At 69.1% G+C, this 452534-nt stretch carries 420 protein-coding genes, 6 tRNA genes, 6 rRNA genes, 2 pseudogenes and 1 riboswitch (2 of these 435 running past the window's edge); of the genes and pseudogenes, 142 read left to right on the top strand and 292 right to left on the bottom strand.

The features are described 5' to 3' along the window. From obgE to rplU, 3 genes are all read right to left on the bottom strand, one after another. On the bottom strand, nt 1–1320 hold the 5' portion of the coding sequence (gene obgE / locus MRBLWO14_RS16470) for a GTPase ObgE (RefSeq protein WP_341934153.1). 180 nt of this gene lie to the left of the window's left edge; 1320 of the gene's 1500 nt are visible here — the first part of the coding sequence; the start codon lies at nt 1318–1320; its stop codon lies off the left edge, out of view. A gap of 75 nt (nt 1321–1395) precedes the next feature. Continuing rightward, nucleotides 1396–1653: a 50S ribosomal protein L27 gene (gene rpmA, locus MRBLWO14_RS16465; RefSeq protein ID WP_017202370.1), complete on the bottom strand. Its 258-nt coding sequence runs from the start codon at nt 1651–1653 to the stop codon at nt 1396–1398. Nucleotides 1654–1671: 18 nt separating this feature from the next. Continuing rightward, nucleotides 1672–1980 carry a 50S ribosomal protein L21 gene (gene rplU, locus MRBLWO14_RS16460; protein WP_179297631.1) on the bottom strand — a complete coding sequence of 103 codons (309 nt, stop codon included), beginning with the start codon at nt 1978–1980 and terminating at the stop codon, nt 1672–1674. Nucleotides 1981–2192: 212 nt separating this feature from the next. Here rplU and MRBLWO14_RS16455 point away from each other — a divergent pair, with 212 nt between their 5' ends. Further along, entirely contained in the window at nt 2193–2462 is a 270-nt protein-coding gene (locus MRBLWO14_RS16455; RefSeq protein WP_341934152.1) for a DUF4031 domain-containing protein, read from the top strand. On the opposite strand, the gene MRBLWO14_RS16450 is transcribed toward MRBLWO14_RS16455, so the two are convergent. Next, nucleotides 2424–4892: an Rne/Rng family ribonuclease gene (locus MRBLWO14_RS16450; RefSeq protein ID WP_341934151.1), complete on the bottom strand. Its 2469-nt coding sequence runs from the start codon at nt 4890–4892 to the stop codon at nt 2424–2426. The two genes, MRBLWO14_RS16455 and MRBLWO14_RS16450, sit on opposite strands and share 39 nt — an antisense overlap. 290 nt (nt 4893–5182) lie before the next feature. Between MRBLWO14_RS16450 and MRBLWO14_RS16445 the strand changes: the two genes are divergently transcribed. Then, nucleotides 5183–5800, top strand: a complete 618-nt coding sequence (locus MRBLWO14_RS16445) for a vitamin K epoxide reductase family protein (protein WP_341934150.1) — start codon at nt 5183–5185, stop codon at nt 5798–5800. 63 nt (nt 5801–5863) lie between these two features. Here the strand turns inward: MRBLWO14_RS16445 and ndk are convergent, their stop codons facing one another. The 4 genes from ndk to ileS are packed head-to-tail and all read right to left on the bottom strand — an operon-like array spanning nt 5864 to nt 11424. Beyond that, nucleotides 5864–6280 (bottom strand): nucleoside-diphosphate kinase, encoded by a 417-nt coding sequence (gene ndk, locus MRBLWO14_RS16440; RefSeq protein ID WP_067120383.1) that lies wholly within the window; start codon nt 6278–6280, stop codon nt 5864–5866. Nucleotide 6281: 1 nt separating this feature from the next. After that, entirely contained in the window at nt 6282–6704 is a 423-nt protein-coding gene (locus MRBLWO14_RS16435; RefSeq protein WP_341934149.1) for a DUF4233 domain-containing protein, read from the bottom strand. Continuing rightward, nucleotides 6701–8053 carry a folylpolyglutamate synthase/dihydrofolate synthase family protein gene (locus tag MRBLWO14_RS16430; RefSeq protein ID WP_341934148.1) on the bottom strand — a complete coding sequence of 451 codons (1353 nt, stop codon included), beginning with the start codon at nt 8051–8053 and terminating at the stop codon, nt 6701–6703. Before MRBLWO14_RS16430 ends, MRBLWO14_RS16435 begins: the two co-directional genes overlap by 4 nt. Next, entirely contained in the window at nt 8050–11424 is a 3375-nt protein-coding gene (gene ileS, locus MRBLWO14_RS16425; protein ID WP_341934147.1) for an isoleucine--tRNA ligase, read from the bottom strand. The genes MRBLWO14_RS16430 and ileS overlap by 4 nt, the downstream gene beginning before the upstream one ends. A gap of 373 nt (nt 11425–11797) precedes the next feature. On the opposite strand from ileS, the gene MRBLWO14_RS16420 reads away from it, so the two are divergent. Next, nucleotides 11798–12448, top strand: coding sequence for a pentapeptide repeat-containing protein (locus MRBLWO14_RS16420; protein ID WP_341934146.1), 651 nt, complete (start codon nt 11798–11800; stop codon nt 12446–12448). Here the strand turns inward: MRBLWO14_RS16420 and MRBLWO14_RS16415 are convergent. The 4 genes from MRBLWO14_RS16415 to MRBLWO14_RS16400 are packed head-to-tail and all read right to left on the bottom strand — an operon-like array spanning nt 12438 to nt 17368. Next, complete coding sequence (locus MRBLWO14_RS16415; RefSeq protein ID WP_341934145.1) at nt 12438–13946, bottom strand: ABC transporter ATP-binding protein; 1509 nt, start codon at nt 13944–13946, stop codon at nt 12438–12440. The genes MRBLWO14_RS16420 and MRBLWO14_RS16415 overlap by 11 nt on opposite strands. Continuing rightward, nucleotides 13943–14755 (bottom strand): ABC transporter permease, encoded by an 813-nt coding sequence (locus MRBLWO14_RS16410; protein WP_341934144.1) that lies wholly within the window; start codon nt 14753–14755, stop codon nt 13943–13945. Before MRBLWO14_RS16410 ends, MRBLWO14_RS16415 begins: the two co-directional genes overlap by 4 nt. Continuing rightward, entirely contained in the window at nt 14752–15720 is a 969-nt protein-coding gene (locus tag MRBLWO14_RS16405; RefSeq protein WP_341934143.1) for an ABC transporter permease, read from the bottom strand. The genes MRBLWO14_RS16410 and MRBLWO14_RS16405 overlap by 4 nt, the downstream gene beginning before the upstream one ends. Before the next feature lie 37 nt (nt 15721–15757). Beyond that, nucleotides 15758–17368 (bottom strand): ABC transporter substrate-binding protein, encoded by a 1611-nt coding sequence (locus MRBLWO14_RS16400; protein WP_341934142.1) that lies wholly within the window; start codon nt 17366–17368, stop codon nt 15758–15760. A gap of 169 nt (nt 17369–17537) precedes the next feature. Here MRBLWO14_RS16400 and valS point away from each other — a divergent pair, with 169 nt between their 5' ends. Continuing rightward, on the top strand, nt 17538–20144 hold the full coding sequence (valS, locus tag MRBLWO14_RS16395) for a valine--tRNA ligase (protein WP_341934141.1): 2607 nt from the start codon (nt 17538–17540) through the stop codon (nt 20142–20144). Then, nucleotides 20141–20359 carry a hypothetical protein gene (locus MRBLWO14_RS16390; protein WP_341934140.1) on the top strand — a complete coding sequence of 73 codons (219 nt, stop codon included), beginning with the start codon at nt 20141–20143 and terminating at the stop codon, nt 20357–20359. The genes valS and MRBLWO14_RS16390 overlap by 4 nt, the downstream gene beginning before the upstream one ends. Before the next feature lie 137 nt (nt 20360–20496). Here MRBLWO14_RS16390 and MRBLWO14_RS16385 read toward each other — a convergent pair whose 3' ends face one another. From MRBLWO14_RS16385 to tdh, 4 genes are all read right to left on the bottom strand, one after another. Then, nucleotides 20497–20715 carry a hypothetical protein gene (locus MRBLWO14_RS16385; RefSeq protein ID WP_341934139.1) on the bottom strand — a complete coding sequence of 73 codons (219 nt, stop codon included), beginning with the start codon at nt 20713–20715 and terminating at the stop codon, nt 20497–20499. Continuing rightward, nucleotides 20712–21308: a helix-turn-helix domain-containing protein gene (locus tag MRBLWO14_RS16380; protein WP_341934138.1), complete on the bottom strand. Its 597-nt coding sequence runs from the start codon at nt 21306–21308 to the stop codon at nt 20712–20714. The genes MRBLWO14_RS16385 and MRBLWO14_RS16380 overlap by 4 nt, the downstream gene beginning before the upstream one ends. A gap of 66 nt (nt 21309–21374) precedes the next feature. After that, entirely contained in the window at nt 21375–22553 is a 1179-nt protein-coding gene (locus MRBLWO14_RS16375; protein WP_341934137.1) for a glycine C-acetyltransferase, read from the bottom strand. Further along, nucleotides 22553–23596 carry an L-threonine 3-dehydrogenase gene (gene tdh / locus MRBLWO14_RS16370; protein WP_341934136.1) on the bottom strand — a complete coding sequence of 348 codons (1044 nt, stop codon included), beginning with the start codon at nt 23594–23596 and terminating at the stop codon, nt 22553–22555. Before tdh ends, MRBLWO14_RS16375 begins: the two co-directional genes overlap by 1 nt. Nucleotides 23597–23677: 81 nt before the next feature. On the opposite strand from tdh, the gene MRBLWO14_RS16365 reads away from it, so the two are divergent. Then, entirely contained in the window at nt 23678–24580 is a 903-nt protein-coding gene (locus tag MRBLWO14_RS16365; protein WP_341934135.1) for a LysR family transcriptional regulator, read from the top strand. Continuing rightward, complete coding sequence (locus MRBLWO14_RS16360; RefSeq protein WP_341934134.1) at nt 24577–26625, top strand: M3 family metallopeptidase; 2049 nt, start codon at nt 24577–24579, stop codon at nt 26623–26625. Before MRBLWO14_RS16365 ends, MRBLWO14_RS16360 begins: the two co-directional genes overlap by 4 nt. Before the next feature lie 10 nt (nt 26626–26635). On the opposite strand, the gene MRBLWO14_RS16355 is transcribed toward MRBLWO14_RS16360, so the two are convergent. From MRBLWO14_RS16355 to MRBLWO14_RS16295, 13 genes are all read right to left on the bottom strand, one after another. Then, nucleotides 26636–26812 (bottom strand): hypothetical protein, encoded by a 177-nt coding sequence (locus tag MRBLWO14_RS16355; protein WP_341936250.1) that lies wholly within the window; start codon nt 26810–26812, stop codon nt 26636–26638. Further along, nucleotides 26737–27096 carry a Type 1 glutamine amidotransferase-like domain-containing protein gene (locus MRBLWO14_RS16350; RefSeq protein ID WP_341936222.1) on the bottom strand — a complete coding sequence of 120 codons (360 nt, stop codon included), beginning with the start codon at nt 27094–27096 and terminating at the stop codon, nt 26737–26739. The genes MRBLWO14_RS16355 and MRBLWO14_RS16350 overlap by 76 nt, the downstream gene beginning before the upstream one ends. A gap of 59 nt (nt 27097–27155) precedes the next feature. Then, a complete protein-coding gene (locus tag MRBLWO14_RS16345; RefSeq protein WP_341934133.1) occupies nt 27156–27704 on the bottom strand; it encodes an NUDIX hydrolase in 549 nt (182 codons plus the stop codon). A gap of 2 nt (nt 27705–27706) precedes the next feature. Beyond that, on the bottom strand, nt 27707–28975 hold the full coding sequence (clpX, locus tag MRBLWO14_RS16340; RefSeq protein WP_341934132.1) for an ATP-dependent Clp protease ATP-binding subunit ClpX: 1269 nt from the start codon (nt 28973–28975) through the stop codon (nt 27707–27709). Nucleotides 28976–29194: 219 nt separating this feature from the next. After that, entirely contained in the window at nt 29195–30046 is an 852-nt protein-coding gene (locus MRBLWO14_RS16335; RefSeq protein WP_341934131.1) for an aldehyde dehydrogenase family protein, read from the bottom strand. Continuing rightward, nucleotides 30043–31485: an aldehyde dehydrogenase family protein gene (locus MRBLWO14_RS16330; RefSeq protein WP_341934130.1), complete on the bottom strand. Its 1443-nt coding sequence runs from the start codon at nt 31483–31485 to the stop codon at nt 30043–30045. The genes MRBLWO14_RS16335 and MRBLWO14_RS16330 overlap by 4 nt, the downstream gene beginning before the upstream one ends. Before the next feature lie 9 nt (nt 31486–31494). Beyond that, nucleotides 31495–32496, bottom strand: coding sequence for a deoxyribose-phosphate aldolase (deoC, locus tag MRBLWO14_RS16325; protein ID WP_341934129.1), 1002 nt, complete (start codon nt 32494–32496; stop codon nt 31495–31497). Further along, nucleotides 32493–33428: a sugar-binding transcriptional regulator gene (locus MRBLWO14_RS16320; protein WP_341934128.1), complete on the bottom strand. Its 936-nt coding sequence runs from the start codon at nt 33426–33428 to the stop codon at nt 32493–32495. Before MRBLWO14_RS16320 ends, deoC begins: the two co-directional genes overlap by 4 nt. Before the next feature lie 153 nt (nt 33429–33581). Beyond that, nucleotides 33582–34223: an ATP-dependent Clp protease proteolytic subunit gene (locus MRBLWO14_RS16315; RefSeq protein WP_096715614.1), complete on the bottom strand. Its 642-nt coding sequence runs from the start codon at nt 34221–34223 to the stop codon at nt 33582–33584. Nucleotides 34224–34242: 19 nt separating this feature from the next. Next, on the bottom strand, nt 34243–34833 hold the full coding sequence (locus tag MRBLWO14_RS16310) for an ATP-dependent Clp protease proteolytic subunit (RefSeq protein WP_096715615.1): 591 nt from the start codon (nt 34831–34833) through the stop codon (nt 34243–34245). 81 nt (nt 34834–34914) lie between these two features. Continuing rightward, nucleotides 34915–35409, bottom strand: coding sequence for a tetratricopeptide repeat protein (locus MRBLWO14_RS16305; protein ID WP_341934127.1), 495 nt, complete (start codon nt 35407–35409; stop codon nt 34915–34917). 83 nt (nt 35410–35492) lie between these two features. Next, nucleotides 35493–36962 (bottom strand): trigger factor, encoded by a 1470-nt coding sequence (tig, locus tag MRBLWO14_RS16300; RefSeq protein ID WP_341934126.1) that lies wholly within the window; start codon nt 36960–36962, stop codon nt 35493–35495. A 63-nt stretch (nt 36963–37025) separates the two neighbouring features. Next, nucleotides 37026–37099: transfer RNA gene (locus MRBLWO14_RS16295), tRNA-Pro, on the bottom strand. 121 nt (nt 37100–37220) lie between these two features. Here MRBLWO14_RS16295 and MRBLWO14_RS16290 point away from each other — a divergent pair. Beyond that, nucleotides 37221–37291 (top strand) — tRNA-Gly (locus tag MRBLWO14_RS16290). Between the two features lie 113 nt (nt 37292–37404). After that, the gene (locus tag MRBLWO14_RS16285; RefSeq protein WP_341934125.1) at nt 37405–38607 is read left to right on the top strand and encodes a hypothetical protein; all 1203 of its coding nucleotides are present in this window, start codon (nt 37405–37407) and stop codon (nt 38605–38607) included. 74 nt (nt 38608–38681) lie between these two features. Here the strand turns inward: MRBLWO14_RS16285 and MRBLWO14_RS16280 are convergent, their stop codons facing one another. The 16 genes from MRBLWO14_RS16280 to MRBLWO14_RS16205 all read right to left on the bottom strand — a co-directional run bounded on the left by MRBLWO14_RS16280 (nt 38682) and on the right by MRBLWO14_RS16205 (nt 54656). Further along, nucleotides 38682–39035, bottom strand: a complete 354-nt coding sequence (locus tag MRBLWO14_RS16280; RefSeq protein WP_341934124.1) for an RNA polymerase-binding protein RbpA — start codon at nt 39033–39035, stop codon at nt 38682–38684. Further along, the gene (secG, locus tag MRBLWO14_RS16275; protein WP_050723792.1) at nt 39035–39283 is read right to left on the bottom strand and encodes a preprotein translocase subunit SecG; all 249 of its coding nucleotides are present in this window, start codon (nt 39281–39283) and stop codon (nt 39035–39037) included. The genes MRBLWO14_RS16280 and secG overlap by 1 nt, the downstream gene beginning before the upstream one ends. An 85-nt stretch (nt 39284–39368) precedes the next feature. Beyond that, nucleotides 39369–40160 carry a triose-phosphate isomerase gene (tpiA, locus tag MRBLWO14_RS16270; protein WP_341934123.1) on the bottom strand — a complete coding sequence of 264 codons (792 nt, stop codon included), beginning with the start codon at nt 40158–40160 and terminating at the stop codon, nt 39369–39371. Continuing rightward, a complete protein-coding gene (locus tag MRBLWO14_RS16265; RefSeq protein ID WP_341934122.1) occupies nt 40151–41365 on the bottom strand; it encodes a phosphoglycerate kinase in 1215 nt (404 codons plus the stop codon). Before MRBLWO14_RS16265 ends, tpiA begins: the two co-directional genes overlap by 10 nt. A gap of 10 nt (nt 41366–41375) precedes the next feature. Then, nucleotides 41376–42386 carry a type I glyceraldehyde-3-phosphate dehydrogenase gene (gap, locus tag MRBLWO14_RS16260; protein ID WP_341934121.1) on the bottom strand — a complete coding sequence of 337 codons (1011 nt, stop codon included), beginning with the start codon at nt 42384–42386 and terminating at the stop codon, nt 41376–41378. 115 nt (nt 42387–42501) lie between these two features. Further along, nucleotides 42502–43128: a superoxide dismutase gene (locus tag MRBLWO14_RS16255; RefSeq protein WP_251588751.1), complete on the bottom strand. Its 627-nt coding sequence runs from the start codon at nt 43126–43128 to the stop codon at nt 42502–42504. Nucleotides 43129–43312: 184 nt separating this feature from the next. Continuing rightward, nucleotides 43313–44290, bottom strand: a complete 978-nt coding sequence (gene whiA, locus MRBLWO14_RS16250; RefSeq protein ID WP_096715625.1) for a DNA-binding protein WhiA — start codon at nt 44288–44290, stop codon at nt 43313–43315. A 68-nt stretch (nt 44291–44358) separates the two neighbouring features. Next, entirely contained in the window at nt 44359–45231 is an 873-nt protein-coding gene (rapZ, locus tag MRBLWO14_RS16245; protein ID WP_341934120.1) for an RNase adapter RapZ, read from the bottom strand. A gap of 44 nt (nt 45232–45275) precedes the next feature. After that, nucleotides 45276–47180, bottom strand: a complete 1905-nt coding sequence (uvrC, locus tag MRBLWO14_RS16240; protein WP_341934119.1) for an excinuclease ABC subunit UvrC — start codon at nt 47178–47180, stop codon at nt 45276–45278. Beyond that, the gene (uvrA, locus tag MRBLWO14_RS16235) at nt 47180–50068 is read right to left on the bottom strand and encodes an excinuclease ABC subunit UvrA (RefSeq protein ID WP_341934118.1); all 2889 of its coding nucleotides are present in this window, start codon (nt 50066–50068) and stop codon (nt 47180–47182) included. Before uvrA ends, uvrC begins: the two co-directional genes overlap by 1 nt. A 9-nt stretch (nt 50069–50077) precedes the next feature. Next, nucleotides 50078–50659 carry a hypothetical protein gene (locus MRBLWO14_RS16230; RefSeq protein ID WP_341934117.1) on the bottom strand — a complete coding sequence of 194 codons (582 nt, stop codon included), beginning with the start codon at nt 50657–50659 and terminating at the stop codon, nt 50078–50080. Further along, a complete protein-coding gene (locus MRBLWO14_RS16225) occupies nt 50656–51969 on the bottom strand; it encodes a DUF58 domain-containing protein (RefSeq protein WP_341934116.1) in 1314 nt (437 codons plus the stop codon). Before MRBLWO14_RS16225 ends, MRBLWO14_RS16230 begins: the two co-directional genes overlap by 4 nt. Next, nucleotides 51966–52931, bottom strand: a complete 966-nt coding sequence (locus tag MRBLWO14_RS16220) for a MoxR family ATPase (RefSeq protein WP_341934115.1) — start codon at nt 52929–52931, stop codon at nt 51966–51968. The genes MRBLWO14_RS16225 and MRBLWO14_RS16220 overlap by 4 nt, the downstream gene beginning before the upstream one ends. Further along, the gene (locus MRBLWO14_RS16215; RefSeq protein WP_341934114.1) at nt 52928–53404 is read right to left on the bottom strand and encodes a hypothetical protein; all 477 of its coding nucleotides are present in this window, start codon (nt 53402–53404) and stop codon (nt 52928–52930) included. Before MRBLWO14_RS16215 ends, MRBLWO14_RS16220 begins: the two co-directional genes overlap by 4 nt. Then, entirely contained in the window at nt 53401–54153 is a 753-nt protein-coding gene (locus MRBLWO14_RS16210) for a DUF4129 domain-containing protein (protein WP_341934113.1), read from the bottom strand. The genes MRBLWO14_RS16215 and MRBLWO14_RS16210 overlap by 4 nt, the downstream gene beginning before the upstream one ends. 62 nt (nt 54154–54215) lie before the next feature. After that, nucleotides 54216–54656, bottom strand: a complete 441-nt coding sequence (locus MRBLWO14_RS16205) for a MarR family transcriptional regulator (RefSeq protein ID WP_341934112.1) — start codon at nt 54654–54656, stop codon at nt 54216–54218. 38 nt (nt 54657–54694) lie between these two features. On the opposite strand from MRBLWO14_RS16205, the gene MRBLWO14_RS16200 reads away from it, so the two are divergent. Next, complete coding sequence (locus MRBLWO14_RS16200) at nt 54695–54940, top strand: hypothetical protein (protein ID WP_341934111.1); 246 nt, start codon at nt 54695–54697, stop codon at nt 54938–54940. Nucleotides 54941–55022: 82 nt separating this feature from the next. Here MRBLWO14_RS16200 and MRBLWO14_RS16195 read toward each other — a convergent pair whose 3' ends face one another. From MRBLWO14_RS16195 to rpsA, 11 genes are all read right to left on the bottom strand, one after another. Further along, complete coding sequence (locus MRBLWO14_RS16195) at nt 55023–55355, bottom strand: TfoX/Sxy family protein (protein WP_341934110.1); 333 nt, start codon at nt 55353–55355, stop codon at nt 55023–55025. A gap of 17 nt (nt 55356–55372) precedes the next feature. Then, on the bottom strand, nt 55373–57445 hold the full coding sequence (gene uvrB, locus MRBLWO14_RS16190; RefSeq protein WP_341934109.1) for an excinuclease ABC subunit UvrB: 2073 nt from the start codon (nt 57443–57445) through the stop codon (nt 55373–55375). A 60-nt stretch (nt 57446–57505) separates the two neighbouring features. Then, complete coding sequence (locus tag MRBLWO14_RS16185) at nt 57506–58735, bottom strand: MFS transporter (protein WP_341934108.1); 1230 nt, start codon at nt 58733–58735, stop codon at nt 57506–57508. Continuing rightward, a complete protein-coding gene (gene coaE, locus MRBLWO14_RS16180) occupies nt 58732–59331 on the bottom strand; it encodes a dephospho-CoA kinase (RefSeq protein ID WP_341934107.1) in 600 nt (199 codons plus the stop codon). Before coaE ends, MRBLWO14_RS16185 begins: the two co-directional genes overlap by 4 nt. Nucleotides 59332–59361: 30 nt before the next feature. Next, on the bottom strand, nt 59362–59943 hold the full coding sequence (locus MRBLWO14_RS16175) for a CoA-binding protein (protein WP_341934106.1): 582 nt from the start codon (nt 59941–59943) through the stop codon (nt 59362–59364). Continuing rightward, nucleotides 59940–61244, bottom strand: a complete 1305-nt coding sequence (locus MRBLWO14_RS16170; RefSeq protein ID WP_341934105.1) for an O-acetylhomoserine aminocarboxypropyltransferase/cysteine synthase family protein — start codon at nt 61242–61244, stop codon at nt 59940–59942. Before MRBLWO14_RS16170 ends, MRBLWO14_RS16175 begins: the two co-directional genes overlap by 4 nt. Further along, a complete protein-coding gene (acs, locus tag MRBLWO14_RS16165; protein WP_341934104.1) occupies nt 61241–63247 on the bottom strand; it encodes an acetate--CoA ligase in 2007 nt (668 codons plus the stop codon). Before acs ends, MRBLWO14_RS16170 begins: the two co-directional genes overlap by 4 nt. Continuing rightward, nucleotides 63244–64104 carry an ABC transporter permease gene (locus tag MRBLWO14_RS16160; protein ID WP_341934103.1) on the bottom strand — a complete coding sequence of 287 codons (861 nt, stop codon included), beginning with the start codon at nt 64102–64104 and terminating at the stop codon, nt 63244–63246. Before MRBLWO14_RS16160 ends, acs begins: the two co-directional genes overlap by 4 nt. After that, complete coding sequence (locus MRBLWO14_RS16155) at nt 64101–65144, bottom strand: aliphatic sulfonate ABC transporter substrate-binding protein (RefSeq protein ID WP_341934102.1); 1044 nt, start codon at nt 65142–65144, stop codon at nt 64101–64103. The genes MRBLWO14_RS16160 and MRBLWO14_RS16155 overlap by 4 nt, the downstream gene beginning before the upstream one ends. Further along, nucleotides 65141–65995 carry an ABC transporter ATP-binding protein gene (locus MRBLWO14_RS16150; protein ID WP_341934101.1) on the bottom strand — a complete coding sequence of 285 codons (855 nt, stop codon included), beginning with the start codon at nt 65993–65995 and terminating at the stop codon, nt 65141–65143. The genes MRBLWO14_RS16155 and MRBLWO14_RS16150 overlap by 4 nt, the downstream gene beginning before the upstream one ends. 152 nt (nt 65996–66147) lie before the next feature. Continuing rightward, nucleotides 66148–67602, bottom strand: a complete 1455-nt coding sequence (gene rpsA, locus MRBLWO14_RS16145; RefSeq protein WP_096715640.1) for a 30S ribosomal protein S1 — start codon at nt 67600–67602, stop codon at nt 66148–66150. A 210-nt stretch (nt 67603–67812) separates the two neighbouring features. Here rpsA and MRBLWO14_RS16140 point away from each other — a divergent pair, with 210 nt between their 5' ends. Then, nucleotides 67813–68751, top strand: a complete 939-nt coding sequence (locus MRBLWO14_RS16140; RefSeq protein ID WP_341934100.1) for a 5'-3' exonuclease — start codon at nt 67813–67815, stop codon at nt 68749–68751. Between the two features lie 4 nt (nt 68752–68755). On the opposite strand, the gene MRBLWO14_RS16135 is transcribed toward MRBLWO14_RS16140, so the two are convergent. Beyond that, nucleotides 68756–69742 carry a PHP domain-containing protein gene (locus tag MRBLWO14_RS16135; RefSeq protein WP_341934099.1) on the bottom strand — a complete coding sequence of 329 codons (987 nt, stop codon included), beginning with the start codon at nt 69740–69742 and terminating at the stop codon, nt 68756–68758. Nucleotides 69743–69750: 8 nt separating this feature from the next. Continuing rightward, nucleotides 69751–70815: an anthranilate phosphoribosyltransferase gene (gene trpD, locus MRBLWO14_RS16130; RefSeq protein WP_341934098.1), complete on the bottom strand. Its 1065-nt coding sequence runs from the start codon at nt 70813–70815 to the stop codon at nt 69751–69753. Between the two features lie 288 nt (nt 70816–71103). Here trpD and MRBLWO14_RS16125 point away from each other — a divergent pair, with 288 nt between their 5' ends. The 7 genes from MRBLWO14_RS16125 to MRBLWO14_RS16095 all read left to right on the top strand — a co-directional run bounded on the left by MRBLWO14_RS16125 (nt 71104) and on the right by MRBLWO14_RS16095 (nt 76912). After that, entirely contained in the window at nt 71104–71661 is a 558-nt protein-coding gene (locus MRBLWO14_RS16125; RefSeq protein WP_251588899.1) for a heme-copper oxidase subunit III, read from the top strand. A gap of 20 nt (nt 71662–71681) precedes the next feature. After that, nucleotides 71682–72485: a cytochrome c gene (locus MRBLWO14_RS16120; protein WP_341934097.1), complete on the top strand. Its 804-nt coding sequence runs from the start codon at nt 71682–71684 to the stop codon at nt 72483–72485. Between the two features lie 36 nt (nt 72486–72521). Then, nucleotides 72522–73598: a Rieske (2Fe-2S) protein gene (locus MRBLWO14_RS16115; protein WP_341934096.1), complete on the top strand. Its 1077-nt coding sequence runs from the start codon at nt 72522–72524 to the stop codon at nt 73596–73598. Continuing rightward, on the top strand, nt 73595–75412 hold the full coding sequence (locus MRBLWO14_RS16110; protein WP_341934095.1) for a cytochrome bc complex cytochrome b subunit: 1818 nt from the start codon (nt 73595–73597) through the stop codon (nt 75410–75412). Before MRBLWO14_RS16115 ends, MRBLWO14_RS16110 begins: the two co-directional genes overlap by 4 nt. A 74-nt stretch (nt 75413–75486) precedes the next feature. Beyond that, nucleotides 75487–75900 (top strand): Rid family hydrolase, encoded by a 414-nt coding sequence (locus MRBLWO14_RS16105; RefSeq protein ID WP_341934094.1) that lies wholly within the window; start codon nt 75487–75489, stop codon nt 75898–75900. Further along, nucleotides 75897–76400, top strand: a complete 504-nt coding sequence (locus MRBLWO14_RS16100) for a GNAT family N-acetyltransferase (protein ID WP_341934093.1) — start codon at nt 75897–75899, stop codon at nt 76398–76400. Before MRBLWO14_RS16105 ends, MRBLWO14_RS16100 begins: the two co-directional genes overlap by 4 nt. Nucleotides 76401–76492: 92 nt before the next feature. Further along, nucleotides 76493–76912 (top strand): rhodanese-like domain-containing protein, encoded by a 420-nt coding sequence (locus tag MRBLWO14_RS16095; protein ID WP_341934092.1) that lies wholly within the window; start codon nt 76493–76495, stop codon nt 76910–76912. Nucleotides 76913–76986: 74 nt separating this feature from the next. Here MRBLWO14_RS16095 and MRBLWO14_RS16090 read toward each other — a convergent pair whose 3' ends face one another. From MRBLWO14_RS16090 to MRBLWO14_RS16070, 5 genes are all read right to left on the bottom strand, one after another. Next, the gene (locus MRBLWO14_RS16090) at nt 76987–77421 is read right to left on the bottom strand and encodes a cytochrome c oxidase subunit 4 (protein ID WP_341934091.1); all 435 of its coding nucleotides are present in this window, start codon (nt 77419–77421) and stop codon (nt 76987–76989) included. A gap of 3 nt (nt 77422–77424) precedes the next feature. Continuing rightward, the gene (gene ctaD / locus MRBLWO14_RS16085; RefSeq protein WP_186307518.1) at nt 77425–79158 is read right to left on the bottom strand and encodes a cytochrome c oxidase subunit I; all 1734 of its coding nucleotides are present in this window, start codon (nt 79156–79158) and stop codon (nt 77425–77427) included. A 3-nt stretch (nt 79159–79161) separates the two neighbouring features. Continuing rightward, complete coding sequence (coxB, locus tag MRBLWO14_RS16080; RefSeq protein WP_341934090.1) at nt 79162–80064, bottom strand: cytochrome c oxidase subunit II; 903 nt, start codon at nt 80062–80064, stop codon at nt 79162–79164. Between the two features lie 97 nt (nt 80065–80161). Next, complete coding sequence (erpA, locus tag MRBLWO14_RS16075; RefSeq protein WP_096715651.1) at nt 80162–80527, bottom strand: iron-sulfur cluster insertion protein ErpA; 366 nt, start codon at nt 80525–80527, stop codon at nt 80162–80164. Nucleotides 80528–80637: 110 nt separating this feature from the next. Then, the gene (locus MRBLWO14_RS16070) at nt 80638–82059 is read right to left on the bottom strand and encodes a dipeptidase (RefSeq protein WP_341934089.1); all 1422 of its coding nucleotides are present in this window, start codon (nt 82057–82059) and stop codon (nt 80638–80640) included. Nucleotides 82060–82106: 47 nt separating this feature from the next. On the opposite strand from MRBLWO14_RS16070, the gene MRBLWO14_RS16065 reads away from it, so the two are divergent. Continuing rightward, complete coding sequence (locus MRBLWO14_RS16065) at nt 82107–82694, top strand: DUF3043 domain-containing protein (RefSeq protein ID WP_341934088.1); 588 nt, start codon at nt 82107–82109, stop codon at nt 82692–82694. Nucleotides 82695–82778: 84 nt separating this feature from the next. On the opposite strand, the gene MRBLWO14_RS16060 is transcribed toward MRBLWO14_RS16065, so the two are convergent. From MRBLWO14_RS16060 to MRBLWO14_RS16000, 13 genes are all read right to left on the bottom strand, one after another. After that, a complete protein-coding gene (locus tag MRBLWO14_RS16060) occupies nt 82779–83810 on the bottom strand; it encodes a quinone-dependent dihydroorotate dehydrogenase (RefSeq protein ID WP_341934087.1) in 1032 nt (343 codons plus the stop codon). 10 nt (nt 83811–83820) lie between these two features. After that, entirely contained in the window at nt 83821–84291 is a 471-nt protein-coding gene (nrdR, locus tag MRBLWO14_RS16055; protein WP_341934086.1) for a transcriptional regulator NrdR, read from the bottom strand. A 10-nt stretch (nt 84292–84301) separates the two neighbouring features. Then, complete coding sequence (gene hisD, locus MRBLWO14_RS16050) at nt 84302–85606, bottom strand: histidinol dehydrogenase (protein WP_341934085.1); 1305 nt, start codon at nt 85604–85606, stop codon at nt 84302–84304. Nucleotides 85607–85608: 2 nt separating this feature from the next. Then, nucleotides 85609–86886, bottom strand: coding sequence for a hypothetical protein (locus tag MRBLWO14_RS16045; protein ID WP_341934084.1), 1278 nt, complete (start codon nt 86884–86886; stop codon nt 85609–85611). A 110-nt stretch (nt 86887–86996) separates the two neighbouring features. Further along, nucleotides 86997–90515: a DNA polymerase III subunit alpha gene (gene dnaE / locus MRBLWO14_RS16040; RefSeq protein ID WP_341934083.1), complete on the bottom strand. Its 3519-nt coding sequence runs from the start codon at nt 90513–90515 to the stop codon at nt 86997–86999. An 88-nt stretch (nt 90516–90603) separates the two neighbouring features. Then, nucleotides 90604–91704 (bottom strand): hypothetical protein, encoded by a 1101-nt coding sequence (locus MRBLWO14_RS16035; RefSeq protein WP_341934082.1) that lies wholly within the window; start codon nt 91702–91704, stop codon nt 90604–90606. After that, a complete protein-coding gene (locus MRBLWO14_RS16030) occupies nt 91679–92284 on the bottom strand; it encodes a sigma-70 family RNA polymerase sigma factor (RefSeq protein ID WP_341934081.1) in 606 nt (201 codons plus the stop codon). The genes MRBLWO14_RS16035 and MRBLWO14_RS16030 overlap by 26 nt, the downstream gene beginning before the upstream one ends. Before the next feature lie 131 nt (nt 92285–92415). After that, nucleotides 92416–93546 carry a hypothetical protein gene (locus tag MRBLWO14_RS16025; protein ID WP_341934080.1) on the bottom strand — a complete coding sequence of 377 codons (1131 nt, stop codon included), beginning with the start codon at nt 93544–93546 and terminating at the stop codon, nt 92416–92418. Continuing rightward, nucleotides 93543–94151: a sigma-70 family RNA polymerase sigma factor gene (locus tag MRBLWO14_RS16020; RefSeq protein WP_341934079.1), complete on the bottom strand. Its 609-nt coding sequence runs from the start codon at nt 94149–94151 to the stop codon at nt 93543–93545. Before MRBLWO14_RS16020 ends, MRBLWO14_RS16025 begins: the two co-directional genes overlap by 4 nt. A gap of 31 nt (nt 94152–94182) precedes the next feature. Beyond that, nucleotides 94183–94770, bottom strand: a complete 588-nt coding sequence (locus MRBLWO14_RS16015) for a GNAT family N-acetyltransferase (RefSeq protein WP_341934078.1) — start codon at nt 94768–94770, stop codon at nt 94183–94185. 35 nt (nt 94771–94805) lie between these two features. Next, nucleotides 94806–95504: a hypothetical protein gene (locus MRBLWO14_RS16010; RefSeq protein WP_341934077.1), complete on the bottom strand. Its 699-nt coding sequence runs from the start codon at nt 95502–95504 to the stop codon at nt 94806–94808. Beyond that, the gene (locus MRBLWO14_RS16005) at nt 95501–95947 is read right to left on the bottom strand and encodes a DUF6114 domain-containing protein (RefSeq protein ID WP_341934076.1); all 447 of its coding nucleotides are present in this window, start codon (nt 95945–95947) and stop codon (nt 95501–95503) included. Before MRBLWO14_RS16005 ends, MRBLWO14_RS16010 begins: the two co-directional genes overlap by 4 nt. Beyond that, entirely contained in the window at nt 95938–96555 is a 618-nt protein-coding gene (locus MRBLWO14_RS16000; RefSeq protein WP_341934075.1) for a DUF6230 family protein, read from the bottom strand. The genes MRBLWO14_RS16005 and MRBLWO14_RS16000 overlap by 10 nt, the downstream gene beginning before the upstream one ends. Nucleotides 96556–96654: 99 nt before the next feature. Between MRBLWO14_RS16000 and MRBLWO14_RS15995 the strand changes: the two genes are divergently transcribed. After that, nucleotides 96655–97254: a TetR/AcrR family transcriptional regulator gene (locus MRBLWO14_RS15995; RefSeq protein WP_341934074.1), complete on the top strand. Its 600-nt coding sequence runs from the start codon at nt 96655–96657 to the stop codon at nt 97252–97254. On the opposite strand, the gene MRBLWO14_RS15990 is transcribed toward MRBLWO14_RS15995, so the two are convergent. The 19 genes and pseudogenes from MRBLWO14_RS15990 to MRBLWO14_RS15900 all read right to left on the bottom strand — a co-directional run bounded on the left by MRBLWO14_RS15990 (nt 97251) and on the right by MRBLWO14_RS15900 (nt 115666). After that, a complete protein-coding gene (locus tag MRBLWO14_RS15990) occupies nt 97251–98171 on the bottom strand; it encodes an RluA family pseudouridine synthase (protein WP_341934073.1) in 921 nt (306 codons plus the stop codon). The genes MRBLWO14_RS15995 and MRBLWO14_RS15990 overlap by 4 nt on opposite strands. A 2-nt stretch (nt 98172–98173) precedes the next feature. Then, nucleotides 98174–98809 (bottom strand): signal peptidase II, encoded by a 636-nt coding sequence (gene lspA / locus MRBLWO14_RS15985; RefSeq protein ID WP_341936221.1) that lies wholly within the window; start codon nt 98807–98809, stop codon nt 98174–98176. Between the two features lie 51 nt (nt 98810–98860). Then, nucleotides 98861–99454: a DivIVA domain-containing protein gene (locus tag MRBLWO14_RS15980; RefSeq protein WP_341934072.1), complete on the bottom strand. Its 594-nt coding sequence runs from the start codon at nt 99452–99454 to the stop codon at nt 98861–98863. A gap of 153 nt (nt 99455–99607) precedes the next feature. Then, nucleotides 99608–99904, bottom strand: a complete 297-nt coding sequence (locus MRBLWO14_RS15975; protein WP_341934071.1) for a YggT family protein — start codon at nt 99902–99904, stop codon at nt 99608–99610. Between the two features lie 3 nt (nt 99905–99907). Continuing rightward, the gene (gene sepF, locus MRBLWO14_RS15970) at nt 99908–100381 is read right to left on the bottom strand and encodes a cell division protein SepF (RefSeq protein WP_341934070.1); all 474 of its coding nucleotides are present in this window, start codon (nt 100379–100381) and stop codon (nt 99908–99910) included. Between the two features lie 43 nt (nt 100382–100424). Beyond that, entirely contained in the window at nt 100425–101105 is a 681-nt protein-coding gene (locus MRBLWO14_RS15965) for a YggS family pyridoxal phosphate-dependent enzyme (RefSeq protein WP_341934069.1), read from the bottom strand. Further along, entirely contained in the window at nt 101102–102259 is a 1158-nt protein-coding gene (ftsZ, locus tag MRBLWO14_RS15960; protein ID WP_341934068.1) for a cell division protein FtsZ, read from the bottom strand. The genes MRBLWO14_RS15965 and ftsZ overlap by 4 nt, the downstream gene beginning before the upstream one ends. A gap of 179 nt (nt 102260–102438) precedes the next feature. Beyond that, nucleotides 102439–103236, bottom strand: a complete 798-nt coding sequence (locus tag MRBLWO14_RS15955; RefSeq protein ID WP_341936220.1) for an FtsQ-type POTRA domain-containing protein — start codon at nt 103234–103236, stop codon at nt 102439–102441. Between the two features lie 39 nt (nt 103237–103275). After that, nucleotides 103276–104751 (bottom strand): annotated as a pseudogene (murC, locus tag MRBLWO14_RS15950) (UDP-N-acetylmuramate--L-alanine ligase); the annotation flags it as partial. 53 nt (nt 104752–104804) lie between these two features. Further along, nucleotides 104805–105881 carry a UDP-N-acetylglucosamine--N-acetylmuramyl-(pentapeptide) pyrophosphoryl-undecaprenol N-acetylglucosamine transferase gene (locus tag MRBLWO14_RS15945; protein WP_341934067.1) on the bottom strand — a complete coding sequence of 359 codons (1077 nt, stop codon included), beginning with the start codon at nt 105879–105881 and terminating at the stop codon, nt 104805–104807. Next, nucleotides 105878–107002 carry a putative lipid II flippase FtsW gene (gene ftsW, locus MRBLWO14_RS15940; protein WP_341934066.1) on the bottom strand — a complete coding sequence of 375 codons (1125 nt, stop codon included), beginning with the start codon at nt 107000–107002 and terminating at the stop codon, nt 105878–105880. The genes MRBLWO14_RS15945 and ftsW overlap by 4 nt, the downstream gene beginning before the upstream one ends. A gap of 76 nt (nt 107003–107078) precedes the next feature. Further along, nucleotides 107079–108617: a UDP-N-acetylmuramoyl-L-alanine--D-glutamate ligase gene (gene murD / locus MRBLWO14_RS15935; RefSeq protein WP_341934065.1), complete on the bottom strand. Its 1539-nt coding sequence runs from the start codon at nt 108615–108617 to the stop codon at nt 107079–107081. Then, nucleotides 108607–109719: a phospho-N-acetylmuramoyl-pentapeptide-transferase gene (mraY, locus tag MRBLWO14_RS15930; RefSeq protein ID WP_096715675.1), complete on the bottom strand. Its 1113-nt coding sequence runs from the start codon at nt 109717–109719 to the stop codon at nt 108607–108609. The genes murD and mraY overlap by 11 nt, the downstream gene beginning before the upstream one ends. Further along, nucleotides 109716–111128 (bottom strand): UDP-N-acetylmuramoyl-tripeptide--D-alanyl-D-alanine ligase, encoded by a 1413-nt coding sequence (murF, locus tag MRBLWO14_RS15925; RefSeq protein WP_341934064.1) that lies wholly within the window; start codon nt 111126–111128, stop codon nt 109716–109718. The genes mraY and murF overlap by 4 nt, the downstream gene beginning before the upstream one ends. Before the next feature lie 27 nt (nt 111129–111155). Beyond that, a complete protein-coding gene (locus MRBLWO14_RS15920; RefSeq protein WP_341934063.1) occupies nt 111156–112943 on the bottom strand; it encodes a penicillin-binding protein 2 in 1788 nt (595 codons plus the stop codon). A gap of 31 nt (nt 112944–112974) precedes the next feature. Further along, nucleotides 112975–113547, bottom strand: a complete 573-nt coding sequence (locus tag MRBLWO14_RS15915; protein ID WP_341934062.1) for a hypothetical protein — start codon at nt 113545–113547, stop codon at nt 112975–112977. Continuing rightward, nucleotides 113544–114479, bottom strand: coding sequence for a 16S rRNA (cytosine(1402)-N(4))-methyltransferase RsmH (rsmH, locus tag MRBLWO14_RS15910; protein ID WP_341934061.1), 936 nt, complete (start codon nt 114477–114479; stop codon nt 113544–113546). The genes MRBLWO14_RS15915 and rsmH overlap by 4 nt, the downstream gene beginning before the upstream one ends. A gap of 115 nt (nt 114480–114594) precedes the next feature. Further along, the gene (gene mraZ, locus MRBLWO14_RS15905) at nt 114595–115026 is read right to left on the bottom strand and encodes a division/cell wall cluster transcriptional repressor MraZ (RefSeq protein ID WP_067120554.1); all 432 of its coding nucleotides are present in this window, start codon (nt 115024–115026) and stop codon (nt 114595–114597) included. 265 nt (nt 115027–115291) lie between these two features. Then, on the bottom strand, nt 115292–115666 hold the full coding sequence (locus MRBLWO14_RS15900; protein ID WP_341934060.1) for a DUF3040 domain-containing protein: 375 nt from the start codon (nt 115664–115666) through the stop codon (nt 115292–115294). A 97-nt stretch (nt 115667–115763) separates the two neighbouring features. On the opposite strand from MRBLWO14_RS15900, the gene MRBLWO14_RS15895 reads away from it, so the two are divergent. After that, on the top strand, nt 115764–116852 hold the full coding sequence (locus MRBLWO14_RS15895; RefSeq protein WP_341934059.1) for a polyprenyl synthetase family protein: 1089 nt from the start codon (nt 115764–115766) through the stop codon (nt 116850–116852). Between the two features lie 33 nt (nt 116853–116885). Here MRBLWO14_RS15895 and MRBLWO14_RS15890 read toward each other — a convergent pair whose 3' ends face one another. After that, on the bottom strand, nt 116886–117254 hold the full coding sequence (locus tag MRBLWO14_RS15890; RefSeq protein WP_341934058.1) for an Rv2175c family DNA-binding protein: 369 nt from the start codon (nt 117252–117254) through the stop codon (nt 116886–116888). 133 nt (nt 117255–117387) lie between these two features. On the opposite strand from MRBLWO14_RS15890, the gene MRBLWO14_RS15885 reads away from it, so the two are divergent. Both MRBLWO14_RS15885 and pknB read left to right on the top strand, forming a co-directional pair. Continuing rightward, nucleotides 117388–118572 (top strand): LysM peptidoglycan-binding domain-containing protein, encoded by a 1185-nt coding sequence (locus tag MRBLWO14_RS15885; protein ID WP_341934057.1) that lies wholly within the window; start codon nt 117388–117390, stop codon nt 118570–118572. A gap of 79 nt (nt 118573–118651) precedes the next feature. Continuing rightward, a complete protein-coding gene (pknB, locus tag MRBLWO14_RS15880) occupies nt 118652–120598 on the top strand; it encodes a Stk1 family PASTA domain-containing Ser/Thr kinase (protein ID WP_341934056.1) in 1947 nt (648 codons plus the stop codon). Between the two features lie 79 nt (nt 120599–120677). On the opposite strand, the gene MRBLWO14_RS15875 is transcribed toward pknB, so the two are convergent. Together MRBLWO14_RS15875 and MRBLWO14_RS15870 are read right to left on the bottom strand one after the other, a co-directional pair. Beyond that, entirely contained in the window at nt 120678–122018 is a 1341-nt protein-coding gene (locus MRBLWO14_RS15875) for a 3-deoxy-7-phosphoheptulonate synthase class II (RefSeq protein ID WP_251588837.1), read from the bottom strand. Between the two features lie 38 nt (nt 122019–122056). Next, entirely contained in the window at nt 122057–122755 is a 699-nt protein-coding gene (locus tag MRBLWO14_RS15870) for a lysophospholipid acyltransferase family protein (protein WP_341934055.1), read from the bottom strand. Nucleotides 122756–122906: 151 nt separating this feature from the next. Between MRBLWO14_RS15870 and MRBLWO14_RS15865 the strand changes: the two genes are divergently transcribed. After that, entirely contained in the window at nt 122907–124739 is a 1833-nt protein-coding gene (locus MRBLWO14_RS15865; RefSeq protein WP_341934054.1) for a long-chain fatty acid--CoA ligase, read from the top strand. Nucleotides 124740–124830: 91 nt separating this feature from the next. Here MRBLWO14_RS15865 and def read toward each other — a convergent pair whose 3' ends face one another. The 3 genes from def to MRBLWO14_RS15850 all read right to left on the bottom strand — a co-directional run bounded on the left by def (nt 124831) and on the right by MRBLWO14_RS15850 (nt 130737). Further along, nucleotides 124831–125322: a peptide deformylase gene (def, locus tag MRBLWO14_RS15860; protein WP_341934053.1), complete on the bottom strand. Its 492-nt coding sequence runs from the start codon at nt 125320–125322 to the stop codon at nt 124831–124833. Further along, nucleotides 125322–127262 (bottom strand): AAA family ATPase, encoded by a 1941-nt coding sequence (locus tag MRBLWO14_RS15855; RefSeq protein ID WP_341934052.1) that lies wholly within the window; start codon nt 127260–127262, stop codon nt 125322–125324. Before MRBLWO14_RS15855 ends, def begins: the two co-directional genes overlap by 1 nt. A 67-nt stretch (nt 127263–127329) precedes the next feature. Continuing rightward, entirely contained in the window at nt 127330–130737 is a 3408-nt protein-coding gene (locus MRBLWO14_RS15850) for a pyruvate carboxylase (protein ID WP_341934051.1), read from the bottom strand. Nucleotides 130738–130830: 93 nt separating this feature from the next. Between MRBLWO14_RS15850 and MRBLWO14_RS15845 the strand changes: the two genes are divergently transcribed. Then, a complete protein-coding gene (locus tag MRBLWO14_RS15845) occupies nt 130831–131643 on the top strand; it encodes a ParA family protein (protein ID WP_341934050.1) in 813 nt (270 codons plus the stop codon). Between the two features lie 102 nt (nt 131644–131745). On the opposite strand, the gene MRBLWO14_RS15840 is transcribed toward MRBLWO14_RS15845, so the two are convergent. From MRBLWO14_RS15840 to MRBLWO14_RS15830, 3 genes are all read right to left on the bottom strand, one after another. Further along, nucleotides 131746–132291, bottom strand: a complete 546-nt coding sequence (locus tag MRBLWO14_RS15840) for a MerR family transcriptional regulator (protein ID WP_096715689.1) — start codon at nt 132289–132291, stop codon at nt 131746–131748. A 99-nt stretch (nt 132292–132390) separates the two neighbouring features. After that, nucleotides 132391–133074 carry a MerR family transcriptional regulator gene (locus MRBLWO14_RS15835; RefSeq protein ID WP_341934049.1) on the bottom strand — a complete coding sequence of 228 codons (684 nt, stop codon included), beginning with the start codon at nt 133072–133074 and terminating at the stop codon, nt 132391–132393. Next, on the bottom strand, nt 133074–133559 hold the full coding sequence (locus MRBLWO14_RS15830; RefSeq protein WP_341934048.1) for an FHA domain-containing protein: 486 nt from the start codon (nt 133557–133559) through the stop codon (nt 133074–133076). Before MRBLWO14_RS15830 ends, MRBLWO14_RS15835 begins: the two co-directional genes overlap by 1 nt. Nucleotides 133560–133659: 100 nt before the next feature. Between MRBLWO14_RS15830 and MRBLWO14_RS15825 the strand changes: the two genes are divergently transcribed. Then, on the top strand, nt 133660–134343 hold the full coding sequence (locus MRBLWO14_RS15825; protein WP_341934047.1) for a copper resistance CopC family protein: 684 nt from the start codon (nt 133660–133662) through the stop codon (nt 134341–134343). A 9-nt stretch (nt 134344–134352) separates the two neighbouring features. Then, nucleotides 134353–135750: a dihydrolipoyl dehydrogenase gene (gene lpdA, locus MRBLWO14_RS15820; RefSeq protein ID WP_341934046.1), complete on the top strand. Its 1398-nt coding sequence runs from the start codon at nt 134353–134355 to the stop codon at nt 135748–135750. Nucleotides 135751–135807: 57 nt separating this feature from the next. Here lpdA and MRBLWO14_RS15815 read toward each other — a convergent pair whose 3' ends face one another. The 6 genes from MRBLWO14_RS15815 to MRBLWO14_RS15790 form a co-directional block, all read right to left on the bottom strand. Further along, complete coding sequence (locus tag MRBLWO14_RS15815) at nt 135808–136518, bottom strand: methyltransferase domain-containing protein (RefSeq protein WP_341934045.1); 711 nt, start codon at nt 136516–136518, stop codon at nt 135808–135810. Further along, nucleotides 136515–137672, bottom strand: coding sequence for a type III polyketide synthase (locus MRBLWO14_RS15810; protein WP_341934044.1), 1158 nt, complete (start codon nt 137670–137672; stop codon nt 136515–136517). Before MRBLWO14_RS15810 ends, MRBLWO14_RS15815 begins: the two co-directional genes overlap by 4 nt. 51 nt (nt 137673–137723) lie before the next feature. After that, on the bottom strand, nt 137724–138356 hold the full coding sequence (locus MRBLWO14_RS15805) for a CYTH domain-containing protein (RefSeq protein ID WP_341934043.1): 633 nt from the start codon (nt 138354–138356) through the stop codon (nt 137724–137726). Further along, nucleotides 138349–138564: a response regulator gene (locus MRBLWO14_RS15800; RefSeq protein ID WP_341934042.1), complete on the bottom strand. Its 216-nt coding sequence runs from the start codon at nt 138562–138564 to the stop codon at nt 138349–138351. The genes MRBLWO14_RS15805 and MRBLWO14_RS15800 overlap by 8 nt, the downstream gene beginning before the upstream one ends. A gap of 35 nt (nt 138565–138599) precedes the next feature. Then, the gene (locus MRBLWO14_RS15795; RefSeq protein ID WP_341934041.1) at nt 138600–139070 is read right to left on the bottom strand and encodes an A24 family peptidase; all 471 of its coding nucleotides are present in this window, start codon (nt 139068–139070) and stop codon (nt 138600–138602) included. Nucleotides 139071–139131: 61 nt separating this feature from the next. After that, nucleotides 139132–139422: a DUF1905 domain-containing protein gene (locus MRBLWO14_RS15790; RefSeq protein ID WP_341934040.1), complete on the bottom strand. Its 291-nt coding sequence runs from the start codon at nt 139420–139422 to the stop codon at nt 139132–139134. Between the two features lie 115 nt (nt 139423–139537). Here MRBLWO14_RS15790 and MRBLWO14_RS15785 point away from each other — a divergent pair, with 115 nt between their 5' ends. From MRBLWO14_RS15785 to MRBLWO14_RS15775, 3 genes are read left to right on the top strand one after another with little or no spacing between them, the layout of a single operon-like run. Continuing rightward, nucleotides 139538–140329 (top strand): hypothetical protein, encoded by a 792-nt coding sequence (locus tag MRBLWO14_RS15785; RefSeq protein WP_341934039.1) that lies wholly within the window; start codon nt 139538–139540, stop codon nt 140327–140329. Continuing rightward, nucleotides 140326–141864 (top strand): DNA polymerase Y family protein, encoded by a 1539-nt coding sequence (locus MRBLWO14_RS15780; protein WP_341934038.1) that lies wholly within the window; start codon nt 140326–140328, stop codon nt 141862–141864. The genes MRBLWO14_RS15785 and MRBLWO14_RS15780 overlap by 4 nt, the downstream gene beginning before the upstream one ends. Further along, nucleotides 141864–145328 carry an error-prone DNA polymerase gene (locus tag MRBLWO14_RS15775; protein ID WP_341934037.1) on the top strand — a complete coding sequence of 1155 codons (3465 nt, stop codon included), beginning with the start codon at nt 141864–141866 and terminating at the stop codon, nt 145326–145328. Before MRBLWO14_RS15780 ends, MRBLWO14_RS15775 begins: the two co-directional genes overlap by 1 nt. Before the next feature lie 96 nt (nt 145329–145424). On the opposite strand, the gene MRBLWO14_RS15770 is transcribed toward MRBLWO14_RS15775, so the two are convergent. Continuing rightward, nucleotides 145425–145811, bottom strand: coding sequence for a hypothetical protein (locus MRBLWO14_RS15770; RefSeq protein ID WP_341934036.1), 387 nt, complete (start codon nt 145809–145811; stop codon nt 145425–145427). Nucleotides 145812–146205: 394 nt separating this feature from the next. Between MRBLWO14_RS15770 and MRBLWO14_RS15765 the strand changes: the two genes are divergently transcribed. Then, complete coding sequence (locus MRBLWO14_RS15765; protein ID WP_341934035.1) at nt 146206–147066, top strand: DUF72 domain-containing protein; 861 nt, start codon at nt 146206–146208, stop codon at nt 147064–147066. 54 nt (nt 147067–147120) lie between these two features. Continuing rightward, a complete protein-coding gene (locus MRBLWO14_RS15760) occupies nt 147121–148074 on the top strand; it encodes a hypothetical protein (RefSeq protein WP_341934034.1) in 954 nt (317 codons plus the stop codon). A 178-nt stretch (nt 148075–148252) separates the two neighbouring features. Here the strand turns inward: MRBLWO14_RS15760 and MRBLWO14_RS15755 are convergent, their stop codons facing one another. From MRBLWO14_RS15755 to MRBLWO14_RS15745, 3 genes are all read right to left on the bottom strand, one after another. After that, nucleotides 148253–148936: a uracil-DNA glycosylase gene (locus tag MRBLWO14_RS15755; protein ID WP_341934033.1), complete on the bottom strand. Its 684-nt coding sequence runs from the start codon at nt 148934–148936 to the stop codon at nt 148253–148255. A gap of 16 nt (nt 148937–148952) precedes the next feature. Then, nucleotides 148953–149459, bottom strand: a complete 507-nt coding sequence (locus MRBLWO14_RS15750; protein WP_341934032.1) for a hypothetical protein — start codon at nt 149457–149459, stop codon at nt 148953–148955. A gap of 555 nt (nt 149460–150014) precedes the next feature. Beyond that, complete coding sequence (locus MRBLWO14_RS15745; RefSeq protein ID WP_341934031.1) at nt 150015–150770, bottom strand: type II toxin-antitoxin system death-on-curing family toxin; 756 nt, start codon at nt 150768–150770, stop codon at nt 150015–150017. A gap of 673 nt (nt 150771–151443) precedes the next feature. Between MRBLWO14_RS15745 and MRBLWO14_RS15740 the strand changes: the two genes are divergently transcribed. From MRBLWO14_RS15740 to MRBLWO14_RS15730, 3 genes are all read left to right on the top strand, one after another. Then, on the top strand, nt 151444–152208 hold the full coding sequence (locus MRBLWO14_RS15740; protein WP_341934030.1) for a hypothetical protein: 765 nt from the start codon (nt 151444–151446) through the stop codon (nt 152206–152208). A gap of 559 nt (nt 152209–152767) precedes the next feature. Then, nucleotides 152768–153769, top strand: coding sequence for a metallophosphoesterase (locus MRBLWO14_RS15735; RefSeq protein WP_341936219.1), 1002 nt, complete (start codon nt 152768–152770; stop codon nt 153767–153769). After that, entirely contained in the window at nt 153762–154091 is a 330-nt protein-coding gene (locus MRBLWO14_RS15730; protein ID WP_341934029.1) for a hypothetical protein, read from the top strand. The genes MRBLWO14_RS15735 and MRBLWO14_RS15730 overlap by 8 nt, the downstream gene beginning before the upstream one ends. Before the next feature lie 200 nt (nt 154092–154291). Here MRBLWO14_RS15730 and MRBLWO14_RS15725 read toward each other — a convergent pair whose 3' ends face one another. Beyond that, entirely contained in the window at nt 154292–155566 is a 1275-nt protein-coding gene (locus MRBLWO14_RS15725; protein ID WP_341934028.1) for a hypothetical protein, read from the bottom strand. Nucleotides 155567–155992: 426 nt separating this feature from the next. Here MRBLWO14_RS15725 and MRBLWO14_RS15720 point away from each other — a divergent pair, with 426 nt between their 5' ends. Beyond that, nucleotides 155993–156826: a hypothetical protein gene (locus tag MRBLWO14_RS15720; RefSeq protein WP_341934027.1), complete on the top strand. Its 834-nt coding sequence runs from the start codon at nt 155993–155995 to the stop codon at nt 156824–156826. A gap of 111 nt (nt 156827–156937) precedes the next feature. On the opposite strand, the gene MRBLWO14_RS15715 is transcribed toward MRBLWO14_RS15720, so the two are convergent. Continuing rightward, entirely contained in the window at nt 156938–158320 is a 1383-nt protein-coding gene (locus MRBLWO14_RS15715; protein WP_341934026.1) for a hypothetical protein, read from the bottom strand. 102 nt (nt 158321–158422) lie between these two features. Here MRBLWO14_RS15715 and MRBLWO14_RS15710 point away from each other — a divergent pair, with 102 nt between their 5' ends. The 3 genes and pseudogenes from MRBLWO14_RS15710 to MRBLWO14_RS15700 all read left to right on the top strand — a co-directional run bounded on the left by MRBLWO14_RS15710 (nt 158423) and on the right by MRBLWO14_RS15700 (nt 161698). Continuing rightward, nucleotides 158423–159136, top strand: coding sequence for a hypothetical protein (locus tag MRBLWO14_RS15710; protein WP_341934025.1), 714 nt, complete (start codon nt 158423–158425; stop codon nt 159134–159136). 94 nt (nt 159137–159230) lie between these two features. Beyond that, a pseudogene (locus MRBLWO14_RS15705) lies at nt 159231–159752 on the top strand (tyrosine-type recombinase/integrase); the annotation flags it as partial. Next, a complete protein-coding gene (locus MRBLWO14_RS15700) occupies nt 159752–161698 on the top strand; it encodes a hypothetical protein (RefSeq protein WP_341934024.1) in 1947 nt (648 codons plus the stop codon). The pseudogene MRBLWO14_RS15705 and the gene MRBLWO14_RS15700, both read left to right, overlap by 1 nt. 243 nt (nt 161699–161941) lie before the next feature. On the opposite strand, the gene MRBLWO14_RS15695 is transcribed toward MRBLWO14_RS15700, so the two are convergent. Next, nucleotides 161942–162018: transfer RNA gene (locus MRBLWO14_RS15695), tRNA-Pro, on the bottom strand. Between the two features lie 117 nt (nt 162019–162135). Here MRBLWO14_RS15695 and MRBLWO14_RS15690 point away from each other — a divergent pair. The 4 genes from MRBLWO14_RS15690 (at nt 162136) to MRBLWO14_RS15675 (ending at nt 165185) form a co-directional block, all read left to right on the top strand. After that, nucleotides 162136–162720, top strand: a complete 585-nt coding sequence (locus tag MRBLWO14_RS15690) for a GNAT family N-acetyltransferase (protein ID WP_341934023.1) — start codon at nt 162136–162138, stop codon at nt 162718–162720. A 37-nt stretch (nt 162721–162757) separates the two neighbouring features. Next, complete coding sequence (locus tag MRBLWO14_RS15685; RefSeq protein ID WP_341934022.1) at nt 162758–163213, top strand: hypothetical protein; 456 nt, start codon at nt 162758–162760, stop codon at nt 163211–163213. 96 nt (nt 163214–163309) lie between these two features. Further along, nucleotides 163310–163693: an RNA-binding S4 domain-containing protein gene (locus tag MRBLWO14_RS15680; protein WP_341934021.1), complete on the top strand. Its 384-nt coding sequence runs from the start codon at nt 163310–163312 to the stop codon at nt 163691–163693. A gap of 37 nt (nt 163694–163730) precedes the next feature. Continuing rightward, nucleotides 163731–165185 carry a DUF222 domain-containing protein gene (locus MRBLWO14_RS15675; protein ID WP_341934020.1) on the top strand — a complete coding sequence of 485 codons (1455 nt, stop codon included), beginning with the start codon at nt 163731–163733 and terminating at the stop codon, nt 165183–165185. A 147-nt stretch (nt 165186–165332) separates the two neighbouring features. Here MRBLWO14_RS15675 and MRBLWO14_RS15670 read toward each other — a convergent pair whose 3' ends face one another. From MRBLWO14_RS15670 to MRBLWO14_RS15570, 21 genes are all read right to left on the bottom strand, one after another. Continuing rightward, the gene (locus MRBLWO14_RS15670) at nt 165333–166265 is read right to left on the bottom strand and encodes an NUDIX hydrolase (protein ID WP_341934019.1); all 933 of its coding nucleotides are present in this window, start codon (nt 166263–166265) and stop codon (nt 165333–165335) included. Nucleotides 166266–166371: 106 nt separating this feature from the next. Continuing rightward, nucleotides 166372–167844, bottom strand: a complete 1473-nt coding sequence (gene der, locus MRBLWO14_RS15665) for a ribosome biogenesis GTPase Der (protein ID WP_341936218.1) — start codon at nt 167842–167844, stop codon at nt 166372–166374. 40 nt (nt 167845–167884) lie between these two features. Then, entirely contained in the window at nt 167885–168559 is a 675-nt protein-coding gene (cmk, locus tag MRBLWO14_RS15660) for a (d)CMP kinase (protein WP_341934018.1), read from the bottom strand. Continuing rightward, nucleotides 168552–169658 (bottom strand): prephenate dehydrogenase, encoded by a 1107-nt coding sequence (locus MRBLWO14_RS15655; RefSeq protein ID WP_341936217.1) that lies wholly within the window; start codon nt 169656–169658, stop codon nt 168552–168554. Before MRBLWO14_RS15655 ends, cmk begins: the two co-directional genes overlap by 8 nt. A gap of 41 nt (nt 169659–169699) precedes the next feature. Next, nucleotides 169700–170497 (bottom strand): pseudouridine synthase, encoded by a 798-nt coding sequence (locus tag MRBLWO14_RS15650; protein WP_341934017.1) that lies wholly within the window; start codon nt 170495–170497, stop codon nt 169700–169702. Nucleotides 170498–170564: 67 nt separating this feature from the next. Then, complete coding sequence (scpB, locus tag MRBLWO14_RS15645; RefSeq protein ID WP_341934016.1) at nt 170565–171182, bottom strand: SMC-Scp complex subunit ScpB; 618 nt, start codon at nt 171180–171182, stop codon at nt 170565–170567. After that, on the bottom strand, nt 171172–171933 hold the full coding sequence (locus MRBLWO14_RS15640) for a ScpA family protein (RefSeq protein WP_341936216.1): 762 nt from the start codon (nt 171931–171933) through the stop codon (nt 171172–171174). The genes scpB and MRBLWO14_RS15640 overlap by 11 nt, the downstream gene beginning before the upstream one ends. A gap of 100 nt (nt 171934–172033) precedes the next feature. Beyond that, on the bottom strand, nt 172034–172924 hold the full coding sequence (locus tag MRBLWO14_RS15635) for a ParA family protein (RefSeq protein ID WP_096715719.1): 891 nt from the start codon (nt 172922–172924) through the stop codon (nt 172034–172036). A 104-nt stretch (nt 172925–173028) separates the two neighbouring features. Continuing rightward, a complete protein-coding gene (locus tag MRBLWO14_RS15630) occupies nt 173029–174336 on the bottom strand; it encodes an ABC transporter permease (protein ID WP_341934015.1) in 1308 nt (435 codons plus the stop codon). A 5-nt stretch (nt 174337–174341) separates the two neighbouring features. Beyond that, complete coding sequence (locus MRBLWO14_RS15625) at nt 174342–175061, bottom strand: ABC transporter ATP-binding protein (RefSeq protein WP_341934014.1); 720 nt, start codon at nt 175059–175061, stop codon at nt 174342–174344. Continuing rightward, on the bottom strand, nt 175058–176632 hold the full coding sequence (locus tag MRBLWO14_RS15620) for a hypothetical protein (protein WP_341934013.1): 1575 nt from the start codon (nt 176630–176632) through the stop codon (nt 175058–175060). The genes MRBLWO14_RS15625 and MRBLWO14_RS15620 overlap by 4 nt, the downstream gene beginning before the upstream one ends. Nucleotide 176633: 1 nt before the next feature. Next, nucleotides 176634–177653, bottom strand: coding sequence for a hypothetical protein (locus MRBLWO14_RS15615; RefSeq protein WP_341934012.1), 1020 nt, complete (start codon nt 177651–177653; stop codon nt 176634–176636). A gap of 158 nt (nt 177654–177811) precedes the next feature. Next, nucleotides 177812–178714, bottom strand: a complete 903-nt coding sequence (gene xerD / locus MRBLWO14_RS15610; protein WP_341934011.1) for a site-specific tyrosine recombinase XerD — start codon at nt 178712–178714, stop codon at nt 177812–177814. Between the two features lie 2 nt (nt 178715–178716). Beyond that, entirely contained in the window at nt 178717–179307 is a 591-nt protein-coding gene (locus tag MRBLWO14_RS15605; protein WP_341934010.1) for an NUDIX hydrolase, read from the bottom strand. Beyond that, nucleotides 179300–180994, bottom strand: coding sequence for a CTP synthase (locus MRBLWO14_RS15600; RefSeq protein ID WP_341934009.1), 1695 nt, complete (start codon nt 180992–180994; stop codon nt 179300–179302). Before MRBLWO14_RS15600 ends, MRBLWO14_RS15605 begins: the two co-directional genes overlap by 8 nt. 26 nt (nt 180995–181020) lie before the next feature. Further along, complete coding sequence (recN, locus tag MRBLWO14_RS15595) at nt 181021–182703, bottom strand: DNA repair protein RecN (protein ID WP_341934008.1); 1683 nt, start codon at nt 182701–182703, stop codon at nt 181021–181023. Then, nucleotides 182700–183614, bottom strand: a complete 915-nt coding sequence (locus MRBLWO14_RS15590; protein ID WP_341934007.1) for an NAD kinase — start codon at nt 183612–183614, stop codon at nt 182700–182702. Before MRBLWO14_RS15590 ends, recN begins: the two co-directional genes overlap by 4 nt. Continuing rightward, entirely contained in the window at nt 183611–184408 is a 798-nt protein-coding gene (locus MRBLWO14_RS15585) for a TlyA family RNA methyltransferase (RefSeq protein ID WP_341934006.1), read from the bottom strand. Before MRBLWO14_RS15585 ends, MRBLWO14_RS15590 begins: the two co-directional genes overlap by 4 nt. Beyond that, nucleotides 184405–184581 carry a hypothetical protein gene (locus MRBLWO14_RS15580; RefSeq protein ID WP_179297633.1) on the bottom strand — a complete coding sequence of 59 codons (177 nt, stop codon included), beginning with the start codon at nt 184579–184581 and terminating at the stop codon, nt 184405–184407. The genes MRBLWO14_RS15585 and MRBLWO14_RS15580 overlap by 4 nt, the downstream gene beginning before the upstream one ends. Before the next feature lie 62 nt (nt 184582–184643). Further along, entirely contained in the window at nt 184644–185681 is a 1038-nt protein-coding gene (locus MRBLWO14_RS15575) for an HAD-IIA family hydrolase (protein WP_341934005.1), read from the bottom strand. 6 nt (nt 185682–185687) lie between these two features. Next, a complete protein-coding gene (locus MRBLWO14_RS15570; protein ID WP_341934004.1) occupies nt 185688–186578 on the bottom strand; it encodes a hypothetical protein in 891 nt (296 codons plus the stop codon). A gap of 12 nt (nt 186579–186590) precedes the next feature. Here MRBLWO14_RS15570 and MRBLWO14_RS15565 point away from each other — a divergent pair, with 12 nt between their 5' ends. Further along, complete coding sequence (locus MRBLWO14_RS15565) at nt 186591–187388, top strand: hypothetical protein (RefSeq protein ID WP_341934003.1); 798 nt, start codon at nt 186591–186593, stop codon at nt 187386–187388. A 46-nt stretch (nt 187389–187434) separates the two neighbouring features. Here the strand turns inward: MRBLWO14_RS15565 and rrf (MRBLWO14_RS15560) are convergent. From rrf (MRBLWO14_RS15560) to MRBLWO14_RS15550, 3 genes are all read right to left on the bottom strand, one after another. Continuing rightward, a 5S ribosomal RNA gene (rrf, locus tag MRBLWO14_RS15560) occupies nt 187435–187551 on the bottom strand. Between the two features lie 105 nt (nt 187552–187656). Beyond that, nucleotides 187657–190761, bottom strand: a 23S ribosomal RNA gene (locus tag MRBLWO14_RS15555). Between the two features lie 416 nt (nt 190762–191177). Further along, nucleotides 191178–192702, bottom strand: a 16S ribosomal RNA gene (locus MRBLWO14_RS15550). The 16S, 23S and 5S rRNA genes sit together here, the layout of an rRNA operon. Nucleotides 192703–193291: 589 nt before the next feature. Between MRBLWO14_RS15550 and MRBLWO14_RS15545 the strand changes: the two genes are divergently transcribed. After that, entirely contained in the window at nt 193292–194641 is a 1350-nt protein-coding gene (locus MRBLWO14_RS15545) for a CoA transferase (RefSeq protein ID WP_341934002.1), read from the top strand. Here MRBLWO14_RS15545 and MRBLWO14_RS15540 read toward each other — a convergent pair. From MRBLWO14_RS15540 to MRBLWO14_RS15525, 4 genes are all read right to left on the bottom strand, one after another. Then, nucleotides 194626–195432 (bottom strand): DUF4184 family protein, encoded by an 807-nt coding sequence (locus MRBLWO14_RS15540; protein WP_341934001.1) that lies wholly within the window; start codon nt 195430–195432, stop codon nt 194626–194628. The two genes, MRBLWO14_RS15545 and MRBLWO14_RS15540, sit on opposite strands and share 16 nt — an antisense overlap. An 84-nt stretch (nt 195433–195516) precedes the next feature. Beyond that, nucleotides 195517–196818, bottom strand: coding sequence for a tyrosine--tRNA ligase (tyrS, locus tag MRBLWO14_RS15535; protein ID WP_341934000.1), 1302 nt, complete (start codon nt 196816–196818; stop codon nt 195517–195519). Nucleotides 196819–196895: 77 nt separating this feature from the next. Next, nucleotides 196896–197735 carry a hypothetical protein gene (locus MRBLWO14_RS15530; RefSeq protein WP_341933999.1) on the bottom strand — a complete coding sequence of 280 codons (840 nt, stop codon included), beginning with the start codon at nt 197733–197735 and terminating at the stop codon, nt 196896–196898. Next, a complete protein-coding gene (locus tag MRBLWO14_RS15525) occupies nt 197732–198376 on the bottom strand; it encodes a SatD family protein (RefSeq protein WP_341933998.1) in 645 nt (214 codons plus the stop codon). The genes MRBLWO14_RS15530 and MRBLWO14_RS15525 overlap by 4 nt, the downstream gene beginning before the upstream one ends. Nucleotides 198377–198435: 59 nt before the next feature. Here MRBLWO14_RS15525 and MRBLWO14_RS15520 point away from each other — a divergent pair, with 59 nt between their 5' ends. Beyond that, complete coding sequence (locus MRBLWO14_RS15520) at nt 198436–199023, top strand: DUF1349 domain-containing protein (protein WP_341933997.1); 588 nt, start codon at nt 198436–198438, stop codon at nt 199021–199023. Between the two features lie 55 nt (nt 199024–199078). On the opposite strand, the gene argH is transcribed toward MRBLWO14_RS15520, so the two are convergent. From argH to infC, 23 genes are all read right to left on the bottom strand, one after another. Then, the gene (argH, locus tag MRBLWO14_RS15515) at nt 199079–200509 is read right to left on the bottom strand and encodes an argininosuccinate lyase (protein WP_341933996.1); all 1431 of its coding nucleotides are present in this window, start codon (nt 200507–200509) and stop codon (nt 199079–199081) included. Further along, complete coding sequence (gene argF / locus MRBLWO14_RS15510; protein WP_341933995.1) at nt 200509–201438, bottom strand: ornithine carbamoyltransferase; 930 nt, start codon at nt 201436–201438, stop codon at nt 200509–200511. Before argF ends, argH begins: the two co-directional genes overlap by 1 nt. Further along, nucleotides 201435–202646 carry an acetylornithine transaminase gene (locus MRBLWO14_RS15505; RefSeq protein WP_341933994.1) on the bottom strand — a complete coding sequence of 404 codons (1212 nt, stop codon included), beginning with the start codon at nt 202644–202646 and terminating at the stop codon, nt 201435–201437. The genes argF and MRBLWO14_RS15505 overlap by 4 nt, the downstream gene beginning before the upstream one ends. After that, nucleotides 202643–203560, bottom strand: coding sequence for an acetylglutamate kinase (gene argB / locus MRBLWO14_RS15500; RefSeq protein WP_341933993.1), 918 nt, complete (start codon nt 203558–203560; stop codon nt 202643–202645). The genes MRBLWO14_RS15505 and argB overlap by 4 nt, the downstream gene beginning before the upstream one ends. Next, a complete protein-coding gene (gene argJ, locus MRBLWO14_RS15495; RefSeq protein ID WP_341933992.1) occupies nt 203557–204714 on the bottom strand; it encodes a bifunctional glutamate N-acetyltransferase/amino-acid acetyltransferase ArgJ in 1158 nt (385 codons plus the stop codon). The genes argB and argJ overlap by 4 nt, the downstream gene beginning before the upstream one ends. Beyond that, nucleotides 204711–205775, bottom strand: coding sequence for an N-acetyl-gamma-glutamyl-phosphate reductase (gene argC, locus MRBLWO14_RS15490; RefSeq protein WP_341933991.1), 1065 nt, complete (start codon nt 205773–205775; stop codon nt 204711–204713). The genes argJ and argC overlap by 4 nt, the downstream gene beginning before the upstream one ends. 238 nt (nt 205776–206013) lie before the next feature. Beyond that, the gene (locus MRBLWO14_RS15485) at nt 206014–208173 is read right to left on the bottom strand and encodes a bifunctional hydroxymethylpyrimidine kinase/phosphomethylpyrimidine kinase (RefSeq protein ID WP_341933990.1); all 2160 of its coding nucleotides are present in this window, start codon (nt 208171–208173) and stop codon (nt 206014–206016) included. Further along, entirely contained in the window at nt 208170–209018 is an 849-nt protein-coding gene (gene thiM / locus MRBLWO14_RS15480) for a hydroxyethylthiazole kinase (RefSeq protein ID WP_341933989.1), read from the bottom strand. Before thiM ends, MRBLWO14_RS15485 begins: the two co-directional genes overlap by 4 nt. After that, nucleotides 209009–209102: riboswitch (TPP riboswitch) on the bottom strand. It overlaps the preceding gene by 10 nt. Nucleotides 209103–209125: 23 nt before the next feature. Beyond that, nucleotides 209126–210091, bottom strand: coding sequence for an NAD-dependent epimerase/dehydratase family protein (locus MRBLWO14_RS15475; RefSeq protein ID WP_341933988.1), 966 nt, complete (start codon nt 210089–210091; stop codon nt 209126–209128). 62 nt (nt 210092–210153) lie between these two features. After that, entirely contained in the window at nt 210154–210873 is a 720-nt protein-coding gene (locus MRBLWO14_RS15470; RefSeq protein WP_341933987.1) for a DUF402 domain-containing protein, read from the bottom strand. An 86-nt stretch (nt 210874–210959) separates the two neighbouring features. Then, nucleotides 210960–213482, bottom strand: coding sequence for a phenylalanine--tRNA ligase subunit beta (gene pheT / locus MRBLWO14_RS15465; protein WP_341933986.1), 2523 nt, complete (start codon nt 213480–213482; stop codon nt 210960–210962). Then, entirely contained in the window at nt 213482–214522 is a 1041-nt protein-coding gene (gene pheS, locus MRBLWO14_RS15460; RefSeq protein ID WP_341933985.1) for a phenylalanine--tRNA ligase subunit alpha, read from the bottom strand. The genes pheT and pheS overlap by 1 nt, the downstream gene beginning before the upstream one ends. 58 nt (nt 214523–214580) lie before the next feature. Then, complete coding sequence (locus tag MRBLWO14_RS15455; protein ID WP_341933984.1) at nt 214581–215498, bottom strand: amino acid ABC transporter permease; 918 nt, start codon at nt 215496–215498, stop codon at nt 214581–214583. Continuing rightward, on the bottom strand, nt 215495–216142 hold the full coding sequence (locus tag MRBLWO14_RS15450; protein WP_341933983.1) for an amino acid ABC transporter permease: 648 nt from the start codon (nt 216140–216142) through the stop codon (nt 215495–215497). Before MRBLWO14_RS15450 ends, MRBLWO14_RS15455 begins: the two co-directional genes overlap by 4 nt. Nucleotides 216143–216220: 78 nt before the next feature. After that, nucleotides 216221–217138 carry a glutamate ABC transporter substrate-binding protein gene (locus tag MRBLWO14_RS15445; RefSeq protein WP_341933982.1) on the bottom strand — a complete coding sequence of 306 codons (918 nt, stop codon included), beginning with the start codon at nt 217136–217138 and terminating at the stop codon, nt 216221–216223. A gap of 64 nt (nt 217139–217202) precedes the next feature. Continuing rightward, complete coding sequence (locus tag MRBLWO14_RS15440; RefSeq protein ID WP_341936215.1) at nt 217203–217949, bottom strand: amino acid ABC transporter ATP-binding protein; 747 nt, start codon at nt 217947–217949, stop codon at nt 217203–217205. A gap of 356 nt (nt 217950–218305) precedes the next feature. After that, nucleotides 218306–219274 (bottom strand): TAXI family TRAP transporter solute-binding subunit, encoded by a 969-nt coding sequence (locus tag MRBLWO14_RS15435; RefSeq protein ID WP_341933981.1) that lies wholly within the window; start codon nt 219272–219274, stop codon nt 218306–218308. Further along, nucleotides 219271–220647: a HAMP domain-containing sensor histidine kinase gene (locus MRBLWO14_RS15430; RefSeq protein WP_341933980.1), complete on the bottom strand. Its 1377-nt coding sequence runs from the start codon at nt 220645–220647 to the stop codon at nt 219271–219273. Before MRBLWO14_RS15430 ends, MRBLWO14_RS15435 begins: the two co-directional genes overlap by 4 nt. A gap of 3 nt (nt 220648–220650) precedes the next feature. Continuing rightward, a complete protein-coding gene (locus MRBLWO14_RS15425; RefSeq protein ID WP_341933979.1) occupies nt 220651–221319 on the bottom strand; it encodes a response regulator transcription factor in 669 nt (222 codons plus the stop codon). A gap of 91 nt (nt 221320–221410) precedes the next feature. Beyond that, nucleotides 221411–222223 (bottom strand): RNA methyltransferase, encoded by an 813-nt coding sequence (locus MRBLWO14_RS15420; RefSeq protein WP_341933978.1) that lies wholly within the window; start codon nt 222221–222223, stop codon nt 221411–221413. A gap of 103 nt (nt 222224–222326) precedes the next feature. Further along, complete coding sequence (gene rplT, locus MRBLWO14_RS15415) at nt 222327–222713, bottom strand: 50S ribosomal protein L20 (RefSeq protein ID WP_045252681.1); 387 nt, start codon at nt 222711–222713, stop codon at nt 222327–222329. 32 nt (nt 222714–222745) lie between these two features. Next, nucleotides 222746–222940 carry a 50S ribosomal protein L35 gene (rpmI, locus tag MRBLWO14_RS15410; RefSeq protein WP_067357502.1) on the bottom strand — a complete coding sequence of 65 codons (195 nt, stop codon included), beginning with the start codon at nt 222938–222940 and terminating at the stop codon, nt 222746–222748. Between the two features lie 74 nt (nt 222941–223014). Further along, a complete protein-coding gene (infC, locus tag MRBLWO14_RS15405; protein WP_341936214.1) occupies nt 223015–223653 on the bottom strand; it encodes a translation initiation factor IF-3 in 639 nt (212 codons plus the stop codon). A 232-nt stretch (nt 223654–223885) separates the two neighbouring features. Between infC and MRBLWO14_RS15400 the strand changes: the two genes are divergently transcribed. Beyond that, nucleotides 223886–224284, top strand: a complete 399-nt coding sequence (locus MRBLWO14_RS15400) for a DUF1844 domain-containing protein (RefSeq protein WP_341933977.1) — start codon at nt 223886–223888, stop codon at nt 224282–224284. 107 nt (nt 224285–224391) lie between these two features. On the opposite strand, the gene MRBLWO14_RS15395 is transcribed toward MRBLWO14_RS15400, so the two are convergent. The 3 genes from MRBLWO14_RS15395 to priA are packed head-to-tail and all read right to left on the bottom strand — an operon-like array spanning nt 224392 to nt 226337. Next, nucleotides 224392–224784 (bottom strand): hypothetical protein, encoded by a 393-nt coding sequence (locus tag MRBLWO14_RS15395; protein ID WP_341933976.1) that lies wholly within the window; start codon nt 224782–224784, stop codon nt 224392–224394. A gap of 31 nt (nt 224785–224815) precedes the next feature. Next, on the bottom strand, nt 224816–225607 hold the full coding sequence (locus MRBLWO14_RS15390) for an SseB family protein (RefSeq protein WP_341933975.1): 792 nt from the start codon (nt 225605–225607) through the stop codon (nt 224816–224818). Next, a complete protein-coding gene (gene priA, locus MRBLWO14_RS15385; RefSeq protein ID WP_341933974.1) occupies nt 225591–226337 on the bottom strand; it encodes a bifunctional 1-(5-phosphoribosyl)-5-((5-phosphoribosylamino)methylideneamino)imidazole-4-carboxamide isomerase/phosphoribosylanthranilate isomerase PriA in 747 nt (248 codons plus the stop codon). The genes MRBLWO14_RS15390 and priA overlap by 17 nt, the downstream gene beginning before the upstream one ends. 241 nt (nt 226338–226578) lie before the next feature. Here priA and MRBLWO14_RS15380 point away from each other — a divergent pair, with 241 nt between their 5' ends. After that, nucleotides 226579–228165, top strand: coding sequence for an AAA family ATPase (locus tag MRBLWO14_RS15380; RefSeq protein ID WP_341933973.1), 1587 nt, complete (start codon nt 226579–226581; stop codon nt 228163–228165). On the opposite strand, the gene hisH is transcribed toward MRBLWO14_RS15380, so the two are convergent. From hisH to MRBLWO14_RS15360, 4 genes are read right to left on the bottom strand one after another with little or no spacing between them, the layout of a single operon-like run. Next, entirely contained in the window at nt 228166–228807 is a 642-nt protein-coding gene (gene hisH, locus MRBLWO14_RS15375; RefSeq protein WP_341933972.1) for an imidazole glycerol phosphate synthase subunit HisH, read from the bottom strand. Further along, a complete protein-coding gene (gene hisB / locus MRBLWO14_RS15370) occupies nt 228804–229421 on the bottom strand; it encodes an imidazoleglycerol-phosphate dehydratase HisB (RefSeq protein ID WP_341933971.1) in 618 nt (205 codons plus the stop codon). Before hisB ends, hisH begins: the two co-directional genes overlap by 4 nt. Next, a complete protein-coding gene (locus MRBLWO14_RS15365; RefSeq protein WP_341933970.1) occupies nt 229418–230512 on the bottom strand; it encodes a histidinol-phosphate transaminase in 1095 nt (364 codons plus the stop codon). Before MRBLWO14_RS15365 ends, hisB begins: the two co-directional genes overlap by 4 nt. A gap of 37 nt (nt 230513–230549) precedes the next feature. Then, nucleotides 230550–230912: a LysM peptidoglycan-binding domain-containing protein gene (locus MRBLWO14_RS15360; RefSeq protein WP_341933969.1), complete on the bottom strand. Its 363-nt coding sequence runs from the start codon at nt 230910–230912 to the stop codon at nt 230550–230552. 291 nt (nt 230913–231203) lie between these two features. Between MRBLWO14_RS15360 and lexA the strand changes: the two genes are divergently transcribed. Next, nucleotides 231204–231890 (top strand): transcriptional repressor LexA, encoded by a 687-nt coding sequence (gene lexA, locus MRBLWO14_RS15355; RefSeq protein WP_096713658.1) that lies wholly within the window; start codon nt 231204–231206, stop codon nt 231888–231890. Between the two features lie 52 nt (nt 231891–231942). Next, on the top strand, nt 231943–233808 hold the full coding sequence (locus MRBLWO14_RS15350; protein WP_341933968.1) for a prolyl oligopeptidase family serine peptidase: 1866 nt from the start codon (nt 231943–231945) through the stop codon (nt 233806–233808). On the opposite strand, the gene smpB is transcribed toward MRBLWO14_RS15350, so the two are convergent. The 3 genes from smpB to ftsE form a co-directional block, all read right to left on the bottom strand. Next, nucleotides 233809–234285, bottom strand: a complete 477-nt coding sequence (smpB, locus tag MRBLWO14_RS15345; protein WP_050722832.1) for an SsrA-binding protein SmpB — start codon at nt 234283–234285, stop codon at nt 233809–233811. Between the two features lie 75 nt (nt 234286–234360). Beyond that, on the bottom strand, nt 234361–235275 hold the full coding sequence (gene ftsX, locus MRBLWO14_RS15340) for a permease-like cell division protein FtsX (protein ID WP_341933967.1): 915 nt from the start codon (nt 235273–235275) through the stop codon (nt 234361–234363). After that, the gene (gene ftsE, locus MRBLWO14_RS15335; RefSeq protein WP_341933966.1) at nt 235272–236339 is read right to left on the bottom strand and encodes a cell division ATP-binding protein FtsE; all 1068 of its coding nucleotides are present in this window, start codon (nt 236337–236339) and stop codon (nt 235272–235274) included. Before ftsE ends, ftsX begins: the two co-directional genes overlap by 4 nt. 156 nt (nt 236340–236495) lie before the next feature. Here ftsE and MRBLWO14_RS15330 point away from each other — a divergent pair, with 156 nt between their 5' ends. After that, entirely contained in the window at nt 236496–238064 is a 1569-nt protein-coding gene (locus tag MRBLWO14_RS15330; protein ID WP_341933965.1) for a DUF4352 domain-containing protein, read from the top strand. 74 nt (nt 238065–238138) lie between these two features. Here the strand turns inward: MRBLWO14_RS15330 and prfB are convergent, their stop codons facing one another. Further along, nucleotides 238139–239248, bottom strand: a complete 1110-nt coding sequence (gene prfB / locus MRBLWO14_RS15325) for a peptide chain release factor 2 (RefSeq protein WP_341933964.1) — start codon at nt 239246–239248, stop codon at nt 238139–238141. Nucleotides 239249–239356: 108 nt separating this feature from the next. Between prfB and MRBLWO14_RS15320 the strand changes: the two genes are divergently transcribed. Further along, the gene (locus MRBLWO14_RS15320; RefSeq protein WP_341936213.1) at nt 239357–240586 is read left to right on the top strand and encodes an MFS transporter; all 1230 of its coding nucleotides are present in this window, start codon (nt 239357–239359) and stop codon (nt 240584–240586) included. Continuing rightward, a complete protein-coding gene (locus MRBLWO14_RS15315; RefSeq protein ID WP_341933963.1) occupies nt 240583–241134 on the top strand; it encodes an NUDIX domain-containing protein in 552 nt (183 codons plus the stop codon). Before MRBLWO14_RS15320 ends, MRBLWO14_RS15315 begins: the two co-directional genes overlap by 4 nt. A 236-nt stretch (nt 241135–241370) precedes the next feature. Here the strand turns inward: MRBLWO14_RS15315 and MRBLWO14_RS15310 are convergent, their stop codons facing one another. The 7 genes from MRBLWO14_RS15310 to MRBLWO14_RS15280 are packed head-to-tail and all read right to left on the bottom strand — an operon-like array spanning nt 241371 to nt 245811. Next, a complete protein-coding gene (locus MRBLWO14_RS15310) occupies nt 241371–241781 on the bottom strand; it encodes a pilus assembly protein TadG-related protein (protein WP_341933962.1) in 411 nt (136 codons plus the stop codon). Continuing rightward, nucleotides 241778–242212 carry a TadE family protein gene (locus MRBLWO14_RS15305; RefSeq protein WP_341933961.1) on the bottom strand — a complete coding sequence of 145 codons (435 nt, stop codon included), beginning with the start codon at nt 242210–242212 and terminating at the stop codon, nt 241778–241780. Before MRBLWO14_RS15305 ends, MRBLWO14_RS15310 begins: the two co-directional genes overlap by 4 nt. Then, nucleotides 242202–242597, bottom strand: a complete 396-nt coding sequence (locus tag MRBLWO14_RS15300) for a TadE/TadG family type IV pilus assembly protein (RefSeq protein WP_341933960.1) — start codon at nt 242595–242597, stop codon at nt 242202–242204. Before MRBLWO14_RS15300 ends, MRBLWO14_RS15305 begins: the two co-directional genes overlap by 11 nt. A 13-nt stretch (nt 242598–242610) precedes the next feature. Next, nucleotides 242611–242808 (bottom strand): hypothetical protein, encoded by a 198-nt coding sequence (locus MRBLWO14_RS15295; protein WP_341933959.1) that lies wholly within the window; start codon nt 242806–242808, stop codon nt 242611–242613. Nucleotides 242809–242828: 20 nt separating this feature from the next. Continuing rightward, nucleotides 242829–243767, bottom strand: a complete 939-nt coding sequence (locus MRBLWO14_RS15290; protein WP_341933958.1) for a type II secretion system F family protein — start codon at nt 243765–243767, stop codon at nt 242829–242831. Continuing rightward, nucleotides 243764–244627 carry a type II secretion system F family protein gene (locus tag MRBLWO14_RS15285; RefSeq protein WP_341933957.1) on the bottom strand — a complete coding sequence of 288 codons (864 nt, stop codon included), beginning with the start codon at nt 244625–244627 and terminating at the stop codon, nt 243764–243766. Before MRBLWO14_RS15285 ends, MRBLWO14_RS15290 begins: the two co-directional genes overlap by 4 nt. Beyond that, complete coding sequence (locus MRBLWO14_RS15280; protein ID WP_341933956.1) at nt 244624–245811, bottom strand: ATPase, T2SS/T4P/T4SS family; 1188 nt, start codon at nt 245809–245811, stop codon at nt 244624–244626. Before MRBLWO14_RS15280 ends, MRBLWO14_RS15285 begins: the two co-directional genes overlap by 4 nt. Before the next feature lie 119 nt (nt 245812–245930). Between MRBLWO14_RS15280 and MRBLWO14_RS15275 the strand changes: the two genes are divergently transcribed. Together MRBLWO14_RS15275 and MRBLWO14_RS15270 are read left to right on the top strand one after the other, a co-directional pair. Further along, nucleotides 245931–246012 (top strand) — tRNA-Leu (locus MRBLWO14_RS15275). 66 nt (nt 246013–246078) lie between these two features. Then, nucleotides 246079–246849 carry a VTT domain-containing protein gene (locus tag MRBLWO14_RS15270; protein ID WP_341933955.1) on the top strand — a complete coding sequence of 257 codons (771 nt, stop codon included), beginning with the start codon at nt 246079–246081 and terminating at the stop codon, nt 246847–246849. Between the two features lie 19 nt (nt 246850–246868). Here MRBLWO14_RS15270 and MRBLWO14_RS15265 read toward each other — a convergent pair whose 3' ends face one another. Then, nucleotides 246869–247738 carry a Ku protein gene (locus MRBLWO14_RS15265; protein WP_341933954.1) on the bottom strand — a complete coding sequence of 290 codons (870 nt, stop codon included), beginning with the start codon at nt 247736–247738 and terminating at the stop codon, nt 246869–246871. A gap of 59 nt (nt 247739–247797) precedes the next feature. Between MRBLWO14_RS15265 and ligD the strand changes: the two genes are divergently transcribed. Next, entirely contained in the window at nt 247798–249753 is a 1956-nt protein-coding gene (gene ligD / locus MRBLWO14_RS15260) for a non-homologous end-joining DNA ligase (protein WP_341933953.1), read from the top strand. 6 nt (nt 249754–249759) lie between these two features. Here ligD and MRBLWO14_RS15255 read toward each other — a convergent pair whose 3' ends face one another. From MRBLWO14_RS15255 to murI, 5 genes are all read right to left on the bottom strand, one after another. Further along, nucleotides 249760–250680, bottom strand: coding sequence for a cation diffusion facilitator family transporter (locus MRBLWO14_RS15255; protein ID WP_341933952.1), 921 nt, complete (start codon nt 250678–250680; stop codon nt 249760–249762). Between the two features lie 92 nt (nt 250681–250772). Next, nucleotides 250773–251348, bottom strand: coding sequence for a dihydrofolate reductase family protein (locus tag MRBLWO14_RS15250; RefSeq protein WP_341933951.1), 576 nt, complete (start codon nt 251346–251348; stop codon nt 250773–250775). 60 nt (nt 251349–251408) lie between these two features. After that, nucleotides 251409–252002, bottom strand: a complete 594-nt coding sequence (gene rdgB / locus MRBLWO14_RS15245; RefSeq protein WP_341933950.1) for an RdgB/HAM1 family non-canonical purine NTP pyrophosphatase — start codon at nt 252000–252002, stop codon at nt 251409–251411. Next, nucleotides 252002–252736 carry a ribonuclease PH gene (gene rph / locus MRBLWO14_RS15240; RefSeq protein ID WP_341933949.1) on the bottom strand — a complete coding sequence of 245 codons (735 nt, stop codon included), beginning with the start codon at nt 252734–252736 and terminating at the stop codon, nt 252002–252004. The genes rdgB and rph overlap by 1 nt, the downstream gene beginning before the upstream one ends. A 58-nt stretch (nt 252737–252794) precedes the next feature. Beyond that, nucleotides 252795–253622 (bottom strand): glutamate racemase, encoded by an 828-nt coding sequence (gene murI, locus MRBLWO14_RS15235; RefSeq protein WP_341933948.1) that lies wholly within the window; start codon nt 253620–253622, stop codon nt 252795–252797. A 71-nt stretch (nt 253623–253693) separates the two neighbouring features. Here murI and MRBLWO14_RS15230 point away from each other — a divergent pair, with 71 nt between their 5' ends. Continuing rightward, the gene (locus MRBLWO14_RS15230; RefSeq protein WP_341933947.1) at nt 253694–255019 is read left to right on the top strand and encodes a nicotinate phosphoribosyltransferase; all 1326 of its coding nucleotides are present in this window, start codon (nt 253694–253696) and stop codon (nt 255017–255019) included. Between the two features lie 10 nt (nt 255020–255029). On the opposite strand, the gene MRBLWO14_RS15225 is transcribed toward MRBLWO14_RS15230, so the two are convergent. The 3 genes from MRBLWO14_RS15225 to MRBLWO14_RS15215 are packed head-to-tail and all read right to left on the bottom strand — an operon-like array spanning nt 255030 to nt 258695. Beyond that, nucleotides 255030–255296: a DUF3039 domain-containing protein gene (locus MRBLWO14_RS15225; RefSeq protein ID WP_028503536.1), complete on the bottom strand. Its 267-nt coding sequence runs from the start codon at nt 255294–255296 to the stop codon at nt 255030–255032. A 40-nt stretch (nt 255297–255336) separates the two neighbouring features. Continuing rightward, nucleotides 255337–256902 carry a hypothetical protein gene (locus MRBLWO14_RS15220; RefSeq protein ID WP_341933946.1) on the bottom strand — a complete coding sequence of 522 codons (1566 nt, stop codon included), beginning with the start codon at nt 256900–256902 and terminating at the stop codon, nt 255337–255339. Further along, complete coding sequence (locus MRBLWO14_RS15215) at nt 256878–258695, bottom strand: ATP-binding cassette domain-containing protein (RefSeq protein ID WP_341933945.1); 1818 nt, start codon at nt 258693–258695, stop codon at nt 256878–256880. Before MRBLWO14_RS15215 ends, MRBLWO14_RS15220 begins: the two co-directional genes overlap by 25 nt. Nucleotides 258696–258942: 247 nt before the next feature. Between MRBLWO14_RS15215 and MRBLWO14_RS15210 the strand changes: the two genes are divergently transcribed. After that, nucleotides 258943–259635, top strand: a complete 693-nt coding sequence (locus tag MRBLWO14_RS15210) for a phosphocholine cytidylyltransferase family protein (RefSeq protein WP_341933944.1) — start codon at nt 258943–258945, stop codon at nt 259633–259635. Between the two features lie 86 nt (nt 259636–259721). Next, nucleotides 259722–260726 carry a hypothetical protein gene (locus MRBLWO14_RS15205; protein ID WP_341933943.1) on the top strand — a complete coding sequence of 335 codons (1005 nt, stop codon included), beginning with the start codon at nt 259722–259724 and terminating at the stop codon, nt 260724–260726. 44 nt (nt 260727–260770) lie between these two features. Here MRBLWO14_RS15205 and MRBLWO14_RS15200 read toward each other — a convergent pair whose 3' ends face one another. Continuing rightward, nucleotides 260771–261130 (bottom strand): hypothetical protein, encoded by a 360-nt coding sequence (locus MRBLWO14_RS15200; RefSeq protein WP_341933942.1) that lies wholly within the window; start codon nt 261128–261130, stop codon nt 260771–260773. A 159-nt stretch (nt 261131–261289) separates the two neighbouring features. Here MRBLWO14_RS15200 and MRBLWO14_RS15195 point away from each other — a divergent pair, with 159 nt between their 5' ends. Both MRBLWO14_RS15195 and MRBLWO14_RS15190 read left to right on the top strand, forming a co-directional pair. After that, nucleotides 261290–262888 carry an acyl-CoA carboxylase subunit beta gene (locus tag MRBLWO14_RS15195; RefSeq protein WP_341933941.1) on the top strand — a complete coding sequence of 533 codons (1599 nt, stop codon included), beginning with the start codon at nt 261290–261292 and terminating at the stop codon, nt 262886–262888. Beyond that, entirely contained in the window at nt 262885–263127 is a 243-nt protein-coding gene (locus MRBLWO14_RS15190; RefSeq protein WP_341933940.1) for an acyl-CoA carboxylase subunit epsilon, read from the top strand. Before MRBLWO14_RS15195 ends, MRBLWO14_RS15190 begins: the two co-directional genes overlap by 4 nt. A gap of 181 nt (nt 263128–263308) precedes the next feature. Here the strand turns inward: MRBLWO14_RS15190 and MRBLWO14_RS15185 are convergent, their stop codons facing one another. From MRBLWO14_RS15185 to MRBLWO14_RS15165, 5 genes are all read right to left on the bottom strand, one after another. Next, nucleotides 263309–264541 carry an ROK family transcriptional regulator gene (locus MRBLWO14_RS15185; protein WP_341933939.1) on the bottom strand — a complete coding sequence of 411 codons (1233 nt, stop codon included), beginning with the start codon at nt 264539–264541 and terminating at the stop codon, nt 263309–263311. Between the two features lie 314 nt (nt 264542–264855). Next, entirely contained in the window at nt 264856–265851 is a 996-nt protein-coding gene (locus tag MRBLWO14_RS15180) for a hypothetical protein (protein ID WP_341933938.1), read from the bottom strand. Further along, nucleotides 265848–267080 (bottom strand): ATP-binding protein, encoded by a 1233-nt coding sequence (locus tag MRBLWO14_RS15175; RefSeq protein WP_341933937.1) that lies wholly within the window; start codon nt 267078–267080, stop codon nt 265848–265850. Before MRBLWO14_RS15175 ends, MRBLWO14_RS15180 begins: the two co-directional genes overlap by 4 nt. Further along, the gene (locus MRBLWO14_RS15170) at nt 267070–267732 is read right to left on the bottom strand and encodes a response regulator transcription factor (RefSeq protein ID WP_341933936.1); all 663 of its coding nucleotides are present in this window, start codon (nt 267730–267732) and stop codon (nt 267070–267072) included. Before MRBLWO14_RS15170 ends, MRBLWO14_RS15175 begins: the two co-directional genes overlap by 11 nt. 42 nt (nt 267733–267774) lie before the next feature. After that, nucleotides 267775–269004, bottom strand: coding sequence for a TRAM domain-containing protein (locus MRBLWO14_RS15165; RefSeq protein ID WP_341933935.1), 1230 nt, complete (start codon nt 269002–269004; stop codon nt 267775–267777). Between the two features lie 23 nt (nt 269005–269027). Between MRBLWO14_RS15165 and MRBLWO14_RS15160 the strand changes: the two genes are divergently transcribed. Together MRBLWO14_RS15160 and MRBLWO14_RS15155 are read left to right on the top strand one after the other, a co-directional pair. Continuing rightward, nucleotides 269028–269666: a Maf family protein gene (locus MRBLWO14_RS15160; RefSeq protein ID WP_341936212.1), complete on the top strand. Its 639-nt coding sequence runs from the start codon at nt 269028–269030 to the stop codon at nt 269664–269666. A 78-nt stretch (nt 269667–269744) separates the two neighbouring features. Beyond that, nucleotides 269745–271511 (top strand): biotin carboxylase N-terminal domain-containing protein, encoded by a 1767-nt coding sequence (locus tag MRBLWO14_RS15155; RefSeq protein WP_341933934.1) that lies wholly within the window; start codon nt 269745–269747, stop codon nt 271509–271511. Between the two features lie 66 nt (nt 271512–271577). On the opposite strand, the gene MRBLWO14_RS15150 is transcribed toward MRBLWO14_RS15155, so the two are convergent. Continuing rightward, nucleotides 271578–273032 (bottom strand): NAD(P)H-quinone dehydrogenase, encoded by a 1455-nt coding sequence (locus MRBLWO14_RS15150; RefSeq protein WP_341933933.1) that lies wholly within the window; start codon nt 273030–273032, stop codon nt 271578–271580. Between the two features lie 48 nt (nt 273033–273080). Here MRBLWO14_RS15150 and MRBLWO14_RS15145 point away from each other — a divergent pair, with 48 nt between their 5' ends. The 3 genes from MRBLWO14_RS15145 to MRBLWO14_RS15135 are packed head-to-tail and all read left to right on the top strand — an operon-like array spanning nt 273081 to nt 275851. Next, nucleotides 273081–273914 carry a purine-nucleoside phosphorylase gene (locus MRBLWO14_RS15145; protein ID WP_341933932.1) on the top strand — a complete coding sequence of 278 codons (834 nt, stop codon included), beginning with the start codon at nt 273081–273083 and terminating at the stop codon, nt 273912–273914. Then, nucleotides 273911–275581, top strand: coding sequence for a phospho-sugar mutase (locus tag MRBLWO14_RS15140; RefSeq protein WP_341933931.1), 1671 nt, complete (start codon nt 273911–273913; stop codon nt 275579–275581). The genes MRBLWO14_RS15145 and MRBLWO14_RS15140 overlap by 4 nt, the downstream gene beginning before the upstream one ends. Nucleotides 275582–275587: 6 nt before the next feature. After that, nucleotides 275588–275851 (top strand): HPr family phosphocarrier protein, encoded by a 264-nt coding sequence (locus MRBLWO14_RS15135; RefSeq protein WP_341933930.1) that lies wholly within the window; start codon nt 275588–275590, stop codon nt 275849–275851. A 26-nt stretch (nt 275852–275877) separates the two neighbouring features. Here the strand turns inward: MRBLWO14_RS15135 and MRBLWO14_RS15130 are convergent, their stop codons facing one another. Continuing rightward, nucleotides 275878–277800, bottom strand: coding sequence for a PRD domain-containing protein (locus tag MRBLWO14_RS15130; RefSeq protein WP_341933929.1), 1923 nt, complete (start codon nt 277798–277800; stop codon nt 275878–275880). 165 nt (nt 277801–277965) lie between these two features. Between MRBLWO14_RS15130 and MRBLWO14_RS15125 the strand changes: the two genes are divergently transcribed. From MRBLWO14_RS15125 to MRBLWO14_RS15095, 7 genes are all read left to right on the top strand, one after another. Beyond that, complete coding sequence (locus MRBLWO14_RS15125) at nt 277966–278280, top strand: hypothetical protein (protein WP_096713711.1); 315 nt, start codon at nt 277966–277968, stop codon at nt 278278–278280. Further along, the gene (locus tag MRBLWO14_RS15120) at nt 278277–278555 is read left to right on the top strand and encodes an HPr family phosphocarrier protein (protein ID WP_341933928.1); all 279 of its coding nucleotides are present in this window, start codon (nt 278277–278279) and stop codon (nt 278553–278555) included. The genes MRBLWO14_RS15125 and MRBLWO14_RS15120 overlap by 4 nt, the downstream gene beginning before the upstream one ends. Then, nucleotides 278552–280234 (top strand): phosphoenolpyruvate--protein phosphotransferase, encoded by a 1683-nt coding sequence (ptsP, locus tag MRBLWO14_RS15115; protein WP_341933927.1) that lies wholly within the window; start codon nt 278552–278554, stop codon nt 280232–280234. Before MRBLWO14_RS15120 ends, ptsP begins: the two co-directional genes overlap by 4 nt. Then, a complete protein-coding gene (locus MRBLWO14_RS15110; protein WP_341933926.1) occupies nt 280231–281868 on the top strand; it encodes a PTS mannitol transporter subunit IICB in 1638 nt (545 codons plus the stop codon). Before ptsP ends, MRBLWO14_RS15110 begins: the two co-directional genes overlap by 4 nt. Before the next feature lie 73 nt (nt 281869–281941). Further along, nucleotides 281942–282373: a PTS sugar transporter subunit IIA gene (locus tag MRBLWO14_RS15105; RefSeq protein WP_096713714.1), complete on the top strand. Its 432-nt coding sequence runs from the start codon at nt 281942–281944 to the stop codon at nt 282371–282373. A gap of 14 nt (nt 282374–282387) precedes the next feature. Continuing rightward, the gene (locus MRBLWO14_RS15100) at nt 282388–283545 is read left to right on the top strand and encodes a mannitol-1-phosphate 5-dehydrogenase (RefSeq protein ID WP_341936211.1); all 1158 of its coding nucleotides are present in this window, start codon (nt 282388–282390) and stop codon (nt 283543–283545) included. Between the two features lie 121 nt (nt 283546–283666). Beyond that, nucleotides 283667–284413 carry an alpha/beta hydrolase gene (locus MRBLWO14_RS15095; protein ID WP_341933925.1) on the top strand — a complete coding sequence of 249 codons (747 nt, stop codon included), beginning with the start codon at nt 283667–283669 and terminating at the stop codon, nt 284411–284413. 21 nt (nt 284414–284434) lie between these two features. Here MRBLWO14_RS15095 and MRBLWO14_RS15090 read toward each other — a convergent pair whose 3' ends face one another. The 9 genes from MRBLWO14_RS15090 to MRBLWO14_RS15050 form a co-directional block, all read right to left on the bottom strand. After that, nucleotides 284435–285541: a polysaccharide deacetylase family protein gene (locus MRBLWO14_RS15090; RefSeq protein ID WP_341933924.1), complete on the bottom strand. Its 1107-nt coding sequence runs from the start codon at nt 285539–285541 to the stop codon at nt 284435–284437. Nucleotides 285542–285559: 18 nt separating this feature from the next. Further along, nucleotides 285560–286675 (bottom strand): adenosine deaminase, encoded by a 1116-nt coding sequence (locus MRBLWO14_RS15085; protein ID WP_341933923.1) that lies wholly within the window; start codon nt 286673–286675, stop codon nt 285560–285562. 69 nt (nt 286676–286744) lie between these two features. After that, entirely contained in the window at nt 286745–288037 is a 1293-nt protein-coding gene (locus MRBLWO14_RS15080; RefSeq protein WP_341933922.1) for a thymidine phosphorylase, read from the bottom strand. After that, a complete protein-coding gene (locus MRBLWO14_RS15075; protein WP_096713717.1) occupies nt 288034–288432 on the bottom strand; it encodes a cytidine deaminase in 399 nt (132 codons plus the stop codon). The genes MRBLWO14_RS15080 and MRBLWO14_RS15075 overlap by 4 nt, the downstream gene beginning before the upstream one ends. Before the next feature lie 22 nt (nt 288433–288454). Beyond that, a complete protein-coding gene (locus MRBLWO14_RS15070; RefSeq protein WP_341933921.1) occupies nt 288455–289741 on the bottom strand; it encodes an ABC transporter permease in 1287 nt (428 codons plus the stop codon). Further along, entirely contained in the window at nt 289738–291048 is a 1311-nt protein-coding gene (locus MRBLWO14_RS15065; protein WP_341933920.1) for an ABC transporter permease, read from the bottom strand. Before MRBLWO14_RS15065 ends, MRBLWO14_RS15070 begins: the two co-directional genes overlap by 4 nt. Further along, nucleotides 291045–292559, bottom strand: coding sequence for an ABC transporter ATP-binding protein (locus MRBLWO14_RS15060; protein ID WP_341933919.1), 1515 nt, complete (start codon nt 292557–292559; stop codon nt 291045–291047). The genes MRBLWO14_RS15065 and MRBLWO14_RS15060 overlap by 4 nt, the downstream gene beginning before the upstream one ends. A 138-nt stretch (nt 292560–292697) precedes the next feature. Next, nucleotides 292698–293810, bottom strand: coding sequence for a BMP family ABC transporter substrate-binding protein (locus MRBLWO14_RS15055; RefSeq protein WP_341933918.1), 1113 nt, complete (start codon nt 293808–293810; stop codon nt 292698–292700). Between the two features lie 155 nt (nt 293811–293965). Next, nucleotides 293966–295081, bottom strand: a complete 1116-nt coding sequence (locus MRBLWO14_RS15050; protein ID WP_341933917.1) for a mannose-1-phosphate guanylyltransferase — start codon at nt 295079–295081, stop codon at nt 293966–293968. 63 nt (nt 295082–295144) lie between these two features. On the opposite strand from MRBLWO14_RS15050, the gene MRBLWO14_RS15045 reads away from it, so the two are divergent. The 9 genes from MRBLWO14_RS15045 to MRBLWO14_RS15005 all read left to right on the top strand — a co-directional run bounded on the left by MRBLWO14_RS15045 (nt 295145) and on the right by MRBLWO14_RS15005 (nt 304005). Then, a complete protein-coding gene (locus MRBLWO14_RS15045; RefSeq protein WP_341933916.1) occupies nt 295145–296401 on the top strand; it encodes a CAP domain-containing protein in 1257 nt (418 codons plus the stop codon). Nucleotides 296402–296547: 146 nt separating this feature from the next. Further along, complete coding sequence (gene sdhC, locus MRBLWO14_RS15040) at nt 296548–296982, top strand: succinate dehydrogenase, cytochrome b556 subunit (RefSeq protein ID WP_096713723.1); 435 nt, start codon at nt 296548–296550, stop codon at nt 296980–296982. After that, nucleotides 296982–297425: a succinate dehydrogenase hydrophobic membrane anchor subunit gene (locus tag MRBLWO14_RS15035; protein WP_341933915.1), complete on the top strand. Its 444-nt coding sequence runs from the start codon at nt 296982–296984 to the stop codon at nt 297423–297425. Before sdhC ends, MRBLWO14_RS15035 begins: the two co-directional genes overlap by 1 nt. 20 nt (nt 297426–297445) lie before the next feature. Beyond that, on the top strand, nt 297446–299272 hold the full coding sequence (sdhA, locus tag MRBLWO14_RS15030; protein ID WP_341933914.1) for a succinate dehydrogenase flavoprotein subunit: 1827 nt from the start codon (nt 297446–297448) through the stop codon (nt 299270–299272). Between the two features lie 2 nt (nt 299273–299274). Then, nucleotides 299275–300042: a succinate dehydrogenase iron-sulfur subunit gene (locus MRBLWO14_RS15025; RefSeq protein ID WP_341933913.1), complete on the top strand. Its 768-nt coding sequence runs from the start codon at nt 299275–299277 to the stop codon at nt 300040–300042. Between the two features lie 84 nt (nt 300043–300126). Continuing rightward, complete coding sequence (locus tag MRBLWO14_RS15020; protein WP_341933912.1) at nt 300127–301341, top strand: YihY/virulence factor BrkB family protein; 1215 nt, start codon at nt 300127–300129, stop codon at nt 301339–301341. 10 nt (nt 301342–301351) lie between these two features. Then, the gene (locus MRBLWO14_RS15015; RefSeq protein ID WP_341933911.1) at nt 301352–302191 is read left to right on the top strand and encodes an exodeoxyribonuclease III; all 840 of its coding nucleotides are present in this window, start codon (nt 301352–301354) and stop codon (nt 302189–302191) included. 37 nt (nt 302192–302228) lie between these two features. Then, the gene (gene trpS / locus MRBLWO14_RS15010; RefSeq protein ID WP_341933910.1) at nt 302229–303233 is read left to right on the top strand and encodes a tryptophan--tRNA ligase; all 1005 of its coding nucleotides are present in this window, start codon (nt 302229–302231) and stop codon (nt 303231–303233) included. A 25-nt stretch (nt 303234–303258) separates the two neighbouring features. Next, nucleotides 303259–304005 (top strand): hypothetical protein, encoded by a 747-nt coding sequence (locus tag MRBLWO14_RS15005; protein ID WP_341933909.1) that lies wholly within the window; start codon nt 303259–303261, stop codon nt 304003–304005. 128 nt (nt 304006–304133) lie between these two features. Here the strand turns inward: MRBLWO14_RS15005 and pth are convergent, their stop codons facing one another. Further along, nucleotides 304134–304715, bottom strand: a complete 582-nt coding sequence (gene pth, locus MRBLWO14_RS15000; RefSeq protein ID WP_341933908.1) for an aminoacyl-tRNA hydrolase — start codon at nt 304713–304715, stop codon at nt 304134–304136. Nucleotides 304716–304822: 107 nt separating this feature from the next. Next, nucleotides 304823–305446 (bottom strand): 50S ribosomal protein L25/general stress protein Ctc, encoded by a 624-nt coding sequence (locus MRBLWO14_RS14995; protein ID WP_341933907.1) that lies wholly within the window; start codon nt 305444–305446, stop codon nt 304823–304825. A 220-nt stretch (nt 305447–305666) separates the two neighbouring features. Between MRBLWO14_RS14995 and MRBLWO14_RS14990 the strand changes: the two genes are divergently transcribed. The 4 genes from MRBLWO14_RS14990 to MRBLWO14_RS14975 all read left to right on the top strand — a co-directional run bounded on the left by MRBLWO14_RS14990 (nt 305667) and on the right by MRBLWO14_RS14975 (nt 309680). Beyond that, nucleotides 305667–305792, top strand: a complete 126-nt coding sequence (locus tag MRBLWO14_RS14990) for a hypothetical protein (protein WP_256999418.1) — start codon at nt 305667–305669, stop codon at nt 305790–305792. A 79-nt stretch (nt 305793–305871) separates the two neighbouring features. After that, complete coding sequence (gene gndA / locus MRBLWO14_RS14985) at nt 305872–307326, top strand: NADP-dependent phosphogluconate dehydrogenase (protein WP_341933906.1); 1455 nt, start codon at nt 305872–305874, stop codon at nt 307324–307326. Nucleotides 307327–307437: 111 nt separating this feature from the next. Next, nucleotides 307438–308166 (top strand): response regulator transcription factor, encoded by a 729-nt coding sequence (locus MRBLWO14_RS14980; protein WP_096713734.1) that lies wholly within the window; start codon nt 307438–307440, stop codon nt 308164–308166. Then, nucleotides 308163–309680, top strand: a complete 1518-nt coding sequence (locus MRBLWO14_RS14975) for an ATP-binding protein (RefSeq protein ID WP_341933905.1) — start codon at nt 308163–308165, stop codon at nt 309678–309680. Before MRBLWO14_RS14980 ends, MRBLWO14_RS14975 begins: the two co-directional genes overlap by 4 nt. Here the strand turns inward: MRBLWO14_RS14975 and MRBLWO14_RS14970 are convergent. From MRBLWO14_RS14970 to MRBLWO14_RS14945, 6 genes are all read right to left on the bottom strand, one after another. Next, on the bottom strand, nt 309674–311248 hold the full coding sequence (locus tag MRBLWO14_RS14970) for a flavodoxin reductase (protein WP_341933904.1): 1575 nt from the start codon (nt 311246–311248) through the stop codon (nt 309674–309676). The two genes, MRBLWO14_RS14975 and MRBLWO14_RS14970, sit on opposite strands and share 7 nt — an antisense overlap. Nucleotides 311249–311293: 45 nt before the next feature. Continuing rightward, on the bottom strand, nt 311294–312151 hold the full coding sequence (locus tag MRBLWO14_RS14965) for an FAD:protein FMN transferase (protein WP_341933903.1): 858 nt from the start codon (nt 312149–312151) through the stop codon (nt 311294–311296). Nucleotides 312152–312166: 15 nt separating this feature from the next. Continuing rightward, nucleotides 312167–312628 carry an FMN-binding protein gene (locus MRBLWO14_RS14960; protein WP_341933902.1) on the bottom strand — a complete coding sequence of 154 codons (462 nt, stop codon included), beginning with the start codon at nt 312626–312628 and terminating at the stop codon, nt 312167–312169. A gap of 95 nt (nt 312629–312723) precedes the next feature. Continuing rightward, on the bottom strand, nt 312724–313758 hold the full coding sequence (locus MRBLWO14_RS14955) for a ribose-phosphate diphosphokinase (RefSeq protein WP_341933901.1): 1035 nt from the start codon (nt 313756–313758) through the stop codon (nt 312724–312726). 8 nt (nt 313759–313766) lie between these two features. Beyond that, nucleotides 313767–315194, bottom strand: coding sequence for a bifunctional UDP-N-acetylglucosamine diphosphorylase/glucosamine-1-phosphate N-acetyltransferase GlmU (gene glmU, locus MRBLWO14_RS14950; protein WP_341933900.1), 1428 nt, complete (start codon nt 315192–315194; stop codon nt 313767–313769). Nucleotide 315195: 1 nt separating this feature from the next. Beyond that, nucleotides 315196–315267 (bottom strand) — tRNA-Gln (locus MRBLWO14_RS14945). A 90-nt stretch (nt 315268–315357) separates the two neighbouring features. Here MRBLWO14_RS14945 and MRBLWO14_RS14940 point away from each other — a divergent pair. Next, nucleotides 315358–315852 carry a MarR family transcriptional regulator gene (locus MRBLWO14_RS14940; RefSeq protein WP_096713740.1) on the top strand — a complete coding sequence of 165 codons (495 nt, stop codon included), beginning with the start codon at nt 315358–315360 and terminating at the stop codon, nt 315850–315852. A gap of 54 nt (nt 315853–315906) precedes the next feature. Here the strand turns inward: MRBLWO14_RS14940 and MRBLWO14_RS14935 are convergent, their stop codons facing one another. Beyond that, nucleotides 315907–316848, bottom strand: coding sequence for an NADP-dependent oxidoreductase (locus MRBLWO14_RS14935; RefSeq protein WP_341933899.1), 942 nt, complete (start codon nt 316846–316848; stop codon nt 315907–315909). Nucleotides 316849–316955: 107 nt separating this feature from the next. Between MRBLWO14_RS14935 and MRBLWO14_RS14930 the strand changes: the two genes are divergently transcribed. Together MRBLWO14_RS14930 and MRBLWO14_RS14925 are read left to right on the top strand one after the other, a co-directional pair. Then, nucleotides 316956–317891 carry a helix-turn-helix domain-containing protein gene (locus MRBLWO14_RS14930; RefSeq protein WP_341933898.1) on the top strand — a complete coding sequence of 312 codons (936 nt, stop codon included), beginning with the start codon at nt 316956–316958 and terminating at the stop codon, nt 317889–317891. 16 nt (nt 317892–317907) lie between these two features. After that, nucleotides 317908–318867, top strand: a complete 960-nt coding sequence (locus MRBLWO14_RS14925) for a pseudouridine synthase (RefSeq protein WP_341936210.1) — start codon at nt 317908–317910, stop codon at nt 318865–318867. Here MRBLWO14_RS14925 and MRBLWO14_RS14920 read toward each other — a convergent pair. The 6 genes from MRBLWO14_RS14920 to MRBLWO14_RS14895 all read right to left on the bottom strand — a co-directional run bounded on the left by MRBLWO14_RS14920 (nt 318854) and on the right by MRBLWO14_RS14895 (nt 326352). Beyond that, the gene (locus MRBLWO14_RS14920; protein ID WP_341933897.1) at nt 318854–319513 is read right to left on the bottom strand and encodes an ABC transporter permease subunit; all 660 of its coding nucleotides are present in this window, start codon (nt 319511–319513) and stop codon (nt 318854–318856) included. The genes MRBLWO14_RS14925 and MRBLWO14_RS14920 overlap by 14 nt on opposite strands. Further along, nucleotides 319513–320556 (bottom strand): methionine ABC transporter ATP-binding protein, encoded by a 1044-nt coding sequence (locus MRBLWO14_RS14915; RefSeq protein ID WP_341933896.1) that lies wholly within the window; start codon nt 320554–320556, stop codon nt 319513–319515. Before MRBLWO14_RS14915 ends, MRBLWO14_RS14920 begins: the two co-directional genes overlap by 1 nt. Before the next feature lie 106 nt (nt 320557–320662). Then, nucleotides 320663–321571: a MetQ/NlpA family ABC transporter substrate-binding protein gene (locus MRBLWO14_RS14910; protein WP_341933895.1), complete on the bottom strand. Its 909-nt coding sequence runs from the start codon at nt 321569–321571 to the stop codon at nt 320663–320665. Nucleotides 321572–321703: 132 nt separating this feature from the next. After that, the gene (locus MRBLWO14_RS14905) at nt 321704–323515 is read right to left on the bottom strand and encodes a Na+/H+ antiporter (RefSeq protein ID WP_341933894.1); all 1812 of its coding nucleotides are present in this window, start codon (nt 323513–323515) and stop codon (nt 321704–321706) included. A 59-nt stretch (nt 323516–323574) separates the two neighbouring features. Then, nucleotides 323575–325383: an ABC-F family ATP-binding cassette domain-containing protein gene (locus tag MRBLWO14_RS14900; RefSeq protein ID WP_341933893.1), complete on the bottom strand. Its 1809-nt coding sequence runs from the start codon at nt 325381–325383 to the stop codon at nt 323575–323577. Between the two features lie 48 nt (nt 325384–325431). Then, nucleotides 325432–326352, bottom strand: a complete 921-nt coding sequence (locus MRBLWO14_RS14895) for a phosphotransferase (protein ID WP_341933892.1) — start codon at nt 326350–326352, stop codon at nt 325432–325434. A 134-nt stretch (nt 326353–326486) separates the two neighbouring features. Between MRBLWO14_RS14895 and MRBLWO14_RS14890 the strand changes: the two genes are divergently transcribed. After that, on the top strand, nt 326487–327902 hold the full coding sequence (locus MRBLWO14_RS14890; protein ID WP_341933891.1) for a DUF222 domain-containing protein: 1416 nt from the start codon (nt 326487–326489) through the stop codon (nt 327900–327902). A gap of 141 nt (nt 327903–328043) precedes the next feature. On the opposite strand, the gene MRBLWO14_RS14885 is transcribed toward MRBLWO14_RS14890, so the two are convergent. From MRBLWO14_RS14885 to MRBLWO14_RS14810, 16 genes are all read right to left on the bottom strand, one after another. Next, a complete protein-coding gene (locus MRBLWO14_RS14885; protein WP_341933890.1) occupies nt 328044–329159 on the bottom strand; it encodes a sugar-binding protein in 1116 nt (371 codons plus the stop codon). A 58-nt stretch (nt 329160–329217) separates the two neighbouring features. Next, entirely contained in the window at nt 329218–330591 is a 1374-nt protein-coding gene (gene mmsB / locus MRBLWO14_RS14880; RefSeq protein WP_341933889.1) for a multiple monosaccharide ABC transporter permease, read from the bottom strand. Beyond that, complete coding sequence (mmsA, locus tag MRBLWO14_RS14875; protein WP_341936209.1) at nt 330588–332108, bottom strand: multiple monosaccharide ABC transporter ATP-binding protein; 1521 nt, start codon at nt 332106–332108, stop codon at nt 330588–330590. Before mmsA ends, mmsB begins: the two co-directional genes overlap by 4 nt. Before the next feature lie 152 nt (nt 332109–332260). Then, the gene (locus tag MRBLWO14_RS14870; RefSeq protein ID WP_341936208.1) at nt 332261–333247 is read right to left on the bottom strand and encodes a LacI family DNA-binding transcriptional regulator; all 987 of its coding nucleotides are present in this window, start codon (nt 333245–333247) and stop codon (nt 332261–332263) included. A 145-nt stretch (nt 333248–333392) separates the two neighbouring features. Continuing rightward, nucleotides 333393–334325, bottom strand: a complete 933-nt coding sequence (locus tag MRBLWO14_RS14865) for a 4-(cytidine 5'-diphospho)-2-C-methyl-D-erythritol kinase (protein WP_341933888.1) — start codon at nt 334323–334325, stop codon at nt 333393–333395. A 10-nt stretch (nt 334326–334335) separates the two neighbouring features. Further along, nucleotides 334336–335403: an aldo/keto reductase gene (locus tag MRBLWO14_RS14860; protein ID WP_341933887.1), complete on the bottom strand. Its 1068-nt coding sequence runs from the start codon at nt 335401–335403 to the stop codon at nt 334336–334338. A gap of 9 nt (nt 335404–335412) precedes the next feature. Continuing rightward, nucleotides 335413–336282 carry a 16S rRNA (adenine(1518)-N(6)/adenine(1519)-N(6))-dimethyltransferase RsmA gene (gene rsmA / locus MRBLWO14_RS14855; protein WP_341933886.1) on the bottom strand — a complete coding sequence of 290 codons (870 nt, stop codon included), beginning with the start codon at nt 336280–336282 and terminating at the stop codon, nt 335413–335415. 31 nt (nt 336283–336313) lie between these two features. Continuing rightward, entirely contained in the window at nt 336314–337195 is an 882-nt protein-coding gene (locus tag MRBLWO14_RS14850; protein WP_341933885.1) for a TatD family hydrolase, read from the bottom strand. Between the two features lie 12 nt (nt 337196–337207). After that, entirely contained in the window at nt 337208–338797 is a 1590-nt protein-coding gene (gene metG / locus MRBLWO14_RS14845) for a methionine--tRNA ligase (protein ID WP_341933884.1), read from the bottom strand. Between the two features lie 51 nt (nt 338798–338848). Then, nucleotides 338849–340390, bottom strand: coding sequence for a molybdopterin-dependent oxidoreductase (locus tag MRBLWO14_RS14840; protein ID WP_341933883.1), 1542 nt, complete (start codon nt 340388–340390; stop codon nt 338849–338851). A gap of 61 nt (nt 340391–340451) precedes the next feature. Next, nucleotides 340452–341621 carry a family 1 glycosylhydrolase gene (locus MRBLWO14_RS14835; RefSeq protein ID WP_341933882.1) on the bottom strand — a complete coding sequence of 390 codons (1170 nt, stop codon included), beginning with the start codon at nt 341619–341621 and terminating at the stop codon, nt 340452–340454. Between the two features lie 33 nt (nt 341622–341654). Further along, the gene (locus MRBLWO14_RS14830; protein WP_341933881.1) at nt 341655–343382 is read right to left on the bottom strand and encodes an ABC transporter ATP-binding protein; all 1728 of its coding nucleotides are present in this window, start codon (nt 343380–343382) and stop codon (nt 341655–341657) included. Further along, a complete protein-coding gene (locus MRBLWO14_RS14825) occupies nt 343379–344293 on the bottom strand; it encodes an ABC transporter permease (RefSeq protein ID WP_341933880.1) in 915 nt (304 codons plus the stop codon). Before MRBLWO14_RS14825 ends, MRBLWO14_RS14830 begins: the two co-directional genes overlap by 4 nt. Then, nucleotides 344290–345270, bottom strand: a complete 981-nt coding sequence (locus MRBLWO14_RS14820; protein WP_341933879.1) for an ABC transporter permease — start codon at nt 345268–345270, stop codon at nt 344290–344292. The genes MRBLWO14_RS14825 and MRBLWO14_RS14820 overlap by 4 nt, the downstream gene beginning before the upstream one ends. Further along, nucleotides 345267–346931 carry an ABC transporter substrate-binding protein gene (locus MRBLWO14_RS14815; RefSeq protein WP_341933878.1) on the bottom strand — a complete coding sequence of 555 codons (1665 nt, stop codon included), beginning with the start codon at nt 346929–346931 and terminating at the stop codon, nt 345267–345269. Before MRBLWO14_RS14815 ends, MRBLWO14_RS14820 begins: the two co-directional genes overlap by 4 nt. Nucleotides 346932–347083: 152 nt before the next feature. Then, on the bottom strand, nt 347084–347530 hold the full coding sequence (locus MRBLWO14_RS14810; RefSeq protein WP_341933877.1) for a MarR family transcriptional regulator: 447 nt from the start codon (nt 347528–347530) through the stop codon (nt 347084–347086). Nucleotides 347531–347598: 68 nt separating this feature from the next. Here MRBLWO14_RS14810 and MRBLWO14_RS14805 point away from each other — a divergent pair, with 68 nt between their 5' ends. Next, on the top strand, nt 347599–347967 hold the full coding sequence (locus MRBLWO14_RS14805) for a VOC family protein (RefSeq protein WP_341933876.1): 369 nt from the start codon (nt 347599–347601) through the stop codon (nt 347965–347967). 24 nt (nt 347968–347991) lie between these two features. Here the strand turns inward: MRBLWO14_RS14805 and MRBLWO14_RS14800 are convergent, their stop codons facing one another. The 3 genes from MRBLWO14_RS14800 to rsmI form a co-directional block, all read right to left on the bottom strand. Beyond that, on the bottom strand, nt 347992–349089 hold the full coding sequence (locus MRBLWO14_RS14800) for a LacI family DNA-binding transcriptional regulator (protein WP_341933875.1): 1098 nt from the start codon (nt 349087–349089) through the stop codon (nt 347992–347994). Between the two features lie 66 nt (nt 349090–349155). Next, nucleotides 349156–349851, bottom strand: coding sequence for a class I SAM-dependent methyltransferase (locus MRBLWO14_RS14795; protein ID WP_341933874.1), 696 nt, complete (start codon nt 349849–349851; stop codon nt 349156–349158). Continuing rightward, entirely contained in the window at nt 349848–350669 is an 822-nt protein-coding gene (gene rsmI / locus MRBLWO14_RS14790) for a 16S rRNA (cytidine(1402)-2'-O)-methyltransferase (protein WP_341933873.1), read from the bottom strand. The genes MRBLWO14_RS14795 and rsmI overlap by 4 nt, the downstream gene beginning before the upstream one ends. 48 nt (nt 350670–350717) lie before the next feature. Between rsmI and MRBLWO14_RS14785 the strand changes: the two genes are divergently transcribed. Next, nucleotides 350718–352274: a phospholipid carrier-dependent glycosyltransferase gene (locus MRBLWO14_RS14785; protein WP_341933872.1), complete on the top strand. Its 1557-nt coding sequence runs from the start codon at nt 350718–350720 to the stop codon at nt 352272–352274. Nucleotides 352275–352276: 2 nt separating this feature from the next. Here MRBLWO14_RS14785 and MRBLWO14_RS14780 read toward each other — a convergent pair whose 3' ends face one another. From MRBLWO14_RS14780 to MRBLWO14_RS14770, 3 genes are all read right to left on the bottom strand, one after another. Further along, entirely contained in the window at nt 352277–354094 is a 1818-nt protein-coding gene (locus MRBLWO14_RS14780) for a DUF255 domain-containing protein (protein WP_341933871.1), read from the bottom strand. Nucleotides 354095–354173: 79 nt separating this feature from the next. Continuing rightward, nucleotides 354174–354746 carry an FMN reductase gene (gene msuE / locus MRBLWO14_RS14775; protein WP_341933870.1) on the bottom strand — a complete coding sequence of 191 codons (573 nt, stop codon included), beginning with the start codon at nt 354744–354746 and terminating at the stop codon, nt 354174–354176. Nucleotides 354747–354813: 67 nt separating this feature from the next. Further along, nucleotides 354814–356025, bottom strand: a complete 1212-nt coding sequence (locus tag MRBLWO14_RS14770) for a heparan-alpha-glucosaminide N-acetyltransferase domain-containing protein (RefSeq protein WP_341933869.1) — start codon at nt 356023–356025, stop codon at nt 354814–354816. Nucleotides 356026–356095: 70 nt separating this feature from the next. On the opposite strand from MRBLWO14_RS14770, the gene hrpA reads away from it, so the two are divergent. Beyond that, nucleotides 356096–360046, top strand: coding sequence for an ATP-dependent RNA helicase HrpA (hrpA, locus tag MRBLWO14_RS14765; RefSeq protein ID WP_341936207.1), 3951 nt, complete (start codon nt 356096–356098; stop codon nt 360044–360046). Nucleotides 360047–360215: 169 nt separating this feature from the next. Here hrpA and MRBLWO14_RS14760 read toward each other — a convergent pair whose 3' ends face one another. Further along, a complete protein-coding gene (locus MRBLWO14_RS14760) occupies nt 360216–360515 on the bottom strand; it encodes a GIY-YIG nuclease family protein (RefSeq protein ID WP_341933868.1) in 300 nt (99 codons plus the stop codon). A gap of 177 nt (nt 360516–360692) precedes the next feature. Between MRBLWO14_RS14760 and MRBLWO14_RS14755 the strand changes: the two genes are divergently transcribed. Beyond that, nucleotides 360693–361637 carry an NADP-dependent oxidoreductase gene (locus MRBLWO14_RS14755; RefSeq protein WP_341933867.1) on the top strand — a complete coding sequence of 315 codons (945 nt, stop codon included), beginning with the start codon at nt 360693–360695 and terminating at the stop codon, nt 361635–361637. On the opposite strand, the gene MRBLWO14_RS14750 is transcribed toward MRBLWO14_RS14755, so the two are convergent. The 8 genes from MRBLWO14_RS14750 to MRBLWO14_RS14715 form a co-directional block, all read right to left on the bottom strand. Continuing rightward, entirely contained in the window at nt 361634–362290 is a 657-nt protein-coding gene (locus MRBLWO14_RS14750) for an alkylhydroperoxidase domain protein (protein ID WP_341933866.1), read from the bottom strand. The two genes, MRBLWO14_RS14755 and MRBLWO14_RS14750, sit on opposite strands and share 4 nt — an antisense overlap. Next, a complete protein-coding gene (locus MRBLWO14_RS14745; protein WP_341933865.1) occupies nt 362287–362880 on the bottom strand; it encodes a CMD domain protein in 594 nt (197 codons plus the stop codon). Before MRBLWO14_RS14745 ends, MRBLWO14_RS14750 begins: the two co-directional genes overlap by 4 nt. Further along, entirely contained in the window at nt 362877–363932 is a 1056-nt protein-coding gene (locus MRBLWO14_RS14740) for a putative FMN-dependent luciferase-like monooxygenase (RefSeq protein ID WP_341933864.1), read from the bottom strand. Before MRBLWO14_RS14740 ends, MRBLWO14_RS14745 begins: the two co-directional genes overlap by 4 nt. Beyond that, complete coding sequence (locus MRBLWO14_RS14735; protein ID WP_341933863.1) at nt 363929–365593, bottom strand: ABC transporter ATP-binding protein; 1665 nt, start codon at nt 365591–365593, stop codon at nt 363929–363931. Before MRBLWO14_RS14735 ends, MRBLWO14_RS14740 begins: the two co-directional genes overlap by 4 nt. Beyond that, nucleotides 365590–366480 (bottom strand): ABC transporter permease, encoded by an 891-nt coding sequence (locus MRBLWO14_RS14730; RefSeq protein WP_341933862.1) that lies wholly within the window; start codon nt 366478–366480, stop codon nt 365590–365592. Before MRBLWO14_RS14730 ends, MRBLWO14_RS14735 begins: the two co-directional genes overlap by 4 nt. Beyond that, on the bottom strand, nt 366477–367424 hold the full coding sequence (locus MRBLWO14_RS14725; RefSeq protein ID WP_341933861.1) for an ABC transporter permease: 948 nt from the start codon (nt 367422–367424) through the stop codon (nt 366477–366479). Before MRBLWO14_RS14725 ends, MRBLWO14_RS14730 begins: the two co-directional genes overlap by 4 nt. Before the next feature lie 10 nt (nt 367425–367434). Further along, nucleotides 367435–369069 carry a TIGR04028 family ABC transporter substrate-binding protein gene (locus MRBLWO14_RS14720; RefSeq protein WP_341933860.1) on the bottom strand — a complete coding sequence of 545 codons (1635 nt, stop codon included), beginning with the start codon at nt 369067–369069 and terminating at the stop codon, nt 367435–367437. A gap of 131 nt (nt 369070–369200) precedes the next feature. Continuing rightward, nucleotides 369201–370613 (bottom strand): NtaA/DmoA family FMN-dependent monooxygenase, encoded by a 1413-nt coding sequence (locus tag MRBLWO14_RS14715; RefSeq protein ID WP_341933859.1) that lies wholly within the window; start codon nt 370611–370613, stop codon nt 369201–369203. Between the two features lie 114 nt (nt 370614–370727). Between MRBLWO14_RS14715 and MRBLWO14_RS14710 the strand changes: the two genes are divergently transcribed. Genes MRBLWO14_RS14710 through MRBLWO14_RS14695 form a run of 4 tightly spaced genes read left to right on the top strand, consistent with a single transcriptional unit; the run spans nt 370728 to nt 374312 of the window. Next, entirely contained in the window at nt 370728–371723 is a 996-nt protein-coding gene (locus tag MRBLWO14_RS14710; RefSeq protein ID WP_341933858.1) for a Gfo/Idh/MocA family oxidoreductase, read from the top strand. Then, nucleotides 371716–372660, top strand: coding sequence for an NYN domain-containing protein (locus tag MRBLWO14_RS14705; protein WP_341933857.1), 945 nt, complete (start codon nt 371716–371718; stop codon nt 372658–372660). Before MRBLWO14_RS14710 ends, MRBLWO14_RS14705 begins: the two co-directional genes overlap by 8 nt. A gap of 39 nt (nt 372661–372699) precedes the next feature. Beyond that, nucleotides 372700–373326: a DUF4166 domain-containing protein gene (locus tag MRBLWO14_RS14700; protein ID WP_341933856.1), complete on the top strand. Its 627-nt coding sequence runs from the start codon at nt 372700–372702 to the stop codon at nt 373324–373326. Then, nucleotides 373323–374312, top strand: a complete 990-nt coding sequence (locus tag MRBLWO14_RS14695) for a DUF1731 domain-containing protein (RefSeq protein ID WP_341933855.1) — start codon at nt 373323–373325, stop codon at nt 374310–374312. The genes MRBLWO14_RS14700 and MRBLWO14_RS14695 overlap by 4 nt, the downstream gene beginning before the upstream one ends. Here MRBLWO14_RS14695 and MRBLWO14_RS14690 read toward each other — a convergent pair. Next, entirely contained in the window at nt 374309–374707 is a 399-nt protein-coding gene (locus MRBLWO14_RS14690) for a PLDc N-terminal domain-containing protein (protein WP_341933854.1), read from the bottom strand. The two genes, MRBLWO14_RS14695 and MRBLWO14_RS14690, sit on opposite strands and share 4 nt — an antisense overlap. Nucleotides 374708–374842: 135 nt before the next feature. On the opposite strand from MRBLWO14_RS14690, the gene MRBLWO14_RS14685 reads away from it, so the two are divergent. Then, a complete protein-coding gene (locus tag MRBLWO14_RS14685; RefSeq protein ID WP_341933853.1) occupies nt 374843–375844 on the top strand; it encodes an IS481 family transposase in 1002 nt (333 codons plus the stop codon). On the opposite strand, the gene MRBLWO14_RS14680 is transcribed toward MRBLWO14_RS14685, so the two are convergent. Both MRBLWO14_RS14680 and MRBLWO14_RS14675 read right to left on the bottom strand, forming a co-directional pair. Continuing rightward, a complete protein-coding gene (locus MRBLWO14_RS14680; RefSeq protein ID WP_341933852.1) occupies nt 375841–376770 on the bottom strand; it encodes an aldo/keto reductase in 930 nt (309 codons plus the stop codon). The genes MRBLWO14_RS14685 and MRBLWO14_RS14680 overlap by 4 nt on opposite strands. 53 nt (nt 376771–376823) lie before the next feature. Continuing rightward, complete coding sequence (locus tag MRBLWO14_RS14675) at nt 376824–377048, bottom strand: helix-turn-helix transcriptional regulator (RefSeq protein ID WP_341933851.1); 225 nt, start codon at nt 377046–377048, stop codon at nt 376824–376826. 94 nt (nt 377049–377142) lie between these two features. On the opposite strand from MRBLWO14_RS14675, the gene MRBLWO14_RS14670 reads away from it, so the two are divergent. From MRBLWO14_RS14670 to MRBLWO14_RS14660, 3 genes are read left to right on the top strand one after another with little or no spacing between them, the layout of a single operon-like run. Further along, nucleotides 377143–377517: a helix-turn-helix domain-containing protein gene (locus MRBLWO14_RS14670; RefSeq protein ID WP_341933850.1), complete on the top strand. Its 375-nt coding sequence runs from the start codon at nt 377143–377145 to the stop codon at nt 377515–377517. 22 nt (nt 377518–377539) lie between these two features. Then, the gene (locus MRBLWO14_RS14665) at nt 377540–377980 is read left to right on the top strand and encodes an ImmA/IrrE family metallo-endopeptidase (RefSeq protein WP_341933849.1); all 441 of its coding nucleotides are present in this window, start codon (nt 377540–377542) and stop codon (nt 377978–377980) included. A 34-nt stretch (nt 377981–378014) separates the two neighbouring features. Then, the gene (locus MRBLWO14_RS14660) at nt 378015–378617 is read left to right on the top strand and encodes a GNAT family protein (protein WP_341933848.1); all 603 of its coding nucleotides are present in this window, start codon (nt 378015–378017) and stop codon (nt 378615–378617) included. Here MRBLWO14_RS14660 and MRBLWO14_RS14655 read toward each other — a convergent pair whose 3' ends face one another. After that, on the bottom strand, nt 378618–378848 hold the full coding sequence (locus MRBLWO14_RS14655) for a hypothetical protein (RefSeq protein ID WP_341933847.1): 231 nt from the start codon (nt 378846–378848) through the stop codon (nt 378618–378620). Nucleotides 378849–378969: 121 nt separating this feature from the next. Between MRBLWO14_RS14655 and MRBLWO14_RS14650 the strand changes: the two genes are divergently transcribed. Further along, the gene (locus MRBLWO14_RS14650) at nt 378970–379581 is read left to right on the top strand and encodes an NAD(P)H-dependent oxidoreductase (RefSeq protein ID WP_341933846.1); all 612 of its coding nucleotides are present in this window, start codon (nt 378970–378972) and stop codon (nt 379579–379581) included. A gap of 3 nt (nt 379582–379584) precedes the next feature. Here the strand turns inward: MRBLWO14_RS14650 and MRBLWO14_RS14645 are convergent, their stop codons facing one another. Next, nucleotides 379585–379911 (bottom strand): hypothetical protein, encoded by a 327-nt coding sequence (locus MRBLWO14_RS14645; protein WP_341933845.1) that lies wholly within the window; start codon nt 379909–379911, stop codon nt 379585–379587. 228 nt (nt 379912–380139) lie between these two features. Here MRBLWO14_RS14645 and MRBLWO14_RS14640 point away from each other — a divergent pair, with 228 nt between their 5' ends. Both MRBLWO14_RS14640 and pgi read left to right on the top strand, forming a co-directional pair. Continuing rightward, the gene (locus tag MRBLWO14_RS14640) at nt 380140–380481 is read left to right on the top strand and encodes an ATP-dependent DNA ligase (RefSeq protein ID WP_341933844.1); all 342 of its coding nucleotides are present in this window, start codon (nt 380140–380142) and stop codon (nt 380479–380481) included. Between the two features lie 18 nt (nt 380482–380499). Continuing rightward, complete coding sequence (pgi, locus tag MRBLWO14_RS14635) at nt 380500–382179, top strand: glucose-6-phosphate isomerase (protein ID WP_341933843.1); 1680 nt, start codon at nt 380500–380502, stop codon at nt 382177–382179. Between the two features lie 12 nt (nt 382180–382191). Here pgi and MRBLWO14_RS14630 read toward each other — a convergent pair whose 3' ends face one another. Further along, nucleotides 382192–382566, bottom strand: coding sequence for a DUF3253 domain-containing protein (locus tag MRBLWO14_RS14630; RefSeq protein WP_341933842.1), 375 nt, complete (start codon nt 382564–382566; stop codon nt 382192–382194). A gap of 55 nt (nt 382567–382621) precedes the next feature. Between MRBLWO14_RS14630 and MRBLWO14_RS14625 the strand changes: the two genes are divergently transcribed. The 7 genes from MRBLWO14_RS14625 (at nt 382622) to MRBLWO14_RS14595 (ending at nt 390661) form a co-directional block, all read left to right on the top strand. Further along, nucleotides 382622–383869, top strand: a complete 1248-nt coding sequence (locus MRBLWO14_RS14625) for an NAD(P)/FAD-dependent oxidoreductase (RefSeq protein WP_341933841.1) — start codon at nt 382622–382624, stop codon at nt 383867–383869. A gap of 114 nt (nt 383870–383983) precedes the next feature. Next, a complete protein-coding gene (locus MRBLWO14_RS14620) occupies nt 383984–385468 on the top strand; it encodes an APC family permease (protein WP_341933840.1) in 1485 nt (494 codons plus the stop codon). A 28-nt stretch (nt 385469–385496) separates the two neighbouring features. After that, nucleotides 385497–386267, top strand: coding sequence for a gamma-glutamyl-gamma-aminobutyrate hydrolase family protein (locus MRBLWO14_RS14615; RefSeq protein WP_341933839.1), 771 nt, complete (start codon nt 385497–385499; stop codon nt 386265–386267). A 78-nt stretch (nt 386268–386345) separates the two neighbouring features. Further along, nucleotides 386346–387110, top strand: a complete 765-nt coding sequence (locus MRBLWO14_RS14610) for a glucose 1-dehydrogenase (protein WP_341933838.1) — start codon at nt 386346–386348, stop codon at nt 387108–387110. After that, nucleotides 387095–388480 (top strand): glutamine synthetase family protein, encoded by a 1386-nt coding sequence (locus tag MRBLWO14_RS14605; protein WP_341933837.1) that lies wholly within the window; start codon nt 387095–387097, stop codon nt 388478–388480. The genes MRBLWO14_RS14610 and MRBLWO14_RS14605 overlap by 16 nt, the downstream gene beginning before the upstream one ends. A gap of 1 nt (nt 388481) precedes the next feature. Next, the gene (locus tag MRBLWO14_RS14600) at nt 388482–389924 is read left to right on the top strand and encodes an aldehyde dehydrogenase family protein (protein WP_341933836.1); all 1443 of its coding nucleotides are present in this window, start codon (nt 388482–388484) and stop codon (nt 389922–389924) included. Between the two features lie 14 nt (nt 389925–389938). After that, nucleotides 389939–390661, top strand: coding sequence for an FCD domain-containing protein (locus MRBLWO14_RS14595; RefSeq protein WP_341933835.1), 723 nt, complete (start codon nt 389939–389941; stop codon nt 390659–390661). A gap of 42 nt (nt 390662–390703) precedes the next feature. On the opposite strand, the gene MRBLWO14_RS14590 is transcribed toward MRBLWO14_RS14595, so the two are convergent. Continuing rightward, nucleotides 390704–391366 carry a helix-turn-helix domain-containing protein gene (locus MRBLWO14_RS14590; protein WP_341933834.1) on the bottom strand — a complete coding sequence of 221 codons (663 nt, stop codon included), beginning with the start codon at nt 391364–391366 and terminating at the stop codon, nt 390704–390706. A 139-nt stretch (nt 391367–391505) separates the two neighbouring features. Here MRBLWO14_RS14590 and MRBLWO14_RS14585 point away from each other — a divergent pair, with 139 nt between their 5' ends. Together MRBLWO14_RS14585 and MRBLWO14_RS14580 are read left to right on the top strand one after the other, a co-directional pair. After that, nucleotides 391506–391769 carry a DUF6458 family protein gene (locus MRBLWO14_RS14585; protein ID WP_341933833.1) on the top strand — a complete coding sequence of 88 codons (264 nt, stop codon included), beginning with the start codon at nt 391506–391508 and terminating at the stop codon, nt 391767–391769. Nucleotides 391770–391774: 5 nt separating this feature from the next. Next, entirely contained in the window at nt 391775–392941 is a 1167-nt protein-coding gene (locus MRBLWO14_RS14580; protein ID WP_341933832.1) for a serine/threonine-protein kinase, read from the top strand. Nucleotides 392942–393002: 61 nt separating this feature from the next. Here MRBLWO14_RS14580 and nrdF read toward each other — a convergent pair whose 3' ends face one another. The 4 genes from nrdF to nrdH are packed head-to-tail and all read right to left on the bottom strand — an operon-like array spanning nt 393003 to nt 396859. After that, entirely contained in the window at nt 393003–393983 is a 981-nt protein-coding gene (nrdF, locus tag MRBLWO14_RS14575) for a class 1b ribonucleoside-diphosphate reductase subunit beta (RefSeq protein ID WP_251587263.1), read from the bottom strand. 33 nt (nt 393984–394016) lie between these two features. Continuing rightward, nucleotides 394017–396161 carry a class 1b ribonucleoside-diphosphate reductase subunit alpha gene (nrdE, locus tag MRBLWO14_RS14570; protein ID WP_341933831.1) on the bottom strand — a complete coding sequence of 715 codons (2145 nt, stop codon included), beginning with the start codon at nt 396159–396161 and terminating at the stop codon, nt 394017–394019. Next, a complete protein-coding gene (gene nrdI, locus MRBLWO14_RS14565) occupies nt 396158–396619 on the bottom strand; it encodes a class Ib ribonucleoside-diphosphate reductase assembly flavoprotein NrdI (protein ID WP_251587260.1) in 462 nt (153 codons plus the stop codon). Before nrdI ends, nrdE begins: the two co-directional genes overlap by 4 nt. A 6-nt stretch (nt 396620–396625) precedes the next feature. Next, on the bottom strand, nt 396626–396859 hold the full coding sequence (nrdH, locus tag MRBLWO14_RS14560) for a glutaredoxin-like protein NrdH (RefSeq protein WP_067118559.1): 234 nt from the start codon (nt 396857–396859) through the stop codon (nt 396626–396628). Nucleotides 396860–397249: 390 nt separating this feature from the next. Between nrdH and MRBLWO14_RS14555 the strand changes: the two genes are divergently transcribed. The 6 genes from MRBLWO14_RS14555 to MRBLWO14_RS14530 all read left to right on the top strand — a co-directional run bounded on the left by MRBLWO14_RS14555 (nt 397250) and on the right by MRBLWO14_RS14530 (nt 403301). Next, a complete protein-coding gene (locus MRBLWO14_RS14555) occupies nt 397250–398458 on the top strand; it encodes an MFS transporter (protein WP_341933830.1) in 1209 nt (402 codons plus the stop codon). After that, nucleotides 398455–399384 (top strand): sugar kinase, encoded by a 930-nt coding sequence (locus tag MRBLWO14_RS14550; protein WP_341933829.1) that lies wholly within the window; start codon nt 398455–398457, stop codon nt 399382–399384. Before MRBLWO14_RS14555 ends, MRBLWO14_RS14550 begins: the two co-directional genes overlap by 4 nt. A 56-nt stretch (nt 399385–399440) precedes the next feature. Next, on the top strand, nt 399441–400199 hold the full coding sequence (locus MRBLWO14_RS14545; protein ID WP_341933828.1) for an alpha/beta hydrolase: 759 nt from the start codon (nt 399441–399443) through the stop codon (nt 400197–400199). After that, nucleotides 400196–401356, top strand: a complete 1161-nt coding sequence (locus MRBLWO14_RS14540; RefSeq protein ID WP_341933827.1) for an acyl-CoA dehydrogenase family protein — start codon at nt 400196–400198, stop codon at nt 401354–401356. Before MRBLWO14_RS14545 ends, MRBLWO14_RS14540 begins: the two co-directional genes overlap by 4 nt. Before the next feature lie 86 nt (nt 401357–401442). Further along, nucleotides 401443–401910 (top strand): Lrp/AsnC family transcriptional regulator, encoded by a 468-nt coding sequence (locus MRBLWO14_RS14535; RefSeq protein WP_096713803.1) that lies wholly within the window; start codon nt 401443–401445, stop codon nt 401908–401910. Further along, nucleotides 401907–403301: an aspartate aminotransferase family protein gene (locus tag MRBLWO14_RS14530; protein WP_341933826.1), complete on the top strand. Its 1395-nt coding sequence runs from the start codon at nt 401907–401909 to the stop codon at nt 403299–403301. The genes MRBLWO14_RS14535 and MRBLWO14_RS14530 overlap by 4 nt, the downstream gene beginning before the upstream one ends. A 10-nt stretch (nt 403302–403311) precedes the next feature. Here the strand turns inward: MRBLWO14_RS14530 and MRBLWO14_RS14525 are convergent, their stop codons facing one another. Next, nucleotides 403312–404784, bottom strand: coding sequence for a PucR family transcriptional regulator ligand-binding domain-containing protein (locus MRBLWO14_RS14525; protein WP_341933825.1), 1473 nt, complete (start codon nt 404782–404784; stop codon nt 403312–403314). A 165-nt stretch (nt 404785–404949) separates the two neighbouring features. On the opposite strand from MRBLWO14_RS14525, the gene MRBLWO14_RS14520 reads away from it, so the two are divergent. Both MRBLWO14_RS14520 and MRBLWO14_RS14515 read left to right on the top strand, forming a co-directional pair. Further along, nucleotides 404950–406434, top strand: coding sequence for a CoA-acylating methylmalonate-semialdehyde dehydrogenase (locus MRBLWO14_RS14520; protein WP_341933824.1), 1485 nt, complete (start codon nt 404950–404952; stop codon nt 406432–406434). A gap of 21 nt (nt 406435–406455) precedes the next feature. Further along, the gene (locus tag MRBLWO14_RS14515; RefSeq protein WP_341933823.1) at nt 406456–407844 is read left to right on the top strand and encodes an aspartate aminotransferase family protein; all 1389 of its coding nucleotides are present in this window, start codon (nt 406456–406458) and stop codon (nt 407842–407844) included. Here the strand turns inward: MRBLWO14_RS14515 and MRBLWO14_RS14510 are convergent. The 5 genes from MRBLWO14_RS14510 to MRBLWO14_RS14490 are packed head-to-tail and all read right to left on the bottom strand — an operon-like array spanning nt 407841 to nt 412869. Next, complete coding sequence (locus MRBLWO14_RS14510) at nt 407841–408569, bottom strand: FCD domain-containing protein (protein ID WP_341933822.1); 729 nt, start codon at nt 408567–408569, stop codon at nt 407841–407843. The genes MRBLWO14_RS14515 and MRBLWO14_RS14510 overlap by 4 nt on opposite strands. Nucleotides 408570–408602: 33 nt before the next feature. Then, nucleotides 408603–409382, bottom strand: a complete 780-nt coding sequence (locus tag MRBLWO14_RS14505; protein ID WP_341933821.1) for a 3-oxoacyl-ACP reductase — start codon at nt 409380–409382, stop codon at nt 408603–408605. Nucleotides 409383–409425: 43 nt separating this feature from the next. Beyond that, the gene (locus tag MRBLWO14_RS14500) at nt 409426–410784 is read right to left on the bottom strand and encodes an aldehyde dehydrogenase family protein (protein ID WP_341933820.1); all 1359 of its coding nucleotides are present in this window, start codon (nt 410782–410784) and stop codon (nt 409426–409428) included. Continuing rightward, nucleotides 410781–411533, bottom strand: a complete 753-nt coding sequence (locus MRBLWO14_RS14495; protein WP_341933819.1) for a gamma-glutamyl-gamma-aminobutyrate hydrolase family protein — start codon at nt 411531–411533, stop codon at nt 410781–410783. Before MRBLWO14_RS14495 ends, MRBLWO14_RS14500 begins: the two co-directional genes overlap by 4 nt. After that, nucleotides 411514–412869 (bottom strand): glutamine synthetase family protein, encoded by a 1356-nt coding sequence (locus MRBLWO14_RS14490; protein WP_341933818.1) that lies wholly within the window; start codon nt 412867–412869, stop codon nt 411514–411516. Before MRBLWO14_RS14490 ends, MRBLWO14_RS14495 begins: the two co-directional genes overlap by 20 nt. Before the next feature lie 158 nt (nt 412870–413027). On the opposite strand from MRBLWO14_RS14490, the gene MRBLWO14_RS14485 reads away from it, so the two are divergent. Then, entirely contained in the window at nt 413028–414575 is a 1548-nt protein-coding gene (locus MRBLWO14_RS14485; protein WP_341933817.1) for an amino acid permease, read from the top strand. Between the two features lie 22 nt (nt 414576–414597). Here the strand turns inward: MRBLWO14_RS14485 and MRBLWO14_RS14480 are convergent, their stop codons facing one another. Next, nucleotides 414598–414870, bottom strand: a complete 273-nt coding sequence (locus MRBLWO14_RS14480) for a metal-sensitive transcriptional regulator (protein ID WP_096713861.1) — start codon at nt 414868–414870, stop codon at nt 414598–414600. Between the two features lie 109 nt (nt 414871–414979). Here MRBLWO14_RS14480 and MRBLWO14_RS14475 point away from each other — a divergent pair, with 109 nt between their 5' ends. Further along, nucleotides 414980–416257 carry a DUF445 family protein gene (locus MRBLWO14_RS14475; RefSeq protein ID WP_341933816.1) on the top strand — a complete coding sequence of 426 codons (1278 nt, stop codon included), beginning with the start codon at nt 414980–414982 and terminating at the stop codon, nt 416255–416257. 10 nt (nt 416258–416267) lie between these two features. Continuing rightward, nucleotides 416268–417182 carry an arginase family protein gene (locus tag MRBLWO14_RS14470; RefSeq protein ID WP_341933815.1) on the top strand — a complete coding sequence of 305 codons (915 nt, stop codon included), beginning with the start codon at nt 416268–416270 and terminating at the stop codon, nt 417180–417182. A 26-nt stretch (nt 417183–417208) separates the two neighbouring features. Here MRBLWO14_RS14470 and MRBLWO14_RS14465 read toward each other — a convergent pair whose 3' ends face one another. Beyond that, nucleotides 417209–418213 (bottom strand): LacI family DNA-binding transcriptional regulator, encoded by a 1005-nt coding sequence (locus tag MRBLWO14_RS14465; RefSeq protein ID WP_341933814.1) that lies wholly within the window; start codon nt 418211–418213, stop codon nt 417209–417211. A 131-nt stretch (nt 418214–418344) separates the two neighbouring features. On the opposite strand from MRBLWO14_RS14465, the gene MRBLWO14_RS14460 reads away from it, so the two are divergent. The 4 genes from MRBLWO14_RS14460 to MRBLWO14_RS14445 are packed head-to-tail and all read left to right on the top strand — an operon-like array spanning nt 418345 to nt 423396. Continuing rightward, a complete protein-coding gene (locus MRBLWO14_RS14460; protein ID WP_341933813.1) occupies nt 418345–419595 on the top strand; it encodes an extracellular solute-binding protein in 1251 nt (416 codons plus the stop codon). Between the two features lie 2 nt (nt 419596–419597). Next, nucleotides 419598–420695: a sugar ABC transporter permease gene (locus MRBLWO14_RS14455; protein WP_341933812.1), complete on the top strand. Its 1098-nt coding sequence runs from the start codon at nt 419598–419600 to the stop codon at nt 420693–420695. Then, entirely contained in the window at nt 420692–421531 is an 840-nt protein-coding gene (locus tag MRBLWO14_RS14450) for a carbohydrate ABC transporter permease (RefSeq protein WP_341933811.1), read from the top strand. Before MRBLWO14_RS14455 ends, MRBLWO14_RS14450 begins: the two co-directional genes overlap by 4 nt. After that, nucleotides 421528–423396, top strand: coding sequence for a glycogen debranching N-terminal domain-containing protein (locus tag MRBLWO14_RS14445; RefSeq protein WP_341933810.1), 1869 nt, complete (start codon nt 421528–421530; stop codon nt 423394–423396). The genes MRBLWO14_RS14450 and MRBLWO14_RS14445 overlap by 4 nt, the downstream gene beginning before the upstream one ends. Before the next feature lie 31 nt (nt 423397–423427). On the opposite strand, the gene hutI is transcribed toward MRBLWO14_RS14445, so the two are convergent. From hutI to hutH, 3 genes are read right to left on the bottom strand one after another with little or no spacing between them, the layout of a single operon-like run. Then, on the bottom strand, nt 423428–424597 hold the full coding sequence (gene hutI, locus MRBLWO14_RS14440; protein WP_341933809.1) for an imidazolonepropionase: 1170 nt from the start codon (nt 424595–424597) through the stop codon (nt 423428–423430). After that, nucleotides 424594–426276: a urocanate hydratase gene (gene hutU / locus MRBLWO14_RS14435; protein WP_341933808.1), complete on the bottom strand. Its 1683-nt coding sequence runs from the start codon at nt 426274–426276 to the stop codon at nt 424594–424596. Before hutU ends, hutI begins: the two co-directional genes overlap by 4 nt. Beyond that, nucleotides 426269–427810 (bottom strand): histidine ammonia-lyase, encoded by a 1542-nt coding sequence (gene hutH / locus MRBLWO14_RS14430; protein ID WP_341933807.1) that lies wholly within the window; start codon nt 427808–427810, stop codon nt 426269–426271. The genes hutU and hutH overlap by 8 nt, the downstream gene beginning before the upstream one ends. A 58-nt stretch (nt 427811–427868) precedes the next feature. Between hutH and MRBLWO14_RS14425 the strand changes: the two genes are divergently transcribed. The 5 genes from MRBLWO14_RS14425 to MRBLWO14_RS14405 all read left to right on the top strand — a co-directional run bounded on the left by MRBLWO14_RS14425 (nt 427869) and on the right by MRBLWO14_RS14405 (nt 432185). Beyond that, nucleotides 427869–428654, top strand: a complete 786-nt coding sequence (locus MRBLWO14_RS14425) for an IclR family transcriptional regulator (RefSeq protein ID WP_341933806.1) — start codon at nt 427869–427871, stop codon at nt 428652–428654. An 80-nt stretch (nt 428655–428734) separates the two neighbouring features. Continuing rightward, the gene (locus MRBLWO14_RS14420) at nt 428735–429931 is read left to right on the top strand and encodes an OmpA family protein (protein WP_341933805.1); all 1197 of its coding nucleotides are present in this window, start codon (nt 428735–428737) and stop codon (nt 429929–429931) included. Between the two features lie 44 nt (nt 429932–429975). Further along, complete coding sequence (locus MRBLWO14_RS14415) at nt 429976–430500, top strand: DUF3060 domain-containing protein (RefSeq protein ID WP_341933804.1); 525 nt, start codon at nt 429976–429978, stop codon at nt 430498–430500. 3 nt (nt 430501–430503) lie between these two features. Beyond that, a complete protein-coding gene (locus MRBLWO14_RS14410) occupies nt 430504–431223 on the top strand; it encodes a response regulator transcription factor (protein ID WP_341933803.1) in 720 nt (239 codons plus the stop codon). After that, the gene (locus tag MRBLWO14_RS14405; RefSeq protein ID WP_341933802.1) at nt 431220–432185 is read left to right on the top strand and encodes a HAMP domain-containing sensor histidine kinase; all 966 of its coding nucleotides are present in this window, start codon (nt 431220–431222) and stop codon (nt 432183–432185) included. Before MRBLWO14_RS14410 ends, MRBLWO14_RS14405 begins: the two co-directional genes overlap by 4 nt. A 108-nt stretch (nt 432186–432293) precedes the next feature. On the opposite strand, the gene rrf (MRBLWO14_RS14400) is transcribed toward MRBLWO14_RS14405, so the two are convergent. From rrf (MRBLWO14_RS14400) to galU, 7 genes are all read right to left on the bottom strand, one after another. Then, nucleotides 432294–432410, bottom strand: a 5S ribosomal RNA gene (gene rrf / locus MRBLWO14_RS14400). Nucleotides 432411–432515: 105 nt separating this feature from the next. Beyond that, nucleotides 432516–435620: ribosomal RNA gene (locus tag MRBLWO14_RS14395) — 23S ribosomal RNA — on the bottom strand. A gap of 416 nt (nt 435621–436036) precedes the next feature. Then, nucleotides 436037–437561 (bottom strand): 16S ribosomal RNA (locus tag MRBLWO14_RS14390). Between the two features lie 647 nt (nt 437562–438208). Continuing rightward, nucleotides 438209–438281 (bottom strand) — tRNA-Ala (locus tag MRBLWO14_RS14385). A gap of 51 nt (nt 438282–438332) precedes the next feature. After that, nucleotides 438333–439202 (bottom strand): hypothetical protein, encoded by an 870-nt coding sequence (locus tag MRBLWO14_RS14380; protein ID WP_341933801.1) that lies wholly within the window; start codon nt 439200–439202, stop codon nt 438333–438335. An 81-nt stretch (nt 439203–439283) separates the two neighbouring features. Continuing rightward, on the bottom strand, nt 439284–439895 hold the full coding sequence (locus MRBLWO14_RS14375) for a GNAT family protein (protein WP_341936206.1): 612 nt from the start codon (nt 439893–439895) through the stop codon (nt 439284–439286). Between the two features lie 46 nt (nt 439896–439941). Continuing rightward, nucleotides 439942–440829 carry a UTP--glucose-1-phosphate uridylyltransferase GalU gene (gene galU / locus MRBLWO14_RS14370; protein WP_341933800.1) on the bottom strand — a complete coding sequence of 296 codons (888 nt, stop codon included), beginning with the start codon at nt 440827–440829 and terminating at the stop codon, nt 439942–439944. A gap of 41 nt (nt 440830–440870) precedes the next feature. Between galU and MRBLWO14_RS14365 the strand changes: the two genes are divergently transcribed. The 3 genes from MRBLWO14_RS14365 to mscL are packed head-to-tail and all read left to right on the top strand — an operon-like array spanning nt 440871 to nt 442205. Then, entirely contained in the window at nt 440871–441467 is a 597-nt protein-coding gene (locus MRBLWO14_RS14365) for a 5-formyltetrahydrofolate cyclo-ligase (RefSeq protein WP_341933799.1), read from the top strand. A gap of 15 nt (nt 441468–441482) precedes the next feature. Further along, on the top strand, nt 441483–441755 hold the full coding sequence (locus MRBLWO14_RS14360; protein ID WP_096713818.1) for an FmdB family zinc ribbon protein: 273 nt from the start codon (nt 441483–441485) through the stop codon (nt 441753–441755). Between the two features lie 24 nt (nt 441756–441779). Then, the gene (gene mscL / locus MRBLWO14_RS14355) at nt 441780–442205 is read left to right on the top strand and encodes a large conductance mechanosensitive channel protein MscL (protein WP_341933798.1); all 426 of its coding nucleotides are present in this window, start codon (nt 441780–441782) and stop codon (nt 442203–442205) included. A gap of 25 nt (nt 442206–442230) precedes the next feature. Here mscL and MRBLWO14_RS14350 read toward each other — a convergent pair whose 3' ends face one another. Beyond that, nucleotides 442231–442443, bottom strand: a complete 213-nt coding sequence (locus MRBLWO14_RS14350; RefSeq protein ID WP_341933797.1) for a hypothetical protein — start codon at nt 442441–442443, stop codon at nt 442231–442233. Then, nucleotides 442436–446104 carry an AAA family ATPase gene (locus MRBLWO14_RS14345; RefSeq protein WP_341936205.1) on the bottom strand — a complete coding sequence of 1223 codons (3669 nt, stop codon included), beginning with the start codon at nt 446102–446104 and terminating at the stop codon, nt 442436–442438. The genes MRBLWO14_RS14350 and MRBLWO14_RS14345 overlap by 8 nt, the downstream gene beginning before the upstream one ends. Nucleotides 446105–446352: 248 nt before the next feature. Here MRBLWO14_RS14345 and MRBLWO14_RS14340 point away from each other — a divergent pair, with 248 nt between their 5' ends. Beyond that, nucleotides 446353–446868 (top strand): methylated-DNA--[protein]-cysteine S-methyltransferase, encoded by a 516-nt coding sequence (locus MRBLWO14_RS14340; RefSeq protein WP_341933796.1) that lies wholly within the window; start codon nt 446353–446355, stop codon nt 446866–446868. Between the two features lie 102 nt (nt 446869–446970). On the opposite strand, the gene MRBLWO14_RS14335 is transcribed toward MRBLWO14_RS14340, so the two are convergent. Then, nucleotides 446971–448608 (bottom strand): cation acetate symporter, encoded by a 1638-nt coding sequence (locus MRBLWO14_RS14335; RefSeq protein ID WP_341933795.1) that lies wholly within the window; start codon nt 448606–448608, stop codon nt 446971–446973. Then, a complete protein-coding gene (locus MRBLWO14_RS14330; protein ID WP_341933794.1) occupies nt 448605–448952 on the bottom strand; it encodes a DUF485 domain-containing protein in 348 nt (115 codons plus the stop codon). The genes MRBLWO14_RS14335 and MRBLWO14_RS14330 overlap by 4 nt, the downstream gene beginning before the upstream one ends. Nucleotides 448953–449062: 110 nt before the next feature. On the opposite strand from MRBLWO14_RS14330, the gene MRBLWO14_RS14325 reads away from it, so the two are divergent. Continuing rightward, nucleotides 449063–449920, top strand: a complete 858-nt coding sequence (locus tag MRBLWO14_RS14325) for a LuxR C-terminal-related transcriptional regulator (protein WP_341933793.1) — start codon at nt 449063–449065, stop codon at nt 449918–449920. A gap of 96 nt (nt 449921–450016) precedes the next feature. After that, nucleotides 450017–450361, top strand: coding sequence for an Lsr2 family protein (locus MRBLWO14_RS14320; protein ID WP_341933792.1), 345 nt, complete (start codon nt 450017–450019; stop codon nt 450359–450361). A 3-nt stretch (nt 450362–450364) separates the two neighbouring features. On the opposite strand, the gene MRBLWO14_RS14315 is transcribed toward MRBLWO14_RS14320, so the two are convergent. Continuing rightward, entirely contained in the window at nt 450365–451006 is a 642-nt protein-coding gene (locus tag MRBLWO14_RS14315) for a MarR family transcriptional regulator (RefSeq protein ID WP_341933791.1), read from the bottom strand. A gap of 77 nt (nt 451007–451083) precedes the next feature. Here MRBLWO14_RS14315 and idi point away from each other — a divergent pair, with 77 nt between their 5' ends. Beyond that, nucleotides 451084–451605, top strand: coding sequence for an isopentenyl-diphosphate Delta-isomerase (gene idi, locus MRBLWO14_RS14310; protein ID WP_341933790.1), 522 nt, complete (start codon nt 451084–451086; stop codon nt 451603–451605). Next, nucleotides 451602–452534, top strand: partial view of a polyprenyl synthetase family protein gene (locus MRBLWO14_RS14305; protein WP_341933789.1) — the 5' portion only. Its footprint extends 159 nt past the window's final position; the window shows 933 of its 1092 coding nt (coding positions 1–933); the start codon lies at nt 451602–451604; its stop codon lies off the right edge, out of view. Before idi ends, MRBLWO14_RS14305 begins: the two co-directional genes overlap by 4 nt.

The following is a 452534-nucleotide window of genomic DNA, read 5'->3' as shown; positions in this document are numbered from 1 at the left end:
GGTCGGCTCCCAGTCGAACACGATGCTGTCGCCCTCGCCGATGACCACGGTCGAGCCCTGCACGGCGCCCAGCCGGAAGAGCTCGTCCTCGACGCCCAGCTTCTCGAGGCGGTCGGCGAGGTACCCGACGGCCTCCTCGTTCTGGAAGTCGGTCTGCTGCACCCAGCGCACGGGCTTCTCGCCGATGATGCGGTACACGTTGCCGTAGGTGCCGCCCTCGACCCGGATCGTGAAGTCCTTCTGCGATCCCTTGGGCTTGATCACGACGCGCTCGCGGACCGGCGCGGCCGCGGCCTGCTCTGCACGGTGCTGCTCGACGATCTCACCGAGCGCGAAGGTCAGGGGACGGAGCCCTTCGTGCGAGACGGTGGAGATGTCGAACACGCGGAAACCGCGGGCCTCCAGGTCGGGGCGTACGAGGTCGGCGAGATCACGCGCCTCGGGCACGTCGACCTTGTTCAGCGCGACGAGCTGCGGGCGCTCGAGCAGCGGCGTCTGCCCCTCGGGCACCTCGTAGGCCGCGAGCTCGGCGAGGATGACGTCGAGGTCGGAGATCGGGTCGCGTCCCGGCTCGAGCGTGGCGCAGTCGAGGACGTGCAGGAGTGCGGAGCACCGCTCGACGTGGCGGAGGAACTCCAGCCCCAGACCGCGCCCCTCGCTCGCACCCTCGATGAGACCGGGGACATCGGCGACGGTGTAGCGGAAGTCGCCCTGCTGCACGACACCGAGGTTGGGGTGCAGCGTGGTGAAGGGGTAGTCGGCGATCTTCGGGCGGGCGGCGGAGATCGCGCCGATCAGGCTCGACTTGCCGGCCGACGGGTATCCCACCAGCGCGACGTCGGCGACCGTCTTGAGCTCGAGGATGACATCGCCCTCGTGCCCGGGTGTGCCGAGGAGAGCGAAGCCCGGGGCCTTGCGCTTCGGGGTCGCGAGAGCCGCGTTGCCGAGACCGCCCTGACCGCCCTGCGCGACGACGAAGCGCTCCCCCGGCTCGATCATGTCGATCAGCACGTCGCCCGCGGAATTCTTCACGACGGTGCCGACGGGCACGGGGAGGACGAGATCCTCGCCCATGAAGCCCGCGCGGTGGTCGCCCATGCCGGGGCCGCCGTTGCCGGAGCTGCGGTGGGGAGAGTGGTGGTACGAGAGCAGCGTGCCCGTCTGCGGGTCGGCGACGAGCACGATGTCGCCGCCGTCGCCGCCGTTGCCGCCGTCGGGTCCGCCGAGCGGCTTGAACTTCTCGCGGTGGACGGAGACACAGCCGTTGCCGCCCTTGCCCGCGCGCAGATGCAGCGTCACGGTGTCGACGAAGGTGACCATGTCTCTCTCCCTGCAAAAGAGAATCGGGGCGGGCCGAAGCCCGCCCCGATTCGGATGTCTACTGTCGTGCTGTGATCACTCAGCAGCGGCGACGATGTTGACGACCTTGCGGCCGCCCTTCGCGCCGAACTCGACCGCGCCGGCGGCCAGAGCGAACAGCGTGTCGTCGCCACCACGGCCGACGTTCACGCCGGGGTGGAAGTGGGTGCCGCGCTGACGGACGATGATCTCGCCGGCGAGGACCTGCTGACCGCCGAAGCGCTTGACGCCCAGTCGCTGTGCGTTGGAGTCACGACCGTTGCGGGTGGAGCTTGCGCCCTTTTTGTGTGCCATGTCCTGGTCTCCTCGGTCTTACTTGATGCCGGTGATCTTGACGCGCGTGAGCTCCTGGCGGTGGCCCTGACGCTTCTTGTAGCCGGTCTTGTTCTTGTACTTCTGGATGACGATCTTCGGACCGCGGAGGTTGCCGAGCACCTCAGCCGTGACCTTGACCTTCGCGAGCTGGTCAGCGTCGGTGGTCACCGTGGCGCCGTCGACGAGCAGCACGGCGGCCAGCTCGATCTTCTCGCCCTGAGCAGCCTGAACACGGTCGAGCTGAACGATCGTGCCGACCTCGACCTTCTCCTGCCGCCCACCGGCGCGCACTACTGCGTAAACCACTTCATACCTGTTTCGTTGGGGAGCTCGGGGCTCCGAGAATCTCACGGGAAGACTGTTGCTTGCATGCGTCGCGGGGCGACGGGTGCGACTGCAAGACTCTCCGCTCCGACCGTCGAGGACGACGCGGCATGCGCACCAAGGGACTACTTTACCGGATGCCGGACACGGAGGCAAAACGTCGCGGGGTGCGTGTCCGGCTCTAGGCTGGCGGGATGACCATCCTCGTCGACGACCCCGTCTGGCCCGCCCACGGACGACTGTGGGCGCACCTGGTCAGCGACGAGAGCCTCGACGAGCTGCACGCCTTCGCGCGCGCCCAGGAACTCCCCAGCCGGGCCTTCGACCTCGACCACTACGACGTGCCGGAGGACGCGCTGCCGCGACTCATCGCCGCCGGCGCTCAGCACGTCGGCGGCAAGGAGCTCGTCACACGGCTGATCGCGTCAGGACTCCGCGTCCGAGGACGCGACCGGACCCGCTGAGTCGGAGTTCACCGACACGGGGGTGCCGGTGAGAGCAGCGGTCGTCACACGTCGGCGTCCACGACCCTGACCAGGTGCCTTCGGCTCCGGAAGGGCGTCGAGCACCGAGTCGAGCAACTGCTCGGCGGGCGACTTCGGCCCCTTGCGCTCCGAGCCGCGCTTCTTGCGGGGCTTCTTGGGGCGCTCCTGCGGCGCGGCAGCGGCATCCGTGCCGACCTCGGCCGGAGCATCCGCGACGACGTCGACGGCAGGGGTGCGGGTCGATGCGGCGATCTGCGCCAGCGCCGACTTGGCACCCTCCGGGATGCTGTGGGTCGTCCCGGTCGCGGGCGCGGGGCTCTGGCCCTGGCCGTTGCCGCCGCGCTGACGACGGTTGTTCGACGACGCGCTGCCGTTGCCGTTCCCGTTGCCGTTCCCGTTCGAGCGGTGCTTGACGACCGGGTCGTGGTGCACGATCACACCTCGGCCGGCGCACACCTCGCACGCCTCACTGAACGTCTCGAGCAGGCCGAGACCGAGCTTCTTGCGGGTCATCTGCACGAGTCCGAGCGAGGTGACCTCGGCGACCTGGTGCTTCGTCCGGTCGCGGCTGAGGCACTCGATGAGGCGGCGCAGCACGAGGTCGCGGTTCGACTCGAGGACCATGTCGATGAAGTCGACGACGATGATGCCGCCGATGTCGCGCAGACGCAGCTGGCGGACGATCTCCTCGGCGGCCTCGAGGTTGTTCTTCGTGACGGTCTCCTCGAGGTTCCCGCCGGAGCCGACGAACTTGCCGGTGTTGACGTCGACCACGGTCATGGCCTCGGTCCGGTCGATCACGAGCGAGCCGCCGGACGGCAGCCACACCTTGCGGTCGAGCGCCTTCTCGATCTGCTCGGTGATGCGGAACGCGTCGAACGGGTCGACCTCGTCCTCGTAGGTCTCGACACGCTCGAGGAGGTCAGGCGCGACGCTCTCGAGGTAGGCGCGGATCGTGCGCTGTGCGTCCTCGCCCTGGATGAGCATCTTCGTGAAGTCCTCGTTGAAGACGTCGCGGACGATCTTGACCAGGAGGTCGGGCTCGGCGTGCAGCAGCGCGGGGGCCTGCTGGCTCTCGACCTGCTTGCGGATGTGCTCCCACTGCGTGGTGAGGCGCTGCACGTCGCGGGTCAGCTGCTCCTCGGTGGCCCCCTCGGCCGCCGTGCGCACGATGACGCCGGACGACTCGGGCAGCACCTCCTTGAGGATGCGCTTGAGACGCGCGCGCTCGTTGTCGGGGAGCTTGCGGCTGATGCCGTTCATCGATCCGCCCGGCACGTACACGAGGTAGCGACCGGGGAGCGAGATCTGACTCGTCAGGCGAGCGCCCTTGTGCCCGACGGGGTCCTTCGTGACCTGCACGAGAACGCGGTCGCCGGCCTTGAGGGCGAGCTCGATGCGACGAGGCTGGTTGCCCGTCTCGACGCCGTCCCAGTCGACCTCGCCGGAGTAGAGCACGGCGTTGCGACCGCGACCGATGTCGACGAACGCCGCCTCCATGCTCGGCAGCACGTTCTGCACGCGACCGAGGTAGACGTTGCCGATCAGCGACGCGTCCTGATTGCGGGCGACGTAGTGCTCGACGAGCACGCCATCTTCGAGGACGCCGATCTGGGTGCGACCGTTCTTGGCCCGCACGACCATCTTCCGGTCGACCGACTCGCGGCGCGCGAGGAACTCGGCCTCGGTGACCACCGGACGACGACGGCCCGCATCGCGGCCGTCACGGCGGCGCTGCTTCTTGGCCTCGAGACGCGTCGATCCCTTGATCGCCTTCGGCTCGGTGATGTACTCGACGACGCGCTGGCGCGGCTGGCGGGGCTCGTCGCGCTGGTCGCCCTCGTCCGAGCCACCGCGGCGGCGGCGGCCGCGTCGACCCGACGACGACTCGTCGCCGTCGCGGTCCAGGTCTCGCTCGAAGCCGCGGTCACGACCGGGACGGGCGGGCAGCGGCACGATCTCGGGAGCATAGAAGTGCAGACGCGTCGAGACCTGCGACACGAAGACCTCGGGGAGCAGTCCCAGCGAGACCGCCGTGACCGGGGCGGGGTTCGCCGGCTCCTCGGGCTCGGACGCCTCCGGCTCGGCGGCGTCCGGAGCCTGCTCGACAACGGGAGCCTCGTCGGCAGCAGGAGCCTCGGCGGCGGCCGGAGCCTCTTCCGCAGCGGGGCTCTCCTCCGCGGCAGGAGCCTCTTCGGCAGCCGGGGATCCCTCGGCATCCGGGGCATCCTGCGCAGCAGCTTCGTCAGCAGCGGCGGGCGCGGCGTCCATCTCGACCACCGTGTCCTCGGCGGGCGTCTCCTCCGCGGGCGACTCCTCGGGAGTCTCCGCGATCACTGCGGCTGATGCGTCAGCATCCGCAGGGAAGTCGAGGGTAGGGGCGTCATGTTCATTGTTCTCGTCGGCCATCTCTGGCGTACTCCTCGCGCGGTGCACCGGGTGCTCCGCGAATTCTCATGCGGCACCGGGGTGTCGCGAACTCATTCGGTGTGCGACCGGCTCTGGGCTCTGGTCGCGAGGGGCATACGGCCCCGAAGTCTGCGTCGATGCGTGCTACGACGGGGTCGAGCGGTGCATCACAGGCCATTATCGCACCAAGTGGCCGCGAACGCGGCATCGACGGCCCCTCCCGCGCCGGAGTTCGATATTCTCCGGTCGCCTCACGCCCGATCCATAGCGATCGCTGTGATAATCCACATATGAGCGAGCAGCGCACCCGCCCCGTCGTCTACGCCGTCTGGCTGATCATCGCGAGCGTCATCGGCTGGTTCGCCGCCTTCCAGCTCACCATCGACAAGTTCATCCAGCTCGAGAATCCCGACGCCGAGCTCAGCTGCAACGTCAGCGTGATGATCCAGTGCGGCAAGAACCTCGGATCCTGGCAGGGAGAGATCTTCGGATTTCCCAACCCCCTGATCGGCCTGAGCCTCTGGATCGCTCCCCTGGTCGTCGGTGTCGCGATCCTCGCCGGTGCCCGATTCCCCCGGTGGTTCTGGGCCGCGTTCGGCGTCGGCGTCACATTCGCGTTCGGCCTCGTCTGCTGGCTGATCTGGCAGAGCCTCTACGCCCCCAACCTCGGCGTGCTGTGCCCCTGGTGCATGCTGACCTGGTCGGTCACGATCCCGACGTTCTTCGCGACCATGGTGCATCTCACCCGGAACGGCACCTTCACGAGCAATGAGAAGGTCAAGGCGCGCGCCAACAGCCTCATGGCCTGGGTGCCTCTCGCGACCGTCCTCGCGTTCGCTGTCATCATCCTTCTCGCGCAGCTGCGCGGTCTCGACCTCCTCGGCGAGGTCATCGGCATGATCCTCTGATCCACCGCCGACACGACGAAGCCCGCCGCACCCGAGGTGCGGCGGGCTTCGTCGTGCACTGACTCAGTCGAACCAGATGCCGAGCTCCCGGGCCGCGGACTCCGGGCTGTCGGAGCCGTGCACGAGGTTCTGCTGCACTTTGAGACCCCAGTCGCGCCCGAAGTCGCCGCGGATCGTCCCGGGGGCGGCGGTGGTCGGGTCGGTCGTGCCGGCGAGCGAGCGGAAGCCCTCGATCACGCGGTTGCCGGCGAGGCGGATCGCGACCGACGGGCCGGACAGCATGAACTCGAGCAGCGGCTCATAGAACGGCTTGCCCTCGTGCTCGGCATAGTGGGCGGCGAGGAGGTCGCGGTCGGGCTCGACGAGACGGATGTCGACGAGCGCGTAGCCCTTCGCTTCGATGCGCGCCAGGATCGCGCCGGTGAGGCCGCGGGCGACACCGTCGGGCTTGACGAGGACGAGGGTTTCTTCGGTGGCCATGTCATTCACTCTCTGTCTGAGTCTCGGTGGCGGATCCGTCGGGGCGTCGTGCGTCCAGGCGGGCCCCCATGATCGTCGCATACGCCCACATGCCGCCGAAAATCAGCACGACGAGCAGGATCGCCGGCACGAGGATCGCCGACAGGGCGATCACGACCTGGATGACCCACCCTGCGGTGATCGCCCACGGCTTCGTGATGAGGCCGGCGAGGGCGATGCAGGCGAGGCCGACGATGCCGCCACCGACGATCCCCCACCACTGCGGGATGCCGGGGGGCAGCGTCTTGAGGCCGAAGATCGTGAGCCCCGCGAGGAACACCACGATCGACTCGAAGCCGAGCACGATCGGAGCGAGCTTCTGCACGAGAGTGCGAGGCGGTCGCGGCGCACGCTGCCTGCGCGCCGGGGCGGAGTCCGCGCTCACGCGCGCCACCCCGACTTCCAGTCCTCCTCCTCGGCGAGGGCGATCGCCTCGCCGGCGAGCACGACGGATCCGGCGATCACGACGGCACGCCGGTCGGACGACGCGGCCCACTCGCGAGCGGCGTCTGCGGCATCCGCCAGCGTCCGGTGCACGGTCGCGCGGTTGCCGGTCGCCTCGACGAGGTCGGCGATGCTGTCGGCGTCGCTCGCCCGGTCGGACTCCGGCGCGGTGGCGAAGACGTGCGCGGCGACCGGGGCGAGACGCGCCACGATGCCCGCGGCGTCCTTGTCGGCCAGGATGCCGAGCACGACACCCCACTCGTCGAAGTCGAAGCTGTCGTCCATCGCCTGAGCGAGGGCGGCCGCACCGTGCGGGTTGTGAGCTGCGTCGACGATCACCGTAGGGGCGATGCCCAGCAGCTGGAGGCGTCCGGGCGAGGTGGCGCCCTGGAGTCCCTCCGAGACGATGTCGTCGGCGATCCGCTGCTGCGCTCCCCCGATCAGCGACTCGACGGCGGCCAGCGCGAGAGCCGCGTTGTGCCCCTGGTGCGCGCCGTACTGGGGCAGATACTCCTCGACGTAGTTCCCGGCGAGGCCGCGGATCGTGATGAGCTGACCGCCCACGGCCAGCTTCTGCTCCACGAGGCCGAAGTCATCGCCCTCGAAGGCGATCGTGGCGTTGCGCTCCCCCGCCACCCGGCGCAGCACCTCGGTCGCCGCCTCGGACTGCTGCGCCGAGACCACGGCTGCGCCCTCCTTGATGATGCCCGCCTTGACCTGCGCGATCTCGGGGATCGTGGCGCCGAGCCGGTCGGCGTGGTCGATGTCGATGGGCGCGAAGACCGCCACGTCGCCGTCGGCCGTGTTCGTCGAGTCCCACTCCCCTCCCATGCCGACCTCGAGCACCAGCACGTCGACAGGCGCGTCGGCCACCGCGACGAAGGCGAGCACCGTGAGCAGCTCGAAGAAGGTGAGCGGCTCCTCGCCCGCGGCGTCGAGCTCGGCGTCGACGATGCCGACGAACGGCTCGATCTCGTCCCAGGCATCAGCCACCGCCTCGTCGGCGATGGGCTCGCCGTCGATCATGATCCGCTCGGTGAACCGCTCCAGGTGCGGGCTCGTGAAGAGCCCCGTGCGCAACCCGTGGGCACGCAGCAGGCTCTCGATCATGCGGGCCGTCGACGTCTTGCCGTTGGTCCCGGTGATGTGCACCACGCGGTACGTGCGCTGCGGGTCGTCGAGCAGCTCGAGCACGCGAGCCGTGCGCTCCTTGCGCGGCTGCACCCAGCGTTCGCCGGCCCGGCTCAGCAGGGTCTCGTAGACGGCATCCGCCCTGTCGCGAGCACTCATGCGTCTGCTCCCTCGCGCACCGCGGACGTGGCGTCGATCGTGACGATGATCGGACCCTTCGCAGCGCCGAGAGCTCGCGCCCCCGACCGGAAGACGCCGTCGCCCGGACTCTCGACCCCGTCGACCACAGCGTCGAGGCCGTCGGTCGCCTGCGCCGCGAACGCGATCGCGAGCGTCTCGCGCGAGATGAGGTCGGCGTGCGCGGTGAGAGCCGCCGCGTCCTCGGGCGTCGCGTTGAGGGCGAGCACGATACGGTCGCTGACGTCGAGACCCGCGTTCTTCCTGGCCTCCTGCACGACACGGATCGCATCGCGGGCGAGACCCTCGGCCTCGAGCTCGGGGGTGGTCTGCGTGTCGAGCAGCACGAAGCCGCCGCCCGGTACGAGTGCGAGAGCCTCGCCCTCCGGGCGACCAGAGGTCTCCAGCACGAGCTCGTACTCCGACGGCTCCAGCGCGATGCCGCCCGCGGTCACGACGCCATCGGCCTCCGACCAGTCGCCGGCCTTCGCGGCCTTGATCACCGTCTGCACGTTCTTGCCCAGACGCGGACCGGCCGCGCGTGCGTTGACGCTGAGTCGGTGGCTGATGCCGTAGTCCGCAGCCGTCGTCTCGGACTGCGGCACGAGCTCGACCGACTTGACGTTGAGTTCCTCGCGCAGGATGTCCTCGAACTGACCGAGCGTGTCGGCCAGGGGCGACACGACCGTGAGGCGCGCGAGCGGCAGACGGACGCGCAGCTTCTCCTTCTTGCGCAGCGCGTTGCCGACGCTCGACAGCTCGCGCACGGCATCCATCGCATCGCGGATGTCGTCCGCGGCGGGGAAGGCGTCGGCATCCGGCCAGTCCTGCAGGTGCACGCTGCGACCGCCGGTGAGCCCCTGCCAGACGCGTTCGCTCACGAGAGGCACGAGCGGTGCGGCCACACGGCACAGCGTCTCGAGAACCGTGTAGAGCGTGTCGAACGCCGCGGTCGCCGTCCCCTCCCAGAACCGGTCGCGCGAACGACGGATGTACCAGTTGGTGAGCACCTCGGCGAAGTCGCGCAGGCGGGCGGACGCCGTGGTGGAGTCGAGACCCTCGAGGTCGGCCCGTACATCGCGCACGAGGTCACCCAGGCGGGCGAGGATGTACCGGTCGAGCACGTCGGTGGAGTCGGTGCGCCACGACGCCTCGTACCCGCCGTCCTTCGCCGCGTTGGCGTAGGTGGCGAAGAAGTACCACGAGTTCCACAGCGGCAAGAGGAACTCGCGCACTCCGGCGCGGATGCCCTCCTCCGTCACGGCGAGGTTGCCGCCGCGCAGGACCGAGCTCGACATGAGGAACCAGCGCATCGCGTCCGAGCCGTCGCGGTCGAGCACCTCCGACACGTCCGGGTAGTTGCGCAACGACTTCGACATCTTGTACCCGTCGCTGCCGAGAACGATGCCGTGGCAGCTGACGCCCGTGAACGCCGGACGGTCGAACAGCGCGGTCGACAGCACGTGCATGACGTAGAACCAGCCGCGGGTCTGACCGATGTACTCGACGATGAAATCGGCCGGTGCGTGCGAGTCGAACCACTCCTGGTTCTCGAACGGATAGTGCACCTGGGCGTACGGCATCGAGCCCGAGTCGAACCACACGTCGAAGACGTCCTCGATGCGGCGCATCGTGCTCTTGCCGGTGGGGTCGTCGGGGTTCGGCCGGGTGAGATCGTCGATGTACGGCCTGTGCAGGTCGACCTCGCCCTCCGGGTTGCGCGGCAGCGTGCCGAAGTCGCGCTCCAGCTCTTCGAGGGAGCCGTAGGTGTCGACGCGCGGGTACTCGGGGTCGTCGCTCTTCCACACCGGGATGGGCGAACCCCAGTATCGGTTGCGGCTGATCGACCAGTCGCGCGCCCCCTCTAGCCACTTGCCGAACTGGCCGTGCTTCACGTTCTCCGGCACCCAGGTGATCGGCTCGTTGTTCGCGAGCAGATCGTCCTTGATGTCGGTCACGCGGATGAACCAGCTCGACACGGCCTTGTAGATCAGGGGGTTCCGGCAGCGCCAGCAGTGCGGGTAGGAGTGCACGTAGCTCTGCTCGCGCAGCAGCCGGCCCTCGCCGCGCAGGAGGCGGATGAGCGGCGTGTTCGCGTCCATCCACAGCTGCCCCGCGACATCGGTGACGTTCGGCAGGAACCGGCCGCCGTCGTCGAGCGACAGGATCGTCGGGATGCCGGCGGCACCGGCGACCCGCTGGTCGTCCTCACCGTAGGCAGGGGCCTGGTGCACGATGCCGGTGCCGTCGCTGACCGTGACGTAGTCGTCGACGAGGATGCGCCACGCGCTCTCGGTGCCGTAGGTCTCGGCATCCGCGTAGTAGTCGAAGAGGCGGTCGTAGGTCACGTCCTGCAGCTCGGCTCCCCGCACCGTCTGGTCGACCGCGGCGAGCGCGTCGTCCGCGCTCTCGTAGCCGAGGTCCTTCGCGTAGCCGGCGAGCAGCTCGCGAGCGAGCAGGTAGCGGTGGGCCGAAGCCTCGACCGCGGCATCCTCGGTCCCTGCGGCGGCGTGCACGTCGGCGGCACCACCGGGACCCGCAGGGAGCACGACGTACTCGATGTCGGGTCCCACGGCGAGCGCGAGGTTGGTCGGGAGCGTCCAGGGCGTGGTCGTCCAGGCGAGGGCGCGCACGGCGGTCAGGCCCAGAGCCTCGGCCTTGGCGCCCGTGAGCGGGAACGTGACCGTCACCGACGGGTCCTGACGGTTCTGGTAGACGTCGTCGTCCATGCGCAGCTCGTGCGCCGACAGGGGCGTCTCGTCGCGCCAGCAGTACGGCAGCACGCGGTACCCCTCGTAGGCGAGACCCTTGTCGTAGAGGGTCTTGAACGCCCAGAGCACGCTCTCCATGTAGCCGAGGTCGAGCGTCTTGTAGCCGCGCTCGAAGTCGACCCAGCGCGCCTGGCGCGTGACGTAGTCCTGCCACTCGTGCGTGTACTTCAGCACCGAGGAGCGCGCCTTCTCGTTGAAGACGTCGATGCCCATGGCCTCGATCTCGCTCTTCTCGGTGATGCCGAGCTGCTTCATCGCCTCGAGCTCGGCGGGCAGTCCGTGGGTGTCCCAGCCGAAGACGCGGTCGACTTTCTTGCCCAGCATGGTCTGGAACCGCGGGAACAGGTCCTTGGCGTAGCCCGTCAGCAGGTGCCCGTAGTGCGGGAGGCCGTTGGCGAACGGCGGCCCGTCGTAGAACACCCACTCGTCCGCGCCTTCGCGCTGCTCGATCGAGGCGCGGAACGTGTCGTCCTGCTTCCAGAACTCGAGCACGTCCTGCTCGATCTCGGGGAAGCGCGGGCTCGGGGCGACGGAGGCAGCCTGGTCGGCGGCGGGGCCGAAGGAGGAACGCGGGTAGGTCATGTCGTCTCGCAGGAGTCGTGGCGGATGCTGCTGCGAGGACGACCCTCCGGATTCACTCCCCGGATGGACCGCGGTACCACCTCGCGTGCCGCGCCTCACGGCGGGACCACTCTCACTGCGGCTGTGACGGGCCTGCCCCGCTCGGTTCTACTTGCTCCGGCCTGCGCTGAGCCTGTCGGAGTGTTCTTCCGAGAGCTCCCCGGTGATGGCCGGATCGATGCTCGTGACTCCATTGTACGCGGGGCCCGGCGCCTCCTGCATCCGCGTTCCCGTCGCACTTTCGCACTCCCGTCGCAGGAATGAGGCCCGGCCCTGCGACGCGGGTGCACATCTGCGACACGACAAGGTCGGCACCCCGGCCTACGCTCGACGCATGGCTCGCGCATCCGACGCCCTCGTGGCCCCTCGCGTCTCCCCTCCCGACCTCCCGCCGCGGCTCGACGCGGCTGATCCCGCGCGGGGCGCCGACCTCCTTGGGGTCGCCCTCGATCTCGTCGGCGACGTCGACCTCGCGCATTCTTCGCTCGAGCAGTGCACGATCAGCGCGGACGCCGACAGCGTCGACCTCACGGGAGCGACCCTCATCGACGTGGCTGTGGCCGGTGCCCGCATCGCCTCACTGCGGATGCGGGATGCGAACGTGCGCCGCGTCCGGATCGACGGCGGTCGTGTCGGCACCCTCGACCTCAGCGGAGCGCGCATCGACGAACTCGAACTGCGCGGCGTGCGGATCGACTACCTGAACCTCGGCGGGGCGAAGGGCACCGACGTCGAGATCGCCGAGTGCGACATCCGCACCCTCGACATGCCCCAGGCCGAGCTCACGCGCGTCCGGTTCTCCGAGACGCGCAGCGACGAGGTCGACCCTCGAGGCCTTCGTGCCACGCACGTCGACCTGCGCGGGCTCGACGCGGGCGCCTTCCTCGACGCCCACAGCCTGCGTGGTACGACGCTGTCGTCGTTCCAGGTGCAGCAGCTCGCGCCGGTCCTCGCGGCGAGCATCGGCATCCGCGTCATCGACTGACCGGACCGCCCGCCGCGAGCAGCTCCTTCGTGAACGGATGCTGCGGCGCAGCGAACACCGCCCTCACCGCGCCCTGCTCGACGATCGCCCCGTGTTGCATGACGATCACGTCGTCCGCGACGGCGCCGACCACATCGAGGTCGTGCGACACGAGGATCATGGTGAGGTCGCGCTCGCGCTGCAGTCGGAGCAGCAGGCGCAGGACGCGCTCGCGCACGGACGGGTCGAGCGCGGAGACGGGTTCGTCGAGGACGAGCACCTGCGGGTCGGCGGCGAGCGCTCGGGCGATGGCAGCGCGCTGACGCTGCCCGCCGGAGAGGGCGTGGGGTCGGCGACGCGCGAGGCTCGCGTCGAGATCGACCTCGCGCAGCAGCTCATCCACGCGGCGGGCACGCGCGGAGCGGGGAACCCCGCCGGCGGCGAGCGCCTCCCGCAGCGAACGGCCGATGGTCCACCGGGGGTCGAACGCGCCGAGGGGGTTCTGGTGCACGAGCTGCACCCGTCGGGGCGCCGACCACTGCAGGGTCCCCGCGTCGGGGCGCTCGACGCCGACGATCATGCGGGCGAGGGTCGTCTTGCCCGATCCCGACTCGCCGACCACGCCGAGCGTGCGCCCCTCCGCCACCGCGAACGAGGCATCGTCGACCGCGGTCACGCCGCCGAAGGACTTCGTGACCCCGTTCGCGACGAGGACGGAGCGCTCGGGGCCCGCGGCGCTCTCCCGCGGTTCGTGGATCGTCGCGGCGATCAGCTGCCGCGTGTACTCGTGCTGCGGGTTCTCCAGCACCTCCGTCACCGGGCCGGTCTCCACGACCCGTCCCCCGCGCATGACCAGCACCCGGTCGGCCACCCGGCGCACGGCGGCGAAGTCGTGGCTGATGAACACGACGGCCGTCCCGGCGTCCGCGATGTCGCGCAGGAGACCGAGGATCCTCGCCTGCACGGTGGCGTCGAGCGCCGTGGTGGGTTCGTCGGCGATGAGCACCGCGGGGTCGGCGGCGAGCGCGGAGGCGATCAGCGCGCGCTGCCTGAGCCCGCCGGACAGCTCGTGAGGGTGCTGACGTGCGCGGCGCTCGACGTCCGGCATCCACACCCGCTGCAGGAGGTCGCGCACGCGGTCCTGTGCCCCGGTCCGACCGCTCACCAGACGGTGCAGGTGCAGCGGCTCCGCGACGGCATCGCCGATCCGCTGCAGCGGATCGAGTGACACCAGGGCGTCCTGCGACACGAGGGCGATGCGTCGGCCGCGCAGATCCCGCCAGCGACGTTCACTCAGTGCCCGGGCGTCGGTGCCGTCGATCGTCAGCGCGTCCATGCGCACTCGGGCGTCCGCGGGGGCGAGACCGAGCAGGGCGCGCGCGGTGAGCGATTTGCCCGCTCCGGATTCGCCGACGACGGCGACGCACTCCCCCGGCTCGACGCGCAGCGAGACCTCGTCGACGACGGGCTGCGCTCCGAGATCGATGCGGAGCCCCGTCACCTCCAGCGCGGCGGTCACGTCGTCCGCCCTTCGGCCCGCGCGCGGAGGGTGCGCCCGACGATCGTCGCGGCGACCACCGTCACGGTGATGGCGATCCCCGGGAACACCGCGATCCACCACGCCTGCCCGAGCACGTTGCGACCACCGGCGAGCATCAGGCCCCATTCGGGCGTCGGTTCGGACGGGCCGAGCCCGAGGAAGCTCAGCCCCGCCGCGGCGAGGATGCTGGATCCGATGCCGATGGTCGCGAGCACGCTCAGCGAGCCCAGCACGCCGGGCGCGACATGACGCACGAACGCCGTGACCGGGGCGACCCCCAGGATGCGAGCGGCCTCGACGTGCTCCATCCCGCGCAGGACGCGGGTCTGGACGCGGGCGAGACGGACGTACACCGGCACGGCGGCGAGGGTCACCGCGACGGCGATGTTGACCGCACCGGGGCCGAGCACGGCGATGACGACGAGCGCGACGAGGAACTCCGGGAACGCCATGAGCACGTCGTTCACGCGCATCAGACCGGTGTCCACGGCGCGCGGCGCGACCCCGGCCAGGGCGCCGACGATGAGTCCGGCGACGAGGGCGATCGCGGTCGCCAGCAGTCCGATGCCGATGGAGCGGCCCGCCCCGTGGACCACGCGCGAGAACACGTCGCGGCCGCTCTGGTCCGTGCCGAAGAGGTGATCGGCGCTCGGCGGCTGCAGCGCCGCGCGCACGTCGGTCTGCAGCGGGTCGTGCGTCGACAGGAGCGAGGGGAACAGCGCGGCGAACGCCAGCACGGCGAGGACGGCGACCGCGCACCACAGCAGCACGGCCTGAGCACGCCTCACCGGAGCACCGCCGTCGAGGGGCGCCCCGCTGCACGCGCCCGGTGTGTGCGCAGCCGCGGGTCGATGAGCGGATGCAGCAGCTCGACGACGAGGTTCACGACGACGAACACGACAGCGCTGAGCAGGATGATGCCGGTGATCACGGGAAGGTCGCGGTTGCTGATCGCCGCGAGAGTGACGCGGCCCAGCCCCGACCGCGCGAACACGGTCTCGACGAGCACCGCACCGCCGAGCACGGAACCCGTGAGATAGGCGGCGAGCGTGATCGCGCCTGCCGCTCCGTGGCGAAGTCCGTGCCGCAGCGTGAACCAGCCGGCACTGGCGCCCCGCGCGCGGACGGTCTCGGCGAACGGCATCCGCTCCGCCTGGGTGAGCCCGTCGCGCAGGACCTGGCTGAGCAGCGCCGCGACCGGGAGAGCCAGCGTGACCGCCGGCAGCACGATCGTCGCGGGGTTGCGCGCACCGGAGACGGGGAACCATCCGAGCCCGAAGGCGAACACGCTCAGCAGCACGAGGCCGATCCAGAACACGGGGGACGACAGGATGACGAGCTCGACACCGGCGGCGACCGAACGCCCCACCCGGCCGCGCACGAGCAGCGTGACGGCGAGCGCGAGCACCACCGCGATGAGCAGCGCCAGCGCTGACAGCTGCAGCGTGGCGCCGAGCTGCCGGCCGATCACCTCGGTCACCGGCATCCGCAGCTGGTACGACTCCCCGAGGTCGCCCCGGGCGAGCTGTCCGATGAAGGAGAGGTACTGCTCGAACGGCGGACGGTCGAGTCCGAGTTCCGCCCGGATGCCGTCCTTCACGGCCTCGCTCACCTGGGCCTGCGGTCCGAGCATGACCGACACCGGATCCCCGGGGATCACCCGGAACGCCAAGAAGGCGAGAGTGGCCGCTCCCCAGAGAACCACCACGACGGATGCCGCGAGTCCCGCGATCCGGAACAGCGCAGCCTTCACGTTCGTCCCGCTCCGATCGCTCAGCGACCGATCCCGGTCAGTCGACGCTCACATCGTAGAACAGCGGCCGCCCGTACAGGTCGTACTGCAGACCGCTGACGCGCTCGCCGACGGCCGTGATCGCCGACGGCACGTACAGCGGCACGATCGCCTGGTGGGTGGCGTTCCACTCCTGCAGCTGCACGTACAGCGCGTCGCGCTGGCCCTGGTCGCTCGTGGCGACGGCCTGCTCGAGCAGACCGTCGACCTCGGGGTCGGAGACCTGCGAGGCGTTCTGGAACCCGTCGGTGTGCAGGTGGTTGCGCAGCAGGTCGGGGTCGACGCCCGAGAAGCCCCAGTCGGTCAGGTCGAAGGTCTTGGGTCCGTACTGCTCGTTGTACGCGCCGGGCTCCAGGACCTCGCGGACGACGTCGATGCCGATCGCCTTCAGGTCGGACTGGATCGCGTTGGCGAGAGCCGCACGGTCGTCGGGGACGGGCGTGTAGGCGATCCAGCGCACCGAGAGCGGCTGACCGTCCTTCATGCGGATGCCGTCGGCGTCGCGCTCCGTCCATCCGGCCTCGTCGAGCAGCGCATTCGCCGCCTCGGGGTCATAGGGCCAGCTGTCCTCGAGCGCCGCGTCGTAGCCGGGAGTGGTCGGGCCGAGGATGCTCCACGCCCGCGGGAACTGACCGAAGAAGATCTCCTCGACCGCGGCGTCGACGTCGATGCCCCGGGCGAACGCCTGCCGCACCTTCTCGTCGGCGAAGACACCGTACTTCTCGTTGAGGTACAGCGAGTAGGGCAGCCCGGGGTACTCGACGGAGTCGACCGTGATCCCGTCGCCGAGGTCACCGGCGAGGTTCGGCGGGATGTTGCTCGCGATGTCGGCCTCGCCACTCTGCACCACGCCGGTTCGCACCGAGGCCTCCGGCTGGATCTCGACGCGCAGCGTCTCGACTTCGGGGGCCTTCTCGCCGTGCGGCCCCCAGGCGTAGTCGTCGTTGCGTGTGTAGACGATCTCCTGGTCGGGCGTGTACTCGGTGAGCTCGTAGGGGCCGGTGCCGACCGTGATGCCGGGGCCACCCGCCTTGAGCTGGCCGGCGGACTCCTCGAGCACGGCCGGCGAGTAGAACCCGAGCTGCGGCGTGCTCGCCGCCTGGAGGAACGGGGCGTACGGCTGCGTGAACGACACTTTCACGGTGTGCTCGTCGATGACCTCGGTGCCTTCGTAGAAGTCCGCTCCGAGCATGCTCGCCGCCTGGGCGGACTCCGTCTCGGGGTCGACGATGCGGTCGAAGTTCGCCTTGACCGCTGCGGCGTCGAAGGGCTCGCCGTCGGTGAACGTCACATCGTCGCGGAGGACGAAGGTGTACTCGGTGCTGTCGTCCGACACCTCCCACTCCGTGGCGAGCCAGGGCGTGAACGATCCGTCCGCCTCCTGGAAGACGAGGGAGTCGAGCACGGCGCGCTGCACCATCCCCGACACGTCGAGCTGGCTCACCTGGGGATCCATGTGCCCCGCGGCGAGGTTGGCGCCCTCGATCGACCACACGAGCTCTGCGCCTTCTGAGTCGGATGCGCCGGTGGAGCAGGCGCTCAGCGCCAGCGCGGTGACCGCGCTGAGGGCGACGAGGGGAAGAACGCGACGTGCGGGGTGTGCGGGCATGGCTATTCCTCGGAAGAACGGGTCGGGATGAATCCAGTGTATTGCCGATTCTTGGACTCGGTCGATGTGCACGCAGGGGCCCCGCACGACGGCGATCGGTACACTGGAGCCACAACCCACACTCAGGCACGCTCACACAGTGCCGCATACATCGCTCGAGGAGACCTCCATGTCCGAGTCCGCACTCTCTCAGATCCCTGACAAGCCCGTACTCGAAGGCCTCGAAGCGAAGTGGGGCGAAGCGTGGTCCGAGCGGGGCACGTACCTGTTCGACCGCATCCGCGCCGCGCAGGCGGGCCGCGACGGCGTCTACTCGATCGACACTCCGCCGCCGACGGCGTCCGGCAGCCTCCACATCGGCCACGTGTTCTCGTACACGCACACCGACGTGAAGGCCCGCTACGAGCGCATGCGCGGCAAGACGGTGTTCTACCCGATGGGCTGGGACGACAACGGCCTCCCCACCGAGCGCCGCGTGCAGAACTACTACGGCGTGCGCTGCGACCCGTCGCTCCCGTACGACCCGGACTTCACTCCCCCGTTCGAGGGCGGCGACAACAAGTCGAGCCGCGCCGCCGACCAGGTGCCGATCAGCCGCCGTAACTTCATCGAGCTGTGCGAGCGCCTGACCGTCGAGGACGAGAAGCAGTTCGAGGCGCTGTTCCGTCAGCTCGGTCTCAGCGTCGACTGGACCCAGACGTACCGCACCATCTCCGACGACACGATCCGTCAGAGCCAGCTCGCCTTCCTCCGCAACCTGGAGCGCGGCGAGGCCTATCAGTCCCTCGCGCCCACGCTGTGGGACATCGACTTCCGCTCGGCGATCGCGCAGGCGGAGCTCGAGGACCGCGACCAGCAGGCCGCCTACCACACGATCGATTTCCCCTTCGCCGACGACTCGGGCTCGATCACGATCGAGACCACCCGTCCGGAGCTGCTCCCCGCGTGCATCGCGATCGTGACGCACCCGGAGGGCCCGCACAAGCACCTGATCGGCACCAAGGTGCGGACGCCGTTCTTCGGTGCCGAGATCGAGATCCACGGCCACCACCTCGCCCAGCCCGACAAGGGCACCGGCGCCGCGATGGTCTGCACCTTCGGCGACGTGACCGACATCATCTGGTGGCGCGAACTGCGCACCGCCGACGGTCACGACCTGCCCAACATGACGACGATCGGTCTCGACGGACGCTTCCTCCCGACCGCCCCGTCGATCGTGGCGAACGCGGAGGCCGCCGACTGGTACGCCGCCGAGCTCGCCGGCAAGACCGTGTTCTCCGCTCGCAAGGCGATCGTCGAGAAGCTGCAGGAGACGGGCGACATGACCGCCGTCGGCAAGCCTTTCAACCACGCCGTGAAGTTCTTCGAGAAGGGCGACCGCCCGCTCGAGATCGTGTCCACGCGCCAGTGGTACATCCGCAACGGAGCCCGCGACGGCGAACTCCGCGACGAGCTGCTCGCGCACGGCACGGAGCTGTCGTGGCACCCCGACTTCATGCGTGTGCGCTACGAGAACTGGGTCGGCGGCCTCACGGGCGACTGGCTCGTGTCGCGCCAGCGCTTCTTCGGTGTGCCGATCCCGCTCTGGTACGGCCTCGACGAGAACGGCGAGCGCGACTACGACCGTGTGCTCACACCCGATCACGCCGCGCTGCCGATCGACCCCACCACCGATGTGCCCGCCGGCTACTCGGAGGACCAGCGCGGAGTGCCGGGCGGATTCGACGCCGAGGCCGACATCCTCGACACGTGGGCGACGTCGTCCCTGACGCCCCAGCTCGCCGGAGGATGGCAGCGCGACGAGGAGCTGTGGCAGCTCACCTCGCCGTTCGACCTGCGCCCGCAGGGGCAGGACATCATCCGCACCTGGCTGTTCTCGACCATGCTGCGCTCGACCCTCGAAGACGGGCGCTCGCCGTGGCGCAACGCGGCGATCTCAGGCTTCATCGTCGACCCCGACCGCAAGAAGATGTCGAAGTCCAAGGGCAACGTGGTGACCCCGGCCGACATCCTCGATGCCCACGGTTCGGATGCCGTGCGCTACTGGGCCGCATCGAGCCGCCTCGGCATGGACGCGGCGTTCGACCCGCAGAACCCGACGCAGGTGAAGATCGGACGCCGTCTGGCGATTAAGGTGCTCAACGCCGCGAAGTTCGTACTGTCGTTCCCGGTGCCGGAGGGGGCGCAGGTGACGCACGCCCTGGACGCGTCGATGCTGACGGCGCTCGACGCCGTCGTGGTCGAGGCGACGAAGGCGTTCGAGAACTACGACCAGGCCAAGGCCCTCGAGGTCACCGAGGCCTTCTTCTGGACCTTCTGCGACGACTACCTCGAGCTCGTCAAGGAGCGCGCCTACAACCAGGCCGATGTGGGACAGGCTTCGGCCGCGCTCGCGCTGCGCCTCGCCCTGTCGACACTGCTGCGCCTGCTGGCGCCGGTCATCTCCTTCGCGACCGAAGAGGTGTGGTCGTGGTTCGAGGAGGGATCCGTGCACACGGCCGCGTGGCCGGAGCCGCTGCGCATCGACGGCGACATCGCGGTGCTCTCCGCGGCCAGCGAGGCCCTGATCGGCATCCGCCGGGCCAAGACCGAGGCGAAGGCCTCGCAGAAGACCCCCGTCTCGCGGGCCGAGATCGCGGCGCCCGCCGCGAAGCTGGACGCGCTGCGCGCTGCCGCCGACGATCTGCGCGCGGTCGGACGCATCGCCGAACTCGAGTTCACCGAAGCGGCGGAGTTCGCCGTCACGATCGAGCTCGCGCCGGCCGAGGAGGCATGATGCAGCTGGGCACCCGCTGGTCGACCGGGGCGGAGCCGCCGGCGTCCGTGCCGTCCGCGCTCCACCCCGCGATCGCCGAGGTGGAGTCCAAGGGACTCACCGGTCACTGGACGCTCACGTGGCTCGAGGGCCGGGCGATCGCCGAGCTCGATGCCGGCTGGGAGGTCGTGCAGACGGCATCCGGCGAGGTCGTCGCCCGCCCGTTCGAGGACTGATTCGAGCCCGGGACGCCGCACCTCAGGGGCGCCTCACCCCCACGGGTCGTCGAGCGAGCGAAGCGAGACGAAACGCCCCTCACCCCCACGGGTCGTTTAGCGAGCGAAGCGAGACGAAACGCGCCTCACCGCTCGCCTCACCTCCCGGGCACGCCCATCTGCGCGAGCAGGTGCTCGACGGCCCGGGGGTCCTGGCGACGCGCCTGCTGCTCGCGCAGGAGGTCGAGTGCGATCTCCCGGCGCTCGGCACGCGCCGCGATGCGGTGCTCGACGAACGCCTCGAGGTGCCGGGCGAGGGTGAGGATGCGGCGTTCGACGACAGTCGGTGCCGCGAGGTGCAGGGTCGCGCTGGTCATGATTCCTCCGTTCGCGCGTCGGCGGGCAGGTCGAAGAGCTCTGTGCGGAGCGTCACCCGGCGAACGTCCGGCCCGGTCTGGCCCTGGTAGCGATCGACGACCCGGTCGACGACCGCTGTCAGCTCGGCTTTGAGCTCGCTCATCTGTTCGGCCGTGAGGTCGAGGTAGGTCGTCATGATGATGCCGGCGTCGCGCCACTCCTCGGGGATGTCGGCTTCGGAGCGGTTGAGATAGGCCAGGAGCGTCTCGTGGCGCAGTCGGAAGAACTCCGCGGTGACGATCTGGGCCGAGGCGCGGTTCGACGGGGTCATGGTGTCGTCGGGTCCGGGGAGGTCGATCCGGCCCTTCGGGCGTTCCCACCATCGTTCCCGCGCGGTCCCCCGCCCCTCGACTTCACGGATCAGGTCGTGCGCCGCGAGGGCTCGCAGGTGATAGCTCATGGAGCCCGAGGTCTCGCCGACCAGGGCGGCGAGCGTGCTGGCGGTCTGCGGACCGCGCTCGCTCAGCAGGTCGAAGATGCGCACTCGCAGAGGATGCGCGAGTGCCTTGAGTGCACCGGCATCGAGGCTGCGGGACTCTCGCTGATTCGTCATGTATGCAAAGATACCCTTGCAAACATTTCTTTGCAAGGATTCCTTTGCAAAAGTCTGTCGTTCGGCTCAGCTCACGGCGGCGCGGGCTGCGACGAACGCCGAGACGCACCGCTCGATCTGCGCCGCGGTGTGCGCAGCCGAGAGCTGCACGCGAATCCGCGCGAGGCCCCGCGGCACCACCGGGAAACTGAACGCCGTCACGTACACGCCCTGTCGCTGCATCTCGGCGGCGATGCGCGCGGTGAGTGCGGCGTCGCCGAACATCACCGGCACGATCGGGTGCTCTCCGGGGAGGAGATCGAAACCCTCCTCCGTGATCCGCTCGCGGAAGAGCGCCGCGTTCTCCCGCAGCCGCGCCCGGAGATCCGCCGAGCCTTCCACGAGGTCGAGCGCCGTGAGCGTGCCGGCCACGATCGACGACGCGAGCGTGTTCGAGAAGAGGTACGGGCGCGAGCGCTGCCGCAGCAGCGCCACGATGTCGGCGTGCGAGGCGACGTAGCCGCCCGACGCTCCGCCGAGAGCCTTGCCGAACGTGCCGGTGTAGATGTCGACGCGGTCCGCGACCCCGCACAGCTCCGGGGTGCCCCGCCCGTTCTCCCCCACGAAGCCGACGGCGTGCGAGTCGTCGACGAAGACGAGCGCGTCGTACCGTTCCGCGAGGTCGCAGATCTCGGCGAGCGGTGCGATGTATCCGTCCATCGAGAACACACCGTCCGTGACGACGACACGGAAGCGAGCATCGGATGCCGCCCGCAGCTGTTCCTCGAGGTCGGCCATGTCGCGGTTGCGATAGCGCAGACGGTGCGCCTTCGACAGCCGGATGCCGTCGATGATCGACGCGTGGTTCAACTCGTCCGAGATGATCGCGTCCTCGGCGGAGAACAGGGTCTCGAAGACCCCGCCGTTGGCGTCGAAGCAGGACGAGTAGAGGATCGCGTCGTCCGTGCCGAGGAAGCCCGCCAGCCGACGCTCGAGCTCGAGGTGCTGCTCCTGGGTCCCGCAGATGAAGCGCACGCTGGCGAGGCCGTATCCCCACTCGTCGAGCGCCGACTTCGCAGCATCCAGGATCCGCTGGTCGTCGGCGAGGCCGAGGTAGTTGTTGGCGCAGAAGTTCAGCACGTCCTCACCGTCCGCGGTGATCTCGGCCCGCTGCGGACCGCGGATGCCGCGCTCGCGCTTGGTGAGGCCGGCCTCCTCGATCCCTGCGAGCTCCGTCGCCACATGCTTCCCGAAGGTCCCGTACATCACAGCTCCGTCCAGTCGAGGATGATCTTGCCCGTGCCGGCGGACTCCGCCGCCGCGAATCCGCGTTCCCACTCCCGCGCAGGCAGCACATCGGCGATGACGCGGCCGATCGATTCGCGCAGCGTGGCGCTCGTCTGCAGCATCGCGCCCATGGCGTTCCACGTCTCGAACATCTCGCGACCGTAGATGCCCTTGATCGTGAGCATATGGGTGACGAGCTTGCCCCAGTCGATGCCGAACCCGTCGCTGGGAAGGCCCAGCATGGCGATGCGGCCGCCGTGGTTCATGTTGTCGATCATGGCCGGGAGCGCGGAGGGAGCCCCGCTCATCTCGAAGCCGATGTCGAAGCCCTCGCGCATGCCGAGTGCGTGCTGGGCGTCGCGGATGTCGCGCTGCGAGACGTCGACCACCTCGTTCGCCCCCATGAGGGTCGCCATCTCGAGTCGTGGTGCGCTGACGTCGGTGGCGGTGACGAACCGTGCACCGGCGTGCCGGGCGACCGCGATCGCCATGAGCCCGATCGGGCCGCATCCCGTCACCAGCACGTCCTCCCCCACCAGCGGATAGGTCAGAGCCGTGTGCACGGCGTTGCCGAGCGGATCGAAGATCGCGCCGAGCTCGGGGCTCACCTCTGCGTGGTGCACCCACACGTTCGTCGCAGGCAGGGCGAGGTACTCGGCGAATGCTCCGTCGCGCTGCAGACCGAGGCCGATCGTTCGGATGCACATCTGCCGTCGACCCGCGCGGCAGTTGCGACACGTACCGCACACGATGTGCCCCTCGCCCGAGACGCGATCGCCCACCGCGATGTCGTGCACGAGCGGTCCGACGTCGACGACCTCCCCGTAGAACTCGTGACCGGGGATCAGCGGGGCGTCGATCGCCGATGCCGCCCAGTCGTCCCAGCGGCGGATGTGCAGGTCGGTGCCGCAGATCCCTGTCCGGAGGACGCGGATGATCACCTCGTCGGGTGCGGCGACGGGGTCGGGCCTCTCGACGAGTTCCAGACCGGCGCCGCGTTCTCCTTTGAACAGAGCTCTCATGTCTCGATCACACCGCAGGCGATCATTTAGAACAAGACGATACTTCTGCATGGTCCATGTAGCCCTCACTAAACTTTCGACATGGAGATCCACCAGCTGCAGATCCTGCGCGAACTCGGCGCCCTCGGCAGCGTCGCCGCGGTCGCCGACGCCCTGTCTGTGACACCCTCCGCCGTGTCGCAGCATCTCGCCGCCCTGCAGCGCGGCTTCCGCACTCCCCTCACCCGCAGGGACGGTCGGCGTCTCACGCTCACGGCCGCCGGGCAGGTGCTCGCTGCCGCGGGCGCTGAGGCGATCGACGCGATCGCGTCGGCGCGCACCGCGATCGACGACTTCGAGAGCGATCACACGGGCGTCGTCTCGCTGAGCGGATTCCACAGCGTCGGTCAGGCCCTGTTCGGCGAGCTGCTCCGAGAACTCGGCGACGACGCCCCCACGGTCGAGCTCACCGATGAGGACGTCGCCCAGAGCGAGTTCCCCGGTCTCACGGCTCGCTACGATCTCGTGCTGGCCCACCGCATGGAGCACTCCGCTCCGTGGCCGACTCAGGGTATGCGCAGCATGACGCTCGTGAAGGAGCCCCTCGACGTCGCGGTCGCGGCAGCGCACCCGCTCGCCCACCGCACGCGCGTGACACCCCTCGACGTGGTCGACGGCCCGTGGGTGACCAGTCGGGCCGGATACTCCCCCGACGACGTGCTCGCGGCAGTGGCGGCGGTGGCCGGGCGCCCCGTCGAGATCCGACACCGTATCAACGACTACGGCGCGGTGGCAGCGGTCATCGCCGCGGGAGGGGTCATCGGGATGCTGCCGCGCTACACCTCCCGCACGGTCGACGACCACGACATCGTGAGGCTGCCGCTGCGCGGAGTGTCGACGCATCGCCTCATCGACGTGCTCGCCCGACCGGAGAACCTGCGCCGCCGCTCCGTGCGTCTGGTCGTCGAGGCCCTCGGGCGCGCGATGGCTAGGCTCAGAGCATGACCGAGGCCACGAACCCGCTGCTGCAGCCGCCGACGCTCCCCTACGGACTCCCCGACTACACCCGCATCCGCCCCGAGCACTACCTTCCTGCCTTCCGTGCGGCCTTCGAGGAGCACCGCCGCGAGATCTCCCGCATCACGATGGTGCGCTCGATGCCGACCTTCGAGAACACCATCGAGGCGCTCGAACGCTCAGGCGAGCTGCTCGACCGGGTCTCGCATGCGTTCTACACCGTGAGCTCGGCCGACGCGACACCCGAGATCCAGGCCGTCGACGAGCAGCTGGCTCCGCTGATGGCCGCGCATCACGACGCCGTGACGCTCGACGGTGCTCTGTATTGGCGTGTGCAGCAGGTCCACTCGCAGCTCGACGACCTCGACCTCGACGCGGAGCAGCGGTACCTCGTGGAACGCCACCACCGCGAGATGACGCACGCCGGTGCGGCGCTCGACGACGAGGCGAAGGCACGACTCACCCTCCTCAACCAGCAGCTCTCGACGCTCAGCAACACCTTCGAGCGGAATCTGCTCAACGACACCAACGACCTGGCCGTCGTGTTCGAGACCGCGGACGAGCTCGCGGGACTCGGAGCGGGCGAGCTCTCCGCGGCCGCGCGTTCCGCCGCGGAGCGCGGTGTCGACGGCTACCTGGTCTCGCTCCCCCTCTTCACGGGGCACCCGTATCTGGCGCAGCTGCGGAACCGCGAGTCGCGCCGGCGCATCATGGAGGCGTCCCGCAGCAGGGGGTCGCGCGGCAACGCGAACGACAATCGTCCGGTGCTCGTCGAGATCGCCCGCCTGCGCGCGGAGAGGGCGGCGCTGCTCGGCTACGCATCGCACGCGGCCTACGTCACGGCAGACGAGACCGCCGGCACACCGGGGGCCGTCGAGCGGATGCTGCGCGAGCTCGCCGCACCGTCGGCCCGCAACGCGTCCACCGAACGCGCCGCGCTGCAGGAGATCGTCGACGAACTCGAACCGGAGCCCTTCCCCGTCGAGGCCCATGACTGGGCGTTCTACACGGAGAAGGTGCGCGCAGCGCGCTACGACATCGACACGGCGGCTCTTCGGCCGTGGTTCGAGGCCGAGCGAGTGCTGCACGACGGCGTGTTCTTCGCCGCGACGCAGTTGTACGGCGTGACGTTCGCGGAACGCGCCGATCTGGCGGCGTACCACCCGGGCGCCCGCGTGTTCGAGGTGCGCAACGAGGACGGCTCCGAGCTCGGGCTGTACGTCCTCGACCTGTACACGCGGGACTCGAAGCGGGGCGGCGCATGGATGAACCCGATCGTGAGCCAGTCTCGACTCCGCGGCACGCGTCCGGTCGTCGTCAACAATCTCAACGTCCCCCAGCCCGCGGACGGCGAACCGACGCTGCTCACACTCGACGAGGTCACCACGCTCTTCCACGAGTTCGGTCACGCGCTGCACGGCCTGTTCGCCGTCGTCACCTACCCGCATTTCGCCGGGACCAACGTGTTCCGCGACTTCGTGGAGTTCCCCAGCCAAGTGAACGAGATGTGGATCCTGTGGCCGGAGGTGCTCGACAACTACGCCCGTCATCACCTCACGGGAGAACCCCTGGATGCCGCGGTCGTCGAGCGTCTGCGCTCCGCTGAGGCGTTCGATCAGGGGCACGCCACGAGCGAGTACCTCGCGGCCGCGTGGCTCGACCAGGCCTGGCATCGCATCGGTCCCGACGAGAGCGTGACCGACGCGGCGGCGTTCGAAGCATCCGCCCTGTTCGACATCGGCCTCGCCGACCCCGCCGTCCCCACTCGGTACTCGTCCGCCTACTTCGCGCACGTGTTCTCCGGCGGATACAGCGCCGGGTACTACTCGTACATCTGGAGCGAGGTGCTCGACGCCGACACGGTCGAGTGGTTCCGCGAGAACGGGGGCCTGACCCGCGCGAACGGCGACCGTTTCCGCGCGCGCCTGCTCGGCGTCGGCGGGTCGAAGGATCCCCTGGCGGCCTACCGCGACTTCCGCGGGAGGGATGCCGAGATCGCACCCCTGCTGAAGCGCCGAGGGTTGACGCCCTGAGACGCCTGGGTCAGCCCAGCGTTCGCACCTCGATGGGGTCCTCGATCACGCCGTCGCCCCCGCGGTGAACACGGAACGCCGTGCGCCCCGCCCGCTCGGCCACGGCATCGGTCAGCACTCCATCGCGGAACACGAGCGCGGTGAAGTCGTCGGCGGCGTATCCGTCCGCGAGGTGCCCGCGGCGCACCCAGTCGAGGTACTGATCCCGCCGACCCGGTTCGCGGTCGACCCACCGCCGACGTACACGACGTCCTTATCCAGCAGGACCCGCGGATCGCGATACCCGTGCGGCGGGGTGGCGAACAACGAGAGCACCGAGGTCTCAGCACGACCGGCGAACGCGTCGGCGAAGCGGCGGCTGTAGTCGGACGAGTCCCCGCTGGCTGTCGGCACGAAGCACACCCGTGGCCGGTCCACCCCGGTCAGATCCAGGAGGTGGTCGTCGAGAGCGGAGCGTCCGTCATCCGACATCGAGAATCCGCCACCCCCGAGCGCCACGATGGTTCCGAGCACTGAGGATCCCCGGGTCGTCATCGTCCGGCCGCCGGCGTCTCCCGGGCGATCCAGTCTCTGGCCTTGAACCAGGTCAGCTGGTGGTAGCTCTGGCGCAGCTGCTCCCCCAGCGTTTCCATCGGGAGGATCTGCACCGTGATCGTCTCGTTCGCGTCGAGCTCCGGGTCGCCGGCGACACGGCATCCGAGGGCGAGGAAGTGGTGGACTCGGTTCGTCTGGTTTCCGAAGTTCGCCCAGGTCGCTCCGAGGTCGACGATCTCGGAGGAGGCGTAGCCGGTCTCCTCGCGCAGCTCCCGCGCGGCTGCTGCAGCCGGGGTCTCTCCGACCGCGACCCCGCCGCCGATCGTGCCCAGTGCGATCACCCCGCCGCCGTGACGGTACTCGTCGACGACGATCGCACGGCCGTCGCGGTCGAGCGCCAGGACGGACACCCAGTCGGGATACTCGAGCACGTAGTACGGCGCGATCGACCGACCGCCACTCGCACGGCAGTCATCGGCCCGGAGGATCCATTCGTCCTCGACAAGCACGCGCCGGGAGAGGGCCTCCCACGGCTCCGGCCTCACGATCAGGCGCTCTTGCGCTTGCGCTCCATCACGATGGTGGGCGGCGCGCCCTCGTCGACGGCGGCCCGGGTGACGATGACCTTCGCGACGTCTTCCGCCGACGGGATCTCGAACATGATGGGCCCGAGCACGTCTTCGAGGATTGCTCGCAGACCGCGAGCACCGGTCTTCCGCTCGACCGCCAGGTCGGCGATCGACCGGAGCGCCTCGTCCTCGAACTCCAGCTCGACGCCGTCCAGTTCGAACATGCGCTGATACTGCTTGACGAGGGCGTTGCGCGGCCCGGTGAGGATGTCGATCAGCGCATCCTGATCGAGCGGCGACACGTTCGTCACGACGGGGAGACGACCGATGAACTCGGGGATCAGGCCGAACTTGTGCAGGTCCTCCGGGAGCACCTCGCTGAACAGGTCGAGATCCTTGCCCTTGTCGTGCAGCGGAGCGCCGAAGCCGATACCGTGCTTGCCGACGCGCGCCGAGACGATGTCTTCGAGTCCGGCGAACGCTCCTGCGACGATGAACAGCACGTTCGAGGTGTCGATCTGCAGGAACTCCTGGTGCGGGTGCTTGCGACCGCCCTGCGGCGGGACCGATGCGACCGTTCCCTCGATGATCTTGAGGAGCGCCTGCTGCACGCCCTCGCCCGAGACGTCGCGCGTGATCGACGGGTTCTCGGCCTTGCGGGCGATCTTGTCGACCTCGTCGATGTAGATGATGCCCTGCTCGGCGCGCTTGACGTCGTAGTCGGCGGCCTGGATGAGCTTGAGGAGGATGTTCTCGACGTCTTCGCCGACATAGCCGGCCTCGGTGAGCGCGGTGGCGTCGGCGACAGCGAACGGCACGTTCAGCCGCTTCGCCAGCGTCTGCGCCAGATACGTCTTGCCGCAGCCCGTCGGCCCGATGAGCAGGATGTTGCTCTTGGCGATCTCGACGCTCTCGGCCTTCTGCTCGGCCGGCTGCAGCGTGCCGTGCGCACGGATGCGCTTGTAGTGGTTGTAGACCGCGACGGCCAGGGCCTTCTTGGCGGGCTCCTGTCCGACGACGTACTCCTCGAGGAAGGAGAAGATCTCGCGCGGCTTGGGCAGCTCGAAGTCCGCGGTGCCTTCGGCGGACGATTCCGCCATGCGCTCCTCGATGATCTCGTTGCACAGCTCGACGCACTCGTCGCAGATGTACACACCGGGGCCAGCGATGAGCTGCTGCACCTGCTTCTGGCTCTTTCCGCAGAACGAGCACTTGAACAGGTCAGCGCTTTCACCGATACGGGCCATGCGCGTCCTCCTCGGGGGATCCAGAGATCGTCTACTGAGCCTAACCGGTGCGTCGGACACAGGGGCGCATTGGCCGCCTGCGCGAGGCGTCCGCGTCTCCGCAGCGCAGCGGACACGAAGATCGACGCCCCGCCCGAGCGCCCCCGCGAGGCGGGTGGGCGATCGGACGGGGCGTCGACCGGACGGGGCGTCGACCGGACGGGATTCGACCGGACCGGTTCAGACCATGCTCTTGGTGTGCCAGACCGTCTTCACCTCGGTGAAGGCGGCGATCCGCTCGGGCGAGGCCGTCACCTCGCCGGGGGCGAGCACTCGCTTCAGCGTCTCGGCGGCGGCGATCTGCATGTCGACCCAGTCCAGGTCACCCGCTCCGGCGAGGTCGAGCGCGTTGACGTCCTGGTGCGAGGCCAGCCACGGGGCGATCTCCGCGGGGGATCCGGTCAGCACGTTGACGACTCCGCCCGGCACGTCGCTCGTGGCCAGCACCTCGGCGAGGCTGATCGCAGACAGCGGATGCCGTTCGCTCGCCACCACGACGACCGTGTTCCCGGCGACCAGCGCCGGGGCGACGACCGACACGAGCCCGAGCAGCGCGGAGTCCTGCGGTGCGACGACCGCGACGACGCCCGTGGGCTCGGGCACCGAGATGTTGAAGTACGGACCGGACACCGGGTTCGCGTTGCCGGCGACCTGCGCGTACTTGTCGCACCAGCCCGCGTACCAGACCCACAGGTCGATCGCCTCATCGACCTGCGCGGATGCCGCCGACGACGACACGCCCTCCTGCGCCGAGATCTCGTCGACGAACTGCGCGCGGCGTCCTTCCAGCACCTCGGCGACGCGGTAGAGCACCTGACCGCGGTTGTACGCCGTGGCACCGGACCAGCCCTTCACCGCCGCACGGGCTGCGACGACGGCATCCCTCGCGTCCTTCCGCGAACCCTTCGCCGCGTTCGCGAGGAAGGCCCCCTTGGCCGAGAGCACCTCGTAGGTGCGGCCGGACTCGCTGCGAGGGAACGCACCGCCGATGGCGAGCTTGTACGTCTTCGGAACACTGAGTCGCTTGCTCATGCTGCGGCCCCCTTCAGGTACGCGGTGAGACCCTGGCGTCCGCCTTCGCGGCCGTAGCCGGACTCCTTGTAGCCGCCGAACGGGCTCGACGGGTCGAATCGGTTGAACGTGTTGGCCCAGACGACGCCTGCGCGCAGACGGTCGGCGACCGCGAGGATGCGGGAGCCCTTGTCCGACCAGATCCCCGCCGACAGGCCGTACGGGGTGTTGTTCGCCTTCGCGATCGCCTCTGCCGGAGTGCGGAACGTGAGCACCGACAGCACAGGGCCGAAGACCTCGTCGCGGGCGATGCGGTGCGACGCCTCGACGCCCGTGAAGATCGTCGGAGCGAACCAGAACCCCTTCTCCGGGATGGCGCAGTCCGCGGTCCAGCGCTCCGCGCCCTCCGCCTCGCCGATGTCGCTGAGTTCGCGGATGCGGGCGAGCTGGGCGGCCGAGTTGATGGCCCCGATGTCGGTGTTCTTGTCGAGCGGGTCGCCGAGACGCAGCGTCGACAGGCGGTTCTTGAGCCGGTCGATCACCTCGTCATGGATCGACTCCTGCACGAGCAGCCGGCTGCCCGCGCAGCACACGTGCCCCTGGTTGAAGAAGATGCCGTTGACGATCCCCTCGACGGCCTGGTCGATGGGGGCGTCGTCGAACACGATGTTCGCGGCCTTGCCGCCGAGCTCCAGCGTCAGCTTCTTGTTCGTGCCGGCGACGGCGCGCGCGATGTCGCGCCCCACCCCCGTCGACCCCGTGAACGCGACCTTGTCGACGTCGGGGTGGCGGACGAGCGCGGCGCCGGTGGCCCCGGCGCCGGTCACGATGTTCACGACACCGGCGGGGAGGTCGGCCTGCTGGAGGATCTCGGCGAAGATCAGCGCCGTGAGCGGCGTCGTCTCGGCCGGCTTCAGCACGACGGTGTTGCCGGCAGCGAGGGCGGGCGCGAGCTTCCACGCGAGCATGAGCAGCGGGAAGTTCCAGGGGATGACCTGACCGGCCACGCCGAGCGCGCGAGGATTCGCACCGAGACCGGCGTAGTCGAGCTTGTCGGCCCAACCCGCGTAGTAGAAGAACCAGGAGGCGACCAACGGCACGTCGACGTCGCGGCTCTCCTTGATGGGCTTGCCGTTGTCGAGACTCTCCGCGACGGCGAGCTCGCGAGCGCGCTCCTGCACGAGGCGCGCGATGCGGAAGAGGTACTTGCCGCGGTCGCGTCCGCTCATGCGCGACCACGTCTTGTCGTAGGCGCGGCGTGCGGCGGCGACCGCACGATCGATGTCCTCGTCCGTGGCCGAGGCGATCTCCGCGATGCGGGTCTCATCCGCGGGAGAGATCGTGGTGAAGCTCGCGCCGGAGCCGTCGACGAACTCGCCGTCGATGAACAGGCCGTAGCTGTCCTTGAGGTTCAGCACGGCCTTCGACTCCGGTGCCGGAGCGTATTCCAGGAATGACATATCTCGTCCTCAGTCGATCGTGACGTAGTCGGGGCCGGAGTAGTGGCCGGTGGTGAGCTTCTGCCTCTGCAGCAGCACGTCGTTGAGCAGGCTCGACGCACCGAAACGGAACAGGTGCGGCTGCAGCCACTCCTCCCCGACGGTCTCGGCGACGGTGACCAGGTACTTCACCGCGTCCTTCGAGGCGCGGATGCCGCCGGCCGGCTTGACGCCGATGCGCTGCCCTGTGCCGCGATACCAGTCGCGCACGGTCTCGAGCATGAGCAGCGTCGTCGGCAGAGTGGCGGCGGGCTGGACCTTGCCGGTCGACGTCTTGATGAAGTCGCCTCCGGCCAGGATGCCGAGCCACGAGGCCCGCTTGATGTTGTCGTACGTGTTCAGCTCACCCGTCTCCAGGATGACCTTGAGCGATGCGTAGGAGCCGTCCGCGCGGCGGCAGGCTTCCTTGACCTGCGCGATCTGGTCGAAGACGAGACCGTAACGGCCTGCCAGGAATGCGCCGCGGTCGATGACCATGTCGATCTCGTCGGCGCCGGCGGCCACGGCCTCGGCGGTGTCGGCCAGCTTGATGGCGAGCGACGAACGCCCGCTCGGGAAGGCCGTGGCGACGGCGGCGACGGAGATCAGTCCGTCGTCGGGGTCGCCGTGCATCGCTCCGAGCGCGTCGACGGCGTCCGGCACCATGTCTCCGTACACGCACACGGCGGCGACCTTCGGGGTGCTCTGGTCCGCGGCATCCGGGTTCTTGGCCTTCGCCACCAGCGACCGCACCTTGCCGGGCGTGTCAGCGCCCTCGAGCGTGGTGAGGTCTATCAGCCTGATGATCGTGTCGAGCGCCCACGCCTTCGAGGTCGTCTTGATCGACCGTGTTCCGAGTCCCGCTGCGCGCTGTTCGAGCCCGACGGCGTCGACGCCGGGGAGTCCGTGCAGGAAGCGGCGGAGCGTCGCGTCGTCGGGTTCTCCGCCGAGCACGTCCACCGCCGATCTGCGGCTGAGTTCTTGGGTCGTCATCGTTCCTCCAACAATGCTCGTGCTGTGGTCTCGTCTGTCACCAGGACGCTGCACAGGCCGTTGGCCACGACCGTGCGCGCGATGTCGTGCTTGGCCTCGCCAGCGGTGACGAAGATGGCTCGCTCCGCCTCGCGCAGCCGTGCGAGGTCGACGCCGACCGTGCGCGAGTCGAGCTGCGGGTCGACGATGTTGCCGTCGGCGTCGATGTACCGTCCGAGCAGGTCGCCGACGGCGCCGCGGCGTGCGAGCTCCTCGACGTCGGATGCCGTCAGGTAACCGTTCTCGACGTGCGCGGAGCTGGCGTCGCACGGACCGGCGGTGAAGAGGAATGCCTGCGCCTGCGCGGCTTCTTCGAGCACGGCCGCGACCGTGCGGTCGGACTCGATGGCCTGTTTGGTCTCGACGCGCTCGAGGATGGCGGGGCTGGGCAGCAGCGACACGTGCCCCGAGGCGCGCTGCGCGATCGTGACCGCGAGTCCGGCGGCGCCGCCGGAGCGACGATTGAGGCTCACTCCCCCGTTGAGCTGCACGACCGTGACTCCTGTCGCCCAGCCGTCCGGCAGCGCCTCGGCGACGGCGCGGAGAGTGCGACCCCAGCTGACGCCGAGCGTGCGGGGCACAGGGCGCATGGCGCTGAGGTAGTCGGCGGCGGCCTGGGCGACGCGTTCGAGTGTGCCGTCGTCTCCCTCGGGGGAAGGAACGACCACGGCCGCGGCGAGGCCGTACCGCTCGACGAGGTCGCGCTCGAGACCGAGGCGTCGGGCGCGCGGGTGGATGATCTCGATACGGACGATGCCGCGCTCGCGCGCCTGCGTGAGCAGGCGTCCGACCTTCCACCGGGAGAGCTTGAGGAGGGCGCCGATCTCGTCCTGCGTCTTGTCCTCGTCGTAGTACAGCTCGGCGACGCGGACCATGGTGAGTTCGTCTTCCACGGCATCCTCCTTCCCTGTCCAGGGTACGTCGGAATCACCGTTCGCGCATCCGCTTGCTCATATGAGCGGAAGTGCCGCATCGCTCCGCGCATCCGCCGGAACGACGAGAGGACGCCGACCCGAAGGCCGACGTCCTCTCGTGGACGACCGAGGTCAGGCGCGCTTGCGCGAGCTGAGGACCTGGTCGACGATGCCGTACTCGTGAGCCTCGGCCGCCGACAGGATCTTGTCGCGGTCGATGTCACGGTTGACCTGCTCGACCGGCTTGCCGGTGTGGCGGGCCATGGTCTCCTCGAGCCAGGTGCGCATGCGGAGGATCTCCGCCGCCTGGATCTCGATGTCGGAGGCCTGTCCGTGCCCGGCCTCGCCCATGGCCGGCTGGTGCATGAGCACGCGGGCGTTGGGCAGAGCGAGCCGCTTGCCGGGGGCTCCGGCTGCGAGGAGCACGGATGCCGCGGACGCGGCCTGGCCGAGCACGACCGTCTGGATCTGCGGCGCGACGTACTGCATCGTGTCGTAGATCGCGGTCATGGCCGTGAACGAGCCACCGGGCGAGTTGATGTACATGGTGATGTCGCGCTCGGCGTCCTGGCTCTCGAGCACGAGCAGCTGCGCCATGACGTCATCGGCCGACGCGTCGTCGACCTGCACGCCGAGGAAGATCACGCGGTCTTCGAACAGCTTGTTGTACGGGTCCTGACGCTTGAAGCCGTAGGCGGTGCGCTCCTCGAACTGCGGGAGCACGTAGCGGCTGGAGGGCAGGTCACCGGCGGAGCGGAAGGTGGGTGTGTACATGAAGATTCCTCTCGCTCTCTCAGTTGGCGTCCGTGCCGCCGCCGCCGACGACGTCGGTGGCGGACTCGCGGATGTGGTCGACGAAGCCGTACTCGAGGGCCTCGTCTGCGGTGAACCAGCGGTCGCGGTCTCCGTCTTCGTTGATCTGCTCGACCGACTTGCCGGTCTGCGCGGCGGTGATCTCGGCCAGGCGATTCTTCATCGAGACGATGAGCTGGGCCTGGGTCTGGATGTCGCTCGACGTACCGCCGAAGCCACCGTGCGGCTGGTGCAGCAGCACGCGGGCGTTCGGGGTGATGTAGCGCTTGCCCTTGGTGCCGGCGGTCAGCAGGAGCTGACCCATCGACGCCGCCATCCCGATGCCGACCGTGACGATGTCGTTCGGCACGAACTGCATCGTGTCGTAGATCGCCATTCCCGCGGTGATGGAGCCGCCGGGCGAGTTGATGTAGAGGTAGATGTCCTTTTCCGAGTCCTCTGCAGCGAGAAGAAGGATCTTCGCGCAGATCTCGTTGGCGTTCTCGTCACGCACCTCTGATCCCAGCCAGATGATGCGGTCCTTCAACAGCCTGTCGAAGACGCTCGTCGCGAGGAGGGGTTCTGCAGCCATGTCAGCTCCTGATTCCGTGTTTCAGTGATTCGAATCTACCGGCGACAACACGGCGCCCAGGCCGTGTTCGCCGTCGGCATATCAGGTGTCGAGATCGGCGATCTCGTGGGCGTAGGCCGTCATCGACCGGTGGTAGCGCGGCAGGTGCGGCACCAGCGCGAGCAGTGCCACGGACAACCCTGTCGCGGGCTTCCCGGCACTGGCCAGGATGAGCGCATGCACCGTCGCGACCGCGTCCCGGTAGGGGCCGTCTGCCGACAGCTCCTCCTCGGCCGTGATGAGCTCGAGCGCCTCGTCGTACTGGCCGAGGTTGCGCAGCGAACTCGCGAGCTGGATCACGCACTGCGGACGGTGCTCCTCGTCCAGCCCGAGCTCCAGGGCCCGCCGGTACAGCACGACCGCCTCCGCGGGGCGTCCGGCGGAGTCGCGCGCGCCGGCGCGTTCGAACTCCGCCCTGGCGTCATCGCTCCCCCGCTCCGCGGCGAGGGCGTCGATCCGGGCGATGGTGTCGTCGCCGACCTCCTCGCCGGACGCCTCGGCCCACACCTCGTCGATCCGCTCATCCCAGCTCGTCATGTCTTCTCTTCTCCTCGGAGGCTCGTCTGCTACGAGAAAGGGGCGGATGCCGCAGCATCCGCCCCTTTCGAGATCGTGATCGATCACTCGCCCTTGTCAGCAGCCTTCTTGGCCGGAGCCTTCTTGGCGGCGGGCTTCTTGGCCGGCTTCTCCTCGGCGTCGGCGTCGTCCTTCTTGGCGGCGGCCTTCTTCGCGGGAGCCTTCTTGGCCGGAGCCTTCTTGGCCGGCTTCTCCTCGGCCGGGGCCTCGGTCTCGGCCTCGTCAGCGGCCTCGTCGTCGGTCACGATGAAGTCGGACAGATCGACGGCCTTGCCGTTGGTGTCGACGACCTTCACCTTGCCGAGCGCGATCGCGAGGGCCTTGTTGCGTGCGACCTCGCCGACGAGGGCGGGGAGCTGGTTCGACGACTGCAGCGCCTCGACGAACTCCTGCGGAGCCATGCCGTACTGCGCGGCGGACTGGATGAGGTACTGCGAGAGCTCCTCCTGCGAGACCTGCACGTCGGCCTGCTCGGCGATCGTGTCGAGCAGCACCTGCGTGCGGAACTGCTTCTCGCTCGCCTCGGTGACCTCGGCGCGGTGCACATCGTCCTCGAGACGACCCTCGCCCTCGAGGTGGTTGTGCACCTCGTCCTCGATGAGCTGCGGCGGGACCGGGATCTCGATCTGCTCGAGCAGGGTCTCGACGAGCTTGTCGCGGGCGGCGGAGCCCTGCGTGAAGACGCCCTGCTGCGAGACGCGCTCGGCGAGGCTCTCACGGAGTTCCGCGATCGTGTCGAACTCGCTCGCGATCTGCGCGAAGTCGTCGTCGGCCTCGGGGAGCTCGCGCTCCTTGACGGCCTTGACCGATACGGCGACCTCGGCCTCGGAGCCGGCGTGGTCGCCGCCGACGAGGGTCGAGCGGAACGTGGTGTCCTCACCGGCAGTCAGCGACTCGATCGCGTCGTCGATGCCCTCGAGCAGCTCGCCGGAGCCGACCTCGTACGAGACGCCCTCGGCGCGGTCGATCTCGGCGCCGTCGATCGTGGCGACCAGGTCGAGCTCGACGAAGTCGCCCTTCGCGGCCGGGCGGTCGACGGGGACGAGCGTGCCGAAGCGTGCGCGCATGTTCTCGAGCTCGGCGTCGAGCGCCGCGTCGTCCGCCTCGACGGCGTCAACGGTCAGCGTGATGCCCGCGTAGTCGGGGAGCTCGATGTCGGGGCGGACGTCCACCTCGATGTCGACGAGCAGATCGCCCGAGAAGTCCTTCTCGCTCGGCCACTCGATGATCTCGGCCGACGGACGGCCGACGACGCGGAGCTTGTGCTCGGTGGTCGCGTCGCGGAAGAAGCGGTCGAGGCCCTCGTTCACGGCGTGCTCGATGACGGCGCCGCGTCCGATGCGCTGATCGATGATCGGGGCGGGAACCTTGCCCTTGCGGAAGCCGGGGATCTGGACGTCCTGCGCGATGTGCTCGTAGGCGTGCGAGATGCTGGGCTTGAGGTCTTCGGGGGTGACCGTGATGCTGAGCTTGACCCGGGTCGGGGTCAGCTTCTCGACGGTGCTGTTCGCCATGCTGGTGTGTTCTCCTTGTGATTTCCGCGCTGAATCGCGGCTGCCAGGCTTTGTCGAGCCGTGTCGGGGCGACAGGAGTTGAACCTGCGACCTCCCGCTCCCAAAGCGGGCGCTCTACCAAACTGAGCTACGCCCCGGGGAATCCGCACGCAGATTCAGCCCCACCGAGTCTAACGGACGGGAGCACCCTCGACCGTCCGCTATGATCGAACAGTCGGTGCACGTCGCCGATCGGTCCCCGAGCAGTGCGACGGGTCCGGGGGTGTAGCTCAATGGTAGAGTCTCAGTCTTCCAAACTGATTGCGCGGGTTCGATTCCCGTCACCCCCTCGCTTCGAAGGCCTTCGCAGAGATGCGGAGGCCTTCTGCATTTTCTTCATGTCGATCGGTGTTTCTCTGGCAGAGTCGATGTACGCCGCATCCTTCTCCGGAGGTTCCACCGCATGACAGCCCCTCTCGGCACCCCTGTCTCCCCGTGGGGCGGTCACGAGCTCCCCGCGCACATCGTCGGGGCCTCGCCGACGCGGGCACCGCGGAAGCGTCGTCCTGGACTCTGGATCGGCCTGGCGGTCGGAGTCGTCGCGATCGGTGCGGTCGCGGCCCTGCAGACGACCGCGAACCTCGGCTACGACGACGCGGAGGCGAACTTCGAGTCCGCTCGCGACAGCGCTCAGGTCTCTGTCACGAACCTGCAGCAGTCCAGCGATGCGCTGACGGCCACCTCCGAGATCGCGAACCAGCTGCTCCAGAGCGACACCGGCGTCCTGACCGACCCCGCGGCGAAGGAGGCGCTCGGTGCGGCCGTCACCGAGGCGGGCGATCTCGCCTCCGCCGCGTCGGACCACGCCGCAGTCTCGCTCCCGGATGCCGACCCGAAGCCGACCTTCTTCTGGGAGCTCTTCGGCGAGACCGACGAGCTCGACCAGGACGCCGACGACCTCGATCAGCTCGTCGCCGAGCTCGATGCCGAGGTCCCCGGGCTCGCCGACGCCGGCACGTCGGTGGAAGAGGCCGGACTCGGATTCCTCGCATCAGCGGCGACCGCGGCGACCGCGTTCGAGGCCGCTCACGTCTCGGCGAAGAACCTCGACATCATCGCGCTGAGGGATGCGGCGTCCGACGTCTCCGGCGCGGCGACTCTCGACGACCTCACGGTGCCCTCGTTCGTGGCCCTGCAGGATGCCGCCGCGCAGGTCGTCGCCTCGGAGCAGACCGAGCTCGCCGAGAAGGCAGGTCCGCTGCTGGGTGCCCGTCTCGAGATCGAGGCCTTCGCACGGTCGCTCGCACCCGGCGTCCTGCTGGAGTTCGACTGGAACCCCATCGTCAACAACGCCGGCGAGAACGGCAGCATGGGCGGTCTCACCACGTGGTGGTGGGACGAGCCGGATCGTGCCGTGATCGAGCTGTCGAACTCGGTCGCCGAGCAGTGGCCGGCGGATCGGAGCAAGGCGCTCGTCGCGCACGAGGTAGGCCACGCCATCAGCGTCAAGTGCGAGGACATGTACGACTCGTCGACCCAGGACAGCATCGAGAAGTGGGCGACCGCCTGGGCCATCGGCATGGGGTTCACCGACGATGCGAACGGCGTCTGGGCCTACGGCTACCCGCCGCAGTCGTACATCGACGCTTCCTACGCCTGCCGCTGAGCGAGACGCTCCCGCGGTACGACTGAGGCCGCCGCGATCGGATCGCGGCGGCCTCAGTGCCGGTCAGAGGGAGGTCACTGCCCCCGACGCTCACGCAACTGCGCGAGGGCGTCCTCGAGGAGCTGGACGGCCTCCTCGTCGGTGCGACGCTCCTTCACGTAGGCGAGGTGCGTCTTGTAGGGCTCGGTCTTCGCGAGAGCAGGAGGGTTCGCCTTGTCTCGACCGGCCGGGAGTCCCGACTGCGGGTGGTCGATGATCTCGGGGATCTCCTCTTCGGGGAGACCTGCCGCGAAGTAGCGGACCGTCTCATTGCCGAGACCATCCCAGTACGACACGGCGATACGGTCGGCGTGGTAGCCGTGGTCCTGCTCGCCCATCGGTCCGGAACCCACGCGGGTGCCGCGGATCGCGTTGCCGCCGGTAGCCATCAGATCACCTCGAACTTCGTGATGAGTCCGAGCGCGACGATCGCCACGAACCACGCCAGAGCGAGGATCACGGTGAAGCGGTTGAGGTTGCGCTCGGCGAGGCCGGAGGATCCGACCGCCGTCGACATGCCGCCGCCGAACATGTCGGACAGGCCGCCGCCGCGCCCCTTGTGGAGCAGGATGAGGAGGGTCAGCAGGACGCTGGTGATACCCAGCACGACCTGCAGGACGAACTCGAGAATTTCCACGAGGAAGAGCCTTTCGCTGGGGCACGACTGCCCCCGTAACGGTCAAGTATACGGTGCGGCGGGACCGGAGCCCCGCCGCACTCGCTCATACTCCGACGTGCTTCTCGAAGCGGATGATGGCTGCGAACTCGTCGACCACGAGGCTCGCGCCTCCGACGAGGGCGCCGTCGACATCGGGCTCACGCATGAAGCTCGCGATGTTCGCCGCCTTCACGGATCCGCCGTAGAGGATGCGCGTGCGCGCCGCCGCGTCATCGCCGAGCACGCTCGCGATGACACCGCGCAGGGCCGCGCAGACGTCCTGCGCCTGCTGCGGCGTGGCTGCCTGACCGGAGCCGATGGCCCACACGGGCTCGTAGGCCACGACGATGTCGGCGTCCTTCGAGAGCCCCTGCAGGGCCTTCTCCAGCTGGCCGGCCGGAACCGCGCTCGCGCCGAACTTCTCGAGGTCCTCCGAGGTCTCGCCCACGCAGATGACCGGTACGAGGCCGTGCTTCAGCGCCGCCTTGGTCTTCGCCGCCACGACCTCGTCGGACTCGGCGTGGTACTCACGGCGCTCCGAGTGGCCGATGATGACGTACTTCGCGTCGAGCTTCGACAGGAACGCGCCCGACACCTCGCCGGTGTAGGCACCGGAGTCGTGCGCGGACAGGTCCTGGGCTCCGAGCGCGAACGGGATCTTGTCCGCGTCGATGAGCGTCTGCACGCTGCGGATGTCGGTGAAGGGCGGGAACACCGCGACCTCGACCGAGCCGTCCTCGTGCTTCGCGTCCTTCAGCGTCCAGTGCAGCTTCTGCACGAACGCGACCGCCTGCAGGTGGTCGAGGTTCATCTTCCAGTTGCCCGCGATCAGCGGGGTACGGCTGTTCACTGCCATCCGAGCACCTCCAGGCCGGGTAGTTTCTTGCCCTCGAGGAACTCGAGGCTGGCGCCGCCGCCCGTTGAGATGTGACCGAAACGGTCGTCGGCGAAGCCGAGCTGACGCACGGCGGCAGCCGAGTCGCCACCGCCGACGACGCTGAGGCCGTCGACCTCGGTGAGCGCCTGCGCGACGGCCTTGGTGCCCGCGGCGAACGCCGGGAACTCGAACACGCCCATCGGGCCGTTCCAGAACACGGTCTTCGAGCTGCGGATGACCTCGGCGAAGCGCGCCGCCGTCTCCGGTCCGATGTCGAGGCCGATGCCCGAGGCACCGAACGCGGTGTCCTCGATCGCGTCGGCCGCGGCGACCTCGTGGTCGGCGTCGGCCGAGAACGCGGACGCCACGACGACGTCCGTCGGGAGGACGAGCTCGACGCCCCGCTTCTCCGCCTCGGCGATGTAGCCGCGGACGGTCTCGAGCTGGTCCTCTTCCAGGAGGCTGGATGCCACGGCGTGGCCCTGCGCCTTCAGGAAGGTGAACAGCATCCCGCCGCCGACGAGGATGCGGTCGACGCGCGGGAGGAGGTGCGAGATCACACCGAGCTTGTCGCTGACCTTCGAGCCACCAAGCACGACCGCGTACGGGCGCTCGGGGTTCTCGGTGAGGCGGTCGAGCACGTCGAGCTCGGCGGCGATGAGCAGACCGGCCGCGGAGGGGATCCGCTCGGCGAGGTCGTAGACGCTCGCCTGCTTGCGGTGCACGACGCCGAAGCCGTCCGAGACGAGCACGTCACCGAGTTCGGCGAGCTGCGCGGCGAACGCGCCTCGTTCCTCGTCGTCCTTCGAGGTCTCCCCCGGGTTGAACCGCAGGTTCTCGATGACGACGACGCCGCCGTCCTCCAGCGAGGAGACGGCCTCGTGTGCCGACTCCCCCACCGTGTCACGGGCGAACGCGACCGGCTTGCCGAGCAGCTCGGACAGTCGCTGCGCAACCGGCTCGAGGCTGTACTGCGGGTCGGGTGCGCCATCGGGACGACCGAGGTGCGAGCACACGACGACGCGGGCGCCCGCGTTGATGAGGGCGTTGAGGGTCGGCAGCGAGGCGCGTACACGGCCATCGTCCGTTATGACCCCGTCCCGCAGGGGGACGTTGAGATCACAACGGACGATGACGCGCTTGCCCTCGAGCGAACCCAGTGAATCCAGGGTGCGCAGAGTCATGGGAGGTGTCTCAGAGACGCTCGGCCACGTACTCGGTGAGGTCGACGAGACGGTTGGAGTAGCCCCACTCGTTGTCGTACCAGCTGGAGACCTTCACGAGGTTGCCGCTGACGTTGGTCAGCGTCGAGTCGAAGATCGACGAGTGCGGGTTGTGCACGATGTCGCTCGAGACGATCTGGTCGGCGTTGTACTGCAGGTAGCCGGCCAGGCGGCCGTCGGCCGCAGCCTGCTTGTAGGCCTCGTTGACCTCTTCGACCGTGAGGTTCTCGCGGTCCGTGATGAGGGTGAGGTCGACGATCGATCCGGTGGGGACCGGCACGCGGTACGACGAGCCGCTGAGCTTGCCGTTGAGCTCCGGAAGGACCTCGCCGATCGCCTTGGCCGCACCGGTCGACGCCGGGGTGATGTTGATGGCGGCGGCGCGGGCGCGACGGAGGTCGCTGTGCGGACCGTCCTGCAGGTTCTGGTCGGCCGTGTAGGCGTGGGCCGTCATCATGAAGCCGCGGTCGATGCCGAACTCGTCGTTGAACACCTTCGCGAGCGGGGCGAGGCAGTTCGTGGTGCACGACGCGTTCGAGATGATGTGGTGCGCGGCGGGGTCGTAGGTGTCCTCGTTCACGCCCATGACGAACGTCGCGTCGACGCCCGACCCGGGAGCGGAGATGAGCACCTTCTTGGCGCCGGCGTCGATGTGCTTCTTGGCGGCCTCGGCCTTGGTGAAGAAGCCGGTCGACTCGATGACGATGTCGACGCCCAGCTCGCCCCACGGGAGGTTGGCGGGGTCGCGCTCGGCGAACGCCTTGATGGCCTTGCCGTTGACGGTGATGCTGTCGTCGTCGTAGCTGATCTCGGCGTCGAGGACGCCGCCGACCGAGTCGTACTTCAGCAGGTGCGCCAGGGTCTTGTTGTCGGTGAGGTCGTTGACCGCGACGATCTCGAGGTCAGCGCCCTGCGCGAGAGCCGCGCGGAAGTAGTTGCGTCCGATGCGGCCGAAGCCGTTGATACCGATCTTGACAGACACTCAGGTCTCCCTGTTTCTCGTGCGCTGTGCGCAGCAATCGTGCATGCGCGATGCGCGGGGGTTTTTGGCTGAGATGGCGTCCCGACGAGACCAGGCCCGTCGGGACGCGACCCGATTACGACAGTACCAGCAGGCCGTTCGTCTTCTCGCGGGCGACCTCGAGGCGCTGGGCGACGTTCTCCCAGTTGGCGATGTTCCACGCGGCCTTGACGTAGTCCGCCTTCACGTTGAGGTAGTCGAGGTAGAAGGCGTGCTCCCACATGTCGAGCTGGAACAGCGGGATCGTGCCCTGCGCGGTGTTCGCCTGCTGGTCGAACAGCTGCTGGATGATGAGACGCTGGCCGATGGAGTCCCAGCTCAGCACGGCCCAGCCGGAGCCCTGGATGCCGGTGGCAGCAGCGGTGAAGTGGGCCTGGAACTTCTCGAACGAGCCGAAGTACTCGTCGATGGCGGCCTTCAGCTCACCCTCGGGCTGGCCGCCGCCGTTCGGCGACAGGTTCGTCCAGAAGATGGAGTGGTTGACGTGACCACCGAGGTTGAACGCGAGGTCCTTCTCGAGCTTGTTCACGTTTGCGAGGTTGCCGCTCTCACGCGCCTCGGCGAGCTGCTCGAGCGCGGTGTTCGCGCCGGCGACGTAGGTGGCGTGGTGCTTGTCGTGGTGCAGCTCCATGATCTTGCCGCTGATGTGCGGCTCGAGGGCTGCGAAGTCGTAGGGAAGGTCGGGGAGCGTGTAGGTCGCCATGTCGCTTTCATCCAATCCGCGCCGCGCCGCGGCGCTTGCCGATCCTCCGCGCTGCCGAATGCGGTGCGGAGCAGACGTAACTCATCCTAGTGAGGACAACACATCGTCACCCCTGATCCTTCCGCCGTATGACGAAGAGAGGCGACCCCTTGACAGGGATCGCCTCTCTTCTCTTCCGCTCGGGTCAGACGTCGAGTCCGGCGGGCACCGCGGCCTCGGTCCCGGGGATTCCCTCCTGCTGGGCGCGCTTGTCCGCCATCGCGAGGAGGCGACGGATGCGGCCGGCGACGGCGTCCTTCGTCATGGGCGGGTCGGCATGGTGACCGAGCTCGTCGAGGCTCGCGTCGCGGTGCGCGAGGCGCAGCTCGCCGGCCACCCGCAGGTGGTCGGGCACCTCGTCGGCGAGGATCTCGAGAGCTCGCTCGACACGGGCGCACGCCGCGACGGCGGCCTGCGCGGAGCGGCGCAGGTTCGCGTCGTCGAAGTTCACGAGACGGTTGACGCCGGCGCGGACCTCGCGACGCTGACGCATCTCCTCCCACGCGACGGCGGTCTTCTGCGCGCCCATCTCGGCCAGGATCGTGCGGATGGCCTCGCCCTCACGGACGACGACGCGGGGCATGCCGCGGACCTCGCGCGCCTTGGCGGCGACGCCGAGGCGGTGCGCAGCGCCGACGAGGGCCATCGCTGCCTCGGACGACGGGCAGGCGATCTCGAGCATGGCCGAGCGGCCGGGCTCGCTGAGGGTTCCCGCGGCGAGGAAGGCGCCGCGCCACAGACCGGCGACCTCGGCACGCGACCCGGTGGTAAGGCGGTTGGGCAGTCCACGGACCGGACGCCGGCGCTGGTCGAGCAGCCCGGTCTGACGAGCGAGGGTCTCCCCCGCGGCGATCACACGCACAGCCCAGCGGGCACCGTCGTTCGCGGTGCTCGACTGGACCTGGGCGATCTCGGGACGGACCCCGTAGATCTCCGCGAGGTCGCGCGCGACGCGCTGCGCCAGCACCTCGGCATCCACCTCCGCCTCGACGGCGACCCGTCCGGCGATCGAATGCAGCCCGCCCGCGAACCGCAGGATCGATGTGACCTCCGCGACACGCACCGTCGGGGGTGCATTGCGGATGCTGACCAGCTCAGCCTTGACGTCGGTGGTTAGTGCCACGACACTCCTCTACGCTCACGCGCCGGATCGCGACGCAAACCTCCAGCCTACTCCGGCGGAGGCCTCTGCTATTCCCTGCCGAGGTCGCGATGACGCACGTTGACGGCCACGCCCGGCACCGCGGCGAGCCGGCGGGCCAGCTCCTCGACCATCGCGACCGAGCGGTGCTTGCCGCCCGTGCAGCCGATCGCCACGGTCGAGTGGCTCTTGTTCTCGCGCTGGTAGCCCTCGAGCACCGGGGTCAGCGCGGCCGTGTACGCGTCGAGGAACTCGGCGGCTCCCTCGCGCGACAGCACGAAGTCCCTGACCTCCTCGTCCTTCCCCGTCAGTCCGCGCAGCTCCTCGTTCCAGAACGGGTTCGGGAGGAAGCGCATGTCGGCGACGAGGTCGACGTCGGTCGGGAGACCGTACTTGAAGCCGAAGCTCATGAGCGTCACGCGGTGTCGCGGCGCTCCCTCCTCGGCGAACAGCTCGGACACCTGCGTGGCGAGCTGGTGGATGTTGAGCGCCGACGTGTCGATCACGATGTCGGCGGCTTCGCGGATCGGGGCGAGGCGCGACCGTTCGACGCGGATGCCGTCGAGCAGCGTCCCGTCCTCCTGGAGCGGGTGCGGACGCCGCACCGACTCGAATCGCCGCACGAGAACGTCGTCGGAGGCGTCGAGGAACAGGACGCGCACGGAGCCGCGCGAACGCAGCGCCCTGGCGACGCCGGGGAAGTCGTCGAAGAGGTTGCGACCACGCACGTCGACCACGGCCGCGACCTTCGGAAGCGCGTTGCCGCCCATGTCGGTGAGGTCGAGCAGCGGCCGCAGGATCTGCGGCGGCAGGTTGTCGACCACGTACCAGCCCAGGTCCTCCAGAGCGTTGGCGACGGTCGTCCGACCGGCGCCAGACATGCCCGTGACGATGAGGAACTCGCCCTTGTCCCCGTCAGTCATCTCTACCCCTTCTCCCCACCGCTTCCAGCCTAGCGAGAACGGGACTACCGGGTGGCGAGATGCGTGTGGATGTTCTGGGCCAGGACGGGACCGATGCCCTGCACCTGCTCGATCTCGCCCGGCGCCGCGGCGCGGAGCGCGGTGACCGAACCGAAATGCTTGAGCAGGACCTTGATGCGCGAGGCCCCGAGCCCCGGCACCTCGGCGAGGACGGTCGTGATGTCGTTCTTGCGACGCTTGCGCTGATGCGTGATCGCGAAGCGGTGCGCCTCGTCGCGCAGCCTTTGCAGCAGGTACAGGGCCTCGCTGGTGCGAGGGAGGATCACGGGGAAGTCGTCGCCGGGCAGCCAGATCTCCTCGAGCCGCTTGGCGATGCCGCAGACGGCGATCTCGGTGTGACCCGAGTCGCGCAGGGCGCGCGCCGCGGCCTCGACCTGCGGCTGGCCGCCGTCGACGAGCAGGAGCTGCGGCGGGTAGGCGAATCGCGGCCGTCGCTTGACCGTGGCCTCGCCGACGTCCTCCCCCACGATCTCGTCGGTCGTCGGATCGATGACCTCGGTCTCGTCGGGCTTGTCGAGGTAGGCGAGGCGGCGGGTGAGCACCTGGTACATGGAGTCGGTGTCGTCGGTCGTCTCCGCGATATTGAACGACCGGTACTGGTCTTTCCGCGGCAGACCGTCTTCGAACACCACCATCGAGGCGACGACGTTGGTGCCGCCGAGGTGCGAGATGTCGAAGCACTCGATGCGCAGCGGTGCCTCGGACATCCCGAGGGCCTCTTGCAGATCGGTCAGCGCCTGGGTGCGGGCGACGTAGTCGCTCGTACGACGGGTCTTGTGCCTGATGAGTGCCTGCTGCGCATTGATCGTCGCGGTGCGCATAAGGTCGGCTCGCTGTCCGCGCTGGGCGACGGCGATCTCGACCTTCCTCCCCCGTCGCTCGCGGAGCCACTCCTCGAGTTCGGCGGCGTCGTCGGGCAGTGTCGGCACGAGGATGCGTCGCGGCACGTCCTGCGCATCGCCGTAGGCGCGCTGCAGCACCTGGTCGACGAGGTCGGCCGAGGAGATGTCGATCTCCTTCTCGATCGTCAGCGCCCGCACACCGCGCACGCGCCCGCCGCGGATGACGAAATGCTGCACCGCTGCGGCGAGCTCGTCTTCCGCGATGCCGAACAGATCGGCGTCTTCGTCGGCGGCGAGCACGAGCGCGCTCTTGCCCAGGACCGCTTCGATGGCCGACAGCTTGTCGCGGAACTTCGCGGCTGCCTCGTAGTCCATCGCGGCCGACGCCGCCAGCATCCGCTTGCGCAGATCACGGGTGAACCGCTCGTCACCACCGGCCATGAAGGCGACGAAATCGTCGACCATCGCCCGGTGCTCCTCGATCGTGACCGTCATCGAGCAGGGTCCGCCGCACTTGCCGATCTGCCCGGGGAAGCACGGCCGCCCCGTCTGCATGGCGCGCTTGTAGCTCGCGTCACTGCAGGTCCTGATCGGGAACGCCTTGATCATCAGGTCGATGGTCTCGTGCACCGCCCAGACCTTCGGGTACGGGCCGAAGTACCGTGCGCCGGGGATCTTGCGGTTTCGCGTCACGATCACCCGCGGAGCCTCGTCGCCGAGCGTCACCGCCATGAACGGGTAGGACTTGTCGTCGCGGTAGCGCACATTGAAGGGTGGATCGAACTCCTTGATCCACATGTACTCGAGCTGCAGCGAGTCGACATCGGTCGGGACCACGGTCCACTCGACGGAGGCTGCCGTCGTGACCATCCGTCGAGTGCGCTCGTGCAGAGTGCGCAGCGGAGCGAAGTAGTTCGACAGCCGCTGGCGCAGGTTCTTCGCCTTGCCCACGTACAGCACACGCCCATCGGCGTCGCGGAAGCGGTACACGCCGGGATCGGTGGGGATCTCACCGGTCCTCGGCTTGTACGGGAGGACGTCGGCCATCAGCTGGCCTTCCGCGCAGAGCGCCCCTCATCCAGGATCTCGGCGAGGAACTGTCCGGTGTGGCTCTCCGCGACCCGGGCGATCTGCTCGGGGGTGCCGGTCGCGAGGATCTCTCCACCGCCTGAACCGCCTTCCGGCCCGAGATCGATCACCCAGTCGGCCGACTTGATCACATCGAGATTGTGCTCGATCACGATCACGGTGTTGCCCTTGTCGACGAGTCCGTTCAGCACCTCCAGGAGCTTCCGGACGTCTTCGAAGTGCAGACCGGTGGTCGGCTCGTCGAGCACGTAGATGCTGCGGCCGTTGCTGCGGCGCTGGAGCTCCGTGGCGAGCTTCACGCGCTGCGCCTCGCCGCCGGAGAGCGTCGTGGCCGACTGACCGAGCCGGACGTATCCGAGACCGACGTCGACGAGCGTCTTCATGTAGCGGTGGATCGCCTGGATCGGCTCGAAGAACTCGGCCGCCTCCGCGATCGGCATCTCGAGGACCTCGGCGATGTTCTTGCCCTTGTAGTGCACCGCCAGGGTGTCGCGGTTGTACCGCTTGCCGTGGCACACCTCGCAGTCGACGTACACGTCGGGCAGGAAGTTCATCTCGATCTTGATGGTGCCGTCGCCGGAGCACGCCTCGCAGCGCCCGCCCTTGACGTTGAAGCTGAAACGGCCGGGCTGGTATCCCCGCACCTTCGCCTCGGGCGTCTCGCTGAACAGCGACCGGATCCGGTCGAACACGCCGGTGTAGGTGGCGGGGTTCGATCGCGGGGTGCGACCGATCGGCGCCTGGTCGACGTGCACGACCTTGTCGAGGTTGTCGAGTCCGGAGACCCGCGTGTGCTTGCCCGGAACCGTCCTCGCGCCGTTGAGCCGCGAGGCGAGCACCTGGTAGAGGATGTCGTTCACGAGAGACGACTTGCCAGAGCCGCTCACGCCGGTGACGGCGGTGAGCACTCCGAGCGGGAAGTCCACGCTCACGTTCTTGAGGTTGTTCTCCCGCGCCCCGACGACGCTCACCTTGCGCTTCTTGTCGATCTTGCGGCGCTTCGTCGGCGTCGGGATCTCGCGGGCACCCGACAGGTACTCGCCGGTCATCGAGTCCGACTCGTTCAGCAGCGCCGAATACGGACCCGAGTGCACGACCGCGCCGCCGTTCACACCGGCAGCTGGGCCGATGTCGACGACCCAGTCGGCGGCCTCGATCGTCTCTTCGTCGTGCTCGACGACGATGAGGGTGTTCCCGAGGTCGCGGAGCTTGAGGAGTGTGTTGATGAGCCGGCGGTTGTCGCGCTGGTGCAGACCGATCGACGGCTCATCGAGCACGTACAGCACTCCGGTGAGGCCGGAACCGATCTGCGTGGCGAGCCGGATGCGCTGCGCCTCACCGCCCGAGAGCGACCCTGCCGAACGGCTGAGGTTCAGGTACGACAGGCCCACCTGCAGCAGGAAGTCGAGACGCAGACGGATCTCACGGAGCACCTGCGCAGCGATCTTCGCCTCGCGGTCGGTGAGGGTGAGGGTCTCCATGAAGGCGCGGGCGTCGGCGAGGCTCAGGTGCGAGACCTCGGCGATCGAGTGCCCGTGCACCTGCACCGCGAGCACCTCGGGCTTGAGACGGTCGCCGTTGCAGACAGGACACGGGACCTCGCGGAGGTACTCCCCCCAGCGGGCTCGCTGCGTGTCGGACTCGGCCTGGGCGTACTGCCGCTCGATGTACGGCACGACGCCCTCGAACCCCGAGGCGTAGCGCATCTCACGGCCGTAGCGGTTCTTCCACTTGACGGTCACCTTGTAGTTGTCGCCGCGGAGGATCGCATCCTGCACGTCGACCCTGAGATCCTGCCACGGGGTGTCGAGCGAGAAGTTGAGGTCGGCGGCAAGCCCCTCGAGCAGGCGTTCGTAGTACTGGAACAGTCCCTTGCCCTGGGTGGTCCAGGGGATGATCGCGCCCTCGCGGATCGAGAGCTCCTCGTCACCGAGCATGAGGTCGACGTCCACCGACATGCGCGTGCCGAGACCCGAGCAGGCCGGGCAGGCGCCGAACGGGGCGTTGAACGAGAACGTGCGGGGCTCGATCTCGGTGAGGCTGAGCGGGTGCCCGTTGGGGCATGCGAGCTTCTCGGAGAACGACTGCCACGCGGCGTCGCCCTCCTCGTCGACGTAGTTGACCTGCACGACGCCGCCGGCGAGACCGAGGGCGGTCTCGACCGAGTCGGTCACGCGGCCCAGGATGTCGTCGGAGGCCACGAGGCGGTCGACCACCACCGCGATGTCGTGCTTGTAGCTCTTCTTCAGCGTCGGCGGCTCCGCCAGCTGGATGAGGTCGCCGTCGACGATCGCTCGTGAATACCCCTTGGCGCCGAGCTCGCGGAACAGGTCGACGAACTCGCCCTTCTTCTGCGAGACGATCGGCGCGACGATCTGGTAGCGCGTGCGCTCGGGAAGCGTCATGAGCTGATCGGCGATCTGCTGCACGGTCTGGCGCTGGATCCGCTCGCCGCACTCGGGGCAGTGCGGGATGCCGATGCGCGCCCACAGCAGTCGCATGTAGTCGTAGATCTCGGTGATCGTGCCGACGGTCGATCGCGGGTTGCGGTTCGTCGACTTCTGGTCGATCGAGACGGCCGGGCTGAGCCCCTCGATGAAATCGACGTCCGGACGGTCGACCTGACCGAGAAACTGGCGCGCGTACGCGCTCAGCGATTCGACGTAGCGACGCTGCCCTTCGGCGAAGATCGTGTCGAACGCGAGACTCGACTTGCCCGACCCGGACAGGCCGGTGAACACGACGAGCGAATCACGCGGGATGTCGATGTCGACGTTCTTCAGATTGTGGACGCGGGCACCGCGAACACTGAGTTTTCCTGGGGATGCGACGGGGACGATTGGCACTGGTCAAGTCTACGAGGGGCCACGGACATTGGCTCCGCCGAGGGGCTCTGCGGGGCTGGGAAGCGACCGAGACTCGGCGTCCGCCCGCCTCAGAGCCGTCAGCGCCACCGCCAGTCCCACGATGAGCGAGCCGGCAGCCGCGGGGGCGAGCCAGCTCGCGGTCGCCCACCCCGATGCGCCGACGAGCAGCGGCACTCCGAACGCGACGGGCTGGGCGATCAGCTGCACGACCGCGAACCGCAGGGCGCTCGGGCCGAGCACGAGCAGCGAGACCCGCGAGCGGGCCGGGATCACCAGCGTGAGCGACGCGACGACGTGGATCGCGTGCACGAGCAGCACCGCGAGGGCCGTCCGCGTGGCCGACGGCTCTGTGACGAGCAGCCCGAGCGGGAGGCAGGCCGCGGCCGCCCAGGCCGCGAGCGACGCCGGCACAAAGACCGCCGCGACTGCGACGGCGATCGCGATCCCCTGCCAGAGCGCGTACGGCATAAGCAGAAGCACCCCCACGGCGACGAGGGCGACGACAAGGAGCCGGAGCACGATGCCGGGCACCGCCGCCGGAACGCGGAGCGTCTGCGAGCGCGCGGTCATCGTCGCCCCGCCCTCTCCCGTCGTTGCCTCATCGCCGCGAGACGCATTCCCACCTCGCGGTCGGACGACGACCAGGGCACGACCTCGATGCCCGCGTGCTGCAGGTCGGCCAGCACCTCTGTGCGCTCGGCGAGCAGGGTCCGCATCGCCACGCGATGCTCGACGGTGAGACGCGCCGCGTCGAGCTCGGGAAGCACGTCCACCGCCACCACTGCATGCCCGGCGGCGCGCCAGCGTGTCGCCTGCACAGCGGCGATCCCGTCGGAGAACGTGGAGAGCACGAAGACGATCGACCCGTTCGGCACGACCGGCGTCCGTCGCAGGTGGGCGTCCTCTCCGCCGACCCCGGTCGCCGCCACGACACCGCGCAGGCGTGCGAGGTGACGCGAGCCCCCGCCCGAGCGCAGGCTGCGGCCGCCGGGGGCGAGCGCGTGGAACGCGACCCGATCACCCGATCCGATCGCCGCCGCGGCGATCGAGAGCGCCGCCTCGCGCCCGAGGTCGAGCGAGGTCACGCCGGAGCGATCAGGGTCGGATCGCCCCCAGCTCGCCACCACCGTGCCGAGGTCGTCTGCCGTGTCGAGGGCGATCACGACCGAGGCGTCGCTGAGCGAGTCGTACCGGCGGACCAGCAGATCGCCCGGCCTGCGCGCCGCACGGGCCGTGGCGCGCCAGTCGATGCGCCGCAGCTGATCCCCCGGCGCGAACGGGTGGATGTCGCGGAAGTCGCCGCCGTCGCCCGGACGCGACCCCTCATGCGTGCCGTGGACGCCTCGCAGACGCGGACCGGTCGGCACGACACCCGGCTCACGGATCTCCGGCGGCGTCCGCCAGTCGAGCGCGACCCGCTCGCTCACGTCCGACAGCCACGCGCCGTCCATCGTCACTGCGCGAGCCGTGACGGCGAGGAGCTCGACCGGGCCGGAATGCCGCAGCACGGCGGTCGACCGGGCGACCGCACTCCCCCGACGGACCTCGGCGAGCGCGGAACGACGTCCGTCCTGATCGATCGCGAGCTGCATCCAGTCGGCCCGCGTGTCCACGTCGATCGAGCCCTGCGCAGCCGCCATCGCCCCGCGCTTCCGCGATGCCGCGCGCAGGGCGATGAGGGCCATGCCGTCGGTCGGTCGGCGAAGCAGCATCCAGGTCGCCCCGAGGGCGAGAGGGAGGCCGGTCGCGATCACATCGGGGCGCGAGAGCGCGAGACCGACCGCCGCCAGCAGGACGGCCCCCGCCACGGCGATCGCGAGCACGGGACCTCGTCGCCACCGCAGCGGCATCCGCAGGCCAGCGCGGGCGTCGTCGCTCATCGGGGGGCTACCGTCGGCGGCACCGGCGTCTGGGCGACGGCCGTCTCGACGACCGCCGCAGGGTCGGCGCCCTGTGCCCATGCCTGCGGCGTCAGGGTGAGCCGGTGCGCGAGCACGGGCACCGCGATGCGCTTGATGTCGTCCGGTCGGACGTAGCCGCGCCCGTCGAGGGCGGCGAGCGCACGGCCGAGCAGGACGAGCGCCTGCGATCCGCGCGGCGAGGCGCCGACCGCGACGTTGGCCGCTCGCCTTGTCGCGCGCGTCAGCTCGACGCAGTACGCGACGACATCGGGGTCGACGTGAATGCGCTCGACGGCAGCCTGGATGCCGCGCAGACGCGCCGCGTCGATCACCGGAGCGACGGGGGCGTCGGCGGTCTGTCGACGCATCCGCTCGAGCACGATCCGCGACTCGTCCTCGGCCGCGGGGTACCCGACCGAGAGCCTCACCATGAATCGGTCGAGCTGCGCCTCGGGCAGCGCGTAAGTGCCCTCGTACTCGATGGGGTTCGAGGTCGCGATGACGTGGAACGGCGAAGGCAGCGCGAAGCGGTTCCCCTCCACGGTCACCTGCGCCTCGGCCATCGCCTCGAGCATGGCCGACTGCGTCTTCGGCGTCGTCCGGTTGATCTCGTCGGCGAGCAGCAGGCCCGTGAACAGCGGGCCAGGGCGGAACTCGAATTCACCCGTCGCAGGCACGTACACGTACGACCCCGTGACGTCCCCGGGGAGCATGTCGGGCGTGCACTGCAGCCGCCGGAACTCGAGCCCGAGCGCCGAGGCAAGGCTGCGCGCCGCCAGCGTCTTGCCGAGGCCGGGGACGTCTTCGAACAGCACGTGCCCGCCGGCGAGAATCGTGGCCAGTGCGATGGTCAGCGGTTCGTCCATCCCCACGACGGCGGTGCGGACGCCGTCGAGGATGCGCTGCCCGGCCTCGGCGATGGTGGCGGTCTCGTCTGTCATCGGTTCGTCTCCTGAGGTCGAGGGGGAAGGTGATCCAGCGCGTCGAGCACGCGTTCGATGTCGGTGCGCCGCACTTCACGACGCAGGAGGAGAGTGCGCACGTCCTCGCCGACCAGCAGGTCGATGCGCTCGTGATGGTCGGGGTCGTCGGGGTCGAGGCCCCACCGGGCGAGGCGTCGGCGGAGGACTCGGTCGATCCGTCTCACGACTGCATGGCCGGCGATCCCCGTCCGGGAGTTGATCGACCAGGCGAGGCGCGCGACCTCCGAGCCGCGCACGGGCTGCGACGGCGGCGGGGGCGGCCATGAGGCGCTCTCGTCCGTGAACGCCTGCCGCGTCACCGCGATCAGGACCACGACGATCAGCGCCCAGGAGAGCGCGAAGTCGAAGGGCACACCGAACATCGACAGCAGTAGCGGCACCGACACCACGAGCAGGGCTGCGAGCCCGATGACGACAGCCCGCTTCTTCACCGCCACCCCTCCTCGATCGCCCGCAGGCAGCGGATCGCGGTACGCCGGTCCGCTTCATCCGCCACGCGACCCCCGAAGCGGACGTCCTCGAAGAGGCGCAGCAGCGTCGCGACCTCGTCCGACGTCGATGGACGATGCGCGAGGATCCGCACCGTGAACTCGGCGGCCGTCTCGCTGCGTGCTCGCACGACTCCCGCGTCGGCCGCGGTCTCTTCGAGCCCCTGCCAGGCCGCGATGATGCTGTCGCCCGGCTCGGCTCCGTCACCGATCGCCCGCAGCGCCTGCGCGACACCGCGGCGCACGACCTCTGCCTCGGGCTCCGACGACGGCGCCTCGGTCTCCGCACCACCCACGGAGACCTCAGCGGCGACGCGGCGTGCGAGGGGCCGGTCACGCCACAGTCCGCGCAGCGTACGGACCAGAAGACGGATGCCGAAGAACAGCATGAGCAGGATCGCGGCCCCGATGATCACCGCCACCACGATCGCGATGGCCGTGAGAACCGGCGAGTCCTCCTGCGGCGGGATCTCAGGCAGCGGTCCCTGCGTCACCTCGGGCTGCGGCTCGGGTGTGACGGTGACGGCGGCGCCCGAATCCTGCGCAGGCGCGAAGACCGGATACCCCTGCAGCGCGGAAGCGAACATCAGCAGCGCGAAGAAGCCGGCGATCGAGACGAGTCCGAGCAGGACACGGCCGAGCGGACGGCGCTGTCGCGTGGCCTCAGCCTCTTCTCGGACGGCGCGCGACATGCCTCCACCCTAGAGTGGGGGCACCGGTGGGGCGGGATGCCGAGAGGAATGTCCGGTGCGGGTCAGACGTCGACCCGGCGCCCGGCGAACGGCGTGAGGCCGTCGCGCAGATCGGCGATCCCCGCGGCATCCATCCCGACCGCCTCCATCACCTGGCGCGGCACATCGAGGGCGCGCTCGCGGAGCCCCCTCCCCGCGTCCGTCAGCGTGATGTCGAGGCGACGCTCGTCCTCCGCACTCCGGAGGCGCGCGATGAGACCGTCCGTCTCGAGACGCTTCACGAGCGGCGATGCGCTCGCGGGCTCGAGTGCGAGGTCCGACGCGAGGTCGTTCAGCGACCGCGGAGCGCGCTCCCACAGTGCGAGCATCACGAGGTACTGCGGGTGAGTGAGACCAAGCGGTTCGAGGATCGGTCGATAGATCGCGACGACGTTGCGCGCCGCGGTGACGAGGGCGAAGCACAGTTGGTTCTCGAGTCGCAGGAGGTCGTCGGAGGTCGCCATGCCGCCACTATACAAGACCACTAATCGTTAGTACACTAATGAACATGACGAACCCCGAGCGTGCTCCCCTCCGCGACCGCATCCGCGCCGCCGGCGGTCTCTACTCGTGGGTCAACTCGAACCTGATCCGCTTCGCCGGGCCGGCCTCGGTCGGCCCGTACGAGAAGACTCCGCCGCCGAGCGCGGCCGAGCGCGCCGAACGTGCCTGCCCGCTGTGCGGTGCCCCGATGAGCACTCACGTCATCGATCGATCGGGACCGAAGACCCTCGTGCACTGCCCCTGAACAGCGGCGAGGTCGATCCGCCCCTGAGCGGCCCGGTTCCACAGGGCGCCAGGCGCTACCGGTCGTCAGGACCGGTCGACCGTCACTCCTGTCGGTCGGCGTCCTCCCGCGCGATGTCCAGCCAGAACGCGAGCGCCTCGTCGTCGGCGGTCGCCTCGGGTGCGACGTCGAGCCAGCCGGTTCCCATCGTGCGGGGACCCATCACCGCGGTCGTCACACCCGGTCGCGCGACCAGCGCCGCGCCGGTCTCTTCGTGCACTCGGACCAGAAGCACTCCCGCCGAGCGCGCACCGACGAGGATGTGGCCGTCGACGAGGAAAGCCCGGGTGCCGAACATCCGCTTCTCCTCGACGTCTCCGCCCAGCGTCAGCAGCGCCCGCACCCGGTCCGCGAGCTCTTCTCCGGCAGCATCCATCGTCAGAGGCCTTCCGCTCAGGCGTGCCCGGCACGCTCCATGGCCCGCAGTTCCTTCTTCAGGTCCTGCACCTCGTCGCGCAGACGACCCGCGAGCTCGAACTTGAGCTCGGCGGCGGCGGCGAGCATCTGGTTCGACAGATCCTCGATCGTCGCCTCGAGCTGCTGAGCCCCCTCCGCCGCGATCCCCGTACGACGCAGGTTGGGCGTCGGGGACTTGCCCTTGCCCGACGCCTTGCCGCGCCCGGCCAGCATGTCGGCCGTGTCTGCGCCCTCTCGAGCCAGGACCTCGGTGATGTCGGCGATGCGCTTGCGCAGCGGCTGCGGATCGATGCCGTGTTCCTTGTTGTAGGCGATCTGCTTGTCGCGACGTCGATCGGTTTCCTCGATGGCCTTGGCCATCGAGTCCGTCATGTTGTCGGCGTACATGTGGACCTCGCCAGACACGTTTCGCGCGGCACGACCGATCGTCTGGATGAGCGACGTGCCCGAGCGGAGGAAGCCCTCCTTGTCGGCGTCGAGGATCGCCACCAGCGACACCTCCGGCAGGTCGAGTCCCTCTCGGAGGAGGTTGATGCCGACCAGCACGTCGTAGACGCCGGCCCGCAGCTCGCTGAGGAGTTCCACGCGGCGCAGGGTGTCGACATCGGAGTGCAGGTAGCGAACCCGCACCCCGTGCTCACCGAGGAAGTCGGTGAGTTCCTCCGCCATCTTCTTCGTCAGTGTCGTGACGAGGACGCGCTCGTCACGTTCGACACGGACCCGGATCTCTTCGAGCAGGTCGTCGATCTGTCCCTTCGACGGCTTGACGACGATATGCGGATCGACGAGGCCGGTCGGGCGGATGATCTGCTCCACCACCCCGTCGGCGATACCCATCTCGTACTTGCCCGGCGTGGCGGACAGGTACACGGTCTGTCCGACGCGGTTCTTGAACTCATCCCAGCGCAGCGGCCGGTTGTCCATCGCGCTGGGCAGCCGGAACCCGTGGTCGACGAGCGTGCGCTTGCGGGACGCGTCGCCCTCGTACATCGCGCCGATCTGCGGAACCGTGACGTGCGACTCGTCGATCACCAGCAGGAAGTCGTCGGGGAAGAAGTCCAGCAGCGTGTGCGGGGGCTCGCCCGGCATCCGACCGTCCATGTGCCGCGAGTAGTTCTCGATGCCGGAGCAGAAGCCGAGCTGCTGCAGCATCTCGAGGTCGAATGTGGTGCGCATGCGCAGGCGCTGCGCTTCGAGGAGCTTGCCCTGGCGCTCGAACTCGGCCAGACGCTCTTCGAGCTCGTGCTCGATCGTGCCGATGGAGCGCTGGATCACGTCGGTGCCTGCGACGTAGTGGGACGCAGGGAAGATCGGTACGGAGTCGAGCTTCTCGATCACCTCTCCGGTCAGCGGGTGCAGCGAGTAGAGGGCTTCGATCTCGTCGCCGAAGAGCTCGATGCGGATCGCATGCTCCTCGTACACCGGGATGATCTCGATCGTGTCGCCGCGCACGCGGAAGTTGCCCCGCGAGAAGTCGACGTCGTTGCGGTTGTACTGCATTGCGATGAACTGCCTGATGAGGGCGTCGCGGTCGTACCGCTCCCCCACCTGCAGCGCGACCATGGCGCGCAGGTACTCCTCCGGCGCTCCGAGTCCGTAGATGCACGACACGGTCGAGACAACGACGACGTCTCGTCTGCTCAGCAGAGAGTTGGTCGTCGAGTGGCGCAGACGCTCGACCTCGGCGTTGATCGACGAGTCCTTCTCGATGAAGGTGTCGGTCTGCGGAACGTACGCCTCCGGTTGGTAGTAGTCGTAGTACGAGACGAAGTACTCGACCGCGTTGTTCGGCATGAGTTCGCGGAACTCGTTCGCCAGCTGTGCGGCGAGGGTCTTGTTGTGGGCGAGGACGAGCGTCGGACGCTGTACCTGCTCGACGAGCCAGGCCGTGGTCGCCGACTTGCCCGTACCGGTGGCGCCGAGCAGCACGATGTCGGTCTCGCCGGCGTTGATGCGCGAGGCGAGCTCCGCGATCGCCTGGGGCTGGTCGCCGGCCGGGGCGTACTCGCTGATGACCTCGAACGGTCGGACGCTGCGGGTGGTCTGCATACATCAAGCGTAGGCCGGGCCACCGACATCGGGGTCGCGGCGGGCAGGCCGCCCCTCCGCTCAGGCGGGGTCGGCGAAGGGCCGTGCTCCCGGTGTCCCCCGCAGTGCCGCGGACGCGAGGCCGGCGGCGACCGCGCAGAGCGCGACGACGGCGACGACGAACCACGTCCAGTCGGCCGAGCCGAAGACGATGCCGAGCGCCCAGCCGAACAGACTCGACCCCGCGTAGTAGCCGAAGTAGTACAGCGAGGAGGCCTGCGCGCGCGTCGCCGGACCGGCCGCGACAGGTGCCCAGCCCGACGCGACGGCATGGGCGGCGAAGAACCCGGCGGTGAACAGCAGGAGACCGATCAGGACGACCCAGGCGACCCCCGCCAGCATGGTCAGAGCACCGGCCGTCATCAGCGCCGTCGCGCCGAGCAGCACCGGATACCGCCCGATCCGCGAGGCCAGCGCGCCCGCCCACGGCGACGAGACGGTGCCGGCGAGATAGGCGAGGAACAGCAACGTCACGAGCCACGCCGGCAGCGCGAACGGCGGAGCAGCGAGGTGGAAGCCGAGGTAGTTGTAGACCGCCACGAAGGCGCCCATGAGCAGGAAGCCCTGGGCGTAGAGCGCGAGCTGGGCCCCTGATCGCAGCGGCGTCACCAGTCGAGCCAGGACTCCTGTGACGTCCCCTCCCGCCCGGAGCCGACCGGGCACGAACCCCTGCGCTCTCGGGGTGAGCCAGAGGAACAGGACGGCGGCGAGGACGCAGACGGCGGCGACGGTCCACAGCCCCGCTCGCCAGCCCGCCGGCTCGCCGACGATCCCCGACAGCACTCGTCCCACCAGTCCGCCCACGGTCGTTCCTGCGATATAGCTGCCGGCGGCGGCCGCCGCACTGCGCGCCGTGACCTCCTCACTCAGGAACGCCAGAGCGACCGCGGGGATGGCTCCCAGCGCGATGCCCTCCAGCAGCCTCAGCAGGAGCAGCATCTCGAGAGCCGAGCTCAGCGGGGCGAGCAGGCCGAACACGGTCGCGGCGATCACGCCGATCGCCATGGCCTGCACCCGGCCGACGCGGTCGGCGACGAGCGACCACGGGATCACCGCGGCGGCGAGCCCGAGCGTCGCCGCCGAGACCGTGAGCGCCGCGGTCGCCGGCGACACCTCGAGGTCGGCCGCGACCTGCGGCAGCACGGCCTGCGGAGAATACAGCTGGGCGAAGGTCGCGATCCCCGCGAAGAACAACCCGACGATCAGCCGGCGATACGAGGACGAGCCTGGTGCGTGGCCGGTGAAGGTCACCGCGCGCGGATCCGCTGCCAGAGCTCATCCGTCTGCGCGACGGTCTCCTCGAGCGTGCCGGAGGTGTCGATAACCTCGTCAGCGATCGCCAGCCGCCGCTCGTCCGACACCTGGGCGTCGATGCGGTCCTGTGCTGCTCCGCGCTCCATGCCTCGGAGTTCGATGAGCCGCTCGAGACGGACGTCCGCGGGGGCGTGGGCGACGACGATCACGTCCCAGGGGTCGTCGACCCTGGCCTCGACGAGGAGCGGCACGTCGTAGACGACGACCCCGTCGGGCTCCCGGGCGGATGCCGCGTCGAACCGCCGTTGGGACTCAGCGCGCACGGCGGGGTGCACGATGGCGTTGAGCCGCGCGAGCAGGTCGGCATCCGCGAAGACCCGGGCACCGAGCGCCGCTCGGTCGAGCGAGCCGTCAGGACTGATGACCTCGCCTCCGAAGACCTCGGCGATCTCCCTCAGCACCGGGCTCCCCGGCGCCTGCACGTCCCGGACGATCTGATCCGCGTCGACGATCGTCGCGCCGTGCTCCGCGAGCCTGCGGGCGATGGTCGACTTGCCCGAGGCGATGCCGCCGGTCAGCGCGATGAGAGGCATGCCGCCAGTCTAGGCTTCGCTGGTCGACGCTCAGCGCGACAGCAGCTGCCGTCGCGAGCTGATGACCCCGGTGTCGAAGCCGGCGAGATGGAGCCCGCCGTGGAACCGCGCGTGCTCGATCTTGACGCAGCGGTCCATCACGACGGAGAGACCTGCGCTCTGCGCCAGCGCCGCGGCATCCTCATTCCACGATCCCAGCTGCAGCCACAGCGCCTTCGCGCCGACGTCGATCGCCTCCTGGGCGACGCCGGGAAGGTCTTCGTGACGGCGGAAGACGTCGACGAGGTCGGGCACGACGGGCAGGTCGGCGAGAGACGCGTACACCGGCTGCCCGAGGATCTCCTTCTCCCTCGGATTGACCAGGTAGACGTCGTACGGCGTGCTCGAGAGGAGGTAGGTGGCGACGAAGTATGACGCACGGGCGGGGTTGTTCGACGCGCCGACGATCGCGATGGACTTCGTGCGGCGGAGGATCGCGAACCGCTCCTGCTGTCCGGGGCCGATCCAGGTGCGCCCCGCGACCTCCGGCGCGGCGCCGGGCAGCGCGCAGGCCGCCGCGTCCTGCGGGGCGGGAACGGCGCAGCTGTCGCCCGCCGGCGTCGTGTCGCTCATCGGTTCTCCCCCGTCGCGATGGTGAGGGCCTGGTCCAGGTCCCAGATGATGTCGTCGGCGTCTTCGAGGCCGACCGAGATGCGGATGAGGTCCGAGCGCACGCCCGCCCCGACCAGCTGCCCGTCGGTCAGCTGTCGGTGCGTCGTCGATGCGGGGTGGATCACGAGGGTCCTCGCGTCTCCGATGTTCGCGAGGTGCGAGGCGAGCTGCAGGTTCTCGATGAGCCTCTCCCCCGCGACGCGGCCGTCGTCGGCCTTGACGCCGAAGGCGAAGACCGACCCAGGGCCGAGCGGCAGGTACTTCGCGGCCCGCTCGTGATGCGGATGCTCCTCGAGCCCCGCCCAGGTCACGTAGGCGACCCGCGGGTCGGCGGCGAGCCATTCCGCGACGACCCTCGCGTTCGCGAGATGGGCGTCGGTGCGCTGCGGCAGGGTCTCGATGCCCTGCAGCAGATTGAACGCGGCCTGGGGGCTCAACGCCGGGCCGATGTCGCGGAGCTGCTCGGTGCGCAGCTTCGTCAGGAACCCGTACTCCCCGAAGTTGTCCCACCACTTGATGCCGCCGTACGAGGCGACAGGCTCGGTCATCTGCGGGAAGCGGCCGTTCCCCCAGTCGAACGTGCCCTTCTCGATCACGATGCCGCCGAGGGTCGTGCCATGCCCGCCCAGGAACTTCGTGACCGAGTGGATGACGATGTCGGCGCCGTGCTCGAGCGGACGCGCGAGGTACGGCGTGGCCAGGGTCGCGTCGACGACGAGCGGCACGCCCGCCGCATGGGCGACCTCGGCGAGCCCCTCGATGTCGGCGATCTCGCCGGAGGGGTTGCCGATCATCTCGACGTACACGACCTTGGTCTCCGGGCGGATGGCGGCCGCATAGTCCGCGGGATCGGTTGAGGCGACGAACGTCGTGTCGACGCCGAAGCGGCGCAGGGTCACGTCGAGCTGCGTCACCGTGCCGCCGTACAGCTGGGCCGCCGCGACGACGTGATCACCCGCGCCGACGAGCGCGGCGAACGTGATGAACTCGGCGCTCATGCCGGATGCCGTCGCGACGGCGCCGATCCCGCCCTCGAGCGAGGCGAGTCGTTCCTCCAGCGCGGCGACCGTGGGGTTGCCGATGCGCGAGTAGATGTTCCCGTACTTCTGCAGGGCGAAGAGATTGCCCGCGTCGGCCGCGTCGTCGAACACGAACGACGTGGTCTGGTAGATCGGCACGGCGCGCGCACCGGTCGACGCGTCGGGCGTGCCTCCGGCGTGGAGCGCTCTGGTGCGGAATCCGAAGCGGTGTTCTTCCGTCATGCTGTCCTCAGTTCGGCGTTCGCGAGCACGGCGGCGATGTCGTCGACGGCCCAGGGGTTCTGCAGAGAAGTGGTGTCGCCGAGCGGCGGCGCCGCGCGGCCCGCTCGTCGGTCCTGCTCGGCCTCCCAGAGCTGTGCGAGGAGGCGGCGCATGATCTTGCCGGAGCGGGTCTTGGGCAGGTCGGACACCACGACCACGTGCTTGGGCTTGGCGACCGGTCCGATGGCGCGCGCCACCTCGCCGCGGAGCTCGACCGGCGAGACCTCGGACCGGCCGGACGGAGTCACGAAGGCGACGACGGCCTGTCCGGTCACGGGGTCGGAGACGCCGGCGGTGCCCGCCTCCCCCACGGTGTCGTGGGCGACGAGGGCCGACTCGATCTCGATCGTGGAGAGGCGGTGTCCCGAGACGTTCACGACGTCGTCGAGGCGTCCGAGGATCCAGATGTAGCCTTCGGCGTCACGCGTGGCCCCGTCGCCGGCGACGTAGAACCCGCCCCATTCGCCGTGCCCGGCATACGCCGCCCAATAGGCGGACCGGTACCGCGCGGGGTCGCCCCACACGGTCCTGGCCATACCGGGCCAGGGGCGGCGCACCACCAGGGTGCCCGAGCGGCCGGGTTCGATCTCGATGCCGAGCTCGTCGACGACGGTCGCGTCGATGCCAGGAAGCGGAACGGACGCCGAGCCGGGCTTGAGAGTGGTCGCACCGGGAAGCGGAGCGATCATGGCCGCTCCCGTCTCCGACTGCCACCAGGTGTCGACCACCGGCAGCTCGTCGCGTCCGAAGTTGCGACGGAACCAGACCCAGGCCTCGGGGTTGATCGCCTCGCCCACCGTGCCGAGCAGTCGCAGGGTCGAGAGGTCGTGCCCCTGCGGGAGGTCGGCGCCGAACCAGGTCATGAAGGTCCGGATGAGCGTGGGAGCCGTGTAGTAGACGGTGACGCCGTAGCGCTCGATGATCTCGAGATGGCGCTCACGATCCGGGGTGTCCGGAGTGCCCTCGTAGATGACCTGGGTGAGTCCGTTGGACAGCGGTCCGTAGATCTCGTACGTGTGGGCCGTCACCCATGCGAGATCGGCCGTGCACCAGTGCACGTCGTCCGGCTTGGCGTCGAAGTGCGCCCAGTGCGCCCAGCTCGCGTGGGTCAGGTAGCCGCCCGACGTGTGCACGAGGCCTTTCGGCTTACCGGTCGTGCCCGAGGTGTAGATGATGAAGAGCGGATGCTCGGAGTCGAACGCCTCGGCTGCATGATCGCTCGACGCGGTGTCGACCACGTCGTGCCACCACACGTCGCGGCCGTCGGTCCACGGCACGTCCTGTCCGGTTCGCCGCAGGACGAGGACGTGCTCGAGGTCGGGGAGGTCGGTGGCCGCGGTGTCCGCGGTGGACTTGACCTCCGTCGCCGTGCCGCGTCGGAACTGCCCGTCGCTCGTGACGAGGAGCTTGGCCCCTGTGTCGGCGAGGCGGAACCGCACGGCCTCGGCGGAGAACCCTCCGAAGACGAGGGAGTGCACGGCGCCGATGCGAGCGCACGCGAGGGTGATGACGATGGTCTCGACGAGGACGGGCAGGTAGATGACCACGCGGTCACCGGCCTGGATGCCGAGGGAGATGAGCGCGTTGGCGGCCCGCGCCACCCGGCGCTGGAGGTCGGCGTAGGTCACCGCGGTGCGGTCACCCGGCTCGCCCTCGAAGTGCAGAGCGACCTTGTCGCCCCGTCCTGCGTCGACGTGCCGGTCGACGCAGTTGTAGGCGACGTTGAGTCGTCCACCCGTGAACCACCGCGCGGAGGGTCCCGCTTCCGCCGTGGGCGGCTGCCAGTCGAGAGGCGCGTCCCAGGCGCGGACCCACTCCAGGCGGCGCGCAGCCCGTTCCCAGAACGCGAGCGGATCGGTCTCCGCCTCGGCATAGGCCTCAGCCGTCACGTTCGCGGCGGCGGCGACGCGGGCCGACGGCGGGTAGGTCCGCTGCTCGACCAGTCGCGCCTCGTCCACGGTCATGCCCACCGTCGCAGCAGGTACTTCTCGACGAGTGCGAGCACGCCGTTCGTGATCGTCCCGAGCAGCGCGAGCAGGATGATCGACAGGATGATCCGGTCGACCCGCCCGTTGCTCTGCGAGTCGGTGAGGAGGAACCCCAGCCCCATCGACGAGGCGATGAGCTCCGCTGCGACGAGGAAGAGCCAGGCCTGAGCGAGCGCCAGGCGGAGACCGGCGACGACGGAGGGCACGACGGCGGGGAGCTGCACCGTCCGGAACAGCGACCATCCCCGGAGGCTGAACGACCGGCCGGCCTCGACGAGCTGCGGATCCACGTGTCGGAGAGCCGAGGCGACGGTCGTGTACACGGGGAAGAACGCGCCGATCGCGATCAGGGTGACCTTCGACGACTCGCCGATCTGCATCCACAGGATCAGCAGCGGCACCCAGGCCAAGGAAGGCACCGCGCGGATGGCGGCGAGCGTCGGGCTGAGCAGGATGTCGCCGAGCCGTGACAGCCCGACGATGCCTGCGGCTGCGAGGCCGATGACCGAGCCGATCGCGAATCCCAGGAGGACCCGCTGCACGGAGATCGCGATGTGCGTGGCGAGGGCGCCGCCTTCGGCGAGCTCGGCACCCGCAGCGAACACGGATGCCGGCGTGGGCAGGCGGTAGGGCTCGACCAGTCCGTTGGTCGTCGAGATCTGCCACGCCGCGATGATCAGGATCGGCAGCAGCAGTCCCCCCGCGATGCGCACCACCGGGCGGTCCCATCCGCGGCGGGCTCGCCGTTGGGAGGGGCGGTACTGCCCCTTCGCCGCATCGAGCGCGTCGCGTGCGTCTGCGGGCACGACCACGCGCTGGTCGAGGTCGGTCACTCTCCGCCGACCGCCTTCTTCGCGAAGGTGTCGTTGACGAGGGAGTCGAGCGCCTTGTCGACGGACTCCTTGCCGCCCTGCACATCACCCGAGTCCACCAGCACCGGAGCGATCTTCTCGAGAACCGCGATCTGATCGTCGCCGGGGACGCCGCTCACGTCGAGGTTCGAGCGCTCCTCGATCACGGTCGTCGCGACGGCGGGATCGATGCCCGCGACCTCGGCGAGCAGTGCGGCGGTCTCCTCGGGGTTCTCCAGCGCCCACTCGCGGGCCTGCTCGTACGCGTCGACGACGGCCTGCGCCAGGTCCGCGTGATTCTCGATGAAGTCCTCGGTGGCGTTCAGGAAGCCGTAGGAGTTGAAGTCGACGTTGCGGTAGATCAGCTTGTCGCCGGATTCGACCTCGGCGGCGGCCATGATGGGATCGAGTCCGGACCACGCGGCCACCGATCCGCCGTCCAGGGCTGCGCGCCCGTCGGCGTGCTGCAGGTTCTGCACCTCGACGTCGTCGATCGACAGCCCCGCCTCTTCGAGCGCCTGCAGGAGGAAGAAGTAGGGGTCGGTGCCCTTGGTCGCCGCGACGGACTTGCCCGCGAGATCCTCGACCGAGGTGATGTCGCTGTCGGGTCCGACGACGATCGCCGCCCACTCCGGCTGCGAGTAGATGTCGATGACCTGGATCGGAGAGCCGTTGGCACGAGCGAGCAGGGCGGCCGAGCCCGCGGTCGATCCGACGTCGATCGATCCGGAGCGCAGCAGCTCGTTGGCCTTGTTCGATCCGGCGGACTGCACCCACTCGACGGTGACCTCGTCTCCGAGGATCTCCTCGAGCAGCCCCTGGTCCTTCACCACGAGGCTGAGCGGGTTGTACGTGGCGAAGTCGAGGGAGATCGTGTCGGACGACCATTCGCCGGATGCGGCGGTGTCGGCCTCCGCGGTGTCGGCGGGGGCGTCCTCCCCTGCGACGCAGCCCGTGGCCACGAGCATCATCGTGCCCGCGATCGCGATCGCAGGGATGATTCGGCGGGTGATGGTGCTCATCGGTTCTCCTCGGGGGACGTGCGGTGGTGGGTGTCGACGCCGAGTCCTTCGAGGAGCTCGGCGCGGAGGTCTGCGAGGCCGCGGTCGGCGCGGTCGCGTGGCCGTGCGCCCGGCACGGACACCGTGCGCGCGATCGAGGGCGCCGCGGAATCCGTGTCACCCGTGAGGGTACGCAGCAGCAGCACGCGATCGGCGAGGTAGAGCGCCTCCTCGACGTCGTGCGTGACGAGGAGGACCGTGGTCGGCTCGGCGGCGTGGATCTTCAGGAGCAGGTCGTGCATACGCAGCCTGGTGAGGGCGTCGAGGGCGCCGAAGGGCTCGTCGAGCAGCAGCACGCCGGGATTCCGCGCCAGAGCGCGCGCGAGGGAGGCACGCTGGGCCATTCCTCCCGACACCTCGCGCGGGCGTTGCCCTGCCGCGTGCTCGAGGCCGACGAGGTGCAGCAGCTCTTCGACGCGTTCGCGGCCCTCACGCCGGGGCGTCCGTCGAGGGAGTCCGAGTTCGACGTTCTGGGCGAGGGTCCGCCACGGGAGCAGCCGCGGCTCCTGAAAGGCGACTGCGGTGCGCTCGTCGGCGTCGGCGACGGCCGCGCCGCCGAGCTCGATCCGGCCCCGGCTCGGAGCATCCAGACCGCCGATCAGTCGGAGAAGAGTGGACTTGCCACAGCCCGAAGGGCCGACGACGGCGACGATCTCACCGGCTGCCACGTCGAGGGTGACCCCGCGTAACACCTCTCTCGTCCCCTGACCGAGCGGGAACGCGCGCTCGACGGCGTCCAGCTGCACGGATGCCGCGGCGCCGGGCGCCCCCGGAGCGCGCGACGATGCGGGCGCGTTCAGGAGGGAGGTCATGACTTCATGGTGTCCGAGACCGGTCGCCTGTCACGAACCGCGTCGTAATGTTCGGTCACGCAAGGCCGACATCGGCGCCGACGACGTACCCGGAGACGCGGAACGGGCCGCCACTCCGAAGAGTGACGGCCCGTTCCGGTGAGAGCTGATGCTCAGGAGTTGCCGCCCGAGAGCTTCTCGCGCAGTGCTGCGAGAGCCTCGTCGTCCGCGAGCGTGCCCGCACCGGCGGCCTCGCTCGAGAAGGACTGACCACCGAAGTCGTCGCCGGCCGCAGCCTCGGCCTCGGCCGCCTTCGCGACCTGAGCCTTGTGCGCCTCCCAGCGAGCCTGGGCTGCAGCGTACTCCTGCTCCCATGCCTCGCGCTGGGCGTCGAAGCCTTCCTTCCAGGCACCCGTCTCGGCGTCGAAGCCCTCCGGGTACTTGTACTCGCCGTTCTCGTCGTACTCCGCGACCATGCCGTACAGGGCCGGGTCGAACTCGGTGCCGTTGGGGTCGACCGACTCGTTGGCCTGCTTCAGCGACAGCGAGATGCGACGACGCTCGAGGTCGATGTCGATGACCTTGACGAAGACCTCTTCGCCGACCGACACGACCTGCTCGGCGAGCTCGACGTGCTTGCTCGAGAGCTCCGAGATGTGCACGAGGCCCTCGATGCCGTCCGCGACGCGCACGAATGCACCGAACGGAACGAGCTTGGTGACCTTACCCGGCGTGACCTGACCGATCGCGTGGGTGCGGGCGAAGACCTGCCACGGGTCCTCCTGCGTCGCCTTCAGCGACAGGGAGACGCGCTCGCGGTCGAGGTCGACCTCGAGGATCTCGACGGTGACCTCCTGGCCCACCTCGACGACCTCGGAGGCGTGCTCGATGTGCTTCCAGGAGAGCTCGGAGACGTGCACGAGACCGTCGACGCCGCCGAGGTCGACGAACGCACCGAAGTTGACGATCGACGAGACGACGCCCTTGCGGACCTGGCCCTTGTGCAGGTTGTTGAGGAACGTGGTGCGCGACTCGGACTGCGTCTGCTCGAGCAGGGCGCGGCGCGAGAGCACGACGTTGTTGCGGTTCTTGTCGAGCTCGAGGATCTTGGCCTCGATCTCCTGGCCGAGGTACGGCGTGAGGTCGCGGACGCGGCGCAGCTCGATGAGCGACGCAGGCAGGAAGCCGCGGAGGCCGATGTCGACGATGAGTCCACCCTTGACGACCTCGATGACCGTACCGGTGACGACGCCGTCGTTCTCCTTGATCTTCTCGACGTCTCCCCAGGCGCGCTCGTACTGCGCACGCTTCTTGGAGAGGATCAGGCGGCCTTCCTTGTCCTCCTTCTGGAGAACGAGAGCCTCGACCTCGTCGCCGACCTTGACGACCTCGTTGGGGTCGACGTCGTGCTTGATGGAGAGCTCGCGCGAGGGGATGACACCCTCGGTCTTGTAGCCGACGTCGAGCAGAACCTCATCGCGGTCGATCTTGACGATCGTGCCCTCGATGATGTCGCCGTCGTTGAAGAACTTCAGGGTCTTCTCGACCGCGGCCAGGAAGTCCTCAGCAGATCCGATGTCGTTGATGGCGACCTGCTTGGTGGCCGGGGCGGTCGTTGCGGTAGTCATGTAGTGGGTTGTCCTTGTTGAATGGGAACTCGGGCCGGAAGCTGCGACCGCGCACGGTCATGCTGCATGCTTCTCAGCGGTTGGATTGTGATTTCTGTCACGAGGGCATGCGAGACACGCCACGAGTGACAGTTCAGACTATCAGACCGGGAGCCCGACCGCTTCCCCCGAATACCTGTCGGCTGGCGACTCCCCTGCCAGACTGTTCCCATGCCAGATCGCGCCGACAAGCTGCTCCTGCTCGACACCGCCAGCCTCTACTTCCGCGCCTTCTACGGCGTGCCGGACAAGGTGACCGCCCCGGACGGGTCGCCGATCAACGCGGCGCGCGGTCTGCTCGACATCATCGCCAAGCTCGTCACGCTGTACGAGCCGACGCATGTGGTCGCGTGCTGGGACGACGACTGGCGTCCGCAGTGGCGCGTCGACCTCATCCCGAGTTACAAAGCTCACCGCGTGGTCGAAGTCGTCCCGGCGGGTCCGGACGTCGAAGAAGTGCCCGATCCGCTCGAAGCGCAGATCCCCCTGATCCGCGAGACGCTCGCGGCCTTGCGCGTCCCGATCATCGGCGTCGCCGAGCACGAGGCGGACGACGTGATCGGCACCCTGGCCACCCACGCGACGATGCCGGTCGACATCGTGACGGGCGATCGCGACCTCTTCCAGCTCGTCGATGACGAGCGCGACGTCCGTGTCGTCTACACGGCGCGGGGCATGAGCAACCTGGAGATCGTGACGGATGCCGTCGTCGTCGCCAAGTACGGAGTGCTGCCCACGCAGTACGCGGATTTCGCGACCATGCGCGGCGATGCCTCGGACGGGCTCCCCGGGGTCGCCGGAGTGGGCGAGAAGACCGCGGCGACCCTGCTCAAGGAGCACGGAGACCTCGCCGGCATCCGCGCTGCCGCCGAGGCGGGAGAGGGCATGAGCGCCGGTGTGCGGGCGAAGGTGCTCGCGGCCTCCGCCTACCTCGACGTCGCTCCGACCGTGGTCGAGGTGGCGAAGGATCTCGAGATCACCGCACCGACCGAGCCGCTCCTCCCCCTCGGACCCGACGAGGTCGACGCCGCCGTGGCCCTGGCCGAGACGTGGAACCTCGGCGGCTCGATGGCGCGAGCCATCGCCGCCGTCGGCACGACCGCCGGCTGAGGGGTCAACCCGCCCAGGCGAGCAGGCGCTCCAGTCCCCAGGTCGTGATGATCCGGGACGCGGGGACCCCGGCGCGCTCCGCGCGCTGCGCCCCGTGGTCGAGGAGCGAGAGCTGCCCCGGCGCGTGCGCATCCGAGTCGATCGAGAACAGGCACCCCGCCTCCAGCGCGATCGCGATGAGCTCGTCCGGGGGATCCTGACGCTCGGGCCGGGAGTTGATCTCGACCGCCACACCGTTCTCCGCGCACGCGGCGAACACCGCCTCGGCATCGAACTGCGACTGCGGACGCGTCCCTCGATCCCCCTGCACGAGACGACCGGTGCAGTGTCCGAGGACGTTCACGCGAGGGTGCGCGACGGCCGCGAGCATGCGCGCGGTCATGGGCCGCGCGTCCATCCTGAGCTTCGAGTGCACGGACGCGACGACGATGTCGAGTTCCGCGAGGAGGTCGTCCTCCTGGTCCAGGGCGCCGTCCTCGAGGATGTCGACCTCGATGCCGGCGAGCAGGGTGAAGCCGTCGCCCGATTCCGCGCGCACCTGGGGGATCTGCTCGCGCAGCCGCTCAGCGGACAGTCCTCGGGCGACCCTCAGGCGCGGCGAGTGATCCGTGATCGCCTGATACTCGTGGCCGAGTGCACGAGCGGCTGCCGCCATCACCGCGATCGGAGTCGTCCCGTCCGACCATTCCGTGTGGGCGTGCAGGTCGCCGCGCAGCCGGGAGCGGAGCTCCGACGCGATCTCCGGCTCGACCTCCCCGCGCAGTTCGACGAGGTAGTCGGGCACCTCCCCCGCCTGCGCCTGACGGATGACCGAGAACGTCGACTCGCCGATCCCCTTCGCCGCGCGCAGGCGCGTCGGGTCCGACCGCACGTCCTCCGGGAGCTGCTGCAGGGTCGCGGCTGCCTGCCGGAAGGCCTTGGCCCGGTACCGCGACGCCCGTTCGCGCTCGAGCAGCGAGGCGATCTCGAGAAGTGCGGCAATCGGATCCATGGCTGCTCCTAGGCGGTGGCCAGCTCCCGGCTCACGCCGATCCACTGGTCGAGCTTCGCGGCTGCCCGGCCGTCGTCGACCGCGGCAGCGGCCTTCTCGTAACCGGCCCTGAGTCGTTCGACGATCGGGAGCGTGGCCTGCGCGGGGTCCTGCGAGAGCTCGAAGGCGACGATCCCGGCCGCGGCGTTGAGCAGCACGATGTCACGAACGGGCCCCTGCTCCCCTGCGAGGGTGCGACGCAGGATCTCGGCATTGTGCGCCGGCGTGCCGCCGATGAGGTCGGAGAGGTCGGCGAGCGGGATGCCGAGATCGCGCGGGTCCAGGTCATGCTCATGGATGTCGCCACGGGTGACCTCCCAGATGCGGCTGTGCCCGGTCGTGGTCAGCTCGTCGAGGCCGTCGTCGCCGCGGAACACGAGCGCCGTCGCACCGCGGGTGCGGAAGACTCCGGTGATGAGGGGAACGCGCTCCATCTGCGCCACGCCGACGGCGTTGGCCTCGGCGCGAGCGGGGTTGCAGAGCGGACCGAGCATGTTGAACACCGTCGGCACGCCGAGCTCCGCACGCACACCGCCCGCATGCTTGAACCCCGGGTGGAAGGCCCCAGCCCACGCGAACGTGATGCCCGTGCGGTCGAGGATCGACGACACGGCGGCCGGGTCCAGCGTCAGCTCGAGACCCAGAGCGCTCAGCACATCGGAGGACCCGGATGCCGAGCTCGCCGCCCGGTTCCCGTGCTTCACCACGGGGATGCCTGCAGAGCCGATGATGATGGCCGCCGTTGTCGACACGTTGACCGTGCCGACACGATCGCCTCCGGTTCCGACGATGTCGAGCACGTTCGGAGACACCGGCAGCGGCACCGCCGCTTCGAGGATCGCGTCGCGGAAGCCGACGATCTCGTCGATGGTCTCGCCCTTCGCGCGGAGGGCGATGAGGAAGCCGGCCAGCTGCGCCTCCGTGACATCGCCGCGCATGATCTGACGCATGGCCCACGTGGACTCCCAGACACTGAGATCGCGGCGCTCCAGGAGAGTGGTGAGCACGTCGGACCAGGTCAGCGTTTCAGGCATGTCAGCGATCCTATCGGCGGGATCGGACGGCTCGAATCGATCTCCGAGCGGCGGCGCGGACGTGGCATCCGCTGTTTCCCGGGGATTCACCGAGGATTCGCAGTGTTTTCTTAGGGTGCCCTAAGTCATCGAAGGGCGATCGGAAGGGTCCCGGTGCGAGAATCATGCCCGCGGATCGGCCATAATGGAAGGGTGACGACCTCAGCGACGTATGCCCCGGCGGCGAGAACCATCAAGCGGCCCAACCCGGTAGCTGTCGGCACCATTGTGTGGCTCGGCAGCGAGGTGATGTTCTTCGCGGGACTCTTCGCGATCTACTTCACCCTCCGCAGCACCTCACCCGAGCTGTGGGCCGACCGCACCGAACTCCTGAACGTGCCGTTCGCCTTCGTGAACACGGCCATCCTGGTGCTCTCATCCTTCACCTGCCAGATGGGTGTCTTCGCTGCTGAGGACCTGCAGCCGTACCGTCTCCCCAAGGGCCAGAAGAACGGTGCCGGTCGTCGCCGCCTGTTCGGCTGGGGCATGGTCGAGTGGTTCTTCCTCACCTTCGCACTCGGCGCGATCTTCGTGTCGGGTCAGGTCTGGGAGTACGCGCAGCTCGTCGCCGAGGGCATGCCGATCAGCGCCGACTCCTACGCATCGGCGTTCTACATCACCACTGGCTTCCACGCCCTGCACGTCACCGGCGGTCTCATCGCGTTCCTGCTCGTCATCGGACGCGCCTACGCCGTCAAGAACTTCCGGCACAAGGAGGCGACCTCCTCGATCGTGGTGTCCTACTACTGGCACTTCGTCGATGTCGTCTGGATCGTGCTGTTCGTCGTTATCTACTTCCTGAAATAAGAGCGGAGCTGATCCCCGAGATGGCACGAGAGAAGAAGCGCCGTTCTAACGGTCGCCGCAGCCCACTGGCAGCAGCGGCCCTCATCGGAGCAGGCCTCATGATCACCGGCGCCGTGTACGCCGGAGCATCCGCGGCGTTCGCCGCGACCGACACCCAGACCGCCGCGTCGAGCACGCTGACGGTGGAGGACGGCGAGAAGCTGTTCCAGGCGAACTGCGCCACCTGCCACGGCCTCGACCTGCAGGGCACGCCCAACGGGCCGAGCCTCTACGGCGTCGGCGAGCTGGCCGTCGAGTTCCAGATGTCCACCGGTCGCATGCCGCTGCAGATGCAGGGCCCGCAGGCTCCGCAGAAGCACCCGCAGTTCACCGAGGACCAGATCCTCGCGATCTCGTCCTACGTGCAGGAGACGGCTCCCGGCCCCACCTTCCCGAAGGACGAGATCCTCGACGGAGAGGGCGATGTGGCGCACGGCGCCGAGCTCTTCCGCGTCAACTGTGCCATGTGCCACAACGTGGCAGCCGCGGGCGGCGCGCTCACCGAAGGCAAGTACGCCCCCGCACTGACCGAGACCAGCGCGCTGCACATCTACGCCGCCATGGTCACCGGTCCCCAGAACATGCCCGTCTTCGGTGACATGAACCTGTCCGACGAGGACAAGCGCGACATCATCTCGGCTCTGCTCTTCCAGCAGCAGTCGGTGCAGGTCGGCGGCTTCTCGCTGGGCTCGCTCGGTCCTGTGTCCGAGGGCTTGTTCGCCTGGATCTTCGGAATCGGCGCGCTCGTCGCCATCACCGTGTGGATCACGGCGAAGTCCAACTGACGCTTATTCATCGAAGAGGAACGTACGAGGAGCACCATGGCACACGACGACGACTCGCAGGCTCTTGACAGGGCCTACCAGCCCTCTCCGGGGCTGGGCGTCGCAGTCAGCGACCCTGTGCAGAACCCGGGGCTGCCGCCGCACCGCGAGCGGATGACCGACAAGGATCCGCGCGTCGAGAAGACCGCCGAGCGGACCGTCTACACGCTGTTCTACCTGTCGCTCGCCGGAAGCATCTGGGCCGTCGCGGCCTACATGCTCTTCCCGATCGAGAGCGGCGCTCTCATCGACATCCGTCAGAACAACCTCTTCATCGGCCTCGGCATCGCCCTGGCGCTCCTCGCCCTCGGCATCGGCGCGATCCACTGGTCGAAGGCGCTGATGAGCGACAAGGAGCACATCGAGCACCGCCACCCCACCCGGGGCAAGGACTCGACCCGCGAGGCAACGATCCAGGCGTTCGCCGCGGCGAACGAGGAGTCCGGCTTCGGACGCCGCACGATGATCCGCAACTCGCTGTTCGCGGCGATCGTCGCGTCGATCATCCCCGGCGTCACGCTCTTCCGCGGTCTCGCGCCGCACAGCACGCCCGACGACCCCACCGCCGGTGACCCCGTCGCGCTGCTCAAGCACACGATGTGGGAGAAGGGCGCGCGCCTGGTCCGCGACCCCGACGGCACCCCGATCCGCGCGGCGGACGTCACCCTCGGATCCGCCTTCCACGTCATCCCGGAGGAGCTCGCGACGCTGAGCCACCACGACGGGTACCTCGAGGAGAAGGCCAAGGCCATCGTCCTCATGATGCGTCTCCGTCCGGAGCAGCTCATCGAGGCCGAGGACCGCAAGGACTGGTCGTACGACGGCATCGTCGCGTACTCGAAGGTCTGCACGCACGTCGGCTGCCCGGTCGCCCTGTACGAGCAGCAGACGCATCACCTCCTCTGCCCCTGCCACCAGTCGCAGTTCGACGTCACGGATCACGCCAAGGTCATCTTCGGACCGGCCGCACGTCCGCTGCCGCAGCTGCCCATCACCGTCGACGACGAGGGCTACCTCGTCGCACGCAGTGACTTCACCGAGCCCGTCGGCCCGAGCTTCTGGGAGCGCCATTGAGCACCGCAACGCTGTCCAAAGAGGACAAGGACACCAAGGCGCCTCTCGGCGGCCGCTTCGTCGGCGCCGCGTCGAACTACCTCGACGAGCGCACCAGCCTCTCCGGCATGGTCAAGGAGCTCGGTCGCAAGATCTTCCCCGACCACTGGTCGTTCATGCTGGGCGAGATCGCGCTGTGGAGCTTCGTCGTCGTGTTCCTCTCCGGAACCTTCCTGACGTTCTTCTTCCAGGCGTCGATGGTCGAGACGCACTACACCGGCGCGTACGCCCCGATGCGCGGCATCGAGATGTCGGCGGCCCTCGAGTCCTCGCTGCACATCTCGTTCGACCTCCGCGGCGGTCTGCTGGTCCGTCAGATCCACCACTGGGCCGCTCTCGTGTTCATCGCCGGCATCGGCGTGCACATGCTGCGCGTGTTCTTCACCGGCGCGTTCCGCAAGCCGCGTGAGCTCAACTGGGTCATCGGTTTCGTCCTCTTCATCCTCGCGATGGCCGAGGGCTTCACGGGCTACTCGCTCCCCGACGACCTGCTGTCGGGTAACGGCCTCCGCATCATCGACGGCATGATCAAGGGTCTCCCTCTGATCGGCACGTGGACCTCGTTCCTCCTCTTCGGCGGCGAGTTCCCCGGCACCGACATCGTCGGACGCCTGTACACCCTGCACATCCTGCTGCTCCCGATGATCGTCATCGCGCTCATCGGCCTGCACCTGATGCTCATGATCATCAACAAGCACACGCAGTTCGCGGGCCCCGGCCGCACGAACGACAACGTCGTCGGCTACCCGATGATGCCGGTGTACATGTCGAAGATGGGCGGCTTCCTGTTCATCGTCTTCGGCGCCATCGTGCTGATCGCGACGTTCTTCCAGATCAACCCGATCTGGAACTACGGTCCGTACGACCCGTCTCCCGTGTCTGCAGGTACGCAGCCCGACTGGTACATCGGATTCGCCGACGGCGCGCTGCGTCTGGCTCCGTCGAACTGGGACATCGTGTTCCTCGACCACACCTGGTCGTTCGGCATCCTCGCGCCCGTCGCGGTCCTCGGTCTCTTCATCGTCGTCGTCGCCATCTACCCCTTCATCGAGGCGTGGATCACGGGCGACAAGCGCGAGCACCACATCGCCCAGCGTCCGCGCAACGCCGCCACCCGCACCGCCATCGGCGTCGCCGGCGTCGTGTTCTACGCGGTCCTGTGGGCTGCGGCATCCTCCGACCTCATCGCGACGCACTTCATGCTCACGATGGAGGGCGTCATCCACACGCTGCAGGCGATGCTCTTCCTCGGCCCGATCCTCGCCTACTTCGTCACCAAGCGCATCGCACTCGCGCTGCAGAAGAAGGACCGCGAGATCGTGCTCCATGGATTCGAGTCGGGACGCATCGTGCGCCTTCCCGGCGGCGAGTTCATCGAGGTCCACGAGCCCGTCGACAAGTACGACCGCTGGAAGCTCATCGACGTCGACGGCTACGAGCCCCTCGTCGTGCGCCCCAACGAAAAGGGTCGTATCCCGTGGAGCGAGAACCTGAGGTCCTCGATCTCCCGCTGGTTCTTCGAGGACCGTCTGGCACCGCTCACGCAGGCCGAGGTCGAGGCCGCAGATGCGCACCAGCACCACGTCACCGCTCAGAATGAGGAGACCGAGCTGGCGGAGATCCAGGGCGCTCACGAGCGCGCAGGATTCCCCGACGCACCGCTCACGGTCGAGGAGAACCACGTCGACGAGACGGCGAACACTCCGAGCACCGTGATCGCGACGGATCCCCCCAAGCACCCTCGTGACAAGAAGTCGGAGGAGGACGCGGAATAATCCTCCGCTCCCCCACCAGGGCCCTGTCCGTTCGCGGACAGGGCCCTGTCATATGCGCGTGGGAGGATCGTCGCATGAGCTCCGTCGTCCGTCTCATCCGCTCCGACTCTCTCGCCGCGGCTCCGTACGCGTACGCGGCCACCGCCCCGGCAGACGCTCGCCTCATCTTCCTGGCCGGCGCGTGTCCGCTCGCCGACGACGGGACGACGGTCGCGCCCGGCGACTACGCCGCCCAGGCCGCGCGCTGTGTGGAGACCCTGCAGCACGCTCTCGACGCCAGCGGAGCCCACCTGACCGATGTCGTCAGCACTCGGGTCCTGGTGGCCTCAACCGAGCAGCGGGACCTCGTCGCCGCCTGGGATGTGATCCATGCCGCCTTCGGCGCCCACGACGTGCCCAGCACTCTCCTCGGGGTGACCGTGCTCGGCTATGACGATCAGCTCGTCGAGATCGAAGCGATCGCGGCCGTGCCGGGAGACCTGCGATGACGACGACGATCCGGGAGGCACGTGCCGAGGATGCCGAGGTCGTCCAGACGATCGAGGCCGTCGCCGACACACTCCTCGTCGAAGCGCTCGGCGCACCCGAATGGCCGCCGCCCGCGGACGGGACCGAGCGCATCGGACAGCCGGGGTACGTTCTCCTCCTCGAGGAGAACGTAGACTCCTCCCCCGTCGGCTTCGTGCACGTGCTGGATGCCGACGGCGCCGCTCACCTGGAACAGCTGTCGGTTCTGCCCGGGCACGGGCGCCGCGGCCACGGACGACGTCTCGTCGAGGCCGCGCTGGAGGAGGCTCGCCGCCGCGGGTACTCCCGTATGACGCTCCGCACGTACGCGGAGATCCCCTGGAACGCCCCGTTCTATGCCTCGTGCGGATTCAAGGAGAGCATTCCCGAATCCGGATTCCACCGGCAGCTCGTCGAGACGGAGGCGGACCTCGGACTGGAACGGTACGGTCGGCGGCTGCAGATGACGATCCTGCTCTGATTGCGACGCTGCCGGCAACGCTGGCGCGATTCGCATGCACGATCGTCCGGAAACGAGCGGCGCGCTGCATCACCCGTCTCTAGGCTGTGACCATGATGGATCGAGCCGCCTACTACGCCACGAAACTCGCCGCGGAGACGGACGCGAGCGATGCCTATGCCGCGCAGCAGCGCGGAGAGCGCGTCGTCATCGTCGATGTCCGATCAGACGAGGCCTGGGCCCAGGGACGCGTGGCCGGGGCAGTGCATATGCACTACAGCGAGATCGCCGCTCGTGCTCCCCAGGAGGTCGCGAAGGATGCCACCGTGATCGTCTACTGCTGGAGCCCTGGATGCAACGCGGGCGCCAAGGGAGCATCGGAGTTCGCAGCGCTCGGCTACGACGTCAAGGAGATGATCGGCGGGTTCGAGTACTGGGTGCGCGAGGGGTATCCCGTGGAGGATGCCGATGGCGTCCACCGGCGACCGGTCGACCCTCTCACCGGAGTCGCTCGCATCCGCACCCGCGCCTGACGCACCCCTCGTACCCTGCCGTGGACAGCAGAAGGGCCCCGAGGATCACTCCTCGGGGCCCTTCTGGGTGATACTCAGCGGGCGAAGTTGCCGCGGTAGTACTCGTAGACCCAGCCGACGATCGCGACCACGAAGATCGCCAGGCCGATCGGGAGCAGGAAGTGTCCGACTGCGAGGCCGACCACGAAGACTCCGGCCGAGGCCGCGAGCACGAGAGGCCACCAGGACCACGGGCTGAACTCGCCGAGCTCGGGGTCGCCGTCATCGATGTCGCTCGTCAGGATGTCTTCGGGGAGCTCACCCTTCTGCGCCTTGTGCGTGCGGTCGAGGTAGAACGCCACCATCGCACCCATGAAGGCGGCGAAGAACAGCGCCACGGTACCGACCCATTCGATGCGCATGGCGAAGTTGTCGGACGGCGTCGCAAGGATGTGCCAGCCGGTGTACACCACACCCATCAGCGCGAAGAACGCGGTGAGGATCCACCAGAGAATGACGTTGTCGCGCATGGGTCAGTGGCCCTCTCGCTCGCCGGGGGCGGTGGTAGCGAACTCGGCTGCCTCCGGGTGGTTCAGATCGAATGCGGGCCGCTCGCTGCGGATACGCGGGATCGAGGTGAAGTTGTGACGCGGCGGCGGGCAGGACGTCGCCCACTCGAGCGATGCGCCGTAGCCCCACGGGTCGTTGACCGTGACCTTCGGCGCCTTGCGGGCCGTGATCCACACGTTGAGGAAGAACGGCAGCATGGACGCACCGAGGATGATCGCACCGATCGTCGATACCTGGTTGCCCCAGGTCCAGCCGTCGGCCTCGGAGTAGTCCGCGTAGCGACGAACCATGCCGTCCACGCCCAGCCAGTGCTGGATGAGGAAGGTCATGTGGAAACCGATGAACAGCATCCAGAAGTGCACGTACCCGAGACGCTCGTTCAGCATGCGACCTGTCCACTTCGGCCACCAGAAGTAGAAGCCCGAGAACATCGCGAACACGACGGTACCGAACACCACGTAGTGGAAGTGGGCGACGACGAAGTACGAGTCGCTGAGGTGGAAGTCGAGCGGCGGGGCCGCGAGGATCACGCCGGTCAGACCGCCGAAGACGAACGACACGAGGAAGCCGAGGGCGAAGACCATCGGGGTCTCGAAGGTCACGGACCCTCGCCAGAGCGTGCCGATCCAGTTGAAGATCTTCACACCCGTCGGAACCGCGATGAGCATCGTCATGAGCGCGAAGAACGGCAGCAGGACCGAGCCGGTCACGTACATGTGGTGCGCCCACACGGCGACAGAGAGGGCAGCGATCGCGATGGTCGCGTAGACCAGCGTCTTGTATCCGAAGATCGGCTTGCGGCTGAAGACCGGGAAGACCTCGGACACGATGCCGAAGAACGGCAGCGCGATGATGTAGACCTCGGGGTGACCGAAGAACCAGAACAGGTGCTGCCAGAGGAGCACGCCGCCGTTCTGCGGGTCGTAGATGTGAGCGCCGAGCACACGGTCTGCTCCGGCGGCGAAGATCGCGGCGGCGAGCACCGGGAACGCCATGAGGATCAGCAGGCTCGTGATGAGCGTGTTCCACGAGAAGATAGGCATGCGCCACATCGTCATACCCGGAGCGCGCATCGTGATGATGGTGGTGATGAAGTTCACCGCGCCGAGGATGGTTCCGAAGCCCGAGATGCCGAGTCCCAGCATCCAGAGGTTGCCACCCGCGCCGGGCGAGAACGAAGCGCTCGCGAGAGGCTGGTAGGCGAACCAGCCGAACGACGCCGCACCCTGCGGGGTGAGGAAGCCGGCGACGGCGATGGTCGAGCCGAAGAGGAAGAGCCAGAACGCGAACGCGTTGAGACGCGGGAACGCGACGTCGGGCGCGCCGATCTGCAGGGGCAGGATGGCGTTCGCGAAGCCGGCGAACAGCGGCGTCGCGAACATGAGCAGCATGATCGTGCCGTGCATCGTGAACAGCTGGTTGTACTGCTCCTTCGTCGGCACGATCTGCATGCCCGGCGCGAACAGCTCGGCACGGATGACGAGCGCCATCACGCCGCCGAGGAGGAAGAACAGCACCGAGGCGATGAGGTACATGTACCCGATCGTCTTGTGGTCGGTGGAGGTGATCCACTTGACGACGATGTTGCCCTTCTGCTCGACGCGCGACGAGCTCATCAGAGCGGCCTGACGCGCGGGCAGAGTGGTGGGACGGGAGCGAGGGGCCTCGTCGGTGCGGGGTGCTTCAGTGGTCGACATGGCTTACTCCTCTCCTTCCTCGGAGTCGTTCTGGCCGGTGGTGCCGGGCAGGTTCGACAGACGGTCGTAGGCGTCCGTGATGTCGCCGGTGTTGCCTTCCTCCTCGAGAGACTGGAGGTAGGCGTCGTATTCGTCCTGCTCGACGACCTTCACGTTGAAGAGCATCATCGAGTGGTACTCGCCGCAGAGCTCGGCGCACTTGCCGGAGTACTCGCCGACACGGGTCGGGATGAAGGACCAGGAATTGTCCTTCCCGATGTACATGTCCTTCTTGTAGAGGAAGTCGATGATCCAGAAGGAGTGGATGACGTCGCGGGACTGCAGGTTGATGGTGACCTTCTGGTCGACCGGCAGCACCAGGGTGGGCAGCTGATCCTGGTCGATGTTGCCCGCCGCATCCGGCTGCGCCTGGATGCCCATGGTCCACACGGCGTCGGAGTTGTCGTCCTCTTCGCCGTCGTACTGGAAGTCCCATGCCCACTGCTTGGCGATCGCGGTGATCTCGACGTCGGGGTCGTCCCACTTGGTCTCGATCGCCGCCTGGTCGCGCGCCGTGAAGAAGAACATGCCGAGCACGAGGATCAGCGGCACGACCGTGTAGAAGATCTCGATCGGCATGTTGTAGCGCATCTGCACCGGCAGGCCGGTCTGCCCCTTGCGGCGGCGGTACGCGATCGCGGCCCAGGCCATGAGCGCCCAGGTGATGACGCCGACGGCGAGGAGGACGATCCAGGAGTTGACCCAGAGCGACGAGACGCGCTCGGTCTGGTTGGTGACGGCCGGCTCACCCTCCACGAAGCCCGGGAGGTAGCCGTTCAGCTCGGTGGCAGTACATCCCGCCAGGGCCACGGCTGTCGCTACTCCCAGGGGAAGAGCGACCCAACGAAGGCGGCGTTTCGAGGGCACGATGCACCTTTCAGATTGCGGACAGGGCACACCCCAAGTCTAGGGCAACCTCACACCTGATTCATGCCAACCGTGCAGGTTGGCGGGGGCGATCCGGTCAGTGGAAGCTGTCGCCGCAGGCGCAGCTGCCTGCTGCGTTCGGGTTGTCGATCGTGAAGCCCTGCTCCGAGATCGTGTCCTTGAAATCGATCGACGCGCCGTCGAGGTACGGCACGCTCATGTTGTCGACGATGACCTCGACGCCGTCGAAGTCGACGGTCTCGTCGCCCTCGAGGAAGCGCTCGTCGAAGTACAGCTGGTAGATCAGTCCGGAGCATCCGCCGGGCTGAACGGCGACGCGCAGGCGGAGGTCGTCGCGCCCTTCCTGCTCGAGGAGGTTCTTGACCTTGGTCGCGGCGGCGTCGGTCAGCTTCACGCCGTGCGCCTGGGTGGTCTCTGCGGGGGTGAGCGCGGTGTCGCTCATGTCGCTCCTTGTGACGGGCCGTGCTCGCACACGGCTGGTGACTCGATTTTACCTTCGCCGCGGCCCGGGCGGGTCGCATTCGCCCGGGCCGTCGGCATCGGGAGCCGCGCTCAGACGACGATGTTGTTCATGCGCGACAGCAGCAGGGCCTCGGTCGCGACGGCATGACGGAACGTGTCGAGGTGCAGTGATTCGTTCGGGCTGTGGGCGCGGGAGTGCGGGTCCTCCACCCCGGTGACGAGGATCTGCGCCTCCGGGAACTCGCGCACGAGGTCGGCGATGAACGGGATCGATCCACCGACGCCGAGGTCGACAGGAGCGACCCCGTAGCCGTCGCGCATCGCGTCGCGCGTGAGGGCGACCGCCCAGCCGCTCGTGTCGACGAGGAATCCGTTGCCGAGGTCCACGTCGGAGAACGTCAGCTCGGCGCCGTACGGCGCGTGCGCGCGCAGGTGCGCTTCGAGCGCGGCATACGCGTCCTCGCCGGACTGCCCCGGGGCGACGCGGGCGCTGATGACGACCGTGACCTCGGGCAGGAGGGTGTTCGACGCGGCGGCCACGCTGGTGGCGTCGATGCCGATGACGGTGACCGACGGCTTGTTCCAGATGCGGCTGAGGATCGAGCCGTCGCCGATCGGAGTCGTACCCGGCAGGAGTCCCGCTTCCTCGCGCAGCGTCTCCTCCGCGTAGTCGGGGGTGGGTGCGTCGCGCTCGGTCATCCCCTCGACAGCGACCGATCCGTCCTCGTTCCAGAGGGTCGAGAGCATCGAGATCGTGGCCATCATGGCGTCGGGCACCGCTCCGCCGAACATGCCGGAGTGCGAGGCGTGGTCGAGGGTGCGGACACGGACCGTGAAACGCGCGTTGCCGCGCAGAGAGACCGTCAGCCCCGGGGTCACGGAGTCCCAGTTGCCGGAATCGGCCACGACGATCGCGTCCGCGCGCAGCGCATCCTTGTTGTCGGAGAGGAACTGCGCGAATGAGCGGGAGCCGTACTCCTCCTCCCCCTCGATGAACATCGCGATGCCGAGCTCGAGATCGTCACCGATCACCTCGGCGGCGGCGCGGATCGAGGCGATGTGCGCCATGATGCCCGCCTTGTCGTCCGCGGCGCCTCGCCCGTAGAGGCGTCCGCCGCGCACGGTCGGCTCGAACGGAGGCGTCTCCCAGAGCGCGTCGTCGCCCGGAGGCTGCACGTCGTGGTGGGCGTAGAGGAGGATCGTGGGCTTGCCGCCCCGGGCCGCCCGAGTGGCGAGCACGGCGGGCTGTCCGACCTCGTCGGTCCCGGGGATCGCCGCCCGCAGCACACGCACGTCGTCGAAGACCCCTGTGCCCTCGGCGAGAGCCGCGACGGCCTCGGCGCTGCGTTCGAGCTGCGTCTGGTCGAAGGCCGGCCAGGCCATGCCGGGGATCCGGACGAGCGCGCCGAGGTCGCTCAGCGCGGCGGGGAGTCCCGTCGCTGCGGCTTCGAGGAGCGCGGGTTCGCGGTCGCTGGAGAGGTTCTGATCGCCGGGCTGGGCAGGAGATGTCATGCGAGTAATCTTAAGGTGATCCTTTTCCACCCGAACCGAGGAACCTCGTGGCCACTTCCCCCGCATCCCCTCCGACGAACGACGACGCCGCCGACAAGCCCGCCGCGGGCAAGGGACGCGCGACGCCGACCCGGGCGGAGCAGGAGGCCGCCCGCCGCCGCCCCCTCGTGGCGAACACCAAGGAGGCCAAGGCCGCCGCGCGCGCCGAGCTCAACGAGCGCCGCGCCCGCGCCCAGGCGGGCCTCGCGGCCGGTGATGAGAAGTACCTCCCCGCCCGCGACAAGGGCCCGCAGCGCCGTTGGGTGCGCGACTACGTGGATGCCGGATGGCACCCCGCCGAGTTCGTGATGGGCGTCATGGTGCTCGTCATCCTCATCTCGCTCCTTCCGCCGAACCTCGCGATCGGCGGGTTCGCGATCGCCGGCTGGGCGTACCTCGTCATGATGGCGTACCTCGTCCTCGCGATCGGCGGCATGGTCTTCCTCGCGATCCGGGTCAAGCGCAAGGTGTCGGCGAAGTTCGGGGCCGAGCGGATGGAGCGCGGTCTGGGCTGGTACGCAGCCATGCGCTCCCTGCAGATGCGCTTCATGCGTCTTCCGAAGGCTCAGGTCAAGCGCGGACAGTACCCCGCCTGATATCCCGAGACCCGGACGAGGGCCCCTGCCGATCGGCAGGGGCCCTCGTCGTCTCGATCAGGATGTCGTCGTGCGCCGCAGGGGTCAGCCTCGCCGCAGCCGCAGCAGGCCGCGATTGATCTCCCGCCCCCAGAAGGGTCCGCGGTAGAGGAACGCGGTGTACCCCTGGACCAGGGTCGCGCCGGCGTCGAGACGCTCCTGGACGTCCTCAGGCGTCTCCACTCCTCCGACGGCGATCACGCAGAAGTCCGTCGGTACGGCAGCGCGCACGACGCGCAGCACCTGCAGCGACCGCTCCTTGAGCGGGGCCCCGGAGAGCCCGCCCGCGCCAGCCGCCTCGACCGTCGCGTCGTCGGTGAGCAATCCGTCCCGGCTGATCGTGGTGTTGTGCGCGATGATCCCCGCGAGCCCCTCCGCGACGGCCATCCCGGCGATCGCCGCGATCTCGTCGTCCGGGAGGTCCGGCGCGATCTTGACGAGCAACGGGGTCGACCCGGACGCGTCCTTCACGGCGCGGAGCAGCGGAGCGAGCGTCTCAACGGCCTGGAGTCCGCGGAGCCCGGGCGTGTTCGGCGACGACACGTTCACCGCCAGGTAGTCGGCGAGCGGCGCGAGCCGGGTGGCGGACGCGACGTAGTCGTCGGTCGCGTCATCGACGTCGACGACGCGGCTCTTGCCGATGTTGACGCCGATCACCGTGTCCGGGGCTCCGCGGCGCAGACGCGCGAGACGCCGAGCAGCGGCATCCGCTCCCCTGTTGTTGAAACCCATGCGGTTGATGACGGCCCGGTCGGCCACGAGACGGAACAGGCGCGGCTTCGGGTTGCCCTCCTGCGGGATGGCGGTCACGGTGCCGACCTCGACGTGGCCGAAACCGAGAGCTGCGAGTCCGCGCACACCGACGGCGTTCTTGTCGAACCCCGCGGCGACGCCGAACGGCGACGGGAATGTCAGTCCGAGAGCGTCGACCCGCAGAGACGGGTCGGGCTTCGTGAACGCACGGGTGACACGGGCGAACGGCGGCACCCCGAGCACGCGGATCACCGCCATGCCGGCGTGATGGGCGAACTCGGGGTCGAAGCGCGACAGGACGGCGCGGAAGAGCAGCGGATACATCCCTGCCAGGTTACCGGTCGACCGGCTCCCGCTTCGCGTGGTCGGCGCGGAGGTCGGTGATGGCGCTCTCGAAGTCGTCGAGAGAGTCGAAGGCCTGGTACACGCTGGCGAACCGCAGGTACGCGACCTCGTCGAGGTCGCGGAGCGGGCCGAGGATCGCGAGGCCGATCTCGTTGGTGTCGAGCTGCGAGACCCCCGTCTGCCGCACGGCCTCCTCGACGCGCTGAGCGAGGATCGCCAGATCGGCCTCGGTGACGGGGCGCCCCTGGCACGCCTTGCGGACGCCCGAGATGACCTTCTCACGACTGAACGGCTCCATGACGCCGGAGCGCTTGATGACGTTGAGGCTCGCCGTCTCCGTCGTCGTGAAGCGTCCCCCGCATTCAGGGCACTGACGACGGCGGCGGATGGAGAGTCCGTCGTCGCTGGTGCGCGAATCGATCACGCGCGAGTCGGGGTGACGGCAGAAGGGGCAGTGCATCTGACCGATCCTACGCGGTGAACCGCGCCTCGATCGCCTCGCCGTGCGCAGGCAGCACCTCGGTGTTCGCGAGCGCGACGACGCCCGCACGCACCGCTGCGAGGGCGTCGCGATCGTAGGAGATGACCTGCTGCGGACGAAGGAACGTGTAGGCCCCGAGCCCGGGTGCGTAGCGCGCCTGACCGCCGGTCGGGAGCACGTGGTTGCTGCCCGCCATGTAGTCGCCGAGGCTCACCGGTGTCTGATCGCCGACGAAGACGGCGCCCGCGCTGGTGAACGAGTCCGACGCGGTCTCGGCGTCCGACAGGTGGAGTTCGAGGTGCTCGGGGGCGTACGCGTTGCTGAACGCGGTGGCCATCGCGCGGTCGTCGACCAGCACGATCGCCGACTGCGGACCGGAGAGCGCGGCGGCGACCCTCGTCGCGTGACGCGTCGCTGCCGCCTGCCGCTCGACCTCCTTCGCCACGGCTCCGGCGAGTTCATCGGAATCGGTGACGAGGACCGCTGAAGCCTGCTCATCGTGCTCGGCCTGGCTCACGAGGTCGGCGGCGATGAGGCGTGCATCGGCCTCGGCGTCGGCGACGACGAGGATCTCGGTCGCGCCCGCCTCCGAGTCGGTTCCGACGACGCCCGCGACAGCGCGCTTCGCGGAGGCGACGTAGTTGTTGCCGGGGCCCGACACGACGTCGACGGGGTCGAGTCCGATTCCTGCGACGCCGTGAGCGAAGGCGCCGATCGCCCCTGCTCCCCCCATCGCGTAGACCTCGGTCACGCCGAGGAGCGCCGCGGCCGCGAGGATCGTCGGGTGGATACGACCGTCCTGATCGCTCTGGGGCGGCGACGCGAGCGCGATCTGTGCCACGCCCGCCACCTGCGCGGGCACGACGTTCATGATGACGCTCGACGGATACACCGCCTTGCCGCCGGGGATGTAGACGCCGACCCGCTGCACCGGCTGCCACCGCTGCGTGATGGTCGCCCCCGGCCCGATCCGCGTGACCTGAGGCGCCGGGATCTGAGCCTCGGAGGCCGTGCGGACCCGGCGGATCGCCTCTTCCAGGGCAGCCCGCACCTCGGGCTCGAGTCCCGACAGCGCCTCGTCGATGTGCGAGGCAGGTACCCGGAGGTCGTGTCCGGTCACGCGGTCGAACCGCTCTGCCTGCTCGCGGAGCGCCGCCTCACCGCGTTCGCGAACGTCGTCGACGATACGGGCGGCGGTGTCGAGGGCTTCGGCCCTGGCCTGCGCGGCGCGCGGAACGGCGGCGAGCATGTCGGCGGGCGAGAGCTCGCGCCCCCGCAGATCGATCGTGCGCAAGGTCAGCCCTTCGTGATGTCGGCGATGTCGTGCAGGTATCCGATGCGACCGTCGTCATGGCGCACGACGTAGGCTCCGCCGCGGTCCTCGATCACGAGCGCCCACGCCGACGGGCCGATACGGAAGATCGGCTCGCCCAGCTCGTCGTGGACGTCGCGCTCGGTGGGCGCGAGGATCCAGAACGGCTGCGCGGTCGGGGCGGGGGCCGGGTCTCGCGGGTTCGTCGCCTCGAGGTCGGTGTCGTCGAACGCCTGGAACGCCTGCGCCTGCGGCGCCGCGTCGACGTGCTGCGCGCGCGCTCCGAGCATCGCTTCGATGCTGCCGGTGTCGGAGACGACCTCGGGCTCGCGCTCCCACGAGCTCCGCGAGTAGGACGGGGTGTAGTTCTCGTCGGCGGTGGTCTGCTCGGTACCGGTTCCTCCACCCGAGGCGTGCGACGAGAGGGGCACCTGTGCCGCGAGGCCGAGCCGGGCGACCTCGTCCGTCGCCTGCTGACCGGAGAGCTCGGTGTCGAGTCCGCTCGCGGGCACGGTGATCTGCGTGTCAGGCGCGAGGTGGGGAGCCGGGGCGGACGAGTAGCCGAAAGGCGCGCCCGTCTCACCCGGGACGACGGCGGGAGCCTCAGCGGCGGGAGTCTCAGCGACGCGAGCTTCGGGTCGCTCGGGACGGGGACGGGCGATGACCGGACGGACGGGATTCGCATTGCGGTGCGCCAGCGTCACCAACCGGCCGTGGAAGTCCTCCTTGATCCCCGGGATCAGCGGCGCGAAGACCGTGAGGGCGACGAGCGCGAGGGCGACGATGAACTGCACCCAGGGCACCCAGACGACCGCGTCGATATCGGTGCGGATGACGAGCGCGACGTAGTCCCAGAGGACCTGCGCCCACCAGACGGCCGCGACGGAGAAGGCCACGGAGGCGAACTGGTCGATGCCGAGCGATCCGACGCGGCGGATGCCGTCGGGTGACAGGCGTCGGAGTACGAGGAGGAACACGGCGACCGTCGGCACTGCGACGGGCAGGATCCAGGAGATCCCCTGGGCCCAGAGCGCCGGCGACCATCCAAGGGGGAAGAAGGAGAGGACGAACAGGACGAGCCAGGCGCCGACGATGATCAGCTCGCGGAGGGTGAACCCGAGGATGCCGTACTCGGGTGTGACCTCCTCGTCGTACAGCACTCCGTCGTCGTCGGAGAAGTCCTCGTCGAGGGAGGAGACAGCGGATGCCGAGGTCGACGCATCCGTGGGATCACTGTTCAGGAAGGGGGATTCCGTGCTCATGGGTGGTCCTTTCGTCACGGTGCGGAGTTCGGACGCCTCGCACCCAACGGGTCATGATCCTACCCGGTACCCCCGGGAGGAGTGCAGGGAGAGACGCCCATGTCAGGTCGTCAGCCCAGGCAGGTCGGGCCGAGCAGCGACTTGAGGTCGCCGAAGAGGTCGGCGGACACCTTCACCGGCATCGGCACGTCGAACACTTTCGCCGTGCCGCCGCGATGGACGCGCAGCACGACCTCGGTGTCTCCGTTGTGGCGGCGGAGCACGTCGGCGAGCTGCTGCATGACCCGCTCGGTCGCCCGCTGTTCGGCGAGCACGAGGGAGAGCGGTCCCGAAGCGTCGAACGACCCGACATCGGGTGCGAACGCCGACTGCGCATGCAGGTTCAGGCCGTCGTCGCGGCGGGAGACACGGCCGCGCACGGCGAGGATGGAGTCCTGCTGGAGCGTGTGCTGGAACTCGGTGTAGGTCTTGCCCATGAACATGACCGTCACCTCGCCGTTGAAGTCCTCGACGGTGATCATGCCGTAGGGGTTGCCGCTGGCTTTGGCCACGCGGTGCTGCACGCTCGTGACGAGCCCTGCCACCGTGACCTGGTCTCCGTCCTGGAGATCCTCCGAGTTGTTGAGGTCGTGGATCGAGATGGACGCGTGCTTGGCGAGCGGGACTTCGAGACCGGCGAGCGGGTGATCGGAGACGTACAGCCCGAGCATCTCCCGCTCGAAGGCGAGCTTGTCCTTCTTGATCCACTCGGGACGCGCCGGGACCTTCGCCGGCGCCGCCTCCTCCATGCCGTCGTAGAGGCTGTCGAAGTCGAAGCCGATGGCCCCCTGGGCCTCGTTGCGTTTGCGGTCGACCGCTGCCTCGACCGCATCCTCGTGGATCTCCATGAGCGCCCGACGGGTGTCGCCCATGGAGTCGAACGCGCCGGCCTTGATCAGCGACTCGACCGTCCGCTTGTTCGAGACGTGCAGGGGGACCTTGTCGAGGAAGTGATGGAACGACGTGAAGCGCTCGTCTTTCCGAGCCTGGACGATGCCGTCGACCACGTTGCTGCCGACGTTGCGGACAGCTCCCAGACCGAAGCGGATGTCGTCTCCGACGGCGGCGAAGAAGTTGATGGATTCGGAGACGTCGGGCGGGAGGACCTTGATGCCCATGCGGCGGCACTCGTTGAGGTAGAGCGCCATCTTGTCCTTCGAGTCGCCGACGCTCGTGAGGAGGGCGGCCATGTACTCGGCGGGATAGTGCGCCTTGAGGTAGGCCGTCCAGTACGACACGACACCGTATGCCGCGGAGTGGGCTTTGTTGAAGGCGTAGTCCGAGAAGGGCAGCAGGATCTCCCAGAGCGCGTTCACGGCTCCGTCGGAGTAACCGTTGGCGTGCATGCCGGCCTGGAAGCCCTCGAACTGCTTGTCGAGCTCGGACTTCTTCTTCTTGCCCATCGCACGGCGCAGGATGTCTGCTTGGCCGAGAGAGAACCCGGCCACGCGCTGCGCGATGGCCATGACCTGCTCCTGGTAGATGATCAGACCGTAGGACTCTTCGAGGATGTCGGCCAGGGACTCCGTGAACTCCGGGTGGATCGGGGTGATCGGCTGCATGCCGTTCTTGCGGAGGGCGTAGTTGGTGTGGGAGTTGGCACCCATGGGTCCAGGACGGTACAGGGCGATGAGGGCCGAGATGTCGCCGAAGTTGTCGGGCTTCATCAGGCGCATGAGCGAGCGCATCGGCCCGCCGTCGAGCTGGAACACCCCGAGCGAGTCTCCTCGGGCGAGCAGGTCGTAGGCGCCGCGGTCGTCGAGCGCGAGGTGCTCGAGGTCGAGCTCCTCGCCTCGGTTGGTGCGGATGTTGTCGAGCGCGTCGGAGATGATCGTGAGGTTGCGGAGCCCCAGGAAGTCCATCTTGATGAGGCCGAGCGACTCGCACGACGGGTAGTCGAACTGCGTGACGATCTGGCCGTCCTGCTCGCGGCGCATGATCGGGATGATGTCGAGCAGCGGCTCGGACGACATGATCACGCCGGCGGCGTGCACGCCCCACTGACGCTTGAGCCCCTCGAGTCCGAGCGCCCGGTCGAAGACGGTCTTCGCCTCGGGGTCGGTCTCGATGAGCGCGCGGAACTCGCTCGCCTCCTTGTAGCGCGGGTGCGCGGAGTCGAACATGCCACCGAGCTCCATGTCCTTGCCCATCACGGGCGGCGGCATGGCCTTGGTGAGACGCTCCCCCATGCTGAAGGGGAAACCGAGCACGCGTCCGGCGTCTTTCAAGGCCTGCTTCGACTTGATCGTGCCGTACGTGACGATCTGCGCGACGCGCTCCGAGCCGTACTTCCTCGTCACGTACTCGATGACCTCGCCGCGGCGACGGTCGTCGAAGTCGACGTCGAAGTCAGGCATGGAGACGCGGTCGGGGTTCAGGAACCGCTCGAAGATGAGACCGTGCTCGAGGGGGTCGAGGTCGGTGATCTTCATGGCGTACGCGACCATGGAGCCGGCACCGGAGCCACGGCCCGGACCCACGCGGATGCCGTTGTCCTTGGCCCAGTTGATGAAGTCGGCGACGACGAGGAAGTACCCGGGGAACCCCATCTGCAGGATGATGCCGGTCTCGTACTCGGCCTGCTTGCGCACCTTGTCGGGGATGCCGTTCGGGTAGCGGTAGTGCAGGCCGGCCTCGACCTCCTTGATCAGCCAGCTGTCCTCCGTCTCGCCGTCCGGAACCGGGAATCGCGGCATGTAGTTCGCGGAGGTGTTGAACTCCACCTCGCAGCGCTCGGCGATGAGGAGGGTGTTGTCGCAGGCCTCGGGGTGGTCGCGGAAGAGCTGCCGCATCTCGGCGGCGGTCTTGATGTAGTACCCGTCGCCGTCGAACTTGAAGCGATTCGGATCGTCGAGCGTCGAGCCGGACTGCACGCAGAGCAGCGCCTCGTGCGCATCCGCCTCGTGCTGGTGCGTGTAGTGGGAGTCGTTCGTTCCGACCAGCGGGATGTTGAGATCCTTCGCGAGCCGGATCAGGTCGGTCATGACACGTCGCTCGATCGAGAGCCCGTGGTCCATGATCTCGGCGAAGTAGTTCTCCTTGCCGAACAGGTCCTGGAACTCCGCCGCCGCCGCGCGCGCCGCGTCGTACTGTCCGAGCCGCAGCCGGGTCTGGATCTCGCCGGACGGGCATCCCGTGGTCGCGATCAGCCCCTTGCCGTAAGTCTGCAGCAGCTCACGGTCCATGCGGGGCTTGAAGTAGTACCCCTCCATGCTCGACAACGAGCTGAGCCGGAACAGGTTGTGCATGCCCTGCGTGCTCTCGCTCCACATGGTCATGTGGGTGTACGCGCCGGATCCCGAGACGTCGTCGCTCTTCTGATCGGGCGAGCCCCATTGCACGCGCGACTTGTCGCTGCGGTGGGTTCCGGGCGTCACGTAGGCCTCGAGGCCCACGATGGGCTTGATGCCCGCGGCCTTCGCCGCCTTGTAGAACTCGAACGCCGCGAAGGTGTTGCCGTGGTCGGTGACGGCGATCGCCGGCATCCCGTAATCGGCGGCCGCCTGCGTCATCGACGCGATCTTCGCCGCACCGTCCAGCATCGAGTACTCGCTGTGCACGTGAAGGTGGACGAAGGAGTCGGAGGCCATGATCCGAGTCTACTTTCGACGTCCGACATCACGGCCGCGACGAGCCCCGGCATCCGCGGTGGATGCCGGGGCTCATGAGTCGTGCCGGTTACGGGACTGCGTCGACGATCGAGACGCTGTAGGTCATGCGGATGTCGGGGACCGTCGGGGGAACCACGTCGCCGTCTGCGGAAGACCCAGACACGCGATCCCAGCGCAGGGTGTACTCGGTGGCCCACCCTGTCGCATCGCTGATCGAGATCGTGTCGGTGCGAGCACCGAAGTGGTCGTACCTCATGCGATAGGTGGTGATGCCGTTCGCAGCGGAAACGACCTCCGCTCCTGAGAGCGCAAGCGCAGCCACGAAGGTCTGGCGCACCGAGGCCGGGGCGTCGCTGACTCTCAGAACGGTGACGATGTCCTGCACAGCCGCATCACGCCTCTCGGCATCCCTCTGTTCGTGTCCGCGGTCCTTCGCGCGCAACTGGTCGAGCAGAGACTGGGGGTCCGCCGGGAACTGTGCATAGAAGGCGGCCGAGCCGGGCTCGGGCGAGCCGTCGACGACGTCGCGGGTATCCCGTGATTCGGTGACATCCGGGCGCACGGGCAGGATGTTGTCCCACGCGAGCGCCCCAGCGGGCCACTGATCTTCCGGAAAGAATCGCACTCGTTCAGCGTCCGGTCCGTTCACGGAGATCCATTCGCCGGATCGGTCAGCCGGCATGTAGGTCGCCGAATGCCCTCTGACCAACAGTGCACTGGTCAGCGGGCCGTAAGGGAAGTCACCCTGGTAGACGTCCTGCCCATCCCGGTAGAGCAGCGTCTCGGTCATGTTCTGCACGCTCAGATACTGCCCGGCCTGCGGGGTCGTGCCGGGGAAGGGCTCCGTGATCCCGGTCCCTCCGGTCGGCGCGGGATGCGGGAGCACCTCCCCCGGCTGTCGCGTCGGCTCTACGGTGGGTGCGGGGATCGCCTCCACCTGCGGGGCCGGCGCCGTGAGCTGACCGACCACCACGACCGTCGCGGTCGCCGCGGCGACTCCGGCGACGGCCCCGGCGATGAGGAACATCGGCCGGCGGCTTGCGCGCTTGCGCGCGGTCACCACACCGGTGTCGATGCCCTCGAGAAGCCGGACTCGCGCTCCGGCGATTCGCTCGTCGGTGAGGCTCACCCCCGTGTTGACCTCACGCACGCGCTCGAAAACGTCCATCGACTTCTCCTTCCTTCTGCTTCACGATTGAGGTGCGGCCGGCACTGCGGTGCGGATTCAGCCGAGTGCGCACGCGGTTGATGCGGGAGCGCACCGTGCCCACGGGGACACCGAGGGCCGCGGCGACCTCCTCGTACGTCAGGTCCCCCCAGGCGTACAGCAGGAGCGTCTCCCGGTCCTTCGTCGACAGCGACGCGATCCGCGGGGCGAGCTCGCGGGTCGAGATCTCGGCGTCCAGCCGGGCGATCGTCGTCTCGAGGTCGCCGTGCGAGATGTGCTCCTCACGGTGGGCGGACTCGATGCTCGACCGGAGGTGCTTGGCCTCCGTCGCCCGATGCTTCCGGATGAGTCGGGACGCGATCCCGAACAACCACGGCAGTGCGCTGTCCCACGCGGTGTCGAACGCCTTCCGGCGGGCGAACGCGACGAGGAACGTCTCGCTGAGGATGTCCTCGCCAGCATCCACCCCGAGCCGTCGGGCGGCGTACCGTCCCACCACTCCGGCATGTCTGTCGAAGAGTTCGGCGAACGCCCGGGGTTGCCCGAGCGATCGCTGAATGATCTCGCTGTCTGTGTTCACACTATGTATTGCCTCTGCGGCTCGGGACGGTTCGAAACTCGTTCACGGTAGTCGGTCCACGATGCTGTGCGTGTAGGTGTAACTCACGTCCACGATGGTCGAAGGCACGAGCGCTGACGGTGTGTCGAGCGTCACGGAGCGCCGTTCACGACGGTCATCGCGTACACATTCCTCATGTCAGGGGTCGAATCCGGAACCAGTGCGGATCCCGATCCGGTCGTCGACGTCGTCTCCTGCACCAGCCCCGTGCTGATGTCGATCGTGGCGGTGCGGCGCTGGATCGCGGGATTCCCGGACAGGTCCTGGGTCGGCGTGTCGAGCGCGACTGTCACGACGTTGCCGACCGTGCTCGTCACAGCGAATCCGTCCAGCATGCTCAGCGCGGCATACATGGCAGCGCGGGCGTCGGCGGTGCCGCCGTTGCGGGCGAGCAACTCGATCAGCAACCAGCCGACCTTCGCGTTGTCGGACTCCGGCGGGGTCTGCTGGTTCTCGTCGATCCAGGCGATGAGCTGCGCGGGGTCCTTCGGCATCGCGTCGTAGAACGCGGCCAGAGAGCTGCCGCCCGCCGTCGGCCAGGGCGCGCCGGCCCCGCCGATCTCGCCGGTGGGGTCGTAGGAGCTGTGCGCGACCTCCTGGAGGTACTGCTGCGCATTTGGTCCTGCGTCGGCGCCGAAGAGCTCGCCGATCTGGACCGGATGTCCGACGTAGCGCCACTCTCCGTACTGGTCGGCCGGGAGGTACGTCTCCGAACTCCCCAGCACACTCCACGCGCTCGTGGCATTGGAGCGGTCGACGGAATACCCTCCCCACCCGTTGACCGGCTCGTGGAAGACGAGGCCCGTCATCGTCGTCGCGACGCGAAGATACTGCCCCGGCGCGACCGTCAATCCGGCGAACGTGCTCGCGGATGCTCCCGCCGCGCTGAAGGCTCCGGCAGCCGTCAACGGCTCCACCGTCGGCTCCGGCGTCGGCTCCACCGTCGGGTCCGACGCTGGCTCGGGCACGACGGTCGGAATCGCCTCGACGCCACCGGTGATCTGTGTCGCGAGGTTGCCGACCACGAGAACTCCGGCCGTCGCTGCCGCCGCAGCGCCGACGAGGCTTGCCGTGATGATCCACGGGCGTCGTGCAGCGCGCGACCGCGCAGGCCGCTGTTCGGCGCGAATCTCGCTCAGGAGTCGCAGCCTGGCCGCCGAGATGTTCTCCTCGGCCCCCTCGACCACTGGTCGGGTCTCCTGCACCTTCTCGAGAACGTTCATCGGATGCTCCCTGCTGCTCGGCCTATCTGCGTCTCTGTGCGTGTCTCTGCCTGTCTCCTCGCCTGCGCCCTGCGAACGGGATCCAGGCGCTTGCGTATGCGGCTCAACCGGGACCGTACGGTCCCCACAGGGATGCCGAGCGCCGTCGCGACCTCGTCGTAGGACAGCCCCTGCCACGCGTAGAGCAAGAGCGTCTCCCGGTCCCTCGGCGCGAGGGCGGCGATGCGCGCTCTGAGCCCTGCGAGCTCGCGCTCCGCGTCGATCCGCGTCATCGCGTCGTCCACGCCGCCCTCGGACGCGTGCTCCTCACCCGCGACGGCAGCCGCGAACGAACGCCAGTGCTTCGCCTCCACGGCCCGGTGGCGGCGGATCAGGCGAGAGGCGATGCCGAGCAGCCAGGGGGCGGCCGACTCGACGTCTCGGTCGAAGTCGGCGCGGCGCCGGAACGCCACGAGGAACGTCTCGCTCAGGACGTCCTCCGCGGCATGCCGGCCGATCCGATACGTGGCGAAGGCGTTCACCACGCGCGCATGTCGATCGAACAGCTCGGCGAAGGCTGACGGTTGGTCCAGAGACCGTTGGATGATCTCGCTGTCTGTGCTCACGCTGCGTATTGCCTGTGCACCCCGGATGGGTTCACGTTTTCTTCGACCTGTCCAGATCGAGGCGCATCAGCACCCGGGGAAAACCGTTCAGCACGGAGCCGGTCTCGGCTGCTTTCTCGAAACCTGCACGTTCGAAGAGCGCGCGCGTCCCGACGTAGGCCATCGTCAGGTCGACCTTCTCGCCGCGGTTGTCGACCGGGTATCCCTCGATCGCGGGCGCGCCCCGGTCCCTGGCATACGCGACGGCACCGTCGATGAGGGCGTGCGAGATCCCCCGCTTCCGGTGCCCCGGCCTGACCCGGAAGCACCACAGCGACCAGACGTCGAGGTCGTCGACGTGCGGGATCAGTCGGTTGCGCGCGAAGCTCGTGTCCCGCCTCGGGTGTAGAGCCGCCCAGCCGACGGGCTCGTCGTCGAGGTAGGCGATCACGCCGGGTGGCGGGTCCTGGTGGCACAGCTCGCGCACGCGCTCCGCCCGCGCTGGGCCCTTCAGCGCGAGGCTCTCCTTGCTGCCGACTCGGTAGCTCAGGCAGAAGCACACAGTCGACGTCGGCTTCTTCGGCCCGACGAGCGCGGCCACGTCCTCGAACACCGTGGCCGGCCGCACCTCTATGCTCATGCGGTCATTGTGGCGCACACTTCCGACATCGGTCGTCACTCGGCCTGCACGATCCGCTGATCCGTGTTCGCGTAGGTGATGGAGTCCGCTGTGCTGCCGACGAGACCCATCGTCACATTCAGCAGTCCTGGCTCGATGTCCGTGAGTGGCGGCGGCGTATCGAGTCCGATCGTGAGGGGCTCGCCGCCGAGCGCCGAGGCGCTCACGGATCCGAGATAGACGCTCACGTCGCCGCGCAAGGTCATGGTGTCGGCGGTCGTCACGAGTCCCGGACCCCCGGGAGGGCGGACCGTCAGCGAGAATCCCTCGATCGTGATCGAGTCGGCCGAGATCTTCAGTGCTCGCACTCCGCCGCCGTCCACCGTCGGCACGGTCACGATGGAGATGCCCGAGAGTCCGGTGAACGACAGCGAGGTCGAGCCCAGCGACGCGGGCGTGCCCGTGAAGATCGGCGCGGCATCGTCGACGGGCGCGGGTACCGGGTCGACGGGCGCGGGTGTCTCGGCGGGGTCGAGCGGAAGCAGTGGCTCGGTCGGCAGGCTCGGGTCCTCGGGGTCGGCCGGCGCGGGGCTCTCCGACGGGGCTGCGGGATCCGGCTGCGGCTCGGGATCCGGACAGTAGATGAGAGGGATGCAGAACCCGGCCTGCGGGCGCGGCGCAGCCGCCCCCAGCGTCATGGGAGTCACCGCGAGGGCGATCACCAGCGCGGCGGCGAGCCCGGGGCGACGGGTCACGTCGCCGTCACCTCATCGCCCGACGCAGCACCCACGACCGCCTCGCGCGGCGCCATCCAAGCCACGACGAGCACGCCGCCGACGACCGACAGGAGCATCCCGACGATGAACCCGCCGAGATTGACGCCGATCAGGGAGTAGAGACCCACGGCGAGGGCGATGACCCCGTAGAACACGTGGTGGGCGGGCATGGCGATGGCCAGGATGCCGAGGAGCAGCAGCAGGACCGGGATCACGGTCGCCTGCAGCCCCTCGATCCCGAGCTGCACATGCAGATGGCCGAGATCCAGCTGTCCGGAGAAGAACATCTCCACGCCGCCGAGCGCGACGAGGATGCCGTCGACGAAGGGGCGCTGTCGCCGCCAGGCGCGGAAGCGGCCTGGTGTTGCGACGGTGGTGTCTCCCGAGTCCTGGGTCACGGCATCCGCCCCGTTCAGAAGCATCCCTGCGAGCCGTCCGTGAGCTCGAGCGACATCCCCTTCAGCGTGAAGACCGATGCCTGGGTGCTCCACGCCGTCTGCTGCAGGTCGGTGATCGAGATCGTGTCGGAGTCCTGTGCGAAGTCGCCCGGCGAGCCCTTCGCGTCCGTGGCCACGGTGGACGCGTCGACGCCGATGCGGATGCCGCCGAACGACGCGTCTCCCTTGAGGCCGGTCATCCCGATCTGCAGGTCGCTCGCCGTCGCCGGCTCCCCACCGCCGCCCGCCTTGATCAGCACCCCGACCGTGCCGAGAGGTGTCTCGGTGATCACCGACTGGCAGAGGTCGGTCAGCGTCGCGCTCTTGATGTTCGCGATTGCGACGGTGTGCTCGACGCCCTCGGTGTCGGTCGCGACGCCGGCGTACTGCGAGAAGCCGGTGCCTTCGAGCTGGCTCGCGCCGATCTGGAACTGACTGCCCGACACGGCGAACGAGACGGGCACCGCCCCTTGGGCGACACCTCCGAGCAGCACTCCGGCGATGACCCCCGCCGGCACAGCGGCCAGGGTGATCCGGCCGGCACGCGTGCGGGTCGCGGCGGACAGGACTGTGGACGGCTTCGGGAACTTCATCGATCCTCCTCCTTCGCGCCGACGGCTCCGTCCGCGCGATATACCGATCCTAGGCTCTATTGATTCAGAGTCAATACCCTGTCTGGCTAGGCTTCAGGCATGCCGTCGGAGCCTCGTTCACGCCTCAGTCCTGAAGAGCGTCGCGCCCAGCTGATCGCGATCGGCGTGCAGTTCCTCGTCGACCACCCACTCGACGAACTCACGATCGACGAGCTCGCGGCCCGGGCGGGCGTCTCGAAAGCCCTGATCTTCCACTACTTCGACAGTCGCCAGGGTGTCGAGCGCGCGATCGTCACGACCGCCCGCGACAGCCTGCTCGTGGCGACCGAACCGCGCGCCGACCTGCCGCCCCGCGAGCGCATCCACGACACCCTGCTGCGCATCGCCGGTTTCGTGCGCGACCACAGCGGCACCTTCTCGTCACTGGTCCGCGGCGTCGCGAGCGGCGACCCTGCCGTGCGCGCCATCGTCGACCAATCGCGCGACCTCAACGCGCAACGGCTCCTCGAGGCGTTCCAGGAGCTCGGAGCACCGAACGAGCTTGCGCTGCGGGTCGCGTTCAGAGCCTGGGTCTCGTTCACGGAGGAGGCGCTGCTGGAGCTCGTCGTGGATCGCCGTATCGACGACGAGACAGTGGTCGACTTCCTCGAGAAGACGCTCGACGGCGTCGTCGCCGCCGCCGCTGGCGCGCGCTTCTAGTCGGCGCGCAGCACGTCGAGGGCGTGCTGGAAGTCTGTCGGGTACGCGGACTCGAACTGCACCCACTCCCCCGTGGTCGGGTGAGTGAATCCGAGCCGGTGCGCGTGCAGCCACTGGCGCGTGAGACCCAGGCGCGCAGAGAGGGTCGGGTCGGCTCCGTACAGCGGGTCGCCCACGCACGGATGCCGGTGAGCGGCCATGTGCACGCGGATCTGATGCGTGCGTCCCGTCTCGAGATGGATCTCGAGCAGCGAAGCGCCCGGGAACGCCTCGAGGGTCTCGTAGTGGGTGACAGAGGGCTTGCCGTCGGGGACGACGGCGAATTTCCACGAGTGGTTCGGATGCCGTCCGATCGGCGCGTCGATCGTGCCGGCGAGCGGATCCGGATGACCCTGGACGACCGCGTGGTAGATCTTCTCCACGGTCCGTTCCTTGAAGGCGCGTTTCAGAGCCGCGTACGCCGTCTCCGTCTTCGCGACGACCATGAGTCCGCTGGTGCCGACGTCGAGACGATGCACGACGCCCTGCCGCTCCGGTGCGCCGCTCGTGGCGACGCGGAATCCCGCAGCCGCCAAGGCGCCGACCACGGTCGGGCCGTCCCAGCCGAGCGACGGGTGGGCGGCGACGCCGGTCGGTTTGTCGACCACGACGATGTCATCGTCGTCGTAGACGATGCCGAGCTCGGGAACCGCGATCGGCACGATGCGCGGCTCCTCCTTCGGCTGCCATTCGACCTCGAGCCAACCGCCGCCGCGAAGGCGGTCCGACTTGTCGAGCGTCGTGCCGTCGAGACGCACGCCACCGGCCGCGGCCACATCGGCTGCGAATGTGCGCGAGAAGCCCAGCATCTTCGCCAGCGCCGCATCGACGCGCACGCCGTCCAGCCCGTCGGGGACGGGAAGGGTCCGGAACTCCACGATCAGCGCCCGTCAACGGTCGGGGTGCCGGAGGACCGCTCCACGGTGTCGTCCGCGGTGTCGCCGGCCGTGTCGCGGGAGGAAGCCGAGGAGGCCGCCCTGTCGTGCTCGACGGCATCGGCGACAGCCACGGCCTCTGCCTCCTCCTCCGTCTCGACGACCGCATGGTCGCGCTCGCGCGACCCGTCGAATCGCAGACCGAACACCACGAGCAGCGCCACGGAGATCATGCCCGTGACGATGAAGATGTCGGCGACGTTGAAGATCGCGGGCATCATCCACGGCATCGAGATCATGTCGACCACGTGTCCCATGGGGAATCCGGGATCGCGGAAGAGGCGGTCGGTGAGGTTGCCGAGCACGCCACCCAGCAGGCCGCCGAGAACGACGGCCCAGAGACGCGAACGGAGGCCGAAGGCCTTCCACACGATCACGGCGGCGACGACCGCGAGGGCGATCGTGAAGATCCACGTGACGTCCGAGCCCAGCGAGAAGGCAGCGCCGGGGTTGCGGACGTAGTACAGCTGAAGGAACTCCCCCAGTACGGGCACCGGCTCCTGCAGGGGCAGGTTCTCGATGGTGAGGTACTTCACAAACTGATCGGCGGCCAGCACGACCACTGCGAGAATCGCAACGATCGCGCCGGCCGCCGAACGACGAAGAGGACGGCGTCCTGGCAAGAGGACGACCTACAGTCCGATCGCGGAGACCGGGGTCGAGTCCGTCGACGCCGACTTCTCATCGAGGTCGCGGAGCTGGCCCTCGATGTAGCCGCGCAGCTGCGAACGGTAGTCGCGCTCGAAGTTGCGGAGCTCGGTGATCCGGGCTTCGAGCGTGTTGCGCTCGCGCTCGAGACGTGCGGACTCCTCGCGCTGCTTGGCCTCGGCCTCGGTGCGGATGCGGTTGACCTCGCCCTCCGCCTCGGCGATGAGCTGGGCGCGCTTGGCCTCTCCCTCGGCGACGTGCTCGTCGTGCAGACGCTGGGCGAGCTCGATGATGCCGGCAGTGGCGGTCGCGGAACCCGACGGAGCAGGCTCGGCGGGGGTCTCGACGGGACCCGGAGCGGCAGGCGCCTCAGCGGCCGGAGCGGCAGCGGTGGCCGGAGCCGCGCCCGACTCGTATGCGGCCAGCTTGGCCTTGAGCTCTGCGTTCTCCTCGAGGGCCTTGCGCCACTCGATGACGATCTCGTCGAGGAAGTCGTCGACCTCGTCCGGGTCGAAGCCGTCCTTGAAGCGGACGTGCTGGAACTGCTTGGTGACGACGTCATCCGGGGTAAGTGCCATGGTGGCTCCTTCGATGAGTTCGGTTGCCAGTTTCGAGAATGGCGCGGTCGTGATGTGGCGCGAACCCGGGGCGCGCACCTGGGAGCCAAGCATAGTCCCCGAGTCTGTCCGCCGCGACGCCGCGACACCCGGACTCGAGAACTCTCGGCGGTCTCAGCGGAAGATGCCCACGATGTTCATGAGGATCAGCACGATGAGGATGGTCAGCGAGAATCCGAAGTCCAGAGACAGCGACCCGATTCGCAGAGGCGGGATGATCCGCCGGAAGAACCGGATGGGCGGATCGGTGATCGTGTAGACGACCTCAGCGGCCACCAGGCCAGCGCCCTTGGGACGCCACTCGCGGTTGAACATCGGGATGTAGTCGAGGATCAACCGCGCGAAGAGGACGAGGAGGTACAGCAGCAGCGCCGTGTGGACGATGCTCGCGAAGACGGAGACGAGCCCCACGGGTTACGACTGGTCGAAGCCCGCGGACTCTGCGTCCGCGTGCGCGATGCCCCCGTGACCCGAGACGTTGATGTTCTCCGGCGAGAGGAGGAACACCTTCGAGGTCACGCGCTCGATGCGGCCGTAGAGGCCCAGGGAGAGACCGGAGGCGAAGTCGATCAGACGGCGCGCGTCTGCATCGCTCATCTGAGAGAGGTTGATGATGACCGGCACGCCCTCGCGGAAGCTCTCGGCGATGAGCTGCGCATCGCGGTACTGCTTGGGGTGCACGGTGAGGATCTCGTTCACTGCCCCTCCTGCGGGCTGTCGCACCGCGACGGGACGACGCAGCGGGGTGATCGGGGCGGGGGCGGGCTCGTCGCGCTCGCGGTCACGCTCTCGGTGGGCACGGGCCGGAGCGTGCTGCTCCTCCTCGTAGACCTCTTCCTCGTCGGCGAGGCCGAGATACACCATGGTCTTCTTCAGCGGGTTACCCATCGTGTCCTCCGGTTCGAACGTGTCGGGCTGGTCTGGTTAGAGGTTAACCCCGGTCGGGGCGGGGTCCTGTGATTGCGGAGCCGATCCGAAGGTGTGTCGCACCCGCGGAGATCGCCTCGACGAAGTCGCCGGTCATCCCGGCGGAGATCCATGTCGCCTCGGGCTCGACCGTGCGCACGTCGTCGGAGATCGCACGCAGACGCGCGAAGGCCGGGGCCGGGTCCTCGTCGAGGGGTGCGACGGCCATCACCCCGCGCAGTCGCAGGCTGGGCAGGGTGAGCACGTGCTCGGCCAGGGCCCGCGCCGCCTCGGGGGCGACGCCTCCGCGCCCTGGGTCGTCGGTGAGGTTCACCTGCACCAGGACATCGAGGATGGCGTCATCCTCCGCGGCCCTGTGCAGGGCGTCGGCAAGACGTTCACGATCGACGGAGTGCACGGCGTCCGCGCTCCGTCTGATCGCCGCCGCCTTGTTCGTCTGCGCCTGACCGATGAAGTGCCATCGCACGTCGAGGTCGTCGAGCTCCGCGGTCTTCGCCGAGAGCTCCTGCTGACGGTTCTCCCCCACGTCGCCGACGCCGAGAGCCGCCAACTCCCGCACGAGCGATGCGGGGTGGAACTTGGTGACGACGATCCGCGTGATCTCCTGCGGGTCGCGCCCGGCCAGGCGCGCGGCGTCGGCGATCCGCTCATCGATCGCCGACAGCCGTGCGGCCAGGTCGGTCACTTCAGGAATTCGGGGATGTCGATGTCGTCGTCGGCGAACGCCGGCTCGATGCTCGTCGCGGTGACGCGCTGCGGAGCGGGCTCGTTCTTCTCGGTCGACTCGGATGCCGCGGGCGCGCTCTCCTCGTCGTTCGAGAGCGTCACCTCGGGCAGCGTGCTGGCCGCAGCCGGCCGCGTGACCACCATCGGGTCGAGGCGCAGCGAGGGCTCGCCGCCATCGAATCCGGCCGCGATCACCGTGACGCGCACCTCGTCGCCGAGGGTGTCGTCGATGACCGTGCCGAAGATGATGTTCGCCTCGGGGTGCGCGGCCTCCTTCACGAGGTCGGCGGCGTCGTGGATCTCGAAGATGCCGAGGTTCGACCCACCCTGGATCGACAGCAGCACGCCGTGCGCTCCCTCGATGCTCGCCTCGAGCAGCGGGGACTCGACCGCGAGTTCGGCGGCCTTGATCGCCCGATCGGCGCCGCGCGCGGATCCGATGCCCATGAGCGCGGAGCCCGCGCCCTGCATGACGGACTTCACGTCGGCGAAGTCGAGGTTGATGAGACCGGGGGTGGTGATGAGGTCGGTGATGCCCTGCACACCGGCGAGGAGCACCTGGTCGGCCGTGGCGAACGCCTCGATCATCGAGATGCCGCGGTCGCTGATCTCCAGCAGTCGGTCGTTCGGCACCACGATGAGGGTGTCGACCTCTTCCTTCAGCTTGGAGACGCCGGCCTCGGCCTGGCTCTGGCGACGACGGCCCTCGAAGGAGAACGGCTTGGTGACGACACCGATGGTCAGAGCGCCGATCGACTTCGCGATGCGGGCGACCACGGGGGCGCCGCCGGTTCCGGTTCCGCCTCCCTCGCCAGCGGTGACGAAGACCATGTCGGCACCGGTGAGCGCCTGCTCGATCTCCTCGGCGTGGTCTTCTGCGGCGCGGCGGCCGACCTCGGGGTCGGCGCCGGCGCCGAGTCCGCGCGTGAGCTCGCGGCCCACGTCGAGCTTGACGTCGGCGTCGCTCATGAGGAGCGCCTGGGCATCGGTGTTCACGGCGATGAACTCGACTCCGCGGAGACCGAGTTCGATCATGCGGTTGACGGCGTTGACGCCGCCACCGCCGACGCCGACGACCTTGATCACGGCGAGGTAGTTCTGGTTCTGGCTCATGGCCGGCCTCCGAATAATCGAGCCTGTCTGATGGAGAGTCGCCACCGCCGGGTTGAACCTTAAACCTCAACTAGAGGTGTAAAGTATTTCCCGGCAATGGTTTCTCTTGTTCGAAGGTAAGCGCCGCACAGGCGCGCGCACGCGAAGACACGGGCGTGTCGTGTGTTTGCCGACCGAACTCAGCCGACGACGACCGCGTGCGGCGAGGTGACGTCGATAGAGGACGCGCCGGGAACGCCGATCAGCGTCTTCGCGAGGGCCTCGCTTTTCAGAGGCGAATTCTCGGAGTTCCCCCACACGATCGTCAGGCCGGTGCTGAGCGTCAGCGTGACGTCGTCGGGCGTCGTCGCCGTGACGTTGGTGAGCGTCGCGCGCAGATCCGCCGGCACCGAGCGCACCACGAGGCCCGCGGACTCGAACGCCGCGGAGTCGGTTCCACCCGCGATGTCGAGGAGCGGCTGACCCGCCGGCTGATCGGAGGTCGTGGCCAGCGCCACGCCCGCGGCATCCACCAGCGTGTATCCCGCCTCGGAGCGGATGACTCCCACGGGGGTGCGCTCGACGATGCGCACCGTGAGGTCGTGCGGCGGCTTCGCCTCGAGCGCGTAGGTCTCGATGAGCGGGAAGGCGAGCAGCGACGCCTTGACCTCGCTGGAATCGACGAGCGCCAGCGGGGTGCCGATCTGCCCCGCGAGCGCAGCCTCGAGCGTGGCCGGGTCGAGCGTCGTCGCGCCGACCACGGTGATCTTCTCCACCGCGAACAACGGGCTGTACGCGGCCGCGACGCTCCCGCCCACGAGGAGGATCGCGGCTCCGATCGCACTCAGCCAGACGATGCTCCGTCGACGCGACCGCTGGGTGAACCGCCGGATCTCCGCGCGGAGCGCCTTCCGACGTGCTCGCGCGGCACGCCAGACGTCGCGCGCCGACATCTCGCGGTCGTCGTCGACGGCCTCCGCCGGAGAGAACTCCGTCACCGTCGCTTCCCGCCCGACCGCACCCCGCGCGGAGGCCGGATCGCGCCGACGACGCGCCGATGCATCCTCCGCGGACTCGGCGGCAGGCGTCGGAAGCGAGGGCGGGCGGCGCACGCGCTACTCTCCGGTCGACCGCAGCGACTCGAGCACCTGCGGGATGATCTGGTAGACGTTTCCGCAGCCCAGCGTGATCACGTAATCGCCCTCACGGGCGACGGATGCCGTGTAGTCCGCCGCCTGCTGCCAGTCGGCGACGTAATGCACGTGCGACGGGTCGCGGAACGCACCGCTCACGAGCTCGCCGGTGACTCCGGGGACGGGGTCCTCGCGCGCACCGTACACGTCGAGCATGACCGTGTGATCGGCGTACGTCTCGAGCACGTCGGCGAACTCGCGGAACATGTGCTGGGTCCGCGAGTAGGTGTGCGGCTGCTGGATCGCGATGATGCGACCGTCGCCCGAGATCGACCTCATCGCCTCCAGAGCCGCCCGTACCTCGGTGGGGTGGTGCGAGTAGTCGTCGAAGACCGCGACTCCCCGTTCGACGCCGTGCTTCTCGAGCCGTCGGACGGTACCGGCGAATCCCTCGACGGCTCGTGCCGACTCCTCGAGGCCGAAGCCCAGAGCGCGCAGGACGGCGACGGCTCCCGCCGCGTTGACGGCGTTGTGCACACCAGGCACGGCCAGCTGCAGACGCACGCTCTCGCCGCCGTGCGTGAGGGTCGCGGCCACGGGGCCTGCAGCGACGATGTCGGTGATGCGCAGATCGGACCCCTCGGCCTGGCCGAAGGTCACGACGTTCGGGTGCGACAGACCCGCGCCGACGCGCAGCGCGCCGGCGTCGTCGCTCGAGATGACGACGGCCTCGGTGGCCGCGTCGGCGAAGCGCACGAACGCGTCGTGGAACGCCTCGTCCGATCCGTAGTGGTCGAGGTGGTCGGGGTCGACGTTCGTGATGAGGGCGACCGCGGTGTCGTAGAGGAGGAAGGTCCCGTCGGACTCGTCGGCCTCGATCACGAACAGCTCGCCGGAGCCGGATGCGCTCGACACGCCGAGCTGCTCGATCACGCCGCCGTTCACGAAGTTCGGATCCGCGCCGAGCGCCTGCAGCGCCGTCACGATCATGCCTGTCGACGTCGTCTTGCCGTGCGCACCCGCGACCGACACCAGACGGCGGGAGCCGATCAGCCAGTGCAGCGCCTGCGAGCGGTGGATGACGTGCAGGCCGCGCTCCTTGGCCGTGACGAACTCCGGGTTCTCCGGCCAGATCGCCCCGGTGTGCACGACCGTGTCGGCGTCGCCCAGATGTGCGGCGTCGTGCCCGACATGCACCGTCGCCCCGGCGGCGGCCAGCGCACGCAGGTTGTCGCTGTCGGCACGGTCGCTGCCGGACACGCGGATACCCGCGTCGAGGAACATGCGAGCGAGGCCGCTCATGCCGGACCCGCCGATGCCGATGAAGTGCGCGGAGGAGATCGACTCGGGGATCGGGAGAGAGAGGTCAGGTCTGATCATGTCGGATTCAGTCTACTTTTCCGGTCGGACGGAGCGGCGCAGGACGACACCGGTCACACGGAGGCGAGGGCGCGGTCGACGAGCGCGATGACGTTCTCGGTGCCGCTGCGGGTCCCGACGTTCGAGGCAGCCGCCGACATCGCGGCGAGGCGATCGGAGTCGCCCAGGAGCGGGACGACGATCCGCCGCACGGCGTCGCCGTCGAACGTCGCGTCGTCGAGCAGCTTCGCAGCGCCGGCGGCGACCGCGGTGGCGGCGTTGAGGCGCTGCTCGCCGTTGCCGACCGAGTAGGGCACGTACAGAGCGGGGATGCCGAGGGCGCTGATCTCGCTGACCGTGGCGGCTCCGGAGCGCGACACGATGAGATCCGCCAGCGCGAACGCGAGGTCCATGCGGTCGACGTACCGCACGAGCGCATACCCCGGGACGCCGGGGTCGGCGAGGTCGCTGCGCTCCCCCGTGACGTGCAGCAGCTGCCATCCCGCCGCGAGGACATCGCCCCACGAATCGGCCAGAGCGTCGTTGAGGCGCTGGGCGCCGAGCGATCCGCCGAAGACGAGCAGCACGGGGCGCGCGGCGTCCAAACCGAAGTGCGCGGCGGCCTCATCACGCGCCGCTGCGCGATCGAGCTCGATGACCTCCCGGCGCAGCGGCATGCCGACCACCTCGCCTCCGCGCAGCGGCGTGCCGGCGAAGGCCAGACCGGTCGCGGCTGCGCGACGAGCGCCGAGCACGTTCGCGAGGCCGGGGCGCGCGTTGGCCTCGTGCACGACGAAGGGGATCCCCTCGCGGCGCGCCGCCACGTAGGCCGGCGCCGAGGCGTAGCCGCCGAATCCGACGACGACGTCGACGCCGTGCGCGCGGATGTGGTCTCGCACCTGAGCGACCGCCCGACGGAACCGCATCGGGAACCGCGCCGCCTGCGCGTTGGGACGCCTCGGGAACGGCACCTTGTCGACGATGAGGAGTTCGTACCCGCGGGCCGGCACCAGTCGGGACTCCAGCCCCTCCGCCGTGCCGAGCACCAGCACGGAGGCCTCCGCGTCGCGGGAACGCAGTCCGTCGGCGACGGCGAGCAGGGGATTGACATGACCGGCGGTTCCCCCGCCGGCGAGAAGGTACGTGGTCACCGTGAGACCCTACCCCGCCCGGCCGAGGGCGCCCGCTCAGCCGGGCGAGCCTCGGCGGCGGGGATCGTCCTGGCGAAGGCGAGGAGCACACCGCAGGCGATGAGCACGGCGAGCAGCGCCGTGCCTCCCTGCGACATGAAGGGCAGTGGCACGCCCATGACCGGGAACACGCCGATCACGACGCCGATGTTCAGCACGGCCTGCCCGGTGATCCAGACCGTGACGCCGCCCGCCGCGATGCGGATGAACGGGTCGGAGGTCTTGCGGATGATGTGGAAGGCGCCGACCGTGAAGAGCGTGAACAGCGCGAGCACGACCACGCAGCCGATGAGCCCGAGCTCCTCCCCCACGATCGCGAAGATGAAGTCGTTGCCCGCGGCGGGGAGCCAGCCGTACTTCTCCTGCGAGTTGCCGAGGCCGACGCCGAAGACGCCGCCCGAGGCCATGCCCCAGATGCCGTGGATCGACTGGTAGCAGTCGCCCGTGTAGGCGGACATGTCGGAGCACGTCGCGGTGATGCGCCGCATCCGGTCGGGGCTGGTCACGGCCAGGGCGATCACCGAGGCGATGCCGAGCAGCACCGGGAGGATGAAGAGCCGCAGCTTCACCCCCGAGAAGAACAGGCAGCCCAGGAGGACGAGCACGAGCACCATGGCGGTACCCAGGTCCTTGCCGGCGAGGACGGTGCCGATCGCGAGCGCGCCCACGGGCACCACCGGGATGAAGACCTGGTGCCACGTGCCGAGCATCGTCTGCTTGCGCATGAGCACGTAGCCGATCCACAGCGCGAGCGCGAGCTTGAGGAACTCGGACGGCTGCAGGGTGAAGCCGGCGATCTTGATCCAGTTCCGGTTACCGCCGTCCTCGATGCCGAGGGGCGTGAAGACGAGCAGCTGCAGGGCTATCGCGCCGAACAGCGCCGGCCAGGCCATGCGCTTGAGGAAGCGGACCGGCATCCGCGAGATGAGGAACATCAACGGAACCCCGAGCACCGCGAACACGCCCTGGCGCAGAGCGCCGTCCATCGGGTTCTCTCCGCGCGAGACCGCTGTCGCGCTGGTCGCGGACAGCACCATCACGAGACCGAAGATCGTCAGCAGCAGCGCCGCTGATGCGATCATCAGGAACTCTGTCGACAGCGGTGTGAAGCGGCGCCCCAACGAGACGCGCGCGGCGAGGCCCCGCGAGGAGCCGGGCTCAGAGCGCGGGGGGCGTGCGACCTGTGTCATCGGCGCTCCCCCGGTCGATCCAGTCCTGCACCGCTTCGGCGAAGCGGCGGCCGCGATCCGCGTAGCTCGTGAACTGATCGAAGGATGCCGCAGCGGGAGCCAGGAGTACCGTGCCCTCGCCGTCGACGATCCCCGCAGCGATCTCCACGACGCGGTTCATGACCTCACCAGTCTCGCCAGCATCCACCTCGAACACCGGCACCGCGGGCGCGTGTCGCTGGAATGCCGTCACGACCTCCGAGCGCTCGACGCCGATGACGACCGCAGCGCGAGCCGTCGTGCCTGCCGTCGCCACGAGGTCGGCGATGTCCACGCCCTTGAGGTCTCCCCCGACGACCCACACGGCGCCGGGGTACGCGCGCAGCGACGAGGCCGCTGCGTGCGGGTTGGTCGCCTTCGAGTCGTCGACCCAGGTGATCCCGAGGTGACGGGCGACGACCTGGATCCGGTGGGCATCGAGACGGAAGCTCTGCAGCGCGTCGTGAATCGCCTCGGGGGCGACGTCGAGCGACCGCGCGAGCGCACTCGCCGCGAGGATGTTCTGCACGATGTGCGGAGCGGCCAACCCGGCGGTCTCGAGATCGGCGACCGTCGTGAGCTCGAGCGCACTCCGCGCGCGATCGTCGAGGAAGGCGCGGTCGACCAGGAGGCCCTCGACGACGCCGAGGTCGCTGGGACCGGGGATGCCGAGATCGAACCCGATCGCGCGTGCCCCCTCGACCACCTCGGCGTCCTCCACCATCAGGCGGGTCGCGTCGTCGGCCTTGTTGTACACGCAGGCGACGCGGGTGTTGCGATAGACGAGCGCCTTCGCGTCGCGGTAGGCGCGTGCGCTGCCGTGCCAGACGAGGTGGTCGTCGGCCAGGTTCAGGCAGACGGACGAATACGGGTACAGCTCGCCCTCCGGCTCGGCAAGGCCGAGATACCACAGCTGGTGGCTGGAGAGCTCGACGACCAGCACGTCGAAACCGGACGGGTCGCGCACGGCATCGAGCACCGGCACTCCGATGTTGCCGCACGGAGCCGCGCGCAGCCCGCCCTCGACGAGGAGGCTCGCCGTGAGCTGGGTCGTCGTGGTCTTGCCGTTCGTCCCCGTGATGAGCACCCAGTCGGCCGGCGTTCCGTCATCGCGCACGACCTTGTCGCGCACCCGCCAGGCCAGCTCGACATCGCCCCACAGCGCGATGCCGGATTCCTGCACCCACCGGATCACGGGATGCGAGGGCGCGAACCCGGGCGAGGCGATCACGACCTCCGCGCCGAAGTCGACCAGCGTCTGCGGCACGTCGCTCAGCGGACCGAGCTCCAGCCGCGCTCCGACGACGGGGACGAGCTTCGCATACTCCTCCTCCGCCGACTCACTGAGAACGAGGACCTCTGCGCCGAGCTCGGTGAGGGTGTCCGCGACCGAGAAGCCCGTCATCGAGAGGCCGAGCACCGCGACGCGGAGACCCGCCCAGTCGGCGTTCCAACTGGTGAGCGACGCGAGGCGCGATTCACCCGACACGGGTCAGCCATTCCACGTAGAACAGTCCGACCGCCGAGACGGCGAGGAGCCCGGCGATGATCCACATGCGCACGACGATCGTGACCTCCGACCAGCCGCGCATCTCGAGGTGGTGGTGGAACGGGCTCATGAGGAACAGCCGCTTTCCACGGGTGATCTTGAAGTACGCGCGCTGCAGGATGACGGAGCCCGAGGCGAGAACGAACACGCCGGCGATCACGAGCAGCAGCAGCTCGGTGCGCGTGAGGATCGCCATGGCGGTGATGACACCGCCGATGGCCATCGAGCCCACGTCGCCCATGAACACCTTGGCCTTGGGGGCGTTCCACCACAGGAAGCCGATGAGGCTCGCAGCGAAGGACGCAGCGACGATGGCGAGACTGAAGGGGTCGCGGACCTCGTAGCATCCGCCGATCGCGGCCTTCTCCACGCCCTCGCCGACGCAGGACTGCTTGAACTGCCAGAAGGCGATGAGGCTGTACGCACCTACGACGATCACACCGGCGCCGGCGGCGAGTCCGTCGAGTCCGTCGGTGAGGTTCACGCTGTTCGAGGTGGCGACGCCGATCACAGAGATCCACAGCAGGTACAGCACCCAGCCGACGACGACCGTGAACGCGAACAGGTTCAGCCAGGGGATGTCGCGGAACAGCGAGATCGATCCCGACGCGGGCGTCTGGTCGAACTTGTTCGGGAAGTTCAGCGCGACGATGCCGAACGGGATCATCACGATCAGCTGCCCGATGATCTTGCGCCATCCGGACAGACCGAGGCTGCGCTGACTGCGCACCTTCATGTAGTCGTCGATGAATCCGACGGCGCCGAAACCGACCATCAGCCAGATCACGAGGATCGCCGACAGCGCAGGCGTGCCACCGCCGACGAGGACGCCCGTGAAGTACCCCACCATCGTGCCGGCGATGAAGATCACACCGCCCATGGTCGGCGTGCCGCGCTTCGCCTCGTGGCTCGGGTTCTCGAGCGCCTCGGGGGTGCGGATGACCTGACCCCATCCCCACTTGCGGAAGAGCCGGAGGAAGACGGGAGTCAGGAAGAGTGTGAAGGCGAGCGAGATGGCCGCCGCCATGATGAGTGACCTCACGAGAACAATTCTCCCAGACGATCACCGAGATGCCGGAGCCCTACCGAGTTGGAGGACTTCACGAGCACGCGGTCGCCGTCGCGGAGCTCCTCGCGCAGATAGTCGAAAGCCGCGTCCTGGTCGGGGAAGAAGACGGCTTCGCTGTCCCATGACCCCTCGCCGATCGCGGAGATGTAGAGCCGGCGCGCCTCGGGCCCGACGACCACGATGCGCTGGATGTTGAGTCGCACGGCGAGCAGGCCGATGCGGTCGTGCTCCTCGCCGGCTGTCTCGCCGAGCTCGCTCATGGCACCCAGCACGGCCACCGTGCGCTCATCGGGGCCGGTGATCTGCGCGAGCGTGCGCAGGGCGGCCGCCATCGAGTCGGGACTCGCGTTGTAGGCGTCGTTGATGATGCGGACGCGGTCATTGCCCAGCGGCTGCATGCGCCAGCGCTCCGCGATCTCCACGGTCTCGAGTCGCTCGACGGCATCCGCCGTGGAGACGCCGAGCACGCCGGCGGCGGCGATGGCCGCGAGGGCGTTGTTGATGTGGTGGGCTCCGAGGACGCGGAGGTGCAGCGGCACGCGGGCACCGGCCGCCTCGATCACGCACGACGTTCCGGATGCCGTCACCTCCAGGCTCTCCGCCCGCACCTGCGCGGCGGACCCCTGGCCGAAGCCGACGACGGTCATCCCCCGCGACTCGGCGAGCTCGCGCATCGCCGCGACACGCGGGTCGTCGAGGTTCAGCACGGCCGTGCCGGTGCGTGCGGCGGCCGACACGAGCTCGGACTTCGCCTTCGCGGTGGCCTCGATGCCGCCGAAGCCGCCCGCGTGGGCCATGCCGACCATGAGCACGACCACCACGTCGGGTTCGACGAGGCCGGCCAGGCGGGCGATGCTCCCGGGAGCGTCGGCTCCGAACTCGCTGACCAGGAAGCGGGTGTCCTCCGTGACGCGCAGCATCGTGACGGGCGCGCCGACCTCGTTGTTGTACGAGGCGATGGGAGCGACGGTGGCCCCCTCCTCCGACAGGATCCGCGCCAGGAAGTTCTTGGTCGTGGTCTTGCCGTTCGAGCCGGTGATGCCGACGATCTTGAGCGAGCCGCCTGCACGCACCCGTGCGACGACCTCTCGGGCGAGGTCCGCCAGCGCGCGCACCGCGTCCGGAACGACGATCTGCGTGATCTCCTCGTCGACAGGGCGCTCGACGATCGCGAGGGCGGCGCCGGACGCGGCAGCGGAACCGACGAAGTTGTGGCCGTCGGTCGATGCGCCGGGCTTCGCGACGAAGATCGAGCCCGGGCCCATGTTCCGCGAGTCGGTGTCGACGACGCCGTCCACCACGGTCTCGGCCGTGGCTTCTCCGGCGAGCCGCAGGTCACCCCCCAGGACGGCGGCGATCTCGGCAAGCGACAGGGCGATCATGACATCTCCAGGCGCGAGGCGCGCCGATCATTCGAATTTGGGAAGCAGTGCGTCCATCGGGGTGGAGGACGGCATCACGCGGTACGTCTTCATGGTCTGCGTCATCGCCTTCTGGAAGGCCGACGCGGTCGCCGCGGATGATGTAACTCTAGTCGGCTCGTCCAGAGTGACGACGACGACGTACTGCGGATCGTCGACGGGCGCGAAGCCCACCATGCTCGTGTAGTACACACCCTGCTTGTAGCCGCCGTTGCCGTCCGGGATCTGTGCGGTACCGGTCTTGCTGGTCACTCGGTAGCCGGGCACCTGGATGCGCTCGGCGTTGCCGCCCTGCACAGCGACGTTCTCGAGCATCCGCGTGAGATCGGCCGCCGTCTGCGGCTGGATGATCTGCTCGCGGCTCGGGGCGTCGGGGGTCACGACCGTGCCGTCCGGCGCCGTGCAGGACTCGACGAGGGAGAGTCCGATCTTCTCCCCGCCGTTCGCGATCGCCTGGTATGCACCAGCGAGCTGCGGGGCGGTCACCGTGAAGTACTGGCCGAACGTGGTCGTGTACAGCGACTGGTTGTCCCACTGATTCGTGGGGTGCAGGAGACCGGACGCCTCGTCGGGGAATCCCACGGTCGTCTCGCCGACACCGAAGCGCTGCAGATAGTCGTAGCGCACGTCGGGGCTCACCATGGTGCCGAACTTCGACAGGGCCACGTTCGACGAGTCGATGAGCGCGCCGGCGAGCGTGTACTGGAACGTCGGATGCACGAACGCGTCGTTGATCACGGCGCCGTTCGGGAACTTCTCCTTGGAGGATGCCGAGACGGTCGGGCTCGTCATCGTGACGCCGCCGTTCTCCATGACCGCTGCCGCGGTGACGGCCTTGAACGTGGATCCCGGCTCGAACGGGTAGGTGAAGAGCTTGCTGCCCCAGGTGTCGGAGCTCGAGGCGTCGAGGTCGTTCGGGTCCATGGTCGGCCACTCGGCCGCGGCGCGGATCTTGCCCGTCGCCACCTCGACCACCGTGACCGTGCCGCCCTTGGCGCCCTGCGCCTGAGCCTCTTCCGCGATCATCTGCTGCATGTACCACTGCAGGTCGCTGTTGATCGTCAGCTGCACGGTGCCGCCGTCCACGGCATCCGTGCGACTCTCGCTGCCGGGGATGATGACGCCGTCCTTGCCGGTGCGGTAGCTCTCTTCGCCGTTCGTCGGTGCGAGGCACTGGTCGTCCATCTTCTCGATGCCGGCCTGCGCCGAGCCGCTGCCGTCGAGGAACCCGACGATGTTGCCCGCGACGGCGCCGTTCGGGTACACCCGGGTCTCGCGCTCTTCGAAGTGCAGGTACTTGACGCCGTCCGCCTTGAGCTCCTTCAGCTGGATGTACTGCTCGGCGTTGAGACCCGTCTTCACCTGGTACCACTGCGACTCGGGGTTCGCGGCGTGCTGCGCCTCGACTCCGGTGCGGAGCGCTTCTGCATCCACCCCGGTGATCTCGGCGATCCTCTGTGCGGCTTCCGCCCACGGGATCTTCGGCGGATTCTTCTCGTCCGTCTCGAGCAGGTTCATGACCTTCGGGTCGACGTTGGCGTCGTACACGGCCACGCTCTCGGCGAGCACGCTGCCGTTCGAGTCGACGATCGCTCCGCGGTCGCCGTAGATCGGCGTGCCGTGTGCGATGAACTCGAGCGACTGCGACACGTGCTCGTCGGCACGGACGATCTGGATGTCGACGAGGCGCACGATGAACGCGGCGAGGATCGACAGGATCACGGCCAGAGCGACGACCGTGCGTCGCCGCGGCGTCCGGGTGGCTCGTGTCGTCATGGACTCTCTCCGTCAGATCGTGGTCGTGGGTTCAGCGCGTCGTGGGGCTGGGGAGGCCGTCGGTGATCGCCGGCGGCAGCTCCTGCTGCGTCTGCCCGGCCGTGGCGTCGGCGGCGTCGTCCGTCGTCGTCTCGGCGACCGGAGCCTGGAGCAGCGCGTTCCCGACCGCACCGGCTCCGTTCGGGTCGATCGTCGACATGCCGCCGGCGCCCGTCCCCTGACCGAAGACGGCACCGTCGCTGAGACGCAGGTACGAGGGGGTGCCTGCCACGACCATTCCCAGCGATGCCGCACCGGTCGCCAGCGCCTGCGGGGAGCTGAGACCCGTGAGGTCCTCCTGCAGCGCGTCGGTGCGGAGGTCGAGATCGTGCTGCTGCGAGGTGAGGCTGGCGAGCAGGAACGAGTCCTGCGTGATGGCGAGCGACAGTCCGATCTGCGCGGCACCGATCGCCATGGCACCGGCGAGGGCGACGAGCGCGTACGCCAGCTTCGGCTTGCGCCGCTTGGGCGTGCCGGTGACGGGCTGGAGCTGCCGACGCGGCGCGCGTGCCGGCGCCTCCTTCTCGACGGTCCGTGGCGCCCGGGCTGCTGCGGTGAGGCTCATGCGTCACGTACCTTCTCCGCGGCACGCAGGCGCACGGGGATCGCGCGGGGGTTGCGTGCCCGCTCGTCGTCATCGGCCAGTTCCGCGCCGCGGGTGATGATGCGGAAGCGCGGTGCGTGCTCGGGCAGTTCCACGGGAAGGCCCTTCGGAGCCGTGGAGGCGGCGCCCGCCGCGAACGCCTGCTTCACGAGCCGGTCCTCGAGGGACTGGTACGACATCACGACGATCCGACCTCCGACGGCGAGGGAGTCCATGGCCGAGGGGATGGCGTCCGCCAGCACGCTGAGCTCGGTGTTGACCTCGATCCGCAGTGCTTGGAAGACGCGCTTCGCGGGGTGACCGGCACGCTGCGCTGCGGCGGGTGTCGCGGCGATGAGGATCTCGACGAGCTCGCCCGATCGCGTGATCGGCTTCTGCTGACGAGCCTCGATGATGAAGCGGGCATAGCGCCCGGCGAGCTTCTCCTCGCCGTAACGCTCGAAGATCCGACGCAGATTGCCTTCGCTGTAGGTCGCGACGACCTCGGCGGCCGTCACTCCCTTGGTCTGGTCCATCCGCATGTCGAGCGGGGCATCCTTCGAGTACGCGAAACCGCGATCGGCCTCGTCGAGCTGCAGCGAGGAGACGCCGAGGTCGAACAGGATGCCTGAGGCGCCCTGCGCGTGGAGCCCGATCTCGTCGTACACGGTGTGGACGAGGGTGATGCGATCGCGGAAGCGCGCGAGGCGCTCCCCCGCGATGCGCAGGGCGTCGGTGTCGCGGTCGAGTCCGACGAGCCGGATGTTCGGGAACCGCTCCAGGAGCGCCTCGGAGTGCCCTCCCATGCCGAGAGTGGCATCGACGAGGATCGCCCCGTCGCGCTGGAGGGCGGGGGCGAGCAACTCGATGCAGCGCTCGAGCAGGACCGGGGTGTGGATGTCGCGGAGGTTCATGATCTTTCTCGGGTGACCTCTGTCTCGGAGACCAGGGCCCTGATCCCCCTCCGCTTCTCGACCCGGCACCGGGGAAGTGTGTCGGGGCGGGAGCGGCGGGGCATCACAGCCGTGGTCAGAACAGTCCCGGAATCACCTCCTGCTCCAGGTCGGCGTAGGACTCCTCGCCGGCGGCGAGGTAGGCGTTCCAGCTCTCGGCATCCCAGATCTCGGCGTGGGCGCCGACTCCGGTGACGATGAGCTCCTTCTGCAGGCCCGCGTACTGGCGGAGGTGCGCGGGGATGGTGATGCGGTTCTGACTGTCGGGCATCTCCGCACTGGCTCCGGAGAGGAACAGGCGCATGAAGTCGCGCGCCTGCTTGTTGGCGAGCGGCGCCTGACGGATCCGCTCGTGCATCGCCTCGAACTCGGCCGTGCTGAAGACGTAGAGGCAGCGCTCCTGGCCACGCGTGACGACAATGCCGCCACCGAGGTCTTCGCGGAACTTCGCAGGGAGGATGACCCGCCCTTTGTCGTCCAGCTTCGGAGAGTGCGTACCCAGCAGCATCGGCCATCACCCCCTCTTCGTCCGGCCAACTTCGAGGTGCGCCCCACTTTACTCCACTTTCCTCCACAAACCTATGACGAATTGTCCGGAGAGGGCGCGAGAGCAGGCAGGACCCTCAGGGCACGACGGCGGAGCCCCGGAATGGCGCGGATGTCGGTGAGTGGAGGACGGTGGAGGCCAGGTGGAGGGAATTCCCACGACAGCACCCGGAGACGACGAAGGCCCGGATGCTCAGAGCATCCGGGCCTTCGAGAAGAAGAGGAGGTCAGCGACCGTCTTGGCGGCGATCCCAGCGGTCGTTCATACGATCCATGAAGGAGGCCGATCCGCGCGCCTGCTTGGGGGCGCGTTCCGTGGGGGTCGACGATGCCGTGCGTCGCACGGGCGTCACGGCGAGCATCACGCCGCCGAGCATCGCGGCGAACCCGATGACCCCGACGACGACACCCCACACGTCACCGAGGATGACGCCGACGATCAACCCGCCCACACCGGCGAGGAGCAGGAGCGCTCCGTACACGAGATTGCGATAGCTGAGTGCTCGGTCGCCTGACGGCGCACTCACGACATCGGCGTCATTGTGGAGGAGATGGCGCTCCATCTCATCGAGCAGACGCTGCTCCTGTTCGGAGAGTGGCATTTCGTCCCCCTCGGGTATGGTCTCCTCATTCTACGCGCGGTATGAGGTCGCGGGCTAGTGAAGAGCCCCCTCATTGGCTTTACGTATGCTGGGAGTCGTGCCGACCCCCTCCCTCGTGCCCGATGCGGTGGCCGCCCGCCTGCAGCTGTTCCTCGACCGGATGCGCGCGGAGGCGGTCGCCTACGGACCGGATGCCGCCGCCCTCGTCGAATCCGGCGCAGACACCCTCGTCGGCGGCAAGCGACTGCGCGCGCGCTTCTGCCATGCCGGGTGGCGGTCGGTGGCTCGCCAGCGCGACCGCGCTGCGGCTGAGCACGATGCGCTGTGGGACGTCTGCGCCGCACTGGAGATCTTCCAGTCCGCCGCCCTCGTGCACGACGACATCATCGACAATTCGGACACCCGTCGCGGACGCCCGGCAGCGCATCGTGCGCTCGAGGCGTCTCATCGCGACGCAGGATGGACCGGCGACGCCGCCGCATTCGGCCGTTCGTCCGCGATCCTCCTCGGCGACCTGCTCGTCGCCTGGAGCGACGACCTGTTCGAGGATGCCGTCGACTCCCTCCCCCACGCGGGCACCGTCCGCCGAGAGTACGCGCGGATGCGGCGGGACGTCACGGTCGGTCAGTTCCTCGACATCGCCGAAGAGTCCGCCTGGAGCGTGAACGCCACCGAGTCGCACGTCGAACGCGCGCTGCGGGTGGTGTCGCTGAAATCGGCGAGGTACAGCATCGAGCAGCCGCTCGTGCTGGGCGCGGCGGTCGCCGAGGCCGATGCGGAGCAGCTGCGCGCCCTGCGTCGGTTCGGGCACCCCGTGGGCATGGCCTTCCAGCTGCGCGACGACGTGCTCGGGGTGTTCGGCGATGCGGCCGTCACCGGCAAGCCCGCCGGAGACGATCTCCGTGAGGGAAAGCGCACGGTCCTCGTCGCGCTCACGCGGCAGACTCTCGACAACTCGGCGCGCAACCTGTTCGACGAGATGCTCGGCGACCCCGAGCTCACGCCCGAGCAGATCGGCTTCCTGCAGGCGACCATCGCCGAGTCGGGTGCTCTCGATCGGGTGGAGTCGATGATCGACGACTACGCGAAAGAGGCCGACCGCGCGCTCTCGGGCGCTCGCCTCGACAACGCAGCCGTCGGAGACCTGCGCGATCTCGCCCGCGCAGCGACCGTGCGCGCAGCCTGAACCCGGATCCGGCGACCTCACACCGCCGATCGATCAGGCGAGGGTGCGCGCGATGCGACGGACCTCGCTCTTGTGGCCGGCGAGCAGCGCGGCGATCGGCGAGCGGCCCAGCGTCTCCTCGTCGGCGAGCAGCCAGTCGACGACCTCGTCGTCGGTGAAGCCCGCGTCCTGCAGTGCGATGACGGTCCCGCGCAGGGACGAGAGCGGGTGGCCGTCGACAATGAAGACGGACGGCACCGCGAAGACGCCCGATCGACGCGACCCGATGAGGTAGTGCTCGTCGATGAGGCGACGGACGCGGCCGAGCGGCTCACCGAGCACTTCGACCAGGTCGGGCATCGTCAGCCACTCGGTCGGGGTGGCGCCGTTCTCGGGAAGGTGGTTCTCAGACTGCTCAGACACGCTGTTCACTATCTCATCTCCTCGGATCGATCGCTCGCGCCCCGCCTGAATCACTTCCGTCACATGCGTCACTTCTGTTGACTTCTGTTTACTCGCGTGTCAGCGTAGGCAGACGCCGAACAAGGGGGAAGCCTTGAGACAGCCACTCGCACGCCGTCGCGCTCGATACCTGCAGATCGGAGTGCCCGCCGCGGTCATCGGATCCCTCACCGGTCCCCTCGCGGTCGTCCCGGCCCAGGCCGACACCACCGCTCCGATCGAACGGATGCAGGCGGGCCCCGGCCGGATCGTCCCCGCGACCACGACTCCCGCCAGCTATGTGGTGCAACCCGGCGACACGGTCTCGTCGATCGCCCGACAGTTCGGCCTCCGCACGGTCGATGTCCTCGCCTGGAACGGGCTCACCTGGCGGTCGGTGATCTACCCCGGCCAGTCGCTGGCCCTCAGCGGGACGACCGCCGCCCCTGCGGCTCCGGTCTCGGTCACCGCCGCGCCCGCGGGCGCCTCTCACGTCGTGGTCAGCGGTGACACGGTCTTCGGCATCGCGCAGAAGTACGGCACCACGGTCGACGCCGTGCTCGCGGCCAACGGTCTCACCCGCGCCTCGGTCATCTATCCGGGCCAGACGCTGTCGGTCTCCGGCGCCGCTGCTCCCGCCCCCGCCGTCGCGGCCCCCGTGGCTCCGCCTCCCGCGGCCGCGGCGCAGACGCACGTCGTGGCCGCGGGAGACACGCTGTTCGGCATCGCCCAGAAATACGGCACGACGACGGCCGCGCTGTTCGCCCTCAACGGCCTGTCGTCGGGGTCGATCATCTATCCCGGGCAGAGCATCGCCGTCGGCGGAGCGCCGGTCGCTGCCCCGGCGGCGGCCCCCGCACCGGCCCCGACCGCTCCGTCGCAGTCCTTCGCCTCCCTCGACGCGGAGCAGGCCGGCAACGCGGCCCTCATCATCCGCATCGGCCGGCAGCTCGGCGTCTCGGATCGCGCGATCGCGATCGGACTCGCGACCGCGATGGTCGAGTCGAGCATGCGCAACCTCTCGTGGGGCGACCGCGACTCGCTCGGGCTCTTCCAGCAGCGACCGAGCACCGGGTGGGGCTCGGCGGAGCAGATCCTCGATGCCGACCGCAGCACGCGCGTGTTCTTCGGCGGGGCCGGCGACCCCAACGGTCAGTCCACCCGCGGCCTGCTCGACATCCCCGGGTGGGAGTCGATGCGCTTCACCGATGCCGCGCAGGCCGTTCAGATCTCCGCCTACCCCGAGCGCTACGGGCTGTGGGAGACGCAGGCGTACCAATGGCTCGCGCAGTACGGATGACCGGGTTCCGGGCAAACGTGCAGGAGCAGAGGGCGAGCCGTTCCCGGAGCTTTCAGGCAGTCCTCAATAGAATCTTGACGTGACGACCAATCAGCAGGCCGACCCCCTCATCGGGCGGCTTGTCGACGGTCGGTACCGGGTCCGCGCTCGGATCGCCCGCGGCGGCATGGCCACCGTGTACGTCGCGACCGACCTCCGCCTGGAGCGTCGAATCGCCCTCAAGGTGATGCACGCGCACCTCAGCGACGACTCGTCCTTCCAGAGCCGGTTCATCCAGGAGGCACGGTCAGCTGCCCGTCTGGCCGACCCGCACGTCGTCAACGTCTTCGATCAGGGGCAGGACGGCGAGCTGGCATACCTGGTCATGGAGTACCTGCCGGGCATCACTCTGCGCGAGCTGCTTCGCGAGCAGAAGCGCCTCACGGTCCCGCAGACGGTCACCATCATGGATGCCGTGCTCGCGGGCCTCTCGGCCGCGCACCGCGCCGGCATCGTCCACCGCGACGTGAAGCCCGAGAACGTGCTCCTCGCGGAGGACGGACGCATCAAGATCGGCGACTTCGGTCTGGCCCGCGCCACCACCGCCAACACCGCGACCGGGCAGCAGCTGCTGGGAACCATCGCCTACCTGGCGCCGGAGCTGGTCACCCGCGGCACGGCCGACGCGCGCAGCGACATCTACGCGCTCGGGATCATGCTGTACGAGATGCTCGTCGGCGAGCAGCCGTACAAGGGCGAGCAGCCCATGCAGATCGCGTTCCAGCATGCGACAGAGTCGGTCCCCCGGCCGAGTGTGCGCAATCCGGCGGTCCCTGAGCAGCTCGACGAGCTGGTGCTGTGGGCGACGGAGAAGTCGCCGGACGAGCGACCGGACGACGCCCAGCAGATGCTCGAGCGCCTGCGCGAGATCGAGCGCGACCTGGGCATCGCGCCCGCCGTCGCTGCGGCGACCGCTCCACAGCGCTCGCAGGCGGATTCCGCCGAGCTCACCAAGATCATGCCGAGCACGATGGTGCTCACCGACCCGACGGCTCCGGCGCCGCAGGCCGTCGACAACGCCACCCTGCTGCGGCGGCGCTCCTCTCGTCGCCGTGCACGCGGCGCCCTGCTCCTCACCCTCGTGCTGCTGCTCGCCACCGTCGCGGGCGGTGTGGGGTGGTGGTTCGGCTCCGGCCCCGGCTCGCTCGTCGCCGTGCCCGACGTGGCGGGACTCTCCTACGACGACGCGGCGTCGGCTCTGACCGACGAGGGCTTCGTCCCGGTACGCGGTGAGGAGAACTCGATCGAGGTCGCGAGAGACCAGGCGATCCGCACCGACCCCGAAAAGGGTCAGCGTCTCGACAAGGGCGCCGAGGTCACGGTGATCATCTCGATCGGCCCGGCCAGCCACACCGCAGAGGCCCTCAACGGCAAGACCGAGCAGGAGGCCAGGGACTACCTCGGCGAGATCAGGGTCAACGTGGCCGAGCAGCCGCTGCTCCTCTTCTCCGACGCGGAAGCCGGCCGAGTCATCAACGCCTTCGTGACCCCGCGCGACGGCGGCGAGGTCTACAACTGCGGCGACGGATGCGACCTCCTCGAGGACGACTCCGTCGAGCTGTACGTCTCGGCCGGCCCGTTCCCCGACGTGAGCGGGATGTCGGTCGACCAGGCCACGACGACGCTCACCGACAAGCAGCTGCAGGTCTCCCCGGAGATCGTCTACGCGTTCAGCGAGAAGCTCCAGAAGGATCTCGTCATCGGGGTGTCCGACCGCGCGGAAGAGGGCAACTGGCGTCCCGGTGACACCGTGCAGCTCATCGTCTCGAAGGGGCCCGAGCTCTTCCCCGTGCCCGACGTCACGAACAAGACGCTCGTCGAGGCCAAGCGGATCATCGAGGGTGCGGGCTTCACCGCGACCTACGCCGCCTGGGGCGACCTGCCCGGCTTCGCCGATCTGGCGAAGGTCACGGCGCAGGATCCGGGGGCCGACAAGCAGCTCCCCCGCGGAGGGACCGTCAAGCTCTCCATCCAGCTCAGCGGCTGAACGGCATCCATCGTCCGCCGCAGACGACGAAGGCCCTCCCCGATCCGGGGAGGGCCTTCGGTCGTTATGGACGCTGTCGTCAGCGCTTCTCGAGCTCCTCGGCCACGAGGAACGCCAGCTCCAGCGACTGCATGTGGTTGAGACGCGGGTCGCACAGACTCTCGTAGCGAGTGGCGAGAGCGGCCTCGTCGATCTGCTCGGAGCCACCGAGGCACTCGGTGACGTCGTCGCCCGTGAGTTCGACGTGGATGCCGCCGGGGAACGTGCCGACCGCACGGTGCGCCTCGAAGAACCCGCGGACCTCGTCGACCACGTCGTCGAAGCGACGGGTCTTGTAGCCGGTGGGGGTCGTGATGCCGTTGCCGTGCATGGGGTCGGTGACCCAGAGCGGCTGCGCCCCGGAATCGCGGACGGCCTCGAGCAGCGGCGGCAGCGCGTCGCGGATCTTGCCCGCACCCATGCGCGTGATGAACGTCAGCCGGCCGGGCTCGCGGTTCGGGTCGAGCTTGTCGATGAGCGCGAGCGCCGTCTCGGGCGTGGTCGTGGGGCCGAGCTTCACACCGATGGGGTTGCGGATCTTCGAGAAGTAGTCGACGTGCGCCCCGTCGAGCTCGCGCGTGCGCTCGCCGATCCAGAGGAAGTGAGCCGACGTGTTGAACGGGGTGTCCGTGCGCGAGTCGATGCGGGTCATCGGACGCTCGTAGTCCATCAGCAGACCCTCGTGCCCGGTGAAGAACTCGACGCGCTTGAGCTCGTCGAAGTCGGCGCCGGCGGCCTCCATGAACTTGATGGCGCGGTCGATCTCGGCCGCCATGCGCTCGTAGCGCTGGTTGGCCGGGTTCTGCGCGAAGCCCTTGTTCCAGGAGTGCACCTCGCGCAGGTCGGCGAAGCCACCCTGCGTGAAGGCACGGATGAGGTTCAGGGTCGACGCGGCGGTGTGGTAGCCCTGGAGCAGACGGCCGGGGTCGGCCTGGCGCGAGCCCTCGGTGAAGTCGTAGCCGTTGACGATGTCGCCGCGGTAGGCGGGCAGAGTGACGTCGCCGCGGGTCTCGGTGTCGCTGGAGCGGGGCTTCGCGAACTGCCCCGCCATGCGTCCCATCTTCACAATCGGCATCGACGCGCCATAGGTCAGCACGACCGCCATCTGCAGGACCGTCTTGATGCGGTTGCGGATCTGGTCTGCGGTGGCGCCGGCGAACGTCTCGGCGCAGTCGCCGCCCTGGAGCAGGAACGCCTGTCCGGAGGCGGCGCGCGCGAGACGATCGCGGAGGTTGTCGACCTCGCCGGCGAACACCAGGGGCGGGAGCGCCGCGATCTGAGCGGAGACCTCGGCCACGCGCTCGGCGTCGGGCCACTGAGGCTGCTGCTTGATCGGGAGCGAACGCCACGCGTCGAGCGCGTCGATGTGGTGCTGGAGCATGGCTCCCAGCCTACTGGGCGCGGCGGGTCGCAGACGCCTCAGGAGCGTCGTGTGACGCGCACCGGCAGTCGGTCCTTCACGGTCGACGCGTAGACGTCGTCGTACTCCTGCTCGCCGAGTCGCTGCAGGGCGACCATGATCTCGTCCGTGACGGAGCGGAGGATGTAGCGATCGTTCTCCATGCCCGCGTAGCGCGAGAAATCCAGGGGCTCTCCGATGACGATGCCGACGCGCACGACGCGCGGCAGCCGCTGCCCGATCGGCATCGCGGTGTCGGTGTCGACCATGATGACGGGGATGACGGGCACCTTGGCCTCGAGCGCCATGCGAGCGAGACCGGTGCGGCCGCGGTAGAGCTTGCCGTCGGGGCTGCGCGTGCCCTCCGGGTAGATGCCGAGGAGGTCTCCGCCGCCGAGCACCTGCAGGCCGGTGTTGAGCGACGCCTCCGACGCCTTGCCGCCCGAGCGGTCGATCGGGATCTGGCCCGTCGCCTTCATGAAGAACTTCGTGGCCCACCCCTTGAGGCCGCGGCCCGTGAAGTAGTCGCTCTTGGCGAGGAACGACATCGACCGATCGATCATGAGGGGCAGGAAGATCGAGTCGGCGAACGACAGGTGATTGCTGGCGAGGATCGCCGCGCCGGTCCGGGGCACGTTGCCGCGCCCCACGATCCACGGACGGAACACCGCCTTGACCACGGGGCCGATCACGACGTACTTCATCAGCCAGTAGAACATCGATGTGCAGTCTAGCGCCGCGCGCCCGGTGCGCCAGCGTCGGGCTCTCGCGAGCGTCTGGAGGCGACTGAGTTCCACCCTTCGTGCGACCCGGTTCCATGCCCTAGACTCGGGAGCAACCCCGTGCCCGACCGGTACCGAAGGAGCTGCCGTGGTCCAGTTTGAAGTCCCCGCCGTCGTCCCCGCCGACCCCGACGCGAACATCTCAGATCTGCTGGTCGAGCGCGTCAAGGCCACCCCCGACCGTGCACTCTTCGCGGTCCCGGAGAACGGCGGATGGCGCGACATCTCCGCATCCGACTTCCAGTCAGCGGTGATCGCGCTGGCCAAGGGCTTCGTCGCCGCGGGCATCCAGCCCGGCGAGAAGGTGGGCTTCCTCGCCCGCACCACGTACGAATGGTCGCTCGTCGATTTCGCCCTCTTCTACGCGGGCGCGGTGATGGTGCCGATCTACGAGACGAGCTCCCCCGCCCAGATCCAGTGGATCCTCGAGGACTCCGGCGCCATCGCTCTGATCGTCGAGTCGCCGGAGCACTTCGCACGCGTCGACGAGGTCCGCGGCGATCTGCCGCTGCTGCGCGAGGTCTGGCAGCTGCACCTGGGAGCCATCGACACGCTCACCGCGCAGGGCGCATCCGTGACCGATGAGGAGATCGAGCGACTGCGCAGCATCGCCGTCAGCTCCGACATCGCCACCCTCATCTACACCTCCGGCTCCACCGGCCGTCCGAAGGGCTGCGTTCTCACGCACAGCAACTTCGTCGAGCTCGCCCGCAACTCCGCCAAGGCGCTCGACGAGGTCGTGCAGACGCCGGGCTCGTCGACCCTTCTGTTCATCACGACGGCGCACGTCTTCGCGCGGTTCATCTCCATCCTCAACGTGCACGCCGGCGTCCGCACGGGGCACCAGCCCGACACGCGTCAGCTGCTGCCGGCGCTCGGCTCGTTCAAGCCGACCTTCCTCCTCGCCGTGCCTCGCGTGTTCGAGAAGGTCTACAACTCCGCCGAGCAGAAGGCCGAAGCAGGGGGCAAGGGCAAGATCTTCCGCGCGGCCGCCGAGGTCGCGATCGAGCACTCGAAGTTGCTGGAGCAGGGCAAGAGCATCCCGTTCGGCATGCGACTCAAGTTCGCCCTCTTCAACAAGCTCGTCTACGGCAAGCTGCGCGAGGCCATGGGTGGCCGCGTCGTGTACGCCGTGTCCGGATCGGCGCCGCTCGGCTCGCGCCTCGGTCACTTCTTCCACAGCCTCGGCGTCGTGATCCTCGAGGGGTACGGCCTCACCGAGACCACCGCGCCGGCGACCGTGAACCTCGCCGACAAGTCGAAGATCGGCACGGTCGGCCCGGCCCTCCCCGGCGTCGGCGTGCGCCTCGCCGACGACGGCGAGATCGAGGTGCGCGGCATCAACGTCTTCCGCGAGTACTGGAACAACCCCGAGGCCACGGCCGAGGCCTTCAGCGAGGGCGGCTGGTTCCGCACCGGCGACATCGGCAGCTTCGACTCCGAGGGCTTCCTGACCATCACGGGGCGCAAGAAGGAGATCATCGTGACGGCCGGCGGCAAGAACGTCGCCCCGGCAGCGCTCGAGGACCCGATCCGCGCGAACCCGATCATCGGTCAGGTGGTCGTCGTCGGCGACCAGCGCCCGTTCATCTCGGCGCTCGTCACCCTCGACCCCGAGATGCTGCCGACCTGGCTCGCCAACAACGGCCTCGACAAGGACATGCCTCTCGCCGAGGCCGCGAAGAACGCGGCGGTCCGCGCAGAGGTGCAGAGCGCGGTGGATGCCGCGAACACCCGCGTCTCCCGCGCGGAGTCGATCCGCAAGTTCACGATTCTCGACAGCGAGTGGACGGAGGCATCGGGCCACCTGACGCCGAAGCTGTCGATCAAGCGCAACGTGATCATGAACGACTTCGCCGACGAGATCGCCGCGATCTACGACGAGCCCGTGTCGACCACCAACGTCGCCATCGGCGGCTGAGCCGCCGAGCCACCCCCTTCCGCCCGAACCCGCCCCCTGCGCACTGATCGCAGAGGGCGGGTTCGTTCGTGAGGGGGTGGCTCGGCGGGTGTCAGAACCAGGAGCTCTCGCGCACCTCGCGCATCGCCCGCTTGCGGGTCTCGGCGTCGAGCCGCGAGAGGTAGAGCTTGCCGTCGAGGTGGTCTGTCTCGTGCTGCAACGCCTGGGCGAGCAGCCCCTCGCCCTCGAGCACCACCGGCTCGCCGTCGAGGTCGATCCCCTCGACGCGCGCCCACGGGTGCCGCAGCGCATCGTGCCAGAGACCGGGCACCGACAGGCACCCCTCCCCCGTCGGCACAGGCTCGCCGCGGACCTCGGTCAGCACGGGATTGATGACGTACCCGATGTCGCCGTCGATGTTGTAGCTGAACGCGCGCAGCGCGACGCCGATCTGCGGCGCGGCCACACCGGCGCGACCAGGCAGCTCGACCGTGTCGACGAGGTCGGCGACGAGCGCTCGCACGCCGTCGTCGATCTGCTCGATCGGGGCGCACACCGCGCGGAGCACCGGGTCGCCGAACACGCGGATCTCACGGACCGTCATCAGGCCGCCTTCGCTCGAAGTCCTTCGACGAGCAGCGCCGCGATCTCCCGCGCCGCCTTCCTCGTCTCGGGCTGGAGGTTCGCGAACACGATCGGACCGCCGCCGGCGATCTGCGCGTCGTACGGCATGCGCACGACGTGCTTCGCCCGCGTACGGAAATGGCTCTCCAGCTCGTCGAGCCGCACCAGCGGGGCCCCGGGGTGCGACTGGTTGAGCACGACGACGGCATCCCTCGCCTGCTCGGCATAGCCGTTCGTCTCCAGCCAGGTCAGCGTCTCGGACGCGAGCCGCGCCTCGTCGACGCTGAGCCCGGACACGATGACGATCTGGTCGGCGAGGTCCAGCGTCGCCGACATCACCGAGTGGACGATCCCCGTGCCGGTATCGGTGAGCACGAGCGAGTAGTAGTGCGCGGCGACCTCGGCGACGTCGCGGTAATCGCTGTCGCTGAAGGCTTCCGCGATGCGGGGGTCGGAATCGGAGGCGAGCACGTCGAGGCGCGTCGCGTCGCGCGAGACGACCGCCGAGATGTCGTGGTACCCCTTGATGTCGTCGTGGATGCGCACGAGGTCTCGCACCGAGCGGTTGTGCTGCGGACGAACCACACGGTCGGCGAGCGTGCCACGGTCGGGATTCGCGTCGACGGCGATCACCCGGTCGTCCCTGGCGTCTGCCAAGGCCATGCCGAGCAGCGTCGTCAGGGTCGTCTTGCCCACCCCGCCCTTGCGCGACAGGACAGGCACGAAGCGCGCGCCACCTGCGAGGGGCGCTGCGATGCGCGTCGTGAGCGCCTTGCGCTCGCGCGCGCGTCGGCCGTCGCCGATGTTGATGCGGCGGCCGGAGATGGAGTACAGGAAGTGGCTCCAGGCGCCTTCGGGCTCGGGCTTCGTGACACGGTGCGGATCGAGCAGCCGGTCGGCCGTGAGCAGGTCAGCGCTCTCGCGCGAGGTGTCGCTCAGGTCGTCCAGGCGCTTGGCCGTCAGCTGCACCTCGGCTCGCGAGGCGCGCGCCGCGTGACGGGTCGGCACCGGCTTCTCGGGCTGCTCCACGACGGCATCCTCCTTCGATCGCACCGAGTCGTCTGCCCGGGTGCGGGTGCGGGTGTCGAGATCGGCCCGAGCGCGCGCGACGAATGCCGCCGCAGCGGCCGCCTCCGCCTCGTGGTCGGGCTCGGGTGCGGCATCCTCCGGGGTCTCGACGGGTGCCGGGGCGTCCGGTTCCGATGCCGCCGGGGCGTCGTCGCCGACCTCTGCGGTCTCGTCGGGGGTCTCCGTGCCGTCGGTCGCCGGGAGCAGCTCGGAATCCGCGGCCCCGTCCACCTCGGCGGACTCAGCGGCTTCGACGGTCTCCAGGGTCGCGTCGACCTCCGCGACCGGCTCCGGCTCCGCGATCAGTTCGGTCTCCCCGATCTCGGCGTCCTCGACGGTCACCTCATCCGGCTCGTCGCTGGGGTCGTCCGTCTCCGGCTCGTCCGACGAGTCCTCGTCCACGACGACCTCGTCGGCGTCGACGGCGGGGAGTTCCTCGTCAGCGGCTTCGAGTTCGGACTCGGACTCCGGCTCGACATCCGAGTCGACATCCGGGGCGACGTCCTCCTCGACCTCCGGGGCGACGTCCTCCTCGACCTCCACTGCGGCCTTCGGTGCGGGCACCTGCTCGGCGGGCAACTCGATGATCATCGGCGTCGAGAGCGACACCTCGGAGATCTCGGCTGCCGCCTTCGCGGCGGCCACGGGCTCGTCGACGATGAGGTCGGCGACGACCTCGCCCTCGACGACCCCGTCGTCTTCCAGGTCGTCGTCATCGTCCTTCGGCAGCTGGACGCTCACCTGGGCGGTATGTCCGAGGATGCCGATCCCCGTGGTGTCCAGGGATGCGGCGTCGTCGAGCACACCGCGGGATTCGTCGTCCGGCGGCTCTGCCACGTTCTTCGGGGTCACGTCGTCACTCCAAGCTCGGTCGGGCCTCGGGAGCGCTGCAGCGAGCGCGACCCTCGCCCGCACAAGATTAGTGCGCCGGACGGATGACGACCAAAAGGTCTCCCGCGTCGACCTGCTGCGTCTCGCCGATGGCGAGGCGCTCCACGACTCCGGCGACGGGGGCGGTGATGGCGGCCTCCATCTTCATAGCCTCGATCGACGCGACCGGTTCCCCGGCTGCCACCGACGCTCCGACCTCGGTCTTGAGCGTGACGACACCCGAGAACGGAGCAGCCACCTGACCGGGCACCGAGGTGTCGGCCTTCTCGACCTCGTGCGCGTCGACCACCACGGATCGATCGCGCACGAACACCGGGCGCAGCTGACCGTTGAGCGTCGTCATGACGGTGCGGATGCCGCGTTCGTCGGCGTCGCCGATCGCCTCGAGCCCGACGTACAGCTGCACGCCGCGGTCGATCTCGACAAGGTGCTCCTGCCCCTGCACGAGGCCGTAGAGGTAGTCGGCCGTGTCCAGCACCGAGAGATCGCCGAACAGCTCGCGCGTCTGCGCGAACTCCCTGGTCGGGGCAGGGAAGAGCAGCGTGTTGAGGCGCTCGCGCCGTTCGGCGCTCTCCCCGCCGAGGGCCCGCTCGTCGTCCGCGGAGATGTCGGTGAGGCCGGTCCGGACCGAGCGGCCGGCCAGTACCTTCGAGCGGAACGGCTCCGGCCATCCGCCCGGCAGGTCGCCGAGCTCCCCCGCCATGAAGCCGACGACCGAATCGGGTACGTCGTACTTCTCAGGGTTCGCCTCGAAGTCCGCCGGGTCGGCCTTCACGGCGGCGAGGTGCAGGGCGAGATCACCCACCACCTTCGACGACGGGGTGACCTTCGGCACGCGGCCGAGGATGCGGTCGGCTGCCGCGTACATGTCCTCGATCAGCTCGAAGTCGTCGGCGAGGCCGAGAGCCTTGGCCTGCTGGCGGAGGTTCGACAGCTGACCACCGGGGATCTCGTGGTGGTACACGCGCCCCGTGGGTCCGGGCAGGCCGGACTCGAACGGGGCGTACTGGCGCCGGACGGCCTCCCAATACGGCTCGAGGTCCGAGACCGCGGCGAGATCGATGCCGCTGTCCCGCTCGGTGTGGGCGAGGGCCGCGACGAGCGACGACAGCGACGGCTGACTCGTGGTGCCGGAGAGCGGAGCGGATGCCGCATCCACGGCATCCACGCCCGCGGCGCTCGCGGCGAGCAGGGTCGCGAGCTGTCCGCCGGGAGTGTCGTGAGTGTGCAGGTGCACGGGCTGGTCGAAGCGCTCTCGGAGCGCCGTGACGAGCTTCACCGCAGCGGCGGGACGCAGGAGACCGGCCATGTCCTTGATGGCGATGACGTGCGCGCCGGCATCGACGATCTGCTCCGCGAGGCGCAGGTAGTAGTCGAGCGTGTAGAGGTTCTCGGCGGGATTCAACAGGTCGCCCGTGTAGCACAGCGCGACCTCGGCGACGGCGGTGCCTGCGCCTCGCACGGCGTCGATCGCCGGCCGCATCTGACCGACGTCGTTCAGCGCGTCGAAGATGCGGAAGATGTCGATGCCGCTGGCCGCGGCCTCCTGCACGAACGCGTCGGTGACCGCCGCGGGGTACGGCGTGTACCCGACGGTGTTCCGCCCTCGCAGCAGCATCTGGATGGCGATGTTCGGCAGGGCGGCCCGCAGCGTGTCGAGGCGCTCCCACGGGTCCTCGCCGAGGAAGCGCAGCGCGACGTCGTAGGTCGCCCCTCCCCAGGCCTCGACCGAGAGCAGTCCCGGCGTCAGTCGCGCGAGGTAGGGGGCGGCGGCGGCGAGATCGCGGGTGCGGACGCGGGTGGCGAGCAGCGACTGGTGCGCATCGCGGAACGTCGTGTCGGTGATCGCGAGAGCGCTCTGCTCGCGCAGACTGCGCGCGAACCCCTCCGGTCCGAGCTCGAGCAGCCGCTGCCGGGAACCCGCGACCGGCTCCGTCGAGAGGTCGATCGCGGGGAGCTTGGCGCGCGGATCGATCACACCGGGATGTGTGCCGTGCGGCTTGTTGACCGTGACGTCGACGAGCCAGTTCAGGATCTTCGTGCCGCGGTCCTTGGACGCCCGCCCGCGCAGGAGTTCGGGTCGCTCGTCGATGAACGACGTGCTCACGTCACCCGCGATGAACGCCTGGTCGTCGAGCAGGGCCTGGAGGAAGGGGATGTTCGTGGAGACACCGCGGATGCGGAACTCGGCGAGAGCGCGACGCGCCCTCGCGACCGCCGCCGGGAAGTCCCGACCGCGGCAGGTGAGCTTCGCGAGCATCGAGTCGAAGTGCGGGCTGATCTGCGCGCCCTGGTGCACCGTACCGCCGTCGAGACGGATGCCTGCTCCGCCCGGCGAGCGGTAGGTGGTGATCTTGCCCGTGTCCGGCCGGAAGCCCTGAGTCGGGTCCTCGGTCGTGATGCGGCACTGCAGGGCGGCCCCACGCAGGTGCAGGTCCTGCTGCTGCAGGCCGAGGTCGGCGAGGCTCTGTCCCGCCGCGATGCGCATCTGGCTCTGCACGAGGTCGACGTCGGTCACCTCCTCGGTGACCGTGTGCTCGACCTGGATGCGGGGGTTCATCTCGATGAAGACGACCTCGCCCGAGCGCTCCCCCGCCGTCTCCAGCAGGAACTCGACGGTGCCGGCGTTCTCGTAGCCGATCGATCGGGCGAACGCCACGGCGTAGCCGTGCAGCGCGGTGCGCACGTCGTCGTCGAGGTTCGGGGCGGGCGCGATCTCGACGACCTTCTGGTGTCGGCGCTGCACCGAGCAGTCGCGCTCGAACAGGTGAACGGTCTCTCCGGTCTTGTCGGCGAGGATCTGCACCTCGATGTGCCGCGGCCGCACGACGGCCTGCTCGAGGAACATCCGCGGGTCGCCGAAGGCGCTCTGCGCCTCCCGCATCGCCTCGGCCAGCGCGGGCGCGAGCTCCGCTGCGGACTCGACGCGTCGCATTCCTCGACCGCCGCCGCCGGCGACGGCCTTCGCGAAGAGGGGGAATCCGATCCCCTCGGCCTGCGCGACGAGCGCGTCGACGTCGTCGGATGCCTCGGTCGACCGCAGCACGGGCACTCCCGCTTCGACGGCGTGCCGCTTGGCCTCGACCTTGTTGCCCGCCATCTCGAGCACGGATGCCGGCGGGCCGATGAACACGATCCCGTTCGCCGCCGCCTTCTCGGCGAGGTCGGGGTTCTCGGACAGGAACCCGTAGCCGGGGTAGATGGCGTCGGCGCCGGCCTCCTTGGCGACGCGGATGATCTCATCGACGTCGAGGTACGCCCGGACCGGATGCCCCCGCTCACCGATCTCGTAGGCCTCGTCGGCCTTCAGCCTGTGGACAGAGCCGCGGTCCTCGTGGGGGAAGACGGCCACCGTCCTCGCTCCGACCTCGACTGCCGCACGGAAGGCACGGATCGCGATCTCGCCGCGGTTCGCCACCAGGATCTTCTGGAACATGCACACCTCTGAGAGCTCGATGCGCGACGCAATCGGCGCGCATGGGGCGGGGCTGAGTGTGCACCCAGCCTAGGGGAAGGTAACGTGGAGTCCGTGCACGTACTCAGCGTCAGCTCTCTCAAAGGAGGCGTCGGCAAGACGACCGTGACACTCGGACTGGCCTCAGCGGCCTTCGCCCGCGGTGTCCGCACTCTCGTCGTCGACCTCGACCCCCAGTCGGATGTGTCCACCGGAATGGACATCCAGGTGGCCGGTCGGCTCAACATCGCCGACGTCCTGGCCAACCCCAAGGAGAAGGTGGTCCGTCAGGCGATCACCTCCAGCGGCTGGGCCAAGGTGCACCCCGGCACGATCGACGTGCTCATCGGCAGCCCGTCGGCCATCAACTTCGACGGTCCGCACCCGAGCGTCCGCGACGTCTGGAAGCTCGAGGAGGCGCTGGCCGCGGTCGAGGCCGACTACGACCTCGTCCTCATCGACTGCGCGCCGTCGCTCAACGCCCTGACGCGTACCGCGTGGGCCGCCAGCGACCGTGTCATGGTCGTCACCGAGCCCGGCCTGTTCTCCGTCGCCGCAGCCGACCGTGCGCTGCGCGCGATCGAGGAGATCCGCCGAGGCCTCTCCCCTCGCCTGCAGCCGCTCGGCATCGTCGTGAACCGCGTGCGCCCGCAGTCGATCGAGCACCAGTTCCGTATCAAGGAGCTGCGTGACATGTTCGGCCCGCTCGTCCTCTCGCCGCAGCTGCCGGAGCGCACGTCGCTGCAGCAGGCGCAGGGCGCGGCGAAGCCGCTGCACATCTGGCCGGGAGACTCCGCCCAGGAGCTCGCCGCCGACTTCGACCAGCTCCTCGACCGAATCATCCGCACCGGTCGTATCCCTGTCTCGGAGTCCGGCGCCCAGGCGTGAGCCGACGGCCCTGAGCCCTCTCCCTGCGCGAAACGCCCGCTCATCGAGCGGGCGTTCTCCGTACGCGGTGCGGTTCCGACTGGTCCAGCGATCCCGACGGGATCAGGCCGAGCGCTTGGCGCGACGGGCGCTGAGCTCGTCGACGGGGTCCGGCGCGGTCGGGTCGAACTCGACCAGGGTCGACTCCACCTCGCGCAGCACCTTGCCGACGGCGATGCCGAAGACGCCCTGTCCCCGACTCACGAGGTCGATGACCTCGTCGTTCGACGTGCACAGGTAGACCGAGGCGCCGTCGCTCATGAGAGTGGTGCCGGCGAGGTCGCGGATGCCGGCACGGCGCAGTTCGTCGACGGCGGTGCGGATCTGCTGCAGGGAGATGCCGGTGTCGAGCAGGCTCTTGACGAGCTTCAGCACGAGGATGTCGCGGAAGCCGTACAGGCGCTGCGAGCCCGAGCCGCTCGCGCCGCGCACGGTGGGCTCGACGAGCTCGGTGCGGGCCCAGTAGTCGAGCTGACGGTAGGTGATGCCGGCGGCACGGGCGGCGACCGCACCGCGGTAGCCGACCTCGTCGTCCATCGCCGGCAGGCCGTCGGTGAAGAGGAGTTCGGTCACGAACCGCGGGTCGTCTGCACGCTCGTCCGCATTCATCTGAATTCCTCTCTGGAGCCGTTACCTCCACGGTAGAGCAGGCCCCCGGCAGCGGCAACGACATCCGCGACACCTCGAAGGTGTGTCGCAATCAGTTCGTTACGAAAGCAGTTTCGCGATCGCTTCCTTCACGAAGTGCGACCGCACCTCGTCGATCTTGGCTGCCAGATTCGGCGCCATCTCCCCCGCCTTGCCACGGGATGCGGCATCGGTACGACGCAGCAGAGCCGACAGCGCCGACTCGATGAGCGCGACCTCGCGGTCGGCGCTCTGCCGCAGCGAGCGGAGGTGACGCGGTTCGATGCCGTGCCGGTCGAGAGCGACGAGACCGCGCATCAGCGCGACGGTCGACTCGGGATAGGTCTCCTGCGCGGTGACGACGCCGGTGCTGATCGCGTCGTTGAGCAGCTGCGGCCCGGCTCCTGCCGCGGACAGCAGCTCATCGCGGCGGTACCGACGCGGAGTCGGCGCGATGGACGGCGGGGCCGTGAGCGCGGCATCCCCTCCCGCCTCCGCCTCGTCGAGCTGCTCGCGGATCACGCTGAGCGGGAGGTAGTGATCGCGCTGGAGCGTGAGGCCGAGGCGCAGACGCTCGATGTCGGCCTGTGAGAACTTGCGGTAGCCGGACTCGGTCCGCGACGGGGTGACGATGCCCTGGACCTCGAGGAAGCGCAGCTTGCTCGACGTCAGGTCGGGGAACTCCGGCGTGAGCCTCGCGAGCACCTGACCGATGCTCAGAAGGCCCGCGGACGCCGAGCGTTCACGGGCGGGGGAAGCCGCCATCAGGCGTTCGCCGCGACTCGATCGACCGGGGAGACGAAGAAGTTCAGCCGGAACTTGCCGACACGCAGCTCCGAGCCGTCGACGAGGACGCTGCGGTCGACCCGCTCGCCGTTCACGTACGTGCCGTTGAGCGACCGCTGGTCGATGATCTCGAAGGTCGACCCGCTGCGGGTGATCTCCGCGTGACGCCGCGACACCGTCACGTCGTCGAAGAAGATGTCGGCCTCCGGGTGGCGCCCGACGGTCGTCACGTCGGTGTCGAGGAGGTAGCGGGCGCCGGCGAGGGCGCCCGAACGGACGAGGAGGAGTGCCGAGCCCGCAGGAAGGGCCGCGATGGCGCCCTGCTCGACGTCGGTCAACTCCACGCCGAACGGCACGAACGAGAGGTCGGAGTCGTGCCCGAACGTCTGCGTCACGTCGTGCCTCTGCTCGCCGGAACGGTGGATCGCGGCGTCTCCGCCCGGTCGGCTTTCGCTGTCTGTCACTGTGCCCTCCTAAGCGTCCAGACTAACTGATCGGCGGGTGCTCGCGGGAGGGCCGATCGGCACTCAGCCGTCGTATATCGGCCGCTCCTAGGCTGGGGATGTGAAAACCGTCGCCCGTCGTCGTCCTCTCGTCCCCGTCGCCCTGGCCGCCGCGCTGCTCACGGCGTTCCTCCTGTTCGCCGCGCCGCTCCCCGCCTCGGCGCACGACAGCATCCTCGGCTCGTCCCCCGAGGCGGACAGCACGGTCGACACTCTTCCCGCCGCACTGACCCTCACCTTCAGCGCGAAGCTCATCGACGGCGCCGGCGCGACCGAGGTGGTCGTCACCGACGCTTCGGGCGCGTCGGTCACGGACGGAGCCGCCACCGTGGACGGCGCGATCGTCACGCAGCCGCTCGTCGCAGAGGCGGCAGCGGGCGGCTATCACGTGATCTGGAAGATCGTCTCCAGCGACGGCCACCCCACCTCGGGCGAGTTCGACTTCACCGTCGCGAACAGCACGGTCGCCGCCCCCACTCCCGACCCGAGCGCCACGCCCGAGGCGACCCCGTCCGCGGAGGCGACGGCCGCTCCGGCCGCGACGCCGACGCCCCAGCCCTCCGCGGCCGCGGCGGAGGACGGGTCATCGGCCACCACCTGGATCTGGCTCCTCGCGATCGCCGGCGTGCTCGCCGCAGCGGTCGCGGGTGTCATCGCGGTCGCCCTGAAGGGCCGTGCCCGCGACGCCGAGACCGCCGCCGCCGACCCCTCGGAACCCGATTCCGGCACCCCGTCAGAGCGATAGGCTGGACGCATGCCTCACTACGATGTCGTCATCCTCGGTGCCGGTCCTGGTGGATACGTCGCCGCCGTCCGCAGCGCACAGCTCGGCCTCTCCACGGCCATCATCGAAGAGAAGTACTGGGGCGGTGTCTGCCTCAACGTCGGCTGCATCCCCTCCAAGGCTCTCCTCAAGAACGCGGAGCTCGCGCACACGCTGAACCACAAGGCCGACTTCTTCGGCATCTCGGGTGAGTTCACGATCGACTACGGCAAGGCCTTCGACCGCAGCCGCGTCGTCGCGGACGGCCGCGTCAAGGGCATCCACTTCCTGATGAAGAAGAACAAGGTCACCGAGTACGACGGCCGCGGCACGTTCACGGGGCCGAAGGCCATCTCGGTCGCCAAGTCCGACGGCACGACCGAAGAGGTCACGTTCGACAACGTCATCATCGCCACCGGCTCCAAGGTCCGCCTGCTCCCCGGCGTGCAGCTCAGCGACAACGTCGTGACCTATGAGGAGCAGATCCTCAGCCGCGAGCTCCCGAAGTCCATCGTCATCGTGGGCGCCGGCGCCATCGGCATGGAGTTCGCCTACGTCATGACGAACTACGGCGTGAAGGTCACGATCATCGAGTTCCTCGACCGTGCACTCCCCAACGAGGACGCGGACGTGTCGAAGGAGATCGCCAAGCAGTACAAGAACTACGGCGTCGACATCCTCACCTCCACGAAGGTCGAGAGCGTCGTCGACAACGGCTCCTCCGTCACGGTCTCGTACACCGGCAAGGACGGCCAGCAGGCGTCGATCGAGGCCGACAAGGTGCTCATGTCGGTGGGCTTCGCGCCCAACGTCGAGGGCTTCGGACTCGACAAGACCGGCGTCAAGCTGACCGAGCGCGGCGCCATCGACATCGACGACCACATGCGCACCAACGTCGAGGGCATCTACGCCATCGGCGACGTGACCATGAAGCTGCAGCTCGCGCACGTCGCAGAGGCGCAGGGCGTGGTCGCGGCCGAGACCATCGGCAAGGCGGAGACCCAGACCCTCGGCGACTACCGCATGATGCCGCGCGCGACGTTCTGCTCCCCGCAGGTCGCGTCGTTCGGCCTGACCGAGCAGCAGGCCAAGGACGAGGGCCGCGAGATCAAGGTCGCGACCTTCCCGTTCATGGCGAACGGCAAGGCGCACGGTCTCGGCGAGCCCGTCGGCTTCGTCAAGCTGATCGCCGACGCCGAGCACCTCGAGCTCATCGGCGCCCACATGATCGGCCCCGACGTGTCGGAGCTCCTGCCCGAGCTCACGCTCGCGCAGAAGTGGGACCTCACGGCGCTCGAGCTCGCTCGCAACGTGCACACGCACCCGACGCTGTCCGAGGCCCTGCAGGAGGGCTTCCACGGCCTCGCCGGCCACATGATCAACTTCTGATCACGACGTCTCGAAGGCCCGGTCCGCTCAGGCGGTGCCGGGCCTTCGTGCGTCTCGTCAGGTCTCCTGCCAGGTCGCCTCGAGTCGGGCCGGGAGCCTGCCGCGCACCTGCCATCCCTCGGGGACCGCTGCGGCGAGCTCGCGCGGCGTATACGAGCGTCGGATGCTGATGAGACCGTCCTCGCGGATGAACGAGCCGCGGAACAGAGTGCGCGCGAACGGCCAGGTCGCGGCCGCGAACAGCGCGTAGGCGGCCGGACTGCGGGCGATGTCGCGGTGCACCACGATCCCGCCCGGTGCGAGGAGGTGCCGAGAGTCGGCGAGTATGCCCTGCAGCTCGCCGTCGCCGAGGTGGTGCAGCACGTGGTTCGAGAAGATGACGTCGAACTGCGCGCCTTCGGCGACGAGCTCCGACGACAGGGCATGTCGGTACTGGATGCCCGCCCCTCGGTCGTGCCGTGCGGCCCAGTCGATCGCCCGCGCATCCGCATCGAGCGCGGTGATCGAGCCCGTGAGCCCGTCGCGCCGCAGACGGGCCGCGACGAGGCGGCACACGTCGGCTCCGCCCGCCCCGATGTCGAGGATGCGCACCGGTCCGCGCCGTGCGCGGGGACGGATGTCTCGCCGGTAGAGCAGCCCCGGCCGGGAGACGAGCGCGTTCACGATCCCGAACCGCTCATAGGTGCGCTCCAGCATCCCGAGATCGGCGTCGGCCTCGTCCATGAGCTCGCGCACGCGCACGTCTCGGACGGAGAGGTCGTGGTTCATGCGGTATCCGGCGCGACCACGGTCATCAGCGCGCTCTCCGCCGTGAGTCCGGGCCCGAAGGCCATCGCCGCCACGCGGGACCCGTCCCGGGCCCCCTCGTCGAGGATCCGCTTGAGCACGAAGAGGATCGTCGCGCTCGACATGTTGCCCTTCTCGCGCAGGGTCTCGCGCGCCGGCGACATCTGCTCGTCACTGAGATGCAGTCGATCCTGGATGCGATCGAGGATGCTGCGCCCGCCGGGATGGATGGCCCAGTGCTCGACGCGGTCTCCGACCCGACCCTGATCGAAGGCCTCCGCCAGGTCTTCGTCGCGGGCGTACAGGGGCCGGAGGGCGCCGATGATCGTCTCTCCGATGATCTGCGGCACCGCCGTCGAGAGGATCATCTCGAAGCCGCTGTCGCCGATCGTCCACGCCATGTCCTTCTCGCCCTCCTCGGCGATCGCGGTGTGGAAGCCGTCGAGCACCACTCCGCGCTCCTCCGTCGGCAGCTCGCGGGCGGTCACGATTCCGGCAGCGGCGCCGTCGGCGAAGAGCGAGCACGCGACGATGAGGTCGGGGTCCTCGGACGACCGCAGGTGCAGCGTGCACAGTTCGACGCTCACCACCAGCACCACCGCTTCCGGGTCGGCCGCGCAGAACTGGCTCGCGGCCTTCAGCGCGGGCATCGCCGCATAGCACCCCATGAATCCGAGGTGGTACCGCTGCACGCTGTCGCGCAGACCCAGCGCGCGGACGATCTCGTATTCCGGCCCAGGGGCGTGGAAGCCCGTGCAGGAGACCGTGATGACGTGGGTGACATCGGCCGCCTGCAGGTCGGGGTCGGCATCGAGCGCGCCGCGGGCGGCGGCGATGAACAGAGGAGTCGCCTCCTGCACGTAGACCTCGTTGCGCGTCTTGGTTCCAGGTGCGAGCAGCAGCCCCGACTCGCGGTCGAAGAACGTCGGGTCCTCGCTCTGCACGGCCTGCGACAGCTCCGCGATGACGGTGTGCCGGCTGTCGATGCCCGATCCGTTGAAGGAGGCGCCGATGAGCCGACGGCCGAGACGACCGACGTCGGGCTGCGAGGCGAACAGATCGCGCACCTCGTCTTGCGGGAGGACGGTGTCGGGGACGATCGTGTGCAGCGATCGGAGTACAGCGGGACGGCTCATCCTGTCACTCAAGCACGAGCCGCCCCGGAGTCGGAAGGGGGTTGCGCTCCCCTAGAAGCCGAGTGCTCTCGCGAGCTTGGAATCGGATGCCGCTGCGCGCCCGCCCACGGCGGAGATCGCCTGTTCCGCAGCGGCGAACAGCGCCTCGCGCCCGTCGGCGTCGGCGGGGGCTGCCGGCCCCAGTTCGAGCTCCCACTCGCGCCATTCGCGCCGCACGTCCTGACGCAGATCCGTGGCTCTGACGTGGTCGTCGACGAACTCGGCGATCACGCCGTCCGGCCCGGTGAGCAGGTAGGCGGTGCGCTGGTTCTCGATGCGTGCGAGCGGGATCAGCTCGGCCGTCGTCCACCGTGCGAGCGTATCGACGATCGCCGGCGGCACGGACTCGTCGTCTCCGAGCGGCCACCCCATCTCGAGACGTCCGTCGCCCTCACGAGGACCCTTGATGTGCCAGCCGGCGTCGGGGCCTCCGGTGCGGCGTCGGAGCGCCACTCCCGAACGCGACAGCGCGGCATCCGCCGTGTCGAGGTAGCGGGCGTCGAGCTCGCGCACCTCGCCGGCCGACACCGCGTCGACGCCGGGAAGGCCGCGCCAGTCGGGCAGCGGCGTTCCCAGGTCGACGTCGTATTTGCGCTCGACCTCGACGACGCGCGAGGGCGCGGCGCGGTCGTGCGGATCAGTCATCCGAGGGGTTGAGTTCCTCGAGGGACTCGTCGAACCAGTAGTCCAGTTCGGTGGGGCCGTCGGAGTCGCCGGTGTTCTGCGCGTCTCCGCGGCGGTTGTACACCACCTGCGTCTCGCTATAGGGGACGATCAGCTTGTCGTCCGCGTCGTCGTCGAGAGGGATGATCTGCCCGTCGAGCGGGCCTCCGTGAAGTCGTGCGAGTGCCATGTGCTCACCATAGTCCCGTCGCCTCGATTCCGTTCTCAGCCCACGGCGAGGCCGAGCACCGCGCCGGCGATCATCCACGGGCCGAAGGCGATGCGGGTGGCACCGTTCGCGCGGCGGAGGAGCATCAGCGCGCAGGCGAAGAGAGCCCCGAGCAGGAAGGCGGCCGCGGCGCCGACGACGAGTTCCTGCCAGCCGTGCCAGCCGAGCACCAGGCCGATCACGGCGGCGAGTTTGACGTCTCCGCCGCCCATCCCGTCGCGGCTGAGGAGACGCAGGAGCGCGTAGAAGCCGCCGAGGATGAGGAGTCCCGCCCCGCCTCGGAGCAGCGGTGTCGCGTCCTGCGTGAGGACGGCGTCGACGAGCGCTACGAGCACCAGTGCGCCGAGGGTCGGGAGCACGATCCGGTCGGGCAGGCGGTGGGTGCGGAGGTCGATCACGACGAGCCGGGCGGCGACGACGAGGAGGCCGAGATGCACGAGGACGATGAGTACGGGTCGCGGATCCATTCGGGAAGGCTAGGGAATGCCCGGCCCCGGCGCGGGACGGGTGTGGATAACCGCGGGCTGGTCAGAGATCGATGATGTCGAGGTCGACGAGCACCACGTCGCCCTCGGTGATGCCCTGGGCGTCTCGGATCGCCTTCTTGAGCGGGAGCACGAAGGCCGCCCCGTCGAAGAAGATCGACGTGCTCCAGAGGGATGCGCCGATGCGCGCGCGCACGCGCAGGGAGCCGAACCCGCGCTGCGGGGCGGGGAGCTCGCGGATCTCCAGCGAGATCTCCTCGGGCATGGTCGCGAAGAACCAGTCGTCGACCCGCTTCTCCCAGCGGGTGACGGCGCTCTCGAACTCGATCTGCATGGGCCCAGCGTAGACAGGGCCTCCGACATGACCGTTCGCGAAAGGGATGTCGGAGGTTCGAACTATTGTTGTTCCTCCAGTTGAAATATTAGAATATACGTTCGAGGATGGAAGCATGGGGATCGGACTCGATGCGATGTCGACGATCTCCCCGGCGGGAGACTCCCGCGCCGGGGAGGTGCTCCGACTGCGCCGAGAGATCAGCCGCATGCAGCGCCGCCGCAGCGACCTCCCCCTGCTCCCGGTCGACGAGGCCCTCGCCCCGCTGCTCCCCGATCAGGGCCTGCAGGCCGGCGCCGCATACACGGTGTCGCCCTCCCCGAGTCTCGTGCTCGCCCTGCTCAGCGCCGCCTCCCGACGAGGCCTCTGGTGCGCGGTGGTCGGCATGCCCACGCTGGGCGTCGAGGCGGCCGCCGCTTTCGGGATCGAGCTGCCGCGGCTGATCCTCGTCCCCGACCCCGGCGACCGCTGGCTCGCCGCCACCTCCGCTCTCGCCGAGGTCGTACCCCTCATCGCCGTGCAGCCGGGAGGACGGGTGCGCGATGCCGACGTCTCCCGCCTGAGCGCCCGGCTGCGCGATCGAGGCAGCACCCTGCTGGTCACCGAGTCAGCGCACTCCGGTGCGTGGCCGCAGAGCGAGGGCGCCATCCGCCTGCACGACCAGCAGTGGGAGGGCATCGGCGAGGGGTGGGGGCTGATCGAGGGATCGACGGCGACCGTGACCGCGCGCACCAAGCACACCCCGATGGGCGCGAGCGTGCGGGTACGCCTGCCGGGCAGCCACGGTGCCGTCGAGGCGATCTCCGAGCAGACGGCTGCGGAGACCATCACCGAGCTGACCGCGCTGCCGACCCGGCGCGACGATGATTCGGCCCCGCCCGAGTACCCGCTGGCGGTGGCCGGATGACCGCTCCCCTGCGCGTCCTGGTCCTCTGGTTCCCCGACTGGCCGCTGCGCGCGGCCCTGGGCGGAGCGCCGCCGCATCCGCCCACCGCGATCGTGCACGCCAACACGGTGGTCGCCTGCACGGCGTCGGCGCGAGAGCACGGTGTGCGCGCGGGGCAGCGCCGCCGCGTCGCGCAGGGGCACATCTCGTCGCTGCGGGTGCTCCCGCACGATCCGGCGCGGGACGAGCGGGCGTTCCTGCCCGTGCTGCAGCTCATCGAGAAGCACGCACCGGGCGCCGCCCTCCTGCGCCCCGGCCTCGCCGCGCTGCGGGCACGGGGCATCTCGCGCTACCACGACGGCGAACCGGAAGCCGGTCACGCGCTGATCCGCATCCTCGGCGAGGCGGGGTATCCCGAGGTGCGCGTGGGGGTCGCCGACGGCCCCTTCACCGCAGAGCTCGCCGCCCGGGGCACAGGCCCCTGCACGGTGGTGCCCTCCGGACGTGCCGAGGAGTTCCTGCATCCTCTGCCCGTCGGTGTGCTGCGCGACGAGCAGCTCACGGGGCTGCTCACCCGCCTCGGGGTGCGCACTCTCGGCGAGTTCGCCCGGCTCGACGCGATCGAGGTCCGCGACCGCTTCGGCGAGCGCGGGGCCCGGCTGCACGCCCTCGCGGCCGGCGCGGACTCCCGGGCGGTCGTGCCCCGTCCGCCCGACCCGGAGCTCGTGCGCTCCATCGAGTTCGAGACCCCGCTGGCCGGCGCCGACCAGGTGGCCTTCGCGGTGCGGCAGACCTCGGATGCGGTGATGCTCGCCCTGGCCGACGCCTCTGTGGTGTGCACGGAGGTGCGCATCGACCTCACCGACGACGACGGGCGCGTGTACTCCCGCACGTGGCTGCACCCGACCTGCTTCGATGCGGCGGACCTCGTCGACCGCGTGCGCTGGCAGCTCGAGGCGCTGGCGGCCGAGTCGGCGAAGGAGCCGGTCGACGAGGCGCGGGCCTTCGGCGGCATCGCGATGGTGCGCATCGTGCCGACAGCCGTCGACGACGCCGCCCATCATCAGCCGGGCCTCTTCGGCTCGGGCACGGACGAACGCCTCCACCACGCCGTCTCCCGCGTGCAGACGATGCTGGGCCATCAGGGCGTCGTGACGGCCGCGCTCTCCGGAGGGCGCTGGCTCGCCGACCGACAGGTGCTCACGCCCTGGGGCGAACGGCCCATCGCGCCGCGCGACCCCGATCGCCCCTGGCCGGGCAGCCTCCCCGACCCGCTTCCCGCCGAGGTCTTCCGGCCCCCTCGGCCCATCGGCGTGCAGACATCGGACGGGGAGTCGGTGAGCATCGACGAGCGAGGGGCGCTCTCCGCGGTCCCCGCACGCATCGACGGCGACGAGGTGCGCGCCTGGGCCGGCCCCTGGCCCATCCACGAGAGGCGCTGGGAGAGCACCGGCGGCAAGAGAGGCCATCGACTGCAGATCGTCGACGGCCACGACCGCGCGTGGCTGGTCTTCTCGGCCGGCGACCGCTGGTGGGCCGAGGGGCGGTACCGCTGATGGGGTGGCACAATCCCCCGCAGACCTGGCGCGAGCTCGAGCGCACTCTGAGCGGCGAGGAGTCGCCGTATCCGATCGGCGGCCCCGAACCCCGGCTCGACCGTCCCGACCCCGGACCGGTCAGCACCCGGAAGAAGCGGAACCCCCCGACAGCGGTCACCCGTCCGACCGACCCCGCGCCCTACGCCGAGCTGCACGCGCACTCGTCGTACTCCTTCCTCGACGGGGCGTCGTCACCGGAGGACCTCCTGGCCGAGGCCGAACGGCTCGGCCTCACCGCGCTGGCCCTCACCGACCACGACGGCTTCTACGGCGCGGCGCGCTTCGCCGAGGTGGCGGAGCTGATGGAGGTGCAGGTGCAGACCGTGTACGGCGCCGAGCTCTCCCTGGGCCTCGACGGACCGCAGCGCGGGGCGGCCGACCCCGTCGGCGATCATCTGCTCGTGCTCGCCGACGGCCTGGAGGGCTACCACCGCCTGTCGGCATCGATGACGGGAGCGCACCTCCGCGGCGGGGAGAAGGGGCGGCCGGTCTACGACATCGACGAGCTCGCGGCGACGGCGGACGGGCACTGGACGGTGCTCACCGGATGCCGCAAGGGCGCCGTCCGCCGCGGGCTCGAGGCCGGCGACGCGATGACCCCGCTGCGGCGTCTCGTCGACCTCTTCGGCAGGGACCGCGTGGTCGTCGAGCTCTTCGACCACGGCGACCCGCAGGACACCCGCCGCAACGACGCCCTCGCCGACCTCGCCCGAAGGCTGCGGCTCCCTGTCGTGGCGACGAACAACGTCCACTACGCGACACCGGACAGGGCCGCTCTCGCCGAGGCGGTCTCGGCGGTCAGAGCGGTGCGCAGCATGGACGACCTCGACGGCTGGCTCCCCGCGCACGGGGGCGCGCACCTGCGCAGCGGCGCCGAGATGGCCGCCCGGTTCCGCCGCTACCCCGGGGCGATCTCCACCGGGCTCGAGATCGCCGCGGCATCCGCTTTCCCGCTGCGCCGTGCGCGGCCGGCCCTCCCGAAGCAGGAGGTGCCGGAGGGGCACACCCCCATGACCTGGCTGCGGCACCTCGTGTGGGAGGCCGTGCCGACGAAGTACCCGCGGCTGGACGACGAGGGCCGCCGACGCATCCACCGCGAGCTCGACGTCATCGAGGAGAAGGACTTCCCCGGCTACTTCCTCATCGTGCACGGCATCGTCGCCGAGGCGCGGCGCCGCGGCATCCTGTGCCAGGGCCGCGGCTCGGCTGCGGCGAGCGCGGTCTGCTATCTGCTGGGGATCACCGCGGTCGACCCCATCCTCTACCGGCTGCCGTTCGAGCGGTTCCTCGCGACCACCCGCTCGGAGGAGCCGGACATCGACGTGGACTTCGACTCCGACCGCCGCGAGGAGATCATCCAGTGGGTGTACCGCGAGTACGGGAGGGAGCGCGCCGCGCAGGTCGCGAACGTCATCCAGTACCGACCCAAGAACGCCGTGCGCGACATGGCGAGGGCGCTCGGGCACTCCGTGGGGCAGCAGGACGCGTGGTCCCGCCAGGTCGACGGCTGGAGCTCGGGGTTGGAGGTCGCGGACGAGCACGACATCCCGGCGAACGTCCTCGAATACGCGGGCGAGCTGCTGAAGGCTCCCCGGCACCTCGGCATCCACTCCGGCGGCATGGTGCTCACGGCCAGGCCGGTGGGCGAGGTCGTCCCCGTCGAGCACGCCCGCATGGAGAACCGCACCGTCATCCAGTGGGACAAGGACGACGCGGCCTGGATGGGACTCGTGAAGTTCGACCTGCTGGGCCTGGGCATGCTCGCCGCCCTGCAGCACTGCTTCGATCTGATCCGCGATGCCACCGGGGAGGAGTGGACGCTGGAGACGCTGCCGAAGGAGGAGCCGGCCGTCTACGACATGCTCTGCCGCGCCGACTCGATCGGTGTGTTCCAGGTGGAGTCCCGGGCGCAGATCGGTCTGCTCCCCCGCCTGCAGCCGCGCCGGTTCTACGACCTGGCGATCCAGATCGCACTGATCCGCCCCGGCCCCATTCAGGGCGGGGCCGTGCATCCGTTCGTCCGCCGGAAGATGGCGAAGGACGCGCTCGACGAGGAGAACCGCGCCCGCGCCGCCAGGGGCGAGGAGCCGGTGGTGCTGGAGGTCCCATACCCGCACGAGGATCTGAAGCCGATCCTGGAGCGGACCCTCGGCATCCCGATCTTCCAGGAGCAGCTGATCCAGATGGCCACCGCGATCGGCGACTGCACGGCCGACGAGGCCGATCTGCTGCGGCGGGCGATGGGTTCCAAGCGCGGTCTCGAGAAGATCGAGAAGGTGCGCGACAAGCTCTACGCGGGGATGACGCGGCGCGGCCTCTCGAAGGATCAGTCCGACCGGATCTACGCGCAGATCCAGGCGTTCTCGAACTTCGGCTTCGCGGAGTCGCACTCTCTCTCGTTCGCGCTGCTCGTGTACGCCAGCTCCTGGCTGAAGCTGCACTATCCCGCGGCGTTCCTCGCCGGGCTCCTGCGCTCTCAGCCCATGGGCTTCTACTCGCCGGCGACGCTGACGTCCGATGCGCGCCGTCACGGGGTGGAGGTCCGCCGACCGGACCTGCACGCCTCGGGCGCCACCGACACCCTCGAGCCGCTCACGGAGACGACGGAGCGGATGCCGACGGGCCTCGACTCGTGCCGTGCGGCCGATCAGCCGGATACGCCTCGCTTCGACAGGACGCTGTCCGACGAGTCGGCGGCGCACCGGCGCGACGGCGGGTATGCGGTCAGGCTCGGTCTCAGCGGCGTCCGCGGCATCGGGCTCCCGCTCGCCGAGCGGATCGTCTCGGAGCGCGAGGCGCACGGCCCCTACCGCGACCTGCACGATCTCGTGCGGAGGACCGACGCCACGGCCGCGCAGCTGGAGGCTCTGGCCACAGCCGGGGCCTTCGAGTCGCTGGGGCTGCAACGACGGGAGGCGATGTGGCTCGCGGGGGCGGCGGCCGAGGATCGATCGCGCTTCCTGCCGGGGACCGTGGTCTCGGTGCAGCCGCCGCTGTTCGCGGATCAGTCGAGCTACGAGCAGCTGTCGTCGGACCTGTGGGCGACCGGAGTCTCCACCGACGACCATCCGATGGCGCACTTCCGTGCGGCGCTGACGGATCGGGGCGTGCTCTCCTCCCGTGACCTGCAGTCGCACGAGACCGGCCGTCGGGTCGAGGTCGCTGGACTCGTCACGCACCGGCAGCGACCGGCGACCGCGGCGGGCGTCACGTTCCTCAACCTCGAGGACGAGAGCGGTCTGGTCAACGTCATCTGTTCGACCGGCGTGTGGGCGCGCTATCGCCGGATCGCTCGGGATTCGCCGGCGCTCATCATCCGCGGCATCCTGGAGCGATCCCCCGAGGGCGTGATCAACATCCTCGCCGACGCGTTCGAAGACCTGCGGACCGGTGTCGCACACCGCTCCAGGGACTTCCGCTGATCTCGCGAGCGGTGAATCAACGGGTCACTGGGACGCCGGGACGCGAGGTCACCGGGACGCCGGGACGCCGGGACGCGAGGTCACCGGGTCAGCGGGTCACCAGAAGCGGTCGGTCTCCGGCTCGGGCACTCCGTCTGATCCGCCCCAGCGGTCGGCCTCGGCCTTGGCCGCCTCGACCGCGGCGTCGGCGCCGAGAAGCGCCGCGCGGGCGTTCGTCGCTCCGGCGCCGTCTCCCTCGACGTCGACCGTGAGCACCGTGCGTGCTCCCGCGCCGATCGTGACGGTGCAGTCGAGGACGCGCCCCGACCAGCGCACGACGTCGCCGCGTGCGGTCTCGTCCCGGACGAAGCGGATGCCGCTGTCGAGATCGACGATCTGCAGCACCGACGCTCGCCCGCTCTCTTCGTCGACGGCCTCCATGACGTCGACGCGGTGCCCTCGCGCGACGGCGAGGTGGGCGTTCAGCACGAGCCTTCTGTCCATGGATCCACTCTAGGAGCGCGGATGCCGAAGGCAACCCCGGGTGCGATTCTCACCGAGCACCGAAAACTCGGAAGAAACATTCGTACATTTCTTTGTCCCCCAAATGGCGGACAAGCAGGATTAGCGATATTCTGCTCAGAGTAGCGGGGGCTACCGGCTGACTTATGGGGAGAACAGCCGAAGAGAGCAGCGAGATCTTCGCCGCCCTCCCCCTCCGTCCGGGTAGGACGGTGGGCCCTCTCGAGCGATCCAACTGGGGCGGATGACTCGAGAGGGCAACCAGTCCCGATCCCACCCGCGGCTCGCGTACTGCGCCCGGAAGCGTCCGTCAACCCCGCTCCCTCTGCGTCCACCCAGGTTCTAGCGTCGGTCCTCCAGGGAGGATCGTGCACCCATGACCGCAGCTCGACCGAACGGTCGCATCCGCATCGGCGTCTCCGGGTGGAAGTACGCCAGCTGGCGCGGCGACTTCTATCCGAAGGGTCTCGCGCAGCGTCGCGAGCTCGAGCACATCGGCGAGCACTTCTCGAGTGCGGAGCTCAACGGGTCGTTCTACTCGCTGCAGCGTCCGCAGAGCTATCTTCGCTGGCGGTCCGAGGTGCCCGAGGATTTCGTCTTCGCGGTCAAGGGCTCCCGGTACGTGACGCACATGCTCCGCCTGCGCGACGCCGAGCAGGGGCTGGCCAACTTCTTCGCATCCGGTGTCCTCGCCCTCGGCGCCCAATTGGGTCCGATCCTGTGGCAGCTGCCGGAGCGCCAGATCTTCGACGCCGACCTCGTCGAGGCGTTCCTCGCGAGCCTCCCCGCATCCACCGGCGAGGCGCTCGAGCTCGCGAGACGGCACGACGAGCGTCTCGACGGCCGGGCCTGGTTGGAGATCGACGAGGACCGGCCCCTGCGTCACGCGCTCGAGCCGAGGTCGGACACCTTCGCCGATCCGGAAGCGCTCCGACTGCTGCAGAGGCACGGCACGGCCCTCGTCGCCGCAGACACAGCCGGCCGCTGGCCCCGGTTCGACGCGCTCACGGCCGACTTCGCCTATGTCCGGCTGCATGGCGCGCAGATGCTGTACCACAGCGGCTACACGGCGGCCGAGCTCGCGGAGTGGGCCGGGATCGTCAGCGCCTGGGCCGATGGATCGGGCTCGAGCGACGGCCTCCCCCGAGACGTCTACGTGTACTTCGACAACGACGCCCGCGGGCACGCGCCGCACGACGCGGAGGGGCTGGCGGCGCTCGTCGGCGCGCTCGCCTGAGGCCCAGCCGCGCCGCGTGGGACGCGCTCGACGACCGACCGATAGGGTCGGAGCATGACTCGGGGGCGTCGACGCGGTGTGACCATGGCTGTGTTGAGCGGCGCGCTTCTCGTCGTGATCGTAACGATCGTCCTCGCCTGCACACCCATGTCGCGTGCCGCACCGGGAGCCGTCGCGCTCGTGGAGGACGTCGTCGGCGACAGCGGCGAGGTGTCGGTGTACGTCGTCGAGCGGAACATCAATGTCATGCCGAGGTGCACGCTGCGAGTGCAGATGAACGACGGTGTCGCCGAAGACGAGCTCGCTCGAGTGCTCGAGCGCGTATGGGCAGCGCCCGGCGACTCCCCCTGCATCGTCAAGAGCCTGGATACCGCAAGCCGCTCGACGGTCTTCGGTGCCCCGCCCGCGGCCATGACTGCGGGCGAAGCCAGTGCTGTCGCCGCGACCCTTCAGCGCTTCGACGGCGTCACGGTCTCCGTCCGCGAAGACGGAGGCGTGAACGCCGACGCCTCGGTGCGGACGGGCGATTTCTCGGATGCCGCAGAACTCGTAAGGGCCGCCATCGCGTCCGCGGCCCTCGAGGAGGAGTTCGGACGAGTCCTCTGGTCGATGAGGTGGTCCGCCGACAGCGGCCCGTACGACGACGCGACCGTCACCAGTGACAGCACGCCGGACCCGAGACTCACCGACCTTTTCGACGGACTCGCCGCGCTGCGGGACTCCGGCGCGCTGGGCGTCGGCTACGGAACGGATGACGCGGCACTCGACGCCCCCATCATCGCGGTGAAGCTCAACGCGATCACCGAATCGGGCTCGACGGTCGTCGGCATCGGTCTCACCGTCGCTGGCTGGGATGCCGAGGCTCTCGCCGCCCGCGGCGAAGAGTTCGCTCTGTCGAGCCGCGCCGTCGAAGCGGCTCGCCTGATCGCCGCTCTCGGGGACGAGATCGGCATCCCCATCGGGTCGATCGTGGCGAACGGGACGGTGGATCTGCTCCCCGGTTCCTGAGCGTTCCTTCGCGGCGCGATCGACATCGTGCCGGGCATGCAGAAGGCCCGGACCTCTTGCGAGTTCCGGGCCTTTCTGTGGTCGGGCTGTTGGCAATTGGCGTCGTGACGCCACATGCAGGGCATCAGCACAACCTACTTTCCTGTAGAGCTCCACCGTTTTTCCTGCGGGCCGTGCCTCAGAGGGTCCAGTAGATATGTGGATCGGTTCCCAGGAATGTGCTCGCTGCGAGAAACGGCGGCGACTGGGCAAGAGTTGACCGCTTCGCGCGCCCAGCCCGAGGATGAGCATTGCGGAACGTCCTGTGTCGTTGGTTGGTGCGCGGAACGGAGTCGGCGATGTCGTTCGCGAAGTCTCCCCACAGCAGCCAGGCGACCTCTTGAAGCTGACGGTCGATGACGCCGAGCACCTCTTCAGTGAATCGTCTCCACGTGGGCAGGTCTGGCATAGCGCTTCCCGCGCGGTGAGTCAGCGCCACGTTGAGGAGCAACACGCCGCGCTGCGCCCATGGGCTCAGGTCGTCTTGTGAAGGCAGCAAACCTAGGTCCCTTCTCAGGGCGCCGAAGATGCGCCCGAGGGAAGTCGGACGTTCGCCCAGGTAGGTGGGTGGCGTGGAGAATGCCAGTCCGTGGGCTTGGCTCGGGTCAGGGTATGGGTCTTCGCCAATGATGACCACTCGCACGTCCGCAAGTGGTGTCAGGTGAAACGCTCGGAAGACGTCCGCGCGTGCTGGTGGTGATATTGGATGCGTTCCCGGACCACCGTATATGTTGTCCAGAGCAGCGTAGACCTGGGCAAGGTCGTATCCGGTGGCGGCGACCGCACGCGCCCAGTCCTCCGGCAGTCGGGCGTAGTCGTTCACACTGGCCATCGAAATCTCACCGCTCTTCGCGAACGCGAGGCGTCTGAACGACGGTGATGCCGCCGACGGTTTCTGGCATCTGCGCCTGAAGCGCATCGTCATCCACGTCGCCCGCGATGATGTCAAGCACGTATGGCGGTGGTGAGTGCTTCAGCGGAGTGAGCACGTGGTCGAAGTATCGGATACCGCCGTGCATGGCGTCGGCGGGCAAGTTCTCGAAGATGCTGCCAAGGTGGTCGTGAGCACCTGCCGAGGGCGGAGCAGTCTCTGTCATGGCTGCAGAGAACTGGCCAGCACCGGCCTTAAGGACCCTGTCGACCATCGACCGGGCGACGGCGCGCACACCGGTAGAACTGTCGCTCTTGAGGAAGCTCTTGAGCTCAGGCGACATAGCCCGCTCCACCGCCGGTATAAGAAGGGCACCGCCCGGAGGCGGGGTCCACAGGTCCTCCAAGGCCACCGACCATTCGTAAGTTGAGGGTGCGTCGTCTACGAGTTGGTCTGAGGCGAGGAGAGCGGGCATGAGCGAGATGGTCCTGCGAGTGCACTCCGGGCACCGAATTGGTTGGTGACCTCCAGCACATCGAGCCCAACTTCTGTACTCTCCAGTTCCGAGGTAAAGGGCGTGTACGGGGAGAACCCCGAGAGCCGACGCGGTGTCGACAAGCACTTCGCGTTGCAGTCGCGCAGAGCGCTTAGAACGATAGTCGAACTTAAAGTTCCAATGCTCGCCGCTAATGACGACACGCTTCGCCTGCACAAGCATCCCGTAAGCGGCAGATCCGTCCACCCACCACCAGATCCAATCGGCCCCGCTCAGCGCCTCTGCCCGCTGGGTGAATGGGACCACGGTCACCGCCGGCGCGGTGTGGGCGAGGAGCATTTCTGTGATCGCAGTTTCACCCCAGAAAAGGTTCACCGCCTCGCAAGCAGCCATGTGAGCACAAGCGACCGTTCGTGCGTGCTTGAATGCCTTTGCAATTGCGTTCATCTGTTCGCCCGGAGCTCCCATGAATACTACGCAGTGCATCCTTCCGCGACCCTCGTTCGAGGTCTAGCACCGCGACGATCTGTCAGTTCAAGTTAGCGCCAGTCGATCCAGTACCTGCCGATAAGTATTGACGAAGCCGTCCACCACGGCGTCGAGGTCGTCTTCGTAGAAGGCACCAGAGTCAAATCCGTGCGCCTCGTCCAACCTGAGCAGCTTGCGAACGCGCTTCACTTCCTGCACCGGGACTGTGAAGTGAGCGCGCGGGTAGCCCATGCGTGCGCTGAACTCGCCTTCGTCTGTGCGCCGGTACACCTTCACAAAGTTCTTGTTCGGCAGCGCGAACTCGCAACCCTGCGACTCGAGCTGAATGCGAAAGTCCTTGAACTTCAGGTTCTTGTCTCCGCGACCCAAAGGCCGAGTGCGTTCGTTCAGCCAGGCCCCGATGGCGGCGACCTCGGAGTCGGCGTCGCGCTCGATCCCCTCAGGAATCGGAAACTCGTGAGCCGCCACGCCTGTAGCCATTTCGTAAAGTTCGTCCTCGGTGGTTCCCACCAGCAGAGTTCGATTTCTCTGCAGGAACACAAGCATCGTGACGAGTGCTGTCCGTTTGTTTCCGTTCTCGAACGGGTGATTGAGTGTGAGGCCGTAGAAGAGAGTGGCTGCGACTGTGGCGACGGTGTCGTACTTTCGGTAGCTGCCGAGCCCTGCCGTCTGGCGAGCGATTGCGCTCGCAAGACCGTTCGGCCTCAGCGGATCGGTAGCACCGAAATCTTGACTTGCGAGCTCCCCCGTAGCGAGACGTCTGCGAATCGTCATCAGGTCGTCGTCGTCGATGTACTCCATGTGAGAACTTTAGCGAACCTCCATGGAACCCCCATCCTGCCGACGATATGCCACTAGCCGCCAGCTGAACGAGCGCCTAGGTCCGCGAACCGGTCCCAACGGCCTCACCAACGAAGACGTCGCCGCGACATTCCTCCTCATTCAACGCGGTACCGCCTTCCGAGAGCAGGGAACCGGCCCTCGTGAGCTAGCGCGTACGGCTAACGCATGCGACGTGGGGGGGGGGCGAACAGTGCCGGAGTAGGTCGGTCCCAAGTCTCTGGATGGGTCCCGGAAGTATCCATCTCGGCCAGAGACGGCCTTGGGAGGACGCGGTCGTCGCGCGCTCCACTTGACCGCGCTCGCTTTTCACGTTGCAGCGTCGCAGATTCATGCCGAAAGCGCGTGCGAGCGACGCGAGAGTCAACGGCCAGGCCGGGACCGCTCCAGTGTTGACTCGCACGTGCTCGGCGCCTGGGCGCATTCGACATCTTCGTGGTCATCGACCGATCTCGGCCACCGCGCGGTTCATGAGTTGTCCGTCAAGCAAATTTGAATCGGCGCTACGCGAGCGGGCACTATTGTGGTTCGCAGCGGCCACCGTTCCCTGCAGAATGCGAGATGCTCCGTGCCAGTCGTAGCGTATCTAGAGTTCCGAGCATACGAACAACAGAGGATCCAGACGAACAACGCAATGATGGGCTTGCTGGCCGGCTCAAAGCTGGCTTCGCAACTACTCGCTCTCACAGAGGGAGCCGAGCGACCTCTGTCTGAGATATTCCCGAGCATCGAACACATCCAACGGTTCAATCTTCGAAGCGATGTCGCGCGCTACGTGCTCAACGACGCGGAAGACCTTCTCGGAATCCTGGCCGTTCCGCAAGTTCTGGCCATCCACGAGCATCTGTTCCGAGAGATGCTCGAACTCGCATTGCCAAGCAACAGCCCGTCTCTAACCAACTTGGGGATGAGTAATATCCACGAAAGGTTCGCGACGACGGCGTCAGTCGCCTTTCCTTCGGACGCGCTGGATTTGTTCCACTACCTACGAGTCGCGAGGAACTCCCATATCCACACCGGCGGCTTCGCTACAAACACTCTGGCCACGCGCTCCGCGGCACTTTCGCAACAGGCCGAACTACTCTGGAACACGGTCACCGGTCGCCCGCTTCGCCGATACCAACCCGGGGATCGCGTACACATTGGCATCAGCGAGCTAACTGCTGCGCTTGCGCTCACGAAGAGAATGGCGGAAGCGGCGAATGTGGGCCTCCAGGGCCTTCTGTCGGGAGAGGTTTGGGCCGACCTGCTGATCCGGGACTGGGCATCGGAGCCGCGGCGCGGCGACATCACTCAGAAGCGTCGTAGCGTAAAGGGATTCGCGAAGATGCATGGATACCAAGCGCTCAACTTGACTGAAGAAGAGCTGCAAGATGCTCTGGACCGTCACCTGGCCTAAAAAAAGAGGGCGCTCTTCCTGTTGAGCTACATCTCCTCAATTGAGACGCCAGGCCTCGAACCTGAATCACCCTGCTCTGTGAGTGCTCTGGTCACGAACCAGGCGGGGACTGATCCCGATGCACCCTTTGGAGCGAGCATAGCGCGAGACGGATTTGAGTCGCAAACGCGACAGTCTCCCGTAGGGGCGGATACATCGGCGCGCCCTCCCGCATCACCCTACGGGGTATCTCTGGCTTGGTACACATCTCCTCGCGCCATTCAAACCCGGGCCACTCGATCCACCCCGCGCGCCCGCCACACTCGCCGGGAGACTCGGTCCAACGCGGAAGGTGGTCGAAACGGTCCCCCCTAATAGCGCGTGCCCATGAGTTGGTCCTCATCTCGTAGCAACCCGCTCGAACCGGACATGTCGATAGTGTGCACGTTTCGCCGACTCAACCACAAGTCGTGCGATAGTTCTGTGCTTGTTCTTTAACCACATGGGAGGCCGATCCTCACCGGGCGCGCGAGCGGGATCCGTCGCGTCGCCATCTAGATGGGAGACGCCCGTGTACGTGATGGCACACACAGCCGACATCACATTGCCGGACCAGCGAGTCGCCGTATTGGGGGACGTCCACGGCAACGTCGGTTGGATCCGGATGCTGTCGCGGGCGCTCCCGCACCTCGCACCGGCCGTGGTGAGCATCCTTCAGCTCGGCGACTGGTGGATGCCCGCGGACGAAATCGACGAGGCTCTCGCTGAGACGGACATCACAGGTATCTACGTGACCGGAGGGAATCATGAACCGTGGGGCGAGATCACCACGCTCATGACCAAGTACCCCGGCGAAGCCGTGCGGGTCTCTAAGCTCGTGTGGCTACTCCCCCGACCAGCGCGCCTCACCATCGGTGGGCGTTCAGTTCTCTCGCTCGGTGGCGCCTCCTCTGTCGACCGCCAGTCGAGGATCGAAGGGTTGACCTGGTGGCCAGACGAAGCCATCACCGACGAGCACGTCGCCGACGCCATCGCCGGCGGCCCCGCCGACCTGATGCTCACCCACGAGTCCCCGGCCAACACCCCCGTTCGTCGCGTCCGTGAAATCCTCCGCACGAACCCGCACCGCTTCCCGAAGGCGGCGTTGGAGGCGTCCGCGGCATCCCGCGCACGGGTCAGCCAGGTGTGGGACGCCGTGCGCCCAGAACTTCTCGCGCACGGACATCTGCATGTCGGGGCAGGCGGGAAGACTGCGGATGGCCGTCGTGTGGCGAGCCTCGGGCGAGAGGGCCATGAGTGGAACCTCGGAATACTCGATATGAACAACCTGCGGATGGCCACCCCGAGCCTGGCGATACTCCGCGGACTTGCCAACGACGACGACGGTTCTCGTCGCACGCGGGAGCAGCGGATGAACGGCGTCGCCGAGTCCCTGCACTCAGGAGTCCTGGACGGATTGAGGCCCTCCGCTCAAGCGCTTCGGGACGCTCGGGACTACGTCGACGGAGTTCGCGGACTCGAGAGATCCTCGAAGACGTCCGCCGACGCCACACCCGCACCCTCGGCGAGAACTCATGACTGAGGAAGAGCCGAGCCAGTGGGCTGAGATCGTCGGTCCTTGCTACACGGTGTCGAGCATGGCCCGCACCCTCCGGTGGACCGAGGCCGAGGCCATGAAAGCGGGGAACGATCTCCGCCTCCTCATGCTGCACACTGAGGACGACATCTACCTGTTCCCGTCGTTTCAGGTCCAGGATGGGAAGATAGTCGAGGACCGGGGTAAACGGCCCGTGGACCTGGGCGCAGTGGTTGAACGTCGCATTGCTCGAAAAGCATCCGCCCCGAAACATCTCACGGCTATACGGAGGACGCCTCGAAGAGGCGTTGCGGGAAGCTCGACATGATGCGTGGGCATGGAGCTCTTGATGCGAAGGGTTGATGTCTCGCCGTGATCCAAGAGATGACTCTCTTGGGCACCGAGTCGCGTTTCGTGCAGCGTGATAAGAATTGCGCTGATAGGCGCCTTTGACCGACACTCTGGGACCCGCAACAAGAGCTGAGAGACTTCATCAGCTGGCTGGTGTTCCCCACTACTCGCCTGCGATTAGTTGCGTCTGCGCCGAGGCATCGTCAACAGGTACGCCGCCTCGCGTCGATGGTTCAGGCGCTCACCGAGGTACGGACTGAGCGATGCAATCACCCCCAGCGCTCCTGCCGCAAACCCCGCCACTCCTCCTGCGGCGCCGACGACCATCCCCAGCCCACCAACAGCTGCTGGGATGACCATTGCATAGCTGCGGGACGTGCCGATACGTTTCGCCAGCGTCCGAGAGGCGTTCTCAATGTCAGAGGCAACCGCCTGCACTCCTGCAACCTGGCCCACGAAATCCGGGGTGGTCGCCATCGCGATTCGCACCCGGCCGCGCAAGTCCTCGATGGCGTCGTCCTCGGAGAGCATCCGCGCGAGGTCTTTCGCCGTCACGTCGCGGAGGGTAGGCACGTCCGCCCACATCGTCGCCCCTGGCGCTCCAGGGGTATGCCCGCCCCGTCGCTGCAGGACACGCGCCTCGAACGGGGACGTGGCGACATAGTCGGCGCCGAGCACTTCGGACACTGTCAGACGGCGTTCAGTTCGCTGCACGTACTTCGCCAGCGCGCTGTTCGTCACCTGGTCGATCCAGGCTGAGTAGTCGTACCCGGGGTCGTAGTTCCCCAGCATCCGGAAACCGACCTCGCGGTCCTCGAGATCGGCGTGGGTGAGGTCCGTGTGGCCGTGGAACCACATGCCCGTGTTGTGCTCAATGTCGTCGATAGCGTTCACGAAAAGGACCTCCCGTGCGGTGGGGCCTTCGAGGACGAGCTGGGAACGAACGTAGGAGAGGAGGGACGGGTTGGCGAGGGCGGCTTCGGTCCCCTCGTAGATGCGGGCACCGCCGAGAGCCTGCGCCGCTCCGTCAGGCATGGGGAGCGCGTGGCCTGCGCGAATGAGATGCTGGAACTGCAGCTCGTTGTTCGCGGCTCGACGGATGTCGGCGGTCATCGGGCTGCCGCTTAGGGCACGGAGCACGCGGTCGGGGAAGAGCACGTGGTCAGCAAGCAGCATTGTTCGCCCGATGAACTCGGTCACCGCGAGTTCCTCGTTCCAGACGATGGTGCGCCGGGGGGTCGTCTGCCGAAGGCGACCAGCCGTCTTCCATGCTTCGACCGCAAACGACGCGATGGCCTCAGCGATGTTATCCGGCACGGGTGTGGCTGTGTCCGGGAGTCGAGCAAGTTCGCGCAGCAACGTGACTCGCATCCTGCCGAGTTCCTCTGCGTCGGACGCGTCACCCGCAGTAGAGGTCTCCGCGAGTGCTCGCTCGAAGGGGCTGGACGCCACCGCGCGCGGAGTCGGGGTCCGCGCGGGCATCGTCAGCGGCGTACCTGCAGGCATCATGGTGCTGATGGCAGAACGGGCGAGACGTACTCGTGGGCTAATGCTGATGAAGTCGTCGCCGTCCGGTGGCACAGGCGCGCCAGGCTCTGACCGCGCGGACGCCTGCTTCTTATGGCACAGCCGATACGTTCTCCCTGACCCGCACCAACAAGGATCTTGGCGGTGGAAGGGAGCAAGCGGGTTCATGCTGACACGCTATACCGGAGCTACGACAATGCTTCGCCGCCGGTCGCGACGGCGGTTCGGCAACATTTCCTGTTGCCGCAAGGCACACGTCGTGGGCAGGTCACTCATGCGATCTCGAGCCGCTTATCGACCGGCCCGGCACGCCCATCAAGGCGAATGGGTGAAAGGCTCCATACTCATCACATGACGGACCACGTTGCACGTCATCGTGCTGCTCTCCAGTCGTTCGTACTGCGTGCGCGGCGCATTCAAGCGCACTCGCTCGCCCAAGACATCGACACCCTTCAGAAACTCCAGAACCCTCGAATCACCGTCCACGTCGCTCGTGAGACCGGGGCGCTCACCGTGACCCGCGAACTACCAGACGAAGAAGTTGTCGAGAGTGCGGCTGCTCGTGTTCGCCCGCTGACGCTCAACGATGAGGACACGTACCACGCCAAGGTAGTGAACGCTTTGCTCTACTTCGCCCGGAAGGCGAACGTGTCAGCGAGTGCGCTCGAATCGTTGCGCGAGCTGAAACGGCAATGGGCAGCGGTTGACCCGAAAGGAAAGCAGGTCGGCTTCTACGAGATGCGGGTGAAAGCCCCCGACAGCACGGAGATGCGCATCAGCGACAACGCGCTCGCGTTCTCTTGGATCTATGGCGATGTTGTGCATGCGGACAGCTCGCGGAGAGAGGAAGGGCAGGTGTTTGGGGTCACCGAACGCTTTCGTGCGGCGGTGCCGATTGTGGCTCGGCTGATGGCGCTCTCCCTCATAACGCTCGACGTCGTCGCGCGTTTCCACGTCGATGGAATCATCCCCGACCTCGGTGACATCTTCGAAGAAGAAGTCGTGGCATCAGACCAGGAAGAGCCGATGCTGACGAAGGTATACGTCGCAGAGTATGACGCGAACAGCGGCGCCCCTGTGGTGCCCGCGCTCGATGAAGAGCTCGGGGACCAGTGGAGGTCCTTCGTGGAAGTGTTCAAGGACCGTCTGGCGGGAGCGGACGTCCCGGGAAGCGAGCGTGCGTGACGTCGTGCGCCGAAGCCCTCGTGGCGAGTCACCGCTCCCGTTGCGGACTCAGCCCGACCGTCGTGTCGGCGACGTGAAGGTCACCGGTTTCGCTCACCCCGTGGTTGGCGGTCAGTCCGAAGACGATGCCCGCCGATGGATCGCTCCGGCTTCGTCGACGGTGATCCCGGCCGCCCCGAATGCCCGGACGGCGCTGCCCGCATCACCCCACCCGAAAAAGCTCTCGCGGCGCTCGTCAGGCACCGCCAACAGTGGGAACAGCTGCGCCCGAGCTATGACCTTCGCCAGATCGACCATGACCGCTAAGGCATCCCCGTCCGGGTAGCTGCCACGGTCGGGATGTTTCAGGTCGTTGTTCATGTTCGCGAGAGCCTTTGCAATTCCCACCCGAGGGCCAATACTCGGCCAGTCCAGGTTCGCACGTTCGATGCAGCGGAGGATCGTCTGAGACAGCCGACGCTGGCGACCGTCTGCGAAACTGTGTGCCCCGAATCGGTCCAAGCTGATGGCAAGCATCATCAGCTGAGGCTCGAGGAACTTCGTCGCCCCATTCAACACCTCGACCACCGGTTCCACCGCTCGACGGAAGTTGTCCTCGCCATACAGGCGCACCCACCGTGACATCCCGTCCGGACCGACGTCGGAGAGGCTGAGCAGTGGAGACACAAGGTCACGGTCCGGAGTGGGAGTGCGTTCCGCCTCACGCACCGTCGCCGCTAACTGCACGGGTACCGAGCTCGCAGCCTGCGGTTCACCCGCCATCATCCACGTGGGGAACTCTTCGTCGCGCAGAAGATGCTGGCGCCAGAACAGGGCCCGGCCGTGAGCGAGGATCAGCAGAGCGCGAATGGGGCGTTGGGCCTGAAGGTGTTCTGCCGGCGTGGCTCCGTTCCGGATCGTGGTCGTGAGCAGCGGGGCGGCGTTGTGAATGGTGAAGCGTGTACCTTCCTGGCCCTCCCATGACGCATTCGCGCTCACCTCGTAGGCAACGTCGTCGACCTCCCAATCCACGTGTTCGTCAGCTTCCACGACCACCGTGACTCGGTTCCTGTTATCTACACGGGTGACGTCGAGGGAGACGGGGCGGAAGCCTGCGAACTCCTGCAGCCCGTCAATCATCGAGGTGACCTGCCCCACCCGATATTCGTCTTGGAACGTGCGGGGATTATTGAAGATCACAGTTCTCGCGCGAAGGCGACCTTCGTCTACCGCGCCACCGGAGGAGCCCGCGAAACGTACCCCGTTCAACGTGACGCTTCCTCGAGCGTCCGTGAAGATGATGGTCGACGGGATCGCGGACTCGTTGTGATGGAACCATTGGCTGACCGTGCTGAAACGGCCCGTGCCGGGGGCGTTCGGGTTTCGCACATAGGGAATGCGCAGCAACGCCCCTGCGTGATCGGAGACCAGGGCAGCGGCGACGGACGCTTCCTCGAGGTCGGGGGTGTCGATGTATCCCACGCGCACATCGTCGGCGGTCAAGGTGTTCGCCATGAAGATCCTCTGCTCGTTGTATCGGCGAACCTACCGCGAGGCACCTACCTCCGGGGAGGAGTCGCCCGCTCACCATGGCCGAGGGCCGCTAGCGTGGTCGTCATGACTGGCTCGTTCTCCTGGGTGGACTTCGTCTCCCTTCTCGTCGCCGTAGCCTCGCTCGGGGTCACCCTGGCGATCTTTCAGATCGGACGTCGGCTGTCATTCCGGGAGCGTCAGCAGCGGGACGCAGAACTGACGGAGCAAGCATGGAAAGTGCTGGGACCTATTCGCAAGGACGGCCTGAACAGCAAGATCATCGTGATGAACGCCGCCCGATACGCGCGCGGATACGACGGCTCAAACGTTCTGACCTGGCGTGGGTATGCGTACACGGGACCCGAGATCATCGAGATTGACCACAGCGGCATCGAAGTCATCCTGGGCGGGCAGAAGAGCTATTGGGCTGACAAGGGGCGGCGCACATTGACGCCGACCAAGACACCAGCACCCAACGTGGCGAAGACTGGCCACATACCTTGGAAGTGGATCGAGCATGTCAACCCGGACGGCGACGAGTACGACGGCTCCGCGATTTTCTTCGTGCGCCATCACGCGCCGGGGCACGAACCCTATGACTACATCACCTACCGCGAGGGGACGTCTACCCCGTTTGGGCCGAACGACCGCGATTACTACTCGCCTCTGCCTGAACTCGGGACGAGGCGTCCACAGTTCTTCCGCGACTGGGGGAGATTCGTGAAGCTACGCCTCCAGGAAGGTATCCGAGAGCGTCGACAGCGCAAGCAGTTCGCGGCGTGGAATAGCCAACCATGAGGTTGCGCCGGCGTCCGCTCCATGAGGACAGCACCGCATACGAGGGTGGGCCGCAAGACGGACAGCACCGCCACCCTAGGCTCTCCTCGGTCTCGCCGGCGGCGCCGGACTGACCGCGGCCGAGATCGTCAACGTCCGCGTCGCCGACATCCACCGCGACGGCAACATCGTCTGCGTCGAGGTCCTCGGCAAGCGCGCCCGACGGGTGCCGGTGCGTCACGCCTGGGCTCGCGTGCTGCTGCGCAGCATCGACGGCCGCGCCGACTCCGACTCCGACTCCGACTCCGACTCCGACTCCGACTCCGACTCCGACTCCGACTCCGACTCCGACTCCGACTCCGACCAGCGTGTGTTTCGGGGCCCGTGGATCGCCGAGTACCCGCCCCGCATCATCCAGTCCTTCCTCACCGACCACCCCGCGCCCGTCCGTCCCACTCCTGCGGCCCTTCGTGCGGCGTGGCTGCTGCACCACATCAACAACAACGTGCCGCTGCCCGTTCTCCGTGAAGTGGCCGGCTTCGAGCACTACTCGACGCTCGTCCGGTACTACGAGCACGCGAACGTGCTGGATGTCGCTGACTTCACTGCTCAGCTCGTCGGAGCGGAGGTCGCCTAATGACCTCCGTTGACATCGACTATTACCGCGCCTTCGACGACAACGACGAGTGCGGCATCACCGAGCGCGAGGTCCTCGGCCGCGGCCGTGACCTCCAGCAGTTCGACGACGCCACTGTGACCTTGGCAGAAACCCGCGTGCGGCAGTCCGGTATCCTCGAGCAGCTCGACCGCTGGGCCGCCGAGGATGCCAACCGCGACGGAATGGGCGGCCGACCCGCGAGGATCTCATACCGCGCGCTGCTCACCGCGCTCCTCCTTCTTGCCCAGGAAGGGGCACCGCTGCACATCAGGCGGGCCGCGTACGTACTGCAGCACAGGCTCTCCACGAAGTCCAGCGCGCTCCTCGACTTGCCTGAGACGCCGACGAGCTTCGCAACCCATGTCGCCTCGACGAAGCGCTGGTACTCGAACACGATTCGCGCGTTCCACCGAATGAAGACCCTGATGGACCCCTACCCGCAGGAGCTCTACACCGCCAAGACCCACACTCAGATCCAGGAGATCCTCCGCAATCACGACGCAGAGCGCGCGGAGAAGTACAAGGCGCGTCTGGACGAGTACACCCGCCTGTTTATCCGTATGACGTTCATGCTCCAGCCGCGAGCTGTGCGTCGGGCCTCGAAGCAGTTAGATCTCTCCTTCGACCAGACCTACATCGGCACACCCACCACCAAGGGGTACAGCCGCAAGCACCTCGCGAGCAAGGTCAAGGCTGAGAAGGGAGCCGATTTCGGCGAGCTCTCCCCTGGCCCCGTGGACGCCTTCGCCGGGTGGCACGTTAAGAGCGGCAAAGCTGAGCGCGTCGACAACCAGAAGGGCGAGATTGACCAGACCGCACCTGAACGCGGGAAGTCGGCGGACTACGACTGGGGATGGGTAGCGAACCTCGCCGTCCGCGTCGACGCCGAGCAGCCCGGGTCCAAGCGCTTCCCAAGCCTCGTTGTTGCGGCGTCGCTAAGCATCCCGAACATGGAAGTCGCCGAAGAAGCCGCGCTCCTGCTCGCGTCGGCAGCGACCCTCGGACTCGCGCCGGGCATCGCCGATGCCGATAAGCAGTACTGGGCCAATGCCAAGCCGTTCCGGCTTCTGAAGCCAGCGTTGAAGACCGGCTTCACCCCGTCCACGGACTACCGCTCCGAGCGTGTCGGGGTGAAGGGTGGCCAGCACGGCGCTCTGTTCGTCGAAGGCGACGTCTACTGCCCGAGCACGCCGAAGCCGCTCCTGAACGCCACACCGGATCGTCTCGGCGACGTGATCGACGTTCAAACTCACCGCGCCCGCATCGCAGAGCGAAAGGCCTTCCAGCTGCACGTCAAAGACAAAGCGAAGACCCCCGATGGAAAGGTGATGCTGTGCTGCCCGGTCCTCGGCCCCAGCCCGACTGTGACCTGCCCTCTCCGCGAGATGATGGTCAACGCTGCCAAGAAGGCCCGCCCCGAGGTCGAGCCCGAAACTCTTGAAGAAGAGTTCCTCGACACCATCTGCAAGCAGCACTCGGCCGCGTTCGACCTCACTGAGATGCAGGCCCCACAACAGGCTTTCGACTACGGCACCGAAGAGTGGGAGACCTTCCACGACCACGCCCGCAACACTGTCGAGTCCGGAAACCATCAGCTCAAGGCATCGGGCGACGCGGACATCGAGACCCCCGGTCGCCGCCGCGTGCGCGGAATCACCGCCGCACAGATCCTCGTCACGCTCCTCATCGTGGCCCACAACATCCGGAAGATCGCAGCGTTCTTCAGCGACCAAGAAACCGAACGAGCGCGCACGACTCCACGTGTCCGCACCATCCGTCGCCGCGACCGTGTCTGGGCCAACCGCTACATGAAGACCATGGGCAACGGCGACCTCAGCGTCCCTCGACGCAGTCGAACATCGTCATCGACAACCACGTCGCCCGACACAATGGATCAGGTCACCCTGACACCGATGCGCACGTGAACCGCTCCGCTCACTGACGACGCCCGCCGGCGGCACGCCCGGCACGCTCCTCGTTACAAAGGACAATCGAACGCGCCCGAAAACCGGGCGCGTTCGTGTTTTCGTCTCCAGGATGGTTCGGACGCAATGATCTGAACCCGAATCCGATCCCATAGATGCAGAAAAGGGAAGGGCACCTGCTCGAAGCAGGTGCCCTTCCCTTTTCTCTAGCTGTTCTGCAATCAGTATTGCCAACAGCCCCTCTGGTCGGGCTGACAGGATTTGAACCTGCGACCCCTTGACCCCCAGTCAAGTGCGCTACCAAGCTGCGCCACAGCCCGTTGTTCTGCACTCTCGCGCAGGCAACTCCCCTATCTTAGCCTGACCCGAGCCGCCTCCGCGAACCGGCTGTCGGCCGGGCGTTGCACAGTGTCGGAGGCTCGGCGTAGCGTCGCTGCATGGCGACGATCACGACCGAACTGGCCACGACCGCTCGGTGGAACGATGTGCAGCATGCGCTGACCGGCGGTGGCGATGGCGCCAGTTGCCAGTGCATCTGGCCGATGCTCCGTAACAAGGATTGGAATCAGACCACCACCCCCGAGCGCACGGATATGTTCCGCGCCGAGGTCGACGCGGGCCCGCCACCGGGCATCATCGCGTACGTCGACGGCGAGGCGGCCGGGTGGATCCGCGTCGGTCCGCGTCCTCCGCAGGCACGTCTCGCGCACACGCGTGCGATCGCTGCGGCGACGAGCGAACCGTTCGAGGACGACTCGGTATGGGCGATCACGTGCTTTGTCGTGCGTCGAGAGCACCGCGGATCGGGACTCAACCGCGAGCTGCTGCGCGCTGCCGTCGCGTTCGCCCGCGACTCCGGCGCGCGCCTGATCGAGGGATACCCCGTCGACACACGCGGCGAGAAGCAGCACAGCAACGAGCTGTTCCACGGCACACTGAGCACGTTCACCGCGCAAGGCTTCTCCGAGCGAGCGGAACTCAAACCGGGTCGCCCTCTCGTCGCACTCGACCTGTCGGCATGATCCGCGCCCTTCCTCCCGGCGCAGGTAGCGTGGACGCATGAGCGACGAGCACCCGACCATCGACGACCCCGAACTCGGCACCCTCAGCCGCGCGACGACCGAGTTGAGCGACGGCACGGTACTCACCCACGACTGGTACGCCGGCACCGTGACGGTCGACGAGGTCGAGCTGGAACTCATGCTCGAGGGAACGACCGCCGACGAAGCGGGCGGGCTCGTCCCGCACGTCCGCGAGACGATCGCCGCCCTCCCCGCATTGCGACGCCTCGCATCGGACGCCGTCGTCACGGCGTTCAGCACCGGCACGCCCGAGCAGGCCGATCTCGACGCCGCAGCATCCGATCTCACCCTGGAGACTATCGAGGCCTCCGCCGACGGAACCGTCGTCCTGCACCTGATCGACACGTGCGGCGAGCACTTCCCCGAGGGATACTGGCCCGCCGTGCACCTCGGCGCTGACGGCCAGATCACGCAGGTGACCGTCGAGTCCTGACCTGCCCCCGCACCTTACGATGAGGAGACCCGCCGGGCGCTCGTCCGTCGACGCGCCTGACCGACCCGCCCCGCTCACCATCCGGAGACCCTGTTCATGGACGCCGCACGCATCGACAGCTGGCTGTGGGCCGTGCGCGTGTACAAGACGCGATCGGCAGCCACGACCGCATGCCGCGCGGGGCACGTGCGCCTGAACGGCGATAAGGTCAAGGCCGCGCAGCACGTCCGCATCGGTGACGAGCTGCGCATCCGCATCGCCGGCTTCGACCGCATCCTGATCGTGCGACAGCTGCTCGTCAAGCGCGTGGGCGCTCCCCTCGCTGCGGCGGCCTACGAGGACCGGACGCCGGAGCGCGAGCCCCAGGCAATGGTCGGCGTGCGCGACCGTGGCGCCGGACGCCCGACGAAGCGCGAGCGGCGGGACATCGACCGTCTGCGCGGACGAGGCGACGAGGATGCCGGTATCTTCGACCTCTGACCGGTTCGCGCTCGAACATTTGTTCTAAACTGGAGGCATGACCCGGCGTACCGACCTCGACCTCGATCTCGAGGAGCGGCAGCGCCTGCTCGACGCCTGGACCGACAAGAGGCGCCGTATCGCCGCCCTCGAGGCGGAAGCGTCCGAGCTCCTGATCGAGCGGATCGCCGTTCACGATGCGGACGTCGCCGAGAACCCCTTCCACCGCGATTCCATCTACCGGTCGATGCTGTCGGAGTATTCGGCTGGCGCGCGCCTCTCGCGCGGAGCCGTCGAGCAGTCGTTCACCGACGCCCGCACACTGTCGCGGGATCTGCCTTCCGTGCGAGCAGCGTTCGCCGCAGGAACGATCACCGTCGCCCACGTGCGCGAGATCGTCCACGCCAGTGCCGTCGTGAGTGACGCAGTACACAGCCGACGAGTGGATGCCGAGACGCTCGCCCTCTTCGAGGCCGCGGTGCTCGTGGTCGCCGAGCAGGACACAGCCGCCCGCACGCGCGCCCATGCAAGGCAGGTCGCGTCGGCCCTCGCCGGCGAGACGGTCGTCGAACGCCACCGGCGCGCGAAAGACGAGCGCTGCGTCAGCGTGCGTTCGGTCGACGACGGGCTGGCTCTGCTGACAGCGGTTCTCCCTGAGTGGATCGCCGTCGCGATCGCCGATCGGCTCACCCGTCTGGCACGCGAGATCGTCCGTGGCCGCGACAACCGCGAACCGGTGCTGCCTGTGCTCGAGCCCGCGACCGACGGTATCGACGCCGACGAGCTCTCCCCCGACGACCCGCGACTCGAGTCCTACGAGCAAGGCGTCATCCACGGCGAAGGCGGCACATTCACGACCGACCCGCTCGGAGCATTCACCGACCCCCTGACCGACCCCACCAGCACGGCGATCGAGCACCTTCCCTCCGACGAGCGGACGCTCGATCAGATCCGTGCCGACCTTCTCGCCGATCTTCTCCTGGCGGCGATTCCGAGTGACGCGCTCGGGTCGGGTCTCGATGCCGTCCACCCTCGGATCCAGGTCACGGTCGCCGCGAACACCCTCGCCGGCGCCGACGACCGCCCCGCAGAGCTCGACGGATACGGTCCGCTCGACCCCGACATCGCCCGAGCGCTGGCGGGACGCCACACCGGCTGGTCGCGTCTCTTCCTCGATCCCGCCGGCCTCGTCGTCGAGACCGACACCTACACGCCGACGGAAGCGATGCGACGATTCCTCCGGGCACGCGATCAGCACTGTCGATTCCCAGGGTGTCGGATGCCGGTGCACCGGTGCGAGATCGATCACAACCACGATCATGCCCGCGGTGGTCGCACGCGCCTCGACAACCTCAGTCACTTCTGCACGACCCACCATTCGCTGAAGCACCCCGATATCGATGATCGGCATCGGTGGACGGCGCAGCAGGGCCCGGGCGGCGAGGTCACCTGGACGAGCCCGCTCGGTCGCCAGTACACCGATCCGCCGCGACGCCGGGTGATGTTCGTGTGAGCGGCTCTCAGCAGGAGCGACCGGTTCTCAGCGGGCGCCGTCGGCTCTTAGCAGGAGCGGCCCGTTCCCAGCGGGCGCCGTCGGCTTTCAGCAGGAGCGGCCCGTTCTCACCGGGAGCCGCTCACTCTCACCGGGAGCCGCAGAGCGTCACCGCGCGTCGAGCACGCCGCGGAGCCAGCCCGCAGAGCGCACCTGCGCCGCTCCGGCGGCCGACACCCGCTCCCGCAGCTCACGGTCGCTCGTCACCGCCACCACGTACTCCCCCCGCGCGACCCGTCGCTCCACCTCGGCGACGATCGCATCATCGCCCGCCGCCTCGGCCGCGACGACCGACACGATACCCGCGGGCAGGAGGGCGTCGGACTCATCCACGTCGGGGGCGTCCATACCTCGGGCAGCACCCTCCACGACGAACGCGACGGGAGGGAACCACGACGTGCCGCCGAGATCGAGATCGTCGGCACCCACCGCCAACCCGTTCAGTTCGTCAGCAAGCCGGGTCGCCGCACCGGCGCGGTCCTTCCACCAACCGTCCGGCACCGAGCCCACCACGTTCGCCGCATCGACGACCACGGACGGGCGGACATCGAGAAGCCTGCGCAAGATCGGCCACGCGTTACCGAAACCCGGGTGCAACGGCCGCGACGACACCTCGTCGAGCGGCACCCACTCCAGCGCGACGCTCTCCGGGTCGCTGATCACCGGTTCGAAAGGCTCGACGACATCAGCGACGACGGTCGTGTACGACCAGATTCCGAGGTCGAGCACGCTCGTGAACCTCGGACGCACCGAGGCATCCGGCACCCCGGCTTCCTCTTGCGCTTCCCGCACCGCGCCGAGGATCGCACTCTCCCCCTCGTGCAGCGCGCCACCGGGCAGACCCCAGGTGCCCCCGAAGTGGCTCCAGGCCACTCGGTGCTGCAGCAGAATGCCCCGCTCGGCATCCACGGCGAGCAGTCCTGCGGCACCGAAGCGACCCCAGTACTTCTCCCCGGTCGGGGCCACGACCCAGGCGTCACCGGGATTGCGAGGCCCGTCCGGGCGACGCGGTTCGCCGGCGGCAGGAGGAACGACAGTCACCCCCTCAGCCTTTCACAGCATCCGGGCATCGGCACTCGCGCCGGTCACATGCGGGAACAGCGACGGGCCGCCCGCGGGAAGCGGACGGCCCGTCGAGGCTCGATGATCAGCGCTGGCGCTTCTCGCGGACGCGCATGTTGACGACGATGGGCGTTCCCTCGAACTCGTACAGCTCGCGGAGGCGACGCTGGATGAAGCGACGGTACCCGGGGTCGAGGAATCCGGTCGTGAACAGCACGAACGTCGGCGGGCGGGTCGACGCCTGCGTCCCGAAGAGGATGCGCGGCTGCTTGCCGCCGCGCAGCGGGTGCGGGTGCTCGGCCACGAGCTCGGCGAGGAAGGCGTTGAACTTACCCGTGGGGATGCGGCGATCCCAGTTCTCCAGAGCGGTTTCGAGCGCCGGCACGAGCTTGTCGAGGTGACGACCGGTCTTCGCCGAGATGTTCACCCGCGGGGCCCAGGCGACGTGCGCGAGGTCCTGCTCGATCTCGCGCTCGAGGTACCGACGGCGGTCGGCGTTCTCGAGGTCGAGGTCGTTCAGACGGTCCCACTTGTTGAACGCGAGCACGAGGGCACGGCCCGACTCGAGCACGAGGTCGATGATGCGCACGTCCTGCTCGCTGATCGTCTCCGACACATCGAGCACGACGACCGCGACCTCGGCCTTCTCGAGCGCGGCGGAGGTCCGCAGCGACGCGTAGAAGTCGGCACCCTGCGCCATGTGCACTCGGCGACGGATACCGGCGGTGTCGACGAGCGTCCACAGCTTGCCGCCGAGCTCGACGATCTCGTCGACCGGGTCGCGCGTGGTGCCGGCGAGGTCGTTCACGACCACGCGCTCCTCGCCCGCAGCCTTGTTCAGCAGCGAGGACTTGCCGACGTTCGGACGCCCGAGGATGGCGACGCGGCGCGGGCCGCCGATCTCCGCCTTCGCGACAGCCGAGACGTCCGGCAGCTTCTTCAGCACGGCGTCCAGCAGGTCGGCGACGCCGCGACCGTGGATCGCCGAGACCGGATGCGGCTCGCCGAGACCGAGGTTCCACAGCGCGGCGGCCTCGGGCTCCTGGCGGCTGTCGTCGATCTTGTTGGCGACGAGGAAGACCGGCTTGCCGCTCTTGCGCAGCAGCTTCACGACGTGCTCGTCGGTGGAGGTGGCGCCGACCATCGCGTCGACGACGAAGAGAACGACGTCCGACAGGTCGATGGCGACCTCGGCCTGCGCGGCCACGGAACGGTCGATGCCCTTCGCGTCGGGCTCCCACCCGCCGGTGTCCACGAGTGTGAAGCGACGGTCGTTCCACTCGGCCTTGTACGTGACGCGGTCGCGCGTGACACCAGGGGTGTCCTCCACGACGGCCTCACGGCGACCGAGGATGCGGTTCACGAGCGCGGACTTGCCGACGTTCGGGCGCCCCACGATCGCCACGACGGGCAACGCGGGCAGGAACTGGATGCCGTCCTCGCCGAGCGCCACACCGGCGAGGAGCGCGGCATCCTCGTCGTCGAGCTCGTAGTCGGCGAGACCGGCGCGCAGAGTCTCCGCGCGCTGTTCGGCCAGCTCCTCGTCGAGTGCGTCCATCTTCTCGGCGAGCTGGTCGGGGCCGCCTTCGTATTCGTCGTCAGCCACGGTGTGCTCCTCGGAGTCGTTCGATCACCGCGAGTACGGCGTCGATGGTCTGGGGGAAATCGAGCGCGGTCGAGTCGACGACCTCGACGCCGTCCGCGGCGTTGAGGAAGTCGACGACCGCACTGTCTGAGGCGTCGCGCTTGTGCAGCGCCTCGGCGACGGCCTGGGCGTTCTCGCCCGCGAGCTCACCGGCGCGGCGCGCTGCACGCACCTCGGGCGCGGCGGTGAGCAGGATCCGAACAGGGGCGTCGGGCGCGACGACGGTGGTGATGTCACGGCCCTCCACGACGACGGCCGGGTAGGGGGCCTCGGCGACGAGCGTGCGGAACAGGCGGTTGACCTGCTCGCGCACCTCGGGCACGCGCGCGACACCGCTCACGGCACCGGAGACCCGCGACTCCCTGATCGCGTCGGTGACGTCGGCATCGCCGACGAGCACCGTACGGTCGTCGGGGTCGAGCCCCAGCCGGACCGGGAAGTCGGATGCTGCGACGCGCACCGAATCCGCATCGTCGGTGTCCGCACCGCGGTCGAGGACGTGCCAGGCGAGGGCCCGATAGGCCGATCCCGTGTCGAGATAGCCGAAACCGAGCCGTCGAGCGACGGCTTTCGAGACACTCGACTTGCCGGAACCCGCGGGCCCGTCGATCGCGATGAAGTCAGTCATTGGTCGCCCCTGCAATCCGCCAGCCGCGTTCCTGGAGTCCGGTGATCGCACCGTGCAGCGCCGCAGGGTCGACGCTGATCTCGGCGAGGCCGAACTGCGCACCAGGCGAGTGCTCGAGGCGCAGATCCTCGACGTTGACACCGAGCTCGCCCAGTTCTCCGAACAGTCGCCCGAGCTGGCCGGCGGTGTCGTCGACCATGACGACGAGGCTCTCGAAGCGATGGTTCTGGCCATGCTTGCCCGGCAGGCGCTCGACACCGTCGTTCCCCTGCTTGATCGTCTCCGCGACCACCCGCCGTGCACCGGGGGCGTCCGGAGCCCGCAGCGCATCCGACACCTCGCGGAGGTCGTCTGCCAGCGCGTCGAGGATCTCCACGACCGGTCCGGCGTTCGCGCCGAGGATCTGCACCCACAGCTCGGGCGCGGATGCCGCGATGCGCGTCGTGTCGCGCACGCCCTGACCCGACAGACGCAGCGCGCCCTCGTCGGCGACGGCGAGCCGCGCGGCGAGCAGGCTCGCGACGACCTGCGGCACGTGCGATGTGAGCGCGACCGACCGGTCGTGCTCCTCCGGTGTCATCTCGAGAGGCATGGCGCCGACGTCCAAAGCGAGAGCCTCGACGAGAGCGAGGTCGGAGGCCTTCGTGTCCCCGTCTCGGCAGACGACCCACGGTCGCCCGATGAACAGGTCGGCTCGCGCGGAGATCGCTCCGCCGCGCTCCCGACCGGCGAGCGGGTGGGAGCCGATGTAGCGGGTGATGTCGACGCCGCGCTTCTGCAGGGCGGCGAACGGCTCCAGCTTCACGCTCGCGACATCCGTGACCACGGCCTCGGGGAACCGTGCGAGTTCCGCCTCGATCACATCCGCAGTGACGTCGGGCGGTACAGCCACCACGACGAGCGCGGGGGTGTCGGCATCCGTCGCAGCCCGACCGGCGCCGTAGTCGATCGCGAGACGCAGCTGAGCCGGAGACGTGTCGGCGAGCACGACGTCGACGCCCTTCGCCCGGAGGGCGTGCCCGATGCTCGCGCCGAGCAGGCCGGCGCCGACGATGCGCACGGTGCCCGACAGACGGGTCGCGACGCGCGGCGCGGACACGCCGGTCGTCGGCGCCCCGCCGGGCGCACTCGTCGTCTCGGTCACTCGTTCTCCTGCTGCTCGCCTGGCGCCGCGGCGACACCGGAATCACGGCGCGCCAGAGTCAGCAGCGCACCGAGTTCGATTTTAGTCAGTTCACGCGTGCGGCCGGCCGGGAGGGTTCCCAGGTGCAGCGGGCCGAACTGGCGGCGAACGAGCTCGGTGACGGGATGTCCCACTGCCGCCATCATGCGACGCACGATCCGGTTGCGACCGGAGTGCAGGGTGAGCTCGACGAGGCTCGACCCGCGGGAGGTGTCCAGGAGCCGCGCCTTGTCGGCGACGATCGGACCGTCCTCCAGCTCGATCCCCTTCGTGAGCTTCGAGATCGTCTGCGCAGTGACCGCTCCGTCGACCTTGGCGATGTACACCTTGGTGACGCCGAACGACGGGTGCGCGAGGACGTGGGCGAGCTCGCCGTCGTTCGTGAGCACGAGCAGACCGCTGGTCTCGGCGTCGAGGCGGCCGACGTTGTACAGGCGCTCCTCGAAGTCCTTCGTGAAACGGCGGAGGTCGGGGCGGCCGCTCTCGTCGCGCATGCTGCTGACGACACCCGTCGGCTTGTTGAGCATGACGTAGCGCTTGGACACATCGAGCTGCACGGCCGTCCCGTCGACGTCGACGAGATCGGTCTCCGGGTCGATGCGCGTTCCCAGCTCGGTCACGGCGCGGCCGTTCACACGGATCCGCCCCTCGACGATGTACTGCTCCACGACCCGGCGGGATGCGACCCCCGCCGCGGCGAGCACCTTCTGCAGTCGGACACCTTCGGGTGCGCTGTCGGGGGAAAAGCCGGTCATCGGACCACTCCTTCATCGGAACAGGATCGTGCGCTGCCGCGGTCGCCGGCGGAGATACGGTGCCTGCTCACCGGACCACTCCTTCATCGAAACCATCGGCGCCGTCGTCGAGCAGCGGCGAGATCGGGGGCAGCTCGTCGAGCGAGTTGATCCCGAGGTGCTGCAGCAGCGCGTCGGTGGTGCCGTAGTTGATCGCGCCCGTCTCCGAGTCGGCGAAGAGCTCGGTGATCAGTCCTCGTGCGAGGAGCGTGCGCACGACCGAATCGACGTTGACGGCCCGGATCGACGCCACCTGGCTGCGCGTGACGGGCTGCTTGTAGGCGATGACCGCGAGGGTCTCGAGAGCCGCCTGCGACAGCCGTGCGGGTGCCTGACCGCCGACGAACTCGGCGACGAGGGAGTCGTGGTCTTCGCGCACGTACAGACGCCAGCCACCGCCCACCTCGCGCAGCTCGAAGCCGCGCCGCGGACCGGCACCCCGGCCGTCGTAGTCCTCGACCAGCGCCTCGATCGTCTGTCGTACGGCCGGCACGGGCGATCCGACGGCCGCAGCCAGGGCGACCAGGCCGATGGGCTCGTCGATGATCAGCAGAATCGCCTCGATCCGCTCGGCCAGCGGAGTCTCGGTGGGAGCCGTCCGGTCCACCGCCTCCTGCTCGGCCGGTGCGGTCAGGTCATCGGTCATAGTCGGCCCCCAGGCTCGCGAGTGTCTCGTCCGACCAGGAGTCGGCGGCCCAGCGCAGCGTCAGCTCGCCGAGCGGTTCCAGTTGTTCGAAGCTCAGCGCAGCGTGCCGGTACAGCTCCAGCACGGAGATGAACCGGGCCACGACGATGCCCGGCTCGCGGATGCCGGACACCAGCTCGCGGAAGCTCAGCGACTCCGCGCCGCGCAGCAGCGTGACGACGATCGCCGCCTGTTCGCGGATGCTGACGAGCGGAGCATGCAGATGGTCGAGGCCGACGTGCGGGATCTCCTTCGGCGCGAAGGCCAGCAGAGCGAGAGCCGCGAAGTCGTCGACGCTCAGCGACCACACGAGCTCGGGGGTCTGCGTGCGGTGCTTCTCGTCGAGCCTGACCGCCCTGACGTGCCGGCGATCCTCCCGCTGCAGGCAGCGCGCGAACCAGGCCGACACCTCCTTGAAGGCGCGGTACTGCAGCAGCCGCGCGAACAGCAGGTCGCGCGCTTCGAGGAGCGCCACGGCCTCGGCATCCACCAGCTCTCCCTGAGGGAGGAGTCCGGCGACCTTCATGTCGAGGAGGGTGGCTGCGACGACGAGGAACTCCGATGCCTGATCGAGTTCCTCGTCGTCGTCGAGGTGCTGCAGGTAGGCGATGAACTCGTTCGTGACGGCGCTCAGCGAGACCTCGGTGATGTCCATCTCGTGCTTCGAGATGAGGTTCAGCAGCAGGTCGAACGGTCCGTCGAAGTTCGACAGCGAGACCCGGAACCCTGCCTCGGACTCGGCCGACGGCGTCTCGGATGCCGCGGCTGTCGCCTCGTCCGACTCGACGGACGCGAGCGTCTCGGGGGTCTCGTCAGGCGACGGCGCCACGGGCGACCAGCTCCCGCGCCAGCCGCAGGTACGCCTGGGCGGCGGCGTGCTCCGGAGCGAACTCGGTGATGGGGACGCCGGAGACGGACGCGTCGGGGAACTTGACGGTTCGACCGATGACGGTCTCGAGCACGTCGTCGCCGAACGCCTCGACCACACGCTCCAGCACCTCGCGCGAGTGCAGCGTGCGCGGGTCGTACATCGTCGCGAGCAGTCCGTCCATGGTGATGGAGGGGTTCAGACGGTCGCGCACCTTGTCGATCGTCTCGATCAGCAGAGCGACGCCGCGAAGCGCGAAGAACTCGCACTCGAGCGGGATGATGACGCCGTGAGCGGCGGTCAACGCGTTCACCGTCAGCAGCCCGAGAGACGGCTGGCAGTCGATGAGGATGACGTCGTACTCCCCCGCGACCTGACGCAGCACCCGCGCGAGGATCGTCTCGCGGGCGACCTCGTTGACGAGGTGCACCTCCGCGGCAGAGAGGTCGATGTTCGCGGGCATCACGTCGAGGCCGTCGACGCTCGTGTGCACGATCGCCTCATGCGCATCGCGCTTGGTGTCGAGAAGCAGATCGTAGATCGTCGTCACGTCGTGCGTCTGGATGCCGAGACCCGCCGACAGGGCGCCCTGCGGGTCGAAGTCGACGGCGAGCACCTTGCGGCCGTACTCCGCCAGGGCTGCGGCGAGGTTGATCGACGTCGTGGTCTTGCCCACGCCGCCCTTCTGGTTGCAGAGGGCGATGATCCGAGCCGGTCCGTGCGAGGCCAGCGGCTCAGGGGTGGGGAACCCGTGATACGGCCGGCCGGTCGGTCCGAGGGGTGTCTCGTCGGCCTTCCGTGCCTTCGCCCTGGACTTCGCCGCTTTCTCCGCCACCGCTTCTCCTGCTCCCTCGTGCTTGGTCGATTGTAGCGGCAGGCGTGCGGCGGAGCCCCCTCGCCGCGCGGCGAGCGGGCCGAAGGACCCTGTCGATGCCCCGATCACCCGCCCCGCAGAGCTGCGACCGGTTCGATCCGCGCGGCGCGCCGAGCGGGGTACCAGCCCGACCCCCAGCCGACCAGAGCGCCGAGGAATGCTCCCGCGACGGCGACCAGCGGATCCGTGACCGGCGTCCAGCCCTGCACCGCGGCGACGACGATCACCGCGACCACCCCGAGAGCGGACCCGATCAGACCGCCGATGAACCCGATGACGATCGACTCGACCATGAACTGCGCGCCGATCTGACGCCGGGTCGCACCGAGCGCGCGACGCAGGCCGATCTCCCCGATCCGCTCCATGACCGACAGCAGGGTGACGTTCGCGATGCCGAGACCTCCGGCGAGGAGGGCGATGACTCCGAGGATGAGGAACACGACGTTGACGTCCGCCTGGACGCTCTGGCTGAGATCGGACGATCCGGACGGCGCGCGGGCTTCGAGGCTCTCCGGGTCGTCGGGCGCGAGCGCCAGCACGCTCTGCTCGGCGACCTGCGGTCCCGCGCCGACGTCGATCCTGATGTCGAGCTCCGACGGCGCTTCGAGCCCGAAGTCGGCTCTGGCCGAACCGGTCGGGATGATCACGGCATCCAGGAGCTCGCTGCGCCGGTCCATGCCGTCGACGATCCCGACGACCGCGTACGCCACGCCCGCGATGAAGACGGAGGGCTGCGAGTCGACGCGGTTGATGCCCATGCGCTCTGCGAGACGGCTGCCGAGCACGGCGACGCGGTCGGCTCGCTGATCGTGACCGCGGTCGAAGAACCGCCCGGTGACGAGCCCGCCCTCCGCGGTGTCGAGCAGTTCGGCGGATGCCGAGAACAGACGAGGCGAGGCGACGGCTGCGGCCGCCGGGTCGTTGACGGGCACGGCAGTGATCGTCTCGCCCTCCGCGAGCTCCACCTCGCCGAGCAGTGTCGCGCTCTCGACACCGGCCAGCAGTTCGACGCGGTCGGGCGAGTCCCAGGGCAGACGCCCCGCGGCCACGCTCTTGTTCTGCGACCCCGACTGCGCCTCGGTCGCCTGCACGACCACACGGGTCGCGGCTGCGCCGTCGAACTGGCTCGCGATCTGAGCCGCCGCCGTCTGCGCGAATCCGATGGTCGCGACGAGCGAGGCAATGCCGAGCACGGTGCCCAGGATCGTCATGACGAGCCGCGCCGGGCGCGAACCGATGTCGGAAGTGGCCTCGGCGACCAAATCCTGGAACGTGAAGCGGTCCGCGTGAGCCACCCCGGCGACGAGGGAGGTCGGTCCGTCTTCGACGGCGGGCTCCGCGGCGTCGTGCGCCGGCCGTCTGCGCCATGGCATCCGGATCACAGTTCGCTCAATCGGCCGTCGGCGATGCGGATGCAGCGGCGTGCCCGCCGCGCGACCCCGTCGTCGTGCGTGATGACCACGAGCGTGAGTCCGTCGTCGTTGAGCTCTTCGAACAGCGACATCACCTCTCCCGAGGTCCGCTGATCGAGGTTGCCGGTGGGCTCGTCGGCGAGAAGGAGCCGTGGCCCGCTGACGACGGCCCTCGCCACGGCGACACGCTGCCGTTCGCCACCGGACAGAGAGTTCGGCAGGAAGTCGACCCGATGACCGAGACCCACTCTCTGCAGGGCGTCCTGTGCCCTGGACTCGCGCTCGCGACGCGGAACCCCGCTGTACAGCATGGGCATCAGCACGTTGTCGAGCACGCTGCGGCGCGGCAGCAGGTGGAACGACTGGAACACGAACCCGATGAAGCGCGCACGCACGGCGGCTCTCTCGTCGTCCGACAGATCTCCCGTGAGCGAGCCGGCCAGACGGTACTCGCCGACGCTGGGACGGTCGAGGAGTCCGAGGATGTTCAACATCGTCGACTTGCCTGAGCCGCTGGGCCCGACGATCGAGAGATAGTCGCCCGGAGCGATCGAGAGCGTGGCTCCCTTGAGCGCCTGCACCTCCGGTGGGCCGGGAAACGACCTCGTGACGTCTCTGAGCTCGACGAGCGGCCCGGCCTGCACGGCATCCGGCGCCGCCGACGCGGGCTCGGTGAGCGACGTCACTCTCCGACCACCACGAGCTCGCCCTCTTCGAGGTCGCCGTCGACGGGCGTCACCTCCACCGCGCCCTTGGCCGCGAGTCCTGTCTCCACGACGACGAGGCGCGTCTTGGCGTCCTCCCCGTCACGGGGATCGGACTCGACGACCTGCACGCGGGACTCCCCGCCCGGGCCGGCGGTGAGGGCTGCGAGCGGCACGGAGAGCACGTCGCCGTCGGTCGCGCCCACGGCGATCCGCACCCGCACGTTGCTGTCCTGCAGCGCGGTGATCTGCTCCGGCGTGAGCGGATCCGGTTCGAACAGCACCTCCCATCGCGCCTTGCTGTCTTTGCCGGGCTTGAGCTCCGACACGACCGCGCGGTGCTCGGTGCCGTCCGGCAGCTCGAAGATCCCCTCGGAGCCGACCTGGAGCAGCCGGGCGTCCGCCTCGGCAGCCGCGCCCGTCAGTCGAACGGTCGCACCGGAGACCGTCATCACCGGACCCGAGATCGTCGTGCCGCGCTTGACCTCGACAGCGTCGACGCGACGCGGGAGCTCTGTGAGGAAGAGCACCTCGCTGGAGGGCAGATACGGGAGCACGCTCTGCCGAGCGCTCTCGAGAGCCTGATTCGCGGAGTCGACCTGTGCCCGTGCCGCGTCCAGCGCGGCCCTCTCGGCACCGGTGTTCTTCGCGGCCCACAGCTGATCGCGCTCCAGACGGGCTGTCTGCAGATCCCACTCCGCCTGCTGGACGGTCGGCGCCCCTTCGACGCCGTTCCGTGCGTCGGCCAGCGCCTGCTCGGCCTTGGCGACGGCGACATCGGCCTGGAAGCTCTCGACCTTCGACGGCCCCGCGCCTGCTGCGGTGAGCTCCTGCTGGGCACGGGAGACCTCGCTCTTGGCCGAGCGCACACCCTCCTCGGCGGACCGCACGGCATCCTCCGCCCCCTCCTCGGGGGCGGGCAGCGGGTACCCCGCCTGCGCGTAGAGCTGGCCGACCGCGTTGGCCGTCGCCTGGTCGAAGAGGTTCGATGACACGTCTCCGGCATCGATGCCCACGCTGACGAGGGCCTGCTTCAGCTGCAGCACGTCCGGACCGGACACGCCGACGCGGAGCGTCCGGTACGAGGGCAGCTCGCCGGGGAGCACGATCACGGGCCGGCCCTCGATCTCGAGGGCGATGGACAGCGGGGACAGGGTGGCGCCGACTTCGGGAACGGCCCCGGTCACGACGCTCCCTCCCCCGGTGGTGTCGATGGTGACCTCGACGGCGTCTGCGTACCCGACGTCCGCACGCAGGGTGACGTCGTTGCTCAGCGGACCGAACTCGACCGGCACGGTGACCAGGCCGGGATCAGGCGCCTCGCTCGCCTGCGCCGGCGCGATCAGGAAGCGACCGACGAGGAGGCCGGCGACCAGGCTGACCACCGCGCACAGCGCGACGATCCACAGGGTCCGGTTGCCCCGGAGGATGCGGCCCCATCCACTCACCCGGGATGTCGCCGCGGCCCCGCCGCCGTCCTCGGCAACGAGGTCGTCGTGCTCGGGAAGGAGCTCTGCAGGCAGTTCGGTCGTCGGAGTCTCGTCGTCCCTCATGTCAGTTGTTCTGCTCGGCCGCGGCCTTGAACGCCTCGAGGTCCGCCTTGTTCTCCGCGATGAACTTCTCCTCCAGCGCGAACTGGATCTTCAGGGACTCGGCCGTGTACGACGTCTTCGTGCGGCACTCGAGGTCGACGAGAGCGAGCTCGATCTCGCGCTCGCCGAGCGCCTTCATCTCAGGGCTCGACGACGGGTCGACGAAGTCGGGCGACTCCGTGTCCACCTCGGTGGACCCGTCGCCGTACGCCTCGTCGTAGATCTTGCTCGACTCGTCGGCGATGGACTGCTGGGCGTCCATCTGCGCCGAGAATCCCGGCTCTCCCCCGTCGTCCATGCACGACGACCACGCGGCGTTGAGCTCCTTGAACTCGGGCGACTCCTGCGTGGAGCTCCAGAGCTTCTCCATCTTCTTGCGGAGGTCGGCGAACTCGTCCGCCTGCCACGGGTCCTCACCCTGCTGCTCGTGCTGGGCCCACCCCTGGCACCCCGCGTCCTCCCAGTTGTACTCGAAGCTGCCGTCCTCGGCGAGCTCGTCCTCCTCCGGCGGCACGCCGTAGGCGGTCTCGTAGTAGGCGGTCTGCTCCGACTCCGACAGCGATTCGATGTACTCCTGGTTCGGGTCGACGTACTCCTCCGCGGTGCCCTCGTCTGCGTTCTCGGAGTAGGGGCTGTTGACGATGCCATAGCCGTACTTCTCGACCCACTCCTTCTTCTCGGGCTCCCACTCGATGTCTTCGACCGAGACGGAGGTGCCCGTGTTCTGCACGTTGGGCTTGTACTCGAAACCCTCCTCAGCCATGCACTCGGCCATGAGCTCCTCCTGGGCGCGCTGCTGCTCCTCCCACTTCTTCTGCTGCTCTTCCTCGGAGAGGTCGCCGCCGTAGGCGGACGAGAGGTACTGCCCCAGTGGCGAGTCCTCGTAGCTGAGTTCGTCTGCGGACGGGCCTGCGCATCCGGTCAGGGTGAGCGCCAGGGCGGTCGCGGCGATTCCCGCCGCGAGAGGACCGGTGGTACGCATGTCTTGCTCCTTCGTCGGCCGACCGGTGGTCGGAGGTCTCGGGCAAGCATAGGGAAGTCGGACGAATCCTCGCGTCCCCCAAATGGATGACGTGGATAACTCTGCGGACTGACGACAGCCGTCGAAAGAGCGGGATCCGACACCCGCATCCGAGACGCTCAGCGCGCTCGCGGATGCGAGGTCGCGTAGACGTCGCGCAGCGTGTCCACGGACACGTGGGTGTAGATCTGCGTCGTGGCGACCGAGGCGTGTCCGAGCAGTTCCTGGACCACGCGGACGTCGGCGCCGCCCTGCAGCAGGTGGGTCGCGAACGAGTGCCGGAGCGTGTGCGGCGACACCTCGGACGTGATCTGCGCGCGCTCGGCGGCATCCCGGATCACGAGCCAGGCGCTCTGACGCGAGAGGGGCGCCCCGCGGGCGCCGAGGAACAGCCGCGCCGACGCCCGCCCCTTGGCCGCGAGACCGGGGCGCACGCGCGTGAGGTACGCGTCGACGGCCGCGCGCGCATACGAGCCGACGGGCACGATGCGTTCCTTCGAGCCCTTGCCTCGCAGCCGCAGCACGTCGCCGTGCGAGACGTCGTCGACGTCGAGGCCCACCGCTTCCGACACACGAGCGCCGGTGGCGTAGAGCAGCTCGAGCAGTGCACGGTCGCGGATGCCGATCGGCTCCTCGGCCGACGGCGCCGCCAGCAGCCGCTCGACCTGATCGATCGTGAGGGCCTTCGGCAGCCGACGCGGAGCTTTCGGCGGACGGAGGCGGCCGCTCGGATCGTCGTCCTCGATGCCCTCCCGCGCGAGGAAGCGGTGCCAGCCACGCACCGACGACTGGAGTCTCGCGAGGCTCGTGGCCGCCGGTGCGGGCTCACCGGAGGACCGCTCCGCGATGAAGCGCCCGACGACCGCGGGAGTGATCTCCGCCGTGTCGGCGATGCCGTCTGCGGTCAGCCACTCGAGGTATCCGGCGAGATCGCGCCGGTAGGCGGCGATCGTGTGATCGCTCAGACCGCGCTCGATCGTCACATGGCGCAGGTACGAGTCGAGCGCGCGGTCGAGCTGCATGCTCAGGCCCGGTCGCGCAGCCTCTGCGCGGTCGCCAACACGCCGATGGTGAGGATGCCGTTGCGCATCCGCCCCGCCATGACCGCCGCGATCACCGCGTCGAGCGGAACCCATTCGACACGGATGTCGGCTTCCTCGTCCTCGCGCTGGTGCGCGGACGGCGCGGCCGAGACCCCGGTCGCGAGGAAGATGTGGATCGCCTCGTCGTTGCCCCCGGGAGTGGTCCACGACGAGACGAGCGGCTCCCAGTGGGCGGCGACCAGATCCGCCTCCTCCGCCAGCTCCCGCTGCGCCGCAGCCAGCGGCTCCTCGCCGTCGACGTCGAGCAGACCGGCGGGCAGCTCCCAGTCGCGGTGACGGATCGGATGCCGGTACTGCTGGATCAGCAGCACCCGCCCGTCGTCATCGAGCGCGAGGATCGCGACCGCGCCGGTGTGCTCGACGTACTGCCGACGGATCTCACCGTCGCCGTAGCGCACGCGGTCGTCGCGGACGTTCCAGACGGCGCCCTCGAACGCGAGGTCGCTCTGCAGCACCTCGGGTTCGAAGGCCTCGTCGCGGAGCTCGCCCGCGGCGACCGGGTTCTCAGGCATCGGCTTCGACATCGAACAGCTCGCTCGCGCGGTGGCGCTCGATCGCGGCGCCCACCAGTCCACGGAAGAGCGGGTGCGGGTCTGTCGGACGCGAGCGGAGCTCCGGGTGCGCCTGCGTGGCGATGTAGTACGGGTGCACGTCGCGCGGCAGCTCGACGTACTCGACGAGGTCGAGCTCGGGGTTCAGCCCCGAGAACACGAGTCCCGCCTCGGACAGACGCGACCGGTAGGCGTTGTTGACCTCGTAGCGGTGGCGGTGGCGCTCGGACGCGATCGGCGCGCCGTAGACCTCGCGGGCCAGCGACCCCTCGGCGAGAGCCGCCTGGTAGAGGCCGAGCCGCATGGTGCCCCCGAGGTCGCCGCCGTCGAGGATCTCGACCTGCTCGGCCATGGTGGCGATGACGGGCTCGCTGGTCTCGGGGTCGAACTCGGTCGACGACGCGCCGGCGATGTCGGCGACGTCACGCGCGTACTCGATGACCATGCACTGCAGGCCGAGGCAGAGACCGAGGGTCGGAATGCCCTGCTCGCGTGCGAACTTCAACGCGCCGAGCTTGCCCTCGATGCCGCGGATGCCGAATCCGCCTGGCACGCAGATGCCGTCGAGCGCCGCGAGCTGCTCTCGGGCACCGTCGGGCGTCTCGCACAGGTCGGAGGGGATCCACCGGATGTTGACCTTGGTCTCCTGCGCGAAGCCGCCGGCCTTGATCGCCTCGGTGACGGACAGATAGGCGTCCGGCAGATCGATGTACTTCCCGACGAGCCCGATCGTGACCTCGTGCTTCGGGTTGTGCACGGCGTGCAGCACGCGGTTCCAGCGCGTCCAGTCGACCTCTTCCGCCTTCTGGTCGAGGCCGAGGCGGCGCACGATGTACGAGTCCAGCCCCTGCTCGTTGAGAGTCGAGGGGATGTCGTAGATGCTCGGCAGGTCGACCGTGTTGATGACGCCCTCGGCATCCACGTCGCACATGAGAGCGATCTTGTTGCGGTTGCTCTCGCTGACCGGACGGTCGCTGCGCAACACGAGCGCGTCGGGCTGGATGCCGACCTGGCGGAGCGCAGCCACCGAGTGCTGAGTGGGCTTGGTCTTCTGCTCGCCCGACGCCCCCATGAACGGCACCAGAGAGACGTGCACGAAGAACACGTTGTCGCGGCCGAGCTCGTGACGCAGCTGACGGGCGGACTCGAGGAACGGCTGCGATTCGATGTCGCCGACGGTGCCGCCGACCTCGGTGATGATGACGTCGGGCTGCGGGTCCTCGGTCGCCTGCAGGCGCATGCGGCGCTTGATCTCATCGGTGATGTGCGGGATCACCTGCACGGTGTCGCCCAGGTACTCGCCGCGGCGCTCGCGCGCGATGACCTGCGAGTAGATCTGACCCGTCGTGACGTTGGCCGCCTGCGACAGGTTGATGTCGAGGAAGCGCTCGTAGTGGCCGATGTCGAGATCGGTCTCGGCGCCGTCGTCGGTGACGAAGACCTCACCGTGCTGGAACGGGTTCATCGTGCCGGGATCGACGTTCAGGTACGGGTCGAGCTTCTGCATCACGACGCGGAGTCCGCGAGCGGTGAGCAGGTTGCCGAGGCTGGCCGCGGTGAGCCCCTTGCCCAAAGACGAAACGACACCACCAGTCACGAAGATGTGCTTGGTCGTGTCGTTTTTGGGCCCCGCAGAAGAAGAGTTCATCACGGGCTTCTATCCTAACAGTTCGCTCAGACGCCGAGGCTGAGAAGTTCGCGGGCATGGGTGAGTGCGGCGTCCGAATCGGCGAGTCCGGAGAGCAGCCTGGCCATCTCGGCTTCGCGCTCCTCCCCCTCGAGTCGGCGGACGCTGGAGGCCGTGACCGCTCCGTCGTGCGATTTCACGACCGAGAGGTGGTTGTTCGCGAAGGCTGCGACCTGCGCGAGGTGGGTCACCGCGATGACCTGCGACTTCTCTGCGAGTCGGGCGAGTCGTCGGCCGACCTCGATCGCCGCGGCTCCGCCGATCCCGGCATCGACCTCGTCGAACACGAACGTCGGGACGGGGTCGGTGCCGGCGATGACGACCTCGATGGCCAGCATCACACGGGACAGTTCGCCTCCCGAGGCGCCCTTCGACACCGAGCGCGGCTCGGCGCCCGGATGCGGCGCGAGCAGGATGCCGACGTCGTCGCGACCGTGCGCGCTCTCCGCGCCAGGGGTGACCGCCACCTCGAGCGTCGCGTCGGGCATCGCCAGGGCGTGCAGCTCTTCCGTCACGGCGGCGCCGAGGCGGGCCGCCGCTGCGGTGCGTTCTGCGGTCAGCGCGGCGGCGAGGTCGTCGAGCTCGCTGCGGGCGGCGTCGCGCTCGGTTTCGAGTCGCGTGATGCGGTAGCCGTCGTCGTCGAGCTCGGCGAGCCTGGTCGCTCCGGTGCGCCAGAGCTCGAGCGCCTCGTCGAGGGAGCCGTGCGCGCGCACGAGTGTTCCGAGCGCTGCGCGACGCTCTTCGACGGCGGCGAGCTCGTGGGGTCCGGACTCGTCGAGGTCGGCGAGGTAGGCCGAGAGCTGCCCGGCGAGGTCGGCGACGCGGTACCCGATGTCGGCGAGACCGGCGGAGATGTCGGTGAGAGTCGAGTCGGTCACGCGCTCGAGCGATCGACGCGCCTCTGCGACGAGAACGGAGGCGTCAGGCTCTCCCTCCTCGTTCGACAGCGCGTTGTGAGCGAGGGTCGCGGCGAGACGCAGGTCCTCGGCGTTGGCGAGGCGCTCGGCGCGGGCGGTGAGCTCGACGTCTTCTCCGGGCTCCGGTGCTGTCGCCTCGATCAGTGCGAGGGACTCGCGCAGCCTCGTGGCCTCCTCGGCTCGACGGTCGCGGTTCTGGGTGATGTCGGCGATCTCGGCATCCAGGTCGCGCCAGCGCGCGAAGGCTGCCGCGTAGGCCCCGAGCGCGGTCGCGATCGGTGCACCGCCGAACCGGTCGAGGGCGTCGCGCTGCGCGGCGGCCGACCGCAGCCGCAGCTGCTCCGACTGCCCGTGCACGACGACGAGTTCGTCGGCCAACGACGACAGCACTCCGGCCGGCGCGGCGCGTCCGCCCACGCTCGCGCGACTGCGTCCCTCTGCGCTCAGGGTGCGGGAGACGTACAGCTCGGCTGAGCCGGCGCCCGCCGGCTCGAGCTCGCCGCCGGCGTCGGCGACGATGTCGGCGACCTCGCCCTTCTCGGGCACGATCCAGACCCCCGCGACCGAGGCCTGCGCGGCACCGGCGCGCACGGCGCCCGAGTCGGCGCGAGCCCCCAGCAGCAGTCCGAGACCCGTGACGACCATCGTCTTCCCCGCGCCGGTCTCGCCGGTGATCGCGGTGAAGCCTGCGCCCAGCGGGAGGACGGCGTCGGCAATCACGCCGAGCCCCTGCATCCGCATCTCCTCGATCACGCGCCCGCCCCCTGTCCGCGCCAGCCCGCGACAGGCAGCTGGAACTTCCGCACGAGACGATTCGTGAACTCGGCGGTGTGCAGACGCGCCAGTCGCACGGGGCGGGAGGACCGTCGCACCACGACCCGCGCGCCGGGCGGCAGGTCGTGCGATCGTCGACCGTCGCACCAGAGGATGCCGGAGCCCGTCGTCCCGTCGAGCATCTCGATCGCGACGGCGGCGTCGGGGCTCACCACGAGCGGCTTCGCGAAGAGAGCATGCGCCGACAGCGGCACCACGGCGATCGCCTCGACGGTGGGCCAGATCACCGGCCCGCCGGCGGAGAAGTTGTAGGCGGTCGACCCGGTGGGTGTCGACACGACCATGCCGTCGCAGCCGAAGCTCGACAGTGGCAGTCCGTCGATCTCGAGCACGACCTCGATCATGCGCTCGCGGCTGCCCTTCTCGACGGTCGCCTCGTTCAGGGCGAAGGTCTCGTAGACGACAGCGCCGTCGGCATCCTTCACTCGCACCGAGAGCGCCAGACGTTCCTCGACGTCGTAGTCGCGGTCGATGACGCGACGCACGGCGGCGTCCATGTCGTCGCGGTCGATCTCGGCGAGGAAGCCCACGTGCCCCATGTTGATGCCGAGCACGGGAGCCGAGCAGCCCCGCACGAGCTCCGCCGCGCGGAGGATCGTCCCGTCCCCGCCCAGCACGATCGCCAGTTCGAGCTCCTCCTGGGTGACGGTGTCGCCGAGAACGTCCACGTCGGCGAAGAAGGGGTCGACCGCGCTGAGATCCGCGCTGTCGTCGCCCGCGAGGACCGGGAGGGCTCCTGCTCCTCTCAGCGCCTCGACGACGCGCCGGGCGGCTTCGACGGTGTCGGTGCGCCTGGCGTGGGCGACGACCAGGATGTTGCGCTCGTTCATCGGCCCCCTGCCAGTGTGTTGATGCGTTCCGACCATTCTGACGGATCCGTACCCCGGCCCGGAGCGAGGTGTACGAGATATTCCGTGTTCCCGTGCGTGCCGAGGATCGGCGAGGGAAGGATGCCGAGCATGCCGAGCCCGCTGTCCCAGGCGCTCCAGACGACTCTCGCGACGGCGTCGGCGCGCGTGGCGGGGTCCGTGACGAGTCCTCCGCGCACCGCGGTGCGACCGACCTCGAACTGCGGCTTCACGAGCAGCACGACGTCGGCTCGGGGGGCGGCGACCGCCGCGACGGCGGGCAGCACCAGCTCGAGGGAGATGAACGACAGGTCGCCGACGACGAGGTCCGGCGCCTGCGGCTCGCCCGTCGCGACGCGGAGGTTGTCGGGCGTCATGTGACGGACGTTGTAGCCCTCGACCAGCACCACCCCGGGGTCGGCGGCGACCGAGGCCGCGAGCTGGTCGTGTCCGACATCGACGGCCAGCACCGATCGGGCGCCCCGCTCGCGCAGCACCTGCGTGAACCCGCCCGTCGACGCGCCCATGTCGAGCGCGAGGCGTCCGTCGACGTCGATCCCGAACGCGTCGAGGGCGGCGATGAGCTTGTGCGCGCCTCTGCCGACGTAGTGATCGGCAGAGGCGACGGTGATCTCCGCCATGTCCGACACCGACGTCGAAGGCTTGATCACGGGCCGTCCGTCGATGCTGACGAGACCTTCCGTGATCAACGATGCAGCGTGCGTTCGCGAACGAGCGAGTCCTCGCGCGGCGAGGGCGGCGTCGAGTCGCGTCATCGCGCTCCAGGGGCGTCGCGCTGATCGAGGCGCGCGCCGCTGTCGAGGCGGCGGGACAGTTCGTCGTGCAGCCCGGAGTACGCGTCTGCTCGCGCAGCCAGCGGCTGTCCCTCGATCAGGCGCAGGCGACTCCACAGACCGTCGGTCGGCTCGTTCGTCGTCTCATCGCTCACGTCTCTACTGTACGCGGCGGCTGCGACAGCGCGCCGGAGCCACGGCGACCGCCCGCCCGTCGTCAGGGCCGGTGGAACGGGTCGTCGTAGAGACGCCCCGGTACGCGGAGCACGAACACCGGGGTTCCGGACGCCCAGATCGCGGACGCACCGGCCCGGAGCAGATCGATCTGCTCGTCGCCCTCCGTGAGGATCTCGACGTCCGCCCCGGAGACACGGACGGACGCACCGTTCACGGAGTGGATGCCGTCTCTCACCGAGACGGTCGGATACGGCTCGTGCAGGTCGCGGAGATCGCGGAGGATGAACGTGGGGCGCGACCCCTCGGGAGCCGCCAGCACGTGCTTCGGGCGGTCGATGCCCGTGAGCACCAGCGCCGAGTCGATCCCGGCGCGCACCGCGCCCAGGATGTCGGTGTCGAGGCGGTCGCCGATGAACAGGGGCTTCTGCGCGCCGAAGCGCGACAGGGCCTCCTCGAAGATCGGCACCTCGGGCTTGCCCGCGACCGTGGCCAGTCGGCCGATCGCCGTGTGGACCGCGGACACCAGCGTGCCGTTGCCGGGTGCGACGCCGCGCTCCCGGGGGATCGTCCAGTCGGTGTTGGTGGCGATCCAGGGGATGCCGCCTTCTTCCTCCGGGACCTTGAGTGCGAACGCAGCCTCGGCGAGGTCGGTCCAGGCCACCTCGGGGGCGAAGCCCTGCACCACGGCAGCGGGTGAATCCTCGGCCGAGCGCGTGACGGTGTAGCCGGCCTTCTCGGCTTCGTCGACGAGCCCGTCCCCACCCACGATGAGGAGGGTCGCCGGCGGGGGCACGATCCCTGCGAGCAGTCGCATCGCCGCCTGCGGGCTGGTGATCACATCGGCCGGGGCGACGTCGAGTCCGAGGCTGCTGAGGTGCGCGGCAACGGAGGCGTCGGTCCGTGAGGCGTTGTTCGTGATGTAGCCGAGACGCACCGACTCTGCAGCACGGTTCAGGCTGTCGACCGCGAACGGCAGCGCGCCGGGCCCGGCGTAGACCACTCCGTCGAGGTCGGCCAGCACAGCGTCGACGCCGTCGAGGGGCGTGGGCTGCGCCTGCTTCTTCGAGAACAGTCCCACCGTGCCTCAGACCTCCTTGGAGGAGTCGCGCCCCTCGTCAGTTTCGGCCTCGGTCTCGGCGGCCTCGGATACGGGCGCGTCGGTCTCGTCCTCGCCGAGCAGTTCGCGGACCTCGTCCTCGATCGACGGCTCGGGCTCGACGACGTCCTCGTTCTCGTCGTCGTTTTCGTCGTCGGGCTCCGCTCCGGCATCCGCATCGGCGGCGTCGGAGTCCTCGTCGAGGTCTTCGATGTCGTCGATCATGCCGTCTTCGACGAAGATCTCCTCGTCGCCGGCTTCGTCGACTCCGAGCGCTTCGGCAGCGACCTCGGCACGGTGCGCCCAGAACGCTGCTTCGTCAGTGCGCCCGAGGTCTTCGAGCACAGCGGCACGCGCAGAGAACAGTGCCGGACTCCACTCGAACGCGCGGTCGGGATCGAGCTCCGGGATCTCGAGCTCACCCAGAGCCAGTTCCAGGTCGCCCTGATCGAGACGCGCACCGGACATGGCGATCGCCAGAGCGACTCGAACCGGCGTCGTCAGTTCGCTGCGGTCGACGGCGCGGCCCGTCTCGAGCGCACGATCGGGGCGTCCGATGCCGCGCTCGCTGTCGACCATCAGGGCGATCTGGTCGTCCTTGCCGGAGATCCGACGGTACGTGCGGAGCTCGCGGAGGGCGAGCGCGAAGTCCTCGTTCGCGTAGGCGGTGATGCCCAGCGTCTCCCGCACGATGGCGATGCGGCCGGCTCGACGCGAGGCGGCGAGAGCATGCTGGTGTGCAAGAGCAGGGTCCTCGTCGATGAGACGGGATGCCATCGCGAGATGGCGAGCGACGTGCTCCGCGTTCTCCTTGCTCAGCGTCTTCAGCTCGTTCCGAGCGGACGGGTGCAGGTCGCGCGCGGTCACGTCCTCCGGCAACGCCGGATCGTTGTGCCGGGGGCGCTCGTCCGCAGCCTGGAACGGGCGTTCACGGCCCGCTCCCCCGCGCTGCGGGAAGGACCGGCCGCGTTCGGACTGCGGCGCGGAACCATCGCGCCGAGGGCTCCGCGCATCGCGGTTGTAACCGCCCTCGCGGCGCTGTCCGCCATCGCGGTTGTAGCCGCCTTCGCGACGCTGTCCGCTATCACGGTTGTAGCCGCCCTCGCGACGCGGGGCACCGTCACGGTTGTAGCCGCCATCGCGACGCTGTCCGCCATCGCGGTTGTAGCCGCCCTCGCGGCGCTGTCCACCGTCACGGTTGTAGCCACCCTCGCGGCGCTGTCCACCGTCACGGTTGTAACCACCCTCACGACGCGGGGCACCACCATCACGGCTGTACCCGCCCTCACGACGCGGGGCACCACCGTCACGGCTGTACCCGCCCTCGCGACGCGGGGCTCCATCGCGGTTGTATCCACCCTCGCGACGCGGGGCCCCATCGCGGCTGTAGCCGCCATCGCGACGCTGTCCGCCATCGCGGTTGTAGCCGCCCTCGCGACGCTGTCCAGCGTCACGGTTGTAGCCACCCTCGCGACGCGGGGCTCCATCGCGGTTGTAGCCGCCTTCGCGACGCGGGGCTCCATCGCGGTTGTATCCACCCTCGCGACGCGGGGCACCGCCGTCACGGCGTGGCTGATCGGAGCGGGGCCCGGAAGCGCGGTCTCGGCGCGGTCCTCTGTCGTCGTTGCGACGCGGACGGCGCTCTTCCTCTTCCGGCATGGTGCTCCCTGTTCTCGTGTGTGTTGTTAACGCGAAATGGCCACCCAGCTTTGGGTGGCCATTTCGTCTAAAAGGAGTCCGGCGGTGTCCTACTCTCCCACAGGGTCCCCCCTGCAGTACCATCGGCGCTGTGAGGCTTAGCTTCCGGGTTCGGAATGTAACCGGGCGTTTCCCTCACGCTATGGCCGCCGAAACACTATTGATGTTTCAATCGTTGCATAACGACAAAGTCTAGTTATGCGGTTCTCGACCGTACATCGAGAACCACTCAGTGGACGCAAGCACCAACGAACGGTGTGTTATCAAGTCATCGGCTTATTAGTACCAGTCAGCTGCACACGTTACCGTGCTTCCACATCTGGCCTATCAACCCAGTAGTCTGGCTGGGAGCCTCTCACCCGAAGGTATGGAAGTCTCATCTTGAGGCCGGCTTCCCGCTTAGATGCTTTCAGCGGTTATCCATCCCGAACGTAGCTAATCAGCGGTGCTCCTGGCGGAACAACTGACACACCAGAGGTTCGTCCAACCCGGTCCTCTCGTACTAGGGTCAGATCCTCTCAAACTTCCTACGCGCGCAGCGGATAGGGACCGAACTGTCTCACGACGTTCTAAACCCAGCTCGCGTACCGCTTTAATGGGCGAACAGCCCAACCCTTGGGACCTACTCCAGCCCCAGGATGCGACGAGCCGACATCGAGGTGCCAAACCATGCCGTCGATATGGACTCTTGGGCAAGATCAGCCTGTTATCCCCGAGGTACCTTTTATCCGTTGAGCGACAGCGCTTCCACAAGCCACTGCCGGATCACTAGTCCCGACTTTCGTCCCTGCTCGACCTGTCAGTCTCACAGTCAAGCTCCCTTGTGCACTTACACTCGACACCTGATTGCCAACCAGGTTGAGGGAACCTTTGGGCGCCTCCGTTACTTTTTGGGAGGCAACCGCCCCAGTTAAACTACCCACCAGGCACTGTCCCTGAACCGGATTACGGTTCGAAGTTAGATATCCAGAGTGACCAGAGTGGTATTTCAACAATGACTCCACATGAACTGGCGTCCATGCTTCACAGTCTCCCACCTATCCTACACAAGCCACACCGAACACCAATACCAAGCTGTAGTAAAGGTCACGGGGTCTTTCCGTCCTGCTGCGCGTAACGAGCATCTTTACTCGTAATGCAATTTCGCCGAGTTCGCGGTTGAGACAGTTGGGAAGTCGTTACGCCATTCGTGCAGGTCGGAACTTACCCGACAAGGAATTTCGCTACCTTAGGATGGTTATAGTTACCACCGCCGTTTACTGGGGCTTAAATTCTCAGCTTCGCCTTGCGGCTAACCGGTCCTCTTAACCTTCCAGCACCGGGCAGGCGTCAGTCCGTATACATCGTCTTGCGACTTGGCACGGACCTGTGTTTTTAGTAAACAGTCGCTACCCACTAGTCTCTGCGGCCACCACACCCTTTCCGGAGCAAGTCCGTATAAGTGGATGGCCCCCCTTCTCCCGAAGTTACGGGGGCATTTTGCCGAGTTCCTTAACCACGATTCTCTCGATCTCCTTGGTATTCTCTACCTGACCACCTGAGTCGGTTTGGGGTACGGGCAGCTAGAACCTCGCGTCGATGCTTTTCTTGGCAGCATAGGATCATCCACTTTTTATCCGCATCGTGTCTCAGCCTGTATGAGTCACGGATTTGCCTATGACTCGGCCTACGCACTTGCACCAGGACAACCATCGCCTGGCTTGGACTACCTTCCTGCGTCACACCTGTTAATACGCTAACCGCACCAGCATGGGGTCGTGCGCTAGGCCCACAGCGTCACCCCGAAGGGATCAGTCAGTGGGATTCAGACACTTAGCACTACTGGATTAGTTTGGGCGGTTCTTCGCCGGTACGGGAATATCAACCCGTTGTCCATCGACTACGCCTGTCGGCCTCGCCTTAGGTCCCGACTTACCCAGGGAAGATTAGCTTGACCCTGGAACCCTTGGTCTTTCGGAGGACGTGTTTCTCACACGTCTTTCGCTACTCATGCCTGCATTCTCACTCGTGTAGCCTCCACGGCTGGGTTACCCCGCCGCTTCGCTGGCCACACGACGCTCTCCTACCCATCAACACGGCTGGACCACGAAGGCCTACCAATAATGTCAATGCCACAACTTCGGTGGCGTGCTTGAGCCCCGTTACATTGTCGGCGCGGAATCACTTGACCAGTGAGCTATTACGCACTCTTTCAAGGGTGGCTGCTTCTAAGCCAACCTCCTGGTTGTCAGAGCAACTCCACATCCTTTCCCACTTAGCACGCGCTTTGGGACCTTAGTTGGTGGTCTGGGTTGTTTCCCTCTCGACTATGAAGCTTATCCCCCACAGTCTCACTGCTGCGCTCTCACTTACCGGCATTCGGAGTTTGGCTGACGTCAGTAACCTTGTAGGGCCCATCGGCCATCCAGTAGCTCTACCTCCGGCAAGAAACACGCAACGCTGCACCTAAATGCATTTCGGAGAGAACCAGCTATCACGAAGTTTGATTGGCCTTTCACCCCTATCCACAGCTCATCCCCTCAGTTTTCAACCTAAGTGGGTTCGGCCCTCCACGACGTCTTACCGTCGCTTCAGCCTGGCCATGGATAGATCACTTCGCTTCGGGTCTAGGACATGCGACTGAATCGCCCTATTCAGACTCGCTTTCGCTACGGCTACCCCACACGGGTTAACCTCGCCACATATCGCTAACTCGCAGGCTCATTCTTCAAAAGGCACGCTGTCACACCTACCAGGGGTGCTCCAACGGTTTGTAAGCAAACGGTTTCAGGTACTATTTCACTCCCCTCCCGGGGTACTTTTCACCTTTCCCTCACGGTACTTGTCCGCTATCGGTCATCTGGGAGTATTTAGGCTTATCAGGTGGTCCTGACAGATTCACACGGGATTTCACGGGCCCCGTGCTACTTGGGATACTCTTCGCGCCAAGCAAGGCATTTCGACTACGGGGTTGGCACCCTCTATGACCGGCCTTTCAAGACCGTTCGTCTATACCTTCTTGTAACGCCGCCATCTCGGCAGAAATGACTGAAAAGTCCCACAACCCCGAACGTGCAACTCCTGCCGGATATCACACACGCTCGGTTTAGCCTGATCCGGTTTCGCTCGCCACTACTAACGGAATCGCGGTTGCTTTCTCTTCCTGTGGGTACTGAGATGTTTCACTTCCCCACGTTCCCTCTACCCGCCCTATATATTCAGGCGGGAGTCACTAGGTCGGCACGCCGCCCAGCGGGGTTTCCCCATTCGGACACCCTCGGATCAAAACTTGCTTATCAGTTCCCCGAGGCTTATCGCAGATTGCTACGTCCTTCTTCGGCTCCAGATGCCAAGGCATCCACCGTTTGCTCTTAAAGACTTGAAATCACATGAGTTCGAATCGATCGCCACACCCCGAAAGGCATGGAGATTGACTAATGATCTTTAAGATCATCTTGCGCAACAACCCGAAAGTTGTTGCAAGATGCTCGCGTCCACTGTGTAGTTCTCAAAGTACGGGCGGTACCCCTCACCCCCTCCCACCACGGGGAGACGACGAAAGGCCCAGAGGTCCAGTTCGACCCAACGGGCCGGCCCGGTCCCTCAGGACCCAACAGCGTGCAGACACCCCGCTCACCAACCCCCACGTTCCAGCCACCGAAGCGACGTACTAGCAGAAATCAGCTGCGCTGATGTCATGTCAAATGTTCCACCCATGAGCTCCCAGCAGAGACGAACGCTCTGATCTGAGTTCTGGACAACACGCAATTCAACGAACAACGTGGGTCAGATGCTCCTTAGAAAGGAGGTGATCCAGCCGCACCTTCCGGTACGGCTACCTTGTTACGACTTAGTCCTAATTACCGATCCCACCTTCGACGGCTCCCTCCACAAGGGTTAGGCCACCGGCTTCAGGTGTTACCGACTTTCATGACTTGACGGGCGGTGTGTACAAGACCCGGGAACGTATTCACCGCAGCGTTGCTGATCTGCGATTACTAGCGACTCCGACTTCATGAGGTCGAGTTGCAGACCTCAATCCGAACTGGGACCGGCTTTTTGGGATTCGCTCCACCTCGCGGTATTGCAGCCCTTTGTACCGGCCATTGTAGCATGCGTGAAGCCCAAGACATAAGGGGCATGATGATTTGACGTCATCCCCACCTTCCTCCGAGTTGACCCCGGCAGTATCCCATGAGTTCCCACCATTACGTGCTGGCAACATAGAACGAGGGTTGCGCTCGTTGCGGGACTTAACCCAACATCTCACGACACGAGCTGACGACAACCATGCACCACCTGTTTACGAGTGTCCAAAGAGTTGACCATTTCTGGCCCGTTCTCGTATATGTCAAGCCTTGGTAAGGTTCTTCGCGTTGCATCGAATTAATCCGCATGCTCCGCCGCTTGTGCGGGTCCCCGTCAATTCCTTTGAGTTTTAGCCTTGCGGCCGTACTCCCCAGGCGGGGAACTTAATGCGTTAGCTGCGTCACGGAATCCGTGGAATGGACCCCACAACTAGTTCCCAACGTTTACGGGGTGGACTACCAGGGTATCTAAGCCTGTTTGCTCCCCACCCTTTCGCTCCTCAGCGTCAGTTACGGCCCAGAGATCTGCCTTCGCCATCGGTGTTCCTCCTGATATCTGCGCATTCCACCGCTACACCAGGAATTCCAATCTCCCCTACCGCACTCTAGTCTGCCCGTACCCACTGCAGGCCCGAGGTTGAGCCTCGGGATTTCACAGCAGACGCGACAAACCGCCTACGAGCTCTTTACGCCCAATAATTCCGGATAACGCTTGCGCCCTACGTATTACCGCGGCTGCTGGCACGTAGTTAGCCGGCGCTTTTTCTGCAGGTACCGTCACTTTCGCTTCTTCCCTGCTAAAAGAGGTTTACAACCCGAAGGCCGTCATCCCTCACGCGGCGTTGCTGCATCAGGCTTCCGCCCATTGTGCAATATTCCCCACTGCTGCCTCCCGTAGGAGTCTGGGCCGTGTCTCAGTCCCAGTGTGGCCGGTCACCCTCTCAGGCCGGCTACCCGTCGACGCCTTGGTGAGCCATTACCTCACCAACAAGCTGATAGGCCGCGAGCCCATCCCCAACCAAAAAATCTTTCCAGTAACTGACCATGCGGCCGCTACTCGTATCCAGTATTAGACGCCGTTTCCAGCGCTTATCCCAGAGTCAGGGGCAGGTTGCTCACGTGTTACTCACCCGTTCGCCACTGATCCCACAGAGCAAGCTCCGTGTTCACCGTTCGACTTGCATGTGTTAAGCACGCCGCCAGCGTTCATCCTGAGCCAGGATCAAACTCTCCGTAAAAAAGAAATGCATACACCACCGGGAAAACGATGACGCAGCGAGTTTGATGCTGACCAAAGAGACAAATTCATTGCTGACTTCATCCGAATGCCAACCCCGAAGGGCTGGTCTTTGATCCAAAGGAATCTCACCCTGCCGAAGCAGGAACGAGGTTATTTGGCATTTGACAAGTGCACGCTGTTGAGTTCTCAAGGATCGGACGCTCCCCCGACCCAACCATCACAGTCAGGCCCGAAGGGCAACTTCTCAATCTTACCCACCCTGTCTCGCTTGTCAAATCGGCGCGCGGCGCGGATCTCAGATCCGCTGCGCAGCTGATGACAGCCGCAGAAGGGGTGGATCTCCCATCCTAGACGCACGCGTCAGTTCTCACAAGTGAGTGGATGTGGGAGGTGGTTCTCCGCTTGAGGGGGGTGAAGCTCTCGGCCTCTCCGCTTCCCTGTGGGGCGAACAAGTAATAAGTTACGCGGATTCCGGGGGTCTGGCAAATCGGGAGGGGCAGCCCGGGCGTGTCGTCGGCATCCGCGCAGGCGTTTCCCCAGTCCAGGGGCCGAAACCGCGGACTCTCTCGCCGTCGTACCATCTGAGGATGTCCTCCCGCTCTTCCTCGGCTGCCGCCTCCGCCCTCCTGGAACGCGTCTGGACGGACCTCGGTATCCGCCCCCGCGGGGCTGACGACCACCTCGAGTCGGCCGGCGAGGTGCCGCTCCCCTCGCGACTCGCCACGGCGGAGCTCGCCTGGTCCAGCGTGCGCGCTCTCGGGCTGCTCACCGGCATCCGCACTCGCCCCGACCCGCGCCGCATCGCGATGTCCTACCGCAGCGACCGCGTGCTCACGATCGACGGCACGGCGCCGACGGTCTGGGCGCCGCTGTCCGGCTTCTGGCAGACAACCGACGGCTGGATCCGCACCCATGCGAACTACCCCCACCACGCTGCCGCACTGCGGAGCGGACTCGCCCTGCGCGACGAGTCCTCCGCCCATGATCTCGAGGAGGCGGTGAGAGACAGGACATCCCGGGACGTCGTCGACGCCGTCGTCGCCGCGGGCGGCCTCGCCGTGCAGGTCCGTTCCGAGCAGCCGGCCGTCGACGATGAGCTCCGTCGGTCTCCCCTGCTGCAGATGGAGGGCACCGCCGACCGCTCCACCGTGAACGCCACCTCCACCGCCATCACCACGGCCACCGGGCGGATCGGCGCGGGAACTCGGCCGCTGGACGGCATCCGTGTGCTCGACCTGACGCGTGTCATCGCGGGTCCCGTCTGCACGAGATCGCTCGCGCTGCTCGGAGCCGATGTCCTGCGCCTGGACCCTCCGCATCTTCCCGAGCCGGAGTGGCAGCACTTCGACACCGGTCAGGGGAAGCGCTCCGCTCGCCTCGATGCCAGGACGGAACGCTTCCGGGAGCTGCTGGAACACGCGGACGTGGTGGTCCTCGGCTACCGCCCCTCGTCGCTCGCCCGCCTCGGCCTCACTGCGGGCGACCTCCTCGCGCGGCATCCGTCCCTCGTCGTCGCCGAGCTCAGCGCGTGGGGGCGCGACCAGCCCGACCGCGCCGGTTTCGACAGCCTCGTGCAGGCGGAATCGGGGATCGCCGCGGTCGAGTCCCCCGACGGCATCCGGCCCGGCGTGCTGCCCGCCCAGGCTCTCGACCACAGTGCCGGCTATCTGCTCGCCGCGTCGATCGTGGCCGCGCTCCGGCACCGTGAGGCGACCGGCGGCGGGTGGCACATCAGCACCTCGCTCCGCCGGGTGGCCGCTGAACTGCTCACCATGCCGCGGCGGCACGAGCCGCAGCCGGTCGGCGAGTTCGACACCGCCCCGCACGTCGCCGCCTTCGACATCGACGGGCTCCGCCTCACGACGGCGCGACCGGCGCTTCCCGGGGTCGAGTTCGCGCCCCCGCGCCGATGGGGGCGCGATCAGCCGCGCTGGTGAGCGCGACGGAACCGACGGAACAGCGGCACCGAGAGACACAGCGCCAGCGTCGCTGCTCCCCAGAGCGCACAGGCCGGTGGCAGCACCCGATAGGCGAGATGCTGGACGGTGAAGTCCTCGGTGAACGGGCCGAAGAGGGCGTAGCCGACGACCACGGCAGCCACCAGAAGAGCAGGCAGCGAGATCCACCAGGCGAGACGGATCGCGGCGGGCACCGACCGCACGACGTCGTCACGCTCCTCGGCACGATCGAGCCGCAGCAGCATCCATACCCCGATGCCGACCAGGCCGAGGATGCTCGACCCGTGCTGCAGCCACTTGTACCCGGTGAGCGGGCCCCACATCTCGTCGAGGACCGGGAACGCGGCGACTCCCCATCGCCCCTCGTGCGTGAACAGATCCCAGACGATGTGCGACAGCACGCCGAGCACGAGAGACACCGCCAGCACCACGGGATACAGCGGGCGCCGCGGCATCCCGAGCACAGCGGCGCGGACAGCAGCGGCACCGGTCGTCGACCAGTCCCTGGGCAGTCTGCGGGAGACGGCGAGGGGCAGGAGCTCCCCCACGCCGGGGCGCAGGACCACACGCCAGACGAGGAACAGCGCGAAAGCGACCACGGCCGTCCACGGGATGTTCGCGACATCGTGCGTGAACCCGTAGTCGAGGCCGACGCCCCGGAGGAACAACGGCAGATCCGGCGTCATGGCGCCGATCGCGATGGCTGCAGGGACCAGCGGCGTCCGGATGAAGGGCAGCGCCACCAGCGCATGGCTCGGCGTGAACGGCATGGCGGTCTCCTGTCGAGCGGCGAACGCGTGAAGCCTAACGGCGATGGCCTGGGAACATCCCAGGCCATCGCCGTCATGATCGGATCAGGAGACGAAGACGCCGGCGAGGGTCTTCTTGCCGCGTCGCAGCACCGAGACCCCACCGGGGAGGGAGCCCTGCACGGTCGCGGCCTCGTCGTCGACGCGGACGCCGTCGAGCGAGACTCCGCCCTGCGCGATCGCGCGCCTCGCCTCCGAGAGGCTCGACACGAGACCGGTCGCGACCAGAGCCTCGACGACCGGCTCGCCCGACACGACCGACGTGTTCGGCAGCTCCTCGAGCGCCGTGCGCAGAGTCGCCGCGTCGAGCGTCGTCAGATCTCCCTGGCCGAACAGCGCCTCGGATGCCGCGATCACGGCCGCCGCCGCGTCGAGGCCGTGCACGGTGGCGACCACCTCTAGGGCCAGACGCTTCTGCGCCGCGCGGCGGAACGGCTCGGTCTCGACGAGCGCAGCGTACTCCTCGATCTCGGCGCGGCTGAGGAACGTGAACACCTTCAGGCGGTCGATCACGTCGGCATCCGCCGTGCTCAGCCAGAACTGGTACATCCGGTAGGGACTGCACATCTCCGGGTCGAGCCAGATCGCGTTGCCCTCGCTCTTGCCGAACTTCGTGCCGTCGCTGTTGGTGATCAGCGGCGTACCGATGGCATGCACGGAGACGCCCTCGACGCGGTGGATGAGATCCGTGCCGCTCGTGAGGTTGCCCCACTGATCCGACCCGCCGGTCTGCAGCACACAGTCGTACTGGCGGTAAAGCTCGAGGAAGTCCATACCCTGCAGGATCTGGTAGCTGAACTCGGTGTAGCTGATGCCCGCGTCGGAGTTGAGGCGCGCGGCGACGGCATCCTTCTTGAGCATCGTGCCGACACGGTAGTGCTTGCCGATCTCGCGGAGGAAGTCGATCGCCGACAGCGGCGCCGTCCAGTCGAGGTTGTTGACGATGCGCGCGGCGTTGTCACCCTCGAAGCTCAGGTAGCGCTCGACCTGCGCGCGCAGCCGGTCGACCCATTCGCCCACCGTCTCACGCGTGTTCAGCGTGCGTTCGGCCGTCGGTCGGGGGTCGCCGATGAGTCCGGTCGAGCCGCCGACCAGCCCGAGGGGCTTGTGTCCGGCGAGCTGGATGCGGCGCAGGGTGAGCAGCTGCACGAGATTGCCGAGGTGCAGGCTGGGCGCCGTCGGGTCGAAGCCGCAGTAATACGTGATCGGGTCCCCGGCGAGAAGGGCGCGCAGCGCCTCCTGATCGGTGGACACGTGGACGAGGCCGCGCCACACCAGTTCGTCCCACACGTTCTCGAACGTGGGGTCGATCGCCGGCGTCGCGGTCGTCAGAGCGGAATTCGACACGCTTTCCAGGCTATCAGCGCACGACCGCCGAGAATCGCGTCACGCCGCCACCCCCAGGGCCGCCGCGAGCGGGACGCTCAGCTGTGCGCGGCCCACCACACGAGGAACGCCGCACCGAGAGCGATGACCCAGCTGACGAGGCTGCCCACGAGGAAGTACTCCGCCCTGGCACCCGTCTCGCCGTCGCGGGAGATCTCGGGGAATCGGACGATGCCCTTCGCGGCGAGCATGGCGGCGAGGATGGGATACGCCGCGGCGAGGGTGAGGATCAGCACGAGGATCCGCTCGAGCGGACCGATCAGCCGACCGCCCTTGAACCCGCTGCGGGGGTCGACCGGTCCGGTCGCTCCGGTGAGGGCGACCGGGTCGGCCACGGCGTCCGTCGTCTCGGCGGCCGTCACCGCCGTCGGCATCGCCGCCGTCGACAACGTCGCGGCGGGGTCGGACTCCGTCGCAGTGACCGGTCGGACGATGTCGACCGGTCGCCAGGTGTGTTCGCCGTCGAGCGCCGCGCGCACGACGAGATTCGCGGATTCGAGCAGGAACACGCCGGCGCCGAAGGCGAGCACCGCGAGATCGAAGGGGATCTCGCCGAAAGGAGATCGCAGCTCCCAGATCCTGCCGATCAAGCCGGTCTCCCGGCGGGGGCCGAGCCAGACGACGGCACCGATGACGAGAATGCCGAAGAGCGCGGCCGGCCAGAATCCCCGTGGCGCGCGACGCTCGGAGGGCATGCTCCACACCCACAGCGCACCGATCGCCAGCGCGGCGATCATCGGGAGCAGCGCATCGCTCACGCTGCCGAGGAACAGCAGGATGATCGCGACGGTCAGATAGCCGATCCAGCGCCGCGGCGCGAACTGCCGCACGAGGTCGGCGGCTCCGACGGCGAGCAGGGCGAAACCGGCGAGGATCATGCGCTGCCTCCCCTGATGGCGGCGACCCCGTCGAGGATCGCGGCGCTGCCCGCGTTCCGCAGCGACTTGGACACGCTCGGCTGCGTGATCCCCTCTTCGTCGGCGAGGTCGAGTTGGGAACGACCGATCAGGCGCCCGTAGGTGAGCCGGCGTTCGCGTTCGGACATCGCGCCGACGAGCTCGTCGCGCACGAGCAGGTACGCGTTCGACGCGGCGATCGTGCTCTCCATCACCTCATCCTGCCCGGGGGCACCGACAATCCACGTCCTCGAACGCGGAACGGCGCGCCCCTCCTTGGCGTGCACGGTCTCGATCGCCGCGCGCGCCGCATACCAGCCGGGGCCGTCGGCGAGTTCGCCGTGCACGGACTCCACCGTGCTGACCGCTCCGATGCCGATGCCGAATCGGAAGCCGATCCCGTCAGGCAGACGCAGCTGGATCATGAGCAGGGAGACCAATGCGTCTTCGAGGGATCGGTAGACGCCCTGCTGCTCGTCGCCTACCGTAGGCGTGAGCGGCTGACTCGCGAGCGGCAGGTCGCCCTCGACGAGCGAGATCGTCTGGTCGAGCACGCGCTGCGCGGCGGAGCGATCGTCGAGCTTGCGAGAGCCCACGATGTCGGCGACCACGGCGATGACCATGGGATAACCATATCACGCATAGTCTAGTTTTATGCCTTATATGGCTATAAGGTGGGGATATGCCTGATTCAGTCATCGTCCCGTGGTCCCAGGGCACCTGGACCACCGCGCCCGCCGCGATCCACTCCCCCGACGACCGCCTCGACGTCACCGCCGCCGAAGGCAGCGACGCCTGGCGCCACACGGCCTACGGTTTCGTGCACGACACCGAGCACGCGCTGCTCGCACCGCTCGGCGTGGGTGAGGCCGTCGAGGTGTCCTTCCGCGCGCCCTGGAGCGGCCAGTTCGATCAGGCCGGGGTCTTCGTCCGAGCCGACGACGAGCACTGGGTCAAAGCCGGCGTCGAGTACGCCGACGGCCACCTCGGACTGGGCGCCGTCGTGACCGCCATCCGCTCCGACTGGTCGGTGGGCCACGTCGACGACTGGCTCGACAGCGAGATCACCGTGCGGGTGAGTCGATGGGCGGATGCCGTCATCGTCCGGGCCCGCGCCGATGACGGACCGTGGCGACTCGTGCGGGTCGCCCCGTTCGACGGCGAGGCGACCGCATCCGCCGGCCCCTTCCTCGCCGCACCGACGCGCGCCGGGCTCACCGTCACGTTCACCCGCTGGACGCGGTCGGCCGCCGACGAGGCGCTGCACTGACACGGGCGCGGCTGCGACGCACGCCGGCGACCGGAAGCGCGCGACGAACGCCGCGTCAGAGCCCGAGTGCGTGCGCTGCGGCCTGGGCCCTTGCGACGAGCTCCGCGCGCTGCTCGGCGACCCGCACGGGGGCCGTGCCGCCCGCGCCCGTGCGCGAGGCCACCGAACCTTCGATCGTGAGCACCTCTCGCACCTCGGGCGAGAGGTGCGGCGACACCGACTGCAGCAGCTCGTCCGAGGCATCCTCGAGCCCGATCCCCTGCTCCTCGCACGCACGCACCAGCGCACCCGAGATCTCGTGAGCGTCGCGGAACGGCACCCGTCGCTTCACGAGCCACTCCGCGACATCCGTCGCGAGCGAGAAGCCCTCCGGCGCCAGCGCGGCCATGCGCTCGGTGTCGAAGCGCAGCGTCGCGATCATGCCCGCGAACGCCGGCAGCACGACCTCGAGCGTCTGCACGGAGTCGAAGACGGGCTCCTTGTCCTCCTGCAGGTCGCGGTTGTACGCGAGCGGCAGCCCCTTGAGCGTCGCCAGCAGACCGGACAGGTTGCCGATCAGGCGGCCGGACTTGCCGCGCGCGAGCTCGGCGATGTCGGGGTTCTTCTTCTGCGGCATGATGCTCGACCCGGTCGAGTAGCCGTCGTGCAGGGTCACGAAGCCGAACTCGCGCGTGTTCCAGAGGATGATCTCCTCGCTCAGACGCGACAGATCGACGCCCGTCATCGCCGTGATGAACGCGAACTCGGCAACCACGTCCCGCGCGGCCGTGCCGTCGAGCGAGTTCTCGGCCGGACGGTCGAGCCCGAGCTCCCGCGCCACGAGAGCGGGATCCAGACCGAGCGTGGAGCCGGCGAGGGCTCCCCCGCCGTAGGGGGAGACACCCGCGCGACGGCGCCAGTCGACCAGTCGTTCGAGCTCGCGCACCAGCGGCCACGCGTGGGCCTGCAGATGATGGGCGAGCAGGACCGGCTGCGCGTGCTGCAGATGCGTGCGACCGGGGAGGATCGCGTCGGGATGCGCTTCCGCCTGGGCGACGAGCGCATCGATCACCCGGAGCAGGTCGCGTGCGATCACACGGGCGTGGTCGATCAGGTACATCCGCACGAGCGTCGCGATCTGATCGTTGCGACTGCGCCCGGCACGGAGGCGTCCGCCGAGCTCTGGGCCGAGCTCGGCGATCAGCGCCTGCTCCAGCGCGCCGTGCACGTCCTCGTCCGAGGGGACGGGCCGGAGGGTGCCGTCGGCCACCTTGCGTGCCACGGCATCCAGCCCCTCGTGCATCTTCGCGGCCTCGTCGGCCTCCAGATACCCGGCCGCCTCGAGCGCCGTCGCGTGCGCGTGCGAACCCGCGATGTCGTAGGGCGCGAGGATCCAGTCGAAGTGGGTCGACCGGCTGAGCTCGACCAGCTCGGGCGACGGCCCGCTGGCGAATCGGGCTCCCCAGAGAGCGCCCTCGTTGGTCCCGTCGTTCTTGGAGGAGGTCATCACGCGTCCTTCTTGTCGAGCAGCCACACCAGCAGCGCCTTCTGGGCGTGCAGGCGGTTCTCGGCCTCGTCCCACACCACGCTCTGCGGACCGTCGATCACCTCGGAGTCGACCTCGTACCCGCGGTCAGCGGGGAGGCAGTGGATGAAGATCGCCTCAGAGTCGGCGAGCGTCATGGTCTCGGGGGTCACCTTGTAGCCGCCGAGATCGCGGATGCGGGCGAGCTTCTCCTCCTCCTTGCCCATCGACACCCAGGTGTCGGTCACGACGACGTCGGCTCCGGCCGCGGCCTCGACCGGGTCGGTGAGGAGCGTGATCGAGCCGCCGGTCTCCGCCGCACGCCGATCGGCCGCCTCGACGACATCGGCGCGCGGGGCGTAGTCGGCCGGCGAGGCGATGCGCACGTGCATCCCCGCGGTGACGCCGGCGAGCACGTACGAGTGCGCCATGTTGCTCTGTCCATCGCCGAAGAACGTCAGGGTGAGGCCCTTCAAGTCGCCCTTGTGCTCGCGGATCGTCAGCAGGTCGGCGAGCAGCTGGCACGGGTGGAAGTCGTCGGACAGCGCGTTGACGACCGGCACGCGGGTCCCCGCCGCCATCTCCTCCAGGCCGGACTGCGCGTAGGTGCGCCACACGATCGCGGCGACCTGCCTCTCGAGCACGCGCGCCGTGTCGGAGGGGGTCTCCTTGCCGCCGAGCTGGCTGTTCGCGGTCGAGATGATCAGCGGCGATCCGCCGAGGTCGGCGATGCCCACCGCGAACGACACCCGCGTGCGCGTCGACGACTTGTCGAAGATCACCGCGACGGTCTGCGGGCCCGCGAGAGCCTTGTTCGCCCAGCGGTCCTTCTTCAGCTCGATCGCGAGGTCGAGGATCTCGGCCTGCTCCGCGGGGGTCAGGTCGTCGTCACGAAGGAGGTGGCGGGTCATGCGTGGGCCTTTCCGGAGTCGGTGAGGGATGCCGAGACGTCGGCGAGCGCGGCGGCGAACAGGTCGCGGAACTCGGCGAGCTCGGCATCCCTGATCGTGAGAGCGGGCGCGATGCGCACGGTCTCGGGGTTGGCCGCATTGACGATGAGGCCGTGCGCCTGAGCGGCGGCCACCACGTCTCCGGCGACCGGAGCGCTGAGCTCGACGCCGATCAGCAGGCCGCGTCCGCGCACCCCCGCGACGAGGGGCGAGTCGAGACCCGTGATGATCTCGCGCAGCTCCTGCCCACGACGGGCGGCATTGTCGACGAGGCCGGCGCGCTCGATCTCGGCGAGCACCGCGTCGGCCACGGCGGTGGCGAGCGGATTGCCGCCGAACGTCGATCCGTGCGAACCGGGCGTGAACAGCGAGCTGGCCGCACCGTAGGTGACGAGAGCGCCGATGGGGAACCCTCCGCCGATGCCCTTGGCCAGCGTGATGGCGTCGGGGATGATGCCCTCGTGACTGAAGCCGAACCAGGCGCCGGTGCGCCCAGCGCCCGTCTGGATCTCGTCGACGATGAGCAGGGCACCGTGCGCCAGCGTCAGCGACCGTGCGGCCTGCAGGTACCCCTCGGGCAGTTCGACGACGCCCGCCTCTCCCTGGATCGGTTCGACGATGACGGCGGCGACGCGGTCGTCGAGTGCCGCCTCCAGCGCGTCGACGGTGGCGGGGATGTGCTCGACTCCCCCCGGCATGGGTTCGAAGGGGGCCCGCATCGCGGGTTTCGCCGTGAGCGCGAGCGACCCCATCGTGCGGCCGTGGAAGCCGTTCTCGAGAGCGATGATGCGCGGCCTGTCGGCTCCTCCGTGCAGACGGGCGAGCTTGAAAGCCGCCTCGTTCGCCTCGGCTCCCGAGTTGGAGAAGAACACGCGGCCCTCGATGCCGGCGCCCGCGAGACGCTTGAGGCGGGCGGCGAGAGCCAGCTGCGGCGGCGTCGCGAAGTAGTTGGAGACGTGTGCGAGGGTCGCCGCCTGGGTGGCGACGGCGTCCACGAACACCGGGTGCGCGTGACCGAGCGAGGTCACCGCGATACCGGCGAGGAAGTCGAGGTGCCGGGTGCCCTCCGAATCCCAGAGGTACGAACCCTCTCCGCGCGTGAGGAGAGCGAGTCGGCGTCCCGCGTTGAGGACCAGGTCGTTCTCCGCGTCGTCCTGCCAGTTGCTCATGCCGTCGTCCCTGCGCTTCCCTTGACCACTTCTGTTCCGATTCCCTTGCTCGTGAAGAGCTCGACGAGCACCGAGTGCGGTACTCGTCCGTCGATGATCGCTGCGGCGTCGACGCCGCCCTCGACCGCGTCGAGGCACGCGCGCATCTTCGGGATCATGCCCGACTCGAGCGACGGCAGCATCTCGACGAGAGCCTCCGAGGTGAGGTGCGAGACGAGCGAGTCGCGGTTCGGCCAGTCGGCGTACAGCCCCGGCACATCGGTGAGAATCACGAGCTTGCGCGCCCTGAGCGCCACCGCGAGCGCGGCCGCCGCGGCGTCGGCGTTCACGTTGAGCGACTGACCGGGGTGGTCGAGGTCGGGCGCGATGCTCGAGACCACGGGAACCCGCCCTGCCGTCAGGTGGTCGAGCACCGGCGTCGGATCGACCTGCACGACGTCGCCCACGCGTCCGAGATCGATCTCCTCCCCGTCCACGACGACCCCGCGGCGGCGTCCCCCGAAGAGTCCGGCATCCTCTCCGCTGAGACCGGTCGCGATCGGGCCGTGCGAGTTGATCTTCGACACGAGCTGCGGGTTCACCTGACCGGTGAGCACCATCCGCACGACGCTGATGGCCTCCGTGTTGGTGACGCGGTAGCCGCCCTTGAACTCGCTGGGGATCTCGAGACGCTCGAGCATGTTCGAGATCTGCGGTCCCCCGCCGTGCACGACGACCGGCAGCACGCCCACGTACCGCAGATACGCGATGTCCTGCGCGAAGGCCTCCTGCAGCTCGTCCGAGACCATCGCGTTGCCGCCGTACTTGACGACGACGATCTGATCGCGGAACTTCTTCAGCCACGGCAGGGATTCGATGAGCGTCGACGCCTTGACGGCCGCGACGTCCGGCGTGGTGTCCTGGATGTCGGTCATGAGGCGTAGGCGCTGTTCTCGTGCACGTAGTCGTGGGTGAGATCGTTGGTGAGGATCGTCGCCGTCTCGTCGCCGACCTTGAGATCGATGACGAGGTGCGTGGCGCGCGGCGTCAGGTCGACCTCCTCGCGCGGACGATCGGGACCGCCCTCGCTGCAGACACGGACGCCGTTCATCCACACGTCCACGTCGTACGGGTCGAACTGCGCGTTCGTCGTGCCGATCGCCGCGAGCACGCGACCCCAGTTCGGGTCGTTGCCGAAGATCGCGGCCTTGAACAGGTTGTTGCGGGCGACGGAACGGCCGACCTCGACGGCATCGCTCTCGGACGCGGCGTGGCGCACCTCGATCGTGATGTCGTGGCTCGCCCCCTCGGCGTCGCCCTGCAGCTTGACGGCGAGCTCCTGGCACAGCTCCCGGAGGGCCGCACCGAAGTCGTCGAGCGACGGCGCGATGCCGGAGGCGCCGTTGGCGAGCAGCGTCACCTGGTCGTTCGTCGACATGCACCCGTCGGAGTCGAGGCGGTCGAACGTGCGGCCCGTCGCGGCCCGCAGCGCGGCGTCGGCCTCCAGAGGCTCGAGCACGGCATCCGTCGTGATGACGACGAGCATGGTCGCGAGACCGGGAGCGAGCATGCCTGCGCCCTTGGCCATCCCGCCGATGGTCCAGCCGTCGCGGCTGGCGACCGCTGTCTTCGACACGCTGTCGGTGGTCATGATGGCCTCGGCCGCCACGGGTCCGCCGTCGGCCGAGAGCTCGGCGATGGCCTGCTCCGTGCCGGCGAGCACCTTGCCGCGGAAGACGTCGTCGCCCACGCCGATGAGGCCGGTCGAGCAGACGAGCACGTCACCCGCGCTGACGCCCAGCAGTTCGGCGGCCTTCTCGGCCGTCTGATGCGTGGTCTGGAATCCGAAGCTGCCGGTGAAGCAGTTCGCTCCGCCCGAGTTCAGCACGACGGCCTCGACCACCCGGTCGGCCACGGCCTGCTGCGACCAGATGATGGGATTCGCCTTCGCGCGGTTGCTCGTGAAGACGGCGGCGCCCACCTTGCGAGGGCCGCGGTTGACGACGACGGCGACGTCGGGCTTGCCGGTCGACTTGAGTCCGGCGGCGACTCCCGCCGCTTCGAATCCTGCGGGGGCGGTGACGCTCACGGCGCGACTCCGTTCACTGAGAGGGCGCGGGACTCAGGGAGTCCCAGCGCGAGGTTCATGGATTGCACGGCTGCGCCGGCGGTGCCCTTGACGAGGTTGTCGACGGCCGTCACGACGGTCACGCGCTGGGCGGCGCGGTCGATCGCGAGTCCGATGAGAGCGGTGTTCGCGCCCAGCACGTCGGCTGTGCGAGGGAACTCGCCCGCCGGCAGCAGCTGCACGAACGTCTCGTCGCCGTACGCGGACTCCCAGGCGGCGCGGATCTCGGCGTCGGTGACGCCCTCGACGATCGGCGCCGTCGACGTCGCGAGGATCCCCCGCGACATCGGCACGAGCACGGGCGTGAAGGAGATGCGGATGCCGTCGGCGGCCGCCTCCGGCGAGAGACCGGATGCCGCGGCGAGCGCCTGACGGATCTCCGGGATGTGCCGGTGGGTGCCGCCCACGGCGTAGGGGTTGGCCGTGCCGAGGATCTCACTCGCGAGCAGGTTGGTCTTCAGGCTCTTGCCGGCGCCCGAGGGGCCGACGGCGAGCACGGAGACGATGTCGCGAGGGTCGATGACGCCGGCGGCGACTCCCGGCGCGAGGCTGAGGCTCACGGTCGAGGCGTTGCACCCCGGCGCGGCGATCCTCGTCGCACCGCGCAGCTTCTCGCGCTGCTTGGCGCCGCCCGTGAGCAGCTCGGGTACCCCGTACGTCCAGGCGTCGTGGAACGCGCCGCCGTAGAACGCGTCCCACGCGTCCTGCGAGGTGAGCCGGTGGTCGGCGCCGGCGTCGATCACGAGCGGGGTGTCGCCGAGCGCATCCGTGTACTGACCGGACTGGCCGTGCGGCAGCGCGAGGAACACGATGTCATGCCCGGCGAGGATCTCGGGGGTCGTGTCCTGCAGCGTGAGGTGCGCGAGTGAACGCAGGTGCGGCTGGTGCTGGACGAGCGGCTGTCCGGCGTTCGAGTGCGCCGTGACGGTGCGGATCTCGATGTCGGGATGCGCGGCGAGGAGGCGTAGGATCTCGCCGCCCGCGTAGCCGGATGCGCCGGAGACGGCGACGGAATACGTCATGCTTCTACCTTAACGGTCGGACCCTTCGCGGAACTCAGGGTGCAGTGTCGGGGGCCGGGGCGGCGACACCGGCACTCGACCGCCGGGCAGGCAGGAGCGCGGGGTCGCCTACAGTCGGCGGCCGCCGCGGCGTCGGCGCACAGCGATGACGCTCGGAGCGAGCGTCAGGGTGGCGGAGTCGGCCGAAGGCATGTCGCGACGATAGCGCGGGCCTCGCACGGCGCGCAAATCTGCCGCGTCACAGGAGGCCGCTCGTGCCCGCCGCGAAGAACGCGAGCTCGTGCGCGCTGGAGACCTCGAACGCGCGGCGCATGCGGGCCTGCGTGCCGGCATCCGCAACCGCTGCGGCCGACATCGTGTAGGTGATCGCCCGCTCCGTCGCCTCCTCGAACGCCGGATCCGCGTACGTGGCGAGCCACGACGCGTACGGATGCCGGGGGTCACGCGCTGCGGCGCCGAACTCCCCCGCATGGAGCCGGTGACCGAGGTCGGTGTACAGCCAGAAGCACGGCAGGACGGCCGCGACGAGCTCGGCATAGTCGCCGCCGAACGCGATCGACCTCAGACGATCGAGGTACGCGGTGGTCGCGGGCGCCGGCGCGGCGTCGAACGTCGCGGCATCCACGCCCTGCTCGGGGGTCAGCCAGGCGGCGTGCAGTTCGAGCTCTCCCGCGATCGCACCGTGGGCGGCGTCGGCCCAGAAGGACTGCTCGGCCGAGGTCGGCGCGAGCCGTGACGCCTCGGCGAGCACGCGTGCGTAGTCGCGCAGATAGAGCGCGTCCTGCTGCAGGTAGAAGAGGAAGGCATCGCGCGGGAGCGTGCCGTCGGCCAGTCCTCGGACGAAGGGCAGACCGTCGATCCCGGAACGGATGCCGGCGATGCTCTCCCACCATTCGCGCCGGACATCTCCGGGGCGGGGTCGATTCGACTCTTCGGCATCCGTCACCTCCGCCCGCGCCCACAGGCCCGCGAAGTGGTCGACGGGCCCGTTCCCCCGGCCGACGCGCAGCCGTTCGCCGGAGCGCAGGGATTCGCGCAGCCATTCCCTGGCTGCGGCGACGGCGGTCTCCCGGTCCTCCCCGCGGCCGAGCCGCGTCGCGAGCGCGGACGAGAGCGAGCATCCCGTGCCGTGCGTGTTCTCGGTCGCGATTCGCGAGCCGGGGAACTCGCGGACCATGCCGTCACCCGCGTCGACCAGCGCGTCGGGTACCGCATCGCCCGGCAGGTGACCGCCCTTCACCAGCACGGCGACTCCGGCGCGGCGGGAGAAGCGCTCAGCCGCGGCGAGCGCGTCCTCCCATCCGCCGATCGACTCGCCGGTCAGCGCGGCCAGCTCGGCGAGGTTGGGGGTCACGATGTCGGCCAGCTCGACGAGCTTCCGCATCGCGGTCTCGGCCGCCCGGTCGAGCAGCCGGTCGCCGCTGGTGGCCACCATGACGGGGTCGAGCACGACGATCGGCGGCCGGACGCGCTGAAGCCAGTCGCCGACCACCTCGATCACGGCGGCGTCCGCGAGCATCCCGATCTTGACCGCGTCGATCACGATGTCGTCGGCGAGCGCCTCGAGCTGTGCGTGGAGCATCTGGGGAGGCGGCACGTGCACTGCACGCACCCCCTGGGTGTTCTGCGCCGTGAGCGCGGTGATCGCCGCCATGCCGTACCCGCCGTTCGCGGCGATCGACTTGAGGTCGGCTTGGATCCCCGCACCGCCGGACGGATCGCTGCCCGCGATGGAGAGCACCCGGGGCACGCCGGCGGATCGCCACGTCGCGAGAAGGTCGGCCGCAGCGGATGCCGGATCGCTCGCCGCGCACAGCGCCGAGACCACCGCGACCCCTGCCGCACCGGCACCGCGCAGAGCGGTCACGTCGGCGCGCCCGACACCGCCGATGGCCACGCACGGGAGCGGGCTCCGGGCAGCGAACGCACGGAAGCCCTCGACGCCCAGTGCGGGCGGGTGATCCGGTTTCGTGCTGGTCGGATGGATGACGCCCACACCGAGGTAGTCGACCGTGCCCGCGGGAAGAGCGAGGGCGTCGTCGAGGTGCTCGGAGGTGTTGGCCGTGAGGCCGATCAGCGCGTGCGGACCCAGCTCCGCCCTCGCCCGTCGCACCGAGGCGTCTCCCTGGCCGAGATGCACGCCGTCCACGCGGGCTCCGGCCGCGCGCGCCGCGAGCGCTGCATCGAGCCGGTCGTTCACGACGAGGAGCGCGCGCCCCTCGATCACCCGCGACAGAGCGACGAGCTGCGCGACCGTCTCAGCATCCGTCGCGTTCTTGTCTCGGAGCTGGACGATGCGCACTCCTCCGGCGACAGCGCGCCGCACCGTCTCGACCACGCCGCGACGGCCGCACAGGTCGGGATCGGTGACGAGGTACAGCGACAGGTCGGCGATCACCGCACGACCTCCTCGATGCGTGCTGCGGCCGCGATGTCGCCGGGCTGCACGGCGGCGACCGCGTCGAGCAGGGCCACCGCGAAGCTGCCGGGGCCCGCCGATCCCTCTGCCGCACGTTCCGCGGCGATCGTGTAGACGACGCTCGCGGAGGCGACGGCGGTGAGCGCGTCGATCGGCAGGGAACGGGCGGTCCCGAGGAACGCGGCCATGACCGCCCCGAGCGCGCACCCTCCCCCGGTGACGCGCGTGAGCAGCTCATGACCGTTGGCGATGCGCAGCGTCCGTCTGCCGTCGGTCAGGAGGTCGACCGCACCGGAGACCGCGACGACGCTGCCGAATCTCTCCGCGAGAAAGGCCGCGGCATCCGCTGCCGCATCCGGCGTGTCGACCGCGTCGACCCCGCGTCCCCCTTCGCTCAGCCCGGCGAGCGCGAGGATCTCCGAGGCGTTGCCGCGGATGGCGGTCGGCCGCGACGCCGCGAGCTCCCTGGCCAGGGCCGTCCGTACAGGCAGTGCGCCGATAGCCACCGGGTCGAGCACCCAGGGCGTGCCGGAGGCGGATGCCGCGGCGACCGCCTCGCGGCTCGCTTCGCGCTGTTCGGGTGTGGGGGTCCCCAGGTTGACCAGCATCCCCGAGGCGACCCGCGCGAACGGGCCGGCCTCGTCGACGATGTCGACCATCGCCGGCGCTGCACCGAGAGCGAGCAGCACGTTGGCGGTGAACCCGGTGACCACCGTGTTCGTGATGCAGTGCGTCAGCGGTGGGGCCTGACGCAATGCGGAGAGCAGCTCCGCGGCTGGACCGGTGACGGTCGATTCGGATTGCGGGCGCAGACGATCGCTCATCGCGACATCCCTTCGCTAGTACGAACTAGATCAGGTTCGACGGGTGTGTTCTCAGCCGCGGATGCGGCACCCCGTGTCACTGCTCGCAGTCTAGCGATCGCCTCCGCTCAGTTCAGGAGGCGAAGGAGGGCGAGTTCGTCGTCGCGCGTGAGTCCGGCGCGACGCGAGCGGTCGACGCCCCGCCGGTCCTCGTCGGCGATGACCGTCGCGATCGTCTCCTCGAGCGATCGGAGGCCGCCGCCCGCCGCACGGTAGCGCTGGTTCGAGCGACGCATGAACCCCGTCATATCGGCGGGCAGCCAGAGCGGGAGCGACCGCTCCCCCATCCAGTAGTCGACACCCTGTGCGGCCAGCCAGTCGTCCGCGGCCTCCACGGTGTCGCCCTCGTGCTGCGCGGCGGAACGGAACAGGGCGAGCACGTCGGTGAGCGGATGCCGGTCGCCGATCGCGTTCACGACGCCGGTGGCCGTGGTCGTCACGACGAACTCCGCGAGGTCGTCGACATCGATGACCTGCGCATCCCTGCCGCCGGCGAAGGGCACGAGCACGGGTTCGGCGCGCGCCCGGAGGAACGCCGCAGCCCAGTAGCCGAAACGATCGCTCGGGTCGCCGTCGCCCACGATCAGCCCGGGCCTGACCACCAGCGTCCGATCCTCCCCGAGCCGGCGGACGGCGTTCTCGGCGGCGACCTTCTGAGCGCCGTAATCGTCGCTCAGCGACTCGGCGGCCGCGACCAGCGCGGCGGACTCATCGGCATCCTCCTCCTCGTCATCGGCATACACCGAGACCGAGGACACGTACGTCCAGCGACCCGCTCGCGCACCGAGCGCGGCGACCGCCGCGCTCACGTGGTCTGCGCGGGACGACACATCGACGACCTGATCCCAGTCCCTGCGCGACACCACGTCGTAGACGGCGGAGTCGTCACGGTCGCCGAGCATCAGCGTCGCGCCCGGCGGCGCAGGGCGCCCACCCCGCGCGAGGCACGTCACCGCAGCGCCCGAGAGCAGCCAGCGCTGCGCGATGCGACCGGACAACCACCCGGTTCCGCCGAGGATCAGCACATCCGTCATGCCCTCATGTCATCAGGATCCGAGGCGCGAGGGAAGCCCATCCGCTCAGAGCGGAGCGCGGGTCACGGCTGACGCAGATCCTCGAGCCCGTCCAGCACCGGCACGGTCCACGCGGGGTCGGGGCGCCAGGCGACCCACTCCGGGTCGAACGGCCAGTCTCCGGCGGTGAACGAGGCGATGGCCGCCGCGGCGTGCTCGGTGATCTGCGCTGCCTGATCGCTGTCCAGACGGCCCTGTTCGACGGCGGCGACGAGCTCGTCTTCGTCCTTCATGACGATCCGTCCGTCCGGCTCGATCTCGACGTCGAGGATGTGGTCCGACGTGAACGTGTCGCGGTCGGTCCGCAGATGCGCGTTCTCGAGGTTCACGTACCACCCGGCGAATGTCCAGTCCGCGCCTGTCGTCTCGCTCCAGAACAGCCAGACCGACCACGGTCGATCGGCCGGAGCGATCCGCAGGATGCCGTTGCCCACCCAGTGCTCCACGATTCGCCTGCGCGGTTCGATCCAGCGTCTCTCGAGCGGAACCGTGCGCACGCGCTGCCCGTCGGCCGCGCCCTGCCCCTCCTGCTCCGTCCCCGGCGCGAGCCAGGCGACGAGCCCGCGCTCGTCGTCGCGGACGACACGCATCGGCGTGATCGTCGACGGCTCGCCGCGGAGCCAGCCCGGACGGCGGTAGTGCCAGTCGATCTGATCGCCCGGGGCGAGGAACGGAGCCTCTCCCAGCGGGCGCGACCCGTGCGGGACTGCTGGCGGCGTGGCGTGCGGGTTCACGGTCGTCATCTCGCCACGGTACCGTGTGGCGCCGTGGGACCCGTGCTGCGCCCCTGCGTGGGCGCAGCACGAGTCGTCCGTTCCGACGTGGTCCGTCAGTCGCGGATCGCGGCTCCGAAGCGCTCCGTAGCGACGGCGACTCCCGCGAGCTTCGCCTCGGTGGCCTCCGCGGCCGTGAGCGTGCGGTCGTCGGCGCGGAAGCGCAGCGCGAAGGTGAGGCTCTTCGTTCCTTCGGCGAGTCCGTCTCCGCGGTAGTCGTCGACGAGACGGATCGACTCGAGCAGCGCGCCGGCGCCGTCGCGCAGAGCCGCGCGGACATCTCCGGCCGGCACCGCCGCGTCCACGACGAGCGAGACGTCCTGCGTCGCGGCGGGGAACGTCGACAGCGACGGTGCGACGGCCTTCTCACCGGCGAGCGAGAGCAGGCCGTCGAGGTCCAGCTCGACCACGGTCGCGCGGCCGGGCAGGTCCGCGGCGGACGCGACGTCGGGGTGGAGCTCGCCCACGTATCCGACCTCGGTGCCGTCGACCGTGAGCACGCCCGTTCGCCCCGGGTGCAGCGCCGCGCGCTGCGACTGGGCGACGTCGATCGTGACGCCGGCCGCTTCACCGATGACGCGCACGGCATCCAGAGCCTCCGAGAGACCGGAAGCCTCGGCCGCACGGCCGGGCTGGCGGGTCACGGTGTTTCCGGTGAGCAGCACGGCGACATGACGGTGCTGCGGCGGGATCGACGCGTTCAGCTGCGCGAGGGTCTCGTCGGAGGGACGCTCACCGAGCGGCGGTACCTCGTCGGTGCCGTAGCTGACGCCGGCCTCGGGGAGGAAGACCACACCCGTCTCGAACAGCGCGAGATCGGTCAGGCCGCGGGAGATGTTGCGGTGCGCGGTCTGCAGCAGACCGGGGATGAGCGAGCGCCGCAGGAACGGCGCGGCCCGGTCGAGGGCGTTCGCCAGCCGGATGCTGGGCAGGTGCTCCCCCGACGCCGACCCGTGCAGGTCGTTCTGCGCCTCCGTCGTGAACGGGAACGAGGGCGTCTCGACGAGACCGGCGGCGGCGAGGGCGTTCGCGACGCGACGCCGACCCTGCTGATGAGCGGTCAACCCCCGGCCGGAGGGCGGGGTCGGCAGCACCGACGGGATGCGGTCGAGCCCGTGGATGCGCGCGACCTCCTCCGCCAACGACCACTTGTCCGTGATGTCGGGCCGCCAGGTCGGCGGGATGACGGTCCACCCGGCTCCCTCGGATCCCGACCCCGTCGAGGCGTTGACCTCGGCGCCGATCATGGTGAGCGCGTCGGTGATCTCGGCATCCGTGTAGTCCACGCCGATGAGATTCTGAACGAAGCCGGCGGGCAGCTCGATCTCGGCGACGAAGATCTCGGCGAACAGCGCGCCGCCCTCGTCCGTCAGCGTCCCCCCGGCCAGCTCGACCATGAGGTCGGCGGCGCGACGCGCCGCGACGAACGGCACGAGCGGGTCGACGCCTCGTTCGAAGCGCTTGGACGCCTCGCTCGGCAGCTTGTGCCGGCGGGCCGTGCGCGCGATCGTGATGGGGTCGAACGTCGCCGCCTCGATCAGCACGTTCGCGGTCGTCTCGCTCATCTCGGTCTTGCCGCCGCCCATCACACCGGCGAGGCCGATCGGGCCGGAGTCGTCGGTGATGAGCAGGTCCTCGACGTGGAGCTTCCGCTCCTGACCGTCGAGCGTGGTCATCTTCTCGCCGGGCGTCGCGCGGCGGACGGTGATGCCGCCCTGGAGCTTGTCGAGGTCGTAGCCGTGCAGGGGCTGTCCGAGCTCGAGCATCACGTAGTTGGTGATGTCGATGAGCACGCCGAGCGACCGCATGCCGGCGAGCGAGAGACGAGCGATCATCCACGGGGGCGTGGGACGCGACGGGTCGACGCCGCGCACGACGCGGGTGACGAATTCGCTCGCCCCGACGGTGCCGCGGATCGGCGCCGAGTCGTCGACGATCGCCGTGTGCCCCGTGCCCGGCTGCAGCTCGGCGAAGTCCCGCTCGGCGGGGTCGCGGAAGGAGGCGCCGGTCGCGTGCGAGTACTCGCGGGCGATGCCGCGCACCGAGAAGGCGTAGCCGCGGTCGGGCGTGACGTTCACATCGACCGCGACGTCGTCGAGGCCGAGCAGCGCGATCGCGTCGGCGCCGACGGGAGCGTCGATGCCGAGATCCGACAGCACGAGGATGCCGTTGTGCTCGTCGCCGAGGCCGAGTTCGCGTGCCGACGCGATCATGCCGTCGGACACGTGCCCGTAGGTCTTGCGCGCGGCGATGGGGAACGGACCGGGCAGCACGGCTCCGGGGAGCGTCACCACGACCTTGTCGCCGACGACGAAGTTGTGCGCGCCGCAGACGATGCCGCGGACGCCTCCGTTCGCCTCGCCGACGTCGACCTGGCACCAGTTGATCGTCTTGCCGTTCGACTGAGGCTCCGGCTCGAGCGACAGCACCTGGCCGACGACGATCGGACCCTGCAGCTCGAAGCGGTGGACATCCTCCTCCTCGAACCCGACGGAGACCATGGCCGCGAGGACGTCCTCGGGGGTCCTGTCCGCTGCCACATCGACGTATTCACGCAACCACGAGAGCGGGACGCGCATCACACCACCATCCCGTACTGCTCGCTGAAACGGACATCGCCCTCGGCCATGTCGCGCATGTCCTGCACGTCGCTGCGGAACATGAGTGCCCGCTCGACGCCCATCCCGAACGCGAAGCCGCTGTAGACGTCGGGGTCGATCCCCGCGGCGCGCAGCACGTTCGGGTTCACCATTCCGCACCCGCCCCACTCGATCCAACGCGCGCCGCCCTTGAAGGTCGGGTGCCACAGGTCGAGCTCGGCGGAGGGCTCGGTGAACGGGAAGAAGTTCGTGCGGAAGCGCGTCTTGGCCTCCGGACCGAAGAGCTGGCGCGCGACGTGGTCGAGCGTCCCCTTGAGGTGGGCCATGGAGATGCCCTTGTCGATCACGAGACCCTCGAACTGCGTGAACACCGGCAGGTGCGTGGCGTCGAACTCGTCGGTGCGGTAGACCCGGCCGGGGCACAGCACGTAGATCGGCACATCGCGGTCGAGCATCGAGCGCACCTGCACGGGGCTCGTGTGCGTGCGCATCACGAGGTGCCGCGAGGGCGGGTCGACGTAGAACGTGTCCTGCTCCTGGCGGGCGGGGTGGTCGACGTCGAAGTTCAGGGCGTCGAAGTTGAACCACTCGTGCTCGAGCTCAGGCCCCTCGGCGATCTCCCATCCCATGCCGACGAAGATGTCGGAGATCTGCTCGCTGAGCAGGGTGAGCGGATGCCGGGCGCCCACGCGCGAACGCGAGGAGACCGCGGTGATGTCGACGCGCTCGGACTCGAGCCGGGCCGCGACCTCGGCGGCGGCGAGCTCGGACTCCTTGGCCGCGAGGGCCTGCGTGACCCGTCCTCGTCCCTGGCCGACGAGCTTGCCGAACGCGGCCTTGTTCTCCGGTGCGACCTGGCGCATCGAGGCGTTCAGGACGGCCAGCGGCGATCCCTCCGCGACGTGCGCCGCGCGAGCGGCTTTCAGCTCGGCGGTGTCGGCTGCCGCGGCGATGGCGTCGAGCGCCGCCGCGACAGCGGCTTCGACCGCTTCCGGGGTGATTTCGAGAGACTCAGACACGAGAGTCGAGTCTACCGGCGCACGGTGCCGCGATCAGACGCCGAGTCGCCGTCAGCGCCTACCTCGCCGGTGTCGAATCCCGCGGTCCACCGGTCTCCCGCTGGGTCGCGATGACCTGAGTCAACGTCGCCTCGTCGTCGGCCGCGATGTTCCCAGCCGCGGCAGCCTGCGCCGGTGAACGCTTCACGCGCTTCTGGAGCCGGAAGGCGACGTAGGAGAGGAGGAGGCAGACGGCCACATACATCGACCCGCCGATGATGGCGGACGGGATCAGCGGGGAACCGTACGGCGCCTGGTTGCCGATCTGGTTGATGACGTAGAGCAGCTCCTGGTAAGTGATGATGAACCCGAGCGCGGTGTCCTTGAGCGCGACGACGAGCTGGGCGATGATGACCGGCATCATCGCGCGGACAGCCTGCGGCAGCAGGATGAGCCGCATGACTCCGGTCTTGCGCAGGCCGATCGCATAACCGGCCTCCTTCTGCCCGCGAGGCAGGGACTCCACCCCGGCGCGAAGGACCTCGGCGAGCACCGATCCGTTGTACACGATCAGCGCGATGACGACTGCCCAGTACGGGGGCATCCGCACCCCGATCACCGGAAGGCCGTAGTAAAGGAGCATCATGAGGATGAGGACCGGGATCGCGCGGAAGACCTCGATGATCCACCGGACGGGCTCCCTGACCCAGGCATGCTCCGACAGCCGGCCCACGCCCAGGAGGAACCCGAGAGCGAGAGACCCGATCCCGGCGACAGCGAACGCGGCCAGAGTACTCAGCAGGCCTTCGCCGAATCGCACCCACACGGCGGAGAAGGTGAAGATGTTCCACTTCGCCGCAGAGAACTGCCCGGTGGCGAAGAGTCTCCAGACGACCCAACCGAGCACGGCGAGTACGACCAGCACGGTGACCGCGCCGATGATGCGGTTGCGGACGACGGCGCGCGGGCCCGGGACGTCGAAAAGAACGGAGCTCATCGCACGATCCTCCACTTGTTCTCGAGTCTGTTCTGCACCCAGCTGAGCACCAGCACGAGCACGACGAAGATGACCATGACCCACAACAGCACGGCGAGGGCGCTCTCTCCGCGTTCGCTGAGAGCCGCGCGGATAGTGCCGAGGTTGACGACCGAGAACCCGGCGGCGACCGTCGTGTTCTTCATGAGCGCGATCAGCACGCTCATCATGGGCGGCACCACCGAACGGGTCGCCTGCGGTAGCACGACGAAGCGCATGACCTGCCCGAAGTTCAGACCTATCGCTCGCGCGGCTTCGGCCTGGCCGACGGGCACCGTGTTGATGCCGGCGCGGAGCGCCTCAGCGACGTACGTCGCCGTGTAGATACCGAGCGCGAGGACTGCGAGCAGCAACGAGTTCACCCGCTGCCCCAGAAGGATCGGCAGGCAGAACGCGAAGAAGAACATCACGAGCGTTAGCGGGGTGTTGCGGATCCAATTGACGTACACGGCGCCGACGGTTCGAGCGATCGGTACCGGGGAGACGCGGGCTGCTCCGACGATGAGTCCGAGGACCAGGGCGATCAGCCCCCCGCCCAGGAACAGGACGATGGTTCCCCACAGCGCCTCTCCCCAGAGGTCGAGGTGGTCGGTGATGACTCCCACTGCTGCTCCTGTCGATTCGGGTTCTTGGATGGACCTGCTGATATGGGGCGGCCGACCGCGCCGACCGCCCCGTCGTCATCAGCCGACCGGGTCGACCTCAGGCTGGGTGGCCTTGACGCCAGAGGCGCCGAGGTTGTTGTCGAAGATCTGCTGCCAGATGTCTCCGCCGTCGGTCAGCTGCGTGTTGAAGTACTCGACCAGCGCGTCATCGCCCTTGGCGACTCCGATGCCGTAGCGCTCCTCGCTGAAGGGCTCGCCGACGACCTTGAGGTTGTCGGGATCCTGTGCCGCATAGCCGATGAGGATCGCCTCGTCGGTCGTGACGGCGTCGACCTGGCCGTTCTTGAGGTCCTCGACGCACTTGGAGTACGTGTCGTATTCCTTGGTCGGAACATCGGGATAGTTCGTCTTGATGTTCTGGATCGGCGTGGAGCCGGTTGCCGAGCAGACGGTCGTCGACGAGCTGAGGTCGTCGACACTTTCGATGTCGCTGTCGGAGGCCACCAGGAGGCCCTGACCCGTGACGAAGTACGGACCGGCGAAGGAGATCTGCTCCTTGCGCTTGTCGGTGATCGAGTACGTGCCGACGTAGTAGTCGATGTCGCCGTTGACGATGGCCTGCTCACGGTTGGCAGAAGCGATCGCCTGGAATTCGATCTTCTCCGGGTCGACTCCGAGCGACGCGGCCATCCAGCGCGCGATGTCGACGTCGAATCCGGTGCGCTCGCTCGTGACGGGGTCGAGGTAGCCGAGACCGGGCTGGTCTTCCTTGACGCCGACCTTCACCGTGCCGGACGACGAGATCCGGTCGAAGGTGGGGCTGCCGTCGATGCTGACGTCCTCGAGGACGGTCCACGGGGTGCTGCTGGACGAGTCGCCCTCGTCGCCGCCCTCCGGGGCTCCCGTGCTGGACGGCGTGCCGCTGTTGCAGGCCGTCAGGGCGAGCAGTGCTGCGGCTGCGATACCGAGTCCTGCCAGTGTCCGTGTGCGTCGCATGTGCGTCTCCTTCGTGTGCTGTGTGTGCAGGGTCTGTGAAGTGTGCGGGGTGCGCGAGAGAGGGTCAGTGCGTGAGGAGCTTCGAGAGGAAGTCCTTGGCCCGGTCGCTCTTCGGATTCGTGAAGAACTCCTCGGGCTTCGCCTCTTCCACGATCTGCCCGTCGGCCATGAAGACGACGCGGTCGGCCGCCTTGCGGGCGAAGCCCATCTCGTGGGTCACGACGATCATCGTCATGCCCTCCTGAGCGAGCTCGACCATGACGTCGAGCACCTCGTTGATCATCTCGGGGTCGAGCGCGCTGGTGGGCTCGTCGAAGAGCATCACCTTCGGGTGCATCGCGAGTGCGCGGGCGATCGCGACGCGCTGCTGCTGGCCGCCGGACAGCTGAGCGGGGAGCTTCGATGCCTGCTGGGCGACGCCGACGCGCTCGAGCAGGGCCATCGCCTCCTTCTCGGCATCCGCCTTCTTCTGGCCACGGACCTTGATCGGGCCGAGCGTCACATTCTCGAGGATCGTGAGGTGCGCGAAGAGGTTGAACGACTGGAACACCATGCCGACGTCGGCACGGAGGTTCGCGAGTCCCTTGCCCTCGGCGGGCAGAGCCTTGCCGTCGATGCTGATCGTTCCGCTCGTGATGGTCTCGAGGCGGTTGATCGTGCGGCACAGGGTCGACTTGCCCGACCCCGACGGGCCGATCACGACCACGACCTCGCCGGCGTTGACCGTGAGGTTGATATCCGTGAGCGCCTGGAAGTCGCCGTAGTGCTTCTGCACGTCGTCGACCACGACGAGGGGCTTATCAGAGGTCATCATTTCTCCAAACTAGCCACGGGGGTGGCGGGTCTCCAGGCGGGCTCGTCGAGATTTACACGTTCGTAATCCCCTGATCGAGCCCGTTCCGGCCGACCAGCGGAGTGCCCCCCCGGTCCGCCCCCGCAGACCGTGGGGGCGTCCCTGCTGCCGTGCCCCTCCCCCGAAGGGCGCGAGGCAGCAAGCCTCCGATCGGATGAGATCGCGAGGCGATCCGGCGGGATGCCGGAACCCGAGCCTGCGGGCAGGTCGTCGGGTCTGTGGCATCTGAATTCTCCGTCGAATCGTGCGCGATCGACCCCAGATTGGCAGAGCAGGATGCCGCGACGAGAACTTCTTGAGGATTTCTTGAGGCGTCAGTCGCGCTGCTCGCGGAAGTACTCGACCGCCCCGGGGTGCAGGGGAACAGGACCCGTGAAGATCGCCTGGGTGCGGTCGAGGAGCGCGGCGGCCGGCACATCGTGCGCGAGCCGGGTGCGACCGTCGAAGAGTCCTCGCAGGACGTCGCGCACCACGCCTGGCGGAGTATCGCTCGAGGTGACGAGGTAGTTCGGCACCGCGAGCGTCGGCTCCGACTCCTCCAGGCCGTACAGACCGACCGGCAGATCGGAGGGCCGGTACGCGTACGAATACCGCTCGTTCACGTCGTTCACCCAGCTCTGCTCGATGGGCAGGAGCCGCACGGGCGTGGTCTGCGCCAGTTCGGCGATGCCGGGGGTCGGGATGCCGCCGACCCAGAAGAATCCGTCGATCTCCGCGCTCTCGAGCGCCTCGATCGACGCGGCGAGGCCAAGCTCCGGGTCGCTGATCGACGAGGGATCCACGTCGGCGGCATCCAGCACCCGCGACGCGATGACGTTGACCCCGGAGTTCTCGGCCCCCAACGAGACGACGCGCCCCGAGAGGTCGTCGAGTCCGTCGATGTCGGAGTCGGAACGCACCACGACGTGCAGGTACTCGTCGTACAGACGGGCGACGGCCTGCACAGGCAGCGGCTCCGGGAAGGCGCCCTCGCCCTCCACGGCATCCGCAGCTGCATCCCCCTGTGCGAAGCCGAGGAGAGCATCCCCCGAACTGACGCGAAGCAGGTTGTCGACCGAACCGGCGGTCTGTTCCGCGGTCACGCGGACATCGAGGGCGGCGGAGAGCTCGTCGGCCAGGCCTTCGCCGTAGGCGAAGTAGACGCCATTGGCACCTCCCCCCGCGATCTCGTACGCGGTGTCGCCCCACTCGCCGGAACGCGGCGAGCACGCGGTGACCGACGCCGCGACGAGCACGGCGAGCACTCCGGCCACGATCGGGCGCGCGACCTCGCGCCGCCTCATGCGTGGACTCCGTCCGGCAGGAGCAGCGTGACGAGCAGTCCGCCGGCGTCCGGCGACTCGACGAGGAGCTCGGCGCCGAGGGAGTCGAGCAGGTCGGTCGCGATCGCGAGCCCGAGCCCCGAACCCGGAGTGTCCCCCCTGTCATCGCTGCGCCAGAACCGATCGGTGGCGGCGGCCGCCTGCTCGGCGGTGAGACCGGGGCCCTGGTCGCGCACGGTGAGCCGGCACGACTGCTCGTCCCGCCGCGCCGTGACCACCACGACCGAATCGGGTGTCGAGTACTTCACGGCGTTGTCGATCACGGCATCCAGGGCGCTCTCGACGATCGTCCGGTCGGTCACGCTCATCACCGGCTCGCCTCCCGTTGCCACGACGGAGATCCCCCGCTGACCGGCGACGTCGCGCCACGCCTCCGCGCGCCGGCCGGCGAGGGCCGTCAGGTCGACCGCCGAGATCGCGGTGTCGCCGCGTCCGCCCCTGGCCAGCCCGAGCAGCGTCTCGAGGATGCGCGCCATGCGCCGCCCCTCCTCGCGTGTCTCCTCGACGTCGTCGCGCCAGTCGTCGCCGAGTCCCGTCGACAGGTGCTCGACGCGTAGGAGCAGGGCGTTGAGGGGGTTCCGAAGCTCGTGGGAGGCGTTCAGCGCGAACTCCTGCTGCCTCGTCATGACGCGTTCGATCTCGTCGGCCATGCCGTTGAACACGCGAGTCATCCGTCGCAGTTCGGGCGGGCCCGTGTCCTCGGAGACGCGGGCGTCCATCTCCCCTCTCTCGATCGCAGCCATCGCCTCGTCGAGTCGCCGCACGGGCGAGAGCACCCAGCGCGCGAGCTGCATCACCAGCAGGATGCCGAGACCCACCGTGGCCAGCGCCACGAGCGAGAGGACGATGACCTGCTGCACGATCTCGGCCCGCGGAGCCGCGGTGTCGGCCGACACCATGACCGCACCGATCACGTCGCCGTCGTCGAAGACCGGCTCGACGAGCGACGACTCGGCGACGCTCCACGGGAACACCGGCGCCGGGGCCTCCGCTCGCCGCCCCGACAGCGCGAGGCCCACGCGCGCGGTCTCCTCGTCGGTCAGCACGTCGTCATCACGGTCACCCGCCGCCCACGCGGTTCCGGCGAGATCGAACACGCGGACGTCGATGTCGTACACCTCGTGGAATCGGCGCACCTCGGCGTCGATCACCGTGGCGCTCCCCGAACGCAGCGCCTGTCTCGCACTGGTCACGAAGTACGCGAGATCACCGAGCTGCTCGGTGTAGAAGGCCTGTTGGATGCTGCGCGTCGCGCTCCACGCCGTGGCGCCGCCGAGAGACACGAGGATCGCGATCAACGGCACGAGGAAGACGACCACCAGGCGTCTGCGCATCCCTCAGCCCGCCAGCCGGTAGCCGACGCCGCGGACGGTCTCGATCAGCCGGCGCTGACCCGCTTTGCGACGGATCGCTCCGACGTGCACCTCGAGGGAATGGCCGAATCCGCGCCAATCGGTGTTCCACACCTCGCGGATCAGTCTCTCCTTCGGCACGGCCACGCCGGGGTAACGCGCGAGCACCGCGACGATGTCGAACTCCTTGCGCGTCAGTTCTATGGGGCCTCCGTCGACCATGACCTGCCGGGCCACGAGATCGATCCGCACCGCGCCACCGTCGAGATCGACGACGCCCTCCGACTCCGGTCGCACCGGGCGGGAGCGCCTCGTGACCGCCTCGATGCGGGCGAGCAGCTCGTGCACGTCGTAGGGCTTGACCACGAAGTCGTCGGCGCCGGCCCGCAGCCCCTTGATGCGCTCGGTCACCTGATTGCGGGCCGTCACGATCACGATCGGCACGTCGGAGCGTCCGCGGATGCGCCGGCACAGGTCGATGCCGTCGACATCGGGGAGGCCGAGGTCAAGGAGGACGACCTCGGTGTCGGCGCCGAGGAGGTCGAGCGCTGCGGCGCCGTCGGCCGCGCGCACCGTGGCGTAGCCGGATCGGGCGAGGAACGCGTCGAGTGCGGCGGCGACGCGCTCGTCGTCCTCCACGATCAGAATCCGCATCGACCCCGGTCCCCTTCTCCGCCCACGCGCAGGGACAAACCCTACCAGCCGGGGTGGGCGTCGAAGAGTCGACGGCGGTGTCAGGGAACGGTCAGGCAGCGGTGCCGGCGCGCTGCGCGAAGGCGCTCTCGTACAGGCACACGCTCGCTGCGGTGGCGAGGTTCAGGGACTCGGCACGGCCGAAGATCGGCAGCTTCAGCACCCGGTCGGCGCGGTCGAGCGCGTCGTCGTCGAGCCCCCGCGCCTCGTTCCCGAACAGCCAGCCCGTCGGCCCGGCGAGCACTCCCTCGGCACGTGCCTGCAGCAGGTCGTCGCCCTTGACGTCGGCGGCGAGGATCGTGAGCCCGGCGGCATGCGCGCGCTGCACGACGTCGTCGAGCTCGGCTCCCACCGACACCGGGAGGTGGAAGAGGGAGCCCGTGGTCGCGCGCACGACCTTCGGGTTGTAAGGGTCGACAGTGCGGCCGGTGAGCACGACGGCATCGGCGCCCGCCGCGTCCGCCGCCCGGATGATCGTGCCCAGGTTGCCCGGGTCGCGGATCTCCTCGCAGATCGCGACGAGCCGGGGCGACGCGTCGAAGATGTCGCGCACCGAGGTCGGCGTCTGCCGGACGACGGCGACGAGCCCCTGCGGCGTCACGGTGTCGGCCATGGCGTTGAGCACGTACTCGGTGACGAACTCCACCGTGACGTCGGCATCCGACGCCTTCGCGCGGATGTCGGGATGCTTGTCCCATCCAGTCGGCGTCGCGAACAGTTCGACGATCGCCTCGGGGCTGTAGGTGAGCGCCTCGCGGACCGCCTGCGGCCCTTCCGACAGGAACAGACCCGTCTCTGTGCGCGCGCTGCGCTTGGTCAGCTTCGCGACAGCACGGACTCGGGGGGACCGGGGGTTCTCCAGCACGATCTCAGTCTAGGGAACAGCGACGCCTGATCCGCGGAGAACAGCGGGGAAACGACAGAGGGCGCCTTCCCGAAGGAAGGCGCCCTCTGTGCTGACGAGCTGCTTACGCAGCCGACTTCGGCGCGTTGACGTCGGAAGGCAGAGCCTTCTTGGCCGTCTCGACGAGCGTCGTGAACGTCGCCGCGTCGTTGACCGCGAGGTCGGCGAGCATGCGACGGTCGACCGTGACACCCGCGAGGCCGAGGCCCTGGATGAAGCGGTTGTACGTGATGCCGTTCTGGCGTGCAGCGGCGTTGATGCGCTGGATCCAGAGGCGACGGAAGTCACCCTTGCGCTTGCGACGGTCCCGGTACGAGTAGACCAGGGAGTGGATGACCTGCTCCTTGGCCTTCCGGTACAGGCGCGAACGCTGACCGCGGTAACCGGACGCGCGCTCGAGGATGACGCGGCGCTTCTTGTGGGCGTTTACTGCCCGCTTGACTCTTGCCATTTTCGTGTGTTCCTATTCGTGCGTTCGGCGCGTCAGCGGCCGAGAAGCTTCTTGGCGACCTTGAAGTCGGCCTTCGAGAGCACCTGGTCCTGGTTCAGGCGACGGGTGCGACGGCTCGACTTGTGCTCGAGGTTGTGGCGCATGTTCGCCTGCTGCTTCTTCAGCTTGCCGCTGCCGGTGATCTTGAAGCGCTTCTTAGCACCCGAGTGGGTCTTCTGCTTCGGCATCTTCTCTTCCTTCGTATGGCGCCTTCTCAGGCGACGGGGTCAACCCGCGGTGCGGGAGTCGGTGGGGGCGGTCGTCACTCCGCCGCGGCCTCGGCCGGAGCATCGGCCTCGTGCTTGGCGTCGCGCGCTGCCTGCTTCTTCGCGTCGCGGACGGCGTTCTGCTCCTGCTTCGCCTCGGACTTGCTCTTCAGCGGGGCCACGATCATCACCATGTTGCGACCGTCGATGGTCGGGTTCGACTCGACGGTGCCGAGCTCGGCGACGTCCTCGGCGAACTTGCGCAGCAGACGCACACCCTGCTCGGGACGCGACTGCTCACGACCGCGGAACAGGATCATGGCCTTGACCTTGTCGCCGGCCTTGAGGAAGCCCTCGGCGCGCTTGAGCTTCGTCGTGTAGTCGTGCGCCTCGATCTTCAGACGGAAGCGGACCTCCTTGAGAATGGTGTTCGCCTGGTTGCGGCGAGCTTCCTTCTCCTTCTGGGCGGCTTCGTACTTGAACTTGCCGTAGTCCATGATCTTGACCACGGGAGGCTTCGAGTTGGGGGCCACCTCGACGAGGTCGAGGTCGGCTTCCTGCGCAAGGCGCAGCGCCGCCTCGATGCGGACGACGCCGATCTGCTCACCCGCGGGGCCGACGAGGCGGACCTCGGGGACGCGGATGCGCTCATTGGTGCGGGGATCGCTGATGCGGAACTCCTTAGACGATGGGATTCGGCCATCAGGATGCTGTCTGCATCCCGAGCGAAATCGGAATCGTCCCCCACCCGCCGGCAGTCAGACGCCGGCTTCGCACCCTGTCTACCGGACGCATCTGACGACGCGATCCGGCGGAGTGCAAGACCCGGTAGCCTGGAACGGCAAGCGCGGGTGGGAAGTGAATCCTCTTTCGTACCGGAGCATGACGCTCCGGAGCCCGACATAGTCTAACAGAGAGCAAGGCGAAGTGACGAACCAGGTATCGGACGATTCCGCACGCGAGCGCGAGGAGCGCTGGGCACGGCAGGAGGCGGCCGCCTCGTCGGCCACCCGCGACATCGCCGACGTGCCCGCCGTGGAGGTCATCACCACCGCCGCCGTGCACCTCATGAGCGCCGCCGCCGTGAAGCTGGGGCTCGCCGACGACCCGAACGCGGCCGAGCAGCTCGACCTCGACGAGGCCCGCAAGCTCATCAACGCCCTCGCCGGTCTCATCACCGCCGGCGCGCCGGAGATCAGCGACATGCACGCTCGCTCCCTGCGCGACGGACTGCGTTCCCTCCAGCTCGCGTTCCGCGAGGCGTCGACCATCCCCGATCCGATCGGCAAGGGTCCCGGCGAGAAGTGGACCGGCCCGGTCACCTGACCGACCCCGCGGAGCCCGCTCCGGATCGTTGAGCGAGCGGAGCGAGATGAAACGCCGCTCGAGGTGAACCCTCCGGTCGTCGAGCGAGCGGAGCGAGACGAAACGCCTCACGCCTCCAGAACGATCGGCGGCGCGGTCGACGGACCTCCGCAGCGATCGGTGGAGTGCGTCCAGTCGATCGTCTCCTCGGACTCGGCGAGGAGGATGCCGCCGGCATCGAAGACGCGGACGGTGATCACCTCCGGCGCGTCGAAACCGAAGAAGAATTGACCGTCGTCTCCCCCGGTCGGGGTCGAAGGATCGATCTCCGGCGTCGGAGCGACTCCCGGCGCCGGAGAGCACCCGTGCTCCGAGCACACCTGGAGGAACACGTCCGGCGCGTGAACCGAGGCGTCGATCACGACGCCATTGGTCCACCCGATCGCAGGGCACGCGGTCCCACATCCCGGCAGCAGCACTCCGGACACCATCGCCAGGACGAGCCCCGCTGCTCTGCGCATACCGCCCACCCTAGCGGGCCGACTCGTCGGGTCAGGCGGAGCGACGGAGCTTGACCGTGAGGGAGTCGGCGAGCACCGCGATGCGGTCGTCGGCCGCCCACCGCTGCGCGAGACGGGCGAGCACGGCATCCAGCACTTCACGCTCGAGACCGTCGACGAGCTCCAGGACGACGACGAGCTCGGGACCCCGCAGCCGCGCGTCAGGGTCGCCGGCGGCGACCGACACGTCGATCACGGCGAGCTCGTGTGCGACGCTCTCCTGGAGGGCGCGGAAGACCTCCGGCGACAGGAAGCTGGGCTCCCACGCAAGCCCCTGCGCGATCGACCAGACCGCGGGTCGACGGATGACGAACTCGGTGTCGGCGGTCGGGTCGAGCACGATGAGATCCGTGTCCTCAGCGGATGCCGACAGAGCCACGCGCACGGCCTCGACGGGGATCGGCCGCGCCGCGGCATCCCAGTGCTGCATCGTCTGCACCGACGAGAACACCGGCTGCACGCGACGCCCGTCGGGCGCCGCGACCGTCACGATCGACAACTCCTGCGTCTTGTCGACGGCGAGACCGCTGGGCGCCACGCCCTCCTCGCCCTTCTCGGCGATGAGAGGAATCAGCACCCGCGCGGCGCGGAACGCGTCGACCACCTCGACCTGCGACCCTTCGCCCGCGCGGAACCTCAGCAAGGCCGACAGCAGCGCAGGGTCGGCGGATCCGTCGTCGCCGGAGTGCGGGTTCGACTCGAAGCTGCGGCCCTCCCACGGCACCCCGGCCGAGTCGGCGTGGTGATGCCCGACGGGGCCCGGGTCGTCAGTCCCCTGCGACATCCAGAGCCTCGGCCAGCGTGAACGCGCCGGCGTAGAGGGCCTTCCCGACGATCGCACCCTCGACACCGAGCGGCACGAGGTCGCGAAGAGCGATGATGTCGTCGAGATTCGAGATGCCGCCCGACGCCACGACGGGCTTCGGCGTGCGCGAGGTGACCTCGCGAAGCAGTTCGAGGTTCGGGCCCTTGAGCGTCCCGTCCTTGGTGACGTCGGTGACGACGTAGCGGCTGCACCCGGCATCCTCGAGGCGCTCCAGCACCTCCCAGAGGTCGCCGCCCTCCTTCGTCCAGCCGCGCGCGGCCAGCGTCGTGCCGCGCACGTCGAGCCCCACGGCGATCGCCTCGCCGTAGCGGCCGATGACGTCGGCAGCCCACTCGGGGTTTTCCAGTGCAGCGGTTCCGAGGTTGATGCGCGTCGCACCGCTCTCGAGGGCGGCCTCCAGCGTCGCGTCGTCGCGGATGCCGCCGGACAGCTCGACGTTCACGTTGCGGTACTGCTTGATGACCTTGCGCAGGATCGGGGCGTTGCTGCCGCGTCCGAACGCCGCATCGAGGTCGACGAGGTGGATCCACTTCGCCCCCTGCGACACCCACTCGCCGGCCGCGTCGAGCGGGTCGCCGTAGCTGGTCTCGGTGCCGGCCTCACCCTGGGTCAGCCGAACGGCCTTGCCGCCGGCCACATCGACCGCGGGAAGCAGGGTGAGAGAGGGGGACTGCGCGAAGTCGTTCATGACGTCCTCAGGTGAGATGGGATGCGCCTGATCACCGGCACGAGAAACGACACTAGCCTCCGCGGGAGTCCGCTCCAAATGAGATGACGGTGAGGGACCGGCCACACGCTGTAGCCTCGATATCACGTCTATTCGGTCGATGAGGAGATGGTTCATGGCGCGCGACGGGGAAGCATACGGCGGAGGCCCCCTGCGGCGGGGTAACACTCCCCCGCCACCGGCGCCCGAGATCGTCGAGCACGTGCCCCTCTCACCGCAGGACGACGACGACTGGCCCACTCTTCCGGCCAGCGCGCTGCGACCGCGGCCCGAGACGGTCGACCAGGCCGATGGCGACGCAGGAACGGCGCCGTCGACACGCGCCGAGGCCGCGGCCGCCGCATCCGGGGGATCGCCCGCCGCTCCCGTGCGGCCCGAGGCGCCCGCCTCCCCGACGCCCGGCACTCCTGCCGCCGCGCCTTCCGCGCCCGGAGCGCCCGGCGCACCGGCCCAGCCGACCGCACCGGCCCAGCCGACCACGCCCTCTCAGCCGACCGCACCGGCGAGCCAGCCCATCGTCTCCTCCGTCCCGACGCTGCTGCCTGCTCCGGCAGCGCCGCCTGCCCCGACCTCCGTGCCCACGACGGCGCCGGTTCCGACGCGTCCCGCTCCGGCCGCGCCCACGGCACTGCCGGTGCAGCCGCTCCAGCCCGGGCAGCCCGCGCCGGTGCAGCCTGCGCAGCCGGTGCGCTCCGGCCAGCCGGCCGCCCCTGTCGCGTCGGCGCCCGTCGCCCCGGTCACCGGAGCTCCGGCGGCGCCCGCTGCTCCCCCGTCTATCCCGTCCGCTCCCCCGGGTGCGCCGGGACCCGCCGGTACCGCCCCGACCGTCGACCCGCTCACCTCATCCCGTCGACTGCAGCGGGAGCAGGGCCTGGAGCGACGCTCCTTCCTGCAGCAGGACCCCCGCGAGGAGCCCGCCCGCCACGGAGGTCGCGGCGTGCTCAACCGGCTCGGCTTCTCCCTCGCCCCGAACGCGCAGGAGCGCGCGGTGCGCGAGGACGAGCACGCCGTGAGCCGGCACTGGCCGGGCCCGCGCACGGTCGCGGTCGTGAACGGCAAGGGCGGGGCGGGCAAGACCCCCGCCACCGTGCTGCTCTCGGCCGTGTTCGCGCAGTACGGCGGGGCCGGGGTGCTCGCCTGGGACAACAACCAGACCCGCGGCACGCTCGGCTGGCGCACCGAGACCGGCGCCCACGACCGCACACTGCTCGAGCTGCTCCCGCAGACGCAGCGGCTCCTCGGCGCCCAGGGTCAGTCGGCGGATCTCGCCCACTTCGTGCATCATCAGCCGCAGGAGAAGTACGACGTGCTGCGCTCGAAGCCCATCCGTCTCGCGCACGAGAACCGGCTGAGCCCCGATGACGTGGACGCGATCCACGCCGTGGCTGCGAAGTTCTACCGCCTCATCATCATCGACTCCGGCAACGACGAGTCCGACCCGATGTGGCTGCGGATGATCGAGCTCGCCGACCAGATCGTCGTCGCCACCACCACCCGCGACGATCATGCGGAAGCCGGCGCTCTGCTGCTCGAGGCCCTCGAGGACCGCGACGAGCGCTCAGCGCGACTGGCGCGCGAGTCTGTGGTCGTGGTCAGCCAAGCCGACCCCAAGGCGTCGTCGGCCGACGTCGCCGAGGTCGTGGCCGGGTACCAGCCGCTCGCCCGCGATGTCGTGCAGATCCCTTACGACCGTGAGATGGTCGACGGCCACCTGCGGCTGCGGGCTCTGGCCGCGCCGACGCAGCGCGCCTGGCTGTCGGCCGCTGCCGCGGTCGCACGCGGCTTCTGATCAGTCGCGCAGGCTGTTCACCCAGTTGCGCAGCAGCTGGATGCCGGCTTCCCCAGACTTCTCGGGGTGGAACTGCGTGGCGGAGAGCGGACCGTTCTCGACGGCCGCGAGGAACGGCTCACCGTACGTCGACCAGGTGAGCACGGGCTGCGGGAACGGCGGGATGACGTCGAGCTCCCACGACTGCGCCGCGTACGAGTGCACGAAGTAGAACCGCTCGTCTTCGATCCCGCGGAACAGGATGCTGTCTGCGCCCGGCTCCACCGTGTTCCACCCCATGTGGGGCAGCACCGGAGCGTTGAGCTCGGTGACGGCACCCGGCCATTCCCCGAGCCCCTCCGCATCGGTGCCGCGCTCGACGCCGTGGGCGAAGAGCACCTGCATGCCGACGCAGATCCCGAGAACCGGGCGGCCCCCCGCGAGGCGGCGATCGATGATCTCGTCCCCTCCGTGCGCGTGGAGCGCGTCGCGGACCGCCTGGAACGCGCCGACGCCGGGGACGAGCAGGCCGTCGGCCTCGAGCGCCTCGGTGCGGTCGCGGGTGAGCACGGCATCCGCGCCTGCCGCGACGAGAGCCTTGACGGCGGAGTGCACGTTGCCCGACTCGTAGTTGAACACGGCGACGCGGGGTGCCCCGGTCACAGCGCGCCCTTCGTGGAGGGGATGCCGTCGACGAGCGGGTCGAGTGCCTTCGCCTGGCGGAACGCCCTCGCGAACGCCTTATACTCGGCCTCGGCGATGTGGTGCGGATCGCGTCCGCCCAGCACCCGCACGTGCACGGTCAGCCCGGCGTTGAACGTGATCGCCTCGAATGTGTGACGGACGAGGGAGCCGGTGAAGTGGCCGCCGATGAGGTGGTGCTCGAAACCCGCCGGCTCGCCCGTGTGGACGAGGTACGGGCGCCCCGAGATGTCGACCACGGCCTGGGCGAGTGCCTCGTCGAGGGGCACGAGCGCGTCGCCGTAGCGGGAGATGCCGGACTTGTCGCCCAGCGCCTCGCGGATCCCCTGGCCGAGCACGATCGAGATGTCCTCGACCGTGTGGTGGGCGTCGATGTTCGTGTCGCCCGAGGCGCGGACAGTGAGGTCGGTCAGGGAGTGCTTCGCGAACGCCGTCAGCATGTGATCGAAGAAGGGCACCGACGTGTCGATGTGGCTCGCACCGGTGCCGTCGAGGTTCAGCTCGAGCTCGACAGTGGACTCCGAGGTGCTGCGCACACGCGTCGCGGTGCGAGGGGTCAGGGCGGTGCTGCTCATGAAGCCGATCCTATCGAGGCCAGTGCGTCGAGGAACGCGGTGGTCTCCGCCTCCGTGCCGGCGGTGACCCGGAGGTGCCCCGGGATGCCCACGTCGCGGATCAGCACCCCGCGGTCGTACAGCTGCTGCCAGACCGCACGGGGATCGGAGACGCCCCCGAAGAGCACGAAGTTCGACCATGATTCGTGGGGCGTGTACCCGAGCGCCTCGAGCGTCGCCGAGATGCGGTCGCGCTGCTCGATGATCTCCTCGACCATGCCGAGCATGACGTCGGAGTTGCGCAGAGCCGCGATGGCGGCGGCCTGCGTGAGCGCGCTCAGGTGGTAGGGCAGCCGCACGAGACGCAGCGCGTCGATGAACGCGGGATCGGCCGCGAGGTAGCCGACGCGTGCACCCGCGAAGGCGAAGGCCTTGCTCATCGTGCGCGAGACCGCGAGTCGCGGACGCCCGTCGAGCAACGTGAGCGCCGATGCCGCCTCGCGCGGAGCGAACTCCTGGTACGCCTCATCCACCACGACGATCCCTCGGCTGGCCTCGTACACCGCCTCGATCACATCGAGCGACAACGGGGTGCCGGTCGGGTTGTTCGGCGCGCACAGGAGGATCACATCGGGGTCGGCCTCCTCGACCTGCGCGGCAGCATCGTCGGGAGTGAGCGAGTAGTCGGGCTGGCGCGTGCCGGCGACCCACGTCGCGCCCGTGCCCTTCGCGATGAGCGGGTACATCGAGTAGGTGGGCGCGAAGCTGAAGGCTGTGCGCCTCGGACCGCCGAAGGCCTGCAGGATGTGCTGCAGGACCTCGTTCGAGCCGTTTCCTGCCCAGATCTGCTCCGCCTCGAGACCGTGCCCGAGATACTCGGCGAAACCCTCGCGGAGGGTGGTGAACTCGCGGTCGGGGTAGCGGTTGACGTCACGCAGAGCCACGGCGATGTCATCGAGGATGTCGCTCGCCACGGCATCCGGGACGGGATGCGTGTTCTCGTTGACGTTCAAGGCGATGGGCAGCGGCGCCTGAGGGGCCCCGTAGGGAGTGAGTCCTCGAAGATCGTCACGAAGCGGGAGGTCGGCGAGTGATGCGGTCACCCTTCCCATGGTAGGCCGCGCAGTGGCGCCCGGCTGCCGGGTGACGTCACTCGGAGTACTGCGCGGGGATCGCGATCTCCTGGCCGATCTGGAGCGCACCGCCCTGGAGGACGTTCAGGCGGGTGATGTCGCCGATGACCTCTCGCGGGTCGGCACCAGGCGCGACGCTCTCGGCGATCGACCATAGGGTGTCGCCCGGCATCACGGTGACCGTCTCGAACGATGCCGTCGCGACGCTCTCGTTCGAGGCGAGGGCCGTGCCCCCGCTCAAAGCCGCGAACGCGATGCCCCCGGCGAGCGGGACGGCGGCGAGAGCGAGCAGGAAGCGACGACCGCGCGCCGTCAGCCGGAGCCGCGTCGCCGGACGTGCCGGAAGGACCGCTGCAGTGCTGAAGGTAATGGTGGTCATCTGGTGCTCCTCTGCTCTACCGCTGTGCGTCTGCATCAGCGATGAAGTTGGCGTAGCGTTCGCATTCGCGACTCGGCCGGGAGTCATGAATGCGAAGCTACGTTCCGAAGGTATCTTCGAATTCGAATGTCTGTCAAGAGTTCTTCGAAACCCGTTCTCCGAATCAGCCGACACGCTCGAACAGATATTCCAGATCGGCGTGATTCTCGGATACGGTTTCGATACGCACACCCCATCACGGGCCACCGACATTCGAATCCGGACCGCGATACCGCACACCTGAGGAGCACCATGAGCGAGATCTCCGCCCCCGAGTCCGAGGCGCCGCGCACTCGGCGGAGGAAGAGCCTCAGCCCCAAGCAGATGGCGATCCTCGAGGTCATCCAGACGTCGATCAGCCGCTACGGCTACCCGCCGAGCATGCGCGAGATCGGCGACGCGGTGGGGCTGAAGTCGCTCTCCAGCGTCACCCACCAGCTCGGACAGCTCGAGCTGAGCGGGTATCTGCGCCGCGACCCCGGCAAGACCCGTGCCATGGAGGTGCTGATCGATCTGCCGGGCACCGGCGCCGAGAACCCGGCCGATGTCGCGACCCCGGTGGGCGACGCCGCCCTCGTCCCGCTGGTCGGCCGCATCGCCGCCGGCGTGCCGATCACCGCCGACCAGCAGGTCGAGGAGATCTTCCCCCTCCCCCGCCAGCTCGTGGGCAAGGGCGACCTCTTCATGCTCAAGGTCTCGGGCGAGTCGATGATCGACGCCGCCATCTGCGACGGCGACTGGGTCGTCGTCCGCTCGCAGAACAGCGCGGAGAACGGCGAGATCGTCGCCGCGATGCTCGACGGCGAGGCCACCGTCAAGGTGCTGCGCCGCCGCGACGGCCACACCTGGCTGCTGCCGCGCAACTCGGCGTTCGAGCCCATCCTCGGCGACGAGGCCGTGGTGCTCGGCAAGGTCGTCGCGGTCCTGCGCGCCGTCTGAGGTCTTCCGGCCGGAGCCGACCGGCCGGCCGGCTCCGCCTAGGCTCGGAGGCATGTCCGCACCGTTCGGCTCCTGGCCTTCACCGTTCACTCCGGCATCCGTCGCGGCGTCGTCGCCGCGCATCGACGGCGCCCGCTTCGTCGGGGACGAGGTCTGGTGGGGCGAGTCGGTCCCATCGGAAAGCGGTCGCGTCACCGTCCGGAGCTCGACCGGCGACCAGATCCTCCCGGCGCCGTGGAGCGCACGGTCCCGCGTTCACGAGTACGGCGGCGGCGCGTGGGCGGCCGACCACGACGGAACGCTCTACTTCGTCGACGCGAAGGACCAGCGCGTGCGGAGGATGCCGCGCGGCGGCGAGCCCGCAGTCCTCACAGCCCCTGGCCCTGTCCACGGCGGTCTGCGCGTGCAGCGGGGGCGGCTGTTCGCGGTGCGCGAGGATCTGACCGTCGAGCCGCACCGGCGCGCCGTCGTCGAGATCCCGGTCGACGGATCGGCCGCAGACGATCCCGGCGCGGTGCGGGTGATCGTCGAGGGCGACGGCTTCTTCGCGCACCCCGCACCGAGTCCGGACGGACACCGGGTCGCCTGGGTCGAGTGGGACGCGACACGGATGCCGTGGCAGTCGGCGCGTCTCGCGGTCACCGACGGCTCTCTCACCACCGTCGTGCCGACGCGCGCCGCTCTGCAGCCCGAGTGGACGGGCGACGACGAACTCGTGGTCGCCGATGACCCGTCCGGGCGGTGGGCCCTGCACAGGGTGCGCGTCGACGCCGACGGGCGGTACGGGACGCCAGAGCCGGTGACCGCCGCCGATGTGGACGCCGACACGGGGTACGGACTCTGGGTGCTCGGCAACCGCTGGTATCAGCCCCTCGACGACGGTCGCCTCGTCGCGGTGCGGACCGACGGCAGGGACGCGGTGGTCGTGATCTCCTCCGATGGCAGCGCTCGCCCGCTGACCGTCCCGCCGGACGGCCACGTCAGCGTCGATGACGTCGCCGGAACGCGCATCCTCCTCTCCGGCAGCAGTTCGACGTCCGCTCCCGGTCTCTGGCTCGTCGACGTCGACACCGGCGCGGTCGAGGCCGTCGCCGGTGGCGCACCGGTCGACCCGGCGTGGATGCCCACGGCATCCCCCCTCGTCGTCGACGGCCTCCACGGCCCCGTGCACGCTTTCGCCTACCCACCGGCCCACCCGTCGGCGATCGCCCCCGAGGGAGAGCTGCCGCCGTACGTCGTTCTCGTGCACGGTGGTCCGACCGCCCACGTAACCGGCGCGACGTCCTCGGCTATGGCGTTCTACACGAGTCGCGGCATCGGGGTGCTCGACGTGAACTACGGCGGCTCGAGCGGGTACGGGCGCGCGTATCGAGAGCGCCTGGACGGCGCGTGGGGCGTCGTGGACGTCGACGACGTGATCGCTGCGGCGCGCGGGCTCGTCGAGGCGGAGCTCGCCGACCCCGCACGCATCGCGATCAAGGGCGGTTCCGCCGGCGGCTGGACGGTGCTGTCGGCGCTCGTGCGCGGGGACACGTTCGCGGCCGGAATCAGCCGATACGGCGTCGCGGACCTGCGGATGCTCGTCGAGCACTCCCACGACTTCGAGGCGCACTACATCGAGGGGCTCGTCGGTCCGCTCCCCGAGGCGGAAGACCTCTACGTCGAGCGCTCACCGCTCACGCGCGCCGATCGCATCGACGTGCCGGTGCTGCTCATGCAGGGCGGAGAAGACCGCGTGGTGCCGCCGGCGCAATCGGAGGCGATCCGCGGTGCGCTGGCAGCGCGCGGGGTCGAACACGAGTACGTGCTGTACCCGACGGAGGGACACGGGTTCCGCGCCGCGGAGACCATCGTCGACGCACTGGAGCGGGAGCTCGCGTTCCTCGGCCGGGTGTTCGGCTTCAGACCGGCGGGCTGATCACTCGCCGACGCGGTTGCGCAGGCGCATGGCCCGCTCCGCCTCGCGCGTGTCCTGCCGCTCGCGGAGCGTCTGACGCTTGTCGTACTCGCGCTTGCCCTTCGCGAGCGCGATCTCGACCTTGGCGCGTCCGTCGGAGAAGTACAGCTTCAGCGGGATGAGCGTGTAGCCGCCCGCCGAGACGGCGTGCGCGAGCTTCGCGATCTCCTCGCGGTGCAGCAGCAGCTTGCGGATGCGCTTGGCCGAGTGATTGGTCCAGTGACCCTGCGAGTACTCGGGGATGTGCACGGCGTCGAGGAACACCTCGTTGCCCTTGACGAACGCATACCCGTCGCTGAGGTTCGCGCGTCCCTGACGCAGTGACTTGACCTCGGTGCCGGTGAGCACCATCCCCGCCTCGTACGACTTCTCGATGTTGTAGTCGTGACGTGCGCGACGATTGGTCGCGATGACCTTCTCCCCGCGTTCCCTGGGCATGATTCTCTCCTGTGCGTGACGACGTCGGTGACGCGATCCGTCACCGAGCAGCCTGTCAGTCTATACCGCGCCGGGTCAGGTGCGAAGCCACCGGCGGATCGCGAAGCCCGCCGAGAGCGCGGCGAGCACGACGCCGATGATGATCAGCACGGGCACGACGACCGCGGCATCCTGCATCCCGATCCAGGTGGTGATGAACGGCACCCGGCCGCGGAGATAGCCGTTGACGCCGAAGTGCACGCCCGCCACGACCGCCGCGCTCGCGAGCACGGAGCCGAGGAAGGCGGCGAACACGCCCTCCAGCACGAACGGCGTCTGGATGAATCGGTTCGAGGCGCCGACGAGACGCATGATCCCGATCTCCTTGCGTCTCGCGTACGCGGAGAGGCGGATGGTGGTCCCGATGAGCAGGATGGCGGCGATGAGCATGAGCACGGCGATGCCGACCGCGATGTACGTCGCGACGGTCAGCGCCGAGAACAGCGGCTCGAGGTACTGCAGCTGGTCCCGCACCTGCTCCACCCCGGCGACGCCGCTGAACGCCTCGGCGATCACCTGCGACTGCCCCGGGTCCTTCATCGTGACGAAGAAGACCTCGAAGGCCTGGTCGGGGGTGATGACGCTGGCCTGCTCCTCACCGAGCTGTGCCACGAGCTTGGCGTAGGTGTCTTCCTTGCTGTCGAAGGTCACCTCGTTGATGAGCGGCGACAGCGCGTCGCCCTCGAGCTGGTCGCGGACAGCGGTGACCTGATCCTCCGTCGCCGCGCCGTCGATGCACGTGTCCGATTCCGAGATCGACGAGCACATGTAGACGGCGACCTGCGCGCGCTCCGACCAGTAGCCGCGCATGGTCCCGATCTGCGACTGCATGAGGATCGCGGCGCCGACGAACGTGAGCGACACGAACGTCACGAGCACGACGGAGATGACCATGGAGATGTTGCGGCGGAGGCCGACGAGGGCCTCCGTGAGGATGAGTCCGATTCTCATGACGTCGGCCCCACCTTCTCGTCGCCGTCATCCGAGAGGCCGAGGCGATCGGCGACCCCCAACTCGGCGACGTCGACCTCGGGGAGCACGATGGGATGCGTGCGCGGCGGGGTCTGCGCGGCAGGTGCTTCCGGCACCACCGTCGCCTCCTCCACCGACGGCTCGGCGGGCACTGCCTGCGCCTCCGGCGTCTCGGATGCCGTGGGCACGGCGTCCGGCGCGGCCGCAGCCGCCTTGCGCTGTGCGCTGAGCTCCTCGGCGAGAGCGGCGCGCACGACAGACAGGTCGGCCGTCTGGCGCTGCACCTCCTGTACGGCGGTGAGCGCGGCGGCCGCAGCGGCTCCGCGCACCTCTTCGGGGACGAGTCGCGGGATCTGAGAGGTGTCGCCGTAGCCGCCGTGCACCTCGTCGCGCACCATCACGCCGTCGCGGAGCTCGATGACGCGCCGCTGCATCTGATCGACGAACGCCGCCTCGTGGGTGGCCATGAGCACCGTCGTACCGCCCGCGTTGATGCGGGCGAGCAGCTGCATGATGTCGACCGAGGTCGCGGGGTCGAGGTTTCCGGTCGGCTCGTCGGCGAGCAGCACCTGCGGACGGTTGACAAGTGCACGCGCGATCGCGACGCGCTGCTGCTCGCCGCCCGACAGCTCATGCGGCATCCGCTTCTGCTTGCCGTCGAGGCCGACGAGGGCGAGCGCCTCCGGCACGGCCTGCTGGATGAAGCCGCGCGACGATCCGGTCACCTGCAGGGTGAACGCCACGTTCTGATAGACGGTCTTCGACGGCAGGAGGCGGAAGTCCTGGAAGACGGACCCGATGTGCCGGCGGAAGTAGGGGACCTTGCGGTTGGCGAGCGAGCGCAGGTCGCGACCGAGCACGGCGACGCGCCCCGAAGTGGGTACGTCCTCGCGCAGGATCAGCCGCAGACACGACGACTTCCCCGACCCGGAGGCACCGACGAGGAAGACGAACTCCCCGCGCTGGACCTCGAAGTCGACGCCGGACAGCGCGGGCCTGGTGGTCCCGCGATAGCGTTTCGTGACGTTCTCGAACCGAATCATGGCGATACGAGCCTAAGTGCGCTGATTCCCCTGCCCGCGAGCGACACCCCTGTGGCCCCCTGCGCGTCGTGGCGCACTGCTATACATGATGTGCCGGTATACAGCGGCGATGCCGATCCGTGCCGATCGCACGGACGATGATTCGAGGGGGACCCCATGACGACGCCCGCAGGCTGGTACGACGACGGATCCGGACGTCAGCGCTGGTGGGACGGCACGCAGTGGACGGAGCACTTCGCCCCGGCCGCGGATGCCGCGGACTCCGGCGCCGAGCAGACCGCGGACTCGCCGGTCGCCGACGCCTCGATCGTCGGCGCCTCGGACGCCGGCGCCTCTGCGGACGCCGACGCAAGCGTGCCCGAGTCGGACGCCGACGCAAGCGTGCCCGAGTCGGCCGCCGCCGCCGAGACCGCAGCCGCAGTCGAGTCGATCTCGGCCGTCGAGAGCGGCGCATGGGAGCAGCCGTCGACGGGCGCTCCCGCTCCCTCCGCCGAGCCCGCCGCGACCGATCACGCGGCGCACGAGCACGCGGCGCACGAGCCCGCGGCGCACGAGCCCGCGGCGCACGAGCAGACCGCTCCTGAGCAGACCGCCCCCGTGGACTCGACGCCCGCTGCGGCGGAGCCGGCCGAAGAGACGGTCGTCGCACCCGAGTCGACGCCGTCGTGGTCTGCGCCGAGCGCAGCGGATGGCGCGGACACATCCGGCTACGGCACACAGCCGACCACGCCCTTCACGGCTCCTGGCTCGACCGGCCCGACCGCGCCTGTCGACGGCGGTGCGCCGCCGTACGCGGGCGCGCCCGTCTACCCGGGGGCCGCAGCCTCGTACCCCGGTTCCGCACCGGCACCCCAGCCGCCGCAGGCGCCCTCGTACGGCGGCGCACCGTCGTACCCCGGTGCGGCCCAGCAGGGCTATCAGGGCGGCGCCTACCCGCCCGCAGCCCCCGCGTACGGCGCCCCCGGCGGATACCCGTATGCCGCCGCCCCCGCAGCGCCCGCGCCGCTCTCGATCGTGGGTCTGATCGGCCTCGGTGCCGCTGCACTCGGCACGATCCTGTCCTGCATCCCGTTCACGTTCGTGTTCGGCTGGATCCTGCTCGCCGCAGGCTTCATCGTGTCGCTGATCTCGGTGTTCCTCAAGGGCAGGAAGTGGCCGGGCATCGCCGGTATCGTGCTCTCGGTCGTGGGGACCGTAATCGCTGTCGTCATGGCTTTCGTCTTCGCGATCTCGACGGTCGCCGGCGTGGTGCGCGACCTTCCGAGCGCACCGCCGTCGAGCGATTACAGCACGGACGACTCCGATGACGGCACCTCGACCCCGCCCGAGGTCGTCGAGGGCACGCTCGGCGAGCCCATCACGATCGAGCAGTACTCCGGCGCCAGCGAAATCACCGTCACGTCCGCGACGTGGAGCACGAGCGACGGCTCCAGCATCCCGTCGACCAACGGCGGCTTCGTCATCCTCGACGTGACCGTCACCGGTCTCGAGGGCACGAGCTACGTCAACCCCATCTACTTCGCGATCGAGACGGCGGAGGGCGCCGAGGGTACGTACGACTTCTTCGCCGACGGCCAGCTCAGCAGCGAGGACCTCGAGGCCGGCGACTCGATCAGCGGCAAGGTCACGTTCGACGTCGCGCAGAGCGCCTCGTACACCGTCATCGTCACGGACGAGATGTTCCAGGAGGTCGCGCGCATCACGGTCACCCCGACCGCCGGCTGAGCCCCGACGACGAGAGAGGGCCGGAATCCCCGCGGGGATTCCGGCCCTCTCTCAGTGCGGCAGGACTGAGGCGCTCAGTCCTCTTCCTTGCGCTTGCGCCAGCGGATGCCGGCAGAGATGAAACCGTCGAGGTCTCCGTCGAACACCGCTGCCGGGTTGCCCGACTCGTGTCCGGTGCGGAGGTCCTTGACCAGCTGCTGGCCGTAGAGGAAGTACGAGCGCATCTGATCGCCCCAGCTCGCGGTGATGTTGCCCGCGAGTTCCTTCTTCTTCGCTGCTTCCTCTTCCTTCTGCAGCAGCAGGAGGCGGGTCTGCAGCACGCGCATCGCGGCGGCGCGGTTCTGGATCTGCGACTTCTCGTTCTGCATCGACACGACGATCCCGGTCGGGAGGTGCGTGATGCGCACGGCCGAGTCGGTCGTGTTGACCGACTGGCCGCCGGGGCCCGACGAGCGGAACACGTCGACGCGGATGTCGCCCTCGGGGATGTCGACCTCGGTCGCCTCCTCCATGAGCGGGATGACCTCGACGGCGGCGAACGACGTCTGACGCTTGTCGGCCGAGCCGAACGGGCTGATGCGTGCGAGACGGTGGGTACCCGCCTCGACCGACAGGGTGCCGAAGGCGTAGGGCGCGTCGATCTCGAACGTCGCCGACTTGATGCCGGCGCCCTCCGCGTACGACGTGTCCATGACCTTGACCGGGTACTTGTGCTGCTCGGCGTAGCGCAGGTACATGCGCATGAGCATCTCGGCGAAGTCCGTGGCGTCGTCGCCGCCGGCGCCCGAGCGGATCGTGATGATCGCGGCGCGCTCGTCGTACTCGCCGTCGAGGAGCGTCTGCACCTCGAGCTGGTTGATGACCTCGGTCAGCGCGGCGAGCTCGTTGCGGGCCTCGATCGCGGAGTCCTCGTCGCCCATCTCGTTCGCGAGGTCGACGAGCACTTCGAGGTCGTCGAGACGGCGGCCGATGCCCTCGACGCGCGCGAGGGCCGACTGGCGGTGGCTGAGGGCGCTCGTGACCTTCTGTGCGCGCTCGGTGTCGTCCCAGAGGTCGGGAGCGCCGGCCTCTTCACTGAGCTTGGCGATGTCGGAGCGGAGCGCATCGACATCGACGACCTCGCGGATGTCACCGTAGGTGACGCGGAGGGCCTGGATGTCGGCGGAGAGATCGAGTTCGAGCATGGCGCATCCAGCCTAACGTGCCGCCTGCTCGGACGGGGACGCCCGGTGAACGGGAGTAGCGTGAAGGGAGTGAGCGGTGCATCCACGGTCCTGAGGCGTTTCGGGCCGATGGTGTACCTCCCGACGATCCTCTTCTCCCTCGGCGAGGGCGCGGTCATCCCTCTCATCCCCGTCATCGCCGCCTCGATGGGCGCGGATGTCGCCTTCGCCGCCCTGGTCGCCTCGGCGCTCGTCGTGGGCCAGTTGTGCGGCAACCTGCCCGCGGGCTGGGCCGTCGCGAGGATCGGCGAGCGGTACACCATGGTCATCGCCGGCATCGTCGCGATCGGGGCGGGTGTCGGCATGGTGTTCGCCCCGTCGCCCGCGGTGCTCGCGGCATCCGTCTTCCTCCTCGGCTTCTGCGCGGCGGCGTTCGGTCTCGCGCGGCACGCGTTCATGACGACCCGCGTGCCGATCGCATTCCGCGCGAGGGCGCTGTCGCTGCTGGGCGGCAGCTTCCGCCTCGGGGTCTTCATCGGCCCGTTCGTGGCCGCCGGCCTGCTGCAGCTGTTCGGGTCCGAGATCGCGGCGATCTGGTTCTTCCTCGCCTGCCTCGTCGTGATGGTCGTGCTCGTGCTGTTCGGACCCGACCCCGAGAAGACGATCCCTCCGACCACCGCGGTGCGCACCGCTCCCCTGATGTCGGATTCGGGTGAGGCGGTCAGCGGATCGATCCCCACCGCTGAACGCGCCGGCATCTTCCGCACGATGTGGTTGCAGCGCACAGTGCTCGGCCGCCTCGGCCTCGCCGCCGCATCGCTGTCTGCCGTGCGCTCTGCCCGCCAGGTCGTGCTGCCGCTGTGGGGTCTCTCGCTCGGACTCGACGCCTCGACCATCGCGCTCGTCGTGGGCGTCTCCGGAGCGATCGACTTCGCCCTCTTCTACGCGAGCGGACAGGTGATGGACCGGTTCGGGCGACTCTGGGCGGCCATGCCTGCGATGCTCCTCATGGGGGCGGGCTTCGTCGCGCTGTCGCTCACCCATGATCTGGATGCCGCGGTGCTGTGGTTCGGCATGTTCGCCGCCGTCCTCGGCGTCGGCAACGGGCTGTCCAGCGGCATCCTGCTGACCCTGGGGGCGGACGTAGCCCCGAAGCGCGAGCCGGCGGCGTTCCTCGGCTCGTGGCGGACGCTCACGGATGCCGGTGGCGCGGCCGCTCCGCTCCTCGTGTCGGGCATCACCGCCGTCGCCTCCCTGCCGATCGCCGCCGCCGCGATGGGCGTGATCGGACTCGTCGGTGCGGTGGGCTTCATCCGCTGGATCCCCCGGTTCGTGCCGCGGACGAAGGATGACGCATGAGCGCCCTCGGCGCAGACATCCGCCGTCTGGTCGCCGGCTTCCCGGTGACCTCGGACCAGGATCGAGTGGTGCAGGAGGACTTCGCCTCCTTCTTCTCCGACGACGACGGACCGGTGCAGCGCGACGACGGACCCCGCCATGCGACGGCGTCGGCGTTCGTCTTCGATCGGTCGCTCTCCGGCATCCTGCTCGTGTTCCACGGCAAGGGGCGCTTCTGGGTGCAGCCGGGCGGTCACCTCGAACCCGGCGACGCGTCGATAGCGGATGCCGCGCTCCGTGAACTGCGGGAGGAGACCGGCGTCGCGGCCCCGCCGCCCGGCGATTCCTTCGTCTACGACCTCGACCACCACGAGCTGTCCGCCGCCTTCGGCCGGTGCGCCTCACACCTCGACGTCGGGGTCGTGTTCGTCGTCGCCGACGAGGGCGCGCTGCGGGTCAGTGACGAGTCGGAGGACGTGCGATGGTGGCCGATCGACGCACTCCCCGACGAGGTGCCGCCCCAGTTCCACCGCCGCGTGGAGCACGCGCTCGCGCGGCTGCGCGGCTGAATCGCGGGCGGCCCTGGCGCCGGTAACAGCGCCTCGATATATTCCTCCTCATGGAGCTCCGCGCGAAGATCGCAACCGTGACCTGACGGCTGCGAGGGTGCTCTGGACGCGGCTCGCCCCGGGCATCGATCCGGCCATCGTCCCGTTCGTCGCGGCAGCCTTCGATTCCGGGGACTGGTACGTGCTCGGGCACCTCTTCCCCTGACCTCTTCCCGCGACCGAGGAGAGCGGATCCGTCACCGCAGCGCGGTGCGGCTCGTGGCGGTGGCTTCGAGGTGCACGCCCTCCGGGACGAAGAGCGAGACGACCGGCGGGTGCCAGTCCGCGGCGATCGTCACCCGGGCCGAGAGTCCGTCCGGCGCGGTCGCGGCGACGAGCGCGGCCCGCCCCGGCATCCCCTCGAGCACGGCTGTCGCCTGCTCGCGCACTCCCCCGTCGGTGAGCCTCGCGTGCACGACGTCACCCTCCACCTCGACCGTGAAGCCGTCCGCTCCGGCGAGCGCGGCGGAGTCGGCGAGCGCATCGAGGCGCTTCTGCGCGATGTACAGGTCGGTCGCGGTGACGGCGACCAGGATGAGGGCGAGGGCGAGCAGGGCGTACCCGAGGGTGAGCAGGAGCACGCTCCCGGCCTCATCTCCCCGAGTCATGGCGCTCCCCACAAACGGGACACCTTCTGCACCGCAGTCCCTTCGACGGGGATGGATGCTGCGGCGTCGAGCCCCAGAACCGACGGCACCAGAGGGAGCGGGACCCTCGTCGCGACGACGACCGTCACGAGCGCGCCGGGCGCAGGGCATTCGGCGGCGCGCGGGGCGCATGTCACCGACACGTCCAGCGACCCGCGCTCGATCCCGTACTGCTCGGCGATGTTCTCGACGACACGGTCGCCGTGCTCGGCCGCCGTCTCGGCATCCGGCGCGAGTGCGATCACCCGCGCGAGGTGACGAGCCGCGGCCTCGGCCCCGAGCATGTGCTCCTGGATGCTCCCGAGCGCGACGATGAGGTACACCAGCGGCACCAGCAGGATCACCCCGACGGTGATGAACTCGAGCGCGGCGGACCCGCGATCATCGCTCATCGAACGACTCCGCCGGGGCTTCGGCGTCGACGTGCATCGCCGAGGGGATGCCGATCAGACCGATGACCGGCAGCGCCGTGCGGATCCGCACCACCACCACGTCGCGCCCGCTCTCCTCCACCCGCGCCGCCGAGACGTCGTCGGCATAGGCCGAGCCGATCGTCTGCGCGATCACCTGACGTGCGCGAATCGCGCCTTCCTCCGGGGCGACGTCCGCCAGAGCCGCATGATGAGCACCCTCGATCGCGGCATCATGGACGACGTTGCGCACGTAGACCGCGAGCGCGAGCTGCAGCACCGCGAGCGTCAACGCGGTCAGCATCGTGCCGACGAGCACGAACTCGACCGGGCTGGACCCGCTGTCGTCACCCCGGAGAACGCGCATCGGTTTCACGCGCTCACAGACCCGACACGCGCTGGATCGCCTGCTCGAACAGCGCGCTCAACGCGGGACCCGCGACGGCCCAGATCAGCACGACGAGACCGGCGGTCATCAACGTGACGAGCACCCAGCCCGGGACATCGCCGGCCTCGTCGTCGAGCAGGTCGCGGATCCATCGCACTGCGCGGAAGCCGCGGAGAGGGGAGTCGTTCATGTCGTCCTTTCTGAGGGCGCTCAGCCGATGCCGAGTCGCAGGATGAAGAGGCCGGGGTAGATGGCGAAGAGCACCGACAGCGGCAGGATGAGGAAGACCAGCGGGAGGAGCATGAGGATCTCCTTGCGCCCGGCCTGTTCGATGAGCACGCGCTTGGCGTCTTCCCGGGCATCGCCGGCCTGGGCCTGCAGGACGCCGGCAAGCGGCGCCCCGTGCTCGAGGGCGGCGATCACCTGATCGACCGCGCGGCTGAGCCCTGGCAGGTCCAGGCGCGAAGCCAACTCGCGCAGCGCATCACCGAGGGGCGCCCCGGTGCCGACCTCGACGACCACGCGTCGCAGCTCGGTCGTGAGCTCGCCGGTTCCGACAGCAGCGACCCGCCGGAGTGAATCCAGCAGGCTCTCCCCCGCCGAGAGGCACAGCGAGAGGAACTCCAACGTGGTCGGGAGTTCGTCCGCGAGACGCGCGCGACGGGATGCGACGCGAGCGGTGAGCCTCATGTCATACCCGATGGCCGCACCCGCTCCGAGCAGCAGAGGCAGCACCGCCACCGGAGGCGACATGCGACCCGCGACCACCACGATCACCACGATCGCGGCGCCCACCCCGATCCCGGCGACCAGCCATCCGAGCTGGCGGCTGCGGAAGACGGTCGGCGACACATCGCTCGCCGCCTGCGCGAGGCGACGTCGCAGCGCATCGCTCCCCCCGAGCACGCGTTCGATCACCGTCATCAGGCGTTCTCGGTGCGAGCGTGGCGCGGCGGGAAGCCGCTGCATCGAGGGCAGCGCGGCACTCGGCACGGCGTCGTCGGCGACCGAGTCGCGCACGTATGGGGCGAGACGCGTGATCAGCGGGGCAGCCGACCATCGCGGAACAGCCGAGAGCATCAGCAGCAGGCCCGCGGCGAGCGCTCCTCCGCCGAGGATCGAGACGGCCGCAGCGGAGAGGGCGCTCATCCGAACCACCGTTCCGGCTCGGGGAGGCGTCCGATCCGGATCATGATCCGGTAGGCGATCACCGAGACGGCCGCCCCCACCGCGATCACGATGACCCCCTCCGGGGTTGCGTAGGCGGACGCTCCTTCCGGACGCATCACGAGCAGCCCGAGGATCACCCAGGGCGCGACCGCTCCGAGCACCGCAGCCCCCCTGATCCAGGACTGTCGCGCCTCGACCTCTCCGCGGAGTGCGGCGTCGGCGCGCACGGAGGCCGAGAGCGCCCGCAGCACGGCGCCGAGCTCGGTCCCGCCGACCTGGCGCGCCATGCGCAGCGTCTCGATGATGCGGTCGGCGATGGGATCGGCGAGCGAGGTCTTGAGCCGGTCGAGGCTCGATTCGAAGCGTCCCGTCGCGCGAAGGTCTCGGGCGAAGACGACGAAAGCCGGCCGCAACATCCCGGGTGCGGATTCCGCCAGGCTGGCGACGGCATCCGGCAGCGACAGCCCGACGCGGATCGACGCGATCAGGAGGTCGCAGACGTCGGGCCACACCTGGCGACGCAGCTTGCGCAGCCGCAGGCGGCGAGCGCGCAGGAACATCACGGGCGTGACGGCGGCCATGGCCGCGGCGAGCACCGCGAGCGCCGGAATCGGGATGACCAGCCACACGACGGATGCCGTCGCCGCGGCGAGCGCGACCATCACGACGACCAGCGTGCGAGGCGCGACAGCGGCGAAGCCCGCCTCCTCCAGCATCCGCGCGAGAAGGCCACGACGCGCAACCGGAGAAGGGGATGAGTCCTCGCGTCGCGGCCACAGCCACGGTGACGCGACGAGGAGGACGCCCGCAGCCAGCACGGCTCCCAGGAACAGGGTCACAGCGCAGCCCCCACCCGTCCGAGACCGAACCCGCCGGGCTGCGCGGTCCCGTCGAGGTGCCGGTAGACCGTCCGCGCCGCGACGCGGCCGTCGACGACGTCTCCCGTCGGCTCGATGACCTCCTCGATGCGCCGTGCCCCGTCGGCGTCTCGTGCGCAGTGCACCACCAGGTCCACCGCTCGCGCGAGCGCGGGGGCGACGAAGCTTCGGTCGATGTTCCGGCCGGCGAGGAGCGGTAGGAGCGTGAGCTTCTCCAGCGCCTCCGCGGCGGAGTTCGCGTGCACGGTCGCCGCGCCGGGAACGCCGGTGTTGAGGGCGAGCACGAGATCGAGGGCCTCCGCATCGCGGACCTCGCCGATCACCAGCCGATCGGGGCGCATGCGAAGGGCCTCTTTCACGAGCCGCCGCAGTGTGATCTCGCCGCTGCCCTCCAGACTCGCCTGTCGCCCCTGGAGTGCGACCACGTCGGGTCCCTGGAGCGCGAGCTCGAACGTCTCCTCCACGGTCACCACGCGCTGCCCGGTCACGCAGCTGGCGAGCAGCGCACCGAGGACCGTCGTCTTGCCCGCGTGGGTCGCTCCGGAGACCACGATGCTCCGCCCCTCCCGCATCGAATCCGCGAGCCTCCTCGCGAGCTGAGCCGGCAGCGCCCCCTGCTCGACGAGCGCTTCCAACGACCGGTAGCGCGGCAGGAACTTGCGGATGTTGACCGCCGTACCGCCCCGCACGACGTCCGCGATCGCGACGTGCAGGCGTGAGCCGTCGGGCAACGAGGCATCGACGAACGGCTGGCTGATGTCGACCCGGCGACCGGTCGAGTGCAGCATCCGCTCGATGAGGTCGCGCAGGCCCTCCCCCGTCAACCGCAGATCGATCCGCTCCGCCACCCCGTGACGGGCGATGTGGATGCTGTCGGGTCCGTTGAGCCAGATCTCCTCGATCTCGGGGTCGTCGAGCAGAGGCTGCAGAGCACCGAATCCGCCGAGCGACGCGAGCACGTCTCGCAGGCACGCGGTCTCATCGTCGACGAGCAGACCGCCCTGCGTCAGCGCGAGGTCGTTGAACCGACGCACCTCGGCCTGGGCCACCGCCCTCGCGGCATCCGCGTCGAGGGCCGGTTCGATGCCCCGGCTGCGCAGTCGCGCGCGTACGCGTTCGGCGATGAGGACGGAGGGCTGGATCACCCGAGCATCCTCGCAAGGTTGCGGGGCACGCGGCGGGACTTATCCACACCGTCCTCATACGGCTGCGGGCGGATCCCCAGCAACACCGGATGCCCCGGTCAGTAGACTTATCCCACCGCGCGGGAGTGGTGAAATCGGCAGACACGCAGGATTTAGGTTCCTGTGCCTTCGGGCGTGTGGGTTCAAGTCCCACCTTCCGCACCGATCAGTCGCATCCTCGGCGGCCGACGACCAAGCCGCCGCACACAGCTCTACGACGGGAAGTCCATGCATCACGCCGCTCTCATCCCCTGGCTCGACCCCGCCACCATCATCGGCACGGCCGGTCCCTGGGCGCTTCTCGTGGTGTGCTTCATCGTGTTCGCCGAGACCGGACTCCTCGTGGGCTTCCTGCTCCCCGGCGACACTCTGCTCGTGATCTCGGGCCTCCTCTCGCACCCGCTCGCGGGGTCGGAGCACGGGGTGTTCGGCATCAATGTGTGGTTCGTGGCGCTGCTCATCGGCCTCGCCGCGTTCGTCGGCGGCGAAGTCGGCTACGTGATCGGCCACAAGGGCGGCCCCGCGGTCTTCGAACGCAAGGAATCGGGCCTCTTCAGCAAGAAGAACGTCGAACGCACGAACGCGTTCTTCGAGCGCTTCGGCGGCATCACCGTCATCCTCGCCCGCTTCGTGCCGATCGTCCGCACTTTCGCGCCCGTCGCGGCCGGCGTCGGCCACATGCCCTGGCGCAAGTACACGCTGTACAACCTCATCGGCGCCGTGCTGTGGGGCTTCGGCCTCACGATGTTCGGCTACCTGATCGGCTTCATCCCGCCCGTCGCCGAGTTCGTCGAGAGCTACATCGACCTCATCCTGCTCGCCGCGGTCGGCGGCACGGCGCTCGTGACCTTGTGGCACTACCTGTCCGAGCGTCACAAGGCGAAGAAGGCGGCAGCTGCCGGCGACGCGACCACCGACGCCGCGGAGGCCGAGGAACTCGCGCTCGAGCCCGAGGTCTTCGACCGCGCGCCCGACCTCGACGGCGACGGCAAGCACTGACGAGCGGAGCGGATGCCGGTCAGCCGGCTTTCTTCTTCGACGTCGGCTTCGACGCCTTCTTCGGCTTCTCGTCGGAGTCGGCGTCCTTGCCGCCGGACCGCGCCGCCTTCGACTTGGCGACGCTGGCGCGGAGCGCCTCCATGAGGTCGATGACCTCGCCGCTCTTCGCGTCGGCATCCTCCTCGCCGAACGTGTCCGACACGTCGAACGTGTCCCCGGCCTCGATCTTCGCGTCGATGAGGGTGCGCAGCTCCTTTTGATACTCGTCCACGAACGACTCGGCGTCGAAGTCGGCCGAGTAGCTGTCGACGAGCGACGACGACAGCTCGAGCTCCTTCTTCGAGATGCGCACGTCCTCGTCGAGCGACGGGAAATCGGCCTCGCGCACCTCGTCCGCCCAGAGCAGCGTCTGCAGCACGAGCACCTTGCCGCGCACGCGGAGCGCGGCGAGCCGGGTCTTCTGGCGCAGGGTGAACCGTACGATCGCGGTGCGGTCGGTCTGCTCCAGCGTCTTGCGCAGCAGCACGTAGGCCTTCGGCGACTTCGAGTCCGGCTCCAGGTAGTACGCCTTGTCGAGAGTGAGCAGGTCGACCTGTCCCGACGGCACGAACTCGACGACGTCGATCTCCCGACTCCGCTCGGCGGGCAGCGCCGCGAGGTCGTCCTTCGTGAGCACGACCGTCTGGCCGTCATCGACGTAGGCGCGGTCGATGTCGGAGTAGGCGACGGTCTCACCGCACACCTCGCACGTGCGCTGGTAGCGGATGCGCCCGCCGTCCTTGTCGTGCACCTGGTGCAGCGGAACGTCGTGGTCCTCGGTCGCCGAGTACACCTTCACCGGCACGTTCACGAGTCCGAACGTCAGTGCGCCCTTCCAGATGGTCCTCATGCCAACCAGTGAACACCAGTCGCACCTGTCACAACCAGTCCCTTGACTACGCTGGCGTCATGGCTCCGGAGGCGCAGAACGTGCAGATCGAGGGCCGCCGTCTGCGCGTCACGAACCTCGACAAGGTCGTCTACCCCGAGACCGGCACCACCAAGGGCGAGATCATCGCCTACTACACCGCGATCGCCCCGCAGCTGCTGCCCCTGCTCGACGGCCGCCCGGTCACCAGGAAGCGCTGGGTCGAGGGCGTCGGCACGGCCAGGAACCCCGAGGATTCCTTCTTCACCAAGCAGCTCGAACCGGGAGCACCGAAGTGGATCCCGCGACAGGCCATCGAGCACTCGGACGGACCGAAGGACTACCCGCTCGTCGACGACGTGCCGACGCTCGTCTGGCTCGCGCAGGTCGCAGCCATCGAACTGCACGTCCCGCAGTGGCGGTTCACCCCCGACGGGCTCCCCGGGCGCCCCGACCGCCTCGTGCTCGATCTCGATCCGGGTCCCGGCGTCGAGCTCGCGCAGTGCGCGGAGGTCGCGCGCATCGCCCGCGGCATCCTCGCCGGCATCGGACTCGACCCGCTCCCCGTCACGAGCGGCAGCAAGGGCATCCACCTCTATGCGAACCTGCCCGGCCAGCAGACGAGCGACGAGATCTCCGCCGTCGTGAAGGAGGTGGCGCGCCTCATCGAGAACGACCACCCCGACCTCGCGACGAGCACGATGGCCAAGGTCGCGCGCGGCGGCAAGGTGTTCCTCGACTGGAGCCAGAACAACGGCCGCAAGACCACGATCTCGCCGTATTCGATGCGCGGTCGCGCGCACCCCTGGGTCGCCGCCCCGCGCACCTGGGACGAGCTCGACGACCCCGACCTGCGGCAGCTCGACTTCGAGGAGGTGCTCGAGCGCGCCGCGTCGGGCAGCGATCCGCTGGCGTCGCTGCGTCCGTCTGCCGACGCCGCCGCCTCGGCGCAGCAGCCGGAGGCACCGCGTCGCGTGCGCTCCGAGCACCGCCCGCGCATCACGGCAGCATCGTCCGCGGGCGATACCGTCGCAGCCTCCGTCTCCCCCATGCTCGCCGAGAACGGCACCCCGGCGATCGCCCGCGGGCTCAGCGACCCCTCGTGGGTCGAGGTGAAGTGGGACGGCATCCGCGCACTCGGCACGTGGAGCGACGGACGGCTGCGCCTGCACGCCCGCAGCGGCACCGACATCACTGCGCGGTACCCGGAGCTCACGGCCGACGGCGCCCCGTTCCTGCCGGTCGGCGACGCTATCCTCGACGGTGAGATCGTCGCGTTCGACTCGCACGGCCGGCCCAGCTTCTCGCTGCTGCAGAACCGCATGCACCTCACTCGACCTCGGGAGATCGAGCGGGAGGTCGTCCGCACCCCCATCGTGTACATGGTGTTCGACCTGCTGCGCCTCGACGGCCACGACCTCGCCTCGTTGCCGCTGTCGCAACGCCGGACTCTGCTGGAGGACGTGGTGTCAGACCTCGACGCCCCGATCCAGGTGCCGCCGGTCTTCGACGACGTCGACGCCGCTCTCGCCGCCAGCGACGAGTTCGGACTGGAGGGCGTCGTCGTGAAGGATCCGCGGTCGCGCTACCGCGCCGGGCAACGCTCACCGGCGTGGCTGAAGCTCAAGAACACCCGCATGCAGGAGGCGGTGATCGTCGGCATCCGACCCGGCAAGGGCGACCGCGAGGGCACGTTCGGATCGCTTCTCCTCGCTGTGCCGGATGCCGGGGGCCTGCGCTACGTCGGTCGCGTCGGCACGGGATTCACCGACAGGATGCTGCGTGACCTGCTCGCGCGGCTCGCTCCGCTGCGGGTGAAGGACGCACCGCTCGACGGCGTGCCCGCCCCTGACTCCTCGGACGCGCTGTGGGTGCGCGCCGAGCTCGTCGGCGAGGTCGAGTTCGCGAACTGGACCCCCGACGGCGTGCTGCGACACGCCCGGTGGCGGGGCCTGCGCCCTGACAAGAGCCCCGACGAGGTCGTCATCGAGTCCTGAACGCGCTCAGGCGTGGTACGGCTCGCAGTCCGACTGCTCCGCCGGTTCGATCTGGAAGGTCGAATGCTCGACGTCGAAATGCTCGGCGAGACACGACTGCATATCGGCGAGGAGCCGCGCGGAGCGGCCGTCGGCGAGCAGAGCCGGTTCGACGCTCACGTGCGCGCTGAACACGGGCGCGCCCCTCGTCAGCTGCCACACGTGCACGTCGTGCACACCCACGACGCCGTCGTAGTCGAGCAGGTGCTGGCGGATGTCGCTGACCGCGGTCCCCTTCGGCGCCGACTCGGACAGCACGGAGAACACCTCCCGGAGCAGGGCGATGGCGCGCGGGATGATCATGACGGCGATGGCCATCGACGCGATCGCGTCCGCCGGCGTCCATCCGGTCGTGACGATGACGATCGCGGCGACGATCACCATGGCGGAGCCGATGAGGTCGCCCATGACCTCGAGGTACGCGCCGCGCACGTTGATGCTGCTGCGCTGAGCGCGGCTCAGCAGCCACATCGAGACGGCGTTGGCGATGAGGCCGACCGCGGCGACGACCAGCATGAGTCCGCCGGCGACCTCCGTCTCGCCGGGGTCGACGAGACGGCCGATCGCCTCGATGCCGACCCAGCCGGACAGGAGGATGAGGATGATCGCGTTGATGAGGGCGCCGAAGACCTCGGCGCGTTGATAGCCGAACGTGCGCCGGTCATCGGCGGGCCGTGCGGCGACCGCTGCGGCGATGAGCGCGATCACGAGTGCGGACGCATCGGTGAACATGTGCGCCGCATCGGCCAGCAGAGCGAGCGAGCCCGTGAGGATCGCCCCGACCACCTGCACGACCATGATCGTCGCCGTCAGGGTCAGCGAGATCGCCAGAAGGCGGCGGTGGCTGGCCGAGCGGATGCCGCCGGCGGCGGGCGCGTGATCGTGCATGTGACCAGGCTAGACGCGGGATCCGGCCGCTCGGGGCGGATCTCGCTACTCGGGAATGGTGATGATTCTCAGTAGGTGTCCGTCGGCATCGCTCAGCGCGTCCGCGTGTACTCCAGCACCGCGCAGCCGTTGTCGAACGTGCGCACGCGGTCGAGCGCGAAGGACGTCGGTCGGAACCCGTGGTCGACCATGGGGATGCCGGAACCGGCGATCACCGGGTACTTCTTGACGATCAGGCGGTCGATCTCGTCGAGGAGGACACCGGCGAGACCGCCCCCGCCCGCGAGGTAGATACCGAGGCCGTCCTCGGCCTGGAGCTCTCGGACTCGCGCCACGGGGTCGGTGCGCACGATCTCGACGTTGTCATGCCCCGGATCGTCGAGCGTCGTGCTCATCACGATCGTGCGCAGCTGCGAGTACGGATCGACGACCCCCTGCGCGAGCGCGGGCTCGTACGTACGGCGACCCATCACCACGGTGTCGAAGCGGGTCAGCGGTTCGTCCGCTTCTCCTCGACCGGCGCGAACGAAAGCCGGCTGGATGTCGGACAGTTCGCTGCCGAGCATCTCGGCGAAGCCCTCCGTCACGGGATAGAAGTCGACCTCGTCAGCCGGCCCCGCGATGAACCCGTCGAGCGTGACGCCGATGTAGTACGTGAGCTCTCTCATGCCCACCACCGTAACCACTACGCATGAAGTACGTCAAGCGTAGTGGTTACCCTCGCTGTGTCAGAGAGTGGCGAGCAAGGGTACGAGTTCAGCGAAGGCCCGCGCCCGATGCGACTGCGACTGCTTCTCCTCGGCCGAGAATTCCCCCACCGAGCGCTCTTCGCCCGCTGGCTGCCCGTCGGGGATGAAGATCGGGTCGTAGCCGAACCCGCCGGCTCCGGATGCCGCGTGCGCGAGGCGACCGGGCCAGATGCCCTCGACCACGTGTTCGGCGCCATCCGGGATCACCAGGGCGATCGTCGAGGTGAAATGCGCCGCGCGGTGCGGGTCGGCGATGTCGTGCAACTGGTCGAGGAGGAGCTCGAGGTTGGCCGCGGCATCCTTCCGCTGTCCCGCCCAGTACGCGGAGAAGACACCCGGCGACCCGCCGAGGACGTCGACGCAGATCCCGGAGTCGTCGGCGAGGGCAGGGAGCCCGGTGTGCGCCGACGCCGCGCGCGCCTTGAGGAGCGCGTTCTCGGCGAAGGTCACCCCGTCCTCGACCGGCTCAGGCCCGTCGTATGCGACGATCTCCAGATCGGGCCGCGTCGACGACACGATCTGCTGGAACTCCGCGACCTTGTGCGGGTTGTGCGTGGCGAGGACGACCCGCATCAGCCCGCGAGCGCCTTCCGCTGAGCGTCCTTCAGGTCGTTGCACCCGGCGACTCCGAGGTCGAGCAGCGCGTCGAGCTCTCGCTTGTCGAACGGAGCTCCCTCGGCGGTGCCCTGCACCTCGACGAAGAGTCCTCGCCCGGTGACGACGACGTTCATGTCGGTCTCGGCGCGCACGTCTTCGACATATGCCAGATCGAGCATCGGCTCGCCGTCGATGATGCCGACGGAGATCGCCGAGACCGAGTCGATCAGGGGCGTCGAGTTCCTGCCGATGAACTTCATCTCCCGACCCCACTCGATCGCGTCGGCGAGGGCCACGTACGCGCCGGTGATCGCGGCCGTGCGCGTGCCGCCGTCGGCCTGGAGCACGTCGCAGTCGATCACGATCGTGTTCTCGCCGAGCGCCTTGGTGTCGACGACCGCGCGCAGTGCTCGCCCGATGAGTCGCGAGATCTCGTGCGTGCGTCCGCCGATGCGGCCCTTCACGCTCTCGCGGTCGTTGCGGCTGTTGGTGGCGCGGGGCAGCATCGCGTACTCGGCGGTGACCCAGCCCTTGCCCTTGCCGGTGAGCCACCGCGGCACGCCGTTGGTGAACGACGCGGTGCACAGCACCTTCGTGCCTCCGAAGCTGATGAGCGCCGATCCCTCGGCATGTGCGCTCCACCCGCGCTCGATGGTGACCTCGCGGAGCTGGTCGGTGGAGCGCCCGTCGGCGCGGACGGTGTCTGACATGGGGGTTCCTTCGATGGGGGACGCGGGGGCGGCGGAGGACGGGGGTACTACGGTCAGGTCAATGGACGGCGTCGGGGAGCGTGATCACACCCGTCTGCACGAGCTGGACGTCGCGGACCTCGCGCCCCATCAGACGGTTGGCGAGAGCCGTGAACTCGGCGGTCGAGGCGCCCGTGGCCTCGTAGACGTACGAGGCGGTCGCATCGGCGGGCGCGAGGAGGTCTCCCCGCACGAGCTGGCGGTATACATCGCCGGCGGTCTCGTCGTCACTCGACACCAGCGTCACTCCCTCGCCCATCACGTAGCTGATGGCGCCGCGCAGGAACGGGTAGTGCGTGCACCCGAGAACGAGGGTGTCGACGTCGGCCTCCCTGAGCGGGGCGAGGTACTCCTCAGCGGTGGCGAGCACCTCGGGGGTGCCGGTGATGCCGGCCTCGACGAACTCCACGAAGCGGGGGCAGGCGGCGGTGAAGACCTGCAGCCGCTCGTTGACCTCGAGCATGTCCTGGTAGGCACGCGAGCCGATGGTGCCGACCGTGCCGATCACACCGACACGGCCGTTGCGGGTCGTCGAGACGGCTCTGCGCACCGCGGGGCCGATCACCTCGACCACCGGCACGTCGTAGCGCTCGCGGGCGTCGCGCAGCATCGCGGCGGATGCCGTGTTACAGGCGATCACCAGCATCTTGACGCCCTGATCCACGAGCGTGTCGAGCACCTCGAGCGAGTAGCGGCGCACGTCGGCGATGGGCTTCGGCCCGTACGGCGAGTGGGCCGAGTCGCCGATGTAGACGAACGACTCGCGGGGCAGCTGGGCGCGGATGGCCCTGGCCACCGTGAGCCCGCCGACACCGGAGTCGAAGATTCCGATCGGCGCGTCGTTCATGACTCCCCAGCCTAGTCCGGCGCACCGACATGCGCGGCGTTCCCTGCGTCGGCCGTCACTAAGCTGAGCGCATGACGACGTCCACGGCGCTTCTGACCGATCGTTACGAGCTGACCATGCTCGCCGCCGCCCTGCGCGACGGGACGGCCGCACGGCCGAGCGTCTTCGAGCTGTTCTCGAGAAGACTCTCCGGTGGGCGTCGCTTCGGCGTCGTCGCGGGCACCGGACGCCTGCTGACGCTCCTGCGCGACTTCCGTTTCGGCGACGACGAACTGCGATTCCTGCGCGACGGCCAGGTCGTCGATGCCGACTCTCTGAAGTACCTCGAGTCGTACCGCTTCACCGGCAGCATCCGCGGCTACCGCGAGGGCGAGCTCTACTTCCCCGGCTCCCCGATCCTCACCGTCGAGGGCAGCTTCGCGGATGCCGTCGTGCTCGAGACCCTCGCTCTGAGCGTGCTCAACCACGACTCCGCCGTCGCGACCGCGGCATCGCGGATGAGCATCGCCGCAGGTGAGCGTCCGCTCGCCGAGATGGGATCGCGACGAGCGGCGGAGCGTTCGGCCGTCGCCGCCGCGAGGGCCGCGTACATCGCGGGCTTCGGCGCGACGAGCAACCTGGAGGCGGGCCGCCAGTGGGGCATCCCCACCATGGGCACCGCCGCGCATTCCTGGACGCTGCTCCACGACAGCGAGGAGGACGCGTTCCGCTCGCAGATCGAGAGCCTCGGCACCGACACCACCCTGCTGGTCGACACGTACGACATCCGCACCGGCGTCGAGACCGCGATCCGGGTCGCGGGCTCCGGACTCGGCGGAGTGCGCATCGACTCCGGCGACCTGCCGATCGTGGCCGCCGAGGTACGGGCGCAGCTCGACGAGCTCGGCGCCACGGGCACCCGCATCACGGTGACGAGCGACCTCGACGAGTACGCCATCGCCGCCCTCGCGGCTTCCCCCGTCGACGCCTACGGTGTCGGCACGTCGGTGGTGACAGGATCGGGCTACCCCACCGCCAGCATGGTCTACAAGCTCGTCGCGCGGCAGGACGCCGACGGCTCCTGGGTGGGTGTCGCGAAGGCCTCGACCGACAAGGCGTCCCACGGCGGACGCAAGGCCGCGTTCCGCACGCTGTCCGACGGCGTGGCGACCGCTGAGACCGTCGTCGTGTCCGATGGATTCGAAGAGCTCGGAACCGCCGCGGAGCACCCGGACGGTCGCGCTCTGCAGACGACGTTCGTCGACAACGGCGACATCGACTCGACGTTCGAGGGCGCGGCGGGGACGACGTCGGCGCGACAGCACCACCTGCGGGTCCGCGAAGAGCTGCCGGTGCGGGCGCTCGCGCTCAGCAAGTCGGATCCGGCGATCCCGACGGTCTTCGTCGACGCCGAGTGACCGCGGGCGGTCAGCCGACCATCGACTCGTAGATCTCCTTGCAGGTGGGGCAGATCGGGAACTTCTCCGGGTCGCGACCCGGCGTCCACTTCTTGCCGCACAGCGCACGCACCGGCTTGCCGGTGATCGCGGACTCGAGGATCTTGTCCTTCTTCACGTAGTGCGAGAAGCGCTCGTGGTCGCCCGGTTCGAGATTCTCCTCCCGGAGGAGCTCTTCCAGTTCGCGATCAAGCGTTGCCACGCCGCCCTGATCGGGGCTGTCCAGCGGAGTACTCATGACGAGATTCTAGCCGCGCGCGCACGACGTCGGGCGGGCGTCATGCCGTCTCGACGAACTCCATCAGCCGCTCACCGCCGCGCTCGAAGATCAGACCGCCCACGGTCACGCCGATCGCGAGCACCGCGACGCCCGTTCCGAGACCCGTCCAGAAGGTCGCCGGCGCGTACTCGGAGCCCTCGAAGACGGTCATCGCGAACAGCCACGCCGTCGGAGCACTGACGACGATCGCTCCGAGGAACGCCGCCGCCGGCCCGAAGACGCCTCGGGATGCCGCACGCTGCGGCTGTTGGAACGGACTGTCACCCGGACGCGAGACGGCGTAGGGCGCGACGGCCGAGACGATGCTCGAGAGCCCGAGACCGGCGAGCAGCAGGCTCGCTCCGAGACCCACGAGCGGAAGCAGGAGCCGCCAGTCGTCGATCCACAGCAGGGTGAGCGGCACGGCGATCGCGAGAACCGGCACAGCGACGAGCACGACGGGGACGAGACGGCCGAGACGGTCCGGAGCGCCGCGGACCCCGCTGGCCACATGCGTCCACAGGGCCGTGGAGTCGTACGCGACGTCGTTGTGCGGCAGCCAGCCGAAGAACAGCGCCATCACCGGCACGGGGAACAGCGCGGCGATCTCGAGCGGCACGCCGGCCACGAGCAGCGGGAGCACCGTGAGGACGCCCGCGATCGGCACCACGATCACGTTCATGATGTAGCGGCGGTCGCGCAGCCAGTACACGAGACTGCGCGCGGCGATCGCGCCGAAGGCGTTCGACGGCAGCAGACCGAACCACCCGAGGCCTGTGCGCTCACGGGAGGCCGCGGGGCGCTCGGTGGTCGTGAGCAGGCGACGGACGAGCCATGTCCAGAGGACCCAGAGCACGGCGGCGGTGGCTGCCGCGATGAGGCCGCTGATCCACGAGCTGGACGTGTCGCCGGCTGCCGCCGCGAACAGGAACCGCGGGGCGGCCGCGATCGGCGTGAGCCCGACGACCGCCGTGACGTTCGCGACCGAGGCGGGAACCTGTCCCTCCCAGTTGAGCGACGCGAGGAAGACGGCGACGGGGAAGGCGACGACCAGCACGGCGAGCGCGAAGACGGCCGTGAGCTCGCGCGAGCGCCGCTCCGGGAGCAGGAGGGCGTTGAGGGCCATCCCGATGCGGGCCACCAGAACGGTCGACAGCACCGCGAGGACGCTCATCAGCACAGCAGCCGGCCACGGCGCTCCGAGGCGGATGGCGACGATGCACACGCTGGAGTGCACGGCGAGCACGGCGAAGCTCGGCACGCTCACGAGCGACGCGAGCGCGAGGATCCACGGCATCTGACGTTCATCGACGCCGAAGACGGCGAAGCGCCGCGGGTCGAGCTGATCGGTGGCGCCGACGAGCAGCGGGCCCACGAGGAAGCCGAGGAACAGCGCGCCGCTGCCGAGCACGATCACCGTGCGCGCGACCTCGACCGGAGCGTCGTCGAGACTCAGGATCGCCGAGCACACCACCACGGTGAGCGCCACGACGACGACGAACATCAGCAGGGTGCGCACCCGTCGTTCGCCGCGCAGCGACCCGATCAGGAGCGCTGCCCTCAGTCGGAGAACGTGTGCAGCCACTCGAGCCCCTCCACCTCGCCGATGCCGCCGGAGAGCTCGACGAACCGCGCCTCGAGCGTCTGACCGGCCCGCACCTCGTCGATCGTCCCCTCGGCGAGCACGTCGCCGCCGACGATGATCGCCACGCGCGAGCACACCCGCTCCACGAGGTCCATGCCGTGGCTGGAGAGGATGACCGTGCCGCCGTGCGCCACGTACGCGCGGAGGATGTCGAGGATCACCGCGGACGACACGGGGTCGACCGCCTCGAACGGCTCGTCGAGCACGAGCACCCGAGGCGAGTGGATCATCGCACCCGCGAGCATGATCTTCTTCGTCATACCCGCGGAGTAGTCCGACACCACACGTCCGAGCGCGTCCCCCAGGTCGAAGGCCCTGGCGAGGTCGCCGACGCGCTTCTCGATCACGTCGGACGCCAGCCCGCGCAGCAGCCCGTAGTAGTAGAGGAGCTGCCGACCGGTCAGCCGATCGAACGTGCGGAGCCTGTCGGGGAGCACGCCCATCATGCGCTTCGCCGCCAGGGGCTTGGCCGCCTGGTCGATGCCGCAGATCACGACCTCGCCGCCGTCCGACCGGAGCAGCCCGGCCACGATCGACAGGGTCGTCGTCTTGCCCGCGCCGTTGGGGCCGACGATGCCGTAGAACGATCCCGCCGGCACCGTGAGGTCGATGCCGTTCACCGCCGTGTGGTCGCCGAAGTTCTTGACTAGACCGCGGATCCGGATCGCCTCGGTGCCGGGTTCGATCGTCGGCTCGCCGGCCGCGCGCTCCTGCGGACTCGTTGATTCCTCTGCGGGCTCGGATGCCGCGTCGACGGTCTCGACCGGCGCGTCGGCCGTTTCTGCGGGGGCGTCGACCGCCGGCGCCTGAACGTCCGTCGTCTGCGTGACCTCGTCCTCGGGGGCTTCGACCGCGGGCTCCGGCTCGGCGTCGGCCGTAGGCTCGGGCGCGACCGCGGGCTTCGGCTCAAGCGCGACCGCGGGCTCCGGCTCAAGCGCGGGCTCCGGCTCAAGCGTGGGCTCGGGCGCGACCGCGGGCTCCGGCTCAAGCGCGGGCTCGGGCGCGACCGTGGGCTCGACGGCGACAGCCTCCTCGGAGAGCGACTCGACCACCACCTCGGGCGCGGCCTCGGGCTGAGCGGGCGCGTCGGCCACCGCCGCCGCGAGCTCGTCGTCCGCTGCCCTGCGCTCTGCGTCCGCCGCCTCGGCAGCCTTCCGCTTCGCCTCGGCCGCCTCCGCAGCCGCCTTGGCTGCGGCGGCGTTGGCGGCCCGGGTCTCGGCGGCCTTCTTCGCAGCCGCCGACCTGGCTGCGGCCGTGCGTGCCGCAGTCGTCCGGGCCGCGGTCTTCGCCGCCGCACTCTTCTCTGCCGCGGACTTCGCCGCTGCGGTCTTGGGGGCGGCGCCGGATGCCGTGGCCTTCGATGCCCGCGCGGTCGCCGTCTTCGCCGCAGACGTCTTGGCGGCCGAAGACGTGCGCGCAGCACTCTTCGAGGCCGCTGCCCCCTTGGCCGTAGCGGCCTTTCCCGCCGTGCCGGTCCGGGCCGAGTTCTTGGCCGCCGCGGCGCGGGCCGCGGCAGCGGCACTCGGCTTGGCGGGCGTCTCGGAACCGGCGGGACGAGCGACGGGTTCCGCGACCACCTCGGCCGTCGGAGCGGCCTTCTCGGCAGCGGAGCGGCTCGGCGCGCGGCGCGCCGGTGCCTTCTTCGCGGGGGTCTTGCGAGCGGGCGTCTTCTTCTCAGACGAGCTCGCGGAGTCAGCCACCTGATCGGTGCGGTCGTCGGGGGAAGCAGTCACCGTCCTACGGTATCAACGGGCACGACATTCTCCACGGCCGACCGCAACATTGCCCAGCGGATCAGACGAAACGCCGTCGCGCAAGGCTCTGGACGAATCTGAGCGTCCGGTGTGTAGTGGGTCACGAAACGGCAACAGGAGCGCCCGACCCCGGGCGTTCCCAGGCTCTATCGCTAGCATGACTCACGGCACGACGAAGTGTCCGGTCGGTGAACCGACCGTGAACACCAATCCTTTAGGAGCACTCGTGACTCTTCAGACCGTCATCCTCGCCGCAGGCATGGGCTCGCGCCTCGGCCGTGCGCTGCCCAAGCCGCTCACCGAACTGAGCGACGGCCGCACGATCATGCGTCAGCAGCACGACAACATCCGCGCCGCCTTCGGCAGCGACGCCCGCATCACGACCGTCGTCGGCTACCGCGCCGAGACCATCATCGAGGCGTTCCCGAACGTCAACTACGTGCACAACGAGCGGTACGACGAGACCAACACCTCGAAGAGCCTCCTCCGCGCGCTCGGCGCGACCGGCAAGGCGGGCGTCCTCTGGATGAACGGCGACGTGGTGTTCGACCCGATGATCCTCGGCCGCGCTGCCGCCTACATCGAGCGCGACCAGTCGTTCGTGACCGTCAACACCTCCAAGGTGAGCGACGAGGAGGTCAAGTACACCGTGACCTCCGAGGGTTTCATCAAGGAGCTCTCCAAGACCGTCAAGGGCGGCCTCGGCGAGGCGGTGGGCATCAACTACATCTCGTCCGCCGACAAGAAGGCGTTCATGCGCCAGCTGCAGCGGGTCGAGGACCAGGACTACTTCGAGCGCGGCCTCGAGCTCGCGATCGCCGAGAACGGCCTCCTGCTCGAGCCGATGGACGTCTCCGACCTGTACGCGGTCGAGATCGACTTCGCGGAAGACCTGGAGCGGGCGAACCTCTTCGTCTGAGCACTCGAGATCTGCACGAAAGCCCGGCCCCGTCAAGGGTGCCGGGCTTTCGGGTTTTTCGCGGCGGGGATTCCTATGATCGGCTCATGGCTCCGAAGGTGCACAAGATCCACTCCCTGCCTGACGACTCCCCCTGGGACAAGGGGGTGCCGCCGGTCGGCTCGACCGAGCATCCGCTCATGGTGCGCGGCCTCGACCGCGTCCTCGCCATCCAGCGACCTCTGGTCCTCGCGCACATCCGCAGCATCCGACTGCGCAACCCCCAGGCGAGCCCCGCGGAGATCATCCGCATCCTCGAGCGTCGCTACCTCGCCGCGGTCACCGCAGGAGGTGCGGCGGTCGGAGCGACCGCCGTCGTGCCCGGCATCGGCACCGGCATCACGCTCGCGCTGTCCGGCGTCGAGACGGTCGGATTCGTCGAGTCCACGGCGCTGTTCGCCCAGTCGGTCGCCGAGGTGCACGGCATCCCGGTCTCCAACCCCGACCGCGCCAGGGCGCTGGTCATGACGTTGATGCTCGGCAAGGAGGGCGTCGACCTCGTCGGCCAGCTCGCAGGTCAGGCCGCCGGACGGGGCGGATCCCGGTCGTCCTACTGGGGCGAACTCGTGACGAAGTCGCTGCCCCGGGCGGCAGTGGGCCCGCTCGCCGACCGTCTCAAGAGCGCGTTCGTGCGTCAGTTCGCTGCGAAGGGCGGCGCATCGTTCATCGGCAAGGCGCTCCCCTTCGGCGTCGGCGCCGCCGTGGGAGGAGCCGGCAACCACATCCTGGGCAGGCGAGTGCTCACGACGTCCCATAAGGCGTTCGGCGCCCCGCCTATCGAGCTCCCGGTCGAGCTGGAGCCCGTGCCCGGCGCGCAGAGACTCGAGCAGCGCTTCCTGAGCGGTGCGCGGTTCACCGGCGGCGCTGTCGCGGGCGCAGCGGGAACAGCGGCCCGCGGAGTCGGACGGGCCGGCCGCCGCCTGGGCGAGCTCACCACACGGCGGGGCCGCCGCGGCGGTACGGAGACGGAGGAGCAGCTCACCGGTGGGCACGATCTTCCGGGGGTCGCCTCGTCGGAGCCCTTCCAGCAAGATCCCTCGGACGGCCGCTGAGCCGTCGTCCGCCGTGACCGGAGTCGCGGCGGACGACGCCGCGGTCAGCGAACGACGCGGACGCTGAGCACCGTGTCGGCGGTGGTGAAGTCGCCGAGGTACACCCTCTTCCCCGCCCGCACGGTCTCCGTGTTGCCGACGGCGGTCGCGTAACCGGGGATGAACGACTCGCCCGACCCCGTCCACGCGACCCGGACGGTCGAGGAGGAGTTGTTGACGATCTCGTCGAAGGACGTGCGCGGCTTGACCCCCGGCGCGACCTCCGCCTTGATCACTCCGTCGAGCACGTAGCAGACGGCGCCGGGGTCGCACCCCTCTGCCGCCTGAGCCGGCACGGCGGCGAGCACCGCCGCACCGGCGGCGAGCGAGAGGGACGTGAGGGCGACTGCGATCTTCTTCTTCATGGCCTGCTCCTGTCATGTGCGCCGGACTCGGCGAGTCCGGTCGGAGAAGAGACGAGAGGAAAGCCGTCGAGGTTCACGCCTCCGACTCCCGGAATCACCAAAGGATCGGGCGTGCCGTTGTCGCGAGCATCCAACGAGGGGCGCCGACCCGACGATAGGGTGGAATCCGTGACGGAACAGCCCGAACTCTCGACCACCGCCGGCAGACTCGCAGACCTCCGCGCTCGCTACAACGAAGCCGTTGTCGACGCCGAGAAGGTCGCGCAGGAGAAGCAGCACGCCAAGGGCAAGATGACCGCTCGCGAGCGCATCGAACTGCTCGTCGACCCGGGCAGCTTCGTCGAGTTCGACGAGTACGTGCGGCACCGCACCACGGCCTTCGGCATGGACCGCAATCGTCCGTACGGCGACTCCGTCGTCACCGGCGTCGGCACGATCCACGGCCGGACCGTCGCCGTGTACTCTCAGGACTTCACGACCTTCGGCGGGTCCCTCGGCGAGGTGTCCGGCGACAAGATCATCAAGATCATGGAGTTCGCGCTCACCAACGGCATGCCGATCATCGGCATCCTGGACTCCGGCGGCGCGCGCATCCAGGAGGGCGTGCTCGCCCTCAGCAAGTACGGCGAGATCTTCCGCCTCAACACGCGCTCGTCGGGTGTCATCCCGCAGATCTCGATCATCATGGGTCCGGCGGCCGGCGGCGCCGTCTACGGCCCCGCGCTCACCGACTTCGTCATCATGGTCGACAAGACCAGCCAGATGTTCGTGACCGGCCCCGACGTCATCAAGACCGTCACGGGCGAGGACGTCGGCATGGAGGAGCTCGGCGGCGCGCTCACGCACAACACGCGCTCCGGCGTCGCCCACTACCTCGCGCAGGACGAGGACGACGCGCTCGACTACGCGCGCACGCTGCTGAGCTTCCTGCCGGACAACAACATGGCCGAGATCCCCGGCTACGAGAGCGGCTTCGAATGGGAGACGACGGATGCCGACCGCTCACTGAACACGATCATCCCCGACTCCCCCAACCAGCCGTACGACATCCACTCGGTCATCGAGCACGTGGTCGACGCGGGCGACTTCATCGAGGTGCAGCCGCTGTTCGCGCCGAACATCGTGATCGGCTTCGGCCGCGTCGAGGGTCGCTCCGTGGGCATCATCGCGAACCAGCCGTCGCAGATGGCCGGAACGCTGAACATCGAGGCGGGCGAGAAGGCGAGCCGCTTCGTGCGCTTCTGCGACGCGTTCTCCATCCCGATCGTGACGCTCGTCGACGTCCCCGGCTACCTGCCGGGCACCGACCAGGAGTGGACAGGCGTGATCCGCCGCGGCGCGAAGCTCATCTACGCGTACGCCGAGGCCACCGTGCCGATGGTCACCGTCATCCTGCGCAAGGCCTACGGCGGCGCGTACATCGTCATGGGCTCCAAGCAGCTCGGCGCCGATGTGAACCTCGCGTGGCCCACGGCGGAGATCGCCGTGATGGGCGGACAGGGCGCCGTGAACATCCTCTACCGCAACGAGATCCGCAAGGCCGAGGAGGCGGGCGAAGACGTGGCCGCCGTGCGCACCCGCCTCGCGAACGAGTACACATACAGCGTCACCTCGCCCTTCCTGGCCGCAGAGCGCGGCGAGATCGACGGGATCATCGAACCGGCGAACACGCGCGTGTCGATCGCGAAGGCACTGCGGGCCCTCCGTGGCAAGCGCGCCGAGCTGCCTCCGAAGAAGCACGGGAACATCCCGCTGTGAGCGCGCCATCGGATGCCGTCCCGGAGTCGGGAGAACAGCCCCCGACGATCGAGATCACGCGCGGGAACGCCACGGAGGAGGAACTCGCCGCGCTGATCGCCGTGGTCAGCGATGCGTACGCGCAGGAGTCGGCCGAGGCCGTGGCGGAGGAGCCGCAGGTGTCGGCGTGGATGAGGACGCAGCGATCGCTCCGCAAGCCGCTGCGGCGTGACATCCCCTGGGGGCGCTTCTCCGGTTGAGACCGGGCCTGCGGGCCCGTGAGCCCCCCAGCTCACGGGCCGCGCAGAGAGTCTCCGCTGTGCACGCGGGACCCACCCCCCGGATTCACCCCAGTCGGCGCACCGGTTTCGATAGTACATCGACTGGACTTATCCCTCCGACCGCGACACCGATATACCGGTATCCCAGGTGAAGCCTGATTCAGTCGTCGAGGTAGAGGTCCGACGCACGGGGAGTCAGCACGGCATCCAGCACCACGCAGGCGGCTCCCACCGCGCCGACGTTTTCGCCCACGACGGTGCCGTCGATCGGGATCGTTCGCAGCGCCCGGGTGGCGCTGCGGCGGTACACCATCTCGGGCAGCACTCGCAGATAGAGGTCACTGAGAGTCGCCCAACACGGCCCGCCGAGCACGACGCGGTCGACGTCGAGCAGGTCTGTGAGCACGGCTATGAGGATCGACAGATGCGCGGCCGCGGTCTCGAGCGCCGCCGCCGCCGCTGGTTCCCCGCCCGCTGCCCGCTCGCATAGGCGAGTGAACCGCTCTTCGACCGCCTGGATGTCGCCCGGGTCGACCGCGTCGGCGAAGAGGCCCGCACGCTCGGCCCGCTCCACGATGGCCTGGGGCGTGCACACGACGTCGACGCATCCACGAGAGCCGCACGGGCACGCCGGCCCCTCGGGGTCGACGATGATGTGCCCGATCTCCCCGAAGTTGCGCGAGCTCCCCCTGATCGCATCCCCGTCTCGCACCAGGGACGCGCCGATGCCGGTGCCGAGGTACACGAAGACGAACGAGCCGTCCGCCGCCCAGCGCCCGGTCCACTGCTCCCCCACGGCGGCGGCGACCGTGTCCTTCTCCAGCATGACCTCGAAGCCCGATGCCTCGGCCACGACTGCCCGAAGCGGCACCCTGTGCCAGCCCTGCAGCTTGGGCGGGTCGATCACCGTGCCCCTCGCCGCGTCGAGCGGTCCGGGAACGGCCACGCCCACGCCGGCGACGAGCCGGCGGTCGACCGCGGAATCCTCGACGACCGTCTCGACCGTGCGCGCCATCGTCTCCGCGATGCTCTCGGGCGCCTTGTCCCCTGTCCGCACCGACCGACGCCGTCGGACGGCGCCCGACATGTCGAGCAGCACGACCGTGATGACAGCCGGGTCGAGGTGCACGCCCACGGCGAAGCGGCTCTCGGCGACGAGCCGCAGCGTCACCCGCGGCTTCCCCGGCCCGTTGATCGTGCGACCGGCTTCGGCGATGAGTCCCTCGTCGAGCAGACGCCGCGTGATGTTCGTCACCGTCTGGGCGGACAGCCCCGTCGCGTCCACGAGCTCGATGCGACTGAGCCCGTCGACGGAGCGGCGGATGGCTTCGAGAATCACCGATTGGTTGAAATCGCCCATCCGCGGCAGGTTGGTACCCCGGCGCATTGCCATGTCCCATCTTCTCGCACGATGGCCGATTCCGTGTCCCCCAAAATACCTACAGACAACGTCGTGGAGAACCGTGAGACTGAAGGGGACGCTTCGCGTTCGGCTGGTCTCTCTGTCCCAGGGTAGATAGACGCAGACCGGTCATCGGCGGACGGTTTTCGGGTAACTGTTCCGCACGGCGAGGGGCTGGCGGCTTCGCCGCCCCTCGCCCATTCTCTTACCGCCCTCGCCTCCGATCACCTCCCCCGGTCGGAGTCGAGGCGCGCGTGCGAGTCGTCGCAGTGCGGCCGGGTCAGTGCAGTCGACCGGTGGGTCTGTCAGCGCGGGATCTCGTGCCAGACGTCGACCGCGTCGTCGTCGCTGGCCCTGCCCGCGCTCGCCCTGCCGACCACGGTCACCGCGGTGCGTGGATCCCTGGCCGCCCGGATGATCCATCTCTCGGCATTCGCCGCGCGCAGCACCTCGGCGAGCTCGTCGCGGATCTCCGCCCGTCGGGCTTCGGTCACGTCGTCGAGCCCGCCCTCGTCGAAGACCGTGACGACGGCGCCCCTGCGCCGGGCCTCCTCGATGGCATCCCGCACCGCGTCATTGAGCAGATCCGCCCCTCGGAGCTCATCACGGAGCCGGCCCTCGGCGAGGCGGGCCTCCAGGCGTTCCTCGGGGTCGAGCTCGCCGTGGGTCGCCACAGCGCGGCTCAGCAGCGGGCCGGCGACCGCCACCGCGAACTGTGTGCGCAGGCGCCGCTCCTTCTGCCGCACCTGCTGCGTGGCGTGCCACGCCGACACGGCCTGCTGGATGCCCGCGAGCCGTTCGGTGTCGCGGACGGCTCGATCCCAGAACATGACGAGCAGGTGCGCGACGGCGACCCACATCACGGAGCCCACGAGACCCAGCGACAGAGCGACGAAGAACCCGAGCGCGGCTGACGACGCGGCGATCAGTACGACGATGACCAGCCATCCGATCACCAGTCTCCGCCGCACGACGCAGACGATTCCCAGCAGCCCGAGCGCTCCGATGTACCAGGTGGCGAACGGCGCGGTGAGCGTGACGGGATCGAGGGACAGTGTGACGAGAGTGGGAATCACCGCGCTCGAGACGAGCGCCAGGAGCGCCGTCCAGAGCGGCATCCGCACTGACGTCGCGGAATCCCAGAGGATGGCGGCGCACACGACGACGAGGTACAGACCGATCGCAGCGACCATGAGCAGGGGCGCTGTCGGCTGCTCGATCCACCACACGCCGCGCGCCACGAAGTACATCGCGAACCCGACGGCCAGCGAGGTCGCGACGCTGCGCACCGTCCTGTTCACGAGTGCTCCCACCCGAGCGTGACGGTGGTGCCGAGCTCCGACGAGTCGATGTCCGCGGTCCCCGCGACTCCTGCCATGCGCGCGAGGATCGAGGCGCGGATGCCGAGACGGTCGGCGCCGATCGCGTCGAGGTCGAAGCCGGGGCCGGTGTCGGAGATCGTCACCACGATGCCCTCGTCGCCGCGTCCCTCCGCGAGGATGTGCAGGCCGCGACCGTGGGCGTGGGTCACGGCGTTGCCCAGCGCCTGGCGGGCGGCGAGCACCAGCGCCCGCGCGACCCTGCCGGGCAGGAGCCCGATCGGGCCGCGCTCCTCGACGATCGCGTCGGCGCCCAGTTCGGAGAGGGCGCGCCGCAGCTCGGCCACGATCTGATCGGTCGCCACCGGCTCGTCACTGCCCTCCTGGGCGACGGCGGCCTCGGTGTTCGCCAGCCGGGTGAGCGCCTCGCGCGCCATGCCGACGGCGAGCTCGCGCGCGCGCTCGCCCTCCGCGCGCTCGACGGCGATGAGGGCGGCCAGCACGCTGTCGTGCATGAGCGCCGACATCGCGACGCGCTCCTCCTCCGCGGCGGCCGCCGCTGCGGCATCCGCATACGACGACACCGCGCGCGCCCTGGCCTCGTCGACTCCCGCGGCCACCGAGCGGAACATCCAGCCCAGGGAGATGATCACGATGCCGAGGATGAGCGTGAACGAGACGTCGAACGCCGTGGTGACCCAGAAGTCGCGCGAGAAGCCTCCCTCGACGAGCCGCACGTATCCGTACACGAAGGGAAGGCCGACGGCCCACGAGAACTGCAGCCACAGGGGGAACGCGAGCATCGCGGCGACCACGCCGACGTTCACGAGGAAGAAGATCCAGGGCTGGGTGGCCGAGCCCGCGGAGACGCCGACCAGGCTCGGCCACGCGCCGAGCGCGAGCACGTACACGATCGCGAAGAGACCGGATGCCGTGCGCACGCCGCGACCGACCAGACACGCGACCAGCATGAGCGCGAACGGGATGTAGACCGCGAGCAGAGTGATCACGCGGGGCGCGTCGCTCCAGGACATCGTCGGGAGAGCGGCGAAGAGCGCCTGGACTCCCAGCGCCGAGGATCCGATCGCGACCACGGTCGCGAGGATGCGCTCCATGCGCTTGCCGGTGAAGCGCTCGAACTCGGTCTCCACGCTGCCCGGAGAGGGTATCTGGCTCCAGGCCTCGCGGATGCTGAGCGGCTCAGTGGGCACTCGGCGTCCCGTCGGCGGCGACGATCCCGTCCTCCATCGCGCGCCGGAGCAGGTCGACCTTGGTGGGCGCGGGGCGACCGACGTCGACGTACTTCACGCGGATGCGGGTGATGTTCTCCTTGGCGGTCGAGTAGGCCACTCCCAGCCGCTCGGCGACGGCCTTGAGCGGCAGACCCGTCGCGTACAGGCGCAGCACCTCGCGCTCGCGCGACGACAGCTGCGCGTCGGCGAAGTCGCGGTCCCCATCGACGGCGCTCGCCCACTCGACGTTGTTCAACGCCTCGCCCTGAGCCACGGTGCGGATGGCCTCGAGCACGTCGTCGAGCGCGGAGGACTTGCTCACCACGCCCGCGGCGCCGGCGACGAGCGCCTCTCGGACGGCTGCGGGACGGTCGGCGACGCTGTGGATCACGACGCTCGCTCCGTCGGCCACCAGCGACGACACGTTCTCGGTGACGGTGGTGCCGTCACCGAGCGTCAGATCGAGGACGACGACATCCGCGGGGGCCGCGGAGGTCGCCGCACGCCAGTCGAGGTACGCGCCGACGGTGCTGCCGGAGAAGACCACGGTTCCCGCGCCGTCACGCGCACATGCCGCCTCGAGTCCCAGACGGACGGACTCGTGATCATCGATCAGTGCGACCCTGCTCATCCGCCCAGCCTACTGATTAGTCGAGTCGTTGGAGATCGGCGATCAGCGGGTGAGCAGCGCCACGACCTCGAAGTGGTGCGAGTGCGGGAAGAGATCGAAGGCGCGCAGCCGCGGCACCTGCCAGCCGTACTCGCGGAACGTACCGAGATCGCGCGCCAGCGCGACAGGATCGCAGGCCACGTAGGCGATCGCCTCCGGCGCGAGTGCGTTCAGCGCGTCGACGACCTGGCGTCCCGCGCCCGCACGGGGCGGATCGAGTACCACGGCGCCCGCAGCGGCACCCGTCGGCAGACCCGCCAGGAAGCGGTCGACGCGCGCCGTGACCGCCGTCACGTCCAGCGGGGCGAGGTTCGCCGCCGCGTGCGCGGTCGCTCTCGCGTTGGCCTCGACCGTGACGATGTCGGTTCCGCCGAGGTCGGCGAGCGTCGCGGCGAACAGTCCGACTCCGCCGTAGAGGTCGTAGTGGGTGCGGCCCTCGTCGACGTGTCCGTCGAGGATGCCGTACACGGCCGCGTCGAGCACGGAGGCCGCGCGCGGGTGCACCTGCCAGAACCCGCCGGCGTCGAGCTGGAACCGCCGATCGCCGACCTGCTCGAACACGATCTCCGGGTCCGGTCTGCGGCTCGTGCCGCGTCGAGGGCGCTCGGTCCGGGCGTCGCGGCGGATGACGCGGACCTCTCCGTCCGCCGGCTCGACCAGTTCGACGCTCCCCGGACGCGCGCCGTCGAGTCCCAGCGCGGCATCCGCCACCGCGGGTCGGGCGAGAGGGTGCGATTCGACCGGGATGACGCGGTGACTGCGGGCCGCGTAGGGGCCGATCACACCGTCGTCGTCGACGTGGAGCGTGACCCGGGAGCGCCACCCCGTCCCATCGCCGGAATCGACGGCTTCGACCTCGGGCGCTTCGAGCCCCGCCCCGGCGAACCTGTCCAGCGCCTCGCTGAGCACCTGGCGCTTCACCGTGCGCTGGTGCGCGAGATCGATGTGACCGAGATCGGCGCCGCCGGCCCGCTGCTCGGGCGCCCGCGACACGTCGGCCTCCGCCCAGACATGCGGTCGACGGTGCGGGGAGGCGTCGAGCACCTCCACGGTCTCCGCACGCCAGAAGCTCTTGGAGGAGCCCGCCGAGTCGGCGTCGAGGCGTGCCCGGACGCGCTCCCCGGGGATCGCGTCGGAGACGAACACGACGCGCCCCTCGTGGCGGGCGATGAAGGTGCCGCCGTGCGCGATTCCCGTGATGTCCAGATCGAGCAGGTCGGGGGAGGAAGTCATCCTTCGAGGATACGGTGGTGCACATGCGCGTCTGCCTGGCCTCCACCTCCCCCGCCCGTCTCATGCTGCTCCGGCAAGCGGGCATCGAGCCGCTGACCGAAGCACCCGGGGTCGACGAGGAGGCACTGGCCGCGTCGGCAGCGGCCACGCGCGGATCCGAGCTCCCTCCTGCCGAGCTCGTCCTGCTGCTCGCCAGGGCCAAGGCCGCGGACGTCGCGCACCGGCTCGCATCCGAGGGGTCGTTCGACGGGATCGTGATCGGCGGCGACTCGATGTTCGCGCTCGGCGGCCGGGTCTACGGCAAGCCCTACACGCCCAAGGAGGCCACTCGGCGGTGGCGGGAGATGCGGGGCGCGACCGGCGTCCTGCACTCCGGGCACTCCGTGTTCCGTGTCTCGCCTGGAGTCGACCCGGTGGAGGCGACCGCGACGGCGGAAGCGTCCGTGACGTTCGCCGACGACGTGTCCGATGCCGAGATCGAGGCCTACGTCGCCTCCGGCGAACCCCTGCACGTGGCCGGAGCCTTCACGGTCGACAGCCTGGGCGGCGCGTTCATCAACCGTGTCGACGGCGATCCGTCGACGGTGGTGGGCATGTCACTGTCGACCGTGCGCCGTCTGGCCGCTGAACTCGGCGTCCGCTGGACCGACCTCTGGTCGTAGGGTCCCCTCCACGTTTCTCCGTCTTTCTTGTGGGGAGTCGTCAAAGCGATCGGCCCTCTTCTCGCTAGGCTGGCAACCATGCCTGATATCGCCAAGGTGCTCATCGCCAACCGCGGCGAGATCGCCGTACGCATCATCCGTGCCGCCCGGGATTCCGGAATCGCATCGGTCGCCGTCTACGCCGACCAGGACCGCGATGCGCTGCACACCCGTCTCGCCGACGAGGCCTACGCCCTGGGCGGCGCCACGAGCGCGGAGACCTACCTGCAGATCGAGAAGATCCTCTCGGTCGCCCGACGCGCCGGCGCCGACGCCGTGCACCCGGGCTACGGCTTCCTCGCTGAGAACGCCGACTTCGCGCGGGCCGTCATCGGTGCGGGCATGACCTGGATCGGACCGTCCCCCGAGGCCATCGAAGCGCTCGGCGACAAGGTCACCGCGCGACACGTCGCCGAGAAGGTCGGCGCACCGCTCGCCCCCGGAACGCCCGGCCCCGTCTCCGGCGCAGACGAGGTCGTCGCCTTTGCACAGGAGTACGGCCTTCCCATCGCCATCAAGGCCGCGTACGGCGGCGGCGGACGCGGCCTCAAGGTCGCCCGCGAACTCGACGAGGTCGCCGAGCTGTTCGAATCGGCGACCCGCGAGGCCGTCGCCGCCTTCGGCCGCGGCGAATGCTTCGTGGAGAAGTACCTCGACAAGCCCCGGCATGTCGAGACCCAGTGCCTCGCGGATGCCGCGGGCAACGTCGTCGTCATCTCGACGCGCGACTGCTCGCTGCAGCGCCGTCATCAGAAGCTCGTCGAGGAAGCCCCGGCCCCGTACCTCACCGAGGAGCAGAACGCTCAGCTCTACGCCGCGTCGAAGGCGATCCTCAAAGAGGTCGGCTACGTCGGCGCCGGCACCTGCGAGTTCCTCATCGGCGCAGACGGCACGGTGTCGTTCCTTGAGGTGAACACCCGCCTGCAGGTCGAGCACCCGGTGTCGGAGGAGGTCACGGGCATCGACCTGGTCCGCGAGCAGTTCCGCATCGCAGCCGGCGGCACAATCGACTACGACGACCCCGCACCGACCGGGCACTCCTTCGAGTTCCGCATCAACGGCGAGGACCCGGGTCGCGGCTTCCTTCCCCAGCCCGGACCCATCCACGTCTTCAAGACGTTCGGCGGCCCCGGCATCCGCCTGGACTCCGGCGTCACCGCCGGCGATTCCGTCTCCGGCGCCTTCGACTCGCTGCTCGCGAAGATCATCGTGACCGGCAAGGACCGCGCCGAAGCCCTCGAGCGCTCGCGTCGCGCCCTCGAGGAGTTCGAGGTCGCGGGCCTCCCCACCGTGCTCCCCTTCCACCGCAAGGTCGTCAACGACCCGGCGTTCACGGCGGAGAACGGCGAGTTCAGCGTCTTCACGCGCTGGATCGAGACCGAGTTCCACAACGACATCCCCGCATGGGACGGAGAGCTGGAGTCCCCCGCCGCCGAGTCGGGCCGTCACACGGTCGTCGTCGAGGTCGGAGGCAAGCGCCTCGAGGTCAGCCTCCCCGATCGCGTCGCGGTCGCCGCCGGCACCGTCGGACGCCCGGCCGCCGTGCCGCCGTCTCGTCGCAGCCATGCCACGTCCGTCAGCGCCGGCGCCTCGGGCGATGCCGTGAAGTCGCCGATGCAGGCGACCGTCGTCAAGGTCGCCGTCGAAGAGGGGCAGCAGGTCGTCAAGGGCGACCTCGTCGTGGTCCTCGAGGCGATGAAGATGGAGCAGCCGCTGCAGGCGCACAAGGACGGCGTGATCGGCAACATCAACGCGGATGCCGGTGCCACCGTCTCCGCGGGACATCAGCTGCTCACGATCAGCTGACGGCATCCGCCGACGAGAAGAGCCCCCGCCGCGGCGGGGGCTCTTCTGCGTGCGACGACGCTCGCGCTAGTTGATCTTCGCGTTGACGAGGTGCATCGCGCGGCTGGCGTCGGTGATGCTGCTCGACAGCGACGGGTATGCCGCGAAGACCCGCGAGACCTGGTCGACGGTGAGTCGGCGCTCGACCGCGACGGCGATCGGGTAGATGAGCTCCGACGCCTTCGGCGCCACGATGACGCCGCCGATGACCGTACCCGACCCCTTGCGGGCGATGAGCTTCACGAAGCCGTCCTTGATGCCCATCATCTTCGCTCGGGGATTCGCGGCGAGAGGAAGCTTGTAGACGAGGCCGTCGGCCACCCCTTCCTCGACGTCCTTCTGCGAGTACCCGACGGTCGCGATCTCGGGCGCGGTGAAGATGTTGGAGGTGATCTTGATGAGCTCCAACGGGATCACGATGTCGCCCAGGGCGTGGAACACCGCCGTGCGCCCCTGCATCGACGCGACGGAGGCGAGCGGGAAGAAGTTCGTGCAGTCGCCGACCGCGTACACGTTGGGCACCGAGGTGCGAGCGACGCGGTTGACCCGGATGTTGCCCTGCTCGGTGAGCTCGACGCCCGCGTCCTCGAGCCCGATGCCCTTCGTGTTCGGGATCGAGCCGACCGCCATCAAGCAGTGGCTGCCCTCGACCGTGCGGCCGTCGGCGAGCGTCACACGGACGCCGTCGTCGATCACCTCGACCTTCTCGGCACGGGCTTTCGACAGCAACTCCATGCCCCCGCGCTTGAAGACCTTCTCGAGCACCTTCGCCGCGTCCTGGTCCTCGCCGGGCAGCACCTGCTCGCGGCTGGAGACGAGAGTCACCTTCGATCCGAGGTTCATGTACGCGGACGCGAACTCGGCACCCGTGACGCCCGACCCGACGACGATGAGGTGCTCGGGGAGCGCCTTCATGTCGTACAGCTGCGTCCAGGTGAGGATGCGCTTGCCGTCGGGCTTCGCGGAATCGAGCTCACGCGGCGACGCTCCGACCGCGACGACGATCGTGTCGGCCTCGATGCGGTCGAAGTCGGTGCCGTCCTGCCCGGTCGAGACGACGATCGCGTTCGGGCCCTCGAGGCGCCCGTGCCCGGAGAGGATGCGCACTCCCGCCTCGAGCAGGGTCGAGCGCATGTCCTCGGACTGCTGGCCGGCGAGCGCGATGAGCCGCTTGTTGACGGCGGCGAGGTTGATGGCGATCTCGGGCTTGAGCGGCTTGCCGTGCTCGCCCTTGGCGTAGAACTGCACTCCGAGGTCGGATGCCTCCGAGATCGCGACAGCCGCGTCGGCGGTGGCGATGAGGCTCTTCGACGGGACGACGTCGGTGAGCACGGCCGCTCCACCGACGCCCACCCGCTCGACGAGGGTCACCTCGGCTCCGAGCTGGGCTGCCGCGAGGGCAGCCTCGTATCCGCCGGGGCCGCCGCCGAGCACGGCGACGCGCTGAGTGCGTTCGAAGGGCGTGGAAGACATGCCTCCCATTCTCCCGCAATCCTGGCACCCGGCCGTCCACCTTCCTAGAGTGGATCCATGCCTGAAAACCACAGCAACCCCCTCGACGACCCGAATGCGAACCCCTTCGAGGTCGCAGCCGCAGCGGCCGCGGACATCGCCCGGCTCACCGGCGTCGAGAAGCACGACATCGCCCTGACGCTCGGCAGCGGGTGGGGCAAGGCGGCCGACATCATCGGCGAGACCGTCGCCACGATCCCGGCGACCGAGGTCACCGGCTTCTCGAAGCCGGCGCTCGAGGGACACGTCGGCACGCTCCGCAGCATCCGCACGCCCGACGGCAAGAACGTCCTCGTGATCGGCGCTCGCACGCACTACTACGAGGGGCACGGTGTCCGTCGTGTCGTCCACTCCGTCCGCACAGCCGCGGCCACGGGGGCGGGGATCATGGTCCTCACGAACGGCGCGGGCGGCGTGCGCGAGACGTGGAAGCCGGGCCAGCCGGTGCTCATCAGCGACCACATCAACCTCACGGCCGACTCGCCGCTCGAGGGCGCGACCTTCATCGACCTCACCGATCTGTATTCGTCTCGCCTGCGCGACGTCGCGCGCAGCGTCGACCCGTCCCTCGACGAGGGCGTGTACACGCAGTTCCGCGGACCGCACTACGAGACGCCGGCCGAGGTGCAGATGGCGAAGCACATCGGCGGGCACATCGTCGGCATGTCGACCGCCCTCGAGGCGATCGCCGCGCGCGAGGCGGGGATGGAGATCCTCGGCTTCTCGCTGATCACGAACCTCGCCGCCGGCATCCAGAAGACACCGCTCAGTCACGCGGAGGTGATCGAGGCGGGCCGTGAGGCCGAGCCCGTCATCTCGGCGCTGCTGGCCCGAGTGGTCGAGGCGCTGTGAGCGAGCAGCGCCTCGAGCAGGCGCGCGCCTGGCTGCGGCAGGACCCCGATCACGAGACCCGCGACGAGCTTGCCGGGGTGATCACTCGTGCGGCCTCCGGTGACGCAGCGGCGGTCGCCGACCTCGACGATCGGTTCGGCTCGCGCCTGGCGTTCGGCACGGCCGGACTCCGCGGCGCGCTCGGCGCCGGCAGCAACCGGATGAACCGTGTGCTCGTCGCGCAGGCGGCCGCCGGGTTCGCGTCCTACCTCCGCGAGCGCGCGGAGGGCGGCACGCCGACGGTCGTCATCGGGTACGACGGGCGCCGCAACTCGCGTGTGTTCGCGACCGACTCCGCCGAGCTGTTCGCGGGGGCGGGACTGCGGGCGATCATCCTCCCCCGCCTGCTCCCGACCCCCGTGCTCGCGTTCGCTGTGCGGCACCTCGGTGCGGACGCCGGTGTCATGGTGACCGCGTCGCACAATCCGCCGAACGACAACGGCTACAAGGTGTACCTCGGTGGAGCGGACCAGGGTTCGCAGATCGTGTCCCCCGCGGATGCCGAGATCGCGGCGCACATCCAGCGCATCGCCGACGCCGGGGATGTCACGGCGCTTCCGCGCTCGACGTCGTACGAAACGGCCGGCGAAGAGGTCGTCGAGGCGTACGTGACCGCGACGGCGTCCGTCGCACCGGCACCGGCGTCGGCATCCGGCCTCCGCTGGGTCTACACCGCCATGCACGGCGTGGGATGGGAGACGGTGTCTCGCATCGTCCGCGCCGCCGGATACCCGCAGCCGATGGTCGTCGGCGAACAGCTCGAGCCGGACGCGACCTTCCGCACCGTGTCGTTCCCCAACCCGGAGGAGCCGGGCGCGATGGACCTGTCGTTCGCGAAGGCGCGACGGGTGCAGGCCGACTTCATCCTGGCGAACGACCCCGACGCCGACCGCCTCGCGGTGGCGATCCCCGATGCGGATGCCGAGAACGGCTGGCGCAGGCTGTCCGGCAACGAGGTGGGCCTGCTGCTCGGCGCCCGTGCGGCACGCGCTGCCGCAGGGACACCGGGCGCCTCCCTGGCCTGCTCGCTCGTGTCGTCGCCCGGGCTCGGAGCGATCGCCGCGCACCACGGACTCGACTTCCACGAGACCCTCACGGGCTTCAAGTGGATCTCCCGCGCTCCGGGCATCGTGTTCGGCTTCGAGGAGGCCCTCGGCTACCTCGTCAACCCCGGCACCGTGCGGGACAAGGACGGGATCTCGGGCGTCGTCGCGATCCTCGGCCTCGCCGCCGAGGCGCGGGACCGCGGCACCGACCTCGCGGGCCTGCTCAGCGAGCTCGGCGACACCTACGGCCACTACTCCAGCGGTCAGGTGTCCGTGCGCGTGGACGACCTGTCGGTGATCGGGAAGGTCATGTCCTCGCTGCGCGCATCGGCGCCCACCGGCTTCGGGTCGCAGGCGGTCTCGTCGGCGGACGACCTGCTGCGCGCGGCGGAGGGGCAGCCCTCCGGCGACGTCCTGCGCTATCGGCTGGCCGACGGGTCACGCATCATCGTGCGCCCCAGCGGCACCGAGCCCAAGCTCAAGGTCTACATCGACGCGGCGGGCGAGTCCGCCGCGCAGGCGGCCGAGCGGGTGCACGAACTCGAGAGCGCGGTGCGGGCACTCCTGGCGGAGCGGTCCTAGGACGCCATGCCGAAGAGACACGTGGTCATCAGCGCGCACAACGGCGTGCACGCCCGGCCCGTCGCCGAGCTCGTCCGACTCGTGCGGGCGCACCCCCACCCGGTGACGCTCACGACGACGACGGGCTCGGTGGTCGACCTCAGCAGCGTGCTCGCGATCATGGACCTGGGCCTCGCCGAGGGCGACGCCGTCGTGCTCGAGACGGCCGAGTCGACGCGCGCGGATGCCGTGCTCGACACACTCGTCGAGGTGCTCGACCCCCGTCGCTGACCGGACCCGTCGCAGAGGCCGAGCGATCAGCCGTCGATCACGGCGACGAGCTCGTCGAGGAAGGCCTCGTAGGTCGTGCCCCGGCGCACGATGCGCTGCACGCTCTCCCGCTCGCTGAACACCTCGACGAGCTGCTCGAACACGGTCTGGAACGCGGCGCGGTCGCTCTCGCTGAACGCGGCGAGCGCGACGACCTGCACGCGCCCCTCCCCCCATGCCGCCGATCCGTCGGCGACGCCGATCGCGATGGCGGTGCGCGCCGCCGTCATCTGCAGAGCGTGGGGCACGGCGAGAGCATCCGTGAACGCGGTCGACGACATGCGCTCCCTGGCGATGGTGTTCTCGATGTAGTCCGCGCCGATGAGTCCTGCGTTCGCAAGCAGTCCGCCGAGGCGTCGGATGATCGCCTCCTCGCCCTCGTCGGGGAGCGGATGCACGAACGCCTCGGCGACGAAATAGCGCGCGAGCTCGGTCCGCAGTCGCGCGAGACGGCGCGCCCGCCGCACACGGGCGGCCGCCTGCTGGATGCGGTCGACATCGGCATCCGTGAGGAAGGGCTGGATGCGCACGAAGCGATCGCCGGTCGCGCCCGGCTCGATCGTGCTGAGCACGAGGTCGGTGTCGAACGACGCCCAGTCGGGATCGACGTTGGTCACGACGCTCGTGACCTCGATCGCCGAGCCGAGCGAACGGTCGACGCTGGACCGCAGCAGCTCGTGCAGCTCGTAGTAGCCGGGGCAGACGATCGTGGCTGTGAGGATCGACTCGGCCTTGCGGCTGCGTTCGAGCCTGCCGCCCACGTGCATGGCGATGTAGGCGATCTCGTCGTCGTGGATCGGTGTGCCGAGCCGGTCGTGGAGCCCGCTCGCGATCGAGACGGCGACCTCGAAGATCATGGGGTAGGAGGTCTTCAGCGACCGCGTGAGCGGATTGCGGGTGAGCGCGCTCTCCTCCGCCCGCCGCAGCAGGTTCTGGACGTGCAGCGCCAGCCGCAGCACGAACGTCTCGTCGAGCAGATCGACCTGGAAGTCGTCGGCGGCGCGCGCGATCTCGTCGCGGACGGCGGACTCCACCGCCGGGTCGACGCCGCTGCGCGCGACCTCCCCCGTCGCGTCCTGACCCGGCGCGACGATGCGGGTGAGGACGAGCGACGCCAGGTGCCCGCTGTCGCCCTCTCCCAGCGCGACGGCGAAGTGGTCCTGAGCGAGGCGGGCGATGATCGCGCCGACCTCGGGGATCTCGGGACGCGCAGTCGTGGATGCCGATTCGAGGGCGTGCCCGGATGCCACCCGATCGGCGGCGATCGCGATGTGCAGCAGGACGTCGGAGATGGCGAGCTCGTTCACGAAGTAGCCGAGTGCTCCCAGCTCGCGGACGAGCTCCGACTTGAAAGGAGCGACGGCCTGCGCCGACACGGCGCTGCCGGCGAGCGCGCGGCGGAAGGTCTCGGGGTGGAACGACGCGGCATCCATCTCGTCGTGTGCGAGCCTGCTCAGCAGACGGCGCTGTGCCGCTTCGTTGCCCCGCAGCCGGACCACCTCGCGGTCGCGGTCGAGCGCGAGGTCGGTGTCGTCGAGCAGACCGCGCACTCGCGCCAGATCTGACTCGAGCGTCGCCTCGCTGACGTGCAGGCGTTCCGCCATGGCGAAGACGTCGATCCCGGAAGGATCGTCGAGCAGCGCGCGGATGAGCGCGTGCAGGCGGTCACGCGGTGCCGACTCCCCCGCCTGTCGTGCGCGCAGTGCGTCGCGCGCCGCCGGACCCGCACGGTACCCCGCCGGCCCTGATTCGATCGCGTCGGCTCCTGGCGTGCGCGCGTTCACGGCCGAGACGTAGGACCGGACGCTCCGCGGCGTCACGCCCAGCTGGTCGGCGAGACTCGCCGCCGTCGCCCACGACGCCTGACGCAGCAGGGTGGAGAGGAGCTGGTCCTGGCGCTGCCGCGACATGATCCTCCCCGCTCCCGTGCTGACTGCACTGTCCGTGACGTGATTCCCATGATGTCAGCTACCGGAGCGGCATGCGTCGGAACGGGCGTTCCGCGGGGGCGGAAAGGAACGTGTTGGCACCCCGGAAGCATCTGTTCCCAGAATGTTCTCAGGAAGGTGGCATCGATGAGGATCCTCGTGGTGTGCGGCGCCGGCGCGTCGAGCACGTTCGTCGCGCAACGATTGCGGCGTGCAGCGGCCGACGCCGGGCTGGAGTGGCAGGCGAAGGCCGGCACCGAGCAGTCCGTGTACGGCGGCGACCACGACCTCGTCCTCCTCGGTCCTCACTTCGCCGACCGTCTCGACAGCATCCGCGACGCCGTCATGGCGCCCGTCGCCGTGCTGCCCGCAGATGTCTTCGCAGACAGGGACGGCACGCGCACGCTCGCGTTCGCCCGCTCGATCATCGACGTCAGGAACACCCCGAAAGGAACATCATGACCGTTTCCCGTACCGTCCGGATCGGCTCGTCGCACGGCCTTCACGCCCGCCCCGCCAAGCTCTTCGCGCAGGCGGCGAAGGAGTCGGGCATCGCTGTCACCATCGCGAAGGACTCGGGTAAGGCCGTCAACGCCGCCAGCATCCTCGGCGTCATCGCCCTCGCGATCGAACACGGCGACTACGTCACGCTCACCGCCGACGGCGACAACGCAGAGAACGTGCTCGACACGCTCACGGAGCTGCTCACGACCGACCACGACGAGGCGACCGTATGACCGAGCTCCGCGGAGTCGGTATCGGTCTCGGTGTGGCCCAGGGGCCGGTCGTCCGGATGACCGAGGCGCTGCCCGCGCCCGACAGCACGCCGAGCACGCAGGGCGCCGATGCCGAGCGCACCCGCGTCCGCGAGGCGATCGCCGCCGTCGCCGCGGAGTTGAACGCCCGCGGGGAGACCGCCGGCGGATCGGCGCAGGAGGTGCTCGAGGCTCAGGCGATGATCGCCGAGGATCCGACGCTGCAGGACGAGGTCGACGCCCGCATCGACGACGGTGCGACGGCCGAATGGGCCGTGCACGACGCGTTCGCGGGCTTCCGCGCGACCCTCGAGGCCGTCGGCGGGTATCTCGGCGAGCGCGCCGCCGACCTCGACGACATCGCCCAGCGCGTGCTGGCCCGTCTGCGCGGCGTCGACGCACCCGGTGTCCCCGATCCCGGTCACCCGTTCGTGCTCGTCGCCCGCGACCTCGCGCCGGCCGACACGGCGTTGTTGAACCTCGATCAGGTGCTCGCCCTCGTCACGTTCGACGGCGGTCCCACCTCGCACACCGCGATCCTCGCCCGCGAGAAGGGCATCGTCGCGATCGTCGGCGCGGCCGCGGCATCCGATCTCTCGACCGGCCAGCCGGTCATCGTCGACGCAGCGGCCGGCATCGTCACGGTCGACCCGTCAGACGACGAGAAGGAGCGCGCCGAACAGCGCGCCGCGGCCCGCCGCTCGGCGGACGCCGCACCCCTGACTCCCGGCGCCCTCGCCGACGGCACGCTGATCCCGCTGCTGGCGAACCTGGGAAAGCCTGCAGACGCAGCCGATGCCGTCGAACGCGGGGCCGAGGGCGTCGGGCTGTTCCGCACCGAATTCCTGTTCCTGTCGTCGTCGCAGGCGCCGACGGTCGCGCAGCAACGCGAGGCGTATCGCGAGCTGCTGGCCGCGTTCCCCGGCAAGAAGGTCGTCGTGCGCATGCTCGACGCCGGCGCCGACAAGCCCCTCGCGTTCCTCAACGACGCGCACGAGGAGAACCCGGCTCTCGGACTGCGCGGGCTCCGCGCGCTCCGCGCGAGCGAGGACATCCTCCGCGAGCAGCTCACTGCGCTCGCGGAGGCGGATGCCGAGACCGAGGCCGAGCTGTGGGTCATGGCCCCGATGGTCGCCACCGTCGAGGAGACCGCCTACTTCACCGGTCTCGCGCGCGAGTACGGGCTCAAGACGGCCGGCGTCATGGTCGAGGTGCCGTCCAGCGCTCTCCTCGCCGACCGCGTGCTCGCACACGCCGACTTCGCCTCCATCGGCACCAACGACCTCACGCAGTACACGATGGCCGCCGACCGCCTCCTCGGTTCGGTCGCCGGTTTCCAGGACCCGTGGCACCCCGCCGTGCTGCGCCTGGTCAGGGAGGTCGGTGACGCGGGCGCTCGCCTCGGCAAGCCCGTCGGCATCTGCGGCGAGGCGGCAGCAGACCCGCTGCTCGCCGTCGTGCTCGTCGGCCTCGGCGCGACGAGCCTGTCGATGGCCCCGTCCGCCCTGGCGGACGTGCGCCACACCCTGTCCCAACGAACCCTCGACGAGGCGCGGAGCCTCGCCGAACGGGCACTGGCGGCCGACGACGCCGCCGGTGCGCGCCACGCGGTGGTCGAAGCCACAGCTACCCTCCCTCACCAGAAAGAGACGACATCATGACGACGACGTCACCGGCCGCCACCAGATCAGGCGGTCTCCGAACAGGCGTGCAGCGCTTCGGCACGTTCCTGTCCGGAATGATCATGCCCAACATCGCGGCGTTCATCGCGTGGGGCTTCATCACAATGCTGTTCATCCCCGCCGGATTCTTCGGCGCCGACAGCCCCTTCGGTTCCGCGTGGCACTGGGCTCCGGTGGCCGAGATCATCGGCGGCGGAGGTGACTCGGCCGCGATCGGCTGGAACGGCGCCATGACCGCGATCGCCGAGGGCGACGGCGGGAACTTCTTCGCCTACGTGGGCCTCGTCGGCCCCATGGTCACGTATCTCCTTCCCCTGTTGATCGCCAACACCGCCGGCCGCATGGTCTACGGCGAGCGCGGCGGCGTCGTGGCGACCATCGCGACCATGGGTGTCATCGTGGGCACCAACATCCCGATGTTCCTCGGGGCCATGATCATGGGCCCGATCGCCGCGTGGATCACCAAGCAGATGGACAAGCTGTGGGACGGCAAGATTCGCCCCGGCTTCGAGATGCTCGTGAACAACTTCTCCGCCGGCATCCTCGGCATGATCCTGGCGATCGTCGGGTTCTTCGCCTTCGGTCCCGTGATGCTCGGTGTCAGTGCGGTGCTCGGTGCAGCCGTCGACTGGCTCGTCTCGCTGAACCTCCTGCCCGTGGTCTCGATCATCGTCGAGCCGGCCAAGGTGCTCTTCCTCAACAACGCCATCAACCACGGCGTGTTCACGCCGCTCGGCATCGAGCAGGCTGCGGACACCGGGAAGTCGATTCTGTTCCTCATCGAAGCGAACCCCGGACCTGGCCTCGGCCTTCTCCTCGCGTTCACGTTCTTCGGTGTCGGCGCGGCCAAGGCCTCCGCCCCCGGAGCCGCGATCATCCAGTTCTTCGGTGGTATCCACGAGATCTACTTCCCGTACGCGCTCAGCAAGCCCACCACGATCCTCGCGCTCATCGCGGGTGGTGCGGCGGGCGTCACCACGAACATGGTGCTCGGTGGCGGACTCGGTTTCCCGGCAGCTCCCGGCAGCATCATCGCCGTGACCGCGGCGGCGCTCGGCGGCGGGGTCGGCAACGTCCTGGTCGTCTACCTCTCGGTGCTCATCGCCGCCGCGGTCACGTTCTTCATCACCGCCGTGATCCTGCGTGCGTCTCGCAAGCGCGACCTGGCCGCCGAAGGTGACTCCTTCGGCGCGGCCATCGCGCAGACCGAGGCGAACAAGGGCAAGTCCTCCGCCGCGATGGACTCGCTGCGCGCATCCTCCGCCGCAGCCGGAGCCGCCGCAGGAACGGGCACGGCTACGGCCGTCGCGACGACCCCGATCCAGAACGTGGTGTTCGCGTGCGACGCGGGCATGGGTTCGTCGGCGATGGGCGCGAGCGTGCTGCGCAACAAGTTCAAGAAGGCGGGCATCGAGGGCGTCACGGTCACCAACCAGGCGATCGCCAACCTCGACGGCACGGCCGACCTCGTGATCACGCAGCAGCAGCTCACCGACCGTGCGAAGGCGCAGTCGCCGAACTCCGTGCACGTGTCCGTGGACAACTTCATGAACGCGCCGCAGTATGAAGAAGTCGTCGAGATGGTGCGCGAGCAGCGCGAATCCGGCGAATGACAGACCGGGCGGGGCGGGTGCCACGGCATCCGCCCCGCCCCCATCTCCGCAGAATCCTCGGAAAGGAATCACCATGAGCGTTCTCACCCTCGGCCAGGTCCGCATCCACTCCGGCTCCAGCACTCAGGAGGCCGCGCTGCAGGAGGCGACCGACATCCTCGTCACCGCGGGAGCCGTCACGCCCGCGTACGCAGACGCCATGCGGCAGCGCGAGGAGACGGTGTCGACGTACATGGGCAACGGGCTCGCCATCCCCCACGGCACCAACGACGCCAAGGATGCGATCCTCGGCTCCGCGCTGTCGGTCGTCCGTTACGACGGCGGCGTCGACTGGGCCGGGGAGCAGGCGACGTTCGTCATCGGCATCGCCGGCAAGGGTGACGAGCACCTGGAGATCCTCTCGCAGATCGCGATCCTCTTCTCCGACGAGGACGACGTCGCGAAGCTGAACGCCGCGCAGACCCCCGACGAGCTGTTCGCGCTGCTCTCGGCCGTCAACGAGTGATGGGCGACCGTCCGATGAAGGCCGTCCACTTCGGCGCAGGGAACATCGGCCGTGGATTCGTCGGCCTGCTGCTCAATGAGGGCGGGTACGAGGTCGTCTTCTCCGACGTCGCCGATGCGCTGGTCGACGCGATCAACGCCGTCGACTCGTACACGGTGCACGAGGCGGGCCCCGGGGGCACCGACCACGTGGTGACCGGCTTCCGCGCCGTCAACAGCAAGAACGACCCCGAGGGCGTGACCGACGAGGTCGCGACGGCCGACGTCGTCACCACCGCGGTCGGGCCCACGGTGCTGCGCTTCGTCGCGCCGACGATCGTGGCAGGGCTCGCCCGCCGCTCCCCCGACGCCGCGCCCCTGCAGGTCATGGCCTGCGAGAACGCCATCGGGGCGACGGACACCCTGCGGGCGGAGGTTGAGAAGGCGGCGGGCGCGGATGCCGCCGAGCTGCTCTCCCGTGCGGTGTTCGCCAACACTGCGGTGGACCGCATCGTGCCGGGCCAACCCGCAGACGGTGGCGTCGACGTCACGGTCGAGCCGTACTACGAGTGGGCCATCGAGGCCGGCGCTTTCGGCGGGAACCTGCCGAGCATCCCCGGAGCGCACTTCGTCGACGATCTGGCGCCCTACATCGAGCGCAAGCTCTTCACCGTGAACACGGGCCACGCGGCCACCGCGTATTTCGGAGCCCGCGCCGGCATCGAGCGGATCTCGGACGCGCTCGACGATCCCGATATCGCCGCGCGCGTGTCGGCTGCTCTCGAGGAGACCTCGGCTGTCCTGGTGGCCGAGCACGGCCTCGACCCCGCGGAGCTGGCGGACTATCGCGCGAAGATCCTGGAGCGCTTCCGCAACCCGTCGCTCGTCGACACCGTGCAGCGCGTCGGCCGACAGCCGCTGCGCAAGATCTCCCGACACGAGCGGTTCATCGGCCCGGCGGCCATGGCCGCCGAACGGGGCCTGCCGACGATCGCCCTCGTCGGGGCGGTCACGGCCGCTCTCGAGTTCGAGGAGCCGGAGGACGAGCAGGCCGTCGAACTGCAGACGTTGCTGCGCACGGAGGATGCCGAGTCGTTCACCACCCGCACGACCGGACTCGACCCGGAGCACCCGCTGTTCCCCGCCGTGCGCGACGCGGTCGCCTCGCGACAGACGGCGCTGCGCGCCTCCTGATCCGCAGCTTTTCCGGACCACGCCCCCTGCCGCCCCGATCGGCAGGGGGCGGTCTGCGCTCCGGCCCCCGCCCAACCGACGACACGCGGCAGCGCGCAGGTGCAGGACGTACGGTTGATGCGTGCAGAAGAAACGTCGCCGGGTCCTGAAGTCCGTCGGGTGGGGCCTCGTCGGGGTGATCGTGCTCGGCGCAGCGGGCATCGTCGTGTGGAGCCAGGTCGGCGTCATGGCGGCCGAGCCGGAGCCCCTCGCCGACGTCCGCGCCAACAGCGCGATCGATGTGGCCGACGCTCCGCAGGGCATCGTGATGACCCCGGCCGACGGGGAATCGGACCTCGGGCTCGTGTTCGTCCCGGGCGCGAAGGTCGACCCCTGGGCGTACGCGCCGATCCTGCAGAGCCTCGCCGAGGACGGCGTCACGGTCGTCATCACCCGTCCGTGGCTGAACCTCGCCTTCTTCGACCTGCGCGGACTCGATTCCTTCACCTCCGCCGCCCCCGACATCGACGACTGGGCGGTGGGAGGTCACTCCCTCGGCGGCGTGCGCGCCTGCCAGCTCGCCGCCGACGCCGAGGCGCTGGTGCTGTTCGGCTCGTACTGCGCCGGGGACGTGTCGGCATCCGACCTCCGCGTGCTCAGCATCGCCGGCAGCGAGGACGGTCTGTCGACGCCCGCCAAGATCGAGGACGCCCGGCATCTGCTCCCCGCCGACGCCGAGATGGTGGAGATCGACGGTGCGTCGCACGCCTCGTTCGGGGATTACGGTCCGCAGGCCGGCGACGGCACTGCGACGATCTCGGACGAGGCGATGCACGCGCAGGTCGCGGAACTCCTCCGGACGTTCTTCGCCGAGCTGCCCGCGGGATGACACACGCGGCCCGTCCGGTCGTCAGCCGATCCGCGTGATCAGCGCCTCGAGCCCCATGCCGTAGTCGATGCGGACCACCGGCAGCGCGAGCTTGTCGGTGCCGATGGTCACGTACCCCGGTTCGATCGTCCTCGCCATCTCGAAACCGGCCATCGCGACGCCCTGCTTGGCCGTGTCGTTGTAATGACCGAACGGGTAGGCCATGACTTCGCGCACGCCCAGGATGTCGCCCGACGCGTTCATGTCGGCCGCGATCTCCTCGGCCGTCCAGTTGACCATGCGGCCCTTGCCGTTCTCGCCGGCCTGATGCATGTCGTTCGTGTGCGAGCGGCGCAGCACGTAGATCGACGGCGCCGGATCCTGTCGGTACGCGGTGATCATGAACGAGGTCGACAGCAGCCTGTACTTGTCGATCACCGGGACGGCGAGGTCGAACCAGGTCTGATCCGCATCATCGTCGGTGATGATGACGGAGTGCGCGGGGAGGAAGAGCCGTCCGTCGATGAAGGCGCTCAGCTCGTCCCACGTCGGCAGGTAGAAGCCCGTGGTCGCGATGTGGTTCATCTGCGCCTCGAAGTCGCCGATGTAGGCGTAGTTGCCGCGCAGCCACCCGGACTCCCCATCGGGGTTCGTCGTGAACTGGTGATACATGAGGATCGGGATCTTCGCGTTCTCGGCCGCGTTCGCCTCGGGGGTCGTCCACCCTGCGAAGAGCTCGACCTGCTGGTCGACGCAGACCACGGGATCGGCGCCGTTGACGCGCACCGCCGCCGACAGCGCGGCAGCATCGGCTTCCGTCGGGTACCAGCCCGCGAAGACGCGCCCGTCTTGAGCGGGGATGGGCAATCCTGCGTACAGAGCGTTCTGCCACTGCAGCATCGGGTCGACCGGAGCCCCGTCGCCGAGGAACGTGACCGCGCAGGCGAGCGGGTCGTCGGCATCGGCCACGAGCTGCTGCGCGGGCGTCAGCGGCCTCTCGATCGGCTGCGCCTCGATGCGCGGGACCTTCACCTCCGGCGGGCGATTCAGCGACACGAACGCGACAGCGCACGCCCCTGCGACGACCAGCACGGCACTGACTGCGACGACGACGCCGATGCGGCGCCTCTTCTTCCCCCCGGAAGCCACGACCCTCCTCCTCGCGGCTCAGCCGGAGAAGCCCTCGCCGATCATCTCGACGAGCTCTTCGCGTTCCTCGACCGGCAGGAAGGCGGCGGAGGCGGCGTTGAACTGGAAGGTCTCGAGGTCGTCGAGGTCGTACTCGAACGCCTCCACGAGCAGCGCGAGCTCACGCGTCAGGGAGGTTGCGCTCATGGTGCGGTTGTCGACGTTCACGGTCACCGCGAACCCGAGCTGGTACAGCAGGTCGAACGGGTGGTCGGCGAGCGTCTTGCCCCATGCCGCCACGGCCCCCGTCTGCAGGTTGGAGGAGGGCGAGAGCTCGAGCGGGATCTCCCGGTCGCGCACCCACCGTGCGAGGTCGCCGAACTGCACCTGCACCTCGTCGCCCTCCTGCGTGATCACCTGCAGGTCCTCGGCGATGCGGACGCCGTGTCCGAGACGCAGAGCACGTCCGTCGAGCAGTGCGGAGCGGATCGACGCGAGCCCCGCGGCCTCTCCGGCGTGCACCGTGACGGGGAAGAAGTTCTCGGCGAGATAGTCGAAGGCCGCGCGGTGGCCGGACGGCGGAAAGCCGTCTTCGGGGCCGGCGATGTCGAAGCCCACGGCCCCGCGGCCGCGGTACGACACGGCGAGCTCCGCGATCTCGCGGGCACGGTCGGTCTGGCGCATCGCGGTGATCAGCTGACCGACGCGGATGCTGTGGCCGGAGCGATCCGCGGCATCCTCGCCCTCCTCGATCCCCTGCTGCACCGCCTCGACGGCGTCGTCGAGCGAGAGGCCGCGCGCGAGGTGCTGCTCGGGAGCCCAGCGGACCTCCCCGTAGATGACGCCGTCCTTCGCGAGGTCCTGCACGAACTCCTTGGCGACGCGGGTCAGCCCCTCCTTCGTCTGCATGACGGCGATCGCGAGGTCGAAGGTCTTGAGGTACTCGACGAGCGAGCCGGAGTCGCTCTTCGACGCGAACCACCGCCCCAGCTTGCGGGGGTCTGATTCCGGCACCTCGACGCCGATGGCGTCGGCGAGCTCGATGATCGTCGCGGGGCGCAGCGCGCCGTCGAGATGGTCGTGCAGCGACACCTTCGGCAGGGCGCGCAGAGACGCCCCCTGGATGGTGACGTCGCCGTTCGCGTCGATCGACATGTGTTTCCTCTCGGTCGCGGATCGGTCAGTTCAGGGTAGCGCTCGAAGCAGCGCACCCCCGGACGCCGCTCAGGCGGTGATGCGCTCGCGCACGATGGGACCCGGCCGCGGGGCGCTGTCGCCGACCTCCCACGACCCCTCGAGCGCTTCGAGCGCGCGCGGGAAACGGGCCTCGTCGGCGGCGGAGAGCGTGAACAGCGGCTGCCCCTCCGTCACCCGATCGCCGGGTTTCGCGTGCAGGTCGATCCCCGCCTCGAAGATCACCGGGTCCTCGGCGCGAGCGCGTCCCGCGCCCAGACGCCAGGCGGCGATGCCGAACGGCAAGGCGTCCATGCGCGTGACGACGCCGTCGGCCGGGGCTGTGACGACGTGGGTCTCGCGCGCCGTCGGGAGTTCGGCGTCGGGATCGCCGTCCTGCGCGCGGATCATCGCCTTCCAACTGTCCATCGCGCGCCCGTCGTCGAGAGCGGCCTCGACGTCGGCATCCGGCTGTCCGGCGAGCGCCAGCATCTCCCGCGCCAAGGCGATCGTGAGCTCTCGCACGTCGGCGGGACCGCCGCCGGCGAGGACCTCGACCGATTCGCGCACCTCGTTGGCGTTGCCGATCGCGAAACCGAGCGGCACGTTCATGTCGGTCAGCAGCGCGGTCGTCGCGACGCCCGAGTCCGTGCCGAGCGCGACCATCGTGCGGGCGAGCTCGCGGGCGCGGTCGATGTCCTGCATGAAGGCGCCGGACCCGAACTTCACGTCGAGCACGAGCGCGTCTGTGCCCTCGGCGATCTTCTTCGACATGATGCTGGACGCGATGAGCGGGATCGCCTCGACGGTCCCCGTGACGTCGCGCAGCGCGTAGAGCTTCTTGTCGGCGGGCGCGAGACCGGACCCTGCGGCGCAGATCACGGCGCCGACGTCGCTCTTCATCTGCGCGAACATCTCGTCGTTGCTGAGCGCCGCGCGCCAACCCGGGATCGATTCGAGCTTGTCCAGGGTGCCGCCGGTGTGACCCAGACCTCGACCGGAGAGCTGCGGCACGGCGACGCCGAACACCGCCACGAGCGGAGCGAGCGGCAGCGTGATCTTGTCGCCCACGCCGCCCGTCGAGTGCTTGTCGACGGTCCTCTTGCCGAGGCGTGCGAAGCTCATCCGCTCGCCCGTCGCGATCATGGCGTCCGTGAGGACACGGATCTCGTCGCGCTCCATCCCCCGCTGGAAGACGGCCATCGCGAACGACGCCATCTGCGCGTCGGAGACGTATCCGCGGGTGTAAGCATCGACCATCCAGCGCAGGGCCGGCTCGGACACCGCTCCCCCGTCGCGCTTCGCGCGGATCACGTCGACGGCGTCGAAGGGCTCAACGCTCATCGGGCGTCCTCCAGGTCTCGGGGGCCGAACGCGTCCGGCAGGACTTCGTCGATCGTGCGGATGCCGGAGACGGTCTCCAGCAGCATCCCCGGCATCGCGTGCTCGAACAGCAGCTGGCGGCAGCGGCCGCACGGCATGATGGTCTGCCCGTCGTTGTTGACGCACACGAAGGCGACGAGCTGACCACCGCCCGACATGTGCAGATCACCCACCAGCGCGCACTCCGCGCACAGGGTCACGCCGTACGAGGCGTTCTCGACGTTGCAGCCCGCGACGATCCGCCCGTCGCCGACGAGTGCCGCGGCTCCGACCTTGTAGCGCGAATAGGGCGCGTACGCCTTCGTCATCGCGTCGGTCGCGACCTGACGCAGTTCATCCCAGTCGATATCGGTCATGTCTCTCTCGACTCCTCGGGTGTCAGGACTTGATGTAGGGCTTGCCGCTCGCCGCAGGCCCGCGGATCTGACCCGCGAAGCCGGCGACGGCGAGCAGCGTCACCACATACGGCAACATCAGCATGAACTCGCCAGGGATCGGCGTCTTCAGGATCGACAGCAGGTTCTGCAGGTTCGTCGCGAAGCCGAACAACAGCGCGGCGAGAGTCGCGCGGATCGGATCCCAGCGGCCGAAGATGACCGCCGCGAGTGCGATGAAGCCGAGACCGGCGGTCATGTCCTTGCCGAACTGCGGGACCGACACGAGCGTGAAGTACGCGCCTCCGACGCCGGCGATCGCTCCCGCGAGAAGCACGTTCCAGAAGCGGGTGGAGTTCACCTTGATGCCGACCGTGTCCGCAGCCTGCGGGTGCTCGCCGACCGCGCGCAGACGCAGACCCCACTTGGTGCGGTAGAGACCCCACGCCACGACGGCGACGGTGATCAACATGAGGTAGACGATGAACGTCTGGTTGAAGAGCACCGGTCCGATGATCGGGATGTCGCTGAGCAGCGGGATCTCGATGCGGCTGAATCGTACCGGTGTATTGAGCTCCGCCTCGTGTGGAGCCAGAAGCGCACCGTACAGGAACCCGGTCAGACCGCTGACCAGCACGTTGAGCACCACGCCGACGATCACCTGCTCCACGAGGTACTTGATGGCGAATGCGGCGAGCACACTCGCGACGAGCACACCGCCGAGCATCGCACCGAGAAGGCCGATGAACGGACTTCCCGTGATGCTCGAGAGCAGGGCGGCCGAGAACGCACCGAGGAGCAGCTGTCCCTCGATCGCGACGTTGACGACACCGGCTCGCTCTCCGATCACGCCACCGAGGGCACCGAACACGAGCGGCACCGACAGCGACACCGCGCCGAACAGCAGACTGGTGACGGGCACCAGCCCGCCCGCCCCCGCCCACACGAGGAAGCCGAATACAGCGATCGCCCCGAAACCGGCGGCGATCCACAGCGACGCCTTGCGATAACTCCACGCTCGCAGCGCCGCCGCGATCGTGAGCACCACCAGGATGCCGACGACGACCCAGATTGTCGGCCCTGTCGGCAACGCGACGTCCGGCAGTGCGAGAGCCGACGACTGATCGCTGAGACGGAACGAACTCGTCCCGCTGCGCGGCACCAGGAGGAAGAGAAGCGCCAGGAGCACGGTCACTCCGGCGAGAACGACGGGTGCCTTGAGGTGGCGCTCCCGAACGGTCGCGAGCTGCACTGTGCCGTCCGCGGCTTCGGTCTGAACGAGAGACATCATGAGACCACCGCCTTCTTCGCAGCCTTGGCTCTCGCCTTGGCGGCCTTCTCCGCATCCGACTTGGGCAGGAAGAACACCGCTCGCAGCAACGGCGGCGCCGCGATGAAGAGCACGACCAGCGATTGGACGACGAGCACGATGTCGACGGGGATGTCCTGAGCCTGCATCGAGAACGATCCGGCCTTGAGGGCGCCGAACAGGATCCCGGCCGCGAACGTGCCCCAGGCGCGGCTGCGCCCCAGCAGAGCGACGGTGATCGCGTCGAAGCCGATGCCCGCGTCGATCGTCTCCGTGATACCCGTCGTGACAGCGCCCTGCACCTGATTCATACCGGCGAGCCCAGCGAGGCCTCCGGCGAACAGCATCGCGTACACGTAGACGCGCTGGACGCTGATGCCGGCCGCACGTGCCGCGTGCGGGTTCTCCCCGACGGCACGCATACGGAGACCGAGCGCCGAGCGCTCGATCAGCCACCAGACGAAAAGGGTGGCGATGATCACGAACACGAAGCCGAGGTCGAGCAAGGGGAACTTGGGTCCCAGCAGCTCGGGGAACTGCGCGGACTGGGGCGTCGGCGAGCCCAGCGCCTGGTTCGTGCCGGGCTTCTGCAGGAGTCCGGGGGTGCGGATCATCCACAGCAGAAGGTAGTACGCGACGTAGTTGAGCATGATCGTGAGGATCACCTCGTGGGCCCCGGTACGAGCCTTGATGAGACCGGCGATCGCACCCCACAGCGCTCCACCGGCGATGCCCGCGACGAGCGTGACGGGGATGTGCAGCCAGATCGGAAGATCGAGGTTGAACGTCAGCAGGCCGGCGACGGCGACGCCGATGAGCATCTGACCGCGGGCGCCGATGTTGAACAGACCGACGCGGAAAGCCAGGGCGACACCCAGACCGGCGGCGATGAGCGGGGCCGCGAAGCCGAGCGTGTTCGTGAGCGGCCGTATCTGCGTCGCGAAGTCGGCCCCGCGCGCGTTGAAGATCGCGCCGCGGAAAAGTGCCTCGTAGCCGTTGTACACGGCCTGCCATGCCGCGGCGAAAGTGTCGCCGGGGCGCGCGAAGAAGTACCCGGACGCTTCCTGCACGTCTTCGTTGGTGAATGCGATGAGGATCCCGCCCACCACGAGTGCCAGGAAGATGGCGAGGATCGTGGAGACAGCGCTTCCTCGCAGGATCTCCTTGAGGATGACGTTGCCCCGCGGGGGCGGTGGGACGTCACCCGTCAGCGGACCCGTAGCCCGCGGAAGCTGCTCGGCGGGGGTGCCGTTCGTGGAATGCTCGACTCCCGGTGTGGTCCCGCTCATGCGGCTGCCTCTCCTTCGGCGGCGCCCGCCATCATCAGACCCAGCGTCTCGCGCGGGGTATCGCCTGGCACGATCCCGACGATCGTTCCCCGATACATGACGGCGATGCGATCGGCGAGGGCTGCGACCTCGTCGAGCTCGGTCGAGACCACGACCACGGGAACACCTGCGTCGCGGGTCTCGATGATGCGCTTGTGAATGAACTCGATCGACCCGACGTCGACGCCTCGCGTGGGTTGGGCTGCGACGAGTAGTCGCAGCTCACGGCTCATCTCGCGAGCGATCACGACCTTCTGCTGGTTGCCGCCCGACAGCGTCCCCGCCGGTGTGTGCGGCCCCTGGGTCCGGATGTCGTACTCGGTGATTCGTTCCTTCGCGAACTCCTCGAGCGCGGCTCGGCGGATCGTGCCGCCCCGGCTGAACGCCTCGTCATCGGAGCGATCGAGGATCAGGTTCTCCGCGACGGAGAACCCGCCGACCAGTCCGTCCTCATTCCTGTCCTCCGGCACGAACCCGACACCGGTGTCGAGAATGGCGCGCACGCTCTTGCCCACGAGTTGCGTGCCGTCGAGAGTGATCGACCCTTCGACGCGCGCCGCGAGCCCGACGATGGCTTCCACCAGCTCAGTCTGGCCGTTGCCCTGCACGCCTGCGACCGCGAGCACCTCACCGGGTCGCACGGTGAAGTCGACGTCGTCGACGACGATCGCCCCGGTCGGGGTGAGGACACGGAGTCCTGTCACCTCGAGACCACCCTCGCCCAGCCGCGGCGCGTCCTTGTGCACCGTCAGCTCGACGGCGCGTCCGACCATCAACGAGGCGAGCTCGGCGTTGCTTGCGGTCGGCGAGGCCTCGCCGACGATGCGCCCGAGGCGCACGATGGTGATGGTGTCGGCAACCTCGCGCACCTCCCGGAGCTTGTGGGTGATGAAGACGATCGCGGTGCCCTCCTCGCGGAGCTGCCGCATGATGCCCATAAGTTCGTCCGTCTCCTGCGGCGTCAGCACTGCCGTCGGCTCGTCGAACACGAGCACCTTGGCGTCGCGTGAGAGCGCCTTGATGATCTCCACTCGCTGCTGCACGCCGACGGGCAGGTCGCCGACGATGGCGTCGGGGTCGATGTCGAAGCCGAAGCGTGCCGCGACAGCGCGCACGTGCTCCCTCGCCTTCGCGATGTCGAGCCGACCGACGCCCTTCGTCTGCTCGTGCCCGAGCATGACGTTCTCGGCGACGGTGAAGACCGGCACGAGCATGAAGTGCTGGTGCACCATGCCGATTCCCGCGTTCATCGCATCGCCGGGGCCGCGGAAGCGCTGCACGACGTCGTCGAGGAGGATCTCCCCCTCGTCGGCCTGGTAGAGGCCGTAGAGGACGTTCATGAGAGTGGATTTCCCTGCGCCGTTCTCACCGAGAAGAGCATGGATCTGCCCCGGCTCGACCACCAGATCGATGTGGTCGTTGGCGACGAGGCTACCGAATCGCTTGGTGATGCCGCGAAGTTCGAGCTTCATATCTGCACCTTATCCAGAAGTGTCCGAAGAGTCTCGGGCGCTGCGGCGCGATGCGCGCACCCTGCGGACAGCCGTCCGTCCACGGCACGGGGCGAGTGGCTGCTCGCTCCACTCGCCCCGCCCTGGACCTGCTGTGACTTACGGGGAGTTCGGGGACTCCACCGTGATGTCCCCGGAGATGATCTGCTCCTGCAGAGCGGCGATCTCGTCGAGCAGCCCGTCGGGGAGCTGCGACTCGAAGGAACCGAAGCCTGAGAGCTTGACGCCCTCGTTCTCGAGCGTGCCCACGTAAGGAGCCGGGTCGAAGTCGCCCTTCGACGCCGCCATTGTGGCGTCCTCGACAGCGACGTCGATCGCCTTCATGATCGAGAAGAGGGTGACATCTGCGACGCTCTCATCGGCGACGGCGAGGTCGCTGTCGACACCGACCATGAGCGTGTCCTTGCCGCTGTCCTTGATCGCGGCCGCAGCGCTCTGGTAAATGGGTCCGCCGACGGGGAGGATGACATCCACACCCTGATCGAGGACGCCCTGAGCCGTCTGCTTGGCCGTGTCGTTGGCGTCGAAGCCACCCGTGAAGGAGCCTTCCTGGGTGTCGACGTCCCAACCGTAGACCTGCACGGCGCCCGACTTGTCCTCGTTGTACTTGTCGACGCCGAGGGCGAAGCCGTCCATGAACACAGCGACGGACGGAATCTGCATGCCGCCGAAGGTGCCGACCTTGTTCACGCCGGCCTGCGCCGACCATCCGGCTGCGGCGTAGCCGCCGAGGTAGGCAGCCTGAGCCGTGTCGAAGACGAGGGGCTTGATGTTCGGAGCGTCCGTCGTGCCGTCGAAGTCGTTGTCGGCGTAGTCGTCGATGATCGCGTAGTCGATCTCGGGGTTCGCGAGTGCGGACTCGACGGTGGCCGCAGACAGCTTGAAGCCCACCGAGACGATGAGCGAGCAGCCCTCGGAGACAGCGGTCTCGAGGTTCGGCGCGTAGTCGTTGTCGTTGGCCGACTCGAACTCGAGAGGCTTGACGCCGAGGGAGTCCGCGGCGCGGTCCATGCCCTCCTTGGCCGACTGGTTGAACGACTTGTCGTTCCATCCGCCGGCGTCGGAGACGAGGCAGGGAAGGAAGTCGGATGCAGCGTCGCCGCCTCCGTTGTCGCCCGAATCCGTCGGAGCCTGGCCGCAGCCGGCGAGTGCGAAGACGACGCCCGCGGCGATGGTGGCGCCGAGAAGCTTCTTGGTGGTGGAGATGGTCAACTCATGCCTCCTCAACGAACCCGCGGCCCTCGCGGATCGATCAAAGTTACCTACTGTTTCGCCGATTCCGTATATCGGCGAGCGGGCCGGTAGGGAATGGTTACAAACCTGAAATCAAGCCGACGAGTGAGCACGGATGCGCGCTCATCTGCGCATCAGAGCACGTCTCCGCGCCCCGTGAGCTTGAGCGACTCCACCACGCCCTTCACCCGCTGCGCATGCTCGACCGTCGTCACGAGCAGTGCATCGGGGGTGTCGACGACGACGATGTCCTGCACTCCCACCAGACTGATCACGCGCGTCGTCTGCGAGACCAGGATGCCGCTCGCGGCATCCGACAGCACTCGCGCCTTCGGACCGAGGACGGCGAGGTCGTTCTTGCGCCCGTTCGTGATGAGTTTGGTCAGCGAGGCGAAGTCGCCGACGTCGTCCCAATCGAAGTGCCCGGGCACGACCGCGAGCCGCCCGCGCCTCGCGGCGGGCTCGGCGACGGCGTAGTCGATGGCGATCTTCTTCAGACGGGGCCAGATGCGGTCGACCGCCGGACCGCGGCGCTCACGGTCGTCCCACGCCTCCGCGAGCTCGAGGAGGCCCGCGTGCAGCTCGGGCTCGTTCGCCGCGAGCTCGTCGAGCAGCACGCTCGCTCTGGCGATGAACATGCCGGCGTTCCACAGGTAGTCCCGGCTCGCGAGATAGGCCCTCGCCGTGTCGATGTCGGGCTTCTCGACGAAGCTCTCCACCAGGGCGGCCTCCCGCGCGCCGTCGACGACGAGCTCCGGGCCCCTTTTGATGTAGCCGAAGCCCACCGCCGGCTCGGTCGGAGAGATGCCGATCGTGCAGATGTACCCTTCGCGCGCCACCTCGACGGCATCCCGCACCGCGAACTCGAACACGCGCGTGCCCCGGATCACGTGATCGGCGCTGAACGATCCGATGATGACGTCGGGGTCGCGCCGGTGCAGGATGGCGGCCGCGAGTCCGATCGCGGCCGCGGACTCGCGCGGCTCGGACTCGAGGAACACGTTGAGGTCGGCGATGCCCGGCAACTGCGCCTCGACGGCCGCGCGATGGGCGCGACCCGTGACCACAGCGATGCGATCGGGACCGGCGAGCGGCTCGAGCCTGTCCCAGGTGTCCCGAAGCAGCGAATGCCCGGATCCCGTGAGGTCGTGCAGGAACTTCGGTGCGTCCGCCCGCGAGAGCGGCCACAGCCTGCTGCCGATCCCTCCGGCTGGGATCACGGCGTAGAAGTCGGGGATCGGCTGGCTCATCGTGACAGCGTATCGAGCACAGGGGCTTGCGCTCTGCCCGGAACGTCCCACTATGTTCATGCCATGGCCCCCTCCCCCGAGCCGCGCCCCGGATTCCTCCGGCGCGCCGCCGCCGCCATCGTGCTCCTCCTCGCAGCGACAGCCCTCGTGCCCGCGCCCGCCTCCGCCGCCGGCGGCGTCGCCGGCGACGTCTTTACCTTGACGAACGCGCAACGCACGCAGGCCGGACTGCCCGCCCTCGTCTCCGATCCCGCTCTCGATGCCGCGGCGGCGGAGTGGGCGCGTCAGCTTGCCTCGTCGTGCACGTTCGAGCACAGCACCGCCGCGTGGCGAAGCTCGCGCGTCGCGGCATCCGGCTGGGTGGCGACCGGCGAGAACATCGCCGCAGGTCAGCCGGATGCGAACTCCGTCGTCACCGCGTGGATGAACTCAGCCGGTCACCGCGCGAACATCCTCGACGGGCGGTACACGGGTCTGGGAGTCGGCTACGCGACAGGGACGTGCTACCGAACCTATTGGGTTCAGATCTTCGGGATCGGTTCTCCGGTCAAGCGGCTCCCCGGTGGCGCCGGCGACCTCACCGGCGACCGGAACGCCGACATCGTCGCGAGGACGTCGAGCGGTGCACTGATGATCTACCCCGGCAACGGCTCGGCCGGATTCGGGGCAGCTCTGACGGCCGCACCCGCATGGGGCGACCGCCCCTTCACGACCCTCGGGGACTTCACGGGCGACGGAAACGCCGACATCGCCCGTGTCGAGAGCGACGGTCGCCTGATGCTCTACCCAGGCAACGGACGGGGAGGGCTCGCATCCCCCACTCCGATCGGCAACGGGTGGGGCGGATTCGCACAGCTGATCGGCGGGATCGACTTCAACGGTGACCGCAAGACCGACCTCATCGCGAGGACTGCGGCGGGCGACCTGCTCCTCTACACCGGTGACGGTCAGGGCGGCTGGAGCAATTGGGCCGCCACCCGGATCGGCAACGGTTGGAACACCCTCTCCTGGATCTCGCACGTCGGCGATTTCACCGGAGACTCCCGCGGAGATTTGGTGGCACTCGCGGCCGACGGTCGGCTCTGGCTGTATCCGACGAACGGACAGGGCAGCTGGGGCTCCCCGATGCAGATCGGATACGGGTGGGGATCGTTCACGGCGATCTTCGGCGGTGGCGATGTCGACGGGGACGGCGCTCAGGACATCATTGCGCGATCGGGGACAGGCGACTTGCTGCTGTACCCCGGGAATGGACGAGGAGGCTTCCTCAGCGGTCGGGTCATCGGCGCCGGATGGAACGTCATGAGCCAGATCGGCTGATCCGCCCACTTAGGCTCCCCTTCGTCGCCCGCACCCTCCCGGCGGGAATAGGATGGACTCCGATCGGCCGTGCCTCGCGATGACGGGATCCTGCCCGGACCACGCAGCGCACGCGACCGAGTCACATCGATCCAGGGAGGACGACCGTGTCCACAAGCGCTCGCTTGACACCGTCGATTTCGGAAACCACGTCAAAGACCCCCCGCGGCACCCTCTACCGAGGTCGCGAAGGCATGTGGTCGTGGGTGCTTCACCGCATCACCGGAGTCGCCATCTTCTTCTTCCTGTTGGTGCACGTGCTCGACACGGCACTCATCAGGGTGTCGCCGGAGGCGTACGACGCCGTCATCGGCACGTACAAGAACCCGGTCATGGCGCTCGGCGAGGTCGTGCTCGTCGCGGGCATCGTCTTCCACGCCATGAACGGTCTGCGCATCATCGCGGTCGACTTCTGGTCGAAGGGCGCCCGCTACCAGCGTCAGCTCTTCTGGGGCGTGCTGCTGGTGTGGGGCATCATCATGGCGGGCTTCGTGCCGCGCCACCTCATGCTCGCGTTCGCCGGCTTCGGAGGAGGACACTGATGACCGCTCAGACCGTCGCCGCCCCCACCCGTGCACGCCGCGGAGTCAACCTCGAGAAGTGGGGCTGGGTCTTCATGCGGGTCTCGGGCATGGTGCTCGTGATCCTCATCTTCGGCCACCTGTTCATCAACCTCATGGTCGGCGAGGGCATCCACGCCCTCGACTTCGCGTTCATCGCGGGCAAGTTCGCCACCCCGTTCTGGCAGTGGTGGGACGTGCTGATGCTGTGGCTGGCGCTGATCCACGGCGCGAACGGCATGCGCACGATCGTCAATGACTACGTCACCAACGCCACCGCGCGCAAGGCGCTGATCTGGGCCCTCGGCCTGTCGGCCGCACTGCTCATCATCCTCGGCACCCTCGTGGTCTTCACGTTCGACCCGTGCCTCGGAGTGACCGAGTCGAGCACGCTGTGGGAACAGTGCCAGACGCTGGGCAAGTAGAAGAGAAGGCATAAGAAGAAGTGACTACAGAGACCCAGGACTCCTTCGTGCGCGACGGCGTGCACTACCACCAGTTCGACATCGTCATCGTCGGCGCCGGCGGCGCGGGAATGCGCGCCGCGATCGAGGCCGGTCCCGGCGCGAAGACCGCCGTGATCTCCAAGCTCTACCCGACGCGCTCGCACACCGGCGCAGCGCAGGGCGGCATGGCGGCGGCCCTCGCGAACGTCGAGGAGGACAGCTGGGAGTGGCACACCTTCGACACGGTCAAGGGCGGCGACTACCTCGTCGACCAGGACGCGGCCGAGATCCTCGCCAAGGAGGCGATCGACGCGGTCATCGACCTGGAGAACATGGGCCTCCCCTTCAACCGCACGCCCGAGGGCAAGATCGACCAGCGCCGCTTCGGCGGGCACACCGCCGAGCACGGCAAGACGCCCGTGCGCCGCGCCTGCTACGCCGCCGACCGCACGGGACACATGATCCTGCAGACGCTGTTCCAGAACTGCGTCAAGCTCGGCATCAACTTCTTCAACGAGTTCTACGTGCTCGACCTCATCACGGTGAAGGATGCCGCGGGCAAGACGCAGGTCGCGGGTGTCGTCGCCTACGACCTGTCGACCGGCGAGCTGCACGTCTTCCAGTCGAAGGCCGTGATCTTCGCCACCGGCGGCTTCGGCAAGATCTTCAAGACCACCTCGAACGCGCACACCCTCACCGGTGACGGCGTCGGCATCGTCTGGCGCAAGGGCCTCCCTCTGGAGGACCTGGAGTTCTTCCAGTTCCACCCGACCGGTCTCGCCGGTCTCGGCATCCTCCTCACCGAGGGTGCGCGCGGCGAGGGCGCGATCCTCCGCAACGCCTCCGGCGAGCGGTTCATGGAGCGCTACGCCCCCACCATCAAGGACCTCGCTCCCCGAGACATCGTGGCGCGCTGCATGGTGCAGGAGGTCGCGGAGGGCCGCGGCGCCGGTCCGCACAAGGACTACGTGCTGCTGGACTGCACGCACCTCGGAGCCGAGGTCCTCGAGACCAAGCTCCCCGACATCACCGAGTTCGCGCGCACCTACCTCGGCGTCGACCCGGTCGTCGAACCGGTGCCGGTGATGCCGACCGCCCACTACGCCATGGGCGGCATCCCCACCAACAACAACGGCGAGGTGCTCGCCGACAACGACACCGTCGTCCCCGGCCTGTACGCCGCCGGCGAGTGCGCGTGCGTCTCGGTGCACGGCGCGAACCGCCTCGGCACGAACTCGCTGCTCGACATCAACGTCTTCGGCAAGCGCTCCGGTCGCAACGCGGTCGAGTACGTCAAGACCGCGGACTTCGTCCCGCTGCCCGAGAACCCCGCGGCGTTCGTCTCCGACATGCTCGAGGGCCTGCGCAACAACCAGGGCACCGAGCGCATCGCCGTGCTGCGCAAGACGCTGCAGGACGAGATGGACAAGGGCGCGCAGGTGTTCCGCACGCACGAGTCGCTGCAGCACGTCCTCGGCGTCATCGCCGAGCTGCGCGAGCGGTACAAGAACGTGCACGTCGACGACAAGGGTCAGCGATTCAACACCGACCTCCTCGAGGCGGTCGAGCTGGGCTTCCTGCTCGACATCGCCGAGGTCGTGGTCTACGCGGCGCAGAACCGCGAGGAGAGCCGCGGCGGCCACATGCGCGACGACTTCCCGAAGCGCGACGACGAGAACTACATGCAGCACACGATGGCGTACCTCACGGGCGACCCGCATTCCTCTGACCCGAGCGACCACATCAAGCTCGCCTGGAAGCCCGTCGTCTTCACCAAGAACGAGCAGGGCGAGTTGAACTACCCGCCGATGGAGAGGAAGTACTGAGAATGTCGAACGCACTCGCCGAGGCCCCCGCAGAGGCCACGGAGGACACCGGCATCCAGTCCTTCATCGTCACGTTCAACATCCGCCGCTTCGACCCCGAGGTCGACGCGGAGCCGCACTGGGTCGACTACGACGTGGAGCTCTACTCCACCGACCGTGTGCTCGACGCGCTGCACAAGATCAAGTGGGAGGTCGACGGCTCGCTCACGTTCCGCCGCTCGTGCGCCCACGGCATCTGCGGCTCCGACGCCATGCGCATCAACGGTCGCAACCGCCTCGCCTGCAAGACGCTGATCAAGGACCTCGACATCTCGAAGCCGATCTACGTCGAGGCGATCAAGGGCCTGCCGCTGGAGAAGGACCTCGTCGTCGACATGGAGCCGTTCTTCGCGTCGTACCGCGAGGTCCAGCCGTTCCTCGTCGCGAACTCCGTGCCGGAGAAGGGCAAGGAGCGCACCCAGTCGATCGCCGACCGCGAGATCTTCGACGACACCACGAAGTGCATCCTCTGCGCCGCGTGCACCTCGTCGTGCCCCGTGTTCTGGACCGACGGACAGTACTTCGGCCCGGCCGCGATCGTGAACGCGCACCGCTTCATCTTCGACTCCCGTGACGACAACGCGGACGTCCGCCTCGACATCCTCAACGACAAGGAGGGCGTCTGGCGCTGCCGCACGACCTTCAACTGCTCCGAGGCGTGCCCCCGTGGCATCGAGGTCACCAAGGCCATCGCCGAGGTCAAGCAGGCCGTGCTTCGCGGTCGCCCCTGACGGCTTCAACTGTCGGGCGGGCGGTCTCCTTCGGGAGGCCGCCCGTCTGCTTTTTCCGCCCGCATCCGCCGATAGGGTGAAGACGTGTCGGACCGAGATCGAGCAGTAGGCGAGCCCGAGGCGGGGCGGATCGACGCCGCCGTGCAGCGCGCGACGACACTGACCCGACGCACGCTCGGACTGTTCCCGGTGCGGGTCTGGCGGCACTTCCTGCAGCACAACGGCTTTCTGCTCGCCGCGGGCGTCAGCTATCAGGCCCTGTTCGCCATCTTCGCCGCGATCTACCTCGCGTTCGCCGTCGCCGGCCTCTGGCTCGGAGCGAGCGAAGAAGCCGTCGACGCCCTGATCGACGTGATCAACAGCTACATCCCGAACCTCATCCAGGACGAGGGCGGACTCTTCACCCCCGATCAGGCGCAGGAGATCGCCGCGAGTACCACCGGCGTGCTCAGCGTCACCGGCCTCATCGCGCTGGGCACGGTCATCTGGACGGCCATCGGATGGGTGACGTTCTCGCGTCGGGCGACTCGAGACATCTTCGGGCTTCCGCCGGATCTGCGGAGTTATGTGATGCTGAAGGCGCGCGATCTCCTCGCAGCGCTCATCTTCGGCATCGCCCTGCTGGCGGGATCCCTGCTCAGCTCGGCGAGCGCAGCGGCTCTCAGCTGGCTGCTCGGTCTCGTCGGGTGGGACACCGGGTCGACCGGACTGACCCTGAGCATCCGTCTCGGCACCGTGGTGGTGTCTTTCGCGCTGCTCTCAGGGGCGCTGGCGGCGATGGTGCGGTTCCTGACGGGTACCTCCCTCGCCTGGCGGACGATCTGGCCGGGTGCCCTCCTCGGCGGAGCGGCGATGACAGTGCTCCAGTACGGAGCCGGGTTCCTGCTGAGCTACACCCCGAGCAACCCCCTGCTGGCCACGTTCGCCATCTTCATCGGCCTCCTGCTGTGGTTCCGCGTCAACGGCGTGGTGATGCTGGTCGCCTCCTCGTGGATCGCCGTCGCAGCGCGGGATCGCGACCTCCCGTTGATGCACGAGACGGATGCCGAGCGGCGCGCCGCCGAGCACCGCACTCTGATCGCTGCGGCGGAGATCCGCCTGCGCGAGGCCGTCGAGGAGCATGACTCGGCGCCCTGGTTCCGGACCTGGACGACGGCGCACGGCGTCCGCGTCGCCGAGGCGGAGCTGGACGAGCTCCGAGCGACAGCTCCTCCCCTCCCCGACCCTCCACCGACGTTCGTGCAGCGGCTGCGCGCTGAGCGGGACCGTCCGCCCCGCGATGTCGGAGGCGCTCGTTAGGCTGGGGATCATGCCTCATCTGCGTATCGCCTCTGTCAACGTCAACGGGATCAGGGCGGCGGCCCGCAACGGGATGAGCTCGTGGCTCGATGCCGCAGACGTCGACGTGCTCACCCTCCAAGAGGTGCGCGGGCAGGACGAGCACCTCGAGGCAGCGCTCCCCGGGTGGACCTTCGTGCACGACGAGGCGAGCGCCAAGGGCCGAGCGGGCGTCGCGATCGCGAGTCGTGTTCCCGCTCTCGCCTCCCGCACCGACTTCGGCCCGGCCGAGTTCGATTCGAAGGGCCGGTGGATCGAAGCCGACTTCCTGATCGGCGACCGGCCGCTCACCGTCGTGAGCGCGTACGTGCACTCGGGCGAGGCCGACACTCCGAAGCAGGAGGAGAAGTGGAAGTTCCTCGACGCATTCGGGGTGCGGCTCGCCGAGCTCGGACAGGATGACGCCCTCGCCCTCGTGACCGGCGACCTCAACGTCGGGCACCGCGAGCTCGACATCAAGAACTGGCGGGGCAACCGCAAGAAGGCCGGCTTCCTCCCGCGCGAACGCGCGTACTTCGATCGCTTCCTTGGTCCTGCCGGCGAACAGGTCGAGGGGGTCGACGGCACGACCGGCCCGGGGCTCGGGTGGGTCGATGTGGGCCGGCGCTTCCACGGCGAGGTCGAGGGCCCGTACACGTGGTGGTCGATGCGCGGGCAGGCGTTCGACAACGACTCGGGATGGCGCATCGACTACCACCTCGCCACTCCGGCGCTCGCCGAGCGCGTCACCGCCTACCACGTCGCCCGCGCGGCAGCGTACGACCAGCGGTGGAGCGACCACGCGCCCGTCGTCGTCGACTACACCTACTGAACTCTCGGGCGATGCCGTCGCCCATAGGATTGATACCGTGACCAAGCCTCGTCTCTACTCCGGAATGCAGCCCTCAGCCGACTCCCTTCAGATCGGCAACTACATCGGGGCGCTGCTGCAGTGGCGGGACCTGCAGACATCGTTCGACGCGTTCTTCTCCGTCGTCGACCTGCACGCGATCACCGTCGCCCAGGACCCGGCGGAGCTCCGAGAGAAGACCCGGCGGACCGCCGCGCAGTACATCGCTGCCGGCATCGAGCCCTCGCAGTCGACGCTGTACGTGCAGTCGCACGTCCGCGCTCACGCCGAGCTCGCCTGGATCCTCTCGACGATCACCGGCTTCGGTGAAGCGGGCCGGATGACGCAGTTCAAGGACAAGTCAGCTCGCTACGGCGCGGACTCCACGAGTGTCGGCCTGTTCACCTACCCGGTGCTCATGGCCGCGGACATCCTGCTCTACCAGACTGACGTGGTACCCGTCGGCGACGATCAGAAGCAGCACGTCGAGCTCACGCGTGACCTTGCCGAGCGCTTCAACTCTCGCTTCGGCGAGACCTTCGTCGTGCCGAAGCCGGTGATCCAGAAGGACACCGCTCGCATCTACGACCTGCAGAACCCGACGTCGAAGATGTCCAAGTCGGCTGAGAGCGACGCCGGCGTGCTGTGGATGCTCGACGACCCGGCGAAGTCCGCGAAGAAGATCATGCGCGCCGTCACCGACAACGAGGGATCAGTGCGCTTCGACCGCGAGAACAAGCCCGGCGTCTCGAACCTCCTGACCATATACGCGGCCCTCACGGGTCGCCAGGTGGCGTCGATCGAAGACGAGTACGCCGGCCGCGGCTACGGGGATTTCAAGAAGGGTCTCGCCGAGGTCATCGTGAACGAGTTCGAACCCGTGCGCGCTCGCGCGCTGGAGCTGCTCGACGACCCGGCCGAGCTCGACCGCATCCTCGCCTCGAACGCCGCACGAGCCGACGAGGTCGCCGACGCGACCCTCGCGACCGTGTACGACCGCGTCGGCCTGCTGCGCCGAGTCTGAACCGGGGCGCACCTAGGATGGGGGCGTGAGCGATCCGCAGCAGCCCCCGTACGGTGACGTCCCCCCAGTGCCTCCGGCACCCGCCGCGTACCCTCCGGCGCCTCCCGCATCACAGGCACCGCCCGCATCACAGGCTCCGCCGGCACCTCAGGCCCCGCCGGCCTACGCCGCTCCCCCGTCCTACGCGGCACCCGCCGCCCACCCGGCCGCTCCCGCGCAGGCGCCCCTGCCGCCGGGCGTCCCGTCGGCATCCGCCGCGGCCGGTGCTCCGCCGTTCCCCGCTCCCGGCGGACCCGGGTTCCCGCAGGTCGCTCCCCCCGGGGCGTATCAGGTACCGGTCGGAGGGTACGCCGCTCCGTCCGGCGCGTACCAGGTGCCTCGCCCGACCGAGAAGAAGTCGGCACTGCTCGGCATCCTGTCGCTGATCTTCGCCGCCGTGTCCTCCGTGGTGACGCCGATCGTGGTCGGCGTCGCCGGCTACGAGATCGGACGCCGCATTCCCAGCGGCCTCGACACCACGGACCCCGACTTCCTGTCGCTGCTGTCCCCCGCCCGCGACCAGGTGCTCTGGGCCGAGATCTCGTTCTGGACCGGAACGATCCTCGGGATCGCGGCGATCGTCGTCGGCATCATCGCCATCCGCCGCAATCAGGGACGCGGCGCCGGCATCGCCGCGCTCGTCGTCGCGGCCCTCGGACCGATCATCTTCTGGGTCGTGCTGCTGTTCGCGGTCTCCACGGGGACCGCTGCGGGCTTCCTGCCGACGACCTGAAACCAGTCCCCCACCCGCTCCGATGGCGGGCGGCTACCGGGATCAGGAGCATGCGCTGAGATCAGGAGCTTTCAGCCGGTATCCTCCTGATCTCGGGAGATCCTGGTCTCAGGCTCCGCTCGAGAGGTTCAGCGCGGCGCGTGGTGCTTCTGCTGCGCAGCGACGAGTCCCTCTGCGACGAGCAGCTCGACGGCGTCCGCACCGTCCGACACCAGGAGAGGAAGGTTCGCGCGCTCGTCCTTGCCGAACGGCGACAGCACCCAATCCGCCGGGTCCTGTCGACCGGGAGGGCGTCCGATTCCGACCCGCACCCGCGGGAAGTCCGGCGTCGTGATGGCGCTCGCGATGTCGCGCACGCCGTTGTGTCCGCCGTGGCCGCCGCCCGTCTTGAGCTTGATCGTGTCGAAGGGGATGTCGAGTTCGTCGTGCACGACGATGACGCGCTCCGGCGGCACGGAGTAGAAGCGCGCGAGGGCGGCGACGGGCGTCCCCGAGACGTTCATGAAAGTGTTCGGCTTCGCGAGCACGAGCTTGTCTGCCCCGGGTCGCAGCCACGTCTCGACGACTCGCGCCCCAGCCTTGTGCTCGCGGAAGGTCTCGCCGCGTCGCGCGGCGAGCTCGTCGACGACCATCTGCCCGATGTTGTGCCGGGTGGCCTCATATCGCGGGCCGGGGTTGCCGAGCCCCACCACGAGCCAGGTGGATGCCATGTCGTCGTCCTCTCGGGGGTCGGACCGTGCGCTCCGCGGTCCGGATCGGGATACGACGGAGGGGACGCGATGACCTCGCGTCCCCTCCGTTCTGAAGCTGTCGGAGATTACTCCGCGGCGTCCTCCTGGGCGGCCTCTTCCTCGGTCTCGCCCTCGGCGGGCTCCTCCGCGGTCTCGTCCGCCTCGACCTCGAGGACCGGCACCGACACGGCGACGACCAGGACCTCGGGGTCGGTGAGCAGGGTCGAGCCCTTGGGGAGCGTGACGTCGGCGGCCGTGATGTGCGCGCCCTCCTCGAGACCCTCGACGGAGACCTCGACGTTCTCGGGGATGTGCGTGGCCTCGGCCTCGATCGACAGCGTGGTCGCGTCGAGCGTGGCGATGGTGCCGGCGAAGGGCTCCCCCGTGACGACGACGGGGACGTCGATCGTGACCTTCTCGCCCTTCTTCACGACGAGCAGGTCGATGTGCTCGATGATCTGGTGCACCGGGTCCTTCTGGACGTCCTTGACCAGCGCGAGCTGCTCCTTGCCCGCGATGTCGAGCTCGAGCAGTGCGTTGGCGCGACGGATGATCAGCGAGACCTGGTGGCCGGGCAGAGCCACGTGCACGGGCTCGGTGCCGTGACCGTAGATGACGGCGGGGATCTTGCCGGCGGCGCGGAGGCGACGGGCGAAGCCCTTGCCGAAGCTCTCGCGGAGCTCGGCGACGACCTTGGTGTCTTCAGACATGGGGGTTCTCCTTCGGGGCACGCAGCGAGGCTGCGCGGTGGTCTTGGAATTGTTCTCGAACGCAGACACGTGAGGGAAGCCACCGGGCTTGCTTCGCCGCGTCGATAACGGATGTGCTGCGCACGCGCAGAAGCATCCCTCGCCGAGGTACTCCCCTCATGGTAGCAAACGACCCGTTAGGCTGAGGACACCGGTCCCTTCTGCAGAAAACGGAGTCCCCATGTTCGACGGCGCCTTCTTCTCCCACGTGATCGCCTGGGTCATCGGCGCGATGACGGTGTGCGCGGCCGCCGCCACCTTCGGGGCCCTCTTCTCGCTGGGCCGCTCCGGCTACCGCAAGGACTGACGCCGACACAGACGCGGCCGGGCCCCGCGCACCGCGATAATCTGAAGGCATCCCAACCTTCACGATCGAGGAGCCCTCTGTGCCCGAAGCATCAGCCAACATCGGAGTCGTCGGACTCGCCGTCATGGGGTCGAACCTCGCCCGCAACCTCGCCAGCCGCGAGGGCAACACGGTGGCGATCTTCAACCGCAGCTACGAGAAGACCGAGACGCTCGTCTCCGAGCACCCCGAGGCCGGCTTCCTCCCCGCGCAGACCTACCGGGAGTTCGCCGACTCGCTGCAGAAGCCGCGGACCGCGATCATCATGGTCAAGGCCGGCCGCCCGACGGATGCCGTGATCGACTCGCTCCTCGAGGTCTTCGAGCCGGGCGACATCATCGTCGACGGCGGCAACGCCTACTTCCCCGACACGATCCGCCGCGAGAAGGCCGTCCGCGAGACGGGCGTGAACTTCGTCGGCGCCGGCATCTCCGGCGGCGAAGAGGGCGCCCTGACGGGCCCGTCGATCATGCCCGGCGGCTCGGACGAGTCGTGGGTCACGCTCGGTCCGATCCTGAAGTCCATCGCGGCGATCGCGGAGGGCGAGCCCTGCGTCACGCACGTCGGCCACGACGGCGCCGGGCACTTCGTCAAGATGGTGCACAACGGCATCGAGTACGCCGACATGCAGCTCATCGCCGAGGCCTACGACCTCATCCGCCGCGGCACCGGCAAGAGCCCCGCCGAGATCGCCGAGATCTTCGCCGACTGGAACCGGGGCGAACTCGAGTCGTACCTGATCGAGATCACCGCCGAGGTGCTCCGCCAGGTGGACGCCGAGACCGGCAAGCCGCTCGTCGACGTCATCCTCGACCAGGCGGGCGCCAAGGGCACCGGCGCGTGGACCGTGCAGACCGCCCTGTCGCTGGGCGTCCCGGTTTCGGGCATCGCCGAGGCCACCTTCGCGCGCTCGCTCTCCTCGCACCCCGAGCAGCGCGCCGTCGCATCCGCCCTCCCCGGCCCCGACGACGAGTTCACCGTCGCCCCGGAAGACGTCGACGCCTTCATCGAGGACGTGCGCCTCGCCCTGTACGCCTCGAAGATCGTCGCCTACTCGCAGGGCTTCGACGAGATCCGTGCCGGTGCCGCCGAGTACGACTGGAACATCGACCTCGGCGCGATCTCGAAGATCTGGCGCGGCGGTTGCATCATCCGCGCCCAGTTCCTCAACCGCATCGCCGACGCCTACGCGGCCGAGCCCGGTCTGCCGGTGCTGATGACCGCGCCGTACTTCGCCGAGGCCCTGACCCGCGGCCAGGCCGCGTGGCGGCGCGTGGTCGTCACGGCCGCGCAGGCCGGCATCCCCGCCCCGGCGTTCTCGTCGTCGCTGTCGTACTACGACGGCATCCGCGCCGACCGCCTGCCCGCAGCCCTCGTGCAGGGCCAGCGCGACTTCTTCGGCGCCCACACCTACAAGCGCATCGACAAGGAAGGCACCTTCCACACGCAGTGGTCGGGCGACCGCACCGAGATCGAGGCGGAAGACACGCACTGAGCGCACCCGCTGACGAGGGCCCCGGATCGTGGATCCGGGGCCTTCGTCGTTCTCAGCCAACGCATAACGCTCTCCATAGAAATCACATAGGAGATTCCGCAGAATGGAGTCATGAGCACCGATCTGCCCGAACTGCGCCGCCCCGACGGCTCCCCCCTGCGCATCCTCGCCGTCGACGACGAGCAGATGCTCACCGACCTGCTCGCGATGGCCCTGCGGATGGAGGGCTGGGAGGTGCGGACCGCATCCTCGGGACTCGAAGCCCTGCAGGTCGCCCGCGAGTTCGAGCCGGATGCCCTGGTGCTCGACATCATGATGCCCGACCTCGACGGCATGTCGGTGCTGCGGCGACTCCGCGAGGCGGGGAACCTGGTGCCCGTCCTGTTCCTCACCGCGAAGGATGCCGTCGGCGACCGCGTCGCGGGCCTCACCGCCGGCGGCGACGACTACGTCACCAAGCCCTTCAGCCTCGAAGAGGTGATCGCGCGCCTGCGTGCGATCATCCGCCGCACGGGGCACGCCACCGCCGACGACGGCCAGTCGATCCTCCGCGTCGCCGACCTCTCGCTCAACGAGGACAGCCACGAGGTCGTGCGCGACGGCACCGAGATCGAGCTGACCGCCACCGAGTTCGAGCTGCTGCGCTTCCTCATGCGCAACGAACGGCGCGTGCTGTCGAAGGCGCAGATCCTCGACCGGGTGTGGAGCTACGACTTCGGCGGCAAGTCCTCGGTGGTCGAGCTGTACATCTCGTACCTCCGCAAGAAGATCGACGCGGGCCGCACTCCCCTGCTGCACACCGTGCGCGGCGTCGGCTACATGATCAAGGCGCCTCAGTGACCACTCCCCGACTCGCGGCACGGCCGATGAGCCTGCAGACCCGGCTCATGACGGCCGTGATCGGGTTCGTGTCGCTCATCCTCGTGATCGTCTCGATCATCACGAGCGCGATCCTCGGCCGCACCCTGGAGGGACAGCTCGACCAGAAGATCGAGCAGTATGCCGGGCAGCTCACCTACCTGGTCAACAAGTTCCCCTCGAACATCGGCACCGCAGCCGACATCTTCTCAGCCACCACCTCACCCGAGTCGGGGCTACTGGTCGCGGTGTCGAACCAGGCGGGCGTCAGCGGCGTGGTCCTCAACAGTCCGCGGGACGAGATGAGCACCGGCCCATCGGTCTTGAGCTCGAGGCAGCTCGACCAGATCGAGACAGGTCTGCACGGCGGCCCCAACGCGACCGTGACGATCGACGGGCTCGGGTCGTATCGACTCGTCGTGGCGACCGCGCCGCAGACCGGGGCGACCGTCGTGACGGGTCTGCCGCGCGACGAGATCCAGAATCAGCTCACGACCCTCCTGACGGTCATCGTGCTCGCGACTCTCGGCGGGCTGATCCTGCTCGCCCTGACAACAGCGATCACGATCAGGGTGAGCCTGCGTCCGCTGCGGGCCGTCGCGGCGACCGCCACCCGCGTCGCGAACCAGCAGCTGGATCGCGGCCAGGTCGAGATCACCGAACGGGTTCCTGCCTACGAGGCCGATCCGCGCACCGAGACCGGTCTCGTCGGCGCATCGTTGAACAAGCTGCTCGATCACGTGAACACGTCGCTGGCCGCACGCCAGAAGAACGAGGAGCGGATGCGACGGTTCGTCGCGGACGCGAGCCACGAGCTGCGGACGCCGCTCGCCAGCATCCGCGGGTACTCCGAACTGTCGCTCAAGGCCCTCAGCCAGCAGCAGGGGCCTGCGGCGATCGAGGGAACCACGACCTCGCTCGAGCGCATCCAGGCGCAGTCGCTGCGCATGTCACGGCTCGTGGAGGATCTGCTGCTCCTCGCGCGGCTCGACGAGGGCCGGGAACTCGTGCACGGCACCGTCGACCTCACCCAGCTCGCCTTGGAGGGCCTCTCTGACGCCCGGCCGACGGCGCCGGAGCACCACTGGAACATCGAGGTGCCCGACGAGCCGCTCGTGATCGTCGGCGATGCCGGCCGGATGCATCAGGTGGTCGCCAACCTGCTCGCGAACGCCCGCACGCACACGCCGGCAGGCACCCACATCACGCTGCGCGTCGACCGCGAGGGCGACGACGCGGTGCTGCGCGTGCACGACGACGGCCCCGGCATCGACCCGAGTGTGCGCGACGAGCTGTTCGCCCGGTTCGCCAGGGCGGACACCTCGCGAGCCAGACAGACCGGCGGCACCGGGCTCGGACTCGCGATCGTGAAGGCGATCGTCGAGGGGCACGGCGGGCAGATCACCGTCGACAGCGAACCCGGCGACACGACCTTCACGGTGCGGATCCCGATGCACCACGAATCGCCCGCGGACGACGACTCCTCGGATCAGTAGCCGGCGAACGCGTCGGTCGTGAGCGACCTGGCCTTCTGCAGCGCAGGGGCGAGGTCGGCGATGAGCCGCGGCGGACCGGAGATGTACGCGTGGCGGGAGCCGAGGTCCGGCACCCACTGATCGAGGCCGGCGCCGTCGAGGCGCGCACCCTGCGCCCAGCTCCAGTGCGCGGGCAGGTCGGCGGGCTCGTCGCGGGTGAACACGACCACCCGCGCACCCGTCGCCGCGAGCTCGTCGCGGAAGGCCAGCTCGCCGCTGTCGGCGGCGACGTACACGAGCACCACGTCACGCTGCCGACCGGTCTGGTGCAGCTGCCGCAGCTGCGACACGAACGGCGTCACGCCGATGCCCGCTGCCACCATGAGCACGGGCGCGTCGGAGCGCGGGAGGAGGAAGTCGCCCCAGGTGCCCGTCACAGCGAGTGTGGCGCCCGGCTGGGCCGCCGCGAGGGCGCGCTTGTAGCTCGACGGATGCTGCTGATCGCCGTCCTTGTACGCGATGCGCAGTGTCGGCAGGTCGGCGGGCGCCGAGACGATGCTGAACTCGCGTCGGGTGCCTCGGGCGTCGGGCCGCCGGTGCGGCACGTCGAGTTCGAGGTACTGGCCGGGAAGGAAGCGCACGGTTCCGCGGGCGCGGAAGGTGAGTTCCTGCGCCGTGGGGGTGAGCGACCGCCGCTGCTCGAGCACGAGACGTACCGACCCCCGCAGTGCGAAGGCGAAGGCGAGCAGGTTGCCGATGAGCAGGGCCCGTTCCTGACCGAGCGTGAACAGCGACCCGATCGCGATGGGCCACCCGGCGAGGACACCGACCAGGGCGGCCACCGAGAACTGCTGCCAGCGCCTCGGCGGCATCGTCAGGGGCTCCGACAGCATGAACGCGCCGAGGAAGAGGAAGGGCGACTGCAGCACGGCGAACGAGAGCGCGGTGCCGAGGTCGAACGCGATCGCGAACTCCTGCGCCTGCACCGCCTGCCGCAGCACCGACACGGCGATCGCGATCACGAGGAAGGCGAGCACGATGCGCACCTTCTCGGTGCGCCACAGCACCGCGAGACCGAGGACCGCGACGGGGAGGAACAGCGAGGGCGTGCCGACCCACCACGACGACGAGGTGCCCAGCCACTCGAAAGCACCGAACGACCCGAGGATCGACACGACGGACGCGCCGAACGCGGCGGGGTTGAGGATGTGTCGGCCACGCCACGCGATGAGGTACTTCGACAGGCTCGCGAGGGCGCCGGCGATCGCGAGACCCAGCAGTGCGGTGCCCTCGACTCCCGGACGCAGGACGAACAGCAGGATGAGAGCCGTCACCAGCGAGGACTCGAGACGCCACGGGAGGCGGAGCAGGCGCTGCACGGCGGCGTCGACGGCCGCGATGACGACCGCGAGCACGGCGAACGACGCGACGATCTCGAGGGGCGTCGGCGAGACGATCACGCCGAGCGCCGAGAGCGCGATCGCGATCACGGCGAGCGCGAGCAGGGCGAACAGCACGAGACGGTACATCGAGATGCCGCCGAGGAACGCCAGCACGCGCTGCCGCAGTGCGGTGAGGGAGGTGATCACGGTTCTCCTCTTCCCTGATCGATGACGGCGCCGAGGGCCATGCCCCTACGCCCTGACGGAGAACAGCTCGGCCGGGCACCCCGCAGAGCGCTCGGCGCGCCCATCGGTCGACATGCGCACCCACTCCACGCCCCAGTCGGCGGCGAGCTCGGTGCCGCCGTCGAAGAAGAGCGCCGTGGCGACGGCATCCGCTCGCATCGCGTCCGAGGCGATCGCCCAGGTCGCCGCCCAGGTGCGCACGGGGACGCCGGTGCGCGCGTCGAGCACATGGTGCAGGCCGTCTCCCCAGGCGCGGCGGTTGACCGCCGAGGCGCAGAGCGCGGCATCCTGCAGCTCGACGACGCCGATCGCCTTGGTCGGGTCGTACGGGTGCTCGAGGCCGATGCGCACCCCGGCTCCGCGCGCCCGGATGTCGCCGCCGGCGTCGACGACGAGGTCGCCGGGCACACGCGACAGCACGTCGATCACGAGGTCCACCAGTCGGCCCTTCCCGAGAGCGCCGACGTCGAGCAGAGCGGGAGCGGATGCCGTGGCCTCGGCCGCCGTCCAGCGCACGAGTCGCTGCCAGTCCGAGGGAGCGGCGACCGGCGGGCCGGCCGTGAGAGTGTATGCGGCGTCATAGCCCAAGGCTGCGAGGCTGTCGCCGACGAGAGGGTTCACGGCACCGCCCGTCGCGGCCGAGGCGTCGCGGTACGCGTCGAGCATGGGGGCGGCATCGCGTGAGCGGATCGACCCGCCCTCGCGGCCGACCCGCGTGACGCCCGAGTCGTCGCGGAACCTCGACCACTCCCGATCGAAGCGCTCGATCTCCGCGCTCACGGCCTGCCGCGACGCGTCGTCGAGGTCGGACGCGCTCTCGATCTCCCACCGCGTGCCGATCGCCTCGAAGCGCCAGATGGCCATGGCGGGTCAGGCGCCTCAGGCGGCGGCCTGCTCCTTGATCGACGCGACGGCTTCGTTGAATCCGCCGCTCGTGAGCGAGGAGCCGGCGACGCGGCTCACCGAGATGTCGTCGAGGGACTTGCCCACGACCTCGTCGGAGATGCCGTCGATGAACTGGCCCTGGTACTGCTCGGTCTCGCGGGCCTTGGGGTCGCCCGTGACCTCGACGGATTCGACGACGCCGTCGGCGATCGTCAGCGACACCGAGATCGTCTCGACGGTCTCGGGGGTCTGGTACGAGCCCTCGGCCTCGTATGTGCCGTCCTTGTACTCGCCACCGGTGGCGGCCGAGTCCGACGACGGCGTGCTTCCGTTGTCGCCGGTCGAGGGCGACTGCGCGTCACCGGTGCCGGAGCACCCGGCGAGGACGAGGAGTCCGGCGACGCCGAGGAGCGCGGAACCCTTGCGGACAGTGGTCGGTACGGTCGTGCGGATCATGATGGTCCTCCGGCTCTGTTCGAGACAACTGCATGTCGTTGAATCGACCGTAGGGATGCGTCCTATGTACCGGCTGTGCCGTGACGCTGCGTCGCCTACGCGTCGCCGCCGAACATGCTCGTGACCGAGCCGTCCTCGAACACCTCGTGGATGGCGCGGGCCAGCAGCGGCGCGATCGGGAGGATCGTGAGCTTCTCCCAGCGCCGCGACTCCGTGAGCGGGATCGTGTCGGTGATGACGACCTCGTCGATCGAGGCGTCCTGCAGCCGCTCCGACGCCGGGTCGCTGAAGATCGCGTGCGTGGCGGCCACGATCACGCGATGCGCGCCGTTGGCCTTGAGCGCCTGCGCGGCCTTCACGATCGTGCCGCCGGTGTCGATCATGTCGTCGACGAGGAGGCAGGTGCGCCCCTCGACGGCGCCGACGATCTCGTGCACCGAGACCTGGTTCGCGACCTTCGGGTCACGGCGCTTGTGGATGATGGCCAGGGGCGCACCCAGGCTGTCGGACCAGGTGTCGGCGACGCGGACACGGCCCATGTCGGGCGAGACGACCGTGAGGATCTCGCGGTCCTCCGGGCTCAGCGTGCGCTGGAAGTGGTCGAGCAGCACGGGCTTCGCGAACAGGTGGTCGACGGGGCCGTCGAAGAAGCCCTGGATCTGGGCGGCGTGCAGGTCGACGCTCATGACGCGGTCGGCGCCCGCCGTCTTCAGCAGGTCGGCCACGAGACGGGCGCTGATCGGCTCACGACCGCGGCCCTTCTTGTCCTGACGCGAATACGGATAGTACGGCGCGACGACCGTGATGCGCTTGGCCGACGCGCGCTTGGCGGCGTCGATCATGATGAGCGTCTCCATGAGCCACTCGTTCACCGGCTCGCCGAACGTCTGGATGAGGAAGAGGTCGCACCCGCGGATCGACACCTCGAACCGCGCGTAGATCTCGCCGGAGGCGAAGGTGCGGTGCTCGACCGGGGCGATCTCGGTGCCGAGCGCCGCAGCGACGGCGGCCGTCAGCTCCGGGTGCGATCGACCACCGGCGACGACGAGCCGCTTCTTGGTCTTCGCGACGAGACCCGGCGCGATGCCGTTGTCCCGGTCCAGGTCGACCGTCTTCTTCTTGCGCGCCATCAGTCCGCCTACTCCGCCGTCCGAGCCCGTGCTGCGGCATCCGCCGCACCCGTGCCTGCCCTGTTGTTCTCGACCCAGCCCTCGATGTTGCGCTGGGGGGCGACGCTCATGGCAAGGGCACCGGCCGGGACGTCCTTGCGGACGACGGCGCCGGCACCTGTCTTGGCGCCAGCACCCAGCCTAACGGGCGCGACCAGGGTCGTGTGCGAGCCCGTGTGCACCTCGTCCTCGACCACGGTGCGGTGCTTGTTCACATCGTCGTAGTTCGCGGTGATGGTGCTCGCGCCGAGGTTCACGCCCCGGCCGATCGTGGCGTCGCCGACGTACGACAGGTGCGGCACCTTGCTGCCCTCGCCGATCTCGGCGTTCTTCGTCTCGACGTAGGCGCCGATCTTGCCCTTGGCGCCGAGCACGGTGCCCGGTCGCAGGAACGAGAACGGCCCGACGGTGGCCTCGGCGCCGATCACGGCGAGGGTCGCGTCGGTGCGGCGCACGGTCGCCCGCTCCCCCACCTCGCAGTCGACGAGGGTGGTGTCGGGGCCGACGGTCGCCCCCTCGGCGATGGTCGTGGCGCGCAGGATGTGCGTGTTCGGGAGGATCGTGACGTCGGGTGCGAGCGTCGCGTCGTCGTCGATCCAGGTGGTGGCCGGGTCGATGACGGTGACCCCCTCGAGCTGCCAGCGGCGCACGATGCGCTCGTTCAGCAGACGGCCGACGAGCGCGAGCTGCGCGCGGTCGTTGACGCCGAACGTCACGGACACGTCGGAGACGACGGATGCCGCGACGCGGTCGCCTGCGGCGCGCAGCAGACCGGGCACGTCGGTGAGGTACATCTCCCCCTGCGCGTTGTCGACGCCGACCTGGGGCAGGTAGCGGCGCAGCACCTCGGCACGGAACACGTACATGCCCGCGTTGATCTCGCGCACGGCGGCTTCGTCGGCGGTCGCGTCCTTCTGCTCCACGATGCGGTCGACGCCGCCGTCGGCATCGCGGATCACTCGCCCGTATCCGGTCGGGTCGTCGACGACCGCCGTCATCAGGGTCGCCGCAGCTCCGGCATCCCGATGCTCGGCGAGGAACGCGCCGAGGGTGTCGGCGTCGGCCAGAGGGCAGTCGCCGGAGAGCACGAGCACGTCTCCCTGGAAGTCGGGGATCGCGTCGATCGCCACCTGCACGGCACGGCCGGTGCCCGGCACGTCGTCCTGGTCGACGAAGACGGCGTCGGGATAGTCCTCGCGCAGCGCGGCGACCACCTGGTCGCGCTCGTGACGCACGACGACCTCGACGTGGTCGGCGGCGAGCCGCGCGGCGGTGGTCAGCACGTGGCCGACGAGGGGTCGTCCGCCGATCGGGTGCAGCACCTTCGGAAGGCGGGACTTCATACGCGTGCCCTGTCCTGCGGCGAGGACGATGATGGCGAGGTTGTTCCCTGTCATGCTCCGCCGCCAGGACTCGAACCTAGACCTCACAGCTCCAAAGGCTGTCGTGCTGCCATTACACCACGGCGGACCGCGGCACCCGGGGGCGGCCGCCCGTCAAGTCTGCCACGTCCGCCCGTGTGCCAGCGGCGATCGCGCGCCCACCCGCGATAATGGACGGATGAGCCAGGCGGATGAGGTCGATCGCATCGTCGGCGCCTGGAACGCCCAGCGCCCCGATCTGGACTTCTCCCCCCTGGAGGTGCTGTCGCGCGTCGACCGCCTCACGCGTCTGCTCGACCGCGCCAGGCGCGATGTCTTCCGACGCAGCGACCTCGAGCCGTGGGAGTGGGACGTGCTCTCCGCCCTGCGTAGGGCCGGCTCGCCGTTCCAGCTCTCGCCCAAACAGCTGCTGCAGCAGACGCTCGTCTCCAGCGGCACGATGACCAACCGCATCGACCGTCTCGTCGGACGGCGGTTCGTGCGTCGAGAGGCCGATCCCGCCGACGGACGCAGCGTGCTCGTCACGCTCACCGACGACGGACGCATCCGCGTGGATGCCGCGATCACACGTCTCGTCGATGTCGAGGCCGACCTGCTGCAGGGGCTCTCGCGTGGCGACCGCGACCGCCTCGCAGCACTGCTGCGCAAGCTCAGCCTCAGCTTCGACGTCTGACGGCACCCGCACGGCGGTGCGGGCCGGCGGTACCGGCCCGCACCGGGCGGCGCGTCAGATCCCCGGATCGACGATGACGGCGACCTTGCCCGTCGAGCGTCCCGTCTCCACCCGCTCCTGCGCCGCGGCGAGCTCGTCGAGCGGATAGCTCGAGTCGAGGTGCACGCTCACGCGACCCGCTTCGGCGAGCGTCGCGATCTCCGACAGCTCTGCGCCGTCGGCATGGACGAGGATGCGCTGCACGGGCGATGCTCCCCATTCCCCGAGCTGGGCCGTCTGCGCGGCGGACAGGCCGGTGATCGTGATCACCGACGTCCCCTCGCGCACGGCACCGCGCGGCGGGAGCGTCGCGTCGACAGTGACGATCACGGCGTCGACGGGGGCGATGGCGGCGAGGCCCTGCTCGTCGCGGTAGTCGACGACCTCGGCCGCTCCCCAGCCCCGCAGCAGCTCGTGCTTCGCCGGGCTGCCCGTCGTGACGACCTCTGCTCCGCGGGCGACGGCGAGCTGGATCGCCAGGTGACCGACGCCTCCGGCGCCGCCGAGGACGAGGACGCGCTGCCCGTCGCGCACCCCCGCGGCATCCAGCGCCTGCCAGGCCGTGAGCACAGCGAGCGGGGCGGCGCCGGCCTGCGCCGTCGACCACGTGCTCGGGATCGGGGCGAGGTCGCTGGCGGAGACGAGCGCGTACTCCGCCAGCGTGTGCGCGATGTCGGGGAAGGCGGCGAGCGCGTGGACGCGGTCGCCGGGCGCCCAGCCTGCGACCTCGGGGCCGACCTCGGCGATCACGCCGGCGACGTCCCACCCGGGGAGATCGGAGTAGCGGATGACGCCGAAGTCGTGCGCTGCCGCCCGGATCTTCACGTCGACGGGGTTGAGGCCGGCTGCTCCGACCCGGAGGAGGACCTGGCCGGGCCCCGGGGTCGGTGTCTCGACCTCGACGATCGAGATCACGTCGGCGGCCGAGCCGGGGCCTGAGTACTTCGCTGAACGCACTGGTTTGCCTTTCTGGTCTGCGGATCATCTGATCGCAGAGATCAGCATGATCGCCGGGACGGACGGTCACCAGTGACCCGAAGGACAACATGTGTCACGATAGAGCCATGCATCGGATCGCCGTCGTCGCCCTCCCCGGCGTCTTCCCCTACGAGCTCGGGGTGCCCGCCCGCTTCTTCCGCGCGGCTCAGCGCGACGGCGAGCCCCTGTACTCCGTCACCACCTGCACGCTCGACGGCCTCCCCGTCGCGACGAACGCCGACTTCGCGATCACGCCGGCCGCCGACCGTCGGATCCTGGAGACGGCCGACACCATCATCGTGCCGCCCTGGAGCGACGCGGAGATCGCCGGAGACCCCATCGGACTGGCCGAGTACGCCGACCGACGCATCGTGAGCTTCTGCACCGGTGCGTTCACCCTCGCGGCAGCGGGGTTGCTCGACGGCAAGGAGGCGACGACGCACTGGTGCGCGTCCGACGAGTTCGCCCGCCGGTTCCCCCGGGTGCGGCTGCGCGAGGACGAGCTCTTCGTCGACGAGGGTTCCGTGCTCACCGCCGCCGGCGCATCCGCCGCTGTCGACGCGACCATGCACCTCATCGCGAGCGACCACGGCGCGGCCGTCGCCGCTCTCGTCGCGCAGACCACGCTCGCCGCGCCGCACCGCGGCGGAGGTCAGCGGCAGTTCATCGCGCGTCCGCCGGTGCCGCAGACTCCCGTCGGATCGGCGGGCGACATCCAGGCCTGGCTGCTGGCCCACGTCGAGGAGCCGCTGTCGCTCGCAGCGGTCGCCGCGCACTTCGGCATGAGCGTCCGGACCCTCACTCGACGGTTCCGGAGCGAGACGGGCCGCACGGTCGGCGACTGGTTCGCCGACGCCAGGGTCGACCGTGCGCGAGAGCTGCTGGAGACGACCGACCTGCTGATCGACGATGTCGCCCTGCGCTCGGGGTTCGCCACGGCGGCCGCTCTGCGCAAGCACTTCCGCGATCGGCTGGGCATCGCGCCGCAGCAGTACCGGTCGCGGTTCGCGCGGGCCGCGTAGGCTGGTCCGAATGGGCATGCTCTCCCCCCTCCCGATGCGCGACGGCGTCGGGGCGACCCGTCTGCACGTTCCCCTGACGGGCGAGTGGCCCACGATCGCGGCCTACATGATCGAGCGCTTCTTCCACCTCGACCCCGAGCGCCTGCTGGTCCGGTTCGACCGCGGCGAGATCGTGGCGCGCGACGGGAGGGCGCTCCCGCGGGACACCCCGCTCGGGGCGGAGGAGTTCGTCTGGTACTACCGCGAGCCGCCGGAGGAGCGCGAGATCCCGTTCCCGATCGAGGTGCTGCACCAGGACGACGACCTCGTCGTGATCGACAAGCCGCACTTCCTCCCCACCACCCCGGGCGGCAAGTACGTGCAGAACTCGGCCCTCGTGCGGTTGCGCAATCTGCTCGGCATCCCGGAACTGACCCCGATCCATCGCCTCGACCGTGCCACCGCCGGTGTGCTGATGTTCTCTGCACGGCCGGAGACCCGAGGGGCGTACCAGTTGATGTTCGAGAACCGCGAGGTGCAGAAGACCTACGAGGCGGTGTCCGCACGCCCGGAGAGCTGGGAGCAGGATGCCGCGCGCTTTCCCCTCGTGCACCGCAACCACATCGTGAAGCCGCGGGCGCAGTTGCGCGTCGAGGTCGTGCCGGACAGGGAGCCGAACGCGGAGACGCTGATCGAGATCCAGGATGCCGACGATCGCGTCGTACACACGCTGCTGCGTCCGCACAGCGGCAAGATGCACCAGCTGCGCGTGCATCTCGCGGCGGTGGGGCTCGGCATCCTGCACGACCGCTTCTACCCCGTACTGGAGCCCGAGACCCCCGATGACTTCGACCGGCCGCTGCAGCTGCTGGCTCGCGAGCTGCGCTTCGTCGACCCGCTGACCGGCGCCCCGAGGGAGTTCACCACGCGACTCTCGCTCGCCTTCGCCCCGGGCGCCCGCGGGCGCTCCGGCGCGAGCGCGGTCAGCGACGCATGATCTTGCGCGCGAGCCTCGTGCCCAGCAGCTGCACCAGGTGCACGAACACGACGATGAGGATGATCGCCGCCCACATCACGACCGGCTCGAACTGCCGGAACCCGTAGACCTGCGCGAAGGCTCCGAGGCCGCCACCGCCGATCAGACCGGCCATCGCCGTCATGTCGATGAGAGCGACGACGATGAAGGTGTAGCCGAGGATCAGCGGGCCGAGGGATTCGGGGATCGCGACGGTGAAGAGGATGCGCAGCGGGCTCGCGCCCATCGCGCGGGCCGCTTCGATCACGCCGGGCGACACCGAGACGAGGTGCTGCTCGACGATCCGCCCGATCGCGAACGCGGCCGCGATCCCGATGAGGAACGCGCCGGCGGTCGTGCCGATGCCGGTGCCGACCACGACGCGGGCGAACGGCTGCGCGACGGCGACGAACAGCACGAACGGGATCGGGCGGAAGAAGTTCACCGCGAGGTTCGCGATCGCCGAGACGACCGCGTTCTGCATGAGCCCGCCGGGGCGGGTGACGTAGAGCACGACGCCGATCACGAGTCCGAGCACGCCACCGAGCACGAGCGCGAAGGTGGTCATGTAGAGGGTCTCGAGGGCGGCGGACCAGAACTCCGGGCCCAGTTCGATCAGGCGATCCATCAGCGGGTCTCCTCTCCGGCGAGCTCGGTCACTTCGACGCGTTCACCGATCGTCGCGAGCGCCCGGTCGATGGCTGCGGCGTCGCCGCGGATCGCGAGGGTGAGGTGTCCGAACGCGCGACCCCGGATGTCGTTGATGCCGCCGTACACGAGCTCGAAGTCGAGTCCGGCGGCGGCGAGGTCGAGGAACACCTGCGCCTGCGAGGAGTCGCCGTCGCGGAACGAGAACGTGACGATACGGCCGTGGTGCCGGTCCCGCAGCACGGCCAGCTCGGCGGGCGACGGGATGCCTTTGACCACCGTCCCGACGAAGCGCTGCGACGCCGGGTTCTGCGGTGCGGAGAAGACGTCGAACACGTCGCCCTGCTCGATCACCCGTCCGCGCTCCATCACGGCGACCTTCGTGGCGATGGTCTGGATCACATCCATCTCGTGCGTGATGACGACGATCGTGACGCCCTGCTCCCGGTTGACGCGGCCGAGCAGATCGAGCACCTCGTGCGTCGTCTGCGGATCGAGGGCGCTCGTCGCCTCGTCCGCCAGCAGGATCGCGGGCTTCGTCGCGAGGGCGCGCGCGATGCCGACGCGCTGCTTCTGCCCGCCCGAGAGCTGCTCGGGATACGCCTTGGCCTTGTCGGACAGACCGACGAACGACAGCAGCTCGGTGACGCGCTCCTCGATGTCGGCCTTCGACCACCCAGCCAGCTTGAGGGGGTAGGCGATGTTCGCCTTCACCGACCTCGACGAGAACAGGTTGAACTGCTGGAAGATCATGCCGATTCCGCCGCGGACCTTGCGCAGCGCGCTCTCCGACAGCGTCGTGATGTCGACGCCGTCGACGAGGATCGTGCCCGCCGTGGCCGGCTCGAGGGCGTTGATGAGTCGTACGAGGGTCGACTTGCCCGCGCCCGAGTACCCGATGATCCCGAAGACGTCGCCCTTCTCGATGTCGAGGGTGACGTCGTCGACCGCGACGATCTCGGCGTCGCGCGAGGTGCGGGAGGGGTAGGCCTTCGACACGTTGGTCAGGCTCACGATCGGCATGGTTGCTCCGGTGATGGGGTGGGTGGCGGAACGACGAATCGGGTGACGCGCGTGGCGCCACCCGATTCTCTCGCATCGGCGTGGGGTGGGTCTCACCCCGGCTGACTCACTTCTGCGCTTCGGTGTCCTTCTCGACCTTCTTGAGGGAGTCGACGAGGTCCTTCACGGGAGTCTGCAGCGGCACAGCGGTGTCGCCCGACGACTCGAGCAGACCGGCCTGCACGTCCTCGTTCGTCTGGAAGATCTCGACGAGCTTGAGGTACGTCTCGTTGTCGGCGTCCTCGGCGCGCGCGGCGAAGATGTTCACGTACGGCAGCGCGTTGGGGTCCTCCGGGTCGTCCTGGGCGATCGCGTCGTCGAACGTCAGGCCCGAGTCCTCGACGAAGTCGTTGTTGATGATCGCCGCGGCCACATCGGGCAGCGACGTCGGGATCAGCGCGGCCTCGAGGGCGGTGACCTTGACCTTCGACTTCTCGGTGTCGACGTCGGCGAGATCCGAGAAGATCGTTCCACCGCTCTTCAGCTCGACGAGGCCGGCGGACTGCAGCACGAGCAGAGCGCGGGCCTGGTTGGACGCGTCATCGGGGACGGCCACCGTCTCGCCCTCGGGGATGCTCTTCACGTCGTCGTACTTCTTCGAATACAGACCGAGCGGGTAGATCGCCGTCGAGCCGATGGGCTCGAGGTCCGAGCCGGAGCTCACGTTGTAGTTCGCGAGGTACACGATGTGCTGGAACTGGTTGAGGTCGATCTCGCCCTCGCTGAGCGCCGGGTTCGGCTGCTCGTAGGAGCCGAAGTCGACGAGCTCGACCGTGATCCCTTCCTCGGCCGCTGCCTCGACGAACGGCGCCCACTGCGGGTCGCCCTTGCCGACGACGCCGATCTTGACGGTCTCGTCGCTCCCGGAGTCACCGCCGGAACCGGCGTCGGAGGATGCTGTCGCGCAGCCCGAGAGGGCGACGAACAGCGGCACCGCGGCGAGCGCGGCGATCAGGGAAGTGGTGCGGCGTGACATGGGAAGGGTTCCTCTCTTGGGGGACTCGAATACGTTAGGCAGCCGCCGCGCCCGCCCGACAATCGAGCGTCACAGAGCGTCACGAGCGCTGTATCGGAATACCAGAGACCGTCGCCCGTGGGCGGCGATGCGTCAGTCGAACTCTTCGATCCCCTGCAGACGCACCTGCTCCAGGTCGAGCCGCGCCGAGATCCGCCTCACCACGAGGTCGTCGACCCTGCCCGATCGACGGAGCCCCAGCAGCACCTCGCGCTTGCGATCGATCAGCGCGAGCTTGAGCCGCGTGTGCTCGTCGTGGCGCACGAGCGGCGACCGCTGCATGACGTCGACGTCGGGCGACGTGGCGATCATCTGCAGGGTCCTGACCTCGCCCTCCGCGCCGTCGTCGCCGAGCGCGGCGTCGCCGTCGGTGACCGCCGCATTCATGCCCGACGGGGAATCCGCTCCCCCGATCCCCGTGACGACGCGCGCACCACCCGTGCCGCTGCCGCCGAGCGGGTCGGGCTCGTCGAGCATCTCGTCGAGGGCGCGCGCCTCGGCATCCACGATCGCCTGCTCTCTGGCGAGCGCTCGCGCGTTCGAGAACTCGAGCATCTGGTAGCCCTCGGCGCGCACCTTGTCGCGGATCTCCTGCCCGACGCCGTGCTCCGCGGCCAGATCGTCGAGAGCGGCGAGGGCCGCGCCCGAGATGGTGCGCTCGGCGAGCTCGTACTCCTCGTCTTCCGCATGATCGACGGGGAACCGCGCCCACCGCACGATCGCAGGAAGGAGCGGTGCCTGCACCAGGAGGCTGAGCAGGATCACGCCCGCCGTGACGAACACGATCTGGTCGCGACCGGCGAGCTCGCCGCCGGTGGAGCTCGCCGCCGGGACCGAGAGCGCGATCGCCAGAGACACGGCCCCCCGCATGCCCGCCACCGTCGAGACCGCACGCGCGCGGGAGCGCGCCCCGCGGGTCTGCCCGGCTCCGGGCTGCCGCTGGAACACCGCGTTGAGCAGCTGGAAGACATAGCGGACGACGAGCAACGTGACCCACACGGCGAGAGTGACCAGCACGAGGCGCCCGATCGCGGCAGCCGAGATCTCGTGCACCACGAACTGCACCTCGAGCCCGATCAGCACGAACAGGGCGCCGTTGAGCAGGAACACGCCGAACGGCCACGCGGCGTCGGCCTGGCGGCGGGAGGATGCCGTCGTCACCCGCGGCGACACGTAGGCGACGATCAGACCGGCCACCACGACGGACAGCACTCCGGACGCGTGCACGATCTCGGCGAGCAGGAACGAGGTGAACGGGATGAGGAGCAGCGTGACGTTGATCACGACCGTGCGCGACGTGCGCCGCAGCAGCAGATACCCGAGCGCCGCGACCACGACGCCCGCGGCGACCCCTCCGACGTACGAGATGAGCACCGACAGGGTGACCGACCACGGAGTGATGTTGCCGCCCAGCGCGAGCGAGACCGCGATGGCGTACAGCACGAGCGCGGTGCCGTCGTTGGTGAGGCTCTCCGCCTTGAGCTTCATGAACATGCGGCGCGGCAGCAGACGTCCGAGCGCCGCGACGGCGGTGGCGTCGGGAGGGGCGACCGCGGCGCCGAGGATGAGCGCGATCTCCCACGGGATGCCGAACAGCACGCCGATGCCGGCGACCGCGAACGCGGACGCGACGACGAGCAGCGTGCTCATCGGGAGGATGTAGGGGAAGTCACGGCGGATCGACCGCAGCGACGTCGTGAGGCTCTCCCAGAACAGCATCACCGGGAGGAACAGGAGCAGGACCGTCTCGGGCGGCAGCTGGATCTCGCGCAACTGCGGGACGAAGCCCCACGCGAGTCCGAGGATGACGAGCACGAGCGGCAGAGCGAGGCGGATACGGGGAGCGAGCAGCGCTCCGACGAGGATCGTGAGTCCGATCAGGACGGTTACTTCGAGGCCTTCCATCCCTACCTCCCAACAGCGTCAGGAGAAGGATATTCCTCGCGGGGCCGATCTGGTCCTGATCAGCCGATCTGCTCCGTCAGCTCGAACCAGCGCAGCTCGAGCTCCTCGATCTCCGCCTCCTGCTCGCCGATCTTCTTCATGCGATCTCCGAGGCCCGCGTAGTCAGACTGATCGTGGTCGGCGAGCGCGTGCTTGGCCTTGTCGACCTGGTCGGTGAGCTTCTGGATCCGACGCTCCAGCGACGAGACCTCCTTCTGGGCCGCGCGCAGCTCGGCGCCGTCGAGACCGGACGGGGCCGCCGCGGCATCCGTCTTCGCCGCGGTCGCCGGGGTGGTGTCCTGCAGCTGACGGAGACGCAGGTACTCGTCGACGCCGCCGGGAAGGTGACGCAGCCGGCCGTCGAGGATCGCGTACTGCTGATCCGTGACCCGCTCGAGGAAGTACCGGTCATGGCTGACGACGAGGAGGGTTCCGGACCACGAGTCGAGGAGGTCCTCGATCGCCGCGAGCATGTCGGTGTCCATGTCGTTGGTCGGCTCGTCGAGGATCAGCACGTTGGGCTGATCGAGCAGCACGAGGAGGAGCTGCAGCCGTCGCTGCTGGCCTCCCGAGAGGTCCTTCACCGGGGTGGAGAGCTGCGCCGACGAGAACCCCAGACGTTCGAGCAGCTGCCCCGGCGTGAGATCCTGCGCCTTCGAGCCGGTCCCCATCGTGTACGAGGTGCGGAGACCGGAGATCACGACACGCACCGGATCGTTCCAGTGCTGCTCGAGCTCGTCGAGGCGCTGCGTCAGGGTCTTCACCTTGACCGTGGTGCCGCGCTTGATGCGGCCCTCGGTCGGTTCGACGGTGCCCGAGATCAGTCCGAGGAGGGTCGACTTGCCGGCGCCGTTCACCCCCAGGATGCCGGTGCGCTCGCCCGGCGCGATGCGCCACTCGACGTCGGACAGCACGCGCTTCGTGCCGCCGTCCTCTGTCGGGTACGCGACCCCCACGTCGAGCAGGTCCACGACGTCCTTGCCGAGGCGCGATACGGCGAGCGACTGCAACGACACGGTGTCACGGATCTCCGGTACGTCGGCGATGAGCTCGTTGGCGGCCTCGATGCGGAACTTCGGCTTGCTCGTGCGGGCGGGGGCGCCGCGGCGCAGCCAGGCCAGTTCCTTGCGCGCGAGGTTCTGCCGCTTGGCCTCGGTGGCCGCCGCCATGCGATCGCGCTCCACGCGCTGCAGGATGTACGCCGCGTAGCCGCCCTCGAAGGGCTCGACGATGCGGTCGTGCACCTCCCAGGTCTCGGTGCAGATCTCGTCGAGGAACCACCGGTCGTGGGTGACGACGAGCAGCGCGCCGGAGTTCGCCGCCCAGCGCCGCTTCAGGTGTCCGGCGAGCCAGGTGATCGCCTCGACGTCGAGGTGGTTGGTCGGCTCGTCGAGGGCGATGACGTCCCAGTCCCCCGCGAGCAACTTCGCGAGCGACACCCGCCGGCGCTGTCCTCCGCTGAGGGAGCCGATCCGCGCATCCCACGGCAGATCCGCGAGGAGTCCGGCGATCACATCGCGCACCCGCGCGTCGCCCGCCCACTCGTGCTCGGGGGTGTCGCCCACCACCGCCTCGGCGATCGTGACGTCGTCGCCGAGGGTGTCCGCCTGCGAGAGGACGCCGATCGTGGTGCCGCCGCGCACCGTGACGCGGCCGGAATCGGGCTCCTTGGTGCCGGCGAGCATGCCGAGCAGACTCGACTTGCCGTCGCCGTTGCGGCCGACTATGCCGATGCGGTCGCCCTCCTCGATGCCGAGGGTCACGGAGTCGAAGACGACCCTGGTCGGATATTCGAGGTGCAGGGCTTCAGCCCCGAGAAGATGTGCCATGTCGTCTTCCAGGGTAGTCGCGCGGGACGCCGCCGCCGCGCGGGCTGGTCAGTCGCCCGCGGTCGCGGTGATCTGCGCGATCCAGTCGACGGCCGCCAGCGCCTCGCGCCGCTGGAAACCCCGCAGCGCGTCCATCCCCGGGGGCGCAGGCCATCGGCACTTCTCGAACCACCCGCCCCCGATCGCGGCGAGGAGCGAGATGTGGTCGGCTGTGGCCGAGCCGTCGAACACCGGGTGAGAACGCAACGACTCGACATCGGCTGCGGGGTCCTCCACCCGCAGGTCGAGGAGATACAGGAGGGCGTCCTCCCACCCTGCTCCGCGAGCAGCCCACGGCCAGTCGAGCAGCCGGGCGCATCCGGCTCTGTCGATCAGGATGTTGTCCGCGCGGAGATCGCCGTGCACCAACCGCTCCCCCGCAACCGCAGACCCGACGCGTCCCGCATGCTCCTGAAGGAGAGCGACGTTCTCGATGCACCACGGGGTGGTCGTGCCGAGGAGGTCAGCGCGTGCCAGCCGCTTCCACGAGCCCGCATCCTCGGCGAGTTCGTCGGCGAGACGCGGGAGAGACGCGGGAGGTTCCGCAGCGGCGAGCGCGGCGATCGCGTCGAGCACGAGGGCGGTGTCGAGCGGCGAGTCCTTCCGCGGATGCCGGCCGTCGACGTCCTCGATCGTGAGCACCGCCCAGTGGTCGTCGTCGAACGCGTCGATGAGGTGGGCCGCGGGCAGGTCACGCGGGATCATCCGCAGGATGTCCGCCTCGCGTCGATAGAGATCGAAAGTGCCGGAAGACGATGCATGCACCGCCTTGACGAAGCACCGTTGCCCATCGGCGAAGAACACACGCGATGCCAGGCCTGCGGAGAAGCCACCGTGTTGGGTGCGAGCCTCTTCGACCGTCGACCCAGCGGACCGCTCGACGCGCCTGCGGACGTCGGAGGGGAGTTCCGACCACTCAAGACGCACCATCGGGCCACCCTATCGAGCATCGGGCGCTGCGCCGCATCACCGCGCTCCTGCCGCGCGGGACGAAGATCCGGTATTCCGCGAATAGCAAGTCGAATCTTTGTTCGAATGTCGGTGGTCGGTGGTTCACTGAGGTCATGTCAGCTCTCCTCGACGCAACGGACTCGCAGATGGCGGCGCTCGCCGGCCTCGTCGAGACACTGCGCGTCGCGGATCAGACGCTGGCCGCGATGCAGGCGGCGCGCGATGGACTGCTCGCGGTCGCCGGCAAGCTCGCGATCGACATAGCGAGGCAGAGCGAGCACCCTGACGGTGGAGACCACGCGATCCGGTCGGTCGCGGCGGAGATCGGAGCCGTGCAGCGGGTGAGCGACCGCACCGTCGAGCGTCGTATCGCCGACGCGACACTGCTCGTCGACCAGTTCCCGACCGTCTGGGCGGCGCAGGGCGCCGGCCGACTGAGTGCGGCCCACGCGCGGGCGATCGTCGACGCCGGCGCACACCTCGTCGACGATGCCGATCGCGCGGCATACGCCGCGGTCATGATCCCGCTTGCCGAGGCTGAATCGCCGAACCGCCTCCGACCGCTCGCCCGCCGCGTCGCCGAACGTTTCCACACTCGCTCGGTGGATGACCGGCACCGGGACGCACGCTCCGCCCGCCGAGTGTGGATCACCGACAGCGAAGACGGTATGGCCGACCTGCACCTGCATGCTCCGGCGGTGCTGGTTCATGGCATGTTCGATCGGCTGTCGCAAGCGGCGCACGCCCTGCGCGACGAGAACCGCCGAGCCTCGCGCGCCGCGGCTCGAGAAGGGACCGAGCACGACGGCGATGAACGGACTGTGGACGAGATCCGCGCCGACCTGCTCACCGACCTCGTGCTCACGGGTGCGCCCTCCGGACATGACACGACCGACGGGATGCTGGGGGCGATCCAGGCTCGCGTGGACATCACGGTGCCCGTGCTGACTCTCATCGGTGGCGGCGCGGTGGACGCCGCGGGATCGCCGCCCGCCGAGCTGGACGGCGTGATCCCCGTGGATGCCGAGACCGCCCGTGTCCTCGCCGGGAGCGCCTCGGGATGGACCCGCGTTCTCACCCATCCTGTGAATGGACAGATGCTGGCCGTCGACCGGTACCGACCGACCGAGCACCTCCGACGGCACCTGCGCGTCCGCGACCAGCGCTGCCGCTTCCCGGGTTGCCGAATCGCCGCCCGCAAATGCGACCTCGACCACAATCACGACGCGGCGACCGGAGGTCCGACGTGCGACAGCAATCTGGCGCACTTCTGCCGACGCCATCACGTACTGAAACACCACTCCCCCTGGCACGTGGAGCAGGTGCACGGCGGCGTGCTGCGCTGGACGAGTCCCACCGGTCGGACCTACATCGACACCCCACCCACGCCGAACACGGTCGTGTTCCGACAAGCCGACGATGTCGCGGCGATGCGCGACACGGACGGCGCTCCAGTGATGAACGACTCCGAGCCTGCGGGGACGGCCGCCCGTATCTGGGCGAGGATTCCGGTCGCGGCACCCTTCTGACGCAGACCGCCGACCGCAAGATGTCGAGTGTCGAGAATCCCTGCCTCACGGCGCAGAAAAGCCGCCCGGGTCGAGTGACCCGGGCGGCTCCTTCAGCACCCGAAGATACTGCTGTACGAGAAAGTACAGGTGTGCGAGTGATTACTGGTACGACTTCACGATCTCGAGCAGGCTCGGGACGTTGGCGTACGCCTCAGCGGCGTTCTCCTTGGTGACGATCACCGGGTCGAGCAGGTAGGCCGGGACGACCTTCTTGCCGTTGTCGTACTGCTCGGTGTCGTTGACGTCGACCTCTTCGCCCTTCTGAAGCTGGCCGACCATCTTGATCGACTGCTCGACGAGGAGCGTGGTGTCCTTATTGATCGTGGAGTACTGGATGCCCTCCATGATCGACTTCACGGACTCGACCTCGGAGTCCTGACCCGTGACGACCGGCACCGGCTTGCCCGCCTGCTGCACCGACGTGATGATCGCGCGGGCGAGCGTGTCGTTCGGGGAGAGGACGCCGTCGAGCGTCTCGGAGCCGTACGACGAGGTGAGCAGCGAGTCCATACGGCGCTGGGCGTTCTCCGGCTTCCAGCCCTCGGTCGCGGTCTGCGCGATCTCGGTCTGGCCCGACACGACGTTCAGCGTGCCGTCATCGATCTTCGGCTGGAGAACCTCCATGGCGCCGTCGAAGAACACGGCCGAGTTCGCGTCGTCGGGCGAACCCGAGAACAGCTCGATGTTGTACGGCGCCTCGTGACCCGCACGCTCGGCGAGACCGTCGAGCAGAGCCTGCCCCTGCAGCTGACCGACCTTGAAGTTGTCGAAGGCGACGTAGTAGTCGACGGCTTCGGTGTTCTCGATCAGACGGTCGTACGCGATGACGGTGACGCCGGCGTCGCGGGCTGCCTCAACCTGCGTCGCGAGCTGCTTGCCGTCCTTCGCGCCGATGATGATGACCTTCGCACCACCGGTGACCATGGCCTGGATCTGGTTCTGCTGCTCGGCGACCGTGTTGCTGGCCGGCGCGTACTGCACGTCGGCCTTGAAGCCGGCCTTCTCGAGACCGTCGGTGAACAGCTGGCCTGCGAGGACCCAGTTCTCCGAGGTCTTGTCCGGCAGCGCGACACCGATCGTGGCATCCGCGGCGAAGCCCTTGCTGGCCTCGTCGCCCGAACCGCCGGTGTCGCCGCCGCGCTCCGACGAGCACCCGGTGAGGGCGAATGCGCCTGCGACGACAAGCGCTGTCGCCGACAGAAGAATCTTCTTCATGTGATCTCTTTCTCTGGTGTGTGAAGGTCTCGTCACGCGTGCGAACGCGAGTCGACCCTTACTTTCCGCGCGTCTCGTCGACGGCGGGGGCTTCGTACTTCTGGTTCGTGGGGTAGTTCGTCTTCGAGGGATCGAACGTGTCGGTCGCCGGATCCTGTCTGCGGGCGGAACGGCGAGTGAGGAACCCGATGATGGAGGGGCGGCCCTGCTGCTTGTTCCAGACGTCGACACCGACGGCGAACAGGAGCACGAGGCCCTTGATCATCGAGACCACGTCGGCACCGGCGCCGAGCAGCGCGAGTCCGTTGTTGAGGAAGGCCATCACGAGACCACCGATGATCGACCCGATCACGGTGCCGATACCTCCGGAGACCGCGGCGCCACCGATGAAGACCGAGGCGATCGCGTCGAGCTCCCACCCGTTGCCGTCCTGCGGGCCCGAGGCGGTGGCGCGGGAGACGTAGATCATGCCGGCCAGCGACGCGAGCACGGACATGTTCATCATCACGAAGAAGTCGACCCAGCGGTCCTTCACGCCCGAGAGGCGAGCGGCCTGGCGGTTGCCGCCGACCGCGTAGATGTGACGGCCGAAGACCGTGTTGTTCGTGAGGAACGAGTAGAGGATGACGAGGGCGAGCAGGATCACACCCGAGACCGGGAAGCTCGTGCCCTCACGGCCGGTCGCGAACAGCCAGCCCGCGATGAGGATGACCGCCGAGATCAGCACGACCTTGGTGATGCTCACCCAGGTCGGCGCCATCTCGGACCCCATCTTGCGCTGCGCGCGGCGCAGGCGGATCTCGGAGAAGACGATGACGGCGACCCCGATGAGCGCCAGGACCATCGTGAGCACGTTGAACGGGACGGGGATGAACGGCAGCTCGGGCAGGTAGCCGGCGCCGATCACCCGGAACCCGTCGGGGACGGGCACCGACTGCGAGTCGCCGACCCACTGGTTGGCGCCGCGGAAGAACAGCATGCCCGCGAGCGTCACGATGAACGCCGGCACCCCGACGTACGCCACCCAGAACCCCTGCCATGCGCCGACGAGCACGCCCACGCCGAGGCCGAGCAGCACCGCCAGCGGCCAGGGCAGCTGCCAGTCGGCCATGGCCTTCGCGACCACGATGCCGGTGAAGGCGGCGACCGACCCGACCGACAGGTCGATGTGGCCCATGATGATGACCATCACCATGCCGATCGCGAGGATCAGGATGTAGGAGTACTGGTTGACGACGTTGATCAGGTTGCCCGACGACAGCGTCAGGCCCTGCCCCTTGAGAATCCAGGTGAGCACCTGGAAGACGACGAGGATGACGACGAGACTTCCCAGGATGCCGAACTGGCGGAGCGTGGACTGGCCGCCTCCGAACATCTTGGTGATGTCCTTGAAGTGGAATCCGCTCTTCGCGGGGGTGGATTCGGTGGTCATGCGGATGCTTTCTGAGTCGCGGAGGTCATGCTGCGCATGAGGGCCTCGGGTGTTGCCTGGTCGGCCGGGATGCAGTCGGTGACCCGACCTTCGAAGACGGTGTAGATGCGGTCGGAGATACCGAGGAGCTCGGGCAGTTCGGACGAGATCACGATGACGCCCTTGCCCTGGGAGGCCAGCTCGTTGATGATCGCGTAGATCTCGTACTTGGCTCCGACGTCGATGCCGCGGGTCGGCTCGTCGAGGATCAGCAGGTCGGGGTCGGTGAACATCCACTTCGCCAGCACGACCTTCTGCTGGTTGCCGCCGGACAGCTTGCCGACGCCCTCCTCCACCGACGGCGTCTTGATGCGCAGCGCCTTGCGGTAGCGCTCGGCGACCGAGAACTCCTCCCGCTCGTTCACCACGCCGCGGTGGGCGATCTTCGACAGCTTGGCGGCGACGACAGAGCGCTTGATCGTGTCGAGCAGGTTGAGCCCGAGCACCTTGCGGTCTTCACTGACATAGGCGAGCCCGTGCTTGATCGCGGACGCGACATCGGGGATCACGACCTCCTGGCCGTCTTTGATGATCGTCCCGGACTGGAAGTTGCCGTAGGAGCGGCCGAACAGGCTCATCATGAACTCGGTACGACCGGCGCCCATGAGGCCGGCGATGCCCACGACCTCACCGCGGCGCACGTCGATGCTCGATCCCTTGACGACCATGCGCTCAGCGACCGACGGGTGCTGCACCCACCAGTCCTTGACCTCGAAGAAGACCTCGCCGATCTCGGGCGTGCGGTCGGGGTACCGGCTCTCGAGCGAGCGGCCCACCATCCCGCGGATGATGCGGTCCTCGTTGATCTCGCCGCGCGAGATGTCGAGCGTCTCGACGGTGCGGCCGTCGCGGATGATCGTGATCTCGTCGGCGATCTGCTCGATCTCGTTGAGCTTGTGGCTGATGATGATCGAGGCGATGCCCTTGGCCTTGAGCCCGAGGATCAGGTCGAGCAGATGCTGCGAGTCGTTCTCGTTGAGAGCGGCGGTCGGCTCGTCGAGGATCAGCAGCTTGACGTCCTTGTTGAGCGCCTTCGCGATCTCGATGAGCTGCTGCTTGCCGACGCCGAGGGTCTTGATCGCGACGTCGGGGTCCTCCTTCAGGCCGACGCGGGCGAGCAGTTCGATCGCGCGCTGCTTCTGCGCCTGCCAGTCGATGCGGCCGAAGCGACGGATCTCGTTGCCGAGGAAGATGTTCTCCGTGACGGAGAGCTCGGGGATCAGCGCGAGTTCCTGGTGGATGATCGCGATGCCCGCCTGCTCGCTGGCCGCGATGTCGCGGAAGCGCTGCTCCTCGCCGTACAGCAGGATGTCGCCGTCGTAGGAGCCGTACGGGTACACGCCCGAGAGCACCTTCATGAGGGTGGACTTCCCTGCGCCGTTCTCGCCGCAGATCGCGTGGATCTCTCCGGCGCGGACGGTGATGGAGACGTCAGACAGCGCCTTGACTCCCGGGAACTCCTTGGTGATGCTGCGCATCTCCAGGATGGGGCCAGACACGACCGGCAACGTTGCTGTGGTGCTCACGGATCTTCCTCGCTACGTGCGGTCACTGTCGATGTGACCGTTCACATTGGTACATAGTCTACGCTCGCTGAGTCGGTGTCAAGACCGCGACGCGAATTGTTCGCTTATCGAGCTGCGGCCGATTCCCGGGTCCGCAGCGTCGTCTGCAGCGACCCGAACACGGGCGGATCCTCCCCGCGGATCTGCGCCAGCAGCAGCCGCACCGCACGGCGCCCGAGCTCGGGGAAGTCCTGGTGCACGGTGGTCAGCGTCGGCGCGACATGTGCCGAGACGGGAATGTCATCGAACCCCACGACGCTCACGTCCTCGGGCACGCGGATGCCGGCATCCCGGAACCCGTGCATGAGCCCGATGGCCATCTGGTCGTTGGCCACGAAGATCGCCGTGAAGTCACGCCGGCGCGCCAGCTCCTGCCCCGCGAAGTAGCCGAAGTCGGCTGTCCAATCGCCGCGGATGGGCGGGAAGGTCGGCAGGTCCGCCTCGCGGAGCGCCTCGAGGTATCCGCGCATGCGCGACTCCGCCTCGATCCAGTCCTGCGGCCCCGCCAGGTGAATGATGTCGCTGTGCCCGAGCGCGATGAGATGCTCGGTGGCGGTGCGGGCGCCGGCGACCTGGTCGGCCGACAGGCTCACGCCGTCGGATCCCGAGGCGGTCTGCAGCGAGACGAAGGGCGTATCGCTCGCCATGGCTCTCAGCACGTGGAAGACCCTGACCTGCGGCGCGAGCACGACGATCCCGTCGACCTGCTCGCGCGCGAGCTGGCGCAGGGCGCTGCCGATCGCCTCGGGCGAGGTCGCGGACAGGTTCAGCGTCGAGACCGAGTACCCCTCCTCGCGCGCGGCATCCTCGATGCCCACGATCGACGAGGTGGGACCGAACTCCCCCACGGTAGCCGACAGGATGCCGAGCATGTTCGACTTGCTCGTGACGAGCGCGCGAGCGGCGAGATTCGGCCGGTAGTCGAGCACCGAGATCGCATCGAGCACCTTGGCCTTGGTCTCCGGGCGGATGCTGGGGTGATCGTTGAGCACACGCGAGACGGTCTGATGCGAGACCCCGGCGAGACGTGCGACATCGCGGATGCTCGGCATCCTGGCACGCTCGGAGGCAGTCGACACCGCAGGCCTCCTCGCATGTGCACGGTCACATCGTCACACCATTATGTATCCGCGCGAGCGTGAACGCACTTCGATGACGCCGTGGGCTCCCCTCCGCGAGCGTCGACGGTGCCAGCCGTCAGGCGACGATCCGCGCGCCGGCGACCGGACCGTGCACGTGCAGCGCGTCGATCCCGCGATCGTCGAGCGACGCCTGCACTGCCCGCGCGGCATCCGCACTCGCGCAGAGCAGCGCGACGGTCGGCCCTGAGCCCGACACGATGCCCTGCAGCGCGCCCGCATGGATGCCGCGGAGGATCGTCGTCTCCAGTTCCGGCCGCTCGTGCAGGGCGGCCTCCTGCAGGTCGTTGTAGATGCTCTCGGAGAGCAGTTCCGGATCGCCCGACCGGAGCGCCTGCAGCACCGGGATGGGCACGTCGAGGGACAGCGGCGGGTCGTCGGCCAGGGCGCCCTCGTCTTCGCGCAGCGCATCGAGCCGCGCGTAGACCAGCGGCGTCGAGAGCCCCTCGTCGCTCGGCACGAGCACCCAGTCGAAGCGGCCGCGCGCGAGAGCGGGGTTCAGCTGGTCGCCGCGGCCGGTGCCCACTGCGGTGCCGCCGTGCAGCGCGAACGGCACGTCAGCGCCCAGTCGAGCCGCGAGCTCGTGCAGCCGGGCCGTCGAGAAGCCGGTGCCCCAGAGGGCGTCGCACGCGACGAGGGCCGCCGCCGCATCCGCCGATCCCCCGCCCATACCTCCCGCGACCGGCACGCTCTTGCGGATCTCGAGCGCGACGCCGCCGTGGTAGTCGGCCGCCGCGGCGAGCAGCTTGGCCGCGCGCATCGCGAGGTTGCGGTCGTCCAGCGGCACGGTGTCCGGGTCGTCGACCCCGGACACCGTCAGCGAGAAGTCGTCGGCGTGCCGGGCGATGACGTCCTCGTAGAGCGAGACCGCCTGGAACACCGTCGCCAGCGCGTGGTATCCGTCGTCATGACGGCCGCCCACGCCGAGGTAGACGTTGATCTTGCCCGGTGCACGCACGTGCACGGACTCGACGGGGGCGGCGAACGTCATGACGGGGCCGTCAGAGCTCGGTGGAGGTCGCCCAGAGGTCGACGTCGATCGAACCGGAGAGTTCGTCGATGCGCGACAGCTCCGCGTCGGTGAAGGCGGGACCGTTCACGGCCGCGATGTTCTCGTCGAGCTGCTCCGGGCGCGAGGCGCCGATGAGCGCGGAGGCGACGACGGGGGTGCGGAGGGTCCACTGCAGCGCGAGCTGCGCGAGAGACTGGCCGCGCTCGCGAGCGATCTCGTTCAGCGAGCGCAGGATCTGCAGCGCCTCCTCGCCGAGCGGAGCGTCCGGCAGCGATCCGCGCTTCTGCGCGCGATCGGCCGTGCCGTCGCCGAGGTACTTGTCGGTGAGCAGCCCCTGGGCGAGCGGTGTGAAGGCGATCGCGCCGAGACCGGACTGCTCGAGAGTCTCGGTCAGACCGTCCTCCACCCAGCGGTTGAGGATGGAGTAGGCGGGCTGGTGGATGACGAGCGGCGTGCCCAGATCCTTCGCGACGGCGACGGCCTCCGCCGTGCGCTCGGCGCTGTACGACGAGATGCCGACGTACAGGGCCTTGCCCTGGCGCACGAGAGTGTCGAGCGCGCCGACCGTCTCGGCGATCGGCGTGACGGGGTCGACACGGTGCGAGTAGAAGATGTCGACGTAGTCCAGACCCATGCGGGTGAGCGACTGCTCGGCGCTCGCGAGGATGTACTTGCGGCTCGCGAAGTCGCCGTACGGGCCCGGCCACATGTCCCACCCGGCCTTCGACGAGATGATGAGCTCGTCGCGGTACGGGCGGAAGTCCTCGGCGAAGATGCGGCCGAAGTTCTTCTCGGCCGAGCCGTACGGCGGTCCGTAGTTGTTGGCGAGGTCGAAGTGGGTGATGCCTCGGTCGAACGCGTGGCGCAGCAGCGTGCGCTGGTTGTCGAGCGGGATGTTGTCGCCGAAGTTCCACCACAGACCCAGCGAGATCGGCGGCAGGTACAGACCGGACGAGCCGACCTGACGGTACTCGAACTGCTGGTAGCGGCCCTCGTCGGCGGCGTACGGGCGGTGGAGTTCTGGAACGTTCGGGCGGAAGCGAGGAGAGTCGGTCACGGTGCCAGATTAGTCCGTGGCGGCCGGCGCGCCGAGCTCGACGACCTGCTGCGCAACACGCTGGTAGTCGTCGACCGTGAGGTCCTCGCCGCGTGCGGTCGGCGCCACGCCCGCCGCGACGAGGGCATCGGAGGCGGCGGTCGAGCTGCCGAACACGCCGGACAGGGCCTGACGAAGCATCTTGCGGCGCTGGTTGAACGCGGCATCCACGATCTGGAAGGTGCGTCGGCGCTCCTCCTCCGAACCGCGCTCGCCCTCGGAGCGGTCGAACCCGACGAGCAGGCTGTCGACATTCGGCACCGGCCAGAACACCTGACGCGAGACGGTGCCGGCGAGTCTCCACTCGCCGTACCAGGCCGCCTTGACGCTCGGCGACCCGTAGATCTTCGACCCCGGCTTCGCTGCGAGACGCTCTGCCACCTCGGCCTGCACCATCACGACCCCGCGCTGCAGGTAGGGGAACGTCTCGAGGAAGTGCAGCAGCACCGGTACCGACACGTTGTACGGCAGATTCGCGACCAGCACCGTCGGCTCGCCGGGAAGCTCCGTCACGCGCATGGCGTCGGCATCCACCACCGTCAGACGGTCCGGCTCCACGCCGTGGTCGACCGCCGTCTGCGGCAGCCGGGCCGCGAGACGATGGTCGATCTCGACGGCCGTCACCGCTGCTCCCGTCTCGAGGATGGCCAGCGTGAGAGAGCCGAGCCCCGGGCCGATCTCGACGACGCGCTCCTCGGCATCCACCCGCGCCGCCTGCACGATCTTGCGGACCGTGTTCGCGTCGACCACGAAGTTCTGGCCGAGCTTCTTCGTGGGGGTGACGTCGAGCTCGGCCGCGAGGCGACGGATCTCGGTGGCGCCGAGGAGGGTGACGGTCATTGGTCCATTCTCCCCCACCCCGCAGCGCGCCTCAGTCGTCGTCGAACGAGCCGTAGACGCCCAGGGTGTTGGCGGCGAGCTGTGCGGAGAGCTCGTCGACGTCCAGCCCCAGCTCCGCGGCCATGAAGCGCACGGTGATCGGCACGAGGTACGGCGCGTTCGGACGCCCGCGCAGCGGGGTCGGGGTGAGGAACGGCGCGTCGGTCTCGACGAGGATGCGGTCGAGCGGCGTGACCTTCAGGGCGTCCCGCAGATTCTGGGCGTTCTTGAACGTCACATTGCCCGCGAACGACAGGTGGTAGCCGGCTTCGGCGCACACCCTGGCCATCGCGTCGTCGCCCGAGAAGCAGTGGAACACCGTCTTCTCCGGCGCCCCGACACGGGTCAGCGTCTCGAGCACCGCCTCGTGCGCGTCACGGTCGTGGATCTGCATCGCGATGCCGTGCTTCTTCGCGAGAGCGATGTGCGCCTCGAACGAGGTGAACTGCGCGTCTCGGCGCTCGGGCTCGGTGCGGAAGAAGTCGAGCCCGGTCTCGCCGATCGCCCGCGTGCGCGGGTGCGCGGCGAGCTCGTCGACGACCGCGATGGCCTCGTCGAGTCGCCCCTCCTCGGCGTACGTCGGGGCGTCGTTGGGATGGATGGCCACAGCCGCGAGCACGCGGCGATCGGATGCCGCAGCCTCCACCGCCCATCGCGAGGACTCGATGTCGCCCGACGCCTGGACGACGCCCGCGATGCCGACGGCCTCGGCCCGGTCGAGCTGCTCGGTCAGCGACAGCGGTTCGTCGCCGTCGAGGATCTCGAGATGCGCGTGATTGTCGTACACGGCGACGGCGAGGGGCTCGGGAGCCGCGGGGTACCGCAGATCCCTGCGCCCGTCGCCGTCACGCCGCTGCACGTATGTGTCCGGCACGGCAGCTCTCCGTCAGGCCTGCTCGACGCGCGGGAACAGCGGGGCGAGCCCGTTGACGCTGGTGCCGGGCTTCAGCGCACCCCACGCGCCCGCCTCGCGGATCGGCTGGTCCTGCAGACGGCCGAGGCTCTCGGCCGCGCCCAGGGCGATCCACAGCTTCTCGGTCGACTGCGGCATCACGGGCGACAGCAGCACGGCGAGCGCGCGGAGTCCTTCGGCACACGTGTAGAGCACGGTGCCCAGGCGCTCGCGCTGCGCATCGTCCCCCGCGGCGGCCTGCTTGGCCAGTGCCCACGGCTCGTTCGCCGTGATGTAGCCGTTGAGCGCGTCGACGACGGTCCAGATGGCGCGGATCGCCTCGTCGATGCGGAACTGCTCGATCGCGGCATCCGCATCCGTCGTCGCGCGCGCGACGAGACGCTGGATCACCAGGTCGCCCTCGAGATACTCCCCCGGCGGCGGCACGACGCCCTCGAAGTACTTCTCGATCATCGCCGTCGTGCGCGAGGCGAGGTTCCCGAACCCGTTCGCGAGCTCCGCCTGGTAGCGCGCGGCGAGGTCCTCCCACGAGAACGAGCCGTCCTGACCGAAGGCGATCGCCGAGAGGAAGTAGAAGCGGTACGCGTCGGATCCGAAGACATCGGTGATCTCGGTCGGCGCGATACCGGTGAGCTTCGACTTCGACATCTTCTCGCCGCCGACCAGCAGCCAGCCGTGCGCGAAGACGCCCTTCGGCACGTCGAGTCCCGCCGCCATCAGCATGGCCGGCCAGATCACGGCGTGGAAGCGGAGGATGTCCTTGCCGACCACGTGATACGCCGGCCAGCGACGGTCGAACGTCTCGGGGTCGTCGCCGTATCCGACGGCTGTCGCGTAGTTGAGCAGCGCGTCGACCCACACGTAGATGACGTGCGAGCTGTCCCACGGCACCTCGATGCCCCAGTCGAACGCCGACCGCGAGATCGACAGGTCCTTGAGTCCCTGCCGCACGAACGAGACGACCTCGTTGCGCGCGGACTCGGGACGGATGAAGTCGGGCTGCGTCTTGTAGAGCTCGAGGAGGCGGTCCTGGAACTCGCTGAGCTTGAAGAAGTAATTCTTCTCCTGCAGCAGCTCCAGCGGCTTCGAGTGGATCGCGCACACCTTCAGCCCCTCGAAGGGGCCGGTGCCGTCGAGGATCTCGGACTCCGGCTTGAACTCCTCGCAGCCGACGCAGTACAGCGCCTCGTACTCGCCCGCGTAGATGTAGCCGCGGTCGTAGATCGCCTGCACGAACTTCTTCACGCGCTCCTCATGGCGCTCCTGCGTCGTGCGGATGAAGTCGTCGTTCGCGACGTCGAGGGTCTCGAGCAGCGGGAACCACGCCTCGGCCACGAGCTTGTCGACCCACTCCTGAGGCGTGACGCCGTTCGCGGCGGCGGCGCGGAGCATCTTCTGACCGTGCTCGTCGGTGCCCGTCAGCATCCACGTGTCGTCGCCGCCCTGACGGTGCCAACGCGCGAGCGCGTCGACCGCCACCGAGGTGTATCCGTGGCCGATGTGAGGCACGTCGGACGGGTAGTAGATGGGCGTCGTGATGTAGAAGGATTCGCCTGCGGGCATGGAGCAATTCTAGGCGCGATGCCGGGGGCGGTTACGCCGCGGCGGCGGGCCTCAGCCGACGGTCACCTGCACGCGGTGCCAGCCCTGGGCGCCGTCCGGGGCCGGTGCCGCCGGCTCGGAGGTCTGCGTGTCGCCCTCGGCGCTCACCGCGCGGCACTCGATGGTGTGCGTACCCGCCTCGGCGGTCCACGGCAGACGCCACTGCACCCAGGTGTCGGCGGAGATGGCGGTCGCGAGCTCGGCCGCCTGCCACGGCCCGTCGTCGACGCGCACCTCGACGCCCTCGACGCCGACGTGCTGCTGCCAGGCCATGCCCGCGATCACCGTGTCTCCGGGCTCCACGCTCTGACTGCGCCGCGGCACGTCGATGCGGGACTGCAGCTTGATCGGCCCGCGGTCCGACCAGCCGCGGGTCGTCCAGTACGCGGTCGCCCGGTCGAACCGCGTGACCTCGAGATCCGTCACCCACTTCGTCGCCGACACGTACCCGTAGAGGCCGGGGACGACCATCCGCACCGGGAAGCCGTGTTCGAGGGGCAGCGGGTCGCCGTTCATGCCGACGGCGAGCAGCGCGTCGCGGTCGTCGGTCAGCGCCTCGATCGGCGTGGAGGCCGTGAAGCCGTCGGACGACGTGGAGAGCACCATGTCAGCATCGGGGTCGACCCCGGCCCGCGCCAGGAGCTCGCGCACCGGGTGACCCAGCCAACGGGCGTTCCCGATGAGATCGCCGCCCACCGGGTTCGACACGCACGCCAGGGTCACGTGCGACTCCTGCATCGGCAGTGAGAGCAGTTCGTCCCAGCCGATCTCGACCTCGCGCTCCACCATCCCGTGAATGCGCAGCCGCCAGTCGGCCGGGTCGATACGGGGCACGATCAGGGCGGTGTCGATGCGGTAGAACTCGGCGTTGGGCGTGACGACCGGGGCGAGACCCTGGATGCCGAGGTCGGCACCCGCCGCGACGGGGGCGGCGGGCCGGGCGGGCTGCGGCAGGCGGAGCGCGGAGCGCACCGCCTCGATCGACCGCGTCGCGCCGCGAGCGACGCCCGCGATGAGGAGCGCGGCGACGCCGGTCGCCGCGACACCGGCGGTCCACAGCAGGAAGCGGCGACGCTCCTCCGGCTCGGTGCGGACATACGGGATCGGCTGCACCGTGCGCATGAGCAGCCGCAGCGCCACCACGGCGACGACGGCCGCGATCAGTCCGGGCAGCCATGCGAACGGCCCGGCACCCGGCCGGATCATCGCGACGACGAGGGCCAGCGCCCCGAGCGCGCCGAGGACCACCGACCCGAGCGCCGCCCGGCGTGCCTCGAGGATGCCGGCGAGGGCGGCCACCACGGCGAGCACGATGGCGATGCCGGTGATCAGGGCCGCCTTGTCGCCCGTGCCGAACAGGGCGATCGCGGCATCCTTCGCCCAGCTGGGTGCGAGATCGATGAGCCCGCCGCCGATCACGGCCATCGGACTCGCCGCAGGCTCGACGACAGCCGCGACGAGTTCGCCGGCGCCCACGGCGACCGCCGCCGCGCTGAGTCCTGCGGCCGCCGCGCGCAGACGGCTGCCGCGGCGCGCGGTCATCGCATGGCTCATGGACCGAGCGTAACCCCGGCGCGGCCGTCCGAGGGCCGTGCAGCCCCCGGACGACCGACCGTCAGAGCGCGTTGCGGCGCGCGACCTCTCCCAGCCACGCGAGCGACGGCTTCGGCGAACGGGCGAACGTCTCGCGGTCGAAGCCGATCAGGCCGAAGGTCGGGCCGTAGCCGCTCGCCCACTCGTAGTTGTCGAGCGCGCTCCAGTGCTGGTAGCCGCGCACGTCGATGCCGTCCGCGATCGCGCGGTGCAGCCCCTCCAGGGCACCCTGCGTGTACGCGACGCGACGGGTGTCGTCGCCCGTGGCGATGCCGTTCTCAGTCACGAGCACGGGTACGCCGCCGCTGCGTTCCCACGCACTGCGGACGCCGAGCTCCAGCGCGGCCGGGAAGAACTCCCATCCGGTGAGCGTGGTCTCGACGTCGGCCGCGACGGGGCGCGGACCCTCCGGGCCGATGAACGTGCGGGTGTAGGCCTGCACGCCGACGAAGTCGTCGCCGGCGGACTGCTCCAGGTACCAGTGGTCGCGGGGGTCGCCGTACTCGGCCAGCATCTCGTCGGCGCCCGGTTCCCCGGTCGAGTGGAACGCCTGCGTGGCGATCGTCCACCCCGCCTGGATGCCGGACCGGGAATGCAGGATGTCCGACGCGCGGTGGTGCGCGTCGAGCAGCGTGTCCGCCACCGCGAGGTCGGGGTTGGGGAGGCCGTAGGCCACGAGGTTCGCGGCATCCTCACCCCCGGCGAGCATGGCGGCGATGTTCGGCTCGTTGATCGTGCAGACGTACGTGACGTCGTCGAGGATCGGGAGCACCGTCTCGACGTACCGCCCGAACAGGTCCACGGCGTCGGACGCTCGCCAGAAGCCGTCCTTCTGGAACCACTGCGGCACCGTGAAGTGCATGAGCGTCACGGTCGGGTCGAGACCGTTGTCGCGGGCGGTGTCGATCATGCGCCGGTAGTGGTCGAGCATGGCGCGCGACACGAAGCCGCGCTCCGGCTCGATCCGGGCCCACTCCACCGAGAACCGGTAGGAGTTGAGCCCGGCCTCCGCGAGCAGACGCATGTCCTCCGGATACCGGTGGAAGTGGTCCGCGGCGTCGCCGGACGGCTCCACCATCGGCGACCCCGGAGCGTGCTCCATGACCCACCAGTTGCTGGTCGTGTTGTTCCCCTCCACCTGATGGGCTGCGGTGGCAGCGCCCCAGAGAAAGCCGTCAGGGAATGCGAGCACGAGTGCTCCTTTCGATAGTGCGGGTGGTTCTGTTCAGCGTTCGGCGCGCGCGGGGTTGGGCACCGCATCGAGCAGCTGGACCGTGTACGGGTCCTCCGGATGCTGCAGCACCTGAGCGGTCTCGCCGCGCTCGACGACGCGACCGCCGTTGAGCACGAGGATGTTCTCGGTCACCAGACGCGCGCTCAGCAGGTCGTGCGTGATGTAGAGCATGCTGATGCCCCACCGCTCACGCAGGTCCTCCAGGAGCGCGAGCACCCCCGCCCGCAGCGAGACGTCGAGCATCGACACCGGCTCGTCGGCGATCAGCACCTGCGGATCGCTGGCGAGGGCCCGCGCGATCACCACGCGTTGACGCTGACCGCCGGACAGCTGATGCGGGAGTTTCGCCGCGAACTGCTCGACCGGCGTCAGGCCGACCGTCTCGAGGAGCTCGAGCACGCGCGCCCGCGCCTCGGCTCCGCGCAGGGCGGTGTAGTTGCGCACCGGTCGACTGAGGGTGTACTCGACCGTGTGCAGCGGGTTCAGCGCCGCGTACGGGTCCTGGAACACCATCTGCACGTCCTTGCGGAGGTCACGCAGACCCCTGCGTCGCAGTGAGGCGACGTCGACGTCGCCGAAGCGCACCGATCCGTCCGTGGGCTTCTCGACTCCGGTGATGAGCTTCGCGATCGTGGACTTGCCCGAGCCGGACGCCCCGACGAGCGCGAGCGCCTCGCCCGGCTCCAGCCGGAACGACACGTCGTCGACCGCCGTGACGGGCTTCTCGCCGCGCCGGCGGGCGGGGTAGACCTTCGACACGCCCTGCAGCACGATCGCGGCATCCGCCCGACGCGTGTCGCGCTGCGAGACCGTCGGCACCGTCTCGGTGACGTCGGTGCGCGCGCGACCCTCGCGGCGGCGCGTGCCCAGATCGACGAAGCCGGGGATCGAGATCGACTCAGCGCGGGGATCGGCGTAGTGGCTGAGGAGCATCCTCGTGTACTCGTCCTGCGGACGGTGCAGGATGTCGAGGCTCGGCGCGTCCTCGACGATCCGCCCCTCGTGCATCACCATGACGCGGTCGGTCGCCTCGAGCACGATGCCGAGGTCGTGGCTGATGAGGATCGCCGTGAACCCCTCGCTGCGCTGCAGGTCCTTGATGGTGTCCATGACCGCGTGCTGCACGAGCACGTCGAGCGCCGTGGTCGGCTCGTCGAACACCATGAGCTGGGGTTCCAGCGACAGGGCGAGCGCGATCGAGGCGCGCTGCCGCATACCGCCGGAGAGCTCGCCGGGGTAGCTCGCCAGCACGCTCGGATCGAGACCGACCTTGCCGACCAGCTCCCGCGCCCTGGCATCGCGGTCGTCTCCGGCGACATGGCCGTGCGCGGCGAAGATGTCGCTGAAGTGGTCGCCGACCCTGCGCACGGGGTTCAGCGCGTTCATGCCCGACTGCAGCACCATCGCGAAGCCGCCCTGGCGCTGACGGCGCAGCTCCTCGGCGTCCAGCTCGCGGATGTCGCGTCCTCCGAAGAGGATGCGTCCGGCGCTGATGCGAGCCGGCGGCTTCTGCAGGCGGGTGAGGGCGAAGCCGAGGGTCGACTTGCCCGACCCTGACTCCCCCACGAGCCCCACGAATTCGCCTCGACGCAGGGTGAACGACACGTCGTCCACGGCGGCCACGGGGGCGACGCCCGGAGAGGCGTACTCGACGGAGAGGGATTCGACCTGCAGCAGGACGTCGTTCTCGATCACGGCGTTCTCGGTCATGGCGCTCATCGGCCCTTCCCTTCGCGGAGGCGCGGATTCGAGATACCGTCCACGCCGAAGTTGATGAGTGTGAGGCTCAGCGCCAGCAGCGCGATGCAGAGTCCGGGCGCGAACAGGAGCAGCCACTGCCCGGTGAGCAGCGAGTTGGAGTTCTGCGCCCAGTAGAGCATCGTGCCCCAGCTGACGATGCTGGAGTCGCCGAGACCCAGGAACTCGAGCCCGGCCTCCGCGAGGATCGCCGCGGTCGCCGCACCGAACAGGGTGCCGGCGATGATCGACGTCATGTTCGGCAGGATCTCGCGGAACACGATGCGCGCCGGGCTGTCGCCCGAGAACTGCGCCGACGCGACGAAGTCGTTGCCCCGCAGCGACTGCGTCTGGCTGCGGAGCACGCGTGCGCCCCACGCCCAACCGGTGATCACGATCACCGCGATGATCATGAGGATGCCGCCGTTCTGCAGGTACGCCGCGATGACGATCATGAGGGGCAGTCCGGGGATCACGAGGAAGAGGTTCACGATGAAGCCGATCACCTCACCGGCGAAGCCGCGGATGTAGCCCCAGCTGAGGCCGATCAGCACGGCCACGACGGTGGACAGGATGCCGGCGGCGAGTCCGACCAGCAGACTGACCTGCGAGCCGTAGATGAGCTGGCTGAGGACGTCCTCCCCTGCGGCGGTCGTGCCCAGCCAGTGCGCGGGCGACGCGTCGGCGTTGCGCTCGAAGCTGTTGTCCTTCGCTCCGTACGGCGCCAGCAGCGGCGCGAACACGGCGACCAGCACGAACAGCCCGAGGATGATGAGACCGAGCCGCGCCTTGCCGTTCGACCACAGCGTGCCGACCATCCTGGCGAACGCGCGCCAGGGGCTGGGTGCCGCGATCCGGTCGGTGGGGACCTTGACGTTCATGGTGGAGGTCATCGGCGAGTCCTCGGGTCGAGTGCCCCGTAGAGGATGTCCACGAGGAAGTTGGCGATGAGCACGCTCACGGTGATCATCAGGAAGAGCGCCTGCATGAGCGGGTAGTCCTGCCCGATCACGGCGTTGAAGAGCAGGTACCCGATACCGGGGTACTGGAACACCTGCTCCACGAGGATCGATCCGCCGACCACGCCTCCGAGCGTGAGGCCGAAGCCGGTGAGGTTCGGCAGGATCGCGTTGCGGGCGGCGTAGCGGAGGGCGATCGTGCGGCCGCGCAGGCCGTTGGCCTCCGCGAAGGTCACGTAGTCCTCCCCGAGCGTGTTGATCATGGCGTTGCGCATGCCGATGATCCAGCCGCCGAGTGATGTCAGCAGGATCGTCAGGGCGGGCAGCACCGCGTGCCGCAGCAGGTCGGCGAGGAAGTCGCCGGTGAACCCGGGCGTCGTGGTCGCCGCGTACGCCCCGGTCGTCGGGAACCAGTGCAGCACGTAGCCGAGGAAGAAGAGCAGCAGCAGGGCCGTCCAGAAGTACGGGAAGGTGCTGAGGAAGGACCCGGTCAGCGTCGGCAGCGTGTCGAGCCAGGTGCCGCGACGCCAGGCCGCCGTGACGCCGATCAGCGTGCCGATCGCGAACGCGAGCACCGTGACGATCCCGACGAGGCCGATCGTGTACGGCAGCGCGGTCGAGACCATGCTCGAGACGCTCTGCGGGTAGAACGTGTACGAGACGCCGAAGTCGAGTCGGACGACCTGCCCGAGGTAGGCCACGTACTGGTCCCACAGCGATCCGGTCGGGACGCCGAGCTGTGCCTCGATCGCACGCCGCGTCGCATCCGACACGGGACCGTTCTGCGAGAGCTTCGCGATCGCGGCATCCGCCGGGGACCCCGGCATCATGCGAGGCAGGAAGAAGTTCAGGGTGACCGCGGCCCACAGGGTGAGCACGAACAGGCCGAGCTTCTGGAGGACGTACTTCACTTGTCGTCTCCCTTCACGCGCTCGAGCTTCGTGAAGATCAGCAGCGGTGCCGAGTCGTAGTTCTGCGGGATCATGTACGGGTCCTCGGCGCTGGGCCATCCGGTGAACTTCGCGTCGTTGAACAGTCCCCAGATACCGCCGTAGTACATGCCGATCACGGGGAGCTCGTCGTAGACGATCCCCTGCAGCTCGTGCACGATCTCCGTCTGGCGGGCGGGATCGATCGTCTCGCGGTACTCGGCCAGCAGCGCGTCGGCCTCGTCGGAGCGATAGCGCTCGAAGTTGTTGGCGGTCTGCTCGCCGGACGGCACGTAGAACTCGCTGGAGAGCAGGTTGTTGTAGGCCTGGTACGGGTCGCCACCGCCCATTCCGCCGATCGCCATCTCGAAGTCGCCGTTGCTGATGGCGCTCTGGTAGCCGGCGGGCTGCGGGAGTTTCAGGGTGACCTTCACGCCGACGTCGGCGAGCTGGCGCTGCACGGTCTGCGCGGCGCGGGTCCAGTCGGAGTAGCCGTTCGCGGTGGTGAGCGCGAACTCCAGCTGCTCGCCGTCCTGGCCGACGAGGCGGTCGCCGTCGAGCGTGTAGCCCGACTCGGCGAAGGCAGCCAGCGCGGCCTCCCTGTCCTGCGTGATCATGCCGCCGTCGGGGATGGACGGGTCGAGGTACTCCTCCTGATTGGGGAGGATGAGGCCGGTCTGCCCGGCCGGCTGCATGTACCCCTCGGAGGCCGTCTCGGCGATCTCGTCGCGGTTCAGCGCGAGCGCGATGCCGCGGCGCACGTTGACGTCGTCGAACGGGGCGACCTCGAGGTTCGGGAGCAGCGCGATCACGCCGCCCGGCGGGAACCACCAGGTGTTGTGCTCGCTCGCGGCGCCCCATGTGCCCTCGACGTCGGAGATGAACGAGTACGACCAGTCGTACCCGCGCGTGACCGTGTCGAGCTGCGTGTTCGTCGCTGGCAGGATGATGTGCTCGATCTGGATCTTGTCGGCCTGCCAGTAGTCGGGGTTCTTGTCCATCGAGTACTGCTGGTCGTTGTAGTTGCCGAGCACGAACGGTCCGGTGCCGACCGGCTCCTCGTTGCGGAACGTGCCGGGGTCCTTCACGTCGGACCAGATGTGCTCCGGCACGATCATGGTGAGGCCGAGGATCGACAGCGACGGCGCATCGTCGCCCTGCAGGTGCATGATCACGTCGTCGCCTGAGGTCTCGACCGACTCGAGGTGCTGCCAGGCGCCCTTGATGTCGAGCGAGGGGTTCTCCTTGAGCAGCTGGAACGTGAAGGCGACGTCCTCGGGGGTGAGCTGCTCGCCGTCACTCCACTCGACGTCGTCGCGGATGGTCATGACGACGGTCCGCGCGTCGGGCTGCGACCAGGACTCGGCCAGCCACGGGTTGAGCGTGTTGTCGAGTGGGTTCACGAGGATGAGCGGCTCGTAGATCCAGCGCGACGCCGTGCGCGTGTTGGTCAGGTAGGGGTTGAAGTTCCGCGTGAAGAACGGATTCCCCTTGTCGGCGTTGATCAGCATCGTGTCGTCGCCGATCGACGGGTCGGGCTGCGAGCTGATCTGGATGCTGCAGCCGCTGAGCACCACGGCCGCTGCCGCCAGTCCCACGATCGCCGCCCTGCGCCAGCGTCGGAGCATGTGCGTCTTCGCCACACTGCCACCTCATGTCGTCTCTGTCATGAAGGGGTCCCGCGGTTCGGGACGCCCTGCGGCCGAGGCCGCATGAGCGATTGTAAGCGCATACATTTTGCGGATGCAACCCCTTGACGCCCTCGGCGCCGGGGACCGCGGGCGATCGACGCTCGTCAGCTCCGCGGCTCGCGGAGGGCGTCGACCATGCTCCGCAGGGCCTGCAGCGCGGCGGTGCGCTGAGCGTCCGTGAGCCCCGACAGCATCCTCAGCTCGACCGACCGCACTGCGGCGCTGGCGGCGTCGAGGCTCCTCTGCCCGCGGTCCGTGAGCTGTGCCGGGAGCGCCTTCCCCACCTCAGCCTCCCGCGGTCGGGAGACGAAGCCGTCGCGCTCGAGCGCCTGCAGGAGGACGTTCATCGACTGCCGCGTCACGAAGGCGCCCCGCGCGAGCTCGGAGTTGGTGAGGCCGGGGCGCTGCGCCAGCAGTTCGAGGCAGGAGTAGTGCGTGATGGTCATCCCGAGCGGGCGGAGCACGTCTTCCATCGCCGCACGGAGAGCACTCGACGCCTCCTTGAGGAGGTAGCCGAGGGAGGTGTCGAGATCGATGCCGTCTTGACGCATGTCAGTATTCTGACATAGGGTCAAGCGTGTCAGATAACTGACACACTTCTCTCCCCGAAAGGCTCATCATGCCCGCCACCGGCCCCGATTTCCTCTCCCTCCAGGTGCACGACCTGGCAGCGAGCCAAGCCTTCTACGAGCGCTACCTCGGCCTCGTGCGCTCCCCTGCCGGCCCGCCGCACGCCGTGGTCTTCGACACCGCGCCGATCGCGTTCGCGCTGCGCGACATCGTCGAGGGCACCGACATCGACGCCGGCCCCCACCCGGGCATCGGCGCCGCGATCTGGCTGCACGCGACCGACGTGCAGGAGATCCACGACGGGCTCGCGGCCGACGGGCACGCCATCGTCGCGGCTCCCATCGACGGCCCGTTCGGGCGCACCTTCACGTTCGCCGATCCCGACGGGTACCGGATCACGCTGCACGACCGCGTCTGACCCGCGCCGGAGGCGGCACGCGTCTCAGGCGCGCGGGTGCGAGCTCTCGCGCAGCAGGATCTGCAGCGGCAGCCGCACGGTCACCGGCGCGGCATCCGGGCGCTCGAGCCGCCGCGCGAGCAGCTGCACCGCGGCGCGGCCCAGGTCGATCATGGGCTGCCGCACGGTCGTGAGCGCGGGGCGCGCGAGCGCGGCGGCCTCGATGCCGTCGAAACCCGTGACGCGCACGTCGTCCGGCACCCGCAGCCCCGCCGACCGGAACGCGTCGATCGCTCCCAGCGCCATCTGATCGTTCGCCGCGATCAGCGCCGCCGGTGGGGCGTCGGCGATCAGCTCCTCACCGGCGCGTCGCCCCGACGCCCGCGTGAAGTCCCCGCGCAGCACCGTCACGTCGTCGGCCGCGATCCCCGCCTCGGCGAGCGCGGCGGCGAAGCCCTCCCAGCGCTGCGCGCCGTCGGGCGAGTCCTCGGGCCCCGCGAGGAACGCCAGCCGTCCGGGGGCCGTCTCCGCGAGCACGAGGCGGGTGAGCTCCGCCATCGCCTCGGCGTTGCTGACGGTCACGTGGTCGTAGTCGTCACCTCGCGACGGGCCGGACAACACCACGACCGGGATCCGCTGCGCGAGCCGCGCCAGCACGTCGTCCGGCACGCTCTGCGCGAGCACCATGAGCCCGTCGACACGGCCCGCGATGTCGCGCACCGTCTCGCGCGTCGGGTCGTCGCGGCCCACCCCGATCATGAGCACGAAGCCCTGCTTCCACGCCTCGAGCTCGGCACCGCGCAGCACCTCGTCGAGGAACAGCATGGTCGGAGCCTGCGCGGGCTCGGTCGACTCCTGGGCGACCGCGAACGACGGACGGCTCCGGTCGCCGAGCACGTCGAGCGGCGGCGCGTCCTCCGCGGCGTCGAAGCCCGGGAAGTACAACCCCAGCACACCGGTGCGCCGCTCGGCGAGACCCCGCGCGCTGCCGCTCGGCACGTAGCCGAGGGCGGTCACGGCGTCGAGCACCCGTTCGCGGGTCGCCGGGCGCACGGCATCCGGCTGCCGCAGCACACGGGAGACGGTCGCGATCGACACGGCAGCGCGTTCTGCGACGTCGTAGACCGTCGCTTTCCTGCTCACGCTCGCTCCTTCTCGCTCGGGTGAGCACCAGGCTAACCCGCTCCGCCTCCGCCGAACGCTCCGGTGTCAGGAGCGTCGGGCGATCAGCGATCCGTGCGGACGTGCACTCATCTCGCCCGGCGCGCGTCCACGTCTTTCGGACGCCACGACCTCGAAGCCCTCACCGGCGAGCAGGATGCCGAGCGCCTCCGCCGACCAGGAGTACGCGGTCGTCACGGCGTGCGCGAACGACTCCCCCGGCTCTCCGTCGAAGAATCCGACGAGCAGGGAGCCACCGGGTCGGAGTGCGCGGGCGAACTCGCGCAGCACGGCCGGCACCTGCGCAGGCGGGGTGTGGATCAGCGAGTACCAGGCGAGGATGCCGCCGAGCGCCGCATCCTCGACGGACAGGTCGTGGAAGGAGCCGGTCTCGAAGGGGATGCCGGGGTGGCTCCGCCGCGCAGAGGCGACGAACTCCCGGGAGAGGTCGATGCCCCGGACATCCCGTGCTCCTTCGGCGAGAAACGCAGTCCAGTGTCCGGGTCCGCATCCGGCATCCCGCAGCGCGCCGTCCGTGCTGTCGCGCCACGCCCGGATCGTCGCGACGTCCCGGGGGTCCATCTGGGAGAGCCGACCTCCGACCGCCTCGTACTCCGCGGCCCGCTCGTCGTAGGCTGCGGCGATGACGTCGCGCTCGCGTCGCAGATTCGCGTCGCCGTCGCATCTCTCCCGCGGATCCGTGCGACGAGAGCGCGATTCTGCGGCCGGGCCGTTCTCCGTCACGGGCGTCGCGCGGCGAGCGCGGACTGGTAGAGATCACGAGACGACAGGCCTGTCGCCGCGGCGACCTCGGCGCAGGCGTCTTTGAGACGGATGCCGGAGGCCACGAGCTCCTGCACCTGCCCCAGAGCGTCGTCGGCGGAGACGGTCCGCCGCGGCGCCCCCTCGACCACGACCACGATCTCGCCCTTCACGCCCGCAGCCGCCCACGCCGCGAGCTCGGACGCCGTGCCGCGGCGCACCTCCTCGTACAGCTTCGTGAGCTCCCGGCACACCGCGATGCGGCGGTCGGCGCCGAAGGCTGCACCCATGTCGGTCAGCGTCGACGCCAGGCGCGACGGAGACTCGAAGAACACCATGGTCCGCGGCTCGGCGGCGAGCGCTGTGAGCGTCGAGCGCCGCTCCCCCGGCTTGCGCGGCAGGAAGCCCTCGAACGTGAACCGGTCCGTCGGCAGCCCCGAGATCGCCAGCGCCATGAGCACAGCACTGGGGCCGGGGATGGCCGTCACCGTCACGCCCTGCGCGACCGCCTCGGCGACCAGGCCGTAACCGGGGTCGCTGATCGCCGGCATCCCCGCATCGCTCACGACGACGACGTCGTGCTCCTGGGCGAGGACGGCGAGCTCGGCGGACTTCTGCTTCTCGTTGTGGTCGTGCAGGGCGATCAGTCGCGGCCGGTTGGCGATGCCCAGCGCCTGCAGCAGACGCCCGGTCGTGCGGGTGTCCTCCGCCACCACGACCTCCGCGTTCTCCAGCACCTCGACGAGGCGGCGGGAGGCATCCCCGAGGTTTCCGATCGGCGTCGCAGCGAGGATGATCACCCGCCCAGCCTAGACGCGGCGGCGGACCCGGTTGTCTAGGCTGGAGCGGTGATCGAGCCCGTCCCTCTGCTGCCTCCCCCCGAGGACCGGCTGACGCGCTACGGACGGCTGCGCGACCGCATCCTGCTCGATCCCGACTGGGGACGGATGCTGCGCTGGTTCGCCCCGCTCGTGGTCACGGCGCTGGCCGCGGTGCTGCGTCTGATCAACCTCGGGCATCCTCATCAGCTGGCGTTCGACGAGACGTACTACGTCAAGGACGCCTGGTCGCTGTGGCTGCTGGGCTACGAGGGCACCTGGGGCGAGAACGCGAACGAGGCGTTCATCACGCTGCAGGAGCTGCCCCTGTCCGACGCCGGGTCCTTCGTCGTGCACCCGCCGCTCGGCAAGTGGCTGATCGCTCTCGGGATGGCGCTCGGGGGCCCTGACAACACGGTCGGGTGGCGTCTCGCCACCGCGCTGCTCGGCACCGCGACCGTGCTGCTCGTCTACCTCGTCGCTCGGCGCCTGACGGGATCCATCGTCGTCGGCACCGTCGCCGGCACGCTGCTCGCCATCGACGGACTCAGCATCGTCATGAGCCGCACCGCGCTGCTCGACGGCCCGCTCACGTTCTTCCTCCTGCTCGGCGCGCTGTTCATCCTGTACGACCGCGACCGCACGATCCCGATCCTCGAGCGCCCCGATCCCGACGGCCCCGACCCGATGTGGGGGCGCGTGCTGTGGCGTCGGCCCTGGCTCGTCGCCGCCGGGGTGGCGCTGGGCGCGGCCTGCGCCGTCAAGTGGTCGGGCCTCTACGCGCTCGCGGCCTTCGGGCTGTACGTCGTCGTCACCGACGCGCTCGCCCGCCGTCGCGCCGGCGTCGTGCTGTGGCCGACGGCCGCCGCGTTCACGCAGGGTCCCGTCTCGTTCGTACTGCTCGTCGTGCCCGCCGCCGTGACGTACCTCGTCAGCTGGACCGGATGGCTCGTCACGGCCGGCGGCTACGCCAGGCAGAGCGACCCGAACCCGCTGATCGCTCTCTGGAACTATCACAAGGCGATCCTCGACTTTCACGTCGGCCTCACCCGCGGACACCCGTACGCGAGCCCCGCGTGGGAGTGGCCGTTCCTGCTGCGCCCGACAGCGGTGTGGGTGGGCAGCGACCCCGCCCCGTGCGGGGTGGACCACTGCATCGCGGTGATCTCGACGATCCCCAACCCGCTGATCTGGTACGCGAGCGTCGCCGCCGCTGTCTACCTGCTCTACCGCCTCGTCCGGGCGTGGATCACGCGGCGTCCGGTCGGCGGGCCCGCGCTCACGTTCCCTCTCGTCGGACTCGCCGCGACGTACGTGCCGTGGCTGATGTTCCCCGAGCGCACGATCTTCCAGTTCTACACGGTCGCCATGGCGCCCTTCCTCGTCATCGCCCTCGCCGTCGTGCTGCGACAGATCGCCGGGCGCCGGGAGGATCCGCTGCGCAGACGGCAGTCCGGCGAGCGCACCGTGCTGATCTTCCTGGGCGTCGTCGTGCTCGTCTCGGCGTTCTACTACCCGGTGTGGACGGGCGTGAGCGTGCCGTACGAGTTCTGGCTGCTGCACAACTGGCTGCCCGGCTGGATCTGAGTTCAGCGCTCCCGCGGCAGCTCGGCGGGATCGCTGACCGGCAGGCGGCACACGAACGATCGGCAGTCGAACGCCAGGCCGGCGGCGTCGGCGCTGCCGGAGGCGTCGGCCTTGCCCTCGAACAGCTCGAATCCGGCGTCCGCGAACGCCCTGGCCTGCGCCGGGCTGACGATCGCCACGACATCGGCCTCGGCGCCGCGCGCGGCAGCCGCCAGAGCGCCGTCCGGTTCGTCCGTCACGACGACGATCTGGCGCGGTCCGTCGAGCAGATCGGCGGCGACGCGCAGCAGACTGCCGTGCGCGAACGGCTGGCCGACGGCCGCTGCGGCATGCGCGCGGACGGCCTCCTCCGCGACAGCGCGGTAGCGGTCACCCGCTCCCAGCCGCCACGCGGTGAGGCCGGCATGGGCGAGGGCGGCCGATGCCGAGGGCAGGTCGCCGTCGGTCTGGTCCGGCGCCGCCGCGATGCCGCGCGCCGCGAGCAGCGGGTCGCCCTCGAGGCCGGCCACGGCGAGGTCGAGCAGGCTGCGAGCCTCGACGGCCCAGCGCGCCTCGCCCGTGGCGACGGCGAGGGCGAGCAGGCCGTCGGCGAGCAGCGCGACATCGGCCGTGGTCGCTGCGGCGGGTGATGCGGACCCGTCGAGCGAGGCGCGCACGAGCAGACCCCGAGGGTCGCGGTTGACGTGCAGCACCTGGTCGGCGGCCGCGGCGGCCGCCGCGATCCAGCCCGGTTCGCTCAGGGCGGCCCCGGCGCGGGCGAGCGCGGCGATCGCGAGCCCGTTCCACCCGGTGATGACCTTGCCGTCGACCGCGGGCGGCTCGAGTCCACGGCGCTGCTCCATCGGACGGAGGTAGAACCCGCCCTCGTCGCGCACGCCGTCGATCCACGACTCCGAGTCCTGGGCCGCGCCGAAGCCGCCGCCCTCACGACGCAGTGTCGTCAGCAGGAACGCCGCGACGCCGCGAGCGGTGGCCTCGTCGCGCGCCGCGAGCGCGATGTCGAGCAGCTGCGCGTTGTCGGTCAGCATCCGCTCGTAGTGCGGCACCGACCAGTCGCGCTGCGTCGCGTAGCGGAAGAAGCCGCCGTCGTCGTCGTGGAGGTCGGATGCCGTCATCGCGGCGAGCGCGCGGGCGGCGGCCGCCGCGGCATCCGGCGCCTCGCGTTCGACGAGAGGCGCCTGCAGGAACGACAGCGTCGTGGCCACGGGGAACTTCGGCGCCCCGCCGAATCCGCCGTGCACGGAGTCCTCGCGGGCGGCGATCGCGCGGGCGGCCGCCGCGATCGCCGCGGCGTCCGGCAGGTCGGAGGGAGTGGATGCCGCGGCCTGCCGCAGCGCCTCGGTCACCGCATCCGCCGACTCCTCCGCCTGCTCCCGACGCTCGGTCCACGCCTCCCGCACGGCGGCGAGCACGTCGCGGAAGGCCGGCATCGGCCCTCGTGCGAGCGGCGGCCAGTACGTGCCCGCGTAGAACGTGCGTCCGCGCGGCGTCGTGAAGACGGTGAGCGGCCACCCGAGGTTCTGGGTGAACGCCGAAGCGGCGGCCATGTATGCCGCGTCGACCTCCGGGTGCTCCTCGCGGTCGACCTTGACCGCGACGAAACCCTCGTCGATGAGCGCGGCGATCGCCGGATCGGCGAAGGACTCCCGCGCCATCACGTGGCACCAGTGACAGGTGGAGTAGCCGATCGAGATCAGCAGCGGCACGTCGCGCCGCTCGGCCTCGGCGAACGCCTCGTCGCCCCACGGGTACCAGTCGACGGGATTGTCGGCGTGCGCGCGGAGGTACGGGCTGAGCGTGTCGGCGAGCCGGTTCGTCATGCACCCACGCTACGCGCTGCACGGCGTCGGGGCGCCGGGCGGGGCCTGCCGGTGGGTCCGCTCCGCCGGTGGGGTCCGCTCAGGAGACGAGCAGCGTCTCCGCGGGGCGGGAGGCCGCGTACCCGACCAGGGGCAGCGCACGGTCGGCAGCGAGATCGATGCGCGAGCGGAGCACGTCCGAGGCGATCGTGTAGCCGTCGAAGTCGGTGTCGCTCGCGTAGACGCCGAGCGGCAGGGTGAGCGCCTGGAAGAACGCGAACAGCGGACGCAGCTGGTGCTCGATGATGAGCGCGTGCCGCTCGCCTCCGCCGGTGGCGGCCAGCAGGACGGGCTTGCCGACGAGCTCGTACTGACCGACGAAGTCGAACAGGTGCTTGAAGAGTCCCGTGAACGACGCCCGGTAGACAGGGCTGCCGACGATCAGCAGGTCGGACGCCTCGATGGCCTGCAGCTTCTCCTCGACCTCGGCCGGGAGCTGGTCGCGACGCAGCGCTCCCGCGAGCGACGGCCCGATCGCGGTGAGCTCGATGAGCTCGACCTCGACCTCGGCGCGCTCGGCGACGGCCTCGGCGATCGCACGCACGAGAGCCGTGGTCTTGCTCGGCTCGTGCAGGGAGCCGGACACGGCGACGACACGGTAGGGGGCTGTCATGCCGACGACGCTACTCACGAGCGAGGCCGCTGTCGCGACGAGCGACACACAACGACATGAGCCGTCATCACACGACGGGCGCGCCCTGTTCGGTCTTCCGACGGGGCGGAGACGCCATCGCGACGGCCGCCCGACCGACCAGACGTTCGAGCGGGCCACGGCCGACGAACACCGACCAGAGGGTGGTCACCAGCAGCAGCGCGACCGCGGTCCCCGCCCAGAACAGGTTGTCGGTGAAGAACCCGCCGGGGCCTCCGATCAGTGCCACGGAGACCACATGCGCGGTGTATGCCGACAGCGGCATGGACCCGAGCGCGCCGAACGGGAGGAGGACCCAGCGGAGCGGACGGCTGAGCAGGATGCACAGCGCGATCACCGTGACGGCGAAGCCTCCGGAACCCAGGATCTCGGCGGTTCCCCCGGAGTGCGGGTCCACACCGAAGACCGCCGACAGGACCGCTGCGAGAGGATCGGCGGCGGCCACCGCCTCGGGGTAGGTCTGCCACCCCGCGGCTGAGCCCGCCATCGATCCCTCCCCCGGAGCCCAGGACGTGATGCCCGAGACGGCTCCGACGAGGCCGAGTCCGTAGCCGACGACCATGAGGCCGACGCCGGCTCCCAGAGCCACCGCAGCCGTGTGGATCCGCTCGATCCCGAGTCGCCCGAGCGCCATCCCGGCGAAGACGAAGGCCAGCCAGACCGTGATCGGGTAGGAGCCGTACAAAACCAGGCCGATCCCGGCACCGTACGGGTACATCGCGAGGATGGCGATGAGGGCGAGGACAGCCGGTCCGGCGAGCGCGAGCACGCCCGCGGCGATGAGCAGCGTCCGCGGCCGCCAGCGCAGGAACGGGATGACGGCCACGTAGAGGAGACCGTAGAGCGTGAGGATCACCGCGATGGGAGTGTTGAGCAGCTCCAGGGCGAGCCCGATGAGGAAGATCACCGCGCCTCGCCCGACCAGTTGCAGGCGGATGCCGGGCATGCGCTCGGGATCGGGGAGGTCGCGGCGCCCCGTCATGAGCGCGATGGACACGCCTGCGAGCACCGCGAAGAGGATGGACGAGCGACCGTGCACGAGATCGAGCCACGTCGAGGGATCGAGCGGGTCGAACGCCGACGTCTCGCCGATGTGCGCGCCGGCCATTCCGAGGATGGCGAGAGCGCGGGCCACATCGAGACCGAGGATGCGGGGAGGACGCCCGAACGTGCGGAACCAGTGCGTCACGGGCAGCGTCGTCGGCCCGGCTGCAGTTCCGAGAGGAGGCGAGGTGGTCACGCATGAATCGTAAGTCGCGCACCCGTCACCCGGCCGTGTGCCGTGCGGGCGAGCCCACCCGCATATCGTCATACGATGGAGGGCTATGTCCTCCCCCGTGATCTCGTACCCTGCCGAGCTGCCCGTCAGCGCTGCCCGGGGCGAGATCGCCGACGCGATCCGCGATCATCAGGTCGTGATCGTGGCCGGCGCCACCGGCTCGGGGAAGACGACGCAGCTGCCGAAGATCTGCCTGGAGCTCGGCCGCGAGCGGATCGCGCACACGCAGCCGCGACGCCTCGCCGCGCGCACGATCGCGGAGCGCGTCGCCGAGGAGATGCACGTCGAGCTCGGTGGTCTCGTCGGGTACAAGGTGCGGTTCACCGACCAGGTGTCGGACGAGACACGTATCGCGCTCATGACCGACGGCATCCTCCTCAACGAGATCAATCGCGACCGACTGCTGCGGCGATACGACACGATCATCATCGACGAGGCGCACGAGCGGTCTCTCAACGTCGACTTCCTGCTCGGCTATCTCGCGCGGCTGCTGCCCGAGCGCCCCGACCTCAAGGTCGTCATCACCTCGGCGACCATCGACCCCGAGAGCTTCGCACGGCACTTCGCGGCGGCCGACGGCACGCCGGCCCCGATCATCGAGGTCTCCGGGCGCACCTACCCGGTGGAGATCCGCTACCGCTCTCAGACCGATGACGAGGCGGGCGACGAGACCGGCCGCGAGGCGCAGGAGGTCGACGAGGTCTCGGCGATCGTCGCCGCCCTGCGCGAGCTCGACCGGGAGGCGCCGGGCGATGTGCTCGTCTTCCTCCCCGGTGAGGCCGAGATCCGCGACGCTGCCGACGCGGTGCGCGGCGCCTACGCGAACGACCGGTCGCCGACCGAGGTGCTCCCGCTCTACGGGCGGCTGTCGGCCGCCGAGCAGCACCGCGTGTTCGAGCGGAGCCGTGTGGCCGGGGTCAGGCGACGCGTTGTGCTCGCGACCAACGTCGCGGAGACGAGCCTCACGGTCCCCGGCATCCGTTACGTCATCGACACCGGCACCGCGCGCATCTCCCGCTACAGCGCCCGGTCGAAGGTACAGCGCCTCCCCATCGAGGCCATCTCGCAGGCCTCGGCCAACCAGCGCTCCGGACGAGCGGGCCGCACGAGCGACGGCATCGCCATCCGCCTCTACAGCGAGGAGGACTTCGAGCGCCGGCCCGAGTTCACGGAACCCGAGATCCTGCGCACCTCGCTCGCCTCGGTCATCCTCCAGATGCTGTCGCTCGGCTTCGGCGACATCACCGCCTTCCCGTTCCTCACTCCTCCGGACTCCCGCGGCGTCAAGGCGGCGTTCGACCTCCTCACCGAGCTCGGCGCCGTCGACATCGCGCGAGACGAGCCGCGGCTCACCCGCATCGGACGCGACATCGCCCGCATCCCGATCGACCCGCGTTTCGCCCGCATGCTCATCGAGGCGGGGCGCGCGGCATCCGGTTCCTCGGATGCGGTGGTCCGCGACGTCCTCGCGATCGTCGCCGGCATGTCGATCCAGGACGTCCGGGAGCGCCCATCGCAGGATGCGCCGCAGAGCCTGCGCGACGAGGCCGACCGCATGCACGCCCGGTTCGCCGACCCGACGAGCGACTTCCTCTCGATCCTCAACCTGTGGAACCACCTGCGCGAGCAGCAGCGCGAGCTCGGGTCGAGCGCCTTCCGACGTCTCTGCCGCGCCGAGCACCTGAACTACGTCCGTGTGCGGGAATGGTTCGACGTGCACCGCCAGCTCCGCACCCTCGTCCGCACGAAGGAGGCCCAGCCCGGCACCGGCGACCCGGACGCGATCCACCGGGCGCTCCTCTCGGGCCTGCTGTCGCAGATCGGCATCCTCGACGAGCGCAGCACCGCCGGACGCGGACAGAGCAAGACCCCGCCGAAGGACGCCAGGCGCCGTCAGGCGGAGTACCGGGGAGCCCGCGGCATCCGTTTCTCGATCTTCCCGGGCTCGGCGCTGCGCAAGAAGAGCCCGCAGGCCGTGATGGCCGCCGAGATCGTCGAGACGTCGCGCACCTACGCGCGCACGGTCGCCGCGATCGACCCCGCCTGGGCCGAGGCTCTCGCGGGTGATCTCGCGAAACGGCAGGTCACCGAGCCGCACTGGTCGAAGGATGCCGGAGCGGCCGTCGCGTACGAGAAGGTCACGCTGTTCGGCGTCGAGATCATCCCGAGGCGCCGCGTGCAGTTCGCCCGCATCGACCGCGCCGGGTCGCGCGAGCTGTTCCTGCGGCACGCTCTCGTCGAGGGCGAGTGGGACCCCGGCCGGATCGACAAGCGCGTCAGCGCGTTCTGGCGCAGCAACGCCGAGCTGCGCAAACGCCTCGAGAAGCTGGAGGAGCGCGAACGCCGACGCGACATCCTCGCGGGCGACGAGGCCGTCTTCCGGTTCTACGACGAACGCATCCCGGCCGACGTGTTCGACGTCCGATCGTTCGAGAAGTGGTGGCGCGAGGCACTGACCTCCACCCCGAAGCTCCTCGTGATGCGCGAGGGCGACCTCGTCGACGACGACAGCCGGGCTGACCGCAGCGAGTTCCCGACGCGATGGACCCAGGGCGATCAGGTGCTCGGTCTCGCCTACCGGTTCGAGCCGGGAGCGGCGGACGACGGCGTGAGCGTCGTGATCCCGCTGCCGCTGCTGGCGCAGATCGAGGATCGGGGCTTCGACTGGCAGGTGCCCGGGCTGCGCGCCGAGCTCGTCACCGGACTCCTGCGTGCGCTGCCGAAGGCGATCCGTCGTCACGTCGTCCCCGCCGCGGACTGGGCGGAGAAGTTCGGTGCCGAGCTCGCAGGCGAGGGGCCGGAGTCGCACGCCGGGCTCCCCCCGCGCGGACTCAAGGAGGCGCTGGCGAGGCTCATCCAGCCGCTCGCCAATCAGCTGGTGTCCGCCGCGGACTTCGAAGACGAGCGGGTGCCCGCGCACCTGCGGATGAACTTCCGCGCGGTCGACGAGCGCGGACGGGTCGTGGGATCCGACCGCGACCTGCGTGTGCTGCAGCAGACGCTGTCCGACCGCGCTCGCAGCAGCGTCGCCCGATCGATCGCCGCGCCGCCCCGTCGGCCCGGCCCGGGGTCGGGCCCGCAGCCCGCGGCCGCTCCCGCCTCGATCGAGCAGGACGGTCTCATCGCCTGGTCGTTCGGCGACCTCCCCGAGGTGCTCGACACGCGCGTGGCCGGAGGAGTCGTGCGCGGCTACCCGGCCATCGTCGACCGCGGCAAGTCCGTCGCGGTGCGCGTCGAGGCGACCGCCGACGCCGCGACCGCCGCGACCAGGGCCGGAGTGCGGCGACTCGTCCTGCTCGGCGTCCCCTCCCCCAGTTCGTACGTGCAGGAGCACCTGACCAGCGCCGAGAAGCTCGCTCTCGCCGCGTCGCCCTACCCCTCCGCGGCCGCGCTCATCGAGGACTGCCGCGCCGCCGTCGTGCAGCGACTCGTCGATGCAGCCACCGGCGCCGCGCACGGCGTCATCCGCACCGAGGCGGAATTCACGCGTGTGCGCGACCTCGTGTCGGCAGCGCTCGTCGACGAGCTCTTCGCGTGCGTATCGCTCGTCTCGCGCATCCTCACGAAGGCGCGGGAGGTCGAACGCGGCATCAAGTCGCAGAACTCGCTCGCGCTGCTCGGCCCGCTGAACGACATCCGCACCCAGCTCTCCGGGCTTCTGCACCCCGGGTTCGTGTCGGCCACGGGCGTCGACCGCCTCGCGCACTACCCCCGCTATCTCGACGGCATGCTCGACCGCCTGAAGACGCTCGGCAGCGAACCGGGCAAGGACCGCACGCGCATGAGCGAGTACGAGCGGATGGCGAAGGCGTTCGAGGATGCCGGCGGCACCATCCCTCCCGCACCGGACGCGCCGGCCGCGCTCGTCGAGACGCGCTGGCTGCTCGAGGAGTACCGCGTCAGCGTGTTCGCGCAGCGCCTCGGCACGGCCCAGCCCGTCTCGCCCCAGCGCATCATGAAGGCCCTCGCCGCCGGCCGTTGAGCGGGCGATGCCCGTGCGGGTCGTTGAGCGAGCGAAGAACCCCTTCCGGGTCGTTGAGCGAGGGGAGAACCCTTCCGGGTCGTTGAGCGAGCGAAGAACCCCTTCCGGGTCGTTGAGCGAGGGGAGAACCCTTCCGGGTCGTTGAGCGAGCGCAGCGAGACGAAACGCGTCATCCCTCCACGGAACGCTCCCTCCGCGCTCGCGCGCTCCACCCGCGGACGGCATCCAGGCCGCCCTCGACGAAGGCGAGCCGCTTGGCGTGGCTCCAGCCCTGGATGCGCTTCTCCCAGAGGAACGCGTCGTCGATGCGCGCGAAGTCCTCACTCCACACGACCTCGACAGGGAGTCGCCGTCGCGTATAGGCGCTGCCCCGGCCGTCGGCGTGCTCGGCCAGGCGACGCGCCAGGTCGAGCGTGCTCCCGACGTAGAGCGTGCCATCTGCGCATCTCAACATGTACACCGTCCCCATGCGCACGAACCATACGCGGGGATGCCGACATCGGCGCTGCACGACGGTCACCCCGTTTCGACTCGTCGCTGCGCTCCTCGCTCAACGACCCGCAGGGCCGGAAAGCGCCGGTCGTTGAGCGGGCGGGGCGAGACGAAACGCGGGGCGGGGCGACCGCATCCGCGTTAGCCTGGCTCCATGGCTCGCGCGATCGTCTACACAGAGTTCGGTTCCCCTGACGTCCTGCATGAGATCGAGGTCCCCGACCCGCTCCCCCTCGCGGGAGAGGTGGTCGTGCGCATCGAGGCGGCGGGTGTGAATCCCATCGACGCCAAGCTGCGCAGCGCGAAGCGGCCGTCGCCCCCGATCGTCGAGCCCCGCACGGTGGGCTTCGACGGCGCCGGCGTGGTCGAGAGCATCGGCGACGGCGTGCAGGGTCTCGTCGTGGGCGACCGCGTCGCCATCCGCGACACCAGGGGAACGTACTCCAGCCTCCTCGCCGTCCCCGCGGAGCATCTCGCACTCCTGCCCGACGGAGTCACCGCGGCGGAGGGCGCCGGCATCGGCATCCCCGCCGGCACGGCGTATCAGGCGCTCCGCTCGCTCGGCGTCTCCGACGGCGACGTGCTGCTCGTGCACGGCGGTTCCGGGTCGGTCGGCCAGGCGGTCGTGCAGTTCGCGGTCGCGTGGGGAGCGACGGTGATCGCGACAGCCAGCCCCGCGCGTCACGACCTGCTTCGCGAGCTCGGAGCGACGCCGGTCGCGTACGGCGACGGGCTGCTCGACCGCGTCCGCGAGGCCGCACCGCAGGGCGTCACGGTCGCCCTCGACTGCGCCGGCACCGACGAAGCGATCCAGACCTCTCTCGAACTGGTAACCGACCGCGACCGCATCGCGACGATCGTCCGGGGTCCCGACGCCGCGGACTTCGGCATCCGCGCCTTCTCGGGCGGCGCACCGGAACCGCTCACCGAACAGGAACTGGCGTGGCGTGCACAAGCCCTCGGGGCCACGATCGCCCTGCTGGACTCCGGCGACTTCACGATCGAGATCGACCGCGAACTGCCGCTCGCCGAGGCGGCACAGGCCCACGAGCTCGTGGAGTCCGGTGCCGCCTCCGGCAAGATCGTCCTGATCCCCTAGAGGTGGGAGGGCCCGGCGTCTGGCGGCGCGACGGCCCGCCCGATCGACAGCATGAGCCGGTTGGCCCAGTTGAAGAACGCCGCGCCGTGGATCACGTCGGCGATCTCGAGGTCGTCGAGACCCTCCGCCCGCAGTCGGGCGATCTCGTCGTCGCCGAACGCCGTCGGAGTGTCGGTGAGGGCGACGGATGCCGCGACGACGGCGTTCCACCGGGATCCGAGGTCGGCGCCCACACCCTCGTCCAGGAGCCGGTCCACGTCGTCCGGCCGCCGGCCGTGGTGGGCGGCGAATCGGGAATGCACCGAGGCGCAGAACACGCAGCCGTTGCGGCGGGACGCCGCGGTCGCCGCGAGTTCGCGCTCGGCACGGGGAAGGCCCTCGCGGGTGTTGTAGAAGATGTCCTTGTCGACGAGGGTTCGCGCCCTGAGCACCTCCGGGTCGCGGGCGAGCAGCCGGAAGTAGTCGCTCTGAGCGCGACTCGCGTCGACGAGGCCGTCGTAGTGCCGGTCGGTGAGCTCCTCTTCGGGCAGCGGAGGCAGATGCGGCGTCCAGCCGACCTCGGCGCGGGTGAAGGAGTCGGGATGCGGCGCGGGATCGTGCAGCACGGTGACGGCGGTCGTGACGGCGGTCTCGGGCGTCGCGGAGGAGGTCATGCGGCCGCCCCCGCCCTCGACAGGGCGCGCAGCCCCGTCACGACCCGCTGCTGGAAGGCGAGGAACGAGACCAGCTGCGAGAGGGTGACGACTCCGTCGGCCGTCCATCCCGCGTCGAGCAGCCTCTGGATGTCGTCGCCGGAGGCCTCCCGCGGTCGCAGCACGAGCAGGTGGGTGTGCGCGAGAGCCGCGGCGAGACGCTCCCCGAGCACCTCGACGACCGCTGCGTACGGCGTGTACCGGTCGCCGTCGGTGTTCTCGCTCTGCAGGCCCGCCTCGGCGTACGACCCGAAGGGACCGCCCGTCGCCGCCGATGCGGCCTCGGCGAGCACGACCGGCGCCCGGTCCGGGTCGATGGCCAGCGCCCGGTCGGCGTAGAAGGTGCCTGTGGGATCGGTGTCGCCCGCCAGTCGCGTCGCGAAAGCGGCGACGAGTTCGCGCTCGGCCTGCGAGGCGTGCTCGACGGAGACCGGCGCGAACAGCGCGTCGAAACTCGCCTGCAACTGCTCCTTCGTGACGGGACGACGTCGTCGCAGCTCATCCAGCGCGGGCGTCACCCCCACGATCCGATCGACGATGTCGTGCGTCATGCGTTCTCCCTGAGTGTGTCGGTGAGTGTGTCGGTGAAGGTGTCGGTTGGTGCGGGATGGAGGGCGTAGCCGAGCGCCGGCGCGACCTCCTGCGCGAACAGTTCGATCGAGCGGAGGACGTGCGGGTGCGGGGCGTCGACGGAGTGCACCTGGAACGCGATCTCGGTCGCCCGAGACAGCGTGGCATCAGCCGCGAGGGAGTCGGCCACCTCCTCCGGGGTCCCGAGGTGCGTGTCGAGCGCCGCGATCAGGTCGTCGAGGTCGTCGCCCTGGATCGTCTGCCCCTGGCGACGGAATCCCTCTGCGGCGCGGCGCAGACCGACCTCGGCGAATCGCAGGGCGTCCGCGCGGTCGTCGGCGACGAAGACGGTGCGCGAGGCGGTGATCCGCGGGGCGGCGCCCGACGGCAGGGCGTCGAGGTAGGCGTCGATGATGGGGCCCTGCAGCGCGGCGAGCGGCGCGTGCGGAGCGTCGGTCGGCCCCGGCTGAGTGCGCGACAGCAGCAGGCCGTGGCCGTGGATGCCGGCCCTGCGGCCGCCGGCGGCCGAGAAGGTCGCCTGCCAGATCCGGTCGCGCAGGTCTCCCGCATCCGGGTACAGCGTGTTGTCCGCGCCGATGTCGCGCCCGGAGAGTGCGTCGAGCAGCACGCCCAGCTTGCGATCGTAGGTCCGGGCCTTGTCGCGCACGTCCTCCCCGAACGGGACGAACGACGACGGGGTGCCCCCGCTGCCGAGCCCGAGGTCGAGGCGTCCGTCGGCGAGCAGGTCGGCGACCACCGCGTCCTCGGCGACGCGCACCGGGTCTTCGAGCGGCAGCGTGATCACCCCGGTGCCGAGGCGGATGCGGGTCGTGCGCGCCGCGAGATGCGCGAGGAACACGAGCGGCGACGGCAGCCCGCCCTCGGCCGCGCGGAAGTGATGCTGCGCGACCCAGGCTCGACCGATGCCGTGCAGCTCGGCATGCCGGATCTGCTCTGCGGCGAGCGCGAACCGCTCCTCCGGCGCGGCGTCGTCGAGCAGCCGGGTGAAGAAGGCGAGGGTGGGGGCCGTCATGCGGGCTGCTCCGTTCGTCCTGGCACTGCGGCGAGCAGTTCCCTGGTGTAGTCGTGCTGCGGGTCGTGGAAGAGCTCCTCCGTCGGCCCCTCTTCGACGATGCGGCCGCGGCGCATGACCGAGACCGTGTGGCTGATGCGCCGCACCACGGCGAGGTCGTGCGAGATGAAGAGATAGGTGAGACCGAGCTCGGCCTGCAACGAGGTGAGCAGTTCGAGGATGCGGGCCTGCACCGTGACGTCGAGCGCTGACACGGCTTCGTCGAGCACCACGATGTCGGGATCGATCGCGAGGGCACGCGCTATCGCCACGCGCTGGCGTTGCCCTCCGGAGAGCTCGCGCGGGGTTCGGCGCGCCACGTCGCTCGGCAGAGACACCCGGTCGATGAGGGCGAGTGCGCGATCGCGACGCTCTCCCCGCGACCCCACACGGAAGTTCTGCAAGGGCTCGGCGACGATGTCGACGATCTGCTGTCGGGGATCCAGCGACGCGAACGGGTTCTGGTAGACGAGCTGGATGCGGCGTCGGAGCGCGCGCAGGCGGGAGCCCGAGAGCCCCGTGACGTCGTCGCCGTCGATGTCGATCGTCCCGGCATCCGGCTGGTGGAACCGGGTGATGAGGCGGGCGGTCGTCGTCTTCCCCGAGCCGGACTCGCCGACGAGGGCATGGGTCGTGCCGCGGCGGACGCGGAATGAGACGTCGTCGACGGCGCGGAACCGCTCCCGTCCAGCGACCCGGAACTCCTTCACGAGCCCGGAGGCGGTGATGGCGAACGGGTTCTCGGCGGCCACCGCGGCGGCGTCACGGAGGAAGGGCGGCGCGTCGGGGCGCCGGAATCCGGTCGCGAACGCCGGGGCGTCGGCCAGCAGCTGCCTCGTGTATCCGTCGGTCGGCGCGGCGAGGACCTTCTCGCTGGCTCCCTGTTCGACGACGCGACCGTCCTTGAGCACCACCAGGCGCTGCGCGCGGTCTGCCGCCACACCCAGGTCGTGCGTGACGAGCAGGATGCTGGTGCCCTCCTCCCGACGCAGTTCGTCGAGCAGGTCGAGAACGCGGCGCTGCACCGTCGCGTCGAGGGCGCTGGTCGGCTCGTCGGCGATGAGCAGCCTCGGGCGCAGTGCGATCGCCGTGGCGATGAGCACGCGCTGCCGCATGCCGCCCGACAGCTCATGCGGGTACTGCCGCGCCCGCAGGTCGGGATCGTCGATGCCGACCCGGTCGAGCAGTTCGATCACGCGGGCTCTTCGCTGACGGGCGTCGCGGTGCCCGTGCAGCTTCAGCACCTCGGCGACCTGGGCGCCGATGGGGCGCACCGGATCGAGTGAGGTCACCGGGTCCTGCGGCACGAGTCCGATCTCGGGACCGCGGATGCCGCGCAGCGCGCGATCCGTCCATCCGGAGATGTCGAGGTCGCCCAGGCGCACGGTGCCGGTCTCGACGCGTCCGCCGGCGGGCAGCAGTCCGAGCAGGGCGTGCGCGGTCGTGGACTTGCCCGACCCCGATTCGCCGACGAGGGCGAGCGTCTCCCCCTCCGCGATCTCGAAGGAGACGCCGTGCACGACCTCGCGCCGACCGGCGCGGGTCTCGTACGAGACGTGGAGGTCTTCGACGGCGAGGACGGGCGCCCCGGGGGCTGCGGGAGACGAGGATGCCGCGGTCATGCCCTGTTCCTTCCGATGCGGTGCGAGATGCGGTTGGCGCTGAGCACCACCGCGACGACGACGAGACCGGGCAGCGCCGTCAGCCACCACGCCGTGCCGATGTAGTTGCGCCCCTCGGCGATGAGCAGCCCCCACTCCGGCGTGGGCGGCGGGGCGCCGTAGCCGAGGAACCCGAGTGTCGAGATCGCGAGGATCGCGGTTCCGAACTGCAGAGCGGCCAGCGCCACGATCGGGGTGAGCGAGTTCGGGAGCACGTGGCGACGCAGCACCGTGAAGAACGTGCCGCCGCTGCCGTAGGCCGCCTCGACGTATTCGGAGCGCCGCACCCTGGCCACCTCCGCGCGCATGAGCCTCGCGAACGCGGCGACGCTGCCGAGACCGACCGCGATCGCGGCGTTCACGGTGCCGAATCCGAGCAGGATGATGACCGACAGCGACAGCAGGAGGCCGGGGATCGCGAGCAGCACGTCGACGACCCGCATCAGGATGTCGTCGACGACACCGCCCACGGCGCCGGCGATCGCGCCGAGGAGCGTGCCGAGCGCGAGGCCGACGGTGACGGCGATGAGCGCCCCGGACAGCGAATGGACCGCGCCGTGCACGACCCGGCCGAACAGGTCGCGGCCGAGCGTGTCGGTGCCGAACCAGTGGGCGCCGCTCGGCGGCAGCAGCTTGTCCGCGGGGGTGCCGGCGAGCGGATCCCCCGGGGCGAACACGCCGGGTATGACGGCCCAGAGAACGGCCAGTGCCACGACGGCGACCGCGAGGAACAGTCCCCACGGCAGGCGGCGGATGCTCCTCCGGCGGGGTGCGGCGGCTGCGGGGGTCTGCGGCGGTTCCGGCGCTGTCTCGACGTCGGAGGCCGCAGCGATGGCGGTGACGGTCATGCGGAGGCTCCTGCCTTCGAGAGGGCGCGTTGCCGGGGGTCGATGACCGGGGTGACGAGATCGACCGCGAAGCTGATGAGCACGAAGCCGAGAGCCGACAGCAGCACCACCCCCTGCAGCACCGGGATGTCCTGGTTCGAGACCGCCTGCTCGGTGAGCCGGCCGATACCGGTGCGGCCGAACACGGTCTCGGTCACGACCGCACCGCCCACGAGCTCGCCGAACAGCACGCCGGCGATCGTCAGTGTGGGGAGCGCGGCGTTGCGAGCCACCGAACGGGTCAGCACCCAGGACGGCGGGGCGCCCTTGGCGCGGACGACCGTGATGAAGGGCTGCGCCTGCACCTGGTCGATCGCCCGCACGAGCACCTGCGCGAGGGGCGCCGAGATGGGCACGGCGAGCGTGAGCACCGGCAGAACCAGTCCGCTGACCGGGTCGGCGCCGACGATCGGCACCCAGCCGAGGCCGAACGAGAACACCTGGATGAGCAGGATGCCGAGCCAGAAGACCGGCACGGCCACGAACAGCCCGGGGACCTGCCGCAGGCCGGTGCGCAGCCAGCCGAAGGGCGCGAGCGACGACAGCCAGGCGACGAGCACCGCGATCACGAGGGCCACCACGAGTCCGAGCGAGGCCAGCAGCAGTGTCGAGGGGAGCGCGTCGGCGAGCATCGTGAGCACCGGGGTGCCGAACTGCGTCGAGAATCCGAAGTCCCCCGCGAGGAATCCGAGCCCGGCGTGCAGGTACTGCTCCCACCACGGCAGGTCGGCGCCGTAGGTCGCGCGGATGCTGTCGAGCTGATCGGGTGAGAGCCCCAGGCTCGGATCCGAGAACTTGATGAGGATGGCGTCGCCCGGCAGCAGCTGCAGCAGGAAGAAGGTGGCCGTGAAGGCCGCGATCAGCACGATCGCGGCCTGCCCGGCTCGTCGGAGGACGAAGGTCATCTCGTTCCGATCAGTGCTCGGCGAGCCAGACGCCCGAGAAGGTGGGGCGGCCGACCGACTCGAAGTCCACTCCGTGCACGTAGGTGGCCGCGCCGTAGACCTGCGGCTCCTCGAACAGCGGGATGACGTACGCCTGCTCGGCGATGTAGTCCTGCACGGCCTGCGACGCGGCGACGCGCTTCTCGGCATCCGGCTCGGAGGCGACCGCCTGCAGCAGCGCGTCGAGCTCGCTGTCGTTCGAGATGAGGGCGTCGCGGTTCTTCGTGAAGTACTGGCTCTTGATCACGTCGAGGTCGGCGCGTCCGACCATCGAGTGGTAGAACCCCGTCTTGAGCGGGTCGCGGGTGTCGGCGGCGTACGACCCGGCGTCCGCGGGCTTGACGGTCAGCTCGACGCCGACCTTCGCGAGCTGCTGCGCGACGAGCTCGAGCGTCTGCTTCGACAGCGGCTGCGGTCCGGCCTCGTACACCGTGATCGCCAGGCGCTGCCCGTCCTTCTCGCGGATCCCGTCGGAGCCGGGCTCCCACCCCGCCTCGTCGAGCAGCTTCTCGGCCTTGTCCGGGTCGTACTCGTAGTGCGCGGACTCGTCCTTGTACCCGAGGGCCTGCGACGACAGCACGGAGGTCGCGACCGGGTAGTTCTCGGTGAACAGGGTGTCGACGACCTCCTGCGCGTCGACCGCCGCCACGAGAGCCTGGCGTACCTTCAGATCAGCGAGCAGCGGATTCTGCGGGCGCAGCGAGATCGAGTTGTTCACACCGCGGGTCTGCGGCGCGTAGAGCGTGAAGCCGGCGCTCTCGACGCGGTCCTCGTCGAACGCCTGCACGTAGCGGACGTAGTCGGCCTGTCCGGCGAGCAGCGACCCGATGCGCACCGAGTCCTCGGGGGTCACGATGAGGTGCACGGCGTCGACGTACGGGCGTCCCTGGTTCTCGGCGCTCTCGGGCGCCCAGGCGTAGTCCTCGCGCGCCTCGAGGGTCAGCTCGGTGCCGAGCTTCTCGTCGGTGATCGTGAAGGGGCCGGCACCGATGATCTCCTCGGCGTTGCCCGCCCCGAAGTCCTCGATCGTGCCGTCGAGAGTCGCGGGCGACAGCAGCCCCGAGTTGATGGTCGACGTCGCCTGCAGGAAGCCCGGCGACGGCGCGGTGAAGCGGAACGTCACGGTCCGGTCGTCGACGACCTCGCTGGAGGCGTAGTTGTTGATGGCCTCGGACACGGTGAGCCCGCGGTCCGCGTCGCCGAGTCCGTAGGTGTCGAAGTTCTTCGCCACGGCGGCCGCATCCAGCGGGGTGCCGTCAGAGAACGTCACGTCGGGGCGGAGCGTGAAGGTGTACTCCGTCGCGTCGTCGTTCACGGTCCACTCGGATGCGATCCACGGCTCGATCTCGAGCGTCTCCGGGTTCTGCCAGGTGAGGCGCGCGGTGATGTTGTTGACGAGGCCGCCGTTGGGGTAGAAGCCGGCCTGCGGCGGATACAGGTTGGTGTATGTCTGGTGCTCGAGGTAGGTGAGCGTGCCTCCGGTGACGGGATCCCCCGTCTCGGAGGTCGCGCCGCTCGGCGCGGGCGACGAGGCGCACGCGGCGAGCCCTGCGGCGAGGACGAGCGGGAGCGCGACGGCGGCGATCCGGGTGAGACGGCGGTTCATGGGTGTCCTCCAGGAGGGATGCTGTGGTTTCGGGTGGGTGCGAGGTCGTTCGGGTGGGTGCGAGGTGTGGATCACGCTAGGGACTGCGGCGCCGGCGGGGCGACACGGATGTCACGGGCCGACGCGACCTGTCACGGAGCGTCATGTCTCGTCACGGGGCGCAATCCGGTGAGACGGTCGCGCAGCGTCGACGCCTCGACGCCGTCGCCGCGCCCGAGCAGTCCACGGCGGCGCAGCTCGGGGGCTGCCAGGCGCGTGAACGCCTGGAACTGCGCGGGTTGGAACGCCGAGAGCACGTTGAACCCGTCTGCGGCACCCGCGTCGCGCCAGGCCTCGAAGTGATCGGCGATCGTCGACGGGTCGCCGACTACGAAGGCCGCCGGCACGGCATGCGCTGCCACGAGATGACGCCAGCGGAGGATGCCGTCGCCGGCGCCGCCCGATCGACCGCCGACTCTCAGACCGGCGATCCGCGCGACCCGTTCGATCAGCGCCTCCCCCGCCGCTCCGAGTCGGTGCGCCTCGTCGGCGCTCACCGCGCTGTCGAACGCCGCAGCCCGCAGCGGGTCGTCGGCGTCGACGCCGAGAGCGTCGGCGAGGGCGTCGACCGAGCGGTTCGCGGGGAAGGCCGTTCGCCCGGCGTGGGCGTCGTCGGCGAGGGGCACGAGAGCCAGCAGCCGCTCCACGATGCGGTGCGCGTCGGCATCCGTGTCCGCGACGACGGGGAGCACGGGTGCGATGACCTTCAGAGTCTCCGGCTCGCGGCCGGACCGCTCGGCGATCTCGCGGAGCGCGCGACGGGTGGCGACCGCGTCGTCCCGCTGCGGAGCGGCGATCAGCGCGAGGTCGGCCTCGGTCGCGGCGAGCGCGCGCGACCGGGGGGAGGTCCCGGCGTGCACGATCGGGATGCGCCCCTGCGGCGGCCTGGCGACGTTCAGCGGTCCGGTCACCCGTCCCTGCCGCCCGTCCAGATCGGTCGCGCGCAGCCCGTCGGGGTCGATGAGGACGCCGCGCTCGGCATCCGCGATCCAGGCGTCTTCGCTCCACGAGTCCCAGAGGCCGCGCAGCGCGGTGACGAACTCCTCGGCGCGGTCGTAGCGGGACTCATTGTCGGCGTGCGCGTCGCGACCGTGGTTGCCCGCGGCTCGGGGCTCCGCCCCGGTGACGAGGTTGATGCCCGCTCGCCCGCCGGTGAGCACGTCGAGCGACGCGAGCGAGCGCGCGGTCGCGTACGGATCCGCGTACGTGGTGTTCACGGTCGCGATGAGGCCGATGCGCGAGGTGACGCCGGCCAGGAAGAGCACCGCGCTGACCGGGTCGATGCGCGCGAGCAGATAGGGGTCGCGGAACTCGAGGTCCGGCCCGGTCGCGAGCCAGTCGCCGAAGAAGAGGTAGTCGAGACGCGCGTCCTCGCCCTCCCGTGCGACGAGTCGCAGGATCTCGGCGTCCGTCTGCGGGGTCCGGTGGGCTCCGGGATAACGCCAGCCGGAGGGGTACGCGCCGAGCGTGCGCACCATGGCGCCGATGATGAGGGGTTCGGTCATGCCCCGAAAGTAGGAGCGCACCGCGCGCGCGGCCAAGGAGGAGGAAGCGCGACGACACGGGGCGCAACACGACGACACATCTCCGCGCGCGTCCCCACCCTCTACGCTGAGAACATGACTGGACTTCGTTGGGGAATCCTCGCGACCGGCGGCATCGCCTCCGCCTTCGCATCCGACCTGCGCACCGCCGGACTCGATCTCGTCGCCGTGGGCTCTCGTTCGCAGGAATCGGCGGATGCGTTCGCCTCCCGCTTCGACATCGCGCACGCACACCCGTCGTACGAGGCCCTCGTCGCCGATCCCGACATCGACATCGTCTATGTCTCGACGCCGCACCCGATGCACCACGAGAACGCGAAGCTCGCGCTCGAGGCGGGCAAGCACGTGCTCGTCGAGAAGGCGTTCACGCTCAACCGGCAGGAGGCCGAGGACCTGCAGCGTCTCGCGGCCGAGCGCGGGCTGCTCGTCATGGAGGCCATGTGGACCCGCTACCTGCCGCACATGGTGCGCATCCGCGAGATCATCGAGGCCGGCACGCTCGGTGAGATCCGCGCCGTCACCGCCGACCACACCCAGAAGCTCCCGACCGATCCCGCGCACCGTCTGAACGCGCTCGAGCTCGGCGGCGGCGCCCTGCTCGATCTGGGCATCTACCCGATCTCGTTCATCTGGGACGTGCTGGGCGCACCGACGACCGTCACCGCCGTCGGCCGCCTCGTCGAGACCGGCGCCGACTCCGAGGTCGCCACGATCATGACCCACGAGGGCGGCGCGATCTCGACGAGCCTGTCGTCGTCGCGTGCCGCGGGGCCGAACACGGCGAGCATCGTCGGCACCGACGCACGGATCGACATCGACGAGGTCTGGTACACCCCCACCACGTTCCGCGTGGTCCTTCCCGACGGCACCGTGGCCGAGGAGTACGCCTCCGACGTCGCGGGTCGCGGCATGGAGTACCAGGCGATGGCGGCCGAGCGCCTCGTACGCGAGGGCACCATCGAGGGCGACATCCTGCCCATCGCGGAGAGCGTCGCGATCATGGGCACGCTCGACGAGATCCGCGCGCAGATCGGGGTGCGCTACCCGAGGGAAGGGGCGACCAATGGCTGAGGCCACCGACGCCCGCGTGGCGGTCTACCTGGACTTCGACAACATCGTCATCTCCTGGTACGACCGCGTGCACGGGCGCAATGCGTACGGCAAGGACCGTCAGCGCATCTCGGAGAACCCCGACGATCCGGACGTCGCCGAGCGCCTCGCGCGCGCGATGATCGAGGTCGGCGCGATCATCGACTACGCCGCGTCGTTCGGAACCCTCGTGCTGACCCGCGCCTACGCCGACTGGTCGTCGCCGGTCAACGCCGAGTACCGCTCGCAGCTCGTCGCGCGCGCGGTCGACCTCGTGCAGCTGTTCCCCGCGGCCGCGTACGCGAAGAACGGCGCCGACATCCGGCTGGCCGTGGATGCCGTGGAGGACATGTTCCGACTCCCCGACCTGACCCACGTCGTGATCGTCGCGGGCGACAGCGACTACGTGCCGCTCGCGCAGCGGTGCAAGCGGCTGGGTCGCTACGTGATCGGCGTGGGAGTGGCCGGCTCGACGGCCAAGTCGCTCGCCGCCGCATGCGACGAGTTCGAAGCCTACGACTCGCTGCCGGGCGTCGTCCGCCCGTCGAAGGCCTCCGCCGCGCCCGAGCTGCCGGAGACGGTCTCGGAGCCGACGGTCGAGCCGGCGGCCAAGACGAAGTCCCGGCAGCCGACGAAGGCCGCGAAGCAGAAGGCGGCCGCAGCCCCGGCCAAGGTCGATGAGAAGGACGAGGCGACGGAGCTGCTGCAGCGCGCCCTGCGCCTCGGCCACGACAAGGCGGACGCCGACGAGTGGCTGCACAGCTCGGCCGTGAAGACGCACATGCGCCGCATGGACCCCTCGTTCAGCGAGAAGGCGCTCGGCTACCGCTCTTTCTCCGACTTCCTGAAGTCGCGCGGCGACATCGCCGAGCTGGAGGAGACGGGTCACGAGCGGCTCGTCCGCCTGCGCGAGCCGTGAGCGTCGACCACCATCCCGCCGCCTCGCTAGGCTGAGGGCGTGACCGCGCAGGACGCCTCGACCTCTCCGTACGAGCGGGCTCTGGGCGCCCGGGTCTCCGAGCTCCACCCGAAGACCGCCTGGTACTTCCGCACGATCCCGCCCGGGCACGTCGGCATCGGCACCGGGGTGTTCACGACCGCCGGGTCGCGGTTCCGGTGGCTGCGGCCGATGTTCCGGATCGCCGAAGCCCTCGGCGTCGCCTTCGCCGGGTGGGAGCGCGACGTGCCGTTCCGCATCGAGAACCGCACCGTCGACGGCCGCGCCCTCGCGATCCGGTGGTTCGAGCTGCCCGGTCGCACCTGGGTCATGCCGGATGCCGTGGAGCTGACCGCCGGCGGCGTCCTGCGCAACGAGATCGGTCCGCACCGCACGGTCGTGACCACCTTCGACATCGACGTGCGCGACGAGGCCGTCGTGCTGACGATCCGACGTGTCGGGCTGCGCCTCGGTCCCCTGCGCTTCTCCGTCCCGGGGTTCCTCAGCCCGCGCATCGGACTCGTGGAGCGCTGGGACGAGGAGCGCGAGCGCCACCACGTCTCGATGACCATCGACGCCCCGGTGCTGGGGCGCGTGTACGAGTACATCGGCTTCTTCGAGTACGCGATCGAGAGCGAGACCCCATGACGTCACCCGCCCCCTCCGCCACCGGCCGTGTCGTGATCGGCGGCTCCACCGGATTCATGGGTCGCCACCTCGTGCCGCGCTTCCAGGCGGCGGGCCGTGAGGTCGTGACCGTCTCACGGTCGGGGGCGGACCTCCGGTGGGACGATCAGGACGGGATCGATGCCGCCGTCGACGGTGCGACCCTGGTCATCGGCCTGGCCGGCAAGAGCGTGAACTGCCGGTACACCCCCGAGAACCGCGCGGCGATCTTCCGGTCGCGGCTCGACACGACGGCCGCCCTGTCGGGGGCGATCGCCCGAGCGGCTGAGCCGCCTGCGCTGTGGGTGAACTCCTCGACCGCCACGATCTACCGGCACGCGGAGGACCGCCCGATGACGGAGTCCACGGGCGAGATCGGCTCCGGCTTCTCGGTCGAGGTGGCGAAGGCCTGGGAGCGGGCGCTGTTCGCAGACGAGCTGCCGGGTACGCGGCGCGTCGCCCTGCGCAGCGCGATCGTGCTCGGGCACGGCGGGGTGCTCGGTCCACTGAAGAACCTCGCCCGCCTCGGCATGGGCGGCGCCCAGTGGGACGGACGGTGGCCGATCGGTCGCGCCCGACGCGCGGCCGGCACGGGGCACGAGTTCGGAGCGCGTCGCGGACGTCAGCGCTTCAGCTGGGTGCACGTGGACGACGTGGCCCGCATCATCGACTTCCTGGAGCAGACCGCGTCGCTCGACGGCCCGGTCAACGCCGCCGCCCCGAATCCCGTCGACAACACGACGTTCATGGCGACCGTCCGCCGGGTGCTGGGCGTGCCGTTCGGCCCGCCCATGCCGCGCTGGATGCTGGAGCTCGGCGCGATCGGCATCCGCACCGAGACGGAGCTCATCCTCAAGAGCAGGTGGGTGGTGCCCGAGAAGCTCGAGGCAGCGGGTTTCGCGTTCTCGTACCCGACCCTGGAACCGGCGATCAGGGAGTCGTTCGACGCCGCGGCAGGCCGCGCCTAGCCCGCAGCGGTCTCCGACCCCGATGCGTTCTCGCCGCTGTCGCGACGACGCTTCTCGATCTCGGCACGCAGCCGCCACTCCTCGATCTCGCGGTCGAGATCGGCGATCTGCTCCTCGGTGGACCGGGTGTCGACGGGGACAGCCGGCATCGGGTCGGCGCGCCGGGGCGCGGACGGCGTCGCGGCCGCCCGCATGCGCGGGATGCGCAGCCCCGCCTCCGAGTACTCACGACCGATCGCGAACCACAGCAGACTGCCGATGAGGGGCAGCAGGATCACGATGATGATCCACGCCATCTTCGGCAGGAACCGCACTTGCGAGTCCTCGCGCCGGATGATGTCGACCAGCGCACCGACCATCAGGGCGATGACGAGGAGCGAGAACAGGAACGGCATGTGTTCAGGGTAGACGACCGGGGCGCGCCGCGCGCGGGCTAGGTGTTCCTCCCCGGGACGTTGTGATCGTTTGATGTAGCGAAGACCTCCGGGACGATGTGGGTACCACCCTCACTTCGTTCACCGGAGGTCTTCGTGACTCACGCTAATGCTCCCTTGACGCCTGAAGGGCGTCGTCGTCTCGCGTCGTCGATTGTTGATCATGGTTGGTCGGTCCGCGTCGCCGCGCAACGGTTCCAATGCTCGCCCGCGACGGCGTCGCGGTGGTCGCGCCGTTATCGGGCCGGGTTGCCATTGACGGATCGCAGCTCACGGCCGGCTTCGTCACCGAACCGGGTGGCGCTGCGATTGGAGCGTCGCATCATCGCGCTGCGATTCACGAGACGATGGGGTCCGCACCGGATCGCTTGGCATCTGGGGGTTCCGCGCTCGACGGTCGGCCGGGTACTGACCCGCTATCGGATGCCGTTGCTGCAGCACCTGGATCAAGCCACCGGCCTGCCCGTTCGCAGACCGAAGGCGCTTCGTTACGAGATGAGCGTTCCGGGCGAGCTGGTTCACGTCGATATCAAGAAGCTCAGCAGGATCCCTGACGGTGGCGGCTGGCGTGCTTATGGCCGAGGGTCCCAGCAAGACCGCCGAGCCGGCGTCGTCCGTGATCGCGCTGCCCGTCGAGGCGCGTCACCGTCGCGCGGATACGTGTTCCTGCATCACGCGGTCGACGACCACAGCCGACTGGCCTACTCCGAACGGCTGGGCGACGAACGCGGCGACACAGCCGCCGCGTTCTGGAGTCGAGCCCGCAGCTTCTTCGCTGAACACGACATCACGGTCGCTGCGGTGATGACGGACAACGGCGCCTGCTATCGCTCACGAGCCTTCGCCACAGCACTCGGAGACGGCGTCAAGCATCGACGCACTCGACCGTTCCGCCCCCAATCGAACGGCAAGGTCGAACGCTTCAACCGCACCCTCGCCGCCGAATGGGCCTACGCCCGCCCCTACACATCCGAGACCGAACGCGAAGCCGCCTATCCCGAGTGGCTTCATCACTACAATCACCACCGACCCCACAGCGGAATCGGCGGACTCACACCCTCAGCCCGCGTTCACAACCTGCCGGAGACGAACAGCTAGGGCAGCACGTGCCCCGCGGCACGGAACAGCTCGTACCACTCGGCCCGCGTGAGCTCGACGTCGGCGCCGGCCGCGGCATCCCGCACGCGCTGCGGGGTCGTGGTGCCGAGCACCACCTGCATCTTGGCCGGGTGCCGGGTGATCCAGGCCGTCGCGATCGCGATGGGCTCGACACCGTACGCCGCCGCGAGGCGGTCGATCACGGCGTTGAGCTCGGCGTACTCGGGATCGCCCAGGAAGACCCCGGTGAAGAACCCGCCCTGGAACGGCGACCAGGCCTGGATCGTGATGCCGTTGATCCGGCAGTACTCGACGATGCCGCCGCCGTCGCGGACGACGCTCTGCTCCTCCCCCGCCATGTTCGCGGCGATGGGCTGGGCGATGATCGGCGCGTGCGTGATCGACAGCTGGAGCTGGTTCGCGACCAGCGGCTGCGAGACCGCGGTGCGCAGCAGGTCGATCTGCCGCGGGGTGTGGTTCGAGACGCCGAAGGCGCGCACCTTGCCCGACGACTCGAGCTCGTCGAAAGCCCTGGCGACCTCGTCGGGCTCGACGAGGGCATCGGGGCGGTGCAGCAGCAGCACATCGATGCGGTCGGTGCCCAGAGCCGCGAGCGATCCGTCCACCTGCTGCACGATGTGCTCGTACGAGAAGTCGAACATGCCCTGCTTCGGCACGATGCCGCACTTCGTCTGCAGGACGATCTCGTCGCGCTCCGACGAACTCAAACCGAGGGCCGAGGCGAAGCGCTCCTCGCAGAAGTGCATGCTCCCGCCGTAGATGTCGGCGTGGTCGAAGAAGTCGATGCCCGAGCCGCGCGCGGCGTCGTACAGCTCCCGGATCTGCGCGTCGCTCTTGTCGTTGATGCGCATCATCCCGGCGACGACGGCGGGGGCGGTGGACTGTCCGAGGGGTACGGTCTTCATGCGTCAACGCTAGCGCGGCGGGGCGCGCCGCGCACGGGCGCGCAGTCGACCGGTCAGTCGGCGGGCGCAGACGGTGTCAGACGCGCGGGCGAGACGTCGAGCGCGCCGGCGATCGCCGCGAGCTCGGCGACGGTGAGGTCGCGCCGGCCCGCCAGCGACGCCGCGACCACCCGCTGATCGAGCCCCGCGCGGTCCGCGAGCCAGACCGCGTCACGCCCCCTTCTCCCCAGCTCCGAGAGGACGGCGGACGCCACCAGACGTCGAACTTCTGTCGTCACCCGTCGACAGTACCGCCGCATATGGGGCGTCCACAACGCTCGACGCACCGATATGACGGCATCCTGGCGTCAGGCCGGTGCTATCGTGACTCGCGTGAAGACACCGGCCGAGTCGTTCAATGCCGCCGTCGGGCGCCAGCTCCGCGCCGAGATCGCGGCCGCGGGAAGCAGCATCGCCGCGATGGCGCGGGAGATCGGGTTCGCGCGCAGCGCGCTCGACAACTACGTCACGGGCAAGCGCGCCATCCCCGTCCCCGTCGTGTACGCGGTCGGCGCGGCGCTCGGAGTCGCACCCCACGTCATCCTGTCCCGCGCAGAGGAACGGCTCGGCGCAGAGGGCGACCGTCATGCTCCCGTGATCCCGTTCCCCTCGCGCCCCGATGTCCCCGGCCGCCGGCAGAATGACGCAGAGGTCGCGTTCGACTCGCCCCTCCCCCACGACGCCGACACCGACGACCTGTACGACTGACCCCCACGACGAGAGGAGCCCCGTGGACCAGCTCCTGCGACTCGTCGAGACTCACGGCCTGCGCCTCATCGAGCACCCGGGGCGCTCCTGCGGCGGGTACGAGCCGCGTTCGGCCACCATCCGGATCGCCCCGGGCATGAGCGCGCGCACGACGCGCAGCGTCATCGCTCACGAGCTCGGCCACGCCGTCCTCGGTCACGAGTACACGCCGGATCCCACCGAGCGCGACCGGCAGGAACGGAGCGCCGACGAATGGGCGGCGCGCCTGCTCATCACCCCGACCGCCTACGCCGAGGCCGAAGCCGCCCGCGACGGGCACGCCGCGAGCATCGCGTTCGACCTCGGAGTCACCGTCGACCTCGTTCTCGCGTATCGCCGCCTGCTCCGCCGGGTCGGCGACGTCACCTACGTCGAACCGCGCCTCGGGCGCGGGCAGTGGACGCATCGCGCCGTCTCCGCGTGACGGAGGGACCCCTCGTCGCTGATTGAATGGCGGCATGACGTTCACCACCTCACCCGCACCCGTCACGCTCACCGGCCGCCTCGTCGAGCTGCGTCCGCTCGAGCGATCGCACCACGACGGGCTCCTCGACGCGCTGACCGAAGGCGACCTCTGGAAGCGCGCGTGGTACACGTCCATCCCCTCGCCCGAGGGTCTCTCCGCCGAGATCGACCGCCGTCTCGGTCTGCTCGAGACCGGCGAGATGATCCCGTTCACCGCGTTCGACGCCGCGGGCAGGACACTCGGACTCACGTCCTTCTACGACATCGTCGCCGACGTGCCGCGACTGCACATCGGGTACACGTGGAACCGGCCGTCCGCCCATGGCACGGGCACGAACGCCGAATCCAAGCTGCTCCTGCTCCGCCACGCCTTCGAGGACCTGGGGGTGTTCCGCGTCGGCCTCACCACGCAGTGGGTGAACTTCCAGTCCCGCGCGGCGATCGAGCGCCTCGGCGCGAAGCAGGACGGCGTGATGCGTGCGATGAGCCGCTACCGCAACGGGGCGCTGCGGGACAGCGTCGAGTACTCGATCATCGAGCCGGAGTGGCCGGCCGTGCGGGCGAACCTGGAGGCGAGACTCGCCGCCAGGGTCTGATCACTCGGTCGCGTTGCCCGACCAGTTGTCGTCGCGACGCGTCGCGGATCCCCGCTGACGCATCACGAACGCGAGCGACAGGCAGATGATGAGGATGCCGGCTGCGAAGACGACCCCCTGGAACTCCGGGAGCACCTGCGCGAGGCCCAGGAGCCAGATCCCTCCGAGGAAGAGGACCAGGAAGAAGATGAAGCTGAGGATCACGGGGTCTCCTGTCGTTGCGGCCGTCATCCAGGATACCGTCGCGCGCGCACTCCGCCCGCCGCATCCCGATCGACACCGTTCCTAGCGCACGTCGGGAGGCTTCGGAACCCCCTTGGCCGAGCACCGGGCGAGTGGTTTCGTGCAGGCCATGAGCACACACACCACGGCCATCGCCATCTCCTGCACGCTGAAGCCGTCGCCGTCGGAGTCGAGCTCCGACCTGCTCGCGTCGCAGATCCTCGCGGCCCTCTCCGAGCACGGCGTCGACGGCCAGCTCGTCCGAGCCGTCGACCACACCCTGAGCCCGGGCGTCGAGGCCGACATGGGCGGCGACGACGAATGGCCCGAGCTCCGCCGCAAGGTGCTCGACGCCGACATCCTCGTCTTCGTGACGCCGACGTGGATGGGTCAGCACTCGAGCGTCGCGCAACGGGTGCTCGAGCGCCTCGACGCCGAGCTCAGCGAGACGGATGACGAGGGCCGGCCGATCCTGTTCGACAAGGTCGCGATCGCCGGCATCGTCGGCAACGAGGACGGCGCACATCACATCGCCGCCATCCTGTTCCAGGGTCTCAACGACGTCGGCTACACGATCGCCGCGCAGGGGTCGGTCTATTGGAACGGCGAGGCCATGCAGGGGGTGGACTACAAGGACCTGTCCGAGACGCCGGAGAAGGTCGCGTCGGCCACGGCGACCGCAGCCCGCAACGCCGCGCACCTGGCGTCGGCGCTGAAGGCGCAGGGCTTCCCGGCCGAATAGGCGTCAGGCGGGGGTGGCCTCCGCGGCCTCGATGCGGCCCCAGTCGTCGATCACGAGCTCGCCCGAGGCGTTGAGCGCATGCATGACCTCTTCGACGCGGCGCTTCTCGATGTGCTGCGGCTCGGAGGCCGAGAAGAGGAACTGCAGCGGGATGGCGGGATGGATCCACACCGTCACCCGCCCGGGGTCTCCGCCCTCGGCGGGGCGCCACGTCATCATGAAGCTCTCCTGGCGCCGCAGTTTCGTCCCGACGATGACCTTCAGGACCGCGAGCGTCTCATCGTCGATGCGGATCGGCTCGGAGGTGCCGTCATATCGCAGTCTTCCCATGAGTGAACCGTACCCCGGTGGGGCACCGTCCGCGTACTCTCATGCCACCGAGTGCGGCGGAACCCCGCGGTCTCGCGGCGGCGCGGGGAGAAGTCTCGTGGCGGCGCGGGGAGAAGCGGATGAAGTGCGTCTGCCATGATCCTCCCCTCGGGAGCCCGTGTACACCCCCTGTGCGGCGGCACGGCGTCGTGCGAGCGTGGAACGTCCGACATCGAGGAGGCAACACCGATGGGACGATTCACGTACGACGGCGGACCGAAGGTCGAGATCGAGGACCGTGCGCTCACGCACCTGCAGCTGGTGATGACGGCGAAGCTGCGTCGCGGTGAGGCGTTCCCGTTCAGCTGGCGCGAGGACGCGAGCGTGGGCGGTGGTCGCACCACGGTCTGGGTGCACCCGGCGAGCTCACTCGTCTTCAAGTTCTTCGGGAGCCGCGCCCCCGACCTCAACCGGCACTGGATGCAGGACCTCGCCGTGACGGCAGCGCAGCCCGCCGGCCTGTACCTCACGCCAGAGCCCCTGCGCGGGGATCCGACATGGGGCAACGAGGAGAACCCGTTGCTGGTCTGACCGCAGTAGCGTTGAGCCATGAGCGCTCCCGTCGATCCGACAGTCACGTCCGCCTGGTCCGAGCTCCGCGCGCTGCGCGAGTCCTTCTCGCCCGATCTCCGCGGCTGGTTCGCGGAGGATCCGGCCCGCGCAGATCGATTCTCCTTCCCGCTCGCGGGCCTGCACGTCGACCTGTCGAAGAACCTCATCACCGACGACGTGCTGGCGGGTCTGCTGCGGCTCGCCGAGGAGACCGGCGTCGCCGACCGGTACGCCGCGATGCTCTCCGGAGCGCACCTCAACACGTCCGAGGATCGCTCCGTGCTGCACACCGCGCTCCGGCGGCCGTCCGGAGCCCAGCCGGCGCTGATCGTCGACGGGCAGGACGTCGACGCCGATGTGCAGTCGGTGCTGGACTCGCTATCGGCCTTCGCCACGCGCGTGCGCGCGGGCGAGTGGCTCGGCGTCACGGGGAAGAGAGTCACCCACGTCGTCAACATCGGCATCGGCGGGTCGGATCTCGGCCCGGTCATGGTCTACGAGGCCCTGAAGCCGTACGCCGACGCCGGCATCGAGGCGCGGTTCGTCTCGAACATCGACCCGACTGACCTGGCGCAGAAGACCGCCGACCTCGACCCGGAGACGACGCTGTTCATCGTGGCGTCGAAGACGTTCACGACGCTCGAGACACTCACCAACGCACGCCTGGCGCGCCAGTGGCTGTGGAGCGGGCTCGCGGCATCCGGTGCCATCGCCGATTCCGACGACGCGCGCACCGACGCCGTCGCTCACCACTTCGTGGCCGTGTCGACAGCGCTCGACAAGGTCGCCGACTTCGGCATCGACCCGGTCAACGCGTTCGGATTCTGGGATTGGGTGGGCGGCCGCTACTCCGTCGACTCCGCCATCGGCCTCTCCCTCGCCGTCGTGCTCGGCCCCGAGGTGTTCCGCGACCTGCTTTCCGGCTTCCACGCGGTCGACGAGCACGTGCGCACGACCCCGCTCGACCGCAACGTGCCGGTGCTGATGGGGCTCCTCAACGTCTGGTACAACAACTTCCACGGCGCGCAGTCGCACGCGGTGCTCCCCTACGCGCAGCAGCTGAACCGGTTCCCCGCGTACCTCCAGCAGCTGACGATGGAGTCGAACGGCAAGTCCGTGCGCTGGGACGGGTCCCCGGTCACCACCGACACAGGCGAGGTCTTCTGGGGCGAGCCGGGCACGAACGGGCAGCACGCGTTCTACCAGCTCATCCACCAGGGCACCCGGCTCATCCCCGCCGACTTCATCGCGTTCGTGAACCCCGCGTATCCGCTGAGCGACGGTGCACAGGACGTGCACGAGCTGTTCCTGGCGAACTTCCTCGCGCAGACCAAGGCCCTCGCGTTCGGCAAGACGGCCGCCGAGGTCGAGGCGGAAGGGACGACGGGCGCGCTCGTCGCGGCGCGGACCTTCGCGGGCAACCGCCCCACGACGTCGATCTTCGCGCCGGCGCTCACGCCGCAGGTGCTGGGACAGCTCATCGCGCTGTACGAGCACATCACCTTCACGCAGGGCACGATCTGGGGCATCAACTCCTTCGACCAGTGGGGCGTCGAGCTCGGCAAGCAACTGGCGATGCAGATCGCCCCCGCCATCGGCGGAGACGAGGATGCCGTGGCCGCACAGGACCCGTCGACGAAGGCGCTCCTGGAGTACTACCGCACGCACCGGAGCTAGGACGCGGCCCCGTCAGGGGCGCCGTCGCACGAGGAACGGCCCCCGGACGGTCGCCGCGTCGACGACGCGCCCGTTCTGGACGACGTGGACGAGTCCGGCGGCGGCGAGTCGGCGGGCGGCGCGGCGAGCGGGCTCTCGCAGTGCGTGCCCCGCGTCTCCGCCGACGGAGTGCGCGGCGTCGGACGGATCGATCGCGGCCTTCGCCGCTCGCCGGTCGAGCAGGCGGAGGATCGCCTCCTCCAACTCGCGGTCCTGCGGCGTGACCTTGCGCGACCGGCACGCGGCAGAGCAGTACCTGACCTCGTCCCAGACGTCGGCCCACGCCGCCCGCCACCGCATCTCGCGACCGCAGGACGCGCAGATCTTCGTCTGATCCTGTTCGCGCACGCTGCTCAGCGTACGCGCGCGGTCGGTTGCCGGCATCCCGACGTACGCTTGTGCCATGCATGACGTGGTCGTGATCGGGGCGGGACTCGCGGGACTGCGCTGCGCGGGGCTGCTCGCCGAACGAGGGCTCGACGTGGTCGTGATCGAGGCGGGCGACGCCGTCGGCGGACGCCAGCGCACCGACCTCGTCGACGGCTTCCGACTGGATCGCGGATTCCAGGTGCTCAATCCGGCATACCCGGCGCTTCGACGAAGCGTCGACCTGGACGCGCTGGCGATGGGCAGCTTCCCCGTCGGCGTGCGGGTGCGTACCGACGACGGGATCGCGGAGCTGCGGCATCCGGTGCGGCATCCGCTCTCGATCCCGGCCACGCTACGCAGCGGCCTGGTGAGCGGGTCGGATGCTGTCGCGCTGGCGCGCTGGGCGGCACCCGCGCTCGTGCTCCCTCTCTCGCGCCTCGCGGACGGCGACGTCTCCCTCAGCGACGGCTGGGATGCCGCGGGACTGCGCGGCCCTCTGCGCACCGCCGTGCTCGAACCGTTCCTCGCCGGCGTGCTGGCGGAGGATCGCGGTGCGACGTCGAACGCGTTCGCCCAGCTGCTCGTGCGGTACTTCGCTCTCGGCCGACCCGGACTCCCCGCGCAGGGCATCGCCGCGGTGCCCGCCCAGCTCGCCGCACGAGCGGGATCCGCCGGCGCCGAGATCCGCCTCCTCTCCCGCGCGGAGCGGATCTCGACGTCCGACGAGGGTGTCGAGGTCGGCGTCGCGGGCCACGACGCCGTGCGCGCAGCCCGCATCGTCATCGCTGTCGGGGCGGATGCCCTGGCCGACCTCACCGATCTGCGCCGCCCGGCGACGAACGGCCTGCAGACGTGGTGGTTCGCGGTGGACGAGCCGCCGACCCGCTCCGCGCTGCTCACGGTCGACGGTCGTCGGCGAGGTTCCGTCGTGAACACCGTCGTGATGTCGCACACGGTGCCGTCGTACGCACCGGTCGGGCAGCACCTCGTCGCAGCCACGTGCCTGCTGCCCCGCGACGGCGACGCCCCGGTCGAGGGCGAGGTGCGCCGTCACCTCGGAGAGATCTGGGGTGCCGACGTGAGCGACTGGGCCCTGCTGCGGCGCGACGACATCGCCGACGCCCTCCCTGCCCAGCCCGCGCCGTTGCGCCCTGCTCGCGCGCCGCGGCACGCGGAGCGGGTCTATCTCGCCGGCGACCACCGCGACACGGCCTCGATCCAGGGCGCCCTCGCCTCCGGCGAGCGCGTTGCAGGCGCCGTCCTCGCTGACACGGCGTCGTAGGGCACCCACGGCCAGCCCGGCCACTCTCGCCCCGGATTCCGCACAGGGGTTGCATCCTGCGATCGAAAGGACTAAAACATAGACCATTAGCCCATTGCTCAGAGGATGATACGCATGGATGCTTCGACAACGACGTCGCACGGCTCAGCGCAGACACCGGATCGCACCCTTCGAGGAAACCTCGGAGCGGTCTCCGTCACGTTCATGGTGATCGCGGCCGCCGCGCCGCTCACGGTGGTCGGCGGCCTGGTCCCCATCGGCTACCTGGTCGGGAACGGGATCGGATTCCCGGTGATGTTCCTCGTGGCCACGGTCATCCTGCTGCTCTTCTCCGTCGGCCTCACCGCGATGAGCCGGTACCTCCCCCGTGCAGGCTCCTTCTTCGTCTTCACCACTCACGGACTCGGCCGCACCCCGGGGCTCGCCACCGCCTATCTGGCCCTCGTCTGCTACACGACAGTGCAGATCGCGGTGTTCTCCTACCTCGGCGCCACGATCAGCTCGAGCGTCGTCCTCCTCGGCGGGCCGGATATCCCCTGGTGGCTGCTCACACTGATCACCGTGGCGATCGTGGGCGCCCTCGGCTACCGCCGGATCGAACTGAGCTCACGCGTGCTCGTCGTCGTCCTGATCGCCGAGATCGGCATCGTCGTCCTGCTGGGGATCGTCATCCTGGTCACCGGCGGTGCGGACGGCGTGACCTACAGATCCTTCCTGCTCGAGAACGTGCTCTCGGGAGCCCCCGCCCTCGGTCTCATGTTCGCGATCGCGAGCTTCATCGGCTTCGAATCCACCGTCGTCTACCGCGACGAGGTGCGGATGCCGGAGCGCACCATCCCGCGGGCGACCTACGCCTCGGCGATCGTCATCGGGGTGTTCTACGCCTTCGCCGCCTGGGCGGTCGTCGTCGGCGTCGGCGAGGGAGCCATCATCGACGAGGCAGCCGCCGACCCCACGACCCTGATCGCGAGGGTCACCGAGCAGTACCTCGGCCCGGTCGGTGCCATCGCCGTCGCCGTCCTGTTCCTCGGGAGCATGTTCGCCGCCGTGCTGTCGCTGCACAACGTGCTGACCCGATATCACCATGCGATGGCCAACGCCAGGGCGCTGCCCCACGCCGTCGGCGCCGTCCACGCCCGCCACGGATCACCGCACGTGGCCTCGATCGTGCAGGTGTCGACGACCGGGATCGCGGTCGCCGTGCTCGCCCTCCTCGGGTTCGCACCCGAGAACATCTTCGCCTGGTTCGCCGGTATCGGAACTCTCGCGATCGTCATCCTCATGGCCGTCACCTGCCTCGCCGTCATCGTGTACTTCGCGAGGACCCGCCGACTGCGCAGCCCCTGGCACACCGTGATCGCTCCCGCGCTGGGCCTGATCGGGCTCACGGTCTCGGCCGCACTCATCGCGATGAACTTCCCCCTGCTGGTGAGCGACGTCGACGCCGAGGGCAACCCCGCGTGGGGCCCCGTCAGCATCACGCTGGTCGCCGTCGTCGTGCTCGCCCCGGTCATCGGGCTCGTGCAGGCCGCGGTCATGCGCGCGACGAGACCAGACGCCTACGCCCGGATCATGCAGCGCTTCGATGAGAACGCCTGATCTCCACTCCCCGCTCCGCGCACGAAGGATGGACACCATCAGCACACCCGCCCCACCCCGTCCCCTCATCGGCGTCTCCGGCCGCCGCCTTCGCGGCGCCGCGATCGGCGCCCCGTTCGGATTCGCCGATGCGCCGCTGGAGGCCTATCTCAGCGAGTACGCGACCTCGGTCATCCGTGCCGGGGGCCTGCCCGTGCACCTTCCGATGGATGCCGCACCCACCGAGCTCGTCGAGCGACTGGACGGGCTCGTGATCGTCGGAGGCGACGACGTCGACCCCCGCCGCTACGGCCGCACCCCGGGTCCGTTCACCATGGCCGTCGACCCTCAGCGGGATGACTTCGAGACCGCGCTGATCGAGGCGGCGATCGACGGCGCGGTCCCCCTCCTCGGGGTCTGCCGAGGCGCCCAGCTCCTCAACGTCGTGTGCGGCGGCACGCTCCACCCGCACCTGGCGCACGGCGAGGGCGAGTCCCACGGGTCGTACGCGTACCCCCGCGCCCACCGTGTGCACGACGTCCGCACCGCACCCGACAGCATCGTACGGACGGTCTACGGCGAGACCACACGGGTCAACTCGTTCCATCACCAGGCGGTCGATGCGCCGGGGCGCGGAGTGATCGTGACGGGGTGGGCCCCCGACGGGATCGTCGAGGCCATCGAGCTCGAGGGACTGCCCATCGTCGGCGTGCAATGGCACCCCGAGGTCTTCCACACCGATCCCCTCTTCCGCTGGGTGGTCGATCAGGCCGCCGCCCGCGCGTCGCTCCCGACGCCCGCAACTCGGATCGTCGCCTAGACACCGCCGGACGACACCACCTCACGACGACACCACGTCACGACATCACCTCGCGACATCACTCACAGGGAGAAGCAGATGCGACACGCAGACAAGAACGCGTTCATCACCGGAGCAGGATCCGGCATCGGACGGGAGACGGCCCTCCGCCTCGCGAGCGAGGGCGCACGCGTCCTCGTCACCGACGTCTCCGCCGAAGGAGCGGCCGAGACCGTGCGGCTGATCGAAGCGACCGGCGGCACCGCCGTCGCGGCATCCGTCGACGTGCGATCGCGCGACCAGATCCGCGCGGCCGTCGACCTGGCACGCGAGCAGTGGGGCGCCCTCCACCTCTTGATCAACAACGCAGGGGTGGTGACGGAGCACTCGTTCGCGACCCTCACCGAAGACGCGTGGGACTTCGTCTTCGACATCAACCTCAAGGGCCAGTTCCTCGTCGCGCAGGAGGTCGCGCCGCTCATCGCCGACTCCGGCGGCGGGGCGATCGTCAACCTCTCGACGGTCGAGGCGCTCGTCGTCGTCACGAGCACGGGTACCGCACAACCCCACTACAACGCGAGCAAGGCCGGAGTGCCGATGCTCACCAAAGCCCTCGCCGTCGAGCTCGCCGCGAAGAACATCCGCGTCAACTGCGTCGCCCCCGGTCCCATCGCCACCGACTTCTTCGACTACGAGGCCGTCACCAGCGAGGAGGGCCTCGAATTCATGAAGCAGCGGCTGCTCGTCCCCCGCGTCGGACTCCCGTCCGACATCGCATCAGCCGTATCGTGGCTGCTCAGCGACGAGGCGTCATGGATCGACGGCATCCATCTGCCCGTAGACGGAGGGTGGCTGACACGATGATCGATGATGTGCGCCTGGCGCCGGACGAACTGGAGGCCGCCGGCATCCGCACCGTGATCGTCGCGACCCCCGACCTGCAGGGCAGGCTCGTCGGACGCCGCATTCCGGTCGAGGGCTTCGGCCGCGTCGTCGAGAACGGTGTCGACATCTGCACGTGCGCATGGTCGTGGGACATCGAGCAGGGACTCGAGCTCATCGACGCCAACCGGTTCGCCCTGTGCGGGATGCACAACGGCGTGCCAGACGTCACCCTGATCCCCGACCTCGACACGCTCCGTCCCGCCGCATGGCTGGAGGGCGTGGCCATCTGCCTCGCCGACCCGGTCGACGTGCGTTCGCACGAGCCGCAGGCGATCTCACCCCGCGTGCTCCTGAAGCAGGAGCTGGCGCGTCTCCGCGAGAGAGGGCTCACCCCGCTCGCGGGCACCGAGCTCGAGTTCTACCTGTTCCGCAACGATCCGAGGGAGCTCCGCCGCTCCGGGTTCCGCGACCTCGACCCGACGACGCTCACACCGTCGGACTTCATGATCCACGAGGGCAACCTCTACGAGCCGTTCTTCCAGAAGCTCCGCTCCGACCTTCGCGCGAGCGGCATCCTCGTCGAGACGGCGCAGAGCGAATGGGGGCTCGGCCAGTGGGAGATGACCTTCGAGTACGGCGACCCGCTCGAGATGGCCGACCGGCACGCGCTCTACAAGCTGGCCGTCCGCGACACCGCGGCGCGTGCGGGCATGTCGGCCACGTTCATGGCCCGGCCGCTCAACGACCAGCCGGGATCCTCGTGTCACGTGCACCTCTCGTTCGTCGACGCCCAGGGTACGGCCGTGTTCTGGGACGAGGCCGCGCCCGACCACCTGAGCCCGCGGATGCGATCCGCGATCGCGGGCGCGCTGGAGCACGCCCCTGCACTGATGGCCTGGTACGCGCCGACCGTCAACGCCTATCGGCGCAGCAACTCCTCCGACGTGGCAGGCAGCGGGCGCACCTGGGGCTTCGACAACCGCACGACGACCGTCCGGGTCGTCGGCCACTCCCCCCGTGCGCTCCGGTTCGAGTTCCGGCTGCCCGGCGCCGACACCAACCCGTATCTCACCCTGACCGGGCTGCTGGCGTCGGCGCGCGACGGCATGGATCAGGATGCCGTCCTCGCAGCCCCCGTGACCGGCAGCGCGTACGACCTCCCCGGCGACGGCGCCATGCCGGGCGATCCGCACCAGGCGAGCCGCCTGTTCGGCGAGAGCGCGCTCGTGCGGGAGCTGCTCGATCCGTCGATCATCGCTCACCAGCAGATCCTGCTCGAACACGAGTGGGCAACCTTCATGTCGCGGGTCACCGACTGGGACCTGCAGCGCTACTTCGATCGGATCTGAGATGACCTACCCCGCTCTGCGGACCTGGATCGGCGGCGTCGCCGAGGAGAGCTCCGAGACCGACGGCACCTGGCTGCACGACCCGAACACGGGAGAAGCGCTCGCCGCCTCCGCGTCGAGCTCCCTCGACCAGGTGGACCGCGCCGTGGCCGCCGCGCACGGCGCGCATGACGACGGACGCTGGCGGGGCCTCGCACCCGAGCGGCGAGCGGACAGACTGATCGCGCTCGCCGACTGGCTCGACGGACGCGCGGAGGAGGTCGCACGCCTCGACGCCCTCAACAGCGGGGTGCCGATCTCGGTCACGCGTCTGTTCGGCGGCGCGAACGGAGCCACGCTCCGGGATGCCGCGCGTCGGGCTGTCGCGATCGGCGACGTGCGCGACCTCCCCTCGGATCAGGGCGGAGTGCGCCTGCACCGCGTACCGTGGGGTCCGACCGCGCTCATCCTGCCGTGGAACGCGCCGTCGGCGATGGCCGTCAAGAAGACCGCGTTCGCGCTCGCGGCAGGGGCGACCGTGGTGCTCAAGCCGTCGTCGTTCTCCCCGTGGAGCGCTCAGCTGCTGCTGGAGGGCGCACGTGCCGTCGGCATCCCCGAGGGGGTGGTGGGTCTGGTCCAGGGCGGCGGAGCAGTGGGCCGCGCCCTCGTGGCGGACGAGCGCATCGCGGCCATCTCGATGACCGGATCCACGCCGACCGGGCGCGCGATCGCCGCGACCGCCGCCCCGCGCTTCGCTCGGCTGCAACTGGAACTGGGCTCGAACAACCCGGCGGTCGTACGCGCCGATGCCGACCTCGCGAAGACCGCGACGGCGCTCGCCGACGGCGTGCTGAAGCTGTCGGGCCAGTGGTGCGAGGCACCCCGGCGCGTGCTCGTCGACCGGGCGCGGCGGGAGGAGCTCGCGCGTCTGCTGATCGCCGAGTTCCGTCGCCGGACGATCGGATCCAGCCTCGACGACGCGACCGACGTTGGTCCTGTCGCGTTCGCCGCCCGCCGAGACGAGCTCGTCGCCCAGCGGGATCTCCTCGCGCAGCAGGGGGCCGAGGTGCTCCGCGTCGACCGCGTCTCCGACAAGGGGTGGTTCTTCGAGCCGACGGTCGCCGTGCTCGACGGCCCGGGTCTCGCCGAAGAGGTCTTCGGACCCATGATCCTCGTCGGCGGATACTCCGACGAGGAGGAGGCGGTGGCGCTCGCCAACACCGGACAGGTCGGCCTCGCCGGGTACGTGTTCAGCGCGGATCGCGAGGCGGCGGAGGCGCTCGGCAGCCGACTCGTCGCCGGCGAGGTGAAGATCAACGGCACCAGCGTGCTCGACATGTCGCCGGACTCCGCGCAGAGCTTCTTCGGCGCGAGCGGCCTCGGCGGTCACGGCGACGACGATGTGCTTGACTTCTTCGTGGGGAAGCGGATCGTGGGCTGCGACCGCCCCGGCCTTCCCCTCTGACCGGAGGACGACGGATGAGTGAGCGTGACGACGCGCCGCACGACTTCTCGCGTGTCGTGCTCCAGCCCGTCTCCGGCTATCAGGCCGTCGCAGGCTTCCTCCGGCGCGAGATGGCGCTCGGTCGCATCCGTCCCGGAGATCGGCTGCCACCCGAGCGCCGCCTCGCGGAACAGCTCGGCGTCTCCCGCGAGACGCTGCGTCAGGCTCTGCGGATTCTGGAGGGCAGCGGCCAGATCGTGATCTCGCGCGGCGCGTCCGGCGGGGCGTTCGTGCAGGATGCCGCGCTCGACCCCCGTCTCATCCGCGAGGAGGTGCGTACGCGCTCGGGCGAGATCGGAGAGCTCACCGAGTTCCGCGCGATCGTCGAATCCGGCGGAGCAGCGCTCGCCGCCGCGCGCCGCAGCGAGGCCGATCTGGAGGCGATGGAGCAGGCGCAGCGCGACCTCGCGGCCGCCGACACCAAAGCGGGCTCGCGGATCGCGGACACCGACTTCCACATCGCCCTCGCCGAGGCCTCGGGCAACTCCTTCGTGAGGGATGCCGTCGAAGAGGCGCGCGTGCGGATGTTCGAGCCCGTCGACCTCATGAGCTTCGACTTCGTGAAGGAATCGAGCTGGCACGCGCACCAGCGGATCCTGGATGCCGTGCGGCGAGGCGATGCCGCGGCGGCGGACGCCGCGATGCGCGCGCACCTGCAGACCACGCACGAGGAGTTCACGCGCGTCGTCGAGAACTGAGCGGCGCCGAGAACTGAGCGGCGCCGAGCGCCACGCGTGCTGTCAGGCGGCGATCAACCGCGGAGCCACCCGGGACACGCGGTCGCGCAGATCCTCGACGGCCCGGTCGAAGGCCGCCTCGGTCCCGGTGATCGCGGGGTCCGGGATCGACCAGTGGGCGTCGTCACGGCCGGAGAGCTTCTCGTGGGCGCGATCGCACACGCTGATGAGGTAGTCACCGCTCTGGACGACCTCGTCCAGCGTCTTCGGCCGGGCATCACGGACGAGGTCGAAGCCGTGCCGGCGAGCAGCAGCCAGTGCGCCGGGGTTCACCGCGGAGCCGGGATCCGTGCCCGCGGACAGCACCGGGATCTCGCTCACCGTCGACCACAGCGCTTCGGCCAGCTGCGAGCGTGCGGAATTCGCCGTGCAGACGAAGATGACCTTGCCGCGCACATGCACGGGAGCCGGCTCCATCGACTGGAACACCTCGGGAAGGAATCTCAGGTAGCTCCTCCGTCGATCGCCCTCGGACCTGGTGCGACGCACGATCCCCTGGTCCTCCAGGACTCCCAGGTGGAAGGCGACGAGGTTGGACGCCATCCCCAGCTGAGCGGAGATCTCGCTCGGGGACAGGTCGCCGACGGTCAGGAGGTCGACGACGCGCAGCCGGTTGGGATCGGCGAGGGCGGCGAAAGCATCCGATCGCCGTTGCAGATCGGTCATTATGCACCACCCCGGGAGCGGGCGCCAGCCCATGCCGGGATGCCCGATTACTCAATACAGTTTGAGCGAACGTCGCACCCGCGACAGCTCACTGTTAGGTCAACCTAACACAGAGCCATGACTCTCAAGGAGGATCAGCATGGGCATCGGAAGCGGAATCGCTCTGTTCGTGATCGGCGCCATCCTGGCGTTCGCAGTGAACGTGGACCTGGGCGGAGTCGTCAACCTCGATCTCATCGGCTACATCCTGATGGCGGCCGGTGTCGTGGTGTTCCTCATCAGCCTCGTGCTGGTGATGCGCCGTCGTTCGACCGTCTCGACGGCCCGCACCGCTGTCGACCCCGCCACGGGCGAGCGCGTGACGACCCGTCGCACGAGCGACAACGGCGACCCGATCGTCTGACGGGCATGACCGACCTCCTGCGAGCAGGTCTCCCTGAGACGGGCGGGCTGCTCGCGGGACGGTACCGCCTGATCCGACGCATCGGATCGGGCGGAATGGCGAGGGTCTATCGCGCTCGCGACGAGATCCTCGGCCGAGACGTGGCCGTGAAGCTCTTCTCGATCGACCCGACCGACCACGTCGCCTCGCAGCGGCGAAGCGCCGAAGCACTGGCGCTTGCCGCGCTCGACCACCCGTCGCTGGTGACCCTCTACGACGCGCACATCGGCGCCACGGACCATGCGTTCCTCGTGATGGAGCTCGTGGCAGGGCCGACTCTCCGCGAGCGGATGGACCAGGGCCCCCTCGACGGCCCGGAGATGGCGGGATGGCTGAGCCAGATCGCAGCCGGACTCGCCGCGGTCCACGCCGCGGGGATCGTCCACCGAGACATCAAACCGGCCAACGTCCTGCTGAGACCGACCGAAGACGCCGCGGCGCCCTTCGAGGCGGTCCTGGCCGACTTCGGCATCGCGCACCTCGTCGACGCGGCACGACTCACGGCACCCGGCGCGATCATGGGCACCGCCGCCTACCTGGCACCGGAACAGGTCCGCGGAGAGACGACCGGGCCTGCCTCCGACGTGTACTCGCTCGGGCTCGTCGTCCTCGAAGCGCTCACGCAGAAACACCCGTTCGACACCGACTCCCTGCAGAACACCATCGTCGGCCGGCTCTCGTCGCCCCCGGCCATTCCCGGCGCGCTCGGCTACGGGTGGAAGTCGTTGATGAGCGCGATGACCACGATCGATCCTTCCGCGAGGCTGTCTGCGTCTGAGGTCGCCGACCGGGCATCCGACCTCGGAACGGCGACGACGCGACCGGGGCCCCTGCGCCGCGACCGGCGACCACGCCTTCCCGCGTCTCATCTTGCGGCGACGACCGCCCCCGACCTCGCGCGACTGCTGCGCTCCGCGGAGGTACCAGACGAACCGGTCGTGGCACCCGATGCCGAGAGGGCGAACCGCCTCCATCGCGCCATCGTCGTCGCGCTCGTCGTCGCTGCCGCGATCATGTTCGGCAGCATACTGCTCATCACCGCGCTGAGCTCCGCCGCGGGCGCCGAGTACACGGGAGACGGCTCTCCCGCGACCGTGACGTGGACAAGCCCCCGCCTGCATCCTCATGACTGAGGAGCGGGCGAGGGCTTGAGCACTCTGCGGCGATGCCCCCGCTACCGGGGGCGGTCGTGGGTCAGAAGTCCCAGTCCTCGTCTTCCGTGGCCTCGGCCTTGCCGATCACGTACGACGAGCCCGACCCCGAGAAGAAGTCGTGGTTCTCGTCGGCGTTCGGCGAGAGCGCCGACAGGATCGCCGGGTTCACGTTCGTCACCGTCGAGGGGAACATCGCCTCGTAGCCGAGGTTCATGAGCGCCTTGTTGGCGTTGTAGTGCAGGAACTTCTTGACGTCCTCGGTCAGGCCGACTCCGTCGTAGAGGTCCTGCGTGTACTGCACCTCGTTGTCGTACAGCTCGTAGAGCAGCGAGAACGTGTAGTCCTTGAGCTCGTCACGACGCTGCTGCGTGGCCGTCTCCAGACCCCGCTGGAACTTGTAGCCGATGTAGTAGCCGTGCACCGCCTCGTCACGGATGATGAGGCGGATCAGGTCGGCCGTGTTCGTGAGCTTCGCCTTCGACGACCAGTAGATCGGCAGGTAGAAGCCCGAGTAGAACAGGAACGACTCGAGCAGGGTCGAGGCCACCTTGCGCTTGAGCGGGTCGTCGCCCTGGTAGTAGTCCATGATGATCTGAGCCTTCTTCTGAAGGTTCGGGTTCTCGGTGGACCACCGGAACGCCTCATCGATCTCCTTGGTCGACGCGAGCGTCGAGAAGATCGAGGAGTAGCTCTTCGCGTGCACCGACTCCATGAACGCGATGTTCGTGTAGACGGCCTCCTCGTGCGGTGTGATCGCATCGGGGATGAGCGACACGGCGCCGACGGTGCCCTGGATCGTGTCGAGCAGCGTCAGACCGGTGAAGACGCGCATCGTGAGCAGCTGCTCGTCAGGGGTGAGCGTGTTCCACGACTGCACGTCGTTCGACAGCGGCACCTTCTCGGGCAGCCAGAAGTTGTTCACCAGACGGTTCCAGACCTCGAGGTCCTTGTCGTCCTGGATCCGGTTCCAGTTGATCGCCTGCACGCTGTCGACGAGCTTGAGCGGGGGGTGGGGGGTCATGTTCGTTCCTTGTTCCTGGTCGCTGTCGACGGGTCAGAGCATGCAGGAGACGCACTCGGTCATGTCGGTGCCCTCGAGCGCCAGCTGACGGAGACGGATGTAGTAGATCGTCTTGATGCCCTTGCGCCATGCGTAGATCTGCGCCTTGTTGATGTCGCGCGTGGTGGCGGTGTCCTTGAAGAACAGCGTCAGCGACAGGCCCTGGTCGACGTGCTGCGTGGCCGCGGCGTACGTGTCGATGACCTTCTCGTAGCCGATCTCGTACGCGTCCTGGTAGTACTCCAGATTGTCGTTCGTCATGAACGCAGCCGGGTAGTACACACGACCGAGCTTGCCTTCCTTGCGGATCTCGATCTTCGACGCGATCGGGTGGATCGACGACGTCGAGTTGTTGATGTACGAGATCGAGCCGGTCGGCGGCACGGCCTGCAGGTTCTGATTGTAGATGCCGTGCTTCTGGATGCTCTCCTTCAGCTCGACCCAGTCCTGCTGCGTCGGGATGTGCTTGCCCGCGAAGAGCTCCTTGACCTTGTCGGTCGCCGGCACCCACGCCTGATCGATGTACTTGTCGAAGAACTCGCCCGACGCGTACGTCGAGTCCTCGAACCCGTCGAACGTCTGCTTGCGCTCGATCGCGAGGTTGTTCGAGGCGCGCAGTGCGTGGAACAGCACCGTGTAGAAGTAGATGTTCGTGAAGTCGACACCCTCCTCCGAGCCGTAGTAGACGTGCTCGCGGGCGAGGTAGCCGTGCAGGTTCATCTGGCCGAGACCGATCGCGTGGGAGCGGTCGTTGCCGTCTTCGATCGAGCGCACCGAGCCGATGTGGCTCTGGTCGCTCACCGCGGTGAGCGCGCGGATCGCTGTCTCGACCGTCTGGCCGAGGTCGTCGGCATCCATCGACAGCGCGATGTTCATCGAGCCGAGGTTGCAGGAGATGTCCTTGCCGATCTGGTCGTACGACAGGTCGTCGTTGTACGTCGTCGGCGTGTTCACCTGCAGGATCTCGCTGCAGAGGTTCGACATGTTGATGCGACCCTTGATCGGGTTCGCCTTGTTCACCGTGTCCTCGAACATGACGTACGGGTAGCCGGACTCGAACTGGATCTCGGCGACGGTCTGGAAGAACTCGCGCGCGTTGATCTTCGTCTTCTTGATGCGCGGGTCGTCGACCATCTCGCGGTACTTCTCGGTGACCGAGATGTCGCCGAACGGGACGCCGTAGACCTTCTCGACGTCGTACGGCGAGAAGAGGTACATGTCCTCGCCGTTCTTCGCGAGCTCGAACGTGATGTCGGGAACCACGACGCCGAGCGACAGCGTCTTGATGCGGATCTTCTCGTCGGCGTTCTCGCGCTTGGTGTCGAGGAAGCGCATGATGTCGGGGTGGTGGGCGTTGAGGTACACCGCACCGGCGCCCTGACGCGCGCCGAGCTGGTTGGCGTAGCTGAAGCTGTCTTCGAGGAGCTTCATCACGGGGATGATGCCGGACGACTGGTTCTCGATCTGCTTGATCGGGGCGCCCGACTCGCGGATGTTCGAGAGCAGGAGCGCCACGCCGCCGCCGCGCTTCGACAGCTGCAGGGCGGAGTTGATGCCGCGGGCGATCGACTCCATGTTGTCTTCGATGCGCAGCAGGAAGCAGCTGACCAGCTCGCCGCGCTGCGCCTTGCCCGCGTTGAGGAAGGTGGGGGTGGCCGGCTGGAAGCGACCGGAGATGATCTCCTCGACGAGGTTGACGGCGAGCTTCTCGTCGCCGTCGGCCAGGCCGAGGGCCGTCATCACGACGCGGTCCTCGAACCGCTCGAGGTAGCGCTTGCCGTCGAACGTCTTGAGCGTGTAGCTGGTGTAGTACTTGAACGCCCCGAGGAACGTCTCGAAGCGGAACTTCTTCGAGTAGGCGAGGTCGTTGAGCTTCTGGATGAAGTCGAACGAGTACTTGTCGATGACGGAGCCCTCGTAGTACTCCTTCTCGACGAGGTAGTCGAGCCGCTCCTTGAGGGAGTGGAAGAACACCGTGTTCTGGTTGACGTGCTGGAGGAAGTACTCCCGCGCCGCCCGCTTGTCGGCGTCGAACTGGATCTTCCCGTTCGCGTCGTAGAGATTCAGCATCGCGTTGAGGGCGTGGTAGTCCAGCCCCTCGTACGCGGGGTTCACCTTGAACGCCGCGGTCTCCGTCACTGCGCCGTGTCCTGCATGCTCTTCCACTGCGATACCCACCGTCGTTCCAATCCGTCGCTCACGCGATCAACGTCGTCCTGTGTGCCGAAGATCTCTAGCCGGTACAAGTGAGGCACGTGGCACTTGCGGCTGATGATGTCGCCGGCGAGGCAGAAGGCGTCGCCGAAGTTGGTGTTTCCTGCGGAGATGACTCCGCGGATGTGACGTCGGTTGCGTTCGTCGTTGAGGAACCGGATCACCTGTTTGGGAACGGCTCCCCGCTCGACTCCCCTCCCCTCACCCCCGCCGTAGGTGGGGGTGACCAGCACGAAGGGCTCGTCGATGACGAGGCCCTCCTCCTGCCGGTGGAGAGGGATGCGCCGGGCGGGGAGACCCAGCTTCTCGATGAAGCGCGCGGTGTTGCCCGACACGCTGGAGAAGTAGACCAGGAGCGGCGCAGCGGTCGCGACGGCGCTCATGGTGTGTCAGGCCAGGCGCGAGGCGAGCTCGTCGATCTTGTCGGGACGGAAGCCCGACCAGTGGTCCTCGTCGGTGACGACGACGGGAGCCTGCATGTAGCCGAGCGACTTGACCTGCTCGAGGGCTGCCGGGTCTTCCGACAGGTCGTGGATCTCGTACTCGATACCCTTCGCATCGAGCGCGCGGTAAGTCGCGTTGCACTGGACGCAGGACGGCTTGGTGTAGACCGTGATCGACATCTTTTTCGGCTTCCCCTCAAATCTCTGGCCTGTGGTGATCAGGCGTTTGTCCGGTAGACCCTCACCGGGAACTCAATACTACATATAGGGACGGACATTCAGAGCGACCACAAGGGGTAGTAGTTACATCCGTGTAGTTTTCCACCGCTCTCCACTGATACAACACAGGTTCTCCACCGTTTCTTCCACAGGCGGAGGGCCGTCGGCGGAGGTCGCGAACCGCGGGAAATCGCGGCTGGGAGGACCCTGGGAGTCATCCATCCACAGGGGGCACGATACGACCGACCACCGACATCCGATTTTCTGTGGAAAGTGCTGTTCGGCGTGTCGCGGCGTGTCGCCGATCGGCCGACCTCACGAGGGTCGCCCCGGTGCCGGTAGCGTTGTCGGGTGGCGGGATATCAGGACCTTCTTCGCACGCCCGGAGTGGCGCGCATGATCGCGGCGCAGCTGACCGCGCGCTTCCCCAGCGGCATGACCTCCCTGGCGATCCTCCTGCACGTCGAGCAGCAGACCGGTTCGTACGGATCCGCGGGCCTCGTGCTCGCCGCGACGAGCGTCGGGCAGGCCGTCGCCGGACCCATCACGAGCCGATGGATGGGTGTCTGGGGCATGCGCCGCGTGCTCACCCTCACGAGCGCCGTGTGCGTGCTGGCCGTGCTCGCACTCGCGCTGCTGCCGCTCAACGTCCCCGGCTACATGGCGTTCGGCATGGTCGCCGGCCTCGCGACCCCTCCCATTCAGGCCGCCGTCCGCACGATCTACCCCAAGCTCGTGAACTCGTCGCAGCTCACGCCGCTGTTCTCCCTCGACGCCTCGCTGCAGGAGATCATCTGGATCCTGGCGCCCGTCGTCATCACGCTGGTCTCGACCCAGGTGGGCACGATGGAGGGACTGCTGCTCGTCGCCGTCATCCTCGTCGGCGGCGCGGCGTGGTTCATCCTCTCCCCCGAGGTCGGCCGGGTGCGCATCCCCCGCAGCCGCAACGCCCTCGGCAAGGTCGTGCTCAAGCCCCCCGTGCTCCTCGCCACGGTCGTCGGCTTCCTCCTCATCGGGGCCTGCGCCGCCGTCGAGGTCGGGGTCGTCGCCACGTTCGAGCACGGGAGCCTCGCGGCCGGACTCGTCCTTGCGGTGTTCTCGGTCGGCAGCCTGGCCGGCGGACTCGCGTTCGGGCATATCCCGATCGGCCCCTGGGCCATGGCCCGCCGGCTGCTGATCGTCACCGTCGGCCTCGCCCTGACGATGATCTCGCTCAACGTCTTCTGGCTGGGCGGCACCCTCATCGTCGCGGGAATCGGGATCGCCCCCGCACTCGCCGTGCTCTTCGCGATCACGTCGGCGAGCGTCAAGTTCAGCGAGACAGCGGAGGCGTTCGGCTGGACAGGCACCGGCCAGCTGATCGGGGCCGCCGCCGGATCCGCCGTGGCCGGCTTCCTCGTCGACGCGACCGACCCTCGTGGCGCCTACCTCGCCGCGACGATCTTCGCCGCGGTCGGCCTCATCGTCTCCGTCGTCTTCGTCCGCTCCTTCCCCGACCTGCGTCACCGCGACGCGAGCCCCCATCCCGACACCGAACCCCTGGCGGTCACACCCTCATGAGCACAGCAATCCCCTCCTCGCACCCGAACGATGCGGAGACCCCCGTCGAGGTCGTCTGCGTGGGCGAGTCCATGGGGCTCGTCACCGCCATCGGCGCTCCCCTCGTCGAGACCGAGACCGCGGCGTTCGGCATCGCAGGCGCCGAGGGCAACGTCGCCGTGGGCCTCGTCGCGGCCGGCCACCGGGCCGCCTGGGCGTCTCGTCTCGGCGCCGACCCGTTCGGCGAGCGCATCGCCGCCGAGCTCTCCGGCCGCGGCGTCGACCTGTGGGTGACGACCGACGAGACCACCCCGACCGGCGTGATGTTCAAGGACCCCGGCGTCGAATCGTCGTCGGTCTACTACTACCGCCGCGGGTCAGCAGCCTCTCTCATGGACCGGGGCTTCCTCGACGCCGACGCCCTCGCCGGGGTGCGCATCGTGCACACGACGGGCATCACGCCCGCGCTCTCCGCCACGTGCCGCCACATGGTCGACCAGCTGTACGTCGACGCCCGCGCGGCCGGAGCCGTGGTCTCGTTCGACGTCAACGACCGCCGCGCCCTGTGGAGCAAGGAGGACGCAGCGCAGACGCTCGCCCGTCTCGCCGATTCCGCGGACATCGCGTTCGTCGGCCGCGACGAGGCGGAGCGCATCTGGGGCACCGCGAAGGCATCCGACATCCGCGCATACCTCCCGCAGTGCGGACTGCTCGTCGTGAAGGACGGCGACGTGGGCGCCACCGCGTTCTCCGGCGACGACGAGCCGGTGTTCGTGCCCGCTCCGCGCGTCGAGGTCGTCGAGCCGGTCGGAGCGGGCGACGCGTTCGCCTCGGGGTTCCTGGCGGCGACGCTCGAGGGCGCCGACCTGGCGGAGCGCCTGTCCGCGGGGCACACGGCAGCGGCCCGCGTGCTCACGACGCACGGAGACCTGCCACCCCTCGACTGAGCGCCCGGCGCAGGCGCACCGGACCGGCTGTCGGACGGCGGTCGTAGGCTGAGAGCATGGCCTCGCCGCTCACCCTCCCCCGCCTCTGCTGGGGCGATCCGTCGTCCGCCCGCCGCGCCCTGCTCGTGCACGGCCTCGGCTCATCGGGAGCGCTGATGTGGCGTCTCGGCGATGCCCTGGCCGCAGCCGGATGGCACGCGACCGCGATCGACCTGCGCGGCCACGGCGACGCTCCCCGCGCCCTCGACTACTCGGTGCAGGCGTACGGCGCCGATCTCGTCTCGACCCTGCCCACGGGCGGCGGGCGATGGGATGCCGTGGTCGGCCACTCGCTCGGCGGAGCCGCGAGCACGGTCGCCGCGGCATCCTCTCCCGAGTGGACCGCGCGACTGGTGCTGCTCGACCCGGCCATCCTCGTCGACGGCCGCGATGCGGCGATCGTGCGGAAGAGCCAGGAACGGGCGTTCGCCGACAACCGGATCGAGCTCGTCCGCCAGGAGCACCCGCACTGGCATCCGCAGGACTGGGAGCTCAAAATCGACGCCGTGCGACGCACGAGCGCCTGGGCCGTCGAGCAGACCAGCGTGCAGAACACCCCGTGGGACGTCACGGCCGACGCCGCGCGGCTGACCGTGCCGACGCACGTGATCGGCTCCGACCCCGACGTCTACAGCATCTTCACCGGTGAGGTCGCGCGGTCGGTGCTCGCTGCGAACCCCCTCATCACGATGTCCGTCGTCGAAGGCGCGGGCCACTCGCTCCACCGCGACAGGCCGGAGGACTCGATCCGTCAGCTGAAGGAGGCCCTCGCATGAGCGCATTCGACCCGTCGACCCATCTGCCCGACGACCTGCTCGACCGCATCCGCGAACGAGCGCCGCTGCACGACCGCGACAACACCTTCCCCCAGCAGGACCTCGACGAGCTCCGCGACGCCGGATACCTCTCGATCCTCGTGCCCGCCGAGCGGGGCGGCGCCGGCCTCGGGCTGGCCGAGGCCGCCGTCCTGCAGCAGCGCCTGGCCACGGCGGCACCGGCGACCGCTCTCGCGATCAACATGCACCTCGTCTGGACCGGCGTCGCGAAGGTCTTCAGCGATCGAGGCGTCCCAGGCCTGGAGTTCGTGCAGGACGGTGCTGTCGCCGGCGAGGTCTTCGCCTTCGGCATCAGCGAGGGCGGCAACGACCTCGTGCTCTTCGGGAGCGACACGGATGCCGTGCCCACCGGCGACGGCGGGTACGCGTTCACCGGCACCAAGATCTTCACCTCGCTCGCCCCGGTGTGGACGCGGCTGGGCCTGCACGGCCTCGACACCACGAGCGAGGACGCACCGAAGCTCGTCTTCGCGTTCGTCGAGCGCAGCGACGCGGTCGTCACGAGCGACGACTGGGACACCCTGGGCATGCGCGGCACGCAGAGCAGGACGACGCGCCTGGACGGAGCGATCGCGGATGCCGCGCACGTGGTGCGCCGCATCGACGCGGGACCGACCCCCGATCCCATCGTGTTCGGCATCTTCTCGGTGTTCGAGATCCTCCTCGCCTCCGTCTACACGGGTATCGCCCGCCGCGCGCTGGACCTCGCGGTGCAGACCGCGCGGACGCGACGGTCGAAGCGCACCGGCACCTCGTACAGCCAGGATCCCGACATCCGCTGGCGCGTCGCCGACATGGGTCTCGCCTACGACGCTCTGCCCCCGCAGATCGCCGCACTCGCCCGCGACGTCGACGAGCGGACCGACCACGGTGCCCGCTGGTTCACCCTCCTGTCCGGTCTCAAGCACCGCGCCGTCACGACCGCGAAGCACGTCGTCGACCAGGCGATGCTCGTGGCAGGCGGCGGCTCGTACTTCTCCGCCAACGAGCTCTCGCGCCTGTACCGCGACGTGCTCGCCGGCGCCTTCCACCCCTCCGACCCCGAATCCGCGCACTCGACCGCGGCGACGGCCTGGCTCGGCCCCGTGGAGTCCTGACCTCTGACGGAGCTATTTCGCACTCCCTGCGACACGGATCTGCGGAATCGGTTGCCGAGAGCCGATCTCAGTGCGAGGATCGCATCATGCCGTCCTCGAAGAAACATCCCACCCTCGACGATGTCTCCAAGACGATCATCGAACTGCTGCAGGAGGACGGACGCCGCTCCTACTCCGACATCGGCCGCGCCGTCGGACTCAGCGAGGCCGCCGTACGCCAGCGCGTGCAGCGCCTCACCGAGGCCGGCGTCATGCAGATCGTCGCCGTGACCGACCCGATGCAGCTCGGCTTCCGCCGCCAGGCGATGATCGGCATCCGCGTCTCCGGCGACACCCGCGTCGTCGCCGAGGAGATCGCGGCGATCCAGGCCATCGACTACGTCGTGATCACGGTCGGAGCCTTCGACATCCTCGCCGAGGTCGTCTGCGAGGACGACGAAGACCTGCTCGCCCTGATCAACGACAGCATCCGTCCGATCGACGGCGTCCTGTCGACCGAGACCTTCATCTACGCCAAGCTGCAGAAGCAGCTCTACAACTGGGGGACCAGATGAGCACGCACCGCACCACCCCGTCCGAGCCCGAGCTCCAGGCGATGGCCAAGGACCACCTGTGGATGCACTTCACCCGGCAGTCCACGATGGAGAAGTCGGGTGTGCCGATCATCGTCAAGGGCGAGGGGCACCGCATCTGGGACGCGAAGGGCAAGGAGTACATCGACGGCCTCGCCGGGCTGTTCGTCGTGAACGCCGGCCACGGTCGGCGCCGTCTCGCCGAGGCCGCGGCGGCCCAGGCATCCGAGCTCTCCTTCTTCCCGCTGTGGTCGTACGCGCACCCGGCCGCGATCGAGCTCGCCGACCGGCTCGCCGACGAGGCGCCCGGCGACCTCAACCGCGTGTTCTTCTCGACCGGCGGCGGAGAGGCCGTCGAAACGGCCTTCAAGCTCGCCAAGCACTACTGGAAGCTGCAGGGCAAGCCCGCCAAGCACAAGGTCATCTCGCGCGCCGTCGCCTACCACGGCACCCCCCAGGGCGCCCTCGCGATCACCGGCATCCCCGCCATGAAGGCCATGTTCGAACCCGTGACCCCCGGTGGCTTCCGCGTGCCGAACACGAACTTCTACCGCGCGGAGGAGATGGGCGGCCCCGGGGACGACCTCGAGGCGTTCGGCCTGTGGGCCGCGAACCGCATCGAGGAGATGATCCTGTTCGAGGGTCCGGAGACCGTCGCGGCCGTCTTCCTCGAACCGGTGCAGAACTCCGGCGGCTGCTTCCCACCGCCTCCCGGATACTTCGCCCGCGTGCGCGAGATCTGCGACAAGTACGACGTGCTGCTCGTATCGGACGAGGTCATCTGCGCGTTCGGCCGCCTCGGGCACACGTTCGCCTGCACCGGTCTCGGATACGTGCCAGACATGATCACCTGCGCGAAGGGCATGACCAGCGGCTACTCCCCGATCGGCGCGACGATCGTCAGCGACCGGATCTACGAGCCCTTCTCGCACGGCGACCTCTCGTTCCCGCACGGCTACACGTTCGGCGGACACCCCGTGTCGGCCGCCGTCGCACTCGAGAACCTCGCCATCTTCGACGAGGAGGGTCTGAACGCGCACGTGCGGGAGAACTCGCCCCTGTTCCGCGCCGAGCTCGAGACGCTGCTCGATCTGCCGCTCGTCGGCGACGTGCGCGGGGACGGATACTTCTTCGGCATCGAGCTGGTGAAGGACAAGGCGACCAAGGAGACGTTCGACGACGACGAGTCCGAGCGGCTGCTGCGCGGGTTCCTGTCGTCGGCGCTCTTCGACGCCGGCCTGTACTGCCGCGCCGACGACCGCGGCGACCCCGTCATCCAGCTCGCTCCGCCGCTCACGATCGGACCCGCGGAGTTCCGCGAGATCGGACAGATCCTGCGCGGTGTGCTGACGGAGGCCCAGGGCGTGCTCTAGCGCGCCCGGATCAGCCCCGCGGCGCGGTGCGCCGCCGTGCGAGCAGCGCGAGGTGCAGCGCGGCCAGGGTCTCCCCGTCGTCGAGGTCGGCGTTCAGCAGATCGCCGATGAGCGTGAGCCGCTGATAGAACACCGACCGGGACAGGTGGCTCGCCGCAGCCGCGGCCGAACGATTTCCCGGGTGGGCGAGCAGCGCTGCCAGCACGTCGAGCAGGTCGCCGCGCCGCTCCTCGTCGTAGCGGATCAGCGGCGACAGCATCCGCTCGCTGTGCTCGTGCAGGCGTCGATCGTCACGCAGCGTCACCACGAGCCGTTCGAGCGGTCGGTCGCCCACCCGCCGCACACGAGCGCCGCCGCCCGACCCCTCGCTGTCGGCGAGGTCGCGGGCCGCGCGGAGGGACGAGAGCAGGCCGGGCACGTCCTCGGCGACCGGCCCCGCGAACACCGGACGGCCGGGACCGGCGATGCGCAGCAGGGTCGCGTCGTCGAGCTCTGCGGATGCCGGCGCTGACAGCAGCGCGACGTCGTGGTCGCCGGCGCGGGCCGCGACGACCGCGAGCCCCGCCTGCCTGGCGCGGTAGGCGAGCCCCGCGATCGAGTCGGATCCCCCGACCACGATGCCGTGGCACCGCCGCCCCCGCAACTCGAATCCCCCGGCCCCGAGCCGCGCGGCGATGTCATCGGCATCCGCGAACCGGGCTCCGAGCAGATCGTCGATCACGCTGCGCTGAGCGAGCAGCGACCACTCGACATCGCCCCCGTCGGCGAGGCAGCCGAACGCGAGCGCCGTCGCCCCCTGCTCGAGCACCGTGAGCCGACCGGCAGCCGGCTCCGCGCCCGGGAGCGCGAGCAGCGTGCCCCACCGGGTGCCCCGCGCCTGCACCGGCACGCGGTCCGCCCGCTCCCGTCCGTCCAGCGCCTCGGCCACCCTTCGCCCGAGGTACTCGCCCGCGATCAGCTCGCCAGCACGGTTCTCGAGCATCACCGGGGCGCCGATCGCCCGCGCGGTCTCGGCGACGACGACGTCGGCCGGTGCGCCCTGCAGGCTCAGCCCCGTGAAGAGCTCGTGCAGGTGCCGTCGCTCCTCCAGCGCGGCCGTCTGCGCGGCGATGAGCGCGTGGTGCACGGCCTCGGTGACCGTGACGAACTTCACCTCGCGGGTGAGGGCGACGAGTGCGAGGCCCTCCCTCGCGCACACCTCGGCCACTGCCGCGGGGACCTCGGGGTGCCGGTCGCCCAGTTCGAGGACGATCCCGGCGAGGCCGACCTCGTGCAGGCGCACGGCGAACTCGCGCAGCATCCGGTCGTCGTCCGGCCACGCCGCCCCCGTCGTGAGCAGGAGCTCCCCTCCGTCGAGGAGGCGCGCGACACCCGTGCTGTCGGAGACGTGCACCCAGCGCACCACGGCCTCGAGGGCCGCGCCGCCGACGATGACCTCCGGCGCACCGCGCTGCAGCGCGGCACTGGTCAGGACGTCGGCCACCGTGAGGAAACCAGATGCGGCCGGACGCTCTGTCCGATTCTCGGAGAAGTCATGACGATCTGACACCGGTATCACCCGCCGATCTCTGTGAGCATGGACGAGAACCAGAGTAGCGGGAGTCGGTCAGAGTGTCCGAGACACCGCGCACGAGCATCGAGGAGCAGCGTGGACATCGTCCGTCACGTCATCAACGGAGCACAGACCGCGGAAGCGGCACGAACGGGCGAGGTCTTCGACCCCGCCACGGGGCGGGTGACCAAGCACGTCGCCTTCGCCTCGACCGCCGAGGTCGAGCAGGCGATCGCCGCGGCGGCCGCCGCGCTCCCCGCCTGGCGCGAGACGAGCCTCATCAAGCGCGCCGACGTGTTCTTCCGCCTGCGTCAGCTGCTCAAGGAGCGCACCCCCGAACTCGCCGCGATCGTCACGTCCGAGCACGGCAAGGTGCTCTCGGATGCCGCGGGCGAGGTGTCACGCGGAATCGAGAACGTCGAGTTCGCGGCCGGACTCGTGCACCTGCTCAAGGGCGAGCGCAGCGAGCAGGTCGCTCGGGGCGTCGACGTGCACTCGGTGAAGCAGCCGGTGGGCGTCGTCGCCGCCGTCACCCCCTTCAACTTCCCCGTGATGGTTCCGCTGTGGATGGTCGCCTCGGCCATCGCGTGCGGCAACACCGTCGTGCTCAAGCCGAGCGAGAAGGACCCCTCGGCAGCCGTGTGGCTGGCCGAGCTCTTCCAGGAGGCAGGCCTTCCCGACGGCGTGCTCAACGTCGTGCACGGCGACAAGGAGGCCGTCGACGCCCTGCTCGATTCGCCGCGCGTGAACGCCGTCAGCTTCGTCGGCTCCACGCCCATCGCCCGCTCGATCTACCAGCGCGCCTCGGCGAACGGCAAGCGGGTGCAGGCTCTCGGCGGTGCGAAGAACCACATGGTCGTGATGCCGGATGCCGACATCGACGCCGCGGCCGACGCCGCAATCTCCGCCGCGTACGGCTCCGCCGGCGAGCGCTGCATGGCCGTGTCGGTGCTCGTCGCCGTCGGAGACGTGGCCGACGACCTCGTCGCGGCGATCGCCTCGCGCATCGAGGGCCTCACGATCGGCGCAGGAACCGACGAGGCGAGCGAGATGGGTCCGCTCATCACCCGCGAGCACCGCGACCGCGTCGCCTCGTACGTGACCGGCGCCGCCGCCGAGGGCGCCACCGTCGTCGTCGACGGCACCGAGAAGGAATTCGACTCCGACGGCTTCTTCATCGGCGTGAGCCTGCTCGACCACGTGGCCCCCGGCATGAAGGCGTACGACGACGAGATCTTCGGCCCGGTCCTCGGGGTGGTCCGCGTCGAGAGCTACGCCGAGGCGGTCGAGCTCGTCAACGCGAACGCCTACGGCAACGGCACGGCGATCTTCACGCGAGACGGCGGCACGGCCCGCCAGTACGAGTTCGACATCGAGGTCGGCATGGTCGGAGTGAACGTGCCGATCCCCGTGCCGATCGGCGCCTACTCGTTCGGCGGCTGGAAGGACTCGCTGTTCGGGGACTCGCACATCTACGGACCCGAGTCGGTGCACTTCTACACGCGGTCGAAGGTCGTCACGACCCGCTGGCCCGACCACACCCCCTCGCAGATCGACCTCGGCTTCCCGAGCAACCACTGACCGGCGCACGGAGAGAAGACCATGACTGCTTTCACCGACCGCCACGGCGCCTCGCACGAGCTGCCCGCCCCCGACGCCGAAGCGCAGGTGCGTGCCGACGATCGCGGGCACGTGTTCCACTCCTGGAGCGCCCAGGGTCTCATCGACCCGCTCCCCGTCGCCGCCGGCGAGGGGTCGACGTTCTGGGACTACGCCGGAAACGCCTACCTCGACTTCTCCAGCCAGCTGGTGAACCTGAACCTCGGGCACCAGCATCCGGATCTCGTCGCGGCGATCCAGCAGCAGGCGGGTCGTCTCGCGACGATCCAGCCCGCCGTGGCGAACGACGTGCGGGGCGAGCTCGCGCGCCTCATCGTCGAGGTCTCACCCGAGGGCTTCCAGAAGGTGTTCTTCACCAACGGCGGCGCCGAGGCGAACGAGTACGCGGTGCGGATGGCGCGGCAGACGACCGGACGCCGCAAGGTCCTGTCGATGTACCGCAGCTATCACGGCTCCACCTCGACCGCGATCTCGCTCACGGGCGACCCGCGGCGCTGGGCGAACGACACGGTCGACTCGGGTTCCGTCCGGTTCTTCGGTCCGTACCTCTACCGCTCGCCGTTCCACGCCGAGAACGCCGAGCAGGAATCGGAGCGCGCACTCGCGCACCTCGAGCAGACGGTCCAGCTGGAGGGCCCGCACACGATCGCGGCGATCATCATCGAGACCGTCGTCGGCACGAACGGCGTGCTCGTACCGCCGCCCGGCTACCTGCAGGGCGTCCGCGAGCTGTGCGACCGCTACGGCATCGTGTACATCGCCGACGAGGTGATGGTGGGGTTCGGCCGCCTCGGCGAGTGGTTCGGCATCGACGCGTTCGACGCGCAGCCCGACCTCATCACGTTCGCGAAGGGAGTCAACTCCGGCTACGTACCGCTCGGCGGCGTCGTGATCTCCGAGCGCATCGCGAAGGCCTTCGAGACGACGCCGTTCGCCGGTGGACTCACCTACTCGGGGCACCCGCTGGCCTGCGCCGCCGGAGTCGCGACGTTCGAGGTGTTCCGTCGCGACGGCATCCTGGAACGAGTGCGCGACCTCGGCGAACGCATCGTCGAGCCGACGCTGCGCTCGTGGGTCGACACCCACCCGAGCGTGGGCGAGGTCAGGGGTCGCGGTCTGTTCTGGGCCGTCGAGCTCGTGCGCGACAAGGAGACGCGAGAGCCGCTCGTGCCCTTCAACGCCTCGGGGGCGGAGGCCGCGCCCATGACCGCCTTCGCGGCGGCGGCGAAGAAGGCGGGGGTCTGGCCGTTCACGCACTTCAACCGCATGCACGTCGCGCCGCCGCTCGTCATCACCGAGGAGGAGCTCGTCCGCGGCCTGGCCGTGCTCGATGACGCGCTCTCAGTCGCCGACGAGCACGCCGCGGGCTAGACGAGGAATCCGCGCAGCAGAGCCTCGGAGCCGGCGAGGTGGTCGTTCATGGCCGCCTCGGCGGCATCCGGCCTGCCCGCGAGGATCGACGAGACGATGCGCTCGTGCTGCTCGCCCGAGTGCTGGATGTTGCGCGGCAGCAGCGGGAACGTGTCGAGCCACACGTTGACCGACGCCCGGTTCTCGGCGACGAGCGCCACGAGCGACGGGATGCCAGCGGCCTCGGCGATCGCGAGGTGCAGCAGCGTGTCGAGGCGGCGGTACTCCTCGGGCCCCGCGGGCAGCGCGGCCTCGTGCCTCGCCCAGAGGTCGGCACGGACGCCGGCGTCGAGCGAGCGCCCGGCCGCGGCCCGGGCGGCGCCGGTCTCGAGCACTCGCCGGAGGCCCAGGACGTCGTCGATCTCGGCGGGCGTCACGGCGCCGGCATCCGAGGGATGCGGCAGCGGGTCTGCGACGAAGGTGCCGCCGTACCGGCCGCGCTTGGGCAGGAGGTACCCGGTGTCGGCGAGCTCCCTGATCGCGTCGCGCACGGTGTCGCGGCTGACGCCGAAGGATGCCGCGAGCTCGCGCTCCGGGGGCAGGGACTCCCCCGGGGCGACCACGCCGAGCCGGATGGTCTGCACGAGCCGCGACACCGCGTCCTCGAGGGCGTTGCCCCGCCGCAGCGGGCGGTACACCGCTCGCCTGACCTCGACGAGGTCGCCGTCGGGGACGCGGTCGCTCATGGTCTCACCCTGTCACAGCGCGATGGGCCGGGCTCACAGCGGGGTGACGTAGGCGTTGGTGATGCCGCCGTCGACCACGAACGCGCTGGCCGTGATGAACGAGGAGTCGTCGGAGGCCAGGAACGCCACGGCGGCCGCGAGCTCCTCCGGCTCGGCGAAGCGCCCCATCGGCACGTGCACGAGACGACGCTGCGCACGCTCGGGGTCCTTCGCGAAGAGCTCCTGCAGCAGCGGCGTGTTCACCGGGCCGGGGCAGAGGGCGTTCACCCGCACGCCCTGCCTGGCGAACTGCACGCCCAGCTCGCGCGACATCGCGAGCACGCCGCCCTTCGAGGCCGTGTAACTGATCTGCGAGGTCGCCGACCCGAGCAGCGCCACGAACGAGGCGGTGTTGATGATGGATCCGCGTCCGGCCGGCACCATGTGGCGCAGGGCGGCGCGGCTGCACAGGTACACGCTCTTGAGGTTCACGTCCTGCACCCGGTCCCAGGCCGGCAGCTCGGTGGTCTCGATCGAGTCGTCGTCGGCGGGTGAGATGCCCGCGTTGTTGAAGGCGATGTCGATGCGGCCGAATTCCTCGGCGACGCCGTCGAACAGGGCGTTCACCTTCGCCTCGTCGGCGACGTCGACGGGGCGGAAGGCTCCGCCCACCTCGGCGGCGGCCTTCTCTCCGGTGGCGGGGTCGACGTCGGCGATGACGACGAACGCGCCTTCTGCGGCGAAGCGGCGTGCGGTGGCGAAGCCGATGCCGCTCGCGCCTCCGGTGATGATCGCGACGCGGTCCTTGAGACGCTGGGTCAGGTCGATGGTCATTGCTCTCTCCGTTGCTGGGATGGATCGGGGGCGGATGCCGTGGTCAGTCGTCGGTCGCGAAGAACACGTTCTTCGTCTCGGTGAAGTGCTCGGCCGCGTCCGGGCCGAGTTCGCGGCCGAGACCCGAGGCCTTCATGCCGCCGAACGGGGTGGCGTAGCGCACGGACGAGTGGGAGTTCACCGACAGCACTCCGCTCTGCACGCCGCGCGAGACGCGAACGGCCCGCCCGAGGTTCTGCGTCCACAGCGAGCCGGCGAGCCCGTAGATCGTGTCGTTCGCGAGGCGGATGGCGTCCGCTTCGTCGTCGAACGGCAGCACGGCGACGACCGGCCCGAAGACCTCCTGCTGGGCGATCCGGTCACCGGGGTCGGCGAGCACGACGGCCGGCGCGAACCAGAAGCCGTCCCCTTGCGGGGCGCTGCCGCGGAACGCGATGTCGGCTCCGTCGAGGAACGACGCCACGGTGTCGCGGTGGCCGGCGGAGATGAGCGGGCCCATGTCGGTCTCGGCGCTCGACGGGTCGCCCACACGCCAGGCGGCGACGGCCGGTTCGAGCAGTTCCAGGAAGCGGTCGTACACCGAGCGCTGCACGAGCAGCCGGCTGCGCGCGCAGCAGTCCTGCCCGGCGTTGTCGAACACGGATCCGGGCACGGCGGCGGCGGCCTTCTCGAGGTCGGCGTCGTCGAACACGATGTTCGCGCTCTTGCCGCCGAGCTCCAGGGTGACCGGCTTGAGCGCCCGCGCGCATCCGGCCGCGACCTCGATGCCCACCTCGGTCGACCCGGTGAAGACGACCTTGCGCACGTCGGGGTGCTCGACGAGCCGCTGTCCCACGACCGAGCCCGAACCCGTCACGACCTCGAAGAGCCCCTCGGGCAGGCCGGACTCGAGCGCGAGCTGCCCGAGGCGGATCGCGGTCAGCGGGGTCAGCTCGGCGGGCTTCAGCACGACGGCGTTGCCCGCGGCGAGCGCGGGCGCGAACGCCCAGGCGGCGATCGTCATGGGGAAGTTCCACGGGACGATGACGCCCACCACGCCGTACGGGTCGTGGAAGGTGACGTCGAGGCCCCCGGCCACCGGGATCTGTCGTCCGGACAGCCGCTCGGGGTCGGCGGAGTAGTAGTTGAGCACCTGCGCGACGTGGGCGGCCTCCCAGCGGGCAGACCCGATGGGGTGGCCGGAGTTGCGCACCTCGAGCTGCGCGAGTTCCTCGACAGCGCCCTCGACGGCCCGCGCGAAGGAGCGCAGTGCGTCAGCCCGCGCGACCGGGGCGAGCGCGGCCCAGCGGCGCTGCGCGGCGACGGCGCGCGCGATCGCCGCATCCGTCTCCCCCACGTCGGCGCGCGGCACCTCGCGGATGGCGGAGCCGGTCGAGGGGTCGATCACGGTGAAGGCGCTCATCGCGCACTCTCCTTCCTGCGCGCGGCGAACGCGCGCGCCTGCGAGACGAGGTCGGCGAAGAGGCGCCGGTCCTCGGCGTTCTCCTCTGGGTGCCATTGCACGCCGACGACGTGGCCGCCGTCGGTGTCGACGAAGGCCTGCACCAGGCCGTCGTCGGAGTGGGCGGCCGCGACGAGCCCGTCGCCGAGCCTGTCGATGCCCTGATGGTGGTAGCTGTGCACCCGCACGTCGCTCTCGCGGATGATGTCGGCGAACGCCGTGTCCTCCGCGACCTCGACGTCGTTCTCGGCGAACACGCCCCCGCCGATGCGGTACTTCTCGGTGCCCAGCGATTCGGGCAGGTGCTGCTGCAGCGTGCCGCCGCGGGCGACGTTCACGAGCTGCAGCCCGCGGCAGATCGCGAGCACGGGGATGCGGCGGCGCTCCGCCGCCCGGAACAGGGCCAGCTCCCAGGCGTCGCGGTCGACCCGGGCGGGGTCGGTGAGCGGATGCCGTTCCTCACCGTACAGTTCGGGCGCCACGTCCGCCCCGCCGGAGAGGACGAGGCCGTCCATCCCGGCGATCGCCGCGTCCGCGGCATCCGGGTCCTGCGGAGGGAGGAGCAGCGCGATGCCGCCGGAGTCGGTCACCCCGGTGAGGTACTGCTCGGGAAGGAACGCGGCCCTCACGTCCCACACGCCCTGCTGCGCGCGCTCGAGGTAGGTCGTGACGCCGATCAGGGGCGCCGGGTCAGAGTCGTTCGAAACCACGGATGCGCTCCCAGTCGGTGACGGCGGCGTCGTAGGCCTCGAGCTCGATGCGCGCCTGGTTCAGGTAGTGCTCGACGACGTCGTCGCCGAACGCCTCGCGGGCGATGGTCGATTCGCGGAACAGCTGCGCGGCCTCACGGAGCGTGGTCGGCAGGTGATCCACGGCATCCTCGTAAGCGTTGCCGGTGAAGCGGTCGGGCAGGGGCAGCTCGTTCTCGATGCCGTACAGTCCGCCGGCGATGATCGCCGAGATGCCCAGATACGGGTTCACGTCGCCACCGGGGACGCGGTTCTCGACGCGCAACGCCGATCCCTGCCCGACGACGCGCAGCGCGCACGTGCGGTTGTCGATTCCCCAGGCCACCCCGGTCGGGGCGAAGCTGCCCTTCGCGAAGCGCTTGTACGAATTGATGTTCGGCGCGTAGAGCAGGGTGAACTCGCGCAGTGTCGCGAGGATGCCCGCGATCCAGTGCTCCATCACCGGGCTGAAGCCGTGCTCGCCGTCGCCGGCCATGACCGGCGACCCCGACCGATCGCGCAGCGAGAGGTGGATGTGGCAGCTGTTGCCCTCGCGCTCGTTGAACTTCGCCATGAACGTGATCGCCTGGCCGTGGTTGCCCGCGATCTCCTTGGCGCCGTTCTTGTAGATCGCGTGCTGGTCGGCCGTCTCGCGCACCTCGGCGTAGCGGAACGCGATCTCCTGCTGCCCGAAGTTGCATTCGCCCTTCACCCCCTCGCAGTACAGGCCGGCGCCGTCCATGCTGTTGCGGATGTCGCGCAGCAGCGGCTCCATGCGCGTCGAGGCGAGCAGGTTGTAGTCGACGTTGTAGTCGGTCGCGGGAGTCAGTCCCTCGTACTTGCGCGCCCAGGCGTCGCGGTAGGTGTTCTCGAACACGATGAACTCGAGCTCGGTGCCGGAGTAGGCGGTCCAGCCGCGCTCGGCGAGCCGGTCGCGCTGCCGGTCGAGGATCGCGCGGGGCGAGGGCCCGACGGGCTCTCCGTTCTGCCAGACGAGGTCGGCCATGACGAGCGCGGTGCCCTCGAGCCAGGGGATGCGGCGCAGCGTCTCGGCATCCGGTCGCAGCACCATGTCGCCGTAGCCGCGGTCCCACCCCGACATCGCGTAGCCGTCGACCGTGTTCATGTCGACGTCGACCGAGAGGAGGTAGTCGCAGGCCTCGGCGCCGTGGTGCAGGATGTCCTCCTGGAACAGCCGCGCCGACACGCGCTTGCCGACGAGCCTGCCCTGCGCGTCCGCGAAGGCGACGATCACCGTGTCGATCTCACCGGCGGCGATGCCGGCGTCCAGCTGGTCGATGCTCAGATTGCCCGACATCCCACGCTCCGTTCTCCTGCGGTGAAGCGATCGGCCGATCGGCTTCGCCCTCAGAGTAGATGACCTCGTCGTTTAAAGGTAGACGAAACCACCATTGACTGTCACAATCATCCGCAAGGCGCACACCCGGTGCCTGCACGCGAGCGAGCGGAGAGCGGATGTCTGGTCAGAGCAGTGAGTCCCGCAAGGTCGCCGGGGCGACCTATACCCGGGCGGGGAGCGAGTACTTCGAGAAGCGGACCCTCAAGAGGTCGGCCGGCGTCTGGGGACTGTGGGGCCTCGCGGTCGCCGCGGTCATCTCGGGCGACTTCTCGGGCTGGAACTTCGGCATCGACTTCGCCGGCTTCGGCGGGATGCTGATCGCCTTCGTGATCCTCGTCGTCATGTACTACGGCATGATCTTCTCGATCGGCGAGATGGCCGCAGCGATGCCGCACACCGGCGGCGCCTACTCCTTCGCCCGGTCGGCGATGGGACCCTGGGGCGGCCTGGTCACCGGAGCGGCCGAGACCATCGAGTACGTCGCCACCACGGCGGTGATCGTCTACTTCTCGGCGTCGTACGCGAACGGCATCACGAGCGAGCTGCTCGGCCTCGTCCTGCCGGGGTGGGTCTGGTACCTCATCCTGTACGTGGTGTTCATCGCACTGAACTCCGCGGGCGCCGCGATCTCGTTCCGTTTCGCGATCGTCGTCTCGGTGATCTCGATCGGCATCATCCTCGTGTTCTCGGCGATGGCCCTGTTCTCGGGCGCCTTCAGCTGGGACGCGCTGTGGGACATCGTGCCCGACGAGGGTCAGTCGGCGTTCCTCCCGCACGGCGTGCTCCCGATCCTGTTCGCGCTGCCGTTCGCCATGTGGTTCTTCCTCGGGATCGAAGAGCTCCCGCTCGCCGCCGAGGAGTCGCACAACCCGACGCGCGACATCCCCAAAGCGGGCTTCTGGGCCCGCGGCACGCTCATCGTCACCGGACTGCTGGTGCTGTTCCTCAACACGGGCGTCATCGGCGCCGAGGCGACCGGCACGGCGGGCGAACCCCTGCTGGACGGGTTCCGCGCCATCGTCGGCGACCAGCTCGCCGCCGTGCTCGCCCTGTTCGCCCTGATCGGCCTGCTGGCCTCGCTCCAGGGCATCATGTTCGCCTACGGACGCAACATGTACTCGCTCTCGCGTGCGGGCTACTACCCTCGGTTCCTCTCGCTCACCGGCACGCGGCAGACGCCGTGGGTCGCTCTCGTCGTCGGTGCGGCGATCGGGTTCGTCGCCCTCATCGTCCTCGACGTGCTGGCCGCGCTCGATGCGGAGGGTGCGGGAACCGTCGCCGGCGCGATCGTGCTGAACATCGCCGTGTGGGGCGCGGTGCTCGCCTATGCGCTGCAGCTGATCTCGTTCATGATCCTGCGGCGCAAGTACCCGAACGTCGACCGCCCGTACCGCAGCCCGTGGGGTGTGCCCGGTGCGGCGATCGCGCTGGTGATCGCGGCGCTGATCTTCCTCGGGTTCCTCCTGAACCCGACGTTCGGCCCGGCCATCATCGCCATCGCGATCGTGTACGTGGTGATCCTGCTGGGCTTCGGCCTGTTCTTCCGGCACCGGCTCGTGCTCTCCCCCGAGGAGGAGTACGCGCTGTCCGGCGGCTCGCACGGCGACCCGCAGGCCGAGGGCTACGACGCGATGGAGGGCGAGGTGTTCGGCGGGGGCCGCTAGATCGGGGAGCGCGCCGGGGCCGTCACTTGCTGCTGAAGTCGAACGCCTTCAGCAGCTCGTCGACGGCCTTGTCGCGCTCGTCGCCGCCCTCCTCGAACATGTGCGTCACGTGCGTGCGCAGGTGGTTCTCCAGCAGGAGGCGGTTGAGCGATTCGAGCGACCGCTGGATCGCCCTGGACTGCGTGATGATGTCCATGCAGTAGTCCTCGTTCTCGATCATCCGCGCGACGCCGCGCATCTGACCCTCCAGGATGCTGGTGCGATGCAGGGCGCGCTTCTTGATGTCTTCGATCACGCTTCGAGAGTACGCGCCCCGGCGGCCGCCGCGCTCAGTCGTCGAAGGGGTTCAGCACCGACAGTCCGGGGATGCTCGGCCCCGGGTCGACGCGTGAAAGGATGACGTCATGCCGCGAACACCGATGGCGATGCTCTCTCCCGCCGACCAGGAACGACGCCTCGCACTGCGTCGGATGAAGGCCGTCGCGCTCGGCGCGCTGATCTTCATGGCCGTCCTGTTCGTGGTCGCCTTCTGGCTGCAGGAGCGCCAGCCCTGGCTCGGATACGTGCGCGCAGCGGCCGAGGGCGGGATGGTCGGCGCGCTCGCGGACTGGTTCGCCGTGACGGCGCTGTTCCGACGCCCGCTCGGGCTCCCCATCCCGCACACCGCCATCATCCCGAGCCGCAAGGACGAGATCGGCCGCACGCTCGGCGAGTTCGTGGAGACGAACTTCCTCGAGGGATCCGTGGTGCGCGCCAAGCTGTCGACGACGGCGATCTCGCAGCGGGCCGGCGAATGGCTGCGGGAGCCGCAGCATGCGGAACGCGTCGGAGCGGAAGGCGCCACGATCGCCACGGCCGTGCTGAACGCGCTGAGCGACGACGACGTGCGCGACCTCATCACCGATCTGGCCAGGGAGCACCTCGTCTCGCCAGAGTGGGGTCCGCCGGCCGGCGCCTGGCTCGAGAAGATCGTCGAGGCCGACGCGCATCACGGGGCGGTCGATCTCGCCGTCGACACGGTCGGCCGCTGGCTCGACGCGAACGCGGCCTCGTTCTCGGGACTCATCTCGCGGCGCCTCCCCGGCTGGGTCCCGAAGCTCGCCCACCGCTTCGTCGACGACACCGCCTACAACGAGGCCGTGAAGTTCGTGCGCGCCGTGCGCGACGACCCGAAGCACCCCGCCCGCATCGCGATCGACGGCTACCTCGCCCGACTCGCCGACAATCTGCAGAACGACCCGGCGACGCGCGAGAAGCTCGAGAACGCCAAGGCCTCGCTCTTCGACAGCCCCCGCGTCGGCGCGCTGGCCGCCGAGGCGTGGAACACGGCGAAGAACGGACTCCTCACCGCACTCGCCGATCCCGAGAGCGGTCTTCGCCGACGCGCGGTGCAGGCACTGCAGGAGGTCGGCGAGAGGCTGGCGACGGATGCCGCGCTGCAGCGCCGCGTCGACACCTGGGTCTCGGACGCGGCCGTGTTCCTCGTCGACCGCTACCGGCACGACATCGCGTCGATCATCACCGACACGGTCGAGCGCTGGGACCCCGCCGAGACGACCGAGAAGATCGAGCTCATGGTCGGGCGCGATCTGCAGTACATCCGCCTCAACGGCACGGTCGTCGGCGCCCTCGCGGGCCTGGCGATCTTCACGATCGCACACGCTCTCATCCCGAGCGCCTGACAGGAGCATCATGGCCCTCTCGCACGACCCCCTCTGGCCGCGCGCCGGCTCCTGGCCCGCCGCCGACGGAGAGGCGGATGCCGTGCTCCTCGGCGTCCCGACCTGGCGAACCTCGCTCTCGCCGACCGGCGCGCACGCGACACCGGCGGCGATCCGCGAGGCCCTCCCCCGCTACGGCGCGACCGTGCTCGGGCCGCCGATCGTCGACCTGGACGAGGCGCTCCGCATCAGGGACGCCGGAGACGTCGCCGAGCCGGACGGCGACGACGGCGAGGCGACGACCATCAGCCGCGTGCGGGAGCTCTCCGAGATCGCTCGTCTCGTGGTCGCCCTCGGCGGCGACAACTCGCTCACGTACCCGGTCGCACTCGGCGCCCGGGCGACGGGCCTCATCACGTTCGACGCGCACTTCGATCTGCGCGACGGCGTCTCGAACGGCACACCCGTGCGCCGTCTCGTCGAAGACACCCCGGCGAGCGCGACGGTCGGCACGAGTCGCATCGATCCGACGAGGATCGTCCAGATCGGGATCGCGGACTTCGCCAACTCCGCCGCGTACGCGCGGCGCGCGGCGGACTGGGGCATCCGCGTCATCACGCTCGACGAGGTGCGTCGTCGGGGCGCAGCCGATGTGGTGGCCGAAGCGCTCGAGATCGCCGGATCCGGCGACGCACCCCGCATCCATCTCGACATCGACGTCGACGTCTGCGACCGCTCGGTCGCCCCCGGGTGCCCGGCGAGCGTGCCGGGCGGTCTGGCCGCCTGGGAGCTCCGGTCCCTCACGAGGGCCGTGGCCGCCGACGCACGAGTGGTGAGCGCGGACCTCGCCGAGGTCGACGCGACAGCCGACGCCGACGACGCACGAACGGTCCGACTGGTTGCGCTCTGCGTGCTGGAGCTTCTCGCTGGGCTCGCCTCCCGCTGATCGCTCGACCCCGGCGCGGGGCCTGCTCAGCGGACGATGAGCTCCGGGGTGATGAGCGCGTGCGCCTCGCCGGACTCCACCCGACGGGGCGAGACGACGTCGCCGGTCGGTCCCATGAGGAGCTGCAGCACGGCCTCCGCGACGTCCTCCGGACGCTGCTCGACGCTGGAGAATCCGAGCGCCTCGGCGGTGGGCGTGTTGTCGAATCCGATGACCGGCACCCGGACCCTGGCGTCGGCCAGCGCGAGCAGGGCGCCGACCGCGAGCGAGTCACTGGCGCAGACGATCGCGTCGGCGCGAGCACCGTCGCGGAGAGCGGCGGCGACGGCGTGCCGCGCACCCTGCACGGACTCCTCCGACACGATGCGCGCGCCCTGCACCCCTGCACGGTCGATGGCTTCCCGCCATCCGCGTTCGCGGTCGTCTCCGGTCCCGGACCCCGACGGCCAGCCCAGGAAGGTCACGCTGCCGCCGCGCTGCAGGGCGTGCTCGGTCGCCGCGCGTGTGCCGGCCGCGCCGTCGACATCGACCCAGAGGTGGGTGGGGTCGGCGATGTCGTCGTCGCCCCACGGTCGGCCGAAGGAGATGAAGGGCAGGCCGACGGCATCCAGCCTCCCGACGCGCGGATCGTCGCGCACGGTGCTGGTGATGATCGCGGCGTCGATCTCCGAACCCTCCCACAGCTCGGCGAGCCGCTCGAGCTCCTCCTGCGGAGTGCGTGCGGCGTACACGAGCATCCGCATCCCGCGCTCGCTGGAGCGCTCGGTGATCGCGTGTACGAAGCGGTCGAGCACGACGCCCGAGACTCCGCCGAGGTACGGGTCGAGGCGGATGCCGATGGTCGAGCTCCGCCGCAGGCGCAGTCTGCGCGCCGCCGCATGCCGGCGATATCCGAGCTCGTCGATCGAGGCGAGCACGCGCTCCCGCGTCGTGGGCTTGACGATGTCGGGGGTGTTCAGCACGTTCGACACGGTCTGGCGCGAGACGCCGGCGTGCGCGGCGACGTCTTCGACCGTGGGGGCCTTCGCCATCGCACTCCTCGATCCCGGCGGGCTTGACACGTCCGCTCCGCCGCACCTAGCGTATTCCATGCAGAGTTTGATCGTTCAAATTTCTACCGTTCGAACCCTGTCCCGAGCGCACCTCATCAAAGGAGAGAGATATGACACGGCACACCACACGCGCCCTCCTCGGCACCGGGGCGGTGCTGCTCACCAGCACGCTCGTGCTCACGGGATGCGGCTCCGGCTTCTCCGGTGACGAGCCGGCGGGCGACTCCGACGGGCTCAGCTCGTCCGACGACGCGCTGACCCTGTTGATCGGGTCGTCGGGAGACGCCGAGACCGAGGCCGTGCAGTCCGCGGTCGACGCCTGGTCGGAGGAGTCCGGCACGAAGGTCAGCGTGCAGGTCGCGAGCGACCTCGCCCAGGAGCTCTCCCAGGGCTTCGCGGCAGGCAAGCCGGCGGATCTGTTCTACCTCGCACCGGAGCAGATGGCCGGATACGCCTCGAACGGGTCGCTCCAGCCCTACGGCGACGAACTCGCCAACAAGGACGACTTCTACCCGTCCCTCGTCGAGAACTTCACCCTCGACGGCACCTTCTACTGCGCGCCGAAGGACTTCTCCACGCTCGCCCTCGTGATCAACACGCAGATGTGGGCGGAGGCGGGCCTGACCGACGCCGACCTCCCGAAGACGTGGGAGGACCTCGCCTCGGTCGCTCAGAAGCTCACCACCTCCGAGCACGTGGGCCTCGCGTTCGGCGCCGAGTATCAGCGCGTCGGCGCGTTCATGGCTCAGGCCGGCGGCGGCCTGGTCGACGACGGCACGGCGATCGCCGACGATCAGGCCAACGTCGACGCCCTCGACTACGTCAAGACGCATCTCGCCGACGGCACGTTCGCCTTCGCGAAGGACATCGGCGCGGGCTGGGGCGGCGAGGCGCTCGGCAAGGGGATGGCGGCCATGGTGATCGAAGGCAACTGGATCACCGGTGCGATGGCCAACGACTTCAGCTCGGTCGACTACACCGTGGCCGAGCTCCCCGAGGGCCCCGGCGGCCAGGGCACCCTGCAGTTCACCAACTGCTGGGGCATGGCGGCCGACAGCCCCAACCAGCAGGCTGCACTGGATCTCGTCGAGTACCTGACCAGCGCCGACAGCCAGCTCGCGTTCTCGAAGGCCTTCGGCCCGATGCCGTCGATCACCTCGGCGGCCGAGCAGTGGACGACCGACAACCCCGACCTCGCGCCGTTCCTCGCCGGTGCGGATCACGCACAGTTCCCGCCGAACCAGGACGGCGCGGCCGACGTGATCTCCGACTTCAATGCACAGCTCGAATCGCTGAAGACGGGAGACCCCGCCCAGATCCTCGGCACCGTGCAGTCGAACCTCGAAGCGATCGTCGAATAGTCATGGCGGTGCAGGCCACGCCTCGCCGCGGAGGGGCCTCCGGGCTCCGCCGCGGCGAGGCCGCAGCCGGATGGCTGTTCACGGCTCCCGTGATCGTCATCCTCGGCGTCTTCCTCCTCGTCCCGGTGCTCATGGCGCTCTGGGTGAGCATGTCGGACTGGGCGGGACGCGGCAGTCCCCTCTCTCCGTCGGTGTCGTTCGTGGGCGTCGACAACTACTCCGCGGTGCTCGTCGACGGCGGGCTCGCGACGAAGGACTTCGGCACGGCCCTTCGCAACAACGCCTGGTACGTGCTGCTGGTGGTGCCGCTGCAGACCGCGATCGCCCTCTTCCTCGCCGTGCTCGTGAACCGCGCCGTGCTGCGAGGCCGCGGGTTCTTCCGCACCGCCTATTACTTCCCCTCCGTCACGAGCTCCGTCGCGATCACGGTGCTGTGGCTGTTCCTGTTCTCGGCGAGCGGGGCGGTGAACAGCGTGCTCTCCTGGTTCGGCGTCAACGGACCGAACTGGTTCAACGACCCCCGCGGCATCCTGCATCTCGCCCTCGGCGGGATCGGTGTCGACGCCGGCCCCGCCGCGCTCACCGACGGCGGCATGCTCGGCATCTCGTGGTGGGAGTGGCTCGCCGGACCGTCGATCGCGATGAGCGCCTACATCCTCATGGCCATCTTCACGACCTCCGGCACGTTCATGCTGCTCTTCCTCGCCGGCCTGCAGAACCTCGGGGCCGATGTCGACGAGGCCGCCATGATGGACGGGGCGAACGGATGGCAGCGCTTCTGGCGCGTCACTCTCCCCCAGCTGCGCCCGACGCTGTTCACGGTCCTCACGCTGGGCCTCATCGGATGCTGGCAGGTATTCGACCAGATCTACACCGGCACGCGAGGCGCTCCGAGCAAGACCACGCTCACGCCGGCCTACCAGTCCTACAAGACGGCCTTCACGGATCAGGAGTGGGGCCAGGGTGCGGCGATCGCCTTCATCCTCTTCGTCATCATCGTCGTGTTCACGCTGCTGCAGCGCTGGGTGCTGCGTGACCGGCCCGTGTCCCGTCGGCGCATCCGCGCCTACGAGATCACGTCGAAGGGAGGAGCGTCATGAAGCTGTCGTCGAAGCAGCTGACGTGGCAGATCGTGCTCTACGCGGTGCTGATCGTGCTCGCCCTGATCTACATCTACCCGTTCCTCATCCAGGTCTTCACGAGCTTCAAGACCGACGAGGATGCCGCATCGTCGGGCGTCGGCCTGCTCCCCGACTCGTGGACCTTCGCCGCCTACGAGCGCCTCTTCGCGAACTCGGACTTCCCGTCGTGGTTCGTCAACAGCGCCATCGTAACGATCTTCGTCACCGCCGGACGCGTGTTCTTCAACTCGCTCGCCGGGTATGCGCTGGCCCGTCTGCGGTTCCGCGGGCGCGGCGTCGTGTTCGCCGCGCTCGTGGCCGTGATGTCGGTCCCGACCGTCGTGCTGCTGATCCCCAAGTTCCTCGTGATCAATCAGCTCGGCATCTTCAACTCCTACGCGGGCATGATCCTGCCGCTGCTCGTCGACGCCGCCGGGGTCTTCATCATGAAGAACTTCTTCGAGTCGATCCCGGTGTCGGTCGAGGAGCAGGCCCGCATCGACGGCGCCGGCACGTTCCGCATGTTCTGGTCGGTGGTGCTGCCGATGGCGACACCGGCCCTCATCACCATCGTCATCCTGTCGTTCCAGGGTTCCTGGAACGAGCTCAGCCACTTCATCGTGTCGACCAACGACCCCGCCCTGACGACGCTCACGAAGGGCGTCGCCTCGCTCGCGAGCGGCCAACTCAGCCAGGGCACCCAGTATCCGCTCAAGCTGGCGGCGGCCCTCATCATGACGATCCCCGTCGCCGTGATGTTCTTCGTCTTCCAGCGCCGCATCATGAATTCCACCGAAGGAGCCGTCAAGGAATGACCGACCGCCCCCACCTCCAGCCGCTGCTCGACGACGCCGTCATCGTGCTCGACGCCCCCACCCAGGTCTGGTCCGATCGCGCGGGGCGCGTCGGCACCGCCTCGATCCACGGCGTGTTCCACGGCGACGTCCGACACATCGCCGGGATCGACCTCGCGGTGCGCGGCACGGCTCTCGAGTCGATCGGATGCTCCTCGCCGACTCCGCAGCGGGTGCGGTTCACCGACCTGCTGCGCGGCCTCGACGACGCGGCGGCCGACCCCAAGCTGCGCCTCGACCGCGATCGCACCGTGACGGCGGGGCGGTTCACCGAGACGCTGCGGTTCTCCTCGCACCTCGAGGATGCGGTCGAGGTCGACGTCGCGGTGCGCGTGCGGCCCGACTTCTCCCCCATGCAGCTCGTCAAGGCGGGAGTGCCCGGGGCGGAGCAGTGGACGTGGGACGGCGAGCGCTGCCGGGCCGGTGAGGCCTCGTTCGCGCTCTCGGCCCCGGGCGCCGCGGTGTCGGTCGAGGGAGGCGAACTCGTCGTCGCCTGGCGTGCGGTCGTCGAACCGCGCGCTGCCGTCGAGCTGTCCTGGGTGGCCGCCCTCGACGACCCGACGCTCGTCGTGACCGCGCCCACGCGTTCGGCCGACCTCCGCGATGTCGCCACCGGGATCGACCCCCGCGCCGCCCGGTGGCTCGACCGGGCCACGGCGGACCTCGACGCCTTGCGCCTGGCGCTCCCCGATCACCCGGACGACGACTTCTATGCGGCGGGCGCTCCCTGGTTCTTCACCCTGTTCGGGCGCGACTCGATCTGGGCCGCGCGCCTCGCCCTGGCATCCGATCCGACGATCGCCGGGTCGACGCTCCGAGTGCTCGCGCGCCTGCAGGGCACGACCGTCGACCCGCGAACCGCCGAGGCCCCCGGCAAGATCGCGCACGAGCTGCGCAGCGCCGAGCTCTCCCTGCCCGGCGAAGGGGTGCTGCTCCCGCCCCTGTACTACGGCACGGTCGATGCGACGCCGCTCTGGGTGTGCCTGCTCGCCGATGCGCGCGACGCCGGCATGCCCGCCGGTGAACTCCGTGATCTGCTCCCCGCACTCCGCGCCGCCGTCCGCTGGATGATCGAGCACGGCGACGCCTCGGGCAGCGGCTTCATCGACTACGCCGATGAGACAGGGCACGGCCTCGCCAACCAGGGGTGGAAGGACTCCGGCGACTCGATCCAGTGGCGCGACGGCCGACTCGCGGAAGGGCCGATCGCTCTGAGCGAGGTGCAGGGCTACGCCTACGAGGCCGCCGTGCGCGGTGCGGCGCTGCTCGACGAGCTGGGCGAACCGGGCGGCGACGAGCTGCGCTCCTGGGCGGCGGACCTGCGGCAGCGGTTCCGCGAGGCGTACTGGGTGACGACCCCCGAGGGGCGGTACCCGGCCATCGCGCTCGACGCGCACGGCGCCCCGGTCGACACGCTCACGAGCAACATCGGCCACCTGATCGGCACCGGTCTGCTCGACGCCGACGAGGAGCGCGCGTGCGCCGAGCTCCTCGACGGCGAGAGCATGTCGAGCGGCTACGGGATCCGCACCATGTCGACGGATGCCGCCGGCTACTGGCCGCTCAGCTACCACGGCGGCAGCGTGTGGACCCACGACACCGCGATCGCCGTGCACGGGATGCTGCGCGCCGGCCTCGCGGATCACGCCCGCGGCATCGCCGGGCAGCTGCTCGATCTCGCCGAGGGGTTCGACTATCGCGTTCCCGAGCTGCACTCGGGCGAACCGCGCGTGCCGGGCGGCCGCCCCGTGCCCTACCCGGCCGCGTGCCGGCCCCAGGCCTGGTCGGCCGCCGCCGCCGTGGTGTGCGCGGAGGCACTGCGCTGAGTCGTCCGTTGACGGCATCCGATCGGTGGCGTCAGCGGACGGCCGCTCCGTCCTTCCACACGCGCGCGACCAGCGGCACGCCGGGGCGGTAGGCGAGGTGGATGCGCGTCGGCGCGTCCAGCAGCACGAGGTCCGCTCGGGCACCGGGCGCGATGATGCCGATGTCGTCCCTGCGCAGCGCGCGTGCACCCCCGGCGGTCGCCGCCCACACGGCTTCCGCCGGGGTCATGCCCATGTCGCGCACGGCGATCGCGATGCAGAACGGCATCGACGAGGTGAAGCTCGAGCCGGGATTCGTGTCGCACGCGATCGCGACGGTCACTCCCGCGTCGATCAGCCGTCGCGCATCCGGATAGGGCTGTCTCGTCGAGAACTCGACGCCGGGGAGCAGCGTCAGGACGGTGTCCGAGCCGGCGAGCGCGGTGACGTCGGCGTCGGTCAGATAGGTGCCGTGATCCACCGAGGCGGCGCCGAGCTCGACCGCGAGCCGCACCCCGTCCCCGGGGCCGAGCTGGCTCGCGTGCAGACGAGGTCGCAGCCCGCGCGCGATTCCCGCGTCGAGGATACGGCGCGACTGCGCGACCGTGAACGCCCCCGTCTCGCAGAACGCGTCGACCCATCGCGCGTGCGGAGCGCAGGCTGCGAGCATGGGGCCGCAGACGAGGTCGACGTATTCCTCGGGGTGCTCCGCATACTCGGCGGGTACGACGTGCGCGCCGAGGAACGTGACCTCCGAGGTCACCTCCGCGGCGAGGCGCACCAGCCGCTGCTCGTCGGCGACGGTGAGACCGTACCCGCTCTTGATCTCGACCGTGGTCGTGCCCTGGGCGAGCATCTCGTCGACGAACCCGCGCAGCCGAGAGCGCAGCTCGGCATCCGTCGCCGCCCTGGTCGCCGCCACCGTGGAGCGGATGCCGCCCGCGGCATACCTCTGGCCAGCCATGCGCGCCTCGAACTCGGCGGCGCGGTCGCCGCCGAACACGAGGTGGCTGTGACTGTCGACGAAGCCGGGGATCATCGCGCGTCCGCGCGCATCGATCACGTCGTCCGCCGACGGGGCGTCGGCGGACGGACCGACCCAGGCGATCCGCTCCTGCTCGATCAGCACGGCCGCGTCGAGGATCGTGCCGCAGGGGTCGGTCGGGTCGGAGCCGGCGTTGGTGGTCAGCTCCCCGATGCCGGTGATGAGCGTGGTGTTCACAGCATCGGCACCTTCAGTCCGCGTTCCCTCGCGATGTCCCGCGCGTGCTCGTACCCCGCGTCGACGTGCCGCATGACCCCGGTGCCCGGGTCGTTCGTCAAGACGCGCTCGAGCTTCTCCGCGGCGAGCGCCGACCCGTCGGCGACGGTGACCTGACCGGCGTGGATGGAGCGGCCGATGCCGACCCCGCCGCCGTGGTGCAGCGACACCCAGGAGGCCCCGGACGCCGTGTTCAGCAGCGCGTTGAGCAGCGGCCAGTCGGCGATCGCGTCCGAGCCGTCCTTCATGCCCTCCGTCTCGCGGTAGGGCGAGGCGACCGATCCCGAGTCGAGGTGGTCGCGGCCGATGACGATGGGCGCCGAGAGCTCTCCGGAGGCCACCATCTCGTTGAACTTCAGCCCGGCGAGGTGCCGCTCCTGGTAGCCCAGCCAGCAGATCCGCGCCGGCAGCCCTTCGAAGTGCACGGTCGAGCCGGCCTTGTCGAGCCAGCGGTGCAGCGCGGTGTCCTCGGGGAACAGCTCGGCGACGGCCCGGTCGGTCCTGCGGATGTCCTCGGGGTCTCCCGAGAGCGCCGCCCAGCGGAACGGCCCTCGCCCCTCCTCGAACTGCGGACGGATGTAGGCGGGGACGAACCCGGGGAACTCGAACGCCCTGGCGAAGCCCCCGAGCTGCGCTTCCGCCCGAATCGAGTTGCCGTAGTCGAAGACCGCCGCGCCGGCATCCTGGAACGCGACCATGGCTGCGACGTGGGCGGCCATCGAGGCCCTGGCCCGGTGCGTGAACCCTGCCGGGTCGCGCTCGGCCTCGGTCTTCCAGTCCTCGAGGGCCACGCCGATCGGGAGGTACGCGAGGGGATCGTGGGCGCTGGTCTGGTCGGTGACGATGTCGATCGGCACTCCGCGGCGGTGGAGCTCGGGGAAGACCTCGGCCGCGTTGCCGACGACGCCGACGGAGAGAGCCTCGCCTGCGTCCTTCGCGGCGACCGCCCGGGCGACGGCGGCGTCGAGGTCGGTGGTGTACTCGTCGAGGTAGCCGTGCTCGACGCGGCGCGCGAGCCGCGACTCGTCGACGTCGACGATCAGCACGACCCCCTCGTTGAGGGTGACGGCGAGCGGCTGTGCGCCACCCATCCCGCCCGCTCCGCCGGTGAGGGTCAGCGTGCCTTTCAGCGAGTCGCGTCCGAGCGAGCGGGCGACCGCCGAGAACGTCTCGTAGGTGCCCTGCAGGATCCCCTGCGTCCCGATGTAGATCCAGGAGCCGGCCGTCATCTGGCCGTACATGATCAGCCCCAGCTCCTCCAGGCGGCGGAACTCCGGCCAGTTCGCCCAGTCGCCGACGAGGTTCGAGTTGGCGATGAGCACCCGCGGCGCCCACTCGTGCGTGCGGAAGACGCCGACCGGCTTCCCCGACTGCACGAGCAGGGTCTCGTCGGGTTCGAGCTCGTCGAGGGTCCGCACGATCGCGTCGTACGCCTCCCAGCTTCGGGCCGCCCGGCCGGTCCCGCCGTAGACGACGAGGTCCTCGGGGTGCTCGGCCACCTCGGGATCGAGGTTGTTCATCAGCATCCGCTTGGCCGCCTCGGCCCCCCAGCTCTTGGCGGTGCGCTGGTTGCCGCGCGGGGCGCGGATCGTGCGCGCGGTGTCGGTGGTCGTGCGGGTGGTCGAGGTTTCGTCAGTCATGCGCGTGCTCCTGTGCGATGCGGGCGACGGAGCCGGACTGCACCAGCGCGGTCACGGCCTCCATGTCGGGTGAGAGGTAGTGGTCGGGTCCTGGGCCGGCGGCGACGGTGCGCACGAGGTCGCGCACCGCACCGGTCGCCGGCCCTGCCTGCAACGGCGCGCGCAGGTCGAGGGCCCGCGCCCCGGTGAGGATCTCGATGGCCAGCACGCGGCCGAGCCCGTCGATCGCGCGACGCAGCTTGCGCGCGGCCGCCCACCCCATCGAGACGTGGTCCTCCTGCATGGCCGACGAGGGGATGGAGTCGACGGATGCCGGGGCGGCGAGGCGCTTGAGCTCGGAGACGATGCCGGCTGCGGCGTACTGCGCGATCATGAGCCCGGAGTCGACGCCGACCTCGTGGGCGAGGAACGGCGGGAGCCCGCGATTGCGGGCCGGGTCCAGCGCACGGTCGGTGCGTCGCTCGGAGACCGAGGCGACGTCGGCCACCGAGATGGCGAGGAAGTCGAGCACGGCGGCGACCGGCGCTCCGTGGAAGTTGCCGTTCGACTCGATCCGCCCGTCGAGGGTGATGACGGGGTTGTCGATCACACTCATCAGCTCGCGGTCGGCGATCAGCGTGGCGTGCGCCATGGTGTCGCGGGCGGCGCCGTGCACCTGCGGCGAGCAGCGCAGCGAGTAGGCGTCCTGCACCCGGCCGTCCTCCGGGCCCTTGTGGCTGTGCACGACGGGCGAGTCGCCGAGGAACGATCGAAGGTTGCGCGCGGACTCGGCCTGCCCGAACTGCGGCCGCAGCATCATGAGGTCGGCGGCGAACACGGCATCCGTCCCGAGCTGCGACTCGATCGACATCGCCGCGGCGATATCGGCCGTCAGCATCAGGGTCTCGAGATCGTGCAGCGCGAGGGCGAGCATGGCCAGCATCCCGTCGGTGCCGTTGATGAGGGCGAGCCCCTCCTTCTCGACGAGTTCCAGGGGCGGGATCCCCGCAGCGGCGAGCGCGTCGGCCGCGGAGACGATCTCGCCGCCGCGAACCCGCACCTCTCCCTCGCCCATCGCGGCGAGAGCGATGTGGGCGAGCGGCGCGAGGTCACCGGAGCATCCCAGCGATCCGTACTCGCGCACGATCGGCGCGATCCCGGCATTCAGCAGGGCCGCGTAGGTCTCCACCACCACGGGACGCACGCCCGTGCGGCCCGATGCCAGCGTCTGCAGGCGCAGGAGCTGGAGACCCCGCACGACCTCGCGCTCGACCTCGGCCCCCGTCCCCGCAGCGTGCGAGCGGATCAGGCTGGCCTGCAGCTGCCGACGACGGTCGGCCGCGATGAACGTGGTGGCGAGAGCGCCGAAGCCCGTCGACACCCCGTAGTGCGGATTCGGGTCGGCGGCGAGTCCGTCGACGACCGCTCTGGTCTGCCGCACCCGGTCGAGGGCTTCGGGCGCGAGGACGACGGCGGCATCGTGGCGGGCGACGGCGACGACGTCGGAGATCGTGAGCGGGGCGGCACCCACGACGACGGAGGAGGAAGAGCTCATGGTTCGATTCCACACCCGCGCAGTGGTGTCGGACAGGGCGCCATGGCATCCTGTGTCTGTGATCTCAGACACAGGGGCAGGACGCGAGCGCGGCCCCGGCGCGCAGGTTCCGGCGGCCGACAACACGCTGCGGATGCTGCGCTATCTCGCCGGACGCCCGGCACCGGTGGCCGCGTCGGCCATCGCCCGCGATCTCGCGCTCCCCCGGTCGACGGTCTACCACCTGCTCACGACCCTGGCCGAGCACGGCTTCGTCCTGCACCTCGCCGAGGAGCGCCGGTGGGGTCTCGGCACCTCGGCGTTCGAGCTCGCCGGCGGCTACGCGAGGCAGCAGCCCCTCGCCCGGCTCGGTCGTCCGCTCGTCGCGGCCCTGTCCGACCGCCTCGGCGAGAGCGCGCATCTCGCGGTCATGAGCGGCGGCGACGTGCTCTACATCGTGGAGGAGAGAGCGCCGCGGCGCCCCGCGCTCGTCACCGACGTCGGGGTGCGGCTTCCCGCACACCTCACCGCGTCCGGCCGCGCGATGCTCGCCGCCCTCCCCCGAGAGCAGGTGCGCGCGCTGTACCCGAGCGCCTCGGCGTTCCCCGACCGCACGGGACTCGGGCCCCGTACGCCCCGCGAGCTCCGTGAGGTGCTGCGCACCGTGCGCGAGCGCGGCTACGCGACGGAGGACAGCGAGGTCGCCGACGGACTGCGCAGCGTCGGCGCCGTCGTCCGCGACCATGCCGCGTGGCCGGTCGCCGCCGTCGCCGTCACGTGGGCCGACCCCGAGCTCGACGGAGGCGCGCTGGCGGCGGCCGTGCGCGACACCGCGTCCGTCCTCGAGGCGCGCCTGCGCCGATGAGGCGGCTGCGCCGGCGCGATGTCTCAGGACTGCGACACCCGTGCGACAGGGCAGCGACACCGGCTGGATACTCTCGAAGCATGACCACGCGACGCTCCGCCTCCGCCCCTCGTCTCGGCCTGGCCGCCGCCTGCTCCGCGCTCATCCTGCTCGCCGGGTGCGCACCCGAGCCCGCGGCCGACGCGCCGACCTCCGCCCCGAAGCCGACGCCCACCGCGTCCGCGACGCCGTCGACCGTCACCGTGGCCGGCTACGACGTCGGGGAGTTCCCTCCCGTGCCTCTGTTCGTGCTGCCGGATCTGTCGCTGCTCGACTCGTCGGCCTCGGCGTTCACGATCGAGGTGAATGAGGCGCTGGCGGGGATCCCAGGAGTCGTGGCCTCGCCCGCGCACTGCGACGCCGGAGGGGCGGTGGTGTCGGGCTCCGGCACCGCGTATCTCTACGGAGATGGCTCCGGCACCTTCACAGGTCCCGACGGGACGGTGCAGAACTTCGGAGACGGATCGGGCACCTCGACGATCAACGGGGTCGCGATCCAGAACTTCGGAGACGGGTCGGGAAACTACACCGACGGCACCGTGACCATCCAGAACTTCGGCGACGGATCCGGCACGTACGCGGACGCGAGCAAGACCGTGCAGATCTTCGGCGACGGATCAGGGAACTACACCGACGGCGCCAGGACGATCCAGAACTTCGGCGACGGATCCGGCACCTACACCGACGGCACCGTCACGATCCAGAACTTCGGCGACGGATCGGGGAACTACGCCGACGGTCGCATCACCATCCAGAACTGGGGCGACGGCACGGCACGTGTCGGCAGCGAGACCGTGAAGGCCGCTCCCCTGCCGCCCGTTCCCGAGCTCGGGGTGTTCCCTCCGCTCGGCGCACTCGCTCCCGTGGCGTCGTGCGGCACGACGCTCACCTTCGCCGACGGCGTGCTCTTCGACTTCGACAGGAGCGACATCCGCGCGGATGCCGCATCGACCCTCGCGACCGTGGCCGAGGTGCTCACGCGCCTCGGGGTGAGCGACGCTGCCGTCAGCGGGCACACCGACGCGATCGGATCGGATGCCGAGAACCAGACCCTGTCGGAGGAACGCGCGCAGTCGGTCGTCGCAGCGCTCGAAGACCGCGGTGTCACGACGACCCTCACCGCGGAGGGCTTCGGCGAGAGTCGCCCGGTCGCGGCCAATGAGATCGACGGTGTCGACAACCCGGCCGGCCGCCAGCTGAACCGCCGGGTCGAGATCTTCATCCCTGCGACGTTCTGATGCTCGGAGGCATCCGAACGAGGTCGACACGAGAGGATAGGGACATGCGCCGCCGCAGAACGAGATCGATCCTGGTGGGGTTCGTGCTGCTCGGGTCCCTGACGACGACGGGATGCACGGTGTCCATCGTCGATCCGTCCGCCGATGACGCACCGACTCCGGCCCCGGCCGCATCCGACGCACAGGTCGAGCGCTCGACACCGACACCGCGACCGACCACCGATGCACCCATGGAGAGCTCCGGCCTGAGCGCCGAAGGCCAAGCCGATCGTGACAGGCTGATCGCCGCCGCGTCGACGACCGCGGCCTGCCCGACCGGTCCGATCACCGCGGACGGAGCGGTCATCCGCATCGAGGGCTCCTGTCCCGACCTCGTCGTCGAGGCGGATGCGGCGGTCGTGGTCGCCGACGACGTGCAGCGCCTCGTGCTCTCCGGGGACGGCACCGTGGTCTACGTGGAGACAGTGGATGCCGTGTCGGTGTCGGGCAGCGCCAGCTCGGTGTTCTGGGCGGGCGCCACCCCGTCCGTGAACGACACCGGCACGGCCAATACGCTGCGGAGGGGCTGAGCGGTGGACGCGCCAGATCGCCCCGGCATCCTCCTCGTCGACGACGACGACGCGATCACGACCGCGCTCGGGCCGTTCCTCGAGCGCAGCGGTTTCTCCGTGCGGATCGCCGGCGACGGGCGCGACGCGCTCCGCGAGGTCGAGCGCGACGTGCCGGACCTCGTCGTCTGCGATGTGCTCATGCCCCACGTCGACGGTCGGGAGTTCGTCCGTCGGGTGCGCGCCAGGCAGCTCTGGCTGCCCATCATCCTGCTCACGCAGGTCGGCGAGTCGTGGGAGCGCAGCGCCGCCCTCGACGAGGGCGCCGACGACTACCTCAACAAGCCGTTCGACCCGCATGAGCTGATCTCGCGCATCCGGGCTGTGCTCCGCCGTACGGCCCAGGGCGGTGCCACGCTGCGGTCGGCGCATCGGCTGCGCGCCGCCGATCTCGTCCTCGACAGGACGGCGCGTCGAGTGTGGAGAGCGGATGCCGAGCTCTCGCTCACCCCCAAGGCGATGACTCTCCTGGAGTACCTGATGCTCCACCCGGGCGAGGTCCACACCCGCGAGCATCTGCTCGCCACCCTGTGGGGGTTCGACTTCACGACATCGAGCCGTGCCGTCGACCACCGCATCGCCGAGTTGCGGCGAGTCCTCGGCGAGGCCGGCGCAGGGGGTCCCTTCATCGAGACCGCTCAGAGCATCGGGTACCAGTTCGTCGCACGGGTGGTGCCCGCGTGAGCCGCGCCGGAGATGTCGCGCTCGGCGTGCTCACCGCGGTCCCCGTCGGCATCTGCGCGCTCACCGCGGGAGGGATGCTGGTCGCCGGTGACGAGCGCGTGCTCGCCGCAGAGCTCGCTCTCCCGGCCGGCGTGCTCGTCGCCGGCGCCCTCGTGTCGGCGATCCCGCTCAGCATCCTCGTCTGGCGGCGCCGACGTGTCGCAGCCGAACGCGCGCGGCAGCGGGCGACGGCTGCAGCGGCGCAGTCCGCCGCCGACCGGGAGCGCGCGAACCATCAACGCTTCCTCGCCCGACTCGACCACGAACTCAAGAACCCTCTCACCGCGATCCGTGCGACAGTCGCGACGGCGAACCCTGCGGCAGGAGCGAGCAGCCCCGCCAGCGCGGTCGTCCGTGACGCAGCCTGGGACACGGTGGACGCGCAGGCGCAGAAGCTGAGCGGTCTCGTGAGGGACCTCCGCAAGCTGTCGGAGCTCGAGACGAGACCCCTGGAGAGGGAGCCGGTCTCACTCGAGGAGATGCTGGCCGAGGCGATCGAGGCCCTGGGTCACCAGGATCCCGCCGCGCGGGCACGAACCGTGCTGTCCGTGACCCGGGTCCCCTGGAGCGTGCCACCTTTGCAGCTCGACCTGGACCTCATGTCGCTCGCGATCGACAACGTCCTCGGCAACGCGGCGAAGTACTCCGTGCAGGGGCCGATCGAGGTCCGCCTGCGGGAGCAGGACGGCTGGGCGATCGTCGAGATCGCGGATGCCGGGCGCGGCATCCCTGCAGCAGAGCTCTCCTCCGTGTTCGACGAGCTCGCACGCGCGAGGAATGCGCGGGACGTCCCCGGCTCGGGTATCGGGCTGACGCTCGTCGCGACGGTCGTACGTCGGCACGGTGGCGATGTCTCCGTGCGTTCCGTCGAGGGCTCCGGAACCGTCGTCGCACTGCGGCTTCCCGTGCGCGAACGCGCCTGAAACCGCAAAAGGTCATCCCCCTGCAGCGATGGCCGACTGTCGTCCGCGGACGACGCGGTTAACGCAGAAGAGCCACCCAGCTCTGGGTGGCTCTTCTGTCTAAAAGGAGTCCGGCGGTGTCCTACTCTCCCACAGGGTCCCCCCTGCAGTACCATCGGCGCTGTGAGGCTTAGCTTCCGGGTTCGGAATGTAACCGGGCGTTTCCCTCACGCTATGGCCGCCGAAACACTATTGATGTTTCAATCGTTGCATAACGACAAAGTCTAGTTATGCGGTTCTCGACCGTACATCGAGAACCACTCAGTGGACGCAAGCACCAACGAACGGTGTGTTATCAAGTCATCGGCTTATTAGTACCAGTCAGCTGCACACGTTACCGTGCTTCCACATCTGGCCTATCAACCCAGTAGTCTGGCTGGGAGCCTCTCACCCGAAGGTATGGAAGTCTCATCTTGAGGCCGGCTTCCCGCTTAGATGCTTTCAGCGGTTATCCATCCCGAACGTAGCTAATCAGCGGTGCTCCTGGCGGAACAACTGACACACCAGAGGTTCGTCCAACCCGGTCCTCTCGTACTAGGGTCAGATCCTCTCAAACTTCCTACGCGCGCAGCGGATAGGGACCGAACTGTCTCACGACGTTCTAAACCCAGCTCGCGTACCGCTTTAATGGGCGAACAGCCCAACCCTTGGGACCTACTCCAGCCCCAGGATGCGACGAGCCGACATCGAGGTGCCAAACCATGCCGTCGATATGGACTCTTGGGCAAGATCAGCCTGTTATCCCCGAGGTACCTTTTATCCGTTGAGCGACAGCGCTTCCACAAGCCACTGCCGGATCACTAGTCCCGACTTTCGTCCCTGCTCGACCTGTCAGTCTCACAGTCAAGCTCCCTTGTGCACTTACACTCGACACCTGATTGCCAACCAGGTTGAGGGAACCTTTGGGCGCCTCCGTTACTTTTTGGGAGGCAACCGCCCCAGTTAAACTACCCACCAGGCACTGTCCCTGAACCGGATTACGGTTCGAAGTTAGATATCCAGAGTGACCAGAGTGGTATTTCAACAATGACTCCACATGAACTGGCGTCCATGCTTCACAGTCTCCCACCTATCCTACACAAGCCACACCGAACACCAATACCAAGCTGTAGTAAAGGTCACGGGGTCTTTCCGTCCTGCTGCGCGTAACGAGCATCTTTACTCGTAATGCAATTTCGCCGAGTTCGCGGTTGAGACAGTTGGGAAGTCGTTACGCCATTCGTGCAGGTCGGAACTTACCCGACAAGGAATTTCGCTACCTTAGGATGGTTATAGTTACCACCGCCGTTTACTGGGGCTTAAATTCTCAGCTTCGCCTTGCGGCTAACCGGTCCTCTTAACCTTCCAGCACCGGGCAGGCGTCAGTCCGTATACATCGTCTTGCGACTTGGCACGGACCTGTGTTTTTAGTAAACAGTCGCTACCCACTAGTCTCTGCGGCCACCACACCCTTTCCGGAGCAAGTCCGTATAAGTGGATGGCCCCCCTTCTCCCGAAGTTACGGGGGCATTTTGCCGAGTTCCTTAACCACGATTCTCTCGATCTCCTTGGTATTCTCTACCTGACCACCTGAGTCGGTTTGGGGTACGGGCAGCTAGAACCTCGCGTCGATGCTTTTCTTGGCAGCATAGGATCATCCACTTTTTATCCGCATCGTGTCTCAGCCTGTATGAGTCACGGATTTGCCTATGACTCGGCCTACGCACTTGCACCAGGACAACCATCGCCTGGCTTGGACTACCTTCCTGCGTCACACCTGTTAATACGCTAACCGCACCAGCATGGGGTCGTGCGCTAGGCCCACAGCGTCACCCCGAAGGGATCAGTCAGTGGGATTCAGACACTTAGCACTACTGGATTAGTTTGGGCGGTTCTTCGCCGGTACGGGAATATCAACCCGTTGTCCATCGACTACGCCTGTCGGCCTCGCCTTAGGTCCCGACTTACCCAGGGAAGATTAGCTTGACCCTGGAACCCTTGGTCTTTCGGAGGACGTGTTTCTCACACGTCTTTCGCTACTCATGCCTGCATTCTCACTCGTGTAGCCTCCACGGCTGGGTTACCCCGCCGCTTCGCTGGCCACACGACGCTCTCCTACCCATCAACACGGCTGGACCACGAAGGCCTACCAATAATGTCAATGCCACAACTTCGGTGGCGTGCTTGAGCCCCGTTACATTGTCGGCGCGGAATCACTTGACCAGTGAGCTATTACGCACTCTTTCAAGGGTGGCTGCTTCTAAGCCAACCTCCTGGTTGTCAGAGCAACTCCACATCCTTTCCCACTTAGCACGCGCTTTGGGACCTTAGTTGGTGGTCTGGGTTGTTTCCCTCTCGACTATGAAGCTTATCCCCCACAGTCTCACTGCTGCGCTCTCACTTACCGGCATTCGGAGTTTGGCTGACGTCAGTAACCTTGTAGGGCCCATCGGCCATCCAGTAGCTCTACCTCCGGCAAGAAACACGCAACGCTGCACCTAAATGCATTTCGGAGAGAACCAGCTATCACGAAGTTTGATTGGCCTTTCACCCCTATCCACAGCTCATCCCCTCAGTTTTCAACCTAAGTGGGTTCGGCCCTCCACGACGTCTTACCGTCGCTTCAGCCTGGCCATGGATAGATCACTTCGCTTCGGGTCTAGGACATGCGACTGAATCGCCCTATTCAGACTCGCTTTCGCTACGGCTACCCCACACGGGTTAACCTCGCCACATATCGCTAACTCGCAGGCTCATTCTTCAAAAGGCACGCTGTCACACCTACCAGGGGTGCTCCAACGGTTTGTAAGCAAACGGTTTCAGGTACTATTTCACTCCCCTCCCGGGGTACTTTTCACCTTTCCCTCACGGTACTTGTCCGCTATCGGTCATCTGGGAGTATTTAGGCTTATCAGGTGGTCCTGACAGATTCACACGGGATTTCACGGGCCCCGTGCTACTTGGGATACTCTTCGCGCCAAGCAAGGCATTTCGACTACGGGGTTGGCACCCTCTATGACCGGCCTTTCAAGACCGTTCGTCTATACCTTCTTGTAACGCCGCCATCTCGGCAGAAATGACTGAAAAGTCCCACAACCCCGAACGTGCAACTCCTGCCGGATATCACACACGCTCGGTTTAGCCTGATCCGGTTTCGCTCGCCACTACTAACGGAATCGCGGTTGCTTTCTCTTCCTGTGGGTACTGAGATGTTTCACTTCCCCACGTTCCCTCTACCCGCCCTATATATTCAGGCGGGAGTCACTAGGTCGGCACGCCGCCCAGCGGGGTTTCCCCATTCGGACACCCTCGGATCAAAACTTGCTTATCAGTTCCCCGAGGCTTATCGCAGATTGCTACGTCCTTCTTCGGCTCCAGATGCCAAGGCATCCACCGTTTGCTCTTAAAGACTTGAAATCACATGAGTTCGAATCGATCGCCACACCCCGAAAGGCATGGAGATTGACTAATGATCTTTAAGATCATCTTGCGCAACAACCCGAAAGTTGTTGCAAGATGCTCGCGTCCACTGTGTAGTTCTCAAAGTACGGGCGGTACCCCTCACCCCCTCCCACCACGGGGAGACGACGAAAGGCCCAGAGGTCCAGTTCGACCCAACGGGCCGGCCCGGTCCCTCAGGACCCAACAGCGTGCAGACACCCCGCTCACCAACCCCCACGTTCCAGCCACCGAAGCGACGTACTAGCAGAAATCAGCTGCGCTGATGTCATGTCAAATGTTCCACCCATGAGCTCCCAGCAGAGACGAACGCTCTGATCTGAGTTCTGGACAACACGCAATTCAACGAACAACGTGGGTCAGATGCTCCTTAGAAAGGAGGTGATCCAGCCGCACCTTCCGGTACGGCTACCTTGTTACGACTTAGTCCTAATTACCGATCCCACCTTCGACGGCTCCCTCCACAAGGGTTAGGCCACCGGCTTCAGGTGTTACCGACTTTCATGACTTGACGGGCGGTGTGTACAAGACCCGGGAACGTATTCACCGCAGCGTTGCTGATCTGCGATTACTAGCGACTCCGACTTCATGAGGTCGAGTTGCAGACCTCAATCCGAACTGGGACCGGCTTTTTGGGATTCGCTCCACCTCGCGGTATTGCAGCCCTTTGTACCGGCCATTGTAGCATGCGTGAAGCCCAAGACATAAGGGGCATGATGATTTGACGTCATCCCCACCTTCCTCCGAGTTGACCCCGGCAGTATCCCATGAGTTCCCACCATTACGTGCTGGCAACATAGAACGAGGGTTGCGCTCGTTGCGGGACTTAACCCAACATCTCACGACACGAGCTGACGACAACCATGCACCACCTGTTTACGAGTGTCCAAAGAGTTGACCATTTCTGGCCCGTTCTCGTATATGTCAAGCCTTGGTAAGGTTCTTCGCGTTGCATCGAATTAATCCGCATGCTCCGCCGCTTGTGCGGGTCCCCGTCAATTCCTTTGAGTTTTAGCCTTGCGGCCGTACTCCCCAGGCGGGGAACTTAATGCGTTAGCTGCGTCACGGAATCCGTGGAATGGACCCCACAACTAGTTCCCAACGTTTACGGGGTGGACTACCAGGGTATCTAAGCCTGTTTGCTCCCCACCCTTTCGCTCCTCAGCGTCAGTTACGGCCCAGAGATCTGCCTTCGCCATCGGTGTTCCTCCTGATATCTGCGCATTCCACCGCTACACCAGGAATTCCAATCTCCCCTACCGCACTCTAGTCTGCCCGTACCCACTGCAGGCCCGAGGTTGAGCCTCGGGATTTCACAGCAGACGCGACAAACCGCCTACGAGCTCTTTACGCCCAATAATTCCGGATAACGCTTGCGCCCTACGTATTACCGCGGCTGCTGGCACGTAGTTAGCCGGCGCTTTTTCTGCAGGTACCGTCACTTTCGCTTCTTCCCTGCTAAAAGAGGTTTACAACCCGAAGGCCGTCATCCCTCACGCGGCGTTGCTGCATCAGGCTTCCGCCCATTGTGCAATATTCCCCACTGCTGCCTCCCGTAGGAGTCTGGGCCGTGTCTCAGTCCCAGTGTGGCCGGTCACCCTCTCAGGCCGGCTACCCGTCGACGCCTTGGTGAGCCATTACCTCACCAACAAGCTGATAGGCCGCGAGCCCATCCCCAACCAAAAAATCTTTCCAGTAACTGACCATGCGGCCGCTACTCGTATCCAGTATTAGACGCCGTTTCCAGCGCTTATCCCAGAGTCAGGGGCAGGTTGCTCACGTGTTACTCACCCGTTCGCCACTGATCCCACAGAGCAAGCTCCGTGTTCACCGTTCGACTTGCATGTGTTAAGCACGCCGCCAGCGTTCATCCTGAGCCAGGATCAAACTCTCCGTAAAAAAGAAATGCATACACCACCGGGAAAACGATGACGCAGCGAGTTTGATGCTGACCAAAGAGACAAATTCATTGCTGACTTCATCCGAATGCCAACCCCGAAGGGCTGGTCTTTGATCCAAAGGAATCTCACCCTGCCGAAGCAGGAACGAGGTTATTTGGCATTTGACAAGTGCACGCTGTTGAGTTCTCAAGGATCGGACGCTCCCCCGACCCAACCATCACAGTCAGGCCCGAAGGGCAACTTCTCAGTCTTACCTGTGTCTTTCCGGCTGTCAAATCGACATGCCGTGAAGATCAGGACCAGTTCCGTGCCCCGCGCTGATCGCGCTGAGGCAACTTCACTAGCTTATCCGTCTCGGAGCGGCTGTCAAATCGACCGCCATCCCGTTCGGGAAGCTCCCACGTCGGACAGAAGTGTGTCCGTGACCCGCTCCGAGGAGCTGATCGAGGTGGGGGTGGTTCTCCGCTTGAGGGGGGTGAAGCTCTCGGCCTCTCCGCTTCCCTGTGGGGCGAACAAGTAATAACTTACGTGGATCCCGGGGCCTCGGCAAATCGCAGAGATCCGCCGGGCGTGTCGCGCTGCTCGCGGTGATCGGCAGCCGGATACGACGAAGCCCCCGGGGTGACCCGGGGGCTTCAACGGCTGTGGACCTAAGGGGATTCGAACCCCTGACCTCCTCGATGCGAACGAGGCGCGCTACCAACTGCGCCATAGGCCCGTGAACCTCGACTACGTTATCACGCTCGACGAGGTGGCTGCGTCCGCGCGGTCACCCCGCGGCCCGCTTCGCGAGAAGCTCCCGCACGTGCGCTTCGATCTCGGCGTCGTCGACGAACCCCATCCGTGCGTACGGCGATGCCGCTGCGGGCGCCGGCTCGCTCTGCGGCGCGGGAAGACGGACCGGAGCCTCGGGCGCGATGCGCTCCGCGCGTTCCCGCAGTTCCGCCAGGCGGGCGGCCTTGCGACGTTCCTCCTGCGCATCCATCTCGGCCCGAGCCGTCTGCGCACGGGACCCGGCCACGGACACAAGGGGTTCCGGCAGCTGACGCGGAGTCCACGTGGCGCGCCCCTGGTCGTGGAGCGGAGGCGACACGCGTTCGCGCACCTCCTCCTCCTGGTGCGCCGTCCGGCGGACGGCCCGACCGGCCACCGACGCCATGCGCTGCAGCAGCACGGCTCCGAGCAGGACGGCGGTCCCACCCACCCACAGCAGGAGCTGCGCCTGAGCGACGACCAGCTGCCACACGCCGAGGCCTGCGACGACGAGTCCGAGCAGCACGAGAGACGAGGAGGCGATGCGCACGCGACGGCGGGCACGAGCCTGCCGCACGACGGGATCGGCCTTGGCAGCGGCGAGCTGCTCGCGGAGCAGGGCGAGCTCGGCGGCCTCCTTCTCCGACTGCAGCCTCTTGGCCAGCTTCTGCTGCGCGAGCGCCGTGCGCGCGTTCAGCTCGAGGTGCACCTCGCCCGGCGTCTCGCTGGTCTCGGCCAGCACGCGCAGAGCCTGGTTGAGACGAACGGCGTTGCGCTCGGCGGCATCGTACTGGAAGCGACCACGCCAGGAGGGCAGCAGATAGAGCAGCCAGAGGAGCACGGCGACGAGCACGATCACTCCCCCGCTCAGCACCGGCCCGTCCATGTCGACAACGGTACGGGAACACCGTTCCCGACAGGGCTCAGTGCGGGCGCGTGTCGCGAGCGGATTCCCGGTGATCCCGCCTCAGATCGAGAGACGGTCCGACGGCGGCACGTCCGCTGCATGCACCGGCACCTGCCCGCTGAGCCATCGCGCGAGCACGCCCTGCGGGACATCCTCCCGGGTGAGCGCGAAAGCGTAGTGATCGCGCCAGTCCCCGTCGATGTGGATGTACCGACGACGCAGCCCCTCGTAGCGGAAGCCGAGCTTCTGCACGATCCGCAGGCTCGCCGCGTTCTCCGGGCGGATGCAGATCTCCATGCGATGCAGCCCGTACTCGGTGAAGCAGGCGTCGGTCGCGAGAGCGACCGCCGTCGGGGTGATCCCCCGGCCGGCGAACCGCTCGCTGACCCAGTAGCCGATCGTCGCAGAGCACAGCGAGCCGCGGGCGACGCCCCAGACGTTGAGCTGGCCCGCGATCTCGCCGTCGTACTCCATCACGAACGGATAGCCCCCACCGTCGCGGTACTGCTGCAGGAGCCGGCGGATGCTGAGCCGCATGTCGAACGACACCGAGCCGTAGGGCACGGTTGCCTCCCAGGGCTGCAGCCAGGCACGGTTCGACAGCAGCTCGTGCTGCAGCGGCCGCGCGTCCCTCGACCGGACCAGGCGCAGCTCGACCGGACCGTGCCGCATCCCCGTCGCCTGATCCATCAGAATGCCCCCGACGCCCACGTCGCGCCTAGAGGCGTTCCGCGAAGTCCTTCAGCCAGGGCCGCAGCTCGGGACCGAGGTCGTCGCGATCGGCGGCGAGCTGGACGATGGCCTTGATGTAGTCGACGCGGTCGCCCGTGTCGTAGCGACGCCCGCGGAAGATCACGCCGGCGACGCCGGGGCCGTCGGGATCGGTCGCCAGTTCCTGCAGCGCGTCGGTCAGCTGGATCTCGCCGCCCTTGCCCGGCTCCGTGCGCTCGAGCACGTCGAAGACGGATGCCGGCAGCACGTACCGCCCGATGATGGCGAGGTTCGACGGGGCGTCCTCCTGAGCGGGCTTCTCGACCAGACCGGTGACGCGCACGGCATCCGAGCCCTCGAGCTCCTCGACGGCGGCGGCTCCGTACATGTGGATGCTCGACGGGTCGACCTCCATGAGGGCGACGACGGCCGCGCCCGTGCGCTCGTGCTCGGCGATCATCTCGGTGAGAAGCGGGTCGCGCTCGTCCATGAGGTCGTCGCCCAGGAGGACGGCGAACGAGCTGTCGCCCACGTGGGTGCGCGCGCGGAGCACGGCGTGCCCGAGCCCCTTGGGCTCCCCTTGACGCACGAAATGGATGTCGGCGAGGTCGCTGGACTTCATGACCCGTTCGAGGCGGCCCGTGTCACCCTTCTCCATGAGCTTCACCTCGAGCTCCGGCACGGAGTCGAAGTGGTTGGAGATGGCGTTCTTGTTGCGCCCGATGATGACGAGGATGTCGTCGATGCCTGCCGCGGCGGCCTCTTCGACGACGTACTGGATAGCGGGCTTGTCGACGACCGGCAGCATCTCCTTCGGCATCGCCTTCGTCGCCGGCAGGAATCGTGTTCCCAGTCCGGCTGCGGGAATGACGGCTTTGATCTTCTGGTGGCCCATCCCCACAGCCTAGTGGGGCGCCTCGCCGTAGACTCTGAGGCATGTCGAACGACGTCGAGCACGAGAAGCGCGCGCTCCGCGCCGAACTCCGAGAGCGGCGACAGCTGCTGAGCGACGCCCAGCGCGAGAGCGCGGCATCCGCCATCGCCGAGCGTCTGGACGAGCTGATCGCCGAGCTCGGCGCCGCCTCCATCTCCTGCTTCCTGTCGACGACGACCGAACCGGGGACCAGGGACTTCGTGAAGGCCGCCGTGCGCCGCGGCATCCGCGTGCTGCTCCCCGTGACGCGGGCCGACGGACTGCTCGACTGGGCTGTCGCGAGCGACGACGACGAGATCTCCGAGGGCCTGTACGGGCTTCCCGAGCCCACCGGCGAGGTGCTCGGGCCGATCGCCGTGAACGACGTCGATCTCATGATCATCCCCGCTGCCGCAGTCGACCGCACCGGTATGCGCATGGGGTGGGGTCGCGGCTACTTCGACAAGACGATCGGATCGATGGAGAAGTGCCCGCCCGTCTACGCCGTGATCTATGATTCCGAGGTGCTCGACTCCCTGCCGAGCGAGGTGCACGACCAGCCGGTGAACGGTGTCGTGACACCGACCCAGACTCTTCTCCTGTCGCCCACGCGACGCTGACCGACGAGGACCGCCATGCCCACCTACGCCTATGCCTGCCGCTCCTGCGGCCACGCCTTCGACGCCGTGCAGAGCTTCTCCGACGACGCGCTGACGGTCTGCCCCGAGTGCGGCGGCGAGCTGCGCAAGCAGTACGGATCGATCGGCGTGACGTTCAACGGATCCGGCTTCTATCGGACCGACTCGCGGGGCGGGTCTGGAGCGAAGAAGGATGCTTCGGCATCATCGAAGTCTGAGTCGTCATCGAGCACGACCGCGGCGCCCGCTGCGGCACCGGCCTCTTCCTGACGCACGACCGATCGGAGAACTCTCATGCTCAAAGGCTTCAAGGACTTCCTGCTCCGCGGCAACGTGATCGACCTGGCCGTCGCCGTCGTGATCGGCACGGCGTTCACGGCCATCGTCACCGCCGTCGTGAACAGCCTCATCAATCCGCTCGTCGCCCTCTTCTTCGAGGCCGATGCCGCCGGAGAGTTCGGCCCCACCGTCACCAACATCTACGGCAACAAGGTCACCTTCCCGCTCGGCGACCTGATCTCCGCGCTGATCAGCTTCCTCGCCGTGGCCGCCGTGGTCTACTTCGTCTTCGTTCTGCCGATGAACACCTTCAAGGCTCACGTCGAGGCCCGCAAGGGCACGCCGGCCGAGGAGCCGCAGGAGGAGCCGGCCGCAGCGACCGAGACCGAGCTGCTCATCGAGATCCGCGACCTACTGGCACGCAACAGCGCCCGGGAGTGATCAACGCCGGGCGGCGACCCGTCGCTCAGTAGTGCGGCGGCACGTCTCCGAGCATCCGCTCGTCGTTCGGACCCTTCGGTCCCTGCGGAGCGGATGCCGGAGACGGCCGCCGCTCCGGCGTCTCCGGTGCCGGATCGGATCCGCGTACGGGCGTCAGCCGCGCACGACGGGAGCCCGGCACTCGCACGACCTTCTGCCGCTGCTCGGGCTGTCCGCCGTGTCGGGGGTCCTCAGCCATTGCGCGGGTCGACGATGTCGATCGGCTGCGTGTCGTCCTCCGCGCGCGGAGCAGACGGCGAGATGCCGAGGACTCCGGCGATGCGGGTCGCTGCGGTGACCGGGTCGCTGTAGAGGTCGAAGGCGTGCACGCGCACGTAGTGCCAGCCCAGCCGGCGCAGGACATGGGGCCGGAGCCGCAGGGTCTCCCGCAGCGACTCGCCTCGGGTCTCGGGGTCGCACTCGATGACGACGGCCTTACCGCCGTGCTGGGCGACGAGGGGCAGGAGTCCGCGGTAGTCCACGTCGACCGCTGCGCCGAGACGGCGGAGCTCGCGAGCGAGCGCGAGGGTCAGCGGATCAGCGAGGTCCTCCAGACGGGCGTCGCGTCCGCGCGAGGCGAGGCCCCCGAGGATCGACATGAGCGTCGCCGCGCCGTACTCCAGGCGCCCGTCGTCGAACGCCGACGGACGGATCGACGACACGATCACCATGGACCGCCGGGCGCGGGTCATCCCCACCGTCAGCAGCCGCTCGCCGTCGGGCGTCGACAGGTCGCCGAAGTCGCTGAGGACCCGGCCGTGCTTGGTGAGGCCGAAGCCGAGCGACAGGATGACCCGGTCGCGACTCTCCGCCACGGACTCCTCGAGCGTGAGCACGGCGAACGGCTCCGCGGTGTCGCGACCGACGAAGTCCGCGACGTCGGAGCGCCCGGCGAAGGCCGAGGTCACGGCGGCACGCACGCGCTCGGCGTGACGCCGGCTGGCCGTGACGACCATGAGCGATTCCTCCGGGCGGTGCACGGCATGCTCCACGACCAGGGTGACCACGCGGGCGACCTCGGCGTCGGGACTTTCGACCGCGCCCGAGATCGGATCCGGTGCGCCGGTTCCCCCCTCGACGTAGTCGACCGTCAGGCTGCCGCGTCCGAGGTACGACCCGGCCCAGGGCAGCGACACGATCTCGCCGCCGTAGAAGGCGTCGTTGATCAGCTCGGCGAGGTCCTCGCCGCCCGCACGGTAGCTGCGGGTCAGCGTCATCACCGGGAGCAGCTCCGACAGGCGCTCGAACACCGAGACGGCGTCGAACGGCACTTCGGCCTCCCACGTCGCGTCAGGGTCGACCGCGACGTGGAACGGAGTGGGGCGCTGCGTCACCGGGTCGCCGAAGGCCACGACCTGGCGGGCCCGACGGATGGCGGGAGCGGCCTCCGCGAGGTTGATCGCGGCGGCATCCACGAGCAGCACGGTGTCGAACTCGACGGAGTCCGGGATCTCGGGCACCAGGTAGGGCGAGGAGATCCACACGGGCGCGAGCACGTCGACGAGCGTCGGCGCCGAGCTCACGATCTCGGCCGTGGTCGAGCTCGCCTGCTTGAGCGCGCTGCGCAGGTGCTGCGACTGCTGCGGCTCGTCGACGATGGCGATCTTCCACTGGTTCGCGAGCTGCCATGCGAGGAGCGGACCGGCCATCGCGGCGTGGGCCTCGTCCACGAGGCGGAAGTCGCGCTCGAGACGGTCGACGACGGCGGTGTTCGCGCCGAGCAGCGATCGGTCGTCCTGCAGCGCCCGCTCGAGGAGCGACTGCCACCACGCGAACTCCAGCTCATCACCGACGCGGGCTTCGGACACGTGCCGCACCGAGAGCTCGGCGAGAAGGGGCTCCAGTCCGAGGTCGGCGAGACGATCGCGCAGCTGCGCGCGCTCGACGAGGTTGTCGAACACATCGGACTTCGCGGCGAGGCCCGCGAGCATGCGCACGAGTCGGGCGACCGGGAGCGACGCGAGCGGCTCGCGACGGCCGAGCGCCGCATCGAGCTCGGAGAGCTCTGCGGCGACCCGCTGCCACGACGAGTACACGTCGGCGAGACCGAGCGGGATCTCCGGAGCGACGCCCGCATCGACGCACCGCTGCCACTGGGTTCGCTGGGTCTGGATGCGCAGCAGCGCCTCGTGCATCTCGGTGATGTGCACACCCGGGCGCACGTACTCCTTGGCGAGACGGCGGAGACGGCGGCGGTTCGCGCTCGACATCCCCGGCGAATCCCGCCGCGACCCGTGAGCCTGGATCAATTCGCCGAGCGGGCGCTCGAAGACGGTCGGGCTGAACCGGTCGAGGGTGTCGCGGATGCCCTGCAGGAGACGCAGGTACTCCCCCAGTTCGTCGATGGTCGCGAACGGACGCATGTGCGTCTGCGCGATCAGCGCGTAGCCCCGCTCGAGGAGCGCGGGCACGCTGTCGGCGTGCAGACGCCCCGCCAGCTCGTGGGCCGCCCGTGCGGCCTCGGTGCTCGTGAAGGTGACGCCGTACCAGGGCGAGTCGTCGGGGCCGAACCGGAACTCGCCGAGGCGTGCCGCCTGGGCGAGCGCGGAAGCCGCAGCCGATCGATCTCCGGCGAGGCGACGCAGGGTCTCGGGGCTGAGCCGAGCCGTGGTGGACGGCGGATGCGGGAGCGACGCCAGCCTGGTCAGGTGGCGGGTCGCGTCGAGGACCGAGGCGTCGGTGCCGACGGCCGGGGCGGTGAGAGCGCGGCGGTAGTCGCGCAGCACGGTGCGGAGCCGCACGAGCGCATCGTCGACGTCGCTGACCTTGGGCGCCGTGGCCTTCTCATTCCTGCCGATCGCTCGGACGAGGTCCCGTCGCACGCTCGCCGGCGAGATCGCCAGGCTGTCGAGGCCGATGCCGGAGAGACGATGCCGCACCCCGTCGAGCGTCGACCGACGGGCCGACACGACGAGCACGCGCTTGTCGTTGCGCACGAGTTCTCCGAGCGCGTTGATGACGGTCTGCGTGCCGCCGGTGCCAGGCAGCGTGGCCACCGTCAGCGACTGTCCGGCGGCGATCCGGGCCAGCACGGCCTCCTGCTCGGCATCCGCGTCGAGGAGCAGGTTGTCGGAGGCGGGCGCGCGGTCGTCGGGACCCGTGTGATGCGGCGCGGGTCGGCGCGCGGAGACCTGCTCGCGATCGCCGACGTGGCCGCCGAGCGCGTTGAGCACGAGGTGATCGAGGTTCACGGCGTCGCGGGACATGGCCCCGCCGACGTCGGCGAACGTCGAGACGACGAGCCGTGGCGTGACGGAGAAGGTGTCGATCGAGCGGGTGATGCTCCGCAGGCTGTCGATCACGGGCTGAGGCTTGAAGATCCCGCCGTCGTAGGCGAGGGCGGCGAGCGCCGCGGCATCGATGGAGATCCCGAAGTGCTCGCGGGCGATACGGATGAGCTCGGGGTTGACCTCGAACGACCCCTGCAGCTTGAGCTCGAAGTCGGAGTGGTGCCGGCGGATCGCGAGCGGACGCAGGAGGACAGGGGCGGCGAAGTCCGCTCCTCCGATCCGCCAACCGGCCACGCCGACGGCGAGGTGCACGGCCTCGATGCCGCGCACGGTGCGCAGTTCGGTGTTCTTGGCGGTGATCCGCTCGGCGGCGAGTCGTGCGGTGCGGAGGCCGACCTCGTCGCGGAACAGGTTCGAGAGCAGCGTGGATTTGCCGGTGATGAACTGCGGCAGGCTGCCGGGATGGGCTTTGGAGATGTCGATGCCCGATTCGACCGTGTCGCGGAAGGTCACGAGCGGCGATGCGCCGCCGAGATCGGCGGCCTCGGCGCGCAGACGGGTGCGCTCGGCCTCGGCGGCATGTGCGACCTGCACTCCGGATGCCGAGTCGTGCAGGTCGCCGAGGGTCACCGAGGCGTCGTTCGCTGCGTCATCCACAGCCTTGCCTTCTCGTCGCCACACAACTCACACATTAGGCGCGCCGCGCCGCCACGGCGGTATCCCTGGCGGGTTTCACGGCATTTCAGGCCCTCCTGAGCGGCTGTGGGCCCCACTCACTCCTTCTGCACGGGCGCTCGCCGCCGCGATCGATCCACCGAAGCCGTCGGATGAGCGTCTCTCCTCCGTGCCGCGGAGGCCACCGGCGTCAGGATGGACCCATGACCTTCCGCTACGACTTCGTCCCCACACCGTTCGGCGACGCCCTCGCCGTGTTCTCCGATCACGGGATCGTGCGCTTCGATCTCTCCGAGGCCGCCGACCCCTCGGTCCCGTGGCTGCTCGAGGACGTCGCCAGGCAGCTGCAGGCGACCCCCGAGCCGGACCCCGGCGCCGCGGACGATCTCGTCGCCGTGCTCGACGACTACTTCGACGGAGTGCCGGTGCGATTCGACGAGCATCTGCCCTTCGACTGGCGTCTGGCCTCGGGGTTCGCCCGCACGGCGCTGCAGGTGATCAGCGAGATCGAGTGGGGGCAGACCCTGAGCTACGGCGAGGTGGCCGTTCTGGCGGGGCGCGCGGGCGCGGCGCGTGCCGTGGGGACCGCGTGCCGCCACTCTCCCTTCTCGATCATCGTCCCCGTGCACCGCGTCGTGCGAGCGGACGGATCACCGGGTCACTACGGCGCGCACCCCGAGCGCAAGCGGTACCTGCTCGACCTCGAGTCGCGGAGCTGATCGGCTCCCGCAAGACTGCGTGGACCCCGGCGTGTAGGCCGCCGGGGTCCACGCGATCACCCTCGGGGGATCAGCGATCGCTGAATGCGGGACCGCGGTCGGTCAGTGATCGACCGCCTTCTCGGCTCCGAAACCGGTGAGCGAGCGCACCTCCATCTCAGCGGCGAGCTGCGGCGACTCCTTCGTCCTGCTCGTCACCGTGCCGAGCCAACCGAGGAAGAAGCCGAGCGGTATCGACACGATGCCCGGGTTGTTCATCGGCCACAGCACGATGTCGATGCCGGGGATCATCGAGGTGGGCGACCCCGAGAACACCGGCGACAGCACGATGAGGATGATGGCCGCTCCCAGACCTCCGTACATGCTCCACACGGCACCACGTGTGGTGAACCGACGCCAGAACAACGAGAACAGGATCGTCGGCAGGTTCGCGGAGGCGGCGACCGCGAACGCGAGTGCGACGAGGAAGGCGATGTTCTGCCCCTGCGCTCCGATGCCGCCGACGATCGCGAGGATGCCGATCACGACGACCGTGCGACGCGCGACGCGTACCTCGCCGTTCGGGTCCGGTTCGACGGGGTTGCCCGCGGAATCTTTCTTGCCCTTCTGGATGACGTTCGCGTAGATGTCGTGCGCGAACGACGCAGCCGCCGTGATGGTGAGCCCGGCCACCACGGCCAGGATCGTCGCGAACGCCACGGCCGAGATGAAGCCGAGCAGCACCGGTCCGCCGAGGTACAGGGCGAGGAGCGGCGCTGCGGAGTTCGGTCCGCCGGGGGCTGCGGCGATGACGTCCGCCCCCACGAGCGCACCGGCTCCGTAACCGAGCACCAGCGTCAGCAGGTAGAAGCCGCCGATGAGCCAGATGGCCCAGACGACCGATCGTCGAGCCTCCTTCGCGGTCGGCACGGTGTAGAACCGCATCAGCACGTGCGGGAGACCGGCGGTGCCCAGCACGAGCGCCATGCCGAGAGACAGGAAGTCCCAGGGGTTCGCGCCGTACTGCAGGCCAGGGCCGAGGATCGCCTCGCCCTTGTCGGAGTTCGCGACAGCGGCCTCGAGCAGCGTGTTGAGGTTGAAGCCGTTGATCGCGAGCACCCAGACGGTCATGGCGAGCGCCCCGCCGATCAACAGGAACGCCTTGACGATCTGCACCCAGGTCGTGCCCTTCATGCCGCCGATCAGCACGTACACGATCATCAGCACACCGACCACGGCGATGACGACGGACTGCCCCACCCGGCCGTCGATGCCGAGCAGGAGCGACACCAGGCCTCCCGCCCCCGCCATCTGCGCGAGCAGGTAGAAGAAGCACACCGCCAGCGTCGTGATGGCGGCCGCCATGCGCACGGGGCGCTGCTTCAACCGGAACGACAGCACGTCGGCCATCGTGAACTTGCCGGTGTTGCGCATGAGCTCGGCGACGAGCAGCAGCGCGACGAGCCAGGCGACGAGGAACCCGATCGAATACAGGAATCCGTCGTACCCGTTGATCGCGATCGCCCCGCAGATGCCGAGGAAAGAGGCAGCGGAGAGATAGTCGCCCGCGATCGCGAATCCGTTCTGCGGGCCGGTGAAAGAGCGCCCGGCGGCGTAATAGTCCGCAGCCGTCTTATTGTTGCGGCTCGCGCGGATGACGATGAAGAGCGTGACGGCGACGAAGGCGACGAAGATCGAGATGTTCAGGATGGGGTTGCTCTCGACGGCGAGCGATTCGCTCGCGGCGTGCACCGCGCTCATGCGTCGCCCTGCGCCTTCTCGAGGTCTTCGCGGATCTCACTCGCGATCGGATCGAGTCGTCGATTCGCGAATGCGACGTATCCCATCGTGATGGCGAAGGTCGTCACGAACTGGCCGAGCCCGAAGAGCAGGCCGACGGTGATGTCTCCCCATACGCGCTGCGCCATGAATTCCGTGGCGAACGCCGCCAGGAGCACATAGACGAAATACCAGATGAGGAAGAACGCGGCGAGCGGGAAGATGAATGACCGCTGCGTGCGTTTGAGGGTGCGGAATCGAGAGGACTGCTCGACGGCGACGTAATCGATCGCTCCCGCCGAATCGGCCGTTGTGTGGTCGCTCATGGGGCCTCCTTGCCACATGTTCGTCGGCTCGCACCGGGGGTACCGGGCGAGTGGTAGGGTCGACGCTACGAAACGGGGAACGGCGCCGTCACCCCCGAAAGTAGGTAGTCGTGAGCGCTCCCACCGGGATGGAATCGGAGACAGAGCTCGTCGCCCGCGCGGTGCGCGAGTTGGCTCAGCGCACCCGGTTCCCAGTCGCCTTCGGCGGTCTCATCGACGAGGGCGTGGTGAGCGTCACCAGCATCGTGGGAAACCGCACCCACAGTCTCGACGGCCTCCGCGTCCGTCCGGAACGCGGCCTCGGCGGACGCGCGATGATCGAGCTGCGCCCTCGCATGACGAACGACTACGGCTCCTCGCAGCAGATCACGCACGACTACGACGTCTTCGTTCTCGGCGAAGGACTCCGCACCCTGCTGGCTCTGCCGATCGTCGTGAGCGGGCGCCCGCGCGGCGTGCTCTACGCGGGAGCATGGGATCGCGCGCCCGAAGGCGGTGTGACGACGGCGCCGGCGATGCAGGTCGCGCAATCAGTGGCCGACGAGCTGAGGATCCGTGACGAGGTGGCGCGTCGCCTGCGCGCCGTGGACCCGAGTTCCGAGACGGTGGCGACACCGCAGCGGGAGGAGTTGCGGGAGAGCTTCGCCGAGCTCCGGAGCATCGCCGCAGCCGTCGACGACCCCGACCTCCGCGCGCGGATCGCGCAGGTCGAGCACCGACTGGTGACGCTCGCGGGCGATGCCGCGACGACCGCGACAGGCCCCCTTCCGACCGTGCATCTCTCCCGCCGTGAGACCGATGTCCTCGCGTGCGCGGCGCTCGGTGCGACGAATGCGGAGATCGCGCAGCAATTGGGTCTTCGCGAGGGGACGGTCAAGGCGTATCTCGGCACGGCGATGTCGAAACTCGACGCGTCGACACGTCATGCCGCGGTGGCGAAAGCGCGGCGTTTCGGGTTGCTGCCCTGACGGCGATGCGCACGGCGACGATTTCCGCTCCCGTCTGTCGAATTCGGCGGAAATCCGCATTGTCGCAATTACGCGACGACCGGTATCGTCTTTTCCATGGCAAAGAGAATTGTGCATCAGCTGGTTGACGACATCGACGGCAGCGTCCTCGAGGCGGGCGAAGGCGAGACCGTGCATTTCTCGCTGAACGGCACGGCTTACGAGATCGACCTGAACGACGATCACGCGAAGGAATTGCGCGCCGCATTCGAGCCCTACATCTCCGCGGGTCGACGCGCCGGCGGCTCTTCTCCGTCACGCTCGACGGGGTCGCGCAAGCGCACGGCGCGGAACCCCGAGGTCGCGGCCATCCGTGCCTGGGCGAACGACAACGGCTACAGCCTCTCGGAGCGCGGGCGGATTCCCGCCCCCGTCATCGAGGCGTACAACGCCGCGCACTGACGATCAGTCGGGGATCACGTCTCCGGCCTGGGCCCACGGCTCATCCCGGAGCGTGATCTCCTGCGTCATGTCGGTGAGGAAGCGGATCACGACATCACGCTCGTCGCGCGTCAACCGCGCGGCGGAGTAGAACCGCTTGGCCTGCTGCGCGCCGACCGTGTCCATCGCCGCCTGACGCGTCTCCGGAGTGATGGTGATCGCGAGCGCTCGTCGGTCCGTCGGGTGCGGGGCGCGGCGGATGTGCCCCCCGCGCTCGAGGCGGTCCAGCAGCTTGGTCGTCGACGCCGTCGAGATGCCCAGATGCGTGGCGATCCCGCCCGGAGTCGCGGTCACGCCCTTGTTGGCGCACACGATCAGGTAGTGCAGGGCCCGCATGTCGGTGTCGTTGAGGCGCATGTAGCGCCGCGAGGCGAGCGACAGCTTCTGCTCGGCATCCCGCAGCTCGCCGATCGCCCCCATGAGCGCGGCGATCTGCCGAAGGTCCTCCGGGGCGACACCGGTCCGGTCGATGAGCGAGCTGCGCGGGTCGCTGGCCTCCACGTCGTAGATCGCGGCGTGCGCGAGCCCGTCGGAGGAGAAGCCGGTTTCATCGCGCACGTCCGACACGGCACCCTCGACGGGGCTGGCGGCGGATCGGTCGTTCATGTCATCATGCTACACACCATTGGAATCATGTTATGTTGATTATTAGCTAAGCTAGCGAAATCGAGGAGGTTTCCCAGATGGACGAGGTCACCCTCCTCTCCCCCGATGGCGTCGCGATCGGAGTGCTGGCCAAAGACGCCGTGCACACGACCGACACCCCGCTCCATCTCGCGTTCTCCTGCTACGTGGTCGACGGCGAGGGGCGTCTGCTCGTCACCCGCCGCGCGCTGTCCAAGCGCACCTGGCCCGGCGTCTGGACCAACAGCTTCTGCGGCCATCCCCGCCCCGACGAGACGATGCAGGATGCCGTCACCCGGCGAGCGCAGCAAGAGCTCGGCCTCCGCATCACCGACGTCGCCGTCGTCGTCCCCGAGTACCGCTACCGTGCCGTCGACGCGAGCGGCATCGTCGAGAACGAGATCTGCCCCGTGCACATCGCGGTCGCCGACGGCGCGCTGTCCCCCGATCCCGACGAGGTGTCGGAGTGGGCGTGGGTCGACGCGGCGGAGTTCGCGACCGCCGTGGCAGCGGCCCCCTTCGCCTTCAGCCCGTGGCTCGTCGAACAGCTGCCACTCATGCGCGAGCGAGGGGCGGTATGACGATGACGGCGGCGGCGATCCACGAAGACATGGGCACTCGGATCGAGGAAGCCCTGCGCCGGCGGTTCGTCCATCACAGCGCCGCCGCGGAGGCGTACGGATCCGAATTCGCTGCGCTGTGGCGGGCCGCTGCCGACCACTCGCTGGGCGGCAAGCTGGTCCGCCCGCGGCTGCTGCTCGACATCCACCACGCCCTCACGCCCGGCGACGTCGGCTCGGCGACGCTGACCCCGGCGGCCGTCGAGGTCGCGGCGCACATCGAACTGCTGCACTACGCGTTCCTCCTGCACGACGACGTCATCGACGGCGACCTCACGCGGCGCAAGCGGCCGAACCTGATCGGCGCCCTCGCGGCGGGCACGCCTGCGGCCACCGAGGAGGACGCGCTGCACTGGGCGCGCTCGAGCGCCATCCTCATGGGAGATCTGCTCCTCACGGCGGCCGTCATGGGCTTCGCTCGCGCCGATGTCCCCGCGGACGTGCGGTCACGCCTGCTCGACCTCGTCGAGGAGACCATCGTCGAGACCGTCGCGGGCGAGCACACCGACGTCGCGCTCAGCCACGGCATCATCGCCCCGGACCTCACCACGATCCTCAGCATGAGCGTGTACAAGACCGCGACCTACTCGTTCTCGCTCCCGCTTCGCGCGGCAGCGCTGCTCTCGGGCTCGTCCGTGTCGGCCGAGCGGACGCTGACGAGCGTCGGGCGGCACATCGGGCTCGCCTACCAGCTGCAGGACGACCTGCTCTGCGTGTTCGGCGACCATCGCGCGCACGGGAAGGATGCGTTCTCCGACCTGCGCGAGGGCAAGGAGACCGCCATCATCGCGTACGCACGCTCGACGGACGCCTGGGACGACATCGCTCCCCGCTTCGGTTCGGCCGAGCTGAGCATGAGGGATGCCGAGGGCCTCCGCGACCAGCTGCGC

This window comes from Microbacterium sp. LWO14-1.2 (assembly GCF_038397715.1).
Lineage (GTDB): Bacteria > Actinomycetota > Actinomycetes > Actinomycetales > Microbacteriaceae > Microbacterium.
Note: the sequence above shows the minus strand (reverse complement) of the source record. Positions and strands in the feature narration are given on the sequence as shown.

Excerpts from the sequence above, each read along its gene's own strand:
- rpmA (WP_017202370.1), bottom strand. The coding sequence starts at position 1,653 with ATGGCACACAAAAAGGGCGCAAGCTCCACCCGCAACGGTCGTGACTCC.
- MRBLWO14_RS16455 (WP_341934152.1), top strand. The coding sequence starts at position 2,193 with ATGACCATCCTCGTCGACGACCCCGTCTGGCCCGCCCACGGACGACTG.
- MRBLWO14_RS16450 (WP_341934151.1), bottom strand. The coding sequence starts at position 4,892 with ATGGCCGACGAGAACAATGAACATGACGCCCCTACCCTCGACTTCCCT.
- MRBLWO14_RS16445 (WP_341934150.1), top strand. The coding sequence starts at position 5,183 with ATGAGCGAGCAGCGCACCCGCCCCGTCGTCTACGCCGTCTGGCTGATC.
- ndk (WP_067120383.1), bottom strand. The coding sequence starts at position 6,280 with ATGGCCACCGAAGAAACCCTCGTCCTCGTCAAGCCCGACGGTGTCGCC.
- MRBLWO14_RS16430 (WP_341934148.1), bottom strand. The coding sequence starts at position 8,053 with ATGAGTGCTCGCGACAGGGCGGATGCCGTCTACGAGACCCTGCTGAGC.
- ileS (WP_341934147.1), bottom strand. The coding sequence starts at position 11,424 with ATGACCTACCCGCGTTCCTCCTTCGGCCCCGCCGCCGACCAGGCTGCC.
- MRBLWO14_RS16420 (WP_341934146.1), top strand. The coding sequence starts at position 11,798 with ATGGCTCGCGCATCCGACGCCCTCGTGGCCCCTCGCGTCTCCCCTCCC.
- MRBLWO14_RS16400 (WP_341934142.1), bottom strand. The coding sequence starts at position 17,368 with ATGCCCGCACACCCCGCACGTCGCGTTCTTCCCCTCGTCGCCCTCAGC.
- valS (WP_341934141.1), top strand. The coding sequence starts at position 17,538 with ATGTCCGAGTCCGCACTCTCTCAGATCCCTGACAAGCCCGTACTCGAA.
- MRBLWO14_RS16390 (WP_341934140.1), top strand. The coding sequence starts at position 20,141 with ATGATGCAGCTGGGCACCCGCTGGTCGACCGGGGCGGAGCCGCCGGCG.
- MRBLWO14_RS16385 (WP_341934139.1), bottom strand. The coding sequence starts at position 20,715 with ATGACCAGCGCGACCCTGCACCTCGCGGCACCGACTGTCGTCGAACGC.
- MRBLWO14_RS16380 (WP_341934138.1), bottom strand. The coding sequence starts at position 21,308 with ATGACGAATCAGCGAGAGTCCCGCAGCCTCGATGCCGGTGCACTCAAG.
- MRBLWO14_RS16375 (WP_341934137.1), bottom strand. The coding sequence starts at position 22,553 with ATGTACGGGACCTTCGGGAAGCATGTGGCGACGGAGCTCGCAGGGATC.
- tdh (WP_341934136.1), bottom strand. The coding sequence starts at position 23,596 with ATGAGAGCTCTGTTCAAAGGAGAACGCGGCGCCGGTCTGGAACTCGTC.
- MRBLWO14_RS16365 (WP_341934135.1), top strand. The coding sequence starts at position 23,678 with ATGGAGATCCACCAGCTGCAGATCCTGCGCGAACTCGGCGCCCTCGGC.
- MRBLWO14_RS16360 (WP_341934134.1), top strand. The coding sequence starts at position 24,577 with ATGACCGAGGCCACGAACCCGCTGCTGCAGCCGCCGACGCTCCCCTAC.
- MRBLWO14_RS16350 (WP_341936222.1), bottom strand. The coding sequence starts at position 27,096 with ATGTCGGATGACGGACGCTCCGCTCTCGACGACCACCTCCTGGATCTG.
- clpX (WP_341934132.1), bottom strand. The coding sequence starts at position 28,975 with ATGGCCCGTATCGGTGAAAGCGCTGACCTGTTCAAGTGCTCGTTCTGC.
- MRBLWO14_RS16335 (WP_341934131.1), bottom strand. The coding sequence starts at position 30,046 with ATGAGCAAGCGACTCAGTGTTCCGAAGACGTACAAGCTCGCCATCGGC.
- MRBLWO14_RS16330 (WP_341934130.1), bottom strand. The coding sequence starts at position 31,485 with ATGTCATTCCTGGAATACGCTCCGGCACCGGAGTCGAAGGCCGTGCTG.
- deoC (WP_341934129.1), bottom strand. The coding sequence starts at position 32,496 with ATGACGACCCAAGAACTCAGCCGCAGATCGGCGGTGGACGTGCTCGGC.
- MRBLWO14_RS16315 (WP_096715614.1), bottom strand. The coding sequence starts at position 34,223 with ATGTACACACCCACCTTCCGCTCCGCCGGTGACCTGCCCTCCAGCCGC.
- MRBLWO14_RS16310 (WP_096715615.1), bottom strand. The coding sequence starts at position 34,833 with ATGGCTGCAGAACCCCTCCTCGCGACGAGCGTCTTCGACAGGCTGTTG.
- MRBLWO14_RS16305 (WP_341934127.1), bottom strand. The coding sequence starts at position 35,409 with ATGACGAGCTGGGATGAGCGGATCGACGAGGTGTGGGCCGAGGCGTCC.
- tig (WP_341934126.1), bottom strand. The coding sequence starts at position 36,962 with ATGGCGAACAGCACCGTCGAGAAGCTGACCCCGACCCGGGTCAAGCTC.
- MRBLWO14_RS16285 (WP_341934125.1), top strand. The coding sequence starts at position 37,405 with ATGACAGCCCCTCTCGGCACCCCTGTCTCCCCGTGGGGCGGTCACGAG.
- MRBLWO14_RS16280 (WP_341934124.1), bottom strand. The coding sequence starts at position 39,035 with ATGGCTACCGGCGGCAACGCGATCCGCGGCACCCGCGTGGGTTCCGGA.
- tpiA (WP_341934123.1), bottom strand. The coding sequence starts at position 40,160 with ATGGCAGTGAACAGCCGTACCCCGCTGATCGCGGGCAACTGGAAGATG.
- MRBLWO14_RS16265 (WP_341934122.1), bottom strand. The coding sequence starts at position 41,365 with ATGACTCTGCGCACCCTGGATTCACTGGGTTCGCTCGAGGGCAAGCGC.
- MRBLWO14_RS16255 (WP_251588751.1), bottom strand. The coding sequence starts at position 43,128 with ATGGCGACCTACACGCTCCCCGACCTTCCCTACGACTTCGCAGCCCTC.
- rapZ (WP_341934120.1), bottom strand. The coding sequence starts at position 45,231 with ATGACTGACGGGGACAAGGGCGAGTTCCTCATCGTCACGGGCATGTCT.
- uvrC (WP_341934119.1), bottom strand. The coding sequence starts at position 47,180 with ATGGCCGACGTCCTCCCGTACAAGCCGAGGACCGGTGAGATCCCCACC.
- MRBLWO14_RS16230 (WP_341934117.1), bottom strand. The coding sequence starts at position 50,659 with ATGACCGCGCGCTCGCAGACGCTCCGCGTTCCGGCGGCGGTGCCCGGC.
- MRBLWO14_RS16225 (WP_341934116.1), bottom strand. The coding sequence starts at position 51,969 with ATGAGCGACGACGCCCGCGCTGGCCTGCGGATGCCGCTGCGGTGGCGA.
- MRBLWO14_RS16220 (WP_341934115.1), bottom strand. The coding sequence starts at position 52,931 with ATGACAGACGAGACCGCCACCATCGCCGAGGCCGGGCAGCGCATCCTC.
- MRBLWO14_RS16210 (WP_341934113.1), bottom strand. The coding sequence starts at position 54,153 with ATGTCGCGCGCCGTCCGAGAAGAGGCTGAGGCCACGCGACAGCGCCGT.
- MRBLWO14_RS16205 (WP_341934112.1), bottom strand. The coding sequence starts at position 54,656 with ATGGCGACCTCCGACGACCTCCTGCGACTCGAGAACCAACTGTGCTTC.
- MRBLWO14_RS16200 (WP_341934111.1), top strand. The coding sequence starts at position 54,695 with ATGAACATGACGAACCCCGAGCGTGCTCCCCTCCGCGACCGCATCCGC.
- MRBLWO14_RS16195 (WP_341934110.1), bottom strand. The coding sequence starts at position 55,355 with ATGGATGCTGCCGGAGAAGAGCTCGCGGACCGGGTGCGGGCGCTGCTG.
- uvrB (WP_341934109.1), bottom strand. The coding sequence starts at position 57,445 with ATGCAGACCACCCGCAGCGTCCGACCGTTCGAGGTCATCAGCGAGTAC.
- coaE (WP_341934107.1), bottom strand. The coding sequence starts at position 59,331 with ATGCCTCTCATCGCGCTGACCGGCGGCATCGCCTCGGGCAAGTCGACC.
- MRBLWO14_RS16175 (WP_341934106.1), bottom strand. The coding sequence starts at position 59,943 with ATGAGCGACACGACGCCGGCGGGCGACAGCTGCGCCGTTCCCGCCCCG.
- MRBLWO14_RS16170 (WP_341934105.1), bottom strand. The coding sequence starts at position 61,244 with ATGACGGAAGAACACCGCTTCGGATTCCGCACCAGAGCGCTCCACGCC.
- acs (WP_341934104.1), bottom strand. The coding sequence starts at position 63,247 with ATGACCGTGGACGAGGCGCGACTGGTCGAGCAGCGGACCTACCCGCCG.
- MRBLWO14_RS16155 (WP_341934102.1), bottom strand. The coding sequence starts at position 65,144 with ATGAGCACCATCACCCGCCGAATCATCCCTGCGATCGCGATCGCGGGC.
- MRBLWO14_RS16150 (WP_341934101.1), bottom strand. The coding sequence starts at position 65,995 with ATGACCTCCCTCCTGAACGCGCCCGCATCGTCGCGCGCTCCGGGGGCG.
- rpsA (WP_096715640.1), bottom strand. The coding sequence starts at position 67,602 with ATGACTACCGCAACGACCGCCCCGGCCACCAAGCAGGTCGCCATCAAC.
- MRBLWO14_RS16140 (WP_341934100.1), top strand. The coding sequence starts at position 67,813 with ATGCCAGATCGCGCCGACAAGCTGCTCCTGCTCGACACCGCCAGCCTC.
- MRBLWO14_RS16135 (WP_341934099.1), bottom strand. The coding sequence starts at position 69,742 with ATGGATCCGATTGCCGCACTTCTCGAGATCGCCTCGCTGCTCGAGCGC.
- trpD (WP_341934098.1), bottom strand. The coding sequence starts at position 70,815 with ATGCCTGAAACGCTGACCTGGTCCGACGTGCTCACCACTCTCCTGGAG.
- MRBLWO14_RS16125 (WP_251588899.1), top strand. The coding sequence starts at position 71,104 with ATGTTCTTCGCGGGACTCTTCGCGATCTACTTCACCCTCCGCAGCACC.
- MRBLWO14_RS16120 (WP_341934097.1), top strand. The coding sequence starts at position 71,682 with ATGGCACGAGAGAAGAAGCGCCGTTCTAACGGTCGCCGCAGCCCACTG.
- MRBLWO14_RS16115 (WP_341934096.1), top strand. The coding sequence starts at position 72,522 with ATGGCACACGACGACGACTCGCAGGCTCTTGACAGGGCCTACCAGCCC.
- MRBLWO14_RS16105 (WP_341934094.1), top strand. The coding sequence starts at position 75,487 with ATGAGCTCCGTCGTCCGTCTCATCCGCTCCGACTCTCTCGCCGCGGCT.
- MRBLWO14_RS16100 (WP_341934093.1), top strand. The coding sequence starts at position 75,897 with ATGACGACGACGATCCGGGAGGCACGTGCCGAGGATGCCGAGGTCGTC.
- MRBLWO14_RS16095 (WP_341934092.1), top strand. The coding sequence starts at position 76,493 with ATGATGGATCGAGCCGCCTACTACGCCACGAAACTCGCCGCGGAGACG.
- MRBLWO14_RS16090 (WP_341934091.1), bottom strand. The coding sequence starts at position 77,421 with ATGCGCGACAACGTCATTCTCTGGTGGATCCTCACCGCGTTCTTCGCG.
- ctaD (WP_186307518.1), bottom strand. The coding sequence starts at position 79,158 with ATGTCGACCACTGAAGCACCCCGCACCGACGAGGCCCCTCGCTCCCGT.
- erpA (WP_096715651.1), bottom strand. The coding sequence starts at position 80,527 with ATGAGCGACACCGCGCTCACCCCCGCAGAGACCACCCAGGCGCACGGC.
- MRBLWO14_RS16070 (WP_341934089.1), bottom strand. The coding sequence starts at position 82,059 with ATGACATCTCCTGCCCAGCCCGGCGATCAGAACCTCTCCAGCGACCGC.
- MRBLWO14_RS16060 (WP_341934087.1), bottom strand. The coding sequence starts at position 83,810 with ATGTATCCGCTGCTCTTCCGCGCCGTCCTGTCGCGCTTCGACCCCGAG.
- nrdR (WP_341934086.1), bottom strand. The coding sequence starts at position 84,291 with ATGCACTGCCCCTTCTGCCGTCACCCCGACTCGCGCGTGATCGATTCG.
- MRBLWO14_RS16045 (WP_341934084.1), bottom strand. The coding sequence starts at position 86,886 with ATGAGCACGGAATCCCCCTTCCTGAACAGTGATCCCACGGATGCGTCG.
- dnaE (WP_341934083.1), bottom strand. The coding sequence starts at position 90,515 with ATGGCCTCCGACTCCTTCGTCCACCTTCACGTGCACAGCGAGTACTCG.
- MRBLWO14_RS16035 (WP_341934082.1), bottom strand. The coding sequence starts at position 91,704 with ATGGACGTTTTCGAGCGCGTGCGTGAGGTCAACACGGGGGTGAGCCTC.
- MRBLWO14_RS16025 (WP_341934080.1), bottom strand. The coding sequence starts at position 93,546 with ATGAACGTTCTCGAGAAGGTGCAGGAGACCCGACCAGTGGTCGAGGGG.
- MRBLWO14_RS16015 (WP_341934078.1), bottom strand. The coding sequence starts at position 94,770 with ATGAGCATAGAGGTGCGGCCGGCCACGGTGTTCGAGGACGTGGCCGCG.
- MRBLWO14_RS16005 (WP_341934076.1), bottom strand. The coding sequence starts at position 95,947 with ATGCTTCTGAACGGGGCGGATGCCGTGACCCAGGACTCGGGAGACACC.
- MRBLWO14_RS16000 (WP_341934075.1), bottom strand. The coding sequence starts at position 96,555 with ATGAAGTTCCCGAAGCCGTCCACAGTCCTGTCCGCCGCGACCCGCACG.
- MRBLWO14_RS15995 (WP_341934074.1), top strand. The coding sequence starts at position 96,655 with ATGCCGTCGGAGCCTCGTTCACGCCTCAGTCCTGAAGAGCGTCGCGCC.
- MRBLWO14_RS15980 (WP_341934072.1), bottom strand. The coding sequence starts at position 99,454 with ATGGCACTTACCCCGGATGACGTCGTCACCAAGCAGTTCCAGCACGTC.
- sepF (WP_341934070.1), bottom strand. The coding sequence starts at position 100,381 with ATGGGTAACCCGCTGAAGAAGACCATGGTGTATCTCGGCCTCGCCGAC.
- ftsZ (WP_341934068.1), bottom strand. The coding sequence starts at position 102,259 with ATGAGCCAGAACCAGAACTACCTCGCCGTGATCAAGGTCGTCGGCGTC.
- ftsW (WP_341934066.1), bottom strand. The coding sequence starts at position 107,002 with ATGATCGCATCAGCGGCGCTGCTGCTGACGATCTTCGGTCTCGTGATG.
- murF (WP_341934064.1), bottom strand. The coding sequence starts at position 111,128 with ATGATCGCCCTGTCGCTTGCCGAGATCGCCGCCGTCCTGGGGGGTGAC.
- MRBLWO14_RS15920 (WP_341934063.1), bottom strand. The coding sequence starts at position 112,943 with ATGACGACACGAGCCACCCGGACGCCGCGGCGACGCACGGTCGTCGCT.
- MRBLWO14_RS15915 (WP_341934062.1), bottom strand. The coding sequence starts at position 113,547 with ATGAGCCTCACCGCAGCAGCCCGGGCGCCACGGACCGTCGAGAAGGAG.
- rsmH (WP_341934061.1), bottom strand. The coding sequence starts at position 114,479 with ATGAACCTCCGCGACATCCACACCCCGGTCCTGCTCGAGCGCTGCATC.
- mraZ (WP_067120554.1), bottom strand. The coding sequence starts at position 115,026 with ATGCTGCTGGGTACGCACTCTCCGAAGCTGGACGACAAAGGGCGGGTC.
- MRBLWO14_RS15900 (WP_341934060.1), bottom strand. The coding sequence starts at position 115,666 with ATGCCACTCTCCGAACAGGAGCAGCGTCTGCTCGATGAGATGGAGCGC.
- MRBLWO14_RS15875 (WP_251588837.1), bottom strand. The coding sequence starts at position 122,018 with ATGCTCCAGCACCACATCGACGCGCTCGACGCGTGGCGTTCGCTCCCG.
- MRBLWO14_RS15870 (WP_341934055.1), bottom strand. The coding sequence starts at position 122,755 with ATGTTCTACTGGCTGATGAAGTACGTCGTGATCGGCCCCGTGGTCAAG.
- def (WP_341934053.1), bottom strand. The coding sequence starts at position 125,322 with ATGACGGTCCGTGAGATCCGCGTGTTCGGCGACCCGGTGCTCCGCGCG.
- MRBLWO14_RS15850 (WP_341934051.1), bottom strand. The coding sequence starts at position 130,737 with ATGTTCCAGAAGATCCTGGTGGCGAACCGCGGCGAGATCGCGATCCGT.
- MRBLWO14_RS15840 (WP_096715689.1), bottom strand. The coding sequence starts at position 132,291 with ATGAATGCGGACGAGCGTGCAGACGACCCGCGGTTCGTGACCGAACTC.
- MRBLWO14_RS15835 (WP_341934049.1), bottom strand. The coding sequence starts at position 133,074 with ATGGCGGCTTCCCCCGCCCGTGAACGCTCGGCGTCCGCGGGCCTTCTG.
- lpdA (WP_341934046.1), top strand. The coding sequence starts at position 134,353 with ATGCCTCACTACGATGTCGTCATCCTCGGTGCCGGTCCTGGTGGATAC.
- MRBLWO14_RS15815 (WP_341934045.1), bottom strand. The coding sequence starts at position 136,518 with ATGAACCACGACCTCTCCGTCCGAGACGTGCGCGTGCGCGAGCTCATG.
- MRBLWO14_RS15810 (WP_341934044.1), bottom strand. The coding sequence starts at position 137,672 with ATGAGCCGTCCCGCTGTACTCCGATCGCTGCACACGATCGTCCCCGAC.
- MRBLWO14_RS15805 (WP_341934043.1), bottom strand. The coding sequence starts at position 138,356 with ATGACTGATCCGCACGACCGCGCCGCGCCCTCGCGCGTCGTCGAGGTC.
- MRBLWO14_RS15800 (WP_341934042.1), bottom strand. The coding sequence starts at position 138,564 with ATGGCACTCGCACGACTTCACGGAGGCCCGCTCGACGGGCAGATCATC.
- MRBLWO14_RS15795 (WP_341934041.1), bottom strand. The coding sequence starts at position 139,070 with ATGGATCCGCGACCCGTACTCATCGTCCTCGTGCATCTCGGCCTCCTC.
- MRBLWO14_RS15790 (WP_341934040.1), bottom strand. The coding sequence starts at position 139,422 with ATGCAGATCGAGTTCGAGAGCGCCGTCACCCGCTGGGAGAAGCGGGTC.
- MRBLWO14_RS15785 (WP_341934039.1), top strand. The coding sequence starts at position 139,538 with ATGGGGATCGGACTCGATGCGATGTCGACGATCTCCCCGGCGGGAGAC.
- MRBLWO14_RS15780 (WP_341934038.1), top strand. The coding sequence starts at position 140,326 with ATGACCGCTCCCCTGCGCGTCCTGGTCCTCTGGTTCCCCGACTGGCCG.
- MRBLWO14_RS15775 (WP_341934037.1), top strand. The coding sequence starts at position 141,864 with ATGGGGTGGCACAATCCCCCGCAGACCTGGCGCGAGCTCGAGCGCACT.
- MRBLWO14_RS15770 (WP_341934036.1), bottom strand. The coding sequence starts at position 145,811 with ATGGACAGAAGGCTCGTGCTGAACGCCCACCTCGCCGTCGCGCGAGGG.
- MRBLWO14_RS15765 (WP_341934035.1), top strand. The coding sequence starts at position 146,206 with ATGACCGCAGCTCGACCGAACGGTCGCATCCGCATCGGCGTCTCCGGG.
- MRBLWO14_RS15760 (WP_341934034.1), top strand. The coding sequence starts at position 147,121 with ATGACTCGGGGGCGTCGACGCGGTGTGACCATGGCTGTGTTGAGCGGC.
- MRBLWO14_RS15750 (WP_341934032.1), bottom strand. The coding sequence starts at position 149,459 with ATGCCCGCTCTCCTCGCCTCAGACCAACTCGTAGACGACGCACCCTCA.
- MRBLWO14_RS15745 (WP_341934031.1), bottom strand. The coding sequence starts at position 150,770 with ATGGAGTACATCGACGACGACGACCTGATGACGATTCGCAGACGTCTC.
- MRBLWO14_RS15740 (WP_341934030.1), top strand. The coding sequence starts at position 151,444 with ATGATGGGCTTGCTGGCCGGCTCAAAGCTGGCTTCGCAACTACTCGCT.
- MRBLWO14_RS15735 (WP_341936219.1), top strand. The coding sequence starts at position 152,768 with ATGGCACACACAGCCGACATCACATTGCCGGACCAGCGAGTCGCCGTA.
- MRBLWO14_RS15730 (WP_341934029.1), top strand. The coding sequence starts at position 153,762 with ATGACTGAGGAAGAGCCGAGCCAGTGGGCTGAGATCGTCGGTCCTTGC.
- MRBLWO14_RS15720 (WP_341934027.1), top strand. The coding sequence starts at position 155,993 with ATGACGGACCACGTTGCACGTCATCGTGCTGCTCTCCAGTCGTTCGTA.
- MRBLWO14_RS15715 (WP_341934026.1), bottom strand. The coding sequence starts at position 158,320 with ATGGCGAACACCTTGACCGCCGACGATGTGCGCGTGGGATACATCGAC.
- MRBLWO14_RS15710 (WP_341934025.1), top strand. The coding sequence starts at position 158,423 with ATGACTGGCTCGTTCTCCTGGGTGGACTTCGTCTCCCTTCTCGTCGCC.
- MRBLWO14_RS15700 (WP_341934024.1), top strand. The coding sequence starts at position 159,752 with ATGACCTCCGTTGACATCGACTATTACCGCGCCTTCGACGACAACGAC.
- MRBLWO14_RS15690 (WP_341934023.1), top strand. The coding sequence starts at position 162,136 with ATGGCGACGATCACGACCGAACTGGCCACGACCGCTCGGTGGAACGAT.
- MRBLWO14_RS15685 (WP_341934022.1), top strand. The coding sequence starts at position 162,758 with ATGAGCGACGAGCACCCGACCATCGACGACCCCGAACTCGGCACCCTC.
- MRBLWO14_RS15680 (WP_341934021.1), top strand. The coding sequence starts at position 163,310 with ATGGACGCCGCACGCATCGACAGCTGGCTGTGGGCCGTGCGCGTGTAC.
- MRBLWO14_RS15675 (WP_341934020.1), top strand. The coding sequence starts at position 163,731 with ATGACCCGGCGTACCGACCTCGACCTCGATCTCGAGGAGCGGCAGCGC.
- der (WP_341936218.1), bottom strand. The coding sequence starts at position 167,844 with ATGGACGCACTCGACGAGGAGCTGGCCGAACAGCGCGCGGAGACTCTG.
- cmk (WP_341934018.1), bottom strand. The coding sequence starts at position 168,559 with ATGACTGACTTCATCGCGATCGACGGGCCCGCGGGTTCCGGCAAGTCG.
- MRBLWO14_RS15650 (WP_341934017.1), bottom strand. The coding sequence starts at position 170,497 with ATGACCGGCTTTTCCCCCGACAGCGCACCCGAAGGTGTCCGACTGCAG.
- scpB (WP_341934016.1), bottom strand. The coding sequence starts at position 171,182 with ATGACCGATGACCTGACCGCACCGGCCGAGCAGGAGGCGGTGGACCGG.
- MRBLWO14_RS15630 (WP_341934015.1), bottom strand. The coding sequence starts at position 174,336 with ATGCCATGGCGCAGACGGCCGGCGCACGACGCCGCGGAGCCCGCCGTC.
- MRBLWO14_RS15620 (WP_341934013.1), bottom strand. The coding sequence starts at position 176,632 with ATGAGGGACGACGAGACTCCGACGACCGAACTGCCTGCAGAGCTCCTT.
- MRBLWO14_RS15615 (WP_341934012.1), bottom strand. The coding sequence starts at position 177,653 with ATGCGTACCACCGGTCCTCTCGCGGCGGGAATCGCCGCGACCGCCCTG.
- xerD (WP_341934011.1), bottom strand. The coding sequence starts at position 178,714 with ATGCAGCTCGACCGCGCGCTCGACTCGTACCTGCGCCATGTGACGATC.
- MRBLWO14_RS15605 (WP_341934010.1), bottom strand. The coding sequence starts at position 179,307 with ATGCCTGAGAACCCGGTCGCCGCGGGCGAGCTCCGCGACGAGGCCTTC.
- MRBLWO14_RS15600 (WP_341934009.1), bottom strand. The coding sequence starts at position 180,994 with ATGAACTCTTCTTCTGCGGGGCCCAAAAACGACACGACCAAGCACATC.
- MRBLWO14_RS15590 (WP_341934007.1), bottom strand. The coding sequence starts at position 183,614 with ATGAACGAGCGCAACATCCTGGTCGTCGCCCACGCCAGGCGCACCGAC.
- MRBLWO14_RS15585 (WP_341934006.1), bottom strand. The coding sequence starts at position 184,408 with ATGACGCGACTCGACGCCGCCCTCGCCGCGCGAGGACTCGCTCGTTCG.
- MRBLWO14_RS15545 (WP_341934002.1), top strand. The coding sequence starts at position 193,292 with ATGTCCTCCCGCTCTTCCTCGGCTGCCGCCTCCGCCCTCCTGGAACGC.
- MRBLWO14_RS15540 (WP_341934001.1), bottom strand. The coding sequence starts at position 195,432 with ATGCCGTTCACGCCGAGCCATGCGCTGGTGGCGCTGCCCTTCATCCGG.
- MRBLWO14_RS15530 (WP_341933999.1), bottom strand. The coding sequence starts at position 197,735 with ATGATCCTCGCCGGTTTCGCCCTGCTCGCCGTCGGAGCCGCCGACCTC.
- MRBLWO14_RS15525 (WP_341933998.1), bottom strand. The coding sequence starts at position 198,376 with ATGGTCATCGCCGTGGTCGCCGACATCGTGGGCTCTCGCAAGCTCGAC.
- MRBLWO14_RS15520 (WP_341933997.1), top strand. The coding sequence starts at position 198,436 with ATGCCTGATTCAGTCATCGTCCCGTGGTCCCAGGGCACCTGGACCACC.
- argH (WP_341933996.1), bottom strand. The coding sequence starts at position 200,509 with ATGACCTCCTCCAAGAACGACGGGACCAACGAGGGCGCTCTCTGGGGA.
- argF (WP_341933995.1), bottom strand. The coding sequence starts at position 201,438 with ATGACCCGCCACCTCCTTCGTGACGACGACCTGACCCCCGCGGAGCAG.
- MRBLWO14_RS15505 (WP_341933994.1), bottom strand. The coding sequence starts at position 202,646 with ATGAGCAACTGGCAGGACGACGCGGAGAACGACCTGGTCCTCAACGCG.
- argB (WP_341933993.1), bottom strand. The coding sequence starts at position 203,560 with ATGACCGACATCCAGGACACCACGCCGGACGTCGCGGCCGTCAAGGCG.
- argC (WP_341933991.1), bottom strand. The coding sequence starts at position 205,775 with ATGACGTATTCCGTCGCCGTCTCCGGCGCATCCGGCTACGCGGGCGGC.
- thiM (WP_341933989.1), bottom strand. The coding sequence starts at position 209,018 with ATGAGCGATCGTCTGCGCCCGCAATCCGAATCGACCGTCACCGGTCCA.
- MRBLWO14_RS15475 (WP_341933988.1), bottom strand. The coding sequence starts at position 210,091 with ATGACGGATGTGCTGATCCTCGGCGGAACCGGGTGGTTGTCCGGTCGC.
- MRBLWO14_RS15470 (WP_341933987.1), bottom strand. The coding sequence starts at position 210,873 with ATGACGACCGTGAACCCGCACGCCACGCCGCCAGCAGTCCCGCACGGG.
- pheT (WP_341933986.1), bottom strand. The coding sequence starts at position 213,482 with ATGCGCGTCCCGCTCTCGTGGTTGCGTGAATACGTCGATGTGGCAGCG.
- MRBLWO14_RS15455 (WP_341933984.1), bottom strand. The coding sequence starts at position 215,498 with ATGAGCTCCGTTCTTTTCGACGTCCCGGGCCCGCGCGCCGTCGTCCGC.
- MRBLWO14_RS15445 (WP_341933982.1), bottom strand. The coding sequence starts at position 217,138 with ATGCGACGCACACGGACACTGGCAGGACTCGGTATCGCAGCCGCAGCA.
- MRBLWO14_RS15440 (WP_341936215.1), bottom strand. The coding sequence starts at position 217,949 with ATGACCTCTGATAAGCCCCTCGTCGTGGTCGACGACGTGCAGAAGCAC.
- MRBLWO14_RS15435 (WP_341933981.1), bottom strand. The coding sequence starts at position 219,274 with ATGAGGCGGCGCGAGGTCGCGCGCCCGATCGTGGCCGGAGTGCTCGCC.
- MRBLWO14_RS15430 (WP_341933980.1), bottom strand. The coding sequence starts at position 220,647 with ATGCGCAGACGCCTGGTGGTCGTCTTCCTCGTGCCGTTGATCGCGATC.
- MRBLWO14_RS15425 (WP_341933979.1), bottom strand. The coding sequence starts at position 221,319 with ATGCGGATTCTGATCGTGGAGGACGACGAGCGCGTCGCCGCCGCACTC.
- rplT (WP_045252681.1), bottom strand. The coding sequence starts at position 222,713 with ATGGCAAGAGTCAAGCGGGCAGTAAACGCCCACAAGAAGCGCCGCGTC.
- rpmI (WP_067357502.1), bottom strand. The coding sequence starts at position 222,940 with ATGCCGAAGCAGAAGACCCACTCGGGTGCTAAGAAGCGCTTCAAGATC.
- MRBLWO14_RS15395 (WP_341933976.1), bottom strand. The coding sequence starts at position 224,784 with ATGCGCAGAGCAGCGGGGCTCGTCCTGGCGATGGTGTCCGGAGTGCTG.
- MRBLWO14_RS15390 (WP_341933975.1), bottom strand. The coding sequence starts at position 225,607 with ATGTCGCAGGGGACTGACGACCCGGGCCCCGTCGGGCATCACCACGCC.
- priA (WP_341933974.1), bottom strand. The coding sequence starts at position 226,337 with ATGAACGACTTCGCGCAGTCCCCCTCTCTCACCCTGCTTCCCGCGGTC.
- hisB (WP_341933971.1), bottom strand. The coding sequence starts at position 229,421 with ATGAGCAGCACCGCCCTGACCCCTCGCACCGCGACGCGTGTGCGCAGC.
- MRBLWO14_RS15365 (WP_341933970.1), bottom strand. The coding sequence starts at position 230,512 with ATGGGAAGGGTGACCGCATCACTCGCCGACCTCCCGCTTCGTGACGAT.
- MRBLWO14_RS15360 (WP_341933969.1), bottom strand. The coding sequence starts at position 230,912 with ATGACCACCATTACCTTCAGCACTGCAGCGGTCCTTCCGGCACGTCCG.
- lexA (WP_096713658.1), top strand. The coding sequence starts at position 231,204 with ATGAGCGAGATCTCCGCCCCCGAGTCCGAGGCGCCGCGCACTCGGCGG.
- MRBLWO14_RS15350 (WP_341933968.1), top strand. The coding sequence starts at position 231,943 with ATGTCCGCACCGTTCGGCTCCTGGCCTTCACCGTTCACTCCGGCATCC.
- smpB (WP_050722832.1), bottom strand. The coding sequence starts at position 234,285 with ATGCCCAGGGAACGCGGGGAGAAGGTCATCGCGACCAATCGTCGCGCA.
- ftsX (WP_341933967.1), bottom strand. The coding sequence starts at position 235,275 with ATGAGAATCGGACTCATCCTCACGGAGGCCCTCGTCGGCCTCCGCCGC.
- ftsE (WP_341933966.1), bottom strand. The coding sequence starts at position 236,339 with ATGATTCGGTTCGAGAACGTCACGAAACGCTATCGCGGGACCACCAGG.
- MRBLWO14_RS15330 (WP_341933965.1), top strand. The coding sequence starts at position 236,496 with ATGACGACGCCCGCAGGCTGGTACGACGACGGATCCGGACGTCAGCGC.
- prfB (WP_341933964.1), bottom strand. The coding sequence starts at position 239,248 with ATGCTCGAACTCGATCTCTCCGCCGACATCCAGGCCCTCCGCGTCACC.
- MRBLWO14_RS15320 (WP_341936213.1), top strand. The coding sequence starts at position 239,357 with ATGGTGTACCTCCCGACGATCCTCTTCTCCCTCGGCGAGGGCGCGGTC.
- MRBLWO14_RS15315 (WP_341933963.1), top strand. The coding sequence starts at position 240,583 with ATGAGCGCCCTCGGCGCAGACATCCGCCGTCTGGTCGCCGGCTTCCCG.
- MRBLWO14_RS15310 (WP_341933962.1), bottom strand. The coding sequence starts at position 241,781 with ATGACTCGGGGAGATGAGGCCGGGAGCGTGCTCCTGCTCACCCTCGGG.
- MRBLWO14_RS15305 (WP_341933961.1), bottom strand. The coding sequence starts at position 242,212 with ATGAGCGATGATCGCGGGTCCGCCGCGCTCGAGTTCATCACCGTCGGG.
- MRBLWO14_RS15300 (WP_341933960.1), bottom strand. The coding sequence starts at position 242,597 with ATGCGCGTTCTCCGGGGTGACGACAGCGGGTCCAGCCCGGTCGAGTTC.
- MRBLWO14_RS15295 (WP_341933959.1), bottom strand. The coding sequence starts at position 242,808 with ATGAACGACTCCCCTCTCCGCGGCTTCCGCGCAGTGCGATGGATCCGC.
- MRBLWO14_RS15290 (WP_341933958.1), bottom strand. The coding sequence starts at position 243,767 with ATGAGCGCCCTCTCCGCTGCGGCCGTCTCGATCCTCGGCGGAGGAGCG.
- MRBLWO14_RS15270 (WP_341933955.1), top strand. The coding sequence starts at position 246,079 with ATGCATCACGCCGCTCTCATCCCCTGGCTCGACCCCGCCACCATCATC.
- MRBLWO14_RS15265 (WP_341933954.1), bottom strand. The coding sequence starts at position 247,738 with ATGAGGACCATCTGGAAGGGCGCACTGACGTTCGGACTCGTGAACGTG.
- ligD (WP_341933953.1), top strand. The coding sequence starts at position 247,798 with ATGGCTCCGGAGGCGCAGAACGTGCAGATCGAGGGCCGCCGTCTGCGC.
- MRBLWO14_RS15255 (WP_341933952.1), bottom strand. The coding sequence starts at position 250,680 with ATGCACGATCACGCGCCCGCCGCCGGCGGCATCCGCTCGGCCAGCCAC.
- MRBLWO14_RS15250 (WP_341933951.1), bottom strand. The coding sequence starts at position 251,348 with ATGAGAGAGCTCACGTACTACATCGGCGTCACGCTCGACGGGTTCATC.
- rdgB (WP_341933950.1), bottom strand. The coding sequence starts at position 252,002 with ATGCGGGTCGTCCTCGCCACGCACAACCCGCACAAGGTCGCGGAGTTC.
- rph (WP_341933949.1), bottom strand. The coding sequence starts at position 252,736 with ATGTCAGACACCGTCCGCGCCGACGGGCGCTCCACCGACCAGCTCCGC.
- murI (WP_341933948.1), bottom strand. The coding sequence starts at position 253,622 with ATGAACGACGCGCCGATCGGAATCTTCGACTCCGGTGTCGGCGGGCTC.
- MRBLWO14_RS15230 (WP_341933947.1), top strand. The coding sequence starts at position 253,694 with ATGACGACGTCCACGGCGCTTCTGACCGATCGTTACGAGCTGACCATG.
- MRBLWO14_RS15225 (WP_028503536.1), bottom strand. The coding sequence starts at position 255,296 with ATGAGTACTCCGCTGGACAGCCCCGATCAGGGCGGCGTGGCAACGCTT.
- MRBLWO14_RS15205 (WP_341933943.1), top strand. The coding sequence starts at position 259,722 with ATGGCTCCGAAGGTGCACAAGATCCACTCCCTGCCTGACGACTCCCCC.
- MRBLWO14_RS15200 (WP_341933942.1), bottom strand. The coding sequence starts at position 261,130 with ATGAAGAAGAAGATCGCAGTCGCCCTCACGTCCCTCTCGCTCGCCGCC.
- MRBLWO14_RS15185 (WP_341933939.1), bottom strand. The coding sequence starts at position 264,541 with ATGGCAATGCGCCGGGGTACCAACCTGCCGCGGATGGGCGATTTCAAC.
- MRBLWO14_RS15170 (WP_341933936.1), bottom strand. The coding sequence starts at position 267,732 with ATGAGCAGGGTCGCACTGATCGATGATCACGAGTCCGTCCGTCTGGGA.
- MRBLWO14_RS15165 (WP_341933935.1), bottom strand. The coding sequence starts at position 269,004 with ATGACTTCCTCCCCCGACCTGCTCGATCTGGACATCACGGGAATCGCG.
- MRBLWO14_RS15160 (WP_341936212.1), top strand. The coding sequence starts at position 269,028 with ATGCGCGTCTGCCTGGCCTCCACCTCCCCCGCCCGTCTCATGCTGCTC.
- MRBLWO14_RS15155 (WP_341933934.1), top strand. The coding sequence starts at position 269,745 with ATGCCTGATATCGCCAAGGTGCTCATCGCCAACCGCGGCGAGATCGCC.
- MRBLWO14_RS15150 (WP_341933933.1), bottom strand. The coding sequence starts at position 273,032 with ATGGGAGGCATGTCTTCCACGCCCTTCGAACGCACTCAGCGCGTCGCC.
- MRBLWO14_RS15145 (WP_341933932.1), top strand. The coding sequence starts at position 273,081 with ATGCCTGAAAACCACAGCAACCCCCTCGACGACCCGAATGCGAACCCC.
- MRBLWO14_RS15135 (WP_341933930.1), top strand. The coding sequence starts at position 275,588 with ATGCCGAAGAGACACGTGGTCATCAGCGCGCACAACGGCGTGCACGCC.
- MRBLWO14_RS15130 (WP_341933929.1), bottom strand. The coding sequence starts at position 277,800 with ATGTCGCGGCAGCGCCAGGACCAGCTCCTCTCCACCCTGCTGCGTCAG.
- MRBLWO14_RS15125 (WP_096713711.1), top strand. The coding sequence starts at position 277,966 with ATGAGGATCCTCGTGGTGTGCGGCGCCGGCGCGTCGAGCACGTTCGTC.
- MRBLWO14_RS15120 (WP_341933928.1), top strand. The coding sequence starts at position 278,277 with ATGACCGTTTCCCGTACCGTCCGGATCGGCTCGTCGCACGGCCTTCAC.
- ptsP (WP_341933927.1), top strand. The coding sequence starts at position 278,552 with ATGACCGAGCTCCGCGGAGTCGGTATCGGTCTCGGTGTGGCCCAGGGG.
- MRBLWO14_RS15110 (WP_341933926.1), top strand. The coding sequence starts at position 280,231 with ATGACGACGACGTCACCGGCCGCCACCAGATCAGGCGGTCTCCGAACA.
- MRBLWO14_RS15105 (WP_096713714.1), top strand. The coding sequence starts at position 281,942 with ATGAGCGTTCTCACCCTCGGCCAGGTCCGCATCCACTCCGGCTCCAGC.
- MRBLWO14_RS15100 (WP_341936211.1), top strand. The coding sequence starts at position 282,388 with ATGAAGGCCGTCCACTTCGGCGCAGGGAACATCGGCCGTGGATTCGTC.
- MRBLWO14_RS15085 (WP_341933923.1), bottom strand. The coding sequence starts at position 286,675 with ATGTCGATCGACGCGAACGGCGACGTCACCATCCAGGGGGCGTCTCTG.
- MRBLWO14_RS15080 (WP_341933922.1), bottom strand. The coding sequence starts at position 288,037 with ATGAGCGTTGAGCCCTTCGACGCCGTCGACGTGATCCGCGCGAAGCGC.
- MRBLWO14_RS15075 (WP_096713717.1), bottom strand. The coding sequence starts at position 288,432 with ATGACCGATATCGACTGGGATGAACTGCGTCAGGTCGCGACCGACGCG.
- MRBLWO14_RS15070 (WP_341933921.1), bottom strand. The coding sequence starts at position 289,741 with ATGATGTCTCTCGTTCAGACCGAAGCCGCGGACGGCACAGTGCAGCTC.
- MRBLWO14_RS15065 (WP_341933920.1), bottom strand. The coding sequence starts at position 291,048 with ATGAGCGGGACCACACCGGGAGTCGAGCATTCCACGAACGGCACCCCC.
- MRBLWO14_RS15060 (WP_341933919.1), bottom strand. The coding sequence starts at position 292,559 with ATGAAGCTCGAACTTCGCGGCATCACCAAGCGATTCGGTAGCCTCGTC.
- MRBLWO14_RS15050 (WP_341933917.1), bottom strand. The coding sequence starts at position 295,081 with ATGAGCCAGCCGATCCCCGACTTCTACGCCGTGATCCCAGCCGGAGGG.
- MRBLWO14_RS15045 (WP_341933916.1), top strand. The coding sequence starts at position 295,145 with ATGGCCCCCTCCCCCGAGCCGCGCCCCGGATTCCTCCGGCGCGCCGCC.
- MRBLWO14_RS15035 (WP_341933915.1), top strand. The coding sequence starts at position 296,982 with ATGACCGCTCAGACCGTCGCCGCCCCCACCCGTGCACGCCGCGGAGTC.
- MRBLWO14_RS15025 (WP_341933913.1), top strand. The coding sequence starts at position 299,275 with ATGTCGAACGCACTCGCCGAGGCCCCCGCAGAGGCCACGGAGGACACC.
- MRBLWO14_RS15015 (WP_341933911.1), top strand. The coding sequence starts at position 301,352 with ATGCCTCATCTGCGTATCGCCTCTGTCAACGTCAACGGGATCAGGGCG.
- pth (WP_341933908.1), bottom strand. The coding sequence starts at position 304,715 with ATGGCATCCACCTGGCTCGTGGTGGGGCTCGGCAACCCCGGCCCGCGA.
- MRBLWO14_RS14995 (WP_341933907.1), bottom strand. The coding sequence starts at position 305,446 with ATGTCTGAAGACACCAAGGTCGTCGCCGAGCTCCGCGAGAGCTTCGGC.
- MRBLWO14_RS14990 (WP_256999418.1), top strand. The coding sequence starts at position 305,667 with ATGTTCGACGGCGCCTTCTTCTCCCACGTGATCGCCTGGGTCATCGGC.
- MRBLWO14_RS14980 (WP_096713734.1), top strand. The coding sequence starts at position 307,438 with ATGAGCACCGATCTGCCCGAACTGCGCCGCCCCGACGGCTCCCCCCTG.
- MRBLWO14_RS14965 (WP_341933903.1), bottom strand. The coding sequence starts at position 312,151 with ATGGCCATCTGGCGCTTCGAGGCGATCGGCACGCGGTGGGAGATCGAG.
- MRBLWO14_RS14960 (WP_341933902.1), bottom strand. The coding sequence starts at position 312,628 with ATGATCCGCACGACCGTACCGACCACTGTCCGCAAGGGTTCCGCGCTC.
- MRBLWO14_RS14955 (WP_341933901.1), bottom strand. The coding sequence starts at position 313,758 with ATGGCGCGCAAGAAGAAGACGGTCGACCTGGACCGGGACAACGGCATC.
- glmU (WP_341933900.1), bottom strand. The coding sequence starts at position 315,194 with ATGACAGGGAACAACCTCGCCATCATCGTCCTCGCCGCAGGACAGGGC.
- MRBLWO14_RS14940 (WP_096713740.1), top strand. The coding sequence starts at position 315,358 with ATGAGCCAGGCGGATGAGGTCGATCGCATCGTCGGCGCCTGGAACGCC.
- MRBLWO14_RS14930 (WP_341933898.1), top strand. The coding sequence starts at position 316,956 with ATGCATCGGATCGCCGTCGTCGCCCTCCCCGGCGTCTTCCCCTACGAG.
- MRBLWO14_RS14925 (WP_341936210.1), top strand. The coding sequence starts at position 317,908 with ATGCTCTCCCCCCTCCCGATGCGCGACGGCGTCGGGGCGACCCGTCTG.
- MRBLWO14_RS14920 (WP_341933897.1), bottom strand. The coding sequence starts at position 319,513 with ATGGATCGCCTGATCGAACTGGGCCCGGAGTTCTGGTCCGCCGCCCTC.
- MRBLWO14_RS14915 (WP_341933896.1), bottom strand. The coding sequence starts at position 320,556 with ATGCCGATCGTGAGCCTGACCAACGTGTCGAAGGCCTACCCCTCCCGC.
- MRBLWO14_RS14910 (WP_341933895.1), bottom strand. The coding sequence starts at position 321,571 with ATGTCACGCCGCACCACTTCCCTGATCGCCGCGCTCGCCGCGGTGCCG.
- MRBLWO14_RS14905 (WP_341933894.1), bottom strand. The coding sequence starts at position 323,515 with ATGGAAGGCCTCGAAGTAACCGTCCTGATCGGACTCACGATCCTCGTC.
- MRBLWO14_RS14900 (WP_341933893.1), bottom strand. The coding sequence starts at position 325,383 with ATGGCACATCTTCTCGGGGCTGAAGCCCTGCACCTCGAATATCCGACC.
- MRBLWO14_RS14895 (WP_341933892.1), bottom strand. The coding sequence starts at position 326,352 with ATGGTGCGTCTTGAGTGGTCGGAACTCCCCTCCGACGTCCGCAGGCGC.
- MRBLWO14_RS14890 (WP_341933891.1), top strand. The coding sequence starts at position 326,487 with ATGTCAGCTCTCCTCGACGCAACGGACTCGCAGATGGCGGCGCTCGCC.
- MRBLWO14_RS14885 (WP_341933890.1), bottom strand. The coding sequence starts at position 329,159 with ATGAAGAAGATTCTTCTGTCGGCGACAGCGCTTGTCGTCGCAGGCGCA.
- mmsB (WP_341933889.1), bottom strand. The coding sequence starts at position 330,591 with ATGACCACCGAATCCACCCCCGCGAAGAGCGGATTCCACTTCAAGGAC.
- mmsA (WP_341936209.1), bottom strand. The coding sequence starts at position 332,108 with ATGCGCAGCATCACCAAGGAGTTCCCGGGAGTCAAGGCGCTGTCTGAC.
- MRBLWO14_RS14870 (WP_341936208.1), bottom strand. The coding sequence starts at position 333,247 with ATGCCGAGCATCCGCGATGTCGCACGTCTCGCCGGGGTCTCGCATCAG.
- MRBLWO14_RS14865 (WP_341933888.1), bottom strand. The coding sequence starts at position 334,325 with ATGACGTTCGCCGCCCCCGTCGAGTCCGTGCACGTGCGTGCACCGGGC.
- rsmA (WP_341933886.1), bottom strand. The coding sequence starts at position 336,282 with ATGACCGTCACCCTCCTCGGCGCCACCGAGATCCGTCGCCTCGCGGCC.
- metG (WP_341933884.1), bottom strand. The coding sequence starts at position 338,797 with ATGCCCGCAGGCGAATCCTTCTACATCACGACGCCCATCTACTACCCG.
- MRBLWO14_RS14840 (WP_341933883.1), bottom strand. The coding sequence starts at position 340,390 with ATGAGCCATGCGATGACCGCGCGCCGCGGCAGCCGTCTGCGCGCGGCG.
- MRBLWO14_RS14830 (WP_341933881.1), bottom strand. The coding sequence starts at position 343,382 with ATGAGCGCCATGACCGAGAACGCCGTGATCGAGAACGACGTCCTGCTG.
- MRBLWO14_RS14825 (WP_341933880.1), bottom strand. The coding sequence starts at position 344,293 with ATGACCTCCACCATGAACGTCAAGGTCCCCACCGACCGGATCGCGGCA.
- MRBLWO14_RS14810 (WP_341933877.1), bottom strand. The coding sequence starts at position 347,530 with ATGCGTCAAGACGGCATCGATCTCGACACCTCCCTCGGCTACCTCCTC.
- MRBLWO14_RS14805 (WP_341933876.1), top strand. The coding sequence starts at position 347,599 with ATGCCCGCCACCGGCCCCGATTTCCTCTCCCTCCAGGTGCACGACCTG.
- MRBLWO14_RS14780 (WP_341933871.1), bottom strand. The coding sequence starts at position 354,094 with ATGACGAACCGGCTCGCCGACACGCTCAGCCCGTACCTCCGCGCGCAC.
- msuE (WP_341933870.1), bottom strand. The coding sequence starts at position 354,746 with ATGACAGCCCCCTACCGTGTCGTCGCCGTGTCCGGCTCCCTGCACGAG.
- MRBLWO14_RS14760 (WP_341933868.1), bottom strand. The coding sequence starts at position 360,515 with ATGGGGACGGTGTACATGTTGAGATGCGCAGATGGCACGCTCTACGTC.
- MRBLWO14_RS14755 (WP_341933867.1), top strand. The coding sequence starts at position 360,693 with ATGGCTCGCGCGATCGTCTACACAGAGTTCGGTTCCCCTGACGTCCTG.
- MRBLWO14_RS14750 (WP_341933866.1), bottom strand. The coding sequence starts at position 362,290 with ATGACCTCCTCCGCGACGCCCGAGACCGCCGTCACGACCGCCGTCACC.
- MRBLWO14_RS14745 (WP_341933865.1), bottom strand. The coding sequence starts at position 362,880 with ATGACGCACGACATCGTCGATCGGATCGTGGGGGTGACGCCCGCGCTG.
- MRBLWO14_RS14740 (WP_341933864.1), bottom strand. The coding sequence starts at position 363,932 with ATGACGGCCCCCACCCTCGCCTTCTTCACCCGGCTGCTCGACGACGCC.
- MRBLWO14_RS14735 (WP_341933863.1), bottom strand. The coding sequence starts at position 365,593 with ATGACCGCGGCATCCTCGTCTCCCGCAGCCCCCGGGGCGCCCGTCCTC.
- MRBLWO14_RS14730 (WP_341933862.1), bottom strand. The coding sequence starts at position 366,480 with ATGACCGTCACCGCCATCGCTGCGGCCTCCGACGTCGAGACAGCGCCG.
- MRBLWO14_RS14725 (WP_341933861.1), bottom strand. The coding sequence starts at position 367,424 with ATGACCTTCGTCCTCCGACGAGCCGGGCAGGCCGCGATCGTGCTGATC.
- MRBLWO14_RS14720 (WP_341933860.1), bottom strand. The coding sequence starts at position 369,069 with ATGAACCGCCGTCTCACCCGGATCGCCGCCGTCGCGCTCCCGCTCGTC.
- MRBLWO14_RS14715 (WP_341933859.1), bottom strand. The coding sequence starts at position 370,613 with ATGACCGAACCCCTCATCATCGGCGCCATGGTGCGCACGCTCGGCGCG.
- MRBLWO14_RS14710 (WP_341933858.1), top strand. The coding sequence starts at position 370,728 with ATGACTGGACTTCGTTGGGGAATCCTCGCGACCGGCGGCATCGCCTCC.
- MRBLWO14_RS14705 (WP_341933857.1), top strand. The coding sequence starts at position 371,716 with ATGGCTGAGGCCACCGACGCCCGCGTGGCGGTCTACCTGGACTTCGAC.
- MRBLWO14_RS14695 (WP_341933855.1), top strand. The coding sequence starts at position 373,323 with ATGACGTCACCCGCCCCCTCCGCCACCGGCCGTGTCGTGATCGGCGGC.
- MRBLWO14_RS14690 (WP_341933854.1), bottom strand. The coding sequence starts at position 374,707 with ATGCCGTTCCTGTTCTCGCTCCTCGTCATCGCCCTGATGGTCGGTGCG.
- MRBLWO14_RS14680 (WP_341933852.1), bottom strand. The coding sequence starts at position 376,770 with ATGAAGACCGTACCCCTCGGACAGTCCACCGCCCCCGCCGTCGTCGCC.
- MRBLWO14_RS14660 (WP_341933848.1), top strand. The coding sequence starts at position 378,015 with ATGACGTTCACCACCTCACCCGCACCCGTCACGCTCACCGGCCGCCTC.
- MRBLWO14_RS14655 (WP_341933847.1), bottom strand. The coding sequence starts at position 378,848 with ATGACGGCCGCAACGACAGGAGACCCCGTGATCCTCAGCTTCATCTTC.
- MRBLWO14_RS14650 (WP_341933846.1), top strand. The coding sequence starts at position 378,970 with ATGAGCACACACACCACGGCCATCGCCATCTCCTGCACGCTGAAGCCG.
- MRBLWO14_RS14645 (WP_341933845.1), bottom strand. The coding sequence starts at position 379,911 with ATGGGAAGACTGCGATATGACGGCACCTCCGAGCCGATCCGCATCGAC.
- MRBLWO14_RS14640 (WP_341933844.1), top strand. The coding sequence starts at position 380,140 with ATGGGACGATTCACGTACGACGGCGGACCGAAGGTCGAGATCGAGGAC.
- pgi (WP_341933843.1), top strand. The coding sequence starts at position 380,500 with ATGAGCGCTCCCGTCGATCCGACAGTCACGTCCGCCTGGTCCGAGCTC.
- MRBLWO14_RS14625 (WP_341933841.1), top strand. The coding sequence starts at position 382,622 with ATGCATGACGTGGTCGTGATCGGGGCGGGACTCGCGGGACTGCGCTGC.
- MRBLWO14_RS14620 (WP_341933840.1), top strand. The coding sequence starts at position 383,984 with ATGGATGCTTCGACAACGACGTCGCACGGCTCAGCGCAGACACCGGAT.
- MRBLWO14_RS14615 (WP_341933839.1), top strand. The coding sequence starts at position 385,497 with ATGGACACCATCAGCACACCCGCCCCACCCCGTCCCCTCATCGGCGTC.
- MRBLWO14_RS14610 (WP_341933838.1), top strand. The coding sequence starts at position 386,346 with ATGCGACACGCAGACAAGAACGCGTTCATCACCGGAGCAGGATCCGGC.
- MRBLWO14_RS14600 (WP_341933836.1), top strand. The coding sequence starts at position 388,482 with ATGACCTACCCCGCTCTGCGGACCTGGATCGGCGGCGTCGCCGAGGAG.
- MRBLWO14_RS14595 (WP_341933835.1), top strand. The coding sequence starts at position 389,939 with ATGAGTGAGCGTGACGACGCGCCGCACGACTTCTCGCGTGTCGTGCTC.
- MRBLWO14_RS14590 (WP_341933834.1), bottom strand. The coding sequence starts at position 391,366 with ATGACCGATCTGCAACGGCGATCGGATGCTTTCGCCGCCCTCGCCGAT.
- MRBLWO14_RS14585 (WP_341933833.1), top strand. The coding sequence starts at position 391,506 with ATGGGCATCGGAAGCGGAATCGCTCTGTTCGTGATCGGCGCCATCCTG.
- MRBLWO14_RS14580 (WP_341933832.1), top strand. The coding sequence starts at position 391,775 with ATGACCGACCTCCTGCGAGCAGGTCTCCCTGAGACGGGCGGGCTGCTC.
- nrdF (WP_251587263.1), bottom strand. The coding sequence starts at position 393,983 with ATGACCCCCCACCCCCCGCTCAAGCTCGTCGACAGCGTGCAGGCGATC.
- nrdI (WP_251587260.1), bottom strand. The coding sequence starts at position 396,619 with ATGAGCGCCGTCGCGACCGCTGCGCCGCTCCTGGTCTACTTCTCCAGC.
- nrdH (WP_067118559.1), bottom strand. The coding sequence starts at position 396,859 with ATGTCGATCACGGTCTACACCAAGCCGTCCTGCGTCCAGTGCAACGCG.
- MRBLWO14_RS14550 (WP_341933829.1), top strand. The coding sequence starts at position 398,455 with ATGAGCACAGCAATCCCCTCCTCGCACCCGAACGATGCGGAGACCCCC.
- MRBLWO14_RS14545 (WP_341933828.1), top strand. The coding sequence starts at position 399,441 with ATGGCCTCGCCGCTCACCCTCCCCCGCCTCTGCTGGGGCGATCCGTCG.
- MRBLWO14_RS14540 (WP_341933827.1), top strand. The coding sequence starts at position 400,196 with ATGAGCGCATTCGACCCGTCGACCCATCTGCCCGACGACCTGCTCGAC.
- MRBLWO14_RS14535 (WP_096713803.1), top strand. The coding sequence starts at position 401,443 with ATGCCGTCCTCGAAGAAACATCCCACCCTCGACGATGTCTCCAAGACG.
- MRBLWO14_RS14530 (WP_341933826.1), top strand. The coding sequence starts at position 401,907 with ATGAGCACGCACCGCACCACCCCGTCCGAGCCCGAGCTCCAGGCGATG.
- MRBLWO14_RS14515 (WP_341933823.1), top strand. The coding sequence starts at position 406,456 with ATGACTGCTTTCACCGACCGCCACGGCGCCTCGCACGAGCTGCCCGCC.
- MRBLWO14_RS14510 (WP_341933822.1), bottom strand. The coding sequence starts at position 408,569 with ATGAGCGACCGCGTCCCCGACGGCGACCTCGTCGAGGTCAGGCGAGCG.
- MRBLWO14_RS14505 (WP_341933821.1), bottom strand. The coding sequence starts at position 409,382 with ATGACCATCGACCTGACCCAGCGTCTCAAGGACCGCGTCGCGATCATC.
- MRBLWO14_RS14500 (WP_341933820.1), bottom strand. The coding sequence starts at position 410,784 with ATGAGCGCCTTCACCGTGATCGACCCCTCGACCGGCTCCGCCATCCGC.
- MRBLWO14_RS14490 (WP_341933818.1), bottom strand. The coding sequence starts at position 412,869 with ATGTCGGGCAATCTGAGCATCGACCAGCTGGACGCCGGCATCGCCGCC.
- MRBLWO14_RS14485 (WP_341933817.1), top strand. The coding sequence starts at position 413,028 with ATGTCTGGTCAGAGCAGTGAGTCCCGCAAGGTCGCCGGGGCGACCTAT.
- MRBLWO14_RS14475 (WP_341933816.1), top strand. The coding sequence starts at position 414,980 with ATGCCGCGAACACCGATGGCGATGCTCTCTCCCGCCGACCAGGAACGA.
- MRBLWO14_RS14470 (WP_341933815.1), top strand. The coding sequence starts at position 416,268 with ATGGCCCTCTCGCACGACCCCCTCTGGCCGCGCGCCGGCTCCTGGCCC.
- MRBLWO14_RS14465 (WP_341933814.1), bottom strand. The coding sequence starts at position 418,213 with ATGGCGAAGGCCCCCACGGTCGAAGACGTCGCCGCGCACGCCGGCGTC.
- MRBLWO14_RS14460 (WP_341933813.1), top strand. The coding sequence starts at position 418,345 with ATGACACGGCACACCACACGCGCCCTCCTCGGCACCGGGGCGGTGCTG.
- MRBLWO14_RS14455 (WP_341933812.1), top strand. The coding sequence starts at position 419,598 with ATGGCGGTGCAGGCCACGCCTCGCCGCGGAGGGGCCTCCGGGCTCCGC.
- MRBLWO14_RS14450 (WP_341933811.1), top strand. The coding sequence starts at position 420,692 with ATGAAGCTGTCGTCGAAGCAGCTGACGTGGCAGATCGTGCTCTACGCG.
- MRBLWO14_RS14445 (WP_341933810.1), top strand. The coding sequence starts at position 421,528 with ATGACCGACCGCCCCCACCTCCAGCCGCTGCTCGACGACGCCGTCATC.
- hutU (WP_341933808.1), bottom strand. The coding sequence starts at position 426,276 with ATGACTGACGAAACCTCGACCACCCGCACGACCACCGACACCGCGCGC.
- hutH (WP_341933807.1), bottom strand. The coding sequence starts at position 427,810 with ATGAGCTCTTCCTCCTCCGTCGTCGTGGGTGCCGCCCCGCTCACGATC.
- MRBLWO14_RS14420 (WP_341933805.1), top strand. The coding sequence starts at position 428,735 with ATGACCACGCGACGCTCCGCCTCCGCCCCTCGTCTCGGCCTGGCCGCC.
- MRBLWO14_RS14415 (WP_341933804.1), top strand. The coding sequence starts at position 429,976 with ATGCGCCGCCGCAGAACGAGATCGATCCTGGTGGGGTTCGTGCTGCTC.
- MRBLWO14_RS14380 (WP_341933801.1), bottom strand. The coding sequence starts at position 439,202 with ATGGACGGGCCGGTGCTGAGCGGGGGAGTGATCGTGCTCGTCGCCGTG.
- MRBLWO14_RS14375 (WP_341936206.1), bottom strand. The coding sequence starts at position 439,895 with ATGCGGCACGGTCCGGTCGAGCTGCGCCTGGTCCGGTCGAGGGACGCG.
- galU (WP_341933800.1), bottom strand. The coding sequence starts at position 440,829 with ATGGGCCACCAGAAGATCAAAGCCGTCATTCCCGCAGCCGGACTGGGA.
- MRBLWO14_RS14365 (WP_341933799.1), top strand. The coding sequence starts at position 440,871 with ATGTCGAACGACGTCGAGCACGAGAAGCGCGCGCTCCGCGCCGAACTC.
- MRBLWO14_RS14360 (WP_096713818.1), top strand. The coding sequence starts at position 441,483 with ATGCCCACCTACGCCTATGCCTGCCGCTCCTGCGGCCACGCCTTCGAC.
- mscL (WP_341933798.1), top strand. The coding sequence starts at position 441,780 with ATGCTCAAAGGCTTCAAGGACTTCCTGCTCCGCGGCAACGTGATCGAC.
- MRBLWO14_RS14350 (WP_341933797.1), bottom strand. The coding sequence starts at position 442,443 with ATGGCTGAGGACCCCCGACACGGCGGACAGCCCGAGCAGCGGCAGAAG.
- MRBLWO14_RS14340 (WP_341933796.1), top strand. The coding sequence starts at position 446,353 with ATGACCTTCCGCTACGACTTCGTCCCCACACCGTTCGGCGACGCCCTC.
- MRBLWO14_RS14335 (WP_341933795.1), bottom strand. The coding sequence starts at position 448,608 with ATGAGCGCGGTGCACGCCGCGAGCGAATCGCTCGCCGTCGAGAGCAAC.
- MRBLWO14_RS14330 (WP_341933794.1), bottom strand. The coding sequence starts at position 448,952 with ATGAGCGACCACACAACGGCCGATTCGGCGGGAGCGATCGATTACGTC.
- MRBLWO14_RS14320 (WP_341933792.1), top strand. The coding sequence starts at position 450,017 with ATGGCAAAGAGAATTGTGCATCAGCTGGTTGACGACATCGACGGCAGC.
- MRBLWO14_RS14315 (WP_341933791.1), bottom strand. The coding sequence starts at position 451,006 with ATGAACGACCGATCCGCCGCCAGCCCCGTCGAGGGTGCCGTGTCGGAC.
- idi (WP_341933790.1), top strand. The coding sequence starts at position 451,084 with ATGGACGAGGTCACCCTCCTCTCCCCCGATGGCGTCGCGATCGGAGTG.